At 43.2% G+C, this 461,373-nt stretch carries 409 protein-coding genes, 4 tRNA genes, 22 pseudogenes and 6 riboswitches (2 of these 441 running past the window's edge); of the genes and pseudogenes, 98 read left to right on the forward strand and 337 right to left on the reverse strand.

Annotation, left to right across the window (positions count from 1 at the left end):
• Positions 1-436, reverse strand: the 5' portion of a protein-coding gene (locus tag BLV33_RS12850; RefSeq protein WP_090791874.1) for a succinate dehydrogenase/fumarate reductase iron-sulfur subunit. It extends 287 nt beyond the left edge of the window; 436 of the gene's 723 nt are visible here — the first part of the coding sequence; the start codon lies at positions 434-436; the stop codon falls past the left edge of the window.
• Between the two features lie 127 nt (positions 437-563).
• Here BLV33_RS12850 and BLV33_RS12855 point away from each other — a divergent pair, with 127 nt between their 5' ends.
• Entirely contained in the window at positions 564-1,319 is a 756-nt protein-coding gene (locus BLV33_RS12855; RefSeq protein ID WP_090791878.1) for a GntR family transcriptional regulator, read from the forward strand.
• Between the two features lie 15 nt (positions 1,320-1,334).
• A complete protein-coding gene (locus BLV33_RS12860; RefSeq protein WP_090791882.1) occupies positions 1,335-2,222 on the forward strand; it encodes a sulfite exporter TauE/SafE family protein in 888 nt (295 codons plus the stop codon).
• Here the strand turns inward: BLV33_RS12860 and BLV33_RS30710 are convergent.
• On the reverse strand, positions 2,177-2,389 hold the full coding sequence (locus tag BLV33_RS30710; protein WP_090791887.1) for a gamma-glutamyltransferase: 213 nt from the start codon (positions 2,387-2,389) through the stop codon (positions 2,177-2,179). The genes BLV33_RS12860 and BLV33_RS30710 overlap by 46 nt on opposite strands.
• Positions 2,390-2,850: 461 nt before the next feature.
• Between BLV33_RS30710 and BLV33_RS12870 the strand changes: the two genes are divergently transcribed.
• From BLV33_RS12870 to BLV33_RS12905, 8 genes are all read left to right on the forward strand, one after another.
• On the forward strand, positions 2,851-3,033 hold the full coding sequence (locus tag BLV33_RS12870) for a hypothetical protein (RefSeq protein ID WP_090791891.1): 183 nt from the start codon (positions 2,851-2,853) through the stop codon (positions 3,031-3,033).
• Between the two features lie 107 nt (positions 3,034-3,140).
• Entirely contained in the window at positions 3,141-4,418 is a 1,278-nt protein-coding gene (locus BLV33_RS12875) for a dicarboxylate/amino acid:cation symporter (RefSeq protein ID WP_090791894.1), read from the forward strand.
• Positions 4,415-4,600 carry a hypothetical protein gene (locus tag BLV33_RS12880; RefSeq protein WP_090791897.1) on the forward strand — a complete coding sequence of 62 codons (186 nt, stop codon included), beginning with the start codon at positions 4,415-4,417 and terminating at the stop codon, positions 4,598-4,600. Before BLV33_RS12875 ends, BLV33_RS12880 begins: the two co-directional genes overlap by 4 nt.
• Before the next feature lie 286 nt (positions 4,601-4,886).
• On the forward strand, positions 4,887-5,165 hold the full coding sequence (locus tag BLV33_RS12885; RefSeq protein WP_090791901.1) for a UxaA family hydrolase: 279 nt from the start codon (positions 4,887-4,889) through the stop codon (positions 5,163-5,165).
• 3 nt (positions 5,166-5,168) lie between these two features.
• Positions 5,169-6,323 carry a UxaA family hydrolase gene (locus BLV33_RS12890; protein ID WP_090791904.1) on the forward strand — a complete coding sequence of 385 codons (1,155 nt, stop codon included), beginning with the start codon at positions 5,169-5,171 and terminating at the stop codon, positions 6,321-6,323.
• A 96-nt stretch (positions 6,324-6,419) separates the two neighbouring features.
• Positions 6,420-7,490, forward strand: a complete 1,071-nt coding sequence (locus BLV33_RS12895; RefSeq protein WP_090791907.1) for an Ldh family oxidoreductase — start codon at positions 6,420-6,422, stop codon at positions 7,488-7,490.
• A 215-nt stretch (positions 7,491-7,705) separates the two neighbouring features.
• Complete coding sequence (locus tag BLV33_RS12900) at positions 7,706-8,482, forward strand: FadR/GntR family transcriptional regulator (RefSeq protein WP_090791910.1); 777 nt, start codon at positions 7,706-7,708, stop codon at positions 8,480-8,482.
• Positions 8,483-8,581: 99 nt separating this feature from the next.
• The gene (locus BLV33_RS12905) at positions 8,582-9,631 is read left to right on the forward strand and encodes a YeiH family protein (RefSeq protein WP_253187057.1); all 1,050 of its coding nucleotides are present in this window, start codon (positions 8,582-8,584) and stop codon (positions 9,629-9,631) included.
• A gap of 426 nt (positions 9,632-10,057) precedes the next feature.
• Here the strand turns inward: BLV33_RS12905 and BLV33_RS12910 are convergent, their stop codons facing one another.
• The 9 genes from BLV33_RS12910 to BLV33_RS12950 form a co-directional block, all read right to left on the reverse strand.
• Entirely contained in the window at positions 10,058-10,294 is a 237-nt protein-coding gene (locus BLV33_RS12910; RefSeq protein WP_090791918.1) for a hypothetical protein, read from the reverse strand.
• A 208-nt stretch (positions 10,295-10,502) separates the two neighbouring features.
• Positions 10,503-11,861 carry an SLC13 family permease gene (locus tag BLV33_RS12915; RefSeq protein WP_171909135.1) on the reverse strand — a complete coding sequence of 453 codons (1,359 nt, stop codon included), beginning with the start codon at positions 11,859-11,861 and terminating at the stop codon, positions 10,503-10,505.
• A gap of 936 nt (positions 11,862-12,797) precedes the next feature.
• Positions 12,798-13,994, reverse strand: coding sequence for a hypothetical protein (locus tag BLV33_RS12920; protein ID WP_090791926.1), 1,197 nt, complete (start codon positions 13,992-13,994; stop codon positions 12,798-12,800).
• Positions 13,995-14,459: 465 nt separating this feature from the next.
• A complete protein-coding gene (locus tag BLV33_RS12925; protein ID WP_090791929.1) occupies positions 14,460-14,822 on the reverse strand; it encodes a hypothetical protein in 363 nt (120 codons plus the stop codon).
• A gap of 610 nt (positions 14,823-15,432) precedes the next feature.
• Complete coding sequence (locus BLV33_RS12930; RefSeq protein WP_090791932.1) at positions 15,433-16,599, reverse strand: iron-containing alcohol dehydrogenase; 1,167 nt, start codon at positions 16,597-16,599, stop codon at positions 15,433-15,435.
• An 11-nt stretch (positions 16,600-16,610) separates the two neighbouring features.
• Positions 16,611-17,813: an MFS transporter gene (locus tag BLV33_RS12935; RefSeq protein ID WP_090791935.1), complete on the reverse strand. Its 1,203-nt coding sequence runs from the start codon at positions 17,811-17,813 to the stop codon at positions 16,611-16,613.
• A 280-nt stretch (positions 17,814-18,093) separates the two neighbouring features.
• The gene (locus tag BLV33_RS12940) at positions 18,094-18,738 is read right to left on the reverse strand and encodes a ThuA domain-containing protein (RefSeq protein WP_090798897.1); all 645 of its coding nucleotides are present in this window, start codon (positions 18,736-18,738) and stop codon (positions 18,094-18,096) included.
• Between the two features lie 28 nt (positions 18,739-18,766).
• Entirely contained in the window at positions 18,767-19,492 is a 726-nt protein-coding gene (locus tag BLV33_RS12945; protein ID WP_090791939.1) for an SDR family NAD(P)-dependent oxidoreductase, read from the reverse strand.
• Between the two features lie 50 nt (positions 19,493-19,542).
• Positions 19,543-21,174 carry a cellulase family glycosylhydrolase gene (locus tag BLV33_RS12950; protein WP_090791942.1) on the reverse strand — a complete coding sequence of 544 codons (1,632 nt, stop codon included), beginning with the start codon at positions 21,172-21,174 and terminating at the stop codon, positions 19,543-19,545.
• A gap of 196 nt (positions 21,175-21,370) precedes the next feature.
• Here BLV33_RS12950 and BLV33_RS12955 point away from each other — a divergent pair, with 196 nt between their 5' ends.
• From BLV33_RS12955 to BLV33_RS12975, 5 genes are all read left to right on the forward strand, one after another.
• Positions 21,371-22,342, forward strand: coding sequence for an ABC transporter permease (locus BLV33_RS12955; protein ID WP_090791945.1), 972 nt, complete (start codon positions 21,371-21,373; stop codon positions 22,340-22,342).
• Between the two features lie 19 nt (positions 22,343-22,361).
• On the forward strand, positions 22,362-23,249 hold the full coding sequence (locus BLV33_RS12960; protein WP_090791948.1) for a carbohydrate ABC transporter permease: 888 nt from the start codon (positions 22,362-22,364) through the stop codon (positions 23,247-23,249).
• A gap of 80 nt (positions 23,250-23,329) precedes the next feature.
• Positions 23,330-25,006, forward strand: coding sequence for a type 2 periplasmic-binding domain-containing protein (locus BLV33_RS12965; protein ID WP_171909136.1), 1,677 nt, complete (start codon positions 23,330-23,332; stop codon positions 25,004-25,006).
• 127 nt (positions 25,007-25,133) lie between these two features.
• On the forward strand, positions 25,134-27,047 hold the full coding sequence (locus tag BLV33_RS12970) for a cache domain-containing sensor histidine kinase (RefSeq protein WP_090791951.1): 1,914 nt from the start codon (positions 25,134-25,136) through the stop codon (positions 27,045-27,047).
• Positions 27,025-28,587, forward strand: coding sequence for a response regulator (locus tag BLV33_RS12975; RefSeq protein ID WP_090791954.1), 1,563 nt, complete (start codon positions 27,025-27,027; stop codon positions 28,585-28,587). Before BLV33_RS12970 ends, BLV33_RS12975 begins: the two co-directional genes overlap by 23 nt.
• 70 nt (positions 28,588-28,657) lie before the next feature.
• On the opposite strand, the gene BLV33_RS12980 is transcribed toward BLV33_RS12975, so the two are convergent.
• From BLV33_RS12980 to BLV33_RS13020, 10 genes and pseudogenes are all read right to left on the reverse strand, one after another.
• A complete protein-coding gene (locus BLV33_RS12980) occupies positions 28,658-29,449 on the reverse strand; it encodes a glycoside hydrolase family 18 protein (protein ID WP_090791958.1) in 792 nt (263 codons plus the stop codon).
• Positions 29,450-29,778: 329 nt separating this feature from the next.
• A complete protein-coding gene (locus BLV33_RS12985; RefSeq protein ID WP_090791962.1) occupies positions 29,779-35,037 on the reverse strand; it encodes a glycoside hydrolase family 3 N-terminal domain-containing protein in 5,259 nt (1,752 codons plus the stop codon).
• Between the two features lie 481 nt (positions 35,038-35,518).
• Positions 35,519-35,704 carry a hypothetical protein gene (locus tag BLV33_RS12990; RefSeq protein ID WP_139305735.1) on the reverse strand — a complete coding sequence of 62 codons (186 nt, stop codon included), beginning with the start codon at positions 35,702-35,704 and terminating at the stop codon, positions 35,519-35,521.
• A gap of 118 nt (positions 35,705-35,822) precedes the next feature.
• Positions 35,823-36,009, reverse strand: a pseudogene (locus tag BLV33_RS30015) (FMN-dependent NADH-azoreductase); the annotation flags it as partial.
• Between the two features lie 603 nt (positions 36,010-36,612).
• Complete coding sequence (locus BLV33_RS12995; RefSeq protein ID WP_216234751.1) at positions 36,613-38,067, reverse strand: amidase family protein; 1,455 nt, start codon at positions 38,065-38,067, stop codon at positions 36,613-36,615.
• 230 nt (positions 38,068-38,297) lie between these two features.
• Positions 38,298-38,426 (reverse strand): annotated as a pseudogene (locus tag BLV33_RS30715) (alcohol dehydrogenase); the annotation flags it as partial.
• A gap of 150 nt (positions 38,427-38,576) precedes the next feature.
• Complete coding sequence (locus BLV33_RS13000; RefSeq protein WP_090791971.1) at positions 38,577-42,776, reverse strand: X2-like carbohydrate binding domain-containing protein; 4,200 nt, start codon at positions 42,774-42,776, stop codon at positions 38,577-38,579.
• Between the two features lie 472 nt (positions 42,777-43,248).
• Positions 43,249-44,496: a glycoside hydrolase family 125 protein gene (locus BLV33_RS13005; RefSeq protein WP_090798904.1), complete on the reverse strand. Its 1,248-nt coding sequence runs from the start codon at positions 44,494-44,496 to the stop codon at positions 43,249-43,251.
• A gap of 80 nt (positions 44,497-44,576) precedes the next feature.
• Positions 44,577-45,917, reverse strand: a pseudogene (locus tag BLV33_RS13010) (MATE family efflux transporter).
• Between the two features lie 9 nt (positions 45,918-45,926).
• Complete coding sequence (locus BLV33_RS13020; protein ID WP_090798906.1) at positions 45,927-47,051, reverse strand: GH1 family beta-glucosidase; 1,125 nt, start codon at positions 47,049-47,051, stop codon at positions 45,927-45,929.
• A 123-nt stretch (positions 47,052-47,174) separates the two neighbouring features.
• Here BLV33_RS13020 and BLV33_RS13025 point away from each other — a divergent pair, with 123 nt between their 5' ends.
• Entirely contained in the window at positions 47,175-48,659 is a 1,485-nt protein-coding gene (locus tag BLV33_RS13025) for an IS5 family transposase (RefSeq protein WP_090791981.1), read from the forward strand.
• Between the two features lie 30 nt (positions 48,660-48,689).
• On the opposite strand, the pseudogene BLV33_RS13030 reads toward BLV33_RS13025, so the two are convergent.
• The 19 genes and pseudogenes from BLV33_RS13030 to BLV33_RS13115 form a co-directional block, all read right to left on the reverse strand.
• Positions 48,690-48,908: pseudogene (locus BLV33_RS13030) on the reverse strand (family 1 glycosylhydrolase); the annotation flags it as partial.
• A gap of 262 nt (positions 48,909-49,170) precedes the next feature.
• Positions 49,171-49,494 carry an L-rhamnose mutarotase gene (locus BLV33_RS13035; RefSeq protein WP_090791988.1) on the reverse strand — a complete coding sequence of 108 codons (324 nt, stop codon included), beginning with the start codon at positions 49,492-49,494 and terminating at the stop codon, positions 49,171-49,173.
• Positions 49,495-49,509: 15 nt separating this feature from the next.
• Positions 49,510-50,607, reverse strand: a complete 1,098-nt coding sequence (locus BLV33_RS13040) for a mandelate racemase/muconate lactonizing enzyme family protein (protein WP_090791990.1) — start codon at positions 50,605-50,607, stop codon at positions 49,510-49,512.
• Positions 50,608-50,643: 36 nt separating this feature from the next.
• Positions 50,644-51,405: an SDR family NAD(P)-dependent oxidoreductase gene (locus BLV33_RS13045; RefSeq protein WP_090791993.1), complete on the reverse strand. Its 762-nt coding sequence runs from the start codon at positions 51,403-51,405 to the stop codon at positions 50,644-50,646.
• Between the two features lie 67 nt (positions 51,406-51,472).
• A complete protein-coding gene (locus BLV33_RS13050) occupies positions 51,473-52,456 on the reverse strand; it encodes a substrate-binding domain-containing protein (protein WP_090791996.1) in 984 nt (327 codons plus the stop codon).
• A 13-nt stretch (positions 52,457-52,469) separates the two neighbouring features.
• On the reverse strand, positions 52,470-54,239 hold the full coding sequence (locus tag BLV33_RS13055; protein WP_253187058.1) for a cache domain-containing sensor histidine kinase: 1,770 nt from the start codon (positions 54,237-54,239) through the stop codon (positions 52,470-52,472).
• Positions 54,236-55,885 (reverse strand): response regulator, encoded by a 1,650-nt coding sequence (locus BLV33_RS13060; protein ID WP_171909137.1) that lies wholly within the window; start codon positions 55,883-55,885, stop codon positions 54,236-54,238. The genes BLV33_RS13055 and BLV33_RS13060 overlap by 4 nt, the downstream gene beginning before the upstream one ends.
• A gap of 87 nt (positions 55,886-55,972) precedes the next feature.
• Positions 55,973-56,578 (reverse strand): SGNH/GDSL hydrolase family protein, encoded by a 606-nt coding sequence (locus tag BLV33_RS13065; RefSeq protein ID WP_090792005.1) that lies wholly within the window; start codon positions 56,576-56,578, stop codon positions 55,973-55,975.
• An 18-nt stretch (positions 56,579-56,596) separates the two neighbouring features.
• Positions 56,597-57,442 (reverse strand): carbohydrate ABC transporter permease, encoded by an 846-nt coding sequence (locus tag BLV33_RS13070; RefSeq protein WP_216234752.1) that lies wholly within the window; start codon positions 57,440-57,442, stop codon positions 56,597-56,599.
• Complete coding sequence (locus tag BLV33_RS13075) at positions 57,439-58,353, reverse strand: carbohydrate ABC transporter permease (RefSeq protein ID WP_216234753.1); 915 nt, start codon at positions 58,351-58,353, stop codon at positions 57,439-57,441. The genes BLV33_RS13070 and BLV33_RS13075 overlap by 4 nt, the downstream gene beginning before the upstream one ends.
• A 68-nt stretch (positions 58,354-58,421) precedes the next feature.
• Entirely contained in the window at positions 58,422-59,801 is a 1,380-nt protein-coding gene (locus BLV33_RS13080; protein ID WP_090792014.1) for an ABC transporter substrate-binding protein, read from the reverse strand.
• A gap of 248 nt (positions 59,802-60,049) precedes the next feature.
• A complete protein-coding gene (locus BLV33_RS29345; RefSeq protein ID WP_171909138.1) occupies positions 60,050-60,208 on the reverse strand; it encodes a hypothetical protein in 159 nt (52 codons plus the stop codon).
• A gap of 325 nt (positions 60,209-60,533) precedes the next feature.
• On the reverse strand, positions 60,534-61,376 hold the full coding sequence (locus BLV33_RS13085) for a phytanoyl-CoA dioxygenase family protein (protein ID WP_171909139.1): 843 nt from the start codon (positions 61,374-61,376) through the stop codon (positions 60,534-60,536).
• A 19-nt stretch (positions 61,377-61,395) separates the two neighbouring features.
• Positions 61,396-62,511: a Gfo/Idh/MocA family protein gene (locus BLV33_RS13090; RefSeq protein ID WP_216234755.1), complete on the reverse strand. Its 1,116-nt coding sequence runs from the start codon at positions 62,509-62,511 to the stop codon at positions 61,396-61,398.
• A gap of 93 nt (positions 62,512-62,604) precedes the next feature.
• Positions 62,605-63,441 carry a carbohydrate ABC transporter permease gene (locus BLV33_RS13095; protein WP_090792020.1) on the reverse strand — a complete coding sequence of 279 codons (837 nt, stop codon included), beginning with the start codon at positions 63,439-63,441 and terminating at the stop codon, positions 62,605-62,607.
• Positions 63,442-63,469: 28 nt separating this feature from the next.
• Complete coding sequence (locus BLV33_RS13100; protein ID WP_090792023.1) at positions 63,470-64,351, reverse strand: carbohydrate ABC transporter permease; 882 nt, start codon at positions 64,349-64,351, stop codon at positions 63,470-63,472.
• A 35-nt stretch (positions 64,352-64,386) separates the two neighbouring features.
• On the reverse strand, positions 64,387-65,721 hold the full coding sequence (locus tag BLV33_RS13105; protein WP_171909140.1) for an ABC transporter substrate-binding protein: 1,335 nt from the start codon (positions 65,719-65,721) through the stop codon (positions 64,387-64,389).
• Between the two features lie 174 nt (positions 65,722-65,895).
• A complete protein-coding gene (locus tag BLV33_RS13110) occupies positions 65,896-67,476 on the reverse strand; it encodes a response regulator transcription factor (protein WP_253187235.1) in 1,581 nt (526 codons plus the stop codon).
• A gap of 26 nt (positions 67,477-67,502) precedes the next feature.
• Positions 67,503-69,284, reverse strand: coding sequence for a sensor histidine kinase (locus tag BLV33_RS13115; protein WP_171909141.1), 1,782 nt, complete (start codon positions 69,282-69,284; stop codon positions 67,503-67,505).
• Between the two features lie 177 nt (positions 69,285-69,461).
• On the opposite strand from BLV33_RS13115, the gene BLV33_RS13120 reads away from it, so the two are divergent.
• The gene (locus BLV33_RS13120) at positions 69,462-69,839 is read left to right on the forward strand and encodes a hypothetical protein (protein WP_090792034.1); all 378 of its coding nucleotides are present in this window, start codon (positions 69,462-69,464) and stop codon (positions 69,837-69,839) included.
• Between the two features lie 66 nt (positions 69,840-69,905).
• On the opposite strand, the gene BLV33_RS13125 is transcribed toward BLV33_RS13120, so the two are convergent.
• The 14 genes and pseudogenes from BLV33_RS13125 to BLV33_RS13190 all read right to left on the reverse strand — a co-directional run bounded on the left by BLV33_RS13125 (position 69,906) and on the right by BLV33_RS13190 (position 83,296).
• Positions 69,906-70,601 carry an aspartate/glutamate racemase family protein gene (locus BLV33_RS13125; RefSeq protein WP_090792038.1) on the reverse strand — a complete coding sequence of 232 codons (696 nt, stop codon included), beginning with the start codon at positions 70,599-70,601 and terminating at the stop codon, positions 69,906-69,908.
• Between the two features lie 104 nt (positions 70,602-70,705).
• Positions 70,706-71,419 carry a class I SAM-dependent methyltransferase gene (locus BLV33_RS13130; protein ID WP_171909142.1) on the reverse strand — a complete coding sequence of 238 codons (714 nt, stop codon included), beginning with the start codon at positions 71,417-71,419 and terminating at the stop codon, positions 70,706-70,708.
• Between the two features lie 234 nt (positions 71,420-71,653).
• Positions 71,654-72,643, reverse strand: coding sequence for an N-acetylglucosamine kinase (locus BLV33_RS13135; RefSeq protein WP_090792047.1), 990 nt, complete (start codon positions 72,641-72,643; stop codon positions 71,654-71,656).
• A 173-nt stretch (positions 72,644-72,816) separates the two neighbouring features.
• The gene (locus BLV33_RS13140; RefSeq protein WP_090792050.1) at positions 72,817-73,572 is read right to left on the reverse strand and encodes a creatininase family protein; all 756 of its coding nucleotides are present in this window, start codon (positions 73,570-73,572) and stop codon (positions 72,817-72,819) included.
• 225 nt (positions 73,573-73,797) lie between these two features.
• Complete coding sequence (locus tag BLV33_RS13145) at positions 73,798-74,094, reverse strand: metal-sensing transcriptional repressor (protein ID WP_090792053.1); 297 nt, start codon at positions 74,092-74,094, stop codon at positions 73,798-73,800.
• Positions 74,087-75,586 (reverse strand): cation diffusion facilitator family transporter, encoded by a 1,500-nt coding sequence (locus BLV33_RS13150; RefSeq protein WP_090792056.1) that lies wholly within the window; start codon positions 75,584-75,586, stop codon positions 74,087-74,089. Before BLV33_RS13150 ends, BLV33_RS13145 begins: the two co-directional genes overlap by 8 nt.
• Before the next feature lie 381 nt (positions 75,587-75,967).
• A pseudogene (locus BLV33_RS30020) lies at positions 75,968-76,176 on the reverse strand (MgtC/SapB family protein); the annotation flags it as partial.
• Between the two features lie 142 nt (positions 76,177-76,318).
• Positions 76,319-76,657, reverse strand: a complete 339-nt coding sequence (locus BLV33_RS13155; RefSeq protein ID WP_090792060.1) for a PadR family transcriptional regulator — start codon at positions 76,655-76,657, stop codon at positions 76,319-76,321.
• A 54-nt stretch (positions 76,658-76,711) separates the two neighbouring features.
• Complete coding sequence (mgtE, locus tag BLV33_RS13160; protein ID WP_090792064.1) at positions 76,712-78,082, reverse strand: magnesium transporter; 1,371 nt, start codon at positions 78,080-78,082, stop codon at positions 76,712-76,714.
• 22 nt (positions 78,083-78,104) lie between these two features.
• Entirely contained in the window at positions 78,105-78,818 is a 714-nt protein-coding gene (locus BLV33_RS13165) for an MgtC/SapB family protein (protein WP_090792067.1), read from the reverse strand.
• 472 nt (positions 78,819-79,290) lie between these two features.
• The gene (gene speD, locus BLV33_RS13175; RefSeq protein ID WP_090792073.1) at positions 79,291-79,692 is read right to left on the reverse strand and encodes an adenosylmethionine decarboxylase; all 402 of its coding nucleotides are present in this window, start codon (positions 79,690-79,692) and stop codon (positions 79,291-79,293) included.
• 40 nt (positions 79,693-79,732) lie between these two features.
• Positions 79,733-81,355, reverse strand: coding sequence for an Nramp family divalent metal transporter (locus BLV33_RS13180; RefSeq protein WP_090792078.1), 1,623 nt, complete (start codon positions 81,353-81,355; stop codon positions 79,733-79,735).
• Positions 81,356-81,782: 427 nt separating this feature from the next.
• Positions 81,783-81,968 carry a hypothetical protein gene (locus BLV33_RS13185; RefSeq protein ID WP_090792081.1) on the reverse strand — a complete coding sequence of 62 codons (186 nt, stop codon included), beginning with the start codon at positions 81,966-81,968 and terminating at the stop codon, positions 81,783-81,785.
• A 157-nt stretch (positions 81,969-82,125) separates the two neighbouring features.
• Positions 82,126-82,292, reverse strand: a riboswitch (M-box (ykoK) riboswitch).
• Between the two features lie 156 nt (positions 82,293-82,448).
• A riboswitch (M-box (ykoK) riboswitch) is annotated at positions 82,449-82,617 on the reverse strand.
• 67 nt (positions 82,618-82,684) lie between these two features.
• Complete coding sequence (locus BLV33_RS13190; RefSeq protein WP_139305737.1) at positions 82,685-83,296, reverse strand: TerC family protein; 612 nt, start codon at positions 83,294-83,296, stop codon at positions 82,685-82,687.
• Positions 83,297-83,729: 433 nt separating this feature from the next.
• Here BLV33_RS13190 and BLV33_RS13195 point away from each other — a divergent pair, with 433 nt between their 5' ends.
• Positions 83,730-85,655, forward strand: a complete 1,926-nt coding sequence (locus BLV33_RS13195; protein ID WP_090792088.1) for a heavy metal translocating P-type ATPase — start codon at positions 83,730-83,732, stop codon at positions 85,653-85,655.
• A gap of 713 nt (positions 85,656-86,368) precedes the next feature.
• A pseudogene (locus BLV33_RS30025) lies at positions 86,369-86,509 on the forward strand (IS110 family transposase); the annotation flags it as partial.
• Positions 86,510-86,780: 271 nt separating this feature from the next.
• On the opposite strand, the gene BLV33_RS13200 reads toward BLV33_RS30025, so the two are convergent.
• The 14 genes and pseudogenes from BLV33_RS13200 to BLV33_RS13260 all read right to left on the reverse strand — a co-directional run bounded on the left by BLV33_RS13200 (position 86,781) and on the right by BLV33_RS13260 (position 101,756).
• On the reverse strand, positions 86,781-87,677 hold the full coding sequence (locus BLV33_RS13200) for a DMT family transporter (RefSeq protein WP_090792091.1): 897 nt from the start codon (positions 87,675-87,677) through the stop codon (positions 86,781-86,783).
• Positions 87,678-87,694: 17 nt separating this feature from the next.
• A pseudogene (locus BLV33_RS30030) lies at positions 87,695-87,808 on the reverse strand (D-alanine--D-alanine ligase); the annotation flags it as partial.
• Positions 87,809-87,820: 12 nt separating this feature from the next.
• A complete protein-coding gene (locus tag BLV33_RS13205) occupies positions 87,821-89,278 on the reverse strand; it encodes an aminotransferase-like domain-containing protein (RefSeq protein ID WP_090792094.1) in 1,458 nt (485 codons plus the stop codon).
• Between the two features lie 282 nt (positions 89,279-89,560).
• A complete protein-coding gene (locus BLV33_RS13210) occupies positions 89,561-90,634 on the reverse strand; it encodes a Gfo/Idh/MocA family protein (protein WP_090792097.1) in 1,074 nt (357 codons plus the stop codon).
• A 38-nt stretch (positions 90,635-90,672) separates the two neighbouring features.
• Entirely contained in the window at positions 90,673-91,275 is a 603-nt protein-coding gene (locus BLV33_RS13215) for a DUF1349 domain-containing protein (RefSeq protein ID WP_090792101.1), read from the reverse strand.
• Between the two features lie 101 nt (positions 91,276-91,376).
• Positions 91,377-92,801 carry an ABC transporter substrate-binding protein gene (locus BLV33_RS13220; protein WP_090792104.1) on the reverse strand — a complete coding sequence of 475 codons (1,425 nt, stop codon included), beginning with the start codon at positions 92,799-92,801 and terminating at the stop codon, positions 91,377-91,379.
• A gap of 117 nt (positions 92,802-92,918) precedes the next feature.
• Entirely contained in the window at positions 92,919-93,800 is an 882-nt protein-coding gene (locus tag BLV33_RS13225; protein WP_090792106.1) for a carbohydrate ABC transporter permease, read from the reverse strand.
• Positions 93,797-94,723, reverse strand: coding sequence for a carbohydrate ABC transporter permease (locus BLV33_RS13230; RefSeq protein WP_090792108.1), 927 nt, complete (start codon positions 94,721-94,723; stop codon positions 93,797-93,799). The genes BLV33_RS13225 and BLV33_RS13230 overlap by 4 nt, the downstream gene beginning before the upstream one ends.
• A gap of 102 nt (positions 94,724-94,825) precedes the next feature.
• Positions 94,826-96,139 (reverse strand): response regulator transcription factor, encoded by a 1,314-nt coding sequence (locus BLV33_RS13235; RefSeq protein WP_090792111.1) that lies wholly within the window; start codon positions 96,137-96,139, stop codon positions 94,826-94,828.
• 35 nt (positions 96,140-96,174) lie between these two features.
• On the reverse strand, positions 96,175-97,959 hold the full coding sequence (locus BLV33_RS13240) for a cache domain-containing sensor histidine kinase (RefSeq protein WP_366414811.1): 1,785 nt from the start codon (positions 97,957-97,959) through the stop codon (positions 96,175-96,177).
• Positions 97,960-98,785: 826 nt separating this feature from the next.
• Positions 98,786-99,424: a zinc dependent phospholipase C family protein gene (locus BLV33_RS13245; protein WP_090792116.1), complete on the reverse strand. Its 639-nt coding sequence runs from the start codon at positions 99,422-99,424 to the stop codon at positions 98,786-98,788.
• 137 nt (positions 99,425-99,561) lie between these two features.
• Positions 99,562-100,578, reverse strand: a complete 1,017-nt coding sequence (locus BLV33_RS13250) for a hypothetical protein (RefSeq protein ID WP_090792119.1) — start codon at positions 100,576-100,578, stop codon at positions 99,562-99,564.
• Positions 100,544-101,149 carry a sigma-70 family RNA polymerase sigma factor gene (locus BLV33_RS13255; protein WP_090792123.1) on the reverse strand — a complete coding sequence of 202 codons (606 nt, stop codon included), beginning with the start codon at positions 101,147-101,149 and terminating at the stop codon, positions 100,544-100,546. Before BLV33_RS13255 ends, BLV33_RS13250 begins: the two co-directional genes overlap by 35 nt.
• Positions 101,150-101,237: 88 nt before the next feature.
• Entirely contained in the window at positions 101,238-101,756 is a 519-nt protein-coding gene (locus BLV33_RS13260; RefSeq protein WP_090792127.1) for a DUF4871 domain-containing protein, read from the reverse strand.
• 270 nt (positions 101,757-102,026) lie between these two features.
• On the opposite strand from BLV33_RS13260, the gene BLV33_RS13265 reads away from it, so the two are divergent.
• Positions 102,027-102,434 carry a DoxX family protein gene (locus BLV33_RS13265; RefSeq protein ID WP_090792130.1) on the forward strand — a complete coding sequence of 136 codons (408 nt, stop codon included), beginning with the start codon at positions 102,027-102,029 and terminating at the stop codon, positions 102,432-102,434.
• A 203-nt stretch (positions 102,435-102,637) separates the two neighbouring features.
• On the opposite strand, the gene BLV33_RS13275 is transcribed toward BLV33_RS13265, so the two are convergent.
• Entirely contained in the window at positions 102,638-102,862 is a 225-nt protein-coding gene (locus tag BLV33_RS13275) for a spore germination protein (RefSeq protein ID WP_090792136.1), read from the reverse strand.
• Positions 102,863-103,091: 229 nt separating this feature from the next.
• Here BLV33_RS13275 and BLV33_RS30720 point away from each other — a divergent pair, with 229 nt between their 5' ends.
• From BLV33_RS30720 to BLV33_RS13290, 3 genes are all read left to right on the forward strand, one after another.
• Complete coding sequence (locus tag BLV33_RS30720) at positions 103,092-103,403, forward strand: glycosyltransferase (RefSeq protein ID WP_139305834.1); 312 nt, start codon at positions 103,092-103,094, stop codon at positions 103,401-103,403.
• Positions 103,400-103,759 (forward strand): glycosyltransferase, encoded by a 360-nt coding sequence (locus tag BLV33_RS13285; protein ID WP_090792139.1) that lies wholly within the window; start codon positions 103,400-103,402, stop codon positions 103,757-103,759. Before BLV33_RS30720 ends, BLV33_RS13285 begins: the two co-directional genes overlap by 4 nt.
• Positions 103,760-104,212: 453 nt before the next feature.
• Positions 104,213-104,668 carry an AraC family transcriptional regulator gene (locus BLV33_RS13290; RefSeq protein WP_090792142.1) on the forward strand — a complete coding sequence of 152 codons (456 nt, stop codon included), beginning with the start codon at positions 104,213-104,215 and terminating at the stop codon, positions 104,666-104,668.
• 169 nt (positions 104,669-104,837) lie between these two features.
• On the opposite strand, the gene BLV33_RS13295 is transcribed toward BLV33_RS13290, so the two are convergent.
• Together BLV33_RS13295 and BLV33_RS13300 are read right to left on the reverse strand one after the other, a co-directional pair.
• Positions 104,838-105,293 (reverse strand): NUDIX hydrolase, encoded by a 456-nt coding sequence (locus BLV33_RS13295; protein WP_090792145.1) that lies wholly within the window; start codon positions 105,291-105,293, stop codon positions 104,838-104,840.
• A gap of 471 nt (positions 105,294-105,764) precedes the next feature.
• A complete protein-coding gene (locus BLV33_RS13300; RefSeq protein WP_171909143.1) occupies positions 105,765-106,331 on the reverse strand; it encodes a 5' nucleotidase, NT5C type in 567 nt (188 codons plus the stop codon).
• A gap of 340 nt (positions 106,332-106,671) precedes the next feature.
• Between BLV33_RS13300 and tnpA (BLV33_RS13305) the strand changes: the two genes are divergently transcribed.
• Both tnpA (BLV33_RS13305) and BLV33_RS13310 read left to right on the forward strand, forming a co-directional pair.
• Positions 106,672-107,082, forward strand: a complete 411-nt coding sequence (tnpA, locus tag BLV33_RS13305) for an IS200/IS605 family transposase (protein ID WP_139305835.1) — start codon at positions 106,672-106,674, stop codon at positions 107,080-107,082.
• A 2-nt stretch (positions 107,083-107,084) separates the two neighbouring features.
• Positions 107,085-108,170, forward strand: coding sequence for an RNA-guided endonuclease InsQ/TnpB family protein (locus BLV33_RS13310; protein WP_090792159.1), 1,086 nt, complete (start codon positions 107,085-107,087; stop codon positions 108,168-108,170).
• A gap of 242 nt (positions 108,171-108,412) precedes the next feature.
• Here BLV33_RS13310 and BLV33_RS13315 read toward each other — a convergent pair whose 3' ends face one another.
• From BLV33_RS13315 to BLV33_RS13345, 7 genes are all read right to left on the reverse strand, one after another.
• A complete protein-coding gene (locus BLV33_RS13315; RefSeq protein ID WP_090792163.1) occupies positions 108,413-108,742 on the reverse strand; it encodes a DUF6054 family protein in 330 nt (109 codons plus the stop codon).
• A 66-nt stretch (positions 108,743-108,808) separates the two neighbouring features.
• Positions 108,809-109,330: a hypothetical protein gene (locus BLV33_RS13320; protein WP_090792167.1), complete on the reverse strand. Its 522-nt coding sequence runs from the start codon at positions 109,328-109,330 to the stop codon at positions 108,809-108,811.
• 93 nt (positions 109,331-109,423) lie between these two features.
• Positions 109,424-110,095 (reverse strand): hypothetical protein, encoded by a 672-nt coding sequence (locus tag BLV33_RS13325; RefSeq protein ID WP_090792171.1) that lies wholly within the window; start codon positions 110,093-110,095, stop codon positions 109,424-109,426.
• 363 nt (positions 110,096-110,458) lie between these two features.
• Complete coding sequence (locus BLV33_RS13330; protein WP_090792175.1) at positions 110,459-110,776, reverse strand: NIPSNAP family protein; 318 nt, start codon at positions 110,774-110,776, stop codon at positions 110,459-110,461.
• 130 nt (positions 110,777-110,906) lie between these two features.
• Complete coding sequence (locus BLV33_RS13335) at positions 110,907-111,881, reverse strand: Gfo/Idh/MocA family protein (protein ID WP_171909144.1); 975 nt, start codon at positions 111,879-111,881, stop codon at positions 110,907-110,909.
• Positions 111,882-111,964: 83 nt separating this feature from the next.
• The gene (locus BLV33_RS13340) at positions 111,965-112,477 is read right to left on the reverse strand and encodes a DUF6141 family protein (RefSeq protein WP_090792183.1); all 513 of its coding nucleotides are present in this window, start codon (positions 112,475-112,477) and stop codon (positions 111,965-111,967) included.
• Positions 112,478-112,619: 142 nt separating this feature from the next.
• A complete protein-coding gene (locus tag BLV33_RS13345; protein ID WP_090792186.1) occupies positions 112,620-113,429 on the reverse strand; it encodes a phosphotransferase family protein in 810 nt (269 codons plus the stop codon).
• 312 nt (positions 113,430-113,741) lie between these two features.
• Between BLV33_RS13345 and BLV33_RS13350 the strand changes: the two genes are divergently transcribed.
• Positions 113,742-114,944 carry an IS110 family RNA-guided transposase gene (locus tag BLV33_RS13350; protein ID WP_090792189.1) on the forward strand — a complete coding sequence of 401 codons (1,203 nt, stop codon included), beginning with the start codon at positions 113,742-113,744 and terminating at the stop codon, positions 114,942-114,944.
• A gap of 524 nt (positions 114,945-115,468) precedes the next feature.
• Positions 115,469-115,591, forward strand: a complete 123-nt coding sequence (locus BLV33_RS30725; protein ID WP_139305738.1) for an anti-sigma factor domain-containing protein — start codon at positions 115,469-115,471, stop codon at positions 115,589-115,591.
• Here BLV33_RS30725 and BLV33_RS30730 read toward each other — a convergent pair.
• From BLV33_RS30730 to BLV33_RS13405, 11 genes and pseudogenes are all read right to left on the reverse strand, one after another.
• Positions 115,579-115,695: a PQQ-binding-like beta-propeller repeat protein gene (locus tag BLV33_RS30730; protein WP_171909145.1), complete on the reverse strand. Its 117-nt coding sequence runs from the start codon at positions 115,693-115,695 to the stop codon at positions 115,579-115,581. The genes BLV33_RS30725 and BLV33_RS30730 overlap by 13 nt on opposite strands.
• Positions 115,677-116,123: pseudogene (locus BLV33_RS30035) on the reverse strand (CBO0543 family protein); the annotation flags it as partial. The pseudogene BLV33_RS30035 and the gene BLV33_RS30730, both read right to left, overlap by 19 nt.
• A 294-nt stretch (positions 116,124-116,417) precedes the next feature.
• A complete protein-coding gene (locus BLV33_RS13365; RefSeq protein WP_090792200.1) occupies positions 116,418-116,510 on the reverse strand; it encodes a YjcZ family sporulation protein in 93 nt (30 codons plus the stop codon).
• Between the two features lie 206 nt (positions 116,511-116,716).
• Complete coding sequence (locus tag BLV33_RS13370) at positions 116,717-117,811, reverse strand: saccharopine dehydrogenase family protein (protein ID WP_090792203.1); 1,095 nt, start codon at positions 117,809-117,811, stop codon at positions 116,717-116,719.
• A 49-nt stretch (positions 117,812-117,860) separates the two neighbouring features.
• Positions 117,861-118,307 carry a hypothetical protein gene (locus BLV33_RS13375; RefSeq protein WP_090792207.1) on the reverse strand — a complete coding sequence of 149 codons (447 nt, stop codon included), beginning with the start codon at positions 118,305-118,307 and terminating at the stop codon, positions 117,861-117,863.
• A gap of 49 nt (positions 118,308-118,356) precedes the next feature.
• Positions 118,357-119,376: a carboxymuconolactone decarboxylase family protein gene (locus BLV33_RS13380; protein WP_090792210.1), complete on the reverse strand. Its 1,020-nt coding sequence runs from the start codon at positions 119,374-119,376 to the stop codon at positions 118,357-118,359.
• Between the two features lie 84 nt (positions 119,377-119,460).
• On the reverse strand, positions 119,461-119,964 hold the full coding sequence (locus BLV33_RS13385) for a MarR family winged helix-turn-helix transcriptional regulator (protein ID WP_253187061.1): 504 nt from the start codon (positions 119,962-119,964) through the stop codon (positions 119,461-119,463).
• Between the two features lie 50 nt (positions 119,965-120,014).
• The gene (gene rlmD / locus BLV33_RS13390; protein ID WP_090792214.1) at positions 120,015-121,388 is read right to left on the reverse strand and encodes a 23S rRNA (uracil(1939)-C(5))-methyltransferase RlmD; all 1,374 of its coding nucleotides are present in this window, start codon (positions 121,386-121,388) and stop codon (positions 120,015-120,017) included.
• Positions 121,389-121,576: 188 nt separating this feature from the next.
• Positions 121,577-122,566, reverse strand: a complete 990-nt coding sequence (locus BLV33_RS13395) for a diacylglycerol kinase (RefSeq protein WP_090792217.1) — start codon at positions 122,564-122,566, stop codon at positions 121,577-121,579.
• A 10-nt stretch (positions 122,567-122,576) separates the two neighbouring features.
• Positions 122,577-123,350, reverse strand: a complete 774-nt coding sequence (locus BLV33_RS13400; protein ID WP_090798919.1) for a sirohydrochlorin chelatase — start codon at positions 123,348-123,350, stop codon at positions 122,577-122,579.
• A 189-nt stretch (positions 123,351-123,539) separates the two neighbouring features.
• Positions 123,540-123,830, reverse strand: coding sequence for a YerC/YecD family TrpR-related protein (locus BLV33_RS13405; RefSeq protein WP_090792221.1), 291 nt, complete (start codon positions 123,828-123,830; stop codon positions 123,540-123,542).
• A 229-nt stretch (positions 123,831-124,059) separates the two neighbouring features.
• On the opposite strand from BLV33_RS13405, the gene BLV33_RS13410 reads away from it, so the two are divergent.
• On the forward strand, positions 124,060-124,599 hold the full coding sequence (locus BLV33_RS13410) for a hypothetical protein (protein WP_090792224.1): 540 nt from the start codon (positions 124,060-124,062) through the stop codon (positions 124,597-124,599).
• A 57-nt stretch (positions 124,600-124,656) separates the two neighbouring features.
• Here BLV33_RS13410 and BLV33_RS13415 read toward each other — a convergent pair whose 3' ends face one another.
• The 3 genes from BLV33_RS13415 to BLV33_RS13425 form a co-directional block, all read right to left on the reverse strand.
• The gene (locus BLV33_RS13415) at positions 124,657-125,769 is read right to left on the reverse strand and encodes a COG1470 family protein (RefSeq protein WP_090792228.1); all 1,113 of its coding nucleotides are present in this window, start codon (positions 125,767-125,769) and stop codon (positions 124,657-124,659) included.
• A gap of 71 nt (positions 125,770-125,840) precedes the next feature.
• Positions 125,841-126,533, reverse strand: coding sequence for a WxL domain-containing protein (locus BLV33_RS13420; RefSeq protein WP_090792232.1), 693 nt, complete (start codon positions 126,531-126,533; stop codon positions 125,841-125,843).
• Positions 126,534-126,741: 208 nt separating this feature from the next.
• Positions 126,742-127,656 carry an NAD-dependent epimerase/dehydratase family protein gene (locus BLV33_RS13425; RefSeq protein ID WP_090792235.1) on the reverse strand — a complete coding sequence of 305 codons (915 nt, stop codon included), beginning with the start codon at positions 127,654-127,656 and terminating at the stop codon, positions 126,742-126,744.
• Positions 127,657-127,792: 136 nt separating this feature from the next.
• Between BLV33_RS13425 and BLV33_RS13430 the strand changes: the two genes are divergently transcribed.
• The gene (locus tag BLV33_RS13430) at positions 127,793-128,269 is read left to right on the forward strand and encodes a thiol-disulfide oxidoreductase DCC family protein (protein ID WP_253187062.1); all 477 of its coding nucleotides are present in this window, start codon (positions 127,793-127,795) and stop codon (positions 128,267-128,269) included.
• A 14-nt stretch (positions 128,270-128,283) separates the two neighbouring features.
• Here BLV33_RS13430 and BLV33_RS13435 read toward each other — a convergent pair whose 3' ends face one another.
• The 7 genes from BLV33_RS13435 to BLV33_RS13465 form a co-directional block, all read right to left on the reverse strand.
• Positions 128,284-128,841, reverse strand: coding sequence for an NUDIX domain-containing protein (locus BLV33_RS13435; protein ID WP_090792239.1), 558 nt, complete (start codon positions 128,839-128,841; stop codon positions 128,284-128,286).
• Positions 128,842-128,900: 59 nt separating this feature from the next.
• Positions 128,901-129,692 (reverse strand): DODA-type extradiol aromatic ring-opening family dioxygenase, encoded by a 792-nt coding sequence (locus BLV33_RS13440; protein WP_090792242.1) that lies wholly within the window; start codon positions 129,690-129,692, stop codon positions 128,901-128,903.
• 205 nt (positions 129,693-129,897) lie between these two features.
• Positions 129,898-131,661 carry a B12-binding domain-containing radical SAM protein gene (locus BLV33_RS13445; protein ID WP_090792246.1) on the reverse strand — a complete coding sequence of 588 codons (1,764 nt, stop codon included), beginning with the start codon at positions 131,659-131,661 and terminating at the stop codon, positions 129,898-129,900.
• A gap of 92 nt (positions 131,662-131,753) precedes the next feature.
• Positions 131,754-131,993, reverse strand: coding sequence for a hypothetical protein (locus BLV33_RS13450; protein WP_090792250.1), 240 nt, complete (start codon positions 131,991-131,993; stop codon positions 131,754-131,756).
• A gap of 21 nt (positions 131,994-132,014) precedes the next feature.
• Complete coding sequence (locus BLV33_RS13455) at positions 132,015-132,875, reverse strand: SDR family oxidoreductase (protein ID WP_090792253.1); 861 nt, start codon at positions 132,873-132,875, stop codon at positions 132,015-132,017.
• Between the two features lie 18 nt (positions 132,876-132,893).
• The gene (locus BLV33_RS13460; protein ID WP_090792257.1) at positions 132,894-133,994 is read right to left on the reverse strand and encodes an ABC transporter permease; all 1,101 of its coding nucleotides are present in this window, start codon (positions 133,992-133,994) and stop codon (positions 132,894-132,896) included.
• Complete coding sequence (locus BLV33_RS13465; RefSeq protein WP_090792260.1) at positions 133,991-134,941, reverse strand: ABC transporter ATP-binding protein; 951 nt, start codon at positions 134,939-134,941, stop codon at positions 133,991-133,993. Before BLV33_RS13465 ends, BLV33_RS13460 begins: the two co-directional genes overlap by 4 nt.
• 147 nt (positions 134,942-135,088) lie before the next feature.
• Between BLV33_RS13465 and BLV33_RS13470 the strand changes: the two genes are divergently transcribed.
• Positions 135,089-136,006 (forward strand): RluA family pseudouridine synthase, encoded by a 918-nt coding sequence (locus tag BLV33_RS13470; RefSeq protein ID WP_090792263.1) that lies wholly within the window; start codon positions 135,089-135,091, stop codon positions 136,004-136,006.
• Between the two features lie 402 nt (positions 136,007-136,408).
• Here the strand turns inward: BLV33_RS13470 and BLV33_RS13475 are convergent, their stop codons facing one another.
• The gene (locus tag BLV33_RS13475; RefSeq protein WP_253187063.1) at positions 136,409-138,055 is read right to left on the reverse strand and encodes a tetratricopeptide repeat protein; all 1,647 of its coding nucleotides are present in this window, start codon (positions 138,053-138,055) and stop codon (positions 136,409-136,411) included.
• A gap of 167 nt (positions 138,056-138,222) precedes the next feature.
• Between BLV33_RS13475 and BLV33_RS28785 the strand changes: the two genes are divergently transcribed.
• Positions 138,223-138,351 (forward strand): sporulation protein YjcZ, encoded by a 129-nt coding sequence (locus tag BLV33_RS28785; protein WP_139305739.1) that lies wholly within the window; start codon positions 138,223-138,225, stop codon positions 138,349-138,351.
• A 67-nt stretch (positions 138,352-138,418) separates the two neighbouring features.
• Here BLV33_RS28785 and BLV33_RS13480 read toward each other — a convergent pair whose 3' ends face one another.
• Positions 138,419-139,669 carry a mannosyltransferase family protein gene (locus tag BLV33_RS13480; RefSeq protein WP_090792267.1) on the reverse strand — a complete coding sequence of 417 codons (1,251 nt, stop codon included), beginning with the start codon at positions 139,667-139,669 and terminating at the stop codon, positions 138,419-138,421.
• 168 nt (positions 139,670-139,837) lie between these two features.
• Here BLV33_RS13480 and BLV33_RS13485 point away from each other — a divergent pair, with 168 nt between their 5' ends.
• Genes BLV33_RS13485 through BLV33_RS13500 form a run of 4 tightly spaced genes read left to right on the forward strand, consistent with a single transcriptional unit; the run spans position 139,838 to position 143,029 of the window.
• Positions 139,838-140,842: a glycosyltransferase family 2 protein gene (locus tag BLV33_RS13485; protein WP_090792270.1), complete on the forward strand. Its 1,005-nt coding sequence runs from the start codon at positions 139,838-139,840 to the stop codon at positions 140,840-140,842.
• Positions 140,843-140,844: 2 nt separating this feature from the next.
• Positions 140,845-141,282, forward strand: coding sequence for a GtrA family protein (locus BLV33_RS13490; protein ID WP_090792273.1), 438 nt, complete (start codon positions 140,845-140,847; stop codon positions 141,280-141,282).
• Between the two features lie 13 nt (positions 141,283-141,295).
• Positions 141,296-142,717, forward strand: a complete 1,422-nt coding sequence (locus BLV33_RS13495; RefSeq protein WP_090792277.1) for a glycan biosynthesis hexose transferase WsfD — start codon at positions 141,296-141,298, stop codon at positions 142,715-142,717.
• Positions 142,718-142,738: 21 nt separating this feature from the next.
• Positions 142,739-143,029, forward strand: a complete 291-nt coding sequence (locus BLV33_RS13500; RefSeq protein ID WP_090792280.1) for an alpha/beta-type small acid-soluble spore protein — start codon at positions 142,739-142,741, stop codon at positions 143,027-143,029.
• Between the two features lie 87 nt (positions 143,030-143,116).
• Here the strand turns inward: BLV33_RS13500 and BLV33_RS13505 are convergent, their stop codons facing one another.
• From BLV33_RS13505 to BLV33_RS13525, 5 genes are all read right to left on the reverse strand, one after another.
• Positions 143,117-143,440 (reverse strand): 50S ribosomal protein L33, encoded by a 324-nt coding sequence (locus BLV33_RS13505; RefSeq protein WP_090792283.1) that lies wholly within the window; start codon positions 143,438-143,440, stop codon positions 143,117-143,119.
• A gap of 209 nt (positions 143,441-143,649) precedes the next feature.
• Complete coding sequence (locus BLV33_RS13510; RefSeq protein WP_090792286.1) at positions 143,650-143,874, reverse strand: DUF1128 domain-containing protein; 225 nt, start codon at positions 143,872-143,874, stop codon at positions 143,650-143,652.
• A gap of 76 nt (positions 143,875-143,950) precedes the next feature.
• Positions 143,951-144,577: a TetR/AcrR family transcriptional regulator gene (locus BLV33_RS13515; RefSeq protein ID WP_090792291.1), complete on the reverse strand. Its 627-nt coding sequence runs from the start codon at positions 144,575-144,577 to the stop codon at positions 143,951-143,953.
• A gap of 23 nt (positions 144,578-144,600) precedes the next feature.
• Complete coding sequence (locus tag BLV33_RS13520; protein ID WP_090792294.1) at positions 144,601-145,236, reverse strand: YigZ family protein; 636 nt, start codon at positions 145,234-145,236, stop codon at positions 144,601-144,603.
• A gap of 149 nt (positions 145,237-145,385) precedes the next feature.
• On the reverse strand, positions 145,386-146,741 hold the full coding sequence (locus BLV33_RS13525; protein WP_090792297.1) for a glucose-6-phosphate isomerase: 1,356 nt from the start codon (positions 146,739-146,741) through the stop codon (positions 145,386-145,388).
• A gap of 126 nt (positions 146,742-146,867) precedes the next feature.
• Between BLV33_RS13525 and BLV33_RS13530 the strand changes: the two genes are divergently transcribed.
• Positions 146,868-148,154 (forward strand): NAD(P)-binding domain-containing protein, encoded by a 1,287-nt coding sequence (locus tag BLV33_RS13530; protein ID WP_090792300.1) that lies wholly within the window; start codon positions 146,868-146,870, stop codon positions 148,152-148,154.
• A 68-nt stretch (positions 148,155-148,222) separates the two neighbouring features.
• Here the strand turns inward: BLV33_RS13530 and BLV33_RS13535 are convergent, their stop codons facing one another.
• Both BLV33_RS13535 and tkt read right to left on the reverse strand, forming a co-directional pair.
• Positions 148,223-148,540, reverse strand: coding sequence for a pyrimidine/purine nucleoside phosphorylase (locus tag BLV33_RS13535; protein ID WP_090792303.1), 318 nt, complete (start codon positions 148,538-148,540; stop codon positions 148,223-148,225).
• 46 nt (positions 148,541-148,586) lie between these two features.
• Positions 148,587-150,608, reverse strand: coding sequence for a transketolase (gene tkt, locus BLV33_RS13540; RefSeq protein WP_090792306.1), 2,022 nt, complete (start codon positions 150,606-150,608; stop codon positions 148,587-148,589).
• Positions 150,609-150,845: 237 nt separating this feature from the next.
• Between tkt and BLV33_RS13545 the strand changes: the two genes are divergently transcribed.
• From BLV33_RS13545 to BLV33_RS13560, 4 genes are all read left to right on the forward strand, one after another.
• The gene (locus BLV33_RS13545) at positions 150,846-151,388 is read left to right on the forward strand and encodes a DUF1697 domain-containing protein (protein WP_090792309.1); all 543 of its coding nucleotides are present in this window, start codon (positions 150,846-150,848) and stop codon (positions 151,386-151,388) included.
• Between the two features lie 238 nt (positions 151,389-151,626).
• Positions 151,627-152,301 (forward strand): response regulator transcription factor, encoded by a 675-nt coding sequence (locus BLV33_RS13550; RefSeq protein WP_090792312.1) that lies wholly within the window; start codon positions 151,627-151,629, stop codon positions 152,299-152,301.
• 34 nt (positions 152,302-152,335) lie between these two features.
• Positions 152,336-153,604: a sensor histidine kinase gene (locus BLV33_RS13555; protein WP_139305740.1), complete on the forward strand. Its 1,269-nt coding sequence runs from the start codon at positions 152,336-152,338 to the stop codon at positions 153,602-153,604.
• 187 nt (positions 153,605-153,791) lie between these two features.
• Positions 153,792-154,535 carry a PepSY domain-containing protein gene (locus BLV33_RS13560; RefSeq protein WP_090792321.1) on the forward strand — a complete coding sequence of 248 codons (744 nt, stop codon included), beginning with the start codon at positions 153,792-153,794 and terminating at the stop codon, positions 154,533-154,535.
• Between the two features lie 22 nt (positions 154,536-154,557).
• Here BLV33_RS13560 and BLV33_RS13565 read toward each other — a convergent pair whose 3' ends face one another.
• A complete protein-coding gene (locus BLV33_RS13565) occupies positions 154,558-155,460 on the reverse strand; it encodes an IS1595 family transposase (protein ID WP_139305741.1) in 903 nt (300 codons plus the stop codon).
• A 99-nt stretch (positions 155,461-155,559) separates the two neighbouring features.
• Between BLV33_RS13565 and BLV33_RS30735 the strand changes: the two are divergent.
• Positions 155,560-155,658: pseudogene (locus BLV33_RS30735) on the forward strand (PepSY domain-containing protein); the annotation flags it as partial.
• 144 nt (positions 155,659-155,802) lie between these two features.
• Here BLV33_RS30735 and BLV33_RS30740 read toward each other — a convergent pair.
• The 5 genes and pseudogenes from BLV33_RS30740 to BLV33_RS13590 all read right to left on the reverse strand — a co-directional run bounded on the left by BLV33_RS30740 (position 155,803) and on the right by BLV33_RS13590 (position 158,669).
• The gene (locus BLV33_RS30740) at positions 155,803-156,015 is read right to left on the reverse strand and encodes a LysM peptidoglycan-binding domain-containing protein (RefSeq protein ID WP_090792325.1); all 213 of its coding nucleotides are present in this window, start codon (positions 156,013-156,015) and stop codon (positions 155,803-155,805) included.
• A 224-nt stretch (positions 156,016-156,239) separates the two neighbouring features.
• Positions 156,240-157,325: an RNA-guided endonuclease InsQ/TnpB family protein gene (locus BLV33_RS13575; protein ID WP_090792328.1), complete on the reverse strand. Its 1,086-nt coding sequence runs from the start codon at positions 157,323-157,325 to the stop codon at positions 156,240-156,242.
• Between the two features lie 2 nt (positions 157,326-157,327).
• Positions 157,328-157,736 (reverse strand): annotated as a pseudogene (gene tnpA, locus BLV33_RS13580) (IS200/IS605 family transposase).
• Positions 157,737-157,855: 119 nt separating this feature from the next.
• Positions 157,856-158,206: a hypothetical protein gene (locus tag BLV33_RS13585; RefSeq protein WP_090792332.1), complete on the reverse strand. Its 351-nt coding sequence runs from the start codon at positions 158,204-158,206 to the stop codon at positions 157,856-157,858.
• Positions 158,207-158,210: 4 nt separating this feature from the next.
• Complete coding sequence (locus tag BLV33_RS13590) at positions 158,211-158,669, reverse strand: MarR family winged helix-turn-helix transcriptional regulator (protein ID WP_090792335.1); 459 nt, start codon at positions 158,667-158,669, stop codon at positions 158,211-158,213.
• A 181-nt stretch (positions 158,670-158,850) separates the two neighbouring features.
• Between BLV33_RS13590 and BLV33_RS13595 the strand changes: the two genes are divergently transcribed.
• The gene (locus BLV33_RS13595) at positions 158,851-159,723 is read left to right on the forward strand and encodes a hypothetical protein (protein WP_090792338.1); all 873 of its coding nucleotides are present in this window, start codon (positions 158,851-158,853) and stop codon (positions 159,721-159,723) included.
• A 241-nt stretch (positions 159,724-159,964) separates the two neighbouring features.
• Here the strand turns inward: BLV33_RS13595 and BLV33_RS13600 are convergent, their stop codons facing one another.
• The 3 genes from BLV33_RS13600 to BLV33_RS13610 all read right to left on the reverse strand — a co-directional run bounded on the left by BLV33_RS13600 (position 159,965) and on the right by BLV33_RS13610 (position 162,719).
• Positions 159,965-160,888, reverse strand: a complete 924-nt coding sequence (locus BLV33_RS13600; protein ID WP_090792343.1) for a F510_1955 family glycosylhydrolase — start codon at positions 160,886-160,888, stop codon at positions 159,965-159,967.
• Between the two features lie 71 nt (positions 160,889-160,959).
• Entirely contained in the window at positions 160,960-162,030 is a 1,071-nt protein-coding gene (locus tag BLV33_RS13605) for a sensor histidine kinase (RefSeq protein WP_090792346.1), read from the reverse strand.
• Entirely contained in the window at positions 162,027-162,719 is a 693-nt protein-coding gene (locus BLV33_RS13610) for a response regulator transcription factor (RefSeq protein WP_090792350.1), read from the reverse strand. Before BLV33_RS13610 ends, BLV33_RS13605 begins: the two co-directional genes overlap by 4 nt.
• A 281-nt stretch (positions 162,720-163,000) precedes the next feature.
• Here BLV33_RS13610 and BLV33_RS13615 point away from each other — a divergent pair, with 281 nt between their 5' ends.
• Entirely contained in the window at positions 163,001-163,426 is a 426-nt protein-coding gene (locus BLV33_RS13615; protein ID WP_139305742.1) for a polyadenylate binding domain-containing protein, read from the forward strand.
• 115 nt (positions 163,427-163,541) lie between these two features.
• On the opposite strand, the gene BLV33_RS13620 is transcribed toward BLV33_RS13615, so the two are convergent.
• The 6 genes from BLV33_RS13620 to BLV33_RS13645 all read right to left on the reverse strand — a co-directional run bounded on the left by BLV33_RS13620 (position 163,542) and on the right by BLV33_RS13645 (position 171,954).
• Complete coding sequence (locus tag BLV33_RS13620) at positions 163,542-165,119, reverse strand: SagB family peptide dehydrogenase (RefSeq protein ID WP_090792356.1); 1,578 nt, start codon at positions 165,117-165,119, stop codon at positions 163,542-163,544.
• 104 nt (positions 165,120-165,223) lie between these two features.
• On the reverse strand, positions 165,224-167,167 hold the full coding sequence (locus BLV33_RS13625) for a TOMM precursor leader peptide-binding protein (protein WP_090792359.1): 1,944 nt from the start codon (positions 167,165-167,167) through the stop codon (positions 165,224-165,226).
• Positions 167,164-169,092: a putative thiazole-containing bacteriocin maturation protein gene (locus BLV33_RS13630; protein WP_090792364.1), complete on the reverse strand. Its 1,929-nt coding sequence runs from the start codon at positions 169,090-169,092 to the stop codon at positions 167,164-167,166. The genes BLV33_RS13625 and BLV33_RS13630 overlap by 4 nt, the downstream gene beginning before the upstream one ends.
• A 126-nt stretch (positions 169,093-169,218) precedes the next feature.
• Positions 169,219-169,479, reverse strand: a complete 261-nt coding sequence (locus BLV33_RS29670) for a hypothetical protein (RefSeq protein ID WP_090792369.1) — start codon at positions 169,477-169,479, stop codon at positions 169,219-169,221.
• Between the two features lie 358 nt (positions 169,480-169,837).
• On the reverse strand, positions 169,838-170,737 hold the full coding sequence (gene purU / locus BLV33_RS13640; protein ID WP_090792372.1) for a formyltetrahydrofolate deformylase: 900 nt from the start codon (positions 170,735-170,737) through the stop codon (positions 169,838-169,840).
• 89 nt (positions 170,738-170,826) lie between these two features.
• Positions 170,827-171,954 carry a deoxyribonuclease IV gene (locus tag BLV33_RS13645; protein ID WP_090792376.1) on the reverse strand — a complete coding sequence of 376 codons (1,128 nt, stop codon included), beginning with the start codon at positions 171,952-171,954 and terminating at the stop codon, positions 170,827-170,829.
• 118 nt (positions 171,955-172,072) lie between these two features.
• Here BLV33_RS13645 and BLV33_RS13650 point away from each other — a divergent pair, with 118 nt between their 5' ends.
• On the forward strand, positions 172,073-172,516 hold the full coding sequence (locus tag BLV33_RS13650) for a DUF2621 domain-containing protein (protein WP_090792381.1): 444 nt from the start codon (positions 172,073-172,075) through the stop codon (positions 172,514-172,516).
• Between the two features lie 186 nt (positions 172,517-172,702).
• On the opposite strand, the gene BLV33_RS13655 is transcribed toward BLV33_RS13650, so the two are convergent.
• Entirely contained in the window at positions 172,703-174,154 is a 1,452-nt protein-coding gene (locus BLV33_RS13655) for an IS1182 family transposase (RefSeq protein WP_090792384.1), read from the reverse strand.
• A gap of 484 nt (positions 174,155-174,638) precedes the next feature.
• Positions 174,639-174,833 carry a hypothetical protein gene (locus BLV33_RS13665; protein ID WP_090792391.1) on the reverse strand — a complete coding sequence of 65 codons (195 nt, stop codon included), beginning with the start codon at positions 174,831-174,833 and terminating at the stop codon, positions 174,639-174,641.
• Positions 174,834-175,002: 169 nt separating this feature from the next.
• Between BLV33_RS13665 and BLV33_RS13670 the strand changes: the two genes are divergently transcribed.
• Entirely contained in the window at positions 175,003-175,371 is a 369-nt protein-coding gene (locus tag BLV33_RS13670; protein WP_090792395.1) for a helix-turn-helix domain-containing protein, read from the forward strand.
• Positions 175,372-175,593: 222 nt separating this feature from the next.
• Here BLV33_RS13670 and BLV33_RS13675 read toward each other — a convergent pair whose 3' ends face one another.
• Positions 175,594-176,124: a site-specific integrase gene (locus BLV33_RS13675; RefSeq protein WP_090792399.1), complete on the reverse strand. Its 531-nt coding sequence runs from the start codon at positions 176,122-176,124 to the stop codon at positions 175,594-175,596.
• 501 nt (positions 176,125-176,625) lie between these two features.
• On the opposite strand from BLV33_RS13675, the gene BLV33_RS13680 reads away from it, so the two are divergent.
• Positions 176,626-176,832 (forward strand): anti-repressor SinI family protein, encoded by a 207-nt coding sequence (locus tag BLV33_RS13680; RefSeq protein WP_090792402.1) that lies wholly within the window; start codon positions 176,626-176,628, stop codon positions 176,830-176,832.
• Between the two features lie 13 nt (positions 176,833-176,845).
• On the opposite strand, the gene BLV33_RS13685 is transcribed toward BLV33_RS13680, so the two are convergent.
• From BLV33_RS13685 to BLV33_RS13765, 17 genes and pseudogenes are all read right to left on the reverse strand, one after another.
• Positions 176,846-177,184 (reverse strand): helix-turn-helix domain-containing protein, encoded by a 339-nt coding sequence (locus tag BLV33_RS13685; protein WP_090792405.1) that lies wholly within the window; start codon positions 177,182-177,184, stop codon positions 176,846-176,848.
• Between the two features lie 242 nt (positions 177,185-177,426).
• Entirely contained in the window at positions 177,427-177,768 is a 342-nt protein-coding gene (locus tag BLV33_RS13690; protein WP_090792408.1) for a helix-turn-helix domain-containing protein, read from the reverse strand.
• A 7-nt stretch (positions 177,769-177,775) separates the two neighbouring features.
• Positions 177,776-179,578 carry a glutamine--fructose-6-phosphate transaminase (isomerizing) gene (glmS, locus tag BLV33_RS13695; protein WP_090792411.1) on the reverse strand — a complete coding sequence of 601 codons (1,803 nt, stop codon included), beginning with the start codon at positions 179,576-179,578 and terminating at the stop codon, positions 177,776-177,778.
• 279 nt (positions 179,579-179,857) lie between these two features.
• Positions 179,858-181,033: an aminotransferase class I/II-fold pyridoxal phosphate-dependent enzyme gene (locus tag BLV33_RS13700; protein WP_139305743.1), complete on the reverse strand. Its 1,176-nt coding sequence runs from the start codon at positions 181,031-181,033 to the stop codon at positions 179,858-179,860.
• Positions 181,034-181,058: 25 nt separating this feature from the next.
• Positions 181,059-181,910 (reverse strand): metallophosphoesterase, encoded by an 852-nt coding sequence (locus tag BLV33_RS13705; RefSeq protein ID WP_090792415.1) that lies wholly within the window; start codon positions 181,908-181,910, stop codon positions 181,059-181,061.
• Positions 181,907-182,539, reverse strand: coding sequence for an acetyltransferase (locus BLV33_RS13710; RefSeq protein ID WP_090792418.1), 633 nt, complete (start codon positions 182,537-182,539; stop codon positions 181,907-181,909). Before BLV33_RS13710 ends, BLV33_RS13705 begins: the two co-directional genes overlap by 4 nt.
• Before the next feature lie 16 nt (positions 182,540-182,555).
• Complete coding sequence (locus BLV33_RS13715; protein ID WP_090792421.1) at positions 182,556-183,152, reverse strand: sugar transferase; 597 nt, start codon at positions 183,150-183,152, stop codon at positions 182,556-182,558.
• 29 nt (positions 183,153-183,181) lie between these two features.
• On the reverse strand, positions 183,182-184,147 hold the full coding sequence (locus BLV33_RS13720; RefSeq protein ID WP_090792424.1) for a glucosamine inositolphosphorylceramide transferase family protein: 966 nt from the start codon (positions 184,145-184,147) through the stop codon (positions 183,182-183,184).
• 70 nt (positions 184,148-184,217) lie between these two features.
• Positions 184,218-185,228: pseudogene (gene galE, locus BLV33_RS13725) on the reverse strand (UDP-glucose 4-epimerase GalE); the annotation flags it as partial.
• 63 nt (positions 185,229-185,291) lie between these two features.
• Positions 185,292-186,449, reverse strand: coding sequence for a glycosyltransferase family 1 protein (locus BLV33_RS13730; RefSeq protein ID WP_090792431.1), 1,158 nt, complete (start codon positions 186,447-186,449; stop codon positions 185,292-185,294).
• A 27-nt stretch (positions 186,450-186,476) separates the two neighbouring features.
• Complete coding sequence (locus BLV33_RS13735; protein ID WP_090792434.1) at positions 186,477-187,544, reverse strand: EpsG family protein; 1,068 nt, start codon at positions 187,542-187,544, stop codon at positions 186,477-186,479.
• Positions 187,545-187,585: 41 nt separating this feature from the next.
• A complete protein-coding gene (locus tag BLV33_RS13740) occupies positions 187,586-188,485 on the reverse strand; it encodes a glycosyltransferase family 2 protein (protein ID WP_090792438.1) in 900 nt (299 codons plus the stop codon).
• Between the two features lie 18 nt (positions 188,486-188,503).
• Positions 188,504-189,589: a glycosyltransferase family 1 protein gene (locus BLV33_RS13745; RefSeq protein WP_253187064.1), complete on the reverse strand. Its 1,086-nt coding sequence runs from the start codon at positions 189,587-189,589 to the stop codon at positions 188,504-188,506.
• Between the two features lie 48 nt (positions 189,590-189,637).
• Positions 189,638-190,705: a glycosyltransferase gene (locus BLV33_RS13750; protein WP_090792444.1), complete on the reverse strand. Its 1,068-nt coding sequence runs from the start codon at positions 190,703-190,705 to the stop codon at positions 189,638-189,640.
• Positions 190,668-191,834, reverse strand: coding sequence for a glycosyltransferase family 4 protein (locus tag BLV33_RS13755; RefSeq protein ID WP_090792448.1), 1,167 nt, complete (start codon positions 191,832-191,834; stop codon positions 190,668-190,670). The genes BLV33_RS13750 and BLV33_RS13755 overlap by 38 nt, the downstream gene beginning before the upstream one ends.
• 6 nt (positions 191,835-191,840) lie before the next feature.
• Entirely contained in the window at positions 191,841-192,722 is an 882-nt protein-coding gene (gene galU / locus BLV33_RS13760; protein ID WP_090792451.1) for a UTP--glucose-1-phosphate uridylyltransferase GalU, read from the reverse strand.
• Between the two features lie 20 nt (positions 192,723-192,742).
• Positions 192,743-194,572, reverse strand: coding sequence for a polysaccharide biosynthesis protein (locus BLV33_RS13765; protein WP_090792455.1), 1,830 nt, complete (start codon positions 194,570-194,572; stop codon positions 192,743-192,745).
• Positions 194,573-195,010: 438 nt separating this feature from the next.
• Between BLV33_RS13765 and BLV33_RS13770 the strand changes: the two genes are divergently transcribed.
• From BLV33_RS13770 to BLV33_RS30050, 7 genes and pseudogenes are all read left to right on the forward strand, one after another.
• Positions 195,011-197,005 carry a chitobiase/beta-hexosaminidase C-terminal domain-containing protein gene (locus BLV33_RS13770; protein WP_090792458.1) on the forward strand — a complete coding sequence of 665 codons (1,995 nt, stop codon included), beginning with the start codon at positions 195,011-195,013 and terminating at the stop codon, positions 197,003-197,005.
• 411 nt (positions 197,006-197,416) lie between these two features.
• Positions 197,417-197,875 (forward strand): SGNH/GDSL hydrolase family protein, encoded by a 459-nt coding sequence (locus tag BLV33_RS13775; RefSeq protein ID WP_171909147.1) that lies wholly within the window; start codon positions 197,417-197,419, stop codon positions 197,873-197,875.
• A 47-nt stretch (positions 197,876-197,922) separates the two neighbouring features.
• Positions 197,923-200,871: a right-handed parallel beta-helix repeat-containing protein gene (locus tag BLV33_RS13780; protein ID WP_090792464.1), complete on the forward strand. Its 2,949-nt coding sequence runs from the start codon at positions 197,923-197,925 to the stop codon at positions 200,869-200,871.
• Positions 200,872-201,019: 148 nt separating this feature from the next.
• Positions 201,020-202,364 (forward strand): annotated as a pseudogene (locus BLV33_RS13785) (IS1182 family transposase).
• 433 nt (positions 202,365-202,797) lie between these two features.
• The gene (locus tag BLV33_RS30745; RefSeq protein ID WP_366414854.1) at positions 202,798-203,262 is read left to right on the forward strand and encodes an acyltransferase family protein; all 465 of its coding nucleotides are present in this window, start codon (positions 202,798-202,800) and stop codon (positions 203,260-203,262) included.
• A 155-nt stretch (positions 203,263-203,417) separates the two neighbouring features.
• Positions 203,418-204,077, forward strand: a pseudogene (locus BLV33_RS30045) (transposase); the annotation flags it as partial.
• 125 nt (positions 204,078-204,202) lie between these two features.
• Positions 204,203-204,301: pseudogene (locus tag BLV33_RS30050) on the forward strand (AAA family ATPase); the annotation flags it as partial.
• Positions 204,302-204,348: 47 nt separating this feature from the next.
• Here the strand turns inward: BLV33_RS30050 and BLV33_RS13800 are convergent.
• From BLV33_RS13800 to BLV33_RS30065, 4 genes and pseudogenes are all read right to left on the reverse strand, one after another.
• A pseudogene (locus tag BLV33_RS13800) lies at positions 204,349-204,825 on the reverse strand (ATP-binding protein); the annotation flags it as partial.
• Positions 204,826-204,827: 2 nt separating this feature from the next.
• The gene (locus BLV33_RS30055; protein WP_253187065.1) at positions 204,828-205,541 is read right to left on the reverse strand and encodes a Mu transposase domain-containing protein; all 714 of its coding nucleotides are present in this window, start codon (positions 205,539-205,541) and stop codon (positions 204,828-204,830) included.
• A complete protein-coding gene (locus BLV33_RS30060) occupies positions 205,541-206,035 on the reverse strand; it encodes a DDE-type integrase/transposase/recombinase (RefSeq protein WP_253187066.1) in 495 nt (164 codons plus the stop codon). The genes BLV33_RS30055 and BLV33_RS30060 overlap by 1 nt, the downstream gene beginning before the upstream one ends.
• Positions 206,036-206,205: 170 nt before the next feature.
• Positions 206,206-206,358: a helix-turn-helix domain-containing protein gene (locus tag BLV33_RS30065; protein WP_253187068.1), complete on the reverse strand. Its 153-nt coding sequence runs from the start codon at positions 206,356-206,358 to the stop codon at positions 206,206-206,208.
• A gap of 15 nt (positions 206,359-206,373) precedes the next feature.
• Here BLV33_RS30065 and BLV33_RS13810 point away from each other — a divergent pair, with 15 nt between their 5' ends.
• On the forward strand, positions 206,374-206,991 hold the full coding sequence (locus BLV33_RS13810; protein ID WP_139305744.1) for a transposase: 618 nt from the start codon (positions 206,374-206,376) through the stop codon (positions 206,989-206,991).
• Between the two features lie 105 nt (positions 206,992-207,096).
• On the opposite strand, the gene BLV33_RS13815 is transcribed toward BLV33_RS13810, so the two are convergent.
• The 28 genes from BLV33_RS13815 to BLV33_RS13940 form a co-directional block, all read right to left on the reverse strand.
• Positions 207,097-208,644, reverse strand: a complete 1,548-nt coding sequence (locus BLV33_RS13815) for a lipopolysaccharide biosynthesis protein (RefSeq protein ID WP_090792481.1) — start codon at positions 208,642-208,644, stop codon at positions 207,097-207,099.
• A 36-nt stretch (positions 208,645-208,680) separates the two neighbouring features.
• Entirely contained in the window at positions 208,681-209,679 is a 999-nt protein-coding gene (locus BLV33_RS13820) for a glycosyltransferase (protein WP_090792484.1), read from the reverse strand.
• Between the two features lie 18 nt (positions 209,680-209,697).
• Entirely contained in the window at positions 209,698-210,621 is a 924-nt protein-coding gene (locus tag BLV33_RS13825) for an SP_1767 family glycosyltransferase (protein ID WP_090792489.1), read from the reverse strand.
• 230 nt (positions 210,622-210,851) lie between these two features.
• The gene (locus BLV33_RS13830) at positions 210,852-211,244 is read right to left on the reverse strand and encodes an acyltransferase (protein WP_253187069.1); all 393 of its coding nucleotides are present in this window, start codon (positions 211,242-211,244) and stop codon (positions 210,852-210,854) included.
• Between the two features lie 166 nt (positions 211,245-211,410).
• On the reverse strand, positions 211,411-212,598 hold the full coding sequence (locus BLV33_RS13835; protein WP_090792492.1) for a glycoside hydrolase family 88 protein: 1,188 nt from the start codon (positions 212,596-212,598) through the stop codon (positions 211,411-211,413).
• Positions 212,595-213,794 carry a glycosyltransferase gene (locus tag BLV33_RS13840; RefSeq protein WP_090792496.1) on the reverse strand — a complete coding sequence of 400 codons (1,200 nt, stop codon included), beginning with the start codon at positions 213,792-213,794 and terminating at the stop codon, positions 212,595-212,597. Before BLV33_RS13840 ends, BLV33_RS13835 begins: the two co-directional genes overlap by 4 nt.
• 5 nt (positions 213,795-213,799) lie before the next feature.
• The gene (locus BLV33_RS13845; RefSeq protein ID WP_090792500.1) at positions 213,800-214,996 is read right to left on the reverse strand and encodes a glycosyltransferase; all 1,197 of its coding nucleotides are present in this window, start codon (positions 214,994-214,996) and stop codon (positions 213,800-213,802) included.
• Between the two features lie 15 nt (positions 214,997-215,011).
• The gene (locus tag BLV33_RS13850) at positions 215,012-216,172 is read right to left on the reverse strand and encodes a polysaccharide pyruvyl transferase family protein (RefSeq protein ID WP_090792503.1); all 1,161 of its coding nucleotides are present in this window, start codon (positions 216,170-216,172) and stop codon (positions 215,012-215,014) included.
• Complete coding sequence (locus BLV33_RS13855; RefSeq protein ID WP_090792506.1) at positions 216,173-217,210, reverse strand: glycosyltransferase; 1,038 nt, start codon at positions 217,208-217,210, stop codon at positions 216,173-216,175. It abuts the gene before it with no gap.
• A 7-nt stretch (positions 217,211-217,217) separates the two neighbouring features.
• Entirely contained in the window at positions 217,218-218,420 is a 1,203-nt protein-coding gene (locus BLV33_RS13860) for a glycosyltransferase (RefSeq protein WP_090792510.1), read from the reverse strand.
• An 8-nt stretch (positions 218,421-218,428) separates the two neighbouring features.
• Positions 218,429-219,040, reverse strand: coding sequence for an acyltransferase (locus tag BLV33_RS13865; protein ID WP_253187070.1), 612 nt, complete (start codon positions 219,038-219,040; stop codon positions 218,429-218,431).
• Positions 219,037-219,780 (reverse strand): glycosyltransferase family 32 protein, encoded by a 744-nt coding sequence (locus BLV33_RS13870; RefSeq protein WP_090792515.1) that lies wholly within the window; start codon positions 219,778-219,780, stop codon positions 219,037-219,039. Before BLV33_RS13870 ends, BLV33_RS13865 begins: the two co-directional genes overlap by 4 nt.
• Positions 219,781-219,940: 160 nt before the next feature.
• The gene (locus BLV33_RS13875) at positions 219,941-221,752 is read right to left on the reverse strand and encodes an ABC transporter ATP-binding protein (protein WP_090792518.1); all 1,812 of its coding nucleotides are present in this window, start codon (positions 221,750-221,752) and stop codon (positions 219,941-219,943) included.
• A gap of 10 nt (positions 221,753-221,762) precedes the next feature.
• On the reverse strand, positions 221,763-222,950 hold the full coding sequence (locus BLV33_RS13880) for a nucleotidyltransferase domain-containing protein (protein WP_090792522.1): 1,188 nt from the start codon (positions 222,948-222,950) through the stop codon (positions 221,763-221,765).
• Positions 222,951-222,969: 19 nt separating this feature from the next.
• Complete coding sequence (locus BLV33_RS13885; protein ID WP_090792526.1) at positions 222,970-223,425, reverse strand: lasso peptide biosynthesis B2 protein; 456 nt, start codon at positions 223,423-223,425, stop codon at positions 222,970-222,972.
• Complete coding sequence (locus tag BLV33_RS13890; RefSeq protein ID WP_171909356.1) at positions 223,409-223,723, reverse strand: lasso peptide biosynthesis PqqD family chaperone; 315 nt, start codon at positions 223,721-223,723, stop codon at positions 223,409-223,411. Before BLV33_RS13890 ends, BLV33_RS13885 begins: the two co-directional genes overlap by 17 nt.
• Positions 223,710-224,657, reverse strand: coding sequence for an aldolase (locus BLV33_RS13895; protein WP_090792532.1), 948 nt, complete (start codon positions 224,655-224,657; stop codon positions 223,710-223,712). The genes BLV33_RS13890 and BLV33_RS13895 overlap by 14 nt, the downstream gene beginning before the upstream one ends.
• A gap of 157 nt (positions 224,658-224,814) precedes the next feature.
• Positions 224,815-224,949 carry a paeninodin family lasso peptide gene (locus BLV33_RS28800; RefSeq protein ID WP_139305745.1) on the reverse strand — a complete coding sequence of 45 codons (135 nt, stop codon included), beginning with the start codon at positions 224,947-224,949 and terminating at the stop codon, positions 224,815-224,817.
• Positions 224,950-224,963: 14 nt separating this feature from the next.
• On the reverse strand, positions 224,964-226,907 hold the full coding sequence (locus BLV33_RS13900) for a lasso peptide isopeptide bond-forming cyclase (protein WP_090792534.1): 1,944 nt from the start codon (positions 226,905-226,907) through the stop codon (positions 224,964-224,966).
• 147 nt (positions 226,908-227,054) lie between these two features.
• A complete protein-coding gene (locus tag BLV33_RS13905) occupies positions 227,055-228,878 on the reverse strand; it encodes an ABC transporter ATP-binding protein (protein ID WP_090792539.1) in 1,824 nt (607 codons plus the stop codon).
• Positions 228,875-229,141, reverse strand: coding sequence for a PqqD family protein (locus BLV33_RS13910; protein WP_090792542.1), 267 nt, complete (start codon positions 229,139-229,141; stop codon positions 228,875-228,877). The genes BLV33_RS13905 and BLV33_RS13910 overlap by 4 nt, the downstream gene beginning before the upstream one ends.
• On the reverse strand, positions 229,138-229,926 hold the full coding sequence (locus BLV33_RS13915) for a hypothetical protein (protein ID WP_090792546.1): 789 nt from the start codon (positions 229,924-229,926) through the stop codon (positions 229,138-229,140). The genes BLV33_RS13910 and BLV33_RS13915 overlap by 4 nt, the downstream gene beginning before the upstream one ends.
• A gap of 79 nt (positions 229,927-230,005) precedes the next feature.
• Positions 230,006-230,173: a hypothetical protein gene (locus tag BLV33_RS29350; protein ID WP_171909148.1), complete on the reverse strand. Its 168-nt coding sequence runs from the start codon at positions 230,171-230,173 to the stop codon at positions 230,006-230,008.
• A 111-nt stretch (positions 230,174-230,284) separates the two neighbouring features.
• Positions 230,285-231,994, reverse strand: coding sequence for a hypothetical protein (locus BLV33_RS13920; protein ID WP_090792548.1), 1,710 nt, complete (start codon positions 231,992-231,994; stop codon positions 230,285-230,287).
• A complete protein-coding gene (locus tag BLV33_RS13925; protein ID WP_171909149.1) occupies positions 231,984-233,258 on the reverse strand; it encodes an efflux RND transporter periplasmic adaptor subunit in 1,275 nt (424 codons plus the stop codon). The genes BLV33_RS13920 and BLV33_RS13925 overlap by 11 nt, the downstream gene beginning before the upstream one ends.
• A 43-nt stretch (positions 233,259-233,301) precedes the next feature.
• Positions 233,302-233,961: a CpsD/CapB family tyrosine-protein kinase gene (locus BLV33_RS13930; RefSeq protein ID WP_090792553.1), complete on the reverse strand. Its 660-nt coding sequence runs from the start codon at positions 233,959-233,961 to the stop codon at positions 233,302-233,304.
• Entirely contained in the window at positions 233,942-234,703 is a 762-nt protein-coding gene (locus tag BLV33_RS13935; protein WP_090792555.1) for a YveK family protein, read from the reverse strand. The genes BLV33_RS13930 and BLV33_RS13935 overlap by 20 nt, the downstream gene beginning before the upstream one ends.
• A gap of 190 nt (positions 234,704-234,893) precedes the next feature.
• The gene (locus BLV33_RS13940) at positions 234,894-235,910 is read right to left on the reverse strand and encodes a Gfo/Idh/MocA family protein (protein WP_090792558.1); all 1,017 of its coding nucleotides are present in this window, start codon (positions 235,908-235,910) and stop codon (positions 234,894-234,896) included.
• 175 nt (positions 235,911-236,085) lie between these two features.
• On the opposite strand from BLV33_RS13940, the gene BLV33_RS13945 reads away from it, so the two are divergent.
• On the forward strand, positions 236,086-236,775 hold the full coding sequence (locus tag BLV33_RS13945) for an N-acetylmuramoyl-L-alanine amidase (RefSeq protein ID WP_171909151.1): 690 nt from the start codon (positions 236,086-236,088) through the stop codon (positions 236,773-236,775).
• Positions 236,776-236,803: 28 nt separating this feature from the next.
• On the opposite strand, the gene BLV33_RS13950 is transcribed toward BLV33_RS13945, so the two are convergent.
• Both BLV33_RS13950 and BLV33_RS13955 read right to left on the reverse strand, forming a co-directional pair.
• The gene (locus BLV33_RS13950; RefSeq protein ID WP_090792564.1) at positions 236,804-238,561 is read right to left on the reverse strand and encodes an ABC transporter ATP-binding protein; all 1,758 of its coding nucleotides are present in this window, start codon (positions 238,559-238,561) and stop codon (positions 236,804-236,806) included.
• A gap of 14 nt (positions 238,562-238,575) precedes the next feature.
• Positions 238,576-240,318, reverse strand: coding sequence for an ABC transporter ATP-binding protein (locus BLV33_RS13955; protein WP_090792566.1), 1,743 nt, complete (start codon positions 240,316-240,318; stop codon positions 238,576-238,578).
• Between the two features lie 160 nt (positions 240,319-240,478).
• On the opposite strand from BLV33_RS13955, the gene BLV33_RS13960 reads away from it, so the two are divergent.
• The 3 genes from BLV33_RS13960 (at position 240,479) to BLV33_RS13975 (ending at position 244,999) form a co-directional block, all read left to right on the forward strand.
• Positions 240,479-241,339: an aldo/keto reductase gene (locus BLV33_RS13960; RefSeq protein ID WP_090792569.1), complete on the forward strand. Its 861-nt coding sequence runs from the start codon at positions 240,479-240,481 to the stop codon at positions 241,337-241,339.
• A 441-nt stretch (positions 241,340-241,780) separates the two neighbouring features.
• Positions 241,781-242,581 (forward strand): class I SAM-dependent methyltransferase, encoded by an 801-nt coding sequence (locus BLV33_RS13965; protein ID WP_090792572.1) that lies wholly within the window; start codon positions 241,781-241,783, stop codon positions 242,579-242,581.
• A 432-nt stretch (positions 242,582-243,013) separates the two neighbouring features.
• Complete coding sequence (locus BLV33_RS13975) at positions 243,014-244,999, forward strand: 5'-nucleotidase C-terminal domain-containing protein (protein ID WP_090792578.1); 1,986 nt, start codon at positions 243,014-243,016, stop codon at positions 244,997-244,999.
• A 61-nt stretch (positions 245,000-245,060) separates the two neighbouring features.
• Here the strand turns inward: BLV33_RS13975 and BLV33_RS13980 are convergent, their stop codons facing one another.
• The 4 genes from BLV33_RS13980 to BLV33_RS13995 form a co-directional block, all read right to left on the reverse strand.
• The gene (locus tag BLV33_RS13980; protein ID WP_090792581.1) at positions 245,061-245,699 is read right to left on the reverse strand and encodes an FMN-binding protein; all 639 of its coding nucleotides are present in this window, start codon (positions 245,697-245,699) and stop codon (positions 245,061-245,063) included.
• Between the two features lie 85 nt (positions 245,700-245,784).
• Entirely contained in the window at positions 245,785-246,756 is a 972-nt protein-coding gene (locus BLV33_RS13985; RefSeq protein ID WP_090792583.1) for a LacI family DNA-binding transcriptional regulator, read from the reverse strand.
• Between the two features lie 101 nt (positions 246,757-246,857).
• Entirely contained in the window at positions 246,858-250,202 is a 3,345-nt protein-coding gene (locus tag BLV33_RS13990) for a GH36-type glycosyl hydrolase domain-containing protein (RefSeq protein ID WP_090798931.1), read from the reverse strand.
• 31 nt (positions 250,203-250,233) lie between these two features.
• Positions 250,234-252,402: a glycoside hydrolase family 3 N-terminal domain-containing protein gene (locus tag BLV33_RS13995; protein WP_090792586.1), complete on the reverse strand. Its 2,169-nt coding sequence runs from the start codon at positions 252,400-252,402 to the stop codon at positions 250,234-250,236.
• 390 nt (positions 252,403-252,792) lie between these two features.
• Between BLV33_RS13995 and BLV33_RS14000 the strand changes: the two genes are divergently transcribed.
• The 3 genes from BLV33_RS14000 to BLV33_RS14010 all read left to right on the forward strand — a co-directional run bounded on the left by BLV33_RS14000 (position 252,793) and on the right by BLV33_RS14010 (position 255,917).
• Positions 252,793-254,058 (forward strand): sugar ABC transporter substrate-binding protein, encoded by a 1,266-nt coding sequence (locus BLV33_RS14000; RefSeq protein ID WP_090792588.1) that lies wholly within the window; start codon positions 252,793-252,795, stop codon positions 254,056-254,058.
• 93 nt (positions 254,059-254,151) lie between these two features.
• Positions 254,152-255,039, forward strand: a complete 888-nt coding sequence (locus BLV33_RS14005; RefSeq protein ID WP_090792589.1) for a carbohydrate ABC transporter permease — start codon at positions 254,152-254,154, stop codon at positions 255,037-255,039.
• Positions 255,040-255,059: 20 nt separating this feature from the next.
• A complete protein-coding gene (locus BLV33_RS14010) occupies positions 255,060-255,917 on the forward strand; it encodes a carbohydrate ABC transporter permease (RefSeq protein WP_090792591.1) in 858 nt (285 codons plus the stop codon).
• Between the two features lie 64 nt (positions 255,918-255,981).
• Here BLV33_RS14010 and BLV33_RS14015 read toward each other — a convergent pair whose 3' ends face one another.
• The 12 genes from BLV33_RS14015 to BLV33_RS30755 all read right to left on the reverse strand — a co-directional run bounded on the left by BLV33_RS14015 (position 255,982) and on the right by BLV33_RS30755 (position 268,282).
• Positions 255,982-256,842, reverse strand: a complete 861-nt coding sequence (locus BLV33_RS14015) for an NADPH-dependent oxidoreductase (protein ID WP_090792593.1) — start codon at positions 256,840-256,842, stop codon at positions 255,982-255,984.
• Between the two features lie 50 nt (positions 256,843-256,892).
• Positions 256,893-257,843: an aminopeptidase gene (locus BLV33_RS14020; RefSeq protein WP_090792594.1), complete on the reverse strand. Its 951-nt coding sequence runs from the start codon at positions 257,841-257,843 to the stop codon at positions 256,893-256,895.
• A 19-nt stretch (positions 257,844-257,862) separates the two neighbouring features.
• A complete protein-coding gene (locus tag BLV33_RS14025) occupies positions 257,863-258,534 on the reverse strand; it encodes an AroM family protein (protein WP_090792595.1) in 672 nt (223 codons plus the stop codon).
• A 9-nt stretch (positions 258,535-258,543) separates the two neighbouring features.
• A complete protein-coding gene (locus BLV33_RS14030) occupies positions 258,544-259,470 on the reverse strand; it encodes a DUF1177 domain-containing protein (protein WP_090792596.1) in 927 nt (308 codons plus the stop codon).
• A 38-nt stretch (positions 259,471-259,508) separates the two neighbouring features.
• A complete protein-coding gene (locus BLV33_RS14035) occupies positions 259,509-260,570 on the reverse strand; it encodes a DUF917 domain-containing protein (protein ID WP_090798933.1) in 1,062 nt (353 codons plus the stop codon).
• Positions 260,571-260,580: 10 nt separating this feature from the next.
• Positions 260,581-262,197, reverse strand: coding sequence for an OPT/YSL family transporter (locus tag BLV33_RS14040; protein WP_090792597.1), 1,617 nt, complete (start codon positions 262,195-262,197; stop codon positions 260,581-260,583).
• Positions 262,198-262,209: 12 nt separating this feature from the next.
• Entirely contained in the window at positions 262,210-263,088 is an 879-nt protein-coding gene (locus BLV33_RS14045; protein WP_253187071.1) for a DMT family transporter, read from the reverse strand.
• 28 nt (positions 263,089-263,116) lie between these two features.
• Positions 263,117-263,761, reverse strand: a complete 645-nt coding sequence (locus BLV33_RS14050) for an aspartate/glutamate racemase family protein (protein ID WP_090792601.1) — start codon at positions 263,759-263,761, stop codon at positions 263,117-263,119.
• A gap of 138 nt (positions 263,762-263,899) precedes the next feature.
• The gene (locus BLV33_RS14055; protein ID WP_090792603.1) at positions 263,900-265,444 is read right to left on the reverse strand and encodes a PucR family transcriptional regulator; all 1,545 of its coding nucleotides are present in this window, start codon (positions 265,442-265,444) and stop codon (positions 263,900-263,902) included.
• Between the two features lie 105 nt (positions 265,445-265,549).
• The gene (locus BLV33_RS14060) at positions 265,550-266,515 is read right to left on the reverse strand and encodes a 2-hydroxyacid dehydrogenase (RefSeq protein WP_090792604.1); all 966 of its coding nucleotides are present in this window, start codon (positions 266,513-266,515) and stop codon (positions 265,550-265,552) included.
• A 906-nt stretch (positions 266,516-267,421) separates the two neighbouring features.
• A complete protein-coding gene (locus BLV33_RS30750) occupies positions 267,422-267,781 on the reverse strand; it encodes a hypothetical protein (protein ID WP_366414812.1) in 360 nt (119 codons plus the stop codon).
• 21 nt (positions 267,782-267,802) lie between these two features.
• Positions 267,803-268,282 (reverse strand): ATP-dependent DNA ligase, encoded by a 480-nt coding sequence (locus tag BLV33_RS30755; RefSeq protein ID WP_366414813.1) that lies wholly within the window; start codon positions 268,280-268,282, stop codon positions 267,803-267,805.
• 202 nt (positions 268,283-268,484) lie between these two features.
• Between BLV33_RS30755 and BLV33_RS14075 the strand changes: the two genes are divergently transcribed.
• A complete protein-coding gene (locus BLV33_RS14075; protein ID WP_090792608.1) occupies positions 268,485-269,750 on the forward strand; it encodes a sensor histidine kinase in 1,266 nt (421 codons plus the stop codon).
• A 285-nt stretch (positions 269,751-270,035) separates the two neighbouring features.
• On the opposite strand, the gene BLV33_RS30760 is transcribed toward BLV33_RS14075, so the two are convergent.
• From BLV33_RS30760 to BLV33_RS14095, 4 genes are all read right to left on the reverse strand, one after another.
• Complete coding sequence (locus BLV33_RS30760; protein ID WP_090792610.1) at positions 270,036-270,128, reverse strand: YjcZ family sporulation protein; 93 nt, start codon at positions 270,126-270,128, stop codon at positions 270,036-270,038.
• Positions 270,129-270,436: 308 nt separating this feature from the next.
• Entirely contained in the window at positions 270,437-270,943 is a 507-nt protein-coding gene (locus BLV33_RS14085; protein ID WP_090792612.1) for a hypothetical protein, read from the reverse strand.
• Positions 270,944-271,207: 264 nt separating this feature from the next.
• Positions 271,208-271,432: a spore germination protein gene (locus BLV33_RS14090; protein ID WP_090792614.1), complete on the reverse strand. Its 225-nt coding sequence runs from the start codon at positions 271,430-271,432 to the stop codon at positions 271,208-271,210.
• A gap of 677 nt (positions 271,433-272,109) precedes the next feature.
• Positions 272,110-273,312, reverse strand: a complete 1,203-nt coding sequence (locus tag BLV33_RS14095; RefSeq protein WP_090792616.1) for a cytochrome P450 — start codon at positions 273,310-273,312, stop codon at positions 272,110-272,112.
• Positions 273,313-273,590: 278 nt separating this feature from the next.
• Here BLV33_RS14095 and BLV33_RS14100 point away from each other — a divergent pair, with 278 nt between their 5' ends.
• Positions 273,591-274,907: an IS1380 family transposase gene (locus tag BLV33_RS14100; RefSeq protein ID WP_090792618.1), complete on the forward strand. Its 1,317-nt coding sequence runs from the start codon at positions 273,591-273,593 to the stop codon at positions 274,905-274,907.
• A gap of 570 nt (positions 274,908-275,477) precedes the next feature.
• On the opposite strand, the gene BLV33_RS30070 is transcribed toward BLV33_RS14100, so the two are convergent.
• Positions 275,478-275,624, reverse strand: a complete 147-nt coding sequence (locus tag BLV33_RS30070) for a hypothetical protein (RefSeq protein WP_253187072.1) — start codon at positions 275,622-275,624, stop codon at positions 275,478-275,480.
• Between the two features lie 616 nt (positions 275,625-276,240).
• Positions 276,241-278,145: a DUF2334 domain-containing protein gene (locus BLV33_RS14110; protein WP_171909152.1), complete on the reverse strand. Its 1,905-nt coding sequence runs from the start codon at positions 278,143-278,145 to the stop codon at positions 276,241-276,243.
• A gap of 668 nt (positions 278,146-278,813) precedes the next feature.
• Here BLV33_RS14110 and BLV33_RS30765 point away from each other — a divergent pair.
• Complete coding sequence (locus tag BLV33_RS30765; RefSeq protein WP_090792626.1) at positions 278,814-279,035, forward strand: IS3 family transposase; 222 nt, start codon at positions 278,814-278,816, stop codon at positions 279,033-279,035.
• Positions 279,036-279,037: 2 nt separating this feature from the next.
• Here BLV33_RS30765 and BLV33_RS14130 read toward each other — a convergent pair whose 3' ends face one another.
• The 5 genes from BLV33_RS14130 to BLV33_RS14150 all read right to left on the reverse strand — a co-directional run bounded on the left by BLV33_RS14130 (position 279,038) and on the right by BLV33_RS14150 (position 283,603).
• Positions 279,038-279,358 carry a DUF2653 family protein gene (locus tag BLV33_RS14130; RefSeq protein WP_090792628.1) on the reverse strand — a complete coding sequence of 107 codons (321 nt, stop codon included), beginning with the start codon at positions 279,356-279,358 and terminating at the stop codon, positions 279,038-279,040.
• A gap of 3 nt (positions 279,359-279,361) precedes the next feature.
• Complete coding sequence (locus tag BLV33_RS14135; protein ID WP_090792630.1) at positions 279,362-280,027, reverse strand: hypothetical protein; 666 nt, start codon at positions 280,025-280,027, stop codon at positions 279,362-279,364.
• 307 nt (positions 280,028-280,334) lie between these two features.
• A complete protein-coding gene (locus tag BLV33_RS14140) occupies positions 280,335-281,759 on the reverse strand; it encodes a transposase (RefSeq protein WP_253187073.1) in 1,425 nt (474 codons plus the stop codon).
• A gap of 319 nt (positions 281,760-282,078) precedes the next feature.
• Positions 282,079-282,435 (reverse strand): hypothetical protein, encoded by a 357-nt coding sequence (locus BLV33_RS14145; protein WP_253187074.1) that lies wholly within the window; start codon positions 282,433-282,435, stop codon positions 282,079-282,081.
• A 111-nt stretch (positions 282,436-282,546) separates the two neighbouring features.
• Positions 282,547-283,603, reverse strand: a protein-coding gene (locus BLV33_RS14150) for an IS630 family transposase (RefSeq protein ID WP_090792634.1) whose coding sequence is annotated in 2 segments (ribosomal slippage) — positions 282,547-283,086 and positions 283,088-283,603 — 1,056 coding nt in all. Because the reading frame shifts where the segments join, the coding sequence is not laid out codon by codon here.
• A 386-nt stretch (positions 283,604-283,989) separates the two neighbouring features.
• On the opposite strand from BLV33_RS14150, the gene BLV33_RS14155 reads away from it, so the two are divergent.
• The 3 genes from BLV33_RS14155 to BLV33_RS14165 all read left to right on the forward strand — a co-directional run bounded on the left by BLV33_RS14155 (position 283,990) and on the right by BLV33_RS14165 (position 288,560).
• Complete coding sequence (locus tag BLV33_RS14155; RefSeq protein ID WP_090792635.1) at positions 283,990-285,123, forward strand: FtsW/RodA/SpoVE family cell cycle protein; 1,134 nt, start codon at positions 283,990-283,992, stop codon at positions 285,121-285,123.
• Between the two features lie 28 nt (positions 285,124-285,151).
• Entirely contained in the window at positions 285,152-286,255 is a 1,104-nt protein-coding gene (gene ftsW, locus BLV33_RS14160) for a putative lipid II flippase FtsW (RefSeq protein ID WP_090792637.1), read from the forward strand.
• Positions 286,256-286,769: 514 nt separating this feature from the next.
• Entirely contained in the window at positions 286,770-288,560 is a 1,791-nt protein-coding gene (locus BLV33_RS14165) for a S8 family serine peptidase (RefSeq protein ID WP_090792639.1), read from the forward strand.
• Positions 288,561-289,093: 533 nt separating this feature from the next.
• Here the strand turns inward: BLV33_RS14165 and BLV33_RS14170 are convergent.
• From BLV33_RS14170 to ltrA, 5 genes are all read right to left on the reverse strand, one after another.
• Positions 289,094-290,380: a S1C family serine protease gene (locus tag BLV33_RS14170; protein ID WP_090792641.1), complete on the reverse strand. Its 1,287-nt coding sequence runs from the start codon at positions 290,378-290,380 to the stop codon at positions 289,094-289,096.
• A 478-nt stretch (positions 290,381-290,858) separates the two neighbouring features.
• Complete coding sequence (locus tag BLV33_RS14175) at positions 290,859-292,088, reverse strand: IS701 family transposase (protein WP_090792643.1); 1,230 nt, start codon at positions 292,086-292,088, stop codon at positions 290,859-290,861.
• 103 nt (positions 292,089-292,191) lie between these two features.
• Entirely contained in the window at positions 292,192-292,926 is a 735-nt protein-coding gene (locus tag BLV33_RS14180) for a TrkA C-terminal domain-containing protein (RefSeq protein ID WP_090792645.1), read from the reverse strand.
• A gap of 434 nt (positions 292,927-293,360) precedes the next feature.
• Positions 293,361-294,149 (reverse strand): S-layer homology domain-containing protein, encoded by a 789-nt coding sequence (locus BLV33_RS14185; RefSeq protein WP_090792647.1) that lies wholly within the window; start codon positions 294,147-294,149, stop codon positions 293,361-293,363.
• Between the two features lie 360 nt (positions 294,150-294,509).
• Positions 294,510-295,439 carry a group II intron reverse transcriptase/maturase gene (ltrA, locus tag BLV33_RS14190; RefSeq protein WP_090792649.1) on the reverse strand — a complete coding sequence of 310 codons (930 nt, stop codon included), beginning with the start codon at positions 295,437-295,439 and terminating at the stop codon, positions 294,510-294,512.
• A 23-nt stretch (positions 295,440-295,462) separates the two neighbouring features.
• Here ltrA and BLV33_RS30770 point away from each other — a divergent pair, with 23 nt between their 5' ends.
• The 3 genes from BLV33_RS30770 to BLV33_RS14200 all read left to right on the forward strand — a co-directional run bounded on the left by BLV33_RS30770 (position 295,463) and on the right by BLV33_RS14200 (position 298,316).
• Positions 295,463-295,708 carry a DUF5372 family protein gene (locus BLV33_RS30770; RefSeq protein WP_366414855.1) on the forward strand — a complete coding sequence of 82 codons (246 nt, stop codon included), beginning with the start codon at positions 295,463-295,465 and terminating at the stop codon, positions 295,706-295,708.
• Between the two features lie 49 nt (positions 295,709-295,757).
• Positions 295,758-296,108, forward strand: a complete 351-nt coding sequence (locus tag BLV33_RS14195) for a DUF6788 family protein (RefSeq protein ID WP_090792651.1) — start codon at positions 295,758-295,760, stop codon at positions 296,106-296,108.
• A 150-nt stretch (positions 296,109-296,258) separates the two neighbouring features.
• Positions 296,259-298,316 (forward strand): recombinase family protein, encoded by a 2,058-nt coding sequence (locus BLV33_RS14200; RefSeq protein WP_090792654.1) that lies wholly within the window; start codon positions 296,259-296,261, stop codon positions 298,314-298,316.
• 11 nt (positions 298,317-298,327) lie between these two features.
• Here BLV33_RS14200 and BLV33_RS14205 read toward each other — a convergent pair whose 3' ends face one another.
• Together BLV33_RS14205 and BLV33_RS14215 are read right to left on the reverse strand one after the other, a co-directional pair.
• Entirely contained in the window at positions 298,328-298,636 is a 309-nt protein-coding gene (locus tag BLV33_RS14205) for a reverse transcriptase family protein (protein WP_090792657.1), read from the reverse strand.
• Between the two features lie 1,039 nt (positions 298,637-299,675).
• Positions 299,676-300,326, reverse strand: coding sequence for a DUF1232 domain-containing protein (locus BLV33_RS14215; protein WP_090792661.1), 651 nt, complete (start codon positions 300,324-300,326; stop codon positions 299,676-299,678).
• A gap of 134 nt (positions 300,327-300,460) precedes the next feature.
• On the opposite strand from BLV33_RS14215, the gene ytaF reads away from it, so the two are divergent.
• Both ytaF and BLV33_RS14225 read left to right on the forward strand, forming a co-directional pair.
• Positions 300,461-301,075 (forward strand): sporulation membrane protein YtaF, encoded by a 615-nt coding sequence (gene ytaF / locus BLV33_RS14220; RefSeq protein WP_090792663.1) that lies wholly within the window; start codon positions 300,461-300,463, stop codon positions 301,073-301,075.
• Positions 301,076-301,158: 83 nt separating this feature from the next.
• Positions 301,159-301,965: a divalent metal cation transporter gene (locus tag BLV33_RS14225; RefSeq protein WP_290439076.1), complete on the forward strand. Its 807-nt coding sequence runs from the start codon at positions 301,159-301,161 to the stop codon at positions 301,963-301,965.
• 226 nt (positions 301,966-302,191) lie between these two features.
• Here the strand turns inward: BLV33_RS14225 and BLV33_RS14230 are convergent, their stop codons facing one another.
• The 6 genes from BLV33_RS14230 to BLV33_RS14245 form a co-directional block, all read right to left on the reverse strand.
• Positions 302,192-303,445: an Nramp family divalent metal transporter gene (locus BLV33_RS14230; protein ID WP_090792671.1), complete on the reverse strand. Its 1,254-nt coding sequence runs from the start codon at positions 303,443-303,445 to the stop codon at positions 302,192-302,194.
• Between the two features lie 14 nt (positions 303,446-303,459).
• Positions 303,460-304,710 (reverse strand): magnesium transporter, encoded by a 1,251-nt coding sequence (locus BLV33_RS14235; RefSeq protein WP_090792674.1) that lies wholly within the window; start codon positions 304,708-304,710, stop codon positions 303,460-303,462.
• Between the two features lie 289 nt (positions 304,711-304,999).
• A riboswitch (M-box (ykoK) riboswitch) is annotated at positions 305,000-305,164 on the reverse strand.
• Positions 305,165-305,231: 67 nt separating this feature from the next.
• Entirely contained in the window at positions 305,232-305,402 is a 171-nt protein-coding gene (locus tag BLV33_RS29360) for a hypothetical protein (RefSeq protein WP_171909155.1), read from the reverse strand.
• 373 nt (positions 305,403-305,775) lie between these two features.
• Positions 305,776-306,957, reverse strand: coding sequence for an NRAMP family divalent metal transporter (locus BLV33_RS14240; RefSeq protein WP_216234757.1), 1,182 nt, complete (start codon positions 306,955-306,957; stop codon positions 305,776-305,778).
• A 7-nt stretch (positions 306,958-306,964) separates the two neighbouring features.
• Positions 306,965-307,405 carry a divalent metal cation transporter gene (locus BLV33_RS29675; RefSeq protein ID WP_216234759.1) on the reverse strand — a complete coding sequence of 147 codons (441 nt, stop codon included), beginning with the start codon at positions 307,403-307,405 and terminating at the stop codon, positions 306,965-306,967.
• A gap of 123 nt (positions 307,406-307,528) precedes the next feature.
• Positions 307,529-307,711 (reverse strand): hypothetical protein, encoded by a 183-nt coding sequence (locus BLV33_RS14245; protein WP_090792678.1) that lies wholly within the window; start codon positions 307,709-307,711, stop codon positions 307,529-307,531.
• A 157-nt stretch (positions 307,712-307,868) separates the two neighbouring features.
• Positions 307,869-308,035: riboswitch (M-box (ykoK) riboswitch) on the reverse strand.
• A 157-nt stretch (positions 308,036-308,192) separates the two neighbouring features.
• Positions 308,193-308,363: riboswitch (M-box (ykoK) riboswitch) on the reverse strand.
• Between the two features lie 304 nt (positions 308,364-308,667).
• Between BLV33_RS14245 and BLV33_RS14250 the strand changes: the two genes are divergently transcribed.
• A complete protein-coding gene (locus tag BLV33_RS14250) occupies positions 308,668-309,717 on the forward strand; it encodes a hypothetical protein (RefSeq protein ID WP_090792681.1) in 1,050 nt (349 codons plus the stop codon).
• A 672-nt stretch (positions 309,718-310,389) separates the two neighbouring features.
• A complete protein-coding gene (locus tag BLV33_RS14255) occupies positions 310,390-311,097 on the forward strand; it encodes an MgtC/SapB family protein (RefSeq protein WP_090792684.1) in 708 nt (235 codons plus the stop codon).
• Between the two features lie 136 nt (positions 311,098-311,233).
• On the opposite strand, the gene BLV33_RS14260 is transcribed toward BLV33_RS14255, so the two are convergent.
• A complete protein-coding gene (locus BLV33_RS14260) occupies positions 311,234-311,584 on the reverse strand; it encodes a hypothetical protein (RefSeq protein WP_090792687.1) in 351 nt (116 codons plus the stop codon).
• A 35-nt stretch (positions 311,585-311,619) separates the two neighbouring features.
• On the opposite strand from BLV33_RS14260, the gene BLV33_RS14265 reads away from it, so the two are divergent.
• Positions 311,620-311,877: a YhjD family protein gene (locus tag BLV33_RS14265; protein ID WP_090792690.1), complete on the forward strand. Its 258-nt coding sequence runs from the start codon at positions 311,620-311,622 to the stop codon at positions 311,875-311,877.
• A gap of 171 nt (positions 311,878-312,048) precedes the next feature.
• On the opposite strand, the gene BLV33_RS14270 is transcribed toward BLV33_RS14265, so the two are convergent.
• The 7 genes from BLV33_RS14270 to BLV33_RS14290 form a co-directional block, all read right to left on the reverse strand.
• Positions 312,049-313,485 carry a putative glycoside hydrolase gene (locus BLV33_RS14270; protein WP_090792694.1) on the reverse strand — a complete coding sequence of 479 codons (1,437 nt, stop codon included), beginning with the start codon at positions 313,483-313,485 and terminating at the stop codon, positions 312,049-312,051.
• A gap of 1,077 nt (positions 313,486-314,562) precedes the next feature.
• A complete protein-coding gene (locus tag BLV33_RS14275; protein WP_139305747.1) occupies positions 314,563-315,381 on the reverse strand; it encodes a transposase in 819 nt (272 codons plus the stop codon).
• Positions 315,378-315,563, reverse strand: coding sequence for an IS110 family transposase (locus BLV33_RS30075; RefSeq protein WP_253187075.1), 186 nt, complete (start codon positions 315,561-315,563; stop codon positions 315,378-315,380). The genes BLV33_RS14275 and BLV33_RS30075 overlap by 4 nt, the downstream gene beginning before the upstream one ends.
• Positions 315,547-315,840: a transposase gene (locus tag BLV33_RS30080; protein ID WP_139305749.1), complete on the reverse strand. Its 294-nt coding sequence runs from the start codon at positions 315,838-315,840 to the stop codon at positions 315,547-315,549. The genes BLV33_RS30075 and BLV33_RS30080 overlap by 17 nt, the downstream gene beginning before the upstream one ends.
• Positions 315,841-315,852: 12 nt before the next feature.
• Positions 315,853-316,686 (reverse strand): hypothetical protein, encoded by an 834-nt coding sequence (locus BLV33_RS14280; protein WP_090792698.1) that lies wholly within the window; start codon positions 316,684-316,686, stop codon positions 315,853-315,855.
• 24 nt (positions 316,687-316,710) lie between these two features.
• Positions 316,711-317,505 (reverse strand): copper amine oxidase N-terminal domain-containing protein, encoded by a 795-nt coding sequence (locus tag BLV33_RS14285; RefSeq protein WP_090792701.1) that lies wholly within the window; start codon positions 317,503-317,505, stop codon positions 316,711-316,713.
• A 173-nt stretch (positions 317,506-317,678) separates the two neighbouring features.
• Positions 317,679-318,284, reverse strand: a complete 606-nt coding sequence (locus tag BLV33_RS14290; protein WP_090792705.1) for a hypothetical protein — start codon at positions 318,282-318,284, stop codon at positions 317,679-317,681.
• Positions 318,285-318,590: 306 nt separating this feature from the next.
• Here BLV33_RS14290 and BLV33_RS14295 point away from each other — a divergent pair, with 306 nt between their 5' ends.
• The gene (locus BLV33_RS14295; protein ID WP_171909156.1) at positions 318,591-319,220 is read left to right on the forward strand and encodes a polysaccharide deacetylase family protein; all 630 of its coding nucleotides are present in this window, start codon (positions 318,591-318,593) and stop codon (positions 319,218-319,220) included.
• Positions 319,214-319,444, forward strand: coding sequence for a polysaccharide deacetylase family protein (locus BLV33_RS30775; RefSeq protein ID WP_139305837.1), 231 nt, complete (start codon positions 319,214-319,216; stop codon positions 319,442-319,444). The genes BLV33_RS14295 and BLV33_RS30775 overlap by 7 nt, the downstream gene beginning before the upstream one ends.
• A gap of 127 nt (positions 319,445-319,571) precedes the next feature.
• Here BLV33_RS30775 and BLV33_RS14300 read toward each other — a convergent pair whose 3' ends face one another.
• A complete protein-coding gene (locus BLV33_RS14300; RefSeq protein ID WP_090792712.1) occupies positions 319,572-319,829 on the reverse strand; it encodes a hypothetical protein in 258 nt (85 codons plus the stop codon).
• A 734-nt stretch (positions 319,830-320,563) separates the two neighbouring features.
• Between BLV33_RS14300 and BLV33_RS14305 the strand changes: the two genes are divergently transcribed.
• Positions 320,564-321,880 carry an IS1380 family transposase gene (locus tag BLV33_RS14305; RefSeq protein ID WP_090792618.1) on the forward strand — a complete coding sequence of 439 codons (1,317 nt, stop codon included), beginning with the start codon at positions 320,564-320,566 and terminating at the stop codon, positions 321,878-321,880.
• A gap of 226 nt (positions 321,881-322,106) precedes the next feature.
• Here BLV33_RS14305 and BLV33_RS14310 read toward each other — a convergent pair whose 3' ends face one another.
• A complete protein-coding gene (locus BLV33_RS14310; protein WP_090792715.1) occupies positions 322,107-323,873 on the reverse strand; it encodes an OmpL47-type beta-barrel domain-containing protein in 1,767 nt (588 codons plus the stop codon).
• A 332-nt stretch (positions 323,874-324,205) separates the two neighbouring features.
• Between BLV33_RS14310 and BLV33_RS30445 the strand changes: the two genes are divergently transcribed.
• Positions 324,206-324,328, forward strand: a complete 123-nt coding sequence (locus tag BLV33_RS30445; RefSeq protein ID WP_290439052.1) for a hypothetical protein — start codon at positions 324,206-324,208, stop codon at positions 324,326-324,328.
• Between the two features lie 373 nt (positions 324,329-324,701).
• Here BLV33_RS30445 and BLV33_RS14315 read toward each other — a convergent pair whose 3' ends face one another.
• The 9 genes and pseudogenes from BLV33_RS14315 to BLV33_RS14370 all read right to left on the reverse strand — a co-directional run bounded on the left by BLV33_RS14315 (position 324,702) and on the right by BLV33_RS14370 (position 333,525).
• Positions 324,702-325,328, reverse strand: a complete 627-nt coding sequence (locus BLV33_RS14315) for a DUF4337 domain-containing protein (RefSeq protein ID WP_090792719.1) — start codon at positions 325,326-325,328, stop codon at positions 324,702-324,704.
• A gap of 282 nt (positions 325,329-325,610) precedes the next feature.
• Entirely contained in the window at positions 325,611-326,432 is an 822-nt protein-coding gene (locus BLV33_RS14320) for an undecaprenyl-diphosphate phosphatase (RefSeq protein WP_090792722.1), read from the reverse strand.
• Positions 326,433-327,738: 1,306 nt separating this feature from the next.
• Entirely contained in the window at positions 327,739-328,251 is a 513-nt protein-coding gene (locus BLV33_RS14335; protein ID WP_090792732.1) for a DUF1003 domain-containing protein, read from the reverse strand.
• A gap of 18 nt (positions 328,252-328,269) precedes the next feature.
• A complete protein-coding gene (locus BLV33_RS14340) occupies positions 328,270-328,482 on the reverse strand; it encodes a hypothetical protein (protein ID WP_090792737.1) in 213 nt (70 codons plus the stop codon).
• 550 nt (positions 328,483-329,032) lie between these two features.
• Positions 329,033-329,743 (reverse strand): annotated as a pseudogene (locus BLV33_RS14350) (IS6 family transposase).
• 178 nt (positions 329,744-329,921) lie between these two features.
• The gene (locus BLV33_RS29680) at positions 329,922-330,926 is read right to left on the reverse strand and encodes a copper amine oxidase N-terminal domain-containing protein (protein ID WP_090792744.1); all 1,005 of its coding nucleotides are present in this window, start codon (positions 330,924-330,926) and stop codon (positions 329,922-329,924) included.
• A gap of 491 nt (positions 330,927-331,417) precedes the next feature.
• Positions 331,418-331,618 carry a hypothetical protein gene (locus BLV33_RS28830; RefSeq protein ID WP_139305751.1) on the reverse strand — a complete coding sequence of 67 codons (201 nt, stop codon included), beginning with the start codon at positions 331,616-331,618 and terminating at the stop codon, positions 331,418-331,420.
• Between the two features lie 1,048 nt (positions 331,619-332,666).
• Positions 332,667-332,780 (reverse strand): annotated as a pseudogene (locus BLV33_RS30085) (UDP-glucose 4-epimerase); the annotation flags it as partial.
• 157 nt (positions 332,781-332,937) lie between these two features.
• Positions 332,938-333,525 carry a hypothetical protein gene (locus tag BLV33_RS14370; protein ID WP_090792755.1) on the reverse strand — a complete coding sequence of 196 codons (588 nt, stop codon included), beginning with the start codon at positions 333,523-333,525 and terminating at the stop codon, positions 332,938-332,940.
• Positions 333,526-333,790: 265 nt separating this feature from the next.
• Positions 333,791-333,880: riboswitch (cyclic di-GMP riboswitch) on the reverse strand.
• A gap of 409 nt (positions 333,881-334,289) precedes the next feature.
• Here BLV33_RS14370 and BLV33_RS14375 point away from each other — a divergent pair.
• Together BLV33_RS14375 and BLV33_RS30780 are read left to right on the forward strand one after the other, a co-directional pair.
• Positions 334,290-334,673, forward strand: a complete 384-nt coding sequence (locus tag BLV33_RS14375; RefSeq protein WP_090792758.1) for a VanZ family protein — start codon at positions 334,290-334,292, stop codon at positions 334,671-334,673.
• Positions 334,674-335,029: 356 nt separating this feature from the next.
• Complete coding sequence (locus tag BLV33_RS30780; protein WP_366414814.1) at positions 335,030-335,302, forward strand: site-specific integrase; 273 nt, start codon at positions 335,030-335,032, stop codon at positions 335,300-335,302.
• 73 nt (positions 335,303-335,375) lie between these two features.
• Here BLV33_RS30780 and istB read toward each other — a convergent pair whose 3' ends face one another.
• Both istB and istA read right to left on the reverse strand, forming a co-directional pair.
• A complete protein-coding gene (istB, locus tag BLV33_RS14385) occupies positions 335,376-336,143 on the reverse strand; it encodes an IS21-like element helper ATPase IstB (RefSeq protein ID WP_171909158.1) in 768 nt (255 codons plus the stop codon).
• Entirely contained in the window at positions 336,136-337,656 is a 1,521-nt protein-coding gene (gene istA / locus BLV33_RS14390) for an IS21 family transposase (protein ID WP_171909159.1), read from the reverse strand. The genes istB and istA overlap by 8 nt, the downstream gene beginning before the upstream one ends.
• A gap of 151 nt (positions 337,657-337,807) precedes the next feature.
• Between istA and BLV33_RS14395 the strand changes: the two genes are divergently transcribed.
• Positions 337,808-338,311 carry a tyrosine-type recombinase/integrase gene (locus BLV33_RS14395; protein ID WP_090792770.1) on the forward strand — a complete coding sequence of 168 codons (504 nt, stop codon included), beginning with the start codon at positions 337,808-337,810 and terminating at the stop codon, positions 338,309-338,311.
• Positions 338,269-338,529, forward strand: coding sequence for a tyrosine-type recombinase/integrase (locus tag BLV33_RS30785; protein WP_090792773.1), 261 nt, complete (start codon positions 338,269-338,271; stop codon positions 338,527-338,529). Before BLV33_RS14395 ends, BLV33_RS30785 begins: the two co-directional genes overlap by 43 nt.
• Positions 338,530-338,997: 468 nt before the next feature.
• On the opposite strand, the gene BLV33_RS14405 is transcribed toward BLV33_RS30785, so the two are convergent.
• From BLV33_RS14405 to BLV33_RS14475, 15 genes and pseudogenes are all read right to left on the reverse strand, one after another.
• Complete coding sequence (locus BLV33_RS14405) at positions 338,998-340,107, reverse strand: acyltransferase family protein (protein ID WP_090792777.1); 1,110 nt, start codon at positions 340,105-340,107, stop codon at positions 338,998-339,000.
• 500 nt (positions 340,108-340,607) lie between these two features.
• Positions 340,608-341,660 (reverse strand): UDP-glucose 4-epimerase GalE, encoded by a 1,053-nt coding sequence (gene galE, locus BLV33_RS14410; protein WP_090792780.1) that lies wholly within the window; start codon positions 341,658-341,660, stop codon positions 340,608-340,610.
• 71 nt (positions 341,661-341,731) lie between these two features.
• The gene (locus BLV33_RS30790; RefSeq protein ID WP_171909160.1) at positions 341,732-342,046 is read right to left on the reverse strand and encodes a YdcF family protein; all 315 of its coding nucleotides are present in this window, start codon (positions 342,044-342,046) and stop codon (positions 341,732-341,734) included.
• A 406-nt stretch (positions 342,047-342,452) separates the two neighbouring features.
• Positions 342,453-342,725 (reverse strand): annotated as a pseudogene (locus BLV33_RS14420) (sugar phosphate nucleotidyltransferase); the annotation flags it as partial.
• 29 nt (positions 342,726-342,754) lie between these two features.
• On the reverse strand, positions 342,755-343,846 hold the full coding sequence (locus BLV33_RS14425; protein ID WP_090792788.1) for a glycosyltransferase: 1,092 nt from the start codon (positions 343,844-343,846) through the stop codon (positions 342,755-342,757).
• 42 nt (positions 343,847-343,888) lie between these two features.
• Entirely contained in the window at positions 343,889-344,479 is a 591-nt protein-coding gene (locus BLV33_RS14430; protein ID WP_090788281.1) for a hypothetical protein, read from the reverse strand.
• Position 344,480: 1 nt separating this feature from the next.
• Entirely contained in the window at positions 344,481-345,527 is a 1,047-nt protein-coding gene (locus tag BLV33_RS14435) for an ogr/Delta-like zinc finger family protein (protein WP_253187053.1), read from the reverse strand.
• Between the two features lie 150 nt (positions 345,528-345,677).
• The gene (locus BLV33_RS14440) at positions 345,678-347,054 is read right to left on the reverse strand and encodes a sugar phosphate nucleotidyltransferase (protein WP_090792792.1); all 1,377 of its coding nucleotides are present in this window, start codon (positions 347,052-347,054) and stop codon (positions 345,678-345,680) included.
• Positions 347,055-347,165: 111 nt separating this feature from the next.
• The gene (locus BLV33_RS14445; protein ID WP_090792795.1) at positions 347,166-348,098 is read right to left on the reverse strand and encodes a GDP-L-fucose synthase family protein; all 933 of its coding nucleotides are present in this window, start codon (positions 348,096-348,098) and stop codon (positions 347,166-347,168) included.
• Positions 348,088-349,257: a DegT/DnrJ/EryC1/StrS family aminotransferase gene (locus BLV33_RS14450; protein WP_090792800.1), complete on the reverse strand. Its 1,170-nt coding sequence runs from the start codon at positions 349,255-349,257 to the stop codon at positions 348,088-348,090. Before BLV33_RS14450 ends, BLV33_RS14445 begins: the two co-directional genes overlap by 11 nt.
• A gap of 89 nt (positions 349,258-349,346) precedes the next feature.
• On the reverse strand, positions 349,347-350,429 hold the full coding sequence (gmd, locus tag BLV33_RS14455) for a GDP-mannose 4,6-dehydratase (protein ID WP_090792805.1): 1,083 nt from the start codon (positions 350,427-350,429) through the stop codon (positions 349,347-349,349).
• A 24-nt stretch (positions 350,430-350,453) separates the two neighbouring features.
• Complete coding sequence (locus BLV33_RS14460; protein ID WP_090792809.1) at positions 350,454-351,311, reverse strand: alpha-1,2-fucosyltransferase; 858 nt, start codon at positions 351,309-351,311, stop codon at positions 350,454-350,456.
• Between the two features lie 52 nt (positions 351,312-351,363).
• Positions 351,364-352,158, reverse strand: a complete 795-nt coding sequence (locus BLV33_RS14465) for a glycosyltransferase (RefSeq protein WP_090792813.1) — start codon at positions 352,156-352,158, stop codon at positions 351,364-351,366.
• 80 nt (positions 352,159-352,238) lie between these two features.
• Positions 352,239-353,726, reverse strand: a complete 1,488-nt coding sequence (locus BLV33_RS14470) for an oligosaccharide flippase family protein (RefSeq protein ID WP_090792816.1) — start codon at positions 353,724-353,726, stop codon at positions 352,239-352,241.
• Between the two features lie 46 nt (positions 353,727-353,772).
• Positions 353,773-354,795, reverse strand: coding sequence for a glycosyltransferase family 2 protein (locus BLV33_RS14475; protein ID WP_090792820.1), 1,023 nt, complete (start codon positions 354,793-354,795; stop codon positions 353,773-353,775).
• 365 nt (positions 354,796-355,160) lie between these two features.
• Between BLV33_RS14475 and BLV33_RS30795 the strand changes: the two genes are divergently transcribed.
• Both BLV33_RS30795 and BLV33_RS30800 read left to right on the forward strand, forming a co-directional pair.
• A complete protein-coding gene (locus tag BLV33_RS30795; protein ID WP_366414856.1) occupies positions 355,161-355,361 on the forward strand; it encodes a helix-turn-helix domain-containing protein in 201 nt (66 codons plus the stop codon).
• A 9-nt stretch (positions 355,362-355,370) separates the two neighbouring features.
• A pseudogene (locus BLV33_RS30800) lies at positions 355,371-355,819 on the forward strand (IS630 family transposase).
• 147 nt (positions 355,820-355,966) lie between these two features.
• Here the strand turns inward: BLV33_RS30800 and BLV33_RS14495 are convergent.
• The 27 genes and pseudogenes from BLV33_RS14495 to BLV33_RS14625 all read right to left on the reverse strand — a co-directional run bounded on the left by BLV33_RS14495 (position 355,967) and on the right by BLV33_RS14625 (position 384,082).
• Positions 355,967-356,842, reverse strand: a complete 876-nt coding sequence (locus BLV33_RS14495) for a glycosyltransferase family 2 protein (protein WP_090792831.1) — start codon at positions 356,840-356,842, stop codon at positions 355,967-355,969.
• An 18-nt stretch (positions 356,843-356,860) separates the two neighbouring features.
• Complete coding sequence (locus BLV33_RS14500) at positions 356,861-358,018, reverse strand: EpsG family protein (RefSeq protein WP_171909161.1); 1,158 nt, start codon at positions 358,016-358,018, stop codon at positions 356,861-356,863.
• Positions 358,019-358,160: 142 nt separating this feature from the next.
• A complete protein-coding gene (locus BLV33_RS14505) occupies positions 358,161-359,294 on the reverse strand; it encodes a glycosyltransferase family 1 protein (RefSeq protein ID WP_090792838.1) in 1,134 nt (377 codons plus the stop codon).
• Positions 359,295-359,449: 155 nt separating this feature from the next.
• Positions 359,450-360,274: a glycosyltransferase gene (locus tag BLV33_RS14510; protein ID WP_090792842.1), complete on the reverse strand. Its 825-nt coding sequence runs from the start codon at positions 360,272-360,274 to the stop codon at positions 359,450-359,452.
• Between the two features lie 112 nt (positions 360,275-360,386).
• Positions 360,387-361,276 (reverse strand): annotated as a pseudogene (gene galU, locus BLV33_RS14515) (UTP--glucose-1-phosphate uridylyltransferase GalU).
• A gap of 124 nt (positions 361,277-361,400) precedes the next feature.
• On the reverse strand, positions 361,401-362,069 hold the full coding sequence (locus BLV33_RS14520; protein WP_090792846.1) for a sugar transferase: 669 nt from the start codon (positions 362,067-362,069) through the stop codon (positions 361,401-361,403).
• A 700-nt stretch (positions 362,070-362,769) separates the two neighbouring features.
• Positions 362,770-363,325 (reverse strand): annotated as a pseudogene (locus BLV33_RS14525) (polysaccharide biosynthesis protein); the annotation flags it as partial.
• Between the two features lie 67 nt (positions 363,326-363,392).
• Complete coding sequence (locus tag BLV33_RS14530) at positions 363,393-364,082, reverse strand: CpsD/CapB family tyrosine-protein kinase (protein WP_090792849.1); 690 nt, start codon at positions 364,080-364,082, stop codon at positions 363,393-363,395.
• Positions 364,063-364,827: a YveK family protein gene (locus tag BLV33_RS14535; protein WP_090792853.1), complete on the reverse strand. Its 765-nt coding sequence runs from the start codon at positions 364,825-364,827 to the stop codon at positions 364,063-364,065. Before BLV33_RS14535 ends, BLV33_RS14530 begins: the two co-directional genes overlap by 20 nt.
• A gap of 94 nt (positions 364,828-364,921) precedes the next feature.
• A complete protein-coding gene (locus BLV33_RS14540; RefSeq protein ID WP_090792858.1) occupies positions 364,922-367,345 on the reverse strand; it encodes an S-layer homology domain-containing protein in 2,424 nt (807 codons plus the stop codon).
• Between the two features lie 55 nt (positions 367,346-367,400).
• Positions 367,401-368,165, reverse strand: coding sequence for a tyrosine-protein phosphatase (locus tag BLV33_RS14545; protein WP_090792861.1), 765 nt, complete (start codon positions 368,163-368,165; stop codon positions 367,401-367,403).
• 237 nt (positions 368,166-368,402) lie between these two features.
• Positions 368,403-369,105: pseudogene (locus tag BLV33_RS14550) on the reverse strand (IS6 family transposase).
• Between the two features lie 222 nt (positions 369,106-369,327).
• Entirely contained in the window at positions 369,328-370,533 is a 1,206-nt protein-coding gene (locus BLV33_RS14555) for an anhydro-N-acetylmuramic acid kinase (protein WP_090792865.1), read from the reverse strand.
• On the reverse strand, positions 370,533-372,158 hold the full coding sequence (gene nagZ, locus BLV33_RS14560; RefSeq protein ID WP_090792868.1) for a beta-N-acetylhexosaminidase: 1,626 nt from the start codon (positions 372,156-372,158) through the stop codon (positions 370,533-370,535). Before nagZ ends, BLV33_RS14555 begins: the two co-directional genes overlap by 1 nt.
• A 3-nt stretch (positions 372,159-372,161) precedes the next feature.
• A complete protein-coding gene (locus tag BLV33_RS14565; protein WP_090792872.1) occupies positions 372,162-373,085 on the reverse strand; it encodes an N-acetylglucosamine kinase in 924 nt (307 codons plus the stop codon).
• A gap of 15 nt (positions 373,086-373,100) precedes the next feature.
• On the reverse strand, positions 373,101-374,240 hold the full coding sequence (locus tag BLV33_RS14570; RefSeq protein ID WP_090792875.1) for an exo-beta-N-acetylmuramidase NamZ family protein: 1,140 nt from the start codon (positions 374,238-374,240) through the stop codon (positions 373,101-373,103).
• 80 nt (positions 374,241-374,320) lie between these two features.
• Positions 374,321-375,025, reverse strand: coding sequence for a PIG-L deacetylase family protein (locus BLV33_RS14575; protein ID WP_090792879.1), 705 nt, complete (start codon positions 375,023-375,025; stop codon positions 374,321-374,323).
• Positions 375,022-375,996, reverse strand: a complete 975-nt coding sequence (locus BLV33_RS14580; RefSeq protein ID WP_090792883.1) for a GNAT family N-acetyltransferase — start codon at positions 375,994-375,996, stop codon at positions 375,022-375,024. Before BLV33_RS14580 ends, BLV33_RS14575 begins: the two co-directional genes overlap by 4 nt.
• A gap of 45 nt (positions 375,997-376,041) precedes the next feature.
• Positions 376,042-376,902, reverse strand: coding sequence for a carbohydrate ABC transporter permease (locus BLV33_RS14585; RefSeq protein WP_090792886.1), 861 nt, complete (start codon positions 376,900-376,902; stop codon positions 376,042-376,044).
• A 16-nt stretch (positions 376,903-376,918) separates the two neighbouring features.
• The gene (locus BLV33_RS14590; protein WP_090792889.1) at positions 376,919-377,821 is read right to left on the reverse strand and encodes a carbohydrate ABC transporter permease; all 903 of its coding nucleotides are present in this window, start codon (positions 377,819-377,821) and stop codon (positions 376,919-376,921) included.
• A gap of 89 nt (positions 377,822-377,910) precedes the next feature.
• Entirely contained in the window at positions 377,911-379,344 is a 1,434-nt protein-coding gene (locus BLV33_RS14595; RefSeq protein WP_090792894.1) for an ABC transporter substrate-binding protein, read from the reverse strand.
• A gap of 32 nt (positions 379,345-379,376) precedes the next feature.
• Positions 379,377-380,291, reverse strand: coding sequence for an N-acetylmuramic acid 6-phosphate etherase (gene murQ, locus BLV33_RS14600; protein WP_090792898.1), 915 nt, complete (start codon positions 380,289-380,291; stop codon positions 379,377-379,379).
• A gap of 178 nt (positions 380,292-380,469) precedes the next feature.
• On the reverse strand, positions 380,470-381,330 hold the full coding sequence (locus BLV33_RS14605; protein WP_090792901.1) for a MurR/RpiR family transcriptional regulator: 861 nt from the start codon (positions 381,328-381,330) through the stop codon (positions 380,470-380,472).
• A gap of 97 nt (positions 381,331-381,427) precedes the next feature.
• Complete coding sequence (locus BLV33_RS14610) at positions 381,428-382,408, reverse strand: GNAT family N-acetyltransferase (RefSeq protein WP_090792904.1); 981 nt, start codon at positions 382,406-382,408, stop codon at positions 381,428-381,430.
• Between the two features lie 35 nt (positions 382,409-382,443).
• Positions 382,444-383,511: a serine hydrolase domain-containing protein gene (locus tag BLV33_RS14615; protein ID WP_253187077.1), complete on the reverse strand. Its 1,068-nt coding sequence runs from the start codon at positions 383,509-383,511 to the stop codon at positions 382,444-382,446.
• A gap of 384 nt (positions 383,512-383,895) precedes the next feature.
• Positions 383,896-383,977 (reverse strand) — tRNA-Leu (locus BLV33_RS14620).
• Between the two features lie 30 nt (positions 383,978-384,007).
• Positions 384,008-384,082 (reverse strand) — tRNA-Glu (locus tag BLV33_RS14625).
• A 157-nt stretch (positions 384,083-384,239) separates the two neighbouring features.
• Between BLV33_RS14625 and BLV33_RS30095 the strand changes: the two genes are divergently transcribed.
• From BLV33_RS30095 to BLV33_RS30105, 3 genes are read left to right on the forward strand one after another with little or no spacing between them, the layout of a single operon-like run.
• Positions 384,240-384,497, forward strand: a complete 258-nt coding sequence (locus BLV33_RS30095; RefSeq protein WP_090792906.1) for a CorA family divalent cation transporter — start codon at positions 384,240-384,242, stop codon at positions 384,495-384,497.
• Positions 384,484-384,975 (forward strand): CorA family divalent cation transporter, encoded by a 492-nt coding sequence (locus BLV33_RS30100; RefSeq protein ID WP_253187079.1) that lies wholly within the window; start codon positions 384,484-384,486, stop codon positions 384,973-384,975. The genes BLV33_RS30095 and BLV33_RS30100 overlap by 14 nt, the downstream gene beginning before the upstream one ends.
• An 8-nt stretch (positions 384,976-384,983) precedes the next feature.
• On the forward strand, positions 384,984-385,169 hold the full coding sequence (locus tag BLV33_RS30105) for a CorA family divalent cation transporter (RefSeq protein ID WP_253187081.1): 186 nt from the start codon (positions 384,984-384,986) through the stop codon (positions 385,167-385,169).
• 54 nt (positions 385,170-385,223) lie between these two features.
• Here the strand turns inward: BLV33_RS30105 and BLV33_RS14645 are convergent.
• From BLV33_RS14645 to BLV33_RS14655, 3 genes are all read right to left on the reverse strand, one after another.
• Positions 385,224-385,312: transfer RNA gene (locus BLV33_RS14645), tRNA-Ser, on the reverse strand.
• Positions 385,313-385,330: 18 nt separating this feature from the next.
• A tRNA-Asn gene (locus tag BLV33_RS14650) sits at positions 385,331-385,406 on the reverse strand.
• Positions 385,407-385,424: 18 nt separating this feature from the next.
• Positions 385,425-385,898 (reverse strand): SprT family protein, encoded by a 474-nt coding sequence (locus BLV33_RS14655; protein ID WP_090792913.1) that lies wholly within the window; start codon positions 385,896-385,898, stop codon positions 385,425-385,427.
• A 126-nt stretch (positions 385,899-386,024) separates the two neighbouring features.
• Between BLV33_RS14655 and BLV33_RS14660 the strand changes: the two genes are divergently transcribed.
• Entirely contained in the window at positions 386,025-386,378 is a 354-nt protein-coding gene (locus BLV33_RS14660; RefSeq protein ID WP_090792917.1) for a hydrolase/acyltransferase, read from the forward strand.
• Between the two features lie 90 nt (positions 386,379-386,468).
• Positions 386,469-386,633 carry a cortex morphogenetic protein CmpA gene (gene cmpA / locus BLV33_RS14665; RefSeq protein WP_090792920.1) on the forward strand — a complete coding sequence of 55 codons (165 nt, stop codon included), beginning with the start codon at positions 386,469-386,471 and terminating at the stop codon, positions 386,631-386,633.
• A gap of 77 nt (positions 386,634-386,710) precedes the next feature.
• On the opposite strand, the gene BLV33_RS14670 is transcribed toward cmpA, so the two are convergent.
• The 30 genes from BLV33_RS14670 to rfbA all read right to left on the reverse strand — a co-directional run bounded on the left by BLV33_RS14670 (position 386,711) and on the right by rfbA (position 422,557).
• Complete coding sequence (locus BLV33_RS14670) at positions 386,711-389,002, reverse strand: Tex family protein (protein WP_090792922.1); 2,292 nt, start codon at positions 389,000-389,002, stop codon at positions 386,711-386,713.
• Between the two features lie 127 nt (positions 389,003-389,129).
• Positions 389,130-389,480 carry a type II toxin-antitoxin system PemK/MazF family toxin gene (locus BLV33_RS14675; RefSeq protein WP_090792925.1) on the reverse strand — a complete coding sequence of 117 codons (351 nt, stop codon included), beginning with the start codon at positions 389,478-389,480 and terminating at the stop codon, positions 389,130-389,132.
• A 3-nt stretch (positions 389,481-389,483) separates the two neighbouring features.
• Positions 389,484-389,765, reverse strand: a complete 282-nt coding sequence (locus tag BLV33_RS30450; protein WP_090792928.1) for a CopG family ribbon-helix-helix protein — start codon at positions 389,763-389,765, stop codon at positions 389,484-389,486.
• Positions 389,766-389,976: 211 nt separating this feature from the next.
• Positions 389,977-391,152: an alanine racemase gene (alr, locus tag BLV33_RS14685; RefSeq protein WP_090792932.1), complete on the reverse strand. Its 1,176-nt coding sequence runs from the start codon at positions 391,150-391,152 to the stop codon at positions 389,977-389,979.
• A 97-nt stretch (positions 391,153-391,249) separates the two neighbouring features.
• The gene (locus BLV33_RS14690; RefSeq protein WP_090792936.1) at positions 391,250-392,266 is read right to left on the reverse strand and encodes a LolA family protein; all 1,017 of its coding nucleotides are present in this window, start codon (positions 392,264-392,266) and stop codon (positions 391,250-391,252) included.
• 690 nt (positions 392,267-392,956) lie between these two features.
• Positions 392,957-393,631, reverse strand: coding sequence for a hypothetical protein (locus BLV33_RS14695; RefSeq protein WP_090792940.1), 675 nt, complete (start codon positions 393,629-393,631; stop codon positions 392,957-392,959).
• Between the two features lie 186 nt (positions 393,632-393,817).
• Positions 393,818-397,096, reverse strand: coding sequence for a DEAD/DEAH box helicase (locus tag BLV33_RS14700; RefSeq protein ID WP_090792944.1), 3,279 nt, complete (start codon positions 397,094-397,096; stop codon positions 393,818-393,820).
• A 233-nt stretch (positions 397,097-397,329) separates the two neighbouring features.
• Entirely contained in the window at positions 397,330-398,208 is an 879-nt protein-coding gene (locus tag BLV33_RS14705) for a VOC family protein (RefSeq protein ID WP_090792949.1), read from the reverse strand.
• A 141-nt stretch (positions 398,209-398,349) separates the two neighbouring features.
• Positions 398,350-398,478 (reverse strand): hypothetical protein, encoded by a 129-nt coding sequence (locus tag BLV33_RS30455; protein ID WP_290439053.1) that lies wholly within the window; start codon positions 398,476-398,478, stop codon positions 398,350-398,352.
• 68 nt (positions 398,479-398,546) lie between these two features.
• Positions 398,547-399,953: an undecaprenyl-phosphate glucose phosphotransferase gene (locus BLV33_RS14710; RefSeq protein ID WP_090792952.1), complete on the reverse strand. Its 1,407-nt coding sequence runs from the start codon at positions 399,951-399,953 to the stop codon at positions 398,547-398,549.
• Positions 399,954-399,958: 5 nt separating this feature from the next.
• Positions 399,959-400,831: a glycosyltransferase family 2 protein gene (locus BLV33_RS14715; RefSeq protein WP_090792955.1), complete on the reverse strand. Its 873-nt coding sequence runs from the start codon at positions 400,829-400,831 to the stop codon at positions 399,959-399,961.
• Positions 400,832-400,929: 98 nt separating this feature from the next.
• Complete coding sequence (locus BLV33_RS14720) at positions 400,930-402,009, reverse strand: acyltransferase family protein (protein ID WP_090792960.1); 1,080 nt, start codon at positions 402,007-402,009, stop codon at positions 400,930-400,932.
• A gap of 169 nt (positions 402,010-402,178) precedes the next feature.
• Positions 402,179-403,138 (reverse strand): glycosyltransferase family 2 protein, encoded by a 960-nt coding sequence (locus BLV33_RS14725; protein ID WP_090792963.1) that lies wholly within the window; start codon positions 403,136-403,138, stop codon positions 402,179-402,181.
• 718 nt (positions 403,139-403,856) lie between these two features.
• Positions 403,857-404,312 carry an NUDIX hydrolase gene (locus tag BLV33_RS14730; protein WP_090792968.1) on the reverse strand — a complete coding sequence of 152 codons (456 nt, stop codon included), beginning with the start codon at positions 404,310-404,312 and terminating at the stop codon, positions 403,857-403,859.
• A 421-nt stretch (positions 404,313-404,733) separates the two neighbouring features.
• Complete coding sequence (locus tag BLV33_RS14735) at positions 404,734-406,350, reverse strand: hypothetical protein (protein WP_090792972.1); 1,617 nt, start codon at positions 406,348-406,350, stop codon at positions 404,734-404,736.
• A gap of 24 nt (positions 406,351-406,374) precedes the next feature.
• A complete protein-coding gene (locus BLV33_RS14740; protein ID WP_090792975.1) occupies positions 406,375-407,097 on the reverse strand; it encodes a glycosyltransferase family 2 protein in 723 nt (240 codons plus the stop codon).
• 183 nt (positions 407,098-407,280) lie between these two features.
• Positions 407,281-407,706, reverse strand: coding sequence for an HAD family hydrolase (locus tag BLV33_RS14745; protein WP_090792978.1), 426 nt, complete (start codon positions 407,704-407,706; stop codon positions 407,281-407,283).
• Positions 407,699-409,159 carry a hypothetical protein gene (locus BLV33_RS14750; protein WP_090792981.1) on the reverse strand — a complete coding sequence of 487 codons (1,461 nt, stop codon included), beginning with the start codon at positions 409,157-409,159 and terminating at the stop codon, positions 407,699-407,701. The genes BLV33_RS14745 and BLV33_RS14750 overlap by 8 nt, the downstream gene beginning before the upstream one ends.
• Positions 409,160-410,013: 854 nt before the next feature.
• On the reverse strand, positions 410,014-410,823 hold the full coding sequence (locus tag BLV33_RS14760; protein WP_090792988.1) for a glycosyltransferase family 2 protein: 810 nt from the start codon (positions 410,821-410,823) through the stop codon (positions 410,014-410,016).
• Positions 410,824-410,883: 60 nt separating this feature from the next.
• A complete protein-coding gene (locus tag BLV33_RS30805; RefSeq protein ID WP_366414815.1) occupies positions 410,884-411,321 on the reverse strand; it encodes a GtrA family protein in 438 nt (145 codons plus the stop codon).
• A 413-nt stretch (positions 411,322-411,734) separates the two neighbouring features.
• Positions 411,735-413,276 (reverse strand): alginate O-acetyltransferase AlgX-related protein, encoded by a 1,542-nt coding sequence (locus BLV33_RS14770; RefSeq protein ID WP_090792994.1) that lies wholly within the window; start codon positions 413,274-413,276, stop codon positions 411,735-411,737.
• Positions 413,277-413,291: 15 nt separating this feature from the next.
• Positions 413,292-414,710 carry an MBOAT family O-acyltransferase gene (locus BLV33_RS14775; protein ID WP_090792999.1) on the reverse strand — a complete coding sequence of 473 codons (1,419 nt, stop codon included), beginning with the start codon at positions 414,708-414,710 and terminating at the stop codon, positions 413,292-413,294.
• A gap of 19 nt (positions 414,711-414,729) precedes the next feature.
• The gene (locus tag BLV33_RS14780; RefSeq protein WP_216234765.1) at positions 414,730-416,667 is read right to left on the reverse strand and encodes a rhamnan synthesis F family protein; all 1,938 of its coding nucleotides are present in this window, start codon (positions 416,665-416,667) and stop codon (positions 414,730-414,732) included.
• Complete coding sequence (locus BLV33_RS14785; protein WP_090793006.1) at positions 416,636-417,535, reverse strand: NAD-dependent epimerase/dehydratase family protein; 900 nt, start codon at positions 417,533-417,535, stop codon at positions 416,636-416,638. The genes BLV33_RS14780 and BLV33_RS14785 overlap by 32 nt, the downstream gene beginning before the upstream one ends.
• 33 nt (positions 417,536-417,568) lie before the next feature.
• The gene (locus tag BLV33_RS14790; RefSeq protein WP_090793010.1) at positions 417,569-418,306 is read right to left on the reverse strand and encodes an ABC transporter ATP-binding protein; all 738 of its coding nucleotides are present in this window, start codon (positions 418,304-418,306) and stop codon (positions 417,569-417,571) included.
• A gap of 28 nt (positions 418,307-418,334) precedes the next feature.
• The gene (locus tag BLV33_RS14795; RefSeq protein ID WP_253187082.1) at positions 418,335-419,069 is read right to left on the reverse strand and encodes an ABC transporter permease; all 735 of its coding nucleotides are present in this window, start codon (positions 419,067-419,069) and stop codon (positions 418,335-418,337) included.
• A gap of 71 nt (positions 419,070-419,140) precedes the next feature.
• Positions 419,141-419,989, reverse strand: coding sequence for a dTDP-4-dehydrorhamnose reductase (rfbD, locus tag BLV33_RS14800; RefSeq protein ID WP_090793017.1), 849 nt, complete (start codon positions 419,987-419,989; stop codon positions 419,141-419,143).
• A gap of 26 nt (positions 419,990-420,015) precedes the next feature.
• The gene (rfbB, locus tag BLV33_RS14805) at positions 420,016-421,044 is read right to left on the reverse strand and encodes a dTDP-glucose 4,6-dehydratase (RefSeq protein ID WP_090798943.1); all 1,029 of its coding nucleotides are present in this window, start codon (positions 421,042-421,044) and stop codon (positions 420,016-420,018) included.
• A gap of 66 nt (positions 421,045-421,110) precedes the next feature.
• Positions 421,111-421,662 carry a dTDP-4-dehydrorhamnose 3,5-epimerase gene (gene rfbC / locus BLV33_RS14810; RefSeq protein WP_090798944.1) on the reverse strand — a complete coding sequence of 184 codons (552 nt, stop codon included), beginning with the start codon at positions 421,660-421,662 and terminating at the stop codon, positions 421,111-421,113.
• A gap of 22 nt (positions 421,663-421,684) precedes the next feature.
• Entirely contained in the window at positions 421,685-422,557 is an 873-nt protein-coding gene (rfbA, locus tag BLV33_RS14815) for a glucose-1-phosphate thymidylyltransferase RfbA (RefSeq protein WP_090793021.1), read from the reverse strand.
• A gap of 416 nt (positions 422,558-422,973) precedes the next feature.
• On the opposite strand from rfbA, the gene BLV33_RS14820 reads away from it, so the two are divergent.
• Positions 422,974-425,445 carry an O-antigen ligase family protein gene (locus BLV33_RS14820; protein WP_090793024.1) on the forward strand — a complete coding sequence of 824 codons (2,472 nt, stop codon included), beginning with the start codon at positions 422,974-422,976 and terminating at the stop codon, positions 425,443-425,445.
• Between the two features lie 177 nt (positions 425,446-425,622).
• Positions 425,623-427,308: an S-layer homology domain-containing protein gene (locus tag BLV33_RS14825; RefSeq protein WP_090793029.1), complete on the forward strand. Its 1,686-nt coding sequence runs from the start codon at positions 425,623-425,625 to the stop codon at positions 427,306-427,308.
• 93 nt (positions 427,309-427,401) lie between these two features.
• Here BLV33_RS14825 and BLV33_RS14830 read toward each other — a convergent pair whose 3' ends face one another.
• The 12 genes from BLV33_RS14830 to BLV33_RS14885 form a co-directional block, all read right to left on the reverse strand.
• The gene (locus BLV33_RS14830) at positions 427,402-427,659 is read right to left on the reverse strand and encodes a hypothetical protein (protein ID WP_090793033.1); all 258 of its coding nucleotides are present in this window, start codon (positions 427,657-427,659) and stop codon (positions 427,402-427,404) included.
• A gap of 110 nt (positions 427,660-427,769) precedes the next feature.
• Positions 427,770-428,192: a hypothetical protein gene (locus BLV33_RS14835; RefSeq protein ID WP_090793036.1), complete on the reverse strand. Its 423-nt coding sequence runs from the start codon at positions 428,190-428,192 to the stop codon at positions 427,770-427,772.
• Positions 428,193-428,370: 178 nt separating this feature from the next.
• Positions 428,371-429,663: a uracil/xanthine transporter gene (locus BLV33_RS14840; protein ID WP_090793039.1), complete on the reverse strand. Its 1,293-nt coding sequence runs from the start codon at positions 429,661-429,663 to the stop codon at positions 428,371-428,373.
• A gap of 46 nt (positions 429,664-429,709) precedes the next feature.
• Positions 429,710-431,416, reverse strand: coding sequence for an adenine deaminase C-terminal domain-containing protein (locus tag BLV33_RS14845; protein ID WP_090793042.1), 1,707 nt, complete (start codon positions 431,414-431,416; stop codon positions 429,710-429,712).
• 19 nt (positions 431,417-431,435) lie between these two features.
• The gene (locus tag BLV33_RS14850; protein WP_090793045.1) at positions 431,436-432,500 is read right to left on the reverse strand and encodes an ABC transporter ATP-binding protein; all 1,065 of its coding nucleotides are present in this window, start codon (positions 432,498-432,500) and stop codon (positions 431,436-431,438) included.
• Positions 432,501-432,515: 15 nt separating this feature from the next.
• Complete coding sequence (locus tag BLV33_RS14855; RefSeq protein ID WP_090793049.1) at positions 432,516-433,304, reverse strand: ABC transporter permease; 789 nt, start codon at positions 433,302-433,304, stop codon at positions 432,516-432,518.
• A gap of 4 nt (positions 433,305-433,308) precedes the next feature.
• The gene (locus BLV33_RS14860) at positions 433,309-434,073 is read right to left on the reverse strand and encodes an ABC transporter permease (RefSeq protein WP_090798946.1); all 765 of its coding nucleotides are present in this window, start codon (positions 434,071-434,073) and stop codon (positions 433,309-433,311) included.
• 52 nt (positions 434,074-434,125) lie between these two features.
• Positions 434,126-435,052, reverse strand: a complete 927-nt coding sequence (rbsK, locus tag BLV33_RS14865) for a ribokinase (RefSeq protein ID WP_090793052.1) — start codon at positions 435,050-435,052, stop codon at positions 434,126-434,128.
• Positions 435,053-435,077: 25 nt separating this feature from the next.
• Complete coding sequence (locus BLV33_RS14870) at positions 435,078-436,001, reverse strand: nucleoside hydrolase (RefSeq protein ID WP_090793055.1); 924 nt, start codon at positions 435,999-436,001, stop codon at positions 435,078-435,080.
• Between the two features lies 1 nt (position 436,002).
• Entirely contained in the window at positions 436,003-437,196 is a 1,194-nt protein-coding gene (locus tag BLV33_RS14875; RefSeq protein WP_171909163.1) for a M20 metallopeptidase family protein, read from the reverse strand.
• Between the two features lie 12 nt (positions 437,197-437,208).
• Positions 437,209-438,294, reverse strand: a complete 1,086-nt coding sequence (locus BLV33_RS14880) for an ABC transporter substrate-binding protein (protein WP_090793062.1) — start codon at positions 438,292-438,294, stop codon at positions 437,209-437,211.
• A gap of 41 nt (positions 438,295-438,335) precedes the next feature.
• A complete protein-coding gene (locus tag BLV33_RS14885; RefSeq protein ID WP_090793067.1) occupies positions 438,336-439,334 on the reverse strand; it encodes a LacI family DNA-binding transcriptional regulator in 999 nt (332 codons plus the stop codon).
• A gap of 1,368 nt (positions 439,335-440,702) precedes the next feature.
• Here BLV33_RS14885 and BLV33_RS14895 point away from each other — a divergent pair.
• Positions 440,703-441,692, forward strand: a complete 990-nt coding sequence (locus BLV33_RS14895; RefSeq protein ID WP_090798948.1) for an aldo/keto reductase — start codon at positions 440,703-440,705, stop codon at positions 441,690-441,692.
• Positions 441,693-442,430: 738 nt separating this feature from the next.
• On the opposite strand, the gene BLV33_RS14900 is transcribed toward BLV33_RS14895, so the two are convergent.
• The 5 genes from BLV33_RS14900 to BLV33_RS14920 all read right to left on the reverse strand — a co-directional run bounded on the left by BLV33_RS14900 (position 442,431) and on the right by BLV33_RS14920 (position 447,583).
• Entirely contained in the window at positions 442,431-443,309 is an 879-nt protein-coding gene (locus BLV33_RS14900) for a fumarylacetoacetate hydrolase family protein (protein ID WP_090793074.1), read from the reverse strand.
• A 150-nt stretch (positions 443,310-443,459) separates the two neighbouring features.
• Entirely contained in the window at positions 443,460-444,464 is a 1,005-nt protein-coding gene (locus BLV33_RS14905) for an NAD-dependent epimerase/dehydratase family protein (protein WP_171909164.1), read from the reverse strand.
• Positions 444,465-444,619: 155 nt separating this feature from the next.
• Positions 444,620-445,387, reverse strand: a complete 768-nt coding sequence (locus tag BLV33_RS14910; RefSeq protein ID WP_171909165.1) for an SDR family NAD(P)-dependent oxidoreductase — start codon at positions 445,385-445,387, stop codon at positions 444,620-444,622.
• Positions 445,388-445,432: 45 nt separating this feature from the next.
• Positions 445,433-447,013, reverse strand: a complete 1,581-nt coding sequence (locus BLV33_RS14915; RefSeq protein ID WP_090793082.1) for an ABC transporter substrate-binding protein — start codon at positions 447,011-447,013, stop codon at positions 445,433-445,435.
• A 108-nt stretch (positions 447,014-447,121) separates the two neighbouring features.
• Complete coding sequence (locus BLV33_RS14920) at positions 447,122-447,583, reverse strand: GAF domain-containing protein (RefSeq protein WP_171909166.1); 462 nt, start codon at positions 447,581-447,583, stop codon at positions 447,122-447,124.
• A gap of 681 nt (positions 447,584-448,264) precedes the next feature.
• On the opposite strand from BLV33_RS14920, the gene BLV33_RS14930 reads away from it, so the two are divergent.
• From BLV33_RS14930 to BLV33_RS14940, 3 genes are all read left to right on the forward strand, one after another.
• Positions 448,265-448,987: a gamma-glutamyl-gamma-aminobutyrate hydrolase family protein gene (locus BLV33_RS14930; protein ID WP_090793089.1), complete on the forward strand. Its 723-nt coding sequence runs from the start codon at positions 448,265-448,267 to the stop codon at positions 448,985-448,987.
• Between the two features lie 119 nt (positions 448,988-449,106).
• A complete protein-coding gene (locus tag BLV33_RS14935; protein WP_253187008.1) occupies positions 449,107-450,210 on the forward strand; it encodes an ogr/Delta-like zinc finger family protein in 1,104 nt (367 codons plus the stop codon).
• The gene (locus BLV33_RS14940) at positions 450,191-450,772 is read left to right on the forward strand and encodes a hypothetical protein (RefSeq protein ID WP_090790221.1); all 582 of its coding nucleotides are present in this window, start codon (positions 450,191-450,193) and stop codon (positions 450,770-450,772) included. The genes BLV33_RS14935 and BLV33_RS14940 overlap by 20 nt, the downstream gene beginning before the upstream one ends.
• 32 nt (positions 450,773-450,804) lie before the next feature.
• On the opposite strand, the gene BLV33_RS14945 is transcribed toward BLV33_RS14940, so the two are convergent.
• The 6 genes from BLV33_RS14945 to BLV33_RS14970 all read right to left on the reverse strand — a co-directional run bounded on the left by BLV33_RS14945 (position 450,805) and on the right by BLV33_RS14970 (position 457,432).
• Entirely contained in the window at positions 450,805-451,911 is a 1,107-nt protein-coding gene (locus tag BLV33_RS14945; protein WP_090793093.1) for a DmpA family aminopeptidase, read from the reverse strand.
• On the reverse strand, positions 451,904-452,872 hold the full coding sequence (locus tag BLV33_RS14950) for an ABC transporter ATP-binding protein (RefSeq protein ID WP_090793098.1): 969 nt from the start codon (positions 452,870-452,872) through the stop codon (positions 451,904-451,906). Before BLV33_RS14950 ends, BLV33_RS14945 begins: the two co-directional genes overlap by 8 nt.
• A 3-nt stretch (positions 452,873-452,875) precedes the next feature.
• Positions 452,876-453,868 (reverse strand): ABC transporter ATP-binding protein, encoded by a 993-nt coding sequence (locus BLV33_RS14955; protein WP_090793102.1) that lies wholly within the window; start codon positions 453,866-453,868, stop codon positions 452,876-452,878.
• 18 nt (positions 453,869-453,886) lie between these two features.
• Complete coding sequence (locus tag BLV33_RS14960; RefSeq protein WP_253187240.1) at positions 453,887-454,753, reverse strand: ABC transporter permease subunit; 867 nt, start codon at positions 454,751-454,753, stop codon at positions 453,887-453,889.
• A 57-nt stretch (positions 454,754-454,810) separates the two neighbouring features.
• Positions 454,811-455,731 (reverse strand): glutathione ABC transporter permease GsiC, encoded by a 921-nt coding sequence (gsiC, locus tag BLV33_RS14965; RefSeq protein WP_090793108.1) that lies wholly within the window; start codon positions 455,729-455,731, stop codon positions 454,811-454,813.
• Between the two features lie 66 nt (positions 455,732-455,797).
• Positions 455,798-457,432: a glutathione ABC transporter substrate-binding protein gene (locus tag BLV33_RS14970; RefSeq protein ID WP_090793111.1), complete on the reverse strand. Its 1,635-nt coding sequence runs from the start codon at positions 457,430-457,432 to the stop codon at positions 455,798-455,800.
• 1,644 nt (positions 457,433-459,076) lie between these two features.
• Between BLV33_RS14970 and BLV33_RS14975 the strand changes: the two genes are divergently transcribed.
• Both BLV33_RS14975 and BLV33_RS14980 read left to right on the forward strand, forming a co-directional pair.
• Positions 459,077-459,256 carry a hypothetical protein gene (locus BLV33_RS14975; protein ID WP_090793114.1) on the forward strand — a complete coding sequence of 60 codons (180 nt, stop codon included), beginning with the start codon at positions 459,077-459,079 and terminating at the stop codon, positions 459,254-459,256.
• A 69-nt stretch (positions 459,257-459,325) separates the two neighbouring features.
• Entirely contained in the window at positions 459,326-459,580 is a 255-nt protein-coding gene (locus BLV33_RS14980; RefSeq protein ID WP_171909167.1) for a transposase, read from the forward strand.
• A 330-nt stretch (positions 459,581-459,910) separates the two neighbouring features.
• On the opposite strand, the gene groL is transcribed toward BLV33_RS14980, so the two are convergent.
• Positions 459,911-461,373: the 3' portion of a chaperonin GroEL gene (gene groL / locus BLV33_RS14985; RefSeq protein ID WP_090793121.1), read on the reverse strand. Its footprint extends 175 nt past the window's final position; the window shows 1,463 of its 1,638 coding nt (coding positions 176-1,638); its start codon lies beyond the right edge, outside the window; the stop codon is at positions 459,911-459,913.

The following is a 461,373-nucleotide window of genomic DNA, read 5'->3' on the forward strand; positions in this document are numbered from 1 at the left end:
CGATGTTTTGATCAATAATTTCACGGCGGCCTGAGTCTGGTGGAATAACGGCGAAGTCATTAGCTGCTTCTACAGTTGGAACAAAATAAGGTTTGATTCGCTGCCATTGTTTAAAAAATGGATCCATATTAACGGCGAGATCTTTAATAATCGGCAAATTCCGCAGAGGTCGCACCGTAATCTCAGAGCCCAACTTCGCAATTTTCGTCCGGCAAGCGAGTCCTTCTTTATTATTCATGATCATTCCGCAGGATCCGCACATGCCAAGACGGCAAGAACAGCGAAATGAAACCGAGTGATCCTGTTCGGTGAGAATAATAAACAGTGCATCCAATACTGTCATATTTTCTTTCGCATCCACGGTGAAAGTATCATACCTGGCCTCCGTATCGACATCTGGATGATAGCGAAGTACTTTGATTTTCACATCTGCCACAAGGATCCCCCATTTCAAGTTTGTTTAAGTTTGTATTGTATGTAATCGTTATATCTTGTATTATAATGTTATAGTACTTTTAGTCAATAAGTAATTCTTACTCATTTAACAGGAGGCTTTCAATTTCATGATAGATCGCACCAGCCATGTTAGTATGTATGCTCAAATTGCAGCAATTCTCGAATCGGCTATACATTCGGGAGAACTTCAACCTAATCAAAAAGTCCCAACTGAAGCTGAATTGATGGAAACATACAACGTGAGTCGCATGACGGCCCGACAGGCCATTGAAATTTTGCATGAAAAAGGCTTGGTGGTCAGAAAACAAGGGAAAGGTACTTTCGTCACCGGCCCGATGCTTCGCCAAGAGTTAGGTGGGATGGAGGCGTTTTACGATTCGTTCTTGAAAAAAGAACTGGAGCCCAAGCTATTGGAAATGAAGGTTACGGACACACCTGATGATGTCATGGAGATTTTAGGGGACCATTTTGCCCAAACCTTGTTTTTAAAGCGCGTTTACTACAGGAACGATGAAATTTACGGTTTCAGCCTCATGTATTTGCCTGTGGAACTGGCTTCCTCCGTTACGTGGCAATTGGCCGAAAAAAATGCCGGATATTCACTTTTAACCAAACATGCGGGATACAGTCTGAAAAACGCTAACCTTACCATTCGCGCCCTTCCCGCGAATAAAGAACAGGCCGAAATATTAAACATTCGCCCCAAGCAACCTTTGCTGCAGCTTTCGCGAACCAGCTATACTTCGGAAGAGCAACCAATCGAGCATATCAAGCTTCACCTTCGTTCCGACAGGTGCGAATTCAACATTGATGTACCCGGTAATTACCTGTTGGTTGATGGAATTAGAAACACTACACCATAATGGGGAGGCGATGGCATGTCATTCGCATTGATGCTCATCGGATTGATTGGTGGAATTTTAACAGGACTGATGTCGGTTGGAGGCGGCCTGATTCTCATTTTTATGCTGCTGCTCATCCCGCCTCTGTTCGGACAGGAATACACCATGCATACGATTGCGGGAATGGTTATCGTTCAGACGTTATTTTCAGCCGGTTCGGGATTGTTCACTTACTGGAAAAGCCGTTTGGTCGACTTTTTCCTTATTCGTTATATGGGAGTAAGTTCCCTCATCGGAGGAGCCATAGGAAGCGCAGTATCTGAAATGATGAGCAATGAACTGCTGACCTCCATTTTTGCCGTTCTTTCGCTGATTGCCACTGCATCCATGTTTATGCGGAGAGTGGAAGCAGACACCCCTCCATATCGCAATAAAGCGTTAGCTGTTTTTTTTGGTCTGGGCATCGGCTTATTGGGCGGGATGTTTGGACTTGGAGCGGGATTTTTATATTTGCCCATCATGATGAATATCTTCAAAACCGAGTCGAGGAAAGCTGTCGGCACCGGACTCGCGGTTGCGATTTTTCTTGTCGTCGGGGCACTGATCGGCAAATCGGCCGGTTCAGGTTTCCCTTGGCTGGAAGGTTTCATTTTAGCCGTCGGAGCCATCCCTGGCGCACAAATCGGTTCGCGTCTCGGACGGAAGTTAAAGTCCAAGGCCCTTCGCTCCATTATGGCTGCGGCGATTGTTATCATATCGATCAAAATTTGGGCCGATCTGCTTCATTTGTACGGCGTTTCCGTTGCGGTCGCTTGGACTGGCCTGGTCTCATTCGCCGTATTGGCTGCGGGCATTATCATGCTTATCCGATTTTACTCTCAGAAGGACGATTCCCTAGCAGAGCGGAAGTCAAACCAACGATAAAGCCTGGTTAGTAGGACAAAAGGAAAAGCTTCTTGTCGGCCGACAGATGTTGGCTCCACAACCGTCAGACAAGCTGCAGTTGCGATAGCCGAATCAATCGCATTGCTGCCCTGTTTTAAAATGTCCAAACCGGCTTGCGCCGTTAACGATTGAGATGTGGCGACCATGTCGTATTTTTACGTACGATACCATCCTTGGAAGCCTAAGGATATTCCAAAGAATCGATCCAGTTTTGGAATGAAATGACGCAAATGGTTATATGTAAAATAATTACTTAATTTCATAATAATACAACAAACCCGTGTACTTTAAATTTTTTTATAGCGTTGTTTCGTAACACGGCAGGTCAACAACATGGGTTTTATATTTTTTATAAAAAACGCTTGCCAATTTATGAGAACTCGAGTAAAATTTTTTTGCAAGCGCTTACTTTGGTAATACCACTTACCTCTTTATGTATTGTGTGAGTTAACCACCGCACCGCAAGCAGCAAAGTGAGCCAAAGCTAACAATTTAAATATAGGGAGGGATTGCTGTTTCGCAACAAAACGATTTCGGATGTTGTAGCCGACTTGATCGCCATCCATTTGGGGGCGATTCCATTCTTGAGGCCATCCGGTTATATCCAATGAGAAACAGCACAACTGCCGGCGACCATACGATGCTGGCTGTGCTCGGCATCGCCATGATCGTTTTGGGAATTCTGCTTTTATTAAAGAGTGAAGCCTTAAAGCCGGATTTTCCCGATAAAAAAGTGATGCACGTTTTGCTCGGGAGCCTTGTTCAGGAGCAGAATTTATCAGTGATTTAATTTTTAAAATGTAAACGCTATCACATCGGAGGTTTGACTGCCAATACATGTCGGAATATTTCGATTTAGCCATAAAAACCAGTTGTGATAAACAAGGAGGTATTTAAATGAGCAATATTTACGAAATGAGCGAGCCCAACCCAAATAAACTGGCAACAAAACAACAAAAAAGAATTAATTTGAGAAAGATTCCGTTAGCTTATTGGGTTATTATGACGCTGATATTGGGATTCGGGCTCGGACTCTACTTACCAAACAATAAAATTGTACAGGTTATTGCAAAGAGCGGAACCTATTTTCCTAAAACTGTGGTGACTTTTGCAACGGCCATCATTTTCTTCCTGATTGCAGCGGCAACAGCGAGGTTGATAATAACCTATAAGGATAAAGCCGGCAAGCTCTTTAGCCGGACGTTTCTACTCTATGTTGTCCTTGGAATCGTTTCATTATTTTGGTCTTCCCTCTTTATTTTGTTCATCATAGGGTTACCGCTCACTACAGACGGTGCCCAAATGCCTTCATTTGCAACATGGGTATTGCAAGTGGCGGATACTTTTAAAACGATTCTTGCCAAACAACCGCTACTGCAAATTCTGGTTGCAGCCATCGTTACGGGATGGGTGAGTGCTTCCATGAAACAAGTACATGTAGTGGCTAACGGTATTATTCGTATAAGTGACGGTATTTTAAAAGTATTTAAGTGGCTGCTCTGGTATTACCCGATCATGATAGGCTGTCTTGCCATTTATGTACCTATGAAATTTGGGGCTAAAGGGGTTGTTTATTACGGTAAAACCGTCATTTATGTAGCAATTGTATCCATATCGTGGGCACTCTTAATGATGATAGTAACAAAGCTGATCACAAAACGGTCTTGGAAACAGCTGCTATCCTATTTTTGGACAGTATATCCTACCGGTTTCGGGACTGGCGGTTCGTACGACACACTGGCGGTAAACATTATTTCTGCAGAAAAGGATTTGCAATTACAACCGGAAATTGCGGAAGTATCTATTGTATTTGGTACTGTACTAAATAAAAACGCGGCGACCATGGCGGTGATGCTCTGTACTGTAACGGTTTGTTGGATGTTACAAATCCCGATTTCATTTACTGAGATTCTGCTATTGATCCTGCCTCTCTGGATTTTAGGGTTGGAATCTCCCGGTGTTCCCGGAGGAGCCGGATTTTTTATGTCCCCGATTATAGCCGCAATTTTGCAAGTGCCGGATTCGAACCTGTTTGTTACAACTTTCGTAGCCATGTATTCCGGATTAATTCCCATGCTGACCACAGGAACTAATACGGTTGATGATGGTTTCATCGGCGCTATGCTGGAAGACCGCTTTGCACGCTCATTGATTAAGGAGGTCTCGTCGTCATGAAAGTTTTAGGATATCTCGTATTATTGTTAGGGGTCTGGATGATGGTTTCTCCACAAGCGATAATCGGTCTCCAAGAGCTGAAATGGATAGCAAAATATGCGTTTCCCGGGGAGGCCTTCCTTGGAGCATTGGTGGCCGCCGGTTCGTTTTTGTTGATTCGGCCGTCCAAATCACAAGAGTAAACATTATCAGGAAGACTTTTATGTTGATTTACAGTCGTCCGGATTTCCGGACTCTCCGGACCTTCTACCATTCGGATTTGATATTTTTGGCAAGATAATCCTTATCTGCTGTAGCTACAAAAAAAGAAATTCGCAAATAATTTCAGCATCTGGACTTACAGTTTGGCAGAAAAATGTAATTTATTATTGTCAAACCGCCAAAGATGGATTATAATTAAAACGATATTGGTAATACCACTTACCACAAAGATCAGTCATCTAAATCATCTTCAAGGAGGCTCACGCGATGCACAAGTTTCTGATTCACAAACGGGGAGACCACGTCGGAGTAGCTACGAGAGACATCGAATCCGACGAAAAAGTAATCGGCGTCTACATGGACGACGATTCGACCATTGAGGTGACAGCCAAAGGGCAAATACCGTTGGGGCACAAAATTGCCATAGTGGATTTGGATCCAAAAGGTTCCGTTATCGAGTATGGTTTACCGATCGGATCTGCTCCGGTAGGTTTTATAATCGGTGACTATGTTCACACACACAATATTAAAACTTTGAGGTGGTAGACGATGAAACAACTGTATGGTTACCGTCGTGAAAACGGCAAAGTAGGGATTCGCAATCATGTTGTCATTCTTCCGGTAGACGATATTTCCAACACCGCTTGCGAAGCGGTGGCGCGTAACATTCAAGGCGTGATTGCACTGCCGCATGCCTACGGGCGTCTTCAATACGGGAAAGATCTTGAGCTGCATTTCCGCACCATGATTGGAACCGGTTCCAACCCGAACGTGGCAGCCGTTATCGTCATCGGCATTGAGCCGAACTGGACGAAAATCATTGCCGACGGCATTGCCAAAACCGGCAAACCGGTTGCCAGTTTCTCCATCGAGGGCAACGGCGATCTGGAAATCATTCGGCAAGCGTCCTGGAAAGCGAAAGAATTCATACAATGGGCCTCCGAGCTGCAGCGCGAGGCGATCGAGTTGAAAGACTTGACTGTGAGCATCAAATGCGGCGAGTCGGACACAACCACTGGACTCGGCTCCTGCCCGACCGTCGCGCAAGCGGTCGACCGTCTGGTCGATGCGGGAGCGACCGTATTCTTCGGCGAAACTTCCGAGCTCACCGGCGGCGAGCATCTCATCGCCGACCGGTGCGCCACTCCGCAAGTGCGCCAGAAGTTCATGGCAATTTATGATGATTACATTTCCGAAATCAAATCCCAAGGTGTCGATCTCCTTGGCTCTCAGCCAACTCAAGGCAACATCGCCGGCGGCTTGTCCACGATCGAGGAAAAAGCGCTCGGAAACATCGAAAAAACGGGTACGAAGAAAGTGATCGGCGCCCTTGAGCCTGCGGAAATGCCGCAAAACGGTCCGGGTTTGTACTTTATGGATTCTTCCTCCGCGGCGGCAGAGTGCATCACCTTAATGGCGGCCGGTGGAGCGGTTCTCCATTTCTTCCCGACCGGTCAAGGAAACATCATCGGCAATCCGATCGAGCCGGTTATTAAAGTAAGTGCCAATCCGAATACGGTAAACTCGATGAGCGAGCATATCGACGTAGACTGCAGCGGTCTGCTGTCCCGTGATATCAACCTGACCCAAGCGGGAGACATGCTGATGGAATATCTGTGCAGAGTCGTCAACGGGCGTTATACTTCTGCAGAGGCGCTTGGACATAAAGAATTCGTCATGACCAAACTGTACCGCAGCGCATAATGTATAACTTTACTTAACCCTATATATTTAGAATGCCATTCCTTTAGTTGGATGCCCTACCGGGTATCCAACTATAGATTTATATGAGGTGATCACATGCCTTCCCCTACTATTCCATCTCATTACCTCCCCCGGGAGTTGGTCGGTTTCGTGCAAAACGTATTCATCCGGTTGGGAATGCCCCAATCGGATGCAGCCGTCGCGGCCGATTCTTTGGTTCAGGCGGATCTGGAAGGAAATGAAAGTCACGGCATCAGCCGGCTTGGCATCTATGCCAAACGGATGCGGGAGGGACGCATTGCCGCGGTTCCCGATATCCGCCTTGAAACATGCGGGTCCGTTCTGAAAGTTGACGGCGGGAATGGTCTTGGGCAGGTCGTGTCGTACCGCGCTTTGGAAGCGGCCATTCCTCTGGCAGAAGAATCCGGGATACTCAGCGTGTTTGTAAACAACAGCAACCATTTCGGGACGGCAGCCTACTTCTGCCAACAAGCATGTCGGTCGAATATGGCATTGATCGCCATGACCAATTCGCCCCCCGGCATTGCCCCGTGGGGCGGCAAAAAAGCTTTCTTCGGAACCAATCCGATTGCATTCGGCTTCCCCGCCCGCGAGGATCCTCCGGTACTCATCGATATGTCGTCAAGTGTGGTGGCCAGAGGTAAAATCATTCTCGCCGATAAAGTAGGAAAACAAATTCCGCAAGGCTGGGCTATCGATGAAGAAGGTGTCGAAACGACCGACCCGGCCTCTGCTCTTCGCGGCGCGGTACTTCCTCTCGGAGGAGCCAAGGGATACGCTCTGGCGCTGGCCATTGAAATAATGACGGGCGTGCTGAGCAGTGCGGCGTACGGCCCCCACGTGAACAACCTGTACAAGGACGGAGATCCTCCGGCTAACGTGGGACACAGTTTCATCCTTCTTAACATCGCCAAGTGGATGGCAATCGATCATTATTTTGCTATAATAGAGCAGTTCATCCAGGATGTTAAGGCGGTGCCCAAGAGCAAAGGCACCGATGAAATTTTCTACCCTGGCGAACGGCGCTACAACAAATTCAAAGAGCGTTCCAACCAAGGGCTGCATATAGCTCATGAGGTCGTCACGGAGTTGAAACTTCTCGGCGAAGAAATGGGCATCCTCTTTCCCGAAGGAGCCAACCCATGAAAGTCATAATCACGGAATTAAACTGGCCTGATGGCAACGAATTGTTTAGAGCCAAACGTCGTTTATAACCCTGAACTGTGGAAAGACCGGGAACAGATACAAATGGAATTTAGGAAGCGGACGCCCTCATTGTACGAAAAGTGAATGGGGAACCCCTCAAACTACGAACATCAGCTGAAAGTCATTATACAGAGTGATTAGAAGGTAGGAATTGTATGTTTAAATCGATTAACGAGGAACGAAAAACCTTTTCCCGCAAAGTGGTGGAACATATTCGTGAGCTCATCGCCACCAAACAGCTCAAACCGGGAGATAAACTTCCCGCGGAACGAGAATTGGCGGAAATGATGAGTGTCAGCCGGCCGACCATCCGGGAAGCATTCAAAATATTATCCGCTATGGGCTTGCTCAGCATACGGCAAGGTAATGGCGTTTTTGTTGCCGATCAAAGCTTACGGCTGGACAATTTGGCGTCATTTTTATTTTTGCAAACCGACACCATATTCGAATTGTTCGAAGTGCGTAAAATGATTGAAACGGAAAGCGCAGCGAAGGCGGCGAAACGAGGCACGTCCGCCTATCTGGAAGAAATCTACAAAACGACTCGTGACTGTTATGACAAGGTAGTGGTACATCCGCAGTTTGCCAACAAGGAAGAACGTGAAAAGTTTTTGTCCGAGGCGGACCATCAATTTCACCTGATGGTCGCTGAAGCAGCCGGTAATGAGGTGGTAGTACGCGTGATGAACAACCTGATCGATCTGTTGCGTCAAAGCCGAATGCAATCTATGAAAATTCCGGGAAGGGTCGAGCAATCGCTGCAGGAACACATGCTGATCGCCGAGGCGTTGAAGGGCCAAAACAGCAAGCTTGCCCGCTCGCGGATGTTCGACCATCTGACCAGTGTCGAGAAAGCTCTGATACTGGAACTTGAGGAAGCCGGCAAATCCGTCGGCTCTCCGGTGGAAGCCGGAACCTCCGTTGAATTATAAGCCGGTCTGATGAACTGCATCAAAATGTGCGATGACTGCCAGGTTTCGTCATATGGTATAGTGTACAAGAATCAAATTTCATGTTGGGAGTGTTGAATTTTGCAAATTCCGAGTATACAGCCTGGCCCCATCGCCACTGCTGCAACCGACTCGACCAATGGATGGAAAAGACCTCTGAAAGGAATTGCTTTGACAGTGACGCTCGCTGTTTTGGCGGGTCGTATAGCGGAAGCCCCATTTTTTTCCATTATGGGTATCATGGTTATATCCATCATGCTTGGCGTCGTGTGGAAGTCCGTTATGGATGTCCCCGCGGATGCCGGTATCGGGATCACGTTCAGCAGCAAGTTCCTACTTAGAGCAGGAATCATTTTGATGGGAATTCGACTGAATTTCACTCAAATTTTGAAAGCCGGACTGTCGGTCGTGCTGATCGATATTATTGTGATCGTTTTTACACTGGCATTTATCATTTTTTTGGGCAAATGGTTAAAGGTGGATAAAACTTTAGTGGCCTTAATTGCCGTTGGAAGTGCGGTTTGCGGAGCAGCGGCCATTGTAGCTGTCGCGCCGTTAATCGGCGCAAAAAAAGAGCAAACAGCCATCTCCGTCGCCTGCATTGCAATTTTAGGGACTTTAGGGGCAGTCGTTTATATTTTTCTATACCCTTATCTGGGATTGGATCCCTATTCATACGGCGTGTTTGCCGGCTCAACGCTGCATGAACTAGCACACGTCATTGCAGCTGGAGTTCCCGGCGGAATTGTAGGAAGTGATATCGCTATTCTTGTCAAACTCGGAAGAGTTGCACTTCTGATCCCTGTCGCCCTGGTGTTGGGCTATTTGTACCGATCCGGCGAGCCTACGGTAACAGGCAAGAAGAGTTTGAAAAACCTTCCCGTGCCATGGTTCATTTTCGGCTTTTTGGCAATGAGTCTTGTCAATTCGACGGGTTTGCTGCCTGATTCGGTAACTAAATTCCTGATTGCGGCCAGTATTTTCCTAATGTCGATCGCAATGGCCGGTCTTGGCCTCAGCATCAATATTACCGATTTCAAAAAAGTGGGAAGAAATACGATTGTTGTGGCCGTTGTCGGATTTATCGCGTTGGCCATGTTGGGACAAGGGCTCCTGGCATTATTTTATTAGTCCTTATCGAACGGTTTGCAAGCGATTAAACTTTAAGCATACGGAATCCGTCTTATTCTGGCGGATTGCCGTTTTTTTTTTGCTCGCACTCCCCTCCAGCCCGGTGGCGGTCACCCTTCCGACTGCCAGTCAGCCTGCTGAAATTCCTTCAAATAACAAAACACCGAGATGCAAATGAGTAAACTGCACGCAATTTCTTTGAGCAACAACATACAAATCACCCTCATTATTTTTTTAATTCCTATAGGAATAGTAGTATTTATTATCCGCGAAAAATTTCTGTTTGTCAATGTGCGTGCAAAACAAAAATTCGGTGGAGACCAAATGTGAATTCTACAAAAAAAGGCCACCTTGGCAAGTGGCCTAATGATCCTTCTTTTCAATACTATACTATGCCCGAAACCTTCCCTCTGCCCATTTCCCTATTTAACTTATCGCCATTAACTTCTTGCGCTCAGCTTTAGCCGTATTAATCTCCTTTTCATATCCCTCTCTGACAACGCAATTCCATCTGAATGAACATATACTGGCCGTTCGTCCTAACCGATCTGCAGCCTCTTCAAAAGCCTTTAATTCATAACTTCCTGATCGGATGTGCTTAAGTGTTATTTCTGCTAAAATCGTGTCATCTTCAGTCATCCAGCTGTCTTTTTCCTGTCTCATTATCTCACCTTCATATTCCCTTTTTTATGCATTCTTAGCTGATTAGCTGTATTTTATACTCAGTATAGTTGTGTTGTTACCTACCAATATCACCGTTCGCTCTGATGCCTCGGGAAATTATCTGCATACCGCATTCAATATGGAACTACCTACTTGACCGGGCATCGTATTCAACTGCGAAAAATCGCGAGGTTACCGATTCTATTCTTCACCTAAATAACGGAAGGGACAGGATCCACGGCCAATACAGTCTTGAAGCGATATATAGAGTTAGGATGCCAGATATCGAAAAAAGGGTCCCTATCCGAACCATATCCCAAGTACGGACAAGACCGCTTGAAAAGACAATGGCGTTAGCGGGCGAGGAAACCGGTAAAATCATGCCCATTGACGAAGCGAGAGCCATCATGACCGGATCGGTAACTTTAACTCCGCCGAGCACGATAATCATAGGTATCGTTAAACTTGTCGCCACCGTATCGCTTATGAATATGGATAAAATCAGGGTCACCAGGGCCATTGCAAAAAAAGCAGTCGACTGGGGCAAAGGATCCGCAGCGACCTGCTGAACGATATATTGCGCAACTCCCGATTCCTTCAACGCGACTCCTAGACTCATCCCACCGCCGACAAGCAGCAGGGTGTCCCAGCCCATTTCCTTCAGATCTACCGGCTTTAACAAGCGGGTAACAAATAAAAGAATTATGGGCACAAGTGCAACCACACCGTCCGGAATGTGATGCAAGGGGGTTGTCAGCCACAAAGAAACCGTAACCAGGAAAATCACCAGAACTCCTGCGGAATCGATGCCCCACTCGATCCTGTCTGCCGTCTGCCTCTCAACCTTGTCCTTGTTCGCCGGCGGAAAAATGACCTCCAGCCCCCAGTTAGCGAACAACAGCAGTACACCGCAAATCGGTGCCGTCAATATAAACCAAAGTGGAAACGACAATGCAGAGCCAGCACGAACTATTGCATCCATGGCTAATGCGTTCGGCGGCGTGCCCATCGGGGTGGCCATCCCCCCAATTGTCGCTCCGATCGGAATGGCGAGCAAAATGGCTTTGCTAACATTTTTTCCCGTATGGGTCTTCACAATAGGTACGATTACCGTCATAAACAGAACCGTTGTAGCAGCATTTGAAATCCACATGGAGACGGCGGCGCTGCTCAGGAGTAAGAGTGTAACGAGACGCCGTGGATTACCGCGGCTTTTGTGCAGTATCCATGCAGCAATAATTGAATCCAGATTGTATTTGTGCATGGCAAGGCTAAGCGCAAATCCTCCCAAAAAAAGCGTGATGACCGGGTTGAAGAAAGGCCCGAAAAATAGCGCTGTCCCCTTCTCTTCCCAGATTCCCCACCTTCCGAGAAAAACCGCTTCCAAAAATAAAATGACACAGGAGGTCAAAAATAGCGGAATCCATTCCGTTACCCACAGGATGACGGCGATGACCATAATGGCCAATGTAATTCTCATCGACTGATCCAACTGTGAGGTGAACTGGTAGGTGATCCCCCCGGCGGCCAGGGATAGCCCGAAGAGAAACAGATTGCGGACGGCCATATTGCACCTCGCTTGTATATTTGTAGACGGTCCTTGTCGACATTTCCATTCCATTTCTATACTATGTACAAGCACCGGAATTAAGAATATTTGGTTGTGGTGCAAGAATTTTATCCTTGATAATATTGAATGAATTGACAAATTGGGATGGGGCAAAAAGAAATCAAATACATTCAAATGGAAACATTTTGAGGCGGAAATAATACTGTTGACGGTAAGATAGTATTTTCAATACCGTTTCAGTTATCTAGATTTAGTAGAAATAATGTCTGAACGAGGATTTCTATTTCACACACATCTATTATGAGAAGGTTTACGAATATTCTCCTTAAAATAGCAAAGAAGTTCGTCCCATCTAAAACCAGTGAATGATTCGTGGCGGGTTGATGAGACTTATATCAAAGTAAAAGGTCATTGGCGACCACCAACTTAAAAGGAAAAGGTGGAAATTAAAGATAGGATGTTTAATTCCTCGCGGTACTTAACCAGCAGGTCCGTAATTTGTTGGTCAGACAGCGGATGCCTTTTTATCCTCGAGATCCACAAGCCTTTTTATTTTGGTGATCTATCTACGGATCCAGGTATCTGCTCGTTTACGCAGGCTAAATTATAAATCATACTTAATTGCATTAAGTATGATTCAAAAATTAATTTTCGCCACAAAGTCATGTTTGTATCATTCATAATAATTTAGTAATAATGAATGTATCAATGGTCAGTGGGAGGGTCTCTTTAATGGAGTTCGTACAGGTTTTTCGTCAGAAATTACAATACCTTTTTTTAATTCCTTAATATTTTCTATGTTCTCCATAATTGGCTTCTATTTTTATATTCGCTGGCCCCTGCTATCATCAAACGACATAATACGTTCAAGATTGTCTTAAACAAAGGTAGTGACAATATTTTCAAATAGATCTTTTCGTCAAGTCGTGAATCTCATCTCATTGGCGACTCGAAGACCTTTTTAAGCAATAGCCCTTTGATTAATTCATTCTGTGGCACCTCGTTAAAACTTAACGCTCCAATCTGGAATGTCTGCTCGTCGTCACTGATGATAAACTGCAAGACCGCCTTCACCTCAACGTCTGCATAGGTACAGTATCCGGAGAATTCAACTACATTGGCCCCCGTCGTCGACCTAAAATACTTCCAAGTGGGTGACCCGAAAAAATTCTGGAATGCTTGTTCATACGTGACGTCAGGATAGCTAGAATTCTTTCCATTTTTTACACCGAGAACATATTTATTATTGCGGTCAGTTACATTCCGGATCTGATCCCTGACTTCCGATTTTGCTTTGTCTACTGTGCGTTTATCCACCTTTTCTCCTAGACTCAGAATCCGAGAAAGCGCCCCACCAGACTCCTTAGAATTATCCTTATTCTTAGCGTTCTCTTCGCTGACAGCTAGAGCTTTCTTCTCCTGTTGTTGCTTTTCCTCTTCGGCCTTCTTTGCTGTTGCCTCCTGCTGCTTCTTTTCCTCTTCAGCCTTTTTAGCTGCGGCCACTTGCTGCTGGTTCTCCTCTTTTGCTTTCTTCTCTTCCTCTTGCTTTGCTTTAAGTTCCTGCTGTTTTGCGAGCTCTGCTTCTTTTGCCTGCTTCTCCGCCGCCTTCTTGTCTTCTTCCTTCGCTGCGGCAGTTGCTGCTTCCTCTTGCTTTTTCTTCTCTTCCTCAAGTTTTTTTGCTAGTTTTACCGCATCCATTTGGGCCTTATCTGCGGCCTGTTTCTTCTGGTTTTCCTCGTAAATCTTTTGGCTTATCGCCAAATATTCCGGAGTGTATTGCTTATGTATGGCAGAGGTGATAATACCGAATACGATAAAATAAACAAGAAGCCCCAGCAGCGAGGCTCCGATTCTAACCAGGAGCTTGAGGTGGTTGAGTGGTTTTATCTTCTTGACACTTCGCCATGAAGCGAAAATACTGTAAGGAATAATGATCAGAAAAAGTATGTACACGATATTTTCAGAAAGCTTGATAGAATCATCATGGCCAGACGAGGTGTAATCGTTATGAACAGACAAGCCACCTACAACAAATAAGAACATGAATAGATAAATGATAATTGCAGTAATTTTCTTCCAAAGTTTGTTTGTTCTAAAACCCGGAATATGGCGTATGATTTTGTTGAACATCTAGATGAGAAGCCTCCCTAAATTACTCATTTGTAAGTTTTATACGAAGTAATGTTCAACAAATTCCGCCAAATTCCTTCATTCCCTATTTTGAATATATCCCAATTGGAGGTGCCGTTTTGGCTAAAATGATTATTATGTACAAGGAACCAAAGGACAAAGAGGAATTTGAGAGACATTATTTCGAGGTCATGTTCCGCTGGGCAAAAAGATACCCAATATTAAGAGCGAATCTATACAACGTGTTATCGCTACACAAAACACATCTTTAAAACTTTATTTGATTGTTGAACTTGAGTTTGAAAATACGGATGCCCTTAACCAGGCTTTATCCAGCGCTGAAACAAGCAGCAGCAGAAGACGGACCACGATTATTTAAATATCTTCACAGACCGCCTATCATTACTATCGTTGAGTAATGTTTTCTAATCCCGTGGCCGCACCTCCATTGAAATCCGTAGTTTGTCATTTTAGTACTGCGATGACAAGTGCAATGATGGCAATTAAAGCAATTATTCCAGTCATCTTATATTTGGAATCAGCCTTGGTTTGCTTGGAGGAATCAGGAAACATAAACTTCATTTGTTTCTGCATGGTGTTAAATAATTGATTGATAACATTTTCTAATCTCTCTAAATGCACTTCCAATGTTGCAGCAACTTCATTATTGCTATCTTGTTCAATTGTGGGGGGCGTTACCATCCCACTTTTGTATTCGAAATAGTGTTCAAGAATCATCTCATTGTATTTGAAATAATGAATGATTGCCGCTGCGCAGAGATCCTTTTTTTCTTTAGAGCTTAGAATGTCATTTCCAATAGCTTTCATTAGACCAGTGGATTCTAACACATTCTGTACTATTGTAGGATTGTTTACACGGAAACCTTCAAGATCATGTGAATTTTGACGACAACGGTGCAGCCGACGTGCCCTGTGCGAAAAGACAAGAGTGCTTCTAAGTCGGGCGTTGCCGAGATTGATGTGCAACGCTATAACTTAATTGAGGGGTCTTCTCCGTAGACGAGATTCTTTTAAGTAATAAGCAATACCTTGACGCAAGCTCAGAGAATGAAATCAGTTTTTGTGCCACATGGCACGAATAACTCGCGTCCCCAATCCGTCCCCAACCCTACTAACTTCTCACTCAAACCCCTTATATATCAATAGACTTACAGATTCGATATGTGTCGTATGCGGGAACATAGGATACTTTGCTCACATATGTAGGCTAAAGCCTTGATAAATCAATATATAAGGGTTTTGTACAGTTGAACATGGTTCTGTTGGCTGTGTTTATTCGAAAATAACGACTTTCGTCCACCGAGAAGACCCTCCCTACTTCGTTGAGAACGGGTCTTCTCGGCTGTTATAATAAAATCATACTGACCGTATTAATTCTTCAAGACTTCTTTATGATCGGGTTCAAGACGCCGCTCTCCTAAATAACATTATCGTGGGTCTCTTGAAGAATATGTAGGTAATCCTCAGCACCAATCGAACGGATATTGCTGGACGTTGAGTTATTTTGGACAGCTAACTCGACGATACGCGAAAAATCCTCTTTCCTTACTCCTGGAAGGTCTTTCAGCTTCGGAATTTCGAGCTTTGTCGTAAACTCCCTGATTCCAGTTATCATTTTATGAATAGCAATCTCATCGTTATCCGACTCTGCAGCAAAATTCATTATTCGTGCCAAGGTGGCATGGATCGGCTTCTCTTCTTGAGTGTTAAATTGCAACACGTAGGGCAAGAATACCGCGTTCGCAACCCCATGAGGTGTATCGTACAGCCCGCCAAGCGCCTCAGCTAAGCAGTGGACAGCCGCAACATCGCTCGAGCCAAAACACAACCCCGCTAACAGACTGCCTTCCAACATGTTATAACGAGCCTGTTCATTTTCCGGATCCCTAAAGGCGGTTGGCAACGAAGAAACAATCGTCTGCATCGCCCTTGCGCCAAGTGCTTGCGAGATTGGATTGGTGACTTTGCACGTATAGCCTTCAATCGCATGCACCAATGCATCAACACCTGTTGCCGCTGTGACAGACTTCGGCACTGTGAACGTCAATTTCGGATCAAGAATAGCAAGCAGTGGCCGCAACGAGGCATGCTTAAGCGTAAGTTTCCGATGTGTGGAAGACTCTGTAATGACTGCGGAACGCGTCACTTCCGATCCGGTGCCTGCCGTAGTCGGAATACAAATAATGGGCGCGATGTTGGTGTATGCCCTTCTTCCTTCAGAATATTCAATCGGCGTACCTCCATTCGGACCAAGCAGTGCGATCGCTTTCCCGGTATCCATAGCGCTTCCGCCACCAATGGCAACCACAGCATCCATGCCCTGCTCAGTGAACAACTTGGCCCCGGCAAGGCATTCCGTATCCCTTGGATTTTGCGAGATTGTATCAAACAGAACAACCCGGTAACCTGACGCTTCCAACGCAGCTTGAATCGGTGATGCTAATCCTGCCTTTACGACACCTGGATCACTGACTAATAGAATGGATGAACCAATCTCTAAGGATTTCAACAGGTTAGGCAGTTGTCCGGATTTTCCAATCCCCATCTCGATTCTCGTATTACTGAAGTAGCTATAGCTTTGCATCTGCATTTCTCCTATCTATTTATAAATCGTATCATCGAACCCCTCATATTCGATCCTCTCTCCCGGTACAACACCATTCCGATCATAAGTAATGATAGGGCTACCAGCGTGCTGGGTATGAAGAATATGTTCGGCGTTATCCCCTGAATGAACAGAGGCAAGAAATATCCGATTAAAGTAGCCGTCTGCGCTATGAATACGTATAAGCTTGCTCCAAAGCCAGTTCGGCTTATGAACATCCGCTGCACATATCCCATGGCAACTCCGTACAAAATCGAAACAAAGAACGAATACAACGGCTGTACGGCAAAGAAGACAGGAAGCGAGGAACTGCTCGTATAAGTCAAAAAAGTGGCAAGCGCAAAACAACCGCCAAGAAAAATAATCTTCTTACTGCCGTACCGTGCAGCCCAATATCCGCCCAGTGTCATGAACAACAACTCAAATACCGCCTGCCCGCTCCATATGTAGGACATGATCTCCGGCTTACCGAACAGCTTTAATACGACAAGCTGCAAATATAATCCTCGAATGGCATCGGCACAAGAGAGGATCAGCAGCGCAATCAGCATAATAAGGGAGAACGGTTCTCCTTTCGCCGCTTGCTTCGCTGCCGGTTCTCCCGTCGTCTCCTTAAACAACAGCAGCAGAATCACCAAACACACATATCCTGCCATATTTCCCCACAGAACGCCTTTAAACGTTGCAATGAGGAAGATGTTTGCGCCAAGCAACAGCCCCGTAAAAAATCCAACGCTATAAGAGGCCCGAAGCCATAGCTGGGCCATCTCCACAATGTCACCGGCGGCACGGGAGAAATGATTTCTAGCCATAGCGAACAGCTGCCCCATGATCAGTCCGGACGGTGCGACGGCAATCGTCATTCCGATGAGTGCACTCCGAAAGCCAGTGGCATTCATGTAGATGAACAACCCGATTATGCAAAAGAAAGCCGCTAATACTGGGAGCTTCTTCTTACTCATCAGACGGTCGCTGATCAAACCGACTGTAATTGTAATGGCCATGTTGCAGAACAAGGATACCGCGAAGACGGCTACGATCTGTATTTTAGAAAGCCCAATGCTCTGGTCGAGATATACCGCGTTCATAGGTGCCAAAATGCCGGTTCCTATACCATAGAGAAATAACATGGTGAGCAGCGTTCTCGCTTCGGGGATCAAAACAAACTTGCGAACATCACGAATGACTTGCATGGTTACCTCTCGCTATTTGTAAATTGGGATAGATTTGTCTTGGGCATAGGCATTTAACAAGATAGAGATTATTTTTTTCATCAAAATTCCTTATTAAATGAAATAAAAAAAAAGACCGCATTGCGATCGTTTTATTTTTGTTCAACGATATAAAGTTCTTTTATTTATTATTTTAGCATGTTTTCATTAATAATTCATCGCTTCAACTACAAATTTCAGAATATATGCGACCAACTACCCGTGACGACAACTTCTTTATGGTTCAGACGCTTCATCCTCGCTAGCTCCTCCTTTCATTCGAACAAGCCCACATTCCGCTTTGAAGAATAAGCTTGCGGTACATCAGATTTTTAAATGAGTGAATATGATGACCCGGCATGAGATACACGACTCTGCCCAAGCCGTATTCATGTGCCCAGGCCGCAGGCCATCTCGCCCCATCGTGCGTATACTCGAGCAGAACGGTTGTTTCGGCGAAAGGGTCCCTATCGAACCGGTAAGGCTCCTCGTCCATGGCAAATCCTTCAATCCCTTCCTGAATTTCGTGTCCTGCCTCGGTTGGATGGAATTCGAGCGGACCGTAAGGCGGATGTCCGGTGAATTTGGCCCCTATCATCTGGCTTAGCTCGAAGCGGGCTTGCAGCGAAATTCCGTTATGAAGAACGAGCAGCCCTCCGCCTCCCGCGACAAAGCTGAGAAGACCGGCTGTCTGAGAAGATGTGGCCGGACTTTCCCATCTATCGGTGTAGGCGATGCACAGATCATACGGCTGCAGTCCGCCAGCATTCAGCAGATCCCAATTTTCGGTACTAACAAGATGAGCCTCGTTCTGGAACACCTCCGTAAGTTCCTGTTCGACGGCTTGCAAGGGATGATATTGGGCAAATACGTTGTCGCCCAGAAGCAAAGCTTTTCGTTTGGACAGCATATCCGGCGGTCTCCTTCCTGAGCTGCTACCAGTGCATCTCTCTTCCTAAGTAGTCCAAGAACGACGGGGACGCGGGGATGTCTTCCGCAGCCTCATAACGAAGCACCGTGTCCACGATGTGGGCGGCCGCTTCCTCCGCAGGCAGATCGGCCTCCTCATTCAGCTCCCCGCTCATGTACGTCTTCATCCATCCAGGATGAATAATGAGAACGCGTCCTCCCTTGCTTTTCAGCTCATTATGTACGATGTTGGACTGTATATTTAACGCTGCCTTCGACATGCAGTAGCCGTACCACCCCTCACGCCACGTCTGGTTAATCTGGCCGGCCTCGGAAGAAATATTGACCAGCAGCTTCGAATCTCCGCTAAGCAGCAGAGGAGCGAGCGCAGCCGTAACCCTAAGCGGACCAAGCGCATTGACATTAAACGTGCGGAGCATACTCTTGGTGTTCAAACCACTGTAAAGGTTTTGTTCCAAATCTATTGCGATTCCCGCATTATTGATCACAAGCTCGAGCCGGTCCGTCACTGCGGCAACTGCTGCGCCGAAAGCATAGACGCTCTCGTCATTCGACACATCAAGATTGATCGGCATCAAATGCTCCGGATACATAGCGGTAAGCCGGTCCAAAGCATCCCATTCCTTCATGTACCTTCCTGCAAATACGGTATAGTTTCTTTTCAGCAGCTGCGAGGTCAAAGCAAAGCCTAATCCCCGGTCCGCTCCAGTCACGCAAGCATAAGCAGTCATCGATTTCTCCTTTCATTAGATTTTAACGGAGCCAACTCCGACGTTCCGAATCAGCCCAATTCCACCCACTGCAGCTTAATGTCTCCGCTCAGCACTCTCAGCGTAACATGGTGCTTGCCGATCGGCAACGCAGTCGCTTCCATGGCAACGATGTCCGACCACTCGACGCTGTCAATGGTTACGCTGACTTCGTGGTCGCCAAGCGTCACCTCCAGCGCATCAGCAGCGTGCTCAGCGTCACCTACCGCTGCTGCGCACACTACAAGCTTGTACGCGCGTGCTTCCGCGACGTTGAACTCGTAGCGCAGCCACTCGTTGACCGCTAGCTGCGCGCACATAATAGTATGCGGCGGCCGCGCAGCCCCGCCATGGTTGGCGAAGTCGACGAAGTTGTCCTCCGACGGATAGGCAAAGCTGAACCCCACGCCATCTGCAGAGCGGAGCGGGATGTCACTGCTCCCATGCTGCTGTGCTGCAGCATGATCCACGCCGGCGCCCTTGTAGCCGTAGTAGGGCGCAATAATGCGAAGCGGGGCACGGCGCAGCATGCTGTTCACCACGTCCTGGCGATACTCGCAATTCTCGATCCGGATGCCGTCCAGATACTCCCATAGGATCGCCTCCGCCGCCTCTACCCCTGGATGCTCGCCTCCGGCTATATAAGCCTGGATCTTGTCCCAATCCTTGGGCGCTCGAATCGAGCAAGGGCTGTTCAGCGTGTTCAGCTTTTTCCACGGCCAGAAATTCCACGAGATGCCGTGATCCTCGAACAGCTGAAAGGCCCCCGCGTACCATTCTGCGTTATTTTCGCCACCCTCGCCCATATAGAGAGGCACGTTCAGTTCAGCGCCTTTATCTATGTACCGCTGAATGCTCTCCGTGTCGGGGGCGTTCCAATATTTATGGAACTGCAATAGCATATTGTCATCGAGTGGCTCTGTAATCATGCTGAAATTCGTTGCCCAATGAGCACCTTCAATGATGATCATATGATGAGGATCAACCTGACGAATGGCAGCGATCAGCTCACGATAGAGGGGGACAAGCCGATCCCAATACTGGCTGAAGTGATCCGGCAAAGGCTCATTCAGCAGATCGTAGCCGGCTATGATGGGGTCATCCTTGTAACGCTTCGCAAGCATGACCCAGAGATCGACCGTAAGCTTCCGCTGCTCGGGGTCAGTAAACAAATCAGGATGATCGTTTAAGGAGTCATCGATATTAGCGCCGGTCTGACCGCCAGGCGCACCATGCAGATCTAGTACTACATAGAGACTGTAAGTACGGCACCATTCTACAAATTGATCGATCAACCTTAAATGACTTTCGATATAATCCCCATCGGCTGCTTCTTCCAAAATGAAAGGCGCATTAATCGGCAAGCGCACGGAGTTATACCCCTCTTCAGCCATACGCCGAACATCTGCCTCAGTCACATATCGCTCGTAGAACGTATCCCAAAACTCAGCCGCCTTCTCTTCTCCGATCAACTCGCATATCCGCTGCGCTATCCGCCGAGGGCGATCTCCTCGATCCCCGCTGAACTTCCACATATATCCTTCCGGAAGCAACCAATTGCCCAGACCGACACCCCGGAGCAGCAGCGGCTTGCCATCTCCATCCAGCAGCTGCCTGCCATGTGCGCGAATAAATCCTGTACCCTGCACGGCCTTGTCTCCCATATCAACAACCTCCATTGTCTCCATATAGCGCTTTCAAATGTATGTTAGCACCATTAACCATTCAGTGATACATCACCTGAAAAATGGATACCATAGCTGAAATTTGCACCCTTACATCGAAAGCCGATACGACCTACAATGAAGGATATGTAAATGCTTACAAAACGAATTGGACAGAATCGGAGGTGCAGCCAGGATGAACACAGAGGCAGATATCCCTATCCAGAATACCCTATCAACTGTGGCGGCTAGGAGATCAGCGTCAAGGCGGCTGCGCAAATTATACGGACAGCGATATTTGCAAGCGATGGCGCTTCTTGGCGTCGCCTGGATGATTGTGTTCAACTATGTGCCGATGTATGGGATCATCATCGCCTTCAAGGATTTTAATATCGTCAAATCGATTGCCGAAGCGCCCTGGACAGGACTCAAGCACTTCAAGGCTTTCATGGAGGATGACAATCTGGCCTATGTCATTAAGAATACGTTAGGCATGAGCGTCCTCAAACTGCTCATCGGTTTTCCGCTGCCGATCGGCTTTGCGCTTTTTTTGAACGAGCTTCGCTCCATACGCTTCAAGAAGCTGGTGCAGACGATCTCGTATCTGCCGCACTTCCTCTCCTGGGTCGTTCTCGGGGGCATTCTGGCTACGTGGCTGGCTGACGTTGGGATTATCAATAACATCCTGATGGCACTGAATATCATCCAAGATCCAATCAGTTATTTGGCGGAGCCTCACTATTTCTGGAGCATCATCATTACATCGGACATTTGGAAGGAGCTTGGCTGGTCGGCAATCATTTACCTCGCTGCGATCACCGGGGTATCGCCGGAATTGTACGAAGCGGCCACCATCGACGGAGCCGGACGCTTTCAGAAAATGTTCTATGTTACGCTGCCCTCGATCAAAGGTACAATCACCATCCTTTTCATTCTTGCCGTCAGCGGCATTCTGAACTCGAACTTCGACCAAATTCTCGTGCTCAAAAACCAGCTCAACGAAAGCGCCAGCAATGTTATCGACGTTTACGTATATCAAGTAGGTATCCTGCAGAGCCGCTATTCTTATGCGACCGCAGTCGGACTGATCAAGTCCATCATCTCACTCATTCTGCTGCTATCGGCGAACTTCATCACAAAGCGCTTAAACAATACGTCTTTATTCTAAGCAAGGAGATGACTAAGTCATGCTCTCCCTTAATCGCAGAAGCTTCAAAGACCTAGCCTTCGACCAACTCAACAATGTGCTGATGCTCGCCATATGCTTCGCTACCCTATATCCTATCTGGTATGTGCTCGTTAACTCCCTAAATGATGGCAATGACGCTATGCGGGGAGGCATTTACTGGTGGCCGCGCATTTTCAGCTTCGACAGCTATTTGGCCGTATTCGCCAATGACGGCATCATGCTGGCAATGGGGGTCACCGTAGCCAAAACGCTCGTCGGCACGGTAATCCATGTGCTTTTCACAGCTATGGTGGCGTACTCCTTCTCACGCAGGGAGCTGATAGGCCGCCCAGTTTATATGGTGATAGGCACGATTACGTTGTTTTTCGGTGGAGGGCTCATTCCTCACTTCCTGCTGATCCGCGACCTGGGCATGCTCGACAGCTTTTGGGTGTACATCATTCCAGCGATGTTCAGCTTCTTCGATCTCATCATCTTCCTGTCGTTCTTCCGGGAAATTCCTGATGCGCTGGAGGAAGCGGCGAAGATCGACGGCGCTAACGATCTCAAAATCTTTTATCAAATCGTCCTTCCGGTCTCCATGCCCGTTGTAGCCACGATAGCGCTCTTTCACGGGGTGTACCAATGGAATGATTATTTTACCGGGATGATCTATATCAACAAAAGTGATCTCCAGCCGATCCAAACGTATCTATACCGGGTTGTGGCGCAGTCCAGCTCCAATCAAATTGCGGCTGCGACGACCGGCAGCATTGCCCAGTCCGTATCTTCTCAGTCCATTAAACTGGCGACGATGGTCGTAACGACATTGCCGATTGTCATCGTGTATCCATTCCTGCAGAAGTATTTTGTAAAGGGTTTCATGATTGGCTCGATTAAAGGTTAAGGCAAGCAAATTCAGGTGACAACTCTGTCTTTGACAGAGATTGAACATACCATTATGATGCAGAAGAGGGGAAAATGTACATGAGAATGAGTAAATCACGCAAAACGTTAACAGCATTGCTTGCTTTGTTTACAGCCGTATCCATTACCGCATGTTCCACGGACAAAGGCGCGAGCAGCACCGGCAGTCCGCAGCCGACGAAAGCGACGGAAGCCTCCAAAGCACCGGTGGCCAATGCCGATGAACCGGCCTGGAAATCCGATGTGAAGCCGATCACCTTCGATTGGTACCTGAACTTCTCCTGGTTCCCGAACAAGTGGGGCGTGGACGCGACCTCCCAATACATCACGAAGAAAACAGGCGTAAATATCAATTTCATCGTGCCTGCCGGCAATGAGAACGAGAAGCTGAATACGATGATCGCATCCGGTAAGCTGCCTGACTTCATTACGCTCGGGTGGTATGAAGACGCCGTGAAGAAGATGATCGAGGGCAAAATGGTGCTTCCGCTCAATGATCTGGCGAAGCAGTACGATCCTTATTTCTTTAAAGTGGCCGACCCTGCCAAGACATCCTGGTACACACAAAATGACGGTAACGTCTACGGCTACCAGAACGCTTCGTCCTCGTCGCAGGACTATAAGAAGTACGGGGAAAACTTTGTATCCAACCAAACGTTCATGGTTCGCAAAGATATGTACGAAGCGCTTGGCAAGCCTGATATGAGAACTCCGGAAGGGTTCCTGAACGCACTGAAAGCAGCGAAAGAGAAATTCCCTGCCGTGAACGGTCAACCGCTGATTCCGCTCGGTTTGCATGAGTTTACCGATAGGGGTAACTATTCACTAGAAGGGTATCTGCAAAACTTCCTTGCAGTTCCTTACGAGAAGGACGGCAAGCTCTATGACCGCTCGACCGATCCGGAATATGTAAACTGGCTGAAGACGTTCCGTAAAGCCAATGAAAGCGGCTTGCTGGCCAAAGATATCTTCATCGACAAACGTCCGCAAATGGAAGAGAAAATCGCACAAGGCCGATATTTTGCCATGCTGTATCAACGCTCCGATTTTGCGAAGCAGAACATTTCCTTATATCAAAAAGACCCGAACACAGCATACATTGCCGTGGATGGACCTGCGAACTCCAAAAAGGATGCACCTACCTTGTCGGGACCTGGTATCTCCGGCTGGACTGTCACTTTAATTTCCAAAGACGTGAAAGACAAAGCTAGAGCCATCAAGTTCTTGAGCTATCTGATTAGTGAAGAAGGCAACAAAGATTTATTCCTTGGTGAAAAAGGTGTCAGCTACGATACGATTAACGGCAAGGACCAATTCAAGCCGGAAGTGGTTGATCTACTGAACAAGGATCGTGCTACTTTCGACAAAAAGTATGGCTCCTCCTACACGTTCTGGATGCTGATGGATACGAACATGAACCTGAAATGGGCTCCGCCAAGCGTCGAACCGGCCAAACAGCCCGAAGACTGGACGAAGGGCAAGACGAAGAGCTTCTCGCAGTATGATAATATCAATCCGACCGGTACTTCGGAAGAAGGCATTGCGAGCAACAAGATCGCTCAAAACTGGGGCAAAACGCTGCCGAAGCTGCTTTTAACCAAATCGGATGCCGAATTCGATCAGCTTTTTGACAAATTCCAAAGTGATCGAAAAGCGGCTGGACTGGATAAGATTCAGGCCTACCAGCAGCGAGAATTTGAAGCAAACACCAAGAAGATTGCCCAGTTCTCGAAGTAACTCTGTACATCAGCCCGAAAGCCCGATCCTCCGGGTTTTCGGGTTTTTCATTTCATGCTTGTCCTGCGTCCGTCACATGGTATATTAAGAGAAGAGGACTAGAGTTGGAGAGGCTGGAAGTGATGGCATGGCGAACGTTCTACGCAAGTGGAGAATGCGGCTTACGCAGGTAACGAATCGTATTTCGATTCAGGTGAAATTAATCGGCGCTTATATTTTTATTATTTTAATTCCCATCATTTTGTTCTCGTGGTATCTGTTTAATGGCTTTTATCAGAATACGATTCAAGAAACACTCAAAAAAAATCAATACTTACTCGAGAGCGAGAAAGCTAACATTCTCAACAATATTGAAACCATGGGGCGCACTGCCCAGCTGTCCATCGCCGACAGAGAGGTCATTAATTATTTACAAAGCGTCCGTGAGCTTGAGGTTCCCGAGCTTGTAGACTTTAATATGAATACGTTTTCAAATTTGCAAAGGCTGATGTTCAACAATCCGAACATTACAAACGTGCGCTTATTCACGGATAATCCAAGAACGCGAGAGATTTGGCCGGTCATCTTTAACGAAAGCCGAATTGAAGGCAGAGCCTGGTATAAGAACGTTTTAGCGAAAAAAGGTACGGTTTGGTGGGAAATTTTGCAGGATGAGAAAGACATAATGCAGAGGGAAAACGGAGACTCGGAGTTAACGTGGACTTATGTGTCCTTGCTTAGAGAAATCTATTATCCGAATGATACGCATGTTGGTATTCTTCAAGTCGATATGCTCATTGATAAATTTTTTCAAAAGGCATTCAGTCCGATTCAGGACGGACAGTCCCATATGCTTGTTGTGGACCGCTTGGGGCGAATTTTCACGGATAAGGGAAACCAATTTTTTAAAGACATCAACTTGGAGCAGCTTCATCGCGATTGGGATACACACCCGCATGAGGGGGCCACAAGCTTTACGTTTACTGTAGGGGATGCACCATATCTGTGCCTCTCCACGCCGATTGATCAACTTGGGGCCCATCTGCTGAATGTGGTTTCACTGGAAACCCCGGTTACGCAAATCAAGCATACCCGCAATCTATTCATCGCCGCAGCTGTTGTCCTCATCGCGCTTTTGTCGATCATTACTTACTTCCTGCAATCTCTGATTTTGAAGAAGCTGTCCATTTTGCGGGATTCGATGAAAAAAGTGCGCCGTGGCGATCTGAATGTGCAGATCGATATGGACGCAGGCGGAGAGGTTGGCGAGCTCGCCCATCATTTCCGGCAAATGCTGAAGAAGATGAACGAGCTGATCGTCGAAGCTGTGAACAAGCAGGCTGCTACGAAGGAAGCCGAGCTGAACTCGCTCAAGAATCAGATCGACGCCCATTTTCTGTACAACACGTTGGAAAATTTGAAAATGCTGGCCGAAGTCGAAGAGCAGTACGTGATCTCCGATGCGTTAACCTCTCTCGGCGCGCTCATGCGCTACAGTCTGAAGTGGTCGAACGATCATGTCCGGCTGCGGGACGAAATTCAGCATATCCAGAATTATATCGCCATTATGAATATCCGATATGACGATAAGCTGGAGCTGAAGCTGGACATCCCGGAAGGCTATCAAGAGCAGGAAGTGCTGAAAATGTCGCTCCAGCCTCTCGTTGAGAATGCCGTTAAGCACGGAATGAACACGGATCGGGCTAGACGCGAAGGCATCGAGATCCTGATTCGAGCTTGCCAAAAAAACGATGCGATGCTCATCGAAGTGACAGATGACGGTGCAGGCATGTCGCCTGAAAAGCTGGGTGAGCTGCATGAGAAAATCAGCATGGAAGATGCTCCCTTTTATAATAAGTACGGGCATAAGTCTACAGGAGACAATGAAGGGAATGGCATCGGTCTGCGCAACGTGACGCAGCGAATTAAGATGTATTACGGGAATGAGTACGGCATTCATGTCGAAAGTGCGGAGGGCGCTTATACCCAAGTGAGGATGAAGCTGCCTTATCTAATTTTATCCGGGGGGCTGTCTGTTGATGAGAAAATTGCTTATCGTTGATGATGAGAAAAATATCCGCCTCGGCCTGAGAGCGATGATTGCCCGTGAGTTCCCGGACACTTATGCGTTCGAATTCGCCGACGATGGAGAAGAGGCTTTGGCGCTGCTGATGCATATGCCCATTGACATCGTGATTACGGATATCCGCATGCCCGTCATGGACGGTATCGCATTGATTAACCGGATACAGGAGCTGGATCCGAAGCCTGCAGTCCTTATTCTCAGCGGGCACGATGACTTCCAATATGCGAAGGAAGCGATTCGCTGCGAGGTGAAGGAATACCTGCTCAAGCCGATTGTCCGTGACGAGCTATCCCGTACCTTGCTGCGTCTGGAGAAGGAGATCAAGCAGAAGGAGCAGATTAATGAGCAGTTAACCAACTCCAATCAGCAGCGGGAGGCTTTTCAAGAGAGCCAGCTCAGCTATCTGCTCAGATCCCTTCATATGGGTGAAGATGACCTGCGAAGCAGATTGCTCGGCATCGAGATGCAGTGGATAGATGAGGGATTCCAGCTCGGTATATTGCAATACAGAGGAACTGTCCAAGGGATGGGTCATGCCGAGTTTTTGGCTCGCATTCAGACGGAGATTGGGAACGCCCCTGAAAAGTTTCGTACACGGCGTGCGCATGTTGGGGACAAGGAGAACCAGATCGTGCTGATTGCCGAGAATGGGGAGCTCTTTCAGTACTTGGCGGAGCGCATTGCCGGTTCGGGATATTTCACCTACAGTATGGGCTTAAGCGTTCCTACCCGCGGAGTGACTCGTCTGCTGGCGGCTTATCAAGAGGCGCAGCAGGCGCTGAAATATACGTTCTTACTCTCTATCCCTGGCGTTGTACGTTTCGAGAATATCAGCCAGAAGAGCCGAAGCTTCGTCATCCCGATGGAAACAATCAAGAAAATAGCCAATATGCTCGGAACCGACCGCGATAAGGAAATGACGGCGCTGCTCATGGAAGTACTCGATATCAAGACGGTCACCCGGTTCGATATCGCCTATCTGGAAGCCGTGAGCCGGGCTTTCAACGAGCATGTTTTCGATAAAGTATTCCATGTGTACGGGGGCGAGTCCGTGGAAATACTCCGGCTGTTTAAGAAGGTCGGGGATATCTCGAACTTTACCTATTTTCATGATTATTTCCATAGCGTGGAGGGCTTGCTTCACCGGCTGAATGCTTATGTGCGCAGCATGAAGACATTCCACATTGATCATAAAGAGATGAAGAAAGCCGTGCAGTATATGCAGGACAACTATCGGAAGGACCTCAACATGACGATCGTTTCGAATCATGTGTCATTGAACTATTCGTACTTCAGCCAGGCCTTCAAGGAATACACGAGCCTAAGCTTCGTTAACTATTTGAAAAAGCTGCGCATTGACCGGGCACGGGAACTACTCACCACGACCGATTACAAAGTCTACGAAATTAGCGAAATGGCCGGCTTCGAGAACACGAAGCATTTCAGCCGCGTTTTCAAGGAAATGGAAGGCGTCAGCCCACAGGAGTATCGCGACCAGCGGCATGTGATGGGGTGATAATCTGGTTGATCAAGAAAAAACTCTTCCTACCCAATACAGGGCAGGAAGAGTGTAAGAGTGTAACATGTTAAGGATTTCCTAGATCACTCACGATTTGTGTTTCCAATATTTTATTCCGATCGGAGCTCAAATCCCAGAACATGACTCCAGCCAATCCTTTAGTTTTCACGTAATTATCTTTTAGACCGATGGATTGTGCATCATCATAGCTGATATACACTCCATTGCTTGGATTATATAGATAAGGAACACCCGCATTACTGTTCCAATACCTCGTATACCCGTTTTTGTTGATATAATTCGCTTGGAGGTCGGAGAAGTCAAATATCCCGGCCTCCCAAGTTCCTTGAGAGGATGCTCCTGAGCATGTCTGGTATAGTCCGTTATTGATTGATGGACATCCTCCCCACCCGCGTCCATAGAAAGGAAGTCCCAATACCAATTTGCTTGCGGGTACTCCAGCCTTCTTGAAATACTTCACGGATGCTTCTACATAGTAGGATGAAGCGTCTGTCGACTTGTCATTCGGATCAAAATGAAGCGGTGCGTTGTTGTTACTTAAAGTCTCCCAACCGCCATGATAATCGTAGGACATCAAATTGATCCAATCAACGGTTTTTTGAATTTTGCTTAATTCCGTATTTTGGATATAGCTCGGTCCTGCACCGGCCGCAATGGTCAAATAATAATGCTTGCCATCTGCCGAACCTGCCGATTCAAGCGCGCTTCGCATTGATTGCAACAGCAAGGTGAAGTTTGTTTTATCATCGGGTGATCCAGACTGCAGTCCCCCGCTAACCGGGTATTCCCAGTCAATATCGACACCGTCGAAACCCCATGTACGATGATCCCTAGCAATCTAGTTATTAAGATTCTATTCAAGAACGGAAATGTGATATCACTAAGATTCTGACAGGTTTCCCTGTCCATAACTCTTCAGTTGCCGATCGGTTATCTTTTAACATTTATTGTAATTGTAAAAAATGGCGCGTCTAGGTGTGCATTTCGATTAATTGGGGATAAATTCCTCTAACTCCTGAATGCTTAAACTTCTGTCGGGTATTTTCTGACAAGAACATTGTTCGATTCCCTACGCTCTTAGGCTAACGCGGCGCCGCAAGAAAAGGCCCGCGCCTCCGTTCATTCAGAGGTACGCGGGCCTTATTACTGTCTTGCAGGTGCAATTGATTAACGTTCGAAATTCCGCTCCGGGATATCGGCCGAGTAGGGAATTTCATTGTTTGAATAGAAGACCACGTAGCTGTCCGCCATTCCTTCTTTGACGGCGATAGCACGAATGACAGCGCCTTGTTTCACGTTAATTGGCCCTGAATAGATCTCGCTGTCCTTGGTCGGCAGAGAGCCATCCGTCGTGTAATTAATGACGGCTCCGGCTGTAGTCGTCGACAACTTGATCGCATGCGGATTGTCCTGATGTCCGTACTCCTGATTTCCGTTCTTACCGTTGATGACGGGAGTGGCTACTTTGCCGCCTTTAATCGAACCCGCATCCGCTTTTTCCAACTGGAACCAGTCCAAGTTGGTGCCGTCTCCGAGTATTGTGAGACGGATTGTCTGCGTGCCTCCGTTCAACTGCACAATATCCGTGACTTGCGTATAGTTCCCCCAGTCGCCGGTGCCCGGAAGTCCTGTCGTCGCTTTCGTTTGTCCACCGGAAGCGAGGGACATGGAGACTCCGCTTTGTGCCGTCGCATAGCGGTATTTTACCGCGTAATAACCGGTTTCGGGCACGGTAATCAAGTAATCCATGTAGGTTCCCGCTACGGTATATCCGAGGTTGTTGACAACTCCCCCATACTGGATTACATTCTGACCGGCTTGGGTAAAGCTTTCAGCCTCTACCTTCAGGATACCGTCCGTTCCCGCCATTTGCGGCAGCACCTCTTGAACAGCGATCTCCTGCAGGTCGAACGCGCCGACGCTGCCGGCGATCCGGAGCGTCTGGACTCCTGCTTTCAAATCAACCGTCGTGCGAGCCCCGATCCAGGCATTTGATCCGAACAGGGACGGGATGGTGACGGTGACAGGAGTCGTGCCGTCCGGGGAAATCCGGAAGATGCTTCCGTTCGGCGACTTGGCCTTGACCGTGAAAGCATATTTACCTTCTTTCGGAACGTTTATCTTGAAATCCGCCCAATCGCCCGGACCGAAGTCGGCGATGCTGCCCGCTCCGGCGGTCACACCAGACAGCTGGTAGTAATCGTCAGAGGTGATGGTGCCCGGGAGCGCCTTAGGATTCGTCTTGTAGACAGTTCCTTGCAAATTCACGCTCGCCGACAGCATCTCACCGCCTGTCGAATCGGTATAAGCGGAAGGCGGGACGTTGAGCGTGAGCTTCAAGTTGCCATAATAAGGCGTCCCGTTCCAAGCCAACTTGACGGCAACCTGATTCGGATTACCGTATGTCTGACCGGTCACAGTGATGCCCATGACGGCAACCTGATTCGGGTTACCGTATGTCACGCTGGTCACGGTGATGCCCTTGGCGGCTGCTTCCCCCGAAAGCGTAATCTGGCCCAGCTGGTCCGGAACAAAGGTTCCGCCCGCAAGCTTCAGCAGGACAGTTTTGCCGTCCACGCCATAATCCAGCGTATTCGGTTCCGCCGTCAGCACAGGGGTTTTGTCCGGTATGGATGGATCGACCAAGCGTTTCCAGCGGTACGTAGCGACCGATTTCGCTGGCAGCTTCGCCGCGATCTGCGTGCCGTCGCTCACGAGCTTGAACGTCTGCTCGTCATTCGTCTGATTGATCACGACCGTAACGATCGTTTTCTTATCCGGACTCAGGAAGGAAACGTTCGTGACCTTGTTTTTGGAGCCGTAATCGCTGTTGATCCGGATATACCCGGGCTCCACGAATTTGCTAAAGTTGCCCAGGAAGTAATATTCCGGCGTCAGCCAGTAGTTGTTACGGTCGGATGAATCTTGGACGAGCATTGTCGGATCCGGCGTGCCGACCCACTGATGCGTGGCAATGTCGCTGTCGAGCATCGCGACCCACGAATTGTAGCTTCTCGCCCAATTGCGGAAATATTGGGCGATTCGGTCCGTACCTTCCGTTCCCCATACCGCGCGTTCCGTCATATACACGTTTTTGTCGGGGTACATGTCGTGCAATTGGGACATCAGCGCAAGGTCACCGCCATAGTCGTGGAACGCAGTCCCTTCTACCGCGTCCCGGTTCTCCGGCACGGCGAGCAGCGGGGCGGGATAGCTCATCGTATCGCCCGGATTATGGTCGAAGATCCACAGCTTCACGTCCAGACCCGCGGCTGCCAGCTTCTTCTTCAGCAGCTTGGCCAGTTCGGCTTCCTGCTGCCACGGCATCTTCGTGCTGGGATAATCAATCTCCAGCAATGGCTCGTTCTGCAGCGTCATCGCTTCGATGTCGATCCCTTGAGCTTTATAAGCCTGGATGTATTTGACGTAATAATCAGCCAAGACCGGCAAATATTCGTCCTTGACCTGGCCTCGGATCATGCTGTCCGTCGTCTTCATCCAACCCGGAGGACTCCAGGGAGAAGCGAAAATCTTCATGCCCGGATTGATGGCCTTCATTTTCTTCAAAGCACCTACGATGCCGAAGTCGATATCTTTCTGAATCGAAAAATGCTCCAGCGCCGGGTCGGTATGGCCCGGAGGCATGTCGTCATAGGTATAGAACTTCTGTGCCGTAAAATCGGCCGTTCCGATCGTGACGCGGACCATGCTCATGCCGATGCCTTCCGTCTTGCTGGCCAGCTTCTTCAGCCATTCCTCCTGCTTGGCGGGCGACATCTTGACCAGGTTGTAAACCGTGGATTCTTCCATCGACGTTCCGATTCCCATCACCGACTGATACTCCTTGCGAGGATTAATGTTGATCGTCGTGGCGCCTGGATCAGTTCCTAAAGCCGTGATATTCAGATTGGCCTGCTGTTCCAGCCTCTTGTCGCCAGCTTGCCAGCGGGGGCCATAATACCACTTCTTGCTTATCGAATCGCGTTCCGCGGTCACCCAGTTTTCTACGGCGCCGGCGGCCACGACCGGCTGCTCCGAAATGGCTCCGCCTCCGTTGCCCGGCAGGGCTGCCGGGGAGAAGCCGGTGGAACCGAACCAATTGAAATTCAAGCCTCCCGCTTTGAGCACGAGCTTGATTTTCTGCACGCCCTGCGTCAGCGGGACGTTTTTCACCTTTGTCGTCTGCCAGTTCTGCCATCCTCCGGTATTGTTGACGGACAATTCTCCGATTTTGGTTCCGGAAGCGTTCAGTATATCGAATCCGGTATTGTCACCTTGGCCCGCATGGCGGAAATCGATATCGAACGAGCCGGAGACGGGGACGTTAATCAAATATTCCATCCAGTCGCCTGGATCCGTCCATCCTATGTTTTGCCCGCCGCCGACATCTGACGTGTTTTCCGTCTGAATGCCTTGTTGAGCAATGAAATCTTCCGCCTCTACTTTCTGGTACGGCGGTTTGCCCGGCTGTTCCGGAATGGCCGGAAGGGCAGGCGTTTCCTTGGTTTTGGTCAACCCGTAGCCGTAGTCGAACAGGATGTATTTCGGATCCAAATTGCGTTGCCCAGCCTTAGGCACCGTATAGGCTTCGGTGTAGAACGGCCAGCGGACCGGCAGTTTGCCCTTAAAATCGTAGCTGCCGAACAGGACGTCGGCCACGCCTTGTCCTTCCGTGCCCGGAAGCCATGCTTCCACAATTCCGGCCATATCCGTAAGCTGATCATTGATGATCATTGGCCTTCCGGATACGAGCACGACAACCGCCGGAACGCCGGCATCCCGTACGTTCTGCAGCGTCGCCAGATCCTCCTCGTCCAGCTTCAGCGCACCCAGATTATCGCCATTCCCTTCCGCATACGGCGTCTCGCCGATCACGACGATGGCCACGTCGTGACCCGCGGCTCCGCGGCCGTGCTTGTTGTAGGTCACGGTTTTCGAGCCTCGGACCGTATTCTTGATGCCCTCCAAAATAGTCGTTCCCGGCGTAATGCTGCCAGACTTACCCTGCCAGGTGATCGACCAGCCGCCTGACTGAAGACCGATATTATCGGCGCTTTTGCCGGCGACCAGTATCTTGTTCATTTTCTTCAATTGAGAAAGGATCGGCTGGCCATTCACTTTATCGTTCTTCAAGAGAACAAGCGATTCCCGTACCGCCCGGCGGGCGAGTGAGCGGTTCGCATCCGAACCGAAAGCGGTCGCCAAATTCTCATCGGTCATCGGATGCTCAAAAACGCCTGATTCGAATTTGACCCTTAGGATCCGCATCACAGCGTCGTCGATACGGGACAAGGCGATCTTGCCTTCTTCCGCCAGCTGCTTCAGGTAAGTAATGCTGATTTTCCAGTCACTCGGTTCCATCAGCATGTCCACGCCCGCGTTGACCGCAACACCAATTTGGTCCTTCAGACCGCTTACGGGGTTGCCATTCCAGTCTTTCGTAATCTGATGCACCCCGTTATAATCCGTGATAACAAAACCGGTAAAGCCCAACTGCCCAGGTCCGGTTCCTTTCAGGGCGTCCGTCAGGATCCGTTTGTTGGCATGCATTTTGAGTCCTTGGATGCTGCTGTAGGAGACCATGACGGTTCTGGCGCCGGCGTTGATTGCCGCTTTGTACATCGGAAGATCCAGGTTCAGAACCTCCTGTTCCGTCATCATCGACACATTGCCCTGGTTGGCCCCGTTGTCCGTCAGGCCTTCCCCGAGAAAATGCTTCGCGGTGGCGACCACCTTATCGCTGCTTTTCAGTTCTTCGCGCGTTTTGCCTTGAAGCCCTTGGATGTAAGCGCTACCCATTATTGCCGAAAGAGACTGGTTATCGCCGAAACCTTCATAAGAACGGCCCCAACGGACATCCTGCGGATCCGTGATCGTAGGGGCAAAAGCCCAGTTCGTTCCGGCTGCCTTGATTTCCATCGCTGACGCCGCCCCGATTTGCAGGACCAACTCCGGGTCTCTCGTCGCGCCAAGCCCGATATTATGAGGGAACAAGGTCGCCCCGATCAGGTTGTTGTTCCCATGAACGGCGTCGACGCCGTACAGAATGGGAATTCCCAGATTCGTGGACAGTGCGGCGGCTTGATAGGAATCCACCAAATCCGCCCACTTTTCCCTTGTGCTGTCCGCCTGTTTGCCGTTCGGGAAAGAACCGCCTCCGCTTAGAACGGAGCCAAGCTTGTACGTATGTACGTCTTCCTGTGTAACCGATGCCCGCTCCGCCTGTACCATTTGCCCGACTTTTTCCTCCAGCGTCATCCGGGACAGCAGGTCGGCCACACGGGTTTCAACCGGGAGGGAAGCGTCATAATAGGGAAGCAGTGCGGATTTGGAAGTTGCGGAAGCGGTCGATGCGGGCACCAACCCCCCAAAAGTTGAACAGACAAGCGCAATGGCCATGGCGGCTGAAATTTTGCGTTTCAACATGCTTTGAATCCTCCTTGTCACTAGAATGAAATCGATTTCATAATGATTTGCAGCAGGTTATTTCGCTCCTTTCCATCTTAATCTAGTTTGTGGAAATACTATAAACCAAAGCGCATATCTATCATATCAAACAGAAAATGAATATATTGTTATACTGTGTCGCGATGTATAAACAATTTCGGAAGCCGAAGAAGCAACGTAAGGAACATCGGATGTAACTAAATAATTTCGTAGCGGAAAATAGAAAGAACCCTGCTGTGAAATAACCAGCAGGGCTGCCTTAAGGAGAATCTTAAATTCCGATGATAAAGGAACCGGTCATATTACGAAGCGTCAAGGTGATCAGAAATGCGTGTACAAAATCAAAGATTGCACAAAAGAGCACTCCTCATTCTAAATTCCGGTGAGAAGCGCTCTTTTTGATAGACGAGTTTTATTTTTAGCGGAAAGTTCTAAATTCTGCATTTGAACATATCGCGGATTATTTGTAATAATTAGCAAGCAAGGCATCCATGATACGGCTTGTCCGTGCGGCGGATTCGCCTGTGCTCGGGCATGTGCCAATGCCATGCAATTCGTTAACGATCGATTGAATCAAAGGTTGTTGGATGTGCTTCGGATTGTCGATCTCCCATTGCTCCGTTCCTGCAGCCGTGTTTAATATCACAGGTGCTTCCGCAAAGGTGGAGAAGCGAATACTGCCCAAGGAACCGATGATTTCGTTCCATTCTTCGTTGGCGAAAGCGGAGAAACACCAAATCCCGCTACCAATGAAATGTACAGGATTAAAAAATTGCTGCTAGTTCAGCAGTTCTGCTCAATCTGGATGTGATAATTTCCACCGAACGGTCTTGATATTGGTTGTGGTCTTCAATGACGATAACCTCAGGGCCTTTTGAGACCCCAGAAGCAAAGTACGTTTTTCACGTAGTTCAAGGCCATCTCGATCGGGGTCATGTATTCCGACGAATAGAACTGCCCGTTCGTATTTTGAGATCAACCATTCTTTCTGGTTTATCCTTTTATTTTAGTTGGAGGATTGGAGGTAGCCGGGTCGAACGTACCTGCCCGTGGGACTTGATCCCGACCTCTGTATTGTTCACCCCCTACTTGTTGCTACCATGTTCTGGTTGGGACACAAATCCCGTATAACAAGCGATGCTATGGAATTACAAGAAGGTCTAGGGGCTGCCGGCAAATTCACTTATGGGAGAATGTCAAATGAATCCAGTAATCGGTAATTTTCAAGGTAAATGGAGGATTATTTGGCATGCTTACTTTTCACTATAGCATATGAACTTGCTTAGCTACGCTGGAAATGTTGACAAGCTATTAGCTGGTATAGCTTAGTGACCTACTAGCGCTATTGATAAACTAAGACCTTGAAAAACAACTGGATATGCGAATACTTGCGTCCCCAATCCGTCCCCAACTCCCCTATCCCCTCACTCAAAACCCTTATAGATCATGCCTTCTCAACTAATGTTCGGATCCATAATATTCGCTTTGACTAACAAACAGGTAAAAAAAGCTGACCCGCTTTAACTTCAAGCGTCAGCTTTTTGGCATTATTTTTTAGGGAGTGGAGATTGGTGGGTGACGGTGCAGGGTGGCCTGTTCATACGCATACGCGTATTGAATCAATGTACCTTCGCTGTATGGCTTTCCTAATATTTGCAATCCTGCTGGATACTTATCATAGCTGAACCCCATCGGAACAGTGATCGCCGGGAAGCCTGTAGGCGGACTCATCAAGTTGCTGTTGTTGCCGTCCGGACTAGTTAAATCGCCTATGAGACGCGGCGGATTGTTCCACGTTGGGTAGATAATCGTGTCTACCTGGTAATCAGCCATCGCGCTCAGTACGGCTTGGCGGTAGATCTGTCGATGGTACTCTCCTTTCAGGTACTCCGGATCGTCCATTGGAGCACCCTCTGCCTTCTGATTGTTCAGCATCCGCTCTTTAATAGAAGGATCGAACTTGCCGGATGCAATAATATCGTCCAGAGATTTCATAATGGCATTCGGGCCGAGGGATTCCAAATATTGGTTAAGCTCATATTTGAACGGGCTGCCTCCCGTGGTTTTGCTGTGTAAGCTGGTAAGGTTGGGAATAACAAAGGGATCAACAATAACGGCTCCTTGTTTCTCCAAGTCTGTAATCGCTTGTTCCATCAGTCTTTTGACTTCAGGGTCCGCTGTGGGTGTTTCGAAATACTCCCGGAGTACACCAATACGTGCTCCTTTTAACCCGTCCTTTTTCAAGTAGCTCGTGTAGGTTTCAGGTATGTTTCCGACGCTGGAAGCCGTTACGGGGTCGTTCTTATCGTATCCGGCAAGCACATCAAGGAGAATCGCGGCATCCGTTACTGTTCTCGCCATTGGCCCCCCGACATCTCGTGCCAGGTTTAACGGAACGATTCCGTCGCGGCTCGTAAGTCCGATTGTCGGTCGAATGCCTACAAGGCTGTTATGAGAAGCTGGCCCGCGGATGGAATTGCCTGTATCGGTTCCTAGTCCCGCAGCTCCAAAGTTTGCCGCTAACGCAGCTCCCGTTCCGCCGCTTGAACCGGCTGGGACACGATCCAGAGCGTATGGGTTGCGCGTGATGCCTCCTATCGAGCTGATCGTTTCGTAAGGACTGAATGCGAATTCGGCCATATTCGATTTGGCTATTACGATCGCTCCCGCTTCACGAAGCTTTAGGACCATATACGCATCATCCGGAGGGATAGAGCCCTCCAGGGAGGCTGAGCCGGCTGTTGTTGGCAGGTCGAATGTATCAAAATTATCCTTCACGATAATAGGGATGCCATGCAACGGCCCACGTGGTCCCTTAAGCTTACGCTCTAGATCCAATGCAGAAGCTGTTTCCAGCGCTTTAGGATTAATGATCACAATTGCGTTAATCGAAGGTCCCTTATGATCATACTTTTCAATTCTGTCCAAATACATTTGTACGAGCTGTTTCGAGGTGATTTTCCCAGATTCCAACGCTTTCTGCATCTCTGGTATTGTGCTCTCAATCAATTGAACACCTCCATAAATAGTAGATTATACTAATTATACGTTATTTAATATAACATTAAGCATAAAATTATGTAAATAATAGACTTTAATTCATAGTTTTGTGGCATGTATCATTACAAATCTATGAATAAGTTAGCTTTTGAAAAGAACGCAAAAATCCCTATCAACTTAGAAATAAGCGATCGGGATTTTATCGGGTTCAAAACGCCGCTCTCCTAAACAACATTATCTTAAGTCTCTTGAAGAATATTCAGGTAATCCTCGGCGCCAATCGAACGGATATTGCTGGACGTTGATACGATTCGCGGGAAATCCTCTTTCCTTACTCCAGATAGGTCTTTCAGCTTCGGAATTTCGAGCTTAATCGTAACGCATCTTTTCCTTGTTCCTTCATGATCATAACAGCCCTTTACGATAATCGAGCCCTTCTTTATTAAAGAAGGGCTCGAAAGTACGTCGTATGGTTTCCGGGTAAGTAAATTGGAAGCTTGCTGTCGTGGCGGACCTTTCTAATCGACGATCTCTTGTTCCGTATCGTTATCCGATACCTGAGAAGGTATGATGAATCTTAAACTGTCTATCAACAAGTAGGTTCCCGATTTCTTGACTGCTTTAATTGTATGCTTGCCATTCCGAAGGCCGGAAATGCGGAACACGGTTTGCTGCGTCAGCCTAGTAGCGTTATAAGTACTCACCGTTTTTTTATACTTGTTATCCACATAAATATCCATATCACCCTGATAAGGACTCTTTGGCGTAATCACTTCTATCCCTTTTCCCTTGAAAGTATACGAAAAGGAATCGTTGTTTGTCCCGGTGTAATGCACGTCATTTTGATAATCCCCCCGGAAGGAGAAGGTCAGCTGGGTGGTTCCAACCGGCAAGGAGGCCAGGTATTCCTTCTTCAGGGTGATTTGGCTGCCCGATACCGTGTAGTCCGTGCCTTCCACCAATTTTATACTAGCATTCGTTATGCTGCTTAGGTTATTTCCGTCAATCGCCATTTGGATGGCGACATCCGCCGGTGCCGTTGATTTTTTGTCGAAGGTGATCGCATCCGGTTGGATCAGGTCGGCCAGCCGTACCGTCAATTTATCGAGCAGCATGAAGGCTCCCGACTTCTTTACAACCTTCAGGATGTGCCGTCCGTCGGACAAACTTGTAATATTGTAAACGGTTTGCTGCGCCAATCTCCCGTTATAATACGTGCTAACCGTCTGTTTAAAGACATCATCCACGAATATATCGATATCTCCTTGGGAAGCATCCTTTTCCGTGATCACTTCAATACCCGTTCCCGTAAACGCGTATTCGAAGGAGTCGCCATTGGTCTCGGTGTACTGCACGTCATCCATGTAATCCCCGAGTCCTCGCCCGCTGCTTCGGTTCCAGGCCCCTTTGTACAAGATCCCGGAGTCGTCATTGTTAACGGAAACATACCGGCCTCTGGATGTGTCACTTACGATCACGGCAAGGGACTGCGGTGCTCCTGCACTGAAAGTGAATGTCAGGTTCGTTACGCCCGTCGGTAGGGTTGCCAGATACTCTTGTTTAAGGGTTACCTGCGTATCCGAGCTCGTGTAATCCGTTCCTTGCACCAATTTTGATGTCCCGTTGCTTATGCCTATAAGCGTATTTCCGTTCAGATTCAGAGTCGTTTCAACATCCGCTCGTTTGGATGCATTAATGTCGAAGCTTACGGATGTCGGGTTGATTCCACTGTTCGGAGGAGTCGTGTCAACAATCGCAATTTCCAGTGTTTGCACCGCACCCGAACTGAAAACGAATGTCAAAATTGTCGTTCCGACTGGCTGTTTGGCAAGGTACTCCTTCTTTACGGTAACTAGAGTGCCCGATACCGTGTAGTCGGTACCCGATACCAAGTTCGCTCCGCCGTTGGCAATGCGGTTTAAGGTATTCCCATTCATCGTCATCGTGCTCACGACATCGGCCTGCTTCGCAGCCATCTTGTCAAAGCTTGCCACAGTTGGATTGATCGTGCTGTTCGGCGACGAAGAATCGCTAATGGAGACCGCAAGAGTCTGCACGGCTCCCGAGCTGAAGCTGAAAGCAAGGTTCGTAGTTCCTAGTAATTGCGCCTGAAGATATTCTTTCTTGATCGTTATTTGGCTGCCGGATACTGTGTAATCGGTGCCGGAAGCCAAGGTTGCACCAGCGTTGGTGATGCCTGTTAAGTTCGTCCCGTACGTTGTATACGTTACAGTTGTTACCGTAACATCGGCCTGTTTCGCTGTCGCCTTATCAAATGCCCCCTCAGCAGGGCTGAACAGGTCGGGCACGCGGACTCTCAATTTATCCAGCAGCATGAAATATCCAGATTTTTTTACGGCTTTCAAGGTGTGATTCCCGTTGGACAATCCGGTTATGTTGTAAACGGTTTGCTGAGTTTGTCTGCTTGCGTTATACGTACTGATCGTTTGCTTGAAGACGTTGTCCACATAAATATCTATGTCGCCCTGAGAGGAATCCTTTTCCGTGATCAGCTCGATTCCCGTTCCCACAAACGAATATTCAAAGAAATCATTATTGGTCTCGGTCCAATGCACGTCATCCTTGTAATCCCCTAGTCCTCGCCCGCTGCTTCGATTCCAGGTACCCGTATAGACAATTCCGATGCCGTCATCGTTGAGGGTAATGTAGGCTCCCTTCGACGTGTCGCTAGTGATAACGGCAAGGTTTTGGGCTGCTCCCCAAGTGAAGGTGAATGTTAGGTTCGTTACCCCTGTTGGCAGGGTCGCCAGGTATTGCTTCTTAAGAATCGCCTTGCTGTACACCACCGTATAATCGATGCCGGCTCTCAATGCCGTTTGGCCGTTTGAGATGCCGGTCAACTCGTTCCCGTTAAGCGAAAGGACGGTAGCTGCATCGGCCTGAGCCGTTGCGCTCTTGTCAAAGCTTACCAAGGTCGGGCTGATTAAACTATTCCGCGGCGTTGTATCGCTTACCGTGATCGCCAGCGTCTGTGCGGATCCCGCACTGAAAGAGATCGTTAGGTTGGTGGTTCCGACAGGAAGAGTGGATAGGTACTCCTTCCTGATGGTAAGCTGGCTGCCTGATACCGTGTAGTCCGTGCCGGACGTCAATGCGGTTCCTCCGTTGGCGATACGGCTCAGGGTATTGCCGCCTAGTGTCATTGTCGTAATGACATCAGCTTGTTTCGTTGTCATTTTGTCAAAGCTTGCCGCAGTTGGACTTATCGTACTGTTTTGAGACACGGAATCCTTTACCGTAACAGTAAGGTTCTGAGTAGCTCCCGCCAACTCTTTGCCGCCGTTGCGCTTCCAATCGCCCGTATATGATATCCCGGTATCGTCGTCATTAACGGCCGATATGCCTCCTGTGGAGACGACCTTGAATAAGCGGGATGCATGCGAAGGTAAGTTCACCGAGCTGTAGCCATCAGTAAACGTTCCCAGATTGGTATGGCTCCACAGATCGCGGACTGAAGCGGAACCGCTTAATCCGATATCGCTCCAATTGACGGTAACCGTTGCAGCGCTGCTCCCCAAGTTGAAAAGTCCGACGGTATAGCTTCCGTCCCCGTTGTTGGCGTACCAAACTTGCTTGTCGGACGCCATGGATACTGGGTGCGCCGGACGGCCGGCCTGATTGACGGCAATCACCTCATCGTTCGTAAGCAGTTGTACCCCGTAATCGTCCAGGTTGGTCAGATCGTTCCCCGTATATAGTTGGGCCGAAGACATCGACCACAGAGACATTCCGGTTTGCCGCTCGTCCTTCGTTAAGCCGTCCATCGCCCCATTCCCGATATCGAGTGAGTCGAAATCATTCCAGTGGCCTGGACCCGCATCCCGCCACCAAATATTGGCGTCAGGAAAAAGCCGGGCGATGTTGCCCCAAGCCGTCAACGCCTTATTGGCGCAATAGCATTCGACATCCCAGTCGACCCGCCAGCCGTTCGCGTACTGTTTCCAGGTGTCCACATAGTTATGGTCCAGCGCCCACGATAGCTCGAACCAGATATGGTGCGGAGCCAGTGCTTGGGACCAAGCCTTGACGTCGTCGCGGGCATCGATCGTCGTATCGTTGTGGCCCGAGCCCGGCGTCACGCTGTCGAATTTCAGAAAATCAATTCCCCATGCCCCCAACTGATCGGCTATTGAGTTAATATAGCCCTGGGCACATGGATTGCTGAAATCGATTTTATAGCCGATCCCCCAATAATCCGCCTGCCTTAAAGGCTTAACGGCGATATCCTGGGCATGGCAGGCCGTTCCATAAATCGGCAGATTAGCATCGTACACTTGCGGCGAAAGCCCCGGAATCATATAGAGGCCAATTTTTTGCTCGTTTTTATGTACATAATTGATTACTTCCGACAGGCCGTTCGGGTATAACGTCTTGCTCGGCATTGGCCGGCCATATTCATCCGTTCCCCCGTTCCAACCCGCATCGATATTGATGTATTCGTAACCATGAGCCTGCAGCTTCTGATGCATCGCGTCGGATTGGGCTTTGATTTGCGCGGCATTGATCCAGTTTGAATTATTGGAGTATACCTGCATGCTGTAGCTGCTCCAGCCCATTAAAGGTCTCCGGGCCAAGTCCTGATGATCAGGTTCTGCGGATTTGGCAACGCTTCCAGGCGAAAAAAACACGGTCTGTTGAACGATAAGACTGAGCATTATCAGGATCGGTAAAAACACTTTTTTCATAAATCGAGTCATAAATTCATCTCCCTTGGAATTTGAATGGACTACATGAAATGAACATCTTTCTTGCGACGAGCAAAACAACTCCCTACGTTAGACATTGATTAATGATAGCGCTTTCTATAGTTTATTCTATTACCTTTTCCCCCTTTCGAAAAGGTACATTTACGTTGTTTTGCGTACAAAATACCCTAAATTTGGATGATTATGAAACTACTTTTCTCTTACAATGATCATCCAAAAAGACTCGATAGCAGAACAATACAATTCTTCGGTCCAACGATCGCATCCTCTTGCTTCACTTCGGTGACTACGATCAATGAGGCCATAACATTTAAAGGCGTGACGATTATTTACAAAAAAGTAAATAAGCCTCTACTCCCATGCGAATGGGTTGTAGAGGCTTATTTAGAAGTTATCGTTTATAAGCAACGATATCCGTGGGAGCACCGTTAGGTATTCTATAGTTGACTGTTTTTCTAAGACATTACATTCCACAAAACTTCATCACAAGCTCGCTAAAGAGCGAGTTCGACCAGGCAAACCACGGTCGGGTAAACTTAGACGGATCGTCGGCATGGAATCCTTCATGCATATATCCGGTTTCGGCATCCGTCCGTTCCAACATCTCCAGGATGCGTTCCGTTTCTTGAGGATCCAGAGAGGTTAGCCCCTGCATCGATAGAGCCAGATGCCAGATGTAGCCCTGAGGGGTATGCTGACTGCCGACTCCGCTGGCAATGCCCCCGGAACAGTAATACGGATTACTGCTGCTCAGGATGAACCTTCTCGTATTTAAATAGATCAGATCGTCAGGCTTGCAGTAGCCCAAATACGGACTTGACAGCAAGCTGGGAATATTAGCGTCATCCATAAGAATATAGTTGGAGCGCCCGTCCGTTTCATAGGCATAGATCTTCCCGTATTCCGGATGCTCGACAGTACCGTAATTTTCGATACCGCTGCGGATTTGAGCGGACAGCTTTTTTGCCCGATCGATCCGTTGATCGGCGTCGGCTCGAAGAGCCTCGGCCATCTCGGCTATATGCTCGAGAACGACAACGGCGAACATGTTGGCGGGGATCAAGTAGCCGAATTCGCAGGAATCGTCGCTCGGCCGGAATCCCGACCAGGTCATGCCCGTATAGGCCACAGGACCGCGTTGGGACAGTGTATCATGAGGCGCCCACGCCTCCAATCGTTCGAAGCGGTATGCGGAACGCTCTTCGTGATGCTGCTCGGTCGTCCAAAGCTCAATGATACTGTCCGCCGCCTGCCAAAATTGTTCGTTCAAATGCTTTACACTGCCCGTTACAGTCCATAACCGGTACGCCAGCCATATCGGATAACAGAGTGAATCGATCTCGTATTTGCGCTCCCAAACCAATGGACTCATGTCCGTAAGATCGGTTTGATGGCCGGCTACATTATCCGTTTCGTTAAAGGCGTTCGCGTACGCATCGTGGAGAATATAGCGAATTTGACGCTGAATAACGCCTGTCAGCAGCTCCAGCATTTGTTCATCATGGGAGGCAAGACTGACATAGGGATGAACTTGGGCGGCGGAATCCCGCAGCCACATGGCTGGAATGTCTCCGGTGATGACGAAGGTCGTCCCGTCCGGCTGCTTTTTCAACGTCGTCTGATACGTATTCGGATAACAATTCTCAAACAATGCGGACAACTTAGGACGATGGACAAGACGCTCCTGAACGTCACGGATCATATTTTGCATCGATTCAGGTAGCTCGTGCTGTGAATTTGGCAAGAAGGTTCACCTCTAGGATTAGTCTAAAAAAGGGGACAATACAGCTTTCACGCGCTGATTGCCGTCTCCTGCTTAGGGATATATTTACGCGAAAACCATCGCTTATGAACAATAAAGGCGCGTATCGCTTCATCTGCGATCATCGCGACATAAACGCCGTAGACCAACCATCCAAAGGCGAGCCCGAACACGTAAGTGCCTGCGACAGCCACTCCCCACATGCTGATCATGCTGACGATCATCACATAGCGGCTATCGCCTACGGCATTCAACGCATTGTTCATCGGCATATTGGCCATTTTCAAAGGCTGCAAAATTAAGTCAAATACAAGAATGCCGACGCCGAGCTTAATAATGTCCGAATTGGACGTGAACATTGATAAAATGTCCTTACCGAACAGGAATAAAATCAATGTATTGACGACAACGACGATCTCTCCCCATAACAAAGCCCAATAAGCGCTTTTGAATGCTCTATCTGTCTCTCCTGCCCCGAAGAAAGTGGCCACTTGAATTTGAACCGCCATGGCAAACGCCCAACCGGCTGTAAAGGAGAATGACTCCATCGTGTTTAGATACGTCCGGGCGGCCAGCTGTTCGGCTCCCATTGTAGCGACCATGGAAAATAGGACGACCTGGGAGATGGTCCAAGAAGCAGCGCCGAGCGCCATCGGAAAGCCTACGCGGGCCACCTCGCTCAGCAGCCGCATGTTGCAGCGGACATAATCTCTGAGGCGAATAGGTGCGGCAAACGACTGTCTGTATATCCAATAAAGAGCAAGCGCCGCAATAAAGCGGCTTCCCACCGTAGAGATTGCCACGCCTGTTAAACCCAGCTTCGGTACTCCATAAGCACCGAAAATAAACATATAATTGCCGGCAATATGCACAAGATTCATACCAAGCGCAACAAGCATGGGTCCTTTGGTGTTTCCCGTGCTGCGGATGACAGTGCTTAACACCAGCACTGAGGCCATGACGATCGTGCCGCTGCCGACAATGCCGATGTACTGTGAAGTCAAGTCCTGCAGATACACAGGAGCCTGCAGTACCTTCGCGAAGAACAGCGGTCCGGCGAACAGAATGAGACTGACGACAACCCCAATGCCGAGGGTAATGGCGAAGGACATCGCGGCTACCGATTTTGCTTCATCGTGGTGTCCGGCGCCTAATTTTTGAGAAATGATAATGCCCGCTCAGCCGCTCACGAGGGTGAACAGCATAATGACCGATTGGAAAAATTGGTTGGACAGACCGACGACGGCCACGGCGTCATCGGAAATCCGGCTCACCATGAGCGTGTCGGCAGTTCCAATCATGAATTGCTGGAACAGCTCGATCATGATCGGCCAGACGAGACTAAACAAAGAGAGTTTCTTCGCGTCCATCTTGGGTCCTTAAGCTTCAAACCACTGGTTTGCAATCACCTGCTTATACCAGTAGTAGCTGTCCTTCTTCGTTCTTTGCAGCGTGCGATAATCGACGTGGATGATGCCGAATCGCTTGCTGTACCCTTCAGCCCACTCAAAGTTGTCCATCAATGACCAGGTAAAATAACCCTTTACCGGAATGCCGGAATCGATGCATCGCTGAAGCTGAGTCAGATGTTTCCGTAAGTAAGAGATGCGCAAATCGTCCCGCACCCTGCCATTTTCCTGATCGTTATTGTAACAAGCACCGTTCTCGGTTATATAAATTGGAATATCGCCATAGAGCGAATGAATGTAGGTAAGCACATTTTTGAAGCCGTCCGGATAAATAAACCAACCGATATCTGTCTTGTCATAGCCCATATCGATATCTTCACAGTCGAATAGTCCGGCCCCGGCCTTATACCGGCCGACATTTCCCGTATAGTAATTGATGCCGAGCAGATCAATAGGTTCGCTGATGATCTCCATGTCCCCGTCAGCGATCGGAACCTCGGCTCCTTTCACGCGGAACCATTCTACAAGAAATTCAGGATAACTGCCTTTAAATACCGGATCAAAAAACCATTCCACGAACCAGCCGGTCGCCCTTTTACATGCTTCTACGTCCTCCAGGCTGTTGCTGTAAGGCTCAAGCCAGGTTACGTTAGGCGCGTAGCCAATCTCGCCCTCAAGCCCCAGCTCCCTGAATTTGCGCACGGTTTTCCCGTGAGCGACAAGCAGATGGTGCGCCACATCCACAGCAAGCTGCAAATCGTGATTGCCTGGAGCGTGGATGCCCAGAAAATTGGACAAGAAGGAAACGCACCACGGCTCGTTGATCGTGATCCATTTGTTGTTGATTTTACCGGACAACGCCTTGAACACAACTTCCGCATAGTTTACAAAAGCATCGATCGTCGCTCGGTTCGCCCAGCCGCCCTGATCCTGCAGCGCCTGCGGAAGATCCCAATGATACAGAGTGCACACCGGCTCAATTCCGTTTGCAAGCAGCGCGTCAACGAAGCGGGTGTAAAATTCCAGGCCTTTCTCGTTCACCTCGCCCGTACCGTTTGGGAAAATGCGAGGCCATGCGATAGAGAATCGGTACATAGGGCTTGCTGAACGAAACAAAAAGTCAGTAATAACAAGGGTTTAGCGCCTCTTTTGTCGAAGTTAAGTGTATGGAAAACGGGCGATACCCCGTCAAAAACCGTGCACATGGAGGCGAACAGAATGTATCAGCGAACAGAAGGCCAAATGATCCTGCCGGGGGATTTCTTCCTACCGTTCGGTGGGGAACTGTCGGAAGATAACCGTTGGGTACTTCTAGCCCAGATAATCCCGTGGTGGAAGATTGAAGAGAAATACGCTCGGAACTTCAAACGAAGCCTAAAGGGACAAAAAGCCGTCTCGATCCGCGTCGCACTTGGGGCTCTCATCATTCAAGAACGACTTGGCACCGACGATCGGGAGACACTGCGGCAGATTCTGGAGAATCCGTATCTGCAGTACTTCTTGGGTCTTCCGGAATACCAATATCGCCGTCCCTTTCATGATTCGCTTATGACGCATTTCCGCAAACGGTTGGGCGGTGACATCATCCACGAAGTGAATGAGTGGATCGCGCTCGAAGAATCGCGTAAAAGCAGCGAGTCTCAAGACCCGTCAGACGATGACGATCACAAAGGCGGAGGTTCCCCTGCGGTCAGCGACCCAGCAGAGAAGCCGCCAGAGCAGATGGAGCTTACCAACGAAGGCGAGTTGCTCCTCGATGCGACCTGTGCGCCGGCAGATATTGCGTACCCGACGGACTTGTCGCTGTTAAACCAGGCAAGAGAAAAGCTGGAGAACATCATCGACACCCTCCATGAGCCGGAGCGAGGAAAGTCACCAAAGCCGCGAACCTACCGCGAGCGCGCCCGAAAAGCGTATTTGACCATTGCCAAGCAGCGGCGCGTGAAGCCGCGAACGATGAGGAAAGCGGTAGGCAGACAATTGCGGTTTGTCGCCCGCGATCTACGGATTGTGACTAAGCTTGCTGCAAACGGCGACTTGGCCCTGCTCTCGCGCAGGCAGTACAAGGAACTGATGGTCATTCAGGAACTGTATCGTCAGCAGCAAGAAATGTACAGTTCCCATACGCACAGCACACCGGATCGGATCGTCAGTATCTCGCAGCCGCATGTCCGTCCCATCGTACGCGGCAAAGCCAAAGCAAACGTTGAATTCGGCGCGAAGCTTGCGATCAGCGTGGTGAAAGGTTATGCGTTCCGTGAGCAGCTTTCTTGGGACAACTACAATGAAGGCATCACGTTGCAAGCTTCCGTGGAAGCTTACCGTGTCCGCTTTGGATTCTATCCCAAGGCAGTGCTGGCCGATCAGATTTACCGCACCCGTGAGAATCTGCGCTACTGTAAGGAGAAAGGGATTCGTCTTAGCGGACCGCAGCTCGGACGCCCTTCAGTTGACCAACAGGAGCAAAAACGGATCGCCAAAGCGGATGCCTCTGCACGCAATGCGGTTGAAGGCAAGTTCGGAGAAGGCAAGCGCAGTTACGGGCTTGGCCGTATTCGAGCGCACCTTCAGACGACCAGTGAGACAGTAATCGGGCTGCAACTGCTGGTCATGAATCTGGAAAAGAGACTACGGGTTCTCTTTTTGCCTATTTTGCAATGGCTGTTATCCAGACTTGCCGACCGCTTCGCTTTATCGCTGTAATTGCGACCCGTTCAGCAAGCCCTACATATCGATGCCCAGCTCTTTCATGAGAGCGATATCTTCTTCATAGCGATGGTAGCTGTCGCAAGCGACGTCTCCGTTGTCGCCGTTCAGCACTTTGCCCGGCATACGGGCAAACGTGTCCCATATGGACAAGCCCCGGCCGTCCTCGTTAAAAGCCCCCTCGACCTGATACGATGCGGTTGCGGCCCCCCATTTGAAACCATTCGGGAATTGGATGATCGCCATCTTCTGTTCCTCCTCTTCTTTAGAAAAGCCTGAGAGGAATGATCCCCTCAGGCACAGGTGTTAGAATGTTTTATTTTTTGTTGGCTGCAAGGAATGCGTCCTCTCCCTTGGTGTCTATGGAGAACATCCTATCAACAACCTATTGCTCCGTCAATGTATAAGTTGTGGTAAAAGCAGAGAAACCCACTTTCGCAGAAAATAGAAGAACGATGCCATTTAAGGCATCGCTCTCGCACATCGAATCCCTTGAACTTCATACCATTCAATCAGTATGAAAAACTTCCTCCATTGAAGCCCACCATTCCCCTGTACGCCGCGTCTCTAGCGGCTCCTGGCATGGATCACAGAGCTTCCACCACTCTTGCGTAGTTGGATCAGCTGCCATTTTCGCCATATCCTGCTCGAAGCTTTCTCCGATGTATTCAAAATAGCTAAATAAATAGCCGTCTTTATAATAAATGGAATAATTGCGGATGTTGCACGCGTGGATCATCACGAGAACGTCTTGCCATACATTAGCATGAAGCGTTTTATATTCTTCTAGCATATCAGGCTTAACCTTTAAAACACTGCCATATCGTTTCATAATTGCACCATCCCTTTATCTAATCCGATATTCTTCAAAGTATTTAGGAAGAATCGTTGTCGATGCACCTGGCATTTGAGGCAGGACATAGTACCCTTCCTTTACCGTGGCCGGCTCTTCAAATATATGACGAATCCATGGAATGTACTCAAGCATAATAGCGTTTTGCGTAGATGCTACAAGGTGCTGATGAATTTGGCCCATATCGCCCACATGCGGGCAGATCGGTACGTCATAGGAAGCAGCCAAGCCTGCCACTTGCAACCATTCCGTAATACCGCCTACACGGGTTACGTCAACTTGGCAATATTCGACTGCACCTTGGTGAATATAATCTCTGAACGCATATTTGTTATAAACATGCTCCCCTAAAGCAATCGGAACGTTTAACTCGTCAGCGAGCTTTTTGTGACCCATAATGTCATCAGGATTGAGCGGCTCCTCCAGCCAGAACAAATTGAATTCTTCAAGCTTTTTCCCCCAGGTCATAGCGGTATTGATATTCCATTGTTGATTGACGTCAATCATGAAGATCACCTCATCGCCGATTGCCTTCCGTACAGCTTTGCAGCGGTCATAATCTTCACGCGGATCCGGCTTGCCGACTTTGATTTTTACACCGGTAAAGCCTGACTCTACAATCTCCGTTACATCCTTGAGCAAACGGTCTTTCGACCAGTTCAACCAGCCGCCGTTCGTATTATAGGCTTTAATAGGTTTAGATCTAGCCCCGCCAAGATACTGCCATAGCGGTTTATTCGAAGCCTTTGCCATAATATCCCACAAAGCTATATCCACAGCTGCAAGCGCCATATGCGTTACGCCTGATCGGCCAATCCAGTGCATTTTGCCAAAACGCATGTCATCCCATAGTTCTCTTACCATAAACGGATCTTTTCCAACCAAAAGCGGACCATAGTATTTATCAATGGTATCGACGATCATATCATCGCCATGGGCACAAGTACCGGTATAACCGTATCCGACAAAGCCCTCATCCGTATAGATGCGAACGCCGGCTAATCCCCAGTGTGTTGCGACATTGATAGCATCTGTAATCGGCGGTGTAATCGGCACGTGCAAAACAAAGCTTTCTACTTTTGTAATCTTCATCTGATCCATCTCCCTAGTTTTAGTGAATACAATCTATTAGTAACCAAGTGAGGCTCCGCCATCGACGGGAAGAGCAACACCTGTAACGAAACCGGATTGAGCGCTTGCAAGAAACAACGCAGCTTGAGCAACCTCCTCCGAAGTTGCCGGCCGGCCAATTGGATGCATATCATTCAAAATCTGAATCGTAGCAATCGGATCCTCTTGCTCTTGAATCCAATGCTGCAGCAAGGGTGTAGAGACGCCGGCCGGACATATACAATTTACTCTGATCCCATCCGGTGCGTAGTCCAATGCTAATGCCTTCGTCAAGGCGACGATTCCGCCTTTCGTTGCGGCATAAACAGGATTCATCTTTTGCCCAACCAAACCGTTGAGAGAAGCCATGTTGACGATCGCACCGCGCGTTTTCTTTAAATGTGGAAGCGTGTGCTTGACCATGAAGAATACACTTTTCAAATTAATATTGAAGAGACGATCCCACTCATCCTCCTCCACTTCCTCTATGAACTTTGGTAAAATAACGGCTGCATTATTGACAAGTACATCGAGCTGCCCAAATCTATGTACGGTTTCTTGGATCAGCGATCGGACATCAGCATCTCTTGAAACGTCCGCTTTCACAGCTGCAACGTGATACCCGGAAGATGTTAATTCATCTGCTAGCTGCATGGCTTCCTTCTCATTCCAGTCGGCTATGATGACCGCTGCGCCTTGGGCGGCAAACAAGCGGACAATCGCTTGGCCTATGCCCGAACCGCCCCCTGTTACAATGGCTGTTTTTCCTGCTAGATTCATTGACGTTGCCTCCATTATTCAATATCATTTATCATACACGATTTATTATTTAAATAAATAATTTTTTTTACCTTTCCGCGAAAGGAAACAGCAGCTTCTGATTTTCTGCCGAGTACATATTTTGTGCCGTGATCATTTCAGATCCGATATGAATATTCCATTCAATCTCTTCCCCGTGGATGAGTCGCATCGCATTGCGAACACTAAGGTAACCGATCTGATACGGTTTCTGAACGATAAGCATCTGGATATCTCCCGCTTCCAGCATTCGGATAGAGTCCGGCGAACTGTCAAAGCCAATGATGGGTACTTTCCCGGTTAAACCCAACTCTTTGACCACTTTGACAGCACCGAGCATCGCAGACTCGTTTAAGGCAATCAACGCATCAATATCTCGTTGACTTGTTAACCTCAGTTTCAGATTTTCCGCTGGACCATCGGTATAAACCGTTTCGAACTTAAGCAAATCCGAATTCAGTACCCCCGCGTTCTGGATCCCTCTCATTCGGTCCAAATAAACAGATGAAATCTGGTTCGAATTCACAATGACAATACGCGTTGCTTCCGGCGACAAGGAAAGAACGCTTTGAGTGGCATTGCGGCCGGCTTCTACATGGTCTGTGGCAATAATTCCACTAGACATATCCCCGCTGATCGGAGAATTGAATGTAATCAATGGAATTCCTTTTTGCCGAATTGCTTTCTCTGTTTCGACCATTCTCTCGGAATCGACCGGCGACAACAGTATGGCCTGCGGTAATGGACCATATTGAATAATTGAATGGATCACGTTCATCTGATCCTGAGCGTCACGGTCTGAACGCGGCCCAATGATTTCGAGCAATGCCCCGCTTTCTTTAGCCGCTACTTTGGCCCCATCAATCAGTGCCTGCCAGAATTCCATGTTCGGATCGCTAGTTTTCGTCACGATGGCGATCTTCACAAGCCCATTGTCGTTTGGCTTCATGAATAACCATTTATAAGGAAAATAAGCGATAATCATGACAAATAAAAGTCCGATTAATAAAGTAACCGAGTTCCTCTTCAGCACATTCTATCCACCTCTACTCCAGAATAGGGTAACAAATAGACACTTCGGTTCCGCGATCCATTTCACTCTTAAAAGTTAAACCGTAAGGTTCGCCGAAATAAATACGCAATCTTTCATGAACATTGGAAAGCCCGACGCCTTTATTCGCTGGTTTATCTCTTTGCATCGCGTCTCCTGCTAAAATCCGATTAATTCGCTCGGCATCCATGCCCACTCCATTGTCTTGTACCTTCAATACGATGCATCCCTCTAGTTTGCTGCCTGTAATCCGAATTAAGCCGGTTCCGGATTTATTCTTGATCCCGTGATAAATGCAGTTTTCCACAAGCGGTTGCAAAATGAGCTTCAACGATTTCTTGGTCAAGATGTCCTCGTCGACTTCAATTTGAAAATCCAGCTTAGCCTTATAACGCATTTTTTGAATCGTAAGATAATGGGTGATGTGTTCCAATTCCTCCCGAATGGGAATGAGTTCGCTTCCCTTACCGATGCTTGCCCTCAGCAAATTTCCCAAAGCCACGGTCATAAGCACAACCTCTTCGGATTTTTTACGCTCTGCCATCCAGACGATCGAATCGAGCGAGTTATATAAAAAATGCGGATTGATTTGCGCCTGAAGCGCCCGCATTTCGCTTTTTCGTTTGATTTCCTGCTCGACGACAATTTGATTCATCAGTTCTTTAATTTTTCGAGTCATCAAATTGAAGCGTTTGCTTAATTTACCGATTTCATTGCTTTCGGTAATATCCGATCGAACATCAAAATTGCCCTGCTCGATTTCTTTCATATAGGATTCAAGCCGCTTGATCGGTCTTGAAAGCCGGTAAGAAATCACGATAGCCAGGACCAGACCGACCACCATACAGATACTTCCCCAGAACAAAAAGGAAAACTTCATTTTCTCTTTATTGCTCGCCAATTCATCCAGATAATTAACACCGATGATTTTCCAGCCGAATCCCGTATTCTTGATCGTATACAGCCGGCTGTCACGGCCTTCATCCGTCGCAAAGCTGCCTTCATCCTTGTCAAGGACCTGTTTAATCCTCTCGGTTTTATAATCGCTGTTCAAGATCATCTGCTGTGGATGATAGACCACCTCTCCATTTTGATCGACGATGAACAGATAGCCTCGTTTTCCGACTCGAATATCGCTGCAGATATCGTGAATGACGTCAAAATTCATATCAATAAGAAAAACTCCTAGGCTTTGTCCGACACCCGCGCTGCGAATTTCTCTGCTGAAGGAAACGACCCAGCGATGTTCATTCTCATAAAAATTTTGAACATGAGGGGCCGAAATCACCAACAGCCCTCCCGCATCCTTCGCACCTTGAAACCAGGTTTGTCGTTTGACGTCGAGCGGAGACTTTAACATCCCGTTTAATTTATCGGTTACGATAAAGGAGCCTTGGTTATTCGCGAGCATAAGGGAAGCTATATCTTTACGGGAGCTTAGCACCGATGAAAAAAAATTCTGGATCGGTATCCGATATTCTTCCTGACTGGAAACCTGCTGTTGACTCATAGCCTGCATGTAGGCTCTGATATCCGCATTGTTCAGCGCCATAAGCGAAATATATTCCATGCTGATGATATTCGCTTTAATATTCCGGTTCACTTGATCGATAATTTGTATCGTAGAATCTTGCGATTTCTTCGTTAAATCGTCGACGGACAAGTTATACGAGATCAAGCTCATGATCAGCGTCGTAAATAAAATCAGCCAAAAAAATGCGGCGGCGATGCTAGACTGGATTTTGGTAAAAGCAAACCGTCTCAAGCCCCCCCTCCCCCGATCACTCGGTAAGGATCAGCCATCATCATCTCACGATAGTCAGTCGGAGACATGCCCGTATTTTTCTTGAACAGGAGACTGAAGTAGTGAGGGTCCCGGTAGCCGGTCCGTTCTGCGATTTCAAATGCCTTTAACCCGGATAGCTTCAGCAGTTCTTTCGCTTTATCGACTCGCGTGCGGGTCAGATACTCAATAAAGGTTTGCCCGGTATGCGTCTTAAATACGACGCCCAAATAACTCGGACTGATTTGAACATGCCGGCACACCTCTTGCAGTGACAATGCTTCGTCGGAATAATGAGATTTGATATACTGTTCCGCTGCCAGCACCTTTAACCTGGTTTGGTCTATTCGTATGTTTGACAATTCATCCATCACTTGCCGGCAGGTCGTCTTGAGCCAAGCTCCAATATCATCCAACGTTTTCATGGCATTCCATCCGGAGAACAGATCGGTCGATTGGAATAAAGAAAACTCCGCCCGCTCTCCGCCTAATTCATCCATCATATCCAGCAGCGCTACGTGAAATTTTTGCAAATAAAGATGACATTTGGGCATTGGCGTTAACGACCGCTTAAAGTAGAGCATCCACTCTTCGATGATGGACTCTATTTCATGGCTTGAGCTTGTCCTTAAACAGCGAAGCAGCTTTTTTTCCCACTCCGGATAACCGTCCGTTTCCGTTGGGACCATTCCTCCAAAATCCGCAATCGATATGACTTTGTTCTTGCCAAGCAAAAAGCGATAATCTATGGCGGCCATCGCTTTTTGACAAGAGCTCGCAATTTCCAGCAAAGTGCTGCAGGTTGTTCCTATGCCGACAGTAACTGTAAATTTGAGATATCGTTCCATGCATTGCCGCGTTTCCTCTGCTAACTGCTGAACGAAATAGTAAGCGCTATCATCAGCTTCACATGACAGAATGACGACTATTTGTTCATCCCGAGATCGAAATGCGATACCTCGTTCAGGTTTCACCATGATTTCTTCTACAATGTTATAAACCGCAAAGCGAAGAAGTTCTTGCTCCATGACGGATATGGATCGGTTTCGGCTGCCGAAATCGTCGATATCGACCACGATCGCCATATAACAAGGCCCCACCAAACGAATGTCAAAAAAATCGAGCTTTTCCTCGAGTTCTGTCCGGCTTATGCTGGTTGTGACCAGCTTTTCTAAAAACTTTTCTTTTAATAGCGGCAAGCTTTGATTCAACTGCATTTTCAATCGCTGAATATCTTCTTTCTGTTTATAATCCTCATCCATTTCCAGCTTGACTTTATCGAGCAGATTGCGCAATTGCCCCGCCGAGAACGGCTTAAGCAAATAGTCGTATACGTTCAGTTGAATCGCTCGCTGCGCGTATTCAAAATCATCATACCCTGTTAATAGGATTAACCGGGTAAACGGAGAAATATGTTTTATTCTTTCCGCTAACTCCAACCCATCCAGAAATGGCATGCAAATATCCGTCAGTATGACATCCGGAACATTCGCTCCAGACGCCTCAAGCGCCTCCCGGCCGTTCTCGTAACCTCCAATAAACTGGAATCCATGATCTTCCCATTGAATCAGTTCTTCGATCCCTTCACGAATTTCCGCCTCATCGTCCACAATCATGATTTTGTACAAAAGATCACTCCGCACTTTTTCCGAGAATTTCCCTGTTTTCAAACAATAATAGTCTACTTCCCCCGTCATTGTAAAGAAGGAAGTAGGCTATATTGATCGTATGATTTTTGCTACAATTTCTGCTTGTGCTTTCTCGCCTGTGTCATTATAATGATACCCGTCATCTACGCGATACTCATTTTTCCCTAGCATTGGCGTATATAAGTCATTCATCTTCACCTTATATTTGTGGGCTAAATGCTCCATCGCTTTATTTCGCTCTATAACCTTATTATTTAATTCAGCATCTAATTCGGTCGGAAAGTTCGGTTTAGTCACTGGTGTTGAGAGTGCTAAAATTAGCTTTGAAGAATCGAAATGGTTCAAAATATGTTGAATGACCTTCTCCAAATGAAATTCATATTCATCTGCTGACAAGTGCCAACCGTGGAGTCCATTATTAAAATGAATACCCTGATAGTTCATATTTTGTTGCAAAAGCATGTAATCCAATTCAGCAATGTAAGCCGGATTATCCAACGCCCTTGAAGAAGCAAGCTGATCTGCAAATATATCGCCTTGAAGCAGTTCATTCACATAGGGACGATAAGCTCTAGTAATCGAATCTCCTACCAGCAACACTCTCTTGTTATCTTGTCGAGGTGCTTCTTGCCACCAAAAATCACACCATTCATACTGCTCAAGTCTTATCATCGTTTAACCCCCAGTTCATTATTTGGTTGCTCCCATTGTCAGACCGCGAATTAATAGCTTTTGCACAAGCAGCACAAAAATCGTTGTCGGAATTAACATGATGACCGCCATAGATGCCATTCCGCGCCAGTCCACAGTAAATTGCGTTGTAAAGTCAAATAAACCGACTGTGAATGGTTTCGAAGCAACGGTACGTGACAGCATACTGGAAATTTGAAACTCTCCCCAAGTGGTGAGAAAAGTGAAAATACCCGCTGCTGCCAGTCCCGGATAGGTTAATGGAAGCAGCACTTTAAAAAAGCTTCCCCAACGTGTGCAGCCATCAATAAAAGAAGCTTCATCCAATTCCAACGAGATTTCCTTGAAAAAGCCCTGCATTAACCATGTAGTAAATGGAATATTCATCACCGTATAAGCCAGCGTTAAACCGCTAATTTTGTCCAGTAAACCCAAACGGGAGAAAACAATAAAAAGCGGCAAGCTTAAGGCCACACCTGGAATCGCCCGTGCCAGCATCATCCCTAGAAAGAGACTGTTCAATGTTTTTGATTGATGTCTAGAAAAATAATATCCAGCCAATGTACCGATCATTAAGGCAATTAGCGTGCTGAAGACAGTAACCATAACCGTATTTGTGAAATAATCCATAAATGGAATTGACCCCGTAGAGGTATTTCCACCGAACAATTTGGAGAATGATTCGAGTGTGATTTCACTAGGGATCCATACAGGTGGAGTTGTGTTAATTTCTTTATCAGGCCGAACTGAGGTGAGCACGATCCAAATCGCAGGAATAGCAAATAGGCTTAGCAGCAAATAGGTCGTCAGATAATGTAACGTCTTAATAACTTTCTTCTTTTTCAACCTAATCCTCTCCTTGCAGCAATGAGTTGTTTATATATCATTATCGTAAAAGCAAACGATATCAGTACGCTAACGAAAGACATCGCACAACCCATGGCAAACTTGCTGTCAACAATGCTTAATCGGGTTACATAAGTCCATATTAATTCTGTCCGCTGCGCTGGCCCGCCATTTGTCATTATTTTCACTAAATCATAAGCACGGCTTATATCCAAAGATCGAATCGCCATGGCAATAAGTATATACGGCATTAACATTGGACGTGTGATGTAGTAAAATTTTTGGATTCCGGTTGCTCCGTCAATATCTGCCGCTTCAAACGGTTCTTTCGGTAAAGACATCATACCTGCCAGAAGAATGATCGCCATAAAAGGTGTACCCATCCAAAGCTCTGCAATCAGAATGGATATAAATCCGTAAGGCTGATCAATCAGCCATGGAATCTGATGCAGCTGCCCTGTTAATGAATATAATAGATTGTTCAACAAACCAGCTTGATCGTTAAAAATCCATTTAAATTGAAAGCCTACCAGAATTGGCGGAAACATCATCGGAACCATGACGATGGTTCTTAACAACGATTCGCCCTTTAATGGCTTTGACAATAGAAGAGCAATAAACAACCCAAACAACAATTCCAGGTTTACAGTAAGTGTCATCAATATAAAGGTACGTACGAAAGAGCTGATAAACACCTTATCTTTAAACAGCCCGATATAATTACCAATGCCTATAAACCTTGAATTTTTCGCATTCAAAAGATTAAAGTCCGTCAAACTTAAATAAAAACTATACAACATTGGAACCACAACAACAATTAAGATCAGTAAGATTGCCGGTCCTATAAACAAGCCCATAAACAGCCATTTACTTTCTCTCATCATATCCAATAAAGTTCTTTTTCCAGCCATCATATTTTCCCCTTTATGAAAGGCGGCAAGGACATAGTGTCCTTGTCGCCCTTGTTCTTGAAGCTATCTTATTTGCTTTGACTCATCATTTTAGTAATATCTTTCGCCGCATCATCCAATCCTTGCTGCGGAGAAGTATCACCCAAAATAATTTTTTGCAAATATGGGAACAAAATGTTGGATAATGGAATCCACTCTTTAATGAGAGGAGGTGTGCGGAAATCTTCTTTTACTGCTGTATTTAAGGTATTGTAGAAATTTTTCTTACCTGCATCCCCCGCATTCGCATCAGCCAACACTTTATCCCATACGGATGTCCGTACTGGTATAGCGCCTAGCTTCGATTCATTGGTCATATTCTCTTCATTTGTCAAAAACTTCACAAGCGCCGCTGCTGCTTTCTTATTCTTGCTGGCTTTCGTCACAGAGAATCCATGTGATCCGCCCCAACCTGGATGAATTCCGCTTGGACCTGCAGGTGCGCGCATAACACTGAATTTGCCTGCTACCGTTGAGCTCTTCGGATCATTCAATGTGGAATACCAGCCCGGCCATTCCGAGTAAATCGCTACTTTGCCATTAGCAAAGTTTTTCTCGACTTCATCCCATAGGAAGTTAACCATTCCTTTAGGCATTGCCCCTGCTGCATATAAGTCACGCAAGAATTGAGCAGCTTTCAATCCACCTTCTTTATTCAGTGTAATTTTATTATCCTTATCAAAAAAGTCGCCGCCGAATGCTTGCGTAAGCTCCAAAAACCGACCTGAAATGGCTTCCTCTTTGCCAGCAAATTGCGTACCCGACATGCCGTTTCCTTGTTTGGCAAAAAACATCGAAATGTCTTTCAATTGATCTAACGTTTGCGGTGGTGCAAGATCATATTTATATTCCGTTTTAAACTTACTTTTATTGGACTCATCATTGAACAAATCAGTGCGATAATAATAAAGGCTGATGTCCGCCATACGAGGGATCATGTATAGCTTTCCATCTTTTTTACTAGCATTTAATATCGAAGGAGTAAAGTCTTTCAATTCATCCGCTGTGAATAGACTGTCAAGCGGCTCTAATGCATCTATGTACTGAGAATAAAAGCTTGTATGATCCCACATCACATCATAATCAACCGTATTTGCTGCGAAATCTATTTTCAACTTTTTATCCAGATCAAAACCGTTTCCTTTAAACACGATTTCCACCTTAGCGCCTGTTTCTTGCTCAAACTTAGGGATAGATTCATATAAAGTCTCATATGTACCCCCACCGATTAATACGGCTTTCAGCTTAACACCGTCGAAAGGCTTTTTGTTCGCTGCCGGAGTAGCCCCTACTGCCGCTGATTCTTTCGTTGCTGTCGTTTCTGCGGCTTTGTCTGTCTTAGAGCATGCCAGAACTATGGAACTAAATAACATAAGAACAATGCCCATTACAATCCATTTTTTATTCATTTGAACCCTCCCTAATTCGTATTGTTGTTCCTGTTTTTATACTACTCGAATACCCCAAAGGAGTTAATTGAATATTCCCCGCTAATGGTCTAAAATTCACCTTATTCTATAATTAAAATGGAGGTTTAAAACTAGTCAGTACTAAAAGAAGGCGATGATATTCACTCATCGCCTTCTTCTACAAGAATGTCCTTTCTATACTACACACTCCATATGCATTGAATGAGTGACGGTTTGAAGCGAATGGATTAAGCTTTTTGCATTATCAGTAATGATAATTGGTGCTTGAAACCATTCTCTTTTTTTGCCCAATGTGTTTTTAAACATTGGGCATAGGCATTTTGTTTTATTGTCAATAACGGGAAAGTTAAAATTAAAGTTAACAAGACAGAGATTATTCTTTTCATCAAAATCCCCCCTTTTCGTTAAATGAAATAAAAAAATGACCGCATTGCGATCGATTTATTTTTGTTCAACGATATAAAGTTCTTTAACTATTATTTATTATTTTAGCATGTTTTCATTAATAATTCATCGCTTTGGGGGAAGTTCAAATATTCTTCTATTTATGCGTCCGAAGCGTTGGGGCTGTTAAACTAAGCGGCGCCATACATCAACGGCCGGGTAGTGGAATCGAAAAAAGAAACGCGCTCCTGAAAGGGTGCGCGTTGCGTTCTGTATAGGGCGGCTGCCGGTCCGAAGCATGGAACAGGACTCCATGTCTGAAAGCGATTAATGAAACGGCGCAATAGCCGGATATCCGATTTTCTCGAACCGCAGCAGCTTGCGGGCGCGTTCCGAGAGCCGATCGTAGGATTCGGTCGGAATTTGAATGGTTCCGTTTTTCGGCGCGTTCGAAGCCGGCGCGTAGATCATGGCGATATTCGGCCGAGGCTGGTCCGACCGATTCGGCGTTCCCCGGTGCCACATCCGGTCATCACGGATCATGATCGAGCCTGCAGGCATGACCGCTTTGACGCTGTGCATATGTTCGGCCAGCTTCGCCTTGCTGAAGGATTTGGCGCTGTACCAGGAATCCGGCAGCAGATGCGTTCCTCCCGGCCATATTTCCATCGGGCCATTGGTTTCATCCGTGTTCACGAGCGGAATATTGACGACCAAGTTCGAAATCGGCAAATTCACCGCGCAGCGTTCGCCGAAATGCGAGCCGGTGTCGGCATGCACCGGTTGGCTGTTGCGACCCCCGGGCAGCGACGTATTGGTGGCAAAATAGTGCAGGACGAAGTCTTCTCCCAGCAAACGATCCAGTACATCCGTCACAAACGGATGCGCAATAATGGAATCGTCGATAAAGGGCTCCTCGAAGGGCAGAAACAGCCGTATATGGTTCGTACCGTCGTTAAATCCGTTGCCCGGATTGTATACTTCCTCGCGGTGCTCATCCAGATACGGCTCCAGAATCTCCATGTATCTGCGGTGAATTCGCTCTATCTTGTCCTTAGGCAATACTCGCTCAAAGACAACATATCCGTTTACTTCGATCAATTTGGCTGCCAACTCGACATTCTCCGGCAGCAACTTGCCATTGTCCAGCTCGGCGCGACTGACTTCCATATTCCTCAACCACCATTCGTTATATATTGTTCTGCAGTTCGGATAGAGGCAGCGGCTCGAACGTCGTGACAAGCTCCTGGGTGCACCCCGTCTCCGCCGCCCTGTAACCGGATTCGATAATGTCGATGACATGCCGCGCATGTTCGGCGTTGGCAACAGAAGGCACGCCTTCCAGCACCCAATCGACAAGCTGCATAATATCCTCGTACACGTGCGCTTCCCTAAGCCCGAAATGCCCGCCCGTGACGTGGGGCGTCCGGTCTCCCTCACGCTTCAAAACCTCGTCCCCGAATTTTGAACCGATGATCGCACCCCTGGTTCCGTAAATGTTGGGCGTCCATTCCGTAATGGAACCGGCAATCGTCGCATAGACGACACCGTGAAACGCATTCCCGAAGTCGATCAGCAGGATGGTCGAATCGTCCATCTCCGTCACGATTCGCTCGCTGCCAAACATATGCTCCGGAATGCCAATGCCCGAAAGGGCGGTTACGTGCTTGGCCGGGCCGACGATGCCCGTCAGTTCGTGCAGCGGATACACCGTGGCGTCGTACATTGGACCGCCACCGGGCCTACGGAAATACCAGCCGGGATTGACGTTGCTCAGCAAATCGTTTCCCGTGCGCACTTCCTCGTTCAGGTGATAAGTGCCGCTGCCCATGGCGGTGCCCGCAATGGCCCAGGACAATTGGCCGAGCGCTCCTTCCAGGCAAAGCTTGCGCTTCCTTCTCGTTTCCTGTTGAATCATTACCCCCGGGGAAGCGACGATACGCACGTTCCTTGAAGTCGCCCGTCTAATAAGATCGTCCGCCTCCGACACTTTCGTGGCCATTGTTTTATTGGAGTGGACATGCTTCCCCGCTTCGATTGCCATAACCCCTTGCTCATAATGCAGGCCGATCGGACTGCAAATGGTTACGAGGTCCACGTTCGGATCCCGCAGCAATTGTTCGTAGCTCTCGTAGCTGGCTGCCGCCCCGTACTTGGCTGCTGCCGCCGCTGCTCTGCCCGGAACGGGGTCGCATACCGCTGCAAGCCTGACTTTCTCCGCAGCATCGGGCAACCTCAGGTGAGCCATGATTCGAGTCGCGATCGCTCCCGCGCCGACAACGCCGATTCCCAGCATTTCACTCATTGTCATCAATTCCTTTGTAATGGTATGAAGTTTGGTTACCCGCCGAAAGCACGCCCCCCGCTATCCTGCGCGTTTCTGGTCCGGGAAACGGCTTTAGCCTTTGATGGCGGAACCTACCGTCAATGCGCGTTCGACCTGTTCGCTGAAGAACATGAATACGATGACCATCGGCAAACTGGCAATCGTCATGACAGCGCCCATACCACCCCAGTCCGTGCTGTATTGTCCCTGGAAAAACAACAGCCCCAGCGGCAGCGTCTTCATTGCTTCGTCGGAAATCAAAATATAGGCGAGCAAAAACTCGTTCCACGCTCCGAGAAACTGAAAGATCGCGACCGTGGCGACTGCCGGCAGTACGATCGGCACGATGATGCGGAGAAACGTCCTGTAAATGCTGGCCCCGTCCATGCACGCCGACTCCTCCAACTCAACGGGAATGCCGCGCATGAAGCCGTAGAAAACAAGCGACGAGAAGGGTAGGCCAAACGCGATATAAGGGATGATCAACGCCCCATAAGTGTTGACAAGGTGAAAATTTTTCACCAAAATCGCGAGCGGAATCATAATGACCTGCAACGGAATGAACATGCCGATGAGTATATAAATTCGCGCAGTGTTGCGCAGCTTCCACTCCATCCTGGCGATCGTATAAGAGAACATGACCGACAAAATCAGGATGCCGGCGGTACTGATCGTCGAAACGACAAGACTGTTCAAAAAGTACCGGGGAATACTGAACTGTGACCACGCATTAATGTAGTTTTCGATACGGACGTGCAGTGGAATGCCGAAAGGATTGGTGACAAATATCTCATTGTTATTTTTAAGCGAATACGACACCATCCAAAAAAGCGGATAAACGGATAACAGAAAATAAATCCACAACAGACCTTGCAGCAGCACTTGCCCGACTTTGACTCTGGCTTGCATAAGATGCCGTTTGCCCCCCTTTCCCGAATTAATACGTTATCCGTTCTTGTTGAAATAACCGGTTAATGATGACGGTGGCAAGCAGGCTCATCGCTACCAGAAATACGGAAACCGCGCATGCGTAGCCATATTCGAATTGGCTGAAAGCGTAACGATATATCATGAACGTAAGTGTGAAATTGGTCGTCCCGGGTCCGCCGTTCGTCATGATCAGCATCTGAACGAACGCCCCGATACCAGAAGTGATCGCCACAATTAGACAAAACTTGTACGTTTCCAACATCAGCGGAATCGTTATTTTGCGGTGCGCCGTCCACCTGGTGCAGCCGTCAATTATGGCGGCCTCCATATATTGCTCTGGAATCGACTTGATTCCCGCGTAAAGAAGACTGAATTGATAGCCCATATACTGCCAGGCGTTCACAAATGCGATCGCGATAATCGAGACGGAAGGTGACGTAAGCCAGTTTTGCCGATAAGGTATGCCCAGCACCTGGAACAGCTTGTTGATCAGCCCGTTGGTTGGGTCGTAGATGGCGATCCATAGCTGGCAGACAACCGTAACGGACAACACAACCGGAATGAAATAGCCCACCTTCAGTATTTTTCTCCCCTTGATTTTGGGATCGGCACAGACCAGAGCGAGCACAGTCCCAAGCCCAATCTGAAAGAAGACCAGCACAAGAGCGAACAATCCGCCATTCTTGAGCGAGGTCAGGAGCAGCGGATCATTAAATAGCGTGACATAGTTTCTTAGGCCGGTGAAGGTTCCCTTCCCGATACCATCCCACTCAAAAAAACTACGGTACAAGCTTTGGGCCACAGGATAGGCGACGACAATTGTGTAAAGCAAAAGAGCCGGCAGGGCGAGCGCAGCGATCGCCCATTTATTGCCGAAATAATTCCTCATCGAGCTTCATTCCAATCTCTATGGAAAATTCGCCGTTACTTGTTGGCCTCGCTAAGAACCCTATTCATATTTTTAATAAAGTCCTGATCGCTGAAGCCTTTGACGACTAAATTTTGCGTGTTGTCATCGAGAGCCGTATTGATCTTGATATTTTCATTCAGCTTAGCGAAACCTTTGACGTTAGGCAGCGTTTCTTTGATAAGCCGCTGCATCATCGGAGGTGGAGTGACGGAGACCGGCTTATCCACCTTCACAGAGACAATCGGATTGCCGAGCTGCGAATATTTGTATTCCGCATATTTCCGGGCAAGTAAAGCAGCAACTTTGATCGCGGTTTCTTTGTTTTTGCTCGTCGCCGATATGGAGAAGCCCCCGGGCTCGCCCGAACCGTCCATATAAAACTTCTTGGCTTCGTACGTCGCTTCGTCTTTCGCCGGCCAATACATCCAGTCAACGTTGGCTCCCAAATTCTTATCCGCGCTGTAGATTTCCCACTGGCCGTTGACGAACATCGCCGCCTTGCCCGTATAGAACAGGGAGGACGCCTGGTCGTAGTTGGTGTTCGTGGCATTGGGATCGAACAATCCGGCTTGATTCAATTCGCTGAACTGCTTTGCTGCGAGCTTGAACGCCTCCGGAAGCTCAGCTCCCTTCAGAGCGGCGTATCCATTCGGCTCTTCTCTCGTCACAAGACCTTTGTAGAACGAGTTTCCGATCCACTTCTCCTTGGAGAAGATCGACACTGGTACAATGCCCTTAGCTTTGAATTTGGCGCTTGCATCTTTCCATTGATCGATTGTCTTGATCGGCGCCTGCACGCCCGCATCGGCAAAAAGCTTCTTGTTGTAATAAAGAATTTGGAATTCGATTCCGGCAAACGGATAAGCGTAAATATGCCCGTCAGGGGCAACCAACACCGGCTCGTTCCCGGGATTCAAATCTTTCTTGAAGTCCGCCGTCGGCGCGGCATTGTCCAGCAGTTCGATGTTTTTCGATGCGGAGAACGCCTTTAAATCAGTGAATCCCGCCTGAAATATATCCGGCATATTGCCCGAAGCGGCGTAAGTTCTCAGCTTTTGCCCGTTATCCTGCATGGCCGGGTCCAGCTCCAGCTCGACGTTCGGCATCGCCTTTTTCAGCTCCGCTACGGCGTAGTCGTAAGGCTTCTTCGTATCATCGTCGAAATATTGGGCGTAGATCTTCAGCTTAATCGGCAGATCCTTCACAGCCGGGCTGGCGGTTCCGCCCGTGTTGGCCGGTGCTTTAGTCCCCCCATCCGAAGTCTGCGTTCCATTGCCGCACGCGGTCAAAGAGAATGTGAACAGCAAAGCGGCGGCAATTGTCAATGCCTTGAAACGTTTTTCTTTCAATCAGAACCCTTCTTTCTCTTATATGGAATTGTAGAAGCGGTAATACCGCAGATTGCAAGCGGTTTCAAGATGTTGTTTTTATTATAAAATTTCAGGGAAAGGGAGAGAATGCAATAATCGGGACGAATCGGTACAAAACGGGACATCTCGTGAAATATTTCCGCTGTCGGGACGTCAGCGCCGTTTCCTCTGCTCGTAAACGGACGGCGTGACGCCGAAATGCTTCTTGAAGCGTTTGCTGAAATAGTTGGCGTCGCTGTAACCGACCCGCTCCGCAACATCAGACAGCTTCAGCTTGCTTCCGATCATCAGTTCCTTCGCCTTCTGCAAGCGAACGTAGGTCAAGTAATCGGAAGCGGGCATGCCGGCTTCCTTTTTGAATATTTTCCGCAAATAGCTGGCATCGATATAGAGCCGTCCAGCGATCGCCTCAACCGTTAAATCGGAATCGGCATAACGGTCGTGGATGATTTGCTTCGCCGCCTCGTATAGCTTTAACGATTTCGACGGACGGCTGTCGTAGGCCGCATCTAACACACGGCGGAACAACGCCTTCAGCCAGTCCTGGCATTGCTCGATCGTCGACATTCGCTCAAGCTCCCGGTACGGTGAGAACTCGGGGCCAAACAGATCGCCGATCGCAATTCCTGATTCGTTGGCGAACGATAGACCAATCGAGACGAAACCCATAAGTCCGGTCAAGGCTGTATCGACGGCGGCGCGGGTTTTGCCAAGGTAGGCGAAAACCTGGTCAAGCAATTCCTCGACAGCGTCCCCTTCCTTCATCCGCAAGCTGTAGATAAGCATCTCCTGCAGCTCTACGGAGAATAATTCGAACAGGCTCGGGTTGCTTCCCAGCCGTTCGTGCCAAATGACCCGACCTTGACCGGCCGTCATTTTATTCTGGATGGCGGTCAGGGCATCCCGGTACGACAGGCGCAGCTCCATACCATCGCTTGAGAATCTGCCGAGTCCCGTCGTGACCGTAAATTTGAAGTGATGTTCGACCAGCCGACCAAGCCGTTCGAAAGCCTGCCCGTCAAAGGCCAGCCCTTCTTCATGGTCGTCGAAGGCGATAATGGAGACAGTCCGCCCCTCGGCATCGTGGAACAGCACATGCTCGCCGCTGACGGCGACAAGCTCCTGAAGCATATTCTCAACCGCATATCTCCAAAGCGACGCTTCTGCCGGATCATCCATGCTGCGCAAATGGTCGATTACCGTTACGGCTACCCGGTAATGACGCTGCGGAATAGGGATCCGAAGCCGCACCATGGCGGCTTCGGCGTCCTCCCTCTTCATGTCGAAATCCTGGCTGATCAGCTTTAGCAAAAAGCTTTCCCGCAACAAGGCGAACTGATCCCGCGAGTTGGCCCGCTCCTCGCGCTGGGCTTTCATAAAGCTCCTCACCTTGTTCAGTGTCACCATAAATTCTTCCTCGTCGAAAGGCTTCAGCAAATAATCTTTCACGCCGATCCGGATGGCCCGGCGCGCGTATTCGAACTCGTTATGGCCGGTCACCAGTACGATCGAAATATCGGGATAACACAGCTTCAATTGCTCGGACAAGGCAAGCCCGTCCATATAGGGCATATTGATATCTACCAGCGCTATATCCGGCCGATGCGCCTTCGCCTGCTCCAGCGCCTCGATACCGTGGCGGGCTTCGCACACGACCGACATATCGAGCGCCTTCCAGTTGAACTTCTTTTGAATATATTCCCGAAACAACGGCTCATCATCCACAACCATCACGCTATACAACGCGATTCCTCCTTCGTTCAACCCGGCAGCCTTATTCTGACTTCGGTGCCTTCATGCTCCCTGCTGCTGATCGTAACCCCATATTCGTTCCCGAAATAAAGCCGGATTCGTTCATGCACGCTGAATATGCCGAAGGACACAGGCTTGTCGTCGCTTGACCACCGGCTCCAGATTTCCCGCAGCTTGCTCTCCGGCATGCCGACACCGTCATCGCTGACGACGATCGTCACCGCCTGTTGGTCCCGGAAGCCCCCGATATCAATATGACCCAGGCTTCCTTTCGTCTTCAACCCGTGATAGATGGCATTCTCCACCAGCGGCTGGATCGACAATTTCGGAATGACCGACCTCATCACATCCTGTGGCACATCGATATCGAAATCGAATACGTCGGAATAGCGGGCGCGCTGGATCGACAAATAATCTTTGGCATTTTTGATTTCCTCGCCAACGGTTATCATCTCGCTGCCCTTGCTTAGCGCGACGCGATAAAAATCCGCCAGCGCCTTGGCCGTGTCCCGGGCCTCTCCGCTTCGGTCGAGATCGTTCAGCAAATAAATCAAATCGAGCGTGTTGTACAAAAAATGCGGCTTGATCTGGGCGTGAATGAGCGCCAGCTCGTATTCCTTTTTTCTTTTCTGCTCCGCTTCCACCCGCTGGAGCAACTCCTTCATTCGAGCAATCATAGAGTTGAACACGGACGCCAGCATGCCAATTTCGTCGGCCGTTTGGATATGCGCCAATACATTCAACTCGACTTCCTTCACCTGGCGCATCGCCTTTGCCAGCTTCTGCAGCGGGCTGACGATGACCCTCGACAGGATGCTTGCGCCGAGCAGGGCGAAGACAAGGCAGATCGATCCAATAATGACTGTCATTCGGATGTTTTTGCGGATATCCGCTGTAATCGCCTGCTCAGGAACGATATTGACGAGCTTCCAGCCCATTTTGGCGTAACCGACGCTTGTAACCAGATTGGTGCCAGTCTGCGTATGCGCGATTTCCGAGAAGGAATCCCTCGATAAGATAAGCTTTCGCAAAGCTTCGTCCTGCAGCGGCTTCATCAGCTCCGATTTGTAGGAAGACGAGATGACCGTACCTTGGCTGTCGATAATGCGGTAATGCTCCTTCGGGTAAGACACCATTTTGGCGTAAACGGATGAAAGCTCGCTTTCTTTAATATTAACAATCAGGATTCCGTACGGGAGGCAGTACTTCAGATCGATGATCTGCTTACCGATCGACAGCACCGGAACGTCGGGATCGGTCACCAAAAAATCGCGATGTTGCATGGGAAACCAGTTATTGACGCCGTAGCCCGGCAACTCGCCGATATGGATCAGCAATTCGCTGCCGAATATTTTCACGTCATTATCTTTTTCCGGAAAATAGGACGTATACAGCTTCCCCCGCGAATCGATAAACGCGACCGAATCGACGTCCGGAAAATTAAACAGCTCGAGATCGAACATGGTCTGAATTCGCATGCGCCGCTGATTTTCTTCAATGGGATTGTCCGACGGGGCATAATTTTGGTAAATATGGTCGAAATTCTCCATTATAATATTTGCACTGCTCTCTGAGTTGCGAATCATCGAATCGATGCGGGTCAAAATCAAGGCCGACTCGTCCAGCACATTCTGCTTCGTTTTACCGATCAGTGAGCTGGTGAACATATGGCTTGTAAAATACCCCAGTGTAAATAGCGGGATGATGATCAGCGGGAAAAAGACGACAATAATTTTGTTGCGGATAAGCAGTCTCCGAAATGGCACTGCCAGCAGCGATCTTATCTTCATCCGACCCATCCTCTATTTGCCATGGCGCTTGAACCCCCTTCGTGCAGCCCGAAAATAAAGCGCTTCCATGCTATTGATAACAACAATATACCACATCTTTGAAAAGTGATACATTTTTCCTTTTTTTGTATAAGTAGAAGTTTAAGGGAGGTTGGGTGCTTAAAGAATAAGTTTGTTATGGGGCCCAAGCAGCTTGATAAAAAATGGTTTATTACTGATTCTTCCAAGGTTTATTTTGAGGTCGAAACATCTCAGGAATCTGTTATCAGCCAATTTCATGCGATTAGCGGCTTTTGGAATTTTAATTTATTGCATCCCGAAAAAATGTCCGCAAAGGCTCAAATCAATGTCTTGTCCGAAGAATCTGGGAATTCAGGTGAAGCCCTTTACGAAGACGGTTTATTGAAATTGAAGGGCGTTACTACAGTGAAATTTTCCGATTTTGGATTGACTAATCCACATTTGATAACATTACAAACCCAGGAAGAGATCAAAATTATTTTACAGCTGGAGTTAAGCGATATGGAACCTGTTCCGAACCCCGCACCTTCTTGATGCGAAGACCAAATTAACTTATTTGATTTCGTTGCAAAAGGGAGATACCTGAACCAGCCACATCTTTTAATCTTTCAGAGCAAAATCTACTGCATATTCAGCATGGATTTTCGTTGTATCGAATACAGGAACCATACAATCCAGTTGAGAAATTAATAAGGTGATTTCTGTACAGCCAAGGATTACGGCTTCTACCCCATCTTGGATAAGACTATTAATTATCTCTAAGTAGGATTGTTTAGAATTTTCTTTAATAATTCCGAGACAAAGTTCCTGATAGATGATATCATGTACAATCTTCCTTGCTGCTTCATTTGGAACGATAACTTCAAGTCCAAATTTTTCAATAAGTCTGCCTTTGTAAAAATCTTGTTCCATAGTAAACGCGGTACCAAGTAAAGCGACTTTTTTAATTCTACACTTAACAATTTCATTTGCCGTTGCATCAGCTATATGTAATAACGGTATTGATATTGATTCTTCTACTTCTTTTGCCATCTTGTGCATCGTATTCGTGCATATGATAATGAAATCTGAACCACCAGATTCGAGTTTTTGTGCTGAATCAATCATGATTTTTGTGGCTTCATCCCATTTCCCTTCATGTTGAAGAGTCTTGATATCATGAAAATCCACCGAATACATGAGACTTTTTGCGGAATGGTACCCGCCTAATTTTTCCTTTACACGCTGATTGATGATTTGGTAATAAAGCAAGGATGACTCCCAACTCATTCCACCTATTAGCCCAATCGTTTTCATAGATAAACACCTCAAAAATAACTATTTACTACATAATAACAGAAACAGGGCTTGTGCCACGAAAATCGGTTTCTACTGTGTAAACCCCATACTTTAGTAAACCCTTAATTCTTTTTCCATAGAGATGCCCACAAAAATGATTTACCGAATAGCTGTCCTTCTGGATATTCAGTCATATATCTTATATCCATTAATTCAAATCTGTCGGACATGATCTCAATTAACTTTTCTCGACTATACGCGAATCCCCCAAGTATCCGCCGATTCTTATACACCTCATAATCGGATACTTCACTTGCTCCACCGATATCTTCAAAGCCTGTTGCGAAACAAATTAAACCGAAGCAGGAGCCTCGCTTTAAAGCCTCGTATACTAAGTCTAGATATTGAATTCTGCAGTGTGGTAACAAATGATGCAGCAATCCAGAATCATAAACAAAATCATATGTGTTATTTTCAATATCGAAATCAAGCACATTTTTACATTGAAAGTTTATTTTAATATTATGTTTCTCCGCATTTTTTAGAGCGTACTTAATAGCTGTGTCAGAGATATCTACAGCATCTACGTGAAACCCCTGTTGTGCCAAAAATATGGCATTACGTCCTTCCCCACAACCGAACTCTAATACTTTCTTAGCACTGATCATATTTTTATGAACATATTGAACCAAATTTTCATCAGGATATTCAGTTAAAAAGGACATATACTCGGGCCTGTCTTGATAAATAGAATTCCAATACTCAGTTGGGTTGCTGAACAGACTATCCAGCATTACATAAATATCATCGATACTTTTAATGGGCTCGCTGTTCATCATACTGCTCCTTAGATTAATCATTATTAAATTGTTCTAATGAGTGGAGGTGTTATTCAACCCCCATTTTATCCCTTACGCGGTTTGAATTGATTGATAGTGTTGAAATTAGCTTTTTTTCGTTAGTCCTCTTTCCTTTAACGTTAAAACTGCCAATTAACGCAGTTAGGCTACCAGATCTATGACGCGGCAGCCTACTATTATAATCGGTGAAGGATCCGAATGCTTGTTGGTTTATTTATGACGAGATTGGGGATGCAAGACAAGGTTCTCAAGCAATTGTGGGGTAATGATGATGCCAAGCTGCTTTAGAGCCATTAAAACCGCACCAGCTACTGGTGAGAAGGCGGGAGAAACGATGCGGTACCTTTTATTGTTACCCTCCTTCATTCGGGAGGCCAGTTGCTGTTGAAAATATTCGCTGTTGACCACACTTCCTATCAATGCTACCTTGACTTCCGGTTCTGAGAAATAAGAAGCAAGAATCTCCACACCCACCATAATCTGATGTAAAGCACGATTACAGACAGTTTGTGCCAATGTACTACGCTGCAGGGCGGATTCGGTAATGGTCGGGGCCAATTCAGCAAACTTTCGATTGCGCTCTCTTTGATCGGTGATGAAGCCTTTCAACGCAAGTTGTGACAGTTCTTCTACCGAGGATACCCCCCAGAATTGTAACATGGACTGGACCAATAGTTGGTCGTTTTCCTGTACATTGCCGGCAAGTAACTCATAAATTGCATCATAAGCCAAGAATCGGGCTGCGCTGGCAGCATATTGATGTAGATCATAGTTCCTGATCTGCTTCCCGTCCTCTGTTACGGCAAAAATGATAGAACCTGTACCTGAAATAACGATTACCCCGGGTTCCGAAAGCAGGGCACCGCTATGCGCAACCACTGCGTCATTGACATGCTGCTTTACACAAATAAGTCCTGGAAGGTCAGTGAGAGGTTCTACCCAATTCAAGTCGGCTTTGGTATCGAAACCTGCAATCCCCGCATAAAGAGTCGCCACGTCACTTACATTTTTCTCCGACTCATGCAGAGCCTGTTCAAGTGCCTGACACACATTTTCTCTCGCTTGCAAATCCTTATGTATTGAGGATGCACCTCTTTCAATGTAAGAAAGGATCCTCCCTTCAGTATCTGCTACCATGACTCGGGTATGGGTTCCCCCACCGTCAATTCCGACCACGACTCGATTTTTATAGTTCTCCATTTCTCAATACTTATCTCCTCTCAGCAGCAAAATGCAATAAGCGGTAATTGATCTTTTCGAACCCCATTCCCTCCTCTTATTGTATAACTTTACCAACCAATCGCATATCCCACTTTGAAGATTACTGCCCTTTCGTCTTTGTGTTGTTGCACTATCGTTCTCCGTTAGTTCAATCATGCTTGAGTTTTTAGACGATATCCCTCTTCTAGGATTTGTTTCAAACCTTCAGTTCTTTTTTTGATAAATGTGTTCCAAAATAGCTTACCTTTTTCAGCCAATTCTTCGTGTGAATAACTTCCTTCTTCAAACTTCCCCCAACAACCATCCTGAGTTAGTTTATCCCATCCTAAGTAATCTGCATAAAGACGGTTTTCTGAAGGTATGTCTGAACCCATTGAATTAGTTTTAACAAGTTCAGGACAAAGCCACATGGCTGTACAAACGGACAATAACCCACCGTGCATTTCGTTTAAGCCTTGTAAGCCTGCCGTTTCAACTGCTTCTTCCCATGCAATATAATTGTTATGATTTGCGGAGATTAAGATAATCTGCGGGTACTTGTAATTAATATTCTTAACGAAAGCTCCCTCCCAATATGAGCCACCATGTCCAGTGCAGACCAAAAACTTCTTAAAACCTTGTCTTCCCAGGTTAATAATAACTTCTTCCAACATGGCTGTTAATATATTGGGGCTTATTGTAACTGTCCCCTTGAAATTAGCATGTTCTTCAGAGGTATTAAACGGAATTGTAGGTAATACGTAAGCATTTAATTCTCTTCCAAAAGCATCAGCGTATAGCTCTGCGATAAGCGTATCTAAATGCATTGGTAAGTACGGTCCAAACTGTTCCGTTGCTCCTACTGATAGAACAACTGTATCAATCCCACTATTTAAAATTTCCGTTGTCGTGTTTTTAAAGCTAAGCATAATTACACTCCCTAAATACGTACAATTTTTCATTTCGCAACAAATTATACCATTCCCAAGCGTTGAAAAACTGCTATCTAAGTGAAAGTTGTAATGTTTATTGAACTCTACTGCCCGTTAGTGCAACGAGGCTGCCGATCCATATCGGCAGCCTCGTTCTGTTTGATTATTGAGCTATTGTTTCCGTTAGTGAAGTCACCATGCTTCTTTCTCTTCTCTCCACATTTAACGAATAAAATGGTCTAATGCTTTGTTTAGATCATCCAAAATTTTAGTTCGATCCTCACCAGGACCAGCATCCATCACGCAACTTTCCAAATGATCCTTTAATAAAAGCTTTGCTGCATTATCCAATGCTTTACGAACAGCCGCAATTTGAAGCAAAACATCTGCACAATCCCGACCCTCTGCTGTCATCTCCTTAACAGCACGAAGATGTCCTTCAATTCGTGATAACCGGTTTACAATTTGTTTGCGGTGTCTATGCTCATGTTCGTGTACGTGCGTATTATCGTCAGCCATGTGAATGTCCTTTCTCTTCTTCATGTGGATGCTGGTGACCATGATGAGCATGTGCGTGCGCAGATGGAAAGGCTTGTTGAAACGATATAGGAATAATCGTTCCGTTGCGGCGCAGTTCAGCGTCGAATTCGTCAGGGTGATGCTCGGTGAACAGTACGTAAGAACCTGCCTTGTTGATACGCACTACGAAAGTGGCAGCACCATCGAGAAGCAACTGGATCAGATCACGACCAGGTTGAAATGTACCTCCAATTGACAAGGGCTGCATTTCTCTCTTAAATACTTCGATAACATCAATCTTTGCGGACTTGAAAGCGTCTTTTTTGGGCGCGGCTAAGGGCAATAATGATATGAGCATTGCAGGATCCGGGCCTGCATTCAGAGTAAATTCATAGTCACCGACTGACAACTCATAAACACCTGCCCACTTGAACGGGTATGTTGGTGTTGATAAATCAACGTGCTTTCCGGTGTGGTCATGACTATGTCCACCGTGATGTTTCTCGTGTCCATGTTCATGCGAATGTTGGGCAGCGTGTGAATGCTCATGAAAAGAGTAACCTTGTTCTTCAACCGGATCCACATGAACCTGTACCTTCGATAAATGTTCAACATCATGCTGCAAACGATGGATGACATTTTTAACTACTTCATGACCTTCTTTTACAGATATTTTCGAATACGTCGTAATTGTAATTTCAGCCAATATTTCATGACCAAACCAGCGCGCTTTGACGTCATTTACTTTTTGAACGCCTTCAATCTGATAAGCGGATTTTGTAATCGTATCGATGATTTCAGGTTCGATTCCGTCCAATAAGCGAGTAAACACCGCCTTTGCTGAGTCTTTTACTATAAAGACTATCATGATTGTAATAACCAACCCAACAAGCGGATCGATAATCGGAAAGCCCAGCCACGTTCCAGCCACACCAACTAATACAGCAAGCGATGTAATTCCATCCACTCTCGCATGATGACCGTCAGCAATAAGAGCGGCACTGCCCATCTTTTTGCCCATGCGGATGCGATATACTGCGACAATTTCATTTCCGACAAAGCCTACAATCGCGGCGATTGCTGTTGCACCCAAATGCGTAATTGTCGAACCATGTATTATCCGCATTACAGATTCATAACCGGCAATAAGCGCGCTAAACGTAATGACGATAACAATGATAAGTCCTGCAATATCTTCTGTCCGGTTAAGACCATACGTAAAGCGTTTTGTCGGAAGTTTACGGCTTAACATAAAGGCAAACCATAAGGGAATGGATGTTAATGCGTCCCCAAAGTTATGAATGGTATCAGCAAGGAGTGCCACGCTGCCTGATATAGCTACAATAATAGCTTGAAAAATGGCTGTTATCAATAGACCCACAAGCGAAATCAATAAGACTTTTGTGGCTTCCTTGCTTTTGATAATGCTTGGATCGACTTTGTCATGCGTATGAGAATTTCCATCGGGACCATGATGATGTCCGAAACCCATAATATCACCTCTTTTGATTTTGACTCCATTATATCCCCCATGGGGGGATATTGTAAATGGGTAAAATAAAAAAACGTTCACTCATTCATTTGAGGAACGCTTCAGAAAAAGAAAATGGATTTTAGAGCATAGTTTTGCTGACATAGCCACAAAGATACTTCTATCAACGGTCTCATTCCCGAAATTTTGCAGCTAACTCTTCATTCTCCTTACGGTCTTTATAACGTTCTTTATACTTTTTGGAAATATAAAATACGGCTACAACTACACACAATATGGCTACACCTATAAGAAATTTGATCATAGGTATTCATCACCTTTTGATAAATTTTTGTTACCCTACTTCACCAGCGAAGGTACTACAAATCGCGATGTAACGATTTGTGCTGCCAATCGCATCGGATCTCGATTTGGGATATTCAGACTTGATAATAGATTCAATTGAAAAGACGATATTCAGACAATTCGCAACACTTTGATACCATACTTGTTCCTACTCCAAACCGCTTATGTTTTAACTGTCTATCAATTCCTAGCAATAATCCGAGTATTAAAGCAACCGATACTTTGATATAAAATTCATATGCCAAATCGAATACCTACGTTATATGATACTCAATCCTGGAGTGCATATACGGACGGAAGGTACTAAGTTCAGACTTATTTTGTTGACGTTGCAAATGGTAGATTTCATACATTCCAGCACAGCTAAACCTTCTGGCCACTTCCATTTTAACAAGATGACTTTTCATTAAGCGCTGAACACCTTCGTATTATCGAGTTTAATTTCTGCCACTCTGCCAGCTGTTTGATGAGTTGAGTGCATCCAGCATCAGTAATATGGTAATATTTTCTTCTACCTGAACCCTTTACTTTTGTCCAGTAAGAAACCACGAGCCCTTTAAGTTCATTTCGTTTTAAAGCTGTATATAGAGTCCCTTCGGACATGTAATAAGTATCGGCGCTTTTCTTCTTCAACGATTCCATGATTTCAAATCCGTATTTGTCTTGAGTGATAATTTCAGATAGCAACAAGATATCTATACTCCCTTTCATCAACTCTCTGTCCATACGATATACCTCATGGGAAATAGGTATCATCTGACCCTCTAAGATCAGCAGTGATTAATTTAAGAAATGGAATTGACTTGCAATGAAAAAATAAAGAAGCATCCCCAGCATGTTACTGATCGTCATAATTAAGGGTCCTATAGCAACGGCTGGATTCCGATTCCATCTATGAAGCAAGTAAAGAGAAAGGATTCCTAGGCCTTTAGAGAGCATTAATGTACCCAAGAGGGTGATGGAAACCCACAGGGATAAGTTCAGGTTTCGATAAAATATAAAAATGAGTGCAAATAAAACAATTGAACTTTCCAAACCGATCAGCCAACCTGTAAACCATTCTCGCTTCAGCATGCGGCTTAGGTTATGCCCATCAAGCTCCTTTACCGTTAGGGTTCGAACGACTTGAAATAAAGGCCGCAGCACACCGATATTTCTTGATGCATTGGTGATCAATACCACGAAAAGAGCAAGAATCACAAGGATAGTCGGTTCAGGCTTGAGTAAAATTTCAATCCGTTGACCAGCAAGAAAACCAATGAAGATCATGGCTATAATCCATGGGCTTCTTTTTTTCATTGTTGCTAGCAAGGAAGTGTTCGTCCCGCCATCCTTTGTCTCTGTTCCTTCAATGTCAGGGGCATCATCTTTTGGGTCCTCCAGGATATGTGTAATATCATCGAACGTAACAATGCCGACTAACTCTCCATGTTTAATGACCACCGGAATGGCTAATAAGTTATAGTCTGCAATCATTCCGGCGACTTTCTCTTGACTTGTTGAAGTTGTTACAGAAATAACCTGCGATTTCATCAGTTCGTTTATATTCCGGCTTCGAGATGCAGTGATCAGATCGCGCAAGGAAACGACGCCGAGCAATTTCCGGGTATCATCCACCACATACAAATAATAGATGGTCTCAGCTTCTTTTCCTTCCTTCATCCGCAAGCGTTCCAGCACATGGGAAACGGAATCTGTCGGTGAAACCGAAACATACTCCGTCGTCATGATCGCCCCTGCCGTCTCCTTGTTATAGGACAATAGTTGCTTGATGTTTGTAACGTCTTCAAGACTCATTTGATGAAATAAAGCTGTGGCAGCGCTATTGGGAAGTTCCTCAAAAAAATCCGCCGCATCGTCTGCTGATAATTCGTTCAATAAGGAAACCCGGTAATGCCTGTCAAGCTCCTCAAAAATATCTTGCTGTTGTTTTCTTTCCAGACCTTGAAATACATCCGTTAACTCGGACGGGGACAAATACTGATAGACGAGTTTCCGTCTTTCTTGGTTCAATTGCCGGAATACATAACATTGATCCGTCGGATGAAGGGTAAGAAAATGGTTGCGAAATTGTTCCTTATCGGCATGTTTTAAATAAAAAAACAAGTAATAGATATACTCCTCGCGATTTTTAATATTCAAAGTCATCATCTTCTATCCCTCCTTCGCCAGGTTATAACTGCTCCACTTCTACAGATATCACATGATCATTGCGCTTGATTAAATAATAGATTTCCGAGGTGTACAGTCTTTCTGGAGCAGAGAGAGTCAGTTCCACCTGCTGATATCCCGAGTTCAAATCTGAAATTTTTATATGTCTAATTTTTAGATCTTTTTGTTTGTTGTCTTTTTCTTTTGCGGTCTGCACTGTTCCCTCGATGGTCTTAATAAGATCAGTCATCTTGAAATTCGCTTCCATTACAATTTTCACGGAAACATCCCTTTCACTCAGTTTGTCTGGACCGATCCTTTTGATGAGAACCGGCACCACATTCACCCCAAACAAAAGGAGACCTACGGTGTAAAACGCCTCTAGATAAAAACCGGCTCCCACAGCTATTCCCAATCCGGAGGCTGCCCATATCATCGCCGCTGAAGTCAGACCGGAGATGACATCGTTACTCCTTCGTAAAATGACCCCGGCACCGAGAAAACCCACGCCGCTTACAATTTGAGCCGCCAGTCGCATCGGGTCCCGATTGGACCCATTAAATTCAGTAAATTTCGTAATGGACTCAATGGAGACAAGCGTTATTAAACAACTGGCAACACAAATTACCATACTTGTAGTTAAACCGAGTCGCTTATGTTTTAACTGTCTGTCAATGCCGATCAACAATCCAATCAATAAGGCAAAGGATACTTTGATATAAAATTCAAATGTCATTCAAATCACCTACTTGGTCTTGTCTGGAACAGCTCCGGGTTCTTTTCCCAGTTCATGCTTAGTTTCCCTGGTTGGGAAAACGCCCAAACGTTATGAAGGGAAGTGGAGCGTTCTTTTGACCTTTTTATTTGTTGAAACAGATCGGAATCTGTGTGATTTCCAAAAATAATGGGTGATAGGTTGGTTTGTTGAGATGTATGATCTAGCATCGCGTATATCCCCTTTACAAAAGTTTGGTTGATGAAAACGAATTGCGGATGAAACATGCGACTATACGGCTCTGATTCCATACCTACCTATCACCCCCTACATAATCGTTAATTCACTAAAACTCCCCCTGATGATTTCAGTGGGAGTTTTAGTTTCGTAATTCGTACGAAACCTGATCACAATCCCCAAGATGGCTTTGGCACAATATCCGCCGTATATAAGCCTATCCTAAGAAGATCGCATGTCTTACAAATATTTGGGCTTAACTCTTGAATCGTTCTTGCCGAATGGAACCTGTTTCGATCTGCAATTCACCGGAACCCCGTATTAACGTTGTGGCATGCATTGTTTTCGGCTTCAGTATAGAAACCAAATAATCAATGGCAAGCTGCGGATCCACCGTCTCACCACAGGTGTAGCAATCCAAAGCAGCAAAACCTTTCTCGGGATAGGTATGAATGGAAAGATGGCTTTCGGACAATAAAACGAGTACGGTGGCTCCTTGTGGTTCGAATTGCTTCGATTGAATGGATAGTACCGTTGCACCGCATCGTTCCGCAGCTTCTACCAATTGGGCTTCCAACCATTCTGCATGATTTAATAGGTCAAAATCGACTCCCCATGTATCAACAGCAATATGTCTTCCGAAAGTAGAGAAACTCATCTTCAGACCTCCTTCCCAGCTGAAACGTAATCTGATTTCATCATTGTCCCAAAGCCAGTTGTACAGCCTTCACAATCAATAGAATGATCGCGATTAACAAATACACACGCAAAGTGACCATACCAATCTTACGAACTTTCGAAGATACCGGCTTCGGCAGCTCGCTCAGCGGTGCCATCCGCCAGGTATCAGGGTCCAATTTTTCCACAGGTTGTGCAGCTGCTTTCCCACGGCGAAGTAGCTGAGATATTCCGATAATCGCCAGTGCAGCGATCAGAATACCAAACAATACCATCGTTAGAAGACTGACATTCAAGTCTGGAAACAGGGTTGTGGACGCCAGAATTAAAGAAAGGACGACCAGAACGCCGACGATAATGGCACCTACCACATTAAGCCAGGGTTTATTCACCCAGGGACCGAGCACGGCTTTGTCGTTGCACAGCAGCAGCAGGAAAACGATAGCGCTAGGAAGCACGATACCGGCAAGCGCTTGTACAGCACTTGTAATTATGCCGAGAGGCGCATTCGGAATCATGACAATGCCTGCGGCGAGCACGATAGATAGGATGAAGCTGAGATAGAATCCCTTCGCATCCTTCCATTTGCGATGCAAGGAATGTTTAACGCCAAATACGTCGCCAAAAGCATAAGATGACGCAAGAGTTACAGCCGCTGCGCCAATGAGCGAAGCGTTGAGTAGAATGATCGCAAAAATGGAGCCTGATGCTGGTCCTATCATTTGGGCTATTCCGGCAGCGGCGGTACCTGCATCATTAAACTTTCCGACCAGATCTGTGCCGTTAAATGCAAACGCCGAAGCAGCGATTAAAGCTATCGCGCCAATGATAACCACAAAAGCCCCGATAATCGTATCCGCCCTTGCATACTTCATCCAGCGAGGGGTCAATCGTTTATCGATAACGTTAGATTGCTGGAAAAATAGCTGCCAAGGAGCAACCGTCGTCCCCACCATGGCAATGATCAGCAAGAGGACATTGGAATTCAAGCCACCTTGAACTCCAGGTATAAATAGGTCATGCAGTATCGGTCCCGCTTTCGGGTGGCTTAGAAAAGCAAGTGGAATGGCTAAAAAGTTCGTAATCACAAAAATATACAAAAATGCTTCCCATCTCTTGAAACTACCGGTGATGGTGATGGCAATGAGCAAGAGTGCTGAAAGCGGAACGGATAGGTACGTGGAGATGCCGAAATATTTCATCGACAAATCAATACCGATAAATTCAGTGACGAGAGTCATAAAATTCACAACGATCAGGTCCCCCACCGAAAACGCTCCCCAAAACTTCCCGAAACGTTCAAAAATCAGTTTGGCGTGTCCAACACCGGTTACCAGTCCAAGCCGTACAACCATCTCCTGGTTCACAATGAGCACCGGAAGAAGAAGCAGGAGTACCCAAAGCAAGCTGGTGCCATAATTTTGGCCTGCCTGTGCATAAGTCGCTATTCCGCCTGCGTCATTATCTCCGACCATCACAATCAGACCCGGCCCCATAATAGCCAGCAGCGTGCGAAGTATAGCTCCCCAAGTTTTACGGGGGGCGTGATCATCTTGTTTCACCGTTCCTAAAGCGCCATTGATATCCCCAAGATGAGCGCTATCGAGTACTGCTGATTTCGAATTCAAAGTTTGCTGATCCATGTTTCTTTACCTCCTCGTTATGAAATGCTTGGACTTACTTGTTGTTTCGAGTTTTGGTGGCTGTGTAATTTTGATGCCACTTATTAGACATTCGACTATCAGGCTCGGGCTCCATACCCACCACCCCCTCTATAGAATCTAAACATGCACATAAAAAAAACTCCGCTGATGAACAGGGAGTCTTCATGACAAATTTGACATTGTGGATCTCTGGGTTTACATAGGCGCACTCCTTTTGAAAAGTGCGCATAAATACGCAGAAGGGCATGCGAAACCACCGAGGGCAATGGGAATTTGTTCGTTCTCCTTGCATCGCTTGATATATCGAATTTCTGTTACTAGCAATAACGGATAATGACTACTGTCCATAAGACTACTGGGAACTGGGTCCATGCCTATCACCTCCATGTAGGTTCATAAGTCTTGACTACCTGTGTAAAAAAACACAAGTAAGGTAAACAATTTGCAGCATATAGGAAAAAATTTTCATCATGTCGTCCCAAAGGGTAACTCGTTTTCCAGAAGACAAGCTGTTTGTTTTTTGAGTATCTACAAATGTAACTTCAGGTGATGGTGTGCAACCGGGAAATTGAATGATTTTAGCTTTTGCCATGAGAATCTCCTCCTAACATCATTGTTTTTGAGTGTTTGAAGTAACCTACATGGGTACCCGTCCATACCACCACCACCTTTCAAAATAAAAACCCCCTGCTTGAATACCACAGGAGGTTCGGGTCTATGTACATGTTAAAACGCACACAAATAAGACCGCTGATCCCCCCTGGTTGAGCTTTGGCACTAAGCAACGTAGGATATTCATCCAGCCATGTTAAGTAAAGCCTTAATCCGGCAATACCTGTTCTACCCATTGGCGTCTTTCGACGTTTCCGGGCAATGGCCTTTGTTTGCATAGAAGCCTCGCCTAACGAAGACAGCTTGTATTTAGCTTTGATTTAAAGTATGCCAGATTCAAAATTTAGTGCACCCAATTTGTTATCTGAGTAACAAAATGAAGGATGTAGATATAAAGCAAAAAGCCCCTGATTGTCTCAGGGGCTAGGATCTTCATACGTAAAATTCACGCAAAAAAATATCCATCTCCCCCATGTTGAGTTTTGGCACTATACAACGTAGAGATCAATCCCTCAGCCACCTTATGAAAAGCCTTAATCCGGCAGTTCCTGTTCTACCCATTGGCATCTTTCGATATTTCCGGGCAGTGGCCTGTGTTTGTATAGGAGCCTCACCTAACGAGAAAATTTAATTACAGTGAAAGCATACTTCTGCAATATTGATTTGTCAATATCTTTTTCAGAAATGTGAAATCCATTAACATGGGTCACTAAGGGGTCGTGAAACATCCCCATGACAGCAACCTGTGTCAAAAAACTGGCAATTATAATTTTTATCCATGGAGCGATATGAAAAAATCGTTATTAACGGGCGGAAAAACAACAAAACGATGAACAAGCTAAAGAAAATTCCCAAAACAATTTCTACGGCATTATTGGAGAGTTCAGCGGTCATAATGACCGTATCCAAACATATCGCGAAGTCAGTTGCTATAAGTAAAACAAAGAGATGTATTATTGATCCTACGAAGTGCTTTACAGGACTATCTCGGGGCTCTTTTTTGAATGTTGCCGTAATTGTTCTGAAGTTCTTAACTAAAGGCGATAATGGTGAGTCAGGCCATGACATTGCCATTTTTACTGAAATCCAAAGTAGTATTATCCCTGATACTAGACGAAGTCCGGGCAATTCCGCAACATTTTTTTCAATGAAAATGTAACATGTTCGAGTAAATGTCAGAATAAGAGCTGCATAAAAAGCAAATGCAACATATCTTGTTCTATCAAGAACGAAACGTTTAAGTAAAGATGCCAAGATAAGACCGTTATCGATGTCATTGATGAGATTAAGCAGAAATACTTTAATCATTGTATACACTGCGTTCACTCACAAGGGACAAACGAGCAGAGTTTCTTTATTCATCCTATGCGTTACAACTGGAGAAACATGTACAAAAGCTGTACATATATCTCATTTATAAAACAAAAGGATCCCCCGCGGTGGGTTTTTCTTATAGAATTCCCTAATTCTTATTCCGGTTTTCTGTTCCATTACTACACAGACCCCAAATTAAGCCATCATTTGACATAAAACAAGGATTCGACTAAATTAAGCTTTACATGTAATAATTATTATATTATATTTATTATTATAAAGTTTCCCTCAATCAACTTAGTTATCCTTGACCAAAATTAATAATCATTCTCAATGGCATGCTGTTCCTGAATTCAGGAACAGCATGCACCATTTTAAGGATACTAAAAATGATTTTCATTCTCAGTAAAAAGGAGAGTTAAGAACCATGGAATCCATAGGTGTGCAAAGACAAGTCGGTAAGGCTGAAAGCCGGGCAAAACGGCCTAACGCGAAATCGTGGTTATTACGTCATGGGGAAGGAACCGCAGCAGGCGCCAGTGGCGTGCTGATCGTCATAGCTTGGGCGCTTCAACATTTCTCTTCGATCTTGTCCATTTGTCTTTATCTTTTGGCATTTATCGTAGGTGGATTTGTGAAAGCAAAGGAAGGCGTTGAAACGTTACTCAAGGAACGTGATCTGGATGTAAATCTCCTTATGATTGTGGCTACAATAGGAGCTGCGTGCATTGGGTATTGGGCGGAAGGGGCCGTATTAATTTTTATTTTCGCTACAAGTGGAGCCTTGGAGACGTATGCGACTGCACGGAGTTCCAGGGATATTTCGAAATTGATGGATTTAAAGCCTGAAACGGGAATTTTATACCGCAATGGTCAAGAAACGGTAGTGCCTATTGAAGAACTCCGAATCGGTGATATCATCATTGTCAAACCAGGAGAACGAATCCCGGCAGATGGTATGGTAACAGAAGGAACTTCTTCGGTGAATCAGGCTTCCATTACCGGCGAATCAATGCCGGTGGATAAAGGGATCGGTGATGAAGTATTTGCCGGTACGCTAAACGGTCAAGGGGCGTTGTTCGTTGAAGTTACGCAGAGCATGGAGTCGACTTTGTTTTCCAAGATCATCAAGCTGGTACAAGAGGCTCAACACGAAATGCCTAAGTCACAGTTATTTGTAGAGCGCTTTGAACGTATTTACGCGAAGGTGATAATACTCGTCACATTGATAATGATGGTAGTACCTCATTACCTTTTTCATTGGAATTGGAGTGATACCCTGTATCGGGCTATGGTATTTTTAGTGGTTGCCTCTCCATGTGCTCTGGTCGCTTCTATCATGCCTGCCATGCTTTCGGCGATCTCGAATAGTGCACGAAAAGGTCTACTTTTGAAAGGTGGAGCTCATTTGGAGAACTTATCCCGAGTGAAAGTCATCGCGTTTGATAAAACGGGCACCTTAACCCAAGGCAAACTATTCGTTACCGATATTGTCCCATTGCAATCCTACACGGAGACCGAAATTCTTCAAGCTGTCGCCTCGTTGGAGAGCTTGTCTACGCATCCGATAGCGAAAGCTATTGTCGAAAAAGCAATTGATCAGCAAATCCATGTAGAGCATCCAACCGACTTTCAATCTTTAACGGGATGGGGAATTCAAGCGACCTATCGCGGGGAAACGTGGAGGATCGGAAAACCGAGGTTGATGGAGGAATCAGTTATCAATGCTGAAGTGACACAACGGGTTCATGAACTAGAGGCCCAGGGTAAAACGGTGGTTATGGTTCAGAATTCCCATGGGATAGCGGGTATCTTCGCTTTACAGGATCGAATCAGAGATCAAACGAAGCGCGCCATTCAACAACTGCATGAATTGGGCATCAAGGTTGCCATGTTAACCGGGGATCAAAAGGAGACGGCAAAAGCGATCGCGCAGGAAACGGGCATTGATCTGGTGTTTTCGGAATTGCTGCCGGATGAAAAGTTGCATATCGTCAAGAAATTAAAAGAGGAATACGGAACTATTGCGATGGTGGGAGATGGAGTCAACGACGCCCCTGCACTTGCCACAGCGACCGTGGGTATTGCGATGGGGGTTGCGGGCAGCGATGCCGCTCTCGAAACGGCTGATCTAGTCCTTATGAATGATGATCTCGAACGAATAAAGGACGCGATCCTCATCGGACGAAGAATGAAATCGATTGTTCAACAAAACATGATATTTGCGATCACTGTGATTATCTCGCTCATATTGAGCAACTTTATCAAAGGTATTCCTTTGCCTCTTGGGGTAGTAGGTCATGAAGGGAGTACGATTCTCGTCATCCTGAATGGGTTGCGATTGTTGCGATGAAACATTCGTCTTGGAATTGTCTGGTGATCACGAGGGGGCGAAAAGCCCTCTCAGATTGTTGAGAAAAGCGGTTATTTTGCTTTTTGATACAAAGGATACGTGGCCTGTTGCATTGTGATCCGAGCACGAACGACTAAGTTGTGTTGCGTTAGAGGGCTAAAACACCTGTGGATGATTGGATTGACGCAACACAATTGATCTTGTACTGCATAAAATTTTGTCCCTCATATACCAGCGTCCGTGACACCAGTGGCAAACGATGGAAACCGCTGGAAACTACTTTGCGGATGATATCATCTTCGCTGGTTCCTTAGAGTAATAAAATCAGGAAGATTGATTCCAGAAAATGTATTAGCGTATGTTTTAGTTAAAAGTTGCCGCCGCGCATCCCTTATCGTACGAAATCCGCATAAGAAGGAAAACCCTATCGCGTTGCCTTGACTGCTTGTATAAACAAGCTCCTTTACTGGATCTATGCCCTTTTAGTTAAGCGAGAATCCTTCCACGACTTCGCTTAGATACCATGGTTATTATCCAAATCCTTCCAACGTTCATAAGGAAGGTTCTTTAGCGTGCTCATTTTCAGTATAATGCCTTTGTCTACTTAATTTAAGAGAAAAATGTTGACAAAATGTTAGCTGGTTTAGCTGAACGGGACGTTTTTCTCAAAGAAACCCTCATTCAAATTATTATTTAATCCAATTTTAATCAGTAAGAAGATTAAAGCCTTTTACGACAAGAAAATGGCTGAAGGAAAGCCTCACAAAGTAGCGATGATCGCCTGTGTGAACAAGATGCTTCATTGGATCTTTGCCATGCTTAAACGAAAAGAGAATTTTCTCGAGTTAACTTAATTGATATATTACCCAATACATGAAATACCTTCCATTTCAAATATTGGAGGGTTGTTTGGCATGCTCATTTTTTAGTATAACATGAAAATCACTCTTATTTATTGAAAAAACTTGACAAACTATTAGCTGGTTTAGCGCAATGACGGCTGCCCCGTGGCAGCCGTTTTGGTGTTGAACTATCGTACCCGTCCCTTAATTCAATCCCATTACCCGCGTTACAATAAAATGTTCGTTAATTGGTGGAACGAAGGACTGCTTTTTGGCAGTCCTTTCACTGCGAGATCGGAGTTGACGGTGGAAACTTTTTTACTGTGAACCGCCGCGCGATCATCACGCACAGTACGACAGCGATATTCACTGCGACGATTGGCCAACCGACTGGCTCGTGCAGAACGAGAGACGCAAGCAGCAGGCCAAGGAAAGGCTGGAGGAGTTGTAACTGTCCGACCGCCACTATGCCGCCCTGGGCAAGACCACGATACCAGAATACAAAGCCGATGAGCATGCTGAACAGGGAGACATAAGCAAGGCTGAAGAGAGCGGAACGACCGATACCCGCCCACGAGACCGGCATGTAATAAAACGAGAGCAGTAACATAACGGGAAGCGACAGAACGAGCGCCCAGGAGATCACCTGCCAGCCCCCTAGCCTCCGTGAGAGCCGCGCCCCTTCAGCGTAACCGAGACCGCACACGATGATAGCAGCCAGCATGAACGCATCGCCGACCGGCGAAGATGTAAACCCCTGGGTTAGGGCGAATCCTGCCACAAGGGAGCTGCCTAAAGCTGAGAAGATCCAAAAGGTTGGTCGGGGGCGTTCACCGCCGCGCAGTACGCCGAAGATCGCCGTCGCAAGCGGCAGAAGTCCAATGAAGATAATGGCATGCGCGGATGTGACATACTGAAGCGCCAAGGCTGTCAGCAGTGGGAAACCCACTACCACGCCGAGTGCTACCACCAATAGCGGAACTATGTCGCTTCGAACAGGCCTGTGTTGCCGGAAGACGAGGAGAAGCGCTCCTGCAAGCACGCCAGCGATTGCGGCGCGGCATACGGTGAGGAACAACGGATCAAAATCCACCACAGCCACGCGTGTTGCGGGTAGCGAGCCGCTGAAGATGAGTACACCCAGGAAACCATTGATCAAGCCGCTTGTCGGTTTGTTCATTACAATATCCCCCAAACGATCGAAACAGGTTCGTACACTCTTCGGACAAGTTGGGCGATTATTTGCCTGCCTATTAGTAAATACACTTCGCGTTCCGACGATACGCCTCCCATAATGACGCCAACTTTCATGTCCGCACCTCGTTATCTCATTTGTTGTTTGGCCGTCTGACCGATAATTTCAAGACCTTTGCCGATATCATCATCCGGCACTCTCGAGAATCCGAGCCGCATCGTATGCCTTCCTCCACCGTCTGTGTAAAACATATCCCCAGGCGTAAAAATGACCCCTTGGCCGGAACACTCGTTAAGCAGTGCCGTCGTATCGAAACACTCATCGAATTCGACAAACAGATGCAGGCCTCCGTCTCCCGACAGTCTTTTATAAGGGAGGTGCATTTCGCAGCAATGCTTCGTCCACTCGTATTTTCGTTTATAATGAGTACGGGCTTTTTTCAAATATTTCTCCAGATTGCCGTTATAAAGATATTGAAAGAGCACCGATTGATCAAGCGTCGAGGTGTGAATGCTGCGGGCCCGTTTGATGCTTTCCAAGCAATCGATCAGCCGGCTGTCCGCCAGCACCCAGCCAACTCGGATGCCAGGGAAGAGCACTTTGGAGAAGCTGCCGATATAAATAACTCCATTGCCTTGTCCGGCCGTTGCGATTAAAGGGGAAACATGCGAACCCGAATAACGCAGTTCCTCGTTGAAGCCGTCTTCGATGACCGGGATGCGGTGACGGGCCATGAGCTGCATGATCGCCAGTCTTTTCTCAGGGGACGTTACGATGCCAGTAGGATTGTGGTAGGACGGGATAAAATATGCACAATCGTAAGCCCGTTCCGTCAATGCGCGTTCTAGCTCGGTCAGATTGATGCCGTCACGCTCCATCGGAATGCCGGTAATGTCGAAACCGTTCAGTCTCAAGTTTTTGATGGCGGTGTAATGGGTCGGGTTTTCGCAAATGACCGATCCACCGTCTTTCCTGCGAAGGGCGGACATAACGATATCGAATGCTTCCGTGAAGCCGTTCGTTATCAGCATATCTTTCCCGCTCAGATCGACGCCCTTTTGCTCCATATATTTCAGCAAATAATCGATAAGCGGCTTATAACCTTTCGCGTAGCCGTAATTCAGCAGTACGCCCCCCTCCTTTGCTATTCGGTCTAGAAAAGCGCGCTTTACATTGTCCAGATCGAACAAGTTCTCGTCGGGCGAAATGCTGGTAAAGGAAATGACGCTTTTATCTGCGCGAATGCCACGTTTCATCCGGTCTAGCTCTACTGCTTGTCGCGCATATCCGTTTATACGCGATTGCCAATCGATTTCGCAAGATGAGGCGGCTGCGGCTGGGGGGGCGGAAGCTGCAACAATATAGCTGCCTTTCCCCTGAATCGCATAGACGAAGCCGTCCCCCTCCAGCTCGGCGTAGGCGGAAATAACGGTGTTGCGGCTGACGGCGAGAAGCAAGCCGAGCTCGCGGGTGGAGGGAAGCTTCTGATCGGCTTGCAGGGATCCTTTTATAATCAGACGTTTCAAGTAATCTTTCACCTGGATATAGACCGGTCGGTCATCCGTGAGCTTAAAGTCATTAAACATGTTAATCGCCCCCATATTCATGATGGCACAGATGGGGAGGGAAAAGAAAGGACCACGCCCCGGGATTTTTTGCCGGGGTGTGGTTCCGGAAGCGGATTATTTGACTTGAATAATTATTTTTCCGCGCGCCTGCGGCTCATCGTGCGCCTTGACCGTACCAGCCTGCTTGAGCTGCCACTAGTAATATGGACGAAAAAAAGACTATCGAGACTTTCTCGACAGCCTGAGGGGGCTAGACGCCCCCTCTTAGAAACGTCCAATTACGAATGGATTTTCGTGAAGCTAGGATGACCAAACTTGTTTTTCAGACCTCACCGTAATCCCCTCGGTTATGGCCTGCTGTATCAGCATACCCAGGTAATGATCCTGAGAGGCTTCCGCCAGGCTGTAAAAGGAAGGGCCGCCTTGAACATATTCGCTCATATTGCATAAGGATGTCGCAATCGCGACCTCGTCATCCGTTAATCTTCCCGGTATGAACGGATTATGATAAATCCATTCCGCCCCGAGTAGAATGCCGCTGTAATGATAACCAAGAAGATTGCTCTCATGTTCTTGGCCAATTTTACGAAGCTTGGCCAAGATAGGAGTCCGGAAATCCTGCAGCCAAGCAACATCTTCTCCGGAAATCTCGCCATGGGTACCTCGAACCAATACGCGGTTGCTGCGGATCCAGGAGAAGTACTGTTCCCCGGTGAAATCGAGCACGGCCAGCTTATCCCCGAACCTCAGCATGGCAATGTTCTGCACGGTCTCCTGGATTTCCTCCTCCTGAGGAATACCATCCCTGCCCGGCCCCCCGACGATCGAGGAGAGGAATTGTTGGCCGGAGATCTCGGCATTTTCGAAGCCGATGTTCAATAGCTGGCGGATCAAGCTGATTCCATGGTAACCGTGTGCCACGGACACTTGAACGTGCGAGATGGCTCCCAGTCTGCCGGTCCGGGCAAGCTCGATGCGCGCCGCATGCATGGGTTGGTATAGGTACTGTTCCGCCACCTGAACCTTTGCGTCGCCTCCAACGGCTTCGAACAATCGAGTTAGTCCGTCAAGATCCGGCGCCGGAGGCGTCTCCGCTAGAACGGGTACTCCTCTCTCGGCAAGCTCGCGTATATATACCGGACAGACCTCCCAAGGGACGGACACGATTACGAAAGACATTTTCGAGTCTGCCAAGAATGAATCCAGATCAAGGAACGCCTCGACCCCCCATTCGGCACTCAACTTCAATGCCGTTTCTTCCCGCCGAACGAGCATCCGACTCACCTGAAAACGTTCGGGCAGCTCTCTTGCGATCCGAAGGTAGAAATCGGCCCTCCAACCATGACCGATAATACCGAAATTTATTTTCTCCATTCGGGAATTCATCTCCTTTTTCAAACTGTGAGACGAGCTTAATTTAAGGTAATGTCCATAAATTGGGCCGTTACCGTTTCATTTTCGTTATGAGACGTAACCGCAAAACCCAAGAAAATAGAATGACTCAATTCTAATGCCTTCTCCGCAAACAACCTCCAATCACAGCCTTCAGCGCTATACCAAGCTCGAAACTGGTTTCCCTTGCGCTCAAGCCGCAGCCATGTTTGCGGATAACTAACCGGGAATTCCGGGGGCATCGATGTGTAATCAGGAGGATAAATCGCCGCGCTTTCCCCGCCTTTCACCTCGCGATATTGGAATTCGTACCCTCCATTATTTTTATTTCTCGGGCTATTATCGGGGAAGACCATAAAGTACACATGGGGACTGTCGGCATCCAGCGATTCACGCCCCATAATTCCCGCTTTCGTATACAAATCCGCAATGCTTAAAGCTTCGAGGCGTACCGTAAGATCAAAATCCCCAGTGTGCCGCGAAAAAGCAAAATGAAACTCGTCGGACGTACCCCAAATATCGGCACCGCCCGCCGTAATCTGATATCCGTTTGCATGCTGCTCAACAGCTCCCTGCTGTGCCGGTTTTCCAACATCCGTGCCCGTTAAAAGAATGGATTTCAAGCCATTTCCCTCCCTTGATTTACGTCAGTGCTTAACAAGGAGCAGCTGCCGCGGCAGATCTGCTCCTTGTTTTGTTATTTTGGGACAGCCCCTACTTCATTTTATTGCAGCTTGATCTTGTCGTAAAACTCCGTCTGCATCTTTTTCGCAGCCTTATCCAGCAAATCTTTCGAATTGCTGTCCTTTTTGGAGAAGATCGACTGAATGGCCGTCGTCATCTCACCGTAATAATCCTGCGTGCTGTACTGGGCTTCCGCCTTGCCATCCAGCAGCTTGTTGGAATCGCTGTTGTATTTGTATACGTTATCGTACTTATCCAGAACGACCTGCACTTTCTTACCATATTCGGAATCCGGCTTGTAGTAATCCATATGCGGCGGTACGAAGTATTGGCCTTTCGCTTTGAAATCCTGGATGTTCTTCTCTAACGATTGCAGATAAGAATCGGAGAAGTAATCGAAGGTAATGTAGTTGAACGCCGCTTCCTGCTCGGCTTTGGTCGCCTTCGGATTGACGACGAGATAGTCTCCGCCGAGAACACCGGTATGCTTGCCGCCTTTTGTTGCCGCTGGCATCGGGTAAACGAGCACATCTTCCGGCTTCATCCCAGCTTGAAGCGCCTGCTGCAACGGACCTTCGGCTCCGGCGACCACCATCGCCGTGCGGCCTTGTGCGAATGCGCCGGTGGCGTCTCCCCAGCCGAGTGCCCAGTCCTGCGGAATTGCATTCGCTTCCCAGCGGAGTCTATTGTAGAAATTAAGTGCCTTCACGCCAGCATCGGAATTGAATGCTGCTGTCACTTTGCCGCCGCTAACCGATTGGATTTCGCCTCCCGCCTCGAACAGGAAGTTGGTCCAGTTCCAGCCGGCTTCGTTGCCCTTGCCCATCGGGGCAATGCCGGAAATCCCTTTCTTCGGATCAGCAGCCGCCTTGGCTGTATTCAGCATGTCGTCCCACGTCCAGTCATAGGAAGGCACCGGCACGCCTTTGGCGTCAAGCAACTTTTTGTTCACGAGCGTAGTGGTCACATAGCCTTTTTGTGTGACGCCAAATACCTTGCCGTTAATCATAAATTGATTTTGAAAAACCGGATTGATTTGATCCTTGTACTGGTATTTGTTCCACAGATCGGTAATATCGGCCGCCCAGCCCTTTTCTATTAGAAATTTGGCTTCCGTTGCCCACGTATTGAAGAAGGTCGGGGCTTCGTTTGCCGCCATTTTGATGCCGATTTCGCTTGGGTTGTACTGCCAATCGTCCGGTTTGACGGTTACGTTCGGATACTTCGCCTGAAAACGCTTGATCTTATCATCTTCCAGCGCACGAAGCTCCTTCTTGTCCGCCGTCGGGTAATAAATGCGGATCGTTACTTTCTCCGCGGATGCGTTCGCGGGCGCAGAAGAGCTCGGACTTGCGGATGGCGATGAAGACGCCGCGCCGTTGCCCGATCCGCCGCCGCAGGCAGCCAGTATGGAGCTCATCATCGTCAGACAAACCAAAATGGTGGAAAACTTCTTCTTGTGCATGTTATCTCCCCTTAACGTATGTGTTTTTGATTCATTTACATCATAAGTGATGCTAATTCCGGAAGGCGATGTACATTTCTATCCCCTTCATGTGCAGCTTTACGATTCTCACCATTTCTACCCTTTGACCCCTCCCAAGTGCAGCCCTCGGATGATAAACCTCTGGAAAATCAGAAACACAGCAATCGGCGGCAGCATGACCATGCTTAGAATGGCAAACTTCACATTCAGCTTCAGCCCGGTGACCGAGCCGGAGACGACTTTCTTGTAAATTGCCGTAGCCAGCGGATACTTCGGGTCGCCGTGCATGACAAGCGAAGGCCAGAACCAATCGTTCCAGGCGGAGGCAAAAACAAAAATCGCAAGCGTGGACATAATCGGAGCGGACAGCGGCAGCGCGATTTGAAGGAATGATCGCCACTCCGAGGCCCCATCGATTCGGGCCGCTTCAAACAGTTCAAGGTGAAGGCTGTCGAAAAAGCTCTTGAGCAAGAGCAGATAGAACGCGCTAGCCCCCGCCGGCAGCCAGAAAGCCCAGAACGTGTTGAGCAGCCCCAAATCTTTCAGATTTACGAAATTCGGCACGATATAAGTCGATGGCGGAATAAACAACGTCAGCAGAAAAAAGAAATAAACCGCCTTGCGGTAAGGATAGCTCAGCCGCGACATGCTAAATGAAGCAAGTCCGAGCACAAACATTGTTGCCACCATATTCCCTGCGAATATGGCGAGGGTGTTCCCGAGGAAATGGGGCAGATTCAGATACTGCCAGCCTTCCCTGAAATTTTCCCAATGCCAATCCTGCGGGAGCAAATGAGGCGGGAACGAGTTGATCTCAACCAAACCTTTGAAGCTGTTGAAGAAGGTAAAGAGAATGGGATACAACATGGTAAATACCATGAGAATAATTACGCACAGCACCAGGAAAAATCCGATCCAATTCGCTTTTCTCCGGGTATCGTACCTGGAAAGAATGCCCCGTTCGGTTACTGATTTCATCGTCCGTTCTCCTCTCCTTGGCTGCTCAGTCTGAATTGAATGACGGCGAGGCCTCCAAGCACCAGGAACATGAGTACCCCCATGGCTGAAGCAACGCCGTAATCAAGCTTGGTAAATGCGTATTTGACGATTTTCAGGCCGTAGGTCAGCGTGGCGTTCTGCGGTCCTCCGTCCAACATCGCCAATTGCGATTGAAACCCTTGCGAGGTTGCAATCAATTGGAGGATGAGCATGAGCAGCACCAGATTTTTGATCGAGGGCAGCGTGATATAGCGGACTCGCTGCCAAATACCCGCTCCGTCGATTTCGGCCGCTTCGTACCAATCCCTGGGCACGCTGAGCACGGCCGCCAAGTAAATAAGCATGCCCGAACCGAACTGCTGCCACGTTTCTAGGAAGACAAGCGAGATCATCGACCATTTTGTATCGGTCATGAACATAATTTGATCCGCTCCGACCTGCTGAAGCGCCGCATTGATCGGGCCGACCGGATCGTAGAACCATCTCCACAATCCGTACAGCACCACCACCGGAAGCACGTTCGGCAAATAGGCGGCTATGCGTACGAATCCCTGCATTCTTTTCAGTTCGGAAATCGCAATGGCAAACAAAATCGGTACCCAGAAACCAATAGCCACACATAGCGCCATGTAATAGAGCGTGTTCTTAATCGAAGGCCATACGTCCGGATCACGGAATACAGTCTTGTAATTGTCCCAGCCGACAAAGCTGTTTCCTTTGACGAAATCGATATGCTCGAAGCTGAATACGAATCCCTTGATAATCGGAACCCATAAGAATAACACGAACAGGACGGCTGCCGGCAAAACAAATAAATAACCATGGATATACTTCCGCCAGGCTCCTGTCCGGCGGCTTTGCGCGGTTTCCCGAGTCAAACTTGGTGCGATCGGCTGCTCCATCAATTCCTCTCATTCCTTTTCTCTATTGGGATTCCTTCATTATAGATGAGTAACCAGGGAACCAGACATGTGCAGAACTACCGGAAACATGGCTGAATTTACTTAGTTCTTCAATTCTCTCGGACTTATGCCGAAATATCGTTTGAACGATTTGCTGAAATGCTCGGATGATTCGTACCCGACCCGGTCAGCCACCTCGTAGGACCGCAATCCGGAGCTGAGAAGCAGCCGCTTGCTCTCCTCCATTCTCAGCTTGACGACATATTCCCACAGCTTGCAGCCCATGTATTTCTTGAACAGGTAGCTCAAATAATTCGGGCTGACGTGGCACTTGTGCGCCACTTTGTTCGCTGTGATGCCCTTCTCCGCATAATGGCCGTCGACGTATTCCTTAGCTTTCTTAACGATCAAATTGCTTTGTGCGACCCACTCTTCCTCCGACGAGTCGTCCCCGTGCAAGCTCCATTTGACGTCGCCGTAATAAAAAATAAAATGGTCCGCATGGTTCCGATTCCACTGCAGCGCTTTCTGCGCCTGCTCGCCCAGCTCAGGGAAGAATTCGGCACCTCGAAGAATTTGGCTGAGGCCGGCAACGTTTTGCACCCGCAAATATTTTTCGATGTTGAAGTTGAGACCGCGGCCGATCATTTCGAGTTGGTCGATTTTGTTTACGGCCGGATCGGCGTACTGTTGTTCGCTCCATTGCAGCAAAATGCAAATTTGGGAATCACCTGAACTGAAAGCAAAATGGTTCCAGTTCTGGTCCAGCAGCTCACTCACAATGTTTAACGCAGCATACTGGAACAAGGCCTTATCCTTCAGCGATACTTCCGGCAGAAGAAGCTGAATCCGGATAATAGCAAAGTAAGGTCCGTGAAGCATGATGCCGTATTTCGCCGTCAAGGCGGATACGTCTTTTGCCAGCTTTGAGCCGGCAGTCGTAAGCAGCTCGTTCAAAGCTTTATTTTTGCCGGGGTCCAGTTCAGCCATCTGAAAATGTTCCCGCATGCTCGACAACACATCATTCTGCGAAGAAGCGGGTCTGGCGTAACTCAACAGCACGTTCCGGACGGAATCGAGAAACTGGTCGTTTTTCAGCGGCTTAATCATATAATCCTTCGCGCCGAGACGGATCGCCATCTGGGCGTGTTGGAACGTTTCGTGCGCGGAGATGACGATCGTCTCCATCCAAGGTTTGACGATTTTCGCTTGGTTCATCAGTTCGATGCCGCTCATCTCTCCCATTTGAATATCCGTAATTAGAAGGTCGATCTCTTCGGCCCGAATATAATCGAGTGCCTCGTAGCCGCTATAAGCGATAAAAATGTGCCCGATATCCATTCCAGAGGAGCCGAGCATATTGCTGAGTCCTTTGCAAATCAGAGGCTCGTCGTCGACGACCAAAATGTTGTACATGCTAATCCGCCCTTTCATGCTGACTGAGTACGTTCTTACTGAGCGGCCGGAAGACCGACTGTCACCACAGTGCCTCCGCCTTCCCGCTTCCGGTAGCTAATTCCGAAAGAAGAGCCGAAATGCAGCTTGAGACGTTGATTCACGTTGCGTATTCCGTAACCGTGTGTCCCCACCCCTTGTTCATCGGATAATACCTTCTCCATGACCGCCAGGTCGATCTCTTTGTAGCCGTTGTCTTCGATGTCGATCAAAACCGTGTCGCCTTCCTTGCGTGCGCGAACGAAGATTTCTCCGTCCTCGCCCATATTTTTGATGCCGTGTATATATGCGTTTTCAATCAACGGCTGCAGCGTAATCTTCGGTATGCCTGTGGTGAGCAGCTCCGACGGAACTTCCCACTGAATATGAAACGGCTGCTCGAGCCGTTTCTCCTGAAGGAGGCAATACGCCTGGGCATGTTCCAACTCTTCGGCCAAGGTGATAATTTCCCGCCCCCGGCTAAGTCCGATTTTCATCAGCTTGGACAGCTCCTTGATCATTTCCGCTGATTCCGATCTTCCATCCAGCACGCTTTTCCAATAGATTGATTCCAGGGTGTTGTATAACATATGGGGGTTGATCTGCTCGTAAAGCAGCTGAAGCTGCATTTCTTTCTGCTTAATTTCCAGAGCATAACGATCGTGGACAAACGCGTTAAGACGTCTAGCCATGTCGTATACAGCGGAGACGAGCACCCCGACTTCATCTTTCCGGATTCCTCCCGGCGTCGTGAGAACCACTTGTCCCGGTTCATATTTTCGGACAAACTTGGCAAGCCTCTGCATGGGGTTCATGATGCCGCGCCAGAAGTAAGTCATGACGATGACGGCGAACAGCGCGAACACGGTTTCGATCAACTGGATGACCCGCTTCAGCTCATTTTGCTGTTGGAGCAATGTGCTCACCGGGATTTTATAAATCAGTTTCTCGTTGGCACGATGGTTGAAGTTCATGACATAGATGTTGTCGGACGCCACCGTATCCAGCATCCCTTCTTCCGAGTCGCCCGGGGAAACCTCCGGAGGCAGATGAAGCACCGTTTGCTGAGTGGGCTTTGTGGCTGCCAAAATCCGGCCCTCCCAATCGGTCAAATAAACTTCGCCGTCGGGTAAGGAGACTGTCTGCAGTGACTGCCCGATTTTGCGGTCCATGGTAGCAACCAGAACGCCGATCACGTCGTTATTTTTGTAAATGTTGTTGACAGCCCGGACATAACTGAGCGTTCCTTGCCCATGTGCGTCCATCCCGACATTAGGTGTGATGTCCAAATAGCCCGATCCGTCATGCCGTTCGGCTTTGGCGATCCACTCGGGTTTCTTGTCGTCCGAATAGAAATATACGCCGGACACCTTATTCACCAAATAGTTGGGAGCAACTTGGTAGACACCTGCAGGATCATGCACAAACAAAGTATAATAAATCGCTTCTCCGCCGTTGACCCCGGACGAATAACTGGCGAGCAGCTGCTCCATCGCGTAATAATTGCTCAGCCTCGTCTGAAGCGTCTTGAGCGGATAAGCATTCATCGCCTGTGTCACTGGATCTTGAATGATTGCTCTTGTGATCCGGTTAACCGTATCAATGTCACGGCTGATAAGGAGCGTGTTCTGCTTGTTCAATTCGACATAGGCGTGCGTGACATTGCCCTTCAGAATTTGCTCGGTTTTAGCGTTTACAAACCAATGTAGCACAAAGACGGGGCTGACAAGGATTACAAAAAGCAGGATCAACTGCTGTTTTATGCTCATTTTCGCTAAGGGATTCTTCATGCCGGTTCCCACTGCATCCTCTCCTACGTGTCATGGCCGCCGCGCTTCCATTATCTCATATTGGGGAGAATGGAGAGTGCTGTAGGAACAAGCACGTAAATTAACACATTGAATCGTAGAATTGTACAAGATTCCTGCAAGCGTCGGTAAAAAACCGGCCGCAGCAATCGCAAGCGCACCGTCCATGTTCCCAGAGAGTGCGGCCAGATGCGCTGCCTCCAATCTGATCGATTGACGGTACTCTTTGATGCTTACGGTGGAACCCAATCATTTTAGATAGATCTGAGGCTTTATATTTCATCATCGTTATTTTTGGCATATTGGAGCAACATTGGAGGAATAAACATTATCTTCATCACTCATAATAATCGTACACCTTAGATCTTTAGCTGGCTATTGGGATTTGAAGGGAAGGATCTCCTCCCACTCCCTTAAACATTCCGTAAAGGATGTGTAGAGAAATGGATGAGAAAAACGAAACTTACGAATCTAACTATAGGCCAGACATAAAGACAAATCGGATGAAGAGGTATCTGATTAATTTCACTACATAACAAAAAGCCCGAGAGTGAAGTCCCGGGCTTTTGCATTTTTTACTTCAATCCAAACTGCGCTTTTGTGATCAACTTCTCGTCTTGGAACATCATATTTGAATTAGCTACAAGATCGCCTTCACCTTTGTATTGGTACATTCCTGCGAATGAGTCAATTTACGTGATCGTTTATTCAGTCTAAGGCAGCTTGAGTGCAAGTAGGGGCCGCTTTTTCAGGAGAAAGGGCCACTGAGTCTATCACCGGCAGCTTGCTTGGCTTTGTTATTGAGCATCGTTTCCCGTTCTTAATCATGTGCGAGTATCGAAGGGGTAATTTCTTCAATGACAGCAATAGCTTTAGATTTCGATAAGTTTATGTACTCGATTATGTCATCAAAATTATATACTTCAAGTTCGCAATATTTATTTTGTTCTATAATTTCAAAATCTTCGTACATCACTTCAATAAATTTTTGTAAGTCGTCTTGAGTTATATCGTCTATTTCTCTCGGGAGAGCATCAATTTCCAACCAATTTTTTAGGTATCCCATATTGTAATGACAAAGCAGTTTTGTATTCATTTTTCTAAAATCTGAATACCATCTTTGTAAAAAGGTCGGGTCTAAATCTTGCTTCTGCTTCAGTTCATATGGGTAATAGATATACTCCATCCACGCGTTGTCGGAAATTAAATGAGTCAAATATCCTAATGAGTAGTCATCATTTATATCTGATAAGTATGTATCAATGTATCTTTGATAGTTTACCTGCCTAGTTCTCTTATCTACATCTCCTTCGAAATAATGAGTAAAAACTTTCCTTTCAAACGAGAAAGCAGCATCTGGCGCAATTGAACCAATTAAAAAATCTCTCTTGTTTTTTATAACATCTAGACTTGAAGCGACTATCTCACCAATTATTAAATGCATCAACCGCGAACCCATAAAACCCCTCCTTGCACCATATTTTACCACATAATTTCCAAGCCGATTATACTGCCCATAATAACAGAACAGGCTGCCGCGGCTGCCTAAAAGTTATTCTACTATATTTTTTCCCCCAAGTTATTTTAGATCCATCATTATTTCAGATTATTAGCGACTAAAAGTAAGTCTTCCTTGGTAACATGCTTAGATGGTGTAGTGACATGATATATAATCGTTTGCCCATTTACTTGCTCCAGCCAATTGATGTCCTGCATATATCCTGTATCATTAAAAATAAATTTGTTGTTTACCGTATAATAGCCATCAAAACCAGCTACACGAACTTTGTCCGCAGTCGATGAATCACCCATCATAAATGTGATATTCATATTCGTAACCCCCAGCGGTTTAACGGTATAGTTTACCTCAATTTGATCATTATAACTGTTTGTATAAATTAATCGAGGCTTATTTAAATCTTTAACTTGGCGTGAATAATCTTCTGAATCAGCCTTCTGCCAAGCCATTTTCCCATTGGCAGCCAACGCTTTATCCTTTAATATCTTATAATACTTTCTGTCATCATAACTATCTGTAATTCCATTCGTTTGTTCTATTTCCCCACTGGTAAACGTAAACCCAGCCGGTAATGCAGTTGGCATTTTAAATTCCGCAAAGTTTTTTTTCGTTAACTCCTTCCATTGGTTAATATCCGAATACGGTTGCGGATTACTCACTTTGATCAATCCCATTCCCGGTCCATCTAAAATTCCTGGAATTTTGATCCTATCTACTTCAGATATAAATACGAATGCTGACTCACCTGGAGATAATTGTTTTTTAACTTCATTACGTGATCCGATGATCTCATCCAATTGTTTTTGCGAAAAATTAAACTGTGAATCTTTAGAAGCTTTAATGTTGATGTTATTTAAATTCAAGTGGTAGAGTAATGTCGAAGCATAAGCAAACCCAGAGAAAATTAAGAAGCAGGCCGCAATGATGACAACTCGTGCAAATTTATTCTGATTAGAAAACCATTTTGGCGAATTCCCTTTGGCTTGTGAAAACTTGTCAAACAATTGTTCAATGCGGGAATCGAGCTGATGCGATTGATTTAATTGTACAGCCGATTGCTTAAACGCGAGTTTTAGTCGGTTTTCTATGGACATATTGTAATGCCTCCTCATTATCTTTCATTTCAAAGCCTGCATTTTTTCGCAGCTTTTCTAAGGCGATATGATGTCTGGATTTTACTGTGCCTAATGGAATATCTAGCGCTTCAGAAATTTCTTCAAACGAACAATCCTGAAAATAACGTAAAACAATCACTACACTGTGTTTGTAAGAAAGCTTGCGAACGAGTGAAATAAGCTCTGCACTTTGCTCATTCTGTAAATGGATTTGTTCTGTATCCGAATTACGTTCATCAAGATGCAAAAACTTATTGCGATCGTTCAACCTAAATCTGCGCCAAAGCTTTCGATTCCAATTCTGTGTTTGGTGTATGATTAGGCCATTTAACCAAGATCTAAATGGCTTCTGAAAATTGAAGCTCGAGATTGACTTGAAGAGCTCCATGTACACCTCACTCACCACATCGCTGACATCCTGTTTGTTGCTTATGAGAAACGAAACCGTGCGAAAAACATGATCTATGCTCTGATCATAAACGACCTGAAATGCTGCTTTATTCCCATTACCCATCTCATGAATCCATTCGAACAACTCTTCATCTGACATTGGCGGCCGGCCCCCCATTTGATATTTACACTCTATGTTGGTCCTCAAAGTTAAAAAAGTTCATTTATTAATAAATATTGGTAATTTATTATTTAACATCTATGACAATGCTGCCAAAAAGCTGATCATTCATATAAGCCAATAATTTCCAACGGCCAGAAGTAGGTAGCGACATCGATGTAGGGATAGAGCGGTCAGCCCCGTTGTTCTTGCCTCCTAAATAATCTGCAGAAAACAAATCAATAAATTGGTGAGTTCCTTTTTTCAGAGCTTTCACCTTAAAGTTACCATTCAATTCCGCCTCCGTTCCCCAGAAATGCCACAAATATTTATTGCTCCTTCCAGCAATGAAACCTGCATCAATGAATCCCACCTTATTGGGAATTCCACGCAATTGATATGTCCCCGAAGTAAACAACGGGCTAACGTCCCATGAAGGTTCGGCCACCGATAGCACAGCATCACCATACATGATACCGTCTAATTCTACTTCATAATCCCAAAGTCCACTTAACGGCAGAGCAAAAGAAGTAGTAAAACGTTCCAAGCTGGAATAACCGCTGCTTCGCTCTTTGATCATGATGTGAGGTGTTGCTGTCACAACCATACCGGTCTCATTATGAATAGCCCGATCAATAAATCAGAAAAGCGATGATTATCGGCTGCGGCATTGCCTTCCATGTTCGTTATTCAAATATACATTGACAGGAATATTCCTTTTGGGGTATATTAAGATTGTGAAAGGGAAATCTTGTAAGGAGGAGAAAATTTTATAAACATGAATGTTGTTCGGATCTGATCACCTCATGAATTTATCCATTTTCACTGCTATCTCCGAGTCAAACCGATTACAAACTATTGAAGGGATGATGTATAAATGAAAAAAATATTAACGATCTATTGGATATTTACAGGGCTTTTGATGGCATTAACGATTTTGGGTTCTATTCCTGATGTAATGTCTGTTCCCGATGCAATTGCTTTATTTACGCATTTAGGTTATCCTGCCTACCTTCTCCCATTTATAGGGATTGCAAAATTATTAGGCGTTTTGGCGTTACTTATCCCTGGATTTCCGCGTATTAAGGAGTGGGTTTATGCCGGTTTTGTATATGATTTTACGGGGGCGATGTATTCAAGTATATCAGTCGGTGACCCCGCCAGCAGCTGGCTGCTTTTCCTAGTAGGATACATTTTGATTGCCGGCTCCTATATTTACCATCACAAAAAACTTAAATCCAATTTATTAAACAAGGAAGAGCCCCGATTGATACTGGAAGTATGAAATACGCTGATGACAAGCTATTAGCTGGTTCAGCTTATTTAATAGTACCCCCAGTCACACAAAAACTCATATTATGTAAAGACGCAAAAAGAGCTGCCACGGCAGCTTTTCGTTTTTTTGTGGCATATTTATCCTTTACTCGTGGTTTTCAAACCAGTAGCAAAAAAATGCCAGCCAGAACTGATTAATATTGCTTAGATTCGTTAAGTTCCGGTTGCAACTTTATTACTTCCTGTATCGACAAGATCTGAATCAACAACAGCAGTAATACTGAAAGGATTAATGCTTAATTGAAAGTCGCCTATATTGGCGCTGCCAGAGCCCTCATATAATTTGGTGCTGATGGTAGGTGAAACCACCAAGTTATCTCCGTTAACAAAGGTTCCCACATTACTCACTATTTTAACAACTCCTGCAAAAGAGGGCATAGCCAAATCAGCTCCTTATCCTAGAGTTCTATAGTGTATGCTTTTAGGAGGAAAGGGTGCTGTTTGCGTTTTGTATTGCTGATCACTTCGTCTAATTTTTGCACCACAATCATCTTATTTATAATGGCACCTCCGTTAGTTCGACTTAAATCTTCAAATTAATACGCTGCATAGTAAAAAAGTGGTATAATTTACCTAAAATATATAGGAGGATTAATAACATTACCTTATTAACCACAGGCACCTTGGGGATGTACGGCCTTATACCGCTCTTGCTCTTGGACTTCAGGATTTGGGACACCGTGTCACCCTTACCGCACCCGTAAATTTTGAATCCTATGTTAAACAATTCAATGTACCTTATCACTCACTAGTCGGAAACACCCAGGAAATTCTCGAATCCGAAGACGGTCGCCAATGGATGTCCTCGGGTAACGTAAAGGAATTCTTGAAAGCGTTAAATCAGATTACTCATATCATTGAATACCAGAGCTATCATATCTTCTGGCTGGTCCGGTATAGCCCGAATCCATACTCATGATTCAATCCGCCGATCACGAATTGCTGTTCCCGCGCTGCAGTTGTGTAATTCATCATGGAGGAGCAGGAACGACGCACACCACTTTGGAATCTGGAACACCCTCGATTATTTGTTCAACTTATGCAGACCAGCCCTTCTGGGGAGAGCGCATCACGGAACTTAAGATCGGACGGCATATCCCTTTCCCTATTTTGACGAAAGAAAATCTGACTGAAGCCATCCAGTCGTTAGATAATGAAACCGTAAGAGTACGTGCGGCTGAAATCGGAAAACGCATTAAAGCGGAGAACGGTCTGAAAAATGCCCTGGATTGGGTCGAAAAACATTTACCTACAGCACCCATCTATAAAAATTAAAATTGGACCAAACAGCCATGTTGGCGGTTCCAGATTCGGACGAAAAAGACGCTGACATCATCCGGTCAGCGTCTTTATAATTGGTGGAGTTTTCCAACATGTTTTCAACCCAAAATACCACATAATACCATAAATTATCTTAATGTTGTTCAACAAGCCTGACCGTTAGTTGAATCAAAGCTTCATTTTTAGACCCTCATGAGTCGGTTTAAATCCTAAACGTTCATAAAAACGCAACGCATCATAGGCCGGCTGTTTTTTGCAGTCGGCTTTACTTTTGCAATAAAAAACTTGCCGTTACTTGTGATACGGTTCACCACACTAAAAACAATGCTGAGCGTAGCCCCTTGTAGGGACATTTTAGAATTTTAAATAAAACAAATGATTATATTTTTATATCATGATAGCATTCGAAATGTAGTAAATATAATACAGAAAGGAAGAAAAAAAGATATGAATATTAAAGTCGTAACTCTTCCAAAATATCGCATCGCATATGTGCGACAAGTTGGACCATATGGTCCTGGAAACATTCAAGCAATGGAAAAGCTAAAAAAATGGGCTGAGGATAAACATCTAATTGCTGAATCGGCAATAATGCTCGGAATTGCGCAAGATAACCCGGAAACGACACTTCCTGAAAACTGTCGATATGATGCTTGTATTGTCATTTCAAACGATTATCAAATTGATAATTCAATTTGCGAAAGTGAACTTTCTGGTGGAAAATATTTTATTTGCAAAGTCAAGCATACAGCGGAAGATATTCAAAAAGCATGGGCTGAAATTTTTCCAGCTTTACAAAACAGTGGATATCAAATTGACAACAAACCGATTTTTGAAAGATACAATGGTGATATGATTTACAATGATTATTGCGAAATATGTGTACCTGTAAAACCGTTTTAGTTTGATTTGATAACTAAAGAAAGCCGGGGCAAGGTTTCCCTCAACCCGGCTCTCCGGCTTCATGCAAAGATAATTATTTTTGTCAACTTCTTCAACGAACCGTTAGCTGAATTAGAATGGATTTTCACCTTTAATAAAAGGAATGAAAACAGCATAAACTGGTTCCTCGTTAACAGAATACGTCTGAATTTAAAAACTTCTTCAGGTAGATATTATTTGCAGGATTTAAACTCGGAAGATCGGTTACGTCAAAAAAACGAGCCTCATGTGATTCGGTCTGATCGCTCATTAATTGTCCCGAGAAATCCTTACAAAGATATAATGCTGTTACCGAATACAGTTCATCTCCATTTTTTAATTTTAGATAGAGATCCGGACCAGAAAATAGATCTAACATTGTTATATGGTTTATTCTTAAGCCAGTTTCCTCGTATGCTTCCCTCATTGCTGTATCCTCTAATGACTCCCCTGGTTCCATAAGACCGCCAGGTAATCCCCAATCACCATCTTTGCGATGTTGTAAAAGAATTTGTTGGTTCTCATTTTGAATTATAACTACTGCACCAACTAGAATTAATGGTCTTGTCCCAACTAATGAACGTAATTCACGGATATAGTCGCTCATAAAATCACCTCCGATAGTTTTCAATATCAATATAATAACAGAAACTATCCGGAAGTTTTCCCTAAGTAAAAACCCAACTTTTTAATTTTCATGGGAGCTTAATGACAAAATCAAGTTATACGAAGAATGATTCCGGATACCTTAACTCACCTTGTAAACTGTTTGTTTTTCCTTGGGTTAATTCATACACCATAAAGACATCGTAAGATACATTAAACTGTTTTAGTTCGAATCTATATTTTCTCGCTGGTTTAAATCCGAACTTGGGATAATAAGTTGGATGTCCTATCAAAAATACTCTCCTGCCAGTTAGCACAGCAGGCCATCGAGTTTATCACTTGCAGCCTGCTTGATCTTTGTTATGGTAAATCTGCGGTAGCCTGCTGTGGTATTTTATTGAGCTATTGTTTCCGTTAGCGTAGCGCCAGCACTTTTACCTGCGATAAGCTTCATCGTGCAAAGCATTCCGAATTATGGATGGTTTTTTAATGTACTTAATAAATCAATGTACTTTTTAACCTCAGACCAATGTGAAATACGATACACCATTTTATTATGGATGTTCATATTATATGGTTGTTGAAATAAGATTACGGGTTTTTGCTTCAGAGCAAATTCCATTGCGTAGTGCGGACCATCATCAATTAAAACATTCACACTCGACTTCTCGCATTCATGAATTTTGTTTTCTGTAAAAATAATATTGTGATAAGGTATATCATTATGCTTTAGCCATTCAATTGTAATATCACGAAATATGGAAGGTCTAGCTGTGATAACTGATATCTGATTTTCAATAAACAAATTTTGAATTATTTCGATAGCCATTGGATAGGGATTAGAGTTCCAATGGATTTCATGACCATAAAGATAATACACATTTTCGTATTGCTCTTTATCCCAGCCATATAATCGATACAAATAAAAGTCATTAACATCATCGGCTCTCACTGATAGTCCTGTAACTTTATTAAAGCAATCCAAAAAAGCCGTAGTTGCATCTAGAACGGTATTATCTAAATCAATCCCTATATGCACATAACCAACTCCTTGAAAATAGCCTGGCTGATGGTAAATGAAATGAAAGATCAATTGAAAAAAAAGCCGTCTCTTAACAGGAGGACTCGGAAACTATTCGTATGTATTCCGTTAGAGGCAACAGCCACTACTGTATCTCCATTGCGTATTGCTGAACCGTCTATGATTTTCGATTTATCAAATTCGCCGTAAAACCCCTTGCTTTAGCCATGGGGATATAAGGCAATTTGCTCTGCATCCCTTTAGGGATGTTAAGAGCAAAATTCTTAAATTCTCTCTTTAAAACATGTTAGATAAACTACATTAAACTAACTATTTGTGATACAATTTACTGTAGGTGATGACATTGAGTAGAAAAGCAGAAAGTAATCATAATATCGTTTTTGATTGTAAATATCATGTTGTTTTTTGTCCTAAGTATCGAAAAAAGGTACTCAAAGAACCAATTGATACAAGGCTAAAAAGTTTGTTTTTAGAGAAGTCTAAAGCGTTAAACACAGAAATCGTTGAAATGGAAATCATGCCCGATCATGTTCATTTGCTCATCAAATGCGATCCACAGTTTGGAATCCACAAAGTAGTGAAACATTTGAAAGGGTACACGTCAAGAGTGCTAAGACTAGAGTTTAACCATCTAAAAAGTAGACTCCCTTCCCTATGGACAAACTCGTATTTTGTTGCAACCGTAGGTACAGTTCAACTGGATGTAATCAAAAAATATATTGAAAGCCAAAAAGAACGAGGTGAATAGTATTGCTTGTTGCCTACAAATACCGAATATACCCAACAAAAGAGCAAAAACAGAAGATACAATTTACTCTTGAACGCTGCCGTTTGTTGTATAACCGGTTACTAGAGGAACGTATTCTTGCCTACAAACAAGAAGGGAAAACACCGAACTACTACGATCAAGCAAACACGTTCAACGAGCGTAAACAACACATTCCGGCATTAAAGCAAGTGCATTCGCAAGTGTTACAGGATGTTGCGAAACGATTGGATAAGGCGTATCAAGCATTTTTTAGACGAGTGAAGCAAGCCGAGACTCCAGGGTTCCCACGTTTCAAACCACAATCGAGGTACGATTCGTTTACCTATCCGCAAGGCGGGTACACAATCCATGGCAATAAAATAAAGCTATCCAAGATCGGTGAAGTGAAAATAAAACGACATCGAGAACTGCAAGGCAAGATGAAAACCTGTTCCATCCTTGTCAAAAACGGAAAATACTATGCTTGTTTTTCGTGTGAAATTGAAGCCAAACCTTTGCCTATAACAAACATGAAGGTGGGTATCGACTTAGGACTCAAACACCTTGCAATACCATCTGAAGGAGAACCGATAGAATCACCCAAATATCTTCGTCTAAGTGAACAACGATTGAAACATCTACAACGTGCCGTATCCAAAAAGAAAAAAGGTTCGAAACGTAGAAGCAAAGCTGTACATCAATTGGCGAAATTGCATGAGCATGTAGCCAATCAGCGAAAAGATCATGCGCACAAGGTTTCTCGTAAACTCGTAAACCAGTACCAATTGATTGCTTTTGAAGATTTAAACGTATTAGGGTTGGTTAAGAACCATCATCTTGCAAAAAGCATTGTTGATGCAGGATGGCAGCAACTCGTACAATTCGTGATGTACAAGGCTGAAAGTGCCGGTCGTCAAGTGGTGCAAGTGAATCCATACAACACATCTCAACAATGCTCCAACTGTGGTGAAATCGTCAAAAAAACACTATCCGAACGAACGCATCAATGTTCTTGCGGATACGTTGCAGATCGGGACGTAAATGCGGCGATTAACATACTAAACCTAGCTTTGAAAAACGTATCGTAACCTAAAAAAGACTAGGCTTGGATAGAGCCTCCAAGGAGGGGAAAGGTTACGATCCCCGATGATCTGAGAAGCCCCTGCCTTTAGGCATGGGAGCATGTCACCTACGATTCCAACAATACTGGATGTGAGTATATATGAACCTTTCTCCAATACCCCCGGTTGTATCGAAGTCTCGCTGATGGTTTCTTTATCGACTGTGCCGCAAATGAATTTATTGCTTTAAACAGGACTTTTGTAGATCATCACTCGATAATGTACTCACCTAAAATCTTTTCTATTGAGGTAACTAAATTGTCTGCAGCACCCCAATCGAAATTGAAAATCAATCCTTCGGAGCTTCCTGTAGCGATAGCTCTAACGTTTGTTGGGCCTTTTAAATTATCGATAATAACAATTAGCGCTGCACGATTTTTCGATCTAAAGTAATATTTTTCATATATCTGAGTGCCAATAAGTTTATCCTGTCCAACAACATTATATTCTTCATGTACTAGATCGGCATTCTGGTTATCTTTAACAAAATCCAAAGCCTCCAATGGCGCGATACTGACATTAAAACTAATTTTACTCATATATCCATCTCCCCATAACGTAAGAGTGTTTATCATTTATACGATTTAAAAAACGGCGGATTTATCTTATTCAAGAGATGAGATTTCTTCTAAAATTTCATCGGGAAGAGGTTCATTTTTTAATATTTGAAGAATGTGTTTATCTGCTCCTTTCTCCTTCAAAAACGAAAGTAATAAGTCTGCCTTATCCTTTCGGTTCAATAGAGAATAAGCAACATACCACACTTCGGGATTGCCAACTTGAATACCATCCCAAAGCAAAACCGGAATGGTTGGCAATTTGCAAAGACCTTTGTCGGTAAAAATTGAGAAATTCCCTGATACCTCCACTTGGGGAACCTCTTTATGGATTAAAAGTTTATATTTGCTTCCAAAAGGATAATCTCCACTCGTTATTTCTTGTACATAGAGGTTTTGTAAAGCCTTCAAAACCTGCTCCTTAGGGGCTTCAGTCATAATATCCCAGTCACGAACTGAATTTGTTAAGCCCAAGCAATGTAACAAACCACTACCACCTAAAGCATAAGTAATACCATATCGTTTAAGTTCCTCTGTTGCTGCAATTAAATTACTAATATCCGGCTTCATCTACATCCCCTAGCTTAATGACGTGGGTCACAGATCACATTGAAACATTTGATGTACAAAATCTTAATGGATTAGCCCTGATTAGCCTTTTGTTTAGTTAAACATGTATTGAAGTTGCCACCCTTCAGATGCAGTATGATTGCTAAAAATAAATAGACAATCTTGATTAAGGTACGGTGTGTCATCTTTGGCATTATGCTTGATTTCAACATGAACATCTAACTCAGCATGTTGATTAGGTTTAAATACTGGTTTATCCAACACCTTAAAACTAATAACACCATCACCGAAGCGGCTAAGTGCATCTATCGAATTAAAATCATAGCCATCAACAAAACTTTTAGCATGCAAATTATAATAATGCAAATACGCATCGAGGAAGGCGACAATTTCCTTTCCATCAGCAGTTAATTCCTGACGCTTTGACTTACTCATAATCGACTCATTAATCGGTAAAGACACTTTTGGCGTAGCTGTCGGTTGGGCAATCGGTGAAGGCTTCTCGGTCACCGTAGGAGTCTTAGAAGGGGCTACTGTAGATTTCACGGTTTCCGTAGGTTTAACGTTCGGTGATGGTTTTTCGGAAGGCATTACGCTTGTTATCGGCGTTTCCGTAGGCACTACAATAGGAATTAGTGTTGAGGAGAGTGAAGGACTAACACCTGGAGTTACAGATATAGTAGATTCTGTATTTTTCTCTCTCGATCCACAAGCAGATAATACAAAGATTAATAATATATAACTGGTTATTAAGACATTTTTCAATGTTACGCCTCCAAGTTTAATAATGTAAATAATTTATTCATGAACCATCTTCCTGTAATTACTTCTAATCCGTTAGACGTTCAATACTCACTAAAGTTCCATCATTTTACAGAATATTAATCTTGTTTATTCCATTTTACTGGCCATTAGCAAAGAAGGCACCCGACCTATTGCTGTCGGCAGCCTTTCTATTGATGTTTATTGAGTTATAGTTACCACCGGTTGAATAACGGGCAAAATGAATTAGTCGTAATCGATCGCCTTCGCGTGGCCGCTGTCAGAGAACGCAAAAAAGCACCCACCAACCAAGTTGGCGCGATGCTTTTTTTTATACTGACTACTGCTTGTATTTCTATTTCCTCCCTATCCTTTAAAATAATCCGCTCTTTTCATAAAAACCTGTTCGACGCGTTCGACAATTTTTCCATCTAGCTCGGATTTTTGTTTCACTTCGTTCCATTCCTCGTCTTGCGAAAAAGTTTCCCACTGTCTTGTCCGCTCTTCCATGCTTTCGTATTTCATCGTGTAATACAGCTTGGGATGTTCCTCTAAATCCTCCCAGAAATCACAGACTTGCATGCCCAGTCTGGCGAAAATACCAAGCGTATGATCGGAAAAGCGCTTTCGAATCTCATCTATTCTTCCTGGAAGAATCGTATAAATTCTCAATTCGTAAATCATAACATCGCCTCATCTTCTGAAATTTTCAATTCCGATCAACTACATTTTCAATTATAAATAATCATTTATGCTGGATGCAAGATCAACTGCAGCAAACCGCCCCGCATATATCGTCCCAATCCCTTTAAACTTAATAACCGTTACGGATTTGATTCATCACCCGGCTCGTTCTCGCCGCACTTGCACCGGTACTGGGACAAACACCGCGGCTGGTCAGTTCATCAACGATTGTCTGAATGAGCGGCTGCTGAATGTGCTGCGGTGGTTCAAAGCGGAATTCATCCGTTGCCCCCGTTTCCAAAGCGAGAAGCACCGGCTCCGTGCCGAATGTGGAAAAACGAATTTTACCCTTGCTGCCGACGATTTCGTTCATCTCATATTGTTCGTAAGCGGAGAAGCACCAGACTCCGGTGCCATGTGCACCCGAATCAAAAATAAATTGCGCTGAAACAATATCGTCGGTAGCGTACAGACCAGACTGATTGGCAGCGGTTCCCGCCGCCGATACGATCGGTCCTAAAATATAATCAAGAATGTCGAGCGTATGGGAGCCGACGTCCATGAATTTGCCTCCTCCCGAAATATCCGGTTTAACGCGCCAGGAGCCCTTTCCGGCAAGCTCATCCCGCGCTGGAGGACTGTAATGGATAACGTTGACGTGACGGATTTCGCCGATTGCCCCATTCTCCACCCATTGTTTAATTTGAATGAAGCGCGGCAGTGCCCTTCGATAATAAGCAACGAATAACGGCACCTTTGCCTCTTCGCATGCCTGGAGCATCGCGATGCATTCCGCTTCATTCATCGCCATTGGTTTCTCTACATACACCGGCTTACCGGCCTGTGCGCATCGAAGCGTGTATTCCATATGGGTAGAAGGAGGTGTTGCAATATATACCGCATCCACTTCCAAATCGTGAATGAGAGCATCCGCATCGTCATACCATTTCGGCACCCGATGCCTTCTAGCGTAATCCTCCGCCAAGGAGCCGTTCCTTCTCATGACCGCCAAAAGTTCCGAACGGTCCGCCTTCTGAAACCCAGGACCGCTCTTTACCTCGGTAACATCGCCACAGCCGATAATGCCCCATCGAATCTTACTCATCACTACGCTTCCTCTCTTAGTTTAGTGAGTTAGGAGAAACATGCCCTCTCAGCGAAGTAGTTTTTGCAACAATGCGTTTTTTCTCATGCTTGCTCCTTTAACTTCATTAGTTCTCGGACTAACAACTCAGGATTTTGTGAACCAATCAATAGTCGCTCTCCGTCTTCAAGCGTTAGCATTACTCCTTGGTTGCCACTCGCAGTATAAGCCCAGCCGCTATTGCCTAGCCTAATACCCCAACCGCCGTAATCCCGAATCGGTTTGAACTCCCATATCTCCACTTTCTGAATGCTCGATAAGGCAATATGACGACTCTTCAGGGGAATGTATCGGATCTGGATGAGCATCTTTTCCTTCTGGATTTCCACTGCCATTCTGGAGGAGAAAAAGAATGCTGGGATAACTAATCCAACCGAAACCCAAATTAACGCTAACAACCAATCAGGCGCATGCTGCTTTCCAAATGGAATCCCGTATACGATTTGCTTGACTAACCCCACGGTCAACAACACAGTGAGTGGTAAAAGCAACAGACCGATCCCACGCAGGAGTGGGATTTTCTGAATTTCTTTATAAGTACTGTTGTATTCTTGCATATCCAGTACCTCCGGTTATCGCATCAACAACTTGAACTCGTAATACCCTCTTTATGTAATGGAGCGTATTAATTCATCCTATGGTAAATAGTACCACATAAATTAAGACATCTGTACGTTATCCGTTAGTTGAACAAATGAGTCACATATGTGATTGCTGTAAACGACTATTAATAAGATTCAAAAGCCACTTCTGCTCGCCTGGAACTTTCTCACGTAGCCTAGCAGCCGCTACCGGTAATATCCACGAGTCAATATCAGCAATATTGCAGTTAGACACCCTGCTGTATTCTTTTAAATAAGTATTGTGTAATAGCTTCTTGACTACTCGTATCGCTAAGGTCATTTTCTTTGAAGTAGAGGGTGGAATAAAAGGAGAGCGGATCATTAAGCACGTTCTTGCTATATCACACAATGGATTTCCAATGTTTGCATTCGTCCAGTCTATCGCTACTGTTTTGGAGCTCGTCATCAGTATGTTATCAGGATGTAAATCCCCATGGCATATCCTGTTACCAGAAGGTAAAGTAAGAAGAAAGCTACATACTGATTCCGTTTTTTCTTTTAACAGATCGGAAGAATCCCTTATGGCTTTTTCCAATAGGTCTTTTTGAGGAGGAAGTTTGTCTGTACCACATCGATGAATGTTGTGATGAAGCTGAGCCATTTTACGTGCACAGTCGGCTATTTTAAGTGGTGAAGATTGCATTATCGCAAGCATGGAAGGACCCATGATGCGTTCATATATGAGACCTAACCTGTCACCTTCTTCAATCATTTCAAAAACAACAGGTGATGGAACACCTGCTTCATTCACGGCTTTTGCATTTTCCATTTCATGTTTAATCCATTCCGGCTCATACCAATCGTAATAAAATTTTATTGCATGGTCTTGTCCCCATTCATATACCTCAGCAGTCATTCCCTTGCCAATCAATGCACCCTTTTTCATATTCACCCACCACAAATGGCCATATTTTCCTATATAGATTCCTCATTATTGTTCCATTATCCTGCCCGTTCGTATTATGAGGTCACCAGATCTTTCTGGTCGACCTCTTTTTTGTAAGGTCGTAAGATAGCGGTAGCCGGGGATTGAACGTTTCTGCCCGTGGGACTTGGATCCCGAGAGCTATTCAGTTCATCCCCCCTACTTGTTCAACCATGGTTAGGCTGGTTGGGACATGAATCCCGTATCACATGCGATAGTGTGGAAGACAAGAAGGTTAGGGGTTGCCGGTGAAAATACAACAGGAGTGATGTCATGAATCCAGTCATTGGTTTGGATGTATCAAAGGGAGAGAGCCACGCACAAGCTTTTTTAGACCGTGGAGTACCTCATGGGAAGATCTTTAGGTTTAATCATGATCTTGAAGGGTTAGCATCTTTTCTAAATTATATGAGAGGAGTGGAATCAGTTGCAGGGATGCGTCCCTCCATTGTTATGGAAGCAACAGGCCATTATCATAGCCCCGTTGTTCAGTTTCTGGATGAGCACCAGTATTTGAACATCGTCATTAATCCTTTAATCTCACATAACGCCAAGAAAACCAATTTGCGACGGTTGAAGACCGATGCCGCTGATGCTCATCTATTAGGGACGTTGTTCTATAAAGAAGAGTTTGAACCCTACAAAAAGCGGGGTCAGCATCTCATGAATTTACGCTATCTAACACGCCAACATGAATCTTTAACGGGTATGTATGTCCAAGCAAAACTACAGTTTCAGGCTATTCTGGATCAAGTTTTTCCTGAATATCATGGCGTGTTTGGTGACCTTTATTCAAAGGTTTCCCTTCGATTTCTGGCTTTACACCCAACATCTAAAGAGGTCTTAGAAATGTCCGAGTTGGAGATTACAACTGCAATCGGGCGTCTTACTGGACGCGGCAGATCCGTCTCATGGTGCTTGGAACGTGCTCAAATCCTAGAGTCTGCAGCAAAACGAAATCCCTTTAAGGAGACGGCTTTTTCAAGCCATTTGATCTCCATGCAGTTGCTCATCAAATTGCTTCTTCAATACCAGGACCATCTAGCAGACCTTAATAAATCGATAGAGGCCCTGGCTGAAGCCTTACTTGAATATGATTTAATCCAATCGATACCCGGGATTGGCACTAAACTTGCTGCAACAATTTTAGCTGAAATCGGGGAAATCGATCGGTTCAATCACGCAAAGAAACTTGTTGCCTTTGCTGGTATAGATCCAAGTGTTTTTTCTTCAGGCAAGTTTACAGCAACCATAAATAAAATAACTAAGCACGGTTCCAGGAGGCTTCGTACTGCCCTATATCAAGCTGTACGATGTGGTATTCGTAGTAATAGAAATAAAAAACTAAGAGCTTACTATGATAAGAAGCGTGCTGAAGGAAAGCTGTTCAAAGTAGCGATAATTGCTTGTGTGAATAAACTCATCCACTGGATTTTTGCCATCTTGACTACTAAGGAAGCGTTCCGTTTAGAGTAAGTAGCACGAAATGGAAGTATATGGAATATCTTTCCGTGCTATGTGGGACGGTTCTTTCCCATGCACTTTTTTAAGTATACCACCTCATGAATCCGCCATTAATAATTAAATATTGACAAGCTATTAGCTGGAATAGCAGGGTAACTAGCTATTCTATAATATTGGATCAATAAGTCAGGATACTTACTGGTATAAGGTTTAAATAAAAAGGAGTTTCATTATGAATAACAATATTAAATGGTTGCTAAGCATCGTATCCGGTGCCTTACTGATTCTGCTAATTTTCACTATAATCGTTCTTAAACCATCCAAACTAACAAGCACCGAACCTATCAGTACGGCTAGCCCATCAGTACCTAAGACTACTGATGAAATTAGAACCACACCGAGCTCAATGCCATCAAAAGTTAGTAAAGAGAAGTCTGACATATTGAATTCTTTTTCTAAGGCTCGTTACTTTAGTTGAGTAATTGGAATGTGAAAGTAAAGGATCACAAAAATGGCACACGGAATAAAGACCAACCATGCTAAGAGCGGTGCCAACAACTAACCGAGGAGTGGCTCTAGGAAAGGACAAGGTTTATGTCCTCACTCCAGATAATCAGCTAATTGCAATCAGAAAATCGGACGGTGTTCAAGTTTTATAAAACTGCCATAGCTTGCTTCCAGTTTCCGCATCATAGGCTGAAACAAATCCGCGGACACCAGTCGTACAACAGGGAACATGGTAAACCAAAACAAAACTGACCACCAATAACTCCAGCCATTGTGATAAGTTATGAATCTCAAAATAAAGCTCACACCTTCAACTAACGAAAATAAAACAGCCCATAAGGTAAAATAAGCTGTTTGCATCAGCCATCCTGACTTATAGGGATAACGTGAGAGATACATTAAGATGATCAGTGGGAAAGCAGTAAAATTTATCCAAAGATCATGAAGGGTATGGTTGGGGATGAACAATGCCTTGTGAAAATACCAAAGAGAATGTTCATATGTGAGAACGGAAAAGATCAAGTCTACACTAATAGTAAACAATATGGTTGGATAGTATTTCCTCCAATTTCTCCAATCCTTAACTACAAACAAAGATGCAAATACTAATATTAAAGGAAATACCATCCCCGCCCAATTCTCACCAATGATCTCAACCACTGAACTCCCTCCAAACATATGCATCCATTCTGATTTTTTAATAGTAAAAGTATACCCAAATCAGTTGTTGTTTAAATCCGCGTTAACATAGCCTAGCAATTAAGGAACGGCTGCTGTAGGCCGTTCTTTTTATGTTGTCAAAAATTTTGCAAATGCCGATTCCCTTTCAGAGAACGGAAAAAGAGCACGCGGTAACGGGGGGTCCGTCAAAGCGTGCCGATTCGAAGAACACTTTTATTAGCAGCGTATTGCTGCTATTTGTGCAGTTTTAAAAATAAAATCTACAACCTAAACTTCAATCTTTTGACAATGACCCGATTAAATTACGAAAGTAGAAAGTATAATGACTAACAGAATAAAGAGAACCAAGATAAATGCGAAATGACGACCAAATCCTACAACAAAGCTCATTCGTATTCACTCCTTTCAGTCAATATACAATACTTTATTTTTTTAATTCAGATTTGCTTGGGTAAATGCTATATCTAAAAGTCTAATTTAATGTCCAACTAGAAAACTAGATTTCAGCCTTGGTTATACACCTTTTTATTTATATTTATTATAAATACGGTATCAATAGAAATAACGACTATTATGGTCGCAGAGTTGGCTCATCTCTAGCTGTTAATCGTTACGGGCAGCAGGTTGTATCTTTCATCAAAAGTAACTAACCCTCCTAAATCATCTATCAACTCCATAGGTTGAAACAACTCCTCCATGTGAAAAACACCCGGCTGGTATTTTTTTGAATAAATATTTCTTGCCACAAAAGCAGCTATTTTCCCTGTAATATAAAATTCTTTCTGTCCAACAATTGAACATTCATAACAGACTGTTTGATTGTTATTTAAGCCAAATGCACTTACTTTCGCAACATATATTTCTGATCCCCAATGAAGTTTTAAAAACAGATTGATCATGAATTGGCGAAAGACTTGATATTGGAGGAAGCGATAAACACCTGATTTTTTCAATAGAGCGATTAGATTGGTTATTACAGCTGAGTCGAAACAGATTCGAGTAGAGATAGTTTGGATGTTCAACGTGTCAGGTAAAGCATGCTGATCAGAAAAGTTAAAGCGATAAGCCGTTCTTCGTCCAAGTTTTCCGGGGAATTGTGTTTTTTTACCATCCTCAAAGCTTTTTACTTGTTTTTTCAACCCTTGTTCTACTACAGAAAAATCTATATTAATGTTATCAACCATCCATTCGATCGCGGCCTTACCATGTTGTTCTCCTAAACCTAACATCAGGAAAATATCTGCAGAGTGGACTTCATCTAAAACCTGTGCACACTTTTTGACTAACATATTTGTTAAACCAGGTGCTAAACCTACACTTAAGACTGAAGTGGATTGCAATGGCCTTTCATTGTTCCCTAAGTTTCGTACTTTTGATAAAAAGTTGTGGGAAGCTGAGATGTCAATATAATGGATTTTATGTTCGAAGCATTTCTCTACAAAATGCGTGTTATCTTGATCTAAGCACATGACAACAAGAGTTACTTCTTCAAATAGATCAACTGGTTGGCTGTCATCTGCATTCATTTGTAAAGGTAGAACCTTGCCATCGGTAGTTGCTGCAAATTGTTTGGCTTTCTCAAAACTCCTGCCTGCAGCAAATACCTTTCCTGGAAACAGGTTTCCCAGACTGTTGCATATTACCTGCCCTACTTGACCATATCCACCAACTACAACGATCTTATCTTTCATATCTGTTTATCCTCCAATAATTCCAATCAACTAGGCATAGGGAAGATTCTTATTGTTTGGCAATATTACGGCTGCTGGCAATAAACTTATAATTAAAATATGTCGCAAAAATGGCTGCAATAAAGGTAAGGAAGCCAGTAACCTCGTGAAATGTGGAACCGATAGGTGGGAAAAATGAATATGATTCTGCCATAAAGCCTCGATCGGAGTTGTTTAAGTAAAAGACAATATCATTGATCGTGTGGTTCAATAAGCCGTCTTGGAGACCGAAACCAATGACCATTAATGCGACAAAAATCCCGTAAGACCACAGCAGGAGTTTGCTTGGCTTTCGTGCAAATCGCCAGATCAATACAAGAGGCACAATAATAAAGATCAATGCTGGCACAAGGAAAACCATCCCAAGTTCATCAAGGTGATGGACGGAAGTCAGCAATGCCACCAATTCGACACTCACTAAAGGCCAAATAGCACTCATGGAAAGTTTACGATTCATATCATTGATAATCCTCTCGTAATAAAAGTTTTTGATAATTTTTTATCGGTTAGTCCCGTACAACAAGCCACGTTCCTATTTTACGGGCGGCCGTAAAACTAGACCAGGCTAATACATTCAGGAGTTGAACATCCTCTTTGTAAATGGATCTGAAATCCCGAATCATTTCATCGTCTACTTGATAGGGTGCAATAGCTGTGAGTAACGCAAGCTTGGCCGCTGTCTTGGATGGTTCGGTCAGTGTTTTTACTGTTTGTTCTATCCAAAGCCGGCTTATGCCAGGGTCTTTACCATCCCAAGTATCAATGTAATGCCAGACAATTGATCGTGATTCTTCAGTCAAAATACTTTCCCCCGCCGTATTCGCAACCGCTGCAAAACGAGCAAAAGCCCGACTGATGATGGGATGGGATTTCGCCCAATACAGGTCGTCGGGTAAAGGAGCATCCGGCAAGAAATGCAGTGACTCTCCAGGTGTTTTGTGTTTCTTCAATGAAGATGAAAATAATATTTTTGCTCCAATTCTTTTCAAAATATTTTTCAATAAAGGGCTGGCAGTTGGTAATGGTGTTTCATTTAACAATACGGATACCATGCGGTTCATATAATGAAAACTTACAGCGGTTCCGATTATTTCCGGCGCTTCTTGCGCGGTAAAAGGCGGGTTGAACAATAGGGATGAGCCAGGTGAACGCGTTGCGAGAGACCATTTTACAATCGAATTCATCTTTATATCCGATATTCTATCCGTTTGATCCTTGCTTATCTTTTGGGCAACTTCGTTATTTCCCGCAGCCATTAGCATCATCGTGTGCGCGTCTACGCAATAAGGACATTGATTGACTTTTGAAACCGTTGCGGAAACCGCCTCCTTGACTGCTCTCGGGACATTACCCACCAGTGCCGTTTCTCTTAAAATCGTCCATGTCCCCGCCAATAGAAGCGGTGAAGAGGAATGCATCATGTAAGGTTCCACTACGGAACCGATATCCCGCCGTATTTGGTCATACACTTCGGTTAACAATCCTTTGGATGAGGAGACAGGCAACGGTTTGATGTACTTTATCATTTTTTCCTCCCTGTTTCAGTATCAATGCTGAGCTTGAATCGATTTCTTTTTACGTGTATATACACATTTTATTATAAAAAAAAATCAAGCTTTCCGGTTCAATTTCACAACATCCGACAAATTACCGAGCAGTGCTTCATACCGGTCATCGCCCATATTCATGCGAACGTGGGTCTGCGCTTGTTCCCACAACGGAAGTGCGCTCGAAAGCATAACCCGGCCTTCGGGGGTCAGAGCGATATACCTTCTTCTGCGGTCCTCTCCTTCTGTGATCGATACTAACCCTTGCCGTTCCAGCAGCTTCAGATCTCTTGTCAGTGTGGTTCTATCCAAAAGTAAAAAGTCGGATAAACGCATAACGGTAACGGGACCGGCTTTTTCAAGTGCCATTAACAGCATCACCTGAGTCGAACGAAGCCCTGCCGGCCGCATATAATCGTCATATAAACTTGTAATGACCCGGGACGCCTTCCTCAGATTAAAGCAAGCACATGTTGCTGCATAATCGGGTGTTTCCATTGAATTTTGCGATAGTTTATTTTTTTCTCTCATAATTACGAGTATATACACATATTTAATCGATGTCAATCGATTCACCCAATCTTGAAATTTATAATTTATCCAAAATCCATTATTATTTAGTCTTTTCTTACAAGTAGTGAACAGCACTCCACATGGGCAGTATGGGGAAACATATCAACTGGTTGAATTTCTATTGTTTTGTAGCCTCCGTCTTCAAGAATCTGAAGATCTCTTGCAAGTGTGCCTGGGTTACAGGAAACATACACAACTCGGTTAGGTTTCATTTCCAAGATAGTTTCAAGCAAAGCAGAATCGCAGCCTTTACGTGGGGGATCAACTACCATAACATCGGCCTTTATCCCTCGAGAATACCAGTTTGGAATTATTTCCTCTGCTTTTCCAACCTTGAATTCCACGTTTGTTATATTATTTAACTCAGTATTTCTATTTGCATCATCAATTGCTTGAGGTACTATTTCAACTCCATACACTTTCTTGGCTCTTTGAGCAAGAAATAAAGATATAGTCCCAATCCCGCAATATGCATCAATTACTGTTTCACTACCGGTTAGATGAGCATACTCGAGCGCTTTGTCATAAAGTACTTTGGTTTGTTCTGGATTAACTTGAAAGAATGAGTTAGCGGATATAGCAAATTTAATGTCGCCAATGCAGTCATGAATATATCTTTCTCCCCAAAGGACCACTGTTTCATCACCAAGTACTACATTAGTCTTCTTATGATTAATACTCAATACAATGGATTTTACGTTTGGAATTTGACTCACTATTTCTGCGATAATTTTCTTTTTTGATGGAAGGTCCTTTGACGTTGTAACAAGCACGACCATTATTTCCTTGGTTACTACGCCATAACGTGACATTATGTGCCTTATCAACCCTTTGTGAGTTAATTCGTTATACGGCTGAATCCCCTCATCACTCAACACTTTTTTAACAATACGCACAACTGCATCATTATTTTCCTGTTGAATCAGACATAAATCCATATTTATAATGTCATGACTTCCCTTTTTGTAGAACCCTGCCACTAATCCACCTTCAATTTCACCTACAGGAACTTGAGCCTTATTACGATAACGCCATTCATTCTTTGCTCCGATTATAGTTTGAATTGTTACATCATTTATTTTACCAATTCGTTTAATTACATCCACTACATGTTTATATTTAAATTCTAACTGACCTTCATAACTCATATGCTGAAGCTGGCATCCACCGCATTGATTATATATTGTGCACTCCGGTTCAATCCGAAATTTGCTTAATTTCTTTAACTCAATCAATTTGCCAAAGCCGTAACCTTTATTAACTTTTGTTACTTTTATTTTTCCTTGTTCGTCGGGCAAAGCACCTGGCACAAAAATAACAAATCCATCAACATTGGCTACACCCATTCCTTCATGAGTAAGGCCTTCAAAAGTAACTTCGTAAAATTCATTTTTCTTAATTGGTACGCTTGTACTCATATGTGAACTTCCACCTTTGTGAAGGTTATTTTCTTCTTTAATAGGTAAGCCAAAGACTATATTGTATAAGTATGGAACGAATTACGTACAACCATAACTCCTATTCCAAAAAATGTGTACAATTAATAATTAAGTGCATTAAATACAAGCCGCTCTTATCCCGAGACGACTTGCCCAATACGTTGTCATTACTTCCCCGACTCTTGCTCCACATCTTCCCCATTATTATTGCCAAACGGCTTGATAAAAGTCTCCATCAGCGTCTGCGTCTTTTTATACGACGACTGCCCGGTTCCATCCACGATCACCTGCAGGTGGTTCTGCAGATTGGTGACGATGCACGGCAGCGTTCCGCCGAACTCCCCGTCCAGATTAAGCTGGACATAGTCAGGCGAATTAACTTCAATTTTCTTGGTCTGAAAATAGATCACATTAGGGTCATTCATATGCTCACCGCGCAGCGCCATGGAGACAACACGGATGAATTCCGCCAGGTTGCAGCGCTTCAGGATAAGCACATCAAAAAGCCCATCGTTCATGCTCGCATCCGGAGAAAGCTTCTCGAACCCTGCTACCGAGGTACTGTTGGAAATAAGAAACAGCATCACTTCTTCATGCAGCGTCTTTTCCTTGGATTTGATATACAGCTCAATAGGCCTCAGCCGAGGGAGCTTCTCAATCCCCTTCATATAATATGCCAACTGGCCGATCATCGTCTTCAGCTTGCTGGGCACCTCATACGTTAGCTCTGTCATGGAGCCGCCCCCGGCGATATTGATAAAATACCGATTGTTCAGCTTCCCCACATCGATATTCATCGTATGCCGCTTCACTATAAGATCACAGGCTTGGTCCCAATTTCGCGGGATATTCAAGGCTCTGGCAAAATCGTTCGTCGTCCCCAGCGGAAGGATGCCCAGCTGCGGGCGGTAGCTTTTCTCGGCTATGCCGTTGATCACTTCACAGAGTGTGCCATCTCCGCCCGCCGCGATCACGATATCGAAGCCGTCGTCGACTGCTCTGGCCGCTGCCATGGTTGCGTCTCCTTCTCCAATGGTCGCATGGGTTGAGGTTTCGAGACCCCCCCGCTCCAGCCGCTGCAGGATATCGGGTAGACGCTTCTTCATTTCTTCCCGCCCTGAGGTCGGATTGTAGATCAGCCTTGCTCTTTTACGCATACAGCACTCATCACCCGCCCGCAATTGTTATTCCATGTTCAATCTGCCTCTGGATCCATCCTGATATCAAAGGGCTCGGCAGCAGCGCCAACCCGTTATAGCGGTATTCATAGCCTTTCATCCGGGCAGGAATCACCTTTCGGGTGAAATAGCCTTCACTCAAAAATAACGGCGCCACCAGCACGGCATGTCCAGGCTTCCTTCGCTCCCACTCTAGCATCTTGCGCTTTACTTGATCCGGCAAAAGCATTGCCACATCGGCCTCGTCGAAACCTCCCAACGTTTTTAGCCGATCTGCGAGCTTCTCCAGACCTTGGCGCCATTGCAGGTGAAAGCCTTTTTCCACGCTGCCATGACCGACCAGCAGCACGATTTCGCGGCTTGGGTCGTCGGACAACGGCTTTATTTTCTCATAGACAATCTCGGCAATAACCGGATCATCATCTATGGGTGAGGTAAAGTGTATACGTGCCTGGATGGAAAAAGGTGTCATGTCCGTCTCCAGCTTCGGCTGCGGAATCACTCCGAGCGCATAGCTGATCTCATCTATATGTGTACTTCCAGAGAATACGAAGAGCGGAACAACGATGATATCGGATACACCCTTGGCCTCCAAATGAGTGATGCCATCTTGAATCAACCGGCCTTCCACCAGCTCCAGATAAGAGGCGTACACCGGAATCCCCGGCTGCACTTTGACTGCGGAAACAGCCTCATCGACCAGCTTCACCCAGTCCGCATCCCTCGATCCATGGCTGATGACCAATACCCCGAAACGCTTCATCCTGTTCTCATCCGTTCCAATAAAAACCATTGTATTCTAATGCTACCCAATGTACCCCATCATGTCAATTAGGCTCAATAAAAGAGGCCGCTCCGACAGGATACCGTGAAAATGATCACTGTATCACCGCTAAAGCCAGCCCTTTTTGCTAATCGGCGAACCGCCGATGCTCTTTATTTATTCCCGAACTTACCGCCCCAGCCTATCCAACGTAAGAATATACCCGTCGTTGCCATAGTTCAAGCAGCGCTTGACGCGGGAGATGGTGGCCGTGCTCGCTCCGGTTTCCGCTTCAATCTGGTTGTACGTGGAGCCTTTGCGCAGCATGCGCGCAACCTCCAACCGCTGCGACAGCGATTGAATCTCATTAACCGTACACAGGTCATCAAAAAATACATAGCACTCTTCAAGATCCTTGAGCGTTAAGACCGCTTCAAAAAGCTGATCGATCGCTTTATCATTTAATTTTTTTAATTGCATCGAATTGATCACTCCCGGAGGTCTTGGTAGCTTGGTTCAAGCTCTATTCTATCTTTCGACATCCGCTTCGGCATTTCCTCCCTTTAGGTTAGCATTACTGTAAAATTTCTATGCGTTAATGAGCTGAATTGGACGACCGCCCTGAAACCGTGACATTCGTCCAATCCAAAGTTAGGCGACTCACATAAGCTATACAAGACAAATCTGATAAAAAGGGTCGTGAAATCATATGAATTCCAACCATCCTAACCACCCGACAATTGGCAATGGCTACGATGCTGATGCACAAATAAGAAGCATTACACCACCTAACGCTGTGCCTGGAGATTTCTTTGGAGGCTCCTATCCCGGTCTCGGCGAAGGCGCATTCTTCCCGGAGTTTACTCAAGGCGGCAATCTCCCTGTACCCTATCAAGGCGGGGGTGCAGCAGGCAGCGGAGGTGGAGGCGGAATCGGAAACTTATTGGGTCTCTTAGGCGGCAAAGGTGGAGGCTCCAATCCTCTTAGCAGCATTAACTTTAGCCAGATTAAAGGCTTTGTAGATCGCATGGGAGGCATCGACGGCATTGTCGGCACCATGACGAAGGTGCAAAAGTTTATGGGGACCTTTCGACAGATGGCTCCCATGTTTAAGGTATTATTCAACAGCGTCGGCGGCAAGGTTAAATCTACGGATGGAAATCTCCGCAGATCGCGCAAACATCAGCCGATACACCGCAAGCGCCGCAGAACCTCATCCACCAGCCGCAAACGCCCAGGCACTCGCTAAAGTCCATGATAAAGTCCTCATTTCTTTTTACTAACAGAGAAATGAGGACTTTTCAGTTTATCCTTCAATATTAGGATATGGGCGGTTGCTGCGATGACTACGGCTCCGGCGGTTGCTGCGGGTTCTAGTTTTCTTTTTTCTTTTAACCATCCAAATAATAATTGAGATAAAGATTAAAGCAGCTCCTGCAATAGCAAGCATTCTCCAAATATCCTTCGGATTGAGTACAATGGCATTTTTCGAGATGTTCTTATTTCCTTGGTTAACGAGTTCAGTCATTTGCGCTTGTTTTACATCTTTTGAAGAGATATCGTACTGTATGGAGCTATGCTCCTCCTGTTTACCGGATCCAGATCCATAGGACCAACTGATATTTGTATCGTATTTGCCGCTATTGATAAGCTCAACTGGTGCTTCAAAGGAAAATACGGCCGAGTTCCCGGGATAAATCGATTTCATTTCAGCTTTTTTCTCAAACTGTAATTTACCACCCTGGGATATTTGAATGACGCCTTGGGATGTATCCTCGATGATATTCCCCTTATTAACAATAGTTAAATCCATGAACAGCTTGCTTCCATTCATTTTCGGTTCAAGAGATTTAATTTCTAATTTGTGAGAAATCGTTCCCGGCACTTTCACCACCACAGCAATGATTTGGGAAAAAGCCTTGTTCACAACTACAGCGGCTTCATTCTTATTAAGTGGTTTTTCTGATTTGTTTCCAGGCTCCAGTTTGTACAGAGTAATGGCTCCTACGTGATCACCTGGCCCTACACCGGAAGGAATTGTGAAATCCAGTATAAGATCGCGGCTTTCTCCGGGTTTCATTTGAATGTTTTGCTTATTTACCTTAAACCAGGAACCCACTTGTTTTTGCTCATTGTGCTCCGGGTCTATAGCCCCTATTCCTCCACCCACTGCGTTTGGAGCATCAGCAAGCATAAATACTCCGTCTGCAGAAGCTTTATCCGAGGAATTGCTCAAGTTTACTGTGACCTGTTTCTGATCTCCAGGGTTCCCTTCCACGATGAAATAACCGTTGACCACTTGATCGCCAAGGGGCTTCATTAGAATATTTCCAGAAGACGCTTCATCAGCATGAACCAATGGAGCAGCATTTAGGAAAAGGATGATGGACAATAGGCAAATGATCCTTAAAACCTTCAAGGGAAACACCTCATATGTGTAAGAATAAGAAAAACCACCCTTTTACGAGTGGTTCGATAAGGACAAAAAATTTACGGTGCTGAAGTAATGGAGTATGTAATGGTTGTGTCATAAGACCCCGCGAAAAGTCCAAGATTGGTAACATCAGTAACATTTTTAAAAGCGGATTCAGGAGCAGCTGTTACGATGGATCCTGTAGGCAAATAGTTGGGTAATGTCAAAGTGTAATTCAGACCAGCTACGAAAGCTCCGGCTCCTTTACCCTTATTGGCAAATAGGATGTCTATCCCAGCAGCACCCACCGAGAGCGTTCCAGTAGGCACTTGAGCTAAGTCACTCTTTGTGGTGAACTTGGGTTTGTAACTAACGGCTGTGACTGTCAATACTGAATCAGCAGGAATGTTGACAGTAACAGTTTTTCCAGGAGCAGTTGAATCTGGAACTGTAGTTGTTAGTGGTGAAGCTGACACTTTAGCCACGAAACCTGCGTTTTTTCCTCTGTTATCAGCGACAAATAAATAATCTAATGCCGATTTTGAAGCGAGTTTTGTGCTAACATCGATGGTTCCAAGGCCATTAAAAGAAATTCCTGAAACAACTACAGTCGATGGATTTGCATTCGTAAAAACTCCGTCATCAGTGTTGCTGGCAATAACCAGATCTCCTCCATTAACAACACCTGAGCTAGCCGCAAAAGCGACACTTGCAACAGCAAAAACGCCTACTAATGCAATGGGTAAAGCTTTCTTGATTTGTTTAAACATAAAAAATACCCCTTTCGAATTTGAAAGTGGTCGGTTGCACTAGCACGCTCCGCCGAATCCAAGTGCCCACGTACAGATTCGGTTTCATCACGTCCCAAAATTACTTTAAATATATCACATTCTACGAATAATATATATATTTTTGTCGTAAAGAATTCATATAGGTTGAAAATTCCCTCTTTTTCTTCATTTTCGACATATTTGATGGCTAATCATTCTTGTAATAAGCAAAGGTTTCCTCCAAACCTCTCATAAGTGAATATCGCGGCTCCCACTTAAGCACCTCTTTGGCCAAGCTATTATCCAATCTGCTATGCTCGATATCTCCTGCTCGGCTTTTCTGATAGATAGGATGTACCTGCTCTCCCATTACTAGAGTTAGCAGCTTAAGTAAATCATTCGTGCTGGTTTGTCGATTCGTTCCTATGTTAACGATGGTTTTCGCTCCATGATCTATGGCGGCAAGATTAGCCCGGACAACATCCTTGATGTAAATAAAATCCCTTGTTTGCTCTCCGCTCCCATAAATCATCGGCGATTCTCCGCGCAAAAGCTTATCGATAAAAATCGATACCACGCCGCCTTCTCCCCTTGGATCCTGTCTCATGCCATAGACGTTGGCGTACCTGAGAATCGTATAATCCAAGCCATAAAGCTGCGAATAGACATCGATGTAAGGCTCCACTGCAAGCTTGGAAACTCCGTAAAAGGATTGCGGCTTCTTCGGGTGATCCTCCGTAATACCCAGGAATTGAGGCGCTCCATATACGGCTGCGGAAGAAGCATAAATGATTTTGCGAACTTCATATGTACGACTCATCTCCAGCAGCTTGAGGGTTCCCATAATATTAGCAGCGGCGTCCTGTTCCGGATGGAGAATGGACCTGCGAACATCTATTTGGGCTGCATGGTGAATGACAAGCTCCGGCTTAAATGATGCAAAGACCTCGCTTAAAAGCGGATTTGCTATATCCATCTCAAAAAATTCAGCCCGAGGGTTCACATTCCCTCGAAATCCCGTGCTTATATTATCGACAACTCCCGTATGATAACCTTCATCTATCAATGAATCTACGATATTGGAGCCAATAAATCCCGCTCCGCCGGTCACTAGAACATTCATGTGAATCTCCCTGTCATCAGTTTATTCCACTTTCGTCGCGGAACCCTCCTGCACGATTTGTATCCAAGTGGTCCCATCTAAATCACTCCGCTTTTTGGTATAATAGAACTATCCTATCAACGAGAGGGGCAGCAACTTGGACAATAAAGAAACATCCCAAAACCTCTCTGCTCAACCATCAGCCACGTCAGCCCAATTATCATCTGTCATTCCGCCCGATACATCCATCATCCTCTTTGATGGTGTCTGCAATCTTTGCAATGGAGCTGTGCAGTTTATTATCCTCCGTGATCCCCAGAGTCATTTCATGTTCGCGACCCAGCAATCCGATGCTGGGGAGGCGCTTTTGCAGCAATTTCAGATCAAAGCTGGTAAAGCCGGCACGATCATTCTCATAGAAGGCGCCCAATACTTCACTCGATCGACCGCCGCATTGCGAATTGCCAAACATTTACGAAGCCTCTGGCCGCTTGTATATGCCGCTATCCTGATTCCGCCATTTCTGCGCAACGCCGTCTATGATTATATTGCCCGCAATCGGTATCGTTGGTTTGGACGCAGAGATCAATGTATGATGCCTACGCCTGAAATGAAGAAGCGTTTTTTGGAATAGCGAAAGCAGCGGAATTAAGCTCGAAATAAATCGTCTCCTTCAAAAGGAAACACCGGTTTTGGATCTCGATGCAGCCCCTTGGACTCCGCATGTCTCGCACAATCGATCAGCCAACTGGTGAATTTTGCCACAGGCAGCGTTTCCATTTCCTCGAAGCTGAAAAAACCCGCCGCATCCACCTCAACCCCATCCGGCGTTGGTTCTCCACCTACATACTCCATCTCGAAAGCGATATAAATATTATGAATATTCCTTGGTTGATCCCGAAGAGCTATAATATTCGTGACTACCGCTTCGATACCTGATTCCTCCAAAACTTCCCTCTTGATCGTATCATGGATCTGCTCGTGCTGCTCGATGTATCCTCCGGGGTTGGTCCATAATCCTTTTCCGGGATTCTCGGCTCTACGCACAAGTAAAAATTTCCCGTCTCTCGAAATAATGGCTCCTACACCAATGCTATAGTCTCCCCAATGGATAAAATTGCAGCCTGGACATGCCTTTCGCTGGACGGAGGAAATCTCTCGAGTTTCTAATGCAGTACCGCAGGATAAACAAAACTTAACTTCCATACGTATCCCCTTATTTTTCTATGGATTGAGTATAGCTTCATGCTGCTCTGTTTATTATTTTACACATTTATTTCATCGGCTGCACCAAATTCCCAACAGCTCAAGCTGAGCGAACCCATCTGATAAGACCTGTGCACCAGCCTCGCATTATGTGACTCATCCGCAGAACCGAGTGCCAATATCATCGGCACAAAATGCTCAGTCGTCGGTACTGCTTCAGCCGCATGAGGGGCTCTGCTCTCATATTCGAACAGCGCGTCCGTGTTCCAGGTTTCCAATTGCTCATCCAGCCATTCATCAAAAGCAACAGCCCAGCTTTGCGCAGACTCATTACTCCAATCCAATTTGAGCAAATTGTGCACAGTTCCTCCGCTGCCAATGATGAGGATATCGTTCTCGCGAAGCGGCTCTAAAGCCTTGCCAATCCTGTAATATTCTTCAGGAATTAATCCGGGATTCACAGAAAGCTCCACAACGGGAATATCTGCTGCCGGATACAAAAGAGACAGCGGAGCCCAGGCCCCATGATCCAACCCGCGGTGATCATCCAATTCACATTGAATCCCTTCCTCCGAAAACAAACGCTGAATCTCCATACTGATTGTTATATCCCCTTTGGCCGGATAAGTCATCTGATACAGCTCCTCGGGAAATCCATAAAAGTCATAAATCGTTTCATACCGGCTCACGCTGCTGATCTGTTGAACCTGACTTTCCCAATGTGCGCTGAAAATCACAATGGCCTTCGGCCTTGGAAGCTCTTGCCCCAAGTCTCGCAAAAACTCCGTGTAAGGATGCTGCTCGATTGCCAGCGAGGGCGCACCATGCGCGATAAATAACGAGGGTAGCATCATAAAGCCTCCTTTTTAATCCATCTATGATCTGAGATTGTTCGGAACTACGATCCCACCATGTTGAAACTCACAAATAGTGAGGAGCTTAGACTCACTCCAAACAAAGGCCATAATTCTCTACAAACTGTAGAAATTTATGGCCTTTGTTGCGCTCTCGCGGGATGAAGCGATATCGTTCAGCATCCAGCCAAGATCCTGCTGTTTAAGTCGTGGCCGGCTGCCTGATCGGCATCGTGAAAAACTGTGCAGGATTTGCCGCATCCGGATGGTAATAGATAACGAGCAGATCTTTATGATCCTGCTCTATACTGCCGCTTTGCAGGTAGCTCTCCAGCGAAAAGGGCAGCATCTCGATCATGACATGCTTGTGCAAATCTCTTTCGGGAATCGAAAGGCTGCTGAATTGGCCGCTCACATGCTCCGGCTGTTCAGCGAGCAGCTTCATGTACTCGGCTTGCTCCGATTTGTTCAAGGTGAACTCCCACCAAATTTTCCGCGGTCGGTATTTATGCCCCAGGAAGTAGTCCAGCTTCATGAAGCCCTCGATGACATCCATATCCGATGTGCCGCGATCCAGCAGGAAGGACTTCAGGCGGGTGAACAGGTCCTCCAGTTGATGTCCGATCTTCTGCCAGCCTCGAGCCTCCCAATAATCGCCGAATTCCTGAAAGAAATCAAAGGCGGAGGCGAATTCTTGTTTGATCAAATAGTCCATGGTGTGATCCATTCGATGTGCGTTCCAGTATTTCTCGAGCACATCCTCCACACGTTTGATCCGAATCAGATCGGTAAAAGGAAGAATGTCATTGCCCAGAATCTCATACGGTGCGTTGTCCATATACACATATCCATATTTCACTGCATCCTGCCGCATTCCCGTACCGCGAAGCATCTTCAGAAAGCCAAGCTGCAGCTCCTCCGGCCCGAGTTCGAAAACGTCGTTAAAGGTTTTGCGAAATGAGCTGTAATCTTCCTGCGGCAAACCTGCGATTAAATCCAGATGCTGGTCTATTTTGCCGCTGTTTTTGATTTTGCTCACGGTGCGGGACAGCTTCGAGAAGTTTTGCCTGCGCTGAACCAGCTCATTGGTCAGGTCGTTTGTAGACTGTACCCCGATTTCAAAGCGGAAAACACCTGCAGGCGCATGCTCAGCCAAGTAATCCAGCACCTCGGGGCGCATAATATCTGCGGTAATCTCGAATTGAAAGATGCAGCCGCGATGATTGTTGATGAGGAATTCGAATATTTCCATGGCGTAATCGCGCTTGATATTGAAGGTCCGGTCTACGAATTTGATCAGCTTCGCACCTGAATCGATGAGAAACAGCAGATCGCTCTTGGTCCGCTCCATATCAAAATAACGCACCCCAACTTCGATGCTCGACAAGCAGAACTGGCAGGAGAATGGGCAGCCTCTGCTGGTTTCAAAATAGACCACGCGGTTCGCGAGGCTCGGAAGATCCTCGGCAAAACGATGCGGCGTTGGAATGTCGCTCAGATTCAGCTTGCCTCTGCCTGGATTGAGAATGATCTCTTCTCCCTTGCGATAAGCTGTCCCGTAAACAAAATGATACTTCCGCGTAGTGGAAATCTCCTTGAGCAGATGGTGAAAGGTCTCTTCACCCTCGCCCATCACGATAAAGTCAACCTCGGGAATACGCTGCATCCAATATTCAGTATCGTAAGAGACCTCGGGACCGCCGAGTAGGATGAGCATCCCCGGCCTGATTTTCTTGATCATGCGAATAATCTGGATCGTTTCTTCGATATTCCAGATATAACAGGAAAAACCCAGCACATCGGGCGCCTTTTGATAAAGGTCGGACACGATATTCATCGCCGGGTCTTTAATCGTATATTCCGTAATTTCCACATCAAAATCATCGCCGCAATATGCTTTTAAATAACGCAGGGCGAGAGAGGTGTGGATATATTTGGCGTTCAGTGTGGTAACAACAACCTTCATAGTGAAACAACCTCGTTTTGTCAACGTTTATAGTCTTTCAATTCTACACGGAAAAACGAGGAATTACAAAGGAAAACCTTGCTGCACTTCAGCTAAAAGCGAATCTCATCTTCCACATGCGGGATTTCGAGGCTTGGAAAAGAATTTTTCCAGCGCTCGGCTTGCGAATAAAGCTGTGCATCCAATTGATCGATCCTGAACTGAAGCTGGCCCGGATCATCGATTCCGGATATCAGCGCCTTCCGCAGCGACGTCCTCTCTTCCATCCATTCCGTAACCTGATACAAAAACATAGCCATCACCTTTTTAGCAGAGAAACTTTTAGTATCCATTATCTCCTCTGCTTTATTCGGTTATACGCTATTCGGATGAGTATTCAGCTTGACTTCCCGCTCACTCCATATCCAGAATTGTTCCGCTAATTGCGGATTCCCGGCTTTGGAGGTAATCGGGGCAATTTTCTTTTTATAAAAATATTCGCCTGTGACCGTACCGCCTTCTTCGCTGGAAGCCAAATAAACAGCTGTCTCGGAGCCCTTCGCTGCAGTGAGAAAAAACGGCCTGATGACGGCCCAGATGGATTTACCGAAACCGGTCTCACGATTGATCCCGATTTGAGTTCCCACTGTACCGGGATGCAGGCTGTTGACGGTAATGTTTGTACCTTTTAACCGATGTGCCAATTGTTTGGTAAAAAGAATGTTGGCCAGCTTGGAGTTCGCGTACCCTTTCCAAACGTTATATCCATTAGTCAGGTATAGATCCTGAAAGTTGATAGTCCCCGATTTATGCGCGCCTGAGGCTACATTAATAATTCGGCCTTGCGGGGCATGTTTGAGTACATCCAGCAAAAGGTTTGTAAGCAGGAAATGCCCCAGATGATTCACACCCATCATCAACTCAAAGCCATCCTTGGTTGTCGCGCGTTTCAATGAAACGACCCCGGCGTTATTGATGAGCACATCGAGCCTATCGTACTTAGCCTTAAAAGCTTGGGCGAAGTCATGGATGCTCGCAATTGAGCTCAAATCAAGTATCATAAGCTCAATAAGGTTCGAGCCGCTTTGATTTATTGCATCGGCGAGGGCCTGCTGCCCGCGCTCTCTGCTTCGGCAAGCCATGATGACATGAGCGCCCAATTTTGCCAATTCGATTGTTGTTGCTAATCCCATCCCCGCGTTTGCTCCTGTAACGATGACGATTTTATTTTGCATGCGAAAAGGTCTCCTCTCTCACTCCCATTTAAATGTAAAGCTGGCGATGATAAACGCAACGATTAACCAAACGCTCAGTAACAAAGCTTCACTCCATAGACCTGCAAGCCCCATGCCCACATTCATGATTTGTCTAAGCGCATTGGATAAATGGGAGATTGGAAGCACCTTCACAATCGGCTGCAAAAAGCCAGGCATGTTCTGGACGGGAAAGAATACGCCGCCAATAAACATCATGGGAAAAGAGATAAATCCGGCAATCGGACCCGCGCTTTCCGGCGTTTTGGCCAGACCGGCTATAATGAAGCCAATCGCCATGAAAGCCAATGTACCCAAAATGACGAACATTAAGAGCAGAGCCCAAGAGCCGTTTACCTGCGTGCCAAAGATGAGGGAACCGACCAGCAAAACAATGACGGCTTGCAGTCCGTTCAGCACCAAACGAGCCGTGATTTGTGCGGCAATGAAGGTTGATGCTTTCAAGGTAGTACTTTGTAAGCGCCGGAGAATGCCTCTTTCTCTCCATGCTGCAATTTGGCCTGCTACACCGTTCAGATTATTGGACATGATCATCATGGCCACAATTCCTGGCACCAGAAAATCTATGTATTTCAGCTTCAAGGACTGTATGCCTTCCGGTTGAACCGTGATTACCGGCGTGTAGCCTGTCAGCTTTTTGCTGATATTATCCACCACTTGCCCTATTGCCACTTTGCTTAGCTCTGCGCTGGCCAAATTGGTCTCGTCATATAGCAGCCTTAATCCTGCTGCTTGCTTGCTGCCCGCCGAGGCCGCAAGGGCTTCGCCATATCCCTTGGGAACAACGACAGCCAGCTTGATATCACCGCTTTTCAGCTCTGAAACAGCCTTGGATTCATCACTCGACGGCTGCAGCTTAAGCGCCGGACTTTGAGTCAAGCTTGCCACCAGTTCTTTGGACGCGGCAGATTGATCCAGATCAATGACACTTCCCCCGAGCGCAGGTGTACCGCCATTCCCCAGAAAGGAGCCAAGCAGGACCATGAATACAATCGGAAACAGCAAGGACCACACCATCACCTGACGGTTACGGGCAAAAATTCGCAGCTGAGCCAACGTTAATTGCAGATATGCACTCATGATTCTCTCAGGCTCCTTCCGGTCATATGAATAAAGACATCTTCCAGCGTAGCCGTCCGTGTCTGAAGATCCGTAAGCTTAATTCCATGCTCTGGAGCCTTATGTATCAAATCGGTCAGAGAGGCTTGCAAATCATCGCTGTACAGCACAAATACCTCGTTCCGATACTCCGCTTGCTTGACATCCTGCAGCTCAGCTAATTTCACTAAAAGCGCAGCAGTCTGCTCTTCCGGCAATACTTCGGGCAAGCGGAATTCGATGGCGCTCTCGGACTGGAGGCTTCTTACCAGATTGCGAGGCGTATCCAGCGCAATAATCTGCCCCTGATCCATCAGGCAAATGCGGTCACACAAAATATGAGCTTCATCCATATAGTGAGTTGAGAGAATAATAGTTTTGCCCTGTTCTTTCAGCCGGATAATGATATCCCACAGGGTTCTTCTGGCTTGAGGATCGAGTCCGGTGGTAGGTTCATCCAGAAACAGCACGAGCGGATCATTGATCAGAGCCAGAGCTATAGCGAGGCGCTGCTTTTGTCCGCCGGATAAGTTCTTGACCCTGTCGCCTGCTTTTTCCAGCAAAAGCATATCCTTGAGCAGCGGCTCAATCGGGATGGAGACGGGATAAAAACTGGCATACATCTGGATGAGCTCCCTCACCTTCAAAAGATCGAATAAAGAGGTGGATTGGAGCTGTACGCCTATGACTTCTTTGACTTTGTTCAATTCGGTTCGAGTGTCAAATCCGGACACCTTGGCCGTTCCTCCGTCAGGCTTCCGCAGCCCTTCTATCATTTCCATCGTTGTAGTTTTTCCAGCCCCGTTGGGCCCAAGCAGACCGAACACTTCGCCTTGGTTGACCTTAAAATCAATGCCTTTCACAGCCGTAAAAGAGCCGTATTTCTTCGTCAGTCCTTCCACTTGAATGACTGTTTCAGTCTGATCCATGGTTCACCTCATTCTTCCTCTTGTCACTTTTTGGCAGCCACATAGTATTATAGCATTTACTAGAAAGGTCTCCAAACGATGCGGCTTTGTTTCTTTTGCCTCAGCCGCATGATATATTGAGGGAAAACAAGTCGCAAGGAGCTTTATATGAACAGGAACAAGCCCAATAGCAGCCAGACTCCAGACAAAGTAACCTACTTCGAAGTGAATGAACCTGCCGAGCTTATGAGCTTCTTAATTGAGGCATTGCCAAGCCGCGGCCGCAACGCGATTAAATCCATTCTTGCCCGCGGGCAGGTCTATGTGAACGATAAAGCTGTAACCAAATATAACCACCCGCTAGTCCCCGGACAGCAGGTCAGCATTCACTATGCCAAAGTGACAGAACCCGTCAAAATGATTGGCGTGCACATTCTTCATGAGGACGACGATCTGATTGTCATTCAAAAGGATGCCGGACTCCTCTCCATCTCAACGGACAAAGAAAACGAGCTGACCGCCTATAGGCAGCTTATAGAGCATGTGCGGAGTACAAATCCCAGGAATCGCATCTACATTGTTCATCGGCTGGATCGGGATACGTCTGGCGTGATGATGTTCGCGAAGAACGAAAAGACGCAGCAAGCCCTGCAAAACTCCTGGCAGGAAAGCGTGCTGGAACGCACTTATATCGCGCTGGTTGAAAGAGAGGTTAAGAAACCGGAGGGAACCATTACTTCTTGGTTAAAAGAGAATAAAGCGATGGTGATGTACTCCAGCCAAAGGCCGGAAGACGGGCAGCTGGCCATTACGCATTATAAGGTGATGCAGGCGAACCGCGATTTTTCCTTGCTGGAGGTCAATCTCGAGACCGGGAGAAAAAATCAAATCCGTGTGCACATGAAGGATATCGGACATCCGATCGTCGGGGACAAGAAATACGGCTCCAAGATCAACACGATAGGCCGGCTTGGGCTGCATGCCCGGATTCTGGCATTTGAACATCCGACGACAGGCAAGACGCTCCGCTTTGAAAGCAAGATCCCGGACAAGCTACTGCGTCCGTTTCAGGAGCGGAAACAGTAATGGACTAATGTTGAGGTGGAAAAGGTGGATATTGGTGCGAGTGATGGTGCGAAACGCTAGGTAGATTGTGGTGCGGATGGATGAGTAGATATTGGTGCGGAGGATGGTGCTGAGTAGATATTGGTGCGGGTGATGGAGCATGGTGCCAGATCTGTCGTCGAGATGCATTTTGTACATCTAAATACAGGGTGGATCCCATTTCCAAGCATTCAGATGTAAAATGTGCATTTGGAAATCGGGATTTTGCCTGAAAAGAGAATTTGCTCGTAATTTAGATGTACTTTTTACAACTAGGCACTGAGTTTTTCAGCATTGTGTCTTTTGAGATGTACATTCTGCATCTCGTCACCGCTGCTGACCAACAAATGCGAACTTGTTTGAGAACAAATAGCTTTCCTTGCTCTACTCTCCGCGCAGCAGCTTCAAAAGGGCCAAAGCCCCCTCATGCTCAGGCTCCATCTCCAGCGTCTGCTTGGCAAAATCAGCAGCTTCAGCATCTGAGCCCAATTCATAATGGCAAATTGCCATGTTATAAAGTACTGCAGGCTGCGCTTTATAATCTCCTAAAGATCGCTTGAAATACTGCAATGCTTCCTCAAACATCTCCATGTGATAGAGGATCATTCCCGTGTCGAAGGCGAGGTCCTGCTTTTCATCCATGGGATAATAGCCCTCCCACATAAGATTAATACCTCTTCGAATATCCGCCAGCTCTTCTTCATCGCTGTCCGGAATCAGCGCCAGAATACGATTCACGCATTGCAGGAGCAACTGGGCGTCATAACCGCTTAAGCGCCAAAAGGAAAGAAATTGATCTAGCTCCATGCTGTTCACATTGGCAAGCACCCACATTTTCAAGCTGAAAAAATCATCGGGACCGAACTGCTCGACAAAATGACGATAGGCCAAGCGGGTATCGGTGTATGTACCAGGGTCCTGCAGCATAAGTATACAACCGACGTTGATATGATTGTAATGGTGCGACGTGAACCAGGCTTGGGCACCTTTTTGTTCGAAAACATGCGTCAAGGCATGGTAATTCGCCGTCAGCGAGAAGCTTCCATGATGAATCAGCTTGGGCACATCCCTGAATTCCCAATGCTCCAAGCGATGATCTCCCTTGTCCGCAGAAATCAATACAAAACCCTCACGTGACAACACTTGCAGTCTCTCCAAGCATTGAATCCCGATAAACGGAAACAAGAAGTGGGAATCCTCCAGCTTGCTCTTATAAATGTTCAACACTTCGTGGAACGCATTGGAGTCCTTATCGTATTCATCGGCTCGGCGATAATGGTACTCAGGCTTCAGCCGTTCCATGAGTGATGGCTTTCCAGCATCACCAGTTCCTCCGGTTTCATCAACTCCACCCGCATCCACTCCTGTCCCTCCGGTTTCATCACTTCCACCAGCCTTACCAGCCTCATCACTTCCATCAGCCTCATCCGCCGCCAGAAAGGAAATCCCGCACTCATAAATCTGCCCTTCATCCACATAAAGCAATTCCTGCGGAATACTATCGAAAAAGTAATTGGCCACAATCAGCAAAGGCTGCCGCAAATCGCCGGGTCTAATGTTTAAGCCTGACTCCGTCAAATGCAAGCTGGTATCCTGAACGGCATCAAACTGGGCGAAATCCAGGCAGCCCTGCCGAACAAAGGGAAGCAAGCTGGCATGCTGCTGCCAGTACTTTATATTCTTCACAGGCAAATCGCTCATGATATAGCGATAGGGGGGAAGCTCAATGCCGGCGAATGCCTTCAGCTCTTCCAGAGCCTTCAGTACATGATAAGCCAAACGGCCTGAGCCCGCGCCTAATTCGAGAATATATACCGGTTCCTTGGCGAAGCCGAGCCGCGCTCGATCCCGGAGGAAGCCAAAGATCAACTCCGCGTAAGCTTTTGCCATAATGGGATTGCTGCTGATATATTGCGGAACCTCTTCGCTTTGCCATGCATGAATTCCCTGTTCTTCAAAATAGGCACGCTGCAGCTCCCAAAGTGGTGATTGCGAAAATCGGTATATGGGTTGTTCTTGATCCTTCATCATTAAAATACCTACTTTTTTCTTGTGTGGTTATTTATCCAATTCGAGCCTGCAGGCAAACATTCCTTTAAAATGGCCTCTTCCCCAAGGAAATTCTATCCCACTAGGACATCCATCCATACGCTTTTTCTTATGCGACATACATTAATCATGGAAAGGAGGTTTTTATGATGAGTTACTGTGCGCCTTATGGTGGCTATGGCTATGGTTATGGTTATGGTTTTTCAAGCATTGCATTTGTTTTAGTACTTTTCATACTCCTCGTCATTGTTCTCCGTACTTGTGGTTTTGTTTGGTAATGATTACAAAGCGGCAGCCGAATATCCTGTTAATTAAGGCTGCCGCAGCCTACGTAAAATCCCTTTTTTAAGCAACAAAATAAAATCCGTTGAAATAGCCGATCGTGATGATCACATTCAATATCATGAACAGCATTTGATAAAAAAGCAGCAGCTTGTCCCTGCCTTCGCTAAGCCTCACCAAGTAAATATAAAAAGGGATGCACACCATCATATAGCGAATCACACTGGCCAACATCTCAGGCTGACTGGAAAAAGGAAGAATGATCAGCCCCGCTCCGTATACATAAAAAAGCAGCTCCCGCAGGTCTCGGCCCACCCTTTTGAGATGAAAAACCAAATAACCGAGATAAATGACAAACACAGCAGTCGACATGGTAAAAGCAATCAGTCCGTTATCCCAGCCGGCTTCTGAAGAGAAGTAAGGCTTTTGGAAATAATGAATGTAGTTCTGGAAGGGATACGAAGAATATCGATACCAGTTCAAGCTTTGCTCATGAAAAGGCGCCATAAAATCGCCGGTAATGCTTTTCATATACAGCAAATAAGCGGCCATGGGCAATAAGGAGAGAGCCGAGTAAAGTGCCAATTTCCAGTATCTTTTTGAATAGCGAAAGCCCTCGTCGAGAACGAAGCTGCTCATCACAAAGGCCAGATTGATAAAGCCCGGAACCCTGGTAACGGTAGATAAACCAGCGGCCATAAAAGCAAGCGCATACTGCCTGTTCGTTGCATGATAAAGGCTGGCCGCAGACAATAGGAGAAATAAGCTTTCTGTATAAGGCACAGTGAAAAACACTGATGACGGGTAAATCAAGATAAGGATTAGCATAGTTCCCGCCTGCTTGTCCGTCAAGCCTTTTTGCAGGGCTATTCCATACACATAGATCAAAGCCGCAACGAGAAATAAATTGGACAGCAGGATGCCTATCAGCGCCGGTTTGGTGGAAAACACAAGGTTAACCAAGTAAATCAGCAATGGATACATAGGGAAAAATACCCAGTTGGCGGCTGTATGGGGCTTATCGATGTGTACTTTATCGTAGCCTTGTGTTGCGATTTCCAGATAGGGGTAAGTATCTAGCCTAATGAAATCTTCAATATGAAACAGCTTTGTTTCTTCGAGCCCTTGCGGGAGCTTTTGAATCCAAGGCGTCACGGTTCCAGGTACGTTTTTTTCATAAACAGGCGGCGTTGAAAATTTATTGAACAGATTCATGCCTATGTAACCGGTGAATAAAAGCAGGATCCGGCTGATCAATACAAGCAAAATGACAGACCTTACTACCTTGGGAGTTATTCGAGCTGATGATTCCATGAGGTCACCCCTTTTTTTGTATCCTTCATTATAGCAGAAATAGGATAAATGGTTATGTTAAGGTATTATGAAGGTGGAAATGCGATTATCCTGATAAAATTTGTTATACTAAGGCTAGTCACCTACATAACCTATTCACTACACTTTTTAGGATGGAGTCGAAGTCCTGTGTCTACACCTGTATTAACCATAGTGGTCCCTTGTTATAACGAGGAAGAGGTTTTACCGGAAACGATTTTGCAGCTTGGCGCAGTAATCCGTGAGCTTATTCAGGACAAGCTCATATCCAAATCTAGCACCATCCTGTTTGTGGATGATGGAAGCAAGGACCAAACCTGGACGCTTATTGAGCGTTTCCATCTCTCCCATCCCTATGTTACAGGTCTGAAGCTGGCGAAAAATGCCGGCCACCAAAATGCCCTGCTCGCCGGTCTCATGAAAGCCAAAGCCTACTCCGACTGCGTCGTTTCGATTGATGCGGATCTTCAGGATGACGTGCTTGCTATTCGTGAATTCGTCGTTAAATATAACGAAGGCTATGAAATCGTGTATGGCGTTCGACAAAGCCGCGGTACGGATACTGCCTTCAAAAGAGCGACAGCACAAGGTTTTTATAAGCTGATGACGAATATGGGCGTGCGCATTATTTACAATCATGCCGATTTCCGGTTAATGAGCAAACGCACCCTCGATGAGCTTGAAAGGTTCCCGGAGGTCAATTTATTCCTGCGTGGCATTGTGCCGTTGATTGGTTTTCGATCCACCCAGGTTTTCTATGATCGCAAAGAACGTTTTGCCGGCGAGTCGAAGTACCCTTTGAAAAAAATGCTGGCTTTCGCGCTGGATGGCATTACTTCCTTCAGCGTAACCCCTATTCGATTTGTTACCTTGATGGGGTTTATCCTCTTTGCAATCAGCATTGTTGCTGCAGTTTATGCCATTATTGGCAAGCTCGTCGGAGCAAATGTGTCCGGCTGGACCTCGCTGATTTTGTCCGTCTGGTTTATCGGCGGTGTCCAATTGCTCGCGCTAGGTTTGATTGGTGAATATATTGGGAAAATTTATAAGGAAGTCAAACAGCGTCCCCTCTATGTGATTGAAAAAGAAGCTTTGGCAACGGCGAATGTGACAAAAGAACATCTCCCCGCGGAACCAGTATCGGTCAGGAGATAAGCATGGCAGCCCTAACCGTTTGGCTCAAAAGCAGCTTTTTCCGTTTCTTAATCGTTGGCGTTTTCAATACATTGATTGGTCTGGGGACCAGCTTTCTATTCTTTAATGTGTTTCATTTGGGCTATTGGCCTTCCACTTTTCTTGGAAACACAATTGGGGCAGTAGTCAGCTACGGACTAAATAGAACGTTTACCTTCCGTTCACAAGCGAGTATCGGAAGCAGTTGGTGGAAGTTCACGCTGGTTATTTTGTGCTGCTATGGCTTCTCCTATGGGACTAGCCTGCTGCTTGGACAGGCGTGGCTGGCTATATTTCCATCATTCCCAACAAACTGGGTCCATAACGGAGCTATTTTATTTGGCAACGGGATATATATGGTCAGCAACTATTTGGGGCACAAATATTTTACTTTTCGCAGCAAGGAGCTCCCTCAGGTTTAGGAAGGGGAAGATCATGCGTAGATTAGGCATGCTTGGTTGGTCGGCGGTTCTTGTCGCGGCGATAATTTTAAGCTATTTGCTTATGGTAAAACCTGTTATAGGCATGGCGGATAATGGGGATTTCAGGCGGATCATGGGGACCGTGGGGCTCAATTATCTCGATCCTGCAGCCTCCTTCAGAGATCAATACTTCGACTATATGCACACCCAATTTGCTTTTGTGAGCGATGCCGTCGGCGGTTATCTTTCCACACACATCATCGTTGCATTTTTGGCTGTATGGATCAATAAGTGGGTTTATCCCGGTGTGTTTGATATTCGCTTTTTGAGTGCGATTTATATTTGTCTGCTGTTAACTGCGTTCGTTTGCAGTTTGCGTTTGAATCTGCTGGCCTCATGGACTTCGAAGCTTACCTTTGCTTTACTGTTTATCATTGAGTTTCTCGATGTGGGCTACACCTCGTATTTCAACTCTTTTTTCGGCGAGCCGATCGCATTCATTTTTATGCTGCTCACGATTGCATTGGCCCTCAGATTGGCAGAGCAGGAAAACCCGAGCAGAGGGTTATTCATTGTCTTCTGCCTGGCTGCCATATTTCTGGCAGGCTCCAAGGTGCAGTATGCGCCGGTTGGCTTGATTCTCTGCGTGCTCAGCCTTCGATTTTGGGGCGTGTCCCTGCAGCATCCCTGGAAAAAGACAATTGCCTTTTGCAGCGCATTGCTGCTGCTGGTTTCTGCGGCTTTCTATATTTTAACTCCCAAGGAGCTTAAAGGGATTAACCAATACCAATCCGTATTTTATGGGATTCTCAAGGATTCTCCCTCGCCTGAGCAGGATCTTCGGGAAATGGGGTTGGACACCAAGCTCGCTGTACTCGCAAACACCAATTATTTCACACCCCATACCGATATTCCTCAGCAAAGCGAGGAGCTTCAGAAGAATTTTTACAGCCATATCAACCACGAGAAGATTGCGATGTTTTATCTCATGCATCCTGCCCGCTACTGGCAAAAGCTGCAGGTGACCGCTAGTCATGCGATGACCATCCGGGCTTCTTATTTAGGCAACTATGAAAAAGCGGACGGCTTTGAGCGCGGCAAAATTACTTCAAGCTTCAGCTTCTGGAGCCAGTTCAAAAGCAAATATATCCCTCATACACTCTGGTTCATCTGCTTCTTTTACTTCGTGTATTATTTCATTGTTCTGCAGTATCTGCGGCAGGCAGTTTGGACAAATAGGTTTATGTATGAGGTGTTTGCCATGATTCCAATGATTGGCGTCGTTGCCTTCCTGGTTCCCTTATTGGGCGATGGCGAAGCCGATATGGAAAAGCACCTTTTCCTTTTTAATGTGTGCTTTGATCTGATGCTGCTCATTTCGCTCGTTTGGCTTATTCATCAAGCTGCTAGAATGGTGCGCAGCAGGGTATATTAACCTTCAAGAGGTGAAGGTTATATGTCGAGAAGACGCAACAATCGTGCAGTTGTGCAAGGTGCAGAACCTGGCCTGGATTATCTTAAGGCCAAAGTGATGAAAGATAAGGGCTACAATGTCAACCTGAACCAGCCGGATCAGGTTAAGTATGAAGTAGCCCGCACGCTGGGCGTTCCTTTGCGGCCTGGCTACAATGGCCAGCTGAAGGCCGAGGATGCCGGCAAAGTCGGCGGTCCCATTGGCGGAGCCATGGTGCGAGAAATGATCCGCATGGCGCAGCAAAAGCTGGTGGATGACCGCCAGAAACGATAGCTGGTGGCATGAGCATCCACTCACATATAAAACAAAAAGGAGACTCCATATCTTCGAAGGAGTCTCCTTTTTGTTGTAGTATGGATTTTACCAGAAACCGCCGCCAAAGCCCGGACCGCCAAAACCAAAACCGTCAAAACCGCCGAAACCACCACCAAAACCACCACCAAAACCACCACCAAAACCACCACCAAAACCAAACGGAGATGTGCCAATTGCAAGCAGATCAAACAGTACCAACGGGATTATAGCCTTGGTCTGAACACCTTTTCCTTTTTTTGGTGCGAGGATGAGGGCATTTCCTTGGATACGGACTAATTTACCTGTAACTGTGGAGCCATCTTTTTTGAGCGCATAAATTTCTTTACCGACCAATTTCTTCACTTGTTCCTTGCGAATTTTCGATACCACGAACGTCCACCTCCTTCAGCAAACAGGTAGCTTTGCCCCTTTATCTTACGGAATAAAGGAACAAGTCGAACCTGATAGTTGTCTTGTGACCACAAAAAATACGCAATAGTGGAGGTGTTACCGGACAAAAAAGACCTCTCCAATGGGAGAGGCTGGGTGGTATCGTATCCCAAGTCTTGCTTGCTGGGCTTGTATCTGAGGTGCCGAAATCAGCCTTTACGCAGTTTGCCGAGCTCTGAGGTAATGGCATCTATCTCGCTGATACTGAAGCTGTTTTTGCTCATCACTATATCGTAAAGATCCTTTAAATCCTCATAGGCTTCTTGTTTCATCGAACCGGCTTTGATCGAACCGCCCGTAGCCATTCGCAATTTCCGGGTAATTTGCTCATACATATAGTCCACATTTTCTTCAGACCAATTAGATAATTCCACGATTCTTCACCCTTTCAATGTGTCCCTGTTCTACATTGTAGCACGTTTGACCGAATATTTCTTCCGTTCGGCCGATTCAGGATATCATTGAGGCTGTCGATCGGAGCTCAGGTTTAATCAGGCCTAAGCTGTTACAAATTAAACGAATATGCTCTTCGGCCAATTTGCGAACTTCCTCAAACGTTTGGCCAAAATGAATGGAATATGAAATAAATCCATGCAGCGACATAAACAAGCTCCAGGGAAGCATGAATTTCCGCGCATCGGTTGCTCCATGGCTGCTGTGTACCTGTTTGAGTACGTTGGCAAAAAGCTCCATGCACTGTGCTTGCTCCGTGCGGGAATATCTTAACAGCTCCGGTTCGTCGATCATAAACATGATTTCATAGTGATGCGGATTGTCCAGGCCAAAGCGAATGAATTCCATCATCATCTTATGCAGCAAATTAAAGCCTAGTCCCTGTTCCCGGACCATGATCTCTTTTTCCCTATGCATCAGGATGGCAAAGTCTTCTTTAATAAGCGCATAGAAGAGATCCGCTTTTTCCGTAAAATGATAATATAACGCTCCATGACTGTAACCCATTGCTTTTGCAATGCTTCGCATCGTTAAAGCGCGATAGCCGCAAGAAATAAACAATTCTCTTGCTTTCTCAAGAATTCGCTCTCTGCTCAGCTCCTGCGCGACAGCTTTCCTCGCCACATGAATCCCTCCGCTTTCGAAATCTATACAATTTTATGATTCCTGTACTCACTTTCTCCAGCTGTTAGAACGCATTGACCTAGGGTCAAATCTAACATCCATTGGATAAACGCTTCCGCATCCGCTTCCAATGGGAAGCAAGCAACGGTAACCTTATCCGTAAACAACGTTTCTCCCAGCATCAGGCTGTGATTTCTAAACTCGTTCTCCAGCTTACCGTACCAGGTGTAATCCACTTCCACCACAATTTTGCGATGAAGCACCTTATGAATCGGCACTGCAGCTGCTATTCCAGCCACGGCCCCGTCCGTGTATGCACGGATAAGCCCGCCCGCTCCAAGCAGAATCCCGCCAAAATATCGGGTAACGACAACCGCGACATTCTTCAAGCCTTGATGCTTGATCACTTCCATAATCGGTTTTCCCGCTGTACCGCTCGGTTCTCCGTCATCCGAATGCTTCTGAATCTGATCCCTTTCACCAACAACATAGGCTGAGCAATTGTGAGCTGCAGATGTATGCTCTTTCTTAATCATTTCGATGAATGCAGCGGCTTCTTCCTCAGATTGGATGGGCTTAACGTGTCCGATAAACCGTGATTTTTTGATCACTATTTCCGAAGCTCCGTAAGCTAGAACCGTCTTGAATTGATGTATCATGGTCCACCTTTCCAAGCAAGTAGTTAAACCTGTGCATTTTGATTTTACACATATTAGGAAGTATCTACAATATAGAAAATAAATTAACCATATAAAATTTACCAGTTTAAAAAGGTCCACCCAAAAGGGCAGACCCGATGATTTATAAATTATTTGTTAAGACGAGCCTCAAGCTTCGCTTTTTCCACTTCAAATCCGGGTTTACCTAACAGGGCAAACATGTTTTTTTTGTAAGCTTCCACACCCGGCTGATCAAAGGGATTCACACCAAGCAGATAACCGCTGATGCCGCAGGCTTTTTCAAAAAAATAGGCCATATACCCGAATGTATACGGTGAAGTATCCGGAATCGTCACGATCAGGTTCGGGACACCGCCGTCGGAATGCGCCAGCATCGTGCCTTCGAACGCTTTTTTATTAACAAAATCCATCGTCTTGCCGCTGAGAAAATTAAGTCCGTCCAGATTGTCCGGATCGGTTCCAATCGTAATCTGTTCGGCGGCTTGATCCACCAAAATGACGGTTTCAAACAAGATGCGATTGCCCTCTTGGACAAATTGGCCCATGGAATGGAGGTCTGTCGTAAAATCAACGGAAGCCGGAAAAATACCTTTATTATCTTTTCCTTCGCTTTCGCCGTACAGCTGCTTCCACCATTCGGAAACGAAATGCAGCGCAGGCTCATAATTGACCAGGATCTCAACCGTCTTCCCCTTGCGGTAAAGCGCGTTACGGACTGCTGCATACTGATAACTGAGATTTTGCTTCAGATCCGGATTCGAGAAATCAGACCTAGCGTCTGCAGCGCCTTTCATCATGGTTTCGATATCGATACCTGCCGCAGCAATGGGGAGCAGACCTACTGCAGTCAGGACAGAATAACGTCCTCCTACATCATCAGGGATGATAAAGGACTCATACCCTTCTTCATTGGCAAGCTTCTTGAGGGCGCCCTTTTCTTTGTCGGTTGTCGCGTAAATTCGCTTGCGTGCTGCTTCTTTGCCGTATTTTTTCTCCAGCAGCTCACGGAAAATCCGGAAAGCAATCGCAGGCTCCGTCGTCGTTCCCGATTTGGAAATGACATTGACCGAGAAATCCTTGCCCTCGAGCAATTGAAGCAGATGAGTTACGTATGTAGAGCTGATATTATTGCCGACAAAATAAATCGCAGGCGTTTTGCGTTTGTCTTGAGGCAGCAGGTTGTAGAAGGAATGGGACAGCATCTCTATAGCCGCTCTTGCTCCTAGGTAAGAGCCGCCGATGCCGATCACGACCAGTGCGTCCGAATCCGATTGAATCTGTTTGGCGGCTGTTTGAATGCGTGAGAATTCTTCTTTATCGTAATTCACGGGAAGATCTATCCACCCGAGGTAATCGGAGCCTGCTCCGCTTCCATTATGCAGCTGGTCATGGGCAAGGCGTACCGGATCGGCTAAATAATCCACCTCGTGCTGGGCTAGAAAGGAAAGGGCTTTGCTGTAATCAAACTGTAATTTTTTACTCATGGCTTCAACGCCTCCTATACTTATTTATGTGTTTCTTTAGCATACTTTTTTGGTCAATTGAAAGCAAGGTACAAAGACATTCACAGTATACGCTTGTCATGATAATATTAACGATGAGGTGATCATATGAAACGAATCGGATTTATCGGGCTTGGCACTATGGGTAAACCTATGGCGGCAAACCTGATTCGTAAAGGATATTCAGTGACTGTATACAATCGAACTGCCGAAAAAGCGGAAGAGTTAGCGCGTTTAGGCGCAAGCATAGCCCTCACACCGGCAGAAGCAGTACGGAACTCAGATGTATTAATTACAATGCTCAGCGATGACAAGGTCCTGCTGGACACCTTTTACAGTGAACATGGAATTCTCAGCGGCATCCATCCGGCGCTGACCATGATCGATTGCAGCACAGTGGCTCCTCAAACAAGCCAGCGTCTCAGCGAAGAATTGGCCAACCATTTTGTGGATTTTCTGGATGCCCCGGTAACGGGCAGCTCGCCGGCTGCTGAAGCTGGAACCCTTGCCTTCATGGTAGGCGGAAGTAAAGAGATTTTTGATGAGCAAGCCGATATATTTGCCGCACTCGGCAGCAAAATGCTGTATGTGGGCCCATCCGGAGCCGGTTCCTATGCCAAAATAGCCCATAACGCTATGGTTGGAATCAACGCTATTGGTTTGGCTGAAGGCTTGTCGATCGCAACCAAAGCGGGCATCGATCCGGCCGTCTTCCTTGAGATCGTTAAGTCCGGCGGCGCAAACAGCAGACAAGCCGAGCTAAAGGGCGAAAAAATCATTAATCGTGATTTCAGCAATCAGTTCTCTCTGAAGCTCATGCTGAAGGATATGCTGCTTGCTTCCGATCTGACGGCACGATTCCAACTTCCTGCCCCCATGCTGCACAATGCTACAAGTATGTTCCAAATGGGGCTCAGCAAAGGGCTCGGCGAGGAAGATCTGAGCTCCGTTATCCAAATCTATGAGGAATGGATGCAGCAGCTGGTATTAAGACGCACCGAAGCAGCAGCAGCTATGGACAACAAGCCCGCATCTCCTTTGTCCGGCCGTGAACGCCGCCGCGATACTCGTGTGATGCTGGGCATCAAGCTCCTTCTCTCGGTTTATCAATGGGAACAAGTAGGAGCCTTCTCCGGCCAAAATATTGAAGGCACGCTGTTTGACTTATCCGAAAGCGGATTACAGATCACTTCCAAATTCCCCTTGGCTCCGGATATGTTCGTCGTGATTCACTTTCCGAAGGACGCGGACCTGCCGCCCATCACCGCAAAAGTCATTCGGATCGTCTCCAAGGGCAATGAATTCCAATACGGATGTATGCTTTCCGGCCTGCCGCCTTATGTGCGGATTAAACTGGAGAAGTATATTGAAGCTCATATTGACAGCGCCATCTGATCCGGCTAAAAAGAAGAACCTCCGCGACCTGGAAATTCTCCTGGCTGCGGGGGTTCTATTCATGTTGTTTATTCGTGAATATAGGAGCAGATATAATCGCTGACGGTTTGCACGTCCAGTTTAAACTTCGAGTTCGCCGGAACCGTGAACTCGCCAGTACCCTGGATGGAAATCCATTCATTAGAGCCTGGAAGCGATACCTTCAGCTCGCCTGATTGAATTTCCATGATTTCTTTGGAATCGGTGCCGAATTCATATTCGCCAGGCATAAGTATGCCTAATGTTTTTTTCGTGCCATCCGCGAACAATACGGTGCGGCTAGTTACTTTTCCATCAAAGTAAACATTGGCCTTCGTGACAACTGTAACATTTTCAAAACTGGACATCCCGCGTTTCCCCCTTAAGCTCATCTCACATGTTTTCCTCTTATGACTATGAAAGTAAAGCTTTTACCTTTGCAGCTACGTTCTCAGGCGTGAAACCATATTCCTTAATGATTATATCCCCAGGGGCTGAAGCTCCGAATGTAGTAATTCCAAGGGTCGAACCCTGATCTCCCACATAGCGTTCCCAACCCAGCGGCTGCGCCATCTCCACAGCAAGACGCTTCTTCACCTTCGGCAGAATGACGGAATCTTTGTAAGCTTGAGTTTGCTTCTCAAACAACTCCAGACTTGGCATACTCACGACACGCACATGAATGCCTTCTTCTTTAAGCAATTTTTGCGCGGCAATTGCGAGCTGGACTTCGGAGCCGGTAGCCAAAATTTGAGCGTCAGGCTGGCCATTGTCGGCATCCGAGATCACATAAGCGCCTTTGCCCAGATTGGCTTTGGCCTTCTCCGCCGAGCCTTCGAGAATCGGCAGGTTTTGGCGGGTAAGAATCAGTGCGTAAGGGCCGTCTTGATGCGAAAGCACATAGCGCCAAGCTTCGGACGTCTCATTCGCGTCAGCGGGACGAATCACAGTGATGCCTGGAATTACGCGCAGTGCAGGCAGCTGCTCAATTGGCTCATGTGTAGGGCCGTCCTCGCCTACAGCGATGCTGTCATGCGTAAATACATAAATCACCGGTTGATTCATGATAGCGGCTAAGCGAATAGATGGACGAAGGTAATCGGTGAATACGAAGAAGGTAGCTCCGAATACCCTTAAACCGCCATGAAGACTCATCCCATTGAGTGCTGTACCCATTCCGAATTCACGGACACCGAACCAAATATTGCGGCCGGCGTAATTATCCGGGGTAAAGTCGGCATCACCTTTAATCATGGTGTTATTGGAGCTCGCCAGGTCCGCTGATCCGCCGAATAATTGCGGCAGATGCCCCGCGATCGCATTGATCGCGTTACCGGACGCAGCCCGTGTCGCAAGCGGCTTATCCGAGGTGGAGTACACAGGAAGCTCTGAGTCCCAGCCCGAAGGAAGCTCTCCGCTAACAGCCATACTGAACTGCTCGCCGAGCTCAGGGTAAATCTCGATATAATCTGCGAGCATTTTGCTCCAGGCTTCCTCGGAGTCGATGCCTTTTTCTTTAATGATACTGAAATGAGCCCTCACTTCGTCCGGTACAAAAAAGTCCGGTTCTTCGGGCCATCCGTAGAATTTCTTGGTCAATTTAATCTCGTCGGCTCCAAGCGGGGAACCGTGAGGTCCCACATGTCCGCCTTTGCCGCCTTTGTTCGGGCTGCCGTAACCGATCGTCGTTTTCACTTCGATCAAGGTCGGACGCTTTGTTTCTGCTTTAGCTTTCTCGATGGCTTGGCCGATAGCCGACAGATCATTTTGCTCTTCAACGCGAATCACTTGCCAGCCATAGGCTTCAAAGCGCTTTTGCACACTTTCGGAGAAGGATTTATTCAGCTCTCCGTCCAGGGAGATATCGTTGGAATCGTAAAGCATGATTAATTTGCCGAGCTGCAGATGCGCAGCCAAAGAGACAGCCTCGGAGGAAACGCCCTCCATCATATCGCCGTCGCCGCAAAGCGCGAATGTATAGTGGTCGATTACTGGGAAATTGTCTTTATTGTAGGTTGCTCTGAGGTGCGCTTCCGCCATAGCCATGCCCACCGCCATACCTACGCCTTGACCGAGAGGTCCGGTTGTAGCATCGACGCCCGCGGTATGTCCAAATTCCGGATGGCCTGGAGTCTTGCTCCCCCACTGACGGAAATTTTTGATTTCTTCAATAGGCAAATCGTAGCCGCAAAGGTGCAGCAAGCTGTAGAGCAGCATGGAACCATGTCCGGCAGAAAGAACAAAACGGTCGCGATTGATCCATTTGGGATTGGCCGGATTGTGCTTCATTTGCTGAGCCCATAAAACATACGCCATTGGAGCTGCCCCCATGACAATACCCGGGTGGCCTGATTTTGCTTTCTCTACGGCATCCATGCCCAGTGTGCGAATCGTATTGATCGCGAGTTCCTCGATGGATTTATTCGTCACAGTCATTGAAATTTTCCCTCCTACATATATCTCTCAAACAAATCACTTGAATCATTGTACCATTTGCTTTCGAGCTTTGCCACAATAAACCACTGAATCGAAAGATGTCTATACCTTGCTCCTCCATGTCAATTTTATTCAATTATTGTAATGATTTTAGACGTTTTGTCTTTAAAGAAAGTTGATTCCTTTGTGAGAAACGGTACAATATGAAGTATATTATTCATAAAGTGAGGTTCTGCCATGAAAACTCATGTAGCCTTGTTGCGTGGAATCAATGTCAGCGGAAAAAAGATGGTTAAAATGGAGCATTTGAGAGGCATCTTTGAGAGTCTGGACTATCAAAATGTAAAAACGTATATTCAATCCGGTAATGTGATTTTTGACACGAAGAAAGAGGCAGCCGAGCTTATTTGCGATAAAATTGAAAAGGAGCTGGCGAGGGTTCTCGGGTTTGACGTCCCTGTGATTATCAGGACGCTTGAGGAGCTTGAGGACAGCATAAAAAATAATCCATTTGAGGGTGCAGACTCTTCGGAAAAAGACGGGTACACCACATTTTTATCGAGCAAACCTTCGGATCAAGCCATAGACAAAATAGCTGCATACAAAAGTGACACAGATGAGCTGCGAATTGTGAATCGTGAAGTTTATCTGTTATGCCGGCATAAAGGTTATGGAGAAACTATATATTCCAATACTTTTCTCGAAAAAAAGCTCGGAGTGTCAGCAACAACGCGCAATTGGAAAACAATTAATGCCATTATTAATATGGCTAATAATTAGGAGAATTTGAGTAAAGAAGGCTCTGCGCTATCGCGGGGCTTTTATTTTTTTCTCCTCAATCCATTCAAATAAAAAACAAATCAAAATGAAATAGAAATCAAATGATTATCCAACAACCATTTAATTTTCGAATGCCATAATTAAGCGATGTAAGAAACAAAATGAGCGAGAGTCCCAATGAATATGAGCAGCTAAAAATGATCAAAATAAATAAGAAAAAGCTTAAAGAGAGGTTTCTATGCGGTTACTTGTAGTAGAAGACGATCTTTTATTACGAAACACTATGGTAAGAGCATTAAAGGCTGAAGGCTTCAAGGTGGATGATGTAGAAAATGGAAAAGAAGGATTATTGATGTCCGAGCAAGGGATATACGATTTAATTCTATTAGATATTATGCTGCCTGAAATGGATGGTTTTTCCTTCATCAAAGAGTTACATGACAAATCCATTATGACCCCCATATTACTGGTAACCGCAAGAGACAGCGTAGAAGACCGAGTTAAAGGACTGGATATCGGAGCTGATGATTACCTGGTTAAACCATTTGCCATGGATGAACTATTGGCACGTATTCGGGTGTTATTGCGCAGACAAGGAAAAAACATGATTCAAGATGAATTAAGTTACGGTCCCATATCGTTAATAAAAGAAAAATATGACGGTTTTGCGGATGGAAACAAACTTAATTTGACGGTTAAAGAATACGAACTGCTGGAGCTGTTATTAACACGCCCGGAGCAAATCTTAACTAGAGAACAAATTTTTAACCGGATTTGGGGATTTTATTCGGAATCCAATATTACAATTGTTGATTTATATGTGCATTACTTGCGAAAAAAGTTAAGTGAGTACGACTGTGACCCATACATTCGCACGATACGGGGCATTGGTTATATGCTTGGGGGTGCGTAGGTTGTTTCGGAAAACGCGGATAAGGTTAGTAGCGATGAATGCCATCGTATTTATTCTAATTTTTTATTTATGTGTCAATATGTTGTTTTTTTATGCTAAGTTCCATATGTACAACAACGTAGATAGAAGATTACAAGATATAGGCAATAGTATGAAGAGTGAGAAACTTGATGTTTTTTTAGCGGCTTGGGACGATAATCGCAGAGGTGATCAGCTCATCTTCTACGTGCTAACGGATAAACAAGGGAACGGATATCAAATTCCACCGAGTACTGTTCCTTATAAGCTAGTCACCTCAGTTAAAGACCGATCTTCATCTTCTACCGAGTCTATACAAACAATCATGACAGGCAACCGGGAAAGCCGTGTGCTCAATATTCCTGTAACGAAGTCTACCGATACTAAGACAAATATTCCTTTCTATAATATTATCAACGATCCTATTGTATCGGTACAAGTGGTACGCAGTCTGTATCCCGAACAATTTTTATTTAATGAGCTTCAATCGATTATGCCCATAGTAAGTATTTCAGGTGCGGTTTTGGCCATCTTAGCAGGATTTTATTTAGCCGGCCGTGCTCTTATACCGATTCTTTCATCATGGAATAAGCAGCAGCGTTTTGTAGCAGACGCTTCCCATGAATTGCGGACACCGCTCGCGGTAATGCAGACCAATACAGAAATGTTGTTGCGCTACCCCAAACATACGATTGAGGAAGAAAGCGAGAATATTTCGGTTATATTAAAAGAAGTAAGGCGAATGATTAGTTTAGTATCCGATCTGCTTACCTTAGCCAGATCCGAAAGTAACCAATTACAAATCAGGCATCAATCCTTTTTGTTGGATGAAACCATTAACGAAATGCTCGAACAATACTGTTTATTTGCGGAAATGAATAATAGAACAATCTATTCTGACGTTGAAAAACAGATTCCATTCTTGGGTGATGAGGAACGTATTCGGCAACTGCTTGTCATTTTATTGGATAATGCGATTAAATACACGCCGGAACAAGGGAAAATTACAGTAACTTGCCGTCAACAGAAACATTTTGCTGAGATTAGTATAGAAGACACAGGTATGGGTATTTCGAAGCAAGACTTGCCTCTAATATTCGATAGATTTTATAGGGGAGACAAAGTTCGGTCGCGTTCCCAAGGAGGCTACGGGCTGGGATTATCCATAGCCAAATGGATTGTAGAAGCGCATAAAGGGAAAATTCGTGTAGAAAGTCATCTAGGGACAGGCACCCGTTTCATTCTTACTTTTCCTTTAAAGAAGTTAGCGTCAAATCATTCGTAAACAAATACACTGACTAAAGAAGGCTCTGCGCTATCGCTGAGCTTTTTATTGTTTTCTCCCCTATCCTTTCAAATGAAAAACAAATCAATATGAAATAGAAATCAAATCGTTATCCAACGGCCATTTAATTTTCGAATGCCATAATAAGCGATGTAAGAAACAAAATATACTGAGGAGTGAAGAGAAAATGAACAAGGTTAACTTTAAGAAAGTAGTATTTGGAGTATCTTTAGGAACGGTAATGGCGCTTGGTTCTATGTCATCTGCTTTTGCTGCAGACATTAATAATCCTACGGCTCAGGCTAAAAAAGTGGAGCCGCAACAACAGAATCAAGCAAAGCCATATACTCAAGAGCAAGTCAAGGCCCTCGCATTAAAACAATATCAAGGAACTGTGAAAGATATTAAATTAAATAAAGAAAATGGCAAAGACGTTTATGTAACTGTAATCCATGGTCAAGACGGAAAAGACCATACGGTGAAAATGGATGCAGCTACGGGCAAAAACGTGAATTTCACACAACAGCAAGTCAAAGACAACGCATTAAAACAATATCAAGGAACTATGAAAGATATTAAATTAAATAAAGAAAACGGCAAAGACGTTTATGTAACTGTAATCCATGGTCAAGACGGAAAAGACCATACGGTGAAAATGGATGCAGTCACGGGTGAAAACGTGAATTTCACACAACAGCAAGCCAAAGACATCGCATTGAAACAATATCAAGGAACTGTGAAAGATATTAAATTAAATAAAGAAAATGGCAAAGACGTTTATGTCACTGTAATCCATGGTCAAGACGGAAAAGACCATACGGTGAAAATGGATGCAGTCACTGGCGAAAACGTGAATTTCACACAACAGCAAGCCAAAGACAACGCATTAAAACAATATAAAGGAACTGTAAAAGATATTAAATTAATTTGAATATCAAGTTAGCTCCGCATCGTCATATGGTAAGTTCTTGGTAAGTAATGGTATCGGTAGAAATACAAGCGGATAAAAGCCGATTGAACAGTTGTCCTTCAAACTGTCTGCGGTTGGTACGAAAGCAAAATTCATTCAAGTAGGCTTGCAGATGCTTGGGTGCCAAGCCGTGAAACGTACCGCCAATAAAAGCTTTGGCGTTTGAGATCATCGTATGAAGCCACTTCAAATGATCCGGGTTTTCTTTGACGTTGAATTTGAGCGGCTGATGGTTGTATTCTTTCGCAAGCGCGTTGTAAGAATGGTAAGCATCGCTGCTGATCGTTGCGCCGGGTTCGATATAACGCTGTGCAAAATCGATCAGCGTTTTCCCTTTTACATCCGGAATCACTTGCATCTTGACGTATTGCGGTGCTCCCTGTTTGTTGAGTGAAACGCCTACGAGCACGGGCGTTTGTTCGGTGCCACGACCGCGTTTGCCGCCTTCTGTTGGTGCGCCAAAGAAGGCATCATCGAGTTCAACCAAGCCAGCCAGTCGATAGTTGGCATCGCGATCACCCATAGCTTTCCTGACTTTCTGAAGGAGCAACCAGGCTGTCGGATAGGTCAATTCAAGTTCTCGAGCGATATAGGTTGCAGAGATGCCGCGTTTATCATGGGCCACTAAAAAGATCGTCCAAAACCAGGTCAATAAAGGCGTGTGCGTTTTATGCATAATGGTACCAGCCGTCACGGAAGTTTGATGCTTACAGGCCACACACTGGTAAAGCTTCCGCGTCTCTAGGAAATAGAACGATTGGCTTTGGCATTTCGGACAGCAAAACCCTTCGGGCCAACGAATCTGGAACAGATGATCGTGACATGCTTGTTCCGTATCGAACTTCTCTTGAAACCTCTTGAGCGTCATCGTTTCTTGTTGAGCCACGCCAATCACTCCCGAACATTCGTTTGTATTTATTATATCAAACAAATGTTCGTATTTAAAGACCTTGCTGAAACAACTTGATATTCAAATAAATTAAATAAAGAAAACGGCAAAGACGTTTATGCCATTGTAATCCATGGCCAAGACGGAAAAGACCATAATGTAAAAATTGATGCCAATACCGGAGAAATTCGCTAATCATTAGCTAATGTAAATATAACGAAAAATAAGAGCTGTTCCCAAAAGTCATCGCAAATGACTAAGGGGCAGCCCTTTCTTTTATCTAATTGTCAGGAGGCATTGACAGAACATCGGAGATCGTGCAACGGTGGATGAACTGATTCATTGATGTGTGTGCGTGTGTGTATGTGTGTGCGTGTGTGTGTGAGTGTGGATTTGATGGGCAGGATGAGGCGGAACCGGAATAAAGATTCTTTGACCCGGGTGAACGAAGTGACTGTGAAGTCTATTTGCATGCATGATGGCTGCTGCAGTAACACCATACCTATAAGCAATACTAGACAAAGTTTCTCCAGGTTGAACAATATGCTCCATTTACATTATTCCTCCTTTCATGCTTATATATTTATCAAGGTATGGCTAGGGCATAGATTAAGTGCAGGGCTTAAGCGGAATCTAGGGGGAAATTGTTACCACCCGTATTTATTGAATGTATAGGTGACATGCTCCCATGCCTAAAGGCAGGGGCTTCTCAGATCATCGGGGATCGTAACCTTTCCCCTCCTTGGAGGCTCTATCCAAGCCTAGTCTTTTTTAGGTTACGATACGTTTTTCAAAGCTAGGTTTAGTATGTTAATCGCCGCATTTACGTCCCGATCTGCAATGTATCCGCAAGAACATTGATGCGTTCGTTCGGATAGTGTTTTTTTGACGATTTCACCACAGTTGGAGCATTGTTGAGATGTGTTGTATGGATTCACTTGCACCACTTGACGACCGGCACTTTCAGCCTTGTACATCACGAATTGTACGAGTTGCTGCCATCCTGCATCAACAATGCTTTTTGCAAGATGATGGTTCTTAACCAACCCTAATACGTTTAAATCTTCAAAAGCAATCAATTGGTACTGGTTTACGAGTTTACGAGAAACTTTGTGCGCATGATCTTTTCGCTGATTGGCTACATGCTCATGCAATTTCGCCAATTGATGTACAGCTTTGCTTCTACGTTTCGAACCTTTTTTCTTTTTGGATACGGCACGTTGTAGATGTTTCAATCGTTGTTCACTTAGACGAAGATATTTGGGTGATTCTATCGGTTCTCCTTCAGATGGTATTGCAAGGTGTTTGAGTCCTAAGTCGATACCAACCTTCATGTTTGTTATAGGCAAAGGTTTGGCTTCAGCTTCACACGAAAAACAAGCATAGTATTTTCCGTTTTTGATAATGATGGAACAGGTTTTCATCTTGCCTTGCAGTTCTCGATGTAGTTTTATTTTCACTTCACCGATCTTGGATAGCTTTATTTTATTGCCATGGATTGTGTACCCGCCTTGCGGATAGGTAAACGAATCGTACCTCGATTGTGGTTTGAAACGTGGGAACCCTGGAGTCTCGGCTTGCTTCACTCGTCTAAAAAATGCTTGATACGCCTTATCCAATCGTTTCGCAACATCCTGTAACACTTGCGAATGCACTTGCTTTAATGCCGGAATGTGTTGTTTACGCTCGTTGAACGTGTTTGCTTGATCGTAGTAGTTCGGTGTTTTCCCTTCTTGTTTGTAGGCAAGAATACGTTCCTCTAGTAACCGGTTATACAACAAACGGCAGCGTTCAAGAGTAAATTGTATCTTCTGTTTTTGCTCTTTTGTTGGGTATATTCGGTATTTGTAGGCAACAAGCAATACTATTCACCTCGTTCTTTTTGGCTTTCAATATATTTTTTGATTACATCCAGTTGAACTGTACCTACGGTTGCAACAAAATACGAGTTTGTCCATAGGGAAGGGAGTCTACTTTTTAGATGGTTAAACTCTAGTCTTAGCACTCTTGACGTGTACCCTTTCAAATGTTTCACTACTTTGTGGATTCCAAACTGTGGATCGCAATTGATGAGCAAATGAACATGATCGGGCATGATTTCCATTTCAACGATTTGTGTTTAACGCTTTAGACTTCTCTAAAAACAAACTTTTTAGCCTTGTATCAATTGGTTCTTTGAGTACCTTTTTTCGATACTTAGGACCAAAAACAACATGATATTTACAATCAAAAACGATATTATGATTACTTTCTGCTTTTCTACTCAATGTCATCACCTACAGTAAATTGTACCACAAATAGTTAGTTTAATGTAGTTTATCTAACATGTTTTAAAGAGAGAATTTAAGAATTTTGCTCTTAACATCCCTAAAGGGATGCAGAGCAAATTGCCTTATATCCCCATGGCTAAAGCAAGGGGTTTTACGGCGAATTTGATAATAAAACCTAAAGAAATCAAAACGGATAATGTATTCATAACTTTCATCCAGGTGGGCATATGTTTGTGTTTTTTTAGGCTGTAAATCGCATAAATCGATGAAATCAAAGTTGCAATCACCATAGCTCTTCGGAGCCAAAGTAACCCTGACATGTCAACCATCATATTGGTCGAACTGCCAAGTACAAGCAGGATCAGCGTATGAAGCCAGTGATGCGAAGAAGCAATAATTGAGAAAATAATCGATGATACTGAAGCTGCAATGGTTGAAGCCGTTCCTTTTTTATGAAGATATTGAGGGTCCATTTTATCACTCCTCACTGTTAATATTATCTCGCCTTACTTCAGTCAGCGAATTAGTGAACGTTTTAAAACTTTCATAAAACTGAGCTTGCTCGGAATCAGACATTTTCCCAAGAATGGTTTTATAAAAATCAACCGACTGGTCACGTACTCTGTGAATGGAGCTCGTACCTTTTTCGGTTAAAGCCAGCACGACCTCCCTGCGATTGTTTTCGTTTAAATCCCTTGAAACAAATCCACCTTTTACAAGGCCGTCAATCAATCTGCTAACCGAACTTCTCTCTAATTGAAGTTTTTCAGCCAGTTCAGTTATCGTAAGCGTTTGTTTCTCCAGCTCTTGAAGAGCAAAAACTTGTGATAGAGACAATGAAAAACCACAAGGTGTTTTTGTTTGCTCTAAAAGTCCAAAAGATCGAATGAACTGTTGCATAATAGTTCTAAGTTCAAGTACATTTTCTCTTTGCATGGATACCCTCATTATTCGTGTATAATGCATTTGTTGTATATTACACGAATAGGTTATCATGCAGTTGGGGGAAAGTCAATTAAACATGTTCTCGATAATTCCAGGCTTGGTTATCCTCTACACAAGACCTACACAAGTATCTTTTATAATAATAAAGAGAAAATAGATACAGGAGGAAATCATGAAAAAAGTAGCGATTTCAATTTTACTCACAGCTGCGCTCTTAACGGCATGCGGAAAATCAGGATCTATGGATCATTCCATGCACGGCGGAACGTCAGGAACAACGAATGCTCCCTCACCAAGCGCGTCTGCGGGAATGGATCATAGTGGTATGGCACAACAAGCAAGTTCCACACAAGCAGGAAATGTCCAAGCCCAATTTAAGCTTTCTGGTGATATGGCGATGCCGAACCAAGATACAACGATTTCGATTAAAATCCAGGACAAAGACGGCAAACCGATTGATAAATTTGATACGGTACATGAAAAACAAATGCACTTTATCATAGTCAGCAAGGATTTGTCTTTCTTTAACCACATTCACCCTGATTATAAAGGAAACGGCGAGTTTACCGTTACCACACAATTTCCCACAGCTGGTGAGTTCAAGGTGATTGCCGATATCACTCCAACGGGTATGGGAGCTATGAGTAAAAGCCAGTGGATGACGGTTCAAGGAGCATCACCTGCTCAAAAATCAATTGAACCTGAAACTACATTAACTAAAGTGGTAGACGGCAAGGAAGTGACGCTTTCATTTGATCACCTTATGGCGGGTATGGAACTGAACTTGAACTTCAATATTAAAGACGCTGCATCGAAGCAGCCTGTAACGGACCTTCAGCCTTATCTGGGAGCAGTTGGACATGTCGTGATCTTAACCCAAGATGCAGAAAATTATTTGCACGTACATCCAACAGTTGAAAAGGCGACAGGACCGGATGCCAAATTTATGGCAACGTTCCCGCATAGCGGCGTATATAAGATATGGGGACAATTCCAGCAAAACGGTAAAGTATTTACAGTACCGTACGTTGTAAAAGTGCCCTAAGTAATTAAATCACAATGGCACTGGTGCTCATCACGAAGGAAGCATTTACCTCTAGCACGCTGCACAAAAGAATTGGGGGGAAATAATGACTTTGGAGTCATTAAACCTGAGCTTAACCTTATTAAATAAACGTCAGAGCCCCAAGGGGGCGAGCCCAGCTGGGCTTTTATTTTACATATATATTTACCCCAATTGGAAGAAAACCAACAATTCATGCTTTTTTTCATGACAGAAGTTCAGCTCATGGTTGGTTTATGGCTTGTCCTTGATCAGCAATTTTCCGCCATGCGGCGCCATTATCGGTGGAAAGATACACGTCCTTTTTTGCCGTGGCGATCGCCATTTCTTTCGGATTGACCGGGCTTCCAGAAACGTACGCAATCACGTCTCCAGTTTTTACTGGCGTTTTGACGGTGACCGATCGTCTGGTTTCCAAATTGATATTCACCAATTCGGCTTTGGCGGTACCGATCATCAGATCCCCGTTATCCGTAAAAGCTAATGTGGAAACCGGCTGCTCCGTATAGACTGCGGCAAAATTTTGGCCGTTATCCTTTGAAAAATACGCCCCGGATTCCGTACCAATAGCAACAATTGCATCCTGTGTCGGATGTACAGCTAACGCCGTAATCTGCCCTGAAAGACCGGTCATTTGCCCGCTAACCCAGGATTTGCCCTCATCTCGACTGTAGAACAATCCCGCCTGCTTCATTTTCGAATTCGGTTCTGAATTAAGCACATATAGGGAATGAGTACGGTAACCCACGCTCATGCCATGAAGGTCCACTTCGCCCTCCAAAGCCAGAACGGTGATTGATTTCCCTTCATCCGTGCTTTTAATGAGGCCCAAGGGATTTTTGTATTTGGAACCCGCCGCAGGATGACCGCTGCTATAGAATCCGTTGTCTGCCACGGAGAAACCCATGTAATCATGCTTCTCCCCCGGGGCGTCGCTCCACTTGCCATCGCCATATACTTTGATCCCGTTATGTATCGGTATAAGAAGACGCTTCCCATCGCTGGAGTACCCCAAGCCGTGAATGTGCATAAAAGCAGTTTCCCCCGCATTATGGGACCCATGTTGATCATTAGACGTTTTCTTAGAACATGCGGTGAATGCTATTGCAATTACGATGGCCATAGCTAGTGTGATGACTTTTTTCAAGAAATCGCTCCCCTTTCAAAATAAATAGATCACCATAAGTATAATCATTACTTTTGAAAATCCTGTGTAGATTATATAGACAGTCGAATATAGAACGTAGTCCCTTGTTTGCCGCTTTCAGCCCAAACATGCCCGCTGTGAGCATTCACCAGCCTCTTTACAATGGTTAATCCCAAGCCACTGCCCCCGGTTCTCCGATTTCGTGACTTGTCCGCCCGGTAAAACCGCTCAAATATAAAGGGTAAATCTTCTGGTACAATGCCGCTGCCCGAATCCTGAATGGTCATGAGCACGTCTTGCTGTTCCTCTAATACTTCAATTCGCACGTTTCCATTTTCCGGAGTGAATTTAAGGGCATTGGTAAGCAGATTGACCAAAATCTGAATCATGCGATTACGGTCTGCAAAAATCCGGATGTTCGGACTGCAGCTAAACGAAAGATCCACCTTCTTTTCATGAAAAGCCGCAGAAACGAGGTCCACCCCTTGTTCAATCATCGATTTCAGCGGCTCTTCATTACGCTCCAATTGAAATGCCGGTGATTCCATGTGGGTCAAGTCTTCCAGCTCGACTACCATTTTCGTGAGGCGTTCAATTTCTTCGTAACAGGAATGGATACGTTCCGGAGTGGGTTCCCAAATGCCATCTTCAAATGCCCGCATATGGCTTTTCAAAGTGGTCAGCGGCGTTCGAAGTTCATGAGCGATGTCTTCGGTCATCGTTACCCGAAGCTGCTCTTGTTTATGCAGCTGCTTGGCCAGTTCATTTAACGAATTGCCTAATTCCGCAAGCTCGTTTTTACCTTCGATCTTCACCCTGGCGTCCAATTGGCCGTCTGACATCCGTTCCGCGGCCTGTTTCATGTCCACAAGCGGCTTGGAAATACGATTGGCGACATAAAAACCGATTAGGACCGCAAGGATGATGGAACCGGCGAACGTCCATATGATCGATTGAATGAGTGCCTGCTCCAAATGGTAATTCAATTGGGAAACATCATGGTTCATGCCTGCTGCCTGGTCATGAAACAAGGAAATATGGTAATGCGTCGCCAAAATGACGCTTACCGTCGATATCAATAAGATGCATGTCGATATGCCGATGATGATGAATGCCAGGCGCGTGTGCAATCGTTTATTCATTTCACAACACCTGTAAAGCGATAACCGGAACCGTATACAGTGACGATATACTGCGGCTTCTTGGGGTCCAACTCAATTTTGTGACGGATGTTTTTAATATGCTGGTCGATCGTCCGAATATCGCCATCAAATTCATAACCCATCACCTTATCCACCAATTCCTCACGCGAAAAATGCCGCTGCGGGTATTTCGCTAAAGCCAGGAGCAGCTTATATTCACTCGGTGTTAAACTGATCGGTTCTCCATGACTGAACACCGTATGCTTGAGCGAATCGATTTCCAGATGGCCCTGATTAAATGTTAAACGGTCGGCCAGCAAATGATTGTCATCCGTTCGGCGCAGGATAGCCCTGACCCTGGCCACGACCTCACGCGGATCAAAGGGCTTGGTCAAATAATCATCAGCACCAATGGACAAACCTTTGATTCGATTGTTATCCGACGCCTTGGCAGTAAGCATGAGAATCGGAACCGAATTGAATTGACGAATGGTTTGGCATACCAGTTCCCCATCCATGTCCGGAAGCATGAGATCCAGAATAACGAGATCGATCGATTGGTTTTGCAGCGAATGCAAAGCCTCATTTCCTGCAGCCGCTTCTAATACCCGAAATCCTTCTTTCATTAGATACGATGTGACGACATCGCGAATTTTCTCTTCATCATCCACCACTAAAATCGTTTTCATAACGAATCCACGACCTCCCCCTCGTATTCTAATTTTAACTCTTGTCGAGGCTCCGAACAAATGATGTGACGTATCATGGACAGCAAGCTCCTTGCGGATTTTTGACATCACACTCACAACGATTACCCTGCACTTGACTTCTTGTCCAATTGAAAAGATGGCTTCACATAGAATGGGGGGGGTAAATGACACTTCATATTTTTGTGGCCTAATAAATGACATTAGCCCAATTCTGGTGGGCAAGCATCACGATTTATTAGCGAAGCATACACTATCTAAATTTGAAATGGAGGTTTTTGAAAATGGCTTACAGCCCTTACTCTTTCCCGTATGGTCAATACACCACTCAGTACCCAGGTCAGTATTCTGGTCAGTATTCTGGTCAATATCCTGGTCAATATCCAACCCAATATCCAGGTCAATTCGGTCAGGTTTCGGGTCAGTATCCAGGTCAACTCGGTCAGTATCCGAGTCAATATCCAACCCAGTATCCAGGTCAATTCGGTCAGTTGCCGGGTCAGGTTTCGGGTCAGTATCCAGGTCAATTCGGTCAGTCAATGGGACAGTATGGAGCGACACCCTTTTCGCAATACTACCCTGGGACTTACCCCCAAACAGGAACTCAAGGCGGTCAAACTCCATTCACCGGAACTCAAATGGGTCAAATGAATACACCACTCACCGGTACCGGAGAAGGTACAAGATAAGCTTAATTTCTCACGTAAAGCCTTTAGAACAGAGCGCTTATTGCTTATTTAACACATGGGACGTGCAATGGTATCTGATTGCTCCAAAGATCATATCCGTCACGTCCTTGTATATTTAGCTGTGGAGGCCCGCCTCCAAACGAGGACGATGACGATAAAGACCGATCGGGATTTGGATCAGGCTGGTTTCACCCTGCAGAGCCATTTTATAGATCTCATCACTATTACTCGCATTAAATCCGAGAAGAGGTCGCCCACCCATCCCAGTGGCGCACGCTGCCAACAATAAGCGTTGGACGAGCATACCCGCTTCCATCTGCTGGATGCGGTATCCTCTGTATCCTAATGCTGTTTTGAAGAAATCCTTTTCCCCAGCCACATGCAGGCAGATCGGTACTTGGAACAAATTGATGTTGTCCAAGGACATTCCCTGCTGCAGCCGCAGCCGATGATCTCCAGGAAGTATCCGGCTCAGTGCATGATTTGCGCTGTCATAGCGGTAAGCGCCATTCGGAACATCTTCCACGTTATACAAACAGGCGTACACGGAGACGCGGGACCCAGATTTTTCATGCGGATTCTCCAAATCATTGCGATATGAAAAGGAAGCCAATGCCTCTTGCAAGAGAGCGGCCAATTGGGGTTGTGTTACCCTGCTCAAAACGAAATCTGTCTCCGGTGAATACCGTTTTCGGCAGATCGACGCCAAATCATACGACAATCGTTCCACATGGGGCATATATGCCAGCTGAATATTGTTATGAATTTTTTGGGCCACGCCGATCTGTCGAAACGATTCTGATGAATCCATCATGGATGCTTCGTTCATCTTGATTATCATGGGGAAGTCTTTGACTTTTCGGGATTTCTCGTAGCGATCATGTAGGACAGCTGGCAAATCCCGGCACAACTCCGCCGCCAAGACTTTCTTTGTTCTATCATTGTCAACAGCGAACCTAGTGATCACAGGCTCCGTCGAAAGCGGAATCACCGCATATACGTTCTCCTCCTTATCAGACAGCCCAAGCAGATGATTAACAGCCCGATCAAGAAACTGGAAATACACCCTTGATGCGAAACCGAACCGTTTTGCCACTTCAAGCAATTGCCCGATCAGCACGCCAGTATCCAACCCTTGCAGACGATAAGCAAAGTTATTATATTTAAAGAAGTTTTTCCAAAATACAGACGAAATAAAAACAGTGCCAAAACAAGCCGACAGGTCGCAGCGATTGCCAAGAGCCAGCTTCAGATAAGAATCAAAATCGCCTTCGCGAAGCAGTATCAAGCGATGGTGCGCGGCATCATAATGATAAACTCCTGCTGGAATATCCTTTGTCTTCAGATATACATATACTTCATTAGGATATAAACCGCCGCCTGATGGAACAAACCTCCGGTACATTTGCAATGGGCCGGCCGATTGTCCCAAGTTGATCGAGGCAAGGTATGAATGGCTCAACTGAGTGAGCCCGAATACATACCAGAGAAAATGACCGATGCAGGTCAGATCGATTCTGGAAGGCAATTCCCTGCCTTCAAGCGTCAGCGATACTTCCGGGGATAGAGGAAAGGCTGGCAAACCGCGATAGAGCTTATATTTTAATGGCGCGTCTTCCCAATCCACCTCATCAGGCGGTCTGGACGCGTTGGTATCTGCATGAAGATCGTGTAGAAAGGCTTCCAGACTCATCCTTCTTCCTCCTAAGAGTTTTGCTTTAGTAAAACTGACTTCGTAAGCACCCGCTAAGACGTTTCGAAAAGAAACGTGGCTTCGTATGCATCCGCTCAGGCGACTTATGGAAACGGATGCGGATGCGAATTGAGCTGCTCCAGGAGCAATGGCCCCTTCGCATATCCGAGCTCCGCCGGTACCTGCAGTAGCCTCTCCAGCCCTGTTACACGGGTGAGGTGATGGCCGAATGATATCGGCAGCATTCCTGGAATCAACACCTTTACACAGTGCAGTCCGTTATTTGTCAATTCAGGGGTGGACTGGTCCACGACGATCACATCGAGTTTCAACTGGCGGAATATTTGAAGAATGCCCCTCAAGTCCTCGGTCAGATCCGGTTGTTTCAGTATCGGCTTGAATTCCTCCTCGAAGGTTCGCAGCGGCCGGTTTTCCTCCAGCAAAAATTGCAGCCGCTCCTCCGCTTGCGGCAAGCCGTACAGCATGGAATGGTCCTCCATTCCCCACACCAAGGATGGATCATGGAACATTTGCTCACATTTCTCACGGTTCGCTTCGAATTTCTCGTCAAGCGTCAGCATCATCCCCGACAATTCATGAACCGCGCTTTTCGCCGCCCGCACCGGATCCAAATGTGCTCCGGCCGCACAAATCAGATTCAATCCCTTCGGCTTCCTGTTTTTCGCTAAAGCCCAAATGCTTGGGATTCCATTCTCCATCGTCGCATTATATAAAAACAGATCAAATCCCGCCACGGATTTCAACCGGTTGACCATAAGCTCCAATTCCAGGTCGCCCGCGGAAAAAGGGTCAAGACGCGGAAGCGGCAGCTGCGCGTACCAGGTCAGCAGGAATGCATCCCGCTCCACCACTTCCATAATGCCGTAGAAAATAGCTTCCTCCAGGCTTCCACCTAATGCGCAGCCATTGGATGTTTCATAAATAAATCCTTGTCCGCAGCTAGAACTGTAATAGGCGAGTATTTGTGGAACCAGGATTGGACTATCTTGCAATAACGAATATCCCCAAACCCAATCGATTTGTTGGTCAGGATCAAAAGGTTTAAAAGGAAACCCCAGCCGCTCATACTGTTCCTTGGAATACAAGCCTACAGATACGGGATCTAGTGCTTGATCCGCCAAATTGCGGTAACTGTCGAGGATCACCGTCCGTTTTCCACGAGGCGCCATGCCGCTGTATCTTTCCAAGCCTTCCATAATGGCAGTCAGCTCGCTTTCCGCATAGGAATGCGTTCGGCCTGCCGTTACCTCGTCCCGCTCAAACATCGGAAGGTTTACACTCACATCGGCAAAAGGCGACACAAAATCAACCATTTTTCCATTCAAGAAGCCGATCTTGTAATCCAGATAGTCTTCGACCAGAAATTCCTTCAGTTCTTTCAGGGAACGGCTGCGGAAGCTGCTCTCGCTGATCTTCGGACTGGGCTGCAATGAAATCCGGGCCGCAGCCCGTGAATCGTCGGGCAAATAAGAGCAAACCGGACAAAGAGGATCCGGCAAAAAGAAGTGGCTAGTGCACTTCAGTGTCTTCATATCCATGAAGAACACCCGTTTCTCCGAACGGGGTCGATGGCCTTGCAGCACCTTCTGCGACTCAGCAACGAGAAGGTAAGTCATGTGTAATAAACCTGTTCGAGATGCCCATGCATCGCACGTTATTCCCCCGTCCTCCGCCAAACGCTTCTGCAGCTTCCACATCTCCTTACGGTCGCGTCCGGCTAAGAGCCGCCTGGTGTCAGCGCATTGAGAGCAACCCTGCTCATCCGGACTAACCAGCGGTCCGACTACGCCTTCGCCGAACGCAATGAAACCTCGCAGCCAGGGAATACCCTTTGATTTCATTACCTTTTCCGCCTCAAGATGAACGGAAGGATACCAAGCGTCATCCAGCACCAAAGCCAAATCCGTCGTTTCCGGCACTTCTGTCTTGAAGTTGTCCAGACGTATGATCTGGTAAAGATCTGCCAATTCTCGGCACACCAGATCAGACAGCAAGCCTTCTCCTACAACCGCCACGATTGCGCTCATCTGGGTTCCCCTTCCCGAAGCACTACACCAAATACTCCTCCAAGTGTTTCCTTCAAAAACGGTTCGACCGCGAGATCCACAGCAAAAAGAAGCTTGCCGTTCATTTTCAAGATCTCCAGCGAATCCGCCAATACCTCCAATCGTGTTGTTTCCTCTGTGGGAGGGATTTTAAGAAGAAGCGGAGTCTCTGCGCTCAGGTTCACAGATGAAATCTCCATTACTTGCACCTCCTGCCAAACCGATGGATTTTGCAGCTTTAGAAGTGCTGCTTGCAATGTTTGCCTGAGCGCCATTGTCTTATTCAGACCGACTGTCCCATACCAGCGATCACCTGTACACACCCATACCACTGGAAATCCGTATACTTCCTCTCCTATCCCAATAATTGGCGCACCCTGCATGATGGTCAATGACTGCATGTAAAACAGGCTTCTTTCATCTTCCACTTTACTGAACTCCACCCGATGGACAGTTGGTTTCCGGACTGACAGCTGCCTGCCCAGCTGCTCCGCCAAACAGGCTAGCAATCCTCGGCTTACGCTTTCCGCAGCTGTTTCACCCACTCCAACGCCGACAAATTCTTTCGATTCTACGTACACCTCGGCTAATCTGAATACATAATCTTCAACCCCTGCCAGTCCCGCTTCCCTCCGCGCTTCCTCATGCGTCAGACCTGAGCAGATTTTGACTGGTAATAAGCCGGCTGGCCCCTCTGACAATGGGTCCACCGCCTGAATACGGCACTGAGAGAGCGGAAGCTGCTTCAAATCCCCCTCCTCCCATATATGGAAAATCCCCGTTTGTTCAGAAGTCAGTCTGCTGAAATATGGAAGCAACCCATTTTGTTCTTTCCCTTCAGAACTTTCTGCAAGCTGCAAGTCCAAAGCTTGAACCCAATCGAATGCTGCCCCCGCCTTCCGGTTAATCAAAGGATGAGGCAAATACGGGTACCAGCTCCCTTCCAATGTTTCCAGATCAAGCAGAAAAAATGAATCTTTCAATTCCAATTCCGCAACCCCGGTGAACGACTTAAACCATTCAAAAACAATGATATTGGCGAGCATCGCTCCCGCGGTAGATGAGAAGGTGTGCAGCCTCGTGTCCTTGCAAACTGCGGTTTCGTGTATGCGGCGCCATGCCGACTCCCAGCATCCTTCAAGCTCCGGATGGATTAGCGGACCCGCCATCCCTGCCTGCTTCAGGATCATAGCAGGGAGAAGCACCTTTTTCTCCTCCTTGCAAGCTGCATGAAGAAGCCTCAGTTCCTCAACATCTCCGTCCTGAGACACATATAGAATCGATTGGAAAGGTTGCACAACGTCACGCCAAGCATTTCCTCCCTCATCATGCAGAGTCACCTCTTCTATGAATACTTCGGGATCCGTTATGCGGGCTTGTTCAGCCAATTCTCTTAACCGCTGCCGATTGGTCGGCATTGAATCCGTAATCAGCACATGGAATTTAGGCAATCCAGATTCGATTAAGGCAGAAACCAAGGAAACGAAAAACGGGCCTGAACCGACCGCTAACACTTCAGCCTGTCGGTAGGACTGAAACCGATATGCGCCGGAATCGCCAAAGCTGTCTAAAAAGGCTATTTGTGAGGCAAACTTTTCGAGGATTTCTTCCTTCAATTGATGCGGCCGATCTTGACTCACATCCCGAACAAAGCCCTTTTGGTGCAGGACTTCCGCAATTTCATACACCCTTTCCCGATAAGGGTCGGACAATCCGTCGGTCAATTCTGCCAATGTATATCCCCCATTGAACATCGGGATTAGTTTTTCAATCCAGCGGTCGATCATCTCGCCTTCCATATGGAAGGTTCCAATATTATTACGGAAATAAACGCTTTCGTTTGGATAAGGAAGAAAAAAGGTGTCCTCCTTGACCTTCAGACGCGCAGTAGGAATCATTTGAGTCATTTTACTCCTCCTTAGAGTTTTGCTTTAGCAAAACTAACTCCGTAAGCATAATCTTACAGCTTAACTGTTCACCAATCTGCGACTGCCGTTCATCTTAAGCATATGTATATCTATTTGTCCTTCATGTCATAAGTAAAATGATGAGTGAAAAGCCCCTGACAGCAGACAATCTGCATTCAGGGGCAATGTTACTGAAACACCGTGATCAGCGGCAAAAGCCTCCGCATCGATGGCCGCAAAAGCCTCCGCATCGATGATGATGGCAAAAGCCTCCACAAAAGCCTCCACAACCTCCAAAGCCTCCACAACCTCCAAAGCCTCCACAGCCTCCAAAGCCTCCACAACCTCCAAAGCCTCCACAACCTCCAAAGCCTCCAAAGCCTCCAAAGCCTACACAAAGACCTCCAAAACCAACGCATAGACGTGATGGATCTGCCTGAGGCTGGCTTTGCTGATTCCAAGGCGTCATCATTCCAGCTTGGAAATCGGCAACACTCAATTGCTGCAGTTCATTTTTGAAATCATTCATTTTAAAAACCTCCGGTCGTTTATTTGATTGGGTATAGCATGAAAAATAAATTGAACTGAATCGATATGATTCCAATTTATGGTGCGATTTCCGCGCTTGTTACTGATTCAAACGCCCATTTTTATGAACCTTTGTACCAAACCATCGAAAACAAGCAACAAAAAAAGGACTCCAACCCCAAAAGGGTGGAAGTCCAATTTACCAATTTAATTTATTTTAATTAAAGACTACGGTCTTATTATTATGCACGATGATGCGGTCCTCAACGTGCCAGGATACGGCTCTGGCGAGGACAATGCGCTCGATATGGCGCCCTATCCGCTTCAGATCATCCACGTTATCGCGATGGCTGACCCTCTGCACATCCTGCTCAATTATCGGGCCGCCATCCAATTCTTCCGTTACATAGTGCGCCGTCGCCCCGATGATTTTCACCCCGCGGTTATGCGCTTGGGCATAAGGCTTGCCGCCAATGAAGGCGGGTAGGAAGGAGTGATGGATATTGATAATTCGATGGCCAAAATGCTGCAGAAACGTCGGCGAGATAATTTGCATATAACGCGCCAAAATGATCACATCCACACTGTCTCCTACGGCTTCCAGCTGTTTTCTTTCGGCTTCAGATTTGGTATCCGCGGTAACAGGAATATGCACAAAGGGAATGTCGAAGGGTTCCACCAGTGACTTCATATCGGGATGATTGCTGATCACCATGGCAATATCCGCATCCAAATCTCCGGCGCGCCAATGCCAGAGCAGCTCCAGTAGGCAGTGATCCTCCTTGGAGACGAATATGGCCAAACGCTTCTTGCGGCTGGCGAGTGTCAGTCTCCAATCCATGTGAAACCGCTCAGCGACATGTTCAAAATCCGATTTAAGCTGATCGATCCGGCTGCTGAGCTCCGGCAAATCGAATTCGATCCGGATGAAGAACATGCCGCCTTCCGGATCCATGGTGTATTGATCCGATTGCACAATGTTGGCACTATGTTCAAATAGAAATTGCGACACCGCTGCAACAATGCCCGGCTGATCCGGACAAGAGATCAGCATTCTCGCTCTGTTCTTATTCGTATTCCCGTTTCGGACGTTGATGTTGTTGATATCGGTGTTCATGTTTCCTCCTATGAGTTTTGCGTTAGCAAAACTGACTTCGTAAGCATAAGCTGAGTTTTCCTTTAGGAAAACTTACTTCGTAAGCAAGTCTAAGCCAACTGCAGCGCCTTTTTGCCAGCCAGCCAAATCGTCAATCGTTGATTGATTTGCTCTTCCGATAAATCCGGCAGCAATCTATCTTCCGCAATGATATCATACAAACGCTCCAACGGCTCCCGGCTGTCTTCTTTTTTCGCTTTTGCATCATTTTTCAGAAGCTCCCAGGTATTGAGCACGAAATCGCGATGATGGATATCTTTTTTATCCATTAAAAATGCAATGCGCTCGACCTGATCCAGGAACTCTCCGCCAAAATGCTCACTCAGATTGCCTCTAAGCAGCGCAATCTCAGCCTCGTACATGGGGCGCTGGGTGGTTTCATTTTTACCGATCCAAGGGGTTTCCAGAATCATCGGCAAGTGGATCAGCTTCTCGTGGTGCACGATGTTGTTCATGGCTTCGTAGCCGATATAGCCGGAACCGATCGGTGCATGGCGGTCCTTGCTCGCGGCGCGGGGATTCTTACTGTCATTCAGGTGAATAACCCCGATGCGGTTTAAGCCGATAATACGGTCAAATTCATCGAGTACTCCTTCCAGATCATTCACAATATCATATCCTGCATCATGGATGTGGCAAGTATCCAAGCAAATGGTAATTCTCTCATTATGTGTGACTTTATCGATAATGGCAGCAAGCTCCTCAAAGCTCCGGCCCAGCTCAGTGCCTTTTCCAGCCATTGTCTCGAGTGCGATATTAACCCTGGTATGCTTGATTCCATCCAATACCTCATTCAAGCCCTCGGCTATGCGCTTTAGCCCATACTCGGCATCTTTTTCCGTATAGGCTCCGGGATGAAGCACGATATTGCGAACACCCAAATATTCGGTTCTATGAATTTCTTCTTGCAAAAAACGGACAGCCAGTTCAAAGGTATCATCTTTATAAGAGCCCAAATTGATAATGTAAGGAGCATGAACCACAATCTCCTCAATACCATGCTTGTCCATCAACGCCTTGCCTTCTTCGACAAACTGCTCTTCAATTGGCTTGCGGCGTGTATTTTGTGGCGCGCCTGTGTAAAGCATAAAGCTTGTAGAATCGTAAGAAACAGCTTCCTCCGCGGCATTCAGTAATCCTTTATTGGAAAAAGAAACATGTGAACCGATTTTAAGCATCCTAATGGCTCCTTTACGATTTGATCATTCCCTCCTATTTTACTAGCATTGTCGCAAGAAATCTAGAAATAAGGTATAATTCTTATAAGAATATGGTTAATCCGAGGTGACATCTGGCATGGATTCAGGAGCTAATCCACTTTTCATGTGGTTTATTATTTTTTGGGTGTTTGTCCTGTTGTTTTTTATGAGTGTCGGCGGATACTTCATGTTCCGCAAATTTCTTAAGGTTTTGCCGAAGGCGGACGGAAAGTCCAAGCTGGACTGGCAAAATCATTACGTGGATTCGTCCAGGCATCTGTGGACCGAAGATTCCAAAGCCTTTTTGGATCAGCTGGTTTCACCGGTACCCACAGCATTTCGCGATATCGCCAAGCATTCGATAGCCGCTAAAATCGGCGAGGTCGCCTTGAACGAAGGCGCTGAGGAAGTGACGCGTGACCACTGTATCAAGGGTTACATCCTTGCGACACCGCGGCGGGATTACAAGAGTTTGACCAGCTTTTTGGAGAAGCAGCAGATTGATTACAGCGCCCATCAACATTTATTGAACCAAGGATAATTTTAGAAAAACTTAAACTTTCTTATCAACTCAACAAAAAAATCCTCTTCCTTGAAGAGGCCACTGAAGAACTTGTGATTTTTTCAGGGTTGCCTCTAAGTCATGAAATAAGAGACGACCAAGCATCCAAATTTTGGTTGCTTGGTCGTCTTTTCATTGCTATAGCAGGTCATTCAGAAGGGGCTTTCACTTCATAAGCTTCAATATTCGTTTTAGGTTTACCGTGAAAATCGCCATTTCGCCTTGCAACTCCATACCGACAAGACCCGAAGATGACGCAACGTCATACCCGTGTCTGTGTTTTAGTTCGCTGTTCTTCGCTTCAATCTTGTAGCGTTCCTTAGCTTTGGTTTTGAAATATTCGCTACTCTGGAACGCCATTTGTTCGGTGTGCTCGTCGGATTTAATGCTCACCGAGTAAGTTTTACTTTTTGCACCTTCCTTGTAGCAACCTTCCCTCATTGGACATCGCTTGCATACTTCTACATCGAAGTAATACGTATCGACTTGGTTTGCCCCAACGTCTTTCTTTCCCCCCCGTGCTTTCCGAAGCGCCATATGCCCTGCCTTGCACACATACATGCCTGCATCCTTATTGAACTGGAATTCATCCTCTTTCTTACGATTTCCTTGCGTAATCGCTGGATTTAGTTTCGCCACCAATTCAAGTTCGCTTTCGTTACTGTACTTAATGTTTTCCTTTTCCGAGTAGGCGGTATCTCCGATTACTGTTTTGACCTCCATACCGGCGGCTTTACTTTTTTCAATCAGCGTCTGCAGTTGCTTGCCGTCATTCTTTTCGCCTGTGGTTACAACTGCTGCCGTAATAATCCGTTCCTCAGTCATAGCAATGTGGGTTTTGTATCCAAAAAACGAGGAATCCGCGCTCTTGTGACCTACCCGTGCATCTTGATCTTCCGAGATCCGTAGCTGTTCCAGATCGTCTGCGACCGTTTCTTTCAACAGATTCAACGGTTCTTTGATCTTGGGAAGCTCGCAGATGCCGCCTTCTACTTCAAGCACGGCGATGAGTTTTTGACAGTAGGCGATTTCGTCCTCGAGCACATCGTTTGTGTTTTTTGATGGGAGCTTGGCTTTCAGCGACTCATCCGCCGTGTAGACCGCTTTTCTCAGCTTTCGGGAGCGGTCCAGCAAAATTTCACGAGGGGATTTCTGATTGTAGCGTGCTTTCGTATGGGTAGCATCGACAATGATTGCTTTGCTTGTGATAATGCCCTTCTCCAGCGAAATTTCGACTGTTTTGCCAATGAGCATGTCGAGCAGATTCATGTCTTTCAGCCGCAGCTTCCGAAACTTAGTTAGAGAACTAGCGTCTATTACCACTTCTTCCGGCGCCATATCAAGAAAATACTTAAACGACATATCGTACCGAGAGCGCTCAACAATATCCATGTCGGACAGTTCAAAGATAGCCTTCAATAGCAGATACTTGAACATGCGAATCGGGTCGATCGCATTTCGACCGTTATCTAGACAGTAGCGCGCTTTCAGTTCTTCGTACACGAATGAGAAGTCGACCAACTCATTGATTTGGCGCAACATATTATCCTTGGGAATAATCAAGTTATAAAGTTCTATATAGGGGCTTAGAGTTATGGATTGTTGTTGTTGAATCATCGGGCTCACCTACTCGGGTTGATGCTTTAATTATACAGAAAAGGTACTTTCTTCTCAAAGATCTTGAGAGATTGTACCTTTTCTGTATAAAGGACTTTTTCAGTGGCCTCTCCTTGAAGGGGATTTTTGCTTTAGGAGACATTCCTTTGGGATTACTACATCTGATTCTAGAGCGCAGCCTGTATTTCCCTATATTTTATATCGTTGAAATCTTCATAATTGATCTCAATATGTATCTTTTCCGATTCTTCATGAGAGCACTTTATACAAATAGCTAATGGAGTGGTTATTTTATAAAACCCTGTTTTAAAGATCTGATCTGCTTGTTCTCTAGGAACAATCGTCGCACATTTCAGGCAATAAACATCCCTCGATGGGTTCATAATATCACTCCTACTAGTGTCCAATTTCAATAATTTGTTGCATTATGTATTTTATTAGTATGATACGATACATTTTGTATCAGTGCAATGTTTTTTAATTATTAGTCTCCTTGCCGGTCTGATGGACTTACTTCAGCATCCTTCTCATTTATCTGGTAAACGTGCATCAATAAAATTTCTTTTATTTCATTTACATAAGGCCTTAGCGATGTTACTAGCGTAGTTTGTAACTCTGATCTTTGAATGAAGCTGTTAAACTCTTCAATTAAAATTTTCGATTTATCCTTGGTCAGCATGCCTTACCCCTTCTTTGCCGTTATGACGATGCAGTGAGTCTTTTTGTTGAAACATGTAAAAAAATATTGTATGATACTATACGTATCTAGCTGAACGCTAGTATACTAATACTTACAGCAGGGCAATACTGGTTAGTACTTTTACTGAAATGTGGTGAATGTTAAAACAATGGCTAAATATGGGGATAGAATTGCTTTACTTCGTGAACAAAGTGCACTTACCCAAGTAGAATTGGCGAATAAGCTGGGCATTTCGAGGGCCTCTCTTTCCCATTATGAAACCTCTCGCAGAGAACCTGACTATGAAACTATTCATAGAATCGCAACCTTCTTTAAGGTATCCATAGACTACTTACTGGGACGGTCGGACGAGCCGGATAAAGTACTTGATAATGATGTTAGAGATTTTGTGGATCACCTGGAGCTCTCGGACGACAAGATTTTGGAAAGATTTGCTTTGATGATTGATGGGAGAAAATTGACTGCTGATGAAGCAAGGCGTTTTATTGCTTTTGTAAGGGCAGAGCGTTCTCTATAACAGTACGCGGGAGGGGGGTTGATTCCTTGACCAGCCACGTACCATACTTATCCGGATTCATGCCTAACTGCTTTAATACCCCCGCGATATCCAGTTCAATTTTCTTACTCATTCGAGACCGCCTTTTCCCTAGAATCTCATTCAAATCCTATTATATGGCTCCAAATCAAAGTATTATGTACATAATTTATGATACATTTAGTATCATGTCAAGTAAATATTTTAGAAACGGTCATTCGCATGCTCCAACGCGTTCACGCCGATATATTTTAACGTTACTGACGGGGCGGAATGATTAAAAAGATCACGAAGTACGGAGATATTTTTCGTTTTTTGATAATAATGATACCCGAAGGTTTTTCGCAGCGTATGGGTGCCGATATCATACAGCCCAGCCTGCTTGGCAGCTTCGTTCAGAATGCGGTATACCCGGATTCGTTTAATCGGTTTGCCGGTTCGTTGGGAAGGAAACAGGAAATCACTATCATCCATATACTTGACGTAATTAAAGATCCAGTCCTTAAGTTGATTATTAATCATGAAAGTTTTCTCTTTGCCGGTCTTCTCTTCTTTAATGGTGACCTGGGTCTTATCCTTCAGGTCTCTGACTCTTAATGTGAGCAGATCGCTCAAATGCAACCCGGAATTGATGCCAATCGTGAATAACAACCAATCTCGAAGCGACTGCCTCATTAGTATCCCTTGGATCTCGTCTATCTTCTCTTGATCTCGTATAGGTTGTACAACTTGCATGAATTAGCACTTCCTTTCTCTGATTTTGATACAAATTGTATCATTAAAACATGTGAATTACAATAGCAATGCCCGTCAATGGACATGAATGGATTACTCCCCCGAATTGTTTTAAGGCCTAATTTCCCAAACATAAATATTTTTCTCTCTATCAGAAAATTGTTGTTCTCAAATCCTGACATCAGTAGTATAGTTCTTATTAAAGAACAATTGTAAAAAAAAAAAAAAAAAATGAAGATTGCTCGGACTCTATAAAATTTGGGAAAAATGGTATTGCAACTAGATCTCAGGTTGATGCTCCGCCTGCTATGGCCGGCGGGGCTTTTTTTGTTTAATAATGCTGTAAAAACGCTTCAAAACAGCATTAATACAAACACATCTATCCGATGATACATTTTGTATAATTTTTATGAAAATGGGATTGATTTTGCAGAAAAAGCATGCGATAATACATTAAATAATACATATTGTATCATTAAAGATCATTCAGGAGGTAAACAAATGAGCAGTTCGGGTGAATTGGATAACATGGAACTTGATGAGGAATGGATTCAGCTTATTCTAAATGCGCGGAATTTGGGGCTTAGCAGTGCTGATATTCGCAACTTTCTAAAAAACGCAAATCAGCAGACACGAAATCAGCATAATCCGACAAACAATGAACAATTGTATCTGCCCGTTGGGTTGACAGTACCTGCGAACATGTGAATATGATTTCTTATTATTCGTTCGGGTGTTGCATTCTCCATTTGTTGAAATCCAGAAATTCCCGAAACTGCTGCTTGTCTACGCCTGATGTCATGGCTTCTTTAATGATCTCATACCATTCCTGGTCAAGCTCACTACGATCTTTCTCTGGTGTATCATCCAGATCTATAAGCCTGTCAACAGGTACCTTTAATACACCCGCAATTTTTTCAAGAAACTGAATCGAAGGGTTTTTTTGAATATCCCGCTCCAAGCTGCTAATGTAGGACTTGGCTACTCCTGCACGCTCTGCCAGCTCCGTAAGTGACATTCCCTTTTCTTTCCTTAATTGCTGCACACGTTTGCCGATCATGTCAGATCTTCCTTTAATTGATGGGATAATTACTTAACTATTGTTGCCATTATACCAGAATTCATTACAACGAACAATTGCGTTTTTTATATAGAACAAAAAAGCCCCCGAAAGGGCTTTTTCAAGTTGATATGTAAGTATAAGTTTTTCTAAACTTATCTTGCTGCGCATCAACCTTGACAAACGTGCTCGTCATTTAGGACGGTGTAGCCGTTTATCCTTGTGTCCAGGTATGTATGCAATTATTTTATTTTTTCATTATGCCACTTCATGAATTCAATCACTATTTTGTAATCTTGAATTTGCGCTTTATCAATTCCCGATTTCTCCAATTCACTGATAAAATCCATCCACTCTTTCTCAAGGTGCTGCTTGCTTTCAACATCGATTGAAATTTTAAGCAAGGTCTTGAGATCTACGTTTAACACGGATGCGATTCTTTCCATAACATGAATAGAAGGATTCTGTTTAAGGTCTCTTTCTATGTTGCTTAAATAGGACTTGGAAATGCCAGTCCGTTCGGAAAGCTCGGATAATGTAAATCCTCTTTGCTTCCGAATATTGGAAATGTTTTTACCGATCATAGTTTTATCACTCCACAGTGACGCTTTTGGCTAAATTTCTTGGTTTGTCCACGTCACATCCTCGATATACCGCTGCATAGTAAGCCATTAATTGTAAAGGGATTACTGAAACAAGCGGAGTCAAATATTCATGGATCGCTGGCATTACAATTTGATCTGTCTTCTCCTCGAGTCCTTCCATGCTAATCATGCAAACATGAGCCCCGCGCGCCATGACCTCCTGAACATTACTTCTGATATTTCCCTTAACGTGGGCTTGAGTGACCAATGCGATTACTGGAGTCCCTTTCTCGATTAATGCAATGGTGCCATGCTTTAATTCCCCCCCAGCATAACCCTCAGCTTGAATATATGAAATCTCCTTAAGTTTTAAAGCGCCTTCAAGACAAGCGAAATAGTCAACGCCTCGACCTATGTAAAAACAATTGCGGGAAACATTTAAATATTCCCATACGATCTCTTCAAGGTATTCTTTCCTGTTTATCATAATTTCCATGGCATTCGCCGCTAAGCTTAATTCAAGAAGGGGGCTGCCGATGAGAGCTCTGCCTTTTACTCGTGCACTGTCAAAAGCAAGTAAGGCCAACACGGCAATCTGGGCTGTATACGCTTTGGTTGATGCGACTGCAATCTCGGGTCCGGCATGCGTGTATAAGGTACAATCCGCTTCGCGGGATAAAGTGGATCCCGGAACATTCGTGATCGTCAAAGATTTGCAGCCCATTTTTTTGATGGCCGCCAGTACTCCTCTGGTGTCAGCTGTTTCCCCGCTTTGGGATATAAAGATAAAAAGCGGTTTATGGGAGAGAATGGGCATGTTATATAAAAATTCGCTCGCGATGTGGGTTTCCACGGGTATGTCTGCTATCTTTTCAATAAGGTGCTTTCCGACCAATCCGGCATGATAGCTCGTACCGCATGCAATCATATAAATTCGATCCGCTTCCTTTACCGCCCCACGGATGGCCGGATCGATGTTAATTTCATCATGACCGTTTTGATAGTTGGATACTATATTCCGGATAATAAAGGGCTGTTCATCAATTTCTTTCAGCATATAGTGCGGATAAGGTCCCTTTTCGATATCGCTTGCATCCAGCTTTACTTGAAAGGGCCTGCGCTGAATGATATCGCCCGATAGATTTTTTATCGTTTTTGTGTTTGGCTGAAGAATCGCCATTTCCTCGTCCATCAATTCTACAAACTGCTGGGTGAGCTGCAGCATCGCCATGGCATCGCTTGCAAGTACATGAAAGCCGCTGCCGAGCCCAATGAGCAGCGGACTTTTATTTTTGCCGACATAAATGGCTTCAAGGTTCTCGACATCCAGTAAAACAATAGCATAGGATCCTTTCAGCATCGGGAGCAATTGCCGAAAAGCAGCCTCCACCTGTAAGCCGTCTGCAACCAACTTTTCCATGAGCTGTACGATGACTTCGCTGTCAGTATCACTAGTGAATGGCACTTGATTCAGATATTGCTGCTTTAACTCTTTGTAATTTTCAATCACGCCATTATGAACAAGCGTAAACCGTCCGTTGCTGCTTTGATGGGGGTGCGCGTTTCTGCGGCTTGGTTCTCCATGTGTGGCCCATCGGGTATGGCCGATTCCGATCCTCCCCCTCATTTGAGCGTCAATCACTTGGCGAAGTGCAGCGATTCTTCCCTGTTCTTTATATACATGTACTCCACTGGCATTCAATAAGGCTATTCCCGCAGAATCATACCCTCTATATTCCAGTTTTTCCAAGCCTCTTACCAAGATCTCCTTGGCATCCTGATTGCCGATATATCCCACGATCCCACACATATTTTTGCGCCTCCCTTTTTATGGTTCTATTTTGGTATTGTCTGAAATTGCTGGTTATGAACTGAATACATAGGTGAAATCATTCATAAGATTTAACAAAGGGGGGAGCTGTCATGTATGTACTTTTGATGAGTGTTTGGAAAAGGACGACGCGTACTTACCATAAAGCTATGCACGCTTACAATTCCATTCTCTATAAGGACTGTCTTGACATGCAAATGAAGGAACATTTCCATAATAAGGTTAAGCACCATGAACAGAAGATGTTTGAATTGGTTATTAAGCGGTGATGCTCTTTTCCTGGATCAAAACACTTTGGATACACTCGATTACTCTCATTTGCTCCTCTTCCGTCATACCCGATCCAGATGGCAGGCATAATCCGGTTGCAAACAATTGCTCGGATATACTCTCATTGTCGCTGTGAGGATAATATTTTGCACCTTCAAACAGCGGCTGTGTATGAAGCGGCTTCCAAATGGGACGGGCTTCGATATTGTCTTCAGCCAATGCTTCCAATAAGACCTGGCTGGATATTCCCGTTACCTTCTCCTCCAGAGTTAATGCCGTAAGCCAGCGATTGGACCGGGTATCTTTCAATTCCGGCATAAACTGAATGCCTGGAAAAGGAGACAGCGCATGATGATATCGATTGAAAATCGCTCTTCTGGCCTGGACTCTCTCTTCCAAAACCTCCAGCTGCGCTCTGCCGATCCCCGCTAATACGTTACTCATTCTATAGTTATAGCCCATTTGGCTGTGTTGATAGTGCGGGGCCTGATCCCGTGCTTGAGTGGCCAAAAAACGAGCTTGCTTCAAGCTCTCGATATCATTGGAAACCAGCATGCCTCCGCCTGAGGTGGTAATGATTTTGTTCCCGTTAAATGAATACACACCAAATCTGCCGAAAGAGCCGCTCGCTTTTCCCTTGTAGGTGGAACCCAGCGACTCTGCAGCGTCCTCAATGACAGGGACTTTAAAGAGTTGACATAATGCGATGAGTTCATCCATTTTCGCGCTTTGGCCATATAAATTAACGACGATGACCGCTTTGGGAAGGCTCCCTTGATGGACTGCCTCGTGTAAGGCTTGAAGTAAAGCTTGGGGCGACATATTCCATGTCTCGGGCTCTGAATCAATAAATACCGGTGTGGCTCCCAAGTAGTTAATTGGGTTAGCACTCGCAATAAATGTAAGGCTGGAGCAAAATACGGTATCCCCTTCATGTACATCGAGCAGCCGAAGCGCCAGGTGAATGGCTGACGTACCCGAATTGACGGCGGCTGCATCGTTTACCCCTGTGTAGGAAGCAAGCTCTTTCTCAAAGGCATCCACATGCGGGCCAAGAGGTGCAATCCAGTTGCTGTCAAAGGCATTGGCCACGTACTTTTGTTCAAGGCCGCTCATGTGCGGAGCAGAAAGATAAATCCTTTTTTTATCCGAAATCAACTGCATGACAACACAACCTCTCTTTCCTGATTCAAGATAAATGAAAAACAGTGATCTCCGGTCTGCAGAAGAAGCGTATCGGTAAAGTGCTGGTTCCAATTCCGCGGTTTACGTACAATGGCATCTTTTTATCACCCACTGTGTAAAGACCCTCTAAATATATTTGTGCTAATTCAGGAGTGAAGAATGGTTTCATAAAGGGCAATCTAATCTGGCCTCCATGTGAATGTCCTGAAAATTGGGCATTGACTCCAAGATCGCAGCTAAAATCGGCTGTATCTGGTTCATGAGCCAGCAACAACACACAGTCTTGATCTGACAAACCTTGAAGAGTTTTCTTAATGTCGTATCTGCCAAATAGATAATCATCCACTCCAGCAATGTAAAGTCTCTGCCCGTTATTTTCGATATAGGTATGACTATTAACTAGCACATGGAATTGCGACTCTTGTAATAACTGAATCGCCCTGTTCTTGGACGTATAGTCATGATTTCCCAATACAGCCCATTTCCCGCCGCGGGGCTTATTTAGTTCCTGAAGAATTGGAAGAACAGGTGACTGTTCCGACCATGCCCTATCTAGAAGATCACCGGTAAAAAACAACATATCAGGCTTCAATTTATTGATCATCTTTACAACACGGCGAAAATCCTCGGCTTCATAGTGGAAGCCAAAATGAACATCACTGAATTGGACAATGTTCCAACCCTTAAAGGCCCCAGGTAAATCACGGATGGTCAACTCAACATGCCGTGTCTGGTACATAAATCGTTCTTCCATGGTGTAAAAGATCCCCATCGCAGCCATGCCAAGCACAGTTAAGCCGACTTTCCAGCCTGTTTTTAAAAAGGTGCGACGGCTTATTTTTTCCGTTTCAGTCATATAGCAGCTTTTATGATGATTGCAGGCGTCCCAACAGCTGTACTATTCGGTTGAATATCCCTAATCACTGTTGAACCCGCGCCAATAATTGCCCATTCGCCCAGATATCTTCCAGGAATTATTGTGGCTCCCGCTCCAATCATGGCTCCTTCTTTTACGATTATGGATCCGGTCAGTGTTGCATGTGGAGCGACATGGACATAATCTCCAATCCGATTGTCGTGTTCCACTATAGCTCCAGTATTGACAATGGTATGGTTCCCGATTTGTGCATCCGCATTAATCACTGCATTTGCCATTATCACTGTTCCTTGACCTACGACAGCGCTGGAACTGATAATTGCTTTCTCGTGTATAAGGGATGCATAGTGTTCATTACCTAATCCTAGCTTGGTAACAATGGTTTTTCTTATTGCATTATTCCCTATAGCCACAACAAATTTAAGCTGATCAATTAGGCTTAATAAACTTTGTGCAGCAGAAATCGGACCCAAGTACAAGTCATGTTCAAGAATTAATTCTTCATATTTGTCATCGAGAATGGCTCTGAGTTGACAGCTTTTATTGGCGCCAATCATTTCCCTTATTACTTTACAGTGGCCGCCATCACCAATTACAGCAATTTCCATACAGATTCACATCTTTTCATGAGAAGTTAGATCCCGAGAATTTTTCCGTAGTCACATGGTTCCCACGACTGATCCCTTCCGATTTCAAAACCTTCCTGATCGTTAAAGCGATAATATTGAGATCAAGAAGAAAGCTTTGATTTTCAACATACCAGACATCAAGTCTAAATTTCTCTTCCCACGAGATTGCATTTCTGCCATTCACTTGAGCCCAACCTGTAATACCTGGTTTCACACTGTGCCGTTTGGCTTGTTCATCAGTATATAATGGCAGATAGTCCATCAATAACGGCCGGGGACCCACTAAACTCAAATCACCTTTTATCACGTTGACGAGCTGGAGTAACTCATCCAGACTGTACTTCCTAAGCATTTGTCCAAAAGGAGTCAATCTGATATAATCCGGCAACAAATTTCCTTGGTTATCTCTCGCATCCGACATAGTGCGGAATTTATAGAGATAAAAAGGTTTGCCATGCAGTCCAGGCCGCTGCTGCTTAAAGATGACGGAAGATCCTAATTTCCATCTAACTAATACGGCAACCATCAGAATGAACGGTGAAAAAAGCAATAATAACGAGATTGAAAGTAACACATCGAAAAGTCGCTTCATGAAATTACGGATCCCCCTTCCATTCAAGATCATTTGAAAATTTTTGATAAAAGACTATCCAATTTCCACGCCATATAGTTCATTTTTTTAAACTTATGCCCGTCAACAGCAATTAACCATTTTCCAGAATTCATTTTAAGCTGATCAATATGGTGCATACCGTCTTTTCTCCAGTCATTTTCCTCCTTCGAACCACTTAAAATTAAATCAACTTCCTCCTCCTCATATTCAAACTCCGAGAGTTTAGTTACTTTAAACAATCGTACTGAATCACCATAATGGGGATAATCAGCTTGAGTATACCTATAGACGATTCCATCGGAGACGGTTATTCTTCCTCCAGGTCTAGTAATCCTCATATTGTTAGAGATGATCGGACTTTGAAGATGTTCGATCCATGGACCTTCAAGCTTTTCCGAGTGAAACAAATGAAAATTTCCTTCACTCGTTCCTGCGAAAATCCACCATTTGTCGTTAATATTTACTATAGATGGGTCCAAAAACCTGCCGCTGAACAACTCGCACGTTACTTCCCATTCAAAAGGGAAATTTTTTGATTTATATAATATGACCCGATTTGTTTCTGCCGTTTCAGGGAGCATAAAGAAGTCTCCCTTATCGGTAAACACTTGTGGATAAGATAAATGGTACTTTTCACGCAGCACTACTTTTCGGTAGTTCCATTTATGACCGTCCGCACTCGTTGCTAATCCAATTTCTCCACGACCCGAGGCTTTATTTAAAACTTCAAAGAACAAGAAGAATTCGGATTCATGCTGGATAATAAAAGGATCCGCCACAAACTCCGCCGGAACGTCGGTGACATCCGAAGCTTGTAAAGTTGGTTTCTTCAATTTATTTTCTTTTGGCGCTGTTGATACAAAATCATCTGAACTGAATACCGCGATAGACCAAGTAGAAGCTATCATTCCATTTCGCAGCAGAGAAAACAAGGTTTGGATTGTTCTCAGGTTAATCGCTCTAACTATTGACAATTTTATCCCTCCTTCTACTGAGCATGCGAAGATCATCTTTAACACCAATTCCGGCCAGCATTTTAGACTCTTCTTGATAACCATTGGGGTTATTGGACTGCCATCGCCAAGAATCGGTGCACATCTCATGGATTCCTTTTTCGGCAACCCACCCCAGTTCCAGTTCGGCCTTGGTTGGGTCAGCGTAACAAGCTCCTATATCACCAGGCCTTCGATTAGAAATCGTATAGGGAATATGTTTCCCCGTTACTTTTTCAAACGTAGAAACCATCTCCAGAACACTGTATCCTCTTCCAGTACCAAGGTTATAAGCTTCCACACCAGTCGTGGCCATGACCCTTTTGAGCGCCTTCAAATGTCCCGTGGACAGATCCACTACATGGATATAATCTCTTACACCTGTACCATCCAAAGTCTCATAATCACTGCCAAAGATGCTGAGTTCCTTAAGCTTGCCAACCGCCACTTGAGTAATATAAGGCACCAGATTGTTTGGTATTCCATTCGGATCCTCACCGATGATTCCGCTCTTATGGGCGCCAATGGGGTTGAAATAACGTAAAAGAGCAACGCTCCACTTATTATCCGACAGGTACAAATCATTCAATATTTCTTCAATCATTAATTTCGTACGTCCATAAGGGTTGGTTGCACGAAGTGGGAAATGCTCTGAAACAGGCACACGTTCAGGCATTCCATATACAGTAGCTGAGGAACTGAACACGATTCTTTTCACTTTATATTTCTTCATGACTTCACATAATACGAGAGTGCCGGTCAAGTTATTTTGGTAATAAAAAAGAGGAATCCGAGTGGATTCCCCTACTGCTTTTAGCCCTGCAAAATGAATCACGGCTTCGATCTGATTTTGTTCAAACACTTTGTCAAGCACTTCCTGATTGATTAAATCAACTTGATAGAATTTGAATTCCTTTCCAGTCAGCTCGGTTACACGTCTCAAGGATTCTATGCTGCTGTTGCTAAGGTTATCTACAACGATTACTTCATATCCTGCCGTCAAAAGCTCCACACAAGTATGGCTTCCGATATAACCGGCGCCACCGGTTACTAATATTGCCATGAATTACCCTCCAATAATTAAATAATTGTATTCGTTGTTTTGTTAACAAATTATACGTTATCTTTAAAATCCCCCCCTTATGACGAGGTTTTGTTCATGTTTATGACCCATATAAAAATCAGTTAACCATTTGGCCATTGTGACATTGTCATAACCTTTACTTCGTATTATTTCCAAAGTATCTTCGTGCTTATATGAAGAAGAAAGTATTTTTTTAGCCCAAATTGCTGGTGAATCCTTTAAACTGAGAAAGTTTAATCGTTGTGTTATGTTTGTATCAGGTGTAATAGTATCAGATATAATGCAATTCAAGCCTGCTGCTTGCGCTTCAACCAATACGAATGGAAAGCCTTCAAAAAGTGATGGAAATACGAACAAATCCATCCCCTGCATTAGTTTTGATACATCATTTCGAATCCCAAGAAATTTAACAGCGCCGGATAACTCTAAATCCGCTACTTTCTTTTCTATCCGTGGTCTAAATTCCCCATCACCGATCAATACAAGCAGAGAATCCGGATGCAATTTATGCACTGCCTTGAACACATAAACCAGGAATTCGTGGTTTTTCTCTTTACTAAATCTGCCAATATGGCCTAAGACTAATCTATTACCAGCATTTAACTCATCCCTTACTTTACTTCTAATCGCTCCATTAAATTTATACATTTCCACATTAACAGCGTTTTTTAAAACATGAGCCTTTCCTTCTTTTAAAATTTTATCGCCAAACAGGTATAAAGCAGCTTCATTGCCGCAAGCCGCTAAATCAGTTGAAAAACCTCGTATACACAACCGCATTATGGTTCGAAATATATTTCGCGATATACTATCGCCAAATTGATCAGCCGTGTTATGAGAATGACATACACGCTTTTTTATACCCGTTATAAACGATGCCAGCATAACAACCCCGGAATTAAACATAGCATGTGCATGGATAACATCCGGTTTTATTTTGAAAAGTATACGTATAAGGTAAATCATATATTTTATTGTTCCAACTTCTGTTCGATCGGGTATTCTATATATTATCCCGCCTAACGATAACACTTCATCATCATAATGGGCTTTAGACTTTTCATGGATTAAAAAAACAAATTGAACTTTTTCTCTGTCGATGGAACGGTACATATTCATTACAAAAGCCTCAGTCCCACCGCACCATAAACCACCTAATACATGTAAGACCTTAAGCTTCTTGTTATGATTTATCATCATACCCTCATCCTTTATTCATTGTTAGATTCAAAATATTAAAAAGTCACTCTTATAAATAATATTCAAACTAATTACACTCTCATAAAAATAATAAATAAAGTAGCTTACCAAAATCGCATAATAGATCAGCTTTTGTTCCTTTGGAACAAATAACTTTACAACCCATGGAATTAGAATTAAATTATATAATCCAAAGTAAATGCTAAATCGAGCAAATATCCACTGTTGTGTAGAGATTAACATGAAAACGAGATTAATTAAGGACATATTTACAACATAGTCGCTGCCTGGGAATATCTTTCTCAACTTCTCTCTCCCGAAAAAAGCAAAAACAATTGGAACTGCAAGTACAACTACCCTCAAAAAATTGGCACCTTGTAATTCCATATTTTGATATTCGCTGTATTTAGTATCCTTTATCACCGTAAAAAGAGCTTCTGAGAATTGAGTAAAACCTATAACCAGAATTACAGCAACAGAGAGTAATATGTAAGTTTGATTTGTCCATGCTTTCCGTCTTACTATAAAATATACTGGAATTAGAATAAGTGCGGACTGGTGAATGGTTGATGCGATCAGAATAACAACGATATATTTTATCCAGCTGCCACTAAATATATATTTTGTGGCTGCAAAAGCAATGGCTGCAGCGAGAAATTGCCTAATTCCATTCATTGATACTAAAAATAATCCACTAGTGATATATACATATATACCTAGCTCAAATAATCTTGCATATTTATATAAAACAATTAAAATGAGTACATTTGTTATCAGTGCGACTATAAAAATTAATATTTGAGGATCATTTGATACTTGTTGCAAAAGCAATTGAAGTATATTGAATCCAAAATCGGCTTTAAATCCAATATCTTCCCAGCTAAAATGGGTAATAGCATAAGAATGCATGTAAAAAAATGTATCACCAATACCTTTTCTTAAACCGGATACAAGCACCATAATCGCTATAACCATAAAAACTAGAAATTTATTTGGCTGTATATATACGGGACCGATGGTTACCGGTCTGGCAAAATATCTTGAAAAAAAAGAAAGTAAGTAAACTAATGAAAGAGTAACCCAAAATATGGCCATTTATATTTCCTCTCAATCAGAGAATAAGATAAGGAAATCTGTTATCTTTTTAAAACAGTAGCCTTACTCGTATTCTGAATATAAAAATAAAGCAAGATTCCAAAGGGTGCCGCGAATAAAGTAGTCCATTTGCATGGTGATTCCAACAAGAATTTATAGTTCTTAATCATTAAATTACTTGAAACGTAATGCATAGATTCCCGAAATTTTTCCTTAAAGGAAGGAGCATATATCATAGCGACTTTTCTGAAAAACAAGAAACTCTGTGGGTTTCTCTTGTATTGCTTGATAATATTCATACTTGATCCGTCGGCCAAATACTCGACGTAACAAAGGATTTCATTCATTACAAGCAGCGGATACTCTTGATCAATATAAATATATTTGTAACTAAGAGGGCAGTACTTTTCGCCTGGAAATATCGGATAAGGAGGGAATATACGTGTTAATTCCGAACGATATACAAGCTTTTTATCTCCTTTGACCTTATGCTTCGAATATAAATCTGAAAGCGATGATGCTTTTAAATGATCCGGCATCCGAGTCCCGATAATATTTCCTTGGGGGGTCGCATCCAATCCCACAATGCCCGCATACTTGTCGCTGCCGCGTTCCTTCCAGAACGAAACGATTTTCTCTACCGCCTCATCCGCCATAAAGTCATCCGAATCGATGCAAACATTGAGCTCCGTATCGATCAACTCATAAGCCGTATTGTGGGCTCCATGCATTCCTTGATTTTCTTGATAATGATAGCGAATTGGAACAACATCCTCAGAAATCCAGCTTTGTACTAGTTCATCTGTTTGATCTGTAGACCCATCATCAATGATCAGCCAAATAAAATCTTTTGAGGTTTGCCTCTTTAGACTTTCGTAACACAAATGAAGCGTATAAGCACGATTGAACGTTGGTGTAAAAACAGTTAAAGTAGGAACCATATCAAGACCTCCATACATCTAAGCTTCTTTTGTGTATAAACTGTGACCCAAGTAAAACCCTGTCAGCCATTCCACCATAGAACGAGTGTCATATCCCCTTTTACGCAACAATTGCGATGTATCTATATGCTCATAAGTGGAAGCAAGAATCTTGGAGGCCCATACATCCGGTGATTCCTTTAGGCTTAGAAATTTGATGCGTCCGGTCAGGTCGCTTTCTCTTGTGATGGCATCGGACACGACACAGTTCAGACCCGCAGCCTGTGCCTCAACCAAAACCACAGGCAATCCCTCAAAGAGTGAAGGAAAAAGAAATAGATCCATGCCCTGCATAAGGTTGGGTATGTCGCCTCTAACACCTAGAAATCTGACATCTGAAGACAATCCCAATTTATCTGCCTTCCTTTCCATGGAATGCCGCAAATCTCCTTCCCCTGCCAGAATGAGCATAGACTCGGGAAGTTTATCATGAACGGCTTTAAAAATATCCAGTAGCATCTCATGGTTTTTCTGTTTGTTGAATCTTCCAACATGGCCCAAAACCAATTTATTGCCGGCTTTCCATTCATCCCTTATTTGATTTCTAACTTTGACATTAAATATAAACTCCTCCACGTTAACTGCGTTGTTAAGAACTATCATTTCCCTGGAGGCTGCTCTTTCTTTTCCAAACAGCCATGCGCCGGCTTTTTTCGAGCAGGCAAAATACCGGTTAGGATTATCCTTCATGGAATACCGGGCATAGACCCGGAAAGGCAGCTTCATATCGATCGCCAAATCACTTAAATGGCTGTGAGCAATCCTGCACGGCACACCAGCCTGCTTCGCAGATCGGAGAACAAAGCTGCTGTTTTCGTTAATGTGAGAATGAACGACTCTATACTCAGGATGTTGGACAAAGAACTCATCAAGTAATTTGAAATATAACTGATAGTTCCCCGGCCTGATTTGGGGCATTGGATAAATCTTTCCTCCAAGACTCAAAATCTCATCGTCATAATGACCTTTTTCTTCTCGATGAACCATAAAATCAAACTGTATTCTGCTGCGGTCTATCTGTCGATAATAATTCATCAGCATCGTTTCCAGTCCGCCACGATTCATGATGGTTACGACTTGTAATACACGGATAGTTTCCAGCTTTAATCACTCCTATTTTACAGTCCGTCTAAGACCATCTATGGTTACTAACAGCAAATAAAACCCAATAGCGAATCTAAATTTCGCGCATAAATAAAACATTCGCCAAACCATTGAACAATGAGATGTCTCAAATAGCTTGAAAGAATGTTTGATATGATCGTCATTTAGTATTGTACTTATCTTTCTAATCTTCATTAACGTTGGAGCCTTGTTGCTTAAACTTATCGTATTTAAACCAAGCCCCAGCGTATTCATACATATGCGGTTATTTAAAGCTAAAATGAATTCGGAGGTCAGCTGCTTCTCTTCAATAAATTGTTCAATAAAACTATAGAGCTTAAACCATTTCTCCTTTAAATCCGATTTATACCCTGATGTAATTGATTCAGTGTTTGAACGCCAATAATGATAATAAGGCTTGTTCAGATACACAAAATTTTTGGCATGATAAAATGTATGTATATTAAAGAGCGAATCTTCATTGGTACCCACAACATGAAGATCTACAAAAGCAAGCTCATTTTTTTTAATGATTTCTGAACGGTATAACTTGGACCATACTGTTCCCCATGCATCCAGGAATTCCGGATTGGCAATTTCTTCATTCAAAGGACCAATGATCCGTCTAAGCATCTTGAAGCGTACATCTTCATCGTGATAGCAGGTTTTATCAGGAAGATCGAATTTCTTTTCCTTGGAATGGGTTCCAAATTCCCGTATATAGCTGCACATGGTGATATCAGCATTTTCAACAATAGCAGTATCATACATCACTTCATACATTTCCGGATCCACCCAGTCATCCGGATCAACAAAGCCGATATATTCCCCTAATGCCCTTTGAATTCCTTCGTTGCGTGCAGAGGAAACACCACCGTTTTCCTTGTTGACTACTACCATGCGATTGTCATTGCCGGCATATTGATTGAGGATCTCACTGCACCCGTCTGTCGAGCCATCGTTAACCGCAATAATTTCAATATCCTTCATCGTTTGCGACAAAAGACTGTCCAAGCATCTGCTCAAATAGCTTTCAACATTATATATAGGCACTACTATACTTATCTTCGGCTTCATCCCTATCCCCCAAAAAGTATTGCGTATATATCCCGGAAAGCTCCAGTCCTACTTGAGCAAGTGAATATCTTTGTACCCGGTGGATATTTTCCACTCCGAATTTTTTACGCAATTCATCCGATTTATACAGCTCCACCAATCTTGCTGCGAACTGTCTGCTATCCAGATTCCGTATCACAAAACCATTTACAGTATCCTTAACAAGCTCGCTATGCCCTCTATTTTCACTTGCTACAACTGGTAAACCACATGCCATAGCTTCTAAAATATTTACTGGAAGACCCTCGCGAAGGCTGGATGCTAAAGCCACGTCACATAGGGGCAGCAATGCAGGTATATCATTTCTGTGCCCCAAAAAATGGACACTTCCTTCTACTTCAAGCTTTACAGCAAGTTCACGGCAGGCTTCTTGAAATGGACCGTCTCCTGCCAATAAAAGCTTTGCCTGAGGAGCCTCGACTTTTAGTAAAGCTAGTGCCTGAATCAGGAGCTGCTGATTTTTGTTCTCGTTGAATTCAGCGGCGTAGAACATTAGGAAATCACTTGATTGGTAACCAAAGACTTCACGCGATTCACGCTTTTGAATTTCATCTATAGGCTTATAACGATCCGTATTTACACCAACGCCATGAACATGTTCAATCCTCTTTGCTTTAAATCGATGATAAACAGCCAAAGCATAATCTTCCTCATTAATCGTGATCAAACAATCCGTAAAATGAGAAAGCATCCTTTCAATCGGGTAATAGACCAGCCAATTTAAAAGGGGAGCACCCTTGCAAAAATGGAACCCGTGAGCTGTATAGATCACCTTGGTTCCATTTCTTCGTGCTCCCCTCGCCGCTAATCGCGCAATTACACCTCCCATGGGCGTATGACAGTGGACGATATCATATTGGTTTTCATCGATAATCAACTTTAATTGGTTGTAGGCCTCCAAATTTCTCCTCTTGAAGGGTGATCTTTGGATGGGTATATCGAACCTTCCGTTTATATGGGGAAGCTCCATATTTCCAGATGCAGCAATATGGACCTCCCAGCCTTGTTCTTTAAACCAATTCAAGTAAGGCAAATGAAAAGCTTTAAAGTGGTAATCAACTGTGGCACAAAACAACACTTTCTTAGCCATCTTTTATCACCTGTTAACGGATTCTTTCTTCATAAGTTCCGAGAGATACTTCAATAACCCGAATCTCAAATCGTCACGCAGCAAAGCATACTCGATCGTCGTTTGAATAAAGCCCATCTTCTCGCCAACATCATACCGTTTGCCTTCAAATTCGTAAGCATAAACCGATTCATATCGATTTAACTCCGCAATTGCATCAGTCAGCTGTATTTCTCCACCAGCCCCCGGCGCTTGATTATTTAAAATCTCAAAAATTCTAGGAGTCAGGATATACCGCCCCATGATGGCAAGATTTGATGGTGATTCCTCTACTTTAGGCTTCTCCACTAAATGATGGATACTATATAAACGTTCAGCGATTTCAAAACCGTCAACAATGCCATACCTGGACACCTCGTTATCCAAGACATGCTGGACGCCAATAATGGAGGAATCGTGATTTTCATATTGTTCCATCATCTGCTGCAGACAGGGCTTGCTTGCACGAACAATATCGTCCCCGAGCAATACCGCAAAGGGTTCATCTCCTATGAATTTACGTGCGCACCAGATGGCATGCCCCAATCCCTTGGGTTCCTTCTGGCGTATATAATGAATGTCTATCATATTCGAGGATTTTTGAACTTCATTTAATAGCTCAAATTTTCGCTTTACCAATAAATTTTGTTCCAATTCGAAGGAATTATCGAAATGATCCTCAATAGCTCTTTTCCCTTTTCCGGTGACGATAATAATATCCTCAATGCCTGACTCAATCGCTTCCTCCACGATATACTGAATGGTCGGCTTATCCACAATGGGAAGCATCTCTTTAGGCATGGCCTTAGTTGCTGGCAGAAATCGAGTCCCGAGTCCAGCCGCTGGAATAATCGCTTTTCTTACTTTCATAATTTCGTATCGGCTCCTTTTTAACTAATTGAGGCATACTTTTCTGAGATCGGGACAACTTTGCTGTTGGCTAAATTGAGCAGCTGCTCCCTTAGAGCAGCTTTATCCAGGTTTGCAAAGATGGAGAGCATGAATTTGATTTCTTCCATATACAGATCCGCCGATTTTCCAATATAGATCTTGGGATAAACCTGGCGTTCCCCGATCTCATCTGGTTTGAGCAGCTCTTCAAAGAGCTTTTCTCCCGGTCTTATCCCGGTAAACTCTACGCCGATTTCTTCAATGGTATTTCCGGAAAGCCTGATTAAATTTTTGGCCAGATCCACAATCTTGACCGGCTCTCCCATGTCCAGAACAAATATTTCTCCTCCTTTGGCTAAGGCTCCGGCTTGTATGACCAATCTGGATGCTTCGGGAATGGTCATAAAGTAGCGAATCATATCGGGATGAGTTACCGACACTGGGCCGCCCTTCTCGATTTGTTGTTTAAAACGAGGAATGACGCTGCCCCGGCTCCCGAGTACATTGCCGAATCGAACGGCTACAAATTTGGTGTCACTGTTTTTGTCCATATCCTGTATGATCATCTCAGCCAGTCTCTTGGTTGCACCCATAACACTGGTCGGATTTACAGCTTTATCCGTCGAAATCATGACAAATGTATCCACACCGTACTTGCTTGCCGCTTTGGCAACGTTCATGGTTCCGATAACATTGTTTTTTACAGCTTCTTCCGGGTTTCTTTCCATTAGCGGTACGTGCTTATGGGCTGCGGCATGGTAGACGACATCCGGGCGGTATTTGTTCATGATCGACATCATTTTATTCAAATCCTGCACATCGGCAATCTCCGTAATGAGTTCGGGCTGTGCATTTCCACAATTATCCTGCAGTTCAATTTCAATGGAGTAAATGCTGTTCTCTCCATGCCCCAGCAGAATTAACCTTTGCGGATTGAATTTTGCGATTTGACGGCAAATTTCAGAACCGATGGATCCGCCGGCACCTGTTACCAAAACAACCTTGTTGGTTATGTATTCAGAAATACTGTCAATATCGAGCTCAATCGGTTCCCGGCCTAATAAATCTTCCACCTGTACATCCCTGAAATGATTAACCGAAAGCTTTCCTGTTATCAGATCCTCCAGCATCGGAAGAATTTGCGTTTTGGCTTTTGTCTTTGCACATTCCTGGAAAATTTTGTTTAGCTCCCTTTTGCCAAGAGAAGGGATTGCTATAATAATGTTGTCGATGTTTAATTCTTTAACTGCCTGTTCAATTTGATTGACCCCTCCAATGACGGGTAACCCCAGGATATCCAGATTTTGAATTTTTACATTATCATCAATAAAAGCGACGGGGAACAACTTCGCAGCATTATTTTTGAACAGTTGTCTAGCTACCATGGTACCGGCCGAACCTGCACCAATAATCAGCGTTCGTTCCTTGTTCTTGGTCTTCACTAGATATGTATCGCGAAAAAGTCGCCAGCAGAAACGGGATCCTCCGATTAACAGGATATGCATCATCCAGGTAACAGCTAGCAAACGAAAATAAATATCCTGAAGAACAATCTGTTGAATACAAGCGACAGTCACAATAGAAAACGTAATGGCTTTAAAAATAAACAATAACTCCCCAATACTCGCATGCTCCCAGGCTTTTTTATAGAGCTTATAAACGAATGAAAAAAAATGATGACTGAGCAATAAAGCGATTGAACTAACAACTATAGGCAAAGTAAAGACATCGAGATCGGCTGTTAATAACAATCTGCTGAAGAAAATGGAGGTTAATACGATACCGGAGTCGACTATAAATAACATTGATAACCTTTGACGAAATGACAAAGAATTCACCCTCTCACTAAAGTTCTTAAGTATAAGGCCTTTAACAAAAAGACCGGATAATTAAACACTTTAATGTTTTTCAGGGTTTTCAACCCTTCCTCAACTCCACACTTTCGACGACTTGCGTCTAAGGTTTATTTCAACCCACAGCATGACCGAGTGCCTCCATTGATAACGGTAAGGAGACATCACCGGAACAAAATTTGTTCTTTATAACGAACGTTAAGGCAAAAAAAAATTGCTTGATAATTTGTGCAACTAATTTTAACTTATAACCCTATAATAGTTCTTTATAAAGAACAAGTCAACACAATTATTTCACTCATAATCAGTAATTCTATACCAGATTAAAAATGTATCTATATCCCTATACTTACACCCAATTTAATTCATCTATTACAACATAATATATAAAAAAATAGAAAAGAGGTGTGATCAATGATAGAGGTAAATGCTAATCTTAGAGACCTCAACGATGTAGATCTAACAACCAATCTTCCATCTAATAACGATTTATTAGCTTATAACAGCAATACATCGAAGTGGGTTCCAATAATACTCTCGGGAAAACTTGAACCTCAATATGTTGTAAAAGATGCATGGAGCACTACTGGTAGCCACAATTTTTCTGAGAATATGCATAATTTTTATATAAAAAATACAGGAACATCTGATATTACTTTTACAATTAACAGTATTACAATTACCGTTAAAGCGTCTGAGGAATTCGAGGATGTATTTGATCCTTTCACTTCAATGTCTATTAGTGGAACAAGCACTTTTACTGCTAATGTAAGTGCTTTGAAAACAGGATCTTCTAACCCACAATACACCGTTAAGGATTACTTTTCAGGTTCATCAAATGTAACACGTCAATATTCAGGCAATGTTTATGGGTTGGTTGTCAGCAACGATGACGCTACGAATTCATTAACTTACACTGTAAATGGAATTACTTTAACTTTACCTGCTGGTGACGTACTAGAAAGAAATTTTAATTCGTTTACTCAATTTTCAATTAATTCCTCTACCCCATATCGTGCATATGCGAAGAGTTCATTTCAGACTGTTATAACGGGAAGTACTGCTGATACTACTCCACCAGTCATAACAGCATCGCCCAATGGTGGACTATTTAACTCAACACAGAATGTAACTTTAAGTTCCAACAAATCAGCTGTAATTTACTATACAACTGATGGAACTACTCCTACGACAAGTAGCAGTATTTACACCATAGCTCTAAGCATACCTTCGACAACTAAAATTAAGTATTTTGGAAAAGATACTGCTGGAAACGTTTCAACTGTCCAAACAACACTTTATACAATTGATACAGTAGTACCTGTAGTAACATCTTCTCCTGTTGGAGGATTATTTAATGCTCCTCAATCAGTAACATTATCTGCTAACAAAACAGTCACTATTTACTATTCTTTAGATGGAACTACACCAACTACAGGTAGTTCTGTTTACAGTTCAGCTTTAAACATCACTTCTACAACTACGTTAAAGTACTTTGGTAAGGATACTGCTGGTAATAGTAGCTCAATTCAATCATCCGTTTATACAATTGATACTGTGGCTCCAAATCCAGTAACGCTATTGACAGCAGGAACGATAACATCAAGTGCAATTCCAATTAGCTGGACACTATCAACTTCGGGTGATGTAGCGAACTATGAAGTGGCATATTCAACTGATAATTTTGCTATGAATACAGTTATAGCTAGCGCAGCAGTCAATGCAAAATCCACTTCCTATACCGTCACTGGTTTAACAGCAAACACAGCGTATACGGTGCGAGTTGTTTCAATAGACGGCGCTAATAACCGATCTAAAGCAGTAACAGTAAATGGAACAACACTAGCAATGTCTAATAGTACAATATTAGTATCTGATTCATTTAATAGATCTGATAATACTGCAACGATGGGTAGTACTGATAGTGCAAATGGTGGTACAACCAAAACATGGACAATGTACGGCACTAATGTTTTCGGAATCAGTACAAATCAAGCTTATTGCGTGAGTGGTGTGATTTCCGATGGTGTTTTTGCTGGCGTAGATGCGGGAGTAAGTGACGCTTCTGTTACTGTTACATTATCCAAAATGGCAACTTACGCTAGCCTTCATGCTCGTGCTACTAGTGCAACATCTAGTCTGATTCTTCAATGGAAGCCTAATGGATATTATTTATACACATATTTGTCAGGGGTATATACGACAATTGGTAGCACGAATGCTAAAATTCCTGCCAGTGGAGATATAGTCAATATTACTTGTAATGGTACAGCAGTAAAAGTAAACATAAATGGTGTGCAATATATCAACAGTACAAGTACTTTCAACCAAACTTCAACGATATTTGGTTTTGGTACAGCAGGAAACACCGTTGTAAGATTTGACGATTTCAAAATTGAAAGTGTTTAATTAAATTTATCTAAGAGGGGTTAGGCCCTCTAAGAATTGATGCTAGAGGTAATTTTTTTAAGCTTTGATAACGGGAAATGGACAGGTGGAAAATATATAATAACGTCAGGAAATAAATCTTTTTCAAATAATGACTGGAATCCTGGTCAACCAGAATAATCCTGTAAAAGTCTCAATTGAAGCCGTACAAGCGCCCAACATCGGGACTTACACTGACGGAGTTGTTATTTTCGGTGCAGTCAATGTAGGTGCGTTTATCCACTGTTTTATAATCCCGACTTGATCGGATGCACTACATCTTCTACTAAAATGCTAAGCAAACCATTTATTGTTGGGCGGGTTATCTTGATTTATATATTCCTTCAATAAACAATTTAGCTGTTAGTGGTGAGAATGGCTGGAGCAACTGGAATGTATGCGACAAAACGAAAACTTGTAACGGCAACATCATATTTGTGTATCATCATGAGTGGCACGAACGATGCTGCAAATGTGGGGTCTTATACGCCTACACCATTAGGAACTATAGGTGATGAAAACCAAAACACATATTTAGGTGCATATTCGTTGTTGCTCGATAACTTGCTAGCTCAGAATCCGAAAATTAGAATAATTCTTATGACTCCCCTACAGGTGTTTTGTAATGACGGTGCTGGAGACATAAGAACCAACGCTATGATAGAACCCTATAGACAAGGAACAAGGGATATTGCATCATATTATGGTCTTCCTTGTATTGATCTTGCAAGGGTTATGGGATGGAATGCTGTAACAAACCCAGCTTTATCTGGTGATGGATTACATCCAAATGAGGCTGCTAGCAGAGTAATGGCACGAATTATTGATCGATTTATTAGACAAAATTTTTAAATAGAACTGTCTAGTAGTAATCTAATTGGGAATGGAGGTTAATAAATATGCTTAAGAAAAAACCTATTGGTGGCTCTGGCGCAACAAGTATGAGTGGTTTGTCAGATGTTGATGTAACTACGCTTGCACCTGATAACGGCAATTTTTTAAGTTTTGATAACGGAAAATGGAAGCCTGTAACTGGCGCAACAAGTAAATCATCCTACTTTATAGACCTTATGACTTACGGGATAACTCAGGGAATACCAGCAAAACCTTATACAAACGCTAATTATGTAACGGCTGACAATAATATGAATGGCATTAACAGTGCTATTCAGTACGCGTCTGACAATGGATATACTGAGGTAGTACTGCCAAGAGGTCAATATGCGTTGTGCTACAATTACCTAAATGCAACAGCAGGTGACTTTAGTATGAAAACAATACAAATGAAAAGCTATTTAACTTTTAACTTGAATGGCTCTACATTGAAGGTTATTTATGACTCTGATGTTAGGAGTCCTTTTGACACTAAAGGTAGAATAAACGCAGCACAATTCCCTGACATACCGTGTACTTTTGAGGGTACTGTTATGACGTTTGATAATGTCCACAATTCTGTTTTAGCGTATGGTGAAATAATTGGTTGTAGAGCAGACAGAAGCTACATTAATTCAGCAATAGAACAGACGCTAGAGAGTTCATACGGAGTTACAATAAAAAGAACTTCAAGTCATAACGCTATTCACCATTGTAGGATAGGCGCTTTTAATGGTGATAGTATAGCTTTTTCGAGTGATGCTATTTCTGAGTTAGTCGAGTTCAATCAACAATATACTTTGAATGATGTAGACAATGCAACTGGAGCACTTATTGCGTCCACTAATACAATTACAAGTAAAAATATTGCTGCAACAGATGGTTTATGGGTTTTACCTACGCTTGATGTTCCCAACACCGCATTGTTGATCGCAGGTTCAGGCAGTAGCAGAGTAACTACTGGAATGCTATCTAAAGACTTCCATATCGCATTCTACAAAGCAGATGGAACATTCATAGGTAAAATGAAATATCAGAAAATTTATACGCCTGTTTCCATCCCAAAGAATGCAGCCAAGTTTAGGTATATCTTTATCAATGAGACTGATACTACTAAAACGTTCGCCATAAGAATCCTTTATGGAAACATTCCACATCACAATGTAATAGCGCATTGTGATATATATGGTTGTCAGCGTGGAGGAATTGCTGGTGGAGGTTCCCATAACATTATCGAATACAACACAATACGAGACACAGGTAAAACTGGAGATAATTCATTCTTAGATGGTGGGACTGTGTTCAATGACCCTACTAGATACTGTATAAACCAAGAAGATAGCTTTGGGGATGGGATTATTATTCGCCATAATCATTTTTATGGCGGTTATCATGGCATTTTAGCAGGCGTTTATTCGGTCTCCATAGAGAATAATCATTTTTATAACATGACAGGGATAGCAATTAATTTATACACGACTCAATTCGCACATATAACAGGAAACTATCTGTATAATTGCCAAACTGCTTTTGGACTTCAAGGTACTGACTTATCTAACCCGTTTGTCAATATTACTGGAAACTTTATAAGGGGTGGAGGGTCTTACGCCTGTCAAATGGGTTTGAACGGAGCAAAGTATAGAGTTAATTTCAGTGAAAATTATATCGTAGATGTACCAAGTATAACCATGAGCACCGAAACTGCTACATTTAGAAACAACATTATAAAATATACAACAAGCACAGGCGGTACAATTACGATTGATAAAGCTAAAGACTGTGTATTTGAAACTAATTTAGTAACTAGCCCTAGAATTGATGCGAGTATCTACGAATACGAGGGCTGCACCTTTGATAATATTCAGATTAATTTAAAGACACGCAATGATGGTACTGTCACTGAAAAAGTTAACCTTGACAGGTGTACTTTTAAAAATAATGCGCAGTTATACAATAACACATTTGTTGGAACAAACCCAAAGATTGTATCTGTAACAAAGAGCAAATTTATTGACAGTATTATCAGTTTTGATATTGTCAATATGGACAGCGTAACTATACCCATAGCACTAAAGGACTGTAGTTTCGAGTTTAATTCAGGAGTCACACCTTCAGGTGTTAGCACACCAACATCGATAATTAGCTTAAATTGCAATACTAATCAAGATCTAATCACTCTTGATTTTGAGAATTGTACTGTAAACATTAAAAACACTTTATTTGCTAGACTAATTTCTTCTAGTTCTGGAAGTAAGACAATATCTGTATCATTCAGAAAATGCGACTTCAATTATTCGGGAGCGCAAACACCTTTGTCTTTAACGTATTATCAACAACTCAGCGCTATGAGAAAATTTGTCTCTGCAAAAAATACATTTACCAACATAACTTTGCCAAGTGAAGATATCATATTTATTGGGTATGACGAGATGGAAAAGACTAAGAATGTAGAACCATCTTCTTCTTACTACTACTATTCGGGGGATATTCGGAACAACGCAATTTTGACTGCGGGTGGATATGTAGGTTATGTGTGCATGACAGCAGGTTATACTGCGGCTGGATCATGGAGTGCAAAAACGTTCTTCGCCTATGGAGATCGCATCGTTGACGGAACGCTTGTGTATGAGGCTAACATTTGTGGAACTAGCACAGCGACAAAACCAGCGTTACCAACCACCGTAAATGGAACTGTTACAGACAATGTGGGAATTACAACATGGCAAGCAAGCCATGCTTATAATATTGGTGATTTTGTTGTTCCAATAACTCCTGTTTTGTGGTGGCAAACAAACTATGGGGATTATTTCGAATGTACTGTTTCTGGAACTTCTGGCACAACTGAACCTAACTGGCAAAGTGGAACCGTATCCGATGGTACAGGAACACTGCAATGGCAACCAAGAAAGTTGCTGACTTGGAAACTCCTTGGGAATAAGGCTACATTCAAACCGTATGGTTTAATTTCTGTATAATTGGAAGGATTTACTGTCCCTCTTAAATAAGAGGTCAGACTGTCGAGAAAGTGGACAGTCTTTCTTATTAATCAATTAGTTTAACACATCACCGCGTTAATATGGTATAATATAGGTAATTCATTTACCAGAAGGAGCGGTGTTATTCATGTTGTATTCTCATCAGCCCGACCCCCAATTGGACTTCGAACTGGTTTGCATTGAGCATTTGGTTCTAGACGATCACCTACTACGTCATATTTCCAAATACATGGACTTCTCATTTATCACGGAAAAAGTACGTCCTTACTACAGCGAAACACACGGACGTCCGTCCATCGATCCTGTTATGCTCTTCAAAATGCTGTTCATCGGTTACTTGTACGGAATCCGGTCAGAGCGTCAGCTCGAACAGGAGATCAACCTGAATGTCGGCTACCGTTGGTTTCTGGGCATTGGCCTGTCCAAGAAGGCGCCGGACCATTCCACCATCAGTTGGAACCGGAAGAAGCGCTTTAAAGATACGACGGTATTCCAAGACATCTTCGACGAGGTCGTCCGCCTGGCAATCGAAAATCGGATGGTGGCCGGTCGCGTGCTCATCACCGATTCTACTCACCTGAAAGCGAACGCGAATAAACGGAAACACAACGTTCAAGTAGTAGAGCGTTCGCCACAGGAATACATAGAAGAACTGGAGAAAGCAATCGAAGAAGATCGGCGGACCCTCGGAAAAAAGTCGCTGAAAGTCCGGGAGGAGGTGGTTGAGACCAAGGAGGTCAAGGTTAGCACCACAGATCCGGAGAGCGGGTATATGGTCCGTGACGGCAAGCCGGAAGGTTACCGTCGACCACAAATTCAACATCATCACCGACGTTCACGTTACGCCCGGAAATGTACACGACTCGGTTCCATATGTCGAGCGGCTCAAACATCAGGTCGAAAAATTTGGTTTTACCGAATCCCTTGAAGCAGTGGCTGTCGACTCCGGTTACCTAACTCCTCACATTTGCAAAGAGCTGCAGCAGATGAAAGTGTTCGCCGTCATCGGAGGACGTTCATTTACACCGGTCAAAGGACTTATGAAGAAATGGCAGTTTAAGTTCGACGCTGAGAAAAACGTGTATGTCTGTCCAGCCAAACATGAACTAAAGTATTCTACAACGAACCGCGAAGGCTATCGGGAATACAAGTCGAACCCGAAACATTGCAAGGACTGCCCGTTGCTGGAGAGGTGCACGCGAGCCAAGAACAAGCAGAAAGTGATCACCCGGCACGTATGGGAAGACAGCAAAGAATGGGTTCGGCTAAATCGGCTAAGCAAGTCCGGCAAATACCTGTATCGCCTGCGATACCAAACCATTGAGCGAAGTTTCGCGGATGCCAAAGAGCTCCACGGACTTCGCTATTGCCGTTTGCGCGGAAGGGATAACGTCCAGGAACAAGCGCTGATGACCGCAACCGTACAGAACATAAAAAAGATCGCCCTCCACCTTGCCAAGAAGGCAAAGTAGAGGGCGATTACTGTTCAAGTGGGTGAGGCGTACTCAGAAACGCTCGCTCGCCAGGTACCCTTTGTATTGAAAAGCAAAATAACCGCTTTTTTCAACAATCTGCCCTCTTAAATAAGAGGTGTTTTTAATGGTAAATAATTTCCTAGAAGTTGGTATTATTGATGCTAATTCAACTTAAAATTACTCATACGCAAAATATTAACCTTACTGTGATTGTTTCAAAAATATAGTCAATCGATTTTTTATATTAGTTGAAGTAAAGATGAAACTCTGTTGTATTCTTTATAAAGAACTAATTTGTTCTTTATAAAGAATTAGTGGGTGCTTAATTGTGGGTAAGCGGTACGAAGAATTAGATTCATTAAGGGGTCTCGCAGCAATAGTAGTTTTAATAACGCATATAGTTATGACATAACCCATTAGCGGTGAGAAACTGAAAAGTACACCATTCCACTTTTTTTGGGCAGGTCATGAAACTGTAATATTATTCTTTGTTTTAAGTGGTTTTGTTTTATCATTACCGTATCATAACAATAAAGCACCAACGCATAAGGAATATCTAATTAAACGGATTTGTAGAATTTATATTCCATATATCTTCTCCATTATCTTCTCGATGGTTCTCATGGGTTTGGTTTCTCGAATGGGAATACCCGATTTGAGCACATGGTTTAACTCAATCTGGGTAACTCCACCTTTGTTGCAGTCAATTATCAATCACATCGTTTTACTTGGTCAGTTTGAAGCTATTTCATTTAATCCAGTCATTTGGTCAATGATTCATGAGATGAGAATATCGATATTATTTCCGTTCATTATGTATTTTGTAATAAAAAATAACTGGAAAAAAAATCTTGTTATGACTTTATCGATACCAATTTTGATCTTTTTAACTTGAGTGTTGCAAAAATCTTGTTGTCGATAAAGCCGAGTTAAAGCCGGGTTTTTAGATCCTTCGTCGAACGGCTAAATAGAAGAAGGACATCTCCTTTATCTGGAGAAATTGACGGTCACGGAGCCAATTTTTCCAGATAAAGGAGATGTCCCAATTCCATGGTATCCCTCTACCTGCCGATCGTCAAGTTCATTTTAGCGCTGAAGTTGGAGTTTTCTAAACCCCAATTGAATCACTTGTTTACGCTCGTTCATGGCATCATTCTTTGTGCCGGACGCAAGAACATTACGCAGATCCGAAACGCTGCCAGACAAGATTGCCATCTGAGCAGCATCACCAATTTTCTGAATCATGCGCCTTGGTGCGTCAATCGCATGCAGCGCAGACGGATGCAATTTATTATGGAGAAAATCCAGACAAAGCGTATGAAGAATGGTGATTTAAGGCGTCTTGTATTTTTCATCGTGGATGATACTTGCTGTAAGAAGGAAACCTCGACGAAGAAAATGGAAGCTCTCAGTTTTCAATATTCTCACGAGGATGGAAAATCGGTCTGGTGCCACTGCGTTGTCACGGCCCACGTAGTAAGCGAGGGCAGTTCCTATGCCTGGGATTTCCGTCCTTATTACCGTGAAGAGTATTGCGACGAGCACCGCCTGTCATTCAAGAGTAAGAACGATCTTGCCCTTGAAATGATCGAAGCATTCCCAACTACACAGGATGAGCAGGTTTACGTTCTCATGGATAGCTGGTATACCAGTGAGAAGGTTATTAATGCCTGCAATCGCAAGGGATTTCACGTCATCGCCGCTGTAAAGACGAACCGGCTCATCTGCGTCAGCGGCGTAACGATCTCCATGGCTGATTTCGCTGTCCAGTACCTTCGCAAGTCTGACCTACGCTCCGTTACGGTGGACAGTCAGGGCTCTGAATATTTCAGTGGAAAGAGAGCGAAGCTAGAGAATTGCTTGAAATCGTGGAAGCTCGACATCAAAGAGGGTCCACCATCTTTTGCTCCCAGTTCTCTCCCGCCGGCTGGCATAGAGAAACAAGCAGCCATTCATCCAAAATTAATAAGGGGACTTTTTTGTATTGCTTGATCACTTTCTGGTAGACCCCTTCGCCCCGTGCAACAGCCAACTCATTTAAGAGATCCGGCAAACGCATGTATTTAGCTGGGTAAAAGTTTCTGCAGGCGGCCATACCAAAAGCAGAAGCCAAATACGTTTTTCCCGCGCCAGAAGCGCCCATGATAATGATGTTGTGTTTTTCCTGGATATATCCACCGGTTGCCAAGCGAAGGATCTGCGTTCGATCTAGTTTTCTATCCGCATGATACTCGACATTTTCGATGCAGGCATCACTCTGTTGAAGATCGGCACTTCGAATCAGTGCTGACAAACGGTTGTTCTTCCGTCTAGCCCATTCCATGTCGACGAGGAGCCCAAACCGCTCTTCAAATGGAAGGGCATGAAAAGATGTATCCAGTAGTTGGTTGCGATACGAATCAGCCATAGCTGCCAGATGCATTTCCTGTAGTTTACGCATGGTAGTTTCATCAAGCATGACTATTCCCTCCCATAATAATCTGCGCCTCTGGTAAACCCATGCGAAGCAGAATTAGCGTCCGGCGTTGGTGATTCTTGTGCGTTCATACGATCCTGGCCTGTGGTCAAAATGGTTTTAATGCTTTGGAAATTAGGTCTGGGCGTGTAGGATAATGCCTTGGCACAAGCAGCTTCCAGACGAGCAATGCCATACTTGTCAGCCAGTTTAAGAAGCGCCATACAACTTCTGTATCCTTGTTGTTCGACCTTGTGGGAAGAAAGGATGGCTTGAACGGTGATGGTCGTATGGGAACCGACCGTTTGCGCCCAAGAGATGAATCGGTTGGCGTTCCACTGGATATATTTCTTATGGTTCTCCGGCATATGCGTTTCGACCGTACTGTACTGTCCAGGACGACCGTGAAGCCGCGGATGTGAACATATCCGATGATTGTTAAAGAATACTTCAATGATATTGCGAGTAAGACGAACATCTACTTTATGCTTGATATATTCGTAGGGAGTAGAGTAGTGCATATTCTCCACAGATATATGATAATTAAATTGGACCGTGGCGATTTTCCAGATTGCCAACTCGTAGGGGGCAGCAGGCAGGACTAAAAGCAAGTGTTTTTCTTCGGCAAGAAAAACACTGCGTCTACTCCCTTCTTTCTTTTGGAAGGGTTTGTTATTTAAGGTATCCAGCTTTTCTCGGATGGCTAGATTCAATTCCACTAGACTGAAACATTGTTGTTTGCGTAAAGCAGCAATGATCCACGTTGAAACGACGCCGACGGATCCTTCCACATATCTTTCGGTTTACGAACACGGGCTGGGATGACAGCCGTGCTGTAATGCTCCGCCATTTCATGATACGTCTTGTTGATGACTGGTGAATACCAAGAGGCTTTTTCTACGCCTGTCTTGAGATTGTCCGGGATCAGCATACGTGTGGCTCCGCTGAAAAAGGCATACATATGAACATGTGCAGTGATCCAGCTTTCCTGATTTTGCGATGAAAAAGCCTCCACATAAGCATACTGGCTGTAAGAAAGCACGCCTACAAAAACATACACATTGATCATTTCACCGGAATCTCTATCGATGATTGCTGCCGTTTGTCCCGCCCAGTCCACTTCCAACTGCTCTCCAGGTTTTCGCAGGATACGCATTGTCGCTTTTGTCTTTTGCGTATATAGCTGGTAGTGATGGCAGAACTGAGAATACATGAGTGGGATCTCGTGGCTTGTCCGACATGCTTCACAATATTCGCTCCAAAGCAAACTGAGTGTCACACCGCTTTTGGCCATCTCCTTGTGGATGTATTCATAGTCGGGGTATTTTCTGGACGGGGGTGGAGCTACCTCTGAAAAGAGGAGTTGGCGCATTTCTCCATCGGTCATTTCGTTTTCGGGCGACCACGCAATCCGATTTCTTCTGCTCGTTGTATAATTTTAGAAATGGTGTTGCGCGAGCAGACGCAACTGGCAGCGATGTTACGCTGACTAATCCCTTGGCTATGTAGCCGCAGAATTTCACGGTATGGGGTCATTTGAATGACCTCCTTATGAATGATTTACACTGCTGTGAGACAGTGCATTCGTTCATTCTACAAGGAAGATCGCTTTCTGGCTCTCATCTCCGGAAGGGTGGCTCTATATTACCGGAGAAGTGGCTCTCACTTTCCGGAACAATGGCTCATTTTGCTCCGGAGTATTCAGGCTCGTACTGGATTTATGAATATGAAGGTCCGTTAAGCGAAATGGAAAACGTCAAAGCTTTGCTGTCTTGGAAAGATGAATATGCCCCTTCGAGCAAACCTCAGGTTTGTCTTCTGTGCACGGACTTGAGCCTGGATCTCGTTACGATCCAACGCTATTATCACGTGCGCTGGAACATCGAAACCGGCTATCGTTATTTCAAAGAGTTGCTTGGCTTTGACCAATATCAGTTGCTGTCATTTGAAGGTATTCAGCGGTTTTGGGCGATTCAGTATCTGACGCAGAACTATTTGGAAGCTCAGCGTCAGGACTGGATGAAGAACGACAAGCATCTCACGCTTGGAGATGTGGTGTACCGAATTCGGCAAGCGTATTTCGGGCAGATCATCGTTTATGTGTATCAGCAAGCCTTGGAGAAGAAACCGTTATTCGACATCCTTAAGCATCTCAAAATATCCGCCTGATCTGTCGAATTACCTTCCCTGCTACAGGTGTGTCTATTTTCGGTTATCACGTAGAAAATCGCAACTCTCAAGTTAATTGATTGAGGTCTTCAAGATCACTGACTACTATCCAGTGACATCACTGAGTTTTTTCTTTCTAAATCTCATTTTTGTTGCCATCTGTACTACAATTCCAAGCAAATATTTAAACTGTTCAGTTCTGTAGAATATACCAACATAAATAATGTTAGGAATCAAAAGTGCAATGATTCCTCTAAGACAAAGTGTCAACAAATTAAGTGAATGTATTTGACTACAAACAAAATACGTAAACAATAAAGTTCCAAAGCCAATTACCGTATAATATAAATAAGTTAGAAAATACTCTTTAAGAGGTTTATTAAAAGTGTTCTTATAAACTAAGTAAGGCGCAATCCAAAATGGAACTACAAGCGTACTAATTAATGTTCCAATGAATACTCCTGCGATTCCCAAATATTGAACTAAAATGATAGAAAATATTAGGTTAACCGCTGCTTCTACTAATGGAGCATATCTATCTTGATGAAAAATGCCTGATGTTGTTTTCACCATTGAAATTGAACGTCTCATTCCAGACACATAAAAATTTAGCATTACTACAATTAACACACTTTTTTCCATAATAAAATTATTGCCTAGCCATAAAGTAATAAATGGTTCTATTACAACATATAAAGCTATCGTAAAAAAAGAATATATCCAGAAGTTAAAAAGCATAGTTACTTTAAATACACTGTATACTCTAGCTTCACTTTCTTCTGCTACTAAATTTCCGATGCTATGATTTATATTATCGAAAATTTGATTAATAAAAGTTCTACATAGATTAATAAGCATATAATAATTTGAATATAGTCCAACTGCCGCAACGCTTACGAAACTAGAAATTATTATGTTATCAGTACCAAATACGCAAAAACCACCTATATTATGCATAACCAAAGCTTTAATATTTTTTATGATACTTGCTTTTGTTTCACCGTCTAACTTACCAGTTACTTTATGTTTTAAATAAGGATACATCTTATCAACAATATAAGATAAAATAGTCGATGTAGTGACAGTTATTATAATATCAAGAATGATATATAAGATATAATTATGGGTGTAGTATAAAATTCCAATTTTTATTGAAGTGGATATAACTGATGATATAGAATAGATTCCGGTTGCTATATAGCTTTTTTGCGTTACATTCAATAAAGATATTTTATGTGAAAATAAGTACGAAGAAGCAGTATTAAGTAAAAATAAAAAGTAAATCAGATGAAAGTCTTCAACATTGGTATCTCCGACAAAATATTTGAGAAATGGTATCAACACAATTCCTATAATAAATACAGTTAATCCTATTATCGCATATGCCTTTTTATACAACCTCATAAGCATATTTATTTTTTCAATATTATTCTCTGCTACAGGTTTATACAGAGCATAAATTATGCTTGATCCAATCCCAGCCTCTGCTAAGGCCAACATGCCTAAAACATTTGTAAACAGCCCATTTATCCCCAAATATTCCACACCTAGAGTACCAATAAATACAGTTCTCGAAATAAAACCCAGTATAGTTATTATAAATTGACTACCTATACCTGCCGACACGTTAATTATCGAATTTTTTATCCTCATTTTTTCTCCATAACTCCAAGTTTTGATAGTTTAGGGTTAAACATTGCGAAACTCTCTTTTAAGTATGTTTGAAAATTTAAACTTTACCGCTAAATAATATAAATATTCTTTAACATTGTCACATTTATAAGAAAATCCGATTTCCTTTATACTATCTTTAAACATGTCGAGATTTATTAATCTTAATAGTCCTTGCGTTTTATCAAACTCTGGACTGTTTTTTAAATTGTTCTTCATCATTATAAAAATTGTCTTAATATAATAATCCGCCATATCTTTTCTGTAGCGGTCATTTTTGAATAAATTAAATTTTTCAGACAGGTGTTTTTTAATTTGATATTGTAAATTTAAACTATTCTCTAAATTCTGATTATAAGGTACCCTCATAATACTTTCAGGATTATTCACTGTATAATAATATAAGATATTTGGAATCGCACACACTCTTTCAGATTCTAATAAGAACTCTAGATTGAAAATTGTGTCCTCTGCAAATAACACTTTTTCATTAAACCGCAAGTTTTTTTCTTTGATCAGACATAGATCAAATAGAATCCTCCAAGTAAAACACAAATCATTATTCGAATGTACATTGGAGGAACTTAATACAAAATCTCTTCCATTCATTATCTTGTTTAATTCAAAATTTGGAATCATTTGCTGATTAATTGGAACTGTTTGAAAGCCGCATACCACTGCATTACAATTATTTTCAGCAGCTTGATACAACTGTTGTAAATAATCATTTGATATCTGATCGTCAGAATCAACAAATACTATATACTTACCAGTTGCTGCATCAATTCCTGCGTTTCTCGCACTGCTTAAACCTCCATTCTGCTTATGTATCACCTTGATCTTTAAGTATTGCATCGCATAATCATCAGCAATCTCTCCACATCTGTCTGGTGAGCCGTCATTTACAAGTATTAGTTCAAAATCAGTAAAGGACTGGTTTAGGATACTCTCTAAGCAAGCACTTATCCACTTCTCTACTTTGTACATCGGGACTACTACGCTTATTGAATTAGCCATTCGACTCCCTCACTATGCTCAAATTTTAATTATAATTTCATTTAAATAATTTATATCTTGACTCTCACCAATCCCCTCCCCTGCTCCTGCTTCATTAACATATTTATTCTCAATTTTAGTTTTAGTTTTGGCTTTTCTTAAAAACCATTCATATTCGATATCTAAATGACCAATATCAATCGCTTGATACCCTTCCTTATATAAATCATTGGCTAACACCGTTGCGGTAGGGCCTACAGCCAATAGCAGTAATTTGCACTTATCCATTTTCTTAGTTTCAGTTAAGATTCGGTCATATTCTAAAAAGGCATCTTCTTCTGGAACTAAAATTCTTTGAATCGATTTTGCATTAACAAATAAGTCGTTACCAATACCTAACCGGCTCTTTCTTCCCTCAACTAAAACAATTTCCCTGCCATCCCATATTTTCTTAAGTTGTGTGAACCATTCACTACATCTAGATTTATCCCGATAAGAATAATAGCATCGTGAGATAAATGAATTATAATAAACTTTCTCATGATTTAAGAATTTGTACCATTTTACTCTGAATTTTGCCATATGCAATTTCCAATAGTTTCTTGGCTCATCTTCATAATGGGACAGATCTTTAAATACATCTGGTAAACATACTAAGAAGTTGGGGTCTTCATTCAATAAGATTTCTTTTAATCTCTGTGAGAGAAGACTATTAAATACTTGGAATGAAATGTTTTGGTTATTCATTAACTTAAACTCGCCATCGCCATATCTACCGACAGAAGTTCTGTTCTTTAATATCTCTGCAATGGTATCGTCTATAGACTTAATTTGAGGTGCAGATAGATATAGATTTCTAACACCATCATAAGCAATAATCGTTCTATTCAAGACTAAGGTCTTCAAGTCAAAATAATAATTCCATTTTTTCACTAAAATTCTTTTTACTGCTATGTAAATCATACTTCACCTCATCAATAAAATATCGTTCTTTATAAATAACATAGGTACATTTTAATTCACTCATTAAATTCCATCAGCTCATATTTATTAACAATAATTCACCAATAGCAATAATAAATTGGACACACATGAACCCCTTTAAGACTTCATGCAATCGAATATATAATTTGTAAATTGAGCTGATTTCCTATGCCTACAGATATGTTATCTCTTTATCATCTAATCACCCCTCAAATAACTAAACCAATTTCATTGATCAAGTCCTCATACATTTTCACTTTATTAAGAGATGATATATTTCCATTTCCACCTATCGTGTAACTATGGTCATACACTTTAGCACCATCCATTAATTCGTTGCTTTTTGTGATGTAATTCTCTATGGTTGAAATTATTTTTGCTGGATTGCCGGCTGCTATACTTCCTTCTGGTATAGATTTGGTGACTATGCTCCCAGCTGCAACTATTGAATTTTTCCCAATGGTAACACCAGGCATAATTAATGCTCTTGCGCCAATAAATACGTTATCTTCTATAGTAATACTGCCGATCTTCATATAATTATTTAAGCTTTTGGTACTAGCATCATGAGCCAACAAGTAGGCTTGTGGTGCTATTGTCACATTTATTGCCTATCTTGATCAACCAGCAATGAGAGTAGTCAAAAATGACCCCAGGTTGAATAGAACAGTTATTGACTATACTCATCCCCATCTTGATATAATCTTCTAACCAAATCTCTTCTAATTCTGGCCCTACAAAAACAGATTATCCGTTTTACCATATCTTCTACACAACCTTAGGATTGTTATAGGAATTCATAATTCTAATGCAAAGGCCTTGCGTAAAAGGCAATATATTAAATAACATGGAATATACGCCTATGTCTTTCGTATCGCCTTGAGAAAAATCTACCGCTCCATCTCTTCTTGTTGCTCTCATCAAGTAATGAATAGCTTTATCTGCGCTCTCCAAGCATTTCTCGGAAATCCCCTCGATCTTAGAAGCATTTAACATAAACCAACCTAAAGTAGCTGTAGCTGAAGAGTCTGGTCTACATTCCCCCCTCGTTACCGTCCAGTTCCATGTGCCATGCTCTTGTTGAAATACCATAGCAGATTTTGCGAATTTTTTTACACTTAATTCTAAGACAGGTTTATAGGTATGGCCTTTCGGCAATTCATTCCATGCATCTATAAGACCTATGGCGAACCAACCTAGCCCTCTACCCCATCCATATAACCCAAGAGGCACTTTATTCTCTAATTGATAAGCATGGGTTGGAATATAATGGCCCTCCAACATGCCATACTCTTCATACGCTTTTATTTGCTTTACAGCCAAGTCGACACATTCATCCTTGCTGTAGCGAGTACCATAGGCGACTAAAAAAGGGCAAATAAAACCTATTGTGTCCACATATCGATAGCTTTTCATAAACTTTCTATATTCCACTGTACCGTCATGGCCTAAGTGTTCTTTAATCAAATCCCAGGTATAATCCAACGCAGCTTTATATCGATCTTTATCGATAAAATCCAACTTCATTATTGCGTAAGCCAGTATGGCCGCATCCACATTCTTGGGCTTGTCGTTCCATTGGCCATGACGATCAAACTTCGATTTCATAAACTTCATGATTTCCTGTTTGACTTCTTTATCGTCATTGTTTTTTAAATACTCCGATAATCCTAATAATAACGATGCTTCTTGCCAATGCTGTATGGCGCATTTCGAATAATTTCCTTTAAGCATATCGATGGCAACCAATCTTATATTATCTGTAACTTTAATCTTCGGTGTAGTATTTAACCACTTGACGCCTATGTTGGTAATGGACTTATTCCATGTATGTTTATCCTGATATCTTCCAATATGAATCCTGCTTAACCAATCCTTACTTATAGGGACAATATCGATTAGTAAGACTACTGTCACTATACTCAGCAGCACAAGACTTATTATTTGAATAATCACATCATCTGTCCTTTCTTCTCAAATATTGTATATAATTTATTTATTTCAGACTCTGTTCCTAACTCTTCATTGGATAAATTATTTTTCAAAAGATTTCTCAGCTCTTCGTCGTCTATTAACATTGTAATTCCCTCAAAAATCGATCTGGAGTTCATATCAACAATTATTCCATTTTCATTATGTTTAATTTGATCTTTAGCCGTATTAAAATTCGTTACCACTATAGGCTTCTGAAGGATCTTTGCTTCATCAATGGCTATGGATTTCCCTTCAAATCTGGAGGGCTGAACATAGATATCCGCTTCTTTAATATAGGGATATGGATTTTCTTTAATTCCTAAAAGGATTACAATTCCTTGAAGGTTATTGTCGTCTATCATTTTCTCCAGTTTGCCTCTTTCTTCTCCTTCACCAATGATATACCATTTGACCGGGTAACCATTTTGAACCAGCTCTTTGCATGTTTCAATAGCCAACTCAAAACCCTTTTGATAATTTAACCTTCCCACAGAAACCAACTTGATTACTTTATCCTTCATATTTACCTGTTCAAATGACAATTTGTTTATCGTTGCAGGAGAAACAATATTGTGCATAACTTCTACCTTATGCTGATATATAGGAAATCTGTTTTTTAAGATGTTCCCGCATTCTTCTGATACCGTTACCAAATGATCTAATTTTTCAAAATATTTTTGATCCAAAAGAGGATCCATGCCTAACTTGTCATAATCATTATGTATAAATCCTATTTTTTTATTGGCATTTACCTTGTCTATGCAAAAATAAATCGGATTATTTTCTAGATATCCAACGGCTATATCATACTTTTTATCAATGTTTTTTAAAGATTTCGATATATACTTCCAAACCCTCTGCTCACATCTAACTCTATTTTTTTTACTTTTAAACATATAACCGGCAATTGCCCTTGATAAAGCGATATCTAGCCTTCCTATTTTGAGGCAGTCTAGAACAGCTTTTTTTATAGACATATCGTAGTACTTATACTCGGGTGGTTCTTCCAACAAATGGACCTGTTCCGGGATTTTGCTAAGGAATAATCCTTCATGTTTAAATAGAAACAAATCCACATCATACACCGAATAATCCATGGTTTCTAATAATGAGATGAGTGCTTTTTCGGCCCCACCGCAGCTTAAGTTGTTCATTATAAAGAGTACCTTTTTTCTCATAGCCCTCACCTATTTAGAAGTCCATAAAACTTATCGATTTCTTCTTCAGTTCCTTTTTTTAAACACGCTAAGTTTAAGGTTAACTTTTTCCTTAAATTAGTGTCGTTAATCAACTTCTCAATTCCAACTGCAATAGCATCCGCGTTCATATCAATAATCAGCCCATCCGTCCCGTCATTAATCTGGTCCTTAGCAGTGCTGAAATTCGTGACAAGTATGGGTTTGTTCAAAATTTTCGCCTCATCGATAGCTATCGATTTCCCTTCAAACTTTGAGGTTTGGGCATAAATATCAGCTTGCTTTATATACGGATACGGATTCGACTTCAGACCTAATAATTTAAAGTGGTTATGTAAATGGTATTCTTCAATTAGTTCCATTAGTTTTCCCCTTTCTTCACCGTCCCCTATAATATTCCACTTTATTTTGTAGCCTCGATCTATGAGTTTCTTGCAGGATTCAACAGCCATCTCAAAGCCCTTTTGATAATGTAACCGGCCTATGGAAAGAATGATAATTTCATTATCTTTTTTATCATATACATTGAGATTATCTTGATTGGCCATTTCATTTATCATCGATGGCGATACAATATTATAGATAACTTCCACCTTATTTTTTTGATCAGGGAATCTATTTTCAAGTATATTGGCACACTCTTCCGATACCGTAACTATATGATCCAGCTTTTGAAAATACACTTGATCAAACTGGGAATCCATTCCTAACTGATCGTAATCTATATGCACCCATCCTATCTTTTTAGCTGCGTCTACTTTGTCTATACAAAAATAGGTAGATGTTTTTTCTAAGAAACCAATCGCAACGTCATATTTTTTCTGTATCTTTTCTAACGATTTAGCAATATATTTCCAGCTATACTGTTCTCTTTTAGATGTATTACTGACATTTCTGTTCCTTAAAGAAAACATGATCCTGTTATAGGCTAATAATCCATTTCCTTTTAGCAAGAGTTTCTTTAGTGATTGAAACAACGGTAAAGTAAATAAATGATGAGTTTCTGCTATAGGTAGAAGGTGTACCCCCTTTGGAATAAAATCCATAAACAATCCGCTATGATTTAATAAGAACAAATCCACATTGTATAGATTCAAATCTATCTTACTTAGCAACGTCACCAAACTTTTCTCTCCGCCGCCCGAAGTTAAGTTTGGCATAATAAAAAGTAAATTTGTTTTCATCATATACCTCAATCTTTATTGGACTAGCTTATCTAGATATTCGACTGCTTTGTAGGACATTTGCTTAATATTCGGTATTGCTTGTTGAAGTTTCTGCCTGATTTCCTCCTCTCCTCTAACCATTTCATTAAACTTATTTTTCAATTTGTTACTATCTGATATTTCTTCAATACCAAGTACCAGCTTTTCTTCTCCAAAAATATCCATTGATATGCCTTTGGATTTGATGCTATAACCTAATACCATAGTCGGAACAAAATTGGAGTATGCCGCTATAGTTGCATGGGTTCTAGCTCCAATGAAGAATCTCATTCTGGAGATATATCCTTTGTACTGAGTAGCATTTAAATGATTGGGTAAGAGGATCACTCTGCCTGTGTGTTTAAACTCCTCGTAATAATGATGAAGGACTTCATAATCATTATTGCCACCTTCCATCACATGGGGGGTAAGCGCAATTGACATGTCAGTCGTATCTAAGATATGAGTGATAAGGTCTCTTACCGCTTGTTGAGATTTCGTATTTCTCTTCCATACTAAGGGGCTGAAGTTAAGACCTAATGTGTTACCCTCCAGCCATCCTGTGGGTAGTTCTAATTCTTCTTTCTCCATAGTAAATGCTGAATCTGCACATAATTTAACATTATTAAGCCCTTTGCTTTTGAGCAAATTGAAAGTCAGTGTTTCTCGAGCAAGAATTAAATCAAACAATTTCAAATCTTCCAGTTTTCTTGCAGACATATCTTCAGGACCGACAGAACATCCCCATAAAACTAACTTCTTCCCTTGTGCTTTTACTCTTCTGTTGATCTCATACCAACCAGGTTGCTCTCCGTAACAGTAATTGTCTCCACCTATCGATAAACAAACATCCATATTAGGTATGTGTTTAACAATATTGCTGTGAATTTTGCCAAGCGCATAAGTTTCATCATGAAAGAGCTTCACTTTAACCGAGGAAAGAAACCAATCATAGGAATACTTCTTAATACCGCGGCTAGAACCATCATAGATCCCATCTAATTTCGAAATGATTTTATCCGTTTCAGGCTTTCCTGAAGCTAAATATACCTTGGCACCATTGATTTTCTCTTTAATTAGAGAAGTCGATGAGCGAACGATAGCTTCACAGCCTCTATTCAGGCTACCACCATGAGCAAACATCATAATTTTCATTTAAATTCCTCCATTTCTCACTCTGCTATAAGCAACTGCACAATATAATCCAAGGATGGATTTATTCCGTATCTTGTCTGCAATAAATTTTTCGTATCTGCCTAAAGAATGGTAAATTTCATTATAATAGATGGGCAAAGCCTCTCGAACATATTGATTGCCTATCATATTTTTTACGTAAATGTACCTCTTGCCGAAACTTACCTCTTTGGTTGGAGTGAAATAAAGATGGATATAAGACATCACACTATTTATTAATTTGATCGACTTGAACTGCCGCATTTTTACTCGATCCGTTTTCCCGTCATATACCTCTGGCAACTCCAAATGATAAACTTCTAATGCCCTTTTGAAATAATCCTTTTCTGATAAGTTTCTGGTTGCACTTCCGGTTACTTTCCGATAATGATATCCCGTATAATCGATATATTTCGTTAAGTTAGCGTGGCTAAAGAATTTCATATTAAATATTCCGTCTTCCCCTAAAGCTACCTTGCTTGGAAATTTTATATGGTTTTCTTTTATAACTTCCGTTTTGTAAATTTTGTTCCATGCTGTATTTAAGTTATCTGCCTTAAGAAAGTACGGCAATATTTCCTCTTCTAGGAAATCTTTCTTTAGTACCGTCTCGATCGGAAACGGATATCTGGTAATGACCTTATGACCCTCAAGTTCACTCTCAAAATTAGAAATGACAACATCACAATTGCTTTGTTTTGCAGCGTTATATAATGTTTCATACATTTCATGTTCAATATAATCATCGGCATCAACAAAGCCAATATATTCACCGGCAGCTTCATTTAACCCCACATTTCTTGCAGAGCTGACGCCTTCATTTTCTTGGTTAATCAACTTTATTCTTTGATCTGCCCTCTGGTATTTCTCAATAATTTGCCTGCTATTGTCCTTAGAACCGTCATTAATAAATATAAACTCACACTCTTGCAGCGTCTGACTTAATAGGGACTCCAAACAAGAAGCAATGTATCTCTCAGCATTGTAAACCGGTATGATCACACTTACTTTCTGACTCATTACCCCATCACCCCCCCATTAACAGTTCCAACTTATTCAATTCATAGGTATTGCTGAAATCTTGATCCTTTAAATAGTCTATTAGTGCATTTCTAAATTCATGGCTTCTATATAATCTTTCTATTCCGTCTACTATTCCTACAACACTTAAATCACAAGTAACTCCATCTATGCCATCTTCGATCTGACTGCTTGCTGTCGGATAATTTGTTATTAATATAGGTTTTCCTAAGATCTTCGCTTCTGTAACTGTTACTGCTTTACCCTCATATCTGGATGGCTGAACATATAAATCACATGCTTTTATGTATGGGTATGGATTTGTTTTCTTTCCTAAGAGTAAAAAGCTGTCTTCCAGATTATTTTGTGCGATTAACTCTTTAAGTTCGGATTCAAATCCACCATAGCCTATTATGAACCACTTTATTTCAGTCAGCCCTTTATCATGCAGGATCCTTAATGCTTCAACTGCCATATCAAATCCCTTCACAAAAGATAATCTTCCAACGGATACAATATTAAAAGCTTGATTGTTTGTTACGTTTAATTGAATATAATCTTCGGCCATTTTTTGAATAAACTTAGGGGAAGTTATATTTTCAATCAGAATTATTTTATTTTCCAAAGAAGGATATTTCGTTAAAAATGCCTTCGTGCATGCATCTGAAATGGATGCGATATGATCAAATTCGCTCCAAACATCGAGGTCAAGTTTATTATCAATTTCCAGTTCACTATAATCTGTATGGATCCAGGCGATCTTCTTGTCGGCTGTCACCTTATTTGCTACAATATCATGCGGCCACGCGTAACTGATGGCAATGTCATATTTCTTCTTTTGCCTTGGCAGTACATAGGACGAATACTTTAAAGTAAGCTGCATTTGAATATAACCCGAGCCTTCTTTCAAGTTTCTGAGTCTTGCCTTCACACCCGCTGCAGCTTTGCAAAGAACTCTTATGATCGTTGTTGAGATATGCCCTTCCTTCAAACATTGGAGGAGCGGTTTTCTGAACACGGTATACTTCGGTTTTTGCGGCAAAACGTTAACTTTATCAGGTATTAATCCTAGAAAGTCTCCCGTATGATTGCAGATTAATAAGTCAATTTCATACTTATCGTAATTAAAGCTCTCCAGCATATTGATTAAGCTTCTTTCAATCCCGCCAATTTCCATATCATAAACCGAAATCAAGATCTTGGTTTTCATATCATTCCTCACAAAGAAGCAGCATATGGTATGTAGCTCTTTTCCCTTTTATTGATAAATAAAGTGTTAGCAGGAACATTCCCCTTCACAACGCTTCCGGCTGCAATAACAGCATTATCTCCAATGAAAGTATCCCTTAATATCACTGCATTTGAACCAATCCATACATTTTCCCCAATGACTACCTCTCCTTTGACGAGATGGCCTTTGTCCGCATTTTTGTAATTATGATCATGATCATTGATGCATACATTCGGGGCTATCTTAGTATTTCTACCAATCGAAATCCGGGATGCACAATTAATCGTGCAATTATCGTTAATGAATACTTTGTCAGCGATTTGCAGCTCTCCATCATCGTCGACTCTGATGCTTACATTTTTCCTTATAAAAACAAATTTCCCGATCTCGATTTTTGCGTGTTTACTGAAAACCTCTATTCTGCTGTTCGCCTGGAGAGAAAAAATCGAGGATTTAATGCTCTTAAAATAAAGCAGCTTATTCAGGAAACCTCTTAAAATACCTATTGCATGTGAAATATTCATAACCGCTGTATAATAACTTCCCCTGCTGCGACATTCTGAGATTAGTGTTGTAACGATCTTTTTTAGAATGTTCATTTTAAAAACCCTCTTAATCTGGCAATATTATGGCCGCCTATAACCTTTGCGAGTATTAGCTTGATATGGCTCTTTATTCTAGCTGTGCTCGGTAACCAGCTCTTATAGAAATGGTGCATCGTATAGGTGTGCTCCGTTATAAATTTCCTGCTGTTGATATAGTCATAAGGGGAGAAATAAGTTTGCGGATAGAATGTTCCCAATCCATCGATTTCCTGATATTCACCATTGGACCGGATTCCCATGTTTTCTAAAATTCGAGTTATAATAGCAACATTGGTTAAATAATCTAAGCTTCCATCTTCACGTGAAAAATTCTTATGTTGATAAGAATCCAGAAAAATAAGGATCAGGATGTTTCCCTTCTCCGATCCAATGGTGCTTGTCGCAATGTAATTTTCCTGTTCAAATCCCCAGAAGGACTCGTGGTGCAATAAATCATCGAATCGCTTGAATACTTCTACATCGGTATCCAGGTAAATTCCACCCATATAATATAAAGCATGCACTCGGACATAGTCACTGACAAAGGCAAATTTTCCGGCAGCGTATGCTTGTTTGACATATGAATTACTGTTTATATCAAAATTCTTTTCATTCCACTCCATGAATTCATACCCGGATAAGTGTTTTTCCCAGCTGGCTAAACATTGCTTTACGATGGCAGGCTTTTCTTTCCCTCCAAACCAACAGTAATGAATAATCTTTGGGATTTTATTAGGGGGATGCTGTGTAATCATTTTGAATTCTCCCTTCAAGAGATCGCAATCAGAAATTCTCTATAAAGAACACCTATTCAAAAAAAGAAAGGTGTTTCCACCTGTTAGCATCAAACATTAGCTGTTAACGCACTCCCTTCCCTTATAGTAGTTCTTTATAGTGAACATGTCAACACAAAATTCAGGCAATCATATTCGGATCGTGGATCTGGCTTCCTAATAAATTCGAGAACACCCCACCCCTTTCACCAGCGAGTTGGGTAAACCCTCCATTTTGAACAATTACTCCCTGGTCTAAAACAATAACTTGGTCAGCATTGCGTATAGTAGATAAACGATGCGCAATAACAATTATCGTTATCTTGCCTTTTAATTGAGTAAGCGCCTCTTGAATTTTGGTTTCATTCTCTGTGTCTAATGCACTTGTTGCTTCATCCAGAACCAGAATAGAGGGGTTTCGCAGCATGGCCCGTGCTAAAACAATTCGCTGGCGTTCTCCACCTGAAAGCCTTACTCCCCTGTCACCTAGAAGTGTATCAAGCCCTTTGGGCAGCCTTTTTACAAAATCAGCTGCTGCAGCAAATTGAAGTGTCTCCCACAGTTGATCTTCAGTTGCGTTTGGTTCAATCAACATCAAGTTCTCTCTTATGCTTCCATTAAATAATAGCGGATCCTGCGGTACATAGCCGATGGATTTCCTCAATGAAAGTAGATTATCACTTGTCAGGGAGACTTCATCTATCAACACTTGCCCGCTTTCCGGCTGCAGAAGACCCATGAGGATATCAATCAAGGTACTTTTACCGGCACCAGAGCGGCCAACGATCGCTGTCATGTGCTTGGAACGAATTCGTAAATTAATATCATGGAGCGCATGGACCAATTCGTTTCGATTATACCGGTAACACACATTTCGACATTCAATACCATGCTCAATTTGGATGGGCCTCACATTCGTAAAGTCGTGAGTCTCATTCTTTAATTCCCTTGATTCAAAACATTCTTTTTGTAAGTCCATCAATGACTTAAATGCGGGTATAGCCGCGGCGATTTGCTCTAAATTGGACTGAATCCCTGCAAAACGCGGCCATAGCCTGGAAAATATAAGAATAACGAGCAACAATTGCTCTCCTTGAGCATGTAAAAGGAAGAAGGATAAATAAATAAAAATTGCAATAATCAGGGAAGACATGATTTTATAATAAAGCTGTGATTTCGTTCCTACCCAAGCGTGTTCGTACCTTTCCAGTCCTATCTTTTGGCACCAGTCCTGCAGCCAATGAATGCGCGACTTTTCCAGCATGTTACTTTTTATATCTTTAATGCCATTAAAATGATCCGTAATGCCTCCGATATAACTGCGTGATAGTTCAGATGTTTGATTTCCCAGCTTTTTTGATCTTTTAACAAAGGTATGGGAAAAAAGCAAAATGGCCAAACCGCAGCCTACAACAACGAGGGTCATCTTTGGGGATAACCAAAAAGCGATACCCACTTGGATTAAGGTAAACACAAAAGAAGCCAGGAACTGCAAAAAGACATAGGTCCCATACGTAACTCGTCCCAGTTCCTCGGTCATCGAATTGATGAGGTCCGATTTTCTTTTTTTGATAAAAAAATCCCAGTTAGCTAGTAATAAAGCGCGATAAGTCTCTAATCTTACATGATTAATAAATCCGGTATGAATCCTTACATCTCGAAGACTTAGATTCTGTTGTATAAGACTTTGACCTACAATTAGTAAGATAAATATTCCTAAAATAAGAATGAGGCTCACCGACTTCGGAAATTCTTTCAAGGGTTCAAAAACTCTCAAATAAGAGCCAATTCCAGCATTTATATTCATAATTCCGATTATATTGAGCAAAGGGATTAATAAGAAGAATCCTATCCCGTTAAGAAGACTGATGAACATCATACCAAAAAGATTTACATATAGGATTTTACCGGCGAAGGAATGCATTTGTTTGGTGAAGTATAGGATATGTACCATTGTATTCCTCCTAAGTTAAAGCAAACTTTTTTGTTTTTCTCCAGACCCATAAGATGGGGCGCAATGGAAAATAAAGGAAGTGCAAACGTTTAGGCAGAATCAAGGTTTCAGCATCCTCCGGATAAGGATAAAAGAAACTCATTATGAATAACATTTTGTTCTCATATGACATCAATGAAAATAAATGACGCTTATGATATTTTGAGACATCTTCTGGTACATGAATTGAATGCAGATTTACCATTTGATGAATATAAAAAAGTGCATCTTGGGCTAAACGCCTAGCATGCTTTCCTCCGGTTATCGTTTTCATTTCTGACGTTAACGGAGTAAGTAAGAGCTGTGAAGCTAAAATAATTGCTTGCGCCCCTATATGAAGGTGTTTAAATTTCTTAAGTAGAAGGGAATAATTTTCAAAATTAATACTTTGTTTTAAAGCTTGATCAATATCGGCTAACCAGCGTAGTCGTGACCAGCCGTGACGGGCGCCATGAGAAACCAGAAAGAAAAATAAATCTTCTCTCCCCAAATAATAGACAGGACTACTGGTAATCGTGGCAACCCTCTTTCTTTCCCACAATTCATTAAAACCGGGCTCTTTCCCGGGACCAGGACCTAATCTCCAATGAATTTCGAGTGTAACCCTCTTTTCGTAGTGGAAAAAGGTAACATGATGATGCCTCCATTTCCAGTCATTCAATATGGTTGAGGGATACTCGACTTTTACATAACCCAACCTTCCAAGCAGCTCCTCTGCATGGTCCAAATCATATATGGGTATCAAGATGTCTAAATCACGGGAGGTTCGAAGGGAAATGTCTCCATAAAGATCGGCAGCGAGAACTGGTCCTTTCAGGATCAGACAACGGATGTTGGGCTCGCTGAACAGCTTGCATAGATTTTCCATTTCTGCACTTAACTGAAGCATTTGAAAGGTGTTTTTTTGATAATCGATTCGCAAGGTTTGAATAACATAATTTGGAATCCAAGTTTCATCTATGTTCCGGAGTTTTTTGTAAATAACTGGATAAACTCGATGATGACTCACAAGCGTAAGAAAGTAGTCCCAATCGATTTCGTCTACCCATTGTTTAATGTGTGAAGGCAAGCTTTCCCCTTTTTCCATTTTCATGATTGAAAGTAATAGTGTTAATTCTTTAGGAAAGTGCGACACATCCAATCGGAAGTCGTTATCCATTATTATCTCCTTCATTTCCTTAATCGGTACTATATTTTGCAAATTTGCCAACAACCGAGAATCGTTCCATACCTTCCGCTCCCGTAATATAGTACGGACCGCTGCGAAGCCAGGCATGAGCAATCATTTTTCCCGATTCATCCCTGGCCGTTCCCAAGTAAAGCGTACTTTCGATCTGACGCTTTTCAAGCATTTTTAGAGCTGCTATAGCCTTAACCAGACATTTACTTTCCCAGAATGTATGTTGACTAATAATCTGAATGGCTTGATGTACCTTAATCAATTCCGTTTTCTTCCTAGCATGTACCGCATTTGTCGTTTCTTCCATTTGAGCACCCAAAGAAGGCGCAATTTTTGAAAATGGCAACGAAATGAGTATGCGCGCCCATCCCAGATAAATAAAAGTCTCTGCAAATAAAAACATCGTTTCCTTATCTAATGAAATAAACTTTCTTGCTTTATTTAGAATGGCCATGATCTTCTCCGGATTCAATTAAACCTTCCCTTGATAATCGCTCTATAAAGGAAATTACTTGCTCCTCGCATTCACTTTGATCTACTTCATATTCAGACATTAAAGTCGTGACAACTTGCGCCACCTGGATTGGACTTTCCATCAACTCCCATATTCTTCCCCCGATTTTACCTAAGTTGTAGTACTTTCCATTATGTACGCTCAGCATCACTTTTTCTCCACCCATATCGCTTACGATGTTCCCTTTACCTTGAATCTTATAATCTTGCAGCGAAATCGTTTGATTATTGATCATGATCTATTCCCTCCATATTCAATGTTTCCAATATGACTGATACTAATTGAGGAGCCGAAAAGCTGGAAACCGGTCTGCGTAATTGGAACAGATCAATCTGCCTTACAATACTCGCAGAGATATTAAAGTGCCAGTCCGTTAACCCTAAATGAGGGATAAATAAATTACGATAGGTATGGCAGAAAAGGGTATGGAATCGTTCAAGTTTTTCGATTCTACGAATTTCTATCTCTTGATTCTCTGTTTTCATTAGCTCAAACACGCCTGCAAGGGGTACCGGGTCCGTAAAGTATTTGGAGATAACCGGGATATAATATTTGTTTTCTCTGCCATAAATAGAGCGGTATTGACTCTTCTCCATGCCAAAGTTATCTAAACTATCCTGCCATAGCTTTTGCTGAGGATAAGATGGAGTAACCATTGGAATATGGTCACTCTCCGAGAGTGATATAGCTATCACATCATCACTTAGAAGTTGAAAACCTTGATTTAGGAACGCTGATGCCAGGGTAGACTTGCCTGCACCTGATTCTCCTATAATCGCATATGCCTTTCCATGAATAATGACTGCACTGCCATGCAGCGGAAATATTCTTCTCTGCATCAATAAGGCACCCATACATGTTCCGAGAATAAGCAATCGAATCTCGTCCTCATCTGCTTCTTTCATTGGTGAAACTGTTATCGTATTTCCATCTCGGATCGAAAACGTTGCGATTTTGGGAAGATGAAACATAACTAAATTTTCTTTAACTACAAATTTATTGGGGTTATCAGATAGCTCAAAAAAAGTTCCGGTTATATCTTCTTTAATTAATATTTCAATATCTATACCTTCCATATCATGACTTATTTTTGTTAATTCGGGTAAATTAATTTCACTTAATATTGTTAAACCAAAGGCTTTGTATCCTAATTTTTTCTCAACTTCTATCATTATTGTCACTCCAATATATATCTGTGGTTATGTAAAGGCCCTTATACGCTTGTTGATGTATAAGGGCCTTTAACAGTATAAACCCTAAAAAACTAGCCATCTACAAGGTTCTATATGTATGTTTTCCAAGTAGACTCACGACTGAGTAAACTCAATCTTAGCTATAAGTCAACAATGATGTAGGAGTTTTCGATGGATAAGAATGATCAAGGTGATCTCCAACTTGCGGATCAAGCATTGTCATATTGACATCAAGCACCTCTAATAGTGGTTTCTCCCATGTTTTTTTCATATTATCACCTCCTTTCAAGCAAATTTTTTCATAAATCTATACACAATTAGACTACGCATTAAAATTCTATAATCAGGATCAGTGGCATGCTCGGGTCGTGCTCCTTCTCGCTTTGCCTTTACCAGGGCCGTCTTTAGCACATCTCCATCCATAAATTCTAATACTCTTTGATCTGAGCTAAGCTGCTGAACTTCATCTATAAATGCATCCCAATATGGCGTCATCCGATGAAGCCAATCAGCACCTTGAACTCCAAAATAATGTTGATTCAACCTAACTTTATCAGGTAAATAATTTTCGGTGGATCTTCGAATAAGAGCCCGACTAAGGCCATTTTGAACATATTGTTCTTCCGGTACAGATAAACAAAAACGGATCACACGGATATCATTGGTTGGATCGCGCTGCCATATCGAATAATGTAATGATAATTTCGTTGTCAGTGTATTGGTAGCATTCCAATGAAAAACATCTTCATAATGCCTGATTCTTTGTTCATATATATTGGTTGTGGAAAACCATCCTGTTTGGCCTAACCCATTTTCTTTAAGCTTATTAAAAACGCCAGTCCTCTTTGCAAATTTCGGGTTAATTAACGTGGGAAAGGTATAGGGTAATTCTGTTGGAAAAATCCGTTCAATGAATGGAAATGCAACTCTTGTAACAACTGGCAACCTCCGTAATCTGGCGCCTCCCACCTTTTGGCTGTATTGATGCATTTCCTGGATGAGGCGAATCCATTTCATTTTCTTTAAAAGCATAGCGTAATGGTCTAAAGCTGATCCCCAAGATATACTCAGGTTTCCTCTCGCACCACTTAACAATACTCCGATTCCTTGCTCCTGGGCCTTTTCGAATATTCCTTTTATCCAGAAAGAGTTTTCAAAGAACTTGTAGGACATCTCCAGCATTTCCAGCATGCTATCGATTTCCGAAAAGGAATTTTTTCCCTCAAAATCCAAATAGTGATCTTTGATTCCTCCTACATACTGCACGGTTGATTGAATAAAAGGTGTTTCATCAGGCATTACATGTTTAGCTGTGTAATCTTTAAAATCATTTGAAGGGATATAACTGTAAGTATGTAACTGTTTGTTTTCCTTGTTTAGGGCTTTTGCAGCAAAGCTAACAACTGAGCCGGAATCTAACCCCCCGCTCAAGTGAGCCCCTATCCCACGAAAAGTGCGCAAACGTGATTTTACAGCTTTTTGAAAGACCTCTTGAAAAGCTTCTACGTATTCCTCATTAGACTTTAGTTTTAACCGATCTCCAGAAGTTAGCTTACAATACCTCGTCAGCGTAATATCATCTCCAATTACCGAAATGCTATGAGCTGGAGGTACTTGTTTGATATGTGTATAAGGTGTTATTGTAGCATCTACGGTATCAACCACAGAAGATATAGCCAAATATTCAGCAAGCCATTGTTCATTAAGCTCTTTTTGCATATAAGGTAATGATAATAGAGGTTCTATGACTGTACAAAATGAAAAGTTCCGTTGACTGCGATTGAAATATAGAGTTCGGCCTCCTGAAAAGTCCCTGGCTCCAAAAAGTTGTTGCTTCCTCTCGTTCCAAATCATGAAGGCAAAATCACCTACCAAATACTTTGGAACATCTTCCTCCCACTTGTGGTAGGCCAGTAAAATTAACTCACTATCTGGCATCCCTGCTCTTCGGTCTCGCTCTATTTGTAATCTCTGAAATAATTCGTCACGATTATCAATGATCGCGTCAGCTGTAATTGCCAACCTTCTTACATGATCATAATAAGGAAGCTGTTCCCCAATCGACTCGGGTGTGATCCATTGTGCATGGCAGCCTAAGAAGATTTTCTCCTGGTGCCATGTTTGAACATCATTGGCGGGATATTTCTGCAAGGCCGTCATCATTATTTCGCCATGCTCTATATTTACATGATCTTGATTTAAATTCATTATTCCTGCTATGGCGCTCATTGTGTCCTCCTTTGCTCATATGTTCTTTTTAAAGAATTAGATTAAGGATGTTACGTTCTTTATAAAGAACATTCTAAGAGTATCATGATCTATATATACTGTCAATCGTTTTCCCAATTTTTTAATCTAGCCCTGTCAATTCGTGGATCATATAACACTTGTATCAAAGAGACGATCAACGAGCTCTCCCTTTTTCTGAAATCCCTCCCGATTTAAGCTGCGATACAGTCCATTCTCCAGAATTAAATCATCATGGCGTCCTGTTTGGACAATTTTCCCTTTGTCCATGACAATGATGGAATCAGCCTGCTGAACGGTCGATAATCGATGGGCAATGATAAGAGTTGTGCGCCCAGCCATCAATCTGTGCAGGGCTTCCTTTACTAGATGCTCTGTCTCATTGTCCAAAGCGGAGGTAGCCTCATCCAGCAGGAGGATCGGTGCATTTTTTAATACTGCGCGGGCAATAGCGATACGTTGTTTTTGTCCGCCGGATAATCTTACCCCTCGTTCTCCAATTTCAGTGTCATAACCATGCGGAAGAGATTCAATGAACTGATGAATGTTGGCAGCCCTTGCAGCTTGAATCATTTCCATTTCCGTAATGCCCTCTCGAGCTAATATGAGGTTTTCCCTGATCTTACTGCCAAAAAGAAAAGTTTCCTGAGGGACATGAGCAAAATAACTCCTTAGTTCGGAAGGCGAGAAATGTTCAATGGATTTATCATCTATGAGAATTGTGCCCGACTGAGGTTTGTAAAGACCCAGGAGCAGATTAAACAAACTCGTTTTCCCCGCCCCGCTGAGGCCAACTATGGCAACAGTCTTACCGGCAGGGAACTGTACATTTAAATGATCAAAAACGTTATTGCTCCCATTGTAACTAAACGTGATGTCCCGGAATTGAATAGACTTAACCATAGTTCTGAAGGGGATAGCTTCAGGTAAATCCGTAGATTCTATGGGCTGCTCCATTATTTTTATCAAACGTTCCGTAGCCGCAGCCGACCTTTGAAAACCCGCCCATTGTCCGGCAAGCTCTGTTAGCGGATAGACCAAATGATTAACCAGGTTAATAAAAGTTAGTAATGCGCCCACAGATAGAATACTTATGGAGACATAGTAAGAGCCCAAGCAAAGGCTTACCAGAAAAGTTATTAAAGAAACAGCCTTACCTCCTGCACGAAACCATCCTCGGAGTTTGGCATTACTTAATTCTAAAAAGTAAAGCTCTTGATTTTTATCGGTGTATTTGGAGAATATCGATTTTTCCAGGAGGAATGAACGAATAACATACAAACCATGAAATGTTTCATTGAGCAAAGTACTGATATTTCCTATCAGGCTATGAATCAATCTGCCGTTGTTACGGAGTAATAATCCGAAGATTACACCAAATAGCATAGCAATCGGGGCGACTAGTACGCATATAAGTGCTAATTTCCAACTAATCTTCATCAAATATATTAAAACGGCCAAATAGATTAAGGGGAGTCTTAGAAGGTTAATCAGGCTTCTGCCGATAACACCGTCAATACTATGAATGTCATTGGAAAAGTGTGCCATGAGCTCACCGGAATGGTGGTTGGAAATATTCTTTCCCGGTAAAAGCAATATATGCTTAAATAATTGGGCGGAAAAATCCCTCTTCACAGCAGTTGTTGCGATGGTTTGTAAAACTGTATTCAAATAAGTCGAAGAAATATTAAGGATAACAAAGACAGCACCTATTGGAATTAACCATTTCATGCGAGTGAAGTTACTTTGAATAGCAGCGTCTGTCAAGTTTCCAAAAAACCATGAAAATGCCAATGTTTGAGCGATATCTACGAATAACAGGAAAAAGAGGCTTGCATACACCTTCCAGTGCTGCAGCATGTATGGAGTGATTAAACTGTAGGTTCTCTGAATGTCTTTGAAAGTCAAGTATTCTCTAACAGCAAATAGGTACCTTCGAATTAATCCAGTCATACGGCATGTTCAACCAGTCCCTGTTCTATCAATTCGCTCAGAAAGGCTTCGATATCCTGCTCAACCGATTCCTCGACGAATTCATATTCCATACGAATAGCTTGAACAATGGAATCAATAGATTGGACTTCACCAAGCAATGACCAACAAAATCCACCTACTTCATTCAGTTTGATTACGGTAAAAGCATCCGTATTTAAGATAATGCATTCCAAATCCAGCTGCACAGCTTCATAATCATTCTTTCGAATGTACGCCGTCATGATGAGATCAGCTCCCAAAACGTATTATTTTTTTGAAAATGAAGCTCGTAAATAGGAACGGTGTTTACTAGGTTCTGTAGTAACCCTAGTGTTTTCTTTGTTTCTTCAGAGCCGTGAGACCAATAAAAAACTTTATCTATTAAATGAAGAAATCCATTTGACTTGCTGAGCGAGACTCTCTTATTGTGAATGGCTTGATGTAAAATATAAATACTTCCTAACGGTCCGCTTGACTCAGCACCTACTGATCCTTCAAGTTCACTTCGAAAAGGAGAATTAAAGACAGTTATCTGATCAGGGGTGATTTTTACAACTGTAGCTTCATCTGAAAGAAGCTCCCGAGGGGACGATAACTTGGCGGCGGTAGATTTTCCAGCTCCTGAATGGCCTGCAAACATATACGCTCTCCCTTTATCGATCACGCAAGAGGAATGCACTAAAAGACCCCACTGATGGTAGACCAGGTAGGAGCTGTATACATTCATCATTGCATGCTTTAGAGCCAATTCATCGTGTACGGAAACTTTGGCTCGTCGATAATCCAAATCAGCCTCAATCAAATAATCAGCCCTTTGAAAGGAAATGGTATCCGCTTCTTTTGTTATCTCAACGTTATAATCAACAAAGGGAATCCCATACCCCTCTGTAAGATGAATGAGGAGATCAGGTCCAGCTTTTGCCCAGTCTGCAGCCGAGAAGTTTGCTCGAATCCAATTAACAAATGTATTTGAATAACAAACAAATCCAATCACATGTTCGCCAATTTTAGTATAAATAGGTTCCATTATGCATCCCTTCAAGGCATTTTTGAAGTTTGAGGCCAATGGCAATGTACCATTGACCCATCTGAGAAAAATTGCTTAATCATGGAACTTTATGTTTCCCGCCAATTCCGTCAATTTCTGTATCCGAGTGATCATCTTCGCCATTGCCTTTGTTACAGCTTTGGGTCGTTTCAAATCGAATCGGCTGATGACTTACTACCATGGGGCGAGAGTACATTTTTGGTTCGTGATCCACTACTTTTTCCATTTTCTTTTTTCCTCCTTTTCATTCAAACCGCTCTTCCATATGTTGTCAGTGTTCATTATAACGAACAATGCATTTGTTGTAAATAACGATTATGAACTTTCGTGATAGCATTCACTTCAGTGTCTGGATCAGTCGTTTGGCTTCTCCGAACGGTGTATCGATCGATTCATAAACGCGAAGTGAAAGCGAAAACTCTTGTCGATCCAAGCTGAATGAGAATGCCTGGGTACCGCTTACCAGCCGATTATCACCGGTGAACGAGAAAGCTTTGGTGCCCATTATTTTGCCTTTGGAATCCACAACTTCGACCTTCAGTTTAGAAAAGCTTTGATCAACCACCGCTTCTTCTTGGAGGGAGATATCCAAATCGAGAATCACATTATACGTATAATTGCCTTGCATGTAATTGTATCCCAGCTTCCAATTATTCAGGTTCACACGAAACGGATAGAAAGCATTTGTTTTCTCGCTGGTTTCTTCACGAACTTGCGTCTTGAAGGCTGCGATCGATACGTTAATGGGGGCGAATGTCTCACCGTCCAAAATTTCCATAGCCAAGGATGAGCCTGTTTCCGTATTAGGGAGAATAAAAGAATAATAAAGTATATAGCTAACATTCGGAATCAGAGTTTCGACATCTGTATGCTGAATAGTCCCTGTAAATTTGGAGCCGCTGCTGTTCATGAGCACTGCCTGAAATCGGGGAACCGGCAGCGGGTTATTACTGCGGTTCTGCAGCTTGAACTTGGCGACAGCTGCTTTAAAGCCGCCTCCCGAACTTTCATGCATACGCAAATCGACCATGGAAATGTCGACTCCGGGTTGAATCAGCTTGTTTAATGGATCAAACCGGATCGGTTTATTCCATTCATAAGGCATCAATTGGTTCAAGTAGCTGAGGGTGCTGCTTCCGCTTGGCAGGTTGATCGTCAACCGTCCAATGGAGAATTTTGTTTTCGTTTTATCATCAGCCGTAAATTCTTCCTGGGAAACAATGTTGAGGCTTTTTAGCTCGGACATATTTCCAATAGGGATTGAAAAGTAAAGATATCTTTGTTCTCCCGGCTTGAGTGCATCAGTCTCCTGATCCAATCTTTTCCCGATGTATACTTTTTTGCTGGTTTTACCGTCGAAATGAAAATCAGGAATCAATTGATCCGAATTGCTTTTGTTTCTCGCAAGTAAACCGACAATCGTCGAAACCCCCTGCGGTGTAGTTTGCTGTACCAAGCTGACAGGCAAAAATTCAATGGAAGCAGACAAAATCGGGAGGGTAAAGAGTTCTGCCCATTTTTTATTTGCCGCTGGATCCGCCAGAACTCCATTCTGGCCCTTCCACTCCATGGAAGAAACAGGGATGGTCAGGATCTGCTTTTCCTGCTTCGGATACACATATTCATCCACCTCATGCCATGAAATCTCAGACAAAGAGAACGTATCAAAGCGGTCCACCATGATCATATAGCTGAGTTCAACCGTTGCTTTAGGCTGAATGTTTTTGGCGTTTGCTGCGCTTGGACGCAGAATATATATCATGCCTTCCTCGCTCTTGACCCTAATCTCATAATCCGGAACCCGATCCAACCGCGCTCCTTCGTTATAAAGACGAATAACTGCCGCCAATCGGGTTCCTTCTGCCGTTTGCTCGTTGAGTATGCTTTTCACTTCGACTTTGATCGAATCCGTCAAATGATAGCCAATTGCCCCGGGAGAGAGTGCGCCTGCCTCTTCAGCTATCGCATGGAAAGTTGCAGAGGGGAGGATGAGCAAAGCGGCTGATAAAATGAGGATGATGAGCGATTTTTTCCAGTTAGTTTTCATTTTCAGTCACTCCAATCTTTTCCTTATCTTTTAATTGATTGGGGCTTGATACGACAACGCGCTCTCCTTCTTTGACGCCGGAAATCACCTCTTGAAAAGGCTCATTCAGCCGGCCCAGCTGTACTTTGCGCTTCTCGACTGAATCACCTGCGAGCACGAATACATAGGCATCTTCGCCCTCCTTTACAATGCTGTAAGAAGGAACAGTCAAACCAATTTGATCTTTCTCATCCGTTAATTGGATCATTACTTTCATACCCGGCTTCAGGGCTACGTCCTTATTAGGGACTTCCAGATTTACTTCATAGGCATTCGTCTTAGGATCGATAACCTTGGAGAGGTAACTAATGCTTCCCTTGTATTTTTGTGTTGTTCCCGGCAAGTAATAGGTTAATTCCTTTTTGTCTTTTAATCGATTCGTTTCTTCTAAGGTAAGCTGCGCTTTGATTTTAATGGGATCCAGCTTCAGAATGACACCGATATTTGCCCCCATCTTCAAGGACATCCCGGTCTCAAGCGGCATCTCTGTCAACAAACCGCTTACCGGAGCCTTTACATCAAGGTTGGTTATGGCTTGTTCAGCCTGCTGCAGCGAGAATTGTGCATTTTTCAGCTGTGCTTCCATTTCTGTTCCGGAATCTGCAAGCTCTAGCCCGTTTAACCTTTGCTTTAGCTGATCAAGCTCTATTCGGGTATTCATCATTTGACTCTCTGTTTGATAGAGCTGATTTTTCGTAACCAAACCGATATCGTAATCATTTCTCATTTTATTGTAATTTCTTAACAAGTCCGTTAGTCCCTGCTCCGTTTTCTGAATGGAGTTACTTAGCTCCAGCCTTTGTTTTTCCAGGTCTTTTTTAGCTCCTTGCTTGGTCTTTTGAATAGTATCTTGGAGAGTACGGACGGCAATTGCCGCCATTTCTTTCTGAAATTTGGTTTCGTTGGAATTCAGTTTGATAATCACTTCATCGGCCTGTACCAAATCCCCGCGTTTCTTGAGAATTTGCCCAACATCTCCGCCCACTTTCGCTATGAGGTCATATTGAAAAGAGGATTGCACCTCAGCGGCACGCTCAGTCGGATCTCCAACTTTTTGCATAATGACCTTGGATACCTTAATGTTTTTCAGTGTATTTGCCTGCGTCGAAACAGCATTTTGAGTTACAGGAGCAATATCACACCCGGCCATGATCGTGAAGCAAAGCGCGAGCACGCCAACTATACTCTGTAAACTTCGATGCGATTTGAGTCTTTTTTTTCTCATTGGATATAAACCTCTCTCCTTAAACCAATTTGTCCTGCTATGGTTAAAAATAAGACTCCGCATCCCGGTTATTCATTCGATTCAAAACGACTCCAATCAGCTTGGATTTAGTGAGTATAAGCTCCTCTTTAACCCTCTTTGCTGTATTCTGTTTCACTTTCCCGTGTCTCACAACCAGAAGGACACCATCACATTTGGCCGCTATAATCTTGGCATCCGTCAGCAGTAAAATGGAAGGAGCATCTATAATGATCAACTCGTAATCCCGTTTCAATTCGGTCAGAAGTGAGCTGAGCACTTTCGATGCCAGCAGATCCGCCGGATTCGGCAATATAGGTCCTGATGTAATGATGGACAGGTTATCCAGGTAAGCGTCCCGAATAATCTCTCTCGCTGAACTCTGACCTGTAAGAAAATTCGTTAATCCTTTTGTATTGTCCATACCGAAAGAAAGATGGATAGATGGATTTCTGAGATCAGCGTCAAGCAAGAGCACTTTTCTTCCGGTTTGCGCAGACGCAACTGCTAAATTTAATGCCGTTGTCGTTTTCCCTTCACCCCGGCCTGCTGAAGTAATCGTGATCGTCTTGAGATCATGATCCTGAACGGATTCGAGATTAAATCTTAATGAACGAAAGGCTTCGGAAATAGGAGAGTCGGGATTTTGGATCATAATGCCAGAATTAGTGTATGGTTTTGACATACGGCACCTCCTCTGTTTTTTTTCTGATTTTAACCCTTTTGTCAGCTCGTAATTTTTTTTGTTTCATTAAAGGGATAACTGCTAGAGTCGTTATTTCAAAGGCAGAATGAATATCTTCATCAGTCTTGATCGTATCGTCCAAAGCATCCAACAAGAAAATGATACCGATCGCTACGATCAAGGACGCCGTAAAACTTAACATGATGTTTGAATTGGATTTTTTATTCACCGGTATTGGATGATCCTGGACTTTTGCCCGATTTAAGATCGTTACATTATCAACCTTCATGATCTTGGGGATTTCTACTTGAAAAACGTCCAAAACTGCGTTGACAATTTTCACTGCCTTTTCTTGGGAAATGTTGGCTGCAGTGATGGTCATCACTTGCGAATCATTGACATTGGAAACATTAATGATATTGATGAGCTGATCGGCGGATAAATTTAAATCCGGATAACGCTGTACGACTTTATCCATGATAGCCGGAGTTTTGATGATTTCTTTAAAAGTAGCCATGATTGCGGGCGTAACGCCGCTGCCCCCATTATCGATTTGCGCCTTACCCATTAGGTCTTGGTCAACGGTTTTATAAAAGATCAACTTGGTGGAAGCCTGGTAAACAGGTACATACTTGGACGTGCTGTACAACGCTGTGAGTGAAGTGCATACAAAGACGAAGGCTGCAATAAACCATACCCATCTCTTGATCAGCCTGAAATGCACTTTAAGATTAATCTCCATAATTCCCCTCCATTTGAACGCATCTCTTACTTTTCGCCAGAAAGCGACGAAGGTTATGATACTATTTGTATCGTAACTGCTAATCTTACTTTAAGATACTTTTTGTATCATGTCAACTTATTATTTAGTAAATTTTGATCCGATATGTATCTTATTGATCAAAAAAAAGGGAGCAGCCCAGGGGACCCTCCTACAAGCTTATCTTGCAGCCATCACGGGCGCTTTGCAAAGCACCGTATACCATCTTCATGCTTTTGATATTATCCGTTCCGTCCGTTTCCGGCTTGCGCTGCTGAGTCAATGCCGCAAACATTTCATCCAGCCCGCCTTGATGTCCTTCTCGCCCCTTCCAGTCCAGTTCGACTTCAATGCGCTGGTATTGATTCATAAACACATACTCCTGCGCGGGAATCACTGTTTCATAAAAGGGCGCGTTTGTTCCGTTCCAGACGGCGGTGCCTTTGCTTCCGGCAATTCTCCACTCTGCCTCCCAAGAAGTAGGTACGCCTTCCGCACACCACATGCCCCTATAGTTAAATACAGACCCGTCTGCCAATTCAAAGATGCATATTGCTGCTGCATTCCCCTCATACCATGAACCAGCCGGGTTAAATTCATGGCAGCAGACAGTTACCGCATCCTGTCCGGTTATAAAACGAGCCTGATCGAACGTGTGGATCGCCATATCGAGAATCAGCGGGCTCTGCATGGCATCGCGAAATCCGCCGAAATGGGCGCCGATGAAGAAATCGGCTGTAATCAATCCGGGCTGCCCGATGCTGCCGGAGGTAAGAATATCGCGATAGGCGCGGATATTTTTCAGATATCGGCGGTTTTGCATGATCGCGTGCGTGCGGCCATACCTGCGAGCCGTTTCCACCAGCTGCAGCGACTCCTCGATGGAGACAGCCATCGGCTTCTCACCGAATACGTTGCAGCCCAGAGATAGGGCAGTTGTTGTAAGGGTAAAGTGACTCTCAGGAATGGTCACATCAAATACAAGATTTGCCCCGCTCGAGGTGATGGCTTCCCCGATTTCGGTGTAAAGACCGCAAGTCAATCCATATCGCCCAGCCATCTCCTGCGCACTTTGTATTCGAATATCGACGAGACCGACAATCTCGCAATCCTCCCGACTCCTCGCGTACTCTACCCAGGTTCTTGCCATTACACCGCATCCGGCCACAACTATTCGAAATGTTTTCACGATCAGAGCCTCCCAAATGTATCCTTTGCCTATCATTATGATCAAAACTCTATCTGCGCACAAGCAGATTACATTCATAGAGCATATAGTAGATAGAGCTTATGTCAAAGCAAAACTCAAGCTTATGCTTACGAAGTCAGTTTTGCAAAAGCAAAACTTTAAGGAGGTAATCCCATTGAAACTTTATCCTGTAAACATAGACTGGATCCCTGGACTGCCGCAAAGACCATATCGCGCAGGAGTCGGTCTGTATGAAGGTGTAGTGATGCATCAAACTGCCGTCCCGGGAGATACGGCAGCAAGTGAACGAGCCTATGAAGCACAACATTTTAACGAAGCTTTTGTTCATGAATTCATTGACCCCACCCAGATACTTCAAGTAGCGAACCCAGCTTATTTGGCTTATGGAGCCGGAAAATTTGCCAATCAAAGATTCGTCCATTTGGAGCTGTGCAGTGCCAAAACAAAGGAGCAATTTGAGCTATCCTTCGATATGTGGTGCGAGCGGGCTGCGGTTCACTTGGCTGCTCGCAAGCTCGGTGTCAGCAACGCACAGCCGAACGGAACGGGCACGTTGTGGGGACATTTTCAGGTCACTCAATACCTGGGAGGCACCAATCACACAGATCCTGTTGATTATCTCTTACAATGGGGAAAAACATGGGACTCTGTTCTTGAACGAGTCTTGAAGCACTATGAATCCATCATGATTGGAGGCGTGTACACTATGAAAGCAGAAGATGCCAATAAACTGATAGCTATACTTTCTGCCATTTGGAGTCTATTGCCCAACACGGAATCCAAGGATGAAATTCACCGTTTGGCGAACGAGCTGCGGATTGCTTCTGGACAACCGACGCAGTAGCGTGGAAGCAGCGACAGGCTGAGCCGCATTACTGAGCAGCTGCCTGAACCGGTTCCCCTTTTTGCAGCTGATACATCTTGTAATACCGGCCTTGCAGAGCCATAAGCTCATCGTGATTGCCGCGCTCAACGATTTCGCCACGGTGCAGCACGATAATTTGATCCGCTTCGCGAATCGTAGAGAGCCTGTGCGCGATCACAAAGGTGGTGCGCCCTTCGCTGACAACCTTCAGCGCCCTTTGGATCAGCCCCTCGGTTTCACTGTCGATGCTGGCGGTCGCTTCATCCAGGATCAAGATCGACGGATCGAACGCGAGCGCTCGAGCGAAGGAAATGAGCTGCCGCTGACCGGAAGAAAGCGTACTGCCCCGCTCCACCACCTGCTCATCATAGCCATGAGGCAGCTGTTCAATGAAGGGCGCTGCGCCGACGTCGCTCAATGCGCTTTTGACCCGATCCAGCGTGATCTCTTCATTATAGAGGCTCACGTTGAATTTAATGTCCCCGGCAAACAGGAACGGGTCCTGCAGAACAATCCCCATATGCTTGCGCAGCGCTTGCTTGGACATGTCGGCAAGATCACGTCCATCAATCGTGATCATCCCGCTGCTGGGCTCATAGAACCCGAGCAGCAGATTCATGATCGAGCTCTTGCCGGAGCCGGTATGGCCGACCAGCGCCACAGTTTCCCCTTTGCGAGCTTCAAAAGAAATCCGCTTCAGCACCTCTTCACCGTCTTTATAAGCGAAAGTGACATCGTCAAACTTCACAGCGCCTTCCGGACGGCTCACTTGGTCGGTGTTCTCTACTTCCTTGCCCTCGATATCCATAATCGCGAACACTTTATCTGCGGAAACAAACGCCCTCTGAGCATTCGTCAATTGGTCAAAAATCCCAATGACCGGCTGGAAGATACGGCCCAAATAATCGATAAAGGCATAAAACACACCAAATGAAATCGCCGTTTGCAGCGACTCCCTCCCAAAAAACCAAATGACCATAGCCGTCACCAAACTGCCGATCGTGGACACGATATTTCGCGATGACAAAGAGAATACCCTGAATTGCTTGAGCTGATTGACATAACGATCCTCGTTCATCACTTCAAACTCTTCAAGCGTCACTTTTTCCCGGCGAAAGGCTTGAATAATCGGCATAACCGCAATCGATTCGTTGATCATGGCGTTCATGTCGCTGAGACGGGCACGCATGATGCTGATATATATTTTGGAGTACTTTAAATGGATAATCATAATCAGCGCAAACACTGGCGGCAGCAGCAGGCAATACAGCGCCAACCGAGCATCCAATATGAACAGAGCTACAAAAATACCGCTGAGCTGCACCATACTCACGACAAATGTCGCCATAAAGCTCATGAACAAATCACGCACAGCTTCTGTGTCATTGGCAATTCTCGATACAACCTGGCCAATAGGGGTATTGTCAAAATAACGCAGCGGGATCCGTTGAATATGCGCCATCAAGTCCATCCGCATGTTCTTGATGATACGAAGCGCCGTGGACTGCAAAGTGTAGGATTGAAAAAAGTTGCAGACGCTCGCGGTAATTAAAAGTCCTAAATAAATGGCGATCAACCCGAGGACCGGTGCAAGTTCGTGCGAGCCCGATGGGGATAGATGCTGGTCTATAATGGTTTTGGCGATATAAGGGCCGCCCAGCTCGGCGCCAACCGCACAGCAAAGAATCAGCAGCGCGCCGATGATTCTGAATTTATAAACGAGTGCGTAGGCGAACAGCCTTTTCGTCGTGGATTGCTTTGGCATTAGATCTGTCCCTCCTATTCTTCCAAGCTGGCTTCCATCTGCTGGAGTTCCCACTGCTCTTTGTACCAGCCGCCGAACAGCATCAACTGCTCATGGGTGCCTTCTTCCATAATCCGTCCTTCATCCAGCACCAAAATCCAGTTCGCGTGGCTGACCGCCGAAAGACGGTGCGTCGAGATCATTGTCGTTTTGCCAGAGCGTTCCAAGCGGATATGATGCAAAATGCGGCTCTCCGTCCGGGCATCCACCGCGGACAAAGCGTCATCAAGCAGCAGGATTTCCGAGTTGATGAGCATCGCGCGAGCAATCGCTACGCGCTGCTTTTGGCCGCCCGACAGCATCACACCATTTTCGCCGATCATCGTTTCCAGACCTTCCGGCATTTGAGCAACATCCTGCGTGAACGAGGCCATTTCGACCGCACGCTCAATCTCTTCGATCGTTGCCTTCGGCTTCCCTAATGCGATGTTCTCGCGAATGGTTTTGGACAGCAGCAAATGCTCCTGCGGCACATAAGCCACCCAGCTTTTAACCTGTTCGATAGCGATCTGCTCTACCGCTGTATTAGAAAAGAAGAGCATCCCTCTTTCTATCGGATACTGCCGCAGCAGCTGCTTCAGCAGAGTGCTCTTCCCGCTTCCAGTTCGCCCAACAATACCTAGCGTCTGCCCTCGTTCCAATTGAAAGGAAACTCGATCCAGGCTGGGATGATTGGCAGAAGGATAGGTGAACGTTAACTCTTTCATCTCAATACGGGATGGCGTGTCCACCATGATCGGCTCCGCTGCATCCTTCAAGTCTGCTTTTTGGGAGAGGGCATTTTCCAAACGATCTGCCGATGCACTCCCCCGCTGCAGGACATTGATAAATTCACCGAAAGAAATCATCGGCCAGATCAGCATCCCCAAGTAAATGTTAAAAGAAATCAATTGCCCGAGTGTAATTTGATGTTGAAAAACCAGATAAGATCCGTAACCGATCCCAATCGAATAGCTTATCCCGACAATGAGGGAGATGAGCGGTTGAAAGAGAGCATTCAAAATCGATACCTGCTTGTTCTTGTTCATAACCTCAGAGGTCACATGGTCAAAAGCGGTAAGATCATGATTTTCCTGCACAAAGGAACGAATAACACGAATTCCGGAAATGGATTCCAGCGCATGATCATTCATTTTGCCAAAAGAAGCCTGGGCCGCCAGAAAGCGTGTCCTTACACTTTTACCCAGCTTATTGATGACAACAGCCAAAAAAGGCAGCGGGATGAGCGCCGCCAGCATTAATTTCAAGCTGATGAGCGAGATCATCGTTATGATCACGACCGAGGTCCCTACAACGGTGCTAACCAGGGTCATGACCCCATAACCCGCCGTTTGGCCGATAGCCAAAACGTCATTTGTCGCGAGAGCCATCAATTGTCCGGTTGTATTGCGTTGGAAAAAACCAGGCGTCATTTTCGTCAAATGGACGAGCAGCCGCCCCCTGAGCAGCTTTTCGATCAATGCCGAATTGCCGAACAAGTTGGTGATCCATACGAAAACCATTCCATACAAAAGAAAGGCAAGACCGACAAGCAGCAAGACCGTTTGGCTAAGACCCGCCGATGTCAGACTCCCGCTGCGGATTTGATCAATAGTGTTTCCAATCATTTTTGGAGGAATAGCAGAGAGCAAGCTCGCACAGGCCATTATGCTGACAGCAAGCGCATAGTGTCTCCATCGTTGTTTAAAAAACCACTGAAGTCTAATAACAAAAGTCATGTCCTCACTTCTTTCCCAGAAAAAGTAACCCTTTTCATCATCGTTGTTCCGACGGAAAAAAACAAGGTTAAATTTGTGTATAATGGAGAGTACTTTCTGACTTGAACACATGAAGGTTATCAGGTAGTATTAGGTTCAAAATAACTATCGAGGTGACCCTGTGGAAAAAAGAGCTTTCGGCCGCACCGGCGAGAAATTTCCGATTCTCAGCTTTGGCGCTCAGCGAATTGTGGACGATCATAAGTGTACGGAAGAAGAAGCGATTCGAATTGTCAATAGGGCTGTGGATGAGGGAATTACTTATTTCGATACGGCTCCCAGCTATTCGAACGGGCAATCCGAGGAGAGACTTGGCAAAGCTTTGCTGCTTCGCCGTAAAGCGGTCTGGCTCGCCACAAAAACGCATGATCGAACCCGAGATGGCTCGTTGAGGCTTTTCGAAGCCAGCTTGAAGCGGCTGCAAACTGATCATGTCAATGAATGGCGACTGCATAACATCATGACGATGGAAGAGCTGGACCAGGTCTTTGCCAAAGGCGGCGCTCTGGAAGCTTTGCAGGAAGCCAAGGAGCAAGGAATCGTCAAGCATATCAGCATCAGCGGACATACGAATCCATATGTACAACTGGAGGCTATTAAACGGTTTCCTTTCGACAGCGCATTGGTGGCTGTTTCAGCGGCTGATCATTTTATATACAGCTTTGCCCACGAATTTCTTCCCAGGGCAAACGAACAAGGAGTAGCTATAATCGGCATGAAGGTCATGGCTTTAGGCAAGCTTGCTCCCTGGTATGAAAAAGCCCTGCAATACACGTTTTCCCTGCCCATTTCAACAGCTATAGTCGGCATGGAATCCATGGAGCAGCTGGAGAAAAATCTGGCAATTGCCAGAAGCTTTCGTCCCATGTCGGAGACGGAGCAATTGGAGTTCCTTAAAGAAATCATGCATCTGGTGAAACCCGATGTGCTGCGCTGGAAAGCAAGCGACTGGATGTCCGGCGAATGGTATCAGCGTAAGTAATTGACATCAACACTAACACTGACAACAGGATGCAATACCTCTTAATGAAGGCAAGAGCCGGAAGGATACTAAACTATATAAAGAATCAAACAACCCTGCTATCCAAGCCGATAGCAGGGTTGCTTGATTTCCCAATGTTTACAGTTTTCCTTGAAAAGCACGGTTTAAAATGTTTTCATATGTAGTTTCCAGCAGAGCCATCGTCTCATTAAGGATGCTAAACCCCGCCTGCGCAGTTCAGGAAATATTTGAGTTTGAAGAATCGATGTGTATTCGCCACCGCTTATAAAAATTAATACATTATAAACTTTCTTAAAATTATTGTTCCCAATAAAGAACAGTGATAATATTAATTGTATATACATAGTGAGTGACTTTAAGCAAAACTTAACAACTGATTTTCTGGAATTACTTAAAAATAGTTAGAAGGGATATGGGTATATGAATGCTAAAATAGGTATGCAAATTATCGGAACTGCGAAGCAGTCGGTTAAGGAACACCGGTCTTCCAAAAGTCCAATTATTAGACTTTTAGTATCAATCTTGTATGTTTTGTGGAATACAGCTAAAACTGCGATACGCGTTTGTGTCGATACGGACTTCCGTTCTATCCTACTTCTGCAGTTGCTAAACTCTAAAAATGTTCATCAAACGACGCCCCTCACCTATATGGATCGGTATCCTACAATTTTTTCAGCATGCCGCGACTATTTTGATGGCAAACAAGATCTAAAAATACTTTCTTATGGGTGCTCGACAGGCGAAGAAGTTTTAACTCTTCGTCGATATTTCCCTACTGCGCACATAATAGGCGCAGAAATTAACAAACGTAGCCTTGCAATATGCAGAAAGCTTCCTGTGGACGAGAAAATTACCTTTTTATATTCTACAATTAGTGAAATCCAAAAGTATGGACATTTCGATGCAATTTTCTGCATGGCTGTTTTGCAACGAAAGCCGCATTACATTGCAGCAAAAGGCATCAGTAGTCTTAAAAAAATCTACCCCTTTGAAAAGTTTGAACGGCAGATTATCGAGCTCGACGAGCTGATCAATCCGCAAGGATTACTGGTTGTTCACTCCACGCAATATTCACTTTGTGATACTAATGTGGCCTCAAAGTACGAGGCTTTAGGTAGTCATAACCAGAATGATTATTTATTACCTGTATTTGATAAAAATAGCAATTTAGTAAAAAATCCAACATCACAGAACACTATTTTTATTAAATTGCACAAATAAATTGGAAACATTACGATGCAGTAATTATCGCAGATTAATGAAGCAAGCAGCCGGATGGATATTAAACGATATTAAGAATCAAACAACCCTGCTATCCGAGCCGATAGCAGGGTTGTTTGATCATAAGATGAACCATAGAGTCTTCCATCCTCATTCCTATCACTCGAACCTCCCCTTTACAAAAACTTGTTGCGATACTCGGTCGGCGTTTTCCGCCGAAGAGCTCGATGATTTTGTTGATGACGCCGGTTTCCGGAGAGAGCAGCAGCGTGATGATCCCCCCATATACTACCCGGGAAAAGTCCTCTTTTTATCCCCCCCTTATTTACCGATTCATTACAAAGGTCAAACATCTCGGTAACAGTCAAGTGGTAAAGTTAAACATGTAGATCTATACTTATACCCATTTTAACTGGAAAGGGAGTCGTATTCTTGAAGAAAAAGCTTATACTTGCATTCCTTCTTTCCTCTATCCTCCTACAACTGCCTTTAGGAAGCGGCGGAGCGGTCTGCGCAGAAACGGCGGCTGCAGGCAAAGTATCGTTCCTGTATTTCAACGACGGCCATGAAATCAATCCAGTTGTTGATAAGCTCGGCACCCGCGGCGGCGTGGCCCGGATCAAAACCTTGGTCGACAGCGTAAAGGGCGACAAAATCGTCGCATTCGGGGGAGACCTTGGCGGCGGTACATTGTTTGGCGGGGTATTCAAAGGGCTTCCCATGGTTGAAGCCTTCAATCGAATCCCGATCGATCTTGCCAACTTCGGCCAGCACGACTTTGACGCGGGCACGGCCAATACACTTGAGTTGATAAAAGCGGCCAAGTTCACCTGGGTCTCATCCAACCTGATCGGCAAAGACGGCAAGCCGTTCGGAAACGTACCGCATTATCAGATCTATGAGAAGCAGGGCATTCGCATTGGTGTCATCGGCTTGACCAGCGCGATGGATACAACGACCCAGGACGAGAATGTGAAGCAATCCGATGTCATCGAATCCGCCAAGGCTGCTGTTGAGAAGCTGAAGAAAGAACAAAAACCCGATCTGATTGTTGCTCTAACCCAAGAGCCTGTTCAAGATGACAAGCTGCTGATGCAGGCGGTACCGGATATCCGCGTTGTCTTCACAGAAGAAGAAGCGGAAGAAAAATCGTTCGTCTACGATTTCGACGGCACCGGAAAAAGGTATATTTTCTCTCCGCAGGGCAATATGGGTTCCATCATCCGGTTAAATATCGGCAAAGCAGCTGACGGACAAGTAACACTCACCAATGAAATACTGAAGTCAGACGAAACTGTAAAAGAAGACGATCAACTCGCGGCGCTAGCCAAGGAGTACCAGTCCAAGCTTGAGCAGGAACTCAGCAAGACAATCGCCGTTTCGGAGAGCGACTTGATCTACGGGGACAACCATGAGTCCCGATTCAAAGAAACCGCAATCGGCGACTTGATTGCAGACGCATATCGGGATTACTATCAGACCGACATCGCGGTTGCGAATGGCGGCGGCATCCGCTCAAGCGCCGCCAAAGGAAACTTTACGCTCAAGGACGCAAAATCGATTCTGCCGTTTGGCAACAAAATCGTAGTGACAGAAGTGACCGGAGATATGGTGGCAGCCGCACTCGAAACGAGCGTTTCCGCCGTCGATAAGCTGGCGGGGGGATTCCTGCAGGTATCGTCAGGCACCTCATACACTTACAATCCGACCAAGCCGGCAGGCCAACGAATCGAGCAGGTTACCATAAACGGCAAGCCTTTAAATAAACAGCAGAAGTACAAATTAGCCCTCTCCAACTTCATGTATACAGGCGGAGATAAATATACCATGTTTGGCCAAGCGAAAACCGTGGTGGGAGCCAATGAAGCCCTGACCGATGTTGAACTGCTCGTCGCCTATGCCAAAAAAATCGGAACCATTCGCGTGAAAGCGGAAGGCCGCATCATAGTGAAAGGCTTTGCTGACATCCCTTCGGACCATTGGGCGGTAAAGGAAATCTATGAACTAAACCGTTTAGGCATCTTCGGCGGGGTGGACGATGCGCGCTACGCCCCAAATCAAATGGTCACACGCGGGGAAGTTATTGATTACCTGGCCAAAGCTCTAACACTGGACCAAAAAACGGTACTGAGCCAAAGCGGCTTGAACGGCCTGAATCCGAAAGAACCGCTCACTCGTGAAGAAATGGCGCTAATGATGAAGTGGACCTATGAAACCAGAACCGGGAACAAGCTGGGATCGACAGAAGCGTCTCCTTTTGCAGATGATGCCCTGATTGCAGATGATGCGAAGGCAGCCGTTACCGGCTTGGCTAAACAGGGATTGCTAAACGGCAGACCGGGAAATCTGTTCGTCCCGAAGGATAAAGCTACAAGAGCGGAAATCTCGCATGTGATTTGGACATTGTTGAATCTATGAGCTAAAAAATGCTCCCCTGTATCTATGGTGAATGGAGTCGGGAGCATTTTTACTTTTGTCATTATGAGTTTCGGGCTTGGGAAAGCGCGACCTGTACAGCGTCTTGAAATGCTTGTGTGCTATAAGTTGCTCCTGATACATTTTTGACTTGTGCACTCTGCTTTTGTACCACTTCTTGCGGCAGCCCGACCACGTCATCTATTGTATAATGCATGGCAAAACGACTGATTGTAACGTCTGTGATTTTATCGCTTTTAATGGTGACTGCCACCTGAATCGATCCACGTCGATTGCTTCCCGAACCATTATATGTACCATCTTTATAAACATGGCTGCTTTTAGTCGGTGTGGGAACTGGGGCTTTTGGTGTTGGTTGGCTGCTTTTAGTCGGTGAGGGAATTGGGACTTGTTGTGGTTGACTGCTTTTAGTCGGTGTGGGAACTGATGCTTGTGGTGTTGGCTGGCTGCTTTTAGTCGGTGTGGGAACTGATGCTTGTGGTGTTGGTTGGCTGCTTATAGTCGATGTGGGAATTGATGCTTGTGGTATTGGTTGGCTGCTTTCAGTCGGCATGGCAACTTGGGCTTGTAGTTGTGGTTGCTGCATCGTTGCCTGAGTTTCCGTTGCGATATATCCAGCGGCATAGATCGCTCCAATAGCAGTCGAACAAAGGACGACCCACTTTTTATTCATTTTTGCCATGTGAATCCCTCCAATGTAAATCTTCATTGATAGCTACATTATAAGGAAGGAACATTTAAATTTCCTTAAAAAGCGCTGAATGTTATCAAGTTTCACTGATTCCCACCGACTCCCCCGCAACCAGAGTTACATATACCCGCTCATGCTCGACTGTTTCTCCCCTAATCAACTTAATCAGCTGCTCGGAAGCCAGGGCGCCCCACTTACGCTTCGAATAATCGATTGTTGCCAGTCGCGGCTGGGTATATTGGGTTAGCTCGATGTTGTCGAAACCGATGATGTGGATCTGTTCGCCGATCCGGAAGTCCGCTTTCACCAGAGCGTTGTACAGCCCGACGGCCATTTCATCGTTCAGGCAAAAGACCGCGGCAGGCTCCTTATACTCCCGCATAATTTGCTCGGCGGCCTGACTGCCGGACTCCTTGTCGAAGTTGCCCTCGATCTCAACGCAAACCACATCGGAGTTCCGTTCAATGGTTTGCCTGGCGGCCTGAAGCCGCTGTTTGGAGTCGAACGAGTCCTTCGGCCCCGTCACGACATACAGCTTTCGGTGGCCTTTTTCGATCAAATATTCAACGGCCAAGGAAGCTCCCGCTTTGTTGTCCAAGAGGACCTGGTTCACATTCGGATGATTCAGCTCCCGATCCAGCACGATCAGTTTATGCCCGCGGCCGGCCAGCTGCAGCAATTCTTCGCTTGCGAACGAGTGGTCCAGGACGATAGCGCCGTCGATCATCCGCTGCGGCAGCAAGCGGTGGGAGTAGGAGCCGCTGCAGACAATGAGGTCATAGCCTCTTTTGTTCAGCACATCCTTCATCCCCTGCACGATTTCCCCATAAAAAGCGCCGCTGAAATCCGTCAAATAAACACCGATGATTTTCGAGACCCGCTTTTTTAACGTTCTCGCCGCGGCATTCGGGACATAGTTCAGCTCCTTGGCGATATTCAAAATCCTCGAGCTCGTTTCTTCAGTTACTTTCGGGTTGCCGTTCAGCGCATAGGACACTGTCGATATCGAAACGCCCGCCTTTTTGGCAATATCTTTTATACTAGTCACAATAACCGCCCCTAACGTTTACGCTTTCAATTCCTTCTACTATATCACAAACAGGTTTTTCTCAAGAGAAAAGGGCGACCTCGAAAGATCGCCGCTTCATCTTACACATACACGTCAATTACGTTCGCACCCTCACATAGAAGATCGTTCAGATTCTGCTCTTTGATACAGAGACCGCCATGACGGTAACGGTTCGCAATCGCTTCCGCAGCCGCTTCTTTCCCGTTAACCTTCACAAGCCTTTCCGAATTACCCCCAAGATGGTAGATGAAAGTAACCGCAAGGCCCTTCACCTTAAAATCAAACCGCAGCCCATCCAAGTCTTGCGGCAGCACCGGATCGATGATGAGGTCGCCCCCGTCCAGACGGATGCCGAGGACGTTGGAGATCATCTGGTTCATGTAGATTCCCGGGCCGCTGGAGTAAATTCTCCATCCGCCTTTAACCGGGACAGCTCCTTCCTTCAGCTCCCAGAAACGCTCCTGTGCTTCGTAACGGGTGTTGAACTTCCCATCCGAGCTGCTGAAGTAGGAGTTGCTCTGGCGCAGCTCAGCATTTGGAACGACGCTGCGGATGCCGATGGGGTTAATCATATCAAGCCCCTTCCAGGCTTCGTCGGCTTTGCCCAGTTTGGCCATCGCCTCCACGAAACGGATATGGGCATGGACGTACTGAAGACCGATCTCCCGGCCAAAATTGGCCGCCTGCTCGGCGCGCTTGAAGTTCGTGCTGACGCCGCCGGTATATTTTGCCGGGCGGTTCATTAGGCGGACGCCGTCCGGATAATACAGCACGTCCTTGATGATCCGGTAATGCGAAATCGCCTGTTCTTCTGTCAGCAGCTCACCGATCATACTGCGCGTCATCGGGAGCAGGCGGTATTGGATGCCCGTCTTGGTATCCGTCGGATGCAGCATCAGCTCAGCCTTGCCGGGCTCCTCCATGTACACGAAGCCTGGGATGACGTCCGTGCCCAGCATGTAGCGGTTGAAGTCGGCTTTGATGCCGGCCGCCAGCTCCTGAAGCTCAGATGCCATCGTTTCGTCCGCTTCGGCAAGTACAGCGGATAACTGGTTGAACACCTGATAGGTCAGGGCAACGGTCCAACTGCTTACCATATACTGCTTTAACTGAACGTTGGCCGGCTGGAGCGTGTCGTCCCAATCGCCGTCGCCATAGGAGGAAAGATGCGTTCCATGCAGGAAATGATGCTTGATGTACGCGATCTCTTTTTTGGCATGCTCAAAAATAGTCGCCGACTCTTCCGTAAACTCGAAAACATGGCGCTTCGTATACGGAACTTTTTCCTGAAGAATGCCGTAATCTTTTGTCGCGGTTAAATAATCGCTCAGCACTTTCAGCGGCCAAACGATGATATCGCCATGGCTTTCTTCCTGTTGGATCGCAGCATAGCGGTCGAACATAAACCACTGAGGCCAGTTGCCGTCGTCTTTGTACTGGTGGGAATAGACGGTTTTGAGAATGTCGCGGACTTCGCCGTATTTCTGAGTCGCGAGGAAATATTCAGCAGGACCTTGGCATACATCGCGTGTTCCCCATGCGGCTCCGCCGTACTGCTCCAAACCATGAGGTACGGAATAATGGACGAGCATATTATGCGTATACCACCAGGCGAGGGTGTTAAACTTGTCCAGGCTGTCTGCGGTGCCGCCGTTTTGCGACAGGTGAAACCCGTTCATGACCGTGGCAAAAAAGTCCCGGTATCGCTCGATCTCAGCTGCAATATCCACTTCTGTGAACGGCAGGTCTTCATCCCTCAGGAGCCCCTGGATGGTCAAGCTCCATTCGCTGCATGCGCCAAGCTCCAGAACAACGAGAGAAGCGGCCAGAGGCTGGGCGTTTTGCACCAGAACGGTCTCATTGCCAACCTTTAAATCCGTACCTGCAATCCGCATTTGGTAGCACAGATGCGGCCAAACCTTTGCGCTGTCGGATACGGGATCAGCATAAAAAGACAACGTTTGCCCTTCCTGGTAGAGCCTGAATGACGTTTCGTACTCGTTGTTGTTCATCGTGACCTGATTCGTGACGAGGAAACGGTACGCCTTGCCGCTTTCGGAACGAACCTGCAGGTGGATTTCCGGCGTATCGACGGCAGTCAGGTTGTTGATGACAATTGTATCGTCCGCCGTTTTGTAATACCAGCGAGCATAGTTGAAGCCGAGCTCAAACATCGACGGCATGGTGAGCAACCGGTATTTACCTTCAATTTCCACATAGATGCGTTGCCCAGAGGTTTTCATCACGTTCAAGGCATTGCGTGCGTTGGTCAGCATTTTATTGAACGACGTGTTCCCGACAACCACCTGAGAATTAAAAATGCCGTACATATAGGAAGTGGTCGTCATGACGTCTTCCTTCAAGCAGGCATTATCCCCCGACATGAGGATATGGCCGTGCGGGCGCTCAACGAGAAGTTCTTTTTCCTTCAGAACCACATGTTCACGGGTTTCAGTGAAAAAAGACAGAAGCATTTCCCCGTCCAGCTCCTCCTGACGGCGGCTTGGGAAATAGCGGTCGATCTCTTCCCGGGTCATCGACATAGTCGAGAGCGGCGCTCCGAGATTAACAGACAGTCTCACCTTGTCGAGCTGTTGGCCGGGCTCATTGGTTGGAGCGTCGGCTTTTTTCCATGCGTTCAACACTTCCGCATCGAACTCCAAGGCTTGGATAGCCTCCGGATGGTCTGGCTTGAACAGGCTGTAAAAAACGAAGCGTACCGCGCCGTTCACCTTAACACGCTCGGACTGCAGTGCCGTATACGCGAATTCATATTGGTACACTTCGTTAGCCAGCGTGCTGCGGGTCAACGCTTCCGGCTCGTTGGTTTCCTTATACGACAAACCGAAAAACTGGAAACCGTCGGTCGAGTATCCGACCACTTTACTCAAACCACCCTGCTGCAGGTATGGGAACACCCCCTGCTGCGGCATGTTTTGGCGGGAGCAGACGGCATAGCCGTTCTTGCCGTTTTCGAATACAGCGTGGTCGATGTATTGCGACAAATACGCTTCATTGCTGCGGACGGCGCCCTTGTTGGCGAGGCCTAGATCCTGCCCGTAAATGAGGTCTACTTCCTCGTCCCACCCATTCACCCTTACATCCCAGAACCAGATATCATGCGGCGTCAGATGAAGGGTCACTTCGTAATCGAGTCCTCCGGCAGACCCCTCCCAGGATACTTTGGAATCCGAGTACTGCACGCAGCTTGTAGAGTGAACGCCCAAGAGCGGCACCACTTTGATCCCATATGAGGAATGCAGCCGCAAATACAGGTTATTTAGAGACCCATCGATGGGATTGGCTACCCACTGATTAATCATCGTGTTCTTGTACGTAATTTCGCGGATATCCCCGCTGCTTAGAAAGGAAAACCGCAAATTTCCCGCCTTCAGCTCAAAATCCGACTGTTCTGAAACTGTCATGGTGTTCACTCGCTTTCCTATTGCTTGCTTTTTACTTATTGAGCTTAAATGATAGTTCTGGTAAAACATCCCGGCTGTTCGGTCCGACGAAAACAGCGAACTCCCCATCGTCGCTTGCAAAGGCCAGGTCGGAATGATGATAGCGAAGCAGCTCTTCCGTGAGCATGAAAGCGACTTCCCGGCTCTCGCCCGGCTGCAGCAAAATTTTGCGGAAACCCTTCAGCTCCTTTAACGGCCGGACGACTTCGCCCGCCAGATCCCGCACGTACAGCTGCACGACTTCTTCTCCGGCTGTCTTGCCGGTGTTAGCCACCTTCACTGTCACGGTAAGCGGTTGAGTTAAGGTCATTATATCTGATGAAATCGACTCGCCGCTGTACTCGAAAGTGGTGTAACTCAAGCCGTATCCGAACGAATAAAGCGGCTCATTCGGGATGTCCAGGTACTGTGAAACGTAGCGCACCTGCGCCTCTGGAGCTCCCTGAGGGCGTCCCGTGTTGAAGTTGTTGTAATAGACGGGAACCTGCCCGACTGCAAAAGGGAACGACATCGTCAGCCGCCCGGATGGGTTCCTGTCCCCGTACAGCAGGTCAGCGATTGCCAACCCGCCTTCGGTTCCCGGGTACCACGCTTCCAGCACGGCATCCACCAGGTCGTACACGCCGTGAAGATCGAGCGGGCGGCCATTGAACAGCACGGCCACCATCGGCTTGCCGAGGCACTTCAATTGGGCGGCCAGTTCCAGCTGCGCCTGCGGCAGGCGGAGGTTAGCCCGGCTTCCCGCTTCGCCGCTCATATCGGAGCTCTCGCCGAGCGCGAGCACGATCACATCGGCTTCGCGCGCCGCTCTTACCGCTTCATCCAGCTGATCATCCGTCACACTCTCTATATCACATCCTTGAGCCACAATGATGCGGGATGCATCGACTTTCGCCTTCAAGCCGTCATACAGCTGAACGGCATCGACTTTTGAACCCATCCACGACCATGGGCCGAGGATGTCCCCGTTTTGCGCAAACGGGCCGATCAGGGCGATTTTCTGCTCTGGCTTGAGCGGCAGAACCGCCTCGTTTTTCAGCAGGACGCTGGACTTTACAGCCAGCTCACGCGCAGCTCGGCGATGTTCTGCACTCAACACATTCTCCCGTTCGCGGTCAACATCAGCCCCGCGATATGGATTTTCAAACAACCCCAGCTTCTGTTTCAACCGCAGGATGCGAAGCACTGCTTCGTCGATCAGCGTTTCATCTACTTCCCCGCGTTCCACGAGCTGCTTCAAATGATTCTCGTAACAGGTGGTCATCATTTCAATATCGACTCCCGCCATAATGGCTTTGCGGGCGGCTTCCTCTTCATCCGCAGCCACTCCGTGCGGAATCAATTCCTTCACCGCGCCCCAGTCGGAGATGACGACGCCGTCGAAGCCCCACTCCTTACGGAGCAAATCACGCATCAACCGCTTATTCCCTGCGGCCGGTATACCATCCACCGTATTGAATGCGGTCATCACGAGCTCAGCGCCCTCTTCCAGGGCCGCTTTGTAGGCCGGCAGGAAATACTCCCGCAGCTGCCGTTCGGACATGTCGACTGTATTGTAATCGCGGCCGCCTTCCCCTGCGCCGTATGCCGCAAAATGCTTCACGCAGGCAGCAAGCCGGGTAAGGTCGTTTTTCAAATCCTTTCCCTGTAAGCCGCGTACAAAAGCCTTGGCAAATTCAGCGTTCAAGTACGGGTCTTCTCCCGTCGTTTCCATAACACGGCCCCATCGGGGGTCGCGTACCAAATCGACCATTGGAGAGAATGAGACATGAACTCCTGCAGCGGACGCTTCCGCCGCGGCGATCTCCGCGCTTTTCTCAGCTGCTTCCAAATCCCAGGAACACCCGATCGCCAGCGGAACCGGAAATATCGTTTTATAACCGTGTATGATATCCGCCATAACTAGCAGTGGAATCCCCAAACGGTTCTTCTTCAGATGGGCTTGCTGGGCGCCGATCGTTTCTTTTGCCCCGGATAACCCCAATATAGAGCCCGTATTTTTAATAATGTCTTCGGTAATGCCCATAGATGCCATCGGGCCGGTAATTTGCCCCTCGGTCCCCGTTCCTGCAAAGAAAGGCGCGGCCAACTGCAGCAGCTGGCCAATTTTTTCTTCCAGAGAGAGCTCCTTCAGCAGGGCAATCAATTGTTCGTCTGTCATTACGATGCCTCCCTCGGTCTGTTGCATTTTTTTCGAAACGTTTCGATTACATTATAAACATTAAGAAAATAGGCGTCAATGAGTTGTCTATTCCCAAATAAAGTTTTGATTCACCTTAAATATCTAGTTGAAAACGATCTCAACTTGTTTTATAATGGCATCGAAACGTTTTTTTCTTCTATAAAAATATTTTTTCTTTTTTTTATTGGAAAATCGAAACGTTTCACCAATTGCGTTGAAGATGCCGCAAATCTTTAATTTAGTAGGGGATACAATTTTATTCCGGGGGTGCAGGTTAAGAAAGCTTTGATCATTTGGCTTTGTTATTATATTTGCTGGAGTAACGGAAACCCTATTAAACAATTCATTAACAACCGGGAGGAATAAGAAATGCGTAAATCGATCACCACAGTAATGGCCGGGACCTTACTGGTCTCCGGCATCCTTGCAGGATGCTCGCCAAATAGCGGTACCCCTCAAGGTTCCGGATCAGCAAGCCCTGCGTCCAGCGGCCAGCCAGTGACCCTGAACGTTTGGGGGATGGGCGAAGAAGCGAAATCGCTTCCGAAAATCGCCGACAAATTTATGCAGGAAAATCCAAACATCAAAATCAACGTCCAGGCGCTGCCATGGGATACCGCCCATGATAAACTGCTGACTGCCGTCGCTTCCAAAAAAGGCCCGGACGTCCTGCAGATGGGCACCACCTGGATTCCGGAATTCGCTTCCGCTAAAGCCCTGATGGACTTGAAGCCGGAAATGAGCAAATATCCAGAATTCGCCGAAGCCAACTTCTATCCTGGCGCCATGATGAGCACGAAACAAGGTGACACTGTTGTAGGAATGCCTTGGTACGTAGACACCCGCGTGCTTTATTACCGCACGGATCTGCTTAAAGCTGCCGGTTACAACGAAGCGCCGAAAACTTGGGACGAATTGTCCGACGCCGCTAAAAAATTGGCTGCTCGCGGCAACGGCAACTACGGCATCAGCATCGACGCGAAAGAGCAGTCCTTGGCCTTCATGTTCGCCCGCCAAAACGGTTCCAAGTTGATTGACGGCAATAAACCGCTGTTCAACCAACCGGAATTCGTCCAAGCGGTCGACTACCTGAACAGCTTTTTCAAAAACGGCTCTGCGCCGAAAGACCTTGGCATGGACATCGTACCGGCGTTCCAAAAAGGCATTACCCCTATGTTCATCAGCGGCCCTTGGATGATCAAGCTGATCAACGACCAAGCTCCTGACATCAAGGACAAATGGGCCACCTCCGTACTGCCTAAGAAAGTGAACAACACGTCTTCCCTGGGAGGCTCCGACCTTTCCGTGTTCCAATACACCCAGCATAAAGACGAAGCCCTCAAGTTCATCGCCTACATGAGCAAACCGGAAACACAGCTGGAATGGCTGAAGCTGACCAATACATTGCCGGCAACGAAGAAAGCTTGGGAAGACCCTGCTTTGACGAACGACCCGAACTACAAAGTGATCGGCCAGCAAATGAACGCTTCCGAGCCAATGCCTTTGATCAAGTCTTGGGAAGAAATCGCCCAAAACATTCTGAAGAGCTTTGAAAACATCTACCGCGGCGGAGCCAACGTGCAAACGGAAATGGACGCATTCAACAAAAAAGCCGAATCCATCCTTTCCAAATAAAGCAGCTCTAATAACAGCTAGCCGGCTTTTTGCCGGTTAGCTATTCATTTCCTATATGCAGCGTTTCACCCCTCGCAAAGGAGAGGACTTGTCATGAAGGGATTCACCGCCAAAAAAGTGCCCTATTTCTTTATCGCGCCTACGTTGATTTTGCTGACTTTGTTTTCGTTGGTGCCGATCCTGATTGCGCTGGTCATCAGCTTCACCAACATGGATTTAGCCGGTTTAGCCGATTATTCGAACATCAAATTCATCGGGCTGCAAAACTACAAGGACGTGCTGTCCGACCCGATTTTCATAAAAGCGATTCTCAACACGCTGTTCTACGTTGTGATCGGGGTGCCCCTGGTCATCCTCTGTTCGCTGACTGTCGCGTTGTTGATTAACTTTGGGACTTCCCGTATTTTTAAAGTGTTCCGGGTCATCTATTACCTGCCTTCCGTAACCAACGTCGTTGCGGTTGCCGTGGTTTGGTTCTATCTGTACAACCCGACATTCGGGCTGTTCAACTACTTATTAAAATTGGTCCACCTAGGGCCGGTGCCCTGGTTGACACACCCTATTGTTGCGAAAATATCGCTGATTTTCTTGGCGTTATGGAGAGCCATCGGCCTCAATATGATTATTTTCATCGCCGCACTGCAAGGAATTCCGAAAACCTATTATGAAGCGGCGCAGCTGGACGGGGCAACCCGTTTGCAGCAGATGTGGTACATTACGATCCCGATGCTGCGTTTTGCCATCTTTTTTGTTTCCATCACTACGATGATCGGTTGGCTGCAGTTTTTCGAGGAGCCGTTCATTATGACACAAGGCGGTCCATTGGACAGCACGACTTCCGTCGCCCTGTTCATTTACCGCAACGGTTTCCAGCTCAGCCACTTCGGTTACGCGGCGGCGGGGTCCTTCATCCTGTTCACCGCCATCATCCTCGTGACCCTGATCCAATTCCGGTTCCAAAACAAGGACACCGATCTTTAATCTGAAAGGAGGCTTAACTGATGACCGCAAAATCTGCACAATTACAGCCCGTCGGTTCCGGCGAGAGGGACTGGCTGCTCCAATGGCTGGCCGGGATTATTTTGGCCCTATTCGGTATGATGATGCTGCTGCCTTTTATCTGGATGGTTTTATCGACCTTCAAACCCGAGAGCGAAGTACTGAGCATCCCGCCCACTCTTTGGCCGAATTCCTTTACGCTTGCCAACGTGGAAAAGCTTTTCGTGAATATGAACTTCGGTGTTTATTTGCGGAATACGCTCATTATCGTCTTATTCTCTTTTGCCGGCATGTTCCTGAACGCGATGGCCGGCTTCGGCTTCGCGAAATACAAGTTCAAGGGAAGGGAACCGCTCTTTTACCTGGTGCTCGCCACCATGATGATTCCCGGCCAGGTAACCATGATTCCGGTTTATCTGATCCTGAACGCGATGTATTTAACGAACACCATGACTGGCATTATTCTCCCAGGCCTTGTCGGTGCCTTCGGCATCTTCTTGTTCCGACAGTTCATTGCCACCATTCCGGATGAGCTGCTTGAAGCCACCCGATTGGAAGGGGCAAGCGAGTTCCGCGCCTTCCTGCAGATCGTACTCCCGATCTCGAAGCCGATTCTGGCCGTGCAGGGCATCTTGACGTTCATCGCAGGCTGGAACAGCTTCCTCTGGCCGCTGATTATCGCCAACGATGAAAAGTTGTACACTTTATCCGTCGGTCTCGCCCTGATGAAAAGCCAGTCCAATCAAAATTTCGCCTTACAAATGGCCGGCGCCACTCTGATGGTTGCTCCTGTCATTATCATCTTCATTATCTTCCAACGGCACATTATCGAAAATTATACAATTTCGGGTATGAAGTAATTTACCCGTTAACACACTAACGGGCAATCCGCATAAGCGGCTTGCCCATTTTGTTTTTCTTCGTTTAACGGAATGAAAACCCTCTTTGCTCCAATACCGTCCGCAAATTTTCCCGCAAACTCGCCGAAGCCGCAATAGTTTCCGGGCGTGTGCACCTTCTGGCCGAATGCTCGCACCAACCATACTCGACCCCTGAATTCTCCGGTTCTCCGGCCATGGAGACGCGACGGCCATCGTACGTCCTCCGCCCAATCATCACGTTGTCATAGGCTGCCAGCCCTTCTTCCAAATGAGCTGTGGAGTACTGCTCTGCGTGAACCGTTACTTCTTCCGGCAAGCGAGGCTTGATGCCCCGTCGCACTCCTTCCCGCTCGTAGCCAATAGATAAACCCGCTAAAGCAAACACCCCATCCGGCAAGCCCAATTCCTCAGCCATTTCAGCCGGATGGTTTCGAACAGAACCGACTGGAACCGTAACAAGTCCCAATGATTCTGCAGCTACAAGGGCGTTTTGCAGGGCTAATGCCGCATCGACGGAAGCAAGCAGGAACATCTCCAGCGTATCGGCAGCGAATGTGTAGCCTTGCCGCTTGGTAATATATTTCAAGCGATAAATATCAGCGCAAAACACCAGGAAAACCGGGGCTTCCCGAATAAACGCCTGATTGCCGGATAGCTCCGACATCCGTTCTTTCCTTTGTTCATTTTCGATGACAATGATGCTGTAAACCTGCAGGTTTGAAGAGGTTGGAGCACTTCTCGCAGCCGTAAGAATAGCTTTTAGCATCCCTTCCGGAAGCGGTTTGTCCTGAAATCCGCGCACGGATTCGTGGTTTGTCAAAATCTCCAGCGTCGGATTCAAAACCTCGTCCGCCAGCTTAATGCCTTCCAATTCCAAGCGACTTCGAATGATCCGATTGCTCATCCCCAAACCCGTCCTTTCTCATGATGACTTGTAAATGGGTAATTTTATTATTACACCATCATTTGACCCTTTCTCATAATGAGCAGGCCATCTAAATAAACGTCCGGCTGCTTTACAACGCAATCGATATGAACTCCTGCTTCAATGGTTCCCCCAAAGGTGTGGTTGCTGCCAAAAGCGACATGGATTGTCCCGTATACCTTCTCATCCTCGAGCACTACTCCTGTAATTCTCGCTTTATCATTGGTGCCAATACCGAATTCGCCGAGCAGCCTTCCGTCTCCATCTCCGAGCATCCGAAGCAGCTCATCAGCCGCATCATCGCCTTCCGCGTTCACAAGCCGGCCTTGCTCAACTTTCAGCAGCATTGGGGATAACAATTTACCAATCCCCGCTACAGACCCGTCAACGAGAATTTGACCCGATGCCGTACCTTCAAGCGGAGCGATATAACCCTCACCCGAGGGCAGGTTCCCGGATTCGCCCGGGTTCAAGTACATACCTGTACTCGGAATTCCGCTCCGCCCTTCCATGGAGAAGGATAACGCATAGCCATCCTTTTCAATACGGACGTGTTTACCATGTGTTAGGATGCCCGTTACTTTTTCCGTCAAAGCTTTGACCTGGTTGTAGTCGGCGGAGATAGCTCCTTCCAGGAACATATCTTCCGTGATTCCCGGCATCGTCGCAACTCTAGCACCGGCAGCAGCTGCTTTCTTCCGTGCCTGTGTGTGAGTGAGAGAATGCTTCGTGATGCATATGACGACCTGCGAGCTTGCCATAGCTGAAGCTATTGCGGCAGGGGGTTCTTCACCCGACTTAGCCCGTTCTTTCATAACCATGAGTACCGCTTCGGCTCCCAGACTTTTTCCCGCTTCATACAGGGATTCCGCGAGCTCCTTCTTGGCATCATCGGACACGACAAGGAACGTTTCTTTTTCCTGAAGCCCCAGACAGTTTCTTAACACATTTTTACTGATTTCCGTCAATTGAGGATTCATGGCATGTCACCCTTTTTATTCAAATCATTTCAGAAACGATTTTGGCCATAATGGCATTGGATAAAATCACGGGCAGCCCCGATATCTTGGATACCAAAGCTCTCGCTTCCTCTGTATACCCCATGCAGTCCAGCAAAATAATATCGACCTTGTCTTTCAACTCGTTAGCCGCTTGATGAAAATTAACCTCGTCAAAAATATAAGGAGAGGCCACTGCAAATAACGGATTCATGCCATATTGCGAGTACTTGGGCTTTAAACTCTCTGTTTGTTCAAGGATCGGGACTATGACGCCTATGCGCCGGTTCCCCACCATTGCCTTTACTGTAGGCGGAATGATATGGTCAGGTTCGATCAGGTAAGAATTCGTCGTTTGAAGTCCGGGAAATACACCTGTGCAAAGAAGAAGAATTTGCTTAATGCCGCTTTGCTCTAGTTGCGCAATTTTATTTTGTAAAAGGGGTTGAATTTTGGCTCGGGACATGACAACCGAATCTCCGGTGGTCAGTCGGGACGTTAGCACATAGTCGCCGGCTTCCGGATACAAATTCGTTTCTATATATTCTTTAGTCAACCCGTCCAAAACACCGATTTGAATCAATTCCGCATGTTCGCTCAAATATTGCTCAAGTATGGGCGCCACATCTGTACGCGGTGCTTGACCTATAGTAATCATTCCCAGTTTTTTCATGGTTTTCACCTACTTCGTCTGCAATATTTTCATGGAGCCGTAAAGCTGAGTGATCCGTTCAAATTCATCCTTATCATAGAATGCGCATGTGCCGTTCGTCATCTCTTTAGCGACTTCAATGGCAAATCGAACCGCAGTGGCAATGTCTATCTCATGACTTGCGCCAGTGCCACAGCCCGGAACAACGGATTGAGCCGTTACTGCAACGCCAACCACTGGAGCATCGGTAGCCACAGCTGGCTGCAGAATGGAATTAATATGAAAAAGTCCGTTTCCGTATGGTGTAATATCCTGCATCGTAATTGGGAAGGTCACAGGCAGCTGCCCTGTCGCCATTTCCATAATCCTCAGCAGATCTTCACTTACTCGAAGAATATAGCCCTCCTTCACCGTCGGTGAAATGGCGATTCCTTTATGATTAATGATCCGGTTTCCCTTGGTCGTATCTATAGAAAGGATTGCCTCCATTTCGGGAACGACCTCCTGGGCATTCATCGTTGCGATATCGACCGGAGAATCCATGAAATCCACAGGTTCGTGCGGACGGGTTGGCGCATCCGGGCAAATGTGCGTCGTGATGATGACATCCCCCTTCAGCTTGTCCCCCTTCAGCTGCATATCTGCCAGCTTGAGTGCGGAAGCAATGGCTGCAACGGCCCCATCCGCATCCGACACCATCCCAATCCGGCTCGGACGTGCGCCAATTCCACCCAGACGGCCAATAATGCCAAAGGTCGGCGCGCTGCCTCCCTTCGATTTGCCCTCCGTTCCGGGAACGACTATTTTAATGAAATCAGTGCTGCCTTTCTCGCCGGTGACCTTCTGTACGATGATCGAAATTCCCGGGTAATCGCTGAATAAATTCTTCACTTGCTCGCCAGATGCATATGCGCTATCCAGAATATCAAGTATGGTCAATGTTTGCTTAAGCGTCATATCGAACTTCCTCCAATTTTAGTGTAAGATCATTTATTTTAAAAAATATACGAAAGGACAGGTTTCTTGACGGCATCTTCAATCGATTTCATCAGCTTCTCATTTCGCATCGTGCTGCTGAGCAGCAGCTTTTCTTTCGGCACGGCAATAACGGCAAGCCGCTGCCCCTTTTCGATAGCTGCGGTAACCACAGGTCTTGCCGTCTTGGCATCCAGGGTCATGATCAGATCAGGGAATGTAGCGCAACGCCGCCCATCTAATTCAAGCGTCATGTACTCATTCCAGAAGGTCATTTCATAAGAACCGTCAATCCAAACCGTCCCTATGTCAAAGCCTCCTGTCGTTTCCAGTTTGAAGTCGGTCACTGTACCTAATGTGATAACACTTCCTCCAAGCTTTGTGACCACAGCATCAATCGCCGCTTCCCCCCGATGGGACAGCAAAGCTTCACCCACCTCAATAGCTTGCGTAATAGCGCCGGGCGCTCCGTGTTCCCTTGCATAAGCGGCGGTAACAGGATTTCTTGCCACCGCAACGAGTCCGCCGGCTTCAATAGACGCCTTTCGAATCATCGAAGCGGCTTTCTCCAGTGATCCTGAGATGCTCATTTCGATATAATTGGCGCCTTTCCCGCCCACCGCAGTTTGGCGGGAAATATAACCTTCCATCTCCGATAAATTCAGCGATCCCATGGCTCCCGTAGGATGAGCCCTGCCATTACAGGCAAAATCCAAGAGGGGAATCCCACTTACAATTGATTGAAACCAACCGTTGACCGTCGTTCCTGCTCCGTTCTCATTGGTATGGATCGCCTTGATCGGTCTGCCAATCTCATGAGCAAGAATCTCCAACGCTTTCGAGTAGTGAATTGGCTTTACAAACTTATCTTTTGCCCCGGGCGCACCTACCAGCGAAACCGTGACCCATATGTCCTCATCTAAAAATTCATCAATGGTGCAGAGCTCGGGCTGCCCGATCTCAAGCGCCAAGCGGCCGATCTGTAGACCTTCTTCAATCCATCCGCCACCGCCGCCGCCTAAAACAGCGCCTCCAAAAACCGCATACTGGACCATACCTTCATCTAGTTGGATTCGAGCCAATTCCGTCACCTCATTTCTTCATTTTGAAGACCGAGTTAAAGAAGCTAAAGAGCGCATCTCCGGCAATAAATCCGGCTGCCAAAATACTCATCGGCGTTTCAGCCTCTTTTCCTTTCATCTTAAGCACAATAACCCGGATCAAAATCCCTGCAATAACGGCCCAACAAGCATTTGGAGTGCTAATCAACAGACCGGTAGCGAACAGTACGCCAATCTGACGGCTTGGACCTCCAAGGAGTTGGAAAATCGCGCCTGGAATAGCCCAAATCAGCAATTGCATAGCTATTTCCGGTGATGCGCCTGCTTTTATCGTCGAAACGTATACTTTATCAATGGGAGGCACCAGGTTTTGCATGAAGTAACCATTATACGTAAACACAACCGTCAATACCGCAACGCCAAAGGCAATCATGCCTGTTATATACTGCTGCTTTCTTCCCTTCAACTCATATTCCCGGTCTTCTCCGTTGCCGCGCAAAATATAGCCTGTTTTTAAATCATATCCCATATCGGCAAAGGCAGGACCCGTAGCGGCGCTGAATCCGGCCAGCAAAGCAAGCGCGACCGGCGGGAAACCGATCATAATTCCAAAGAGCAGCGTGATGAAAGCGACTGCAAACGCGGGAAACCACCCGGAGTGCATCGCTGCAATCCCTACAATCAATTCATGAACGAAGGCGGCAAAAGCGGCAAAGAAAATAAATCCGATCAGCATGCCGAGCGACATTTTTGTCACGATTCCACCAATCACTGCAATAATAAGCGCTATGACCAGGTAAGCGACAAATCCCAGTCCTAACGACCGTCTGGCTTCTCCAATCGATCTTGATAAGTTCGTCTCATCAGCTGCCGCTGTTTCTTGATGACCGAGAGATGGCTTCGGGTTATTTGTTTGTTTTTTGAATATGAGAAGACCTGCCTGGATGAGAGCAACAATACCCGCACCGATCATGACACCATGCGCAATATAGAGCTTGTTGACATCTATGTTGAACCAGGGAACCGAATATTGCCGGATCATCAGACCTATACCAAACATGCTCAGCGCCCAAATATTCCCGATAAATGCCACGCCAAAGGCCGACATGGAAATATGAAAATACGAACCGATGACCCCAATTCCCGTACCGATACCAAGCAGTCCGGCACGTTTGCCTCCCTTATCTCCAGCAAGGATCGACTCTGCAGTAGCCACTCCGGGAGCCCACGTCCCTGAAGCCGGGAACAGCTTGGAATCAAATAATTTATAGAGAAGGACAGCATCCACGAACATAGCAAGCGCAGCACCGATCAACATTGGAACCACAAGCTCTTTTGTCCCCATAGCAAAAGGAATACCAATCGGAATGAGCAAGCTGTTCGCGGCGCCAAAGGTTGCCGATGAGATTGAGGTTTGCACCAAATTTTGGCGGTGAACGGATCTGTATTTTTTAAATATGGCCACTGGTATTCTCGCAATGAGCATGGCCACAAGAGCTCCAATGATCGCTGTATTTGGCGTTACCCCAAGAGTTGTTACTATTTGCATACCGATGATGGCGCCGATCACGCCCGTTACAATGTTCAGCACTAGTGCGAATGGTTCAAAAATACTCGGATGTTTCTTTTCGTTTTGTTCCTGTTCCATAGATAGTCCCCCTTAAAGACTTTCAGTTTTTTTATAAAACAAACCCTTTTGTAAAGTACCGAGCAGAACTCCGACGAACACCAGAGATGCTCCCATCATTTGATGAGGAGTAACCGCATGTTTAAAGATGATGAGATCGAGGAGCATGGTCATGAGCGGCTGCAAATTAAGCACAATGGCGGATCTGGCAGCGCCGACAGTTTCCATTCCTTTGTTCCAAAGCACATTCGCAAGTCCTTGTGCAACAATAACCGTAACGAAAGCCAGGCCCCATATCCAGATAGAATGACTCCAGTCGATCCTTTGATTCGATAAAACCCACGGGTCAAATATAGCGCCGCTAAGCGTAAAACTATATACAGTGATCATAAATGGAGACAACCGTCGGGAGAGAATTCGAATGAGGATCAAATTGATAGAAAACGTAAAGACTGCCCCAAACATCAGCAGATCACCCGAGCTTACCGTAATCCCCTTCAAGTTCAATGCAATAATGATGCCAAAAAAGGCAACCAAACTACCTATGAGCATGCGCAAAGTAATCTTTTCCTTAAGGAAAGCTGCGGCAAGTCCTGCAGTCATCATTGGGGATAATGTAAAAATCAGGGAAGCATTTGTTGCTGTCGTATGCCGCAGGCCATTAAACAGCAGAATTTGATTGGCGATCAATCCAATTAAAGCAGACAGTAACAGCAGCAGCACTTCCTTCCCCGTTAGCTTTACGAAGGATTTGCTCAGGAAGGCCGCGAATAAAAACAAACCAGACACAATCGTCAAACTGAATGCTGAAAGAAACAAAGGTGGAAACTCTTGCAATAGTATTTGTCTAGCAATATAGTTTATTGCCCATATAAATACACAAAATGAAAGGATGGAATAAGATTTCGCCAAGGAAATGCCCCTCTTTTAGGTCACATGGTTAAATAACCATTTGATTATAAAATGTTGAGGCAAACAGCCCCTCCGCTTCCACGGCATCAATTACAGGTACTTGTAATTCTTTTCTTATCACGTCTGCGAAGCTGATGGTCGAGAACCCGGTACAAGCGAATACAATCACTTTGGCACCTTGCTCCACTAAATGGCGCGCCGTCTCCAATGCTTTTTCGCGTCCCGACGCTGTCAAGAGATCGGTAGTATTGGTAACGCCTTCCGGACGAAGGTATCGAACCATCAAATCACCCAAAAGACGTTCCACAATCAACGGGGCACTTTCAGTAATACCCATGACACCTACTGGTTGTCCCATTGAGAGAGCCATGAACGAGGCTGAGCTTCCTGCGCCAATGACGGGGATGGATACATGCTTACGCAGCTGTTCGATAGCAGGATCAGCTGCACAGCTGATCACCAGAAGATGACAGCCATCCTTTTCAAAGTTTTTGCCTAATTCTACAATCTTCGGTTCGGCTGCCCTTTCCGTCTCATCGTCATAAATACCCCGAGGCTGATCGGGAATGCATCGGCTTATGACGGGAACTCCATAAAGCTCCGTAATCTTCCGGCCATGCTGTTCAAGAATATCGGTGTCTTGTGTAGTAAATACACGAATCAGTCCGATCATGTCGCCATCCTCCTTTTACGGTATATTATTGTGATGTATTCTTACATTAATTGTAGTATTCCTTCACTTTCCCAACAATGTACTCACCCACCAAAACTAAGGATGGCCTATTGTGCTCTGAGCACAATAGGCCATCCTTTAAACACCCTGCTTTAACAAATAAAAAACGGTGCACACATAATATTCAAACCGGTTGACGGCATTTCCCATATCGCTGTCGATTATTTCGTTAATTCGATCCATTCGGTACTTGACCGAATTTCGGTGAATATATAAACGACTCGCCGCTTCAATCAAGCTCCCACCTGTAGCTAAATAGTGATACAGCGTTATCACCAGCTCAGTCCCATTCTCGTTGTCATAATCACACAATTTTCCTATTTTCTTGTGGATCAATTCGTCAAACTGTACATAATCGGAAGACTTCAATAATAAGTGGTACATTTCGAATTCATCAAACGAAAACAATTGCTGGTCCTTATTCAGCCGAATACCGATATGGATGGCTCTCTTGGCTTCGGAATAGCTGCGATGGACTTCCCATAAGAAGCATTTGTTGCCGAACCCGGCCCGAATCGCACTCCATTTTTTGAGAAACGGATGAAGCACTTCACTCCATCCTTTAGGAATTAGCTCACCATACGGCTTCTTGGAATCCTCCGTAATCTTGACACTGGCTAAAAACAATACCAATTGTCCCCCTTGCAAATGTACATGAGAGCGGACTTTTCGATTAGCCGATTCCTTGTGAATGATTTGGTTTAATTCCAATAAGAACGAGGATCCATACTCAAAAAATGGGCCTTCTCCTTCAACGATCCCGATCTCCCATATCCATTCGGAATCCAGACCCAGCTGCCTTCCTTTATTCTCTGCATCCTGCTGCGGTAAAGAAATACTCATTAACAGCTCTTCAAAAAAGTTTCCGCGCAGTCTTAGCTCGGTATCCTCGGCAATCTTCTTTCTCATCAATTCAAGAGAAAAAACCTGCCGGGCATGCTCCACACAAACCAGCTCCAGGTCATCCAAATGTTCCTTGCCTACAACGAATTTCCCTATGAGCTGTTTGTCAACCGTCACTTCCCAATAGCGGGTATTCTTTGAAGGGTGATAAGGAACCTGAGGCGGAGAGGATACGAGAATATCTCCATTTTTACCAATTACCCAAATCGACGATTTCACCAGATCAGCCACATTATCTGCCACAACTTGTATACCGCTGTTATTTAGCACCAGGTTCGTGAGCGCTTTATATATTTCTTCCGAACGCTTCAGCAGGACGGCCTGCTTATCCAGAATTTGATCCATGACCGCATAGGTAATATCGATATAGGGGATCCCAATCGGAAGTTGAATAATAGGAATATGATACAAATTGCTCATATCCATCATTTCCTGAGGAATGTCGTGAATGAATCTCTCCGGTTTAATGGCTACTCCAGCCGCATTCGCATTTGCCAAATGTTTTATGAGCTCGGTCAGAAGGGCCAGATCATCCCGCATCGAATAACCGGTAGTCAAAACCAGTTCTCCTTCTCTGAGCCAGTTCTTGATATCAGGAACTTCCATAATATCAACAAATCGCACAACACGGTCCAAGCCTTTTTCACCGCTTACCAGCTTGGCCTGCTCTAGAATCGGAAGCTTCAACAGCTCCCTCACTGTTACGCCATTTAAATTCATATACCTCACCTAATTCCTCGCATCCTAACAGCGGACTATAGCTAGTTTAGCTGTTATTATACCATTTATACATTCATTGGGAGGTTCGGTTAGGTTTAAATTTGACTAATTGACCTGATATAACGGCGGTTGATTCGCCAAAACGCGACTCATATTTTCCACAGCAATCTCAGCCATTTTATTCCTCGTATTAATACTGGCACTGCCAATATGAGGCAGCATGACGACATTAGGAAGCTCGAGAAGTTTATGGCTTGCCGAAATCGGTTCCTTCTCAAAAACATCTAATCCGGCAGCCCAGATCGTTCTGTTCTTTAGCGCATGATAGAGCGCCTCTTCATTGACTATCCCGCCTCGGGCTGTGTTGATCAGTACCGCAGTAGGCTTCATTAATGATAATTCAGCTGCTCCAATCAGATTATGAGTCTCTGGCGTATAAGGCGTCATGATACAGACAAAATCTGACTCCTTTAACAGCGTTTCCAGCTCCACATAGGTGATACCCAGATTTCGCTCTGCTTCAGTCTTACGACTTCGATTATGATAAAGGATCTTCATCCCGAAGCCAGCAGCCCGTTTGGCCAAGGCCCCTCCGATTCGGCCTAACCCGATAATTCCCATCGTTGATCCATAAACATCCATACCCGTCAAAAGCAAAGGTGACCAGGTTTTCCATTCGCCCTTGCGCAAATGATCCGATGACTCAACAATTCGCCGAGCTGTTACCATAAGGAGCGCAAAGGTTAAATCTGCTGTTGCTTCCGTTAACACATCGGGCGTATTGGTCACAATAATACCCCTTTTCGTTGCCGCGGCAGTGTCGATATTATTGGTTCCCACTGCATAATTGCTGATCACCTTTAATTTAGTTGCATTTGTAAGAATAGCTTCGTCTATGGTATCTGTTAACAAACACAATAAACCGTCCATTTCCCTAATATTTTCGGCTAAAACTTCGCGAGGAACAGGGATATTTTCCTCATTCCACATAGAAACATCACAAGTTACGGATAGTCTCGCAACAGCCTCGTCTTGTATTTTTCGGGTTATATACACTTTAGGTCTTACCATCAGTAACACCTTCTATCTTAAAGGATGATCTTGTAAAAAAATGCTTTTAAAAATACTATTATCATGTATCAATGACTCTTTATTTGCAACTTTAAAAACAATAAAAAAGCAAAGGAACCTTGATAATTCAAGATTCCCTTGCTTTGATGCGGTCGGCGGGATTTGAACCCGCACGCCTTGTGAGCACCACCCCCTCAAGGTGGATGGTAGTGTTGGATATATTGGGATTTAATCCGACAAACCTTAATAAATAAGGTTTTTTATATTTACCTTTCCGTTCAATTCTGTTCATTTAGGATACTTTACTGAGAATTTCGTCCCCAACTCGTCCCCAAGAAGCAATGTGGATATAGATGTACAGTGTTCGTGTTAAATCGTTAGTTTGATATAAACTATTATAGTCCGATAAAGCATTGATTTTACTGGATTTTTCATGTTCGCATTCTGTTCTATTCGGATCTTTTAGGCTAGTTGGTGTTACATTTTAACATTGATACTATTATGTTGAGCTTTCCATTCAGATGAGTCCAAAAGAGAGGTGTGGCCGTTCGTAGGCTCAAGATGGGATGGGATGAAAAGCGTGCTACCACACAGCCGGTTCAAGATATTAACTCACTGAGAGAGGCAGCGCGTCGGATGTCCGAATTAAATCAAAAATACCCACGTGATATAGTGGACCTCGCTGTGAGAAATGGCATTAAAATCTGCACATTCCGGAAGAGATGTGAGAAAGGCTGGGATTATATGAATGCTGCCACGATACCCCCATCAAAAGCAAACGGACCAATGCGACTCAAGGAGTTGTACGGTGAGAATGGTCACTATAAGGATATGATTAATTTGGTATTCGCTGAGAAAAAAATGAAATCATAAAGAACCCCTAAAGGCTCATTTACTTAGGATCGTCTATAAAACAAAATCAACAAAAGATGGTGTTCGCAGCATATTATTACGGGTCCAGTTCCGGAATTTAACCTTGGCTTTCAATACGGGATCCAAATATACAAAATTCTTATCTTCACCGGTTATAAGCTGTTTGGCAATGTTGTAGAATGCTTTTTTATGTTTGGGAGGTATGCCGAGTTCAATTATGCCCGCGGCCCTCTTCTTACCATTCTCCTCTACCTGGACAAGCAAACCGAATTCATCCTTACGATACCCTGAAATAAAAACTTCAGTGTCTTCATACCGAACTATCTTCAGCCAATCCGAGCTACGCTTACTGACGTACAGGCTGTCTTTTCGCTTCCCAACTACACCTTCCATCCTTATCTCGCAAATGGCGCTCTACAGGTCCGTTCCGTTGTTTTCAGTGTATGGGATAATGCTGATGTACGGACTTGGTTTGATTATTGATTCGAGGATTGATTTCCGCTTTATCAATGGCAGCCGGCGCAGGTCCCGGCCATTTTGTCTCAATACATCAAAAACAATATAATGCACTGGCCTAGTCTTTGCCGCGTCATTTATTTTTATTTGCTTGGTTAGCTGAAATCTTTCCATGACACTCTCAAAATCAATTGCTCCGATATTTGGATCTATGCCGCAGACTTCCCCATCCAGGATAACATCATCCCCTGTGATAGCAGGATTCCAGAGTTCCGGATATTTCCTGGTACATTCATTATTGTCCCTGGTGAATAATCTAGTTTCACCATTTTTATAAGTCATTATCAATCTATGGCCATCTATTTTGGGTTCGAATAAATATGCTGGATCATTGAAGGGTGCGTCACTCTTCTCGAGTAACATTGGGGAAATAAACATAGTTGCATCACCAATATTGATTTTATCAATAGCTACTTGATTTTTTTAGTGGTAATTAGAGGGACTTAAATTACGAACTTGAATTATATCATAGAGGAAACGGGGATTATAACGGGCAAAATTAGCGCATTCTTCTGGTGTTTTAAGGATGATGGATGATATTATAAATTCAAGCAATTTATAATTTTAGGGTGGAGAACATATGCCGCAAGTCTTAGAAAGCATCGTGGATAACTTTATGTTCATATGTATTCCATCCATTGTGTATTTTCTAGTTTGGACAAAATACAGGAAACAAAGCGGCTATTCTTCCAAGATTGTTTTATTCATTTTTTTGAGCATCTCAGTTATCTTGTGTTTATCTTTCCCGTATCATTATCTGGAACATTACATTTTCGATTTTAGAGAAGTCCCTCTTGTGATCGGTGTTTTATATGGAGGGCCACTGGTGGGAGGGGCGCTTCTTGCTATTCTGATGGTTTATCGTTTCATTATCGGCGGCCATGGAGCATACAATGCTTTATTCACTGATTTAGGCATATACTTAAGTCTGGTAACCATGACAATCAGGCATCGTTTGTACAACCGTTCCCAATTGATTAGAGCGCTGGTTGTATCTACCGCAATAGTCCCGATTCTTATAAAGTTGCTGTTGTATTGGTTTTCCATGTTAAGTTACCAAGCAACAATAATCTCCGTCCTTTTTAGGATTATTGAGTTCGTTGCGATATATATGACAGTATATCTTATTGAGTTTTTAATTGGTCATTTTAAGATGCAAAAGGAACTTCAGGAAATTGAAAAAATGAGAGTTATCAGTCAAATCGCAGCCAGTGTTTCACATGAGATCCGAAATCCATTAACTACAGTAAAAGGTTTGCTGCAGGTTTTTAGAGCGAATGATCTATCATTAGAAAAGAAGCAAAATTTAACTGACGTTGCGTTACATGAACTAGATACAGCCATAAATATAATCTCTGACTATTTAACATTTGCAAAACCACAGATAGAGAAAATGATATTTCTCAATTTATCTATTGAACTTCAACAAGTTATTAGTGTATTAACACCTTATGCAAATATGCAGCAAGTTACACTGACGTGCGTCGTGGATACAAATCAACAAATCCTTGGAGATAGCCAACAGTTTCGACAGAGTTTAATCAATCTTGTGAAAAACTGCATCGAAGCTTCACCAATTGGAAGAGTGGATGTTGCTGTTCTAACAATTCGGGAGCATGTTGTTATTCGAATCAAAGATACTGGAATTGGAATGACTAGTGATCAGATCCAAAGGCTTGGCATCCCATATTATTCTACAAAAGAAAAAGGGACAGGACTTGGCACGAGTGTAGCTTTTAGTATCATCAAAGCTATGAATGGTTCAATAGAAATAGAGAGTGAGATCAATAAGGGAAGTTTATTCGTGATTTCCTTTCCTTTAGCTACTCATAAAGAGCAATCTTAACAAATCCATTGACTGGTCATTTATGTGCGAGGGAAATTATTGAACAATTTTCTTTTTAGCAATTAAGGAGCGGCGACTGCAGGCCGTTCTTTTTTATGTGTCAATAATTTTACAGGTGCAGGTTCCCTTCCGGAGAACGGAAAAGAGCACGCAGAAACGGGGGGGTCCGCTAATGCATGCCTATTTGAAGAATACTTTTTATTAGTATGCGTATTGCAGTTATTTGTGCAGATTTAAATAAAAAAAGTCTACAGCCTAAGCTTCAATCTTTTGACAATGACCCTATTAAATTATGAAGGTAGAAAGAATGATGACTAACAGAATAAAGAGAACCAGTACAAAAGCGAAATGTCTTCCAAATCCTCCAACAAAGCTCATTCGTCTTCACTCCCTTCAAACAAAGATACAATACTATATTTTTTTATTTCGGAAATGCTTGGGTAAATGCTATATCTAAAAGTCTAAATTAATGTCCAAACATAGAAAGGTGCTACCACTCTAGCTTTCAGCGCCTCCGTAAAGAAGTTTACATGCCTTTTACAATCTCCAATTGAGAGAATGCCTTTACAGCCTTCTGAGTCGCGTTTACAACACTTTGCACATTATCCACACTCAAATCCTACCAGATGGCCCCAGGTGCTTCGGCTTATGAGCTGTTCGGTACAATAAAACATGTCCATGGCATATTAAGCCTCCTTTCGCTCGTTCGCCTTCACCCGGGAAAGAGCTTGCTGCCATGTTTCACCTTTTTGCGGAACCGGGTTAGCGCCGGCCAGAGCTAGCTTCTGAATAACCCATGACGAGAAGGTTAGATCATGGATGCCGGTACCTGTTTTGTTATTCTCTTGGTCAACTCCTGTATGATGCTCCTGGCAAAGTACCATTTGATTACGGATATCATCTTTACTGAGCATCGGACGATTCTTAAGCAGCTTGCCATAGCCGTAAACGTCCCATTCTTCGAGAAATTCCTTTGCCAGATCATAATTAGCGATATTTGCGAACATGTACTCGATAGCTCTGTGATGGACTTGGAGATGATCTGAACCCCCACATACCCAGCACTTGTAATGGCCATCCTCTTTCAAACGAGTCACAGAGGCTTCAAATTCAGCCGATGTCGTTCTATCGGCGTGATCCGGATCTACGACCATATCATGCAATGTCCTGGATTCCATATGAATTTCTGTCATTGTACTCACCTCCTTTTAAATTTATTCTATGAAACTGTTAAGTCTGCAGCTTGTACTCTTGCAGACCAATTTTTTGAATAATTAAATAGCCCTACTCTATGAGCAGGACCATTATAAAATAATTCGTTATTTGTGGCTGAAATTATGGTGATGTAATTCCTCGATCAATCCCTGAAGGGCAGCACGCTCTTTTCTCGCAAGCTTTAATTCCTCTTTAACAAGCAGTATTTCCCAGGTAAATTTTTTGCATTTCGCATAGATTCGTTAAGTACCGGTTACAACTTTTTTACTTCCTGTATCGAAAAGATCTGAATCATCAGTATCAGTAATATTGAAAATATTACTGCTTGTGGGAAAGTCGCCTACATTGTTGCTGCCAGAGCCCTGATGAACTTTGAGGCTGTTGGAAGGTGAAACAATCATGGTATCTCCGTGAATAAAGCTTCCCACATTACTCACTATTTTAACAACTCCTGAAAAACCGGGCATAGCTAAATCATCTCCTTATCCCATTGTACTATAGTCTATGCCTAAAAGAGGTAAGGGGTACTTTTTTTCTGTCTAATTTATCCCCCAGTTTACAGCAAATTTCTTCAAGTATATTAGTATGTACGCCGAGTGCCGTATCCCTATCCAGAGTTCAGCCTATGCGGTCTTTTTAACGAGAACGCACATTCGCACTAGCGTTTGTATGCATAATCGGGAAACGTCTAAAATGACCCTTTAAACGTGTCTAGTGACGTGCTCAATTTTGAGTCAAGTAAATTGCAGACCACAAACAGAAAGAGACCCACAGACCGGTTGACGGTTACTGTGGGTCTTAAGTGTTATATGAAAATGGGGTCGAGGTTTATTATATGCTTGGTACATTATCGCAGTGTAAAGGGCTTGTTTCATTTTGATTACAAAATGCCGCTGCAGCTGTGCATCTAAAAGGCTAGTGTTGTGTACTAATGTCCTTTGAGCTATCGTTTTCCGTTAGCGGAAATATATGCCACTCATTTTTTAGATAATAAACGTCCTTCTCTCTACCCGATAATTTTTGCATCGTCGCCTACAGCGCCTCCGGATTATGGAGTCCGCGTGCGATCAAAAGATTGGCTGCGCCGTTCTAAGAGGCAGTATTTGTCGCTGGCGGTGCAACAGTTTGAACGGTATGTCGAAGATTATTTCGCGAGTCTCTCGAAGGTGACCGGATAATTTTTCAAACCGAATACAAACGAGCTCTGAATCGGTACGATCTCCCTACCGGGGACCAGCTTGATATCATGGCAAATTTGCAGCAGCGTTTCGATCGCAATGTGTCCCTCAAGGCGGGCTAAAGGCGCCCCTAGACAGAAATGGATGCCGAAACCGAACGACATGTGCGGATTCGGCTTGCGCAGCTTATAAAATGCGTCTGGGTCGGTGAATTTGGATTCATCCCTGTTTGCCGCGCCAACCCAAGTGGTCACCTGATCGCCCTTGCGGATCAGGCTGCCACCGATTTGCACATCCTCCTTGGCCACGCGGCCAATGGAGACAATAGGTGGATAATAGCGCAGCACCTCTTCGATGAAGGTCGGAATGACACCGGGATCTTGGGCCAACTCTGCCTGTAGCTGTGGCTGTTCCGTCAGGACGCGAAAGCTGTTTGTAATCAAATTTGTCGTCGTTTCGTTACCGGCTGCGAGAAGCAGAATGCAGAAATTGATGATCTCCTGTTCGCTCAGCTTCTCTCCTTCGATTTCAGCTTGCATCAGCGCGGAGACGAGATCGTCTTTCGGCTCGCTTGCTCGCTCCTTCAGAATCCCCTGAAAATAGTCCGTCAGCTCCCCGAACGTCTTCATCCTCTTCTGCATGATCTGTTCGAATGCTTCGTCACTCAGGTCTTCCGCACTTTCCACGAGCACATCAGACCACTGTTTGAAATGCTGCCTGTCAGACGAAGGCACACCGAGCAATTCCGCAATAACGATGACGGGAAGCGGTGTAGCAAAGTCGTGGACAACGTCCATTTCGGCGCCTGTCGCTTGCGACAGCAAGTCTTCGGCGATATCCCGAATCCGCGGAGCAAACTCTTGGATCGCTCTTGGCGTAAATGCTTTATTGACCAAGTCGCGCAATTGGTGATGCTTGGGCGGATCCATGAACAGGAGGTTTTGGTTGGCGGCTGCTCCCCGGACGGAAGAGAACGTCTTGGGATCCTTGAGGATGCGATGCACGTCTTCATACGGAAACACATCCCAGCAGTTGCGATTCTCATCAAACCGTACTGGGCTTTCACGTCTCAGCTGGCTCAATACGCTGAACGGGTTCAGGCCGCTCTCCAGCGTTTCCAGTTCGGTCATCCTCAGCATATTGGCAAACTTGGTTACTTTCACAATCATTTCCTCCCTTGGTTGAAATTCCTATACTAGTATCCGGTATTCATTCTGATGTTGAAGGTTAGATAGAATTCCTACAGGTAATTATATAAATGCCAAATGATAATGTACCCTGAAATATTCATAGCGCTACACTAAGAACGCCGTCAGACCAGTAACAGCAAGGGAATGCAGGAAATTAATGCTTCACTTAAAAGGTGAAGAGAAAACATGGAAAAAGAGCCCTTACTTTGGTAGTGTTAAAGGTGACGAAACCAATCACACCAAAGGGAGACTCTTCTATGGCAAGTTTACAAGAGTACGGCATGAACTTCAACCCCCGAATGAAAGTGAATTTTGAAGGCGGCGATCTGACCTCGGACGCAGGCTTGCTATTATACAAAGAATTCGATCACAAACTCGGTCTTTCCGAAGCCGTTAAAGAGATGCTCGTCGTGCAAGACTCCGTTCACCACCGAGACCATCCCAATTCCGATGTCGTTCTTCAAAAGATGTATCAACATCTTGCAGGGTATCACACCGACGATCATGCGGATGACCTCAGCGTAGAACCATTGCTGACCGCTATGATGGGGAAAGAGCGCTTGGCCTCACAGCCAACGATTTCCCGATTTAATGACAAAGCGACTATGGATACCGCTAAGTCTTTAGAACGCATAAACGGCGTGCTTCAAGGTCGCGTCTATACGCTCGAGGCCAGAGACCAATTCGTCATGGATCTGGATTCTTCCGGCTTTGCCGCTTACGGTGAGCAACATGGAGCGAATTACAATGCCCACTATCAGCAGAACGGATTTCATCCGCTGTTTTGTTTTGATGGGCTGACGGGTGATTGTCTCGGTGCTGAACTTCGCGCCGGCAACGTCTATACCTCTCGTCAAGCCGTACGTTTCATGGGACCGATTCTCACGCGATACGAGTCGTATGCGCCGGATGCCTTGATCGTCCTGCGCGGCGACAGTGGCTTCGCCCTTCCGGGACTGTTTGAACTGACGGAAACAAAGGGCCATAAATACGCTATTCGCTTGAAATCCAACGCCCGCCTGCAATCAGCGGCACAGGCTATGGCGAATCCATTGTTAAACCCGAAAAAGTTGCATGAGCGCCAAGTCCATTACCGGGAATTTCAATATAAAGCGGACAAGTGGAGTCGAACTCGCCGTGTGGTTGTTAAGATGGAACGTCTAGCCGGTGAACTGCACTTTCAGTTCACGTTTATTGTCACGAACATGACATTGCAGCCCTGCAACGTGATCCGGTTTTACTTTCAACGTGGGCATATGGAAAACTTTATTAAGGAAGCTAAAAACGGGTTTGCTTGCGACAAGATGAGCAGTACAAATTTTGAATCGAATGCAGTTAAACTGCAATTGGCCATGTTAGCTTACAACTTCAACAACTGGTTTCGCCGCCTATGCTTACCCGAGAAACTAAAGCCAAGCCGTATGGAGACGTTACGTAACAAGTTGATTAAAATTGCGGGAAAACTGATCTATTCCGGTCGCTACTGGACATGGAAATTGTGCAGTTCTTGCATCTACCGAGAGCCCTTCATCCAAACGTTGAACAATATCCAGCGTTTGCCTAGATTCGGGTGACGGTTAAGTCATTCTAGCAAAATCTCAAAAGCTTCATTCTGACCTAACGGGAACGCATGTCTATTTCAAAGTCCATATAATGGGAATTTATTAATTCACTTCATTATTGCTTAAGCGCTCCGCCAGATTGCATCTCCAAAACCCCACTGCAAGTGATTTTCGAAGGTCTAACTCCTATATTTCCCATTTGAGTAAAGGGACTCAAGGCTCCATGAATATTTCAGGTGTACAGTATTTTGTAATTTATGAATATATAGTTTATGGTCTATGATAGATTCTTACTTAATGAAAGCTCGCCCGACCATCATCACAAACCAAAATTTATTGTGCCAAACTGCCCGTATCGTAGTGATAAACAACACCGAGCCATATGTACAAAAACCATTTTTTTGTGAGCATGTCAAAAGAAATAGTATCCGTTAGCAGAACAATGAGTTGCTATACGGTAGCCTTGTCGTTTTCGAATTATTTTTGATTCGTTTGCGCTTCGTACTAATCTGCCACTTGATGCCGAACTTGTCCTCCAGACGACAAACAGGCTTTCCCAGAATTGCTTTTCGAGCGCCATAGTCACGTTGCCGCTTCAGACAGCTTGGTGAACGCCTGCTGTGCTTCCTCATCCGTTTTGAACTCGAGGTTCAGATCAAAACCACTACTACGTCCCGGCGGCTCGTGCATGGTATCGGCGATAAAGATTTGCGTTTTGGCGGGATTCATGATGTCACCCTCTCGGATCATTATTTTCATAGCCTGATACTTGGGACGGTCGAAATCCTTTTCGCTCTGTTTATCCTCGAAAATGTAGATTCCTCAATGCCAAGCGATCGCATCTTCTTTTACTGGCGCTCGGTGTTTTGATGTTTTGCCGATACACGAACATAACGGAATTATACCCGTTTCTGCTTTTCAATAGTTTGGACGTGTCTGAATTCTTTGTTATTACTCCTTCCACTTCGTTAAGTATTTTTTTTAAATATATTTTTGCATCATGGTTCTTGGCAGAAAGGTAAGTAAGGGGTTTGGAAGACAAGGAGTCAAAGGTGGATCATATCGGATGGTTTTCGATTGTACGATGTGATTCAGAACAATCTAGCGATCCTACCTGTATGCAAATCAAAAGTATTGGGAAATGCCATGGTTGATTCTGGTGGTTTATCATGTACAGAATTAGTTTATATATAACTAAATATGCATGCTGTTGTCATAATTGACGGCAGCACTTCAAATTGCCGTGGAAACATGTATTACCTGTATGGTATCCCATTCGTTCTCGAAATCAATACAACCAAAAAGCCACTGCTTCTTACATTTCGAAGCAGTGGCTTTTTAAAATTTAATTCCTCATCTCAAAAGAAAGTGCGGTATCCAAAATACCGTCCGTTGGGTTGTACAAGGCGAGATCGCTTTTGCCATTCCCATCGAGGTCTGCTATCAGCAGCTGTTGACCCACCTGCCCCCACGGACCAAAACGTGAAAGATAACGATAATTGTTTTCTTCTGTTCTCAAATACACCTTATACGTATGCCGATCCCGGTCAAAGCGAAGCAGATCCAGCTTGCCATCCCCATTAAAATCACCCAGCATCAGCTTTCCACTCTCAGCAGGGACCGCAAACTGTACGTCCACCGCTCTCCACTTCAGCAAGGCGGGATCGAGCTCAAATTTGTAACCGCTGCTTGTGCCTGATTTTGAAAAAAATAAGCTTTGAACCCCATTCTCTTCAACAACTTGGAACAGCCTGGAGCCGGGCCTGCTAAACAAATATGGTTCGAGCAGCTTTGTGGTACCGCCTTGTAAATAAACACCGACGAGACGGGTTTTGTCTGCACTTACCCCTGCGACAGCCCACGCATCGTTCGGTTGGCGAAGTACATAGAGATTTTGCAGTTCACCTTGAGGAAATGTTCTTGTCTGATTTATTTGGAATGTGCTTCCCGTAGAAAGGAACGTCTCCAGTTTTCCGCTGGGATGAACGATCCACAAATCCTTTTTGCCGTCTGCATTGGCATCAGCTAATGCGTAAGCCGCCCCCTTGGTGTAGGGGATTTTCGCCCAAAGCTGCTCATCGTTTTGCGGCTTATTGCGAATACCGCCAAATCTGCCGGGGGTTACCGTTATTTCTCCGCTGCTCAGATCCCAGGAAATAACATCTGCCTGACCGTCACCAGTTACATCGCCTAGTTGAATATTTACCTTCCTTTTGGACAACTGCAAGCTTTCGCTCGGTGTAAAGGGAACGCAATCATGCAGCGAATAGAACTCATAATGCTGGGCACGAACCCCTGTAATGATTTTCTGCAAATAGGTTACAGCCTCCCGAGGATAGGTGTAAACCGGGATTCCATCCCGAATTAAAGGCTTTCCTTCTGCATCCGCAGCTGCGGTCAGATGTTTGAATTCCAAAAAAGGATGATAGAAAAAAGACGCGATTTGATTGGTTTTACCCAGCTTATCCAAAATGACATGCTCATCCTTGTTATAAGGCACATAGCCAAAAGGTGTCGGAATATAAACAGCCCCCAGCGAGGAGACGCCGCTCATCACATTGCGCTTGTTGATCGATTTGACGTCATCCGTAACCTTGGAACCATGCACATCCGGCTGATAATTCAGACCAAAATAACCGCGAATAAACTGATCCTGCTTGAGCGTTGAATGATAGTGCGGAGCTTCCCAGAACCTCGGCTCAAATCCAGAATTATGCATGATCTGAATACCTTGATTCAGCCGCGTTTCGGCAAAAGATATCGTCTTACTGTCATTTGCGCCCTGCACATTAAGTTCACTGCCAATAGCCGTTTCGTGGCCGCGGTCTTTCCGCGGCACTGTCCCGTATTGATGCGTGTAGCCATGCATGCCGATTACGGCTCCACCCTGCTCAGCTTCGTGCAGGACCGTTCTGAAAGCCGCTGTATATTCACTCTCGGAGTTATCCAATGCTTGATCGTACTTGCTTCCGTCTGGGTAAAAATTAAGCCAGCGCGGGATGATCGCCATTTGAACCGGCACTTTTTGGTCACGAAGATAATTCAGCACCGCTCTAAGCTGGCCCAGTTTCTCTATCGAATCAAATTGGCCGCCAGGCCCAATGTCCTCCAGACGCAGCAGCACAACCTTGGGATTTTCATCTTCTTCGGCTACAGATTTAGCCTCTCCCATGAAGAGCGTACCGATCAGCAGCAACGCAATCGTCAGTATGACATATCGATGTAAATGGATGCCAAATCCCTTTTTCACTTGAGAGTAAGCCCTTCTTTTTGGGGAGTATTTTGTTTCTTCCATACCTAAAGTATACCACTATAAAGAGTTTTCGAGTTGTCTAAAAATAATACTTTTCGACAACCTGTTTCCATTAACCTCATTGGAACCGATCAAAAGTTGCCTCTTTAGTGCAGAAGGCCACTATAAGAAGGTTTTGTGCTTGATACAGGAAATGGGGAGATCAGGTCGATTATTAGGTGCAAACGCAGATCTTCACCGCAAGGAGACGGTTCAACGCCTAGGGAGGCAGAGAATTTGCTTTATAGCAGAATTGCCTAATCAGAAATGGGTGACCGACATCACACAATATGTCGTAGGTGACCAGTGGTTGTACTTGTCTGCAAAAATAAAGGATCTATGCACCAAGGAGATAGTCGCCTACCAGATGAGTTTACTAATGACACAGTCTATGTGTTAGAAACGTTTTAACAAGCATTTGCACAGTAAAATGACGTGACCGGTTTGATTGTACATAGCGAACAAGGGTGCCATTACACGTCCCATGCATACCATGACATGCTACCACAGGTTGCCGCCCAATTCAGCAAGTCACGTCGCGGCAATTGTTTTGACAATACCGCGATTGAAAGCTTCTTTTCTCATCTGAAATCAGAAGCGATCTACCCTTATGATATTCATACGAGATGATCTGGCAGAAGCTCAAAGAAGAATTGAAGAATTTATTCGAGTTTACAAATGTGCAACGAATTAAATTAAAACTAAACAAGCTGACGCCTTTAGAATACAGACGCCAGCTTGTAGCTTATGGGCTTTTTTCAATGTCTACAAAAAGGGGTGTTAGTGTGGAGAACTTTAGCTTAAGAGACGGCCATTGTATTACAAAAATAACCGAAATTGATCTATGAGCTTATCTCTCTACAATTATATCTGCTCCAAATAATTTTGTTGCTTCATCCCACGCCAAATTAATCATTAATCTATTTGAAGCAAAAGAATAATAAGAAGACATGTATAATGCAATAGCATTTATAAAATCCTGCTGATCAAGGTGACAAAGGGTCCCATACGTATAACCCTTAGCCGAAAATCCGTTCTTACCATCATAAAAAAGCTCGACATTATAAACATTATGCGGTTCGCTTCCTTCGACTACTCTTCTGTTCCCCTGTGACGCGATATATACATGAACAGAGTCTATTACATCTTGTTCATCCAATATTATCTTCATTGATTAATAACTTCTCCTTCTTGTAAATAAACTTACGACTAAAACAATAAGCCAAATGACAATTAATAGGACAACGATATCCATAATAATCGTTAGAAGTGAAAACGGCTGGTGAACATAGCCACCACCTGCCATCGGATAATATCCGCCCCATGGATGGATCATAGAACCGAGCATGGTTCCCGCGGCAAATGCCCCCACAACTGGCCAGAAATGGCTTGTACGGTATCCATTTGGAGGAGCATTGTAATACGTGCTTCCTCCAAAATACGCGCGTCCATTATTTGGATTTACTCTGCTCCCATCAGCTACATTTGTAGGTCTTTGATAGCCGCTATTATATGTTGTACCGCTTTTAGTGCTGCCAGTACTTGAACTGTTGGGTACGTTAGACTTATTTGATGCTCCACCACTAAAGCCGTTTGAGCCAGTGCTAGGTGATGTTACTTTTCCACTGGATCCGCCCGAGAAACCACCAGAAGACGTAGATCCTGAATTATTTTGGGCAGGAGGAGCGTTGTGAAAAGTTGAATCTCTTGTAGAAAAAGAACCTGAACGCGAAGAGGTACTTGGCGCGCTTCCCTTTGCATAAGAGATTGCAGAAATTGTGAAGGACGAATTTGCAATAAGCATAAAAATTATAATACTTGCTAACAATTTTTTACACATACCGATTTCCTCCCTCTATATTTTTATGCTATCTATTTTGAATTCCTTTAAATGTCTGGCAGTTATCTCTTAAAGTATAATACGATGCTATCCCTTCAAAGTTCCATAAAGAATTGTAAAGAACCTTTAAACAAACTAACTAACATAAAGAAGGAGCTCGGAATTAACAAACAATTTTGAGCCTAAATGAGGGGTGAGTGAGCCAGAAAGGCATGACAGACTCGTTCATGAAAATGGTTTTCAGAAATCGGCATGGCAAACAAACCGAGAAAGTCGGGTTTTTCAAAAGGGTATAGTTAGGCAGACTTTAAGCGGCACTTGCTGCTTCGAGCCATTCTTTAACGGCGAAGATCTGTTTGTTCTTCTTAGTCACTTCAAACCAAGCGTCCGCATGTTGGCACATGGCGATTAACGTTGTGCGTATGGTCCAGTGGCGGGAGCTTCTGCCCTTAGAATTTTCCAGCTTGTAATCAATCTTTTGACGCTTATTGCATCGTTCCACAGCAGTACGCTTGGCATACCGGATACGCCACTCCTTACTATCTCGGCGAATGCGGGGAAAGAGCCGAGGGTTATCGGATGTGGACGTATAAAATGTTCTTCCGTATTTGGAGGGTGAGCACGGGGTCTCACATATCCAGTTGCCGCACTTCGCAGGGCAACGCCACTTCCGGCGATGGGTCTTGGCAAGCTTACCCCAATGAACCATCTTTCGACCGATTGGACAGATAGGCACACCGTCCTTTCCAATGGTAAAATCATCTTGTACCAGCTTGCTCCAACGCCTGAGATTCAGGTCGATGATGGTGCAAACATCATCGTGTTCGAGCATGGTATATATGGGGAGCGAGTCGTGGGCGGAATCCAGAATTGCCTCTCCGAACTTCCAATGTGGGTACCAGTGGCGTAGCTCTTGGTACCCGCATATCCAAGACACCGAGTCGTGCTGACTTGCGCGGAAATAGCGCAAATAGATGGGTAAATCATGAGGGCTGTCCGCGGCGCAAAACACGTAAAGCGTTCGGCCGAAGTAGTACTTTTCACGGTAGCTGTCCCAGCCCCAATTGGCGTCGGGATCTGAGAACTGCCGCTTACAGCCGCACTTCCAGTTTCCGCCTTTGCGGCAGTCACAAAGGAATTTGCCGAAGGAACGGGCGCCTGTTTCAACCGCAGAACCATCACCAATGACACTAAGCGCGTTCGTATCACCAAGCAATCCTATGGTGGCAGAGGGTAGGACGAATTGGGATTGAAACAATCGCTGAAGAAGATCATGCTCTTTTGAAGCGTAATGAATGGAACCTGCAGAACGCAGCACACGAGCGACAAGCTTGTCGGTAATCTTCGGATTTCTAGGGTCGAGTTTTTCGTTCTTCTTGCCTTTCTCGCGCGGCTTGCGAAGCGGCCTTTTGTTTCGGCCGGTTTTGTGAGCGCCCTCCGAGAGCCAAAGACGACGGAAGAAATCATAGAAGGTTCCCACGCCAGGCGTGTCATCTTTGATAAAGCCGCTAAGGATGGCGTAGACAGGAAGAGTTCGCAGCTTGTAGACCCAATCGTCGATGCTTACCACCTGAAGCTTGTGCATGAGAAGCAAGCTGCGAAGAAGATCCGCGGGGTCGCGAGGTTTACGGCCTTTGGGACTTGCTGAGTATCTGTGTTTCAAGAGAGAAGTCGTTTGGGACAAATCGATTGCCGACACCCAGTTGATGAGATCTGAGTAGAATTGCTGCATAAATTCGGGACTGTACTCCTTTTTCAAATGCTCGACGGCAAAACGAATAAATGCTGAATGGGATCGCGGGACTGGAAGCAATAAAAACACCCAATTCTCAGTAAGATAGGCGAAAAAAGATGCCTTCCTGGCGATTATTAAGGTGATTTGGAAATGTCAAGGGAAATTTTCGTCCGCCCCTATTTTTTGAGGTGAAACGAAAAAAGCCCTAGCCGTGAGGCTAGAACCAGTAAGGGATTTTGTTATTCCGAGAAGCTATATAAAAATATTGAGGTGAGTAAAGCAGAACTGGATTCAAAATAAGAAGAAATTCGAGATATTATTTACCGATATGGTGGTGATGTAATTCCTCGATCAATTCCTGAAGTGCAGCGCGCTCTTCTTTCGCCAGTTGCAATTCCTCTTTAACAAGGGTCAATTCTTCCATAACCGTATCGTGCGTTTCATTTAATACCCGTTCTTGATTTTCTCCCGCTTTCGTAGCCACATAGCCCAATATCGGCAGGGCTACACCTTGGAATATACTTTGTACAATGTATTGAACCCATCCTACCAGATCGGTTGGATGCTGAAAGAAAAGTGGTACTATGACAAGCGCAAAAATGAGGTAAAAACAACCCATTGTAGAAAGGAGTATTGCCAGCTTATTACCTAACCAATCATTAAAATGTCTCATCAATGAAGCTCTCCTTTGCATCAGATATAACAGTATTGTATCAAAAATCCTTAGATATTGCCTATTGGAAACAGGTCAAAAAAATAACTATATAGACGGCATTTAAGAATCCTACATTTGGACGCATAGTCGATCGATAATGTTCATTGGTTCTTTACTGATTTCATCCATGAAGGATTTTACGGCATTCCTAATTTCATTCGTTGTTGAAAAGAAGACATTGTAAATGACAGATTGTTTAAGCCATCCCCACAGACCCTCCACAATGTTGAATTCAGGGCTATATGGGGGAAGGAACATTAATTCCAATTTCCCGGCGTTTTGATCAAGAAAGGGCTGGAGTAATTTGGCGTGATGGATTCTTGCATTATCCAAAACTATGATGGTCTTGCCTTCAGGGTATTTACTGATAACGTTCTGCAAAAACGATAGAAACACCTGTGCATCGTATTGCTCATGTTCTTCCCAGTAAATATCACCTGTCTCGTAATCAAGTGTAGCCAGTAACTTGGCGCCACGCTGCTTTCCGTAGGTAGGGATGATTTTTTGCTGGCCTTTGGGAAACCAGGTGCTCATTAACGCCTGATAATCTCGAATCATGCTTTCATCTTCAAACAAGATCCGATCAATTTCGCGGTTTAGTAATTTTTTTTACCACTTCGAATTCTTGTTTGAATACTTCCTGCTGCTCAGGATTAGCTTTGGCCATCGTGTAAGTAGGTCTTGTGTGAGCGAAGCCCAATCGGTATAGAAGTTCCCTGGTTCCTCGTTCGGAGTATTCGACTTGGAATTCGTTCTTGATCCACTTCCGGACAATTCCCGATGTCCAGTTCATTTTTGCAGGGAACCCAACGTCAACCGGCTTTTTTTCAACCAAGGTACGATACAGAACCTGCTCCTGTTCTAGCGTAAGTAGGGCAGGTCGCCCTGGAGAGTGCTCCATATTCAACCCTTCCAATCCGGAAGTACAGTAGTCTTGGATGTAGTTTCCGATTGTATCGAGACCACGGTCGAGAATCTCGGTGATGTTCTTCCGACTATAGCCCGAGAGGAGTAAGCAAATGCAAAGATATCGTTCGTATAACCTTTTATCATTTGTTTCACGCATCGCGCGTTTCACTTCATCAAGCCGTGTTTCTATATCTTCAAAAGCAAGGATCTTAGGCATTTGAAGTCACTCCTCTAAACGGTTAAATATCGTCTAGAGAACTAATTAAACATCCAGAGCCTATTCCCTTTATTTGGGTTCAATGTTGCCGTCTATATATCAAGAAGCCGTGAAAATAAACTAATAAACTGCGATCTATCCTAGTTGATATGAAATACTTATATGTTTAAAATGAACAAATCTGATCTTTTACATTTTTTTCATAGTTCATATAATGTTCCAGTTCCTTAGTATCTAACTACCTATGGTTCTGGCAATCCCGGGTTGTCAAGCAAATAACTGTACGTACATTAGTAAAATAAGTTTTTAATCTTATTTTAATGTTTCATCTGAATTTCCTGTATAAGATTAGAGAGATAGTTAACCTATAAAAGTGGTGAAAAAAAATGCTTGTGAAATTGAAAAATCTGGATATCCTTATTTTATTCATATTAGCCTGCTTCTTGGTCATTAGTACAATTGTCATATACAGTGCGACCTATGGAACCAAATATCAGGGTTTGCACATCAACAATGCTGTAATGTTTCTAGTTTTACTCATTCCCATGCTTCTAATAGCATGCATGGATTATAGAATAATTGTCCGTCACTTATCTTGGATTTTATACGGAATATCCATCCTTCTCCTCGTGTACGTCATGTTTAAAGGGATGACCATCAATGGCTCCCGACGATGGATCAATCTGGGTATCATGCAATTTCAACCGTCCGAGTTGGCCAAAGTTTTTGTGATCCTCTTGGTAGCTAAACTACTTGAACAAAGAAAAGGGGATACTTTGCATTTATTTAAAGATATTCTTCCCATTGGGCTGCTAATAGCAATCCCCTTTTTTATTGTGCTTACCCAACCCGATCTCGGGACCTCCATTGTGTTTGTTTGTATTTTTTTAGGGATGCTTTGGATTGGGAATGTACGAATATCCCATTCGATCATAGGACTTGTTGGATTAGCTAGTATGATCGCGGGGATCACAGCTTTATATTTCTATAATTTCAGTCTGTTTTCCAAAATTGTAAAGCCTCATCAGCTGCACCGTATCCAAACATTCTTAAATCCAGCGAGTGATCCTAATCAAAGCTGGCACGTATTGAATTCAATCAAAGCTGTGGGTACAGGACAGTTTTTAGGCGAGGGATTCAAACACGGGAAGTTCGTACAAGCTGGTTTCATTCCATACGACTACGCAGACTCAATTTTTGTCGTCATTGGAGAGGAGTTTGGATTTGCGGGCTCGACGGTTCTTATTCTCTTATACTTTATTCTCATATATCAATTAGTCAAAATCGCAATGGATTGTGACGATTTGTCTGGGACTTATGTTGTGATTGGGGTCATATCCATGTTCACACTGCAAATATTCGAAAACATAGCCATGCATACCGGGCTGATGCCGCTAACGGGAATTGCTTTGCCTTTTATCAGTTACGGAGGAAGTTCACTCATGACGAATATGATTTCCATTGGTTTAGTCCTAAGTATTAAGATTCATGGAAAGAAACCTTTTTTGCTCGGAGATTAGCCAAAAATAAGAAGAAGGGGGAAACGAAATGACTGCCGCAAAGAGAGGAAAACCTGACTTTCTCTTTCTATTTCTGACCTTTTTGCTGGTCTCTTTTGGATTAGTCATGGTTTTTAGTGCAAGTGCAGCAACATCCATCATGAGGTACCACAGTGCTTGGTACTTTGAAAAAAGACAGTCCGTTTGGGCCATTACCGGAGTGATTTCGATGTTCATTTTTATGAATATTCCTTATAGAAAATTCGAAAAATGGGGCAAAATCTTATTTTTGGTTAGTCTTATTCTTTTAATACTCGTCGTGATTGTGGGTATTAATATTAATGGACATAAAAGCTGGTTCGGTATAGGATCCTTTGGAATTCAACCAACTGAATTCGCTAAAATTGCTTTAGTGCTTTATATAGCTGCCTTAATCCATAAAAAAGGTGAAAAATTTCAGCAATTTAAAAAGGGACTCTTACCTGTTATTCTACTTATGGGATTAGTAGCTGGGCTCATCATGCTTCAGCCTGATATTGGCTCTGTTATTGTCATACTTCTGGGTACCTCGATAGTTATTATTGTTGGCGGGGCTAATTTCAAGCATTTGCTAGCCATATTATTATGTGTTTCCCCAATAGCCTTGATAATCGTTTTAGCCAAAAGCTATCGAATACAAAGATTTACTTCTTTTTTGCATCCGTGGATCGATCCACAAGGAACCTCCTATCAGCTTGTTCAATCCTTGTATGCTTTTGGACATGGTGGAATCACTGGAACAGGATTTGGACTAGGTATAGAAAAGAATTTTTATCTGCCCGAAGCGCATACTGATTTTATTTTTTCAGTAATTGGAGAAGAATTTGGGTTTATAGGAGATGCCCTTTTTTTACTCATTTATGTACTGTTTTTATGGAGGGGTCTTCTCATTGCTGTTCGATGTGAGAATGTATTTGGAAGTTTAGCCGGAATAGGGATTATTTCTCTAATAGGCATTCAGACTCTTGTTAATTTAGGGGGGGTTACGGGCAGTATTCCTATAACGGGAGTACCACTTCCATTCATAAGCTATGGAGGTTCCTCCTTGCTGCTAAGCTTAACAAGCATTGGGATTTTGCTAAGCATTTCGCGTGAAAACAGAAGCACCCCCTGATTTACATAATCTTATTATTGAAAAACAATGAAATTGTTTACTACACAATAGCTTCAAAAACCAGATGTATAAACTGCGTTAATACGATGACCTACTATGGAGTAACCTTTTATAATGATAAATCTGATCATAAGTTACAACACGGCAGCAAAGTGATAACAAAGTCAGTAATAAAAATGTAAATGATTGGCGATGAGTTTAAATAGTTTTATTTTCAGTTTTTTAACATGGCATGAATTAAAGTGCTCACAGCTTTTTCTTAGTGACAGCTGCATGAATCGCTTTTTTAGCTGTAGTATTCATATGGGAAGCAGCAAAGCAGAGCCAGTAAAGCTAAACAATTGTCAAACGGAAAGATGACCTAGTACGAGTAATTTGTTAGAACCATCAAATTGAAAGTAGTAATTCTAAAATAATCAATCGTTTTGTCCTACGAAATGAATTAGTGGATGTATGATACAATAAAAATGAGTGGTTTTCGTTTATTCCATTAAATAGAGAAGGAAATACTACCATGCGCAAGATGATTGGTCCTGGAATTATTTTCTTATTTGCTATTTTCTCTTTCATTTTCGTTAAGTACGCCAATACGCCATTACCTTCACAGATAACTAATACGAATATGATAAAAACAGAAAAATCATTTCCAAATTCTAATACATTTTGGGGTTTAGATTACAGCATGAGCCCTTTGGTTCCCATTACCTTATCCAAAAAACAAATTGTTCCTACACCTACAGAGGAACCTGGGATTCCCGAAGTTCAAAGAATGGGCAAACTTCAATATTATCTCCAACAAATTCATACTGAAGCCGCTTGGGAAACTGTAAAAGACATTAGCGCCCCCCCACTTGTTATAGCCTTTGTAGATACGGGTGTTGATTTTCATCATCCTGATTTAAAAGATTATCTGCTTCAGGGAGTAAATCTGTTAGATCCTCTTTCCCCTCCTGATGATGATAATGGTCATGGTACGAATGTAGCAGGAATTTTAAAGGCTGTATCAGATAATAGTAAGATGAAAACTAGAACGCTCCTCATGCCCATTAAAGCTTTAGAGAGAAATGGTAAAGGTACTGAAGACAAGTTAAGTTCAGCAATCCGGTATGCTGTAGATCACAGTGCAAAAATCATTGTTTTGTCCGTAGGGTTAAATAGAAATTCCTCAAAGATTATAGATGCTGTGCAATACGCAGAGAATCATGATGTTTTACTCGTAGCTGCAACAGGAAACCATGGAACTAGCATTGAATACCCTGCCGCCTACTCTACCGTTTTGGCTGTTGGTGGATCTTCTACTGAAGACCTGGCAAAAGTAAAGTCAAATTGGGGCCCTGAAATTGATGTTATTGCACCTTGGTATGTGTACACCGCATTGAAAGGTGGGGGATATGGGTACAACGAAGGTACATCAATGGCAGCACCACAAGTAGCAGCTGTAGCGGCTCTGGCATGGTTGAAATATCCTTACATGAAACCTTATCAGATTCGTAATCTGATAAGGCAAACTGCTGATCATATTAGTCAGGATGGCTGGGATCCACATTCTGGATACGGTTTGTTAAGGGCAGATAAAGCTTTAATGATACCTTATGAAGAAGATATATTTCGTAATAATACATCAAAAGATAGAGCAGCCCCGTTATCGATTTCAAAAATGAGCTCTTTCGTATTTCACGGGAATAATCCAAAGTGGTTCTATATAGATTCCACCTATAATGGTACATTAAAATTAAAGTTTCAAACCGAAAGCAGTAAAAAATCGAACATCCAACTCATTTATTACCAAAATAAAGACCAAGATGGGAGTGCAACCTCACTCTTGGGTGAAAATGTTGAGTTCCCAGTCTCTAAAGGTAGAAGCTTCATCGAAGTACAGAATGTATCAGACCCATACAAAACAATACCTGTTCAATTAACAACGGAATTCAAGATTTATCGCGATCCTTTTGAAGATAACGATCGAATGTATAAAGCTTATACTCTCCCTTTTCGAAATCAAGAGATTACCGGAACTTTCGATCATGAACAGAACCAAGGCTGGTTCATGATGAATGTAGAACAGCTCGGTATTTTGAACCTAAAAGTTAGTACAGATACACCAAGAATTGACTTGGCCTTACAAATTATAAGATCGAATGACAAACCCATAATCATTGATAAAATGGGAGATGGCGAGTCCGAAACTACATCGTTACTTGTATCTCCTGGAAGTTACTATTTCAAAATCAGTAACGTCATTTCAGAACATACTTATCCTGTAGTAGGAGAATATAAATTTCAGATTGAATTTACTTCATCATAATTATTCCTCCTGCTTTGATATGTATTATTTTTGAAAATCGAAACATTAGATAAAAGTTCTAAAATGATCGTGCTTTTATAATTACGTTTTTTTGTTAATAAATGAATATGAGTTGTGCATCAATTTTGCTTACCTGTTATATGACCAGAACTATCTGTACTATATACATCGAAAAACTAAAAAAGGAATTTTCTATTTCTGTACCAACTAATTCCACCCATTTTTTTTGGAGTTACGGGTAATGTATATAAACCAGAAGCTGCTTCAAATAACAGGCAAACAAACAAGTACAGACAAAGCCCTGAGAGGTTAGTGAATGATGGAAGGCGGTATCACAACCGATAAGCTTAATGAGATACAAAGATTCTAAAACAATATTTTAACGTACAGGAGTATTCAGAACTGACATCGGTATTTAGTAAGTATTAGAGGAAAGATATTGATTACTCAAAACGAAATTATTCAAAATAAAGAGCTGGTCTATTTTATGCCAGCTTCATGTCCATCTTTCTAAGTTTTTTCACAAGCTCGATTTACTGTTGTTGAAAATCCGAGTTTGTATTGCGGTCTCCGACGACGACTGTAACATCCTGCTTTTGGCCGCTACGTAAAATTGATAATGTTAATTTGTCTCCAATTTTATTGGCTTGTACTTTTTTCGTAAGGTCAGTCGCATTGGTTACCTTATCTCCATTGACCGACACGATAACATCGTACTGCCTAATCCCTGCTTTAAATGCGGGTGTTCTAGGAGACACATTTTGTACTAAAGCTCCATCGGTGTTATCAAGCTGTAAATCACCTAGCCAATCTTTCTGAATATCCGCCACATAGACACCAATATACGGTATTGGCTCTTTCGGTATCTTCACATTGTTCTTTAAGTTATCCAAAACTTGCGATATCGTACTGGTTGGAATGGCAAAACCAATGCCCTGTGCCTGTGTACTAACAGCCGTGTTAATCCCGATGACTTCCCCATTGAGGTTCAGTAGCGGCCCTCCAGAGTTACCCGGATTAATTTTAGCATCCGTTTGCAATAAGTGTTTATAATTACGCGTACCCTTTGACTCCTGGATACTGATGGGGCGCTCCTTCGCAGAGAGAACACCTTTTGTAACTGTGTAATCAAAGTCATATGGGTTTCCGATCGCAATGACCCAGTCACCAACCTGAGTATCATCCGAACGACCAAACGGCAACGTTGGAAAATCTTTGTCTCCTTCAATTTTCAATGCGGCCAAATCCAAATCGTAGCTACTTCCAAGAAGTTTGGCTTTAAAAGGTTGATTATACCCTTGTATCGTAACGTCAATTTCATCGGCGCCATCAACAACGTGTTCATTTGTAAGAATGTATCCGGATTTCTCAAAAATAAAACCAGTCCCGATGCCGTTTGGTACTAAACTACCGACTTGCCTATCGCTTTGATTACTAATTTGGGACTTCATTTTTGTTTCAACTTTCACAACGGCTGGGACAGCCAGTTTTGCAATTTCGGAGAAGCTATTTGGACGAACAATGTCTAGCGATGCGGTTTTAGCACGACCGTTATTGGTACTCATCAAACTAGATAAGCTAGATGCATTCTCTGTTGCATGAGCATGGACCCCACCGGTAAACAAGTGTAATTTGTTGGAGACAAACATTAAGGTGCCTACGATAATCACGCCTACCATAAGTGCTCCCAGTGAGTTTAGGTACGGGCTAGGCCTACTCATTTGCCGTCTCCCGTTTTTATATTTAATTTGAACCTCAACAATCTTCTTGTTCAAATTCCGCAACCTAGATTCATTGTATCCTCTTTCTTTGTCATCCATATAACCCCTCCAATATCAATTTGCGACTTTTTGATTTTATTATAGAATGCAAAGCTTAATTGCACCTTAAAAAGAATAAAATGGAAGCGTAAATGTGAATATGAAAATGTTCGAATCCAATGTGTAAAACTCCTTCTTGATGATTTTCATTTCCATTGTGGCCCAGGCCCCAGCATCCCTTCAAAGAGCCCATAATTGTTCCAATAATTCTTTGTAGATTTCTGCAGTTCTATTTTCAATAAACTGTAATATTCTTATTTTCACATATTAAATCAATTTCCTTTGAACTGCCGTTTTTTCAATATCACCTATTTTGACACGACTAGCCAGCGCCATTGTAGACGAGTTAACCATTTATAAAGTTACTTCAGGCGTAACCGCATTCTGCTCAACAATAACTAATGTTCTTTAATGTTGCGAATTCGCTCTCAAAGAACGAAAATGAGCAGACCTATAGCAGGAGTCAGGTAACAGCAGTTCAGGCAGGTATCTTGAGATGCTTAAGGATGTCGAATAACGGTTTCTTCTCCAGGGCTTGCTGATACACATAAACGATGATCTGCCCGAAAAACTCTTGTCGAATTCGATACACCACATCTCCAAGCGTGAGATGAATGTCGTTCTTCATCCAGTCCTGTCGCTGTGATTCTAAAAAGTTCTGCGTCAGAAACTGGATCGCCCAAAATCGCTGAATGCCTTCAAATGAGAGCAACTGATATTGGTCAAAACCTAGCAGTTCTTTGAAATAGCGATAGCCGGTTTCGATATTCCAGCGCACGTGATAATAGCGTTGGATCGTAACGAGATCCAAGCTTAAATCCGTGCACAGAAGACAAACCTGAGGTTTGCTCGAATCGGCGTATTCATCTTTCCAAGACAGCAATGCTTTGACATTTTCCATTTCGCTTAACGGACCTTCATATTCATAAATCCAGTACGTTCCCTGACTTTCCACCGTAACGGAGCGTAGGTCAGACTTGCGAAGGTACTGGGCAGCGAAATCAGCCATAGAAATTGTTACACCGCTGACGCAGATAAGCCGGTTCGTCTTTACAGCGGCGATGACATGAAATCCCTTGCGATTGCAGGCATTAATAACCTTTTCACTGGTATACCAGCTGTCCATGAGAACGTAAACCTGCTCATCCTGTGTAGCTGGGAATGCTTCGATCATTTCAAGGGCAAGATCGTTCTTACTTTTGAATGACAGGCGATGTTCATCGCAATACTCTTCACGGTAATAAGGGCGGAAATCCCAGGCATAGGAATTGCCCTCGCTTACCACGTGAGAAGTGACAACGCAATGACACCAGACTGACTTTCCAGATTCGTGTGAGTATTGAAAGCTGAGAGCCTCCATTTTCTTCGTCGAGGTTTCCTTCTTACAGCAAGTGTCATCCACGATGAAGAATACAAGACGCCTTGCATCACCATTCTTCAAGCGCTTTGCCCGGATTTTCTCTATGACGAATTGCATACGCCTGCGCTGCATGCGATTGACGCACCAAGGTGCATGATTCAGAAAGTGGGTGACGCTGCTCAGGTGACAATCTTGTCTTGCAGCGTTTCGGATCTGCGTAATGTTCTTGCGTCCGGCACAAAGAATGATGCCATGAACGAGCGTAAACAAGTGATTCCGTTGGGGTTTAGAAAACTCCAATTTGAGAGCTAAAATGAACTTGACGATAGGCAAGTAGAGGGATACCATGGTAGTGGGACATCTCCTTTTTCTGGAAATTGTGGCGTCGTAACCAACAATTTCTTCTTTAAGGTCAGATGTCCTCCTTCCATTTAATCATTCGACGAAGCTTCTAAAATCCTGCCTTTAAATGGGATTTGTCGACAACAAGATTTTTGCAACACTCAAGTAATGTTTTCATTTTTTCTATCTCGTAATTAAACTTATTTTCAATCGTCATTCTGTTTCCATAGACAAATAAAATATCCCCTTCTTGTATAATTAGTTGTAGGCGTTCATGCCTAATTTTCTCAACTCCTCTTTGAATAAAGAGTAAGATAATATCTTCATTAGGTAGAAAAATTTCTTTTGCTTTCTTATTGGCAAATCTAGAGTCATTAAAAATATTCACGCCAGTAAAAAAATCCGTGTCTTTAATAAAGAGAATTTCATTGATGGGTAATTCATGAAGTTCAAATTCCCTTTCCAGATCCTCATGAAATCTTTTGGTCATTTTGAGGTTTATGGTTTTGTTTTTGAATATAAGTAACATAAGTCCGAAAAAAGTTGTAATGCCAATCATCTGAGGAATTTCAAAACTTTTCGCCAAAATATTACTGATGGTAGAAATAAATACCGCTAAAGAGAAAACCCCAAATAAAATGAGGAAAACTGCAATCTTTCGACGAATTGGATGCCTTAAAATAAGCTCTGATTCTTTTGTGGTAAATCCGGTGGAGGTAAGCATAGAAACAACTTGAAACCTCGCAACTTTGTGATCTAACCCAGTAATCTTCAATATTGTGATTGAAAGTTCCAAAACAAAAAAAATGAAAATGCAATATATTAAGATAAAAAGGAAACCCATGTTTTCCTCTCCCTTCGCTCTTATTTATGGATATTACCACTCCAAGGTTAAAGATAAACCTTTTCTGAAATTATTTATGCTCTTTCTTATCCCTCTTTGCTTCCGAACGCCCTTGTACCCCAGCTCTTCCATGGTAGCAAGTCTAGTGACGTGATCAATTTCAAGCTAATAAAACGTCAGCGTTTTTAGCGATATGTAATTATTTTTCTTCAAAGTAATCTCGACAGAATGTCTGCAATTTACACAATGTCCTAGTTATCGTTGTGCTTATCAAGTTACATGCCTACAAAAAACTATTTTTTACGAGAATGTTGCTACGGCTACTACGAATATGAAATAAACAAATAAGACCGTAATCCCCGGAGGATCTACAGTCTTATTTGTTATATCTATGTGTTTTCCATTTACAGTGGTGTTACATGCTAGCTCAATCCCTATTTTGAAGTACTGCCATAAGTGCTTCCAGTGACCGTCGTTGAGCCAGAAGGAACCCCAACAACGATATTGAGATCGGACAAACGATCCAGTAGCGTTGCTGCCTCTGCACGGGTAAGTGTACGATCTGGATTGAATCGGCCTTGCTCGTCCCCTTGGATCAGATTGTTTTGAACAGCCGTAGCTACATAAGGACGAAGTACGACAGCAATATCGCTTACATCCTTGAACTTACTTTGAAGCAGTTGATCTGCAGAATTTGCATCCATCAGTTGTATGGACGTATTCAATTTCATGATCACTTTGACGAGAGTAACCGTCACATCTTGTCTTTTTGCCCCTTCAGCAGGAAGGAAGTCATAACCGCCGTTCAGATCTTTGTAAGCGTCGAAATAATCTTTAGTTGCTTCAACTACATTGAACGACCAACGTTTTTGCGGTACGTCGACAAAATCTTGCGCGCTGGACGTGTTTTTCAAATAAAACATTCTTGCCACCATCGCGGCGAATTGTTCGCGTGTTACGTGCTGGTTCGGATTGAAGTGATGGTTTTCGTCCCCTTGGAGGATACCTTTGCCCACGAGATGATTTATGTATTTTTCAGCCCAGTGTCCCCCGATGTCGTCCAAGATAATGTTGTAGTTGTTTACCTCAGTGTTGTTATTGATTTGGATCATGTCATGGTTTCCCTTGATGTTGATGTTACCATTGTTTACTGCAGCGAATGCCGGTACAGCGGAGAGATACAGCATCGAGAACACGGATAAAATTGCCAACGTTTTTTTCATAGTTTCATCATCCTTTTTCTGGTTTTTTTGTTCTTACTCCTACTAATTCGGAAGAACTAGATTGATATTTGGGGGTAGTTCGATGGTATGAAATTTTTATTTTTTTAAGACCTATTTGACATAATTCTGACATAAATCTTTGGTATTGTATTAGGCTATTTGTTCAGACATATGTATAAAATACCAATATTTTATGAATATATCTGCAGACAGAGTAGGGTAAGACGAGGGATTACTCCCTCGGACTCCCCGTCAAACCGTGCATGCGGGTTTCCCGCACACGGCTTTCCTTCGTCAGTTCCCCATCTTCAGGAGTGAGTTCTCTTCATCCGTCACCGGATTGCACATTTCACTCCTGAATTAGGAACGTGTGGTGAGTAAGCTTGTTAGAAATACCATTCCTGCCGATTCCAATACTTTGTTAGGTATCAGCGAATTAGAAACCGTAGATTTCTTTTGACGCAAGAAGGCTCGAACCCTCATACGCGTCCATTCATCCAAACGTTGAAACTTTTTCTTTACATTCCCTATGCCGAAATAGTTACCAAAACCCCGTGCGATTTCATTTAGTTTCTTGAGCATTTCGCCAAGGTTATTCGCTTGTTGTCTGCGGGTGACTTCCCGGATTTTATCCTTGTACTTCTTCACTTTCGTGTCAGGTACCATCAGATAGTCTTTCCGGAAGTCGAATCCTAGGAAACGAAAGCCTTCATCGAAATGCACCACTTTTGTTTTCTCAGGGTGCATTCGAAGCTGTAGTTCCTTTTCCAGAATGGTCTTTGCCGCTAGGTACGCTTCTTCTGCTTGCTCCTTTGTTTTGCAAAGAATGACGGCATCGTCTGCATACCTTACCACAGCAAAACCTTTCTTCTTCATTCCCCAGTCGAAATGGTTCAAGTACAAATTCGCAAGCAATGGCGACAAATTACCGCCCTGCGGTGACCCGATTTCCGTTTCATGGAACTGGCCATCTTCCATGAATCCCGCCGTCAGCCATCCGCGAATGAGCGTCAGCACTTTTCCGTCAGTGATTCTCTCATGCACTTTCTCCATCAGTAATTCGTGTGGAATTTCATCGAAGAAAGACATGATGTCCAGGTCAACCGCATATTCGTATCCGCCGCGTTTCGCGCGTCGAATCGTATTCACTGCTTGGTGCGCCGAGTATCCTGCACGAAAGCCAAAGCTATAATAATAAAAATCCTGTTCGAAGATCGGTTCAATGATTTGGCGTACCGCTTGCTGACATACGCGATCTCGGATTGTGGGAACGGTTAAAGCAAAATGCACATTTAGTCAACTCGCATTTAGGAATGATCACGATCAGCCATCGGTTTCATCCACTGCAAGGACAAAGCTTCGCCCTTCTTAGCATCAGAGAAGTGAATGGACTACGCCGGTACTCTTTACAAACAGATGCCGGTGTCGTTTGCGTCCCTGAAACGTGGACAAACCATCACGTCCAATCCACTCTTCCTCCCCCTAATCTGTTCTTCGATCTGCTGACACTAAAGGAATTGGCTCAGCTCTTGCACACCCTAGAGGAATCTCCCAAATGAATGGCGAATCCTGTTGACAGTTCTTTGATGAAGGAGGTAAAATCTTATTATGAATAATAGTGATAAGATCAAACGAAAAGCTATTCCAACTTCTGCGTTGCTAGAACGCAAAACACTCATCCTTCTGTCACTTTCCTCCATGGATCACATCATTCGCGGCTCCTTAATTACACGTTTTATCAAATGCGGCAAGCCCAATTGTCACTGTGTGACCGGAACAGGCCACAAAAGCCTGTATCTCTCCTCTTTCTATCAGGGGCGTACACGCATGGATTATGTCCCAGCAGCTTGGGAAACTTGGATTCGTAAGGGCTTAGAAAATTTCGAGAGTACCCAGACCCTTCTCTCCGAATTAACAGAATTGAACTTGGAACTTCTTCGGCGTCGAGAGAAGAGTTAGACGGTGCCAACCTAGGAGGACTCTTTATGTCCAGTTCTGTATTAGCTGAGTTGGTCGGAAATGATCCGCGGAAAGTGGATGAACTCGTCACCCTTTTCGCTGGGTTGTTTCACGCTTGTCTAGCCGCGATTCACAAGGAGGAGGAAGACCATGTTACTGCCCATGAAAGTCCGTGCGGAGCACCTGAATCGGAAGGCCATAGTGTACATACGCCAATCGTCGCTAGCCCAAGTTCGCTTCAATCGGGAGAGCACGGAGCGTCAGTATGCCCTGCAGGAGAAAGCCCAGCACCTCGGTTGGAACCAGGAGCAAATCCAATTGATCGACGAGGATCTGGGGATCTCCGGATCGGGTCGTTCCCTGCGCCAAGGATTCCAGAGCTTGGTCGCCCAAGTGTCTCTTGGCCAAGTTGGCGCGATCTTTGGTCTGGAGATCTCCAGGTTGGCTCGCTCCTCAGCGGACCTCCTTCGCCTTCTCGAACTATGCGCTTTATTCAACACTATTGTAGTGGATGAGGATGGCATCTATGATCTCAGCGACTTTAACGACAGGCTCATTCTGGGGTTTAAAGGCACGATGAGTGAAGCCGAGCTTCACTTCCTTCGCGCCCGTATGCTCGGCGGGAAGAAAAACAAAGCACGTAAGGGAGAGTTACGGTTTCCGTTGCCTGTTGGTTTTTGCCACGATTCGGATGGGCAAACCGTCATGGATCCTGACGACGAGGTTCAGACTGCTGTTCGTAATGTTTTTCGTGCTTTTGAGACGAGCGGCAGCGCTTATGGCGTCGTTCAATATTTCACCCAAAACAGGTTGCGGTTTCCTAAGCGTGCTTATGGCGGAGCCTGGGCAGGAAAACTCATATGGGGAACATTGACCCATGGTAGGGTTCTTGGCATCTTGTACAATCCTGTTTATGCAGGCGCGTATGTATATGGTCGCTATCGCGACCAGAAACGCGTCAATGAACAAGGCCATTTTATCCATCATATCGTACGTCTTCCCCAAGAACAGTGGGAGGTGCTTATTCGAGATCATCATCCCGGCTATATCACTTGGGAAGTCTATGAGCACAACCTTCAAGTTTTGTTAAACAATCGCACGAATCTTGAGCGAAGCGGTCCAGCACGGGAAGGAGCGGCTTTGTTACAAGGTCTTGTTCTATGCGGCAAATGTGGACGGCGCATGAGCGTACGCTATACAGGCAACGGGGGCATCTCACCTGTCTATGAATGTAAGGGTAGATGGGAACATGACCGCCGAGCAACTTGTACTACAGTACCTACACCAAGTATTGATCGTGCTATTAGTGATCGGCTTTTAGCGATCATGCAGCCCACCCAGTTGGAGCTCGCGCTGCAGGTCATGGACAAGCTAGTCAACAAAGAGGATGATGCAGACAAAGGGTGGAAACTCCTTTTGGAACGCACAAAATATGAAGTCGATCGCGCGGAGCGTCAATACCAGCAAGTAGAGCCAGAAAATCGACTGGTTGCAAGAAGCTTAGAGGCGAAGTGGAATGAGAAACTAGCGGAGATGGCTCGAACTGAACAAGAATATGCGCAATATCGCTCTCGATTAAGTTGGCGGCCAACTGAACAAGACAGGGCAGAAATTCTGAACTTGGCCCATACACTGCCCCGCGTTTGGGGTTCAGCCACGACTACATGTAAGGACCGCAAACGAATTTTGCGGTTGCTCATTGAAGATGTTACCGTATTTGCTGAAGCAAGGAATCCGGATGTTAGACTAGGTCTTAGATGGCGAAACCAATGCTGTGAAGAGATGCATACCCGCAAAGCGCTGCCAAAGGGAACTGCGAGAAAACATACATCCGAACAGACAGAACAGGTTCGTAAGCTCGCCTTAACGATGACTGACCAGCAAATGGTCATCTATTTCAATGAATTGGGCGTACGCACACCAGAAGGCAGAATTTTCACAGTCCCCTCCATCAAGTGGATACGCTATTTGAACAAAATACCTGCCTTTTCACTGCCACGGCAAGGCTTCACGGTGAAGGAGGTGGCGCAGCGCTTAGAGGTATCTACCCATGTGGTCTATTATTGGCTTGAGCATGGGATGTTGAAGGGCCAAAAGCTAGGGCCGGGATTGCCTTGGGATATTCCCCTGGATGAGCAAATAGAACTCGAACTGCGACAACGCATACAAGATTCCGGGCATCTAGCCCCTTTGAAACAGCAAAAATAACGTTGTTCTGCTCAAAAGTCCAAAACCAAATTGGGAGGCGTGCAGTATGAACTTACCTTCGGTATCCCTAAAGGCCTTAACTTCCCATTTTCCTTCTCGATGAAATGTCGTTTCACAGGGTCGGGTTTATACCGCCCTTGTTGCAGTAACCTTTGGAGTTCCCTTAGGTTCATGCTCACGTTTTTCTCAAACATGGCGATACTTACGCCATCGATTCCGCCGCTTCCTTGATTCTTCTTTACAGATAGCCATGCTTCGTACAGATTATCCATTTGGTACACTTTATCGATCAGGGAGTAATATCGTCGTTTCGGTTTCATTGGTGTTTCACCACCTTTACCGCTACTCACCAAGCCGGTCTTGTTCTCGCTACAGATGATCGATTCCTTGCTTGTTCCACGGCACGACAAATGCGTTTTAGACTCTTTGTCAATCGCTCCTATTTGTTCACCGTGTACTCAGGTCGCCAGTAGCCCTCTATCCGTTGGCGTTCTTTCGCCATTGGCGGGACTCACCCACTTGGAGCTACCCTCATTGGTTTAAGGCACTTACGATCTCCCACTCACGCAAACTCACAGACTTTGACGAAGCACGTCCCCTTTGCCTCTGTCTTCCCTCTTTTGAAGTGGAAGCAGGTTATGCGACTGAGTTTTTTTTTTCCTCGTGCGCATACTCATCCGAGTTTTATTCTCCAGACTGTTACCAGCTTTCATCGGCTCGGACTTACTCGCTACTACGGGACGATCCGCCATCTCGCAGCCCATCGATTCGGCTTTCCCTTTAAGGTTATACCTCCCCTACCTTGTCCGCGTTTGCGTCAAGGAGACTACGAGACTTCCCTCAGTTATCTGCACATTCTATTCCATCCATCCTGACCCTAATCACGTCGATGAGCCTTGCAGGTCATATCCCTTTGTTTGTTTTCCTGCAAGGTATGCACATTCGCATAGGTTTCCCCAATCTCTTGGTGGGTCACCCAACATCGCCGCCACCTCTGGTTCACCGCATTCCGGGCTGGACTTTGCCTACAGGCCCTTCAGATTCCCCCTCGCGAGGGACACCCTGCCAGTCCTTCTCCTTGTAGAGTAGGACCTCATCTTCGGCTACGGCACTTTAAAGGGTAAAGTTACCGAGTGGATTTGAACCACTTAGATTGTGCGACTGTGAGGCGCACAAGAGATCCACAGCAACAAGACTGTGGATATTTTTATATATTTTATAGGCTTGGTTCATTAACGCAGTGTCAACGGCTTATTTCATTTTGATTACAAATAATGCCGCTTCACTTCTTCAAACTTGTTCAGATGTCTCACCCCGAAGGTAATTGCCTCGCAATCCGACAGTCACCCCCGCTTATTATCATCCAGTATTGTTGATTTTTGAAAGTCGGTTTAATACAATCTGAACAGCCATGGCATCATCTAAATAGCCAATTGGGAAAACGTAATCAGGAATAATGTCTGCAGATAAAATGAAATATAACAGTGCACTTCCGAGCACGACACGTTTGGCGGTTGTAGTAGTATCATTGCAATATTCAGTATGCATGTGTTTCAGCTGTTCAATAAATGGACCAGCACCACTTACTTGCTCAACTTTTGTTTTAAAATCCTGATAAATGATCTGATGACCTTCCTTAGTTTGCGCGTATTGCTCATACTTATCTAATTCCTGTTCAACACGGGCTGTAGTAAACTGTTGATCGAATAAATTACCAAGGACTTCTTGAATGGTATCGACTGAATAATGAATATCTAAATGAATTTCTTCTCGGTGTCTTCCAACTTCAAAACCGGCTGCTTCAATCAACTTCTCTATCGGAATGTTAAAATGGCAAGCAAATTGTTTTAAGTGATTAAGCTTTGCTTGCTGCTTCCCATTTACAATTCGTGAGATTGTTGCTGTATCGATTCCTGTGAGCGTGCTAAGTTTACGCATTGACAGAGAATGTTTCTCTAACAATGACTTTATCAGTAAACCAAGGGTTAGGTCACTTTTTTCCTCAGACATGCCAGTTCAATCCCTTCATTTGTTTAAATAGATGACTTGTTGAAGTTCTATCAACAGTATATGTAAGGGATAAGCACTTTTCCTCAACATCTCAATATAATGTTAATAAATATTGTTGAGGAGTGATGAATAGCATGGATCTAGGAATCCTAATGGCTATGATTGCGATCGGTATTGCAGCGAATCTCGATAATGCTGGGGTTGGCATTGCATATGGAGTAAAGAAAATTAGGGTTCCATTTATGGCCAATACCGTCATTGCAATGATGGGGTTTCTGCTTGCACTTGTAGGGGGACTTTTGGGAGATTGGATTTCTCTCTGGCTACCACCCTTTATCTGCAATCTCATTGGCATGGTTGTACTGGTTACCATCGGGGTTTGGGTATTAATTCAACCATTGCTTGATAAAAAATCAAAACAACAACCAACTAATCGTAACCTTCTATCCCGAATTTTACGAAATCCTGAGGAGGCCGATATGGATGGTTCAAAGTCAGTAGGTTTCATTGAATCCATCATACTTGGGATCACTTTATCCATAAATAATTTAGCTGGGGGATTTGATGCCGGGATCACGCATCTAAATATTTGGGCAACTTCATTTATTTCTGGAGCGTTAAGCTTCTTTTGTGTTGGTTTATGTGCTTATTTGGGGGCAAGGTTTGCTGCTGATAAGTTAGGAAAACAGGCGAATGCTGTTTCTGGAGTTCTTCTTATTCTTGTGGGTTTGCATCAAGTATTAAGCTAATTCCTCTCCACTTAGATAACAGCACATAACGTAATAACATCCATTAGGGGGACATATGTGAAGACATCCATGCGTTCGTCGTTATCCTTGGTGCAGCAGCTTTGATTATCACTACCGCCTTTGCTTTTAACGGTACGGAACTTGCCGGAGTGTTTGATAATGCTGGTTCGGTCGCGGCGGGTTTAGCTAAAAAAGTTGGTTCGCTTTCGGGTGCCTTCTTTGCAATCATACTCTTGAATGCTTCACTAATCGGTGCGGACGCTGTAACACTCTCAACCTCGTATGCCTTTGGTGATGTGTTTGGGATAAAACATTCGTTACACCGAAAATGGAAGGATGCTCGTGGATTTTACACCAGCTATACCCTCCTCGTTTTGATTGCTGGAGGAATTGTACTCATTCCAAATGTACCACTGGGTCTTATTACAATGGCGGTCCAAGCTCTTGCTGGCGTGCTGCTTCCTAGTGCTACCGTTTTTCTTCTTCTTTTGTGCAATGACAAGGTTGTTCTTGGCCCTTGGGTTAACAAAATGTGGCTAAATATGGTGAGCAGTATTATTGTCGGTGTATTGGTTATGCTATCGTTTATTCTTTCTGCAACAACCCTATTCCCTTCAGTGAACGTGAAGCTTTTGACTTTAATTCTGACTATTATCTTGATAATTGGTCTTCTTGGTGCCGGATTATCGTCTTATCTTCACCGTGGAAAAAAATCAGAAGTAACTGTAACGACACTTGATCGCTCGTCATGGCGGATGCCACCACTTCGTGATCTTCCTAAGCCAGAATGGACCAGAACACGTAAAATGGGCATGGTTTTATTACGTAGTTATCTCGTCAATGCTGTACTCCTCTTAATTGTAAAAGCTGTACAGATTGCAATTGGATAGTAAGCTTTGAATCTCCCACGACTAAAGTCACGAGCGGAGCGAGTTTTTGCACATGATCGCAAATCCGATAGTTATGGTAGGGTAGCAACTCAAGTTGAAAGTCCATGAAAATGCACTAGGAGAGAGTTGGAGTTCTTAAGAAAGACACGGGCAATAGCAAATCTCTGCTTTTGCTTCAGAAAGCTTGATACGCCCCTTCTTTTTAATACCGAAGGGGCTTTGTTGTTTAAAACATGGATAATACAACCAAAACTAAGGATAACGCTACGAGAAGGACTATGGTTACCCATCCAATGATATTGTTCCAAGATTTATTTGTATATTTACCCATCACTTCTTTATTGTTGACCAACAGCATCATACAGATCAGCACAATGGGCAACAAAATGCCGTTAATCCTTTGTGACCACAAAGTGATTGCTATGAGTGGCGCATTCGGTATTAAAATAATTCCTGCCGAAATAATTAAAATTGCGGTATAGAGCCAGTAAAACTGGGGGGCCTCCCGCCACTTTTTATCAATGCCTGCTTCAAAACCGAAAGCTTCACACACATAAAATGCAGTAGCTACAGGTAATATCGTCGCCGCGAAAATAGAGGCAATGAAAAGACCAAAGGCAAATACTTGTGATGCCAGGGCTCCTGCAAACGGTTTTAATGCTATAGCAGCATCTTTCGCATCTGTTATTTCTGTACCGTGTCCATTTACAAAAAGAGTCGATCCACATGCAACGATAATAAAAAAGGCGACGACGATCGTGGCTACGCACCCGACAATTACATCGAGTATTGTGTATTTATAATGCTCAATCTTGAGTCCCTTTTCAATTACCGCCGATTGCATATAAAACTGCATCCAGGGAGCAATCGTTGTCCCGATCATACCGATTACCGTTGAAACATAGTCAAAACTCAGCTTAATTTCAGGATGAATCATAGCTGCTCCTATTTCGGACCAGTGGGGTTTCCCCATTAAAGCCGATACGATATAGGAGAGTAAAGCCACACTGAAAATTAAAAAGATTTTTTCAGCAAATCGATATGTCCCTTTCACCACAAGTAACCAAACAGCCGCGGCTGCAAGGGGTACAGCAATATATTTGCTAACACCAAATACCTGCATACTACCTGCAACCCCTGCAAATTCGGTCATGGTATTGCTAATATCAGCTACCAGTAAACCAAGAAAAATGAAGAAAGTTACTTTCACTCCTGCATTTTCCCTAATAAGGTCAGCAAGTCCCTTTCCCGTCACAATACCCATACGAGCATTCATCTCTTGCACAATAAGAAGCACGATAAAGGCGGGAATTAATGTCCATAGCATGTTATATCCATAAGTAGCTCCAGCCACCGAGTACGTGGTAATTCCACCTGCATCATTATCCACGCTTCCTGTAATAATTCCAGGACCTAAGAGAGCTAAAAATATGAGCGTTCTTTTCCAAAGATTTTGTTTTTTTGCAACGTTAGCGGTCATAGTTAGCCTCCTTACTAAGCCCTTTTTCTTCTTGATTTGAGCAAGTTATAAACCACGTCATTAATGGGAACCATCCCCAAAAGGACCAAGTTGTCATCGACAACGGGTACAGCAAGCAAATTATACTTGGAAATAATCTCATTAAGAGTATCGATCCGCTCATTGTCAGAAACATAAACGACGTTGCGGTCCATAATCTCATGTAATGGAATCCCCGGTTCCGCAATGATTAAGTCTCGAAGAGAAAGATGGGCGATGAGTTTTTCCCCATCATTGACAATGTAAATATAATAAATGGATTCTGATTCCGGTTTTAACCTTCTTAATTCTTGAATGGCCTCATTTACTGTGATGTTTTCATTAAACGAAATGAATTCTGTGGTCATCAGACTACCGACTGATTTATCAGGGTAATCCATTAATTCTCGAACTTCCTCCGATATTTCGCTTTCCATTTGATTTAAGATCTCATTGGCGTGATCTTCATCCATTTCATCGAGTATATCTGCAACTTCGTCGGTCGGTAATTTTTCAAGCATGTTGGCTGCTTTTTCAGTAGTAAGACTTTCAATGACATTGACCTGGGCTTCTGTTTCCAATTCCTCAAGCACGTCGGCCGCTTTCTCGACGTCTAATGATGAGAAGACAGCGAGTTGTGTGGATCTGTCCAAATCCTCAATAATGTCGGCAAGATCCGAGGCATGAAGCGTAGATAGCTTAGTGTACGACTTGGAGAGCTTAATTCCTCGATGGGAAAAATCAATGGTTTCTACTTCATCCCAAAGCAATAAGCGGCTTGGTATGTTAATTCCCAGTGGTTTCATTACATTTTTCAAGGGTTTAGCAACACCAAGTCTTCGCAGCAAACCTTCAAAACCAACATCTACCGCAACCGTATAAACTCCGTTGGAAAGAATGGCTAATCGAAGATCATTAACCCTAACCACCTTCCTTCCAAACATGTCGACGATTTGTTTATCGAGTACATGCTTAACAAGGAACAAGGTATTTTCTGCCGAGATGTCCATCTCCTTTAGTTCCCTGCACTCAATGTAGTACTGTTTGTTAACCTTTGAAATGGTAAAAGATGAGAAATCAACGACCCGAATCTTATTTGCAACCCTCACTTTTACCGCAATGACTTGCGGACGAACAGACGTCAAGTCAACGATTAAATCCAACAACTTTCCAACTACATGTTGTGGATCTGACCAAATTTTGTTCCCAAGAATCCGACTCAAATAAAAGGTCTGTACGACAGCCATAGTATTATCCTCCCCATTATGAATATTTTTTCCCGGAAAGATGTATATATCAGAGCCAAACGCGCATTATCATTCAACTCTCATGTATACATCCTTCCGGATTCCACAGTCTACATCGCACTATACTTGTAGGTTCAGGATCCATAGCTCACCTCCATAATTAGAGTATGTCCATTGCAAGGAACGTGCATGGTTATTCTTACCTGACATGGTTTTTTTTAAGCAACATAAAAACCCCCTAAAGGAATAGGGGGCTGGAACTTCCAAGTACACAAGTACATTGAAGAACATCAATCCCCCTAGTTTAGCTTTAGCACTATACAACGTAGAGCAAGAGCTCAGCCATATTAGGTAAAGCCTTAATCCGGCAATCCCTGGTAACCCATTGGCGTCTTTCGACGTTTCCGGGCAATGGCTTATGTTTGTATAGGAGCCTCGCCTAACGAGGATTTAATCTCACTTGAACCATCGTAATCTTACGATTGATTGTTCTAACTGTCAATTATTTTTTTATAAAATAATCACTGGAAGGCACTTTCCCTTTTAAGGAAAAATCTATATCCCTGCTCACCTTCTACTTCTTCAGAAAATGTACATATCAATTCCCAACCTTCTTTTCCAAGATTGCTAAGTTCTTGCTCAATGTCGCTCTTCTTTGCGATCCAGTAATAAAAATAACGCCATTCTTTCATGAGCCTGACTCCTTTCATATATCCACTGGATTTTGTTGATAACTTAACCAACTAAGATGATAAGTGTTTTGTGATCGGCTGCCGGGAAACTCCTTTGTTGTGCTTATTGTCTTTTAGTGTCGGCTAAACTGGTATTGGTAATTGTGATACCCGAATAATAGGAATAGTCTATTCCCAAAATTTTTTGGCCAACTCTTCATTCTGCCTGCGTTCTTTACACCTTTTGAAAATATAAAATACGACAATAGTTACACATAATATGCCCACACCTATAAGAAATTTGGTCATAGGGTCATCACCTTTTGATAAAAGTTAGTTCCAAAAAGAAAAACGGCCGCCACCACACTAACGTTGCATATTTGGTCAGCTATTTTTAAAGCCCTAATGCGAGTTGAACTGCTTTCACAATCATCAAAATTACAGCCACAAGCAAGTAGCCACGAAGTACGATCATGCCGAACTTGCGTGTTTTTGACCAAACAGGCTTTGGAAGAGAGCTTAATGATGGCATCCGCCACATCCTACGGTCAATGATAACCTTCTCATTCGTTACATTCAGTTTTTCCTTACCGCTAAATAATAACCCAGCAGTAACCAGACCAACCAGTAAGACACAAGATAATACTTCCGTCATGAGCGTCACATTCACATTAGGGAAGAGCGTGGTCACAGCAAGAATCAAGGAAAGCATAACCAGTACGCCGACGATGATACTGCTTACTATGTTCAACCACATTTTATTTACCCAAGGGCCAAGTACATCCTTGTCATTGCATAATAGTAGCAGAAACACCGTTGCACTCGGGAGCAGAATACCTGCAAGCGCCTGTACGGCAGTGGTAATCAATCCAAGTGGTGCATTGGGGATGAGTACAATTCCACCAGCAATCAATATAAAAATGGCATAGCTAAGGTAGAATCCCTTTGCATCGCTCCACTTCCGATGTAAAGAATGCTTAACCCCGAACACATCACCAAAAGCGTAGGACGTTGAAAGTGTAACAGCCGCTGCACCAATAAGTGAGGCGTTAAGTAGCACGATTGCGAAAAAGGAACCCGCCATTGGACTGATTTTTTCAGCCAACCCTTTCGCCACCGCACCAGCATCAACGAACTTCCCTACAAGTTCTGTACCTTGAAATCCAAAAGAAGTGGCAATGATTAAGGCTGCCGCCCCTAAGATGACGACGAAAGAACCAATAATCGTGTCAGCACGTTCGTAGGCCATCCAACGAGGCGTAAGACGCTTGTCGATCACGTTAGACTGTTGGAAGAACAATTGCCAGGGTGCAACGGTTGTTCCAATTATACTAATAATAAGCAGCATGACATTTGAGTTAAGACCACCTTGCATATGAGGTATAAAGAAGTCATGAATAACCGAATGAGCAGTTGGATGAGTCATAAAAGCGAGTGGAATCGCTAAAAAGTTAGCCGCTATGAATAGATACATAAACGATTCCCACGTCCGAAAATTACCTGCTACGGTACATGCAATCAGTAACAATACAGCAATCGGAACGGAAATATAAGGACTGATCCCGAAATATTGCATAGCCAAATCAATTCCAATGAATTAAAGTGACAAGGGTTAGACAATTGACAATAAATAGGTCGCCAACAGAAAAAGCCCCCCAAAAACGTCCAAACCGTTCAAAGATCAGTTTCGCATGTCCTACACCGGTTACGAGTCCGAGACGAACGACCATCTCTTGATTGACAATTAAAACAGGAACGAGTAATAAAAGTACCCATAATAAACTTGTTCCATAGTTCTGACCAGCTTGTGCGTAAGTGGCAACACCGCCTGCATCGTTATCTCCTACCATGACGATGAGACCAGGACCCATAATGGCTAATAATGTACGGAGTTTTGCCCACCAAGTTTTGCGAGGGGCCGTATCGTGTTGACGAACAGTTCCAAATGCACCACGGATGTCGCCTTCATGAGCTTTGTCAAGAACGGCGGATGAAAGGTTATGGGAAAGAGCTTGTTTAGACATAGCATATTACCTCCTAGAAATGTAAGTTGTAAATCCAACATAGACGATTTTATAAGATATAACTGACTACTCGGGCCTTCTTCCATAGCCTATCCCCCCTCTCAAAAATTGAAATTTCTCCTGCTATTTATGGAATAAAAGGCTGATGAGATAACAGATCTGGATGCTATAAGCAACAATTTTCATCACGTCTGCCCACATGGTAACACGTTTTGCAGGCGATTGTGTTTGGTTTGAAGCATGAACAGTATGAACTTCAGGTGATGGTGTGCAACCGGGAAATTGAATGATTTTAGCTTTTTCCATGAGAATCTCCTCCTATGATCATTGTTTTCGAATATTTGAAGTAAACTACATGGGTACCCGTCCAAACCACCACCACCTTTCAAAATAAAAACCCCCTGCTTGAATGACACAGGAGGTTCGGGTCTATGTACATGTTAAAACACACACAAATAAGACCGCTGATCCCCCCTGGTTGAGCTTTGGCACTAAGCAACGTAGGATATTCATCCAGCCATGTTAAGTAAAGCCTTAATCCGGCAATACCTGTTCTACCCATTGGCGTCTTTCGACGTTTCCGGGCAATGGCCTTTGTTTGCATAGAAGCCTCGCCTAACGAAGACAGCTTGTATTTAGCTTTGATTTAAAGTATGCCCGACTCAAAGTTTAGTGCACCAATTTGTTATTTGAATAACAAAAATGAAGAACGTAGATATAAAGCAAAGAAGCCCCTGATTGTCTCAGGGGCTAGGATCTTCATACGTAAAATGCACGCAAAAAAATATCCATCTCCCCCATGTTGAGTTTTGGCACTATACAACGTAGAGATATCATTCTCTCAGCCACCTTATGAAAAGCCTTAATCCGGCAGTTCCTGTTCTACCCATTGGCATCTTTCGATGTTTCCGGGCAGTGGCCTGTGTTTGTATAGGAGCCTCACCTAACGAGAAAATTTAATTACAGTGAAAGCATACTTCTGCGATATTGATTTGTCAATATCTTTTTCAGAAATGTGAAATCCATTAAGAATTTTTCAGAGTTCGTCTTAAAAGCTATTTGGATAGAACATTACCAGTTAGTTGGTCTTTCATCATCACTAATATCCGATTCATTTTAACAATAGAAAAAGCCCTATTTCTAGGACTTTATTCGCTTGCTCCCTTAGCTTTTTCAGTTTCAATTCCTTCTACTTGACGGCTCAATACTCTTCTCATTCTTTTTCTTTACATTGTGTTGGTGTTGGTCTATCTGTCGGGCTTATGCTGCTGGTGTTGCTGGCATATCTGTCGGTGCTGGTGTTGCTGCTGGTTCACCTGTTGGTGCTGGTGTCGCTGGCATATCTGTCGGTGCTGGTGTTGCTGCTGCTGCTGGCATATCTGTCGGTGCTGGTGTTGCTGCTGGTTCACCTGTTGGTGCTGGTGTTGCTGATGCTGCCGGCATATCTGTCGGTGCTGGTGTTGCTGATGCTGCTGGCATATCTGTCGGTGCTGGTGTTGCTGATGCTGCCGGCATATCTGTCGGTGCTGGTATTGCTGATGCTGCCGGCATATCTGTCGGTGCTGGTGTTGCTGATGCTGCCGGCATATCTGTCGGTGCTGGTGTTGCTGATGCTGCCGGCATATCTGTCGGTGCTGGTGTTGCTGATGCTGCCGGCATATCTGTCGGTGCTGGTGTTGCTGATGCTGCCGGCATATCTGTCGGTGCTGGTGTTGCTGATGCTGCCGGCATATCTGTCGGTGCTGGTGTTGCTGATGCTGCCGGCATATCTGTCGATGCTGGTATTGCTGATGCTGCCGGCATATCTGTCGGTGCTGGTGTTGCTGATGCTGCCGGCATATCTGTCGGTGCTGGTGTTGCTGATGCTGCCGGCATATCTGTCGGTGCTGGTGTTGCTGATGCTGCTGGCATATCTGTCGGTGCTGGTGTTGCTGATGTTGCTGGTGTATCTGTCGGTGCTGGTGTTGCTGATGCTGCTGGTGTATCTGTCGGTGATGCTGATGCTGATGCTGCTGGTGTATCTGTCGGTGATGCTGATGCTGGCATATCTGTCGGTGCTGGTGTTGATGATGCTGCTGGCATATCTGTCGGTGCTGGTGTTGCTGATGCTGCTGGCATATCTGTCGGTGCTGGTGTTGCTGATGCTGCTGGCATATCTGTCGGTGCTGGTGTTGCTGGTGCTGGCATATTTGTCGGTGCTGGTGTTGCTGGCATATCTGTCGGTGCTGGTGTTGCTGATGCTGCTGGTGTATCTATCGGTGCTGGTGTTACTGATGCTGCTGGTGTTGGTGTTGCTGATGCTTCGTCTGTAGCATAAGCGGGTGAGGTTGCAAGTAGTATTAACGCTCCAGTTACAAGTAATATTGTCTTCTTCAAAGTAACCCTCCTATAAAATTTTTATGTTTCTATCATTACTTATATCGGAAATGTGTTAAGAAAATATGATATTAATAATTTACTGACTTTTTTTGTTCTTATTTGTCGATTAATATTGTTGGACTATCATCCACGTTGACTATGTTTAAAAAAGCGAAAAATTCTAATAAGGAAAATTGCGTAGGATATCACAAAAAAAAGAAGGACACTATGCCCTCCTACATCTGTTGGAAAGATTGAAATCTTGCCAAAGTATTTAATGAAATAGAAGTAATTATCAAACTTTACTTTAATTCATATTCCTTTTTAATCGCATCAAGCTGTGTGGCATCATCAAATTCTTTAATGATTACACTGGCATGCAAATGAATCATTTGTCCGTCCTTTTCATCAAAAGAAATCGTCCCATAATCCTGTTCAGTTTGCCAACTTGCTAATAATGAAACTGCTGGTCAGTATGATATTCGGTTTCCTTTTTTTCTTTTCCTTCCTTTCCCACTAACCCTAAATATTTTTCGATCCATTCAACACCAGTGTACCGGAACCTAATTAAGTATTCGCTTATAAAAATAGGGAAATATTGACATGATATAGTAGAGGTGATGCCCATGAATTTTGAAATTTACATTAAACTAACCTATGCCCTGTTTTTAGGATTGCTTATCGGTATAGACCGGCAACTCAAACACAAACAACTGGATATTAATACGACCATTGTAATTTGTGTTGCTAGTTGTTTAATTACGATCATATCTATTGAATCGGTAACGAAGTTTGCTTTCCTTGGGCTTAACAACCGGGATCCCATGCGTTTAGCAGCACAAATTGTAAGCGGAGTGGGTTTCTTAGGCGCCGGAATTATTTTGAGAAGAAACAATGATGTGATTTCTGGGCTTACTTCTGCAGCCATGATCTGGGCCGCTTCCGGTCTCGGTATCGCAGTTGGCGCAGGCTTTTATTTAGAAGCGTTGTACGTAGCGGGTCTTCTTTTACTAGCCGTTAATGTATTTCCTCATGCGATTAAACGGTTGGGTCCGGTTAAATTAAGACAGCGGGATGTATCCGTAAAAATTGTCATGGAAGCCAATTACAAACTAACCGATCTGATTAAAACCATTGAGGGTAAGGAGCAAACAGGAATAGAACACAATCAAAAGGTAATGGATATTAGACATTTGAAAATTAAAGATTTGGATTCAAGCTTCCAACAAGTCGAATTAATTCTAGCCGCACCTGAGAAACAATTTACAAGCGAGATCTATTATTTTATTAAACGCATTGATCATGTTGTATCAGTGGAGGTAGAGCATCTATAAAAATAAATAGATCCCATATCGTTACACCAGAACCTCAAAAAAAACAAGATGGTTAATTTTAGCAATTGTGACTTAAAAAAAAGAAAAAACAGCCTGAATTGGCAACTTTCCTTTAAATTCACATGGTTTTAATCTATTAATCCACGTTTTTAGGTAGGTCAAAGGCCGCCAACGTATGCATTCGGTACATTTGTGAAAAAAACAATGAACCTACCGCAATGAAAAATCCGACACTGCTAATGGACAATGCTCCGATCAAACCTATACTTCCCCCTAAGAAGCCCCCCAATAAAGAGCCTATTGGATTTATGCCCCAAGTTAAGAAACGAATCGTCGCGTTTACCTTACCTTGCAGCTCCGCAGGTGTAATATACTGACGAAGAGCTGTAGCATTAATGTTATAGCATGTCGTTCCGAAGCCAAACAGCAGTTGATCATGGTTAGCTAGAAACATCTCCAATAAATGAAAAAAAAGACGAAAAGGCATGAACCTTCCCAAACACTGGCGAGCGGGTTGGCTGCGTGAAGGTGATCATTCAGCGGATTAAGGCGGACATCCGCGATATTAACACAGCTCTTTCTGCCGAAAATATTCGTGTGGATCGCGAAAGAGTTAACGAAACAAGCGTGGCTTACCGTGTTATCTTTCGCGGCCAAATTAGTTCCGTTGAAATCACGAAGGATGACTCAAGGACGGAAATTGGGGAGAGGTTATCAGGATATATACGGAACGTGGTATCGGAACTGACGCAAAAAGGCTCCGTTATCCTTGATTGTTGATTTCTGACCAAAAGAAAAACCGCCCTAATTAGGCGATTTAATGCTGAAATATAACTATCGTACCCGTTAGTCATGGTAGTTGAATGAACTAACCTTTGACTGAACGTGTTAATAATATTTCTCTTCTACTTAAAATAAGGAGCTATTTCACAATGGAATTGGGTTTGTGGATTATGATTTATATGTTACACCGTCTGAGTAAGAATTGTTAGCATTCCAGATAAGGTATTCATTAATTCCAGAATCTTTTAAGGCTTTGATTTGTGCATCAACTTCAGCCTTACCATATTTAAGATAATTGCCGGAACCTAACCAGCTTGCAGTAAAGTCTTGAATCCAAGGACGTGATGTTGGTGGAGTTTGCAGTTGTGCAAACTTCTCTTTTTCACGTTTAATATATTCAGCAACAAGTTTATATGGCTCTTTATCTGGTTTTGCAATTCCAAAATAACCAGCAGACCAGTGACTTGGATAAATCATAGACGAAATTACATCTACTGAGTTAGAAATACGGCTAAAGTTCTGACCGATACCTGGAGCTTCAGGCAATGTAGCAGAATATCCGAAGATATCAACTGAGACTTTTACACCATACGGTTTAAGTTGTTCTTTTGCATATGCGACAAAGTCGCTGACAGCATCAACACGAAGCTGTGTCATACGTGCTTTATCGCTAAAATCCGGTGCTTGTGGTGCTGCTATTTTAAGGTCAGACACACTCTTTTGAGCAACGTCCATTGCTTTTTTATTTGCATCGGTTTTCGCAGTATCGTAGGTATTAGTAGCGTCTGTCAACTTGGACTGTAAAGAAGTCAAATCGTCTTGATATTTCTTAGTGGCTTCAGCATAGTCTTTTTCTTCTTGTACAAACTTAGTTGGTTTTTTATCCTGGTAATCGCCCATTGAATATTTAAGAACTTTGTCCCTACTTTCGAAGCCTTCTGGGAATCGAACGTAGTCAAATTGGATTTCTTTGAACCCAAGTTCTGCAGCTAATTTTGCTGCATCTACATCATGATCCCATGTTTCTTTAAGGAATGGATTGATAAACCCGTCTCCCTTAGCATTACGCCAAACACTGGTGCCGTCTATATAAGAAAGGTCTGGACGTTTTTTCGCTAGAACTGTATCTTTGAAGGAAACAATACGGGCAATAGGGTAGATTTTATGCTGTTCAAGAGTTTTCATGAGTGCTTTGGGATCTTTGATGTAAGGCTGGCCAAATTCGGCAAGTTTTCCCTCAGGCTTAAATGTGATATAGCCGTCATCATCCTTAATATCTATGACCATTGCATTCAGGTCGGTGTTATCAACAAGTGACAGAAGTTTAGGCATGCGGTCACCCCCAGCTGACCAACCTGTTACATAAATTCCTCGTACAGCATCCGGATAATTAAAATGTACAGGGGGATTAAAAGCAGGGGTTTGACTTGTTGCAGGAGCGGGCGAACTCGTTGGTGTTCCTGTAGATGAAGGTGTAGTCCCTGATGTAGATGCAGATGGTGGTTCCGATTGTTTCGATGTGTTCGAAGTGCTTGTTGACGATGAACAAGCTGACAACGAGAGCACCAATAAAAGCATAATAAAAATAAGACCTCGTTGTTTCAAGATGTTCTCCCCAATCTCCCAATATTAAGCACCTAAACTAAAATGATACGTATAATCCTATCACAAATACTTATTGCTTTTGTTCTCATAAATCTTAATTACCACCATTTATTGAGATTCCAAACCATGTTAAATTTTATCATTTAAATCTTTTCTCCCGTGATGGAAATATACTCACAATCAGTTATATTGAAGTATGTTTCTACGTTTGCATCGTAATAAATGTTATCTGCACCATTTTTCGTGATTACATATTTATATCTCCTGTCAGTTGGTTTTGTGTTTTACAATAGCAAACTGTAAATTTGAGTACCTACCATTGTGGCATTAGTAAACAATTGTCCTTTTATACATTGACAATGTATAACCAAGGACAATACCCCCAGTAGCTTTGCGTCACTGGCTTTCGCCAGTTTTGAGTTTATCGAGATTCCGCGAAGAATGTTGGAAATACGATTAATTTAATCATAGCCTACTTTCAATTATGCTTTATATAGGCTTTTAGAATCAAATCAAAAGTATTTGATTAAACGACTATCGGTACAAGTTCTTGTCACTGAAAAATGACAATAACTTGTACCGATTAAATGAAAAAACCGCTATTTTAGCGGGTTGGAATCAGCCTATATTCTTGTCATTCGACAGGTATCACTTTTATATTATAAAAACCCTCGATTTCGAAGCGATATTTAGTGTTTTTATTAAGCTATCGTTATCCGTCCATCGGTATTAACGATTTTTCTCACGTATGCTCACTCATTCGCAGGATTTCATCACATTGTGATACAGGGATCATTAGGGATGAAGCTGATGAGAGCCCGCCGTTACATTTTTGGGCATGCGGGAATAGAAGAAATGGCTGGAGCATTTCCGCTTCCTCCACCATTTCCTTGGAGATTCACCGTCCCACGACTCAACGGGTCTATGCCCTTACATTCCATCGTTATACCTGTCCAAGGTGTGGAGACCCATAGCGTTTAGCGGACGGGTCTGTGCCCTTATAGATAACGAACTCGGTCCTCCGTGCTTTCCTTTGTAATCCTGCGAATGAGTCAATCTACGTAGCTATCTGATGTCTTATGCAGCTTGTGTAAAGACGGGACTCACTTTTTCGGGTGAAAACGGTTCTCCCCGCCCAACGATGCCGATCAGGATCCGAGCCAGTTTTCCAAGAAGTTTAAAGATCGACTGTTGTTTCTTCATTTTCTTAACTTGAACATTGTTTTCATGCAACTGTCGAAAGACGGGATTCGTTCCCACGAGGGTGATCGTAGCCAGATACATATATTTTCGCAGCGTAGCATCTCCTCGTTTGGAAAGCACGATCTGTCCCTTTCGTTTTCCAGACATGCTTTCGGCCAGATTCAAGCCGGCTTTACGCAATAACTGACGTCCATGGGCATACTGTTTGAGGTCACCTGCACCGGAGAAAATGGCCGCGATGAAGATCGGGCCAAGGCCTTTAACCGTCCGTAGTTGCTGGGCCATAGGAATTTCACCGAGAAGTGCCCCTACTTCCCCTTCCATCTTTTCTAGCATTTCAACGATACTTTCATACTCTTTCAATAACCGCTCTAAATCTTGCTTCGCTTCGCTCAGAGCTGTCGTGTCCCCTACACTCTTCTTCGCTTGAGCGATGAGTTGCGCTTCTTTTTCCATTCCGGTTGAACCACCCGCTCGCTGCATATGCAATCGCCAACCGGTGATCACCTCCGATACGGATTGAGATTTCAGATCTAGCGGAGAAGGGAATTCTTTGAGCGTAGCCAGGGATCGTAGGCAGGTCCAATCCTTGAAAACCGACGTGTACTCGGGAAACCGAATGTCCAACCAACGGATGATCCGATTCTGCAGCCGGACGCTATGGGTCACCCAAAATTCCCGATCACTCATCATCGTACGCAACCTTTGGAACACGCTTGCCTGTCGAGTGTATCGTAGTAGTATCCTCGACAGACGATGTCTGCAATGACCAGCGCGTCCTTGGGATCACTCTTGGATGGACTGTTATCGCGGTTCTCCTTGTTTCTTTTGGTGGTGGCCGGGTTCACCAAGACAACGTTAAGGCCTTTGTTCAAGCCAATTCGCCAAGTTCCACCAATAATGTCCTGTGGGTTCCATACCGATGATGACGGTCTTCAGTCGGTGCTTCTGTTGTAATTCATCCATCCAATGTTGTAACTTTTCATAACCTTCCATTGCATTTTTGAACGTGAGATGTCGCTTCGCAAGTACAATCCCTCGAAAGTTAGTGGCTTGAGCTATATGCGTTTTCGACAATTCCCTGCATTTTCCTTTTTTCTTCATAAAAAAATAACCCACTCCAAAGAGCAGGTTATCCATAATAATATTCATTTTAAACTCTAATTATTTGGAAGCAGCCGCAGTTGTCGTTGTTGTCGACGACGAAACATTTAGTGCTGTACCCATTTGTTGTTCCAAGGAGTAGATTTGGTTTTTAGTGCTTAAGATTTGCTGTTTGGCTGTAACAACTTGATTAAGTGCAAGCGCTGCGCCATTCATATCCCCATTATTTACGGAATCGTTAAATGCCTTCCATCCAGTATTACGTTGTGCTTCAAATGATCGTTCAGTAATCCACAATGTTCTCATTTGTATTTCGATTGACTTTAATGGATTCAGAACAGAATAGATTTGTTTTCTTGCTGCATTGACTCTAGCTTCAACATCTTTAATGGATGCATTGTTTGCTTTCATTTGATCTTGAATCGGTTGAAGTTGCTTTTTAAGAACATTTATTTCTAATAGTATTTCGGTACTTTGCTTTTCGTCTTTCGCTGCTCTAGCACCTTTCAATTGTTTGTGTAGACTAATCCACTGATCGTAAAGCGATTTGTTCGTATCATGTAAGGATTTATTTTGATCGTGTACTGTCTTGATTTGGGCAAGATCACTTGTGCTTACTTGTGCATATAAGGCTTTAATTGCAGAAATATTCAGATCGCGTTGAACTTTCATTTGAAGGTCGAGATCCTTTTCCTGTTGACGGAGAGTAAGTAACTGGTTATAAAGTGCATCTATTTGTCCTAAATTTCCATCATAAGTAGATGAAGTTACAGTTGTCGATCCAGTTGTGGATTGAATACTTGTATCATCGGCAAATGCGCTCGTGATGGATACAAATATGCTTAAAAGTAAGGTTAGAACAGTTATCGAAGATATCTTTTGAATGTGTTTCATGAATTCATTCCTCCCTGTTTTCGATTAGTTTTTATCAACAATCGGAATAATCGCTGTTCCCTGAACCCCGGGTATATAGTCAACATTTTTATTGACTTGCTCGCTGATAAACCGAAGTGGAACGAGAATATGTCCACCGATGTTTTGAGCCGGTACTTCTAAAGTCACTTTGTTTCCATTTACCATAGCATTCGTAGAATCCTGTATTAACTGAATCGTAGTGTCGAGAAGGCGAATTGTGGCGGTATGGGTATCATTATTCCAACCCACCTTAGCCCCAAGCTTCTCCGTAATCTTACGAATTGGCACTAGAGTGCTCCCGCTTACAATTACTGGATTCACTTCATCGTTTCCGTCTTTAAAGTCGATTTTATCCCCATTAACAAAAACAGAAATGATGCTAGGATTTTGGGTGCTAAATAAAGAAACAAGTTCTTTATAAAGTTCTATCTGGTTTGGTGCAAGGTGAATCGCATTGTGTATGGAAGTAATCGCATTGGTCGTGTCGCCTATTAATTCATAAGCAATGGCAAGTTTAAAATGATCTGTCGGATCCACACTATTGCTTGCTGTTGCCTTTAAATCATTTAGTTGATTATTAGCATTTACATCCAATTCTGCTTTAATTTCTGCTGCTGAAGGAACTGTAGCACTACCCGTTGATCCATTAAGATTCGGTAATAAAACGTCTGGCGTTGTGGTCTGCTCTTGTTTTTGAATGTCCTTTAATTTTGAGAGAGCATCACTGTTTGAAGCATAAGCGGGTGAGGTTGCAAGTAGCATTAACGCTCCAGTTACAAATAATATTGTCTTCTTCAAAGTAATCCTCCTATAAAATTTTTATGTTTCTATCATTACTTATATCGGAAATGTGTTAAATAAATATGACATTAATAAAATTCCAACTTATCCTGCTCACTTTTCCGCATTAAAAAACCTGCCCTTATAAGCAGGTTATCCAATCATCTCTATATTTCCATTCACATCAACTCTTAAACGCTGGCTTTTCTTCGAAAGCCTTCTTCAATGGCTCCAATTTGTCTCGCTCTCTGCAATATCTGAAGCAATGTTTGATAATCCTCATTTACAGTCAATTCACTAGGTTGAGCCTTAGCTTCATCAAGCTCACGCTTTAACCGTTCAATTTTCATTTCCTGCTGTCTCAACTGTTCATTTAATGTCTTGATCTGTTTCGCCATATTCACCAACTGTATCTTCTGATCCTGTGCAAGTTTAATGATTTGATCTAGGTAATCTGTTTCATTGATGCTTTGTGTTATCTCTTGTTCTTTCGATACAGTAACGAAAAGCTCTGTTCCTTCAGCTAGAATAGTTTTAGCAGCTGAATACTTACCTATCTTCTCCGCTTTCAAACTCTGCCGCTGTATCTTAGATTGCTTAATTTCACTCTCATAGCGCTTCCTAACTTCAGAATTCCATCTAAAACCGCAAGCCGCAGATGTACGTTGTAGGCATTCTGCAGCAGATTCAAATGCAGCTAATTGAGTGCTACCATCACGAATATGCATCAAAACAGTATCAGCTAACACTTTGTCATTATCTTGTGTCCAGCTATCATTTCTAATTGCTCTTGCCATTGTGAGTTGCTCCTTTTGAATTTACGTTTTTAGTAACATTCTAACCGTTTACAGAATGTTTATTCGTATTTTCAAACAATGCTTAATGTAGCGGATTGATTAATGGAAGAAGAGCGGTGACAATCAAATGTACAAATAAAACACTTTTTACTGGTATGACATAGTTGTAAACTACTTTCATGCTAATTTCATTTAACCATTATATCATTAAGCTAGGTAGTGATTCGATTCTATAATTTATTTTTCATCGGCCTCTCATTTTAAATGATTATAATATTGTCTGCAGAAGCACTCCTGGAGGTATCGATGAAAAAAAGACTTAAATTGTTTTTGTTCATCATGATTATTTTTACTTTTATTTGTGTTATGCATTCGGAATCCTACCAGAAGCATTTAATTTATTATAAAAATATAGTTGCCGTTTTAACATATCATCATATTGCTCTTGAAGAATCTGCATATACAATTTCACCGCAAAGTTTTAGTAACCATTTGCGGGCTTTAAAAAATAACCACTACAATGTGATTTCGATTGAGCAATTCGTCGGTTTTCTGCAAGGTAAAGCAAATATACCCGCAAATGCAGTTGTCATAACGTTTGACGATGGGTATGAATCTTTTTATCAGTATGCGTATCCAGAACTGATGAAACAACATATGACGGCAACAAATTTTATCATTGTTGGGTACATAGATAACCCTTTTATTCACAAACCATCAACGTTAAATTGGAAGCAAATATCCGAAATGAAGAAGAATGGATTCAGTTTTTATTCACATACATATAATACTCACTCTTTTGTGATCGATAAAAACGGTAAAGAAGTTTCCGCATTAACGAATCATTTATATAAAAAATCAGAACAACGGTTAGCAAACGATGAGGAGTATAAACAAAGGATCTTAATGATCTTTCTAAAGCGGATGATATTCTAGTTGAAAAATTAGGAAACAACTTAACCCTTCTTTGTTTTCCATATGGGATCTATAATAAAGAAGTTATCGATATAGGAGAGAAAGTGGGTATTAGTTATTTTTTTACGGGAAAAGAGGGTTTTAATGCTAGAGAAACCACGAAGGAAATAAAAAGAATTAACGTGGGTTCCCAAGGAATCACCTCTGATATATTGCTAAAAAAGCTAAAGATCCCCGAAATGTAAAAATCAAGGAAAACTACTAAAAAAATATCTATTAATCATTATATACCCAGATTACCCAGACATTCTCTAAATCAATAAACGATGCCTTTTCAATAATCATTCACCCTTAAAGAATAAAATCGTGCTTTTATTGTCCAAATTTCTTCTGCCATTCTTTACTCCATGTTTGAAAATCTATCTTTTGTACTTCTTCCAACGTCTTGCCATCAAGTGACCAATATCCTCCAGCCATTTGCTTTTCGACTACAGGGTATGAGGTTCCTCCAACAACTTGATTATCTACAATATAAACATAATTTTCCGTTTTTCCTTTTGATTTATTATTGCCTGATTTCCATATCCAAAGGATGATGACCGAAAAAACAATAAAATCTATTGAAAACAATACTGCATTATCGTAAGATCAAATCACTCGACAAAGTGTCCGGATGTTTCCGGTTTAGTGTCCGGATGTTTCCGGTTTAGTGTCCGGATGTTTCCGGTTTAGTGTCCGGATACTTCCGGAATCGCCGTCCGGATCAGCCGGAATACGCAGCTAATAATCTCCACACAGAAAGCACAGTAAATAAAACTGCCAACCCAAGGAATACGTGGCATATGACCAATAAAAGCATAGCAATATTAAAGTTTGGGAACTTCATGAAATCTTTCCTCCACCCATTTATCACAACATCATTTGGTACATTAAACCATCAATTCCAAAGAAAAAAGCTACCCAAGTTACGGATAGCTTTATGTGCCAATAAAAGCATATTAACTGGTTCAAGACCGACTAGATACATGCACAAGAAAGAATCAATAACCTATAATTGTTGGTTTCTAAGGCTATATTGTGGTTTCCAAGCTTTACTTTCTCATTAACCGGTATTCGCTTCCAAAAAAAATAAAACTTCACGCATCAATCTGCATGAAGTTTTATTTGAATTCTATGATACAAATTATTATTTATCCTGAAATATTCATAGCGCTACACTAAGAACGCCGTCAGACCAGTAACAGCAAGGGAATGCAGGAAATTAATGCTTCACTTAAAAGGTGAAGAGAAAACATGGAAAAAGAGCCCTTACTTTGGTAGTGTTAAAGGTGACGAAACCAATCACACCAAAGGGAGACTCTTCTATGGCAAGTTTACAAGAGTACGGCATGAACTTCAACCCCCGAATGAAAGTGAATTTTGAAGGCGGCGATCTGACCTCGGACGCAGGCTTGCTATTATACAAAGAATTCGATCACAAACTCGGTCTTTCCGAAGCCGTTAAAGAGATGCTCGTCGTGCAAGACTCCGTTCACCACCGAGACCATCCCAATTCCGATGTCGTTCTTCAAAAGATGTATCAACATCTTGCAGGGTATCACACCGACGATCATGCGGATGACCTCAGCGTAGAACCATTGCTGACCGCTATGATGGGGAAAGAGCGCTTGGCCTCACAGCCAACGATTTCCCGATTTAATGACAAAGCGACTATGGATACCGCTAAGTCTTTAGAACGCATAAACGGCGTGCTTCAAGGTCGCGTCTATACGCTCGAGGCCAGAGACCAATTCGTCATGGATCTGGATTCTTCCGGCTTTGCCGCTTACGGTGAGCAACATGGAGCGAATTACAATGCCCACTATCAGCAGAACGGATTTCATCCGCTGTTTTGTTTTGATGGGCTGACGGGTGATTGTCTCGGTGCTGAACTTCGCGCCGGCAACGTCTATACCTCTCGTCAAGCCGTACGTTTCATGGGACCGATTCTCACGCGATACGAGTCGTATGCGCCGGATGCCTTGATCGTCCTGCGCGGCGACAGTGGCTTCGCCCTTCCGGGACTGTTTGAACTGACGGAAACAAAGGGCCATAAATACGCTATTCGCTTGAAATCCAACGCCCGCCTGCAATCAGCGGCACAGGCTATGGCGAATCCATTGTTAAACCCGAAAAAGTTGCATGAGCGCCAAGTCCATTACCGGGAATTTCAATATAAAGCGGACAAGTGGAGTCGAACTCGCCGTGTGGTTGTTAAGATGGAACGTCTAGCCGGTGAACTGCACTTTCAGTTCACGTTTATTGTCACGAACATGACATTGCAGCCCTGCAACGTGATCCGGTTTTACTTTCAACGTGGGCATATGGAAAACTTTATTAAGGAAGCTAAAAACGGGTTTGCTTGCGACAAGATGAGCAGTACAAATTTTGAATCGAATGCAGTTAAACTGCAATTGGCCATGTTAGCTTACAACTTCAACAACTGGTTTCGCCGCCTATGCTTACCCGAGAAACTAAAGCCAAGCCGTATGGAGACGTTACGTAACAAGTTGATTAAAATTGCGGGAAAACTGATCTATTCCGGTCGCTACTGGACATGGAAATTGTGCAGTTCTTGCATCTACCGAGAGCCCTTCATCCAAACGTTGAACAATATCCAGCGTTTGCCTAGATTCGGGTGACGGTTAAGTCATTCTAGCAAAATCTCAAAAGCTTCATTCTGACCTAACGGGAACGCATGTCTATTTCAAAGTCCATATAATGGGAATTTATTAATTCACTTCATTATTGCTTAAGCGCTCCGCCAGATTGCATCTCCAAAACCCCACTGCAAGTGATTTTCGAAGGTCTAACTCCTATATTTCCCATTTGAGTAAAGGGACTCAAGGCTCCATGAATATTTCAGGTTTATTCAACTTTTTTACTTGAATCATTTCCTTTGGGACTATCGCCTTTATTTCCCTCTGGATTTCCTTTATGACCATCTTTTTTTTCTTTTGGCTCTATTACACTAACCGTACTTACTGCAATAGATTTGTTACCTGCGTTATCCGTAATTGTATACTTAATTGTGTAAATATAACCCTCTTCTGCACGGACACTAAACGTAGTTGCTGAAGTACCTAATGCAGCTAGAAAGTCAACTTTTTTAGGATACTCTTCTCCTTGATCTTTTACAATTTTGTTACTAGTGATTGAAGTTAATATCACAGATGCCACACCAGAAGTTGCATCACTAGCATTTAGTGTAGCATGGATAACTGCCATCTTTTCATCGTCTAATGGTGCGACAATCGGTTTATCTAATTGAACGGATAGTGTTGGTGCAGTTTTGTCAATTTTAAACTCAACTGTTTTAATTTGCTCTACATTACCTGCATTATCTGTACTACCATAGTTGATTTTGTAAACACCGTCACTAAAGGCAGGGATTGAGCCACTATAAGTTGTCCATACACCATTACTGACTTGGTATACTGTTTTCATTAAACCAGATAAGTTATCCGTTGCAGATAAACTTAAGGTTACATCTGAAGTATACCATCCATTACTTCCAGTTGGCGTAGTTGGATTTACAGATGAAACACTTAGAGGTGCTGTTTTATCTATTTTTATGGTTGCCGTGTGATGCGCTTCAATGTTACCTGCATTGTCTACGCTCCAATAAACTAGCGTATGAACGCCTTCTGTAGTTAAAACAACCGTATTACCTGTTTGTTGTACGCCACCGTCTACGGTGTAGTTTGTAGCGGCAACTCCTGATCCACTATCACTCGCAGTCAAGTTTACTGTTACGTCTGTATTTACCCAGTTTGTAGGTGCGTTGTCTGTTGTCGTAGGCGCTGTCTTGTCGATTTTAATTGTAACCATGTGTTTAGACTCCACATTGCCTGCTTTGTCTACACTCCAATAGGTGAGAGGATGTTGGCCCTCGCCTGTTACACTTACCTTAGTACCCGTTTGTTGAACTCCGTTATCAAGCGAGTAATAAGTCGCTGCAACACCGGATCCATTGGCATTATCTGTCGCTGTCAAGTTCACAGTTACATCTTGGTTTACCCAATTAGCTGGAGCATTGTCTATTGTTGTTGGAGCAATGTAATCTGTAATTAAGGTCGGAGGTGTTGGTGCATCGACATTTAATGTAATCTTGTAGTTTAAGCCTGCCCAACCTCCTTCGTCAGTTAAGAGCAATCTGATCTCATTCATGCCAGTATGTACTTTGGAATTGACGGATGCGTTAATACCCGTTCTATTTGGGCCACCTACTACTTTCGCTACATAAGTCCCATTCAGCGAAACGGTAGCATAGTTGTCAGCATTGACATCAAAAGTCATCTGTGGGTTAATGGAACCTTCAGGGACGTTGAACCTAATGCGGTAAAGGACCGTCTGATTTATGCAATAGTCGGTACCGCTAGGCCCACAGTTAATCCAACTGTTGGTCCCAGGAATTAACCCCCAAGGATGGGATCCGTAAAGATATGCTTGGTGCCATGTCTGACCATTGTCTTGAGAGAATTGAGTGTAGGGATCGGTCTGCCCTGGAGTGCCTTGAGCGCCAAGGATAGTTAATGTTTGCGGAGCAGCCATGGCCTCATTGCTAAAAAAATTGACTGCTAGGAATACAAAAATAATAGATGTAATAATAGATAATAACATTGTTTTTTTCATACATTATCCTCTCAAAAATAAATTTTTAAATATAACTATCAAATTTACTCGACAAAAAGTTTGCTTTCTCCTCAATCTAATTCTAAAAAAGAGTTCCACTAATTAAACAAGTTGTTCAATACTTGGTTTTTCAAAGTTCTCCTCACTCCTAAAAAAATATTCATAAATAGTCGAATGAAGTTCTAACTTTTTACCCTTTCGACGCTCATCTTATTACTATATACCTATTTTACATATTAAACACTCCCCCAAATGGGGGGGGAGTCGGTTTATAGCATATTTTGTTACATTAATCTTGTACACTATCTCTATTCGAGAGGAGGTGAATTGGAATGAAGAATAACCTATGGTTTGGAATAGTTGGATTATTATGCTTTGTAATTATTGGAACGATGGTTAAAAACCCTCAAAAAGCTAATCAAATTGCCGTCACTGCGCTTCGAGCTCTTATTTGATGAGCACTTATAACAATAATTTTTTTACCAGGGGGCGACTAATGTCTATTAGTGTCTCAGCAAGTTTAAATCCAGTTGGAAATCTATATGTGAAATCCATTTATTCCTCCGTATATAATGTTCTAACTAAAAACATCAACTTTATCCTTTATTTTTATTTTAAATTACCCCTTTAATCTTTCCATGTTTACAGACAAAATAAAAAAGCCCCATTAACTGGGACTAACTAAACGTAGCTTTAACGCTCTATATAGAGTTGCCTTCTTAACACCACACTTATCATATCTTCTATATCGGCTATAGAATGTGTTCCTTTGCGTCATATAACTTGATTACACGATTGAAGCCATGCAATTTATAGTTCATAACAAATTTAATGCAAATACGTTGAAATGAAATATAGCAACCCTATTACTGAAGTGCCGATGCTTGCGTACCACAATATCTTTTTTCGTAACAAACTTGAAACCGAAGCAAGTACGATAGAAATTTGCAGGAATGTTAGTGCTATACCTGTACTATGATGCTTATGAACAAGTGCTGACGTTTCCTTTATTTTTTCTTCCCTCAATTTTTCAAGTTCATTTGCCTTTTGCTCAATATCTTTTTTCTCAGTATCGTAGCGCTTGGAATTAGCATCAAATTCATTTTGTATCTCCTTCGATTGTTGATTCCCAGTTGAAGAAAGAGATTTCGATTGGCTTTTGTAAATCTCACCTTTAATACTTTTGGCTTGATAATATGCCCATTGATCAGAGGCTTGTGATTGTAGCAATACTGCATTATCCATTTCTAATAATGTATCTGTTGTTATTTGACTTTCCTTTAAACCAACGTAAGCAGTAAGAACTGCATAAATGCTTATGGTTACTGCGATAATGCTGTTAAATCTATTGCGGTCTTTTTCCTCAATATTATGTTTTCTTTCATGTTCTTCTAACTCTTTAATTTCTTCTTCCACTTTTTCCAATGGATTTTCTATTCCAAAATTCTCTCCCATTCAATCACCTCTTATCAGTATTAGGGCAAATGCTATTGTTTAACTTCTCACCACACTTCAATCACTTTCAATCCATTCTCTATGGAATGCCATTTTTTCTTATAGAAAAAAGAATGGTATTGAAAAGCTAAAAGTGAATCACTTTTCTGCTTACAGTATCATACCAATGTTCTCCAAGATAGTATAGGAGCGAGTGAACACATAGTGAAAACCACAATAGATTGTTAGTAACATTGTGATTTATTCTCAGTAATTAATATATCAATTTAAATTAGTATTGATTTAAAACAAAGAAGCAATCAAAATAATCAATCCAATACCCCAGCAGTAATATGCAAAAGGACGCATTGCATTGATTTCATGTTTTTTGAACCATCTCATTAGTATCCATACACTAATAAATGCAAAAATGCCTGATAAAATACCACCCATCAAGGAGATCTGAAGCAATCCACTGATGTTGGAATGACGCAATTTAGGTAATTCGACTATGCTGGCCCCTAAAATAATCGGAGTTGCCAATAGCATAGAGAAACGTGCTGACGCTTCATGCTTAAGACCCATCCAGAATCCTGCTGTCATACTCGCCCCTGACCTCGAAAACCCAGGAATGAGTGCTAACGATTGGAAAAGTCCCACAATCAATGCTTGACTCATCTTTAATTCATGAATCTCTTTAGTACCCCGCTCTTTACGCTTTTCTCCAAAATAAAGAATGAATCCATTTACGATCAAGAAGATAGACGTTAAGGTAACATTACTGAAAATATGACGCAACGGTTTCTCAAGTACCAAGCCGATCAAAGCGGCTGGGATAGTCGCAATAACAATAAGTATCAGCGTTTTTCTTGCATGCATTTGTTTTTGTTGGAATATAGAACGGATAATCCCGATCCACTCTTTGCGAAAAAAAATGAGGAGTGCCACAGCAGTACCCAAGTGAAGCATCACCACGTATGGAAGAAAATGCTCCTTTAGAAACTGATCATCCAATTGCCAGTGAAATACAAATGGTGTAATAACTCCATGAGCAACGCTGCTGATAGGAAACAACTCTGTGATCCCTTGAATAATAGCAAAAATAATCGTTTGAAAAATACTCATTTCTCGATTCCTCTTTCGTTATTATAAATTTCACCTTAGACATTTCCTAAGAGTATTTCTATTGTAACAATTAGAATAACTGTTGAAAGTAAAGTTAATGTAAATGTCAACTGAATAATATAGCCTTCTAATATCACAATTGAACAACTTGATTTTATTGACTTTTTCAAACCTAAGAAGCTCATAAAATCCGTCTTTCATCACCACTGATACACGATTCACTTGTAATAATAGAAAAAGCTCTATTTCTAGGACTTAATTCGCTTAATCATACAGCCAAAATGGGCAGCACTGTTCATAGGGATTGGCGTGTCTTTTAGGTCGGTATACCTCCATTCAATTTTTTAAATGTTACATTAATGTTTTTGTAATAATCTTATCATAAAATAGGAGAAGAATGAAGATGAATAGCAGTTAGACTATTCGCTAAGTCGACAGTTAAAATTCAAGGAGTAACCTTATGCGCAATATTCAAACCTACAAAGTTGAAGAGTGCTTTCTAGAATCAAATTTAAGCGGATTCAGTTTTAAATATCAACATCAAAGCTAAGATTCCTACCGCTTCTAATACTAAAGAAAAAATCAAAATTCTTGATTTTGGGAAAGCATATTTCCAAATTGTTGACTCACAGATGTTAAAGCTTACTTATCCGACGCCGTTCAAGATAAAACCAAAAGTAAAAGTGAAATTGAACATTACATATACTTATTGGATGCTCTTAAAAGCGTTGAATATGGGGAAAGTAATATTAAAGATTAAAGGAAAAGTAGCTCTGCTTCAGAACATTGAAATTTTTAAAATTATAGGGGAAAAGGGTTATTTAATCCATTTTTTCGATTAATAATAGGATTACTAAAGAGTAATCGAAGAATGAATTATTTCGATTTCATGTCGTTAGGCAATGGGATTTGTTGTTCGATCAATTTTTATGTAAATGCGAATATTCTAATTTTCAGGGAAATAGTGAATATATCTCGCTTACTTTCCACTTAGAATCATAACCTCATTAAAGCTCTCCGTTCTGCTTGGGGTTTACACTTATCACAAACTCCAACGACCATGCCATGCTCATCTGAATAAAAAGAAAGCCGCTTGACCTTTTTTCGGCAAAATGAACACAAATGCTTGTTTACTTTAGATGTCTTACCATAAAGCGACAATTGAATGATTTTTTTTGCTTCGACTTTATCCCTAATCTTTATTATTATTTTATAGGTCAAGAAAATTACTGCAGCAATTAGAATTACAACTAATATCAACCATTGCATGGCTAGTGTACAACCTTCCCAATATAAAATAATATCTTTATTTACCTTGTAAAAGCTTTTTAATTTCCGCCAATTCCCCCTTAACTTCATTTCTAAACTCAGCAAAGTTATCTTCCAACCGATGCAAATGTCCTTGCATATCATCAATTTCCTGCTCAGCTTTATAATTGATCGCAAAGTCAATAATAGCTTCTTTCTTATCTCTTACCGACTGTCTGTTTTGACTCATCATAATAATAGGTGCTTGGAAACCTGCAAGAAATGATAGCACTAAGTTTAATAAGATAAATGGTGACTCATCAAAATGGAATACTTTGGTGAAAGATAGGGAGTTTAAAACAATCCAAAGTATTAAGACAATAAAAAAGATGTTAATAAACTTCCAACTTCCACCAAATTCAGCAATTTTGTCTGCGAATTTATCAGACCATTTTGTTGACTTCATGTATTCTTCATTTAAATGTGCATGGATGTGGCTCTCGAATTCATCCACTAATTGGTTAACACGAGCACTATAATCCTTTAAATCCTCAGTTGTTTCAATTTCCATTTTGTCACCTTTTCCATTTTATTTATTATTGTTTTCTGTTGAATTGTTTAAATATTTTCTCATTAAATGTATTTTTGGTAACGTTAGTGTTGCTATGACTACAAGCGAACCAATAACTATACCCATTACAGGATGGTTTCCTAAATTAAATTCGCTTGCAGCTATAAAAGATTGCAGCATTAGGACTAATGCAAAAAAAATAATAATTGATCTAAATATCGTTTTTTTCATTGTGTGATTTCCTTATCATTTAATCTAATTTTATCAATCATCAATTATAATCCTCACTATCTTATGTTTTTTATAAAAGATTCATTTTGATAATTCATTAAGATGAGTTCCCAAATAAAATGTTAATGGCGAAAAATGCACCTCTATCTTATCGATTAACACACAATAAGGGAGGTGCATCATTACTATATTCAATATTTTTTAATACGGATACCTTTAAATCTCATTCGAATAAAAATTACTCCAGAAATTGCCAATAGAAAGACGATACAAAAATCTAATAAAGAGAATTGACCGTCATTTATCCATAATAGAACAGCAACCAACAAAATCAAAATATTAACCGAAATATATTCCATAAGAATTATCATAGATTTAATCCCTGCCTTCGAAGTCCAAAATTAAATAGTGATTAAGGGTATTTATAAATTCATTATATTCTAAACGCTGATTTATGTCTTTACTACTTCTTTAATTTTTATCAGTATATCAAATGGTTCTGTTGCAAGAATTAAAAAAGTCCAGACGATCTGTTAGGTCAAACTATTTTTTATGTGATCAAACCGAACAACTGATGGATGAGTTGAACGACAAAAAGGGGCGACGAATGATTACATTCGACTTGCCCCTTTTTGATCATATGTATCGTTTCAATTCCTGTTATTGTTTGCTTTGCAGTTCGAAATGATTTAAACCCAAGCATCGGGTTCGTTCGTTTCTTAATGAATCGATGGTCCTGTTCTATGATGTTATTGAGATACTTTGTCTGTCTGATCTGCGTTTCCTGAGGTAGTTTATCATTCTTCTTCAGATTCTCGATTGCAACCGGGTAGGCTGGGTTCTTATCTACGGTAATCACTCTTGGAATTTGAACATGATCCAAGGCTAGAGCTTTCCGAAAAAACCGTTGTACGGCTTTCCTATCCCGCTTCTCACTTAACATAAAATCAATGGTTTTACCTTTTGAATCCACAGCACGATAAAGATAAGTCCATTGACCTTTTACTTTGATATAGGTTTCGTCACAAAGCCATGAGTCATTCAAATGTTTAAGAAGGGGTCGAACTCTGTTTGCTATTTCAGGGGCTTATTGATGTACCCATCTCATGATCGTTGTATGAGAAATCGAAATGCCACGTTCAGACATCATTTCTACCAAATCCCGATAACTTAAACGATATTGAAGATACCATCTTACCGTTAGTAAAATAATTTCCGCATTAAAATGTTTCCATTTGAATAAATTTGACGCTGAATTCATCTATATGTTTCCTTTACATCCACATGGTTTTTATCTATGTTACCACACGATTTCATTTTTGCACCAGAACCAAAAAAGCATCCCATCATCGGATGCTAGAAGAAAGTTGCAATAACTTACTTACACTGTCGCCATTTACATCTTCGTTAGTACCCGGGATTTTGAGAAATCGAACAGATCAAGGACGGGGTCTCAAAAGCTCGGCAATTGCGTCATCCTTTGCTTTTGCATAGGCATCTTTATAAGATTGAATGATATCTGTGCTATATCCATTTGTAGTTAATTGACTAGTAACATCTGAAATGATGTTTTGAAAACTTGCATCACACGCGCTGAGCTTGGCTTTACCCTGAACGATTAAATCTGCATTTTTCGTTCTTAGATATTGACTAGCCAGCGCATTGAGGTCACTCCTGCAACTGCTCTCCAAAGCACGAAGCCGGCTTTCAGCCGATGCTGTGATCGATTCATTTGTCAGTTTGACACTTGATCCACCGCCAGCAACTCCGCCGCCACCGCCACCTACACTCCCCCCAGGAGCAGCTCCACCGACGCCTCCACCTGCAGGGGCACCCTCTGTTTTGGGATCCTTGGTTTCTTTCGGAAGGGGCTTCACTTCCTCCTTCACTACAGCGGCTACGGTATAAGTCTCAGGGTTCCAATCAATCTTCTTGCCAACTGATTCTGATAAGAATCGGATAGGCACGTAAAGACTGCCGTCAATGATGAAGCCTGGCTGTTGATCAGTTGGTTGTTTGGCTTGGCCATCGAATACATACGCGACCTTCTCCCTGTATACATTCAAGGATGTTGGCTTTAAGTTGGATTTATCTACATTACCAATGGCTTGGCTTTTAACTTCTGTGTTCAACTTATATTCACTAATGCTAATCAATTCGGAACTGCTTGGCTCTTCGATGGTAACGGTATATGTATCACTATTCCATTGAACCGACTTACCTAAGGAGTAAGAAACGAATCGTAAAGGAACATAGCTGCTGCCTTCATATATAAAGCTGCGCTGCCCCTCAGGAGGAGCATATTCCTTCCCGTCGAACGTAAAATGCACCGGCACAAAGTAGACATCCACTGAAGTAGGACTTTGCGCAGCCACTGCTGTCGAAGCCATACTCATAAGCATTGTTAACAATAAGATCAAAATCACTTTCATCTTACTTTTCATTCATTTCACCTTTGCCCTTTTGTAAGAGATTCAACATTATTTTTCTTTCAAACTTTCCTTGTAGTGCATACCTTCGATTAAACCATATTTAGCAGCTATTTAAATCAATTGATTATATTCATTCTCGGTAAGCTTCCCAAGAATGACTTTTTTGGCAGCTTTTTTTCATCTATCGACATGCCCTTACTAGCCATCTGTATAAACAATTGCATATCCGAAGCACTTAGTTTATTCAAAAGTACTGAGGTAACGGCAACCTTCTCTCTCAGTGTAATGGAGTCTTCTACTACCTTTGCTATATCCTTAATAACCTCTGCTTGATAGGTGAAGCTCTGCCCTTTTGGTATTGGAGAAGGAGAGGCGAGAGATGAGCTAGGGGATGGAGCAACTGTGCTGCCAGATGGAGCAGGTGATAAATTTGGAGTGGAGCTTAAAGTCTGTTTATTTACTTCATTTATCACGCCCAGCTGCGAATCATTTTTTTCACTTCCTTATTGATTCAAATTGCCAATTATTCTATCTGATTGGGTTGTTTCTTTAGGTGTTGGAAGTGAAGATTCAATTGAAGAAGATTCTATAACTTTAAGCGAGTAAGTTACCGCCATATTCATTCCTACAAAACTCAATATCACTAAAAAAACGACAGAAACACCTGACCAGATCAACCATTTTTTCCATTTCATTTTTCTCAATTGTATTCACCATCTTATGTCGCATTTTGGACGCTACTTTCCATAGAATACCACAATTCGACAGATTAAAGCTACTGTTTGTTAATCTAGGATTGATTGAGATTGGACGAATGAGTTTAAAACGCCTGTTTGTTCTCAGTGTTCAATTTCCGCTTCCAAAAAAAACTCCACGCATCAACTGCGTGAAGTTTTTTTACAATGCAAATTATTATTTTATTTACCTTTTTTACTTGAATCTTTTCCTTTATGACCCATCTTCATTTTCTTTTGGCTCTATTACACTAACCGTACTTACTGTAGTAGATTTGTTACCTGCAATATCGGTAATTGTATATGTTATTGTGTAAATATATAATAGCATATCAAGCAGGGTATTTATACCTATATATGTCGATTAACACCGATTCTTAACAATAAATATTGTAAAAAGAACATCCTAAAGTCATTCGTCTCATTTTGGATGCCTACTTCGACACCACAATTTCGTTCGAAGCTAGTAAATTCGAGCCCACACTCAGTAATTTAAAAGCACAGACGATTCCAAGATGTTATAACGTCTTTTTTTCTAACAGTATTAAGAAATGGTGATCCGAAATGGGGAGTACTATGATGTTTTTCTTTTCATTTAAGATGTTAAATCAGAATTTCCTGATTACTTCTTATTCGCCAAGAAAAAACATCCAATCAAACCAACAACTAATAGTGTGGTGTATTTGATTGCCCATAACTCCGCGTGTGCCCTTGCCAATATTCTGTTACGATTATTCGGCAAGGAATCAAATCCCATAAGCAACGCAAGGCTATACAGGGCATCGTATGTTATTTTGATAAGAATGAACAGAAGCACAAAATAAAAAATGATTCGAAGCATGCGCAATGCCATCACCACCTAAAAAGTCTGTTGTCTAAATATATGCGCATATTTCCCCGAAATTTACGGACCATTTAAATAGAAATAGCCCCGATCGGCTCGGGGCGAGGTCTGATTATTTGAAACGAACTTCTTTTGCAAAAGATAAAGGCACCTGTTGGGAAATTTCGGTGATGTATTATGATAATAACTAAGTGGAATCAGCACTAATTCACCGACTGCTTTGTACCTGGCAAAATGGATAACATCATCAATCTTGTTATCTAAAAAAATAGTTTCTAGACTGTTCTTCATTGCTTTTAGAGCTTATGATTTCAAAAAATAAATAATGCTTTTTTGGAGTTGATCTTGCTTCAGGTCATCCAGAGTTTACTGGTTGGTCTTTTTCATATTTTTTTGTAATAATAATCCACTCTCCAAGACGATGAAGAATATTAAACTTTTATAACTAATGATTGGCCGCCGCTAGTAATGCTTTGAGCTCTATAGGAGTAAATCTTGATAAAACTTCCGCTTTGATTTGCTGTTTCTGTTCTGGAGTCAAATTATTACGGTCCTTATACAGTGAACTATAGTGAGTAATTTCTTGAGCAGAAAACTTTTTTAACGCATATTGAACAGCTTCGGAACGATTTTTTATCACCGGTGTAGTGGTGTTAGGCAAGGGTGCAGTAATAGGTGCAGTTGCAACTTCCGATTTTTGTTTATTTTGTACGGATGACGTTCCTTCTGCAGATGTATCACTACTGTTAGGCGATGCTTCTTTCTCTTGCTTGGGATCAGCACTCCCCGTTTGCTGTTGAAGGTTCTTCGTAAGATTTTGAACGTCTGTAGGAACAGTTAAAGATGGATCTTGCAAAATTTTCGCTGCAGTTTCAGAGTTCGCTGCGGCTTCAATTTCTTTCTGAACTTCTGGAGATACAATCAATTCTGATAACTTCGAATAAATTTTATCGTTAACTATATTTTTTACATACCATAATCCGACACCTAACAGAAATACAATACTTATAGTAACTACAATCTTCTTTGTCATTTAGAAAAAAATCCTCCTACGAACTTTTCATCCATACAATGATTCGACAAAATTACATCTGTAATTATACCATTTGCTAAATCCAAGAAGCTAATAAAAATTAAAAAAGCATCCGCTTGGATGCTCTTTTATCACATTCAGACTTGACTTTCGATGGCTAAATCAGCTTTCTTTGATACCACAGCCACACTTATGAAAAGCAATGAAACCAACGACCCTGTAAAACAACCTAAAATAAACCACCACATAAACATTCCTCCTCATATTCGGCAACTGGCTAGCTTTTCGGCTTAAACCGATTAGGCCCCTTTAGTTTTGCGCGGATCACTTTTCAGTGATTTTGCTAGTATCGTATGATTCGACGATATACTCTAATATATACCAATTTTAATTAAAGATATAGAGGCTTTGGCATTAATTTTAGAAAAAAATTTTATAAAGTACGTATATCAATAAAAACCAAAGAGGAATGGAAAGGCCAATACCCCACAAGCAACCTTTTTGAAAGCCCAAATCTCTCGATTTCCCCAGATTGACCATCCCCACTCCTTTGAAAACACTACGATCGAAAATGAATTATTTATATGATATTCCCAAAGTTTTTAAATAGACCCGATACAATATTCTGAATAATTTTATTTAAAGCGCTTTTATGATATGATAAATAAAATTTTGAAAATTTAGTGGATTTCAATCTTTAACTGAATCCGCTTGTTGGTTCAATTATATCAATAAATAATGGAGTAGGGTTAAGGAGATCATCTATGAAATTACTGACCCTGCTCTGGTGCATGGTTATTTTCATATGCACGTGTACACTGGACCAAAGTGCGCTGATTCACCATCTAGAGATATATTTCCGATTGGATCCACATCCCCATTTTGTTGAACTTCTTAGAATGGATGATATGTATCTCTTTTCATCCAACTGGTACCTCTATAAAGCCGGTCATTTTACGTTGTTCGCAATTTTATGCGCACTGGCTCTTGGCAGTTTTGAAAACCGTAAAAACGCGCTGATTTTTGCGATCTTAGTTGCTTTTGCAACTGAGATTTTGCAGCTTTTCTTTTCCCGAGACGGAAGGTTATATGATGTAGTTATTGATTCCACGGGGGCTTTGTTGTCCTATTTTTCACATAAATATTGAAGAAGTATTAAACACTAGCGCAGCTAGCTGGGTCTTTTCTTGTTGAGTCTTACCTCTGACTTAGGACTCTTTACATTTTGTCACAGTTGCTTCGCATCCTCTACCCTATGTTTGAATTCTATTTACTTTATTCCCCTGCTCAACAAACAAATATTTGTTGTGAACAATTAAATAGACAAAAATGAACAATTCTGGCCCAATCCTAAAAACATTTTATTTGTAAAATAATGTATTAATATCTATATATTAGATAACTACAACCCTACCATACAGGTAGGCTTTTTTATATTCACATTATAAAAAATACGGATGTATCTATAAAATATATATGTCATAAATTAAAACATAAAGGGACGGTGTTTGGATTGGAAGAGCCTTTAATAAAAGAGCTAGAAGAATATTTGCTGTATCTAAAGGTTGAGAAGAATTTATCGCAGCGAACAATAGGTGAATACAAAATGGATCTAAATCTGTTAGAGCAATTTGTCCTGGGACGACAACGTACAAATTGGAGTCAAATCACTCATCGAGATTTAAGATACTTTCTCCATTATGTTCAGGAAGAAAGACACAATAGTTCTACGGCGCGTGCTCGCAAAATTTCATCCATTAGTGCGTATTCCGGCTGATCCGGACGGCGTTTCCGGAGGCATCCGGACAGTAAACCGGAAACATCCGGACACTTTGTCGAGTGATTTGATCTTACGATAATGCTTTATTGTTTTCAATAGATTTTATTGTTTTTTCCGCCATTACTTCCCGCATGGATTTCTTTGAATCCAACGATATTATATATGAGTTGTGGATAATTCGATCCATTATGGCGTCAGCTGTCGTTGGATCCGGGAATAATTCATACCATTTAGAGTGAGCCATCTGTCCTGAGATCAATGTGGAGGCTTTGTTATACCGACTCTCCGTTATTTCCAGGATGTCACGACTTTCTTCTAACGTGTATGCTTTAAGACCGATGTCATCCAAGATCAGCAGCTTCACACCTTGCAGCTGCTTCATAAATGATGTATACCTGTGTTCGTTTTTAGCCTCTTGGATTTCAAGAAGGAGTTCAGGGATTCTATAGTATTTGACGGTATACCCTTTTCGGCAAGCGTTGTTTCCGAACGCACAAGCAAGGTAAGATTTACCGCTTCCTGTTTTCCCTGAGATCACGATGTTCAGTTTCTGCTCCATAAAAGCACAGGTGGCCAGAGTCTGTATGGTTTTTTTATCGATGGTACGATCGGCGGCATAATCGATATCCTCCAGGCATGCATTCAAACCTAGAGAGGCGCTGTATAATTGCCTTTTGATTCTGGCATTCTTTCTCGACATCCATTCTTTCTCCACCATGAGGCCGAGTCGTTCTTCAAAAGAGAGTTCTCTCCAAGCAGCATCAGATTCGTCCAACATTTGAGCCATAACCTTGAGTTTCATGTCTTTCAACTTTTCAATGGTGGGGTTATTAAGCACGGAAACCACCCCCTGTGTAAGCACTGCTTCCCCGCACATTGTCATGTTGAATGATTTTTTCATCGCTCATGGTTGTAACCAGTACCGCCATTTGTTTGAGGATCATACTGAAATATTTAAAAGAGCAGGTATTCTTATCCAGTGCATCCCGGCTAGCACGTTCCATAATTTCGGCAGAGTAGCTCTTGCCGAACCGCATGATTCCCATACAAGCCCTGTAGGTCTGCATGGGATATTCACGGCTCTCCAGCAATTGTTTAATCAGTTCACGTGTATGGGGTCCTGTTTTCTCAGCCCAGGACAGGAAACGCTCTGAGCTCCATCCGGACACCGCTTTGTGCTCCTCTGGCATATGCTCCGGAAGCGTTGTATACCTTTTTGATGTGTTGTAATTTCTTGAGTAAGCAGCAATCCTTTCACTGCCGACATACACTTCTACTGCTCTGGAAGTGGCTCGTACAGAACAGGATTGGTTAACATAGGAGTAATGAACACTGTAAAAGAACCGGTCATATTCAATATGGTAATTGAACTGAATCTTACCTTCTCTCCAGTCGGAATATTCGTACTTTGTGGCAGGCAGGGGCTGTAAGCAAGGTTTATCTATCTGTTCAAAGGCTGTCAATCGATTGCCTTGCATCTTCTGAAAGGGCCGAAGGATCAACTTTACTAATTCTTCCGACAGGGCTTGATTGATCTCATAGAGGCTGAAAAATTGCGTGTTTCTCAGGGCAGCGATGATTCTTCTTGACACCAGGCCTACCATATTCTCATCTGCTGCTTTATCCTTCGGTCTACCCGCCCTAGCAGGAACAAGGGTTGTTCTGTAATGTCGGGCCATTTCGTTGTAGCTCTTGTTTAGGACAGGGTCGACCAGATCGGGTTTAATCACGGCCGTCTTGGTGTTGTCGGGAATCGTTACTTTCGGAACGCCACCGAAATATTCAAAGGTCCGCACATGTGCATCGATCCAGTTTGGCGTTTTCTGATCTTCATACGCATAAACAAATGGATATGCGCTTGCCGGTAGAACGGCCACAAAGAGATAGACCTTCTTTATTTCTCCTGTACCTGGCTCGACGTAGGACATGGTGTCTCCTGCCCAGTCGACCTCGACTTCCTCGCCGGCTTTGTGTTCTTTGTGCATAGAAATCTTATTGTACTTTTTAAAGTTCCTATAGCGGTCACAGAACTGGCTATACATGATCCCGGTGGGGTGCTTTTGCTTGTACTCTTCCCATAGTAGCATCAGCGTGACGCTTTTTTTCTTCATTTCGTTAAATACGTAATCCATATCCGGTTCGAGGGGGAGTGTCTTGCTTTCTACGGGGGGATACAGAGCGGACATTAGTTGCTTATCCGTAAGCTCGATTGGCCATAGGATTCCTGCTTTTTCCGCCCGGCCCAACACTTCAGAAACAGAGGACTTCCCACAGTTGCAGGCTTGTCCTATTTCTCTCAGGGAAAGGCCAATCTCATGTTTCAATCTTAAAATCTCTCTTGCCTTTAACATTTCCATCCTCCTCAATCGATTGGCCTCCTTAATCTGTCTGATTAAAGAGTACCTGTTATTTTCATAACTCGACAAGGTGTCCGGATCATTCCGGAATGAGTGTCCGGATGTTACCGGAACGCTGTCCGGATGTTGCCGGAATGCTGTCCGGATGCTGCCGGAATGGGTGTCCGGATGTTACCGGAATACGCACATTAGGGGATTTTTTTCTTTTTTATTTGAAGAAACCTTGATACCAGAGAATCCAACTATCCACTTAAAAAAGCCTAAACTTGAAAAGAAGCTTCCAATCTACCTAACAGTAGAAGAATGTCACAGATTTATCGACATTGTACGAAGGAACTCAATCAATAGAGAACGAAATGTCACTATAATCGCACTGTTTCTTTATACTGGAATGCGTCTGTCTGAACTTACGGGGTTGGATATTCATGATTTGGATATGAGTAATCAAATCATAAGAGTATTTGGTAAAGGACGTAAGGAAAGACTAATTCCTATCTTAGCTCCACTTTTATCAAGTTTAAAATCATATCTTGATTATCGAAAGGGTATTCTAGGTGCCGATTGCTATACATTCAGCCCGTTATTTTTCACAGCAAAAAACCAAACATGGAAAGAATCCATAAACGTACTGTTCATGAGATATTCATAAGATATTCAAAAGTTGCTAGAATCGATCAGCAACATTTTAGTGCACATAAATTGCGCCATACTTTTGCAACTCTACTATACTCACAAGGAGTGGATTTGTTGCAATTGAAATCTCTTCTAGGGCATGCTCATCTTAGCACGACAGAAATTTATACTCACACTTCTGCCAATCAACTAAAAGAGGCTATAATGAAACATCCACTTTCAAGGATAGAATAAATTTAAGCGAAATAAGAAGTACTCCCTAGAAAATCAAAGATAACTTCGTAATTTTTAAATACACTTAGACCGATCAATATTGTAGAAAAGACCCCGTACATAACTCCGAGCGATATCTCATAATAAACGAACATCATGTGGTAATCCGGATCAAATGTTGGTGAAGTGCTGTTGACTGTTAAGGTATCTAGTTCCTCGTAATACCAAATGACTAGGTATCTACTTTAGCGTCTGGTGTGGGGTATAAACCAACATAGTCACCTGCAACGATATCGCAATAGGTGCGGGAAGTTTGTATAATGCCTTATTTTCAAGACATATGGACCCCATTAAAACTCATTGGTATTCAATTTTATCGTGATGATGAAAAGAGAATTTGGGTTAAATTTTGGTCAAAGCCGAGGCGCCTCCTCAAAAAATGAACTTTGTTAACGTAATAAAAAGACACCTCTATGGGTGTCCATATTATTACGCTGTTAAATTTAATATTTTTTGTTGACGTTGAACCCTAGACTGACGATATTTTTCGATGGGATTTACTATGAAGCGAATCAAAATAAATGAAAAAATTACCGAAGTAACAGCTACTGCTAACGAAAAAATCATTTTATTTTGATTCAACCCTGTAATTGAAATTACGCTAATAATAAACAAGTGAGAAATATAAACAGGGTAGGACAATTCGGCCAAATTTCTGTCTATCTTATTTTTGCTGCTCCATTTGAAAATAAATGGTATACAAATTACAAAAATAAGAATATACAGGTTTTGCTTCAAGATTTCTGGAATTGGAGCAAATTCGTAAATTAATGTACACAAAATTACAATACTAAAAGATCCCCTTCCATACATAATCATTTTACTTGATCCGATGTCTTTTAACTTTAAGAAAAAATAATAGGAACATCCCCCAAGTAAAAAAAACGCTAATTCGGTTGGAAAAAATCGATAGGTCCACGGATCATGATTCCATCCTATTCCGAAAAGTATATATCCTTTCAAAATGAGACTTAAAAAGACCAGGACGACAATCTTCCGAATGTCTCTTACTATAAAAGGCGCTATGGAATAAAACAATAATTCAGTACCTAAAGACCATGCAGGAGAAATCAATAAAAATTTAAAAAGCATTGGAGATGATTCTGTGAAATCACTTGTAAAAGCCAAATCACCATGATTCAACTGTAGAAACATTACCGCGTCCTGTCCAAATATAATAATGTTAGTGACAATCAAGAATATCAAAGAAGTTATACTCATTGAATCGTAATTTTGAATATATGGGGTCAGGGAAGCACCTTTTTTTAATACTATGAGTGAGCTTAAAGATAAAAAAAGAGTTATTAAACCGACTGACCAATAAACTGGATACAACTTTAACATCCTATTAGAAATAAATAATCTGTAAGATCCCCTTCCTTTATATTTTTCATTCAAAATTAAAGCCATATAGAAACCGGATATGACAAAAAACGCTTCAACAGCAGTGCTGCCACCCACGAGCGAATATTCCCCTAGATATGGACCAGTGTGTGCGGCCACAACAGAAAGAGCTAATAGTAGCCTAATTACCCCCATAGAAAAACACCTTTAACCCTTTCTTTCATCATACTATGCCCTCCAAATTAATTATTCATTTGGAGTATACTCTAGCAAAGTTGTTTAATGCAGACATTTTATAAATTTATTCGACCTAGACGCTAAATTCGTTAACTTTAGAATCCTGCAAGCGGTGTTGGTGCAGGAGTCGGTGTGTTGATTCGTTTCAGTTCATCGGTTGGGCAAAAAAATAACATCCAGAATGTTAATGAGAACCTGGTATAGATTAATTAATGAATCTAATCTTACAAAGATATCGTTTCATGACCTACGGGATACACATACATCTTGTTGCTAAGGAATAATGCATTTTCAGAGCGTCTACCCTTGATACCTAATCACATTTATTACCTAACATGCAGAAAGATGCTGCTGGTGAACTTGGCAAAACTTTATTTGCTAGTATTAATAATACTGATTTCACTTAATGTTTAGGGAATCAGACATTTTTTTCAAATCAAAAGGAATGAACCTACCATTTATCTATTTATTGTAATAGGGAGTGGCTCTTCAACATCATCATAACCGTTCGGGTTATTAAATTGCCAACGCCAAGAATCGGCGCACATCTCTTGGATTCCTCTCTCCGCAAACCAACCCAGTTCTCTTTTTGCCTTGGATGGATCAGCATAACATACCGCTACGTCTCCTGATCTTCGATTGACAGTTATATAAGGGATCTTCCTGTTAGACACTTGTTCAAAGGCTTGGATCATCTCCAATACGCTATAACCTTTCCCCGTACCAAGGTTATAGGCCTCCACACCAGTAGTTGATATGACCTTTTGTATAGCTTTTAAATGTCCGTGCGCAAGGTCAACTACGTGGATATAATCTCTCACACCTGTGCCGTCAGGTGTAGCATAATCATTACCAAATACTCGAAGCTCCTTTAACTTTCCAACTGCTACTTGAGTAATATATGGCATTAGATTGTTTGGTACGCCGTTGGGATCCTCTCCGATTCGACCACTCAGATGAGCACCAACCGGGTTGAAGTATCGCAAAAGGGAAATACTCCAGTTGTTATCAGACTCATAAAGATCTCGTAGAATTTCCTCGATCATCAATTTCGTACGTCCATAAGGATTAGTGGCTCCAAGTGTAAATCCCTCGGATATTGGCGCGCCTTCCCTGACACTGACACTATATACTGTTGCCGAAGAACTAAATACCAACCTCTTCACATTGTATTTTTGCATTACCTGGCAGAGATTAAGTGTTCCAGTAATATTGTTATGATAATAAATGAGGGGAATCTCAACTGACTCGCCAACAGCTTTGTACCCGGCAAAATGGATAACCGCATCAATCTTGTTATCTGAAAAGATAACTTCTAGATTATCCCTATTTAGTAAATCTACGTTATAAAATTTTATATTTTTACCTGTGATTTCACGCAATCGATGTATGGATTTGATTTTGCTATTGGATAAATTATCTAGCACAATTATTTCATAACCAACATTTAATAACTCAACACAGGTATGGCTACCAATATATCCTGCCCCTCCGGTTACTAGTATGGCCATTAGCTTTATCCCTCTCTCCTAATCGTTGTAATTGCTAGCTTTTCGTTGGTTCAGCAAGCCCTAAACAAGAATTAATTAAAAATTTTATTATGTTGTCGTAATACACTCTTTGCATCTGTACCATCGAGAGTGATAATCGTGCTATTTTTATTCACCCACCAAAACTTTGAAATGTAATTACTGTGGCGGCACAATAGGTGAACGTGATTCCAGTTTCTTTTTACCCTCCTCATATGAAAATCAGACGTGACAACGATAGCTGTTCTAAACTTGAACTGGCCCATTAGTTCTTTCGTGTAAGTTGCATTTTGGTATGTACTGTCCGCTTTCCCTTCTGTAATAATGGTACTATAGCTACTCCCAATTGTATTGCTCTGTCTAGACAAGACTCGATTTGATTCAATTTTTCATTTGCATTTGAATGCATTACATAGGGAGTGTAACCAAGTTTGAAGCAGTTCTACAGCTTTTTCAAGCCTACCTTCACCGCCACTTAATACAATAATAACATCAGAACGTTTAGGATTTTGGTCTAGTACTAAAAAGTGCCCCTCTAACAATATTGCTATAGCAAACAGTAATAAACAAAGAATACAAAAAAATAAACTTTCGATTTGTATACCATTCCCAACCCCTCGTATACTTTCTTAGTAACCATTCAACACAACTAACATTCCTCTATTAATGCTCGAAACAAAGTGATCATTCATGACACTCGGATTATTCAAGTACCAGCGCCAAGCTACTGTACATATTTCTTCCAGCCCTAACTCAGTTATAATCCGTTTTTTCCTCTCCTAATATCATTGCAATGTAGTTTTCACCAATCTTTACCAATTAAAACCTGGGCTAATCCATCCGGGCTCGGTTGAACCTTATATTCAAGATTTACGCCAAACTGTGAACCATCCCCTAATAAAGCCTCAAAATGTGGAGTATCATGTGAAGCTGAAATGATTAATATATCTGGTATTCCCACAAGCAATAAAGTTGACAGTGGATAGTAATTCATTGGTTTATCGTAAACTGGTAATATGGATATAATCAAGTACCACCTGCTAACATAATACCTTATAATCGAGTCTATTTACCGCTTACTCCTTCAAGACCTTACCTATACTGTCTCCAATTCCATCTAAAATTTCTTGGTTTGATGGATACTCGCTCTCTCTTGTTGACCTTTGCACTTTATGGAATAGTTCTTCATTAAAAGTTAGCTCTTTGAGTTCATCCCATAAAATCACGTAGCCTCTTTCTATTGATTGTAAAAAGTTTATTGTATTCCTATCCTCCTGCATATTGCTTCGATCAACAACCATAAACGGCTTATTTAATTGGACCACTTCGCCGACTGTACTCCAACCAGCTTTGGAAATAACAAGATCAGAAATCGCAAGGTAATGCTGCGATTCAGTATAGTCTTTAGGTATGTGAATAACATTAGGGCGATCAATATTCATATGTTCTGATACAATAAAAAGTACATGCTCTTGATCCCATAATTTCCAACCAGAGTAATCATCAATGTCGATCTTCATTCCAAATCCAAAGTATACAATCAATTGAAATTCATTAGAACGAACCTCATCATTTAATCTTTTAATTTCACTATTCCGTATTCCTCTATAAAAATAATGTTCTGCTTCGTGTAATATCTTCCCCCATTCAGGCTCTTTTGAACCCGCTAGTGGTATGAAGTAGTCCATCTGATTATAAGCATCTTTTAGAAATTGAAGCTTATCTTCCTCAATAATTCCTTGATAAGCTTTATACCAGGTAAAATTTGAAATTCCTATCGTTGGTAAACCCAACTTTTTTCCTGCAATAAAGGGAAAAGGTGATATATCCGAAATGATAAAATCGACATTCTCTTCTTTAAGATAATATTCCTCTTGCTGTAGGTATGAAGATGCATATTCTAAATACTTATCATACAAAAAAATCATTCTTTCTTTATCGATTTCGACTGATGATTCCTTTAATAAATATCCTAGATCATTCTTAACATAACGATAACGAACTCGGGAATTATTCTCAATTGATGTTTGAATAAATCCTAATGGAAAAGAGGTACAGATGATAAATTGAACATTATCGTACTTATCTAATAGCGTTCGAATAATAGCTATACTGCGTGAAGCGTGGCCATATCCATAGTCAGAAACATAGTAACTTATAGTCTTCATTATTTATCTCCCAACCTAAAAAAACTACGACAGCATAATCAACTAACTGTTCAATAAATTCCATTTATGCTCTAAGTCGTTGAGGTAGCCTTCGGTATTGCGATTAAACTTTTTACGTAATATGACACAGGTTAAACGCTGGTCCCACTGTGCTTTCCGTGCTTTATAACGACTAAAGGAAACGGAACGCAGTCGTGAAATCACATGCTCTTGACGAAGCGCATCGTTCACCAATACGATCATTTCACCATTGCGTACGATGTAGCTGTTCCAGTTACGAAGTCCTGTAATTCGACGGTGACTAGCCTTCGTCTGTCGAAAGAATTGCTCCAAGTCATTATTTGTTCTTGGAATGTAATAATGATCATAACAAGTGAATAGACCTCTCCAAAACCCTTTGGAAAAGTTGAGTAAATTGTTAACCATGAGTTCGTCATTCTCAAGCGTGTAGGTTTGTTTTACCCAATTCAGTAACATTGATAGCTCCCATTCAACCGTCTCGCTAGTTTTATCTTCACCAGGGGTAAGGATAATGGCGATATAATCCATCGGTTTCATTAGCCGCGATACGGCTTCATAAACAGGATTCATTTCATCTATTTTGCTGAATATTCTGATAATATTTTGAAGCAAACTAGGCTCTTTTTTTACTCAAGCATCTTTGTAAAGAAGCCTGAATCGCTTGTGCACGTTCATAAATCATTAATCCAGGAAGCTCCAATGGTGGATCTCCGTCTTCTAGGAGCAAGGCTCGGACAGCTGCCACATATCCCTTGGCAATCTGCGCTTCGGTAATTTCAGCAGTTTCCGAATCTGGCTGTTCCGTTTTCCCCGTCTCGGATGCTTGGATCTCAGCCTGTTCTATTTTTCGTTCGATGTCCCGAATCCCGCGCATGCTTTTTTTGAGTTCCATTTTTAATTTACGATCGGCTTCGATAATGGGTTTGGCTATGTCCTTCAGATAATGGTACTGACAGTATTGGTAAGGCACATCCGGTAACAAGGTCTCAAATGCCAGCCGAATGGATTTTTGCCCGTCACTTACAATACCTACAATTGGATAGCCCAACTCCATGATGGGTTCAATGAGCGTCTTCAGCTCTTCTGCCGTTCCGCTCTTCATGTTTTGTGCAGCGAGTACCGTGCCGCTGAATACTTCGCGTAGGACATATAGAGTTTCATTCCCTTTCTCAGGCTGAACGCCATCCATCGATAAGATGACGCCGCCATTTTGTTCGGTAGTCTCTGCAAGTACTTTGTTTACATGATCATCCAAACTCGCAGAAAGCAACGTCTGATAGCGTTCGTACAAATTTTGAGCATGCCTTTCACTCGTTGGAATACCTCGTTCATTCAACGCATCAGCAACTTCTTTAACTGTTCGATGCTGCTTAAAGCGCAGTTCTCCAACGAGAGCAAGCACATCATATCCATATGAGGAATGCTTCATGCTAAGCATCTCAGCTTCAGCAGATTTATACGCAACTCCTGTATGTGTACAATCTAGATTTTTGCAAGCATAAGCCATACTCCATGCATGGATGATTCCGTTTGTTGTGACAATCTTTTTCTCCCATGCTGTATGGGTTCTCCGCAATTTTGACTCACAGTGCGGACATTTTTTAAACTCAGGTCTGAAGTAAACTCTGGGCGCAGCACCCAATCTATTTTTCTCAAGCATTAAGGTCATCTCCTACAATAAATTCTGACCTTTATACTTTCGATAAAAGATTGGAAATTCCTGCTAGTCAATCTTGCTGTCGTAGAAAAAAAAAAAAAAAAAAACAATTCAGAAGCAAGATCTATTAATCAGACTCAACTAAAATTGCTTTTATTTTTTACTTAAACAATGATTCTCTATTTCTTCCCATGTCATAAAGATACGTACGATATCATCTTCAATTAAATCTGTTCCAGCCTGAACTTCAATAAATTCTAAATCTGTTAAGGCCTTAATTCCATGCTTCGCCTCAACTGGTATCTGTAGAACATCTCCCGCTTTAACAGGGTATATTTTATCATCAAGGACAAATTCGCCTTCCCCATTAACAATGGTCCAAACTTCACAACGTTTATAATGTAACTGATAGGAAAGATTACATCCAGATTTAACCCCAATTCGTTTTGTCAACACTTCTCGATTTTCACCGAATCTCGTATAATCTAGCACACGGTACCAGCCCCAACGCCGTTCTTCATACATCGGTCTTTGATCAATAGTACCCAATAAATCTTTTATACGCGGACTTGCACTCTTTTCAGTTACTAAAATTCCGTCTGGACTTGCTGCTACTACTGTATTCGGTAGTCCCAGTACAATGATCGGTAAATCAAGTTCATTTATTACATGTGTATTAACTGAATCCTCACTGATTATTGCCTTACCAATGACTTGAGCCGCCATCTGTTCAGTTAACGTATTCCATGTGCCTAAGTCTTTCCAATAGCCGCCATAAGGAAGCGTAACGATATGATTAGCTTTCTCCACAACTTCATAATCAAAGCTGATATTCGGCAGTTTCTTATAATTTTTTAGTAGCTCCTCATATTGAATTGATAATCCCTTTTCAATTAATAAGGAGATTATATAATCTAGCTTAAATGCAAAAACCCCGCAATTCCACAAGGCTTGCTTTCTAATTAGTTCCTCTGCCTGTTCTTCTGTTGGCTTTTCTATAAAATGACTAACGCTTACGTATGTTCCCTGTTGTTTTTCATTTTTATGCGGAATAATATAACCATATTTAGATGAAGGATAGGTAGGATTTACACCCATAAGAGCTACATCGGCACCTGATGATTGAAGTACTGATTCCAAAACCTTTATTTGATTAAAAAAAGTATCCTCTACAAAAGGATCTACAGGTAAAATACATACTACCTCATCTAGGCTTGCACCTTCAATTGAATAGAGATATACGGATGCTAGTGCTATTGCAGGAAAAGTATCTCTTCTCTCAGGTTCTACAACAAGAGGAACATGATGACCTAATTGATTTTGGATTATATCAACTTGAGCTTTACTAGTAGCTACAACAGCTGAATCAGATAATCCCATCGATTTTAGCTGTCCCCAAACGCGCTGAACCATTGATTCTCGTACCTTATTCTTATTTTCTAATATTTTTAAAAACTGCTTCGATCGAGCATCATTAGATAAAGGCCATAATCGTTTTCCAGAACCACCTGATAATAATACGAATTTCATATATTAAACCACAATCCTTTATTAAATTTTATAAAGAGAAAGGACGGGAACAACTCACACTGAAACCCCTCCTTTTGTTTAGTTTGTTGTTTCAATAATTCTTTTTCTTGCTTAAGTATGGTGTTTAAGAAACCAACCATAAGTTTTTCTTATTCCATCTTCAAGTTCTGTTTTATTAACCCATCCAGAATCTTTTAATCTTGAAACATCTAGCAATTTTTGTGGCATACCATCGGGTTTTGTTATATCAAACTTAATATCACCATCAAAACCTACAGCTTTTTTTATAAGATATGCTAGATGCTTAATTGAAATATCTTTACCAGTCCCTACGTTAAAAAAATTGTCTCCTGAATAAGATTCGAATAAAAATATGCATGCATCTGCTAAATCTTCATTAAACATCAGTTCTCTTCTTGCATCACCCGTACCCCAAACCTCAACATATTCTTTATTTTCTATTTTTGCTTCATGGAATTTTCTAATCAATCCAGCTACAACATGAGATTTTTGTGGATCAAAGTTATCGCCGATTCCATAAATATTACAAGGCATAACGCTGATAAAATTTGTACCATATTGCTTATTATACATCTCACACATTTTTAAGCCAGCAATCTTTGCAATTGCATATCCTTCATTAGTAGGTTCAACTTTTCCATCCAGCAAATACTCTTCTTTCATCGGTTGTGGAGATAATCTTGGATAAATACAAGATGATGCTAAAAATAACAATTTCTTAATGTTAAACTTATATGAACAATGTATAACATTATTTTGTATAGCTAAGTTATCATATAAGAATTCAGCAGGACTTTTCATATTTGCCATGATTCCTCCAACCTTTGCTGCGGCTAATATGACATACTCTGGTTTTTCTTTAGAAAAATAATCTTCAACATCTGCTTGGTTTCTTAAGTCTAATTCCTTTGAATTTAGACCAATAATCTTTTCATATCCTCTTTTCCGAAATTCTATTTCTATTGATGAACCAACCATTCCATTGCGTCCAGCGATAAAAATTTTTGAATGTTTATCTTTCATTTAATATTCCTTTAAGAACATCAATTAGCATATCTACTTCTTTTCGATTATCTTTACTATGATTCCCAACAAAAAAGCCATTCTTATGAATTATATCTGCATTTACTAAATTACCATATATTTCATAATCTAAGTATTTTACTGCAATATTCTTTGTGAAATTCCCGGCGACAACGGGCCTCACTTCAATATTATTTTTCTTTAAAGCCTCTACTACTTGTTTACGAATATCTAATTCATCATTTAATAACATCCCAAACCCAAACCAAGAGGAATCTCCAACTTCTTTTTGGGGTCGAATATACTTTACATCTTTAATTCGTTCTATAAAATATTTAGCATTCTTCTTTCTTTGCTCTATAATTTTGTCAAACTTTTTCAATTGTTCTATTCCAATTGCCCCTTCCATTTCTATAGGGCGTAAATTGTAACCCGGCATTATAAAATTAAAACTCTCATAAAAGTCATCGTTGCTTTTAGCGTATATTTTACTATTTGATGGTAAATTCCTTGTCCAACCATGCGCTCTAATACTCAATAAGTAATGGTAAAGTTCTTCATCATCGGTTACTGTTACACCACCCTCCATTGTACACAAATGGTGAGAATAGAACGTTGAATAAGTTCCCAAAAGGCCAATAGTTCCTAATTGCTTTTCTTTATATAAGCCTCCTAATGCTTCACAATTATCTTCTATAAGAATCAAATTATATTTTTTGCAAACTTCTAAGATTTTTCCGTATTCACATGGGTTTCCTAATAAATTCACTGAAAATATTGCTTTAGTTCTATCAGTTATGGCGTTCTCCAAAATTGAAACATCAATATTAAATGTATTTACATCAATATCTACAAATCTTAACTTTAAATTATGTTGAGCAACAGGGAAAAATGTAGTACTCCAAGAAACGGCAGGTACAATTACTTCATCGCCGGAAGAAAGCTTCCCAGAATAAACCAATGCAGCTATTGCCAATAAATTTGCTGAAGAACCAGAGTTTGACATAACCGCATACTTGCTTCCAACCTTTTCAGAAAATTTTCTTTCGTATTCTTCAACCTCCTTGCCCATGCTGAACCTATTAGAATTTATAACGCGATTTATTGCTTCAATTTCTTCGTTAGACCAAGTATCATCTGACAATTTATACTCTATCATTTAAGTATCCTCCTTATTTTCTCGTGTATGATTAAACCTGAGAATAAGCTACACAATTTAATTTTTTGAACAGTCGTAGCTTCAGTTAATCAGTCAAACTCTCTTCTTATTCTATTTTCTCTTTCAACAAGCCTAATATCACTTTTAACCATTATTTTAACTAGCTCTTCAAAACTAGTTTTGGTAGGGTTCCATCCTAATATTGTCTTCGCTCTAGTAGGGTCCCCTAATAGTTGTTCTACTTCTGTTGGTCTGAAATATTTGGGATCAACTTCAACTAATGCTTTTCCTGTTGCTTTATCAACCCCTGTTTCATCGACACCTTCACCTCGCCATTCAATTTCAATTCCAACTTCTTTAAAAGCTAAAGTTGTAAATTTTCTTACGGTATGCATTTCACCTGTAGCTATTACAAAGTCTTCTGGGGCTTCGTGTTGTAGCATTAGCCACATACATTCAACATAATCTTTAGCATACCCCCAGTCTCGTCTGGCATCTAGATTACCAAGGTATAACTTCTCTTGTGTTCCTTTATTAATTCTTGCAGCAGCAAGTGTAATTTTTCTAGTTACAAAAGTCTCACCACGCCTTTCGGATTCATGGTTGAATAAAATCCCATTAACAGCAAACATATTGTAGGCTTCTCTATAGTTTTTTGTGATCCAATAACCGTAAAGCTTAGCTACACCATAAGGACTTCTCGGGTAGAAAGGTGTTGTTTCTCTTTGAGGTACTTCTTGCACTTTTCCATACAATTCAGAAGTGGACGCTTGATATATTTTTGTTCTGGCTTCATACCCTAAAAATCTTACCGCTTCAAGTAATCGTAATGTTCCAATTGCATCTGTATCTGCAGTATATTCTGGAACTTCAAATGAAACTTTAACATGGGACATAGCTGCTAAATTATATATTTCATCTGGTTCTATTTCTCTTATTAGTCTAATAAGATTTGTCGAATCGGTCATATCCCCATAATGTAGGATAACCCTACTTTCATTATGCATATCTTTAATCAGCTCATCTATGTATAAATGTTCGATTCTTCCTGTATTAAACGATGAACTTCTTCTAATAATTCCATGTACCTCATACTCTTTTTCTAATAAAAATTCTGCTAAAAAAGAGCCATCTTGACCTGTTATCCCTGTAATAAGTGCTTTTTTTTTCATAATCAACCTCTTCTTTCTCATTTTTTAAATCCTTATCCAATTTTCTGGGATTAGGTCCACTACGTCATTATCGCTGTTTAAAATCCTTTTTGGTGCTACAACTATCTTATCTGGATGGCTATTAAGCCAGGCTCCCCACCAACTAAAAGTACTATTTGCAATAATATTATGTTTACACATGCTCATTAACTGCATATCTCTGTAACTCTTGTTCCCTTTGTTCCAATCAATGTAATCAACTTGAGTCGTAATATTAAAGGTATTTTGACACCACGAAATATCATCCGAAAACACATAAAAAAAAGGATTAGCTATGTTATTTTTCATGTAATCTATAGCGTTTTGGTAGTATTCTAAATTACAAATATTCGAATATAAAGGATGATTGACATAATCACCTCGCCGAATATGGATACATATAGAATTAGTCTGACTCATTTTGTTAGACATAAGAATGTTCTTTTTCTCATTGAAAGGTATAAATGTAAATTCTTTTCTTATTACATTCTCAATATCCAAAAAATATTTTTCACTTTGCCAGTAACCATCAAAATACATGTTGGCCGTATTATTTTTGATGCTTTTATTATATCCAAGATATTCTTCACAATAATATGTTTGCTTAACTCCAAAAAGTTTTCTTCTGATATTGGAAATAGCTCCCTTTTTGCAATCAGAGAACTCTTTTATTTCTTTTGGATTAGCGTATTCGGTTTTTATATTTTTAAATATATTCTCCAACTCAAATCCGTTATGCAAGTGATAATTCTCAAATGATAGGACATCAAGCTTTGTATTTGAGTATATTTCTTTCAGTGATCTATAAAACGCATACTGAAACATCTGATTACCGAGTCCACCAATTACTTTTACAATAACCACTTCTTACCTCCTAAAATAATGGGTCTAAAAAAGTAATAATAATTTAATAAATTCATAACAACAATGAACTCAGCTTTTTCTTAAATTGACGATATTGATAGATAAGTTTTCTTTTATTAACAATAAGACGCTCGGCATTATTATTACAATACCTATAAGCAACATTAAAAGCCTCTTGAATTTGTTTCTTCTCCATCATGTAAGAAATATTGTCATCAAATATATTAATTGTTGCTGTCTGGTCCAAGTTATAAACATTTATGTTCCTGGTATTTGCAAGCCTTAAATAAAATTCATAGTCCATGCTATACTTATTTTTTTCATCAAAACTATTTTCATCATAAATTTGACGTGAGAAAAATATATTTTGCAAACCAGTTAGTGTTCCGTATTTAAGTAAATTGGTTTTATTAAACGGATAATTGGGATTTTTTCTTTGATAATAATATTTACTTTTTACATAATAAGTAATAGAATTACAACTTATGGCATCAACACTCAATAGATTAAAATAGTAATTTAAGGACTTAAAGATATCTTTACACAATAAATCATCTGATCCTAAATAACCGATAATATCACCATCTAAGTAGTTTGACGCAATATTTAATGCATTAGAAATTCCCTTATCCATTTCTTTAACCCATAATATACTTTTATTCCCCGAATAACTGTTAATAATTTCATGTGATCTATCAGTTGATTTATTATCTACGATGATTAGCTTTTTATTTATATAATCCTGATCCAAAAAGCTATCAATTGACTGTTTTAAATATTTTTCCCCATTAAAATTCGGCATAATCATATTTACTTTTAACTGCTTAATATTAATCCCTCCAATCATTTCATCTCATGTTCAAAAATACTTCTTAAGTATGTAGGATTTTCTTTAATATATAGGAAATAGTATTAAAACTATAAATTTTATTTAAATTTACATATTATTTTGTTTATTTCTTGTTTACTAATTATTTTTGTAACGTATAGTAATGAAAAATAAACTAATGTATACACAATTATTATCAACAATTTCAATTTGAATTGTTGTATATAAATTAAAGATAAGCAAAAAACAATACTCAACAATATACTAGGTATTAACTTTGATATACTAAATCTAAAATTAGTAATCTTAATAATGTAGATAAATCCAATAATTGCACTAATAACTTGAGTAGTTGTATTAGCAATAGCTGCGCCTAAAGAACCCCATTTAGGTATTAAAATTATATCAAGTAATATATTAATAACACCAGCTACTATACCCATATTGACTACGAACTTTTGTTTTTCATATAAAAAAGGTATGCTACCAGCAACTCCAACTCCTTGTAAAAGGACAAAACCAGCAAGCATAATTAGGAAGCTTAAAACAACATCATTGTATTGACTAGAATATACCAAGTTGATGACTTCTTTAGAAAAAGCAAATGCATATGTTAAGAGAAACAATAATAAAATAATAAAGTATTTTGTTAGACTTACAACAATAGTTTCTAATAAATTTATTTCTTGCTTAGCAACCAATGCTGAAAAGAAATTGTTTAAAACATTCATTACGGGTGAAAAAACCATTCCAACCATGTTAACTAAACCATATGCTAATCCATAAACAGCAATCTCCTTTGGACCTGAATAAATTCCTAAAAATATATATTCAGAGCGAGTAAATACAACTTGTTGCCACACAACATTAATGTACATATATTTTGAATAATTAAAGATTCTTTTTCTATCTATAATTGCACTTTTCTCAGTAAACAAATCATGAACCCTAAATTTTAATTCTTTTTTAACAAAAGCAGCATATAATATTACTTGATAAGTAGAAATAATAAACGAAACGATTAGAATATAAACGATTTTGTGAAATATTAATATAAGAATTATATTTAAAATAAATCCAAATATTTGAGCCTTAATCGCGACTTTTGAGAATATATCATATCTTTGTAAAGCTTGGACTGAACTTATTAACAATGTTAACAACGCTACTGGTAATATATTAACAATTGATAAAAAAACCAAAATAGAAGTTTCTTCCGAATTAATGCTTTGCAATAGATTTTCCCATAGCGGAAATGTAATAATTAAAATAATGCTTATAACAGTGATGCAAAGTGTTTGTATTATCAAAAGAGATTTTAGAATTTTTTTGCTTTCATCGAACTGTTCATTTAAATAATACATAGGTAAAAACTTAGTTATTGTTCCTCCTAAGCCTAACCCCAGTAGTGTTGCCATTGTGCTAGTCAACCAGATCATATAAGTATAGGCTCCATAGGAATTAGGTCCCAGCATTCTCGAAAATAATACTGAAGATAAAAAACTAAGAAATGCTAGAATAATCATTCTTAAATAATTGCTTTTTATATTTTTTAGTAGTTCAGTCAAAAAACTTTTCTTTTCCATTTTATATACCTCTTTCAAAACTACTTACTTACACTACTTTAATCTCTTAATATTTAAATAAATATCTTCTAATTGCAAATTTCAACTTGTCTGTAAAACTATATTTAAATAAATCTGTGAAGAATTCTTTATAAATATCACTTGACTCTTGAAAATTGAAACCACTATTCGAACAGTTTTTTCTAAAATATCCGTTCATTATCTTATAAAACATCCCTAAATCGTACCCATCGTTTTCTATTGACCGCTTCAATGATTTTAGTAATTTTGCTATTATAGCGATATTATCTTTATCATTGAAAGCACTGCCTGCAATAAACAATCTATATTTTTTTAATTCTTTATTATCTATACTCACATTTAAGTACTCGAAAGCCTGTTGATAAACTCTCATTTGCATAATATCCCTTTTGTCCATATCTTTTTCAGCTACTTGTGTAATTCCTGATTCATTAATTCTATATTTCAAAAGTACTTCTTGAATATTACTTAATTTGTGCTCGAATGAAATTTTCTGCCAAAGACCAAAATCTTCAAGCGATTGATGGGCTTCATTGTAAGTAAAATTCCCTTCAACAATAATTTTCCTCCTCAATATTACAGTAGGATGCATTAACGCAGAATAAAATAAAAGTTGTGTTTTTATTTGCAAAGGATCTTTCCTCACTATATAGTTTTTCTTCCAACCCCTCTCATCAAACAACTGAATTGACGTTCCAGATACTGCAATATCTTTATTTTGGTCCATAAACTTAATTTGCTTTTCTAGCCTTGTTGGGAAACTAATATCATCAGCATCCATTCTAGCTATATAATCACTATTGATTAAACCTAATCCTTTGTTTAAAGTTTGAATTAAACCTATATTTTTCTCATTTTCCACATATATGATTCTACTATCATTATATCCCTTAATTATTTCTTCACTATTATCTGTTGAACCGTCGTTAATTATTAAAAATTCAAACTCTCTATATGTTTGATTTAATATGCTTTCAATTGCTTCAGATAGAAATTTCCCTCCGTTGTATACAGGCATTAGCACTGTAACCCTTTGAGTGGTATTCATTTTTACACCTCATGCAACTAAGTAGATTTTCCTGTAATTTCTGACAATACAGCCTAATGAATTACCCTAATTTGAGGGATGGCATACTGATTTGTGATCTGATTGAAGCGGATTCCATTCTGCAATGTACGGCTTCACTTATTGGGTCAAGGTCCCGTACAAATTGCAATCGCAATTGGAAAATCGGATACACCGTCAATGAGTATATTCGCACCTACCGAAAGCTCGGACTTGACGGTTTGATCATGAAGTTCTCGACTGGTGCGCCAGAACGATTAACTAAGGAATAGCAGGCGCAACTGAAGAAAGCCATTATTGACTCGCTGCCTCATGAAGTTGGGTTCCCTGCCAAATTCAACTGGACGCTGGAGATCATCGGTGCTTATATCAAACGTGAATTCAAACACGAGTACTCGATCCGCGGCATATCGAAAATGATGCATCGTATGGGGCTCAGCTACACCAAACCGACGTACACGCTAGCGGCTGCTGAAGTAGAAAAGCAGAACGAATTTGTCAAAACCACTTTTCCAGGCTTAAAAAAATTACGAAGACGGCGAAATTGATCACATAGCATGATTCGCGACTATCAAGCGCTGCCACACACGTGGTTTGCAAAAGGCAAACAGCGAATCATTAAAACAACGGGCAAGCATCGGGGCGTAAAACTGCTGGCTACACTTGATTATGCTACAGGCATGATTGTGTGGCAGGAAGAAGAGCAGTATACGGCGGAAACATTCTTGGAATTTCTCCAAAAAGTCGTTCTCGCTTATACCACAAGGAGAAACGTACTGATTTTGGACAACGCCGCATCCATCATGCGAAGCTGCTTGAACCCTTCCTCCAATCATTGAACGGCAGACTTAAGCTTGTGTTTCTGCCCCCATACAGTCCCCAGCTCAATATCGTTGAAGGACTATGGAAGTGGCTTAAATCAGATGTCATTAACAATGTCTGTCTTCATGGAACACATCTTGACAGATCCCATGAAAATCATCGATCGTTTATGTATCAAATTTAATTGCCGTCATTAGTACATCTTATAAAAGCCAGCATTTCTTGCATTGGATAGTCCACCACTTTCTTTGTGTATAACTTTAATCCTACTATCTTTTTTAACATAGATTTGTTTTCCATTTTATGATCTATTTTAGATTTCAATTTTCGATCATATACGGATATACCAATATTTAAACATTGATCTAAGATCACTAAATATTAAATTACACCTTTTTAGATCTAACATTATCGCACGAAATAATAAACCTAATATTCTATCACTAATTCTAACAATTTTAAAATCCAAACCTAGCTTATGATAATTGGCTATGTACATAATTACTTTACTTGTCGATTCAATTCGTTTTTTATTTCTATCATATTCGTTCTTATCAAGCAAATTTAACTTAAGAACTGGATGCAAAACAGCTATTTGAGGGATATAGAACATATTAAACCCATTTTTCAAAATACCTAATGCGTATTCATAGTCTTCACCTGCTGGGATTAATGTTTCTCCCAATCCTAGTTTTTCATCAAACCCCCCAATATTTTCATGAACTTTCTTACTAACGAATATCGTGATTGAACATGTCCTTCTTATACAATTATACTTATTTACTCGTTTGACATTTGTAATAGTATTAAAATCATTTATTTCTAATTGCTCGTGGCCTTCTCCAATTAATTTTGTAAATTGAATAGTTATCGAATCTACATTTTTATTATTAACGAACGCTTCATGTACTCTTTCTAAGGTATGTCTTGGATAAACACAATCATCATCAGGAAATGCTATTATGTCTCCAGTTTTATACTTTAATCCTATATTACGGTTTTTTGACAAACCAACCTGATCTGATTTTATATATATTAAATTAATTAACTTTCCGTATTCTTCAGTTATACCCTGTAATCTGTCATCTTTGTTTTGATCAACAAGTACTATCTCAAAATTGTTATATGTCTGTTTAGATATAAACTCAAAAAAACGTCTTACTTCATTGACTCTATTTGCTGTACACATAATTAATGAAAATTTCATCTCAGGTTATCTCCTCAATTATTCGTTCCAGAAAAAATCATATGGGTAAATCCTGTTCCAGTCTGGTCTAAAAATCTGAATTTCTGTAGCATAAATAAAGAATAATATTACTATCAATATAGTGTACAATAAAGCCAGTTTCTTGTTCTTCATCTGTTTAATTGCATTTGGTAAATATACAATAGCAAACATCTCAAAAAATAATCCAACTCGTGAGAGCAAGGCGAAATTAATTGATAAAAATGTTATTACAACCCAGATGAATGTAAAAATAAGGAATATCTCGCCGTCATTTACCTTATCTTTCAAATTTACAACGTTAGGTTTTTGACTATTAAGATCACCAATTAACTCTATTTTTAGCTCAGTACTGTTATTATGGTAATTTGTCTTTATGCCAATTAACAAGATACTTAAGCCAACTAGTAAATTCATGATGCTTGCTATTCGTACATTCCCGTCAAGATAAACAGTACCAACGTAATATTGATATTTGGGAAAAATGAGAAGTAATTCATTTAACAAAGATGAGAAACTGAAAAATAGTATTATGCTTCCACATATGGTGATTAAAACAAACTTAAAATTGAATTTTAAACGACTAATTGGATAAGCAAGCAAAAATGCAATTGCAGTAGCATGAAATAATGTTGCAATCAATACAAGAAATATAAATCGAAACAGTTGTTTTTTTCGAATAAAATTGTAGGAAAACAGTACAATTGCCAACGCAATATCAAGACGAATTATGTTCATTGACTCGTCAAAAAACCTTAAAACAAAAAATAAATAGACACTAAGCCATGTCATCGTAGAATATTTATAAATAAAAAAACAAAAAGCCAACATGAAAATAACACTAGTAACAATTAATATTATTTGAGGTTGGGTAAAAACTAAACTCAATAGTTTATTCAAATAAACAAACCCAATTTCAATTCTTCCAGTAAACAAGTCTAAATTGTCTGTCCACGATATATTCTTATATAAATCTAGATAAAATTTCGTGTCATTCCCAACAAAACTTGCCCTAAAGGCTGAAAAAAATAGGAATAACCCAAATGTTAGTAATAAGTACACCTTATCGTTCGTTTTACTTATCCTTTTTTCACTGGTATATTTTCCATTAGTTACTAATGCTAACGTCAATATATATTCTATAAAAATGTAGTACAACCACATATTCACCTGTTCCTTTGCTTTTGCAGGGCAACTAAATCTTGAACCTCCAAAAAATGTATAGATAGAAAATTTATACAATTACTAAATTAAATACTGTTCTTAATAAGGCGTCAAACGCAATTCATTTTGGTGCTTTTCAAATGAAATTTGACTTATTCATTGATTCTAGTTTTACATATAGCTCCTTCAACTTCTTTGCCTCCTGCTTAATATCAAAGCCCGCTTTTCTAAGATCATCGGTTGAATCCACACGAAAATGTTTTACATTAAATTCAAGTATTCTCTCAGCCCATTCACTGATAGGGCTTCTCAGGCTTAGAAATTGTACATTAGCTACCTTTATCTCTTTTGTAACATTATCAGATATAATACAAGGCAGACCGGATGCTTGAGCTTCAACTCCAACAACTGGGAGTCCCTCGAACAACGAAGGCATAACAAAAACATCCATAGCCTGCATCAAATTATTGATATCACTCCTCACTCCTAAGAACTTAACTTGGTCTTGAATATTAAGCGAATTAACCTTTTCCATGATACTTTTTTGCAAATCCCCGTCACCAACCAGAAGCAACAAAGCATTCTTTGATTTTTTAAGAACTTCATAAAATACATCTATTAAAAACGTATGATTTTTCTGTTCTGAAAACCTACCTATGTGACCTATAACAAATTGGTTCTCGATCTCAAGCTCCTTTCTAACCCTGCCTCGAATAATTTCATTATATTTGAATCGCTCACAATCAATCGCATTATTAATGATATGAACTTTACCCTCTTTTAAAGCTTTCTTTCCAAACAAAAATTCACCTGCCTTATTTGAACAGGCGAGATAAACATTTGCTATCAAATTAGTAGGCAGCAACATAAAATAGTTTCTTATTGCCTTTAGAAGTTTATCTGAATATTTGGAATTATGACTGTGAGCTATTCGAAATTTTATACCATATTTTTTTGCGATAGGAAAGATAAACAAATTAAAAGTAGGTGTGTGCGAATGTATGATTGTATAGGTTGCGTGTGTGTTAAAAAACTCATCAATTTCATTGATATAAGAACGAATATTCTTCAAAGTAGGAGGGGTTAAGTGGTACACTTTAGCTCCCATATTGATTAATTCTTCTTCATAGTTTGGCGATTTATCAAAGCTAACCAAAAAATCAAATTGAACCTTCGACCGATCAATATTTCTATATAAATTCATAATAACAGACATAACCCCGCTTCCACGGTTCAAACTGTCTACGATGTGTAGAACTCTAATTTCCATTACCTTATCCTCCGTAAAACACCTGAACACCTCATGTGACCTAATTGTTTCTGGGGTTGATGTTTTTAAATCTTTAAAAGCAAGTATCACACATATTTCTTTTCCATTTAAGAAATAATCTTACTGTTCCTTTTTAACTTAAATTGATTATTATGTTAAGTTTGTTTATTTCTTAGAAATTTCTTATATACTGACATCCTTAATTTATTTGGCAAAATCGCGACTGTTCCTTGAGCAATGGTAGAAATCAAAAAATTTTTAGCTGAAATAAATCCAATTTCCTTAAGATACCATTTAAATTTGATGATACATTTACAATATGAGCAACCTCCACGTCTATTGTACAAAGCAGAATTTGTGCGCATATATAATAGTGGTTCATCAATGTTAGCACAAATAGCTCCATTCATTATCATTCTTACCCATAAGTAGTAATCCTCAAATAAATGAAAATGTTTATAACCACCTGCAATTTCAACGGCAGACTTCTTAAACATTACTGCAGGATGATTAAATGGATTTCTTTTCCTAGCATACTCTATAATATCGTTATGATTTGTTGGTAACTTTTTAATTGTTTTTACATTATTTATATTTTCGTCAAATTCTACAATTGATGAACTTACTATCGAAAGTGACTCATTTGCTGAAAACATTCTAAGTTGTTTTTCACACCGATCTTTTTTTGAAATATCGTCAGTATCCATCCGAGCAATTAAATCATTACTACAATACCTCATTCCAATATTTAAAGCTTCACCCAAACCTTTGTTTTCATCTAAAGAAATTACTTTTATTAAAGGATTAATAAATTCTGAAATAACTTCTTCAAGATCTTTTGTTAATTTCCCATCTTTCACAATTATTATCTCATCTGGTCTGATGGTTTGATGTAACATACTTTTTATACTCTCTCTAAAAAAAATGGGATTCTCTTTATAGTAGACAGACATTAGAACAGAATATTTATTCGTTATCATCTCTTTATTTGCTTCTCCAATAGATTAATTATTTAATTAATACTTTCCTTAAAGCAATTTTTTTGCAAAAAAATACTCATTAAATCTAACTTTATCTTTATAATTCAAATTTCTAAAAGGATAACTTTTCTTTATTTAAGATTCCTTCTAGATATTGTAAAATTGGATATCGCAAATCTTCTCTCATCAATGCAAATTCAATGCTCGTCATAATAAAACCAAGCTTTTCTCCAACGTCGTATCTCTTACCTTCAAAATCATAGGTATATACATTTTGTACCTCATTTAAACTCTGAATTGCATCTGTTAACTGTATTTCTCCACCAGCACCTTTTTCTTGCCTATCCAAGAATTCAAAGATTTTCGGAGTAAGAATATACCTTCCCATTATCGCCAAGTTAGACGGTGCATTACCTATTTTAGGTTTTTCAACAAAACGTTTTACTTTATAAAGCCGATTATCTTGAGTAGTTGGTTCTATTATTCCATATCGGTAAGTCTCTTCTTGAGGTACTTCTTGTACACCAACCACTGAACATTGCACTCTTTCGAATTGATTAATCAACTGCTTTAATGAAGGTATTTCAGCTTGTACAATATCATCTCCTCTCCTAGTAATACAGCAAACGGTTCCTCCCCAATAAAATTTCTTGCACACCATACTGCATGCCCCAAACCCTTAGGTTCTTTCTGGCGAATATAATGAATATCAACTAAATTTGTTGACCTTCTAACTTCCTCTAATAACTCAACTTTCTTCTTTTCGATCAAATTTTGCTCTAACTCAAAAGCACTATCGAAGTGATCCTCGATGGCCCTCTTTCCTTTACCTGTAACAATAATAATGTCTTCAATTCCAGACTCTACAGCCTCTTCAACTATATATTGAATTGTTGGTTTATCGACAATAGGTAACATTTCTTTAGGCATTGCCTTTGTTGCTGGCAGAAACCGAGTTCCTAAACCTGCAGCAGGGATAATTGCTTTTCTTATTTTTTTCATTTCTTAACAACTCCAATCTAATATTCCATTAAACTCTCTGAACTTATTAAAAAACTGCGTGGAACAACCGCAAAAGTATTTTAAAGATTGATGTTTATTATTGCTTATAGGCAATACCATAGAATTATCTTGCTCCTTCTCCCGTTAAAACTACTATTACCGTCATAAATATAATCTTTAAATCTAACCATAAGGAAAGCTCTCGTATATAATATAAATCCAGTTCTAATTTTTCCTTCGGTGTGATCTCATACCCACCATTAACTTGTGCCCATCCAGTTAGCCCTGGTTTTACCAATAAACGATTCACAAACCCCGGGATTTCCTCATTAAATTGAGCAGTAAATACCGGCCTTTCCGGTCGAGGACCAATGATGCTCATTTCACCTTTAAGTACATTAATAAGCTGTGGTATTTCATCAATTCTAGTTTTTCTAATAAACTCCCCTATCTTTGTAACTCGTGGATCATTCTTTGCCGCCCATTGTGCCCCATTCTTTTCTGCATCAATCCCCATAGATCTTAGTTTAATCACTTTAAAACATCTTCCATCTAACCCCATTCTCTCCTGCAAAAAAAAAGCTGGCCCTGGTGTTTCTAACTTAATTACAATCATAAAAATGATTAATGCCGGTAAACATAGAACCAAACCAATTAGAGCTATCAAAAAATCCATAATCTTTTTTATGTATCGGTATAATCCTGTTGAATCAATCCCATTACGTTCATAGGATTGCTCTAATGCTACAGAATACTCGCTATAAAAATCCCCCACATTTTTTCCTGCCGACATTTCTTTACTATACCTCCTACTTATTTTTTAAATAATAATTTTTGCTTTGTAGTTTAATAGCAAAATAAGAAAAACTTACATTTCATTTCATCCAAATCAATATTTACTTTTAAATTTCAACCCCCCTTAATCAACTCCGAATTGATCGAATTTGTATAAAAACAATCATGGCTTCACCGCCGAGCTAGATTTGGAGATTGAAGAACATCTGAAGCCTACCGGTGTCTGCGAGATTACAGCGGCCAGCGTCATTGCAGTAATTGACGTTAAGGTCTAAATTTACAAATATAATACATTATCCCAAAAAACTCTAGAATCAAGTGAATATGTATCAAACCAAATCAACATTTGTTTTTAGTGTACTTTCATTGTCAGAAAGTTGATGAGAATAAAAAACTAATTTCAAAACATTATGCAACTGAATAATATAAGCTCTATCAAAAATCTTGAAATCACTTTTTTTATCTCAGGTTGGAAATAACAAAAAAGCTTAAGGGCATTTAACCCACCCTCACATCAAACCATTGACGATACACGTCTAAGGAAATTCTCCCACAGCTTGACCGAGTGCCTACGATAATAAAGGTATAGTAGACATTACCTATAAGGTACTTTATTCCCTGATGAAATAAACAACAATACTCTTTCAATGTAGTGACTACTGAATTCCCGAAAATCCGAAAATTTAACTAACATGGATTTAATTGGGAAAAATGTGTTTAACAACTTCTCGGTTAATCCCGCTTAGCCGATCATTTTCTCCAAGCGTTTTAACTCGAGGTCAAACTCACTTTGACTCATTTCCATTGGATTTCAAATATGCGATCATGAAGGGTATTTTCTATCTTTTCATCATTGAGTAGAAGTTCCTAATAACTTCTCCCTAGGGCGCATACCAGTAAAAACTATGTCGATATCAATTCCTGGTTCAAACCCAGAAAGGCGAATCAAATCTGCTGCAAGATCGAAAATTTTGACCGGTTCGCCTATCGATTATAAATATCTCGCTTCCTTTTGCGTATGCACCTGCCTGAATGACTAACTGCACAGCTTCGGGAATGTAAAATATCATCATATCCGGATGTGTTACGGTTACCGGTCCAAAGCAATCAGCGACTGCTTTTACGATCCAAGCTTTGAATAATATGTTCTGCAATTCGTTTAGTGGCACCCATGACACTAGATGGATTCACTGCTGCTTTGACTGACGATATTAGATCAAATTTCTCAGCTGAATACTGAGGTGCACATTCCGCTCAACGATTACCAATAAGACAATTCTGCTTTGAAACTTCATGTTGCATCCCCCATTAATCAACTGTTCTATTCTTTATTTCCATAATAGTAATAGTAGTAGGCGTCTTTGTTTTTTCTGTCCACGTTATTCAGTACTACACCTAAAAGTCTTGCTTGTACATGCTCAAGGTTTGCCTTGGCTTTCAAGGCGATTTCTCGTTTTACCTTGCCCGAATCTATTACAAGTATGACTCCATCACACCTGGTTGCCAGAATCTGAGCATCCGTTACGGCAATTGCAGGTGGAGAATCTATCAAAATAATGTCATAACGTTTCTTCAATTCTTCCAAAAGAGTATTCATTCGCTTCGATGATAAAATTTCAGAAGGATTAGGCGGAATGGGTCCTGATGTCAGAACATCAAGATTAGGAATACTGGAGCTATTGATTACTTCTTCTATCTCTGCCTGATTTGTTAATAAATTGGTAAGTCCCCATCTATTCGTTAATCTGAAAGTATGATGCATAGTCGGCTTGCGAAGGTCTGCGTCGATTAAAAGAACCTTCTTATCCGATTGCGCATAGGCCACTGCCAAATTGGCAATCGTTGTCGATTTCCCTTCTCCAGGGCCCGCTGAAGTTACCATGAGTACTTTCAAATCTTCATCTACGGCAGAGAACTGAATGTTTGTCCTTAATGTTCTATAGGATTCAGAAATGGGCGACTTAGGATTTACATCCGTGATAAGCGGATTTTTATTGGTTGATTGTGACATGAGGAGCCTCACTTCCCCTAAGCTCGGTTTTTTCGGTTTTTGTTGAACTTTGGTGAATAAAATCTTCCGGTTTCATCTTGGTTATCATCGTTAAGGTAGGTATATTTAGATAATGTTGTACATCCGCTTCTGTCTTGATTGTGTCATCGAGGTATTCCAAGAGAAATGCAATACCAACAGAAATCATCAATGCTACGACAAAACTGATGGCAAAGTTTAATTTCGGGTTAGGTTTGACGGGTAAAGGTTTTTCCGCCTCATTCGCTTCGTTCAGCAATGAAACGTTATCCACTTTCATGATCAAAGGTATTTCTTTCTCAAACACTTTGGATACTGCATTTACAATCCTGGCAGCAGTCACATAAGAACGGTCTTGAACAATCAAGGTCATAACCTGTGTATTATTAACAGAACTCACTTTTACTTTTTGAATAAGCTTGTCAGATGTTAATCCGAACTCAGGATACTGTTTCTCTACTTGATCCATTATTCTAGGGGTTTTAATTACCTCTTTATAGGTATCAATTAATCTTAGGTTAAGGTTAACGGAATTGATGTCTACTGTATCACTTCCCAGACGAGTATCTGATTTATTAACAATCAGCTTTGTTGATGCTTCATAAGTCGGCTGTATAAAAAAGTAACTCATCACGCCGGTTGCAACACATGAAATGATAACTACTACTAAAATCATCCACACCCTTTTCCGGATAATTTTCAAATAATCCCTTAAATCGTATTCCATTTCCTAAACCTCCATAATTAATCTGTCATTCTTATGCTGAAGTGAAAAAGAAATCCTCCTCCCAATGATTAGAGAGGAGGTATTCCTATTCGGTTTATTTGTTCAATAGTCTATAGATAACAACTGCAGCCTGTGCGCGAGTGGAAACTCCATTCGGGTTGAATTGGCTTCCCTCTTCTCCGACTATAATGCCTTGGCTTGCAGCTAAAGCTACTCCTGATTTCAGAGAGTCCCCAATTGAGCCTGCATCCTTGAAGACTTTAAGCGCTGCTTCAATATCTGTAACATTCGCAATAGATCCGGAAAGTAGCAATGCTCTTGCAGCCATAGTTGCCATTTCAGCACGGGTAATCTGACCGTTCGGATCGAACTTGCCCTCTGCTCGACCGTTCACGATTCCATTCTTCACTGCGGAAGCCACATACACTTTATACCAATCGGTATCACTGACATCATTGAAGCTTGCAGTTGCCGAGGCATCTTCCAGACCGAAGGTCTTCACGATCATTTTGGCAAATTCGGCGCGAGTCACTTGACCATTTGGAACAAATTGACTGCTTTCGCGTCCTTCCAGGATTCCTTTGGCCGCCGCCACTTGAATTTGACGTCCTGCCCATATTTGAACAGAGCTTGTGTCATTGAAGCTAACCTTATTTTCTACAACTGTGTAGGTTGAGAAAGAGTTACGTTTAGCATCCAGCTTGCCATTCTTATAGATTCCGCCGAAGAAAATTAGCTTGCCATCCAGGATTTTAGCTAATGTCAGAAGCTCAGTATCCATTCCACTTGTGTTGGAAATCGGAATACTTAATGAGATTGGCGTCTTAAATGAATCAACTTTATTTCCACCTGAGGCAAATTGGAATTCATACACATCCGACGCAACTTGCAATTGGGTAGCTGAAGTAGCTACTGCCTTTTCTTGTTTGGTTACATTCAAGGTTGTATCCTCTTTGAATTCATCAGAACTCAAAGTCATTTTAAGTCCATTTAGAGTAAGACCAATAGCATCGATTCCATTATCTTTAGCTGCCTTCAATAATTCCTTTGAAAGTGGAACTTCTGTAGTCTTGGCATTCACAGTGCCTAGATCAAGCGCAAGCTCGGCCTTCACGGTCTTAGAAGTCGAATCCAGCTCTTTCAAGCTGTCATTAAGCGCTTTGACTTGTTTATTAATTTCCTCAATCTGCTTCTTTAGATCAGTGATGTTTAATACAGCTGTTGCCTTGTCCCCTGCAGCATTAGTAGTAGTTGCTTTGGTCAAATCGATTTTGCTGATATTCTTAATGGCTTCTTCTACTTTGGATTTAGCTTGATTTATTAGCTCTTTTTGCTTTTCAGGTGTTGCATCTTGGAGTTGTTTTTTGATATCACCAAGAGCTGCCTTTGTATCTGTAGCTACTTTATCTTTAGTAGTATCCGTTCCGGGTACTGGGCCACCACCACCACCACCACCACCGGTGCTTTGAGGTGTTAGAGATATTGTACCTATGTAAACCAGTCTGTGGAATATTTTATCGCGAGCAGCGATTCCTACAATTGTAGCGGTGTTTACACTGTTTGCGAGTACAAAGGACCCATTAGTGAAACTCACGTTAGAGCCGGAAGTCACTTCCCAATCCAGCAAATTCGATATTGGAAGATTAGATACATTAAATCCTGGTGTTAGGCTTCTTCCGTCAGAAGAGCGACTTAGATCGAAGTAATTACTTTTAGTAGAAATAATATATCGAAGAATTGCAGACTCTGTAGCAATCTTAGCTTGACCTTGGGGATCTGCATATGCGTCGAAATTATCCCTTACGGCCATAATATCCGACGCCGTTATACTGAGGTTTGTCAAAACCTTACTAACATTTGTATTAGAAGAAAGAACAGAGTCAATTGCCGTCTTGACTGCCGCTTTCGTAGGGGCATAAGGAGGAGCATCGCTAGATGCTGCCACAAGTATTGATGAAGTTTTTAGTGAATTTATTACTGCATCATAGAAAAGATTGAAATCATTCAAAGTAATATCATTAAGACCGCCCGCTACTCCTGCCAGAGTTTCCAATTTGTTTACAGTATTTCGCAAGGATAGATTATTTAAAGCCGCTGTAAGGTCGCTTCCCGTTGAATCATAGGTAATAGCAAGTTTGCTGAATACATTATAAATCGCAGCTTCATTAATATCACTATAATTACCTGGATAAGGAGGATTAGTGATCTTTGCGATTACTCTGGTCCAAATTGGAGCGATTAACTGGGCTTTCTTAAGTGATGCTTCTGGTCCAAGATTGTTTGAAAGTTCATCAATCTTTTTTCTAGCTAATCTAACAGCTGCTTGACCAACAGTATCCTTAGCTAGTTCTGCATGTATGCCATTGAACTTGTCTAGAAGTGTAGCATCTGGCAGAGTAGCCGCATAAGCAACACCTGTGCTCACACTACCTTTGTTAATCACAGGAAAACCTGCTAAAGTACCTAACACCAAGCTTGCAGCCATAGTCGTAATGGCTAATTTCTTTTTCATCGTCATTCTTACCTTCACCTCTTCAATAGAATTTATGGGAGTAGTTTTTCTTACGTAATGGTCATCCCCAAAATTTGAACCATTTGCGCCTAGACCATACTGGAATTTCTTTCAACAATGAGTGATCTTCCAAAACACATCTGGCATTTTGTTGAAAAAGGTCAGCAACATCGTTTCCCAGGTTCTCCCTGAGAGTTTGATAGGCTTGACCCAGTACACATGGTCGATTTGTTAGATTGTGAGCATCTGATGCCAGGAAATGAGCCAAGTGATTCTTGCATAAATTCATAGAAAATGCTTGAATGGTTTTTCCAAACCCACCCAGGATAGAGTGAGCGGTCACCTGTGATAATCCCCCTTTTTCAATTAGTTCAAGAAGCCTGGAAGGGTTCTCCTTAATCTCTTGATTCCTCTCCGGATGTGCAATAATGGGCGTGATCTTCTGAATGCCCAATTCATGAAATAGTTCATCCGTGTAGTTAGGGATATGACTGGATGGAAATTCGACCAACATGTACTTGGACCTGTTCAAAGTTACAATTCTGCTATGATCCAAATCCTCTAATAGATCTCGATATAACCGAATCTCTTGTCCAATGTACACAGTAAGCGGAATACCTTGCAGTTGTAATTCCTCATTCAAAGTATGTACGGATTGCTCTACTCTCGAGGTTTCATTCAAGTACGTTCCATTCGCATGGTGAGGGGTTGCGATGATCTTATGTATACCCTGTTTTACGGCTTCTCTTGCCATTTCCAATGACTCGCTCAAGCTAGTAGATCCATCGTCAAGATCTGGTAAAATATGACTATGAATATCAATCATTGGCTAACTCCTAAATAATGTAAATTCCATACAACAAAAAGCTTTTTCAAAGGACAACAGCAGACAACAAATGACTTCTTACGACTAAGTGTACCATAATTAACCTCCTTTTGCCTACAAAATTTCCATATTGTCCTATTAGTGCTAAATGCCTATTTAATCCAAATACTTAACGAAACAAAAAAACGCAAAAAAGAATTAAAAAAGTCCAGACGATCTGTTCGGTCAAACTAATTTTTATGCAATTAAACCGAACAACATGAGTTGAACGACAAAAAGGGGCGACGAATGATTACATTCGACTTGCCCCTTTTTGATCACATGTATCGTTTCAATTCCTGTTATCGTTTGTTCTGCAGTTCGAAATGATTTAAACCCAAGCATCGGATTCGTTCGTTTCTTAATGAATCGATGGTCCTGTTCTATGATGTTATTGAGATACTTGTCTGTCTGATCAGCGTTTCCTGAGGTAGTTTATCATTCTTCTTCAGATTGTCGATTGCAACTGGGTAGGCCGGGTTCTTATCTACGGTAATCACTCTTGGAATTTGAACATGATCTAAGGCTAGAGCTTTCCGAAAAAACCGTTGTGCGACTTTCCTATCCCGCTTCTCACTTAACATAAAATCAATGGTTTTACCTTTTGAATCCACAGCATGATAAAGATAAGTCCATGACCTTTTACTTTGATATAGGTTTCGTCACAACGCCATGAGTCATTCAAATGTTTGAGAAGGGGTCGAACTCTGTTGGCTATTTCAGGGGCATATTGATGTACCCATCTCATGATCGTTGTATGAGAATTCGAAATGCCACGTTCAGACATCATTTCTACCAAATCCCGATAACTTAAACGATATTGAAGATACCATCTTACCGTTAGTAAAATAATTTCCGCATTAAAATGTTTCCATTTGAATAAATTTGACGCTGAATTCATCTATATGTTTCCTTTACATCCACATGGGTTTTATCTCTGTTACCACACGATTTCATTTTTGCACCAGAACCATTTAACATCACTTTTTTTAGTGATCAACCAATGTTATTGTGTAAACGAAAAAATCACCCCTGAGAGTTTATCCCTTGATCGGTCCATAATGAGTATCCGGACGCGGCTCAGTAAATTGAAAAAGCCTCCCGAAGGAGGCACCAGAACCGTCTAAGGCAGGGCCAGCTTACCCATGACAGTGGGACGCGAAGCTCCGGTAGCCGAAGGAAGATTGTTCGGCACGCCATGCAGCCAATCGTTCCCCAGCAATGCAAATAGAATCGCTTCTTTGGCATCGCACGAAATGCCGATTTCATCCGAAGTGAGGATGGATTGCATCGGAAGAAGTCCCCTGAGCATCCCAATCAGTGTCCGGTTATGAGCCCCTCCTCCGCTTATAATAACTTCCGACACATTGCAATGCGGGAAAACAAAATCTTGATAGGCGCGCGCGATGGAATGCGCTGTAAATGCAGTCGCCGTGGCGACAATATCCTCGGGCGACAGACCTTGACGCAGGGCGGCTGCGAGCCATGAGGAAGCGTACGCTTTACCGAACAATTCTCGCCCTGTCGTTTTGGGCGGATGCTGCTTGAAATACGGACGAGCCAGCATATCGGTAAGCAAGTCCTTATGAACTTGTCCACGCGCCGCAAAAGCTCCATCCTCATCGTAAGCAAGGCTGCTGCCGGTCAGTTCATAGACCACTTGGTCGATGACCATGTTCCCCGGTCCCGTATCAAAAGCGATGAGCCCACTAATCTCGCCCGACGCCGAAGCTTGGCCTGTGGCAGGAATAGCAGTGCAATTGCCGATACCGCCTATATTTTGCAAGATACGCCCTTTGTCCGGATGTCTAAACAAGATGAAGTCCCCATAAGGTGCGAGCGGTGCGCCTTGCCCGCCAACCGCCATGTCGGCGGTGCGGAAGTCGCCGACAACCGGTATCCCCGTTCGTTTGGCGATGACGGACAAATCGCCGATCTGCAAAGTCGATTTGGGCAGAAACGGATCCGCCGCATCCGCTTCGGGAATGTGCCACACCGTCTGGCCATGAGAGCTGATGAGATCGATTTGCTCAATCGGCATCTTCGCGTCCGCGGCTGTCTGCGCCACTGCGGCTGCCATGCGCTCGGCAATGACGAAATTCATGCCGCACAAGCGCGCTACGTCCGATTGATCGATCGAGCACAATTGTTTGAGCTTCTCGCGTATTTCCGCTTCATAGGGTAAGCTGCAGAAATGGAGCAGCTCGACCTGCGCATCGATGCCGCAACCATCAATGCGGACAAGTGCGACATCGATGCCGTCAAGCGAGGTACCTGACATAATGCCTGCAACGGTAACCGAGGTGCGTTCCAGCAGCTTTCGAAGCATCACTTGTGACTCTCCCATTTCCAGTCTGCCTGATAGTGCGGGTAGAGCGAGACTGGCAGCCGTCCTTGAGGCGTCAGCTGACCGAGCAGATAGCGGGCTGTGCTCTGCAGTGCAAGGGGGCGGCTTTCGTATGCGGCGATGAAGGTGGATACGTCCGGCATCTCCAGCAAATCGTACGGCACGCGCAGTGCGACTACGACCAGCGGCTTGCCGAGTGCTTTCAGGGCATGCACCAGCTCGACCTGCGCCGGATGGAATCGTGCGTTATACGTTCCGATGACGATCTGCTCCGCCTGCTGCGCGTCTTCGAGCACTGCTTTCGATCGCTCGCCGACTTCCCGCAACGGGATCACGCAGTCGATCACGTCAAGACCGTGGTCGGCCAGCGCAGCCCCTAGGCTAGCGGGACCTGCGTACGCTTCGTCGACGTCCGACGACACAGCAGCAGCCACGGTGACCGCGAGCGTTTTTTCGCGCCGCAGCGGGAGCAGCTTCTGCTCGTCTTTGACGAGCGTGATGCTCGCCTCGCTGAGGCGCTGCGCGACCGCGCAGTGCGCCGCAGTCCCAACCACGGGCACGGTTGCTGCGTCAGGCTGCGGAGTGAGCACGCCGCGCAGATGTTTCAGTGCGAACAAGCGGGCGACGGAAGCGTCGATACGCGCTTCGGTCAGGCGACCCTCGCGAACGGCGCGCTCGATCGCCGCGATCGCGGCGACCTGGAGGTCGCGGCTATGGCTGATCAGAATGAGATCAGCCCCGGCTTCGACCGCCATTACGGCTGCTGCCACCGTGCCGAAATGCTCGGAGATGGCATTCATCTCCATGCAATCGGTCATGATCACGCCCTCGAAGCCCAGTTCCTCGCGCAACAGCCCGGTTAAGACAGTCTTAGAGAGCGTGACAGGCAGCTTGTCCGGTTCCAAAGCAGGAAAATAAATATGCGACGACATGATCGCATCGACGCCGCTTTCAATCGCTTTGACAAAAGGCACTAGCTCCACGGAGCGAATCCGTTCAAGGCTGTGAGCAACCGTTGGCAAATCCAAGTGCGAGTCGACATTCGTATCGCCATGTCCCGGGAAATGCTTCGCGGTCGCAACCACATTTGCAGCCTGGAAGCCTTTCACGGACTGATATCCGAATTCAGCGACAAGCTCAGGCGATTCGCCGAACGAGCGGACGCCGATGACCGGATTATCCGAGTTGTTGTTCACATCCAGAACCGGGGCGAAATTTATATTTATCCCTAGCGCCCTAAGCTCCTTTCCGGAGATGAAAGCAGCCTCGTAGACAGCGTCCAGTGCCGCACTCCCCCCCGCTGCCAGAGCCATTTGCCCCGGCATCAGGGCAACCCCCTCCGTTATGCGGGCAACCATGCCTCCCTCTTGATCGATCGAAATCCAAAGCGGTACATGATTGGAACGCTCCGCGATTTGCTGGAGCTGATTGGATAACCTAGCCACCTGCAGCGGATGGACCACATTGCGCGCAAAATAAATAACTCCGCCAATCTGATGCTCCTCGATTAGCTCTTCCAACTCATGGGTAGCTTCCGTACCATAAAAGCCGCAAAGGAGCATCTGCCCGATTTTCTCTCTCAACGTCATCGTTTGAATATCTTTCATTGTTTATCTCTCCTCCCGCGGCATACGATTCAATGCCATAAGTGCCGCGCCGCTTGCAGCATCGCTCTTCGCCGTGATACAGTTCATTCCGGGATATTCCTTTTTTAACATGTCTGCAAACGCGTTCCGCACAAAAGGGTTCTTGAGCAATACACTTCCAGCCATCGCAAGGCTTCCTTCCTGTAGGGACAGCTTTTCCACTACTGGAACCACCAGTTCGAACAGAGAGTGGGTGCTTTTATTCGCGATGGCCAGAGCCGTCTCATCGCCAAGTGCGCTGGCGTCGGACAAAATAGGCGCCAGAGCGGCAATATCTTTTTTATTGGTGCGCTTGTCGTATACAAAGCCGATGATCTGCTGAATCGACTCCATTTGGAGCTGCTCAAACACCATTCTTTCGATTGCGGTTTCAGGCAATCGGCCATCGTGCGCACGCACCACGGCAGCGAGCAGATCCCGGCCGATACTGTACCCGCTGCCCTCATCGTCAATGAGATGGCCATAACCGCCGGTCCGATGAGATACGCCGGCTTTGTTTTTGCCATAACAGATGGACCCGGTACCCGCAATGACAATCATCCCGTATTCGCTGTCATGCGCGCCGCAAAGCGCCGTTTCTTGATCGCCGGTAATCAATAATTCCCCTTGATATCCGCACGCTCTTATAGTGGATTCCAACCGTGTAACGACCGTTGGATTGCTTACCCCTGCCGCGCCTATGCAGACTTGCGCACAATGCGTAAGTCCCCCGCACACCTTGGCAATCGTATCAAAAATGTCCTGCAGACTAGAGCGCACACTCGCCTCGTCCTGCCCATTATAGTTAATCGCGCCTGATGCAAATGTATGGACGGTGCTGCCTAGCTCATCAATCACCTTCACCGCGGTCTTGGTGCCGCCGCCGTCCAATCCTGCTGCGTATCTCATCAAACAGTCCTCTCCTTAGTACAGATGATACTGCTGCTTTATGCGGGTAAACGCCCGGCTTTCCTCCCGAAATTGCTCCAGCATAGCCAGGACATCCAGATGGTCGTCACGGTACACCGTGTCCCCGCATAATAAATCAATGAAAGGTCTAGAGCCCTCTTTAAAAGGCGGCAGAAAAGCAAATTGCTCATAATTCCGCCTAATGGCATACATCAAAGTGATCCCTGTTTCCAAAGGCCTAATCGCGCGGCTATCCAGCACATGAAGCTGTACGCCTCCGCATTGTTCTCCTTGATATTTGGAGAAGGTAGGCTTGAAATAGACAGGCCGGAACACGACGCCGGGCAGCTTCTTGCCGTTCATTTCGTCCGCGAGCTTCTCGGCTTGAATAAATGGCGCTCCTACCATTTCAAACGGAACGGTCGTTCCTCTTCCTTCCGAAATGTTGGTCCCTTCAAACAAACAGGTGCCGGGATAAAGCAATGCCGTGTCAAACCGGGGAATCCCCAAGGATGGCATGACCCATGCGCGTCCGGTATCAGGAAAAAGCATCCTCCGCTCCCACCCGTCCGAGCGTACTACATGCAGCTTGCAGTTCCAATTCATCTGTTCGTTCGCCATAACGGCTAACTCACCGATAGTCAGACCGTAGCGCACGCAAAGCGGGTAATTGCCGACAAAAGACTGAAAGCCGCTTTTCAGAATATTGCCTTCTACCGTTATCCCATCCAGCGGGTTAATCCGGTCAAGCACCACAAATTCCTTTCCTGCCTTCGCACAGTCCTCCAAAGCATATAGCATTGTATAAATAAATGTATAATAACGTACTCCCACATCCTGAATATCATAAACGACCATATCGACCTCATCCAGCATTTCCTGACTCAAGCGCTTGGAATCTTTACGATACAGGCTATATACAGGTACATTCGTCATAGGATCGAGATAAGTGTCCACCAGAGCCCCGGCAGCTTGATCTCCTCTTACGCCATGCTCCGCCGAAAACATGGCTGCCAGATGGAAACGCTCATGGAGAATTTGGATCGTAGATACAAAATCGCTGTTCAATCCGCTTGGAGCCGTAATCAGCCCCAATCGTTTTCCTTTAAACAAATCATAATGCCGATCAATACAATCAATACCGTTTCGGATCATAGACGCCTCCTGAATGCGTGTGATTCTATAATGATTTTAAAATGACTGTAACATTTGTCTTGTTACAGTCATTCGCATGTTTATAATTCAGTTTTAAGAAGGCGCATCGTTTCTTCCGGAACCATAAACGTTTGCGCATATTCTTTGCGGGCTTCAATTCCGCGAACTCTGACCAAATGCTTATAGTACTCCAGATAAGGGAAAGATTTGCTGCCCGTGACGAACCAATGCAAGGACACGGCATTCACCCATAATTCATAGGCTTCTTTGGAGAAGTCTACGTAAACGTACGGCCTGTAGTCGACCGCATCCTCCCAGTTCTCGGCATAATACAATTTCGAAGCAAAATGGGAAGGAAGCTCCCGCTTAATCGCTCCCAAGCCGGCATAAAAACGCGCATCGTTCACAATGCGGTGAGTCGTCATATGATCCTTATGCATGCTATTTTTAAAATGCGTAATGATCACATTCGGGCGCGCTTCGCGAATGACATCGCATACTTTGAAGCGAATTTCATCGTCATCCGGCAGCTCTCCATCCGGAATGTCAAAGACGATGGCTTCGCCGCCCAGCATTTCGGCAAAACCTTTAGCCTCATTCACTTTCTGCTCGCGGTATTCCATGACATCTCTTCCTGCGGGAACGCCTCGTTCTCCTGCTGTCAGCGCTAATGTCACAATTCGGTCTCCCTTGATAGCGTGGCTAGCCAGGACTCCGCCTGCCGTCAGCTCCATATCTCCTACATGACCGCCAATAGCCAGAATAGTTAGCTTTTGTTCACTCATGATGAAAACTCCCTTCTCATGACAGAAAAATATTTGATAGTTTTAAACCCGGCTTTCTCGTAAATGCGGATGGCAGGATTCGAGACTCCAGTATAAAGCGACATATATTCGGTCCCGATCGCCTCAAATGCCTCACAGAGCTTGAAGAAAAGGATGCTGCCTAAACCATGCCCTTCATGATCGGGATGCACGCCTATGCCGGTGAAATAACCCCGGCCGTTCTCTTGGCGAATGACAGGTCCGGCAAAACCGACGGCCTTGCCTTGATGCGCCGCAATGACCACAGGCACACCGTCTGCCGTGCATTCGGCAATCTCTTTCTGCCACAACAGATTATTCAATCCGCTCAGCATGTCATCCACGCCGTAGTGTTTGCCCGGGTCGAACAATTCCACCTTGTAGCCATCGGCAACTGCCTTTTCTTCCTTAGCCCGGTTATCATCCGGAATGGCGAAGCCGGCCAAATTCAAATACATGCCGCTTTCTTGCACGCGTTCCTTATAGCCCTGGCTGAGCAGGAAGGCATAGACCGGACTGTCCACCGGCAAACCCGGTGCGTTATTGTGTTCATGGTTAGGGGTATCCGGTATATACCAAGGCAGCTTTATCGGATTGAAGAACAGAATGTCTGCCTGCTTCTTGCCTTTCTGTTGAAAACGATGCTCCAAGACATCTAGCAGCATGCGATAGTTTTCATCAGTTCTCCAGTCACTAGATAGAACGATGCACGTGATATATCCTGCTAGATCTCCTAGAGGCAGATCATCCCCTGTACAGCCGCAGGCAAATCCAATGACCTGATCCCGCTCCAGCAAGACGAATGTATTTTCCTTGTCGAAGTAAGGATTGGATAGAAAGATAGCTTCGAAGCTTTGTGCCGACAACTCTTTATAGCTTTCCTTTACAGCTTCCTCGTTCCATAACGCAATGACTTGATTGACATACTGATTCCCCCAAGTCGCGATGTTCATCGTACCTTACCTCCGTCTGAAAGCATGCTCCGTTTGCAGATCCGTTCAACCCTTGACCGCCCCTACCGTTACGCCCTCCAGGAAGTACTTTTGCAAGCTGAAGAACAGAATAAACATAGGCAATGCAGAGATTGTAGCGCCTGCCATCATTGGTGAGATAAAGGTCGTATTAGCAAATCGGAAGTTTTTCAATCCGACCTGGATCGTTTCCATATCCATCGTATTGGTCACGAGCAGCGGCCAGAAGAAGGTGTTCCAGCTGTCCATGAAAGTCAGAATCGCCATAACGGCTAAAACCGTCTTGGATAAAGGCAGAATGATCCTCCAGTAAATCTGGAATTGATTTGCGCCTTCGATTTTGGAACTCTCCAGGATCTCGGTCGGAATGCTGCTCATAAACTGCTTCGCGAGAAAAATGTTATATACCGTCACAATGCTTGGTATGATCAGTGCACTATACGTGTTTTGTAGATTAAACACTCTGACAATCAAGATATACAAAGGCACTTGTGTTACCTGATACGGAATCATCATGGAGCCCAGCAGCACAGCAAACAGCATGCCTCTTCCCTTGAACCGGAGTTTCGAGAATGCGTAGCCGGCCATACTGGCAAAAAGCACATTCGAGATCATGACCGTACTTGCCACAATTAGCGAGTTTAGGATCCACCGATAAGAATATTTGCTGAAATCAAAGAAAAATTTGAAGGAAGCGAGTGTAATCTTGCTTGGAAAGATGGAGTAGCTGACCGCTCCAGACTCAACCGGAGCTCCCAAAGAAGAAGCGATCATAAAATAAATCGGAAAAATCGTCGCCAGAGCAAAAAGGAGAAGGACGATAAAAATGATCGTATTTCTAAGATGTTTCACTGCCGGTTTTCCTGTGTGATTGCTATACAACGCCATATGATATCCCCCTCCCTTAAAACTCGACGTCTTTCCCTGCGTATTTGAACTGGATCACCGAGATGACGGCAATAATGACGGCTAATAGCAAGGATTGTGCCGCAGCTTTGCCGAAATCGAATAGGGTGAACGCATTATTGAAGATCAAGAGGCCAACCATCGTCGTTCCATTGTCAGGTCCCCCGCCTGTCATCAGATAAGCATTCTGGAACACTTGGAAAGAACCGATCACGCCGGTTACCAAAAGAAACAGCGTAGCCGGCTTCAGGCTTGGCACTACGATATGCCGCAGCTTTTGAAGGAAATTAGCTCCGTCTAGTTCAGCCGCTTCGTAATACGTTTCGTCGATGCCCAGCAGCCCGGCCAGGTAGATAATAATGCTAGTACCATGACTGGACAGCCAAGACATCAGAACCAAAGAAAACATCGCGGTTTTACTTGATCCCAACCAGTTCTGATTGCTGAAGCCGAAGAAGTGAATGAACTGGTTCAAGATGCCACCCTCTAAAGGATCGTAGATCCAGAGCCACACGACTGACAAGGCGACGCCTGAAGCAACTGCTGGCAAATAGTAAACGGCCTTAAAGAAGGATTGTGTTTTTTTCCTGAAAGGCAGAATCAGAATAGCCAGGGTCATAGAAATCAGCAAGTTGACAGGAACCGTCAACAGCGTATAGACGATGGTATTGCGCAATGCTTTCCAAAACAGGGTATCTTTTAACGTATGGATATAATTGTCGAATCCGACATAGGTGGAACCGATCGGCTTGTACTTTTGAAAACTGATAATAAACGCGCTGACGACCGGGTATGCGGTAAACATCGCAAAAGCGACCAAAGCGACGGCAATGAACGCATATCCCCAAGTTCCTTCTCCCCTGATTTTCGTTCGTTTCATCGATTTTGCGATATTAACCATACTGTCATACCTCGTTTCAGAAACTACTATAAAATAGTTCGGATAGCCGCGGAATACTCCAACGACTATCCGAAGGTTAAAGTTTAGCCTTAGTCTTTAACAACTCCGTCAGCACCGAACGTTTGAATCGCAGCGGCTTTTACGGCATCATACATCGCTTCTGGTGTAATTTCGCCTGCAATCAACGCTTGGAACTTAGGAACGATCACTTCAGTTTCCAATTTAATCGCTTTTGCGCCCAGATCAGTCGGGATATCAGGACGAGCCGGCGTTGCGTTTTTGAGCATGTTTTGAACAGCGGCTACGTTCTCAGGCATTCTATCCACTTTCATGCTTTCAGCAGCTTTTTTGCCGCTTTGAGTAATGTGCGCAGCGAACAGGTCGTTGTTTGTCGTTGCTGCAACTTTACCGCTCGCAAGGAAGTAGGCTGCCTTCACGACATTGGCCTTATGCTCGGCAGTTGGTTCTTTTTTGCCACGGAACGTTACATAGCCGTCGACAACAGTCGTATACGATGGTTTAGCGCCTTGGAAGGTCGGAGGAGGCAATACGATGTAATCCACCGCGATGCTGTTTTTCACTGCGCTTCCGTCATTGGCTTTAATCTTGGCGTTATTTGCTTTGGCAGAGTTCTCAAAAGTAGCAAGACCTTTACCAGTGATCATCGTTTGGCCAGTCAAGAACATGTTCCAACGCATACCGGCATCCACGGAGCTGAGCTCTTTCGGCATGGAGCCATCATCAATCAGCTGGCGAAGATCTTTCAACAAGCCCAAGTAGTTTTTACTAGTATATGAATACTTCAAATCTTTAGTAAACGGGCTCGGCATGCCGGCATTTCTTGCCATGATGTTCAAGTAGTCTTTGGATGCAACACCTTTCGTTGCAAATACGAAACCGTAGGTGGACGTTTTACCGTTACTTGTTACAACGCCCTTCTTGATCGCATCGCGGAACTGGTCATAGGTCCAACCGTTTTGCTGAATGCTTTTCCAGTCGATGCTGGCCTTTTCCAAAAATTCTTTATTGCCACCCAGTGCGTGCACTTCCATATAGGCCGGGAAGCCATAAAGACCTTTGCCGTTTTTCATGTAGTCGAGCGGCGCTTGATCATAGTCAGCAATCATATCTTTCGTTGCTGCACTCGTGATATCCATAAGCATGCCTTGATCTACGTATTTGGAAATGCCATCAGAACCAATGAATGCAACGTCCGGAGGACTTCCCGCATTAACCTGCGTATCTAGCTTCTGCGTCACATCTTCCCAGCTTGCCGGCTCGATCTTCAAGGTCAGATTCGGGTACTGCGCATGAAAGTCATTCGCCATTTGGTCAAAATTCTTTTGATAGTTAGGAGATACCGGCGGAAGCAACGCTGTAATGGTGTCTGTTGCTGCCGATGTGGCTGCACCTGCGCTTGGGGCCTGCGAGTTGCTTGGACTGTTATTGCCGCATGCCGCTAATGCGTTTACTGCCAGGGCTAATGTCACGACGGATGTGACTACTTTCATTTTTCTTTTCATGAACAATGACCTCCCATGTGATATTCAATGTATCAAACAACTTTGGTAAAACTGCGTATTGCTTTTTTCAAACTGCCTTCACATCGATCCAACGCATGCTCTGCTTCTGAAACACCCAAACCGGTTTTTATCATCATGATTGCCAATTTGCAATTCATGGAAGCGTTTTCCAAGTGCGAAATCGCTGTCTCATCGTCTGCTCCCGTTGCGGCCTTAATGATCCGAACTGAACGATCATACAATTTGACGTTGCTTGCCTTCAAATCAACCATGAGGTTGTCATACGTCTTTCCGAGCCTCACCATCGTGCAGGTCGTGAGCATATTCAGAACCAGCTTCTGTGCGGTGCCCGCCTTCATTCGGGTTGATCCCATAATCGCTTCCGGCCCAACCACCGGTGAAATGCAAACATCGCAGACCGGCTCTAATTTGGAATTTTTGTTGTTCACTACGCCGATCGTTGCTGCACCAACATCCTTTGCTTTTTTCAAAGCGGCAATGACAAATTGTGCGCTTCCGCTGGCCGTAATGCCAATAACCGCATCCCTGGCCGTCACGCCGCAGTCATCGATCAGCTTAATTCCTTCCTCCGCACTGTCTTCGAAACCTTCGACAGCCAGTCTCAGCGCCTTGTCGCCTCCGGCAATATGGCCTTGCACCAGCATAGGGTCAATGCCAAAAGTAGGCGGACATTCCGAAGCGTCAAGCACACCAAGTCTGCCAGAAGTTCCCGCTCCTACATAAAACATTCTGCCGCCATTTTTAAGCACATGATGGAGTATGTCAACCGCTTTCACGATTTGCGGTATCTCTGCGGCAACCGCCCCAGGCACCATCGCATCCTGCTCATTGATAAGATGCAGCATTTGTTCCGTTGTACATTCATCGATCGTCAGGGTCTTCTGGTTTATTGTTTCCGTAGTTAATCCCGACAAATACTCATCCATAGCCATCCCCCTTTCCTGTATTTTTTTGTCCCGTGGTTAGATATTAACTAAAAAAATCACTTGGGTCAATATATTTTGAAATTTTATTTTGTGTTGGAGTAAATAATTGGTTTTTTTATTTCAAATCCGACAAAAAAACACCGGCTCCTTTTTGAGAAGCCGATGTTTTCTTGAATAGTTACTTACGGTGTCTGCTGGCTATAATATCATGAGTTTTGGTCAAATATTTCTTCACATTCTTGTACTCTGCACTGGACACTCCGGCAAAAAGAATATCAATGACGGTAAGCATCGCAATCCGGGATCCCATGGCGCCGCTCCGGATGGTTATTTCCGGCGTAGAGATACTGAGTACGATGTTTGCCTTATCCGCCAACTCGCTTTTGTTATATTTCGTGATCGCAATAATACATGCGCCATTCTTTTTGGCGATTTCTAACGAATCAAGAATCTCTACCGTCTTTCCGGAATTCGAAATGAAGATAGCTACATCGTTCTTGTCCAAAAGCGTAGCGGCAGTAAGCTGACTGTGCCCATCTGTATAGGTGTGGCACATCTTGTTAATGCGAGAAAATTTCTGCTCCGCATCGATTCCTACCAAACCGGAAGCGCCGATACCGAAAAATGCAATACGTTTGCATTCGCGCAGCACTTTTACGGTACGGGCGATCTCGTTCTTATCGATGACACTGAGGGTGTCCTCAATGGATTTGCTATTATTTCGGGAAACATTCGAGATGATGATAGACAGATCATCTCCCGGCTGAATATCGGTGTATTGATCCTTCTGCCCATCGTCCATCGATCCAATTGAAGCAGAAATACTTACAATAAAGCTGCGATAGCCGCTATATCCTATTGTTTTGCAAAAGCGGAGTACAGACGCGTCACTCGTCTTCGTCAATTGAGCCAAGTTTTTAATCGATAGGTGAGGAATATCCTCTAAATGTTCGAGAATGTACTCTGCCACCAATTTTTCTACGGGCGTCAGGCTGTCCTTCATATCGCGAATCTTAATTAAAATATTGTCATGAATCATATACGTTCCCTACTTTATTAAAATTCTTCGAAATTTCTATATCATCATAAGTGGAATTTTTCAAAAATACAAGATTGATATTGGTCGGCCAGATACATCATAGAGAAGCATCGGCTTTCTTTACTACCTTTGAATAGGAATCGTACACTTTCCATACCCGATAATTCAGCTTTTCATAGAAGGATACGAGTGTCGTCCAATCGATGACGATATGTCGAATACCGCGTTCCCTTAGGAAATGAACACCTGCTTGAATAACCGCCAGCCCATAACCTCTGCCTTGGTACTCGCGGTCGACACCCAAAGGCCCAATCCCCCCTAGCTCATTATCGAATAACGGCGACCAATAAACGTTCTGGGCAATGGTTGGAGATAAACTATCGTTTATGCGGCAAAAACCGATAATTCGGCCTTCCTTCTCGATCACAACGAATTCACGGCCCGCTCCCCCAAGCTCAAAATAGCGAATGGCTTCATATTCCCATCGACCTGGAAAACAGCGGAGAAAAAAAGCAAGCAGCTCGCCTTTCTCGTGCTTCTCCAACAGCCGATACGAAACGCCCTCCTGTATGGGCAGCGTGCACTCCGAGTTTTCGTCATAAGTCGCCAGAAGATCATGTTCGACTCGATGATCATCTTGATATCCTTTGGTCTCGAGCCATGTGCGGACATGGGGGTACTCCTTGGGGATACCGGGGAAATAATGCCACGGATCGCGCCCGATTAAAATTTTATGAACCCCCCGTTCGTAGAGAGCCGTTTCAGCCCGGTTCAGCAGCTCGCTTCCGACTCCAAGCGCGCGGAAACCCCGATCTACCAACAATACCTGAATCCAACCCGTACCGGCCCCCAGTACGAAATCCCTTTGCTCCTGCCACAGCTTTGCAACGACGAAACCGACAACTTTCCCGCCTGTCTCTTCAATTGCAAGCCAAGAGCCCTCCTTCAGTACGTTAACATCGAGAAAGCTGTTTTGCCTGAGCAGCTGTTCGCGCATCGGAAACTGATCGCCGAGCTCTCGATTCCAAAGACGGCACATTTCCGTCAGCCGATCTTCCGATAATGATACGTATTTCATTTGAAAACCTCCTGAACTTTTTTGATTTCGGCAAATTAGAAGTGAGAGAGAATGAGATTGTGCAGCCTTGGACGAATCCGCAAGATGTGCTCCGTTCGACCGAAATGAACCCGATTCGTGAGAAATATGATTTGCAGATCCATCTCCGGATCAAACAACAGGCTGGTGCCTGTAAAACCAGTATGTCCGAATGCTTGCTCGGATAAATAGTCGCCTCCGAAAGAGAAACTTTTCGGATTTTTCAGCAGCCAGCCGAGTCCGCGGTATTCTTGGTCTAAAGGCGTAAAGTTACGGTACGACAGCTCGATGGACGCCCTAGAAATAATTCGCCGGCCTTTAAAGAGACCTTTCTGCCGAATCATTAACGCATAATTCGCCAGGTCGTGGGCTGTAGAAAACAAACCCGCATGACCGCTTACTCCGCCCATCCGCTCCGCCTTCTCGTCGTGCACATTTCCTGACTTGTAGGCCTGATGCGGTTCGGAAAACTCAGTAACGGCATAGCGCGTTTCTTCGAAGGCCGGACAAAAACCGGTTTCCAACATCTCGAGCGGCTCATAAATTCCCCTCTTCAGGTAGGTGTCGAAAGATTCGCCGGTTACGAATTCAATGATGAGATAGAGCATTATCATTCCAATATCGCTGTACACGACCTTTGTTCCCGGGGGATGAAGCGGCGGTTCGTTTACAATTCGGTCCAGAAGCTCTTCCCGGGATAGCCGCAGCAGCGCTTGCATGCCCAGCAAATCCGCCTTAAGACCCGATGTGTGCGTAAGCAGATGCAGGATCCGAATGGGTTCTTCCAGCTGCAGGCGAAAGCGAGGCAGAAATGCCCCGATTGGATCCGCTAAAGAAATTTTCCCTTGATCCATCAATTGAAGCGCCGCCGGCAACGTTGCAACGACTTTGGTCAGCGAAGCCAGATCGAAAACCGTATCCGTTCTCATCGGAGCGGCTTCCGGGTAAACAACCCGACTGCCATAGGCTTGCTTCAGCAGCTCCTTCCCTTTATGAGCAACATAAAGCACCGCACCGGGCAGATGTCCAGCAGCAATTTCCTGTTCGATGAAAAGGCTGATCTTAGGGATATCCAAGAAAGACACGATGGCTGAGCCCCTTCCATTTTTACTTGTTGCTTCGAACCTCCAAAATACGATTCATGCCGTTCAAGGCAACCGTTTTGAAATGAGCCCATTATACGGCTTGTGAAATTAAATTTCAATTTTTTTTTGCCCTAAAATTTTGTTCCGTCCATGACCATACTGTTACCCTCAATGTGCATGCAGCCCGTTAGTGGATCAAGGGGTTGCCTTTCGGCAACCCCTGTTGTGATTGTACTATCGTACTCTGTTAGTGGAATCGCTACCTTATTTTCAACCCATTTTTAACCCCATACCCCTAATATAATTACTCCAACAGTAATTAGATACAATCGAAACCTTTAGACAAAAAGAAAAAAGCCTTAAATATCAAGGCTTTCCTCTTTATGCGGTCGGCGGGATTTGAACCCGCACGCCTTGTGAGCGCCACCCCCTCAAGATGGTGTGTCTGCCGTTCCACCACGACCGCGCGTTATAATCCATTGAGCTTAAAATTCAATGGTGACCCGTAGGGGACTCGAACCCCTGTTACCTCCGTGAAAGGGAGGTGTCTTAACCACTTGACCAACGGGCCTTGCAAAAATTGAGGGATGCCGTTTTTCGCGACAAAGGTTATTATACTGGATTCCTTCGGCAAAAACAAGCAAAAACTCCATTGTATATTGATGGAAATGCTAAGTGCGGGTGTGATATGCTGAGAGCATTCCAAACCATCGAGGTGCAAGATGAACATGCTGCTGTATCAAACATCCACTGGGACACTTACAGAGGAGCCTATTCGCGTTCCGACATCTGACGAGGATGCTTGGGTGAGGATGATTTCCCCAACGCCTGAAGAAGTGAATCAGGTGCTGGGTACCTTATTTAATTGCCACCCGCTGCTTGTAGAAGATGCCATCAAACTCAATCAGCGTCCAAAAATGGATAAATATAAAAACAATTTCTTTGTCACCTTTTTTTGCCATACAAAAGGATTTGAAGCCGATTGATCTCGGCACAGCTATTGGAGATAATTATGTGATCACCGTGAGTCACGAGTCCATTTCATTCGTCGATGAATTGTACGAGGAGTGTAAAGTCATTGAAGAAAGAATGAGCCACCCGGGTCTCATCCTGCATTCCCTGCTCGATCACTGTGTCGATGATTATGCGGAGATCGTGGATAATATCGAAAGCCGCGTGGAGAAAATGGAGCGGGGCATTTACCGGCACCCTCACATCCGGATCGCTCAAGAAATATTCCAGCTCAAACGGACCATGCATCAGCTGCGGCGGATCATCGCTGAGGAAAAAACCATACTCAGCACGCTCAGCCATCATGATTTTCCCTATACAGAGCAGGAAGACAAAGTGTATTTTATCGATATTTATGATCACATCTCACGTGTCGTCGATTCACTCAATATTTTCCGCGAATCCCTTACATGCCTCCTGGAGCTGCAGATGAGCATGAATCGGATCGCATGAATGAGATCATGAAAACTTTAACTCTGTTCATTACCATTTTCAAGCCGCTGACATTTATCGTTGGCTTGTATGGAATGAACTTCAGTATCATACCGGAGCTGCATTGGGAATACGGCTATGCGTACGTTTGGATTTTAATGATTGCCGTAGCGGTCGGCACCTTTCTGTATTTTAAGCGCAAGCGCTGGTTTTGAACGGGCAAAAAAAGGAAGCCGCTTTATCAGCGACTTCCTTGCTCGAGCATCCAACGGAGAGAGAGGGATTCGAACCCTCGCACCGCTTACGCAGTCTAACCCCTTAGCAGAGGGTCCCCTTATAGCCACTTGGGTATCTCTCCAAATATAAAAAGAAAATGTGGCTCCCCGAACAGGACTCGAACCTGTGACAACTCGATTAACAGTCGAGTGCTCTACCAACTGAGCTATCAGGGAACGGCAATCTCAAATTTATCATGAAAGGGTATTCAAGTCAAGGACGTACAGTCTTAGCTTCCCTCTGCATTTTCCGCAAGCAAATTTACGCACATCAACCTGCCTTTTACGGAAATATTCCGTTTTGCAGCTTACGCATTCCAGCCTATACCGGTAGGGCTGTTTACTTGGCGCACGAGGAGAAGATTGGCAATATCTGGATCCACCGACCTGCTTAAGCAGCAACTTGAAATCCTGATCGCGGTGCTTGTACCCTTTTTTGAGCAAATGAAGGTGGTAGTGGCAGAGCTCGTGCTTGATGATTTTTTCCACTTCCTCCTTGCCGAAGGTTTCCAGCTGTAACGTACTGATTTCTATGTCATGCGACTTGGTAAAATATCTGCCGCCCGTAGACCTTAATCTTCGATTAAACCGTGCTTGATGGAGAAAAGGCCTGCCAAACGATGTCTGCGAAATGTGCTCTACCCAACTCTGCAGCTCCCGATCGTTCATCAAGAGAAAACACCCCTTAGGATTTTGTGAAGAAATAACTTACTTGAATTTGTACCCCATGTACCGCTATACTGTCAAGTAGAAATGAAGTGTGCCGCTTTACGAAAGGGGACAAACGAAGCCAATATGCCGCAAATGAGATATGCCCTTCTTAAGCATGAAGATCAGCTGGAATTTGTCGAAATGCCGAGCACTCATATGTACCAGCTCACAGCTTTAAACCGCCGGCTTCATAAGGAGCTGGATAAGCTAACTGCTGCAAATGTACCCAAACTGGCTCATGTGATTGCTGAATTCGATAATCTGGAGCTGATTGATCCGGGTTATCAACCCACACAGGGACTAGCTTATGTGAACCGATTGGAGCAAACCTTTGCTGCCATTCAGGAAAAAGCATACCCATTAATTTCGCTGCTCACGGAAATTCGCGCCCTAGAGGCGCAGCTGGAGCAATGGTACGAGGAAGAGTTGGAACCGTAATCTTCTGCTCCCTGAATCGACATGAGACCTGCACCCGTTATCCCTTTTCCCCATATGCTGATTATACATAGTCAGGAAGGGGATGGGCACATGCCGCAATGGCTTTTTAATCAGTTGATGCGGGCTTTTCAGAGCAAAAACCGAAGACAAATCAGGATACTTAACGATAGCTGGTTCTTTTATCGCACCCATCGAATTGATGGTAAATTGCCAAGCTCGCATCCAAACGAACCATTCAATAAGCAGAAGCATTAAATGAAAAGCAGACGAACAAGGAGTGATTCACTCCGTGGCTCATCTGCTTTTTTTGTTGAGGAAGTAGGGTTCCCTGATTATTGCGGCTTTTTCATCGTCAGACTGACGCGGCCTTTCTTTTCATCCACACCCAGCACCCACACTTTGACGATGTCTCCGACGGAGACCACATCCATCGGGTGCTTCACGAAGCTGCTGCTGAGTTGGGAGATGTGGACAAGCCCATCGTTCTTGATCCCGATATCGACGAAGGCGCCGAAGTCGATGACGTTGCGCACCGTGCCGGTTAGCTCCATCCCCGGCGTCAGATCCTCAAGCTGCAGCACATCCGTGCGGAAGATCGGCGCGTCGACTTCCTCGCGCGGATCGCGGCCCGGCCGCTGCAGGCTGTCCAGGATGTCCCGAAGCGTCGGGACGCCTACGCCAAGCTTTGGAGCCAGCTCAGCAGGCTCCAGTCCCTGCAGCAGCTCCCGAAGCTGCTGCGAGCCCAGCTGCGCCAATTCGAGGCGCAGCTCCTGAAACAGCCGATCCACCACCTCGTAAGACTCAGGGTGGATCGGGGTGTTATCGAGCGGGTTCCCCCCGCTCGAGATGCGCAGGAAGCCGACGCATTGCTCGTACGTCTTCCCTCCGAGGCGAGGCACCTTCTGCAGCTCCTTGCGGCTGCTGAACCTGCCGTTCTGCTCGCGGTACTGGACGATGTTCTTTGCCAGAGTCCCGTTCACGCCTGAAACATAAGACAGCAGCGAGGGGGACGCTGTGTTCAGATCCACCCCGACGTGGTTGACCGCGGACTCCACGACGGCTTTCAAGTTCTCGTCGAGCCGCTTTTGCGAGACGTCGTGCTGGTATTGGCCGACGCCGATAGCCTTCGGCTCGATTTTCACGAGCTCGGCGAGCGGGTCCTGCAGCCGGCGCGCAATCGAGATCGCGCTGCGCTCCGCGACATCGAGCTCGGGGAACTCGGTCTGCGCCAGCTTGGACGCAGAGTAGACGCTCGCGCCGGCTTCGTTCACGATCAAGTAGTGGAGCTTCCGCTCCTTGATCTCCGCGATCAGCTCGGCCACGAACTGCTCCGTCTCGCGCGATGCCGTGCCGTTGCCGATGACAATCAGATCCACGTTGTACTTGTGGATCAATTGCTTGAACTTCGCCTTGGCTTCCGCCACCTTATGGTTGGGAGCGGTGGGGTAGGTGACGGCGATGTCGAGCATTTTTCCGGTGTCATCCACGACGGCCAGCTTACAGCCTGTCCGAAAAGCAGGATCGACACCCAGGACAACCCGCCCCTTCACAGGCGCCTGCAGCAGCAGATTTCGCAGATTTTCCGCGAAAATCTTGATCGCCTGCTCTTCTCCCTTCTCCGTCAGCTCGCCCCGCACCTCGCGTTCGATCGAAGGCGCAATCAACCGCTTGTACGCATCTTCGATAACCGCTGCAAGCACGTCCTTAACCACAGACGGCCCTTTCATCCATTGCCGTTCTATATATTCGCGCACACGGTCTACAGGCACATCCATGCCGACCTTCAGCACTTCCTCGCGCTCTCCGCGATTAATCGCGAGAATGCGATGAGGCGGAAGCTTGCGAATAGGCTCCTGATAGGCATAGTACATTTCATAGACCGATTCTTGAGCCTTATCCTTGGCTTCCGTTCTCAGGATGCCTTGGTCATGTGTGAACCTGCGCACCCATGCCCGAATCTTAGCATCGTCGGCAATGGTCTCTGCGATAATATCCATAGCCCCTTGTATCGCGTCTTCTGCGGAATGTACACCCTTTTCCGCATCCACATACTTAGCCGCTTCCTCCTGCAAAGAGCCTTGGCGGGGCTGCTTCCCAATCCAATCGGCCAAAGGCTCAAGCCCCCGCTCCTTCGCAACACTTGCTCGAGTCTTGCGCTTCTGCCGGTAAGGACGGTAGAGATCCTCAACCTCCTGCAGCTTGGCTGCTTGCTCAATAGCGGCCCTCAGTTCACCCGTAAGCTTGCCTTGATCATCGATGAGCCGCAGCACTTCCAGCTTACGATCCTCGAGATTGCGGAGGTACTGCAGGCGATCTTCGATATCTCGAAGCTGGTTCTCGTCCAGCTCGCCGGTCATTTCTTTCCGATACCGCGCTATAAAAGGGATGGTGTTTCCCTCATCGAGCAGTCCCATCGTAGTTTTCACTTTACCCGCAGGCAGCTTGAGCTCGGTAGCAATTTGCTTCAGGATGCGTTCCTGAATCTGCGACTTCTGCTCATCCGTAAGCTGTACATTAGCTTTGATGTCATCATCGTTCTCGAGCTTGACTCCTTGACTGCTCTCAGTTCCTTTGTCCGCTGTTGCGGAGTCATTCAATTTATCATTGTTCAAGTCCTGCACCATTCAATATGTCCCCAATTCCGATGTATTGTAAGCTAGTGATGTCTCTTTGTCGCCTGCCATTCAAGATCTCTCCCCAAACGACTAAAAAAACGAGGCATCCAACACCCTCGTCCGTTCCAGATCCTATTTAAAATTCGATCAGCCCGACACTGATTTGCAAGGCTTCATCGACCTTCCGCATCGTCTCGTCGTCCAGGTGCGTGATTTTATCCGTCAGCCTTTGCTTGTCGATCGTGCGCACCTGCTCCAGCAAAATGACTGAATCCCGGTCAAAGCCATGCGTTTCCGCGTCAATTTCAACATGCGTGGGCAGTTTCGCCTTTTGGATCTGCGCCGTAATGGCCGCAACGATGACCGTAGGGCTAAAACGATTGCCAATATCATTCTGGATAATCAGAACCGGTCGCACTCCACCTTGCTCGGAGCCTACCACCGGTGAGAGGTCCGCGAAAAACACATCGCCACGTTTCACAATCAACTTCTACACCCCGCTTACTAAGCGATCCAGCGTATCGTCCGCTTCTTCCTCCACATGAAAAGCTTCTGATGCCATGCTAAGATTAATCATTGCCATTTCCATATAACCGCGCTGCATCGATTCCCGCAAGTTGCGTTTTTTGCGATCCATCAGATAAAGCCTCATTGCCTGACGAATGAATTCACTGCGGTTGGAGTTTTCTTTTTCCACGATGCCGTCCACCTCCTGCAGTAAATGATCCGGTAAACTGATCATAATTCTTTTTGTGTTATGCGCATTACTCACTTCAATTCGCACCCCCAGAAACCTAACAAGACAATATTACCAGTATGGCGAGCCACAGCCAAAATATACAACTGATATATATGCATTGTATATATCAGTTATGTACTGCTTTTCGTCCACGGGTCAGCCCATCTCATAAGGTATTCGTGAGGTGCATGGAAATTCCTCTAATTTTCGAAAAAAATGTTTTCCAATTCTCAGCCTTATTGTCTTAATTTCGGTGCCTCGACAACGGATTGACGGCCTCTACCTGTCTGCCTTCACGCATATAAATTCTGGGGACTCTGTGCGAAATCATACAAGTTATCTCATAATTGATGGTATTGAGCATTCGGGCTACATCCTCAACGGTAATCCTTTGTCCGCCTTGTTCGCCTATGAGCACAACCTCATCGCCCGTCTTCGCCTGCTGAACATCCGACACGCGGATCATACATTGATCCATACAAATTCTGCCCACTACCGGGACTTTATGCCCGTGAATCAAAGCTTCGGCTTTTTGTGTCAGCATACGGGAATATCCATCTGCATAACCAATGGGCAAGGTCGCAATTTGCTCTTCATCCTTAGTATGGTAGATCGTGCCATAACTGATACCTGAATCCGGAGGCAGTGTCTTCAAATGAACGACGCCTGTCTTCAGGGTCAGCACTGGTTTCAGCTCTAATGCATTCACATTCACTTCATTTGAAGGATATAAGCCATACATACTGATGCCCAGGCGCGCCATGTTATAGGTCAGTCCAGGCAGGTCGATGGCAGCAGCACTGTTTCCTGCATGCAGATAGGTGAATTCGACACCTTTTTCCTTAAAATATTGGACGACCCGCTCCATTCGCCGGTATTGCTCTAATGTATAGCTTTTATCGATTTCGTCAGCGTTCGCATAATGCGTGAAAAGACCTTCGACTTCAACTCCAGGCAGCTGCAGAGCTTCTTCTATAAAAGCAATCGCATCCGGCCCCGTTTGCAGTCCCAAGCGCCCCATACCGGTGTCGAGCTTAATGTGAATTTTGAGATTTTTGGTATCCGATTTGAGTACCTTTAGGGCTTCCAGAACTTCCTGGCTGTACACATTAATTGTAATGTCATGCTGCAATGCAACGGAAAGCCCATCAGGCGGAGTATAGCCAAGAGCCAGAATCGGAGCCGTAATTCCGGCGCTTCTGAGTTCCAAAGCTTCATCCAGAAAGGCAACGGCCAAATAATCGACGCCGCAGCGTACCGCCTCTTTGGACACTTCAACCGCACCATGGCCATAAGCGTCTGCTTTAACAACAGCCATGATGCGGATGCTGTCCGGGAGCTTTTGTTGAAATGCGTTTATGTTATGCTGCAAAGCATCAAGTGATATCTCGACCCGAGTTGGCCGGTAAAATGAATCCAATCTCCTTCACCTTCCCGTGTATGCATTCCCCAAAAAGAGCGATAAATCTATGTTAATCCTAATCGGGAAAAGAAGTCAATATCAGGAAGGTGAATCCTTATTTACCCATTTGTCCTTGAACGGCGGTTGCGACCCTCATCATTTCCTTCATAGGCAAATCTGCAGTGGATAGCCGGTATTCAACCCCATCGTGAATCCACGTCAGCGTTTTTTTATCCAATCCCGTTAATACTCCAAGTGTATACCCCAAGTCGACTATACTCCCCGGCTGCAGCGAAACCGTCATCGCCTGCGGCCTCAACTCAACCAAGCTGTAGTTGTATTTGCCTTTGTACCGCAGCATCACCGCCTGATCCTCTCCAAGCTTCATATCTGTGGTATCCTGCTTAACGACTCCTTGCGGTGTATAGGAAGGCTCAATGATACCGAATCCCTGCTGTTTGTTGGTTTGACCCGCCATAGTCGGCAGTGCTTGCAGGTTCCAGCTCGTCATGTTGCGCTCCATATCGAAGGAATCCTTATCAAACTTCTTACCCAATTCAAAGGATGTGAAATCTACCATGACCATTACTTTTTGATTCGTATCGAGAACCTCTACATGTTGAGGTGTTAAATTCTTTTTGCTGAGCCAGATTTTTTGGCGGGCCAGCATCTCATTCTGATAATTCGCGAGCACATCGAATACGTACGCGTTCTTGTCTGTTGCTAACACACGGTTCTTATCGTCCTTTATGCTTTGCACCAACGACTGATACAAGTACACCTGGCCTTGATTTTCCGGCCAATCGCTTTGGAAACGGAAGCTTTTTTTCAATTGCGGCGTCAAAACAAATACTCCCTGCTCGTTGCGCAGCACAATCTGCGTGATATCCTTCTCTGCATTTTTCAGCGAAATTCGGTAAAAGTTCGGATTCTTGTACCAAACCTCTACTTGATACTCCTGGGGCTGCTCACCGGTATAAAGGACCATGCGTCCCGCTCCCTGATAGCTGTCCATTTTGTTTATCACATGATCCAAATCCTTAACAATAGATCCTGCATCCCTTTTCCCGCAACCAACTGCAACTAGTACTAAGCACATTACGACAGCTACCATCCATGTGACCCGGCGCATCCGATCATCCCCTCGTCCTTGATTAAAATGAATTAGTACATGCATATGAGGGGACTTGGCCGATTATGCAGACTAGCCTGGGCTTGGTCAAAACTTTGCTGATAAAAATAAAGCTGCCGAGCTGAATTGTGCAACCAAATAGCGACCAGCAGCATTTATGCACCTTGTTGCATGGACATCGGCAGATAACGTGAAATCAGGTGCATTTATGCACCTTGCATCGCGGATTACCGCGGGTCCCGTGAAACCAAGTGCATTTCTGCACTTGAACTACATCCTACCAGGCTCGACGCGCCTATGTGGTGCATTTCTGCACCTTGTTGCATGGACATCGGCAGATACCGTGAAATCAGGTGCATTTATGCACCTTGCTTCGCGGATTACCGCGGGTCCCGTGAAACCAAGTGCATTTCTGCACTTGAACTACATCCTACCAGGCTCGACGCGCCTATGTGGTGCATTTCTGCACCTTGTTGCATGGACATCGGCGGATACCGTGAAATCAGGTGCATTTATGCACCTTGCTTCGCGAATTACCGCGGGTCCCGTGAAACCAAGTGGAGTTTCTGCACCTTATTACGTGGATATCGGTGGATACCGTGTAATCAAGTGCATTTCTGCACCTTGGGCTAATTCCTTCTGGGCCAGCAACTGTCTATGTGGTGCATTTCTGCTCCTTAGCCCCCCACTTCACCAAACCCAATCATCCGTAAACGAGCGCACGAATTCGTACCGGTTCACTTTAGTTTCCTTACCCGACAAGATGGGCCGGAATTTCCCCTTCTTACAAAGGGATTTCAAGCAGAGTACGGCAGTCCGACGATTGATATCAAGTTCCTTGACTAAATCTACCGGTCGAACAGGTTTGCCCAGACGAAGAACTATAGACAGCGTTTCACGCTCCAAGCGTGTATATCTCTGATCTCGCAAACTCGCAGCCATATAAGGTGATAATAATGACTTTAACAAATTAATCGACAGCATGGGTTTCGACTCCAAATTGTCATAAGGAATCGAAACGACACGAAATCCTAATATTTGTAAAAATGTCTCCCTGTCTAACTCATGACGGTAACGAATCCGGTCTGTTTGTTGAACATGGGGACCAAAACCTTTCACCTCCATCGCAAATTTACACATTCCTGGCAGCCACGCGAAGTCGATAAAATAGGGTCTTCCCCGCCAATCTGCAACTTCATATTCGGGATGCAAATCGTCCAAATTGCCAAATATGGACCACCAGACACGCTCTAAAAACAATCTTTCTCCATGACCATGCCCCCGCTCCAATCGGCTCCTGCGCTCCCCGGACCTGCGCTGAATATGGTACTCCAACCATTTTGTATGCTCTTCAGAAAAACCCATACCATTAACCCTCCTAAACGCAAAAACATCCCGAACTCCCTTTCAAAAAGGGGAGTTCAGGACGTTCTTCGTCACTGCTTTTTATGATTTCTATTGTAACGGAGCCAGTGATGAGAAACAAGCGATTTATTGTGAAAAGATGACGGGTTGTACCAACCCCACCTTTCTCACGTTATAGTTGTAACCTTATCCAATCATCAACAGCTCGCGAATTTCTTGTTCGGTCAGGGCGGACAACGCTTCTTGACCGGGCTGGATCACTTCATTGATAAGATCCTTTTTGCGCTGCTGCAGCTCGAACATTTTCTCTTCAATGGTGCCCTGAGTGACCAGGCGGATGACTTGGACGACCTTCTTTTGCCCGATGCGGTGTGCGCGATCTGCGGCTTGCTCTTCTACGGCAGGATTCCACCACAGATCATAGAGGACGACAGTGTCAGCGCCTGTTAGGTTGAGCCCGGTTCCGCCAGCCTTCAGAGAGATCAAGAAGATATCCTGTTCTCCTTCATTATAGCGTCTGCACAGCTCTACCCGATCACTTGCCGGCGTTTTACCGTCTAAGTAGAAGGCCATTAGGCCGCGGCGACCCAGCTCACTGCGAATAATGCCTAGCATTTCTGTAAACTGCGAGAAGATGAGCATTCTTTTGCCCCCGCCCAAGCACTCCTCTATGATCTCCATCAGTTGGTCCAGCTTACCGGAGTCGCCGGTATAGTTGTCCACGAACAAGGACGGATGACAGCAAAGTTGGCGCAATCGGGTTATACCTGCCAATATCTTCATCCGGCTCTTCTGCAAGCCTTCCGTCTGTAACTGTTGGATGGTCTCCTCCTGAAGCTTCGCTAGATAAGCCAAGTACAGCTTCTTTTGTTCCGATGACAGCTCGGAGGGCTGAAGCGTCTCGATCTTATCTGGGAGTTCCTTCAGTACATCAGTTTTCATTCGGCGCAGCAGAAATGGGCGTATCTTCTTCGCAATTTGTTCGCGAGGGAGCTCTGTGAAAGCTTTTTTGCTGGCAAATAGTTCTGGAAATACAGCGTCGTAGATGGACCACAGCTCCTCTAGCGAATTCTCTATAGGCGTCCCCGTTAACGCGAAGCGTTGCCCCGCCTCAATAGCTCTGACTGCCTGTGCAGTCTGAGTATTGTGATTCTTGAACGCTTGGGCTTCATCGAGAATAAGCGCATAGAAGCGTTGTTTCGCATAAAGCTCAGCGTCCCTGCGAAGCAAAGGGTAAGACGTAATGACCACATCTACATCCGTTAGCTCGTCCAAAATGCCGCTTCTCTCCTGTCTGTCCCCAACGGCTATGACTGCATGGAGCTCTGGAGCGAATTTGGCGATTTCATTCTTCCAATTGTAAGTCAATGAAGCGGGGGAAACAATCAGCACGGGGTATCCAAGCGCTCGGCTTGCTTGTTGCTCGGATAAGATAAAGGCTATGCTCTGCAATGTTTTGCCAAGACCCATATCGTCGGCCAATATACCTCCAAATTGGTAATAGCCCAGTGTCTTCATCCATTGGAAGCCATACTTCTGATAGTCTCGCAGTACGGTAGAAAGTTTCTCCGGCAGCTGGAAATCGAGATTGTCTGGATTTCTCACATTCTCAAGCAATTGACGAAGCGATTTACCCAACTTAATAGCAGCCGTCTGCTCCTTAGCGTCCATGAAGTGAAATCCGCGAACGACAGGAAGCTCCAAGCGAGTTCCCTTAATCTCCGTTTTACGAATGCCCATTTCAGTAAATAAATGATCGATTTCCTGGAAACCTTCCTCTTCAAAGGACAGAAAGGCTCCACTTGGTAAACGGTAATATTTCTTTTTCTCCACCAAACTGCGGAGTATACTCCGTATGTCTTGCTCGTCAATGCCCTCCATTTCGAAGCTGATGTCGAGCAAGTTGGTTCTCGCATTCATATCGACGCTCACCTTAGGTTGAATGAGGCTCTTCTCTGTCATTGGCTTAAGGGCAGGGGTTACAAGAACCTTAGCCCATTCTTCCAATTGAGGAAGCTGGCGATGTAGAAATTGATAGATTTCCTCCTCCTGGTCCATATAGAGCTCTTTACCGTTATACTTGAATAAAGCTTGCTCGAATAGACGCATGAAGCGATTCTCCTGATCAGCATCACGCATTAGTATGCGCTCCCCGCGATCTCGATGTTCAAGGTTCCCACGCATTGGATCTATAATGATATCCCCATACACATACTCCAGCTTGGCGAGCAGCCGATCGTCCTCAAGATCCAGAAACAGCTTGATCGTCAGTGGAAGTCTAACGATTCGATTCGCTATTTGCTCAGCGATACGCAGGCTTCCGATCTTAGTTAACCCTGGAATAACTTGCTCCATGAACGGTTCCATCTGGGATGGAGCGATCCGTAACTGATGCCCGTTTGTAGAAGAGAACATGCTCTTAAGTCCTGCCACCCGTCCTAAATTTAAGAGATCCATGATGTGCAACTTATTATCCACAGCTACACATCCATAGCTGTCCATAACAGTCATATCAGTAAGACCGCTTATGTTCAACTGATAGCCCTCGGAAGCTGCCTGCTTCAGATCAAAATCAAGAGAAACGGGTTCACGGGTCAGTTCCAATCGATCAAAGGTTTGCTTGCCATGCTCTAATCTACATGTAGCTGCTGACAAAAGTGGATGCAGTTGCTTCCAGGAAGAAGGAGGAATGATCAATATCCGTTCATTGTTGAAACCATATCCACTGGAATAGAAGCCGTAGGCTTCACGGTATATGCTTTCATTATTATAAATGTCCAATAATTGTTCGATGATCGCCCCATCGTCCTTCTTGAAGGCATACTCGGAGGGATCGAATGTGAAGCTCTTGGAGAAAGCATAGGGAGCATGCTTTTCTACTTTGGACAAAAAATCCTTCAGCTTCTGAACAATATACGTTCTTTTGGGCCCTACCTTGATCTCCATGGCAAGTCTTGGTTTATAACTTCCATAAGTCATCACTTTCACGATAAATTCAACTTCCAGCACTTGCCCATTACCCGCAAAGGAACCCTCCGATTCATGAATAGGAGCGGAGTGACTGTTGAAGAGCGAAATCAAGTTGTTTGTTGCTTGCATCTCGCGGTTGGAGATGACGGGCGCTTCTATTACAGCAGGCTTAGATGCTTGTGATAGCGGTGATGTTTTACTTCCTTCCAGATGTCCATAGATGTTGAAAAGAACAGCGGCAATATGTTTACAGTAGTAGTAAGAGCTGTCGTAGGCAGGACAATTACATTCGGCCTCAATATCGCTGCTATGCTCGTCCAATATGACGCAAACCTTATAACGCTTGCTCCCCCGGACAACGGCATCATAGCGTGATTGATTCGGGTTATGCGTAAGTTCTGTTACTCGATGGGATCTATAATAAGCTTCTCCACGCTGGTAGGATGTCGACCCACATAACGATCGGATATCTCTCAAAGATAGTATAGTATCCATTCTCTCTACCTTCTCTCATTATATCTATGATTAGCTTATCAAATATGACGTAACCCAACAACCGAAAAGTCCACTGGCATGAAGCCAGCGAAGAAAACGAAACAAGCCGCCCCCCGTTCCTTACAGTGATTTGCCATGATCCAACCAACAACAAACTCCTGTATTGATTAATGGGTATGTACGTCAAAAAAATCCCACCAGGGCTGCAACCTTTTGGCGGGATTTTCACAGTGTCACTTTAGGTCACTCTTACCGCGCTCCACCAGTAAAATGTGATTTTTCGCAAAATCCTCGACGAGCCATCCTCCATCTTGCTGCACAGCATAAACACTGGCATCTTCAAGCCTGGAAAGAATAGCCTTCAACTCGGTCTCATCCGGAACAACTATCGTATAATAGCGCAAACCCGTCGCATCAGCCGGTGCTGGAGGAGCTCCGACGCCTGCCCAAGTGTTCAACCCGATATGATGGTGATAGCCGCCAGCTGAAATGAACAGAGCCGAATCCGCCATCAACATCATCTCCCCAAACCCGAGCAGCCCGCAATAAAACTGCCTTGCACTGGGTATGTCATTGACATGGAGATGCATATGCCCAAGCTTCGTGCCCTTTTGCAGGCCATTCCAAGGCTCTTCCCCCGCCTCATCAAGCAAGCCTTGCCAGTCGATAGGGTCTGTGGCCATTTGAATTTGACCTTGTCCGTTGTACTTCCACGTTTCCCGCGGACGGTCTACATAAATTTCAATCCCATTATTATCCGGATCAGCGATATAAAGCGCCTCACTTACCAAGTGGTCCGCCTGCCCAATATGAATACCGGACTTAATCAGACTGCGCAGCGACAAACCCAAATCCTTACGAGTAGGTACTAGAATCGCATAATGGTATAATCCAGTTGTTCTTCTCTTAGGCTGGACTTGAGCGTTCTCGATCTCCTCTAACACAACCAAGGGAGTGCTTTCCCCATTGGCAGCAAGCTGCGCGGTTTTTCCGTCTTGCCGCAGCACCTGAAAACCAACAACTTCTTGATAAAATTGCAGGGAACGCTCCAAGTCGCTGACTTTTAAATGAACCCGACCGATTTCGGTATCCGGATGAATTTGCGCTGTCATCTGTGCAACTCCTATCACTTACTTTTTATTAGTTAATATATATTAATAAAATTTCAATGTCAAGTGATGCTGTAGAAACACTGAAAAGAGCACTGACCTGAAGTCGGCGCTCTCTGCTGTTGCTGTGACTATTCATATTATTTACCGGAGTAAGTACATAATGCCCATAATGATTGCTACCCATAAAAGGGATCCCAGCACAACGCCAATCAACAAACCTTTACCTACAGCCGCATGTCCGTCATGGTAAGCGTCTTCATGGTCATTCATACAAAAACCTCCCCTGTTTCTAGTTTATTCACTAGTATGGGGAAGATGTTCGAGATTTATCCTTGGTTCTAATAAGCGTTTTTATTAAAAAATCCATTCAATATGGTTTTCCAAATGATCTTGATATCAAAAAGAAAAGACCAATTTTCAATGTAGAAAATATCATGCTTAATCCGATCTTCGATGGATGTGTCACCGCGCAAGCCATTACTCTGAGCCCAGCCTGTGATGCCAGGACGGATGTGATGTTTAACCATGTATTTAGGAATTTCCTCTTTGAACTGTTCCACGAAATAAGGTCTCTCCGGACGAGGACCCACTACACTCATATGGCCAAAAAGAACGTTGAAAAATTGCGGTAATTCATCCAAACTTGTTTTGCGCAAAAATGTACCGAACTTCGTGCGCCGCGGATCGTTTTCTGTTGTCCATTTGGTATTTGAGGAGTCATCAGCTAAAACCTTCATGGTGCGGAATTTGTACATCATGAATTTTCTTCTACCCAGACCCACTCTCTCTTGCTTAAATATGATCGGACCGGATGATGTCATTTTTATTCCAATGGCGATAAGGATTAGTAGAGGGGAAGTAATCAACAAAGCGCAAAAAGAAAAAAGCAGATCAAAGCTTCTTTTTAAAGTCCGATTGGACATCTCATCCAGCGGAATATCACGAACATTGATCAAGGGCATTCCGGCAAAATTATCAAAATGCGGTTTGGATGGAAGGATGTCGAAATAGTCCGGGATAATCAGGGTTCTTACGCCGGCTTTTTCGCAGACACTCACGATATGCCCGAATTTCAGATGCGCTTCGAGCGGTAAGGCGATAATAACTTCATCAATCAGAATCCTTTGCACAATATCTTCAAGCTCATCGATAGTGCCTATAATAGGCTTATAATGCATATGTTTGCGCTCGTGATTAGCTGTGTAATCATCCAGAAAACCAACAACCTCAAATCCGAGCTCCGGATGATGATTCAGATTTTCATAAAATCTGCGTCCAAGTGTCCCAGCTCCCAATATGAGTACATATTGCTTATTAAAACCTTTTTCCCTAAGTCGTTTTAATGACCCTTTTACTATGTAACGATATATGGAGATAAAGCAAATGCTGCCAACAAAGAAAATCATCAAATACGACCGAGAGATATGGACCGCTTTGAAAAAGAACAGCAAGCTAAGCAGCATGAAAATACTGATCATATGAACTTGGACAACTTTAAAGGCTTCATCTGCAAATCTTTTTTTACGTTTTGGAGTGTATAGCCCGATGTTAAAGCCTACCCCAACAATAATAACACCATAAACAATACTCCAAATCGCATAATCACCAATAGGCAGAGTTTCTACATTGGGTATATAATTACTGACAAACTTCAACCACCAGGAAATAAGAAAAACGACTTGGATCGTTAAGAAATCCAAGAATGCATATATTTGCGTTAGAAACCTTTCATTTTTGCGGATCATTTACTTCACCTCAGACTGGAGAGCTTTAATTTATTTCGGCTTACAGAAATAACAAACTTTATTGATATGCCCAGATAGACTAGAACATTCACGATCACGGGATATTTGTACCTGTAATGTTTTCGATGAAATAAGAACATGGCTCTATGGAATTCGTAAATGATTTTGAAGGGCTTCTTTCGGCTGCTCGCACCTTTGTAGTGAGTGATGGTTGTGCGAGGATAATAATAAATCCCCCAGCCAGCTTGTTTGATTCGATAGCACCAATCAATGTCTTCTCCGTACATGAAGAACTCTTCATCCAGCATGCCTACCTGATCAATAGCTTCTCGTCTAACAAGCATAAAAGCACCTACAAGACAATCTATCGGATATTCCTGATCAGGATTTAAGTAACCAAGCTGATACTGATTGAATCGTGGATTATTTGGAAATAGTTTTGAGAAGCCAAACGCATAATAAAAAGATGCCGAAGGTGTTGGGAAGCCGCGCTTACAGGCTTTATCGAGCGAGCCGTCGGGAAGCAGAATTTTGCAGCCGCTAGCACCTATACTGGAATGTTCTTCCATAAAGTCTAGCATAATTTGGATCGCATCAGGTTGAACGATCGTATCTGTGTTGAGAAGCAATATGTATCTGCCTGCAGCTACTCGAATGGCTTGGTTGTTCGCTTTGGAGAAGCCTACATTTTGCTTATTTTCAATAAGTTGAATCGTGGGGAACTGCTTTCTAATCTCAAGAACTGAGTCGTCTCTAGAAGCATTGTCTACGACTAGAATTTCGTAATCGTAAGATATGCTCGACGATACAATCGAACGTAAACAGTCTAGCGTTAGCTGACACGTATTATAATTGACTATCACAATACTGAGATCCATAAAGGAGTCACCATATTTCTATTATTCTCGACATTAATTATACCATTGAATCTATGTAAAAAGTATGAATATCTTCTTTTAAAAACTAAACGAATATTTTAAGGAGTCTCTATCAACTCGCTTCTCTTTTGTGAATGTTGGACTCCTTTCAATTTAACCACTAGAGGCTTTTCCACTAAAATGAAAACAAGATAACTTAATGGGAGAGTCAGTAAAACAATCATAATATCGTCAGACAAAAACCCAATTTTATAAGCAAAATGAGTTGTTTTTGTTAATTTCATCATAATAGAAATGAACAACAGATGTGTAAGCAAAATGGTATAAGAAGCATCACCCAATTTGCTAAGAATACGGAGCCAGTGTGAATAACTGCGGATTTTTGGCATGGAGATCAGCCCTAAAATAACAAGAACAGCCGGAATATCGTAGAGGAGAACGTCATAGTAGGGCACCAACGAATACTTATTATTGAGCCAGATCACAAGAAAGCCTAGCATACCAGCCCCTAGAGGTACAAAAGGCTTCCTGGCTCGGTGCTTCATCATCCAAAATGCAAGAAGGCATCCAACAGCAAATTCCAGATTAACCTCGTTGAAGAGGAAGCTTAAATAAACGTGATTTTGAATATCCGAACCAATAATTGGAACATTCAGGACATTACATAAGGTCAATGCCAACCATAAAACAGCCAAGCCAAACGAAACTTTCCGGCCTAAAGCCATTAAAAGACTAAACAGCACATAAAACAAAACAAAATAGCTTAATGACCATGCAACCGATAAAACAGGACCATGTATCTGAGGAATCAGAAATAAAGATTTAACGATAGTATCCTTATGAGTCTCGTACCCATATCCAAAGCTCGGCACCAGAAAATAAACTGGGAGAACAACAAGTGTAATGAGCCAATAAAACGGGTAAATCCTTAATAACCGATTCAATAAAAAGGGAAGAACATATTTCCTGGTTCCAATGTTTTTCCCGTAAATGGTGTAAAGCAAAAAACCCGTAAGAATGAAAAAATAATCCACTCCACCTGAACGGCCAATATTACTAATCCCAAACAAATCGTAATGAAAGTACTTAAATGACATAGCCGAAACGTGGAACAAGAGTACCGTGAATGCTCCGACCCCGCGCGATGCTTGAAGAAGCATCTTTTGCTGATTATTCATATGAAAAATGCCCTACCTTCATTAAATTCATAAACCTTGGCAAAATCTACTATACATGACATTTGTGAAGAAAATATGAACTTGAACTGAAAAAAATAGACCACCTAAACCGATTACCTCGGTCTAGTAGTCTTCTGACTCCTATGATTAAACACAAATATATTTTTCCTTACTTTAAGAACCACCTATAAACATGCCGCAACAACACTTTCCGCTTTGCCTGAATCCACTTCCTCTTACGCATGAGACTTGGTAGTTTCCTGAAAAAATCTCCCCAAGCAGGCAAAAGCTCCGGCTCCCTGACTACCGTATACCCAAAGCTCATAATTTCATAAACAAGCAAAGGCAAACAATGCAAGAACACATAACCCAAATGGTCATTCTTCAGCATCATCTTGTATCTGTTAATATAAGAGAGCTTCCGCACAAAAACTGGCTGTTCCTTGCGCCCGCCCGACTTCCAGCCTCGTTCATGAAGTGCAAGGGCCTTTGGTTCATAATATGCACTCCATCCTAGAAGTTGAGCCCTCCAGGCCACATCCACATCTTCCTTATATGCAAAAAAATCCGCATCAAAGAATTCGCCGTCGATACTGGTATCTTCAATCATCTTTCGAGAATAAAGTGCCGCGGCTCCGGAAACACCAAAAACTTCAGAAGTCCCGCTCCAATCCAGAGCAGGCTCATTAGCCCCACGATCAAAAGCCCTACGAGCTAGGTTTATAATCAGCCCCGTACTATCGATTGTTCCCTCTTGTGAACGCAGCAGCTTACCCGTCGCGCTACCAACCTCAGGATGAGCTTCTATACCTTCTGCTAATTGAGTAACATAATCCTCATGAAGCCGAATATCTGGATTCAATACTAAAGCATAGTCACTAGTCGACGCCCGAATGGCTTGATTATGTGCTGGCGCAAAACCAACATTAGATTCATTAAAGATAATATGAATTTTATCCTGATACTTTGAAAGAATAGCTCTCGTCCGATCCGCAGACGCATTATCAACAATAATAATCTGCTCGATAGGATACGTTTGCCTAAGAACTGATTCGAGACAAGCCTCGATATATTTATCACTTTGATACGTAACAATATGAACATTCACCGTTTTTGGCACATTTACCATTCTTTTCCTTGATATTGTTGGTAATATAGTAGTTCTCCTTATCTGTAACTGTTTAACATAATGGGTCCTTCGTAATTAATAATGTAAAGCAAATTTCCTTTTGGTTGTTCCAATATATAGTTTTCCAAAACTCCGGAATTATAGATATGACAGATAACTACTGAAAAGGCAAGGAAGCCATGTAATCCTAATAAAACCTCATTTGAAACATTCATCTTTTTCTCCTAATATGATAACTTGATGTCTAATATTATAGCACACCGATTAAGGATTCTCTATCAGTTCGCTTCTCGTTTGTGAATGTTGAACTCCTTTCAATTAACCATTAGAGGCTATTCCACTAAAATGAAAACAAGATAACTTAATGGGAGAGTCAGTAAATCAAATAATATCGTCCGACAAAAGCCCAAGCCCAATTTTATAAGCAAAATGAGTTGTTTTGAAGCTTTCCGTCCTAAAGCCATAAAAAGACTAAACAGCGCATAAAACAAAACAAGATAGCTTAAAGTCATGCAACCTGTAAACAGAACCATGTATCTGAGGAATCAATAATAAAGATTTAACGATAGTATCCTTATAGGTCTCATACCTAAATCCAAAGCTCGGCACCAGAAAATAAACAGGGAGAACAAGTGTAACGAGCCAATAAAACGGGTAAATCCTTAATAACGGATTCGATAAAAACGATAAATTAGTTTGAGTTACCAATGTTACTTTTTCATTTATCGCCACAATATATAACCTGATTTTTCAAGAATCTTTTGTGACATTTCATATTTTCTATGGGCTCTGCTAATGAAAAGAACTTTAATTCCGTCCCCTCGTCGTCATTTATATGGGGTTCTCCAATGAATTTTTTTGTCTCATATACTGAAATAACATTATATACTTCATCTCCATGTGGATATTTGTAATACATATCATTACCAGATAATAAGGTATTAAAATTCAATTCGTTCACCATTATTCCAGCTTCTTCATAGAGTTCCCTATGAGCGGCTTCTTCAAGAGACTCTCCTAATTCTAATGCCCCTCCAATGATTCCCCAGTCCTTGGTATCCGTTCTCATTTGAAATAGCACCTCATTTTTACCATTAAACACTACAACTACAACACCTGTAAATATAATCGGGCGTGTACCAACTAATTTTCTTATATCATGAATGTAACCCAAAGGAATCAACTCCTTAAATGTTGATGTGCGTTTGTAATTTACATTGTTTGTATTGAGTTCTTTGCAAAGCGCTATTGGTTAGACAAGACATACTATCGGGAACTAGGTTGTTGGATCGTCGAATTAGAAGGTCGGGAGCACTTTTCGATTGCTTCGATAAGCGATTTTCGGACTCGTTTTCTCTCCCAATGCTGAATGGGGCTTGTTTTGGTAACATCCGCTCAGTCATGCCTGAAACCAAGTCTTAAGATGATCCACGGTTTTAGTGTTTTCCATCGCCACTTCATTCAGTAATCCTTGAACTCACCATTTAGCCGCTAAACTTTACCCTTTGACTTGGGAGAGTAGGTTTAGCAAACAACAGACGGATACCTAGTTCGGAACAGGCTCGACCAAACCTTTTGATTATCGCAATGTACTGTTAACTAAAACTGTTGCTTTCTCTCTTTTTCATGAGTTGTGAAATAATAAAAAACATTGCATAAGCATAACTAAATAAAAATATAGGAATATAATACATGAAATAAGGCGCAGGTGCGGTAAAAAATATCAATGGAAATGCCCCCAATATCAATATCAAAAGAGACGCCATTCCCCATTCACGTTTAAAAAGGTAATAGATCATCATAAATAGAAGAAATATAACACAAGGAAAAACATTATAAAAAAACGAATACAATGGTGTTGTCAAATGATAGTTATCTATTCGGCGAAGTTCCAATATTTTTACGACTTTTTCACGCAGTTCAACACTTACAGGCTGGTTAAAAGGAATTCTTATAAAGTCTCTATATAAAGGATTTTGATCATACGGAGAAACCAGTTTAAATAGCTCAGAAGAATTGAGAATCGTAGAGTTAGGAATTGTTTTAAATCCAGAAGCTTCTTTGAAATTACTGAGTCTGTTTTCGAGAACAGGTTTCATATTATTTAACGTAAGATATGCAAATGACTTCAACATATTATTATAATCTTTCGGGGTATAGTTTGGTCTTACCCCACCTAGGTAAAATAAGGCTTCCATTCCACCATGGGTTTTTAGCAACTCAACATTAACCACCTTATCAATTTCAATAAGATGCTTGTTAACATTATTACCTTTAAGATCTACTTTAAGCAGAGAAGCCAATGGCTCAGATATAGCTGATAATTTATAATTACTATTCTGTTTTTGTAATCCGCGGTTTTGAATATTATTTAAAATACTAGTACTTATTATTACAATTAATAATAATAAAGCCAACTTTTTATTGTCGACATTTTTACGAAACAATAACAAGATCACAACCGGTGCAAGCAAAACATAGTAAATCGCTTCGCTGCGCCAAACGGCAATAATTGAAATTAGAGCAGCCCAAAAAAACACATTATGCCACGTAACCTTATTGTTATTCTTATATTTAAATATGACATGAAAAAAGAATAAAAGAACTAAAAATGCATAAAGACCTGACCTTAAGGGAAACAAATTATTATCTATAATAGTTGGAAGAAGAAAGGGAATATACATTAGATCAACTAATTTCGATTTAAAAAACAAAATCTCACAGTTTGTAATGATATAAGCGAATATTAAAGAAATAAATAGAACCTGCATAATTACGATACCTGCAGGTAAGGGAATAATCATCAAACAAAAGATATCAAATGCAGCTGTAACAAAGTGCTGCCAATATTCTAACTCCAAAAGTCTGGCATAACTGAAAACGACAATATCATCACTTCGCCAAACTCCTGGCCATACCAGTATTAGAAAACCAATCATGATACCAAAATATATTAAGAAATGCTTTAAAAAAATTACACATACTTCATTTTTATTTCGTAACCCTTTATAAAATAAACCTACAGCCTGCCAAAACAGAAAAATAAAAATAAAAACGAGAGGTTTAAAGACATAATATTCAACACTATTAAACACTTTTGAAGGATCAAATATTGTGGAGTCCGTAATGACAGTTATGACACAATGTATAACAGCAACATAAATTAACCTCAAATCAATTAAACTGCTAACCGATCTGAACCATCTTACCATTTTATTTTCTCCTCATTGAGTTGATTATATAATTTGATTCTTAAAAGTATCCAACTCTTCTGGAGTTCCCAATACATGGACTTTCTCAAAATCTATGATAGATATATATACATCCCCAGCCTTTTGTATAAGTAGGTTGTAAAGGGGCGCTACATATGCTTCGCCTTTTTCAAGGTTATTTCTTTCCTTATAATATTCAGTATAAAGATTTTCATAAAGTTCACATGAATTAAAATAATATGCACCCAAAGTACAATTATCCGAAATGGGCTGCTTTTCTCTAACTTCAACAGCTTTTCCGTTTTCCCCCAGTTTTACAAAGCTCCAATGGTCTCCCTGTGCTCTAAAACAAGGTATAAAACCATCCCCCTGTATTTGGCTGCTTTTCATCTCTCCAACTTCTACATAGGTGTCAATATTATATATCATCAATGGCTCGTCTTTGTTCCAATACTTTGAGGCAAACATTGTTGTTGTGGCCTGACCATCAGTCAAATAATCAATCTCAACAATATTAAAATCCCTAATATTCAAATCAGAACATTTATCTGAAATGAACTGTGAGGCATTGTCTTCTTTTCTAACAATAAAAATATATTTGTTAGCAATATCACAAAATCCACTTAAGCTTATCACCGACCATTCAAATAGGGTCTTACCGTGAACTTCGATCATATATTTAGGAATTGTATAACCCGCTTTTCTAAATCTAGACCCAAGTCCTGCCATCGTTATAACAATATTCATAGAATTTTCAACTCCTGTCATAAAATTTCTTTGTAAGCGACTAATTACACTGCTGCACCATCTGAGTTGTGAAAGCCCTCGTATCATAGATAATTCCAAGGAAAGAAAAAAACGAGTAGTGATAAAGGTTTATTCATGGCGAAATGGGTCGCAACCTCTTCACAATCGTCTCTTGGATACTTTTCAGTTTTTGGAGGATCTGCTTTCTTCAACTACAAAATCCTCTCTTGATTTTTTTAAGATTTCTTCTACTTGATTTAAATCATACTTTAAAAACTCATCAGGCCGTATGGTTCGATCATCAATATAAAAACCTTGATGACCCGGCCATGGCTTGCCATAGATGATTTCATCATAAGGTATGTCCCACTTGTCAAGCCATGCAAGTATAACTTTCGCCGTATTTGCGTTGATTAAACCTATGTTTCCGTTATAGGAATTAACATTTCTTGATGTGTTTAAAACAATCTTTGCCCCGTGTGCCTTATAATACCTGAGTTTTCCCACTATCTTTTCATATGGAACTAAATCTTCGTAATTCTCATCAGCTTGTTTGACTTTACATAACGTTCCATCAATATCAACTACCAGAGTTAATTTTTCAAACATACGTTTCCACCTCGTTCAATATATTAATCGCATTAAGCAGAAAACCAAATACCTTTTTCGGATTATCCATGTGAAGAGGCAGCATCGACAAAAAAAGTGAAGTCTCAAAAACCCTGACAACAGCATAATTAAATCCATTGTCAGCAAGGTGTTTTTTTAAAATTCTGACATATTCCGAATTATCAAAATCAATTGTAAGCTTAAATCTAAAATCATCTCCGAGAGTGATGTTATACAATCCGCTATTAAAAAAGTCATATAATCCGCATACAGAATGTGATAATTTAGCAATATCGTAATAAGGATTAGTCCATAAATCTTCCTCTTCTAGTGCCCCTTTGGGATCAATTAATCTAAGCAAAGCTGTCTCATTATCATATAGCATGTTAGAGAAACAAAGGTCACCGTGACCGATAACAGCTACATGCTCAAACTTATATTTTTTTACTACTAGATCATAAAGCCCTTTATATTTATCCAATATTTCATCAATCGAGTTAAATGATGTGCCAGATGAAACGAAATTATCAAAATTCTTATACAGTTTATGAGCTTTCAATTGTTCCAATCTATCATCTAACTTATCAATATAAAGTGAATTCGCTTTCTTGTTATAATCCCCATGAAGGACTTCCTTTTGGTTCCTGTTTTTTACAAAATAGAATACTTTTTTCAAAAAACGGTCAAAGGCATCAACACCTACCGAACCGTGAATCCACTTAATGGCCATATCGGACATATTGTAGCGTTCCATCGTATAGCTCGCTGTAGTGTCTGTCTCGTTATAATTGTATGGAAGTACGAACCACATCTTCATATTCTCAGGCAGTAGATGATAAAAATGATATTCGCTTGAAATTTTAGCTTTCATAGTTGACGATTTAACTACCGTAATTTCATCGCCTTGAAGCGAGTTGAAAAATCTGGCATCAAAACTACCAGAAATAAAGTGCATAAAATTAGAATATATTGAAATGTCCAACATAGATTTGGAGTTTATCTCTAAATATTCAATAGACTCTGGAAACTGATCAGTAGAAAGTACAGAGATCGCAAAATTTAAATACTTAATATATTCCTTTGTATTAATGAACATAAAGATGGAATTGCTTTGATTATTTACGATTATATTTTGCTTAATAAATTTGGCTTTCTTTATTAGAATTTCGAATTCATCAATATCATGGATAACACACTTCGAAAATACATGTATGATAGTTGAGTTTACTGGAAGGATTTCTATCTGGGAGATTAGCTCGTATAGTTCGCTGACTTCATTAATCTCTTTAACCTTTTCCGCAAAAATATCATTTTTTAGAGAATCTAAAAATCTTATTTTTAAGCTCTTCCCTTTAAATATGACCTCATCAAAACGCTTATTGCCAATTATATTCGTTATATTTGTTTTTGGTCTAACCGTGTTATCGTAAATACAAACCAAATTATTTTCCATAGCCAACACTTCCTTTTTTCAAAAACAAAATCGAGTATATAACCAGTATAATTAACCCAAATATTATTGCACCGATCAAAGTATACATAGTAAGATAATCATTTCCAGTTATAAAGAGAGCACTATTTAAATAGTCTACCAGGTTGTTGGCACCGAATTGTAATCCCAATCCCTTACCTAAAGTAAATAACATCAAAAACTCAATTACCCAAGCCAATACCGAAAATAATATAATAGCTGAAGTCCGACCTTTTAAGAGTCTTTTCTCATGATCATAGATCATTTTGCATCGTTCAAGTAACTCTAATGTTTTGATGGCATGTTTCGAAGATTTATTAAGTATTATATACTCGTTAAGATATTGATATGTTGGAGAAAAAATAAGATATGCAAATGTAATAAGAATAATGAAGAACAGTAGTAAAATTGATGAAAGTGATAACGAATGATGCATTAGGTCAAATGGAATGATGATAAGAAGCAGTATACAAGTGTCGAAATACCTATCGGTTAATACACTCAAAAAACCTGTTTTGTAACTGTTGGCATCCTTTCCGAACGTATATATTCTAAATATTTCACCCAATTTTAGTGGCAACAGAATATTTACAAACGTAGTTTTTATATATAACTTGACAAAACGCTTAATTTCAATTCTTGATTCAAACAAAATAAGGTAAAAACGGGAACACTTAAAAATGTGAGCCACCATAAACAATAACGCAGCAGAAAAAAATAACAGCATAACATTTGATGAAAAGGTTATATGAAGCATCTCAATATTTAGTATAGTTCTAAGTAGAAGAAACAAATATAAAGCAATAAAAAAAGAGTTTAGGACAGTATAATGACGTTTATTTATCATATGTAACATTCTTCCCATTAATAATTTGTGCTGTGTAACACTCTCTCGGCTGATCACGAAGTTCAGAAGTAATGAACTTTCCCCTTTGAAGAAAATAGTTAGCAAGAAAACCAAGGACTCTAGTGGCCTGACTGAACAGCTTTACATTAGAGATCTGATCATCCTCTTTCCAAGTTATGGGGAAAAACATGATTTTCTGTTTGTAAAAATTTGAAGCTAGAATCATACAGTAATTAAAAATCAGATTGTCCGGGAATTTTTTGTAGAACTCATGTTTTAGCATATTAACATTATAGATATTGAGTCCGGATCCTAAATCATAAATTTGTTTAGCTACCACCAATGAAAAAAGAAAATTATATACCCTGTTGCCAAAAGTTCTAAAACTGGAATATCCTTTCAGCCGGGACCCTTTTTGAAACCGCGCTCCTAGACAACAATCATATTCTCTATGATCTCCATTTCGAAGCACCTGTAACATATCATTGATATCACCTTGGTCGTCACCATGAAGTACGATGACAAAATCAAATCCATTCTTTATTGCATATGAAAAGGCAACTTTGTGAGAACCGCCTAATCCATAATTTTCGTCATTTCTTAACAGGTTCAACTTGATTTCAGGATGTTCTACAATAAATTGAGACACAACCAGTTCTGTGTTATCTTTGCTACGATTGTTAACTACAATGACTTCTTCTATATACTCAAGAACATCTGAAATCAACGAATTTAATACCCTATAAATCTGCTTTTCACAGTTGTATCCTGGGATAAACAGTAATATCTTTTCTTTCATTAGGTCCTCCCTTCGTCTGTATGCTCATTGAAATGATTTAAAAATTCCTCTCTAAACAGATCAAACTTTTTCAATCAACATCTTCATCACAAGAAAATTCATCAGCATACTTATAGGCGTAATCATGAATTTAACTATGATCTTTAGATTATTTAAAATCACACCTATTTCTATCAGATTTGACTTAGTAACAATATCATAGATCCATTGACCGAACCATGAGACAAGAATAAGTAGTATTAATTGATATAAGAAATAAATTAAATATTTATACACTGTCTTGATGGAGCTTTTCTTTTCGTCAAACGTCTTTTTGGTTGACACCCAAAAAACATAGGTTATCGCTGGTATAGGGCTGATCATGTTTGCGTGAAAAATACTTAATCCAAACAATGTCGTTATGACGATAAATCCCGATATATCTATTAACCAGCCTATACCCGAGATGATAATAAATGAAAAAAACTGTCTGTAATAATTTGACAAAAGCATCTGCATCCTTTTTATTACAAGAATCAACAATCTTCTACATGTTATAACAATTTAGCAGCGTTTGTCCATAATAAATGTCATGGCATATAGATATACAATTGACGCGAAAACTGAAAGCGTACATGAGTAATGCACTTGATATAGGTTGATGTAAAATTGGTGTAAAATATCATGGGTAGAGATGCGGAGCCCTCTTTCCATCGGAATTAGGGGCTCTGCTGTATTGAAATTAGGGGTGTAATATATTTTATATAAACTCCTAAACCGAGTTACTATATTCATAGATCAGAATAGTCGGGTGAACACATAGCGATTACCCAGTTCGAATTGCAGTGGAACGAAGACCTTCTTCAGCCCTTTCTTACACTCACGAAACACCAGATGAACGTTCGAATCCGATCCGCGAACTCATTATTAAACTATTTGATTTCAACTTGATATTCGACAGGTGCATATTGAAAAGTTTTATCCTTTGATATGATAATTAGACTAAATTTACCTGAATTAATCAATTCTGGGACATTTACATTAAAAACGAATCCGCTTTTCAGAAGTTCAGGGTTATTAAAGAAAGTTGATACACCTGTATGTGGTATGTTGTAAATACTTGGATAGTAGTTATCACCAACTTTCAAATAAATATCACCTGCTGTTGTATTTAAATTTGAATCCAATGCCCAACCTCTTAAATTAACAACTTTCTTTGAATTATCTATAACAATTTTAGTCTGCTGCTGCTCAACTGGTTTGTTATTACTGTAGTCCAACCACAACAGTGGTTTATTATTTACTATTGGTAAATCTTTATAAACTTTATAATTTGTATAGTTTTCAGTTGTATTCTGCAAAACTTGCATAGTATGATCAAGCATTCTTTCAGCATTTTCATAAATGACAATATCAGGATTTACTAGACTAATGAAGCTTTCAATTTTGTCAATATTATCTGTATGAATAAAGGTCAATTCAGAAAAAGACTCTGCCAAATCCGGTATAAGAAACCCATAAAAATAACTATCACCTAGAATTAGAGCTTTAGGCAATTTTTTATTTTTGTTTTCAAATCTATAGGATAAATTACTATATGTTAGATTAAGATCATCAAATATACCTTCGATTTTAGTAACGTTGCTGGTTTTCTTAAACTTAAAAGAATAGTCAGATTCTGTAAATGACACTGCATTATAAATCTTCGTTTCTCTGTCATACCTTGAAATATCAAAGTCCTCCCATGTTAATAAATTAACATTAGGAAGATAATTTTTTACTTTCTTCATAAGTTCTTGATAACCAATAAATGCACCATAATTATTCCAATGACCATTATCATATCTGGGTGAATATACAGTTGCTTCAGGTTTGGCATTTATTAACGCATTTTTAGGTGTGAAAAAATCTATTGTTGTATTTTGGGTGATGTATTTTTCAAGAATATCAGTTCTTGAAATATCCCCTATTTTCAAAATTGAATCTGGATAATGTTCTGGATATATTGTTTTCTTATCCAAATTAATCATAGTAATGAAAGGGATGTGTTTATCACCCAAATACTTATTAATTCGATCTAACGCATTTGTCCATTGATTTAGCTGAGAGTTTGATGGTAGATTCAAATGTTGATAGTCTTTAATAATATCTGGAGTAACGTAATATAGCCATTGATCCTTACCAATCAACGTATCGCTTTTTGTCAATTTTCCAAATAATTTGTATTGAATTATTGTATTCCATTTAACAAAATTATCTCTAAAACCTAAGTTATCATTAAACCAACTTTCAAATTCTTTATTGAAGTGGGTATTTAGTTTGTTACTAACAGTAAAATTAGGAAATCCTGATAAAACTCTATTTTCAGCAATTGATACTTTTCCTGTAGTTTTATTGATAAATATAAGAGGTGTTGAAATTAATAAAGCAAATAGTATGACCATAATAATGTTAAAAACTCTATGTGCTTTCATTATAAGCTCCTCTTCTTAAAACCTAAAGTAAATAAATGGATTGTAGGTTGAAGTTGCGAGAAAAATAATACTAATTATTAATACAACAACTACATAAATATTCTGAGCAAATATACTAAAATTACTGTGTTCTTCATAAGTCCCGACAATACTAGATATATATTTAGATATGGGTAAAGAACTAACACTCGCAATTATCAACATAACAATTGTCATAGTATCTAGATAATACCAAATACTAAAACCAACATTTTTAGCCTTTATAATATTGAACATTATTCCTAAGTAATCAATGGCATAATTTAAATCAGGTGAACGAAAAAGGACCCAGCCTATTATGATAATAATTGTGGTATACAACCAAGAAACAAACTTTGGGACATTAATTTTTGTATTACGCTTTTTCATCAATCGTTCAATAATTAAAAATAAGCCATGCCATAATCCCCAAATAACAAAGTTCCAAGCAGCACCGTGCCATAATCCTGTAACAATAAATACAATAAGCAAATTTACATATACGTTTCCTGCTCTATTTCCTCCTAAAGGAATATAAAGATAATCTCTGAACCATGATGACAATGAAATATGCCACCTTCTCCAAAATTCTGTTATTGTCTTTGATATATACGGGTAATCGAAATTTTCTTTGAAATCAAAACCGAACATTTTCGCTAATCCTATTGCCATATCGGAGTACCCAGAGAAATCAAAGTAAATTTGAAAAGTATAACAGATTGCACCGATCCAAGCTATCGCAATAGTATTTTCATCAGCAGGTAATCCAAAAATATTGTTAGCAACTGCACCAAGAGTGTTAGCGATAATCAATTTTTTACCAAGTCCCATTATAAAACGCCTTATTCCATAGGCAAATTTATCTACAGTACTTTTTCTTGAATCAATTTGCTCATGAATATCAACATATCTCACAATCGGTCCAGCAATAAGCTGTGGAAAGAATGCTTTAAACAAAGCAAATTTAAAGAAATTCTTCTGGACATCTACTCGTTTCAAGTAAATGTCAATTAAGTATGATAATCCTTGAAAAGTAAAGAATGAAATTCCTATAGGTAAAATTACATGATGTAATGAAAAATTGAATCCAGTAACTTTGTTTACACTATTAATAAAAAAATCGAAATACTTGAAATAAAAAAGAAGACTGCAATTTGCAACTAAACCGATTAGTAAGATAATTTTAGTCACATAAAGTTCAAATTTTTGTTGGGTAAAACTCATAATAATACCAATTAAGTAATTAATTGTCATCGATAAAACAATAACAAATACAAACTTAGGCTCACCCCAAGCATAGAACAAAAGGCTAACAATTAGCAGAAAAGCGTTTCTATACTCAATTTTAAGAAGGTAATAAATGAGTAACACTAGAGGAAGAAAACAAAATAAGAAGATTGAAGAACTAAATACCATTTATGTAACCTCTTTTATATTATCTTTTTTTGTATAGCTTTCTTAAATATTTCAAGCTATTAATCACAGGACGTGGCAAATATTTCTTTAATTTAACTTTAATTTGATCTTTCCAGGATACATCTAGCAAAAAATTACTTTGTAAATTTTGAACCATATGATAATGATAGGTTGGGCCATATTTATTAAAATATTGGACATTAATTTCTCGCAACATATAGTAAAGATTAGTAATTTCTATTTTTGCAAAAGAATCGGATAGAACCCAGGCAGGATAATAACCTTCGTGTTGTGCCACATAAGGGTAGATTCGTTCAATAGCATGTAAAATTGTTCCATCCGTTTTATTGGGTTCTTTTGGAAAATCATCAAATTTCCAATCATAGAGAATCAATGTCTTTAAAGCCTTTGGTCTAAACCAAAACATAGTTCCTAATGGAGCTATAGGCTCTTTATAACTATTAATATCAACATCTAATTTCAGTTTCCTAGCTAAATCTCTTGTTATCTCAAAATTAATTGTCCATTCAAGACCGATTGTCATATAAAATTCTCCATGATAAGGCGGTGGTGGAGATAACATACCAAGACGCGGATTTTCTTCGAAAGTATTAATAATATTCTCTACAAATACTCTATTTTTCAGAATATTCTCAAAGCACTTATAAGAAAATGACTCTCCTTTGATATGTGGATCTAATTGATTTGTTTTTTTATCATGTGCAAAGCAAACATAATCGTAGTCAAGTATAAAATCCTTACAAGCAACTAATAGAGCACTTATATCTCTTCCTCGATTTGGGACTAAACGTACTTCAATTTTAGCACATTCCATATCTTCAAATGCTCTTTCAATCAGAAGCTTCTTTTGCTCAGAATTTGTCGTAATATAAACATCAGTTTCTGGAGGCATTGCCCTTGCATAATTAAGGCAATATTCAATTAAATCTTCGAAATAGATATGCATAATCAGCGCAATTTTATTTCTTTTGATAGGAAGCTTATCTTTTATATCAGAAGATGATGTTGATAATACATAATTATGATGCAATGCACGTTTTATATCTGTCTGATTACAAGTACGGAGTATATTATCCCATATTAGATTAAAATCATATAATGATTGATTCACCAAATAATTGTAAATCTCAACGGATTGCTCACCAGTTGAATTATTGAGAAAATCAGCAATATGATGAAAGAAACTTCTTCTTTTCAAAATTGGGCATTTTCTATTTTTCACCATTTCCAAGGGCATCATTAGTAAAGGATGATACACATGTTTAACTAAATCATCAGTGTTGATATAAACATCCCACGAATAACCTTTATCATTAAAATCTTTAGTGAAAATAGCTTCATGATAACCTATTGCACCTTCATAGGATTTAATTTCAGGCATGTTTTCCCAGTAAAATTTAAATTCATAACTACTTAACATATTTTTTCGAATTGCGATAAAATGTGATTGAATATGTTCAGGAATATATTTATACTTTATTGTACCAAACGGGTCCCCTTTTTCGTACTTGTGATATTTTGTAATTCCCCAAAAATCAACATCTCGTTTATCCATTTCGTCAAACATATCTTTAAAAGGGAAAAACGGTCCGAATATAGTGAAGTTAAATAATATTACTTCATCAAAATCAGCTAACTTTTCCCAGCCATATAGTTCCATGCCTTGTTTGTAAGCCCAAACATCAAAACCAACGTTATCTCTAACAAAAATATTATTTGTACTTTTGTTCAGTTTCACTCTGCCTTCTGGAGTCAATTTCCCATTACATACAACTAACAAATCACTGACATTTTTCTTCATATCATCTAAAAGGATCGTAATATAATCATCCACAATTCCTTGCTCATCATAAAAAAAGAAAATTCCCAATCTTTTAACGTTTATTTTTCCAGATAATAACATTCTATTTGCTCCTAATTCCTGATTGGGATTCACTACTATAAATCGTATCCTTAGAATAATTACTATTTTTTATTATTTTTTTAATTTTCTCATTACTCCCCCATATTGCAGGAGAATCATAAGGTCGATCGGGAAAAGCGCCGTACTGAAGTTTAATTTTGAATTCATTTTTAATCAGAAAGTTTTCTACCATTTCCCTCAACGCTACAGGAACACCGGAACAACAATTAATAATTCCGTTTATCTCGGTTTGTAGGCTACTCATTGCTATTTGATTAGATAACTCTTCAACCGAAATAAAATCGTACATGTTTTTTCCAGTCGTGAATGGAAATATCTCTTTCCCTTCATCTTCTGCTTGAATTATTTTAGCAAAAATCGAATTATTCTTTGTATCATCACCATATATGTAATATGCACGTAACCATTGGAATACTACATCTTTATCTTTTAATAACACATTTAATGATTGACGTAAGGTATTTTTTGCAATGCCATAATACGAGTAAGGATTTGTTGGAGTATCTTCATTAATTTCTCCTATATAGTATCCTACCTCGTGCATAGTTCCCATAACTGTTATATGCTTAAGCCCACCATTAACCATATTCTTAATGAATTTATAATGAGCATGAAGATTTTGCATATGAGATTCTGCATTATGAACAAAACCATCTTTCCATGCCATATGCAAACAAACATCAGGTTTCCCAAGATCTTCATAGATCGTTTCATTATTTGCGAAGATATCAACTTCTAATGTTTCCGCTCGATTATCAATTTCCTTTTTAGATGAATCAATTGTTCGAACAACAATACCTAGGTCTAATAAAGTTTTGACTACATGACGCCCGATATACCCTCCGGCTCCAGTTACTACTACCGATTTGATGTTGGACATATATTACACTCTCCTGGTAAATGAGTTATAAACTTAATTCCAATTGTTCGTGTATGCTTCACAAACGTCATCTATCGTGCCTGCTGCTACAACTTTCCCTTTATTTATCCATACACCATTTTTACAAACTTTCTTTACTTGATCGAGTGAGTGGGAAACAAGGATCAGAGTCGTTCCATTCGAAGTCATTTCGCTCATTCTTTTCTCACACTTCTCCTGAAATTCCATATCTCCAACTGATAATATTTCATCAACAATTAGTACATCAGGTTTCACTATAGTCGCTATCGAAAAGCCCAACCTAGCAATCATCCCAGAAGAATAGTTTTTCAGTGGTACATCCACAAAATCATAAAGCTCAGAAAAATCAATAATTTCATTGAATTTCTCTAGTAGGAACTTCTTTGAATATCCAAGTACAGCGCCATTGAGAAATACATTTTCTCGTGCAGTAAGCTCCATATCGAACCCAGCACCCAGTTCTAATAATGGAGCTATATTACCACGAGTAACTACTTTGCCTAATGTTGGTTTGAATATGCCAGATATAATTTTTAACACAGTACTTTTACCAGAACCATTACCACCTAATATTGCAAAAGAATCTCCCATTTCAACATTAAAGGAGACGTTTTTTAAAGCATAAAATTCATCATGTTTCAAATCTTTTTTTAACAATTTTATTAAGTATTCTTTGAGTGAATCAATCTTTTCTTTACCAAGATAAAACCGCATTGAAACATCTGTAACCTCAACTGCATATTGCTTCATAGACTTAACCCTTCCATAAGGAGTTTATTTAAATATAGAGAACAAATTTATTTTGATTTCTATAGAAAATGAAAAGTCCTACCGCCATTGATAACAATGAGTAGATGATACATATAATGTTGTTTTGGAATGTCGGTAATTGATCGTACAAAACTATATCACGAAATGCTTCAACAAAATAATACATTGGATTGGAATAAATAATTGATCTTACATATTCAGGAACTGCATTTACAGGATAGATAATAGGAGTTAGGTACATCCAAGCTGAAAGTAATACACTATAAAGATGAAGCATATCTCTAAAATACACGGCCAAAACCGACAATATTAGGCCAATTCCTATTGAGAAGATAAGAATATAGAATAGTGGCAATGGAAACAGAAGAATTATTGGTGAAACTTTAACTCCCGTAACAACAATGACGATCAGTAATGCAATTAGTGAGAAAACTAATGTTATGAAAGAAGAAAGCACTCTTGAAATAGGGAACATATATTTAGGAATATATACTTTTCTAATAAGTGCCCCACCACTCAATATAGAACTCATTGACATGGATGTGGCTTCAGAAAAGAAATTAAAAATAATTTGTCCAGACAGAAGATAGACTGGAAAATTAGGTATATCAAATTTAAAAATATTTGAGAAAACTGCGGATAAAACAATCATCATCAAAAGTGGATTTAGCAAACTCCATAAATATCCCAAAAATGAACGACGATACTTTATCTTTAAATCCCGAATAACAAATTCTCTCAATAATCCTTTATACCGCCAAAAATTATGAATATACCTCATATCATTATCTTTCCTTAATATTTATTTTTAGCTTATAGTGCAGATATTTTTCTTAAGTATCTTGTCAATGCATTTTTCCAATCTGGCAAGTGATCAAAACCAGCAATATCTAGACTTTTCTTTGAAAGTCTTGAATTTCGAGGTCTGACTGCGATTGTTGGAAATTGTTCCGAAGTAATGAAATTTACTTTAGTTGTTATTCCTGCTTGACGAAATATTTCTACTGCAAATTCTGCCCAACTGCAATATCCTTCGTTTGTAGCATGATATATGCCATATTTTTCAGTACTAATCATATTAACTATAAGAGAAGCTAAATCTTCTGTAAATGTCGGTGAACCTATCTGGTCTGCTACAACATTAATAGAATGCTTCTCTTTACTCAACTCTAGCATTCTATTCACAAAGTTATTACCGTTTGTCCCATATGCCCAAGAAGTTCTAATAATAAAATGTTTTTGCACTTTATTTACGATTGCTCTTTCTCCTTCAAGCTTTGATTGTCCATATATAGACATCGGTTTCGTTTGTGAATCAATTTCATATGGCTCTGATTCTTTACCCGAAAAGACATAATCAGTGCTAATATAAACCAGCTTTGCATCAATTTCTTTACAGATTATTGCAATAGTAGCAGTAACACCGACATTAATTTCACGACATTTTTCTATTTCATTTTCAGCTAAATCTACTTCAGTGTATGCAGCGCAATGGACCACAACATCCGGTAGATATTCGTGTAAATATTTTACTGTAAACTCGATATCAGCTAAATCAAAATCTTCTCTACTAACACCACAACATTCTATTCCTTGTGATTTTAAACTCTTTATCACATCATGGCCAAGCTGTCCATTTGCACCGGTAACTAAGATTCTCATTTTTAGATATCTCCTATGGAAGACTTCTACTCTTTTAAAATTTCGGTGTATAGTTTCTCATATTCACCACTCTTCACTTTATCTAGCCATTCTTTATGTTCTATATACCACCGGATTGTTTTTCGGATACCCTCTTCGAACATTATGACAGGTTCCCATCCTAATTCATTTTTTATCTTACTTGCATCTATGGCATACCTACGATCATGTCCAAGTCTATCCTCAACATATTTTATCAAGCTTGAAGGTTTATTAAGTTCTTCAAGTATTAACTTTACGATTTCAATATTTGCATGTTCATTATGACCACCAATATTATAGACTTCACCAGGTTTTGCCTGATGCAGTACTAAATCTATAGCTCTACAGTGATCCTCCACATAAAGCCAATCTCTGATGTTCATACCATCTCCATATACTGGAAGGTGTTTATCTTCTAGTGCATTAGAAATCATCAAAGGTATTAATTTTTCCGGAAATTGATAAGGACCATAATTATTGGAACAACGAGTAATATTCACATTTAAACCGTAAGTCTCATGATAAGCTCTTACGAACATATCTGCAGAAGCCTTGCTTGCTGAATATGGACTATTAGGTGCTAAAGGTGTTGATTCAGTAAAATATCCTTTCGGACCTAACGATCCATATACCTCATCTGTCGAAACTTGAAGAAATTTAAAGCGTATTTGTTCATCCGTTATCTCCCAGTGCTTTTTGCAGGCATCCAACAATACCTGAGTTCCTTCGATATTTGTTTTTAGAAATACTTGTGGATTGGAAATACTTCGGTCTACGTGGGATTCTGCCGCGAAATTAATTACAAATGTAGGATTATGCTCAACAAAGATTGAATGTATAAGAACACTGTCACAAATATCACCTTTTATAAACATATACTGCTTATGATTAACAATTGATTTAAGCGTATCCAGATTACCAGCATAAGTTAAGGAATCAACATTAATAATACGATAACTAGGATATTTATTAAGCATATAATAAATAAAGTTACTACCAATAAAGCCAGCTCCACCTGTTACTAACAAAGTCATATTTTCTGTCTCTTTATAATCAACAATTTCCGACATATGTTTTTTCCTCCAGTTTTTACAAAAAAATTATAGATTTTGTTCAGCAAGCGTTTTTAGACTCATATCCTTATCTGATAAGAGTACTTCTTGCAAATGATGAATTGGCCATTCAACATTAATTTCCGGGTCATTCCAAAGAACGCCACCCTCATATTCTGGATGATAAAAATCTGTGCATTTATAAGCAAAGACAGCTTCTTTAGATAACACTAGAAATCCATGCGCAAATCCCTCAGGAACATAAAATTGTTTATTATTTTCGCCTGTCAAAATAACCCCGTGCCATTTCTTATATGTTGGTGAATCTTTTCTTAAATCAACGGCAACATCAAATACCTCTCCTGATAGCACGCGCACCAATTTACCTTGAGGATACTTTTTCTGAAAATGGAGCCCCCTAAGTACACCCTCCCGCGATTTCGATTGGTTATCTTGAACATATGATGTAGGTACTCCTGCAGCTTTGAAATTATTCTCATTATAAGTCTCCATAAAATATCCACGATGATCACCGAAAACTTTCGGCTCTATAATAACCAATCCATTTATATCTGTTTTTGTAATTTGAAATTGCCCCACTTGAACCATCCTTTTATTTGTATTAATTAAAACCTTCTGCTACTTGAATCAAATATTGTCCATATTCCGTTTTTAATAAAGGTTGAGCTAATTGAATTAAGTGATCCTTAGAAATATATTTTTTCTTAAATGCTATCTCTTCAATACAAGCGATATATAAACCTTGTCGTTTCTGTACTGCTTCAACAAAGTTACTTGCTTCAAGCATGGTATCGTGAGTTCCTGTATCCATCCATGCCATACCTCTACCGAGAAGTTTTACATTTAACATCCCTTTTTGTAGATAAGTATTGTTGACTTCAGTAATCTCTAATTCATTACGAGCCGAAGGTTTGATACTTTTTGCAATCTCAACAACTTGATTATCATAAAAATAAAGACCAGGCACAGCATAGTGTGATTTTGGTTCCAGAGGTTTTTCTTCTATCGATAATACTTTGCCATTCTCATCATATTCAATTACACCATACGCTTGAGGATTTTTCACAAAATAACCGAATATCGTAGCTCCTTCATCCATATGGGCTGCTTCTTCTAAAATCCGTCCAAAACTTTGACCATAAAATATATTATCTCCTAAAATTAAAGCAACTGAATCTTTTCCAATAAATTTCTCACCAATAATAAAAGCCTCAGCAAGTCCATTAGGAAGCTCTTGAACTTCATAAGATAAACTTAATCCTAAATCAGATCCATCTCCAAACAACTCTTCAAAAATTTTAATATCTCTTGGTGTTGAAATGATTAAAATTTCCTGAATGCCTGCTAGCATTAATACTGACAGAGGGTAATAGATCATTGGCTTATCATATACCGGAACAATTTGTTTAGAAATAGCTTTTGTTATTGGGTATAATCTTGTTCCAGATCCTCCCGCCAAAATAATTCCTTTCATGTAAAAACTCCTTTTAATAATCTTTTAAGAACTCCCTTAATGAACCTTAAGAACAACTTCATCTATTTTAAATTCTATAGTTAAGTAAGAACCATACATAAAATTGGGAGGCAAGTTAACAATTATTTGGCCCCCTTCCAGTTGTAAAACCAACTCTACTGAAATGGTATGGTATCTCTCCGTTCAAAAGGTCCTCTTTTGAATATACAATAACCATGCTCTGATAGTATCATTATTTATTGAATCGTTATAATAGGGATTATTGTCTTATAAAATCTAGTTTCATTAGTAATTTACAATTCGACAAATACCGCCACTATTCCTCCTTTATCCACCACATCAAAATCACTAATTGGCACAATCCCCCGTATATGATAAGATATTGTCGTAATTCGGGAAGGAAGGGAACCATACAAATGGCAAAAAAACAAAAGCTGGACCCCTCGGTTCAAGCGGAGAAGTCGTCTATTATTTATTGGCTGCTTATAAGCTTCGTAGTTGTCTTCATGTTTTGGTCACCTTTTAAAAAAGCATTGTTTAATGGAAATTCGTATTCGTTTGAACGTCCAATTTATTCTTCTTTCATATGGTCTTCGCTCATTTTACTTTTGGTAGGTATCTTTTTCTTTTTTGTTTGGAAATGGCAATCCCAGAGAGATGCTCTGGCCGTTGCCGTTTGGTTAATCCCCATCACATATATCATATCACTAATCCCTGCCGCATCCCATTATTACTCGACCAACATGGTATATATCCAGATCATGTACGCTATCTTTTTTATTGCTGGAACTTACTTGGCCCGAAACAAACTCGGCAATTCCATCCTGTCCACTGCTTTAATGGGATCCGGCTATGTCCTTGTCTTGTTTGGACTCTTGAACTGGCTCGGAAACGGTAAATTTGCTGGAAGCTTGGTCGGCTGGTTTGTAGAATTGGACAAAGGAATCTATCGCGATGCTGTCATGACGGACTCGAACGGTTTGCGGCTTACATCCGTATTCCAATATGCAAACTCGTACGCAGCCTATTTAATAGCTATACTATTTGCTTCTCTATTTCTAGTGTCCAAATCTCGTAAATGGTACATAATTGGTATCCATGCTTTTATGTTAGTGCCTGTCATTATTTCGTTTTTCCTGACTCTCTCTCGAGGTGCAATTGTAGTTGTTCCTTTCATTTTGCTGATCATCTTATTCTTCCAAAAATTAAACCGGCAGATCCTGATCCTGGTTCATATGGTTCTAGCTTTTATAGCCTCATTTGTAATTCTCCAGAAGATTACGAATGCAGGCATTGAATTAAACAAGCAGTTCAATTCTTCTTTATCGAGAAACAGTTGGCTGATCGTTATTGGAGTTTCTCTAGCCGTCACTCTTCTTAGCATACTAATCCAAAAATTTGCCGCTCCTTACATCGAAAGAAAACTGGAGCGCTTCAACGACCGTAAGCTCACAAATATTATCGTACCTATTGCTGCTACTGTGATCGGTATTGTAGGTGCCTTGCTTATTTTTGCCGATACGGGTGCTTCCAAGCTTTTGCCGGAGAATGTGCGAACTCGCATAGCGAACATTAACTTCGCCCAGCATAGTGTTCTTGAGCGGGGAACTTTTTATAGAGATGCCATTAAGGTATTCAAAGATTATCCTTTACTCGGGGCTGGCGGTGGGGCTTGGTCTGCACTGTTTGAGAAGTATCAAAGTAACCCCTACATAAGCCGTCAGGCTCACAACTTCTTTCTGCAGTATTTGGTGGAGGTTGGCATTGTTGGATTGCTTATTTTCTTGCTGTTTCTTGGAGCTGTGTTTTACCTGTTTATCCGAAAACACTTTAATAGCCAATCCGAGACTAAGGACTCTCATTTTCTTTTTTTCATAGTGGCTGTTTCCCTGCTTATTCATAGTCTTATTGACTTCGATTTAAGTTATGTCTACTTGGGGATTGTGCTCTTTCTCAGCTTAGGCGCTATGATCTCCAATGCTGGGGACGTACCATTCAGATGGAATTTGGACCGGCCACTCATCAACAAAGGCTATCCTGCTCTGCTTTTCATATTATCACTTACTCTATTTTTCATCTCAGTAAGACTGCTAAGCGCGAATGGATCCTACAATGAATCGATTAAGGTCATTCAAACCAGCAAGGATTATAATCAGATCATAGCTCCACTAAACAAAGCTTTGAGCCTGCATCCAACTCAGCCGGACTACCTACTGCCCAACGATGTATTTCCAGGTAAAATAGGATTACTGCTACAAGTGTACAATCAGACGAAAAAAGAAGAATTTTTCAATGAGTCCGACCAGTATTTAAAGGATTTGCGCAAGAAAGAGCCATTCAACCGTTCTGTTCTTTACCAGCAGTTAGCAGCCTACAAGCTTAAAAATCAATTAGACGAAGCTGAAAAGCTCGTGGATGCCAAACTCGGCAATTATCCATGGATCATCTCCATGTATGAAGAAAGTATCGCTTTGAATACAGATTTAGGCAATCAGGCGATGACAGCCAAGAATAACCAAAGCCGTGACCAACATTGGAATAAAGCTATGGAAGTTTATAATCTGGTTCTGACCAAAATGAAAGAGCTGGAAAGTCTGCCTAAAGATCAAGCGCAAGGACAGCCCTTCAACATCACCAACAAAATAGCATTAAGTATTGGCCAGATTAAATATTTTCATGGTGATTATGCTACATCTTCTGGTTTATTAAAACCCTTTGTTTCTGATCAACTGGATGACCCGGCTAACAGGATGATTGCCAGATGGTACTACGCAACAACGAGTAAGCAAAATACCCCGGATAAAGCGTTATATGATAAGCTGATTGCAAAAGATCCAAACGAGAAGCAGCAGATTGAGGCGTTATTAAACGCTGAGGTTGTAAAATAACACTCAAGTCACAAATATATTTAATTCCTTGAACACATGTAACTCTATCTTAAAAGAGTGCATGTGTTTTTTGTTTCTGTACTCCACCCAATGGGTAATAACCTCTAGGAAAATGTTTCCTTATTTAGGTGCGACTTAATAATTGATCTTATATCAAGAAGGAGGTGAAATCAATTGATGAAATTACCTAATCTTAAAGATGAACACGCAACAAACACAAATGAATGGGGTGGTTCCAGAGTGAAAACTATCGCAAAGAAGAAAATTGCTCAAGTCGTTGCCTTTTTAATGCTAGTATCTATTCTTTTACCCGTAATCGCTTATGGAGCTACTGGAACTGGAATTATGACTGGCAGCTATAGCTATAACAAAACAACCGGAGCTGTTACAGCAACTGTGTACAGTGACGTGTACGACAGCACTTATGGAAATGTGAAACTTAATGTCATTGCTCCAAATGGTACAACTGTTTTAAAAACTATATCAGTGCCTGCTAATTACACAGTCACCGCTAATGTGTATTATTTCAATATAACCGGATATATCGCACAGACTAACGTATACGACGCAGTATATCTTGAGGGTGACTATCACAGCTCTGTCTCTGCAAGAGTATACGCATCAGACTCTAGCAGTACTGGAGGCACTGGCAGTCCTGGAGGTACAATTCCACCACAAACACCAGATAATAGCGTCACAGTGGATGTCCCTTCCAATGGAGATGTCAATGGCGACAACCTGAAGAAAGCCTTGGCAGACAAATTGTATGTAACCTTGGCTTTAAACGGAAGCTCGGTTGCCATTCCAGCCACAGCGCTAATTGATGCGGTTAAAAAACCTGGCGCTACGATTATCGTACTTTCCCAAAGTGGATCCATCACAATTCCGCTTTCAACTTTGGATCTAAATGCTCTAGCATTATTTCTCGGGGTCGATCTGAAAGATCTCAAGATTGTGGTTACCATATCGGGTGTTAGTGTGGAAACCGCCCTTGCTGTTAATAAGGCGGCTCAAGGTGTTGGCGGGACTATTTTAGGTGGTCCACTAGATTTTAAAATCGAAGCTGTTGGAGCTAATGGCAAAAAGACGGCAATCAACTTTGGCAATACTTATATTTCAAGAACAATGAATTACAATGGTCCAGTGGATCCCAAGAAAGTAACAGTTGTACTTTTCAATGAATCGTTGAACAAGGTTACTTTTGTACCGTCTACTTTCAGTGTGGCGGATGGTAAGACTGTCGCCACGGCTAAACGTACAGGCACTAGCATTTACGCCCTGATGGAACTGAATAAAGGCTTCACAGACATTGTGAACCACTGGTCGCGAGAGGATGTTCAGCTTTTAGCTAATAAGATCGTCATAGATGGGATGACAGATACTACCTTTGCTCCGGATCGCAACATTACACGTGCAGAATTCGCTGCCCTTGTCGTTCGTTCTCTGGGAATTGATCCGAGTGGAGCAGCATCTGAAAAGTTCAGTGATGTAAAATCATCAGATTGGTTTGTCAATGTGGTTGGAGCTGCGGCTAAGGCGAACCTTATCGATGGCTATGAAGACGGCACCTTCCGTCCAGATGCACAGATCAATCGGGAAGAACTGGCGACTATGGTCATTCGAGCCATGCGTTATGCTGGTATGAGTCCAGCTGTTTCAGCTTCACAGCAAGATTCTCTGCTTAGCAGTTTCACCGATGCCGGTCAAATCGTCTTTGCAAAAGCTGAAATTGCTGCTGCAATCAATGCGGGTGTCATCAATGGGATGACGGATTCAACGATCGGGCCTAGACAGCAAGCAACACGGGCTCAATCGGCTGTGATGCTCAAACGCTATTTATCTAAAGCAGCCTTTATCAACTAATTCGTATGAGAAAAAGAAATGGGACCTCCTACCTGAGCGGTAAGGGGTCCCTTTTTTTATGATGGCAGGGGAATTTCTCGATTTCTCAAACAATCATTCCGAGTAATCGAAGCTGCTTCCGAGGATCAGGTCATAATGCTCTTTGCACAAATAATTATTCATTTCTGGTTGATTGCATCCCATGATGCGGCAAATGGAGCGAGGAATTTGGAGTGATGGCTCTTTAGTCAATCCTTCTTTATTATTCTTTTTTTGCTTGTAATACCAAGTTGCGTAATGATTTCTGCACAGCCCTCTGGAAGCAGCTGGTTTGGTGCATCCCGGTTCCTGGCATTCTTGCGTGTGTTTCATAGTTACCTCCGTTAGTAGATGATAATGTGTATAATTCTCAAAAAGGTACTACAGGATTACTATAAGATTATCTTTAATGCGTTAATGAGTCAATAAACTGTAATAAATTATCATATTGAGAAGCCTCGCATTAGCGGCATGATGAAGGAAAGCACACCCTTTCCTATCTTAAACCATCCGCCCAAATTGCCCAAGAAGCCTCCACCTCCGCCAGCACCTCCCAGCCCTCGAAAACCTCCCAATCCAGCTCCTCTACTGCCAAACAAGCTTCCTAAACCTCCTAAACCTCCAGATCCTCCCAACTTGCCCAATCCACCCAATCCGCCAAACTTACCCAACATACTGCCTAATCCGCCTAGCGCTGCGATCTGAGCCTTTGCTCTTTTTTTATTCTTTGAGAGTTTTTTCTTTCCTTTAAACCCCTGCATCACGATTTGGTTGCCTTGAATCTCTCGGATAATGCCATATCGATAAGTACCGTCTTTCAAAACCGCGCACACTGGCACTCCGATCCAGGCATGTGCATCTATCATTTCCTCACTACCTCTCCAAAATCATTTCTCGTCCAATTATTATATGTGCTTGGCTCGCTGCCCGTTTATGTTCTTGTGGAAAATATCAAAAAGAAGCCTCGCCCAAGTTCAATGAACTTAAGAGATGCTTCCATTAAACAACAGCATATCTAGCCACGTCCAACACGCCTCACAACTTTCAATTTGTAACCTCATAGCTTTGCCAATTCACGAAAGATTCCAGGAACACCGAAAAGATCACTCCCATTATCAATCCGTTGCTAACAAGGGGACGTATTAACACCGGCAATTCGACGAATGCCTCCGGAGAAATATTCATAATCGAGATGCCCAGCAGTGTCGGTGCTGCAATCCGATAAATCGTTCTGGAATTAAAGAGGACTTCATTAATATTGCGTAACGCTGCCCCGAACAATTGAAGATAGGCTACCAATAAAACGGCATTCCCGACCGTCACCGGCATGGTTGAGAGAAAGACTCCCCAAGATGGTACTAGGCCGAGCAGCATGACAAGCCCGCCGCCTATTATAAAAACGGCTCTATTCAAAATCCTCGTACTCTCAAGGAATCCTATGGAGGAGCTGTATGGCCCGTAAGGAACCAGACCCAGCAACGCTGACACAACTGAATAGATACCCGTTAACATAAAAGAAACTTTATAATGGCCATCCGAGGTTTTCATCTTGTAAAGAATCTCGGCGGTGCTCACAGCGGTAATCGTATTTGACATGTTAATTAATCCAGCGATGAAGGAAATAAGAATGATTCCATATTCCAGATTTGGTGTTCCCCATGGAAACAGAGTCAGCGTTGAGGCGTTAGCCTCCGGGACTGGTACATGCCCAGGGAAAAGCGAGTCATACGCGACCCATCCAACAATCATGCCGATCAAAATGGAGAAATTACTGACAGCTCCGCACCCCTTCAAATTAACCCATCCTACCAGAAAAGCTATACAAATGGATAACAGCGATACACGAAAATCAAGATGCTTACCGTCCGAAATCCCCATCATGCCTTTAAAGAAAATGATAATGAGCTGGCTGGACAAAAGAAACAGGTATACACTCATCACCATAGGGGTAAAAATTCGTTTCAAAACACTCCCAAAATTCAAAGCGCCTAAAATAATAGTAACTGCACCGGCCAGCAAGATGCCGGTGGCAAAACCGCCGCCAACCGCAGTCAAGCTCATTCCAGCAGAAGGAGCGGAAGCGCATATGCTTAACATCAGCCCCCACCACAGTCCCGAGTGGCCTTCCATTAAAGAGTAGCGGTGACCGATCGCTGCCTGCAGAACACTGGCAGCGCCGGTAATGATAAAGGAACGCTGGAGGGAAGCTGCAACTTCTTCCGGAGGCAAATGAAAAGCTGCACCGATAGATATAGGTACAACGACGATATTGGCAAAAATAAAAAAGAACCATTGCACTCCAGCAAGCCCTATCGTGTAAGTTGAAAGTTTAGACATTGCTGTGTTCCTTTCTGTAAGAAAAAACCACTTTCTATTTCTAAATTTAAATGAATAAGCTTACCAGTTTACCTTCATTGACCCGAACAAGACCAAGGTCCGTGATCTTAAGCTCCGGGCTTACAGGCAATGAATGAGTACTAATTGACATAATTGGGTTGTAATGCACGTAACCCAAATCAAGCATCGATTGTCGCAAATGCTTCATCTGATCCGCCACCTCACCAAGCGGTGCTTCCGTCAAAATGCCCCCGACCGGCAAGCTTAAAAACGAGATCACTTTTCCATTTTCCACGACACAAAAACCGCCCTGATGTTCGATAACGGTATTGGCAGCAAGAAGCATATCGTCTTTATTTTTCCCGACCACTAAAAGGTTGTGATTATCGTGGGAATAAGTCGTTGCAATTGCCCCTCTTTTTATCGTGTCGCCTCCGAGCAGCCCGAACGCACGGTTCCCGTTTTTACCGTAACGTTCGAAAATGCCGATGCAGCAATAAGGGCTTTCTTCCCACTGCAGCTCATTTTGTCTTACTTCCACGTTCTCCGTTTGTTCTTTTGTGAAAGTTGTCTTCCGTGAGACCATCATGACACGGCATGTTTGCGTGCCCGCCTCGATCGGCGCAGGGATGGAGAAATCATCTTTTTGGAGCAACTTAAGCTGTACGCTTTGATAAAAATCATCCGGGAATTGTCTGGTCGGTTTTTCTTGTTCATAGGTTTCGTTAGCATCGTATACTTTGATGCCGTTTTTATAAACTTGGCCAATGGAAAACTCGGTAATATCGTCGAGCAGAATAAAATCGGCAATTTTATCAGGCGCAATGCGTCCCCTATCGTTTAAATTCATGCGTCTGGCCGGCGTGAAAGTTCCTGCATAGATCGCCGCTTCCGGCTTCATTCCCATCCGTACCGCTTTTCGCAGCAAATGGTTCAGGTGCCCGTAATCCTTAAATGTATCCGGCATAACATCATCGGTCACAAAGCAAAAATGCTCGCTTCTTTCGTTCGCGACCAAATGATTGATAATATCCTCGGTCATAGACTTTTCCTGAATCTCGATAAACATACCTGCCTTGATTCTCTCTTCCATACCCTGCACGGTTTGCTCTGTATGGTCCGAGTCGATCCCGGCAAACACAAACCGGCTTAAATCAAGATCCATCAGTCTGGGGCAGTGTCCTTCTATAGGAACCTTGGGATAATTGGTTCTCATATGCATTAGCAGACGGTTCGTTTTACCTTCGGGATTCGTGATCAAATCTGCGAAATTCATAATTTCCCCTAGGCAGATAACCTTCTCATCCAGCAGTAATGCGTCGATTTCCGCAACGTCAATTGTACCGCCTGTTGTCTCCAAGTCTGTCGCAGGAACAGAGCTCGGAATGGCATACCAAATATCTGCCTTACAATCCTCGCTGGCCGCGATCATTTCCTGGATTCCGCGCAACCCGAATACATTGGCCATTTCATGCGGATCCGCCACGATGGTCGTTACGCCGTTTTTAATCAGCCCGTACGAGAAGGTGCGCGGCGTAACCATCGTGCTCTCGATATGCAGATGAATATCGATGAGACCGGGTATCATGAACCTTTTATTACCTTGCAGCACTTCCTTAGCCTGAAAGCTTTCCGTTGCTTTATCTCCTATGTAAAAGAATCTACCGTCAATAACGGCCACATTACCCAGATAAAACTTTTTTAAAGCGCTGTTAAATACCTGCACGTCCAGGATCAGCGTGTCGACATACATGCTAAGTCCCCCTGACCATCTATTTTACCGGAACTAATTTCTCTTTTGGGAAGCTGAGGGTTACGTTATCCCCATGCTCGTACGGGACCTCGTCCGGACTGTTCACAATAAAATTACCTAAGACCGTCTTCACAACATACTGATATCTCTGCCCCAAAAATGTCGAAACTTGAATGATCCCGTTAATCGTGTTTATTGCGGAACGGTCGCCAAGCTGTATGATATGGATATCATCAGGACGGATCGCGCAGGAGACCTTGTCCTCACCCACACTATTCGAAGTGCTATTGATCGTAAATACGCTGCCGTCTGGCGCTTTAAGGCTGAGCATGTCTTCATTTCTTTCTACAACATCGAAACGAAGGAAATTATCGAAGCCGATAAACCGCGCTACAAACTCGGTTTGCGGGTTTTTATAAATAACGGATGGCTTATCCAGCTGCTCAATAACACCCTTATTCATAATTGCCACTTTGTCGGATATGGAGAAGCATTCTTCCTGATCGTGGGAGACGTAAACGGTTGTAATGCCCAGCTCTTTTTGAATACGGCGGATTTCCACACGCATATGCACTCTCAGGTTGGCATCCAGGTTGCTCAGCGGCTCATCGAACAGCAACAGATCCGGCTTGATCACCAGACCACGGGCAATGGCTACTCGTTGTCTTTGGCCCCCGGAAAGCTCGGCGGGATACCTTTTTTCAAAACCGGTCAGGTTGACGATTTCCATAATCTCTGAGACACGCTTCTTGATTTCGCTTTCGCTGATGGACCGCTGCTTCAAACCGAAAGCAATGTTGTCAAAAATATTGAGATGCGGGAAAAGCGCATAGTTCTGAAAAACAAAGCCGAAATTCCGTTTGTGTACCGGAACTTTAGTATAGTCGGTCCCGTTAAACAAAAAATGGCCCTCCTTGGCTTCGTTAAAACCGGCAATTAGCCGCAATGTAGTGGTTTTACCGCATCCGCTCGGCCCCAAGAGAGAAATGAATTCACCTTTACTCACCTCCAAATTAAAGTTTTGGAGAATAAAATTTTTATTATCATATGCTACCGAAATATTTTTTAGCTGAATAAGGGACATTGCCATACCTCCGGATTACTTTTTGGTGAAGAAATTCAAGCCCAGCGTCCGCTCAATAGCGATCATTAACAAACCAGTTAATATCATGAGTAGTACGGACATCGAAGCCACTGTCGGATCAAAGTAATATTCCACATAACTTAACATGCTGATCGGCAGTGTGCTGATCCCCGGACCCGTCATAAATACGGATACGTCCACATTATTGAACGACTCGAGAAAGGCCAGCAAAATCCCGGCGATAATACCCGAACGTATATTAGGCAGCACGACAACAAAGAAGGCCTTTACCCGGCTGCAACCCAGACTCATGGCCGCTTCTTCAATCGTGTAATCGACGTTCATCAAGCTGGAGGAAATGACCCGGATCACATAAGGCAGCATAATGACAATATGACCGATCAATAACCCCGGATAAATTGGAATTTTATAAGCCACGACCAAGTATTTTAAAAGTGAAAAGCCAAATACGATCCCCGGTATGATAATCGGAGAGATGAACATTAAGCTAAGCTGGCCTTTTCCTTTGAATTCAAACCGGCTTAATGCATAGGCGGCTGGAATGCCCAATAAAAAGGAAAGCAAAATCCCGGCTAGCGCTACCCCGATACTTACTTTAAAAGAAGTCCAAAACATCGCTATATGAAAAATATTTTCATACCATTTCAATGAGAAGCCGTGGGGTGGAAAAGCTAAAAATTTATCAGGTCCAAACGAAGCGCCGACAATAATAACAAGAGGCCCCAAAAGGAATATATACACCAGAAGCGCATACAGACCCAAGATCCGGTTAGTTTCCTTCATATTGCTACCCCTTCGGATTTAATTTCTTGGCAAGAACATTCATGATGCTCATCATCAGGAACGTTATGATGATCATAATGGTTGCGATTATCGAAGCCATGTTCCAATCGCTTAACGTAATCGCATTTTGAAATAATAGAGTAGCAATGACCCGTTTCGTTCCACCCAGCAGCTGCGGCGTTGCATAAGCTGTTAAGCTGCCGACCAGCACCAAGGTACTGCCGACTACGAGACCGGGTATACTAAGGGGCAGAACGATTTTTGCAAAGGCCTTAAAACGGGAGGCGCCCAGGCTTTCCGCAGCCTTCACCAAATCCTCATCAATATTTTCCATGACGCCGATAAGAGAAATAATCATCATAGGAAGGAATAGATGGACTAATCCGATGACGATGGACGTTTCCGTGTATAAAATTTTCAAAGGCTGATCAACTATATGTAAACTCGTTAATACGTTGTTAACAAAACCGTTTTTCCCTAAAATAACAAGCCAGCTGAACGATCTGACGACAGGGCCTGTCAACAGGGGAAAAATAGCCAAAGCCAGGTAAATCCCTCTCCGGCTTACCTTGGTCTTCGAAATATAGTAAGCAGTTGGAAACCCTAATACGATACAGATTAAAGTTGTCACCATACTCGTCTTTAAAGTTGTCAATACAATGCCGACCGTGTAGGGATCGGTAAAGAAACCAATATATCCTTGAAATGTAACGCCGCCGCCTTTTGCTTGAAAAGTAGACAAAATAATGGAGGCAATCGGTATGATCATAAATATCAGCAGGAATAAAACTCCAGGTAATACAAGGAAGTAAGCGGCCTTTTTATTCACCTGATTCCCCCCATTGTTGTTTAAAGTTTTGCACTTCCTCGAACGTAGGCAGCGAAGACTGCGCTCCCAGCTTGGTTACAGTTACCGCGGATACTTTGACCGCATAACGAATAGCATCTTCCACATCAGTGCGACGAGTAATTTGCCCAGCCAACGCACCGATAAACGAATCGCCCGCCCCTGTCGTATCTACTGCTTTTATTTTGTAGCTGTCGAATTTGACGCTCCGGCCTTGGTTAATATAGACGGCGCCTTTATCACCCAGCGTCCAGATGACGTGTTCGCAGCCCAATTGGGAAAGCCCCTTTTCAAGTTGCTCGAACTGGCTGAATGGAATATGCAGCAGCTCTTCCGCTTCAATTTCGTTTAGCACTAAAAAATTAATGTCTTTAAAAATTTCATGAGGCAATTTTTGCATAGGCGCTACATTTAAGATGATTTGTTTGCCAAACTTTCTGCCAATGCTGATGCAATACTGAACGACCGCAAGCGGGATTTCCAGCTGCAGCACGATCACATCACAATCTTGAAACAAGTTTATATGACGGTCAATATCTTCGTTGGTCAGCTCATAATTCGCGCCGGATATAACCGTAATCGAATTGTTGCCATGCTGGTCGACGGTTATCAGTGCCGTCCCGGAAGCAGATTCCCCTCTGCGAATACCGGTTACATTAATTTTTTCTTGTGTAAGCGAGGCAACCATTTGGTCACCGAAAGCGTCGTTTCCGACACAGCCGATCATCGAAACACGCGATCCAAGCCTGGCAGCTGCCACAGCCTGGTTGGACCCTTTTCCACCGATAATCATATCAAAGTGATTTCCGACAATGGTCTCACCCACTCTCGGCATCTCATTGACTTGGGCCACCAAATCCATATTTAAACTTCCAATTACGAGTACATCTCCATCTGCCATCCTGAAAATCTCCTGTTATCATAGGTTATTTCTTTAAGTACTCCACAAACATGTCAAGGAACTTCTCCTGATCCACTTCCAAACAAACATTTACATTTGGCTCTCTGTTTAACCGATTTTGGAAGTCGCATACGGTTTGTCCGTCGCAAAGCTCGCTTTTTGTTTCCACATCGACAAATAGCTTCCTGGTGCGGACCAGATTCTTATCCAGAGCTACGCCGACGGCCAGCGGATCATGCAGGGCACACGCCTTTATGCCGTGAACCTGGACATATCGGTTAATGTAATGCCTTGTACTAGTTTCCACAAAATTTCCAACCTCAGTGTCTCTCAGTTGGTCGATATGGCTCTCGGTAAGCAGAGCCTTTCTTGTCACATCCAAGCCCACCATTGTGATAGGTATACCGGAATGCAGAACTATTTTAGCCGCTTCCGGGTCAATAAACATGTTATATTCCGCTACAGGCGAGATATTGCCGATCCCATTCACGACACCGCCCATAATGACCAATTCTTTTACCCATTTTGTAATTTCCGGCTGCTTCTTAATCGCTAACGCCATATTTGTTAAAGGTGCTAGCAGAATAAGTGTAATTTCTCCTTGGTATTGCTGCGCCTGTTCAATGATGAAATCGGCGGCAAAGCCTTGGGACGGGGCGGTTACCTCCATATCCTGGAGCGCTCCTCCTAAGCCGTCTTCCCCATGTACGCTAGTCTCATAGGAAGGTGATCTCAAAAGGGGCCCATTGGCCCCTTTGATGACCTTTACCGTTTCTTCCGCACCTAACAATTTTAATACCTTTTTCGTGTTGATCGTTGCCTGTTCGAGTGAGATGTTGCCGGAGGTCGTTGTGATACCCAGCAAATCGAACTGCCTGCTTTTTACCGCAAGCAATATGGCAAGCGCATCATCGATTCCCGTATCGACGTCCATGATCACTTTTTGCATGCTATACTCCTGCTTCCTCATTTAAAAAATGAACTATGCTTTGCGTTACTACGGCCACGCCATATTTTAAAGAAGAAAGGTTCACGTGAAATTTCGGATGGTGCCATGCAAAATTTTCCTTACCCTCCGTTGCAGTACCCCACTCAATAAAGACCGAAGGAACGGCTTGGGCCAAGTAAGTGAAGTCATCACCGCTCATGTACGGATTATCCAATTCAATAATGCTTTCAGCCCCAAGGCATTCCGCCGTGGCTCTGCGCACTAAATCTACCATGCGTTTGTCATTCCAGGTGGCAGGATGGCCTTTTCGGTACTCATACTTATAAGTGCCGCCCCAAAAGCCAGTGACAGACTGCAAAAGCCTTGCAATTTGGTTTTCGATATGGCTCTGAGTTTCCGCTTTAATTGTGCGAACAGTCCCCGCCAGCTCCACCTGGTCTGCAATTGAATTCGGCGTATAGCCTCCGCTGATTTTACCGAGTGTGATTACGGCACGATCAAGCGGCGACACTTGACGGGCTACGATATTTTGAATTCCTGCGATGAATTGACCTGCCATCGCTATCGCATCAATGCCTTCTTGAGGTGCCGCCGCATGACCACCCTTGCCAATCAGAGAAATAAAGATACGGTCCGTATTGGCTAAAATGTAGCCGTCCTTTAATCCGATCTGACCGGCAAGCAGATACGGATTCGTATGAATACCGATTGCGGCGTCCACCTTGGGATTTTCCAAAATCCCCTCTTCAATCATGAATTTTGCTCCACCCGGCGGCATTTCTTCCGAAGGCTGGAACATAATTTTGATATTCCCTTTCAGATCCTGAGCCCGTTCTTGGAGCAGAGCGGCAACACCCAATCCGACCGTTGTATGCGCATCATGGCCGCACGCGTGCATAATGCCTTCTTTTTTAGAGGCGTATTCGAGACCCGTTTGCTCATGAATCGCCAAAGCATCGATATCTGCACGCAGCAGGACAGTCTTGCCGGGCTGGCCACCGCGTATTTCAGCGCACAGCCCGGTTTTCGCCATGATCTTATATGGAATATTAAGCTTATCCAATTCAGTCTTGATGAAAGCTTGAGTTTCAAACTCCTGAGTACTTAGTTCAGGATTCTGATGAAGATCTCGATACACGTTCTGAAGATAATCCCCAAGCTTCGCCTCTATTGTATCAACTGTTAATTCTGCCACCACTAACACTCCTTACTTGGCTACAACTTCACGGTTCCAACGATCGATCCATGTCTTCATACTTTGATTGACCATTTTCCAATCCAGAGATTTTAAATTATTGATAACATCGGAACCGTAGGTTAATCCGGAAGCTTCTTCTGCTGTCAGTTTTACATTTTTGTTAACAGGGGAATCCACTTTAGCTAGCGCGTTGGCTTTTTGAACCTGTTCACTAAGCCACCAGTCAATAAACTTCTCCCCAAGCTCCTTATTCTTGGTACCCTTCACCACATTCATCGTGTTAACAACGGCATACGATCCCTCCTTCGGAGTCACCCAAACCGCATTAGGATTTGCTTTTTTAATAGTTTCGAACGAAAAGTTTTGTGTGGTTGCTATGGATACTTCACGCTGGCTGAACATGTTCGCCAGATCGGCAGCCTTGGTGTAGAACTTCACTACATTAGGTTTAAGCTTCGTTAATTGTTCAAAAGCTTTATCCGCATCAAACTTTTGGGCTCCGCCAACCTTGGAAGCATAATCAAGCACCATAGGTCCTTCGGTATTCGTAATATCCGGCAAGGAAATTTTCCCCTTGAACTCGTCGCGCCACAAATCGGCGTAAGACTCAACCGGCGCTTTCGCAGTCGACTTGTCATAAACGATACCCGAGCTGCCGATTGTATATGCCGGGCCATATTCTTCTCCAAGAGGAGCTTTAGCGATATCAAACAGGTTGTTAATATTCGGGATTTTCGAGCGGTCGATTTTCTCGATCAGCCCTTCGTCAATAGCTTGCTGCGCAAAGCTTTGGGATAAAAGCACAACGTCAATTTGGTTTGCCTTCAGACGGATTTTGTTCAATCTTTCTGCGTTGTTGCCGGATTCCACCGTAATTTTCACGTTATTATTCTGCTCAAACGGGGTATACACATTTTTCTTCAGCAAATCTTCGTTAAATCCAAACGTCGAAATAATGAGTTCCTTTGGCGTATTGTCTTTGGCGACGTCTACGCTTCCATTGTCAGAAGCTGTTTTTACTCCTGACGAGCACGCGGCGAGTGATAAACTTAAAACCATAGATAATGCAAGTGTGACCATTCCTTTTTTATTCATCCTAGACCCTCCGAAAAATTTTTTTTGTACAAAATTATGAATTACTCGGAGTCAGCAGTCGATTGCCGTACCACGAGTTCAACATCAAGTTCATAGGCTTTCTTAATTACGCTCTCACCCGTAATCAGGCGAATTAAATTTTCCATTGCAAGCTTACCTATCCCATAAATAGGCTGCTTAACCGAGGATAGTTCTGGTATGACCATTCTGGCGAGAACAATATCGTCGAAACCGATTACTTTAACGTCTTTAGGAACTTTTTTGCCCAATTCATTAAGCGATTTCATTACACCAACAGCCATTAAATCATTTCCGGCAAAGACTCCATCGATATCAGGATGACGGGTAAATAATTCCTTTGTAGAATCGTAGCCTCCGTCAATATGAAAATCGCTTTGAACAATTAAACTGGGTACAAACCATGGTTGCTCTCTACATAAATCTTCATAACCTAATGCCCGTTCCTTCACATCGTGAACGTGCAGCGGCCCTGAAATATGAGCGATCTTCCTGCAGCCTTGATCCAGTAAGTGCTTTACCGCCAGACGGGCGCCTTCACGATTTTTAGATGTCAAGCACAATATGGGATGTGATGGAAACGATCGGTCGATTACGACAACAGGTATGGAATCCTTTTCAAGCTGCAGTATTTGCTCCGGTTGAATCGTATAGGAAGCGATCACAATGCCATCGATTCGTTTTCTTTTGAGCATCTGAATATAGTTCATTTCTTTTTCCGGATTATTATCGAAATTACACAAAATCACCGTGTACCCGTAAGAATGGGCAACATCTTCAATTGCGCGTGCAACCTCTGGGAAAAATGGATTGATGATGTCCGGAACCATTAAAGCGATGGTAGATGTACTCTTCCCGGCAAGTCCACGTGCCATCTCGCTCGGTATGTAATCCAGTGTTTTCATTACCCCCAGGACCGTCTCTTCCGTTTCCTTGTTAACGTAACCGCTTTTGTTCAGTACTCTTGAAACTGTAGCCACGGATACTCCTGCTAATTTGCTTACATCCCGGATCGTTGCCATTAACTCCACCTTTAGTCCCTCATATGGATCTGAAATACGATAGGAAACCAGTTACACAAAATTCATGAAACTCTTTTATTTGTGCGACTATTCTTATATGTAACCGATTCCTATAGAATACTTTTCAACATAATAATTTGTCAATATATAATGCAGGATTAACGCAACTCAATGGCCAATCGGTGAAACTCATATTTAGCTTCCGGATCCGAAGTAGATCCATGAGCAGTTGCTAAGAATCCAAGACTATGAGCATGAAAAAGGAGGCCTCTCACAAGTTTGGTGAACTCATGAAAAACCTCCGTTAACAAAGCGTTAACATTTGATGCACTCCAACCACTCAAACCCCACTGTATAAGGGCTCAAAGGCTGTCATTACATCATGCCGCCCATGCTACTACACTGTTTTTATGTGTTTTTTGAGTCCAAATGACTCAAATCTATCCCGCTACAGCGAAGATCTAGTCCATTATGTACTAGGATATAAAAATGCGTTTGAAGGGTTGGTGGTCAAAATGTGGTCACATGGTGATCAAGTACCCTAAAAGACACGTGTGTCGTATGCGGATTCGTCACCGAGTCTGATCGAATCTGTTATAGTCGGCTGGAGCATTGATTTTACTGGGGTTTTGGCGTTCGTATTTTGTTCTGATAAGGTGCTTTTGGGTAGTTGGTGTTACAGTTTATCACCAGTTTATCACCAACTTAACACCAATAGTTGTTGCTGCCTAAACAACTCTTGGATGATAAGTAGATTGAAATACTGTTTTTTGCTAAGCAGCGATAATGGTTGGTACTGAGCTTGCTGTGCGATGTTGCGCAAATATGGGAGAGACATATTGGAAGTGTAGGAGTAGGTCCCCCCAACAGCTTTTCCCCATAAATAGAAAACGAATTTCTGTGGTAATAACATTATTGATATTTAGAATTTAAATACTCGATAAAAACTTTCTCTTAAGCAGCAATCATTTTATCTTTTGCATTAAGCATTTTATCTACAGTTTGCAGTTCAGGATGTTCTTCGAATTAGACAATGGATTGCCGTATCCCGGGCTCGAAGCTGTTGTTGATGTATATCCAGAGACATTTTTTTTATTTTGCTGTATTACTGAAAAAGCCGGTCGGAACCTTTAAACAGGTTCGGCCAGCTTTTGCGTTTTGCGGGTGTTGTGCCCTGCCCGGCAGGATTCGCGCGGAAGGTGTGGAATTGATAGATCGAAGACATCTTGAGGGTAAAAGGGGACGCTAATGACGTCTCGTTACATATCGAAAATGGTGATGCTTACCTCGTTAGTCGTATTTTTAGATTTACAAAATGTATGCATAAGCGTGGAAAAGGAGTGATATAACGTGACGGACACGACACAAATGACGACACAGTCGACGCAAAAGCGGACGCTGCGGGCGTTTGGCGCGACCGGGCTGCGGCTATCGCCGCTTGGGCTCGGTTGCTGGCAGTTCAGCAAAGGACGCGGCCTGGTCGGCGGCTTTTGGCCGGATTTGAGCGAGTCGGCTATCCTCGAAATCGTACGGATTTCGCTGGAGGGCGGAATCAACTGGTTCGATACGGCGGAGGTGTACGGCGGCGGGCAGTCGGAGCAAATGCTGGCTGCGGCACTAGATAAGCTCGGACCGGCTGCGGCGGATGTATACATTGCCACCAAGTGGTGGCCGGCGATGCGGACGGCGGCAAACATCGCGAGGACGATCGACGAACGGCTGCGCTGTCTCGGTGGCCGGAGTATCGCGCTGTATCAGGTGCACCAGCCGTTCTCGCTCTCCTCGGTGCGCAGCGAAATGACGGCGATGGCGGAGCTCGTACAGAAGGGGCATATTGCGAACGTCGGCGTCAGCAACTACTCCGCGCGCCAGATGCGCGATGCGGATCGCGCCCTGCGGGATTACGGCCTACGGCTCGCATCGAATCAAGTGAAGTACAGCATGCTGGACCGCCGCATTGAGCGCAACGGCATCCTCGAAACTGCGCAGGAGCTCGGCATCGCAATCATCGCCTACTCACCGCTCGAGCAGGGCATCCTCAGCGGCAAGTTCCACAAGCAACCGGAGCTCGTCCGCAGCATCAAGGGTCCCCGCAAGTGGATGTCCGGCTTCCGCGCCGAAGGCCTGCACCGTACGCAGCCACTGATCGAGGCGCTGGACCGGCTGGCGGAGCGCTACGCCGCGTCTCCGACACAAATCGCACTCAACTGGCTGATCCATGCCCACGGCGACAACGTGTTCGCCATCCCCGGCGCGTCGAAGCCGCACCACGCCGAAGAAAACGTGAAGGCGATGTGCTTTCGCCTGTCCGACAGTGAAATCGGAGAGCTAAGCGACATCGCCAAGGTTAGGCGCTAGCCTAGGCTACGGCATTTATTTCCAAATTCTATAATTAAAAGTTCTTTAAGATTCAATATGGTCTCTCCTTATGAAGATGCCGCCGTATGTGGAATGTGTAAAAGAGAGGGAGTCAAAACATAGTTTTGGCTCTTACATTTGTTCAAGAACACTTATTTTATGAACATGTCCATGACCTGTTTTGGTTAGGTTGGGTATCTATTATTTTGAGAAAATCGAAGAAAAACGAAGAACACCTCTTTCGCCAACCAACAATGCGAACAGAACCGTTTTTTTCCTTTGTTCCACGGAAGAAAAATCGGCTACCACGGCGAAATTTGAGGGAATATCAGGATTGAAAATGGCGTATCCAGCACGAATAATTGCTTCAAAATAAAAAACACAGTTTTTGTATGCATGTCTGCGGCAGCTCTCTGTATCGGAGGCACCTACAACAGGTGCCTTTCAGGAAGGGAGTTTGGGGAGGTGAACCCTGGCTATCAAAGCCACAATTCGTTGTATTTGTTCTACAATAATAAAAAAGTTGCTGTTAGGGTGATACTCTTCTCATACCACCAATAACGGCAACTAACTTATGAGGCTCTTCACCGTAACGGGTCTAACGGCGAAAAAGCTGCTGTATTGAAGATTTGAATACGACAGTTTTTTGTACTTATTTTGAATTGTTCACACCAATTTTCCTTGTCGGGTGGAAAAGTATGACAATGATGTTTTTCGGTATGCAAGTATTTGTTACCTTTATGTAGCTTTTAAATCCTTTACACGATTCACCAGACTCTCAAACCCATCGATATTGCATGCCACCACATCGCCGTCCCGAATGACGACAGCACCCGGAGTCCCGGTAGAAATAATATCTCCCGGCAGCAGCGTCATGACTTTGGAGTGGAATGAAACCAGATACCAGGGACGAAATGTCATGTTAGAAATGACATTTCTTCGGTGAATGCTGCCGTTAATTACAGTCGACACGTTTAAATTCAGCACATCGTCCACTTCATCTGGCGTCACCAGTTGCGGGCCGAAACTAAAAAATGTATTGAAGCTTTTGGAGCGGGTAAGATACCTCGGATTAATTTCCAATATATCCTCAGCGGTCATATCGATGATCGTTGTAAATCCAGCAATGACGCTTTGGGCATCCTCTTCCGATACATCTTTGCATTCCTTCCCGATAATGATGCCGAGTTCAGATTCGGCTGTTGTGCGTTTGGACTGCACGGGAATCTGGATCTCATCGCCCGGGCCTATAATCGTAGTGTCCGGTTTCATAAAGCTTGCGGGTTCGGTACTTGGTGCTTTTTCATGAAGGTCTGCAGCGTGCTCGACATAATTAAGACCGATGCCCCATATTTTTCGCGGATGGCGGTAAAGCGGTCCGTAGTTCACTTGAACAAGTGGAATCATCTCATCTGCTATTGATTTAATATCCTTCTTCCCACCGTTTTGAAACCAGATTTTCATTTCTTCCAGCTGCCCTGTCATTAACAGTTTCAACAGCTCTGTCGACCAGGATTTATTAAACTTTGCATTTAATGTCTCCACGGGAATGACTCCATTTTCTGTCACGACTGCGGTGGCTTCCGAACCATTAAGCTTGATAGTGGCAAGGCGCATAATTTAACCCTCTCCTTAGATAAAGTTTGACTTCTTCTTCTGAATTCCTGGCTTTTTCGTATACGTACACGGCTGCTTCAATGAAATTAAATTTCAATTACAAGTGGCTCTCAAGGTCTATGAATTATCCATAAAAAAAGAGGTCCTATTTTAAAGGCCCAATGAATGACTACTTTCAGTCCAAAATCCAGAGGTGTCCCGAATCCACTGCATATAATCGCTAAATGATTCTTCCAATCCATACTGAGGCGCATATCCTACGTCTTCTTTTATTCTGTTGATCGCAAGCGGAGAACGATCTCCGCTGTATGGAATATTTGCCATTTCATTACTATTTACTAATTTATAATTGAATTCCGGAAATTCTTTTGCTAGTTTTTCACACCAATCTAACACAGACCAAATAACACCTGAACTTAAATGATAGACATCATGTTTTAAATTTTTGCAAAACAATAAAGAGGTAAGTGCCCGCGCAATATCCTTGCTATAGACCCAATCCTTGTGAAATGGATTTGAAAGGATCGCTTCTTTCCCAAGGACCGCCAATCTTGTCGTTAAAAAAAGTGGACTTAACGTATCTCTGACGCCGGTATAACGTTCCCAAGGTCCAAAAACCGTTCCGACTCTCGCAACAGTAAGATTCATATCAAAAAGTTCTTTATACCTTAAAACAGTTCTTTCACCAGCGAATTTACTAATTGCGTATAAAGTCGTTGGTCGAGGGTACGTTTTCTCTTCGCTAAGCCAATCATCATCAAGTGCTGCTTCTCCATAGACCGAACCCGAACTTAAATAGATGAGTTTTTCAATGTTATTTCGTTTTGCGGCCTCCAATATTTCTACAGTTCCCATAAAATTGACTTGCATAATATTTCTGCTTTCGCTTCGTTCTCTTTCTAAATCCGGCGTAATTACTGCAGCATGCACTATACTCGTCACACCATATTTTTTTATAATATGATCTAAGTCATTTCCGTTTAATATATCTGAATGAACAAATGAGTAATTTCCTTTTCTACGGTCTAAAGTGGTTTTCGCTTCCTCAGGCAGTGAAGCCCGTGCAAATAAGACGACATCCGTGCCCATATCGGTTAGTTCATCAGATAAATTAATACCTATAAAACCTGTTCCTCCGGTGATTAGTACCGTCATTTCTTTCGCTTCCTCCCCGGCCATTCGGCGTTCATGTTATTTATGCCAGATATGCTTCATTCACGTGATCGTTGGAAAGCAGTAGCTTGGCGTCGTCATCCAGATTATTATGATTTTTGTCCTTCCGTATTTCTGTTTATCAACCGATGCCTGGTTCAGATCGCCGTGTAACCACCATCGACCAATAGATCGGCACCGGTCATAAAGCTGGAGGCATCGCTCGCTAGAAAGACTGCTGCTGCAGCGATCTCATTCGGCAGGCCGATACGGCCGACCAGGTGCTTCGGCCCCAACTCGGCACGTGCCGCCTCCATGCTGCCGAAGCGCATCATGCGCTGTGTCTCGACCGCGCCTGGAGACAGGGCGTTGACGCGGATGTTCTGGGATGCATGGTCGATCGCCATCGCCTTCGCAAGTTGGATCAGCGCCCCCTTTGTTGCGCAATAGACCGCGCGCTGTGGCGCGCCGACCCGGCCCAACTGAGAAGCGACGTGGATGATCGACCCGCCGCCGCTAGACGCGATTGCCGGCACCGCCCATTTGCTCATCAGGAACGCGCTCCGGACATTGACAGCGAAGACCATGTCCCAGTCTGCGGGTGTGCAGTCGACCACGGTGCTCGTCGGGTCGGATGCGGCAGCGCAGTTGAGAAGCACATGCAGGGCGCCAAACGTCGTCACAACGCGATCAACAGCGTCGCGCGTATCTGCCTCCTCTGCGACGTCGCAGCGGATCGCGATGCCGTGCGTTCCGGTGGCCGTCACTGCGGCGACTGTGGCCTCCGCGAGCTCAAGATTGAGATCGAGGCAGGCGACGGATGCACCCGCCTCGGCAAAAGCGACCGCGATTGCGCGGCCGATGCCGCCTCCCGCGCCGGTCACGATCGCCACCTTGCCGCTCATTGAAAATCCTTTCTCCGTCATAGTTCTCTCTCCTTTGTCATCAAATGGACTCAATTCCTGCTATCCTTAATTTTTACTCAAATTAACGGTGCGGATTATACCGTCGGATACGTACTTATAGCCTTGAACCGCTTTGGAAAGTCCGAAAACATAATTCGAATGAAACAGAAACACATAAGGGACATCCGTATTGAGCGTTTTCATCAGATTATCGTAACTCAATTTGCGCTTGGCTTGATCATCCTCCATGCGGGACTCATTGAGAGACTTATCGGCTTCCGGATTGCTGTATTTGGAATAGTTCAAATAGCCTCCAGTTATGAATCTATCGTAAGCATTTTGGTCCGGGTCCGTCCGTCCGCTCCATGTTTGCAGGGCCGCCTCGAAATTCATTTTAACAAGTTGATCCTGATGCGCGGTGGCGTCAAGGGCTTCCAGAATGACATTGATGCCGGCCTGCTTAAGCATGGCTTGAATCATTTGGACAACCTGCTGGAGCGTCGGATTTTGGATGTATATCAGTTTAAAGGAGAATCCGTCCGGCACACCGGCCTTTTTCAGAAGCTCTTTAGCCTTCACTATGTCGGGCTTTGCAGCTTTATCGTTGTTGCCATAAGCAAACTGCGAAGGCACAAAAGGCGAATTCGCCGGAATAGCCGCACCATTCAGTGCCACGTTGACAATGGCATCCCGGTCAATCAGCAAATCGACGGCTTGACGCAATTCCACCTTATCGAAAGGCGCTTTATTCAAATTCATAAATAATCCGGAAAACCCTTGACCGGCTTCATTAATGACTAGAGTCTTAGGATCGTTTTTCATATTGGCGATTTCCTTGGAAGGAAACGAGTCAGTTATATCGACGGCACCGCTCTTCAAATTGACAAATGCGACATTCGGGTCCGGAAAGATTTTATAGACGACCTGGTCGAGCTTCGGCAAACCCTGCTGCCAGTAATTCGGGTTCTTATCCAGGACAATCGATGATCCTCGGGTGTATGTTTTAAGCATAAAGGGCCCTGTACCCACCGGATTTGATTTAAAGTCTGCGCCGTATTTTTTTACCGCATCCGGCGATACCATCATGCCTGAACGGTCCGTTAAAATGGAGAGGAAGGCGGAAAATGGCTGTGTCAGCACGATCTGCACTGTATGCGGATCGAGTACCGTTACTTTGTCCACAAATTTCAGCTCGTTTTTACGCGGGGAGGTGTCTTGCTTATTTCGCTCAAAGTTAAACTTAACCGCCTCGGCGTTAAAGTCGGTTCCATCTTGGAACTTAACCCCTTGACGCAGATTGAACGTATACGTTTTTTTATCGTTCGAGATGCTCCATTTCTCGGCCAGCATCGGCACCATTTTCCCCGAGGTGTCCAACTCGACCAGCTTGTCGTATATACTTTGATAGACTTGTCGTTCATAACCGAGAGCTGAAGTGCTGGGATCTAGAGACGCAGTGTCCCCTGACAGCGAAATGTTTAACGTGCCTCCTGTTTTCGGTGTACTGCTGGCGGTACTCGCACTCGTACTCGTGCTGCCTACTTTTGTTGTTGTCTGATTGGCGATACCGGCGGAACATCCTATTAAAGTTAGCAGCAAAGAGGACGCTATCGCTAAATTGGCGATCCACTTGACGTTTTTTCTCATTAGTTAGACCCTCCGCTAATCCAAATTTTTAAGTGTTGAATCATGATTGCACCATTTTCGTACGATTAAATCTCGGTGTTCGGATGCCCGTTTGATCGAGTATCACACTTACCTCACCCATTGAGCTTGTTTTAAACGGGTCATGACACGTTCTTTTACATCATCGAGTGCGGTAATTTCATTTTGGCTCCAATGGCGGGTACTTGGTGTATAATGCACCGAGATAAAACCAACCAACTTATGATCCCAAACAAGTGGCCCTAACATCTGCGCCTTAACGCCGTATACTTGAATTAAATCCTTCGGCGGGGAAACATCAGAGTTGGCACAATCTTCTTGTATGAGGTTGCAACGATTTTCTTCCATAAACATCACCGTAGGAAGTTTGCGTTGTTCCAACTTTGCGAGCGATTTTATAGAACGAATACCGGGTGCTAACACCTCGATTAAAGGTGCATCTATGTTGCTGTTTTGCTCTGGAATATCAATCCTCAAGGTAGTCCGGCTCGCATCGGTTAGCTGAAGAAGATCTTCGAGAATGAGCTGAAGATCGGAAATCGTTTCATTCATTTTGTTACCTCTTTCTGTCTGCAATTTTTTATAGTGAACATAACTCGTAAAGCAAAAGTCCGAAAAAAACAATTCATGAATCATACCTTCATTAAACGAACCGGCTAATAGAACATGATCGAATTCCTCCAGCAAACGATAAGCGACTTTAATGGTATACCTTGTTTGCGGCATCGAGGTAACAACCGAGAATTCCCTCGTTTACTAATGTCATGTATAATAACATCAAAATGAAAAAACTACAAAATAATTCTTTGTTTTATTTCCCACCAGCTATAATCATGTCATGTATAATAACATCAATTATTAGCTATAAGCTATCGTACTTATTTAGGCGACTCTAAATATAAGATTCACCGAAGTACTCGGCGGACCTATACTTGCATGAATTCAGGGGAAAAGGAATTTCTAAGCATTTAATGGTGCTTTATGGTGCTATTGATCACCTAAAACTTTAAGGATACCCTGAAATTCGTCTAAGTGCCTTTGCAGAGAACCATGCTATTCAACTCTACGAAAAAATGGGTTTTTCTTTGAAAAATATTACGATGAGTTTGCTTGCGAGAAATAGTTAGTTCAATCAAATAAAATGTGTTGCAGGATTTAATGGTGAATTTTGCTAATTATAAGTATTATAATGATGAAAAGGTTCTGGTGCATAAAGACAAGGAGGATTAAAGGATGAAACCGCTAATTGGAATTACAAGCACCAAAGTATCCATAAATCCTCAAGCAATGGGTTGCTACGTGGCAGACGGGTATTATAACGGAGTGGCAAAATGTGGAGGAATTCCTATCGTTATTCCTTTGCTTGAAGATGAAGAGTTAATAAAGGAAATTATAGATCGGACAGATGCGTTGATCTTTACCGGCGGTGAGGATATAGGGCCCCATCATTACGGAGAAATGCCTCATCGATTTCTAGGGGAAGTTTTTCCGCTTCGGGATCAAATCGAGCTCATGAGCGTTCGATATTCGTTATCGAAAGATAAACCGATTCTGGGGATTTGCCGAGGGGCTCAATTGATCAATGTGGCGATGGGAGGGACACTCTATCAAGATCTTCCTTCTCAAATGAAAGATAGTAGCCAGCATATGCAAAAAGCGCCTCGCCCAGATGCCAGCCACTATGTTTCTCTGCAAAAGGGCAGTAAGCTTTTTGAAATCTTTCAAAAAGGACAGGTATTCAGCAATAGTTTTCACCATCAGGCAGTTAAAGATTTGGCACCTCATTTCATGATTGCCGCACAAGCTGAAGATGGGGTGGTAGAAGGAATTGAGAGTACAGTACATCAATTTGCTTTAGGTATCCAATGGCATCCTGAAATGATGTGGGGCAAAAGTGAAGAAATGTTGCAGGTATGTCAGTACTTCATTGATTATGTAAAAAGTCAAATGAACTAACTTAAAAAAGGTGGGATAATCAACTTTTTTTAAACTACGATAGCACAATTAACAAACAGGATTTTCCTTTCTTTTGTCGAATACATAAAGGACAACAATTTCTCTAGGAGTTGACCCTTTTGCTTTCGAAAAATCGCCTCGGCGCCGCGCCGAAAATTTACTTCAGACCCGAAATGAAAAACTGCCCGCATTGCGGGATCAGATTAAAGCGTTCCCACACTGCATGGAACAAGAAAATTTCAACACTCAGCGGCGTCATTCACGCTTGGAGCATGGCTTATGCCTGTCCCAACATAGACTGTCCGCACGCTGGTGTCACGTACAAATCGGCTGAAGCGGAAGCGCTGAGTATGAAGCACTCCTCATACAGTTACGATGTGCTCTGTCTCGTCGGCGAACTGCGCTTCAAACAGCATCGCACCTGCAAGGAGATTGCGGATACGCTAAATGAGCGCGGTATAGTGACGAGTGAAAGATACGCACAAACCTTATATGAACGGTATCAAACACTGCTAGCTGCAAGCCTTGACGATTACGTCAAACAAATCTTGGCGGAAACCACAGCACAGAATGGCGGCATCATCCTTTCCATGGATGGCGTCCAACCCGAAAAAGGAAACGAGATGTTATACGTCATCCGAGAAGTATTTAGCGGCACGATTCTAGCGGCTCAGAACATGAAGAGCGGAGCCGCCGCCGAATTACGGACACTTATCGATCCGATTATTGAACTGGGTTATCCCATCGTAGGGATTGTCAGCGACGGGCAGGTTTCCATCCGGCAGGCTTTCGAATCGCTCTTGCCTGATGTACCGTATCAGTACTGCCAATACCATTATCTGAAAGACATCGCAAAGCCTGTTGTGGATGCCGATCGCAAACTCAAAATGGAACTGAAAAAGAGCATGCGCGGCCTGCGGGATATAGAGCGAAAAATCGAGCAAGCCGAGAAAAAAGCAATCACGGAAGCACAGGCAAGCGCAAAAGCGAGTCCCCTTGCATTGAGCGATGCACCAGAAGCGCCCTCGTACAAGGAGGCCCAGGTGGCAAAGGGTTATGCCGCTGCAGTGCGCGCTTTACTCCTGGAAGATGGCGAACCACCACTTGATTTGCCCGGTATGCTGATCTATGAACGAGCCCAGGCCATACAGGCGTCGCTACAGCGATGCTTGACTAAAAAAAGAGCCTCATCTTCTTCAGGGTATGGTCAGAATTTTCAGTAAACTAGACGAACTTGGGGTCCTTTATGAAACCGTATGTCGCTGGGCAAAGCCGATTTCACATATAGCGGCGGCGTTGGAGCCGGAAGTAGACAAGACCAGCGAAACGGCTGAATGGGAAATGACTCATGTGCTGAACTGGCTCAAACAGACGTATTCCGACGAGACCGATGCTCCCATGGTCGACAATGTGATCCGCTACTCTCGCGGGTTCTGGAAAGGGTTGTTTACCTGCTACGACCACTATTACCTCCCGCGAACGAACAACGATCTGGAGCAATTTTTTCGGCGGACGAAATCTTGCCATCGTCGGATCACAGGTCTTCGGAATTGGAATAGTTACATCATACGTAACGGAGAAATGATTGTACTTGTTGATGATGCGCTTCGTCAGAAGCACGTCGTCGCCCGTTTACGAACCGTGAGCTATGAAACCTATACAATGCGCAAAGCACAATGGAGCGAACGACTATCCGAAAGCGTTCAACGAAGACGGTTTAATCGCAATCCCCACAATTTTCTGCAACAACTGGAGAATCAATGGGATCAAGTGGTAGTTTGTTGATTGTGCCGTCGTAGTTTTAAAAGCTAAAACATTCATATTTCCTTGCTAGTAAAACCCATGTTTTCGTAAGGTATCGCGTGTCGAATTCTTCCATATTGACCGCGAATCGTAGTTGCTTTACATAAAGAGTTCCAAATCGCTTCCTCGACAGCCTCCACGGTCATTTCAAACAAACGCGAAATATACTCACCACTTTCAACAAGATAAGAACATGTATTTGTTAATGCGGTTGGATAATGGGGAAAACGGTGCGCAGTAGAAAACGAAATGACAATGTCTCCGCTTCCATGGGCAGCGTAAGATCCTGTACGTGCAAGCCCGAATGCCGCCCGTTTGGCTATCCGATGAAGCTGTCTCTCGCTTACTGGCGCGTCCGTTGCAATGACAATCATAATAGAGCCGTCCGGACCATTCTCATCATTTTGTTCTCCGATAAGGACCGCTGTTGGGATACAATAAGGAAAATGGAAATCTTCTCTTTTGCCAAAATTGCTTACAACGAGTGCTCCTACCGTATATGATTCAGAATGAAACGAGGCTTTTCTGGAGCTTGTTCCGACTCCTCCTTTGTATCCAAAACAAGACATGCCTGTTCCGGCACCTACACATCCTTCTTCTATCATTTCTGATTTCGCTGATTGAATGGTTTTATACACATCTTCAGGTTTCACATGTAGTCCGCGAATGTCGTTTAAATACCCGTCATTACACTCGCCGACGATTACATTTACGGTTCCCGTCGTATCGCCAATATCCTTATTTTGTTCGAGCAGGTAGCGGATCGTCCCTTCCGCAGCAGCAGGAACGGATAGTGTATTGGTCAGCACAATCGGGCTCTCAATGAGACCAAGCTCCTGCAATTGCACACTTCCGACTGTTTTTCCAAACCCATTAATGACATAATAGCTGCCTAACACTTTTTCTTGAAATATGTTTCCTGGGTGCGGCAATATAGCTGTTACCCCAGTTTGTGCAAATTTTCCGCCTGACAATTCATAGGAGAGCGTTAGTTGACCGACCAATACTCCTTCAACGTCTGTAATACCGTTCCACTTTCCCGTTTCAAATTTCCCTATGTTTACTCCGAGCTCCCGTAGTCTATATCGTGTTTCCAAGGGTGCCCTCCCTTCGTCATCCATATAAATGGCAGGCTGCAAAATGACTCGGCTCAATCTCATTTAATTCAGGAACGGTCGTCTTGCAAATATCCATACAGGACCGGCAGCGTGGGTGAAACGCACATCCTTTGGGCGGATTGGATGGACTTGGAATATCCCCTTCCAGGATGATCCGTTCTTTCTTAATACGCGGATTCGCTACCGGAACAGCAGATAATAAAGACTGGGTATAAGGATGTAACGGTTTATCATACAGAGAATCCTTGTCAGAAATCTCGACAATTCTTCCCAGATACATGACGCCTACGCGAGTGCTTATATGCTCCACAATGCTAAGGTCATGGGAGATAAATAGATAGGTCAACCCACATTCCTGTTGCAAATCCTGCATAAGGTTCAACACTTGGGATTGAATGGAAACATCAAGCGCTGAAACAGGCTCGTCAGCCACAATCAACTTTGGATTCAAAGCAAGAGCTCTAGCAATCCCGATTCGTTGCCTTTGGCCTCCGCTAAATTCATGGGCATAGCGTTTCGCGTGATAAGAAGTGAGGCCGACTAATTCCAACAACTCATGGACACGTCTCTCTTTCTCTTTTCCAGCCAGCATGTTATGAACGACTAAAGGCTCCGCGATGATTTCTCCGACTGTCATCCGAGGATTAAGGGAGGCATAAGGATCCTGAAAAACCATCTGCATTTCTTTTCTTATCTCCCGCAACTGATGGTCATTGAACTGGCTGATGTCTTTGCCATTAAACCATATTTCGCCTTCAGTCGGCGCTAATAACCGCATGATCATGCGTCCTGTCGTAGACTTTCCGCATCCGCTTTCTCCAACCAATCCGAGCGTTTCTCCCTTGTGAATGGAGAGAGAAACCCCGTCGACAGCACGAACATACGATTTTCTCCGACCTAGTAACCCTTTGTTAACCGGGAAGTATTTCTTTAAATTTCTCACTTCGACTAACAGATCACCCATTCTTTACGCCTCCTTTGCAAGTTTATTCACATTTAGGAGGAAACAGCGACATTGATGGCCATCTGCGATTTGCATCAAATCAGGGTCTTGTTCCCAGCAAATGTCCATGGCTTGCGAGCAGCGCGGAGCAAATTTGCACCCAGTCGGCATATTCGCCGGAATCGGAACGTTGCCTGGAATGGACTCCAGCCGATCCATTTTTTGACGCAGCTTTGGAATGGAGTTAAGCAACCCTTTCGTATAAGGGTGTTGCGGATTTTCAAAAATTTCAAAAACATCGGCTTCCTCTACCACTTTTCCTGCATACATCACCACGACACGGTCGCACATTTCAGCCACAATGCCCAAATCATGGGTAATCAGCATGATGGCTGTCCCTTTTTCTTCTTTCAGCTTCTTCATCAAATCAAGGATCTGCGCTTGTATGGTAACATCAAGAGCGGTTGTCGGTTCATCAGCGATTAACAGCTTTGGCTCGCATGACATGGCCATCGCAATCATCACTCTTTGCCTCATTCCGCCGGACAGCTGGTGCGGATACTCGTCCATAATTTCCGTCGCGCGTGGAATTCCCACTAATTTCAACATATTCTTCACATGTTCCCGGGCCTGTTTCTTGTCGAGCTTTAGATGAAGCCGCACAGCCTCGCCAATCTGGTCTCCAATTTTAAAGACCGGGTTTAGGGAAGTCATCGGCTCCTGGAAAATCATCGCGATTTCGTTACCCCGGATCTCTCTCATTGCATTTTCCGATAGGGATAAAAGGTCCGTTCCTTCAAATCGAATCGACCCATCGACCACTCTTCCCGGAGTATGCGCTAACAGACGCATGATAGAAAGAGAGGTGACGCTTTTGCCGCAACCGGATTCGCCTACAATTCCGAGCGTCTCCCCTTTGCGTATAAAAAAATCGACACCATTGACAGCAGGAACTTGACCGCTATCTAAAAAAAAATAAGTTTTTAAATTCGAAATTTCCAATATCTTGTCGTTCATGTAACCACTCCCTGTCTGTTAATCTTTCAGCTTTGGATCAAGGGCGTCCCGCAAACCGTCACCTAGCAGATTGAAGGAAAGCACAGTAATGAATATCGCAAATGCCGGAAAAAAGACAATATAAGGGGCTGTATTCAAAAAGTCTCTTCCGGAGCTGAGCATCGCGCCCCACTCCGGCGAGGGAGGCTGCGCGCCCAATCCCAGAAAGCTGAGGCTGGCCGCAGTCAAAATCGAGGTTCCAATCCGCATCGTAAAATACACAATAATGCTGGACAACGTCCCCGGAAATATATGCTTCCAAATGATGCGGCGATGGGAAGATCCAATGGATCGGGCAGACTCGACAAATACCGCGGCTTTGATGGAGAGTGTACTGCTTCGTACGATTCTAGCGAAAACAGGAATGCTAAAAATCGCAACAGCAATGATGACATTTCCTAAACCCGGTCCCAAAATAGCAATAATGCCAATGGCCAGCAAAATTCCCGGAAACGCTAGCAAGACGTCACACAATCGCATAATGATGCTGTCCAGCCATCCCCCGTAGTAACCGCTTAATATGCCTAGGATTGTTCCTACGATCCCTCCTGCGAATACGGAGGTCAATCCGACAAACAAGGAGATTCTCGTGCCTTCAATAATCCGGCTTAAGATATCTCTTCCGAATGCATCGGTCCCTGCCAGGTGTTGGAAAGAGGGACCGCTCAAAATATGATCATAGTCCGGCTCTACAGCTGAATAGGGAGCGATTTGAGAACTGGTCAAGGCGACAATCACCATCATCACGATAGAGCATGCGGCTATGAGCGCCATTCGCTGCTTTTTAAATTTTCGCCAAAACTCGGATAACGGGGTATGTACCTTTTCCGCTTCTTGTTGAACGATACGTTCATTGGGTCGGACTACTGCATGGCTATTTGGCAAATCCGTCTCCTCCTCGTCCTACTCATAGCGAATTTGTGGATTCATGACCGCATACAAAATATCGACTATTAAATTGATCATAATGAACTCGAGAGCAAACAATAGCATTTCCGCCTGGATCACCGTGAAATCGCGGAAAGATACCGAATCGATCAGCAATCGTCCCAATCCCGGCCAACTGAATACGGTCTCCACGACGATGGAGCCTCCGAGCAAAAATCCAAACTGCAAACCCGTCATTGTTATAACCGGTATCATCGCATTTTTCAAGGCATGCTTCCACACCACCACATTTTCCTTCAAGCCCTTGGCTCTTCCCGTACGAACATAGTCTTCCTTGAGAATATCCAACAGGGAAGAACGCACGAACCGGGCAATGACCGCGGCGACCCCGGCTCCTAATGTGATCGAGGGCAGAACATAGCTTTGCCAAGAGTCTTTGCCTCCTGTCGGCAGTAGGCCGAGCTTGACCGAAAATATTTGAATCAGCACCAGACCGAGGCAGAAGGCTGGCAATGAAATGCCGGATACCGCACTGAACATGCCGACGTAATCCTGCCACTTATTCCGCTTTGTCGCCGAGATGACACCGATAAGCAAACCGAGCACGACCGCCCAAGCCATGCTGCATACAGTCAGCCATAATGTGGGCATAAACCTTGCAGCGATTTCCTCAAATACGGGCCGTTTGGTTTTCATGGATACTCCCAAATTGCCTTGCACCAGTTTACCGACGAAGTTTATATACTGCGCCACGAGCGGCTTATCCAAACCAAGCTGCTGGCGAACAAGCTCCACATCCTTTTGACTGGCGTCCTGGCCTGCCACAAGCCTAGCAGGGTCGCCAGGGATCAAATGAACAAACAAAAAAATAAAAATGGAAACGATCAATAGAATAGGGACGATGCCAAGCAAGCGTTTAACGATATATCGAAGCATACCGCGCCTCCTACCGGTTGAATATGAGGAGAGCGCTAATCATCTTAGCGCTCTTCCAAATTCTCATTAATGTTTAATTTCCGCCTCTTTAACACTTAGGGCGCCGTCAGGAATCAAATAAACCCCATCCAAATAGTTCTTTCTTCCCGCCAACGTGTCTTCGACGATAAGGCCTGCCCATGGGGCGTCTTGCCAAATCATTTTCTGCACCTCAGCATATGTCGCTTTCCGCTTTTCTGGATCCGCGGTATTTAGGCCTGCGCTAATGAGCTGATCGGCCTTTTCATTCGTGTAGTAAGCTGTGTTATAGGACTTCGGCGGGACGGATTCGCCGGCTAACAATGGACGAATCCCCCAGTCTGCATCTCCTGTGGAAGAAGACCAACCACCATAGTAGAGCTCGATTTCCGCGTCTTTCGGATCTTTAACGTTCCAAATTTTTGATGAGAGCGTGCCCGATTCCATCGGAACTACCTTTACCTTAATGCCTACTTGCGCTAATTGCTGCTGCAGAAATTCCATCGCTTTCATCGCGGTAGAGTTGTTGGCTCCCCAGATTTGCGTTTCAAAGCCATTTTCATAACCGGCTTCTTTCAATAATTGTTTGGCCTTTTCTAAGTTGTACGCATAAGGCGTCTGCTTAGAGTAAAATTGCAGGCCAGGTGGAATGATCGAATCCAAGACACTCCCATAACCGCGGAATACAACCTTCAAGAAAGCTTCTTTATTGATCGCGTAGTTGATCGCCTGACGCACTCGAACGTCATTGAAAGGCTTCTTCGTTGTGTTCATGGCCACATAGCGGGCAATGATGGATGGCTTATTTTCGACAACGATGCCGTCTTTTCCACTAATGGCCTGGGCCTGGTCGGAAGGAAAGGGATAAATAAAATCAACTTCCCCCGTTTGCAGCATCGCTACACGCGATCCGTTTTCCGGTACCGGTTTGAATTTGATACCATCCACCTTCGGCAATCCTTTTTGCCAATAGTCTGGATTTTTTTCAACCATCAGATGATCGCTTGGGTCCCACTCGACAAATTTGAACGGGCCTGTTCCGATAGGATGCTTGGACACATCTTTGCCGTATGTCGCCAAAGCCTTTGGACTGATGATCCTCGCCGCCGGATGGGCGAAGTTATTCAGCATCGCACCGAACGGTTCCTTTAATGTCACCCTGAAGGTGTACTCGTCTACCGCTTCAGTTTTGACAATGAGGGCAAACAGGCTGTATCGTTTTAATTTATTGTCCGGATTGGACACTCTGTCGAAGTTGGCCTTCGCGGCGTCCGCATTAAACGGGGTTCCGTCGTGGAACTTGACCCCCTTGCGCAGCTTGAAGGTGAATACCTTCGCATCGGCGCTTGCTTCGTAGCTTTCCGCCAGTACGGGGATCATCTTCATATCCTTGTCGAAACCGAGCAATCCTTCGAACATGGTTGCTTGCGCGGAACCGGACAATGTGTCGTTCGTGTCGTGGGGATCCATGCTAATAAAGTTATCCGCTACCGCGATCGTAAGCTTGTTCCCTTCCTTTTTCGCCAGAGTCTGCGCTTCCTTCTTGATCTCCGGTGCCCCAGATGAAACTGGTTTTTGGCTTGCATCGGATGAAACCGGCTTGCTTGTGCTGCAACCAGCTAATGTAAGGCTAACGGTCATCAAGCCAATTAAAACGGTTGCCAAATACTTTCGTTTCGTCATTGTATTTCCTCCCTTTATATTTAGTCTGACAGCATATCAAACTTTTGAACTCTCTTTACTTAATGCACCAGAAAAAAAAGATCCTACTTAAAGCAAGCTTTTCATGGTGTAGACTTCGGATTTTTTTTGGGGGGGTGCAACATTTTCCAATGAAAGAATTTGAGCCAAAATATATGAATATATGAAGCAGATGACTAGATTCATCAACCCGTTATCCTTCATGAAGGTGAAGAATTTGTCGGTTTCCGGAGACAACTCCCAGACATCTTCGCGCCGTACTCCACGATCCACATAATTTAAGAAGATAAAGGCTTATACTTTGTAAGATAAGGTAACATGAATTAGGAAAATTTGTCAAGAAAAATCCGGTGATGTGTATTTTATGGATGCAACATTATTAAAATATTACATTGTACATTAACATAATGGGATACCAACATTTTACCTATTAATTAGAGATGGATCATATGCAGCAAGCTTGATATCTATAAGACGGAACTAAGTGGATTATTTTTGACGGTGCCCATGCTGGGCGTTCTAAAAGCAACACAATCTGATTATGTTGCTTTCAACAATAAAGAAGGAGACGCCGCGGCATCTCCTTTGGTATAAAAATTCTAATCCAGTCTTCGAACGGATCCATCAAGAAACCATTTGGCTTTTTGTCCAATTAGATTCTACGTACCCTCTCCATACCCGTTAATCCAAGTTCACCTAAAATCTTAATTACACAGTCTACTGATGATGCAGTTTGGGTTACATCATTGAATGTATCAGATCGATGAATTACTTCAATAATTCGTTCGATATAATCTCTAAAATCTGCAGCCCATTCCTCCAAAGTAATACCGTGCCTGCGTACGGCCCAGCAAAATTTAGAAGATGTAATAAAGAAAATGATTGTTTGGAAGTACCAGCTCGAAAATTAATGACGTTTCTGATAAACGGGTGTTTTATACTCTTCTAATAATAGATTCAACGATATTGATGTTTCTTTATTTCATGATACCATTTAATTAGAACAAATGTTCCTGAAGGGATGTGTACTCGTTGAAAAAGATATTTGTCTCAACAGGTTTTGGTTCGGCCATGGCGAAGGTAAAGTCCCCAATGAGTTGGTACCACTAGAAGAAAGAAAAAGTAGACTGTTAAACGAATGATTTCAAAGGATCCTTCCTCATAGGTTATTATGCATTCCTCGTCATACACAAATCCTCGATTTCCAAACAATTCTGGATAGGTAGCACAGGTCCAACATATTTGTAAAACAAGTTCCCAGGAATCGAACGCCTTCAGCCAGAGGTTGGTGATATTCCCTCAGAAGGACGTGGTTAAATTAAACGGAATATTTTGCAATGCAACATATGATGTTCTTGTAACACCTTTTTGTTATCAGCGTTTTGCGTGATAAATTGGAGGAAATTATGAAGGACGTCTGCGCGACTCTTCGAGGGCGATCCACTCGTTCACTTTGTGGATGATGTCGCCGCCCAATACAGGAAGTTGAGAAACGGTTAAAACTGCAACATTTATTTACCGTTTATAAGACTCATCAATTTCTTATCAGAAGAATCTGCTGAATTATTTGCATAAGATCGAATGTCTCACATCTGTCGAGATTGATAAAGAAGGCAAGGGGAAGGCTTGGTTCCTTGGCAGATAGATCACCACGATTTCATCATGGAGGACAACTTTGAGAATTACCAGGAGATTTTTGGATCACTTATCGATCCTGAGGCGTGGGGGATGATTTGCGCCATCATGGGTGATAAGATCGCTCACTTTTTGGGAAAAGCTATGGCGATGGACGGAACAAAACGATAAGCTGACGGCATGAAAGCCGTTCATAAACCCTACTGATCAATACCGGAAGTCCTCCTAGTATTTGTATTTTTGAACTCTATCACACAAGGGACTAATATTAAGAAGCAGTTTCCCAGTTCTGCGCTTTTATGTTCATGGGCAGAACTGTTACCTGGACATAACGAAAGTGCAAAAAAAAAGGAAATCTTCCAAAGCCAAATCGGAAACAAATATCTGAAATCTGCTTTAATCGAAGCAGCACATTCCGTTGCAGCTTCAAAAAACTATCTCGGTGCCATGTACAGACGTACAGCAGCACGAAATGGTAAAAAAGAGCAGCAGTAAATGTGCTTATGCTATGTTAAGAATTGCCTTCTATATCTTAACTCATAAGGAAATGTACGTAGACTTAGTGAAGATTATTTTGACAAACAAAAGCAACAATCTATTGTAAAGTACGCAGTTCGACGACTAGAAAACTTAGGTTATACCGTGACTATTACAGATCTAAGATACCAATATTCTTTATTTCGGGCGCTGCACGAAAAAAAGAGACCTCTCACAAGTTCGGCAAACTCATGAGAAGCCTCTAATCCAACACGATGTGGTCAAAATGTGGTCAATCGGGTGTTCCAGTTAAGGAAACCCTTGATACATAAGGGATTTAACCCTTTTTTACATCATACCGCCCATTCCACCCATACCGCCCATGCCGCCCATATCTGGCATGCCGCCTTTGTCTTTCTCAGGCTTGTCAGCGATAACCGCTTCGGTTGTAAGGAACATAGCCGCTACAGATGCTGCGTTTTGCAGCGCGTAACGGGTTACTTTAGCCGGATCTACGATACCTGCTTCGAACATGTTAACCCATTCGCCGGTAGCTGCGTTGTAGCCTACGCCTACAGCTTCTTTCTTAAGACGCTCAACAATAACGGAGCCTTCTTGACCTGCATTGGAAGCAATCGTGCGTACAGGCTCTTCCAGAGCGCGTAGAACGATGTTTACACCTGTCTTCTCGTCACCAGATACATCTACTGCTGCAACAGCGCTATAGACGTTCACAAGGGCTGTGCCCCCGCCGGATACGATTCCTTCTTCAACCGCTGCGCGAGTAGCGTTCAAAGCATCTTCAATGCGAAGCTTGCGCTCTTTCAGCTCAGTTTCGGTAGCAGCTCCAACCTTGATGACAGCTACACCGCCAGCAAGCTTGGCAAGACGTTCTTGAAGCTTTTCTTTATCGAAATCGGAAGTTGTTTCTTCCAACTGTGAGCGAATTTGCTTGATGCGTGCGCCGATGTCTTTTTTGTCGCCAGCGCCATCCACAATGATGGTGTTTTCTTTGGTTACACGGATTTGACGCGCGCTTCCCAATTGATCAGGTGTCGTGGATTTCAGCTCAAGGCCGAGCTCTTCAGTGATCACTTGACCGCCAGTCAGAGCAGCGATGTCTTGCAGCATAGCTTTACGGCGATCACCGAAGCCAGGAGCTTTTACAGCTACGCAAGTGAATGTGCCGCGAAGCTTGTTCACGATGATCGTAGCTTGTGCTTCGCCTTCAATATCTTCAGCAATGATCAGAAGCTGCTTGCCGGATTGAACCACTTTTTCCAGAACCGGAAGGATTTCTTGGATGTTGGAGATTTTCTTATCTGTGATCAGAATATATGGATTTTCCAGAATGGCTTCCATTTTATCTGTGTCTGTGATCATGTAAGGGGAAACGTAGCCACGGTCGAACTGCATACCTTCTACTACTTCGAGCTCGGTGATGAATCCACGGGACTCTTCAACTGTGATCACACCGTCTTTGCCTACTTTTTCCATAGCTTCGGCAATCAGTTGGCCTACTTCGTCGTCAGCTGCGGAGATAGCAGCGACTTGAGCGATCGATTGTTTACCTTCAATAGGCTTCGCGATTCTTTGAAGCTCTTCTACTGCTGCTTTAACGGCTTTCTCGATCCCTTTGCGGATAACCATCGGGTTCGCGCCTGCAGTTACGTTTTTCAGACCTTCACGGATCATAGCTTGGGCAAGAACCGTTGCAGTTGTCGTACCGTCACCGGCTACGTCGTTTGTTTTGGTTGCTACTTCTTTAACCAGCTGAGCGCCCATGTTTTCAAAAGCATCTTCAAGCTCGA

The organism is Paenibacillus sp. GP183 (assembly GCF_900104695.1).
In the GTDB taxonomy this organism is placed as follows: Bacteria; Bacillota; Bacilli; order Paenibacillales; family NBRC-103111; genus Paenibacillus_AI.

Excerpts from the sequence above, each read along its gene's own strand:
- BLV33_RS13165 (WP_090792067.1), bottom strand. The coding sequence starts at position 78,818 with ATGACATTTGAATTTTATATCAAAGTATCCTTTGCCTTATTGATTGGA.
- glmS (WP_090792411.1), bottom strand. The coding sequence starts at position 179,578 with ATGTGTGGGATCGTGGGATATATCGGCAATCAGGATGCCAAGGAGATC.
- gmd (WP_090792805.1), bottom strand. The coding sequence starts at position 350,429 with ATGAAAAAAAAAGCACTTATTACAGGGATAACAGGTCAAGATGGCTCT.
- BLV33_RS13135 (WP_090792047.1), bottom strand. The coding sequence starts at position 72,643 with ATGGAGAACTATAAAAATCGAGTCGTGGTCGGAATTGACGGTGGGGGA.
- ftsW (WP_090792637.1), top strand. The coding sequence starts at position 285,152 with ATGACTGCCGCAAAGAGAGGAAAACCTGACTTTCTCTTTCTATTTCTG.
- BLV33_RS14580 (WP_090792883.1), bottom strand. The coding sequence starts at position 375,996 with ATGAACATCGCGACTTGGGGGAATCAGTATGTCAATCAAGTCATTGCG.
- BLV33_RS13665 (WP_090792391.1), bottom strand. The coding sequence starts at position 174,833 with ATGCTGACCAAGGATAAATCGAAAATTTTAATTGAAGAGTTTAACAGC.
- BLV33_RS13035 (WP_090791988.1), bottom strand. The coding sequence starts at position 49,494 with ATGAAACGATATGGCAGTGTTTTAAAGGTTAAGCCTGATATGCTAGAA.
- BLV33_RS14735 (WP_090792972.1), bottom strand. The coding sequence starts at position 406,350 with ATGGTAAGATGGTTCAGATCGGTTAGCAGTTTAATTGATTTGAGGTTA.
- BLV33_RS13920 (WP_090792548.1), bottom strand. The coding sequence starts at position 231,994 with ATGAAAACTAACTGGAAAAAATCGCTCATCATCCTCATTTTATCAGCC.
- BLV33_RS14405 (WP_090792777.1), bottom strand. The coding sequence starts at position 340,107 with ATGGGGGTAATTAGGCTACTATTAGCTCTTTCTGTTGTGGCCGCACAC.
- BLV33_RS13845 (WP_090792500.1), bottom strand. The coding sequence starts at position 214,996 with ATGAAAACAAATTTACTTTTTATTATGCCAAACTTAACTTCGGGCGGC.
- BLV33_RS30770 (WP_366414855.1), top strand. The coding sequence starts at position 295,463 with ATGATCACGATCAGCCATCGGTTTCATCCACTGCAAGGACAAAGCTTC.
- BLV33_RS14005 (WP_090792589.1), top strand. The coding sequence starts at position 254,152 with ATGAAGGGATTCACCGCCAAAAAAGTGCCCTATTTCTTTATCGCGCCT.
- BLV33_RS13075 (WP_216234753.1), bottom strand. The coding sequence starts at position 58,353 with ATGGCTGGAAAAAGAACTTTATTGGATATGATGAGAGAAAGTAAATGG.
- BLV33_RS13340 (WP_090792183.1), bottom strand. The coding sequence starts at position 112,477 with ATGCAAGAATACAACAGTACTTATAAAGAAATTCAGAAAATCCCACTC.
- BLV33_RS14655 (WP_090792913.1), bottom strand. The coding sequence starts at position 385,898 with ATGAACGATCGGGAGCTGCAGAGTTGGGTAGAGCACATTTCGCAGACA.
- BLV33_RS14770 (WP_090792994.1), bottom strand. The coding sequence starts at position 413,276 with ATGAAAGCACATAGAGTTTTTAACATTATTATGGTCATACTATTTGCT.
- BLV33_RS13320 (WP_090792167.1), bottom strand. The coding sequence starts at position 109,330 with ATGAAGCCGGATATTAGTAATTTAATTGCAGCAACAGAGGAACTTAAA.
- BLV33_RS14710 (WP_090792952.1), bottom strand. The coding sequence starts at position 399,953 with ATGATCCGCAAAAATGAAAGGTTTCTAACGCAAATATATGCATTCTTG.
- BLV33_RS13925 (WP_171909149.1), bottom strand. The coding sequence starts at position 233,258 with ATGAGAAAAAAAAGACTCAAATCGCATCGAAGTTTACAGAGTATAGTT.
- BLV33_RS14660 (WP_090792917.1), top strand. The coding sequence starts at position 386,025 with ATGCCGCAAATGAGATATGCCCTTCTTAAGCATGAAGATCAGCTGGAA.
- BLV33_RS14140 (WP_253187073.1), bottom strand. The coding sequence starts at position 281,759 with ATGCAGCAATTCTACTCAGATCTCATCAACTGGGTGTCGGCAATCGAT.
- istA (WP_171909159.1), bottom strand. The coding sequence starts at position 337,656 with ATGTTAAAGGCAAGAGAGATTTTAAGATTGAAACATGAGATTGGCCTT.
- BLV33_RS13460 (WP_090792257.1), bottom strand. The coding sequence starts at position 133,994 with ATGAGTGCATATCTGCAATTAACGTTGGCTCAGCTGCGAATTTTTGCC.
- BLV33_RS14785 (WP_090793006.1), bottom strand. The coding sequence starts at position 417,535 with ATGTCCAACATCAAATCGGTAGTAGTAACTGGAGCCGGAGGGTATATC.
- BLV33_RS13770 (WP_090792458.1), top strand. The coding sequence starts at position 195,011 with ATGATAGAGGTAAATGCTAATCTTAGAGACCTCAACGATGTAGATCTA.
- BLV33_RS14670 (WP_090792922.1), bottom strand. The coding sequence starts at position 389,002 with ATGGTGCAGGACTTGAACAATGATAAATTGAATGACTCCGCAACAGCG.
- BLV33_RS14705 (WP_090792949.1), bottom strand. The coding sequence starts at position 398,208 with ATGACAGCGCAAATTCATCCGGATACCGAAATCGGTCGGGTTCATTTA.
- BLV33_RS14855 (WP_090793049.1), bottom strand. The coding sequence starts at position 433,304 with ATGAAGGAAACTAACCGGATCTTGGGTCTGTATGCGCTTCTGGTGTAT.
- speD (WP_090792073.1), bottom strand. The coding sequence starts at position 79,692 with ATGAGTTTCTCTACTTTCGGAAGACATATTGCTGTTGATACATGGGGA.
- BLV33_RS12975 (WP_090791954.1), top strand. The coding sequence starts at position 27,025 with ATGAGAAAATTGCTTATCGTTGATGATGAGAAAAATATCCGCCTCGGC.
- BLV33_RS13755 (WP_090792448.1), bottom strand. The coding sequence starts at position 191,834 with ATGGCTAAGAAAGTGTTGTTTTGTGCCACAGTTGATTACCACTTTAAA.
- BLV33_RS13470 (WP_090792263.1), top strand. The coding sequence starts at position 135,089 with ATGAACAGGAACAAGCCCAATAGCAGCCAGACTCCAGACAAAGTAACC.
- BLV33_RS14155 (WP_090792635.1), top strand. The coding sequence starts at position 283,990 with ATGCTTGTGAAATTGAAAAATCTGGATATCCTTATTTTATTCATATTA.
- BLV33_RS14165 (WP_090792639.1), top strand. The coding sequence starts at position 286,770 with ATGCGCAAGATGATTGGTCCTGGAATTATTTTCTTATTTGCTATTTTC.
- BLV33_RS14470 (WP_090792816.1), bottom strand. The coding sequence starts at position 353,726 with ATGGAAAAGAAAAGTTTTTTGACTGAACTACTAAAAAATATAAAAAGC.
- BLV33_RS29350 (WP_171909148.1), bottom strand. The coding sequence starts at position 230,173 with ATGGAAAAAGTAGTGGATCACGAACCAAAAATGTACTCTCGCCCCATG.
- BLV33_RS14530 (WP_090792849.1), bottom strand. The coding sequence starts at position 364,082 with ATGTCACAATCAACCAATAAAAATCCGCTTATCACGGATGTAAATCCT.
- BLV33_RS13000 (WP_090791971.1), bottom strand. The coding sequence starts at position 42,776 with ATGACTCGATTTATGAAAAAAGTGTTTTTACCGATCCTGATAATGCTC.
- BLV33_RS12985 (WP_090791962.1), bottom strand. The coding sequence starts at position 35,037 with ATGTTGAAACGCAAAATTTCAGCCGCCATGGCCATTGCGCTTGTCTGT.
- BLV33_RS12955 (WP_090791945.1), top strand. The coding sequence starts at position 21,371 with ATGAACACAGAGGCAGATATCCCTATCCAGAATACCCTATCAACTGTG.
- BLV33_RS14870 (WP_090793055.1), bottom strand. The coding sequence starts at position 436,001 with ATGCAAAAAGTGATCATGGACGTCGATACGGGAATCGATGATGCGCTT.
- BLV33_RS14340 (WP_090792737.1), bottom strand. The coding sequence starts at position 328,482 with ATGAAAAAAACGATATTTAGATCAATTATTATTTTTTTTGCATTAGTC.
- BLV33_RS13850 (WP_090792503.1), bottom strand. The coding sequence starts at position 216,172 with ATGAAAATTATGATGTTTGCTCATGGTGGTAGCCTGAATAGAGGCTGT.
- tnpA (WP_139305835.1), top strand. The coding sequence starts at position 106,672 with ATGACATTGAGTAGAAAAGCAGAAAGTAATCATAATATCGTTTTTGAT.
- gsiC (WP_090793108.1), bottom strand. The coding sequence starts at position 455,731 with ATGCTTCGATATATCGTTAAACGCTTGCTTGGCATCGTCCCTATTCTA.
- BLV33_RS30765 (WP_090792626.1), top strand. The coding sequence starts at position 278,814 with ATGATCTGGCAGAAGCTCAAAGAAGAATTGAAGAATTTATTCGAGTTT.
- BLV33_RS14570 (WP_090792875.1), bottom strand. The coding sequence starts at position 374,240 with ATGATCCGAAACGGTATTGATTGTATTGATCGGCATTATGATTTGTTT.
- BLV33_RS14860 (WP_090798946.1), bottom strand. The coding sequence starts at position 434,073 with ATGATCATACCGATTGCCTCCATTATTTTGTCTACTTTTCAAGCAAAA.
- BLV33_RS13750 (WP_090792444.1), bottom strand. The coding sequence starts at position 190,705 with ATGAAGCCGAAGATAAGTATAGTAGTGCCTATATATAATGTTGAAAGC.
- BLV33_RS13775 (WP_171909147.1), top strand. The coding sequence starts at position 197,417 with ATGTATGCGACAAAACGAAAACTTGTAACGGCAACATCATATTTGTGT.
- BLV33_RS13675 (WP_090792399.1), bottom strand. The coding sequence starts at position 176,124 with ATGCAAGTTGTACAACCTATACGAGATCAAGAGAAGATAGACGAGATC.
- BLV33_RS30070 (WP_253187072.1), bottom strand. The coding sequence starts at position 275,624 with ATGAATCCCGCCAAAACGCAAATCTTTATCGCCGATACCATGCACGAG.
- BLV33_RS13655 (WP_090792384.1), bottom strand. The coding sequence starts at position 174,154 with ATGATTCAACAACAACAATCCATAACTCTAAGCCCCTATATAGAACTT.
- BLV33_RS14095 (WP_090792616.1), bottom strand. The coding sequence starts at position 273,312 with ATGATTGTGAAAGTAACCAAGTTTGCCAATATGCTGAGGATGACCGAA.
- BLV33_RS14725 (WP_090792963.1), bottom strand. The coding sequence starts at position 403,138 with ATGGTAAATGTGCCAAAAACGGTGAATGTTCATATTGTTACGTATCAA.
- BLV33_RS13085 (WP_171909139.1), bottom strand. The coding sequence starts at position 61,376 with ATGGAAGTCAGTCGCGCCGAGCTGGACAATGGCAAGTTGCTGCCGGAG.
- BLV33_RS12885 (WP_090791901.1), top strand. The coding sequence starts at position 4,887 with ATGCACAAGTTTCTGATTCACAAACGGGGAGACCACGTCGGAGTAGCT.
- BLV33_RS30080 (WP_139305749.1), bottom strand. The coding sequence starts at position 315,840 with ATGAATATTATTATGGATAACCTGCTCTTTGGAGTGGGTTATTTTTTT.
- BLV33_RS14955 (WP_090793102.1), bottom strand. The coding sequence starts at position 453,868 with ATGAACGACAAGATATTGGAAATTTCGAATTTAAAAACTTATTTTTTT.
- BLV33_RS13435 (WP_090792239.1), bottom strand. The coding sequence starts at position 128,841 with ATGGAAGTTAAGTTTTGTTTATCCTGCGGTACTGCATTAGAAACTCGA.
- BLV33_RS14750 (WP_090792981.1), bottom strand. The coding sequence starts at position 409,159 with ATGGAAAATAATTTGGTTTGTATTTACGATAACACGGTTAGACCAAAA.
- rlmD (WP_090792214.1), bottom strand. The coding sequence starts at position 121,388 with ATGAGTACAAGCGTACCAATTAAGAAAAATGAATTTTACGAAGTTACT.
- BLV33_RS14790 (WP_090793010.1), bottom strand. The coding sequence starts at position 418,306 with ATGAAGCAATATGCAGTTGAGGTTACAGATGTTTCAATGCGGTTTTAT.
- BLV33_RS14440 (WP_090792792.1), bottom strand. The coding sequence starts at position 347,054 with ATGAAATTCGTATTATTATCAGGTGGTTCTGGAAAACGATTATGGCCT.
- BLV33_RS13235 (WP_090792111.1), bottom strand. The coding sequence starts at position 96,139 with ATGTACAACATTTTGGTCGTCGACGACGAGCCTCTGATTTGCAAAGGA.
- BLV33_RS14180 (WP_090792645.1), bottom strand. The coding sequence starts at position 292,926 with ATGGGTTTCCTTTTTATCTTAATATATTGCATTTTCATTTTTTTTGTT.
- BLV33_RS13880 (WP_090792522.1), bottom strand. The coding sequence starts at position 222,950 with ATGGATAACGACTTCCGATTGGATGTGTCGCACTTTCCTAAAGAATTA.
- BLV33_RS30725 (WP_139305738.1), top strand. The coding sequence starts at position 115,469 with ATGCTAAGAGCGGTGCCAACAACTAACCGAGGAGTGGCTCTAGGAAAG.
- BLV33_RS13650 (WP_090792381.1), top strand. The coding sequence starts at position 172,073 with ATGGATTCAGGAGCTAATCCACTTTTCATGTGGTTTATTATTTTTTGG.
- BLV33_RS13275 (WP_090792136.1), bottom strand. The coding sequence starts at position 102,862 with ATGCCCTCTTTTGCAGGAGTTGTTAAAATAGTGAGTAATGTGGGAACC.
- BLV33_RS13260 (WP_090792127.1), bottom strand. The coding sequence starts at position 101,756 with ATGGTTGTGACAGCAACACCTCACATCATGATCAAAGAGCGAAGCAGC.
- BLV33_RS13745 (WP_253187064.1), bottom strand. The coding sequence starts at position 189,589 with ATGAATCGTGGCGGACTGGAAACGATGCTGATGAATTATTATCGACAG.
- BLV33_RS14475 (WP_090792820.1), bottom strand. The coding sequence starts at position 354,795 with ATGAATACCACTCAAAGGGTTACAGTGCTAATGCCTGTATACAACGGA.
- BLV33_RS14145 (WP_253187074.1), bottom strand. The coding sequence starts at position 282,435 with ATGAGACATTTTAATGATTGGTTAGGTAATAAGCTGGCAATACTCCTT.
- BLV33_RS13555 (WP_139305740.1), top strand. The coding sequence starts at position 152,336 with ATGAATGCCATCGTATTTATTCTAATTTTTTATTTATGTGTCAATATG.
- BLV33_RS12970 (WP_090791951.1), top strand. The coding sequence starts at position 25,134 with ATGGCGAACGTTCTACGCAAGTGGAGAATGCGGCTTACGCAGGTAACG.
- BLV33_RS13550 (WP_090792312.1), top strand. The coding sequence starts at position 151,627 with ATGCGGTTACTTGTAGTAGAAGACGATCTTTTATTACGAAACACTATG.
- nagZ (WP_090792868.1), bottom strand. The coding sequence starts at position 372,158 with ATGAAAGATATTCAAACGATGACGTTGAGAGAGAAAATCGGGCAGATG.
- BLV33_RS14575 (WP_090792879.1), bottom strand. The coding sequence starts at position 375,025 with ATGAGTGAACAAAAGCTAACTATTCTGGCTATTGGCGGTCATGTAGGA.
- BLV33_RS13205 (WP_090792094.1), bottom strand. The coding sequence starts at position 89,278 with ATGTTTAATGACTTTAAGCTCACGGATGACCGACCGGTCTATATCCAG.
- BLV33_RS13225 (WP_090792106.1), bottom strand. The coding sequence starts at position 93,800 with ATGAAATCAGTAACCGAACGGGGCATTCTTTCCAGGTACGATACCCGG.
- BLV33_RS14760 (WP_090792988.1), bottom strand. The coding sequence starts at position 410,823 with ATGAAAGAAAAGATATTACTGTTTATCCCAGGATACAACTGTGAAAAG.
- BLV33_RS13410 (WP_090792224.1), top strand. The coding sequence starts at position 124,060 with ATGAATTCCAACCATCCTAACCACCCGACAATTGGCAATGGCTACGAT.
- BLV33_RS13220 (WP_090792104.1), bottom strand. The coding sequence starts at position 92,801 with ATGCACAAGAAGAAGTTTTCCACCATTTTGGTTTGTCTGACGATGATG.
- BLV33_RS13955 (WP_090792566.1), bottom strand. The coding sequence starts at position 240,318 with ATGACTTTTGTTATTAGACTTCAGTGGTTTTTTAAACAACGATGGAGA.
- BLV33_RS13595 (WP_090792338.1), top strand. The coding sequence starts at position 158,851 with ATGAAAAAAGTAGCGATTTCAATTTTACTCACAGCTGCGCTCTTAACG.
- BLV33_RS14930 (WP_090793089.1), top strand. The coding sequence starts at position 448,265 with ATGAAACCGCTAATTGGAATTACAAGCACCAAAGTATCCATAAATCCT.
- BLV33_RS14375 (WP_090792758.1), top strand. The coding sequence starts at position 334,290 with ATGAAATTACTGACCCTGCTCTGGTGCATGGTTATTTTCATATGCACG.
- rbsK (WP_090793052.1), bottom strand. The coding sequence starts at position 435,052 with ATGGCAGATGGAGATGTACTCGTAATTGGAAGTTTAAATATGGATTTG.
- BLV33_RS14025 (WP_090792595.1), bottom strand. The coding sequence starts at position 258,534 with ATGAAAAAACTGGGAATGATTACTATAGGTCAAGCACCGCGTACAGAT.
- BLV33_RS14280 (WP_090792698.1), bottom strand. The coding sequence starts at position 316,686 with ATGAAACACATTCAAAAGATATCTTCGATAACTGTTCTAACCTTACTT.
- BLV33_RS12880 (WP_090791897.1), top strand. The coding sequence starts at position 4,415 with ATGAAAGTTTTAGGATATCTCGTATTATTGTTAGGGGTCTGGATGATG.
- BLV33_RS13395 (WP_090792217.1), bottom strand. The coding sequence starts at position 122,566 with ATGCGTAAAAGAGCAAGGCTGATCTACAATCCGACCTCAGGGCGGGAA.
- BLV33_RS13100 (WP_090792023.1), bottom strand. The coding sequence starts at position 64,351 with ATGAGGAATTATTTCGGCAATAAATGGGCGATCGCTGCGCTCGCCCTG.
- BLV33_RS13530 (WP_090792300.1), top strand. The coding sequence starts at position 146,868 with ATGAAACGAATCGGATTTATCGGGCTTGGCACTATGGGTAAACCTATG.
- BLV33_RS13180 (WP_090792078.1), bottom strand. The coding sequence starts at position 81,355 with ATGGATCAGCAAACTTTGAATTCGAAATCAGCAGTACTCGATAGCGCT.
- BLV33_RS14910 (WP_171909165.1), bottom strand. The coding sequence starts at position 445,387 with ATGACGGAGAAAGGATTTTCAATGAGCGGCAAGGTGGCGATCGTGACC.
- BLV33_RS14895 (WP_090798948.1), top strand. The coding sequence starts at position 440,703 with ATGACGACACAGTCGACGCAAAAGCGGACGCTGCGGGCGTTTGGCGCG.
- BLV33_RS12895 (WP_090791907.1), top strand. The coding sequence starts at position 6,420 with ATGCCTTCCCCTACTATTCCATCTCATTACCTCCCCCGGGAGTTGGTC.
- cmpA (WP_090792920.1), top strand. The coding sequence starts at position 386,469 with ATGCCGCAATGGCTTTTTAATCAGTTGATGCGGGCTTTTCAGAGCAAA.
- BLV33_RS13680 (WP_090792402.1), top strand. The coding sequence starts at position 176,626 with ATGAGCAGTTCGGGTGAATTGGATAACATGGAACTTGATGAGGAATGG.
- BLV33_RS14320 (WP_090792722.1), bottom strand. The coding sequence starts at position 326,432 with ATGAGTATTTTTCAAACGATTATTTTTGCTATTATTCAAGGGATCACA.
- BLV33_RS13020 (WP_090798906.1), bottom strand. The coding sequence starts at position 47,051 with ATGTACCGATTCTCTATCGCATGGCCTCGCATTTTCCCAAACGGTACG.
- BLV33_RS14845 (WP_090793042.1), bottom strand. The coding sequence starts at position 431,416 with ATGTATGTCGACACGCTGATCCTGGACGTGCAGGTATTTAACAGCGCT.
- BLV33_RS14495 (WP_090792831.1), bottom strand. The coding sequence starts at position 356,842 with ATGAAATTTTCATTAATTATGTGTACAGCAAATAGAGTCAATGAAGTA.
- BLV33_RS13875 (WP_090792518.1), bottom strand. The coding sequence starts at position 221,752 with ATGGTACATATCCTATACTTCACCAAACAAATGCATTCCTTCGCCGGT.
- BLV33_RS14290 (WP_090792705.1), bottom strand. The coding sequence starts at position 318,284 with ATGGCAAGAGCAATTAGAAATGATAGCTGGACACAAGATAATGACAAA.
- BLV33_RS30105 (WP_253187081.1), top strand. The coding sequence starts at position 384,984 with ATGAAAACTTTAACTCTGTTCATTACCATTTTCAAGCCGCTGACATTT.
- BLV33_RS30805 (WP_366414815.1), bottom strand. The coding sequence starts at position 411,321 with ATGCAGATGCTTTTGTCAAATTATTACAGACAGTTTTTTTCATTTATT.
- BLV33_RS28785 (WP_139305739.1), top strand. The coding sequence starts at position 138,223 with ATGAGTTACTGTGCGCCTTATGGTGGCTATGGCTATGGTTATGGTTAT.
- BLV33_RS14535 (WP_090792853.1), bottom strand. The coding sequence starts at position 364,827 with ATGGAATACGATTTAAGGGATTATTTGAAAATTATCCGGAAAAGGGTG.
- BLV33_RS13290 (WP_090792142.1), top strand. The coding sequence starts at position 104,213 with ATGAATATTAAAGTCGTAACTCTTCCAAAATATCGCATCGCATATGTG.
- BLV33_RS14435 (WP_253187053.1), bottom strand. The coding sequence starts at position 345,527 with ATGCTTGAGAAAAATAGATTGGGTGCTGCGCCCAGAGTTTACTTCAGA.
- BLV33_RS13630 (WP_090792364.1), bottom strand. The coding sequence starts at position 169,092 with ATGACTCAAATGATTCCTACTGCGCGTCTGAAGGTCAAGGAGGACACC.
- BLV33_RS14215 (WP_090792661.1), bottom strand. The coding sequence starts at position 300,326 with ATGTCTGAGGAAAAAAGTGACCTAACCCTTGGTTTACTGATAAAGTCA.
- BLV33_RS13440 (WP_090792242.1), bottom strand. The coding sequence starts at position 129,692 with ATGCTACCCTCGTTATTTATCGCGCATGGTGCGCCCTCGCTGGCAATC.
- BLV33_RS30760 (WP_090792610.1), bottom strand. The coding sequence starts at position 270,128 with ATGAGCTTTGTTGGAGGATTTGGAAGACATTTCGCTTTTGTACTGGTT.
- BLV33_RS13840 (WP_090792496.1), bottom strand. The coding sequence starts at position 213,794 with ATGAGAAAAAAGGTACTCTTTATAATGAACAACTTAAGCTGCGGTGGG.
- BLV33_RS13810 (WP_139305744.1), top strand. The coding sequence starts at position 206,374 with ATGAATGATTTACACTGCTGTGAGACAGTGCATTCGTTCATTCTACAA.
- BLV33_RS13330 (WP_090792175.1), bottom strand. The coding sequence starts at position 110,776 with ATGATTTACGAATTGAGAATTTATACGATTCTTCCAGGAAGAATAGAT.
- BLV33_RS13490 (WP_090792273.1), top strand. The coding sequence starts at position 140,845 with ATGGCAGCCCTAACCGTTTGGCTCAAAAGCAGCTTTTTCCGTTTCTTA.
- BLV33_RS14235 (WP_090792674.1), bottom strand. The coding sequence starts at position 304,710 with ATGGCTGTCGTACAGACCTTTTATTTGAGTCGGATTCTTGGGAACAAA.
- BLV33_RS13040 (WP_090791990.1), bottom strand. The coding sequence starts at position 50,607 with ATGAAGATTACAAAAGTAGAAAGCTTTGTTTTGCACGTGCCGATTACA.
- BLV33_RS14050 (WP_090792601.1), bottom strand. The coding sequence starts at position 263,761 with ATGATCGGACTGATTCGTGTATTTACTACACAAGACACCGATATTCTT.
- BLV33_RS14595 (WP_090792894.1), bottom strand. The coding sequence starts at position 379,344 with ATGAAAAGAAAAATGAAAGTAGTCACATCCGTCGTGACATTAGCCCTG.
- galE (WP_090792780.1), bottom strand. The coding sequence starts at position 341,660 with ATGGCCATACTAGTAACCGGAGGGGCAGGATATATTGGTAGCCATACC.
- BLV33_RS13025 (WP_090791981.1), top strand. The coding sequence starts at position 47,175 with ATGTATCAGCGAACAGAAGGCCAAATGATCCTGCCGGGGGATTTCTTC.
- BLV33_RS14055 (WP_090792603.1), bottom strand. The coding sequence starts at position 265,444 with ATGAATTTAAATGGCGTAACAGTGAGGGAGCTGTTGAAGCTTCCGATT.
- BLV33_RS14605 (WP_090792901.1), bottom strand. The coding sequence starts at position 381,330 with ATGATTCATGACAATATTTTAATTAAGATTCGCGATATGAAGGACAGC.
- BLV33_RS12950 (WP_090791942.1), bottom strand. The coding sequence starts at position 21,174 with ATGGGAGACAAGGCCGTGCAGGGTACAGGATTTATTCGCGCACATGGC.
- BLV33_RS14245 (WP_090792678.1), bottom strand. The coding sequence starts at position 307,711 with ATGGAAAAAGCTAAAATCATTCAATTTCCCGGTTGCACACCATCACCT.
- BLV33_RS29345 (WP_171909138.1), bottom strand. The coding sequence starts at position 60,208 with ATGAAAAGAATAATCTCTGTCTTGTTAACTTTAATTTTAACTTTCCCG.
- BLV33_RS14540 (WP_090792858.1), bottom strand. The coding sequence starts at position 367,345 with ATGACGATGAAAAAGAAATTAGCCATTACGACTATGGCTGCAAGCTTG.
- BLV33_RS14195 (WP_090792651.1), top strand. The coding sequence starts at position 295,758 with ATGAATAATAGTGATAAGATCAAACGAAAAGCTATTCCAACTTCTGCG.
- BLV33_RS14175 (WP_090792643.1), bottom strand. The coding sequence starts at position 292,088 with ATGGTATCCCTCTACTTGCCTATCGTCAAGTTCATTTTAGCTCTCAAA.
- BLV33_RS13730 (WP_090792431.1), bottom strand. The coding sequence starts at position 186,449 with ATGATGATAAATCATAACAAGAAGCTTAAGGTCTTACATGTATTAGGT.
- BLV33_RS30445 (WP_290439052.1), top strand. The coding sequence starts at position 324,206 with ATGAAGAATAACCTATGGTTTGGAATAGTTGGATTATTATGCTTTGTA.
- BLV33_RS12920 (WP_090791926.1), bottom strand. The coding sequence starts at position 13,994 with ATGTTCAACAAAATCATACGCCATATTCCGGGTTTTAGAACAAACAAA.
- BLV33_RS14740 (WP_090792975.1), bottom strand. The coding sequence starts at position 407,097 with ATGAATATTGTTATAACGATGGCAGGACTTGGGTCTAGATTTAGAAAA.
- BLV33_RS13905 (WP_090792539.1), bottom strand. The coding sequence starts at position 228,878 with ATGACTGGATTAATTCGAAGGTACCTATTTGCTGTTAGAGAATACTTG.
- BLV33_RS13065 (WP_090792005.1), bottom strand. The coding sequence starts at position 56,578 with ATGATAAGACTTGAGCAGTATGAATGGTGTGATTTTTGGTGGCAAGAA.
- BLV33_RS14020 (WP_090792594.1), bottom strand. The coding sequence starts at position 257,843 with ATGAATCCTCAATTGACGGAAATCAGTAAAAATGTGTTAAGAAACTGT.
- BLV33_RS13670 (WP_090792395.1), top strand. The coding sequence starts at position 175,003 with ATGGCTAAATATGGGGATAGAATTGCTTTACTTCGTGAACAAAGTGCA.
- BLV33_RS12965 (WP_171909136.1), top strand. The coding sequence starts at position 23,330 with ATGAGAATGAGTAAATCACGCAAAACGTTAACAGCATTGCTTGCTTTG.
- BLV33_RS14250 (WP_090792681.1), top strand. The coding sequence starts at position 308,668 with ATGCTGCTGGTGTTGCTGGCATATCTGTCGGTGCTGGTGTTGCTGCTG.
- BLV33_RS13930 (WP_090792553.1), bottom strand. The coding sequence starts at position 233,961 with ATGTCAAAACCATACACTAATTCTGGCATTATGATCCAAAATCCCGAC.
- BLV33_RS12925 (WP_090791929.1), bottom strand. The coding sequence starts at position 14,822 with ATGAAAGCTATTGGAAATGACATTCTAAGCTCTAAAGAAAAAAAGGAT.
- BLV33_RS13590 (WP_090792335.1), bottom strand. The coding sequence starts at position 158,669 with ATGCAAAGAGAAAATGTACTTGAACTTAGAACTATTATGCAACAGTTC.
- BLV33_RS12875 (WP_090791894.1), top strand. The coding sequence starts at position 3,141 with ATGAGCAATATTTACGAAATGAGCGAGCCCAACCCAAATAAACTGGCA.
- BLV33_RS13380 (WP_090792210.1), bottom strand. The coding sequence starts at position 119,376 with ATGATAAAGTACATCAAACCGTTGCCTGTCTCCTCATCCAAAGGATTG.
- BLV33_RS13715 (WP_090792421.1), bottom strand. The coding sequence starts at position 183,152 with ATGAAGCGACTTTTCGATGTGTTACTTTCAATCTCGTTATTATTGCTT.
- BLV33_RS13095 (WP_090792020.1), bottom strand. The coding sequence starts at position 63,441 with ATGCAAGCCAGAGTCAAAGTCGGGCAAGTGCTGCTGCAAGGTCTGTTG.
- BLV33_RS14030 (WP_090792596.1), bottom strand. The coding sequence starts at position 259,470 with ATGACGCTTAAGCAAACATTGACCATACTTGATATTCTGGATAGCGCA.
- BLV33_RS13690 (WP_090792408.1), bottom strand. The coding sequence starts at position 177,768 with ATGATCGGTAAAAACATTTCCAATATTCGGAAGCAAAGAGGATTTACA.
- BLV33_RS30455 (WP_290439053.1), bottom strand. The coding sequence starts at position 398,478 with ATGAATGACCATGAAGACGCTTACCATGACGGACATGCGGCTGTAGGT.
- BLV33_RS13005 (WP_090798904.1), bottom strand. The coding sequence starts at position 44,496 with ATGCAAAATATGATCCGTGACGTTCAGGAGCGTCTTGTCCATCGTCCT.
- purU (WP_090792372.1), bottom strand. The coding sequence starts at position 170,737 with ATGAACACCGATATCAACAACATCAACGTCCGAAACGGGAATACGAAT.
- BLV33_RS14585 (WP_090792886.1), bottom strand. The coding sequence starts at position 376,902 with ATGGCGTTGTATAGCAATCACACAGGAAAACCGGCAGTGAAACATCTT.
- BLV33_RS13780 (WP_090792464.1), top strand. The coding sequence starts at position 197,923 with ATGCTTAAGAAAAAACCTATTGGTGGCTCTGGCGCAACAAGTATGAGT.
- BLV33_RS13645 (WP_090792376.1), bottom strand. The coding sequence starts at position 171,954 with ATGCTTAAAATCGGTTCACATGTTTCTTTTTCCAATAAAGGATTACTG.
- BLV33_RS13045 (WP_090791993.1), bottom strand. The coding sequence starts at position 51,405 with ATGAATCTAGCAGGAAAAACAGCCATTGTAACAGGGGGCGGTTCGGGC.
- BLV33_RS14520 (WP_090792846.1), bottom strand. The coding sequence starts at position 362,069 with ATGTCGGCAGGAAAAAATGTGGGGGATTTTTATAGCGAGTATTCTGTA.
- BLV33_RS13255 (WP_090792123.1), bottom strand. The coding sequence starts at position 101,149 with ATGTCAGATGAAGAGTTGTTCGAATGGATTCATGAGATGGGTAATGGG.
- BLV33_RS13200 (WP_090792091.1), bottom strand. The coding sequence starts at position 87,677 with ATGAACAAACCGACAAGCGGCTTGATCAATGGTTTCCTGGGTGTACTC.
- BLV33_RS14130 (WP_090792628.1), bottom strand. The coding sequence starts at position 279,358 with ATGAAGATAATATTGGATGAACAAGATGTAATAGACTCTGTTCATGTA.
- BLV33_RS13735 (WP_090792434.1), bottom strand. The coding sequence starts at position 187,544 with ATGGCCATATTTTGGGTTACTCTTTCATTAGTTTACTTACTTTCTTTT.
- BLV33_RS14510 (WP_090792842.1), bottom strand. The coding sequence starts at position 360,274 with ATGATAACGAATAAATATTCTGTTCTAATGTCTGTCTACTATAAAGAG.
- BLV33_RS13560 (WP_090792321.1), top strand. The coding sequence starts at position 153,792 with ATGAACAAGGTTAACTTTAAGAAAGTAGTATTTGGAGTATCTTTAGGA.
- BLV33_RS13295 (WP_090792145.1), bottom strand. The coding sequence starts at position 105,293 with ATGAGCGACTATATCCGTGAATTACGTTCATTAGTTGGGACAAGACCA.
- BLV33_RS13685 (WP_090792405.1), bottom strand. The coding sequence starts at position 177,184 with ATGATCGGCAAACGTGTGCAGCAATTAAGGAAAGAAAAGGGAATGTCA.
- BLV33_RS14205 (WP_090792657.1), bottom strand. The coding sequence starts at position 298,636 with ATGAAACCGAAACGACGATATTACTCCCTGATCGATAAAGTGTACCAA.
- BLV33_RS13910 (WP_090792542.1), bottom strand. The coding sequence starts at position 229,141 with ATGACGGCGTACATTCGAAAGAATGATTATGAAGCTGTGCAGCTGGAT.
- BLV33_RS14295 (WP_171909156.1), top strand. The coding sequence starts at position 318,591 with ATGAAAAAAAGACTTAAATTGTTTTTGTTCATCATGATTATTTTTACT.
- BLV33_RS13995 (WP_090792586.1), bottom strand. The coding sequence starts at position 252,402 with ATGACAGACGAACAATTGATTGCCCTGCTGAAGGAGCTCTCTCTGGAA.
- BLV33_RS12910 (WP_090791918.1), bottom strand. The coding sequence starts at position 10,294 with ATGAGACAGGAAAAAGACAGCTGGATGACTGAAGATGACACGATTTTA.
- BLV33_RS13710 (WP_090792418.1), bottom strand. The coding sequence starts at position 182,539 with ATGGAAATTGCTGTAATTGGTGATGGCGGCCACTGTAAAGTAATAAGG.
- BLV33_RS14830 (WP_090793033.1), bottom strand. The coding sequence starts at position 427,659 with ATGAAACACACGCAAGAATGCCAGGAACCGGGATGCACCAAACCAGCT.
- BLV33_RS14255 (WP_090792684.1), top strand. The coding sequence starts at position 310,390 with ATGAATTTTGAAATTTACATTAAACTAACCTATGCCCTGTTTTTAGGA.
- BLV33_RS14010 (WP_090792591.1), top strand. The coding sequence starts at position 255,060 with ATGACCGCAAAATCTGCACAATTACAGCCCGTCGGTTCCGGCGAGAGG.
- BLV33_RS13350 (WP_090792189.1), top strand. The coding sequence starts at position 113,742 with ATGAATCCAGTCATTGGTTTGGATGTATCAAAGGGAGAGAGCCACGCA.
- BLV33_RS14690 (WP_090792936.1), bottom strand. The coding sequence starts at position 392,266 with ATGCGCCGGGTCACATGGATGGTAGCTGTCGTAATGTGCTTAGTACTA.
- BLV33_RS13525 (WP_090792297.1), bottom strand. The coding sequence starts at position 146,741 with ATGAGTAAAAAATTACAGTTTGATTACAGCAAAGCCCTTTCCTTTCTA.
- BLV33_RS13545 (WP_090792309.1), top strand. The coding sequence starts at position 150,846 with ATGAAAACTCATGTAGCCTTGTTGCGTGGAATCAATGTCAGCGGAAAA.
- BLV33_RS14135 (WP_090792630.1), bottom strand. The coding sequence starts at position 280,027 with ATGTGTAAAAAATTGTTAGCAAGTATTATAATTTTTATGCTTATTGCA.
- BLV33_RS14090 (WP_090792614.1), bottom strand. The coding sequence starts at position 271,432 with ATGCCCGGTTTTTCAGGAGTTGTTAAAATAGTGAGTAATGTGGGAAGC.
- BLV33_RS13375 (WP_090792207.1), bottom strand. The coding sequence starts at position 118,307 with ATGAATCGTAAACTTTCCATGAGTGCTATTTGGCCTTTAGTGAGTGTC.
- BLV33_RS13365 (WP_090792200.1), bottom strand. The coding sequence starts at position 116,510 with ATGAGCTTTGTTGTAGGATTTGGTCGTCATTTCGCATTTATCTTGGTT.
- BLV33_RS13405 (WP_090792221.1), bottom strand. The coding sequence starts at position 123,830 with ATGCAATTAAAAAAATTAAATGATAAAGCGATCGATCAGCTTTTTGAA.
- BLV33_RS13865 (WP_253187070.1), bottom strand. The coding sequence starts at position 219,040 with ATGAACATTCTAAAAAAGATCGTTACAACACTAATCTCAGAATGTCGC.
- BLV33_RS14015 (WP_090792593.1), bottom strand. The coding sequence starts at position 256,842 with ATGAGCAATCGGATCATTCGAAGTCGCTTGGAATTGGAAGGCATTAAG.
- BLV33_RS14505 (WP_090792838.1), bottom strand. The coding sequence starts at position 359,294 with ATGGAAATTAGAGTTCTACACATCGTAGACAGTTTGAACCGTGGAAGC.
- BLV33_RS13450 (WP_090792250.1), bottom strand. The coding sequence starts at position 131,993 with ATGGATACTAAAAGTTTCTCTGCTAAAAAGGTGATGGCTATGTTTTTG.
- BLV33_RS14200 (WP_090792654.1), top strand. The coding sequence starts at position 296,259 with ATGTTACTGCCCATGAAAGTCCGTGCGGAGCACCTGAATCGGAAGGCC.
- BLV33_RS14820 (WP_090793024.1), top strand. The coding sequence starts at position 422,974 with ATGGCAAAAAAACAAAAGCTGGACCCCTCGGTTCAAGCGGAGAAGTCG.
- BLV33_RS14915 (WP_090793082.1), bottom strand. The coding sequence starts at position 447,013 with ATGAGAAAAAACGTCAAGTGGATCGCCAATTTAGCGATAGCGTCCTCT.
- BLV33_RS13315 (WP_090792163.1), bottom strand. The coding sequence starts at position 108,742 with ATGAGTAAAATTAGTTTTAATGTCAGTATCGCGCCATTGGAGGCTTTG.
- BLV33_RS14465 (WP_090792813.1), bottom strand. The coding sequence starts at position 352,158 with ATGATTGGAGGGATTAATATTAAGCAGTTAAAAGTAAATATGATTATG.
- BLV33_RS13190 (WP_139305737.1), bottom strand. The coding sequence starts at position 83,296 with ATGATTAAAGTATTTCTGCTTAATCTCATCAATGACATCGATAACGGT.
- BLV33_RS13815 (WP_090792481.1), bottom strand. The coding sequence starts at position 208,644 with ATGAGGATAAAAAATTCGATAATTAACGTGTCGGCAGGTATAGGTAGT.
- BLV33_RS13345 (WP_090792186.1), bottom strand. The coding sequence starts at position 113,429 with ATGAAAAAGGGTGCATTGATTGGCAAGGGAATGACTGCTGAGGTATAT.
- BLV33_RS12915 (WP_171909135.1), bottom strand. The coding sequence starts at position 11,861 with ATGGCCGTCCGCAATCTGTTTCTCTTCGGGCTATCCCTGGCCGCCGGG.
- BLV33_RS13860 (WP_090792510.1), bottom strand. The coding sequence starts at position 218,420 with ATGAAAACCAAGATCTTGATTTCGGTTTATGATATGGAAATTGGCGGG.
- BLV33_RS13285 (WP_090792139.1), top strand. The coding sequence starts at position 103,400 with ATGATTCAATCCGCCGATCACGAATTGCTGTTCCCGCGCTGCAGTTGT.
- BLV33_RS14835 (WP_090793036.1), bottom strand. The coding sequence starts at position 428,192 with ATGATAGATGCACATGCCTGGATCGGAGTGCCAGTGTGCGCGGTTTTG.
- BLV33_RS13130 (WP_171909142.1), bottom strand. The coding sequence starts at position 71,419 with ATGAACAGCGAGCCCATTAAAAGTATCGATGATATTTATGTAATGCTG.
- BLV33_RS30755 (WP_366414813.1), bottom strand. The coding sequence starts at position 268,282 with ATGTTTATTTCCCCAATGTTACTCGAGAAGAGTGACGCACCCTTCAAT.
- rfbB (WP_090798943.1), bottom strand. The coding sequence starts at position 421,044 with ATGACTTTGTTAGTAACAGGTGGAGCTGGCTTTATTGGTAGTAACTTT.
- BLV33_RS14840 (WP_090793039.1), bottom strand. The coding sequence starts at position 429,663 with ATGTCTAAACTTTCAACTTACACGATAGGGCTTGCTGGAGTGCAATGG.
- BLV33_RS12935 (WP_090791935.1), bottom strand. The coding sequence starts at position 17,813 with ATGCAAGTCATTCGTGATGTTCGCAAGTTTGTTTTGATCCCCGAAGCG.
- BLV33_RS14100 (WP_090792618.1), top strand. The coding sequence starts at position 273,591 with ATGGCAAGTTTACAAGAGTACGGCATGAACTTCAACCCCCGAATGAAA.
- BLV33_RS12870 (WP_090791891.1), top strand. The coding sequence starts at position 2,851 with ATGAGAAACAGCACAACTGCCGGCGACCATACGATGCTGGCTGTGCTC.
- BLV33_RS14240 (WP_216234757.1), bottom strand. The coding sequence starts at position 306,957 with ATGCAATATTTCGGGATCAGTCCTTATATTTCCGTTCCGATTGCTGTA.
- BLV33_RS14565 (WP_090792872.1), bottom strand. The coding sequence starts at position 373,085 with ATGAGATACGCAGCAGGATTGGACGGCGGCGGCACCAAGACCGCGGTG.
- BLV33_RS13090 (WP_216234755.1), bottom strand. The coding sequence starts at position 62,511 with ATGAGTGAAATGCTGGGAATCGGCGTTGTCGGCGCGGGAGCGATCGCG.
- BLV33_RS13895 (WP_090792532.1), bottom strand. The coding sequence starts at position 224,657 with ATGATAGAAGTTGAGAAAAAATTAGGATACAAAGCCTTTGGTTTAACA.
- BLV33_RS13465 (WP_090792260.1), bottom strand. The coding sequence starts at position 134,941 with ATGGATCAGACTGAAACAGTCATTCAAGTGGAAGGACTGACGAAGAAA.
- BLV33_RS13115 (WP_171909141.1), bottom strand. The coding sequence starts at position 69,284 with ATGAAGATAAGATCGCTGCTGGCAGTGCCATTTCGGAGACTGCTTATC.
- BLV33_RS13585 (WP_090792332.1), bottom strand. The coding sequence starts at position 158,206 with ATGGACCCTCAATATCTTCATAAAAAAGGAACGGCTTCAACCATTGCA.
- BLV33_RS14000 (WP_090792588.1), top strand. The coding sequence starts at position 252,793 with ATGCGTAAATCGATCACCACAGTAATGGCCGGGACCTTACTGGTCTCC.
- BLV33_RS13900 (WP_090792534.1), bottom strand. The coding sequence starts at position 226,907 with ATGAGCGCCATAGCAGGAATAATGAATTTAAATCAAGATCATGTAAAT.
- BLV33_RS12890 (WP_090791904.1), top strand. The coding sequence starts at position 5,169 with ATGAAACAACTGTATGGTTACCGTCGTGAAAACGGCAAAGTAGGGATT.
- rfbA (WP_090793021.1), bottom strand. The coding sequence starts at position 422,557 with ATGAAAGGAATTATTTTGGCGGGAGGATCTGGAACAAGATTATACCCA.
- BLV33_RS13265 (WP_090792130.1), top strand. The coding sequence starts at position 102,027 with ATGAAAAAAATATTAACGATCTATTGGATATTTACAGGGCTTTTGATG.
- BLV33_RS14715 (WP_090792955.1), bottom strand. The coding sequence starts at position 400,831 with ATGGATCTCAGTATTGTGATAGTCAATTATAATACGTGTCAGCTAACG.
- BLV33_RS13885 (WP_090792526.1), bottom strand. The coding sequence starts at position 223,425 with ATGGCCATTCTAAATAAAGCAAGAAAGTTTATTTCATTAGATAAGGAA.
- BLV33_RS30065 (WP_253187068.1), bottom strand. The coding sequence starts at position 206,358 with ATGACCCCATACCGTGAAATTCTGCGGCTACATAGCCAAGGGATTAGT.
- BLV33_RS12855 (WP_090791878.1), top strand. The coding sequence starts at position 564 with ATGATAGATCGCACCAGCCATGTTAGTATGTATGCTCAAATTGCAGCA.
- BLV33_RS13480 (WP_090792267.1), bottom strand. The coding sequence starts at position 139,669 with ATGGAATCATCAGCTCGAATAACTCCCAAGGTAGTAAGGTCTGTCATT.
- BLV33_RS13535 (WP_090792303.1), bottom strand. The coding sequence starts at position 148,540 with ATGTCCAGTTTTGAAAATGTTACAGTTGTCACGAAGGCCAATGTTTAC.
- BLV33_RS14555 (WP_090792865.1), bottom strand. The coding sequence starts at position 370,533 with ATGCTTCGAAAGCTGCTGGAACGCACCTCGGTTACCGTTGCAGGCATT.
- BLV33_RS14085 (WP_090792612.1), bottom strand. The coding sequence starts at position 270,943 with ATGACAGAAATTCATATGGAATCCAGGACATTGCATGATATGGTCGTA.
- BLV33_RS12960 (WP_090791948.1), top strand. The coding sequence starts at position 22,362 with ATGCTCTCCCTTAATCGCAGAAGCTTCAAAGACCTAGCCTTCGACCAA.
- BLV33_RS14940 (WP_090790221.1), top strand. The coding sequence starts at position 450,191 with ATGGTCAGAATTTTCAGTAAACTAGACGAACTTGGGGTCCTTTATGAA.
- galU (WP_090792451.1), bottom strand. The coding sequence starts at position 192,722 with ATGAAAGTAAGAAAAGCGATTATTCCAGCGGCTGGACTCGGGACTCGA.
- BLV33_RS14305 (WP_090792618.1), top strand. The coding sequence starts at position 320,564 with ATGGCAAGTTTACAAGAGTACGGCATGAACTTCAACCCCCGAATGAAA.
- BLV33_RS30060 (WP_253187066.1), bottom strand. The coding sequence starts at position 206,035 with ATGTATTCTCAGTTCTGCCATCACTACCAGCTATATACGCAAAAGACA.
- BLV33_RS13705 (WP_090792415.1), bottom strand. The coding sequence starts at position 181,910 with ATGACTGAAACGGAAAAAATAAGCCGTCGCACCTTTTTAAAAACAGGC.
- BLV33_RS14425 (WP_090792788.1), bottom strand. The coding sequence starts at position 343,846 with ATGAAGACTATAAGTTACTATGTTTCTGACTATGGATATGGCCACGCT.
- BLV33_RS13870 (WP_090792515.1), bottom strand. The coding sequence starts at position 219,780 with ATGATTACACAGCATCCCCCTAATAAAATCCCAAAGATTATTCATTAC.
- BLV33_RS13250 (WP_090792119.1), bottom strand. The coding sequence starts at position 100,578 with ATGTCCATAGAAAACCGACTAAAACTCGCGTTTAAGCAATCGGCTGTA.
- BLV33_RS14370 (WP_090792755.1), bottom strand. The coding sequence starts at position 333,525 with ATGACAAAGAAGATTGTAGTTACTATAAGTATTGTATTTCTGTTAGGT.
- BLV33_RS13950 (WP_090792564.1), bottom strand. The coding sequence starts at position 238,561 with ATGCCAAAGCAATCCACGACGAAAAGGCTGTTCGCCTACGCACTCGTT.
- BLV33_RS13820 (WP_090792484.1), bottom strand. The coding sequence starts at position 209,679 with ATGGCTAATTCAATAAGCGTAGTAGTCCCGATGTACAAAGTAGAGAAG.
- BLV33_RS14335 (WP_090792732.1), bottom strand. The coding sequence starts at position 328,251 with ATGGAAATTGAAACAACTGAGGATTTAAAGGATTATAGTGCTCGTGTT.
- BLV33_RS14445 (WP_090792795.1), bottom strand. The coding sequence starts at position 348,098 with ATGAAAGATAAACATTCAAAAATTTTTATCGCTGGACGCAATGGAATG.
- BLV33_RS13495 (WP_090792277.1), top strand. The coding sequence starts at position 141,296 with ATGCGTAGATTAGGCATGCTTGGTTGGTCGGCGGTTCTTGTCGCGGCG.
- BLV33_RS13335 (WP_171909144.1), bottom strand. The coding sequence starts at position 111,881 with ATGAGTAAGATTCGATGGGGCATTATCGGCTGTGGCGATGTTACCGAG.
- BLV33_RS13145 (WP_090792053.1), bottom strand. The coding sequence starts at position 74,094 with ATGGCTGACGATAATACGCACGTACACGAACATGAGCATAGACACCGC.
- BLV33_RS13990 (WP_090798931.1), bottom strand. The coding sequence starts at position 250,202 with ATGACAGTTTCAGAACAGTCGGATTTTGAGCTGAAGGCGGGAAATTTG.
- BLV33_RS14880 (WP_090793062.1), bottom strand. The coding sequence starts at position 438,294 with ATGAATAAAAAAGGAATGGTCACACTTGCATTATCTATGGTTTTAAGT.
- BLV33_RS13230 (WP_090792108.1), bottom strand. The coding sequence starts at position 94,723 with ATGGAGCAGCCGATCGCACCAAGTTTGACTCGGGAAACCGCGCAAAGC.
- BLV33_RS14695 (WP_090792940.1), bottom strand. The coding sequence starts at position 393,631 with ATGGGTTTTTCTGAAGAGCATACAAAATGGTTGGAGTACCATATTCAG.
- BLV33_RS13120 (WP_090792034.1), top strand. The coding sequence starts at position 69,462 with ATGGGGCCCAAGCAGCTTGATAAAAAATGGTTTATTACTGATTCTTCC.
- BLV33_RS14775 (WP_090792999.1), bottom strand. The coding sequence starts at position 414,710 with ATGGTATTTAGTTCTTCAATCTTCTTATTTTGTTTTCTTCCTCTAGTG.
- BLV33_RS30740 (WP_090792325.1), bottom strand. The coding sequence starts at position 156,015 with ATGGAGCATATTGTTCAACCTGGAGAAACTTTGTCTAGTATTGCTTAT.
- BLV33_RS12930 (WP_090791932.1), bottom strand. The coding sequence starts at position 16,599 with ATGCAAAGCTATAGCTACTTCAGTAATACGAGAATCGAGATGGGGATT.
- BLV33_RS14260 (WP_090792687.1), bottom strand. The coding sequence starts at position 311,584 with ATGCCTTTTCGTCTTTTTTTTCATTTATTGGAGATGTTTCTAGCTAAC.
- BLV33_RS13080 (WP_090792014.1), bottom strand. The coding sequence starts at position 59,801 with ATGAATAAAAAATGGATTGTAATGGGCATTGTTCTTATGTTATTTAGT.
- BLV33_RS14040 (WP_090792597.1), bottom strand. The coding sequence starts at position 262,197 with ATGGAACAGGAACAAAACGAAAAGAAACATCCGAGTATTTTTGAACCA.
- BLV33_RS13245 (WP_090792116.1), bottom strand. The coding sequence starts at position 99,424 with ATGGGTTCGCGGTTGATGCATTTAATAATTGGTGAGATAGTCGCTTCA.
- ytaF (WP_090792663.1), top strand. The coding sequence starts at position 300,461 with ATGGATCTAGGAATCCTAATGGCTATGATTGCGATCGGTATTGCAGCG.
- BLV33_RS30710 (WP_090791887.1), bottom strand. The coding sequence starts at position 2,389 with ATGGTCGCCACATCTCAATCGTTAACGGCGCAAGCCGGTTTGGACATT.
- tkt (WP_090792306.1), bottom strand. The coding sequence starts at position 150,608 with ATGACTGTGACGAATAAATCCATCGAGGAACTCGCGATCAATACGATT.
- BLV33_RS13420 (WP_090792232.1), bottom strand. The coding sequence starts at position 126,533 with ATGTTTAAACAAATCAAGAAAGCTTTACCCATTGCATTAGTAGGCGTT.
- BLV33_RS30095 (WP_090792906.1), top strand. The coding sequence starts at position 384,240 with ATGCTGCTGTATCAAACATCCACTGGGACACTTACAGAGGAGCCTATT.
- BLV33_RS29680 (WP_090792744.1), bottom strand. The coding sequence starts at position 330,926 with ATGAAAAGTAAGATGAAAGTGATTTTGATCTTATTGTTAACAATGCTT.
- BLV33_RS14590 (WP_090792889.1), bottom strand. The coding sequence starts at position 377,821 with ATGGTTAATATCGCAAAATCGATGAAACGAACGAAAATCAGGGGAGAA.
- BLV33_RS13475 (WP_253187063.1), bottom strand. The coding sequence starts at position 138,055 with ATGATGAAGGATCAAGAACAACCCATATACCGATTTTCGCAATCACCA.
- BLV33_RS13610 (WP_090792350.1), bottom strand. The coding sequence starts at position 162,719 with ATGAAAACGATTTTAGTGGTGGATGATGAAGAGAAAATTCGCGATGTC.
- BLV33_RS13700 (WP_139305743.1), bottom strand. The coding sequence starts at position 181,033 with ATGCAGTTGATTTCGGATAAAAAAAGGATTTATCTTTCTGCTCCGCAC.
- BLV33_RS29360 (WP_171909155.1), bottom strand. The coding sequence starts at position 305,402 with ATGAAAGAATGGCGTTATTTTTATTACTGGATCGCAAAGAAGAGCGAC.
- BLV33_RS28800 (WP_139305745.1), bottom strand. The coding sequence starts at position 224,949 with ATGAAAAAAACATGGGAGAAACCACTATTAGAGGTGCTTGATGTCAAT.
- BLV33_RS30785 (WP_090792773.1), top strand. The coding sequence starts at position 338,269 with ATGGAAAGAATCCATAAACGTACTGTTCATGAGATATTCATAAGATAT.
- BLV33_RS14745 (WP_090792978.1), bottom strand. The coding sequence starts at position 407,706 with ATGTTTGAAAAATTAACTCTGGTAGTTGATATTGATGGAACGTTATGT.
- BLV33_RS13500 (WP_090792280.1), top strand. The coding sequence starts at position 142,739 with ATGTCGAGAAGACGCAACAATCGTGCAGTTGTGCAAGGTGCAGAACCT.
- BLV33_RS13455 (WP_090792253.1), bottom strand. The coding sequence starts at position 132,875 with ATGCAAAATAAAATCGTCATCGTTACAGGAGCAAACGCGGGGATGGGA.
- BLV33_RS14825 (WP_090793029.1), top strand. The coding sequence starts at position 425,623 with ATGAAATTACCTAATCTTAAAGATGAACACGCAACAAACACAAATGAA.
- BLV33_RS13370 (WP_090792203.1), bottom strand. The coding sequence starts at position 117,811 with ATGAAAGATAAGATCGTTGTAGTTGGTGGATATGGTCAAGTAGGGCAG.
- BLV33_RS14945 (WP_090793093.1), bottom strand. The coding sequence starts at position 451,911 with ATGGATGACGAAGGGAGGGCACCCTTGGAAACACGATATAGACTACGG.
- BLV33_RS13400 (WP_090798919.1), bottom strand. The coding sequence starts at position 123,350 with ATGAAGCGTTTCGGGGTATTGGTCATCAGCCATGGATCGAGGGATGCG.
- BLV33_RS13605 (WP_090792346.1), bottom strand. The coding sequence starts at position 162,030 with ATGAATAAACGATTGCACACGCGCCTGGCATTCATCATCATCGGCATA.
- BLV33_RS29675 (WP_216234759.1), bottom strand. The coding sequence starts at position 307,405 with ATGTCTAAACAAGCTCTTTCCCATAACCTTTCATCCGCCGTTCTTGAC.
- BLV33_RS13980 (WP_090792581.1), bottom strand. The coding sequence starts at position 245,699 with ATGGCAAAAATGAATAAAAAGTGGGTCGTCCTTTGTTCGACTGCTATT.
- BLV33_RS12860 (WP_090791882.1), top strand. The coding sequence starts at position 1,335 with ATGTCATTCGCATTGATGCTCATCGGATTGATTGGTGGAATTTTAACA.
- BLV33_RS14450 (WP_090792800.1), bottom strand. The coding sequence starts at position 349,257 with ATGATAGAGTATAAATTGTCAGATGATACTTGGTCTAACGAAGAAATT.
- BLV33_RS13625 (WP_090792359.1), bottom strand. The coding sequence starts at position 167,167 with ATGAGCGCAATCGTGGCGGTTGTAGGAGAAGGCTTGCTGTCTGATCTG.
- BLV33_RS14310 (WP_090792715.1), bottom strand. The coding sequence starts at position 323,873 with ATGAAAAAAACAATGTTATTATCTATTATTACATCTATTATTTTTGTA.
- BLV33_RS13150 (WP_090792056.1), bottom strand. The coding sequence starts at position 75,586 with ATGGGTTTCGGACATCATCATGGTCCCGATGGAAATTCTCATACGCAT.
- BLV33_RS14850 (WP_090793045.1), bottom strand. The coding sequence starts at position 432,500 with ATGTCCCTTATTCAGCTAAAAAATATTTCGGTAGCATATGATAATAAA.
- BLV33_RS13620 (WP_090792356.1), bottom strand. The coding sequence starts at position 165,119 with ATGAGTCTGGAAGCCTTTCTACACGATCTTCATGCAGATACCAACGCG.
- BLV33_RS13125 (WP_090792038.1), bottom strand. The coding sequence starts at position 70,601 with ATGAAAACGATTGGGCTAATAGGTGGAATGAGTTGGGAGTCATCCTTG.
- BLV33_RS14720 (WP_090792960.1), bottom strand. The coding sequence starts at position 402,009 with ATGAATAATCAGCAAAAGATGCTTCTTCAAGCATCGCGCGGGGTCGGA.
- BLV33_RS14610 (WP_090792904.1), bottom strand. The coding sequence starts at position 382,408 with ATGAAATACGTATCATTATCGGAAGATCGGCTGACGGAAATGTGCCGT.
- BLV33_RS14230 (WP_090792671.1), bottom strand. The coding sequence starts at position 303,445 with ATGACCGCTAACGTTGCAAAAAAACAAAATCTTTGGAAAAGAACGCTC.
- murQ (WP_090792898.1), bottom strand. The coding sequence starts at position 380,291 with ATGGATGAGTATTTGTCGGGATTAACTACGGAAACAATAAACCAGAAG.
- BLV33_RS12900 (WP_090791910.1), top strand. The coding sequence starts at position 7,706 with ATGTTTAAATCGATTAACGAGGAACGAAAAACCTTTTCCCGCAAAGTG.
- BLV33_RS14885 (WP_090793067.1), bottom strand. The coding sequence starts at position 439,334 with ATGGCAACGATCCGGGATGTAAGCAAATTAGCAGGAGTATCCGTGGCT.
- BLV33_RS13825 (WP_090792489.1), bottom strand. The coding sequence starts at position 210,621 with ATGATTTACATAGCAGTAAAAAGAATTTTAGTGAAAAAATGGAATTAT.
- BLV33_RS13445 (WP_090792246.1), bottom strand. The coding sequence starts at position 131,661 with ATGAAGGTTGTTGTTACCACACTGAACGCCAAATATATCCACACCTCT.
- BLV33_RS13155 (WP_090792060.1), bottom strand. The coding sequence starts at position 76,657 with ATGGACAGAGAGTTGATGAAAGGGAGTATAGATATCTTGTTGCTATCT.
- mgtE (WP_090792064.1), bottom strand. The coding sequence starts at position 78,082 with ATGATGACTTTGAATATTAAAAATCGCGAGGAGTATATCTATTACTTG.
- BLV33_RS14905 (WP_171909164.1), bottom strand. The coding sequence starts at position 444,464 with ATGACGGTACTAATCACCGGAGGAACAGGTTTTATAGGTATTAATTTA.
- BLV33_RS14900 (WP_090793074.1), bottom strand. The coding sequence starts at position 443,309 with ATGCGCCTTGCCACTATCAAGCTTAATGGTTCGGAAGCCACCGCAGTC.
- BLV33_RS14075 (WP_090792608.1), top strand. The coding sequence starts at position 268,485 with ATGCCGCAAGTCTTAGAAAGCATCGTGGATAACTTTATGTTCATATGT.
- BLV33_RS30750 (WP_366414812.1), bottom strand. The coding sequence starts at position 267,781 with ATGGAAGGTGTAGTTGGGAAGCGAAAAGACAGCCTGTACGTCAGTAAG.
- BLV33_RS14060 (WP_090792604.1), bottom strand. The coding sequence starts at position 266,515 with ATGGTAAGACCTAAAGTGTATATAACCCGAAAAATACAAGACGAGGCT.
- BLV33_RS14395 (WP_090792770.1), top strand. The coding sequence starts at position 337,808 with ATGCTGCCGGAATGGGTGTCCGGATGTTACCGGAATACGCACATTAGG.
- BLV33_RS13855 (WP_090792506.1), bottom strand. The coding sequence starts at position 217,210 with ATGAGTCAGAAAGTAAGTGTGATCATACCGGTTTACAATGCTGAGAGA.
- BLV33_RS13425 (WP_090792235.1), bottom strand. The coding sequence starts at position 127,656 with ATGAATGTTCTAGTGACCGGCGGAGCGGGATTTATTGGCTCCAATATC.
- BLV33_RS13915 (WP_090792546.1), bottom strand. The coding sequence starts at position 229,926 with ATGGAACCTATTTATACTAAAATTGGCGAACATGTGATTGGATTTGTT.
- BLV33_RS12945 (WP_090791939.1), bottom strand. The coding sequence starts at position 19,492 with ATGACTGCTTATGCTTGCGTGACTGGAGCGGACCGGGGATTAGGCTTT.
- BLV33_RS14700 (WP_090792944.1), bottom strand. The coding sequence starts at position 397,096 with ATGGATACTATACTATCTTTGAGAGATATCCGATCGTTATGTGGGTCG.
- BLV33_RS13935 (WP_090792555.1), bottom strand. The coding sequence starts at position 234,703 with ATGGAGATTAATCTTAAAGTGCATTTCAGGCTGATCAAGAGATGGGTA.
- BLV33_RS13140 (WP_090792050.1), bottom strand. The coding sequence starts at position 73,572 with ATGCTTAGCTTTAAAAACACGACAACGGAAATTTTAAATAGTGGGATT.
- BLV33_RS14950 (WP_090793098.1), bottom strand. The coding sequence starts at position 452,872 with ATGGGTGATCTGTTAGTCGAAGTGAGAAATTTAAAGAAATACTTCCCG.
- BLV33_RS14545 (WP_090792861.1), bottom strand. The coding sequence starts at position 368,165 with ATGATTGATATTCATAGTCATATTTTACCAGATCTTGACGATGGATCT.
- BLV33_RS13185 (WP_090792081.1), bottom strand. The coding sequence starts at position 81,968 with ATGGCAAAAGCTAAAATCATTCAATTTCCCGGTTGCACACCATCACCT.
- BLV33_RS13210 (WP_090792097.1), bottom strand. The coding sequence starts at position 90,634 with ATGGAGAAAATAAATTTCGGTATTATCGGTCATGGTTGGAGGGCCGAT.
- BLV33_RS14920 (WP_171909166.1), bottom strand. The coding sequence starts at position 447,583 with ATGAATGAAACGATTTCCGATCTTCAGCTCATTCTCGAAGATCTTCTT.
- BLV33_RS13740 (WP_090792438.1), bottom strand. The coding sequence starts at position 188,485 with ATGGTTCCTACTTTAACTGTTTTTACACCAACGTTCAATCGTGCTTAT.
- BLV33_RS14170 (WP_090792641.1), bottom strand. The coding sequence starts at position 290,380 with ATGGATGACAAAGAAAGAGGATACAATGAATCTAGGTTGCGGAATTTG.
- BLV33_RS14315 (WP_090792719.1), bottom strand. The coding sequence starts at position 325,328 with ATGGGAGAGAATTTTGGAATAGAAAATCCATTGGAAAAAGTGGAAGAA.
- BLV33_RS13520 (WP_090792294.1), bottom strand. The coding sequence starts at position 145,236 with ATGATACATCAATTCAAGACGGTTCTAGCTTACGGAGCTTCGGAAATA.
- BLV33_RS14185 (WP_090792647.1), bottom strand. The coding sequence starts at position 294,149 with ATGAAAAAAACGTTGGCAATTTTATCCGTGTTCTCGATGCTGTATCTC.
- BLV33_RS14275 (WP_139305747.1), bottom strand. The coding sequence starts at position 315,381 with ATGATGAGTGATCGGGAATTTTGGGTGACCCATAGCGTCCGGCTGCAG.
- BLV33_RS13965 (WP_090792572.1), top strand. The coding sequence starts at position 241,781 with ATGAATGCTAAAATAGGTATGCAAATTATCGGAACTGCGAAGCAGTCG.
- BLV33_RS14970 (WP_090793111.1), bottom strand. The coding sequence starts at position 457,432 with ATGACGAAACGAAAGTATTTGGCAACCGTTTTAATTGGCTTGATGACC.
- rfbD (WP_090793017.1), bottom strand. The coding sequence starts at position 419,989 with ATGAGAATCTTAGTTACCGGTGCAAATGGACAGCTTGGCCATGATGTG.
- BLV33_RS13195 (WP_090792088.1), top strand. The coding sequence starts at position 83,730 with ATGGAATCCATAGGTGTGCAAAGACAAGTCGGTAAGGCTGAAAGCCGG.